The sequence below is a fragment of the Paenibacillus sp. FSL E2-0151 genome (assembly GCF_037993015.1).
GTDB lineage: Bacteria > Bacillota > Bacilli > Paenibacillales > Paenibacillaceae > Paenibacillus > Paenibacillus amylolyticus.
Window position 1 is genome coordinate 1 of the sequence record NZ_CP150308.1, and the last position, 461,373, is coordinate 461,373.

395 protein-coding genes, 46 tRNA genes, 15 rRNA genes, 2 other RNA genes, 1 pseudogene and 3 riboswitches (1 of these 462 only partly in view) are annotated in these 461,373 nt (G+C 47.2%); of the genes and pseudogenes, 379 read left to right on the plus strand and 80 right to left on the minus strand.

Annotation, left to right across the window (positions count from 1 at the left end; translation table 11 throughout):
- From dnaA to gyrB, 6 genes are all read left to right on the plus strand, one after another.
- Positions 1 to 1,347 (plus strand): chromosomal replication initiator protein DnaA, encoded by a 1,347-nt coding sequence (gene dnaA / locus MHI55_RS00005; protein ID WP_036611990.1) that lies wholly within the window; start codon positions 1 to 3, stop codon positions 1,345 to 1,347.
- A 220-nt stretch (positions 1,348 to 1,567) separates the two neighbouring features.
- Entirely contained in the window at positions 1,568 to 2,710 is a 1,143-nt protein-coding gene (gene dnaN, locus MHI55_RS00010; protein WP_017691408.1) for a DNA polymerase III subunit beta, read from the plus strand.
- Positions 2,711 to 2,726: 16 nt separating this feature from the next.
- Complete coding sequence (yaaA, locus tag MHI55_RS00015) at positions 2,727 to 2,942, plus strand: S4 domain-containing protein YaaA (RefSeq protein ID WP_036611994.1); 216 nt, start codon at positions 2,727 to 2,729, stop codon at positions 2,940 to 2,942.
- Between the two features lie 57 nt (positions 2,943 to 2,999).
- Entirely contained in the window at positions 3,000 to 4,112 is a 1,113-nt protein-coding gene (recF, locus tag MHI55_RS00020; RefSeq protein WP_017691406.1) for a DNA replication/repair protein RecF, read from the plus strand.
- Positions 4,113 to 4,126: 14 nt separating this feature from the next.
- Positions 4,127 to 4,375, plus strand: a complete 249-nt coding sequence (locus tag MHI55_RS00025; protein WP_017691405.1) for an extracellular matrix/biofilm biosynthesis regulator RemA family protein — start codon at positions 4,127 to 4,129, stop codon at positions 4,373 to 4,375.
- A gap of 67 nt (positions 4,376 to 4,442) precedes the next feature.
- Positions 4,443 to 6,353, plus strand: coding sequence for a DNA topoisomerase (ATP-hydrolyzing) subunit B (gene gyrB / locus MHI55_RS00030; protein ID WP_036611997.1), 1,911 nt, complete (start codon positions 4,443 to 4,445; stop codon positions 6,351 to 6,353).
- Between the two features lie 93 nt (positions 6,354 to 6,446).
- On the opposite strand, the gene MHI55_RS00035 is transcribed toward gyrB, so the two are convergent.
- Positions 6,447 to 7,394, minus strand: a complete 948-nt coding sequence (locus MHI55_RS00035) for a YheC/YheD family protein (RefSeq protein WP_338707443.1) — start codon at positions 7,392 to 7,394, stop codon at positions 6,447 to 6,449.
- Between the two features lie 427 nt (positions 7,395 to 7,821).
- On the opposite strand from MHI55_RS00035, the gene gyrA reads away from it, so the two are divergent.
- The 6 genes from gyrA to MHI55_RS00065 all read left to right on the plus strand — a co-directional run bounded on the left by gyrA (position 7,822) and on the right by MHI55_RS00065 (position 17,814).
- Positions 7,822 to 10,386, plus strand: coding sequence for a DNA gyrase subunit A (gyrA, locus tag MHI55_RS00040; RefSeq protein ID WP_076329292.1), 2,565 nt, complete (start codon positions 7,822 to 7,824; stop codon positions 10,384 to 10,386).
- A 222-nt stretch (positions 10,387 to 10,608) separates the two neighbouring features.
- Positions 10,609 to 11,727 carry an HD-GYP domain-containing protein gene (locus tag MHI55_RS00045; RefSeq protein ID WP_340388254.1) on the plus strand — a complete coding sequence of 373 codons (1,119 nt, stop codon included), beginning with the start codon at positions 10,609 to 10,611 and terminating at the stop codon, positions 11,725 to 11,727.
- Between the two features lie 457 nt (positions 11,728 to 12,184).
- Positions 12,185 to 13,737, plus strand: a 16S ribosomal RNA gene (locus MHI55_RS00050).
- Between the two features lie 307 nt (positions 13,738 to 14,044).
- A 23S ribosomal RNA gene (locus tag MHI55_RS00055) occupies positions 14,045 to 16,970 on the plus strand.
- A 74-nt stretch (positions 16,971 to 17,044) separates the two neighbouring features.
- A 5S ribosomal RNA gene (gene rrf, locus MHI55_RS00060) occupies positions 17,045 to 17,161 on the plus strand.
- The 16S, 23S and 5S rRNA genes sit together here, the layout of an rRNA operon.
- Positions 17,162 to 17,373: 212 nt before the next feature.
- Positions 17,374 to 17,814 (plus strand): hypothetical protein, encoded by a 441-nt coding sequence (locus tag MHI55_RS00065; RefSeq protein WP_017691399.1) that lies wholly within the window; start codon positions 17,374 to 17,376, stop codon positions 17,812 to 17,814.
- 660 nt (positions 17,815 to 18,474) lie between these two features.
- Here MHI55_RS00065 and MHI55_RS00070 read toward each other — a convergent pair.
- Positions 18,475 to 18,999, minus strand: a complete 525-nt coding sequence (locus tag MHI55_RS00070; RefSeq protein WP_036606136.1) for a hypothetical protein — start codon at positions 18,997 to 18,999, stop codon at positions 18,475 to 18,477.
- Positions 19,000 to 19,498: 499 nt separating this feature from the next.
- Here MHI55_RS00070 and MHI55_RS00075 point away from each other — a divergent pair, with 499 nt between their 5' ends.
- The 12 genes from MHI55_RS00075 (at position 19,499) to rsmI (ending at position 29,467) form a co-directional block, all read left to right on the plus strand.
- Positions 19,499 to 19,684: a sigma factor G inhibitor Gin gene (locus MHI55_RS00075; RefSeq protein WP_017691396.1), complete on the plus strand. Its 186-nt coding sequence runs from the start codon at positions 19,499 to 19,501 to the stop codon at positions 19,682 to 19,684.
- 257 nt (positions 19,685 to 19,941) lie between these two features.
- A complete protein-coding gene (locus MHI55_RS00080; protein WP_340388256.1) occupies positions 19,942 to 21,768 on the plus strand; it encodes an aminotransferase class I/II-fold pyridoxal phosphate-dependent enzyme in 1,827 nt (608 codons plus the stop codon).
- A 509-nt stretch (positions 21,769 to 22,277) separates the two neighbouring features.
- Entirely contained in the window at positions 22,278 to 22,706 is a 429-nt protein-coding gene (locus MHI55_RS00085; protein ID WP_051446959.1) for a CidA/LrgA family protein, read from the plus strand.
- The gene (locus tag MHI55_RS00090; RefSeq protein ID WP_340388259.1) at positions 22,676 to 23,368 is read left to right on the plus strand and encodes an LrgB family protein; all 693 of its coding nucleotides are present in this window, start codon (positions 22,676 to 22,678) and stop codon (positions 23,366 to 23,368) included. The genes MHI55_RS00085 and MHI55_RS00090 overlap by 31 nt, the downstream gene beginning before the upstream one ends.
- Before the next feature lie 217 nt (positions 23,369 to 23,585).
- A complete protein-coding gene (tmk, locus tag MHI55_RS00095; protein ID WP_017691392.1) occupies positions 23,586 to 24,233 on the plus strand; it encodes a dTMP kinase in 648 nt (215 codons plus the stop codon).
- Between the two features lie 61 nt (positions 24,234 to 24,294).
- Entirely contained in the window at positions 24,295 to 24,624 is a 330-nt protein-coding gene (locus tag MHI55_RS00100) for a cyclic-di-AMP receptor (RefSeq protein ID WP_017691391.1), read from the plus strand.
- Positions 24,625 to 24,967: 343 nt separating this feature from the next.
- A complete protein-coding gene (locus MHI55_RS00105) occupies positions 24,968 to 25,411 on the plus strand; it encodes a YaaR family protein (RefSeq protein WP_017691389.1) in 444 nt (147 codons plus the stop codon).
- Positions 25,412 to 25,420: 9 nt separating this feature from the next.
- The gene (gene holB, locus MHI55_RS00110) at positions 25,421 to 26,392 is read left to right on the plus strand and encodes a DNA polymerase III subunit delta' (protein ID WP_036606132.1); all 972 of its coding nucleotides are present in this window, start codon (positions 25,421 to 25,423) and stop codon (positions 26,390 to 26,392) included.
- Between the two features lie 117 nt (positions 26,393 to 26,509).
- The gene (locus MHI55_RS00115) at positions 26,510 to 27,310 is read left to right on the plus strand and encodes a stage 0 sporulation family protein (protein WP_017691387.1); all 801 of its coding nucleotides are present in this window, start codon (positions 26,510 to 26,512) and stop codon (positions 27,308 to 27,310) included.
- Between the two features lie 28 nt (positions 27,311 to 27,338).
- The gene (yabA, locus tag MHI55_RS00120) at positions 27,339 to 27,707 is read left to right on the plus strand and encodes a DNA replication initiation control protein YabA (RefSeq protein WP_017691386.1); all 369 of its coding nucleotides are present in this window, start codon (positions 27,339 to 27,341) and stop codon (positions 27,705 to 27,707) included.
- 95 nt (positions 27,708 to 27,802) lie between these two features.
- Positions 27,803 to 28,582, plus strand: a complete 780-nt coding sequence (locus MHI55_RS00125; protein WP_036606131.1) for a tRNA1(Val) (adenine(37)-N6)-methyltransferase — start codon at positions 27,803 to 27,805, stop codon at positions 28,580 to 28,582.
- Positions 28,583 to 29,467 (plus strand): 16S rRNA (cytidine(1402)-2'-O)-methyltransferase, encoded by an 885-nt coding sequence (rsmI, locus tag MHI55_RS00130; protein WP_036606130.1) that lies wholly within the window; start codon positions 28,583 to 28,585, stop codon positions 29,465 to 29,467.
- A 281-nt stretch (positions 29,468 to 29,748) separates the two neighbouring features.
- On the opposite strand, the gene MHI55_RS00135 is transcribed toward rsmI, so the two are convergent.
- Positions 29,749 to 30,003 carry an AbrB/MazE/SpoVT family DNA-binding domain-containing protein gene (locus tag MHI55_RS00135; RefSeq protein WP_024633700.1) on the minus strand — a complete coding sequence of 85 codons (255 nt, stop codon included), beginning with the start codon at positions 30,001 to 30,003 and terminating at the stop codon, positions 29,749 to 29,751.
- A gap of 317 nt (positions 30,004 to 30,320) precedes the next feature.
- Here MHI55_RS00135 and MHI55_RS00140 point away from each other — a divergent pair, with 317 nt between their 5' ends.
- The 14 genes from MHI55_RS00140 to MHI55_RS00205 all read left to right on the plus strand — a co-directional run bounded on the left by MHI55_RS00140 (position 30,321) and on the right by MHI55_RS00205 (position 43,286).
- The gene (locus MHI55_RS00140; protein WP_036606129.1) at positions 30,321 to 31,598 is read left to right on the plus strand and encodes an HD domain-containing protein; all 1,278 of its coding nucleotides are present in this window, start codon (positions 30,321 to 30,323) and stop codon (positions 31,596 to 31,598) included.
- A gap of 333 nt (positions 31,599 to 31,931) precedes the next feature.
- On the plus strand, positions 31,932 to 32,702 hold the full coding sequence (locus tag MHI55_RS00145; RefSeq protein ID WP_179087975.1) for a TatD family hydrolase: 771 nt from the start codon (positions 31,932 to 31,934) through the stop codon (positions 32,700 to 32,702).
- Positions 32,703 to 32,943: 241 nt separating this feature from the next.
- Positions 32,944 to 33,197, plus strand: a riboswitch (cyclic di-AMP (ydaO/yuaA leader).
- A gap of 273 nt (positions 33,198 to 33,470) precedes the next feature.
- Entirely contained in the window at positions 33,471 to 34,655 is a 1,185-nt protein-coding gene (locus MHI55_RS00150; RefSeq protein WP_340031566.1) for a ubiquitin-like domain-containing protein, read from the plus strand.
- Positions 34,656 to 34,810: 155 nt separating this feature from the next.
- A complete protein-coding gene (gene rnmV, locus MHI55_RS00155; RefSeq protein ID WP_017691379.1) occupies positions 34,811 to 35,356 on the plus strand; it encodes a ribonuclease M5 in 546 nt (181 codons plus the stop codon).
- Positions 35,357 to 35,360: 4 nt separating this feature from the next.
- Complete coding sequence (gene rsmA / locus MHI55_RS00160) at positions 35,361 to 36,263, plus strand: 16S rRNA (adenine(1518)-N(6)/adenine(1519)-N(6))-dimethyltransferase RsmA (RefSeq protein WP_100528122.1); 903 nt, start codon at positions 35,361 to 35,363, stop codon at positions 36,261 to 36,263.
- Positions 36,264 to 36,322: 59 nt separating this feature from the next.
- Entirely contained in the window at positions 36,323 to 37,219 is an 897-nt protein-coding gene (gene yabG / locus MHI55_RS00165) for a sporulation peptidase YabG (RefSeq protein WP_340388261.1), read from the plus strand.
- A gap of 153 nt (positions 37,220 to 37,372) precedes the next feature.
- Positions 37,373 to 37,648: a Veg family protein gene (locus MHI55_RS00170; protein WP_017691376.1), complete on the plus strand. Its 276-nt coding sequence runs from the start codon at positions 37,373 to 37,375 to the stop codon at positions 37,646 to 37,648.
- 257 nt (positions 37,649 to 37,905) lie between these two features.
- Positions 37,906 to 38,082: a small, acid-soluble spore protein, alpha/beta type gene (locus MHI55_RS00175; protein WP_017691375.1), complete on the plus strand. Its 177-nt coding sequence runs from the start codon at positions 37,906 to 37,908 to the stop codon at positions 38,080 to 38,082.
- Between the two features lie 149 nt (positions 38,083 to 38,231).
- A complete protein-coding gene (ispE, locus tag MHI55_RS00180) occupies positions 38,232 to 39,086 on the plus strand; it encodes a 4-(cytidine 5'-diphospho)-2-C-methyl-D-erythritol kinase (RefSeq protein WP_036668482.1) in 855 nt (284 codons plus the stop codon).
- Between the two features lie 97 nt (positions 39,087 to 39,183).
- Positions 39,184 to 40,011 (plus strand): pur operon repressor, encoded by an 828-nt coding sequence (purR, locus tag MHI55_RS00185; protein ID WP_017691373.1) that lies wholly within the window; start codon positions 39,184 to 39,186, stop codon positions 40,009 to 40,011.
- A gap of 188 nt (positions 40,012 to 40,199) precedes the next feature.
- Entirely contained in the window at positions 40,200 to 40,484 is a 285-nt protein-coding gene (gene spoVG / locus MHI55_RS00190; protein WP_017691372.1) for a septation regulator SpoVG, read from the plus strand.
- Positions 40,485 to 40,567: 83 nt separating this feature from the next.
- Positions 40,568 to 40,762, plus strand: a complete 195-nt coding sequence (locus MHI55_RS00195; protein WP_340388263.1) for a hypothetical protein — start codon at positions 40,568 to 40,570, stop codon at positions 40,760 to 40,762.
- 68 nt (positions 40,763 to 40,830) lie between these two features.
- Entirely contained in the window at positions 40,831 to 42,231 is a 1,401-nt protein-coding gene (gene glmU / locus MHI55_RS00200; protein WP_338589723.1) for a bifunctional UDP-N-acetylglucosamine diphosphorylase/glucosamine-1-phosphate N-acetyltransferase GlmU, read from the plus strand.
- A gap of 101 nt (positions 42,232 to 42,332) precedes the next feature.
- Positions 42,333 to 43,286: a ribose-phosphate diphosphokinase gene (locus MHI55_RS00205; protein WP_017691370.1), complete on the plus strand. Its 954-nt coding sequence runs from the start codon at positions 42,333 to 42,335 to the stop codon at positions 43,284 to 43,286.
- 290 nt (positions 43,287 to 43,576) lie between these two features.
- Here MHI55_RS00205 and MHI55_RS00210 read toward each other — a convergent pair whose 3' ends face one another.
- The gene (locus MHI55_RS00210) at positions 43,577 to 43,777 is read right to left on the minus strand and encodes a hypothetical protein (RefSeq protein ID WP_024633712.1); all 201 of its coding nucleotides are present in this window, start codon (positions 43,775 to 43,777) and stop codon (positions 43,577 to 43,579) included.
- Between the two features lie 139 nt (positions 43,778 to 43,916).
- Here MHI55_RS00210 and pth point away from each other — a divergent pair, with 139 nt between their 5' ends.
- Both pth and MHI55_RS00220 read left to right on the plus strand, forming a co-directional pair.
- A complete protein-coding gene (pth, locus tag MHI55_RS00215) occupies positions 43,917 to 44,477 on the plus strand; it encodes an aminoacyl-tRNA hydrolase (RefSeq protein ID WP_036606126.1) in 561 nt (186 codons plus the stop codon).
- 97 nt (positions 44,478 to 44,574) lie between these two features.
- Complete coding sequence (locus MHI55_RS00220) at positions 44,575 to 44,805, plus strand: anti-sigma-F factor Fin family protein (RefSeq protein ID WP_017691368.1); 231 nt, start codon at positions 44,575 to 44,577, stop codon at positions 44,803 to 44,805.
- Here the strand turns inward: MHI55_RS00220 and MHI55_RS00225 are convergent.
- Positions 44,799 to 45,053: a hypothetical protein gene (locus tag MHI55_RS00225; RefSeq protein WP_340388265.1), complete on the minus strand. Its 255-nt coding sequence runs from the start codon at positions 45,051 to 45,053 to the stop codon at positions 44,799 to 44,801. The two genes, MHI55_RS00220 and MHI55_RS00225, sit on opposite strands and share 7 nt — an antisense overlap.
- A gap of 25 nt (positions 45,054 to 45,078) precedes the next feature.
- On the opposite strand from MHI55_RS00225, the gene mfd reads away from it, so the two are divergent.
- The 35 genes from mfd to MHI55_RS00400 all read left to right on the plus strand — a co-directional run bounded on the left by mfd (position 45,079) and on the right by MHI55_RS00400 (position 84,249).
- Entirely contained in the window at positions 45,079 to 48,606 is a 3,528-nt protein-coding gene (mfd, locus tag MHI55_RS00230; RefSeq protein ID WP_340388267.1) for a transcription-repair coupling factor, read from the plus strand.
- Positions 48,590 to 49,750, plus strand: a complete 1,161-nt coding sequence (locus tag MHI55_RS00235; RefSeq protein WP_036668467.1) for a peptidylprolyl isomerase — start codon at positions 48,590 to 48,592, stop codon at positions 49,748 to 49,750. Before mfd ends, MHI55_RS00235 begins: the two co-directional genes overlap by 17 nt.
- A gap of 331 nt (positions 49,751 to 50,081) precedes the next feature.
- Positions 50,082 to 50,624, plus strand: coding sequence for a stage V sporulation protein T (gene spoVT / locus MHI55_RS00240; protein WP_036606123.1), 543 nt, complete (start codon positions 50,082 to 50,084; stop codon positions 50,622 to 50,624).
- Between the two features lie 166 nt (positions 50,625 to 50,790).
- On the plus strand, positions 50,791 to 52,539 hold the full coding sequence (locus MHI55_RS00245) for a polysaccharide biosynthesis protein (protein WP_340388269.1): 1,749 nt from the start codon (positions 50,791 to 50,793) through the stop codon (positions 52,537 to 52,539).
- Between the two features lie 149 nt (positions 52,540 to 52,688).
- Positions 52,689 to 54,182: a nucleoside triphosphate pyrophosphohydrolase gene (gene mazG, locus MHI55_RS00250; RefSeq protein WP_036668465.1), complete on the plus strand. Its 1,494-nt coding sequence runs from the start codon at positions 52,689 to 52,691 to the stop codon at positions 54,180 to 54,182.
- A 307-nt stretch (positions 54,183 to 54,489) separates the two neighbouring features.
- A complete protein-coding gene (locus MHI55_RS00255; RefSeq protein WP_017691362.1) occupies positions 54,490 to 54,762 on the plus strand; it encodes an HU family DNA-binding protein in 273 nt (90 codons plus the stop codon).
- On the plus strand, positions 54,762 to 55,040 hold the full coding sequence (locus MHI55_RS00260; RefSeq protein WP_036606120.1) for an RNA-binding S4 domain-containing protein: 279 nt from the start codon (positions 54,762 to 54,764) through the stop codon (positions 55,038 to 55,040). The genes MHI55_RS00255 and MHI55_RS00260 overlap by 1 nt, the downstream gene beginning before the upstream one ends.
- Before the next feature lie 172 nt (positions 55,041 to 55,212).
- Positions 55,213 to 55,497, plus strand: a complete 285-nt coding sequence (yabP, locus tag MHI55_RS00265) for a sporulation protein YabP (RefSeq protein ID WP_036606119.1) — start codon at positions 55,213 to 55,215, stop codon at positions 55,495 to 55,497.
- On the plus strand, positions 55,494 to 56,063 hold the full coding sequence (yabQ, locus tag MHI55_RS00270; protein WP_076254644.1) for a spore cortex biosynthesis protein YabQ: 570 nt from the start codon (positions 55,494 to 55,496) through the stop codon (positions 56,061 to 56,063). Before yabP ends, yabQ begins: the two co-directional genes overlap by 4 nt.
- Positions 56,064 to 56,074: 11 nt before the next feature.
- Entirely contained in the window at positions 56,075 to 56,410 is a 336-nt protein-coding gene (locus tag MHI55_RS00275; RefSeq protein ID WP_076254642.1) for a septum formation initiator family protein, read from the plus strand.
- Positions 56,411 to 56,608: 198 nt separating this feature from the next.
- Complete coding sequence (locus MHI55_RS00280) at positions 56,609 to 57,139, plus strand: S1 domain-containing RNA-binding protein (protein ID WP_017691357.1); 531 nt, start codon at positions 56,609 to 56,611, stop codon at positions 57,137 to 57,139.
- A gap of 473 nt (positions 57,140 to 57,612) precedes the next feature.
- Positions 57,613 to 60,120: a stage II sporulation protein E gene (gene spoIIE / locus MHI55_RS00285; protein ID WP_179088724.1), complete on the plus strand. Its 2,508-nt coding sequence runs from the start codon at positions 57,613 to 57,615 to the stop codon at positions 60,118 to 60,120.
- 85 nt (positions 60,121 to 60,205) lie between these two features.
- Positions 60,206 to 60,958, plus strand: coding sequence for a VWA domain-containing protein (locus MHI55_RS00290; protein WP_340388271.1), 753 nt, complete (start codon positions 60,206 to 60,208; stop codon positions 60,956 to 60,958).
- Positions 60,942 to 61,889: a protein kinase gene (locus tag MHI55_RS00295; RefSeq protein WP_036606117.1), complete on the plus strand. Its 948-nt coding sequence runs from the start codon at positions 60,942 to 60,944 to the stop codon at positions 61,887 to 61,889. The genes MHI55_RS00290 and MHI55_RS00295 overlap by 17 nt, the downstream gene beginning before the upstream one ends.
- Before the next feature lie 65 nt (positions 61,890 to 61,954).
- Positions 61,955 to 63,373, plus strand: coding sequence for a tRNA lysidine(34) synthetase TilS (tilS, locus tag MHI55_RS00300; protein WP_340031570.1), 1,419 nt, complete (start codon positions 61,955 to 61,957; stop codon positions 63,371 to 63,373).
- A gap of 52 nt (positions 63,374 to 63,425) precedes the next feature.
- The gene (gene hpt / locus MHI55_RS00305; RefSeq protein WP_017691352.1) at positions 63,426 to 63,965 is read left to right on the plus strand and encodes a hypoxanthine phosphoribosyltransferase; all 540 of its coding nucleotides are present in this window, start codon (positions 63,426 to 63,428) and stop codon (positions 63,963 to 63,965) included.
- Between the two features lie 100 nt (positions 63,966 to 64,065).
- Positions 64,066 to 66,111 (plus strand): ATP-dependent zinc metalloprotease FtsH, encoded by a 2,046-nt coding sequence (gene ftsH / locus MHI55_RS00310; RefSeq protein ID WP_036606115.1) that lies wholly within the window; start codon positions 64,066 to 64,068, stop codon positions 66,109 to 66,111.
- A gap of 299 nt (positions 66,112 to 66,410) precedes the next feature.
- Positions 66,411 to 67,349 (plus strand): quinolinate synthase NadA, encoded by a 939-nt coding sequence (gene nadA / locus MHI55_RS00315; RefSeq protein ID WP_036606114.1) that lies wholly within the window; start codon positions 66,411 to 66,413, stop codon positions 67,347 to 67,349.
- A 35-nt stretch (positions 67,350 to 67,384) separates the two neighbouring features.
- On the plus strand, positions 67,385 to 69,025 hold the full coding sequence (gene nadB / locus MHI55_RS00320) for an L-aspartate oxidase (RefSeq protein ID WP_340388273.1): 1,641 nt from the start codon (positions 67,385 to 67,387) through the stop codon (positions 69,023 to 69,025).
- The gene (nadC, locus tag MHI55_RS00325) at positions 69,022 to 69,888 is read left to right on the plus strand and encodes a carboxylating nicotinate-nucleotide diphosphorylase (RefSeq protein ID WP_047844509.1); all 867 of its coding nucleotides are present in this window, start codon (positions 69,022 to 69,024) and stop codon (positions 69,886 to 69,888) included. The genes nadB and nadC overlap by 4 nt, the downstream gene beginning before the upstream one ends.
- Positions 69,889 to 69,894: 6 nt before the next feature.
- Entirely contained in the window at positions 69,895 to 70,665 is a 771-nt protein-coding gene (locus tag MHI55_RS00330) for a type III pantothenate kinase (RefSeq protein ID WP_036606111.1), read from the plus strand.
- 73 nt (positions 70,666 to 70,738) lie between these two features.
- A complete protein-coding gene (gene hslO / locus MHI55_RS00335) occupies positions 70,739 to 71,659 on the plus strand; it encodes an Hsp33 family molecular chaperone HslO (protein ID WP_047844508.1) in 921 nt (306 codons plus the stop codon).
- A gap of 23 nt (positions 71,660 to 71,682) precedes the next feature.
- Positions 71,683 to 72,636, plus strand: a complete 954-nt coding sequence (locus tag MHI55_RS00340) for a peptidyl-prolyl cis-trans isomerase (RefSeq protein ID WP_340388276.1) — start codon at positions 71,683 to 71,685, stop codon at positions 72,634 to 72,636.
- Between the two features lie 338 nt (positions 72,637 to 72,974).
- Positions 72,975 to 73,913: a cysteine synthase A gene (cysK, locus tag MHI55_RS00345; RefSeq protein WP_036606108.1), complete on the plus strand. Its 939-nt coding sequence runs from the start codon at positions 72,975 to 72,977 to the stop codon at positions 73,911 to 73,913.
- Positions 73,914 to 74,053: 140 nt separating this feature from the next.
- On the plus strand, positions 74,054 to 75,667 hold the full coding sequence (locus MHI55_RS00350) for an anthranilate synthase component I family protein (protein WP_340388278.1): 1,614 nt from the start codon (positions 74,054 to 74,056) through the stop codon (positions 75,665 to 75,667).
- 50 nt (positions 75,668 to 75,717) lie between these two features.
- Positions 75,718 to 76,293, plus strand: coding sequence for an aminodeoxychorismate/anthranilate synthase component II (gene pabA, locus MHI55_RS00355; RefSeq protein WP_036606106.1), 576 nt, complete (start codon positions 75,718 to 75,720; stop codon positions 76,291 to 76,293).
- A gap of 1 nt (position 76,294) precedes the next feature.
- On the plus strand, positions 76,295 to 77,179 hold the full coding sequence (locus tag MHI55_RS00360) for an aminotransferase class IV (RefSeq protein WP_340388281.1): 885 nt from the start codon (positions 76,295 to 76,297) through the stop codon (positions 77,177 to 77,179).
- Positions 77,176 to 78,039: a dihydropteroate synthase gene (folP, locus tag MHI55_RS00365; RefSeq protein WP_340388283.1), complete on the plus strand. Its 864-nt coding sequence runs from the start codon at positions 77,176 to 77,178 to the stop codon at positions 78,037 to 78,039. The genes MHI55_RS00360 and folP overlap by 4 nt, the downstream gene beginning before the upstream one ends.
- A 117-nt stretch (positions 78,040 to 78,156) precedes the next feature.
- A complete protein-coding gene (folB, locus tag MHI55_RS00370) occupies positions 78,157 to 78,519 on the plus strand; it encodes a dihydroneopterin aldolase (RefSeq protein ID WP_036606103.1) in 363 nt (120 codons plus the stop codon).
- A 9-nt stretch (positions 78,520 to 78,528) separates the two neighbouring features.
- Complete coding sequence (gene folK / locus MHI55_RS00375; protein WP_036606102.1) at positions 78,529 to 79,077, plus strand: 2-amino-4-hydroxy-6-hydroxymethyldihydropteridine diphosphokinase; 549 nt, start codon at positions 78,529 to 78,531, stop codon at positions 79,075 to 79,077.
- Entirely contained in the window at positions 79,029 to 79,232 is a 204-nt protein-coding gene (locus MHI55_RS00380) for a helix-turn-helix transcriptional regulator (RefSeq protein ID WP_036606101.1), read from the plus strand. Before folK ends, MHI55_RS00380 begins: the two co-directional genes overlap by 49 nt.
- Before the next feature lie 96 nt (positions 79,233 to 79,328).
- Entirely contained in the window at positions 79,329 to 80,348 is a 1,020-nt protein-coding gene (dusB, locus tag MHI55_RS00385; RefSeq protein WP_036606100.1) for a tRNA dihydrouridine synthase DusB, read from the plus strand.
- 251 nt (positions 80,349 to 80,599) lie between these two features.
- Complete coding sequence (gene greA / locus MHI55_RS00390; RefSeq protein ID WP_036606099.1) at positions 80,600 to 81,079, plus strand: transcription elongation factor GreA; 480 nt, start codon at positions 80,600 to 80,602, stop codon at positions 81,077 to 81,079.
- A 116-nt stretch (positions 81,080 to 81,195) separates the two neighbouring features.
- A complete protein-coding gene (gene lysS, locus MHI55_RS00395) occupies positions 81,196 to 82,707 on the plus strand; it encodes a lysine--tRNA ligase (RefSeq protein ID WP_076329924.1) in 1,512 nt (503 codons plus the stop codon).
- Between the two features lie 204 nt (positions 82,708 to 82,911).
- On the plus strand, positions 82,912 to 84,249 hold the full coding sequence (locus MHI55_RS00400; protein WP_036606097.1) for a TrkH family potassium uptake protein: 1,338 nt from the start codon (positions 82,912 to 82,914) through the stop codon (positions 84,247 to 84,249).
- A gap of 86 nt (positions 84,250 to 84,335) precedes the next feature.
- Here the strand turns inward: MHI55_RS00400 and MHI55_RS00405 are convergent, their stop codons facing one another.
- Complete coding sequence (locus tag MHI55_RS00405; RefSeq protein WP_340018854.1) at positions 84,336 to 84,926, minus strand: TetR/AcrR family transcriptional regulator; 591 nt, start codon at positions 84,924 to 84,926, stop codon at positions 84,336 to 84,338.
- 86 nt (positions 84,927 to 85,012) lie between these two features.
- Here MHI55_RS00405 and MHI55_RS00410 point away from each other — a divergent pair, with 86 nt between their 5' ends.
- The 13 genes from MHI55_RS00410 (at position 85,013) to MHI55_RS00470 (ending at position 99,505) form a co-directional block, all read left to right on the plus strand.
- Positions 85,013 to 85,564, plus strand: a complete 552-nt coding sequence (locus MHI55_RS00410) for a hypothetical protein (protein WP_036606096.1) — start codon at positions 85,013 to 85,015, stop codon at positions 85,562 to 85,564.
- Positions 85,565 to 86,003: 439 nt separating this feature from the next.
- Positions 86,004 to 87,556 (plus strand): 16S ribosomal RNA (locus tag MHI55_RS00415).
- Between the two features lie 306 nt (positions 87,557 to 87,862).
- Positions 87,863 to 90,788 (plus strand): 23S ribosomal RNA (locus MHI55_RS00420).
- A 79-nt stretch (positions 90,789 to 90,867) separates the two neighbouring features.
- Positions 90,868 to 90,984: ribosomal RNA gene (gene rrf / locus MHI55_RS00425) — 5S ribosomal RNA — on the plus strand.
- Between the two features lie 367 nt (positions 90,985 to 91,351).
- Complete coding sequence (gene guaB / locus MHI55_RS00430; RefSeq protein WP_036607306.1) at positions 91,352 to 92,809, plus strand: IMP dehydrogenase; 1,458 nt, start codon at positions 91,352 to 91,354, stop codon at positions 92,807 to 92,809.
- A 416-nt stretch (positions 92,810 to 93,225) separates the two neighbouring features.
- Positions 93,226 to 94,614 (plus strand): D-alanyl-D-alanine carboxypeptidase family protein, encoded by a 1,389-nt coding sequence (locus MHI55_RS00435; protein ID WP_340388285.1) that lies wholly within the window; start codon positions 93,226 to 93,228, stop codon positions 94,612 to 94,614.
- A 217-nt stretch (positions 94,615 to 94,831) separates the two neighbouring features.
- The gene (pdxT, locus tag MHI55_RS00440) at positions 94,832 to 95,422 is read left to right on the plus strand and encodes a pyridoxal 5'-phosphate synthase glutaminase subunit PdxT (protein ID WP_036671585.1); all 591 of its coding nucleotides are present in this window, start codon (positions 94,832 to 94,834) and stop codon (positions 95,420 to 95,422) included.
- Positions 95,423 to 95,695: 273 nt separating this feature from the next.
- On the plus strand, positions 95,696 to 96,979 hold the full coding sequence (gene serS / locus MHI55_RS00445) for a serine--tRNA ligase (protein ID WP_076254817.1): 1,284 nt from the start codon (positions 95,696 to 95,698) through the stop codon (positions 96,977 to 96,979).
- A gap of 196 nt (positions 96,980 to 97,175) precedes the next feature.
- Positions 97,176 to 97,264: transfer RNA gene (locus MHI55_RS00450), tRNA-Ser, on the plus strand.
- Positions 97,265 to 97,456: 192 nt separating this feature from the next.
- Positions 97,457 to 97,795 carry a hypothetical protein gene (locus tag MHI55_RS00455; protein WP_076254819.1) on the plus strand — a complete coding sequence of 113 codons (339 nt, stop codon included), beginning with the start codon at positions 97,457 to 97,459 and terminating at the stop codon, positions 97,793 to 97,795.
- 29 nt (positions 97,796 to 97,824) lie between these two features.
- The gene (locus tag MHI55_RS00460; protein WP_017691325.1) at positions 97,825 to 98,001 is read left to right on the plus strand and encodes a hypothetical protein; all 177 of its coding nucleotides are present in this window, start codon (positions 97,825 to 97,827) and stop codon (positions 97,999 to 98,001) included.
- A gap of 21 nt (positions 98,002 to 98,022) precedes the next feature.
- Complete coding sequence (locus MHI55_RS00465) at positions 98,023 to 98,175, plus strand: small acid-soluble spore protein P (protein ID WP_036607296.1); 153 nt, start codon at positions 98,023 to 98,025, stop codon at positions 98,173 to 98,175.
- A gap of 235 nt (positions 98,176 to 98,410) precedes the next feature.
- Positions 98,411 to 99,505, plus strand: a complete 1,095-nt coding sequence (locus MHI55_RS00470) for a hypothetical protein (protein ID WP_340388287.1) — start codon at positions 98,411 to 98,413, stop codon at positions 99,503 to 99,505.
- Between the two features lie 259 nt (positions 99,506 to 99,764).
- Here MHI55_RS00470 and MHI55_RS00475 read toward each other — a convergent pair whose 3' ends face one another.
- Positions 99,765 to 100,334, minus strand: a complete 570-nt coding sequence (locus MHI55_RS00475; RefSeq protein ID WP_340388289.1) for a GNAT family protein — start codon at positions 100,332 to 100,334, stop codon at positions 99,765 to 99,767.
- A gap of 43 nt (positions 100,335 to 100,377) precedes the next feature.
- On the minus strand, positions 100,378 to 100,884 hold the full coding sequence (gene tadA, locus MHI55_RS00480; protein ID WP_340388291.1) for a tRNA adenosine(34) deaminase TadA: 507 nt from the start codon (positions 100,882 to 100,884) through the stop codon (positions 100,378 to 100,380).
- A 332-nt stretch (positions 100,885 to 101,216) separates the two neighbouring features.
- On the opposite strand from tadA, the gene MHI55_RS00485 reads away from it, so the two are divergent.
- Together MHI55_RS00485 and rluF are read left to right on the plus strand one after the other, a co-directional pair.
- Positions 101,217 to 103,556, plus strand: coding sequence for an ATP-binding protein (locus MHI55_RS00485; RefSeq protein ID WP_036607315.1), 2,340 nt, complete (start codon positions 101,217 to 101,219; stop codon positions 103,554 to 103,556).
- A gap of 18 nt (positions 103,557 to 103,574) precedes the next feature.
- Positions 103,575 to 104,276 (plus strand): 23S rRNA pseudouridine(2604) synthase RluF, encoded by a 702-nt coding sequence (rluF, locus tag MHI55_RS00490; protein ID WP_340388293.1) that lies wholly within the window; start codon positions 103,575 to 103,577, stop codon positions 104,274 to 104,276.
- A gap of 217 nt (positions 104,277 to 104,493) precedes the next feature.
- Here rluF and motB read toward each other — a convergent pair whose 3' ends face one another.
- Together motB and motA are read right to left on the minus strand one after the other, a co-directional pair.
- Entirely contained in the window at positions 104,494 to 105,312 is an 819-nt protein-coding gene (motB, locus tag MHI55_RS00495) for a flagellar motor protein MotB (RefSeq protein ID WP_036607292.1), read from the minus strand.
- Entirely contained in the window at positions 105,299 to 106,099 is an 801-nt protein-coding gene (gene motA / locus MHI55_RS00500; RefSeq protein ID WP_036607291.1) for a flagellar motor stator protein MotA, read from the minus strand. Before motA ends, motB begins: the two co-directional genes overlap by 14 nt.
- A gap of 233 nt (positions 106,100 to 106,332) precedes the next feature.
- Between motA and MHI55_RS00505 the strand changes: the two genes are divergently transcribed.
- The 4 genes from MHI55_RS00505 to rbsK are packed head-to-tail and all read left to right on the plus strand — an operon-like array spanning position 106,333 to position 108,200.
- Positions 106,333 to 106,626 carry a hypothetical protein gene (locus tag MHI55_RS00505; protein ID WP_340388295.1) on the plus strand — a complete coding sequence of 98 codons (294 nt, stop codon included), beginning with the start codon at positions 106,333 to 106,335 and terminating at the stop codon, positions 106,624 to 106,626.
- Position 106,627: 1 nt separating this feature from the next.
- Positions 106,628 to 106,846: a hypothetical protein gene (locus MHI55_RS00510; RefSeq protein ID WP_340388297.1), complete on the plus strand. Its 219-nt coding sequence runs from the start codon at positions 106,628 to 106,630 to the stop codon at positions 106,844 to 106,846.
- 30 nt (positions 106,847 to 106,876) lie between these two features.
- A complete protein-coding gene (locus MHI55_RS00515; RefSeq protein ID WP_062838136.1) occupies positions 106,877 to 107,173 on the plus strand; it encodes a 4a-hydroxytetrahydrobiopterin dehydratase in 297 nt (98 codons plus the stop codon).
- A 43-nt stretch (positions 107,174 to 107,216) separates the two neighbouring features.
- A complete protein-coding gene (gene rbsK / locus MHI55_RS00520) occupies positions 107,217 to 108,200 on the plus strand; it encodes a ribokinase (protein ID WP_340388299.1) in 984 nt (327 codons plus the stop codon).
- A gap of 74 nt (positions 108,201 to 108,274) precedes the next feature.
- Here rbsK and MHI55_RS00525 read toward each other — a convergent pair whose 3' ends face one another.
- The 5 genes from MHI55_RS00525 to MHI55_RS00545 all read right to left on the minus strand — a co-directional run bounded on the left by MHI55_RS00525 (position 108,275) and on the right by MHI55_RS00545 (position 113,341).
- A complete protein-coding gene (locus MHI55_RS00525; RefSeq protein ID WP_036607288.1) occupies positions 108,275 to 108,631 on the minus strand; it encodes a cytochrome c in 357 nt (118 codons plus the stop codon).
- 150 nt (positions 108,632 to 108,781) lie between these two features.
- A complete protein-coding gene (locus tag MHI55_RS00530; protein WP_340388301.1) occupies positions 108,782 to 109,276 on the minus strand; it encodes a GNAT family protein in 495 nt (164 codons plus the stop codon).
- Positions 109,277 to 109,630: 354 nt separating this feature from the next.
- On the minus strand, positions 109,631 to 110,065 hold the full coding sequence (locus MHI55_RS00535; protein WP_223199955.1) for a C40 family peptidase: 435 nt from the start codon (positions 110,063 to 110,065) through the stop codon (positions 109,631 to 109,633).
- Positions 110,066 to 110,104: 39 nt separating this feature from the next.
- Positions 110,105 to 110,242: riboswitch (cyclic di-AMP (ydaO/yuaA leader) on the minus strand.
- Between the two features lie 245 nt (positions 110,243 to 110,487).
- Positions 110,488 to 111,339 carry a hypothetical protein gene (locus MHI55_RS00540; RefSeq protein ID WP_036607309.1) on the minus strand — a complete coding sequence of 284 codons (852 nt, stop codon included), beginning with the start codon at positions 111,337 to 111,339 and terminating at the stop codon, positions 110,488 to 110,490.
- Positions 111,340 to 111,349: 10 nt separating this feature from the next.
- The gene (locus MHI55_RS00545; RefSeq protein WP_340388303.1) at positions 111,350 to 113,341 is read right to left on the minus strand and encodes a M1 family metallopeptidase; all 1,992 of its coding nucleotides are present in this window, start codon (positions 113,339 to 113,341) and stop codon (positions 111,350 to 111,352) included.
- A gap of 101 nt (positions 113,342 to 113,442) precedes the next feature.
- Between MHI55_RS00545 and MHI55_RS00550 the strand changes: the two genes are divergently transcribed.
- On the plus strand, positions 113,443 to 113,946 hold the full coding sequence (locus MHI55_RS00550) for a YwhD family protein (protein WP_017691308.1): 504 nt from the start codon (positions 113,443 to 113,445) through the stop codon (positions 113,944 to 113,946).
- A 198-nt stretch (positions 113,947 to 114,144) separates the two neighbouring features.
- On the opposite strand, the gene MHI55_RS00555 is transcribed toward MHI55_RS00550, so the two are convergent.
- Positions 114,145 to 116,223, minus strand: coding sequence for a PBP1A family penicillin-binding protein (locus tag MHI55_RS00555; protein ID WP_101315111.1), 2,079 nt, complete (start codon positions 116,221 to 116,223; stop codon positions 114,145 to 114,147).
- Between the two features lie 413 nt (positions 116,224 to 116,636).
- Here MHI55_RS00555 and speE point away from each other — a divergent pair, with 413 nt between their 5' ends.
- Positions 116,637 to 117,464 carry a polyamine aminopropyltransferase gene (gene speE / locus MHI55_RS00560; RefSeq protein ID WP_017691306.1) on the plus strand — a complete coding sequence of 276 codons (828 nt, stop codon included), beginning with the start codon at positions 116,637 to 116,639 and terminating at the stop codon, positions 117,462 to 117,464.
- A gap of 15 nt (positions 117,465 to 117,479) precedes the next feature.
- Positions 117,480 to 118,349: an agmatinase gene (gene speB, locus MHI55_RS00565; RefSeq protein WP_036607280.1), complete on the plus strand. Its 870-nt coding sequence runs from the start codon at positions 117,480 to 117,482 to the stop codon at positions 118,347 to 118,349.
- A gap of 308 nt (positions 118,350 to 118,657) precedes the next feature.
- Here the strand turns inward: speB and MHI55_RS00570 are convergent, their stop codons facing one another.
- Positions 118,658 to 118,789, minus strand: coding sequence for a hypothetical protein (locus MHI55_RS00570; RefSeq protein ID WP_017691304.1), 132 nt, complete (start codon positions 118,787 to 118,789; stop codon positions 118,658 to 118,660).
- Between the two features lie 629 nt (positions 118,790 to 119,418).
- On the opposite strand from MHI55_RS00570, the gene MHI55_RS00575 reads away from it, so the two are divergent.
- From MHI55_RS00575 to argS, 5 genes are all read left to right on the plus strand, one after another.
- Positions 119,419 to 120,606 (plus strand): hypothetical protein, encoded by a 1,188-nt coding sequence (locus MHI55_RS00575; RefSeq protein WP_340388305.1) that lies wholly within the window; start codon positions 119,419 to 119,421, stop codon positions 120,604 to 120,606.
- Between the two features lie 218 nt (positions 120,607 to 120,824).
- Complete coding sequence (locus MHI55_RS00580) at positions 120,825 to 122,306, plus strand: alpha-N-arabinofuranosidase (RefSeq protein WP_340388307.1); 1,482 nt, start codon at positions 120,825 to 120,827, stop codon at positions 122,304 to 122,306.
- 3 nt (positions 122,307 to 122,309) lie between these two features.
- Positions 122,310 to 122,576, plus strand: coding sequence for a DUF6171 family protein (locus MHI55_RS00585; RefSeq protein WP_036667692.1), 267 nt, complete (start codon positions 122,310 to 122,312; stop codon positions 122,574 to 122,576).
- Positions 122,577 to 122,841: 265 nt separating this feature from the next.
- Positions 122,842 to 123,267: a DUF1934 domain-containing protein gene (locus MHI55_RS00590; protein ID WP_017691299.1), complete on the plus strand. Its 426-nt coding sequence runs from the start codon at positions 122,842 to 122,844 to the stop codon at positions 123,265 to 123,267.
- On the plus strand, positions 123,264 to 124,943 hold the full coding sequence (gene argS, locus MHI55_RS00595; protein ID WP_076329945.1) for an arginine--tRNA ligase: 1,680 nt from the start codon (positions 123,264 to 123,266) through the stop codon (positions 124,941 to 124,943). Before MHI55_RS00590 ends, argS begins: the two co-directional genes overlap by 4 nt.
- Before the next feature lie 289 nt (positions 124,944 to 125,232).
- Here argS and MHI55_RS00600 read toward each other — a convergent pair whose 3' ends face one another.
- The gene (locus MHI55_RS00600) at positions 125,233 to 126,387 is read right to left on the minus strand and encodes a S8 family peptidase (RefSeq protein ID WP_036607270.1); all 1,155 of its coding nucleotides are present in this window, start codon (positions 126,385 to 126,387) and stop codon (positions 125,233 to 125,235) included.
- A gap of 462 nt (positions 126,388 to 126,849) precedes the next feature.
- Between MHI55_RS00600 and rpoE the strand changes: the two genes are divergently transcribed.
- The 51 genes from rpoE to MHI55_RS00855 all read left to right on the plus strand — a co-directional run bounded on the left by rpoE (position 126,850) and on the right by MHI55_RS00855 (position 172,879).
- Positions 126,850 to 127,419: a DNA-directed RNA polymerase subunit delta gene (gene rpoE / locus MHI55_RS00605; protein ID WP_047841137.1), complete on the plus strand. Its 570-nt coding sequence runs from the start codon at positions 126,850 to 126,852 to the stop codon at positions 127,417 to 127,419.
- 93 nt (positions 127,420 to 127,512) lie between these two features.
- A complete protein-coding gene (locus MHI55_RS00610) occupies positions 127,513 to 127,791 on the plus strand; it encodes a hypothetical protein (RefSeq protein ID WP_143781163.1) in 279 nt (92 codons plus the stop codon).
- An 80-nt stretch (positions 127,792 to 127,871) separates the two neighbouring features.
- Positions 127,872 to 129,476, plus strand: coding sequence for a CTP synthase (locus tag MHI55_RS00615; protein WP_036607266.1), 1,605 nt, complete (start codon positions 127,872 to 127,874; stop codon positions 129,474 to 129,476).
- A 228-nt stretch (positions 129,477 to 129,704) separates the two neighbouring features.
- Positions 129,705 to 130,091 (plus strand): response regulator, encoded by a 387-nt coding sequence (locus MHI55_RS00620; RefSeq protein ID WP_017691292.1) that lies wholly within the window; start codon positions 129,705 to 129,707, stop codon positions 130,089 to 130,091.
- A gap of 260 nt (positions 130,092 to 130,351) precedes the next feature.
- Positions 130,352 to 131,206 (plus strand): class II fructose-1,6-bisphosphate aldolase, encoded by an 855-nt coding sequence (gene fba / locus MHI55_RS00625; protein ID WP_036607263.1) that lies wholly within the window; start codon positions 130,352 to 130,354, stop codon positions 131,204 to 131,206.
- A 147-nt stretch (positions 131,207 to 131,353) separates the two neighbouring features.
- Complete coding sequence (locus MHI55_RS00630) at positions 131,354 to 132,607, plus strand: UDP-N-acetylglucosamine 1-carboxyvinyltransferase (protein WP_036607261.1); 1,254 nt, start codon at positions 131,354 to 131,356, stop codon at positions 132,605 to 132,607.
- 465 nt (positions 132,608 to 133,072) lie between these two features.
- A complete protein-coding gene (gene rho / locus MHI55_RS00635) occupies positions 133,073 to 134,398 on the plus strand; it encodes a transcription termination factor Rho (protein ID WP_036607258.1) in 1,326 nt (441 codons plus the stop codon).
- Positions 134,399 to 134,494: 96 nt separating this feature from the next.
- Positions 134,495 to 135,769 (plus strand): radical SAM protein, encoded by a 1,275-nt coding sequence (locus MHI55_RS00640; protein ID WP_036607256.1) that lies wholly within the window; start codon positions 134,495 to 134,497, stop codon positions 135,767 to 135,769.
- Positions 135,770 to 135,871: 102 nt separating this feature from the next.
- Positions 135,872 to 136,069 carry a 50S ribosomal protein L31 gene (rpmE, locus tag MHI55_RS00645; RefSeq protein ID WP_036607255.1) on the plus strand — a complete coding sequence of 66 codons (198 nt, stop codon included), beginning with the start codon at positions 135,872 to 135,874 and terminating at the stop codon, positions 136,067 to 136,069.
- Positions 136,070 to 136,216: 147 nt separating this feature from the next.
- Positions 136,217 to 136,484, plus strand: an RNA gene (ffs, locus tag MHI55_RS00650) — signal recognition particle sRNA large type.
- A 174-nt stretch (positions 136,485 to 136,658) separates the two neighbouring features.
- Positions 136,659 to 138,404 carry a DNA polymerase III subunit gamma/tau gene (gene dnaX, locus MHI55_RS00655; protein ID WP_127551353.1) on the plus strand — a complete coding sequence of 582 codons (1,746 nt, stop codon included), beginning with the start codon at positions 136,659 to 136,661 and terminating at the stop codon, positions 138,402 to 138,404.
- A 41-nt stretch (positions 138,405 to 138,445) separates the two neighbouring features.
- Positions 138,446 to 138,757: a YbaB/EbfC family nucleoid-associated protein gene (locus tag MHI55_RS00660; RefSeq protein WP_036607248.1), complete on the plus strand. Its 312-nt coding sequence runs from the start codon at positions 138,446 to 138,448 to the stop codon at positions 138,755 to 138,757.
- Positions 138,758 to 138,793: 36 nt separating this feature from the next.
- The gene (recR, locus tag MHI55_RS00665; protein WP_036607246.1) at positions 138,794 to 139,393 is read left to right on the plus strand and encodes a recombination mediator RecR; all 600 of its coding nucleotides are present in this window, start codon (positions 138,794 to 138,796) and stop codon (positions 139,391 to 139,393) included.
- A 184-nt stretch (positions 139,394 to 139,577) separates the two neighbouring features.
- Positions 139,578 to 139,853 (plus strand): DUF2508 family protein, encoded by a 276-nt coding sequence (locus MHI55_RS00670; RefSeq protein ID WP_036607244.1) that lies wholly within the window; start codon positions 139,578 to 139,580, stop codon positions 139,851 to 139,853.
- 34 nt (positions 139,854 to 139,887) lie between these two features.
- Entirely contained in the window at positions 139,888 to 140,157 is a 270-nt protein-coding gene (locus MHI55_RS00675) for a pro-sigmaK processing inhibitor BofA family protein (RefSeq protein WP_036607241.1), read from the plus strand.
- 348 nt (positions 140,158 to 140,505) lie between these two features.
- Positions 140,506 to 142,058 (plus strand): 16S ribosomal RNA (locus tag MHI55_RS00680).
- A gap of 106 nt (positions 142,059 to 142,164) precedes the next feature.
- Positions 142,165 to 142,281, plus strand: a 5S ribosomal RNA gene (gene rrf, locus MHI55_RS00685).
- A 36-nt stretch (positions 142,282 to 142,317) separates the two neighbouring features.
- Positions 142,318 to 142,394, plus strand: a tRNA-Ile gene (locus tag MHI55_RS00690).
- Between the two features lie 22 nt (positions 142,395 to 142,416).
- Positions 142,417 to 142,492, plus strand: a tRNA-Ala gene (locus MHI55_RS00695).
- A 206-nt stretch (positions 142,493 to 142,698) separates the two neighbouring features.
- Positions 142,699 to 145,624 (plus strand): 23S ribosomal RNA (locus tag MHI55_RS00700).
- Between the two features lie 81 nt (positions 145,625 to 145,705).
- A tRNA-Ser gene (locus MHI55_RS00705) sits at positions 145,706 to 145,797 on the plus strand.
- Positions 145,798 to 145,840: 43 nt separating this feature from the next.
- Positions 145,841 to 145,917 (plus strand) — tRNA-Met (locus MHI55_RS00710).
- Between the two features lie 9 nt (positions 145,918 to 145,926).
- Positions 145,927 to 146,002 (plus strand) — tRNA-Val (locus MHI55_RS00715).
- A gap of 5 nt (positions 146,003 to 146,007) precedes the next feature.
- Positions 146,008 to 146,083 (plus strand) — tRNA-Thr (locus MHI55_RS00720).
- A 9-nt stretch (positions 146,084 to 146,092) separates the two neighbouring features.
- Positions 146,093 to 146,170, plus strand: a tRNA-Asp gene (locus tag MHI55_RS00725).
- Positions 146,171 to 146,191: 21 nt separating this feature from the next.
- Positions 146,192 to 146,264: transfer RNA gene (locus tag MHI55_RS00730), tRNA-Phe, on the plus strand.
- 12 nt (positions 146,265 to 146,276) lie between these two features.
- Positions 146,277 to 146,362 (plus strand) — tRNA-Tyr (locus tag MHI55_RS00735).
- A gap of 7 nt (positions 146,363 to 146,369) precedes the next feature.
- Positions 146,370 to 146,442, plus strand: a tRNA-Lys gene (locus tag MHI55_RS00740).
- 120 nt (positions 146,443 to 146,562) lie between these two features.
- Positions 146,563 to 147,780 carry a helix-turn-helix domain-containing protein gene (locus MHI55_RS00745; RefSeq protein WP_253504746.1) on the plus strand — a complete coding sequence of 406 codons (1,218 nt, stop codon included), beginning with the start codon at positions 146,563 to 146,565 and terminating at the stop codon, positions 147,778 to 147,780.
- A gap of 103 nt (positions 147,781 to 147,883) precedes the next feature.
- The gene (gene ugpC, locus MHI55_RS00750; RefSeq protein WP_017691279.1) at positions 147,884 to 149,011 is read left to right on the plus strand and encodes a sn-glycerol-3-phosphate ABC transporter ATP-binding protein UgpC; all 1,128 of its coding nucleotides are present in this window, start codon (positions 147,884 to 147,886) and stop codon (positions 149,009 to 149,011) included.
- Between the two features lie 418 nt (positions 149,012 to 149,429).
- On the plus strand, positions 149,430 to 150,368 hold the full coding sequence (gene hprK / locus MHI55_RS00755; RefSeq protein ID WP_017691278.1) for an HPr(Ser) kinase/phosphatase: 939 nt from the start codon (positions 149,430 to 149,432) through the stop codon (positions 150,366 to 150,368).
- 121 nt (positions 150,369 to 150,489) lie between these two features.
- Positions 150,490 to 151,515, plus strand: coding sequence for a prolipoprotein diacylglyceryl transferase (gene lgt / locus MHI55_RS00760; protein WP_036616160.1), 1,026 nt, complete (start codon positions 150,490 to 150,492; stop codon positions 151,513 to 151,515).
- A gap of 6 nt (positions 151,516 to 151,521) precedes the next feature.
- Positions 151,522 to 152,178 (plus strand): pyrophosphatase PpaX, encoded by a 657-nt coding sequence (ppaX, locus tag MHI55_RS00765; protein ID WP_100526425.1) that lies wholly within the window; start codon positions 151,522 to 151,524, stop codon positions 152,176 to 152,178.
- Positions 152,175 to 152,717 (plus strand): DapH/DapD/GlmU-related protein, encoded by a 543-nt coding sequence (locus MHI55_RS00770; protein WP_036616162.1) that lies wholly within the window; start codon positions 152,175 to 152,177, stop codon positions 152,715 to 152,717. The genes ppaX and MHI55_RS00770 overlap by 4 nt, the downstream gene beginning before the upstream one ends.
- Positions 152,718 to 153,120: 403 nt before the next feature.
- A complete protein-coding gene (locus tag MHI55_RS00775) occupies positions 153,121 to 154,320 on the plus strand; it encodes an ATP phosphoribosyltransferase regulatory subunit (RefSeq protein WP_036674773.1) in 1,200 nt (399 codons plus the stop codon).
- 1 nt (position 154,321) lies between these two features.
- Positions 154,322 to 154,981, plus strand: a complete 660-nt coding sequence (gene hisG, locus MHI55_RS00780) for an ATP phosphoribosyltransferase (RefSeq protein ID WP_036674770.1) — start codon at positions 154,322 to 154,324, stop codon at positions 154,979 to 154,981.
- Between the two features lie 132 nt (positions 154,982 to 155,113).
- On the plus strand, positions 155,114 to 156,418 hold the full coding sequence (gene hisD, locus MHI55_RS00785; protein WP_340018866.1) for a histidinol dehydrogenase: 1,305 nt from the start codon (positions 155,114 to 155,116) through the stop codon (positions 156,416 to 156,418).
- Complete coding sequence (gene hisB / locus MHI55_RS00790) at positions 156,411 to 157,040, plus strand: imidazoleglycerol-phosphate dehydratase HisB (protein WP_036674766.1); 630 nt, start codon at positions 156,411 to 156,413, stop codon at positions 157,038 to 157,040. The genes hisD and hisB overlap by 8 nt, the downstream gene beginning before the upstream one ends.
- 3 nt (positions 157,041 to 157,043) lie before the next feature.
- A complete protein-coding gene (gene hisH / locus MHI55_RS00795; RefSeq protein WP_340388309.1) occupies positions 157,044 to 157,670 on the plus strand; it encodes an imidazole glycerol phosphate synthase subunit HisH in 627 nt (208 codons plus the stop codon).
- Between the two features lie 62 nt (positions 157,671 to 157,732).
- Positions 157,733 to 158,467 (plus strand): 1-(5-phosphoribosyl)-5-[(5-phosphoribosylamino)methylideneamino]imidazole-4-carboxamide isomerase, encoded by a 735-nt coding sequence (hisA, locus tag MHI55_RS00800; protein WP_047841450.1) that lies wholly within the window; start codon positions 157,733 to 157,735, stop codon positions 158,465 to 158,467.
- A gap of 30 nt (positions 158,468 to 158,497) precedes the next feature.
- Positions 158,498 to 159,259 (plus strand): imidazole glycerol phosphate synthase subunit HisF, encoded by a 762-nt coding sequence (gene hisF, locus MHI55_RS00805; protein WP_338589869.1) that lies wholly within the window; start codon positions 158,498 to 158,500, stop codon positions 159,257 to 159,259.
- Position 159,260: 1 nt separating this feature from the next.
- Positions 159,261 to 159,986 (plus strand): bifunctional phosphoribosyl-AMP cyclohydrolase/phosphoribosyl-ATP diphosphatase HisIE, encoded by a 726-nt coding sequence (hisIE, locus tag MHI55_RS00810; RefSeq protein ID WP_076216873.1) that lies wholly within the window; start codon positions 159,261 to 159,263, stop codon positions 159,984 to 159,986.
- Between the two features lie 12 nt (positions 159,987 to 159,998).
- On the plus strand, positions 159,999 to 160,823 hold the full coding sequence (gene hisJ / locus MHI55_RS00815) for a histidinol-phosphatase HisJ (protein ID WP_127546310.1): 825 nt from the start codon (positions 159,999 to 160,001) through the stop codon (positions 160,821 to 160,823).
- A gap of 80 nt (positions 160,824 to 160,903) precedes the next feature.
- Positions 160,904 to 161,851 carry a ribose-phosphate pyrophosphokinase gene (locus MHI55_RS00820; protein ID WP_036616184.1) on the plus strand — a complete coding sequence of 316 codons (948 nt, stop codon included), beginning with the start codon at positions 160,904 to 160,906 and terminating at the stop codon, positions 161,849 to 161,851.
- Positions 161,852 to 162,171: 320 nt separating this feature from the next.
- Positions 162,172 to 163,350, plus strand: a complete 1,179-nt coding sequence (locus MHI55_RS00825) for an IS110 family transposase (protein ID WP_076254983.1) — start codon at positions 162,172 to 162,174, stop codon at positions 163,348 to 163,350.
- Between the two features lie 294 nt (positions 163,351 to 163,644).
- A complete protein-coding gene (locus MHI55_RS00830; protein ID WP_282319735.1) occupies positions 163,645 to 165,903 on the plus strand; it encodes an AraC family transcriptional regulator in 2,259 nt (752 codons plus the stop codon).
- 434 nt (positions 165,904 to 166,337) lie between these two features.
- On the plus strand, positions 166,338 to 167,915 hold the full coding sequence (locus MHI55_RS00835) for an extracellular solute-binding protein (protein ID WP_157116011.1): 1,578 nt from the start codon (positions 166,338 to 166,340) through the stop codon (positions 167,913 to 167,915).
- A gap of 102 nt (positions 167,916 to 168,017) precedes the next feature.
- A complete protein-coding gene (locus MHI55_RS00840; RefSeq protein ID WP_074092961.1) occupies positions 168,018 to 168,914 on the plus strand; it encodes an ABC transporter permease subunit in 897 nt (298 codons plus the stop codon).
- Between the two features lie 75 nt (positions 168,915 to 168,989).
- Positions 168,990 to 169,862 carry a carbohydrate ABC transporter permease gene (locus MHI55_RS00845; RefSeq protein WP_074092962.1) on the plus strand — a complete coding sequence of 291 codons (873 nt, stop codon included), beginning with the start codon at positions 168,990 to 168,992 and terminating at the stop codon, positions 169,860 to 169,862.
- A 59-nt stretch (positions 169,863 to 169,921) separates the two neighbouring features.
- Positions 169,922 to 170,872 carry a TIM barrel protein gene (locus tag MHI55_RS00850; protein ID WP_282322250.1) on the plus strand — a complete coding sequence of 317 codons (951 nt, stop codon included), beginning with the start codon at positions 169,922 to 169,924 and terminating at the stop codon, positions 170,870 to 170,872.
- Positions 170,873 to 171,127: 255 nt separating this feature from the next.
- Positions 171,128 to 172,879 (plus strand): hypothetical protein, encoded by a 1,752-nt coding sequence (locus MHI55_RS00855; protein WP_340018869.1) that lies wholly within the window; start codon positions 171,128 to 171,130, stop codon positions 172,877 to 172,879.
- Between the two features lie 139 nt (positions 172,880 to 173,018).
- On the opposite strand, the gene MHI55_RS00860 is transcribed toward MHI55_RS00855, so the two are convergent.
- Positions 173,019 to 173,426 (minus strand): hypothetical protein, encoded by a 408-nt coding sequence (locus MHI55_RS00860; RefSeq protein ID WP_340388311.1) that lies wholly within the window; start codon positions 173,424 to 173,426, stop codon positions 173,019 to 173,021.
- Between the two features lie 479 nt (positions 173,427 to 173,905).
- Here MHI55_RS00860 and MHI55_RS00865 point away from each other — a divergent pair, with 479 nt between their 5' ends.
- The 10 genes from MHI55_RS00865 to MHI55_RS00910 all read left to right on the plus strand — a co-directional run bounded on the left by MHI55_RS00865 (position 173,906) and on the right by MHI55_RS00910 (position 185,178).
- Positions 173,906 to 175,639: a tetratricopeptide repeat protein gene (locus tag MHI55_RS00865; protein WP_340388314.1), complete on the plus strand. Its 1,734-nt coding sequence runs from the start codon at positions 173,906 to 173,908 to the stop codon at positions 175,637 to 175,639.
- A 171-nt stretch (positions 175,640 to 175,810) separates the two neighbouring features.
- Positions 175,811 to 176,770 (plus strand): thioredoxin-disulfide reductase, encoded by a 960-nt coding sequence (gene trxB, locus MHI55_RS00870; protein WP_036674745.1) that lies wholly within the window; start codon positions 175,811 to 175,813, stop codon positions 176,768 to 176,770.
- Between the two features lie 162 nt (positions 176,771 to 176,932).
- Positions 176,933 to 177,964: an AI-2E family transporter gene (locus MHI55_RS00875; RefSeq protein WP_036616412.1), complete on the plus strand. Its 1,032-nt coding sequence runs from the start codon at positions 176,933 to 176,935 to the stop codon at positions 177,962 to 177,964.
- A 447-nt stretch (positions 177,965 to 178,411) separates the two neighbouring features.
- Positions 178,412 to 179,362 (plus strand): ROK family glucokinase, encoded by a 951-nt coding sequence (locus MHI55_RS00880; RefSeq protein ID WP_340388316.1) that lies wholly within the window; start codon positions 178,412 to 178,414, stop codon positions 179,360 to 179,362.
- Between the two features lie 51 nt (positions 179,363 to 179,413).
- Positions 179,414 to 180,313: an RNase adapter RapZ gene (rapZ, locus tag MHI55_RS00885; RefSeq protein ID WP_017691251.1), complete on the plus strand. Its 900-nt coding sequence runs from the start codon at positions 179,414 to 179,416 to the stop codon at positions 180,311 to 180,313.
- A gap of 13 nt (positions 180,314 to 180,326) precedes the next feature.
- Entirely contained in the window at positions 180,327 to 181,313 is a 987-nt protein-coding gene (locus MHI55_RS00890) for a YvcK family protein (protein ID WP_017691250.1), read from the plus strand.
- Positions 181,314 to 181,319: 6 nt separating this feature from the next.
- Positions 181,320 to 182,258: a DNA-binding protein WhiA gene (whiA, locus tag MHI55_RS00895; RefSeq protein ID WP_036616210.1), complete on the plus strand. Its 939-nt coding sequence runs from the start codon at positions 181,320 to 181,322 to the stop codon at positions 182,256 to 182,258.
- A 254-nt stretch (positions 182,259 to 182,512) separates the two neighbouring features.
- Positions 182,513 to 182,782 (plus strand): HPr family phosphocarrier protein, encoded by a 270-nt coding sequence (locus MHI55_RS00900; protein ID WP_017691248.1) that lies wholly within the window; start codon positions 182,513 to 182,515, stop codon positions 182,780 to 182,782.
- A gap of 156 nt (positions 182,783 to 182,938) precedes the next feature.
- Complete coding sequence (locus MHI55_RS00905) at positions 182,939 to 183,691, plus strand: SIMPL domain-containing protein (protein ID WP_340388318.1); 753 nt, start codon at positions 182,939 to 182,941, stop codon at positions 183,689 to 183,691.
- Positions 183,692 to 184,080: 389 nt separating this feature from the next.
- On the plus strand, positions 184,081 to 185,178 hold the full coding sequence (locus MHI55_RS00910; protein WP_076320060.1) for a DUF4163 domain-containing protein: 1,098 nt from the start codon (positions 184,081 to 184,083) through the stop codon (positions 185,176 to 185,178).
- 167 nt (positions 185,179 to 185,345) lie between these two features.
- On the opposite strand, the gene clpP is transcribed toward MHI55_RS00910, so the two are convergent.
- Together clpP and MHI55_RS00920 are read right to left on the minus strand one after the other, a co-directional pair.
- Positions 185,346 to 185,942 carry an ATP-dependent Clp endopeptidase proteolytic subunit ClpP gene (clpP, locus tag MHI55_RS00915; RefSeq protein WP_017691245.1) on the minus strand — a complete coding sequence of 199 codons (597 nt, stop codon included), beginning with the start codon at positions 185,940 to 185,942 and terminating at the stop codon, positions 185,346 to 185,348.
- 176 nt (positions 185,943 to 186,118) lie between these two features.
- Positions 186,119 to 186,193: transfer RNA gene (locus tag MHI55_RS00920), tRNA-Arg, on the minus strand.
- Positions 186,194 to 186,651: 458 nt separating this feature from the next.
- Here MHI55_RS00920 and MHI55_RS00925 point away from each other — a divergent pair.
- The 25 genes from MHI55_RS00925 to MHI55_RS01045 all read left to right on the plus strand — a co-directional run bounded on the left by MHI55_RS00925 (position 186,652) and on the right by MHI55_RS01045 (position 216,423).
- Positions 186,652 to 187,677: a sugar-binding domain-containing protein gene (locus MHI55_RS00925; protein ID WP_036616216.1), complete on the plus strand. Its 1,026-nt coding sequence runs from the start codon at positions 186,652 to 186,654 to the stop codon at positions 187,675 to 187,677.
- A gap of 106 nt (positions 187,678 to 187,783) precedes the next feature.
- Complete coding sequence (gene gap, locus MHI55_RS00930) at positions 187,784 to 188,791, plus strand: type I glyceraldehyde-3-phosphate dehydrogenase (RefSeq protein WP_017691243.1); 1,008 nt, start codon at positions 187,784 to 187,786, stop codon at positions 188,789 to 188,791.
- 151 nt (positions 188,792 to 188,942) lie between these two features.
- Entirely contained in the window at positions 188,943 to 190,124 is a 1,182-nt protein-coding gene (locus tag MHI55_RS00935; protein ID WP_340388321.1) for a phosphoglycerate kinase, read from the plus strand.
- Between the two features lie 36 nt (positions 190,125 to 190,160).
- Complete coding sequence (gene tpiA, locus MHI55_RS00940; RefSeq protein ID WP_036616221.1) at positions 190,161 to 190,913, plus strand: triose-phosphate isomerase; 753 nt, start codon at positions 190,161 to 190,163, stop codon at positions 190,911 to 190,913.
- Position 190,914: 1 nt separating this feature from the next.
- Positions 190,915 to 192,459, plus strand: a complete 1,545-nt coding sequence (gene gpmI / locus MHI55_RS00945; protein WP_036616224.1) for a 2,3-bisphosphoglycerate-independent phosphoglycerate mutase — start codon at positions 190,915 to 190,917, stop codon at positions 192,457 to 192,459.
- Between the two features lie 239 nt (positions 192,460 to 192,698).
- Positions 192,699 to 193,985, plus strand: a complete 1,287-nt coding sequence (gene eno, locus MHI55_RS00950) for a phosphopyruvate hydratase (RefSeq protein ID WP_036616228.1) — start codon at positions 192,699 to 192,701, stop codon at positions 193,983 to 193,985.
- Between the two features lie 211 nt (positions 193,986 to 194,196).
- Positions 194,197 to 194,430 carry a preprotein translocase subunit SecG gene (gene secG, locus MHI55_RS00955; RefSeq protein WP_017691238.1) on the plus strand — a complete coding sequence of 78 codons (234 nt, stop codon included), beginning with the start codon at positions 194,197 to 194,199 and terminating at the stop codon, positions 194,428 to 194,430.
- Between the two features lie 561 nt (positions 194,431 to 194,991).
- Complete coding sequence (rnr, locus tag MHI55_RS00960) at positions 194,992 to 197,787, plus strand: ribonuclease R (RefSeq protein WP_340388323.1); 2,796 nt, start codon at positions 194,992 to 194,994, stop codon at positions 197,785 to 197,787.
- A 259-nt stretch (positions 197,788 to 198,046) separates the two neighbouring features.
- Positions 198,047 to 198,529, plus strand: coding sequence for an SsrA-binding protein SmpB (gene smpB / locus MHI55_RS00965; protein ID WP_036674736.1), 483 nt, complete (start codon positions 198,047 to 198,049; stop codon positions 198,527 to 198,529).
- A 586-nt stretch (positions 198,530 to 199,115) separates the two neighbouring features.
- Positions 199,116 to 199,480: a transfer-messenger RNA gene (gene ssrA, locus MHI55_RS00970) on the plus strand.
- A 91-nt stretch (positions 199,481 to 199,571) separates the two neighbouring features.
- Positions 199,572 to 199,769 carry a hypothetical protein gene (locus MHI55_RS00975; protein WP_017691232.1) on the plus strand — a complete coding sequence of 66 codons (198 nt, stop codon included), beginning with the start codon at positions 199,572 to 199,574 and terminating at the stop codon, positions 199,767 to 199,769.
- A complete protein-coding gene (locus tag MHI55_RS00980) occupies positions 199,762 to 200,334 on the plus strand; it encodes a zeta toxin family protein (protein ID WP_062837735.1) in 573 nt (190 codons plus the stop codon). Before MHI55_RS00975 ends, MHI55_RS00980 begins: the two co-directional genes overlap by 8 nt.
- Positions 200,335 to 200,879: 545 nt before the next feature.
- A complete protein-coding gene (locus MHI55_RS00985; RefSeq protein ID WP_340388325.1) occupies positions 200,880 to 201,806 on the plus strand; it encodes a metal-dependent hydrolase in 927 nt (308 codons plus the stop codon).
- A 132-nt stretch (positions 201,807 to 201,938) separates the two neighbouring features.
- Complete coding sequence (locus MHI55_RS00990; protein WP_340388327.1) at positions 201,939 to 202,718, plus strand: uracil-DNA glycosylase; 780 nt, start codon at positions 201,939 to 201,941, stop codon at positions 202,716 to 202,718.
- A gap of 35 nt (positions 202,719 to 202,753) precedes the next feature.
- Positions 202,754 to 203,116 (plus strand): hypothetical protein, encoded by a 363-nt coding sequence (locus MHI55_RS00995; RefSeq protein WP_340388329.1) that lies wholly within the window; start codon positions 202,754 to 202,756, stop codon positions 203,114 to 203,116.
- A gap of 633 nt (positions 203,117 to 203,749) precedes the next feature.
- Entirely contained in the window at positions 203,750 to 205,780 is a 2,031-nt protein-coding gene (locus MHI55_RS01000) for a sensor histidine kinase (RefSeq protein ID WP_340388331.1), read from the plus strand.
- Positions 205,771 to 207,519, plus strand: a complete 1,749-nt coding sequence (locus MHI55_RS01005) for a response regulator (protein WP_340388333.1) — start codon at positions 205,771 to 205,773, stop codon at positions 207,517 to 207,519. The genes MHI55_RS01000 and MHI55_RS01005 overlap by 10 nt, the downstream gene beginning before the upstream one ends.
- Positions 207,520 to 207,691: 172 nt before the next feature.
- Positions 207,692 to 209,005 (plus strand): extracellular solute-binding protein, encoded by a 1,314-nt coding sequence (locus MHI55_RS01010; RefSeq protein ID WP_340388336.1) that lies wholly within the window; start codon positions 207,692 to 207,694, stop codon positions 209,003 to 209,005.
- 141 nt (positions 209,006 to 209,146) lie between these two features.
- Positions 209,147 to 210,016 (plus strand): sugar ABC transporter permease, encoded by an 870-nt coding sequence (locus tag MHI55_RS01015; protein ID WP_339190339.1) that lies wholly within the window; start codon positions 209,147 to 209,149, stop codon positions 210,014 to 210,016.
- A gap of 15 nt (positions 210,017 to 210,031) precedes the next feature.
- The gene (locus tag MHI55_RS01020) at positions 210,032 to 210,907 is read left to right on the plus strand and encodes a carbohydrate ABC transporter permease (protein WP_180361873.1); all 876 of its coding nucleotides are present in this window, start codon (positions 210,032 to 210,034) and stop codon (positions 210,905 to 210,907) included.
- Positions 210,908 to 211,100: 193 nt separating this feature from the next.
- Positions 211,101 to 211,742: a polysaccharide deacetylase family protein gene (locus MHI55_RS01025; RefSeq protein WP_101314819.1), complete on the plus strand. Its 642-nt coding sequence runs from the start codon at positions 211,101 to 211,103 to the stop codon at positions 211,740 to 211,742.
- Positions 211,743 to 211,890: 148 nt separating this feature from the next.
- Complete coding sequence (locus MHI55_RS01030) at positions 211,891 to 213,144, plus strand: mechanosensitive ion channel domain-containing protein (RefSeq protein ID WP_339190336.1); 1,254 nt, start codon at positions 211,891 to 211,893, stop codon at positions 213,142 to 213,144.
- 383 nt (positions 213,145 to 213,527) lie between these two features.
- Complete coding sequence (locus MHI55_RS01035) at positions 213,528 to 213,977, plus strand: hypothetical protein (protein WP_339190334.1); 450 nt, start codon at positions 213,528 to 213,530, stop codon at positions 213,975 to 213,977.
- Between the two features lie 181 nt (positions 213,978 to 214,158).
- On the plus strand, positions 214,159 to 215,403 hold the full coding sequence (locus MHI55_RS01040; protein WP_339190332.1) for a macrolide family glycosyltransferase: 1,245 nt from the start codon (positions 214,159 to 214,161) through the stop codon (positions 215,401 to 215,403).
- 165 nt (positions 215,404 to 215,568) lie between these two features.
- Positions 215,569 to 216,423, plus strand: a complete 855-nt coding sequence (locus MHI55_RS01045; protein WP_101314821.1) for an aldo/keto reductase — start codon at positions 215,569 to 215,571, stop codon at positions 216,421 to 216,423.
- Positions 216,424 to 216,540: 117 nt separating this feature from the next.
- On the opposite strand, the gene MHI55_RS01050 is transcribed toward MHI55_RS01045, so the two are convergent.
- Positions 216,541 to 219,714, minus strand: coding sequence for an alpha-mannosidase (locus MHI55_RS01050; RefSeq protein WP_101314822.1), 3,174 nt, complete (start codon positions 219,712 to 219,714; stop codon positions 216,541 to 216,543).
- A 199-nt stretch (positions 219,715 to 219,913) separates the two neighbouring features.
- On the opposite strand from MHI55_RS01050, the gene MHI55_RS01055 reads away from it, so the two are divergent.
- Positions 219,914 to 220,837, plus strand: a complete 924-nt coding sequence (locus tag MHI55_RS01055) for an AraC family transcriptional regulator (RefSeq protein ID WP_340388339.1) — start codon at positions 219,914 to 219,916, stop codon at positions 220,835 to 220,837.
- A gap of 214 nt (positions 220,838 to 221,051) precedes the next feature.
- Here the strand turns inward: MHI55_RS01055 and pdxA are convergent, their stop codons facing one another.
- The 4 genes from pdxA to MHI55_RS01075 all read right to left on the minus strand — a co-directional run bounded on the left by pdxA (position 221,052) and on the right by MHI55_RS01075 (position 226,277).
- On the minus strand, positions 221,052 to 222,053 hold the full coding sequence (pdxA, locus tag MHI55_RS01060) for a 4-hydroxythreonine-4-phosphate dehydrogenase PdxA (protein WP_062837729.1): 1,002 nt from the start codon (positions 222,051 to 222,053) through the stop codon (positions 221,052 to 221,054).
- On the minus strand, positions 222,050 to 223,345 hold the full coding sequence (locus MHI55_RS01065; protein WP_340388341.1) for a four-carbon acid sugar kinase family protein: 1,296 nt from the start codon (positions 223,343 to 223,345) through the stop codon (positions 222,050 to 222,052). Before MHI55_RS01065 ends, pdxA begins: the two co-directional genes overlap by 4 nt.
- 95 nt (positions 223,346 to 223,440) lie before the next feature.
- Positions 223,441 to 224,427, minus strand: a complete 987-nt coding sequence (locus tag MHI55_RS01070) for a 2-keto-3-deoxygluconate permease (protein WP_036616292.1) — start codon at positions 224,425 to 224,427, stop codon at positions 223,441 to 223,443.
- Positions 224,428 to 224,594: 167 nt separating this feature from the next.
- Positions 224,595 to 226,277, minus strand: a complete 1,683-nt coding sequence (locus tag MHI55_RS01075) for a PrpR N-terminal domain-containing protein (RefSeq protein WP_340388343.1) — start codon at positions 226,275 to 226,277, stop codon at positions 224,595 to 224,597.
- A gap of 228 nt (positions 226,278 to 226,505) precedes the next feature.
- On the opposite strand from MHI55_RS01075, the gene MHI55_RS01080 reads away from it, so the two are divergent.
- From MHI55_RS01080 to MHI55_RS01115, 8 genes are all read left to right on the plus strand, one after another.
- Complete coding sequence (locus tag MHI55_RS01080; RefSeq protein WP_340388345.1) at positions 226,506 to 226,724, plus strand: hypothetical protein; 219 nt, start codon at positions 226,506 to 226,508, stop codon at positions 226,722 to 226,724.
- Positions 226,725 to 227,029: 305 nt separating this feature from the next.
- A complete protein-coding gene (locus MHI55_RS01085; protein ID WP_340388347.1) occupies positions 227,030 to 227,734 on the plus strand; it encodes a PspA/IM30 family protein in 705 nt (234 codons plus the stop codon).
- Between the two features lie 36 nt (positions 227,735 to 227,770).
- A complete protein-coding gene (locus MHI55_RS01090) occupies positions 227,771 to 228,802 on the plus strand; it encodes a hypothetical protein (protein ID WP_047841485.1) in 1,032 nt (343 codons plus the stop codon).
- On the plus strand, positions 228,799 to 229,599 hold the full coding sequence (locus MHI55_RS01095; protein WP_340388349.1) for a TPM domain-containing protein: 801 nt from the start codon (positions 228,799 to 228,801) through the stop codon (positions 229,597 to 229,599). Before MHI55_RS01090 ends, MHI55_RS01095 begins: the two co-directional genes overlap by 4 nt.
- Positions 229,600 to 229,675: 76 nt before the next feature.
- A complete protein-coding gene (locus MHI55_RS01100) occupies positions 229,676 to 230,719 on the plus strand; it encodes an SPFH domain-containing protein (protein WP_340388351.1) in 1,044 nt (347 codons plus the stop codon).
- A 190-nt stretch (positions 230,720 to 230,909) separates the two neighbouring features.
- Complete coding sequence (locus MHI55_RS01105) at positions 230,910 to 231,137, plus strand: DUF896 domain-containing protein (protein ID WP_145326414.1); 228 nt, start codon at positions 230,910 to 230,912, stop codon at positions 231,135 to 231,137.
- Between the two features lie 145 nt (positions 231,138 to 231,282).
- Positions 231,283 to 232,239, plus strand: coding sequence for a ring-cleaving dioxygenase (locus MHI55_RS01110; RefSeq protein ID WP_340388353.1), 957 nt, complete (start codon positions 231,283 to 231,285; stop codon positions 232,237 to 232,239).
- A gap of 200 nt (positions 232,240 to 232,439) precedes the next feature.
- Positions 232,440 to 233,528 carry a low temperature requirement protein A gene (locus MHI55_RS01115; protein ID WP_340388355.1) on the plus strand — a complete coding sequence of 363 codons (1,089 nt, stop codon included), beginning with the start codon at positions 232,440 to 232,442 and terminating at the stop codon, positions 233,526 to 233,528.
- A 121-nt stretch (positions 233,529 to 233,649) separates the two neighbouring features.
- On the opposite strand, the gene MHI55_RS01120 is transcribed toward MHI55_RS01115, so the two are convergent.
- On the minus strand, positions 233,650 to 234,327 hold the full coding sequence (locus MHI55_RS01120) for a PBECR4 domain-containing protein (RefSeq protein ID WP_076254248.1): 678 nt from the start codon (positions 234,325 to 234,327) through the stop codon (positions 233,650 to 233,652).
- Between the two features lie 830 nt (positions 234,328 to 235,157).
- Here MHI55_RS01120 and MHI55_RS01125 point away from each other — a divergent pair.
- The 16 genes from MHI55_RS01125 to MHI55_RS01200 all read left to right on the plus strand — a co-directional run bounded on the left by MHI55_RS01125 (position 235,158) and on the right by MHI55_RS01200 (position 261,236).
- Entirely contained in the window at positions 235,158 to 237,941 is a 2,784-nt protein-coding gene (locus MHI55_RS01125; protein ID WP_340388357.1) for a glycoside hydrolase family 3 C-terminal domain-containing protein, read from the plus strand.
- 189 nt (positions 237,942 to 238,130) lie between these two features.
- Positions 238,131 to 238,322, plus strand: coding sequence for a hypothetical protein (locus tag MHI55_RS01130; protein WP_340388359.1), 192 nt, complete (start codon positions 238,131 to 238,133; stop codon positions 238,320 to 238,322).
- Between the two features lie 450 nt (positions 238,323 to 238,772).
- A complete protein-coding gene (locus tag MHI55_RS01135; RefSeq protein ID WP_340388361.1) occupies positions 238,773 to 239,537 on the plus strand; it encodes a copper homeostasis protein CutC in 765 nt (254 codons plus the stop codon).
- 30 nt (positions 239,538 to 239,567) lie between these two features.
- Complete coding sequence (locus MHI55_RS01140) at positions 239,568 to 241,028, plus strand: alpha-L-fucosidase (protein ID WP_340388363.1); 1,461 nt, start codon at positions 239,568 to 239,570, stop codon at positions 241,026 to 241,028.
- A gap of 1 nt (position 241,029) precedes the next feature.
- Positions 241,030 to 242,799, plus strand: a complete 1,770-nt coding sequence (locus MHI55_RS01145; RefSeq protein WP_340388365.1) for a glycoside hydrolase family 35 protein — start codon at positions 241,030 to 241,032, stop codon at positions 242,797 to 242,799.
- A 105-nt stretch (positions 242,800 to 242,904) separates the two neighbouring features.
- Complete coding sequence (locus MHI55_RS01150; protein ID WP_340388367.1) at positions 242,905 to 243,771, plus strand: sugar phosphate isomerase/epimerase family protein; 867 nt, start codon at positions 242,905 to 242,907, stop codon at positions 243,769 to 243,771.
- A gap of 254 nt (positions 243,772 to 244,025) precedes the next feature.
- Positions 244,026 to 245,084, plus strand: coding sequence for a Gfo/Idh/MocA family oxidoreductase (locus MHI55_RS01155; RefSeq protein ID WP_340388369.1), 1,059 nt, complete (start codon positions 244,026 to 244,028; stop codon positions 245,082 to 245,084).
- Positions 245,085 to 245,962: 878 nt separating this feature from the next.
- A complete protein-coding gene (locus tag MHI55_RS01160) occupies positions 245,963 to 247,375 on the plus strand; it encodes an alpha-L-fucosidase (protein ID WP_340388371.1) in 1,413 nt (470 codons plus the stop codon).
- Positions 247,376 to 247,905: 530 nt separating this feature from the next.
- Entirely contained in the window at positions 247,906 to 248,850 is a 945-nt protein-coding gene (locus tag MHI55_RS01165) for an ABC transporter permease subunit (RefSeq protein ID WP_223868815.1), read from the plus strand.
- A gap of 15 nt (positions 248,851 to 248,865) precedes the next feature.
- Positions 248,866 to 249,774 (plus strand): carbohydrate ABC transporter permease, encoded by a 909-nt coding sequence (locus MHI55_RS01170; RefSeq protein ID WP_017691189.1) that lies wholly within the window; start codon positions 248,866 to 248,868, stop codon positions 249,772 to 249,774.
- Positions 249,775 to 249,903: 129 nt separating this feature from the next.
- A complete protein-coding gene (locus MHI55_RS01175) occupies positions 249,904 to 251,541 on the plus strand; it encodes an extracellular solute-binding protein (protein ID WP_083677571.1) in 1,638 nt (545 codons plus the stop codon).
- Between the two features lie 175 nt (positions 251,542 to 251,716).
- On the plus strand, positions 251,717 to 253,936 hold the full coding sequence (locus MHI55_RS01180; RefSeq protein ID WP_340388373.1) for a helix-turn-helix domain-containing protein: 2,220 nt from the start codon (positions 251,717 to 251,719) through the stop codon (positions 253,934 to 253,936).
- Positions 253,937 to 253,981: 45 nt separating this feature from the next.
- Positions 253,982 to 256,294: a glycoside hydrolase family 3 N-terminal domain-containing protein gene (locus MHI55_RS01185; RefSeq protein WP_340388375.1), complete on the plus strand. Its 2,313-nt coding sequence runs from the start codon at positions 253,982 to 253,984 to the stop codon at positions 256,292 to 256,294.
- Positions 256,291 to 259,437 carry an alpha-mannosidase gene (locus tag MHI55_RS01190; RefSeq protein WP_339190303.1) on the plus strand — a complete coding sequence of 1,049 codons (3,147 nt, stop codon included), beginning with the start codon at positions 256,291 to 256,293 and terminating at the stop codon, positions 259,435 to 259,437. Before MHI55_RS01185 ends, MHI55_RS01190 begins: the two co-directional genes overlap by 4 nt.
- A 38-nt stretch (positions 259,438 to 259,475) precedes the next feature.
- A complete protein-coding gene (locus tag MHI55_RS01195) occupies positions 259,476 to 260,351 on the plus strand; it encodes a sugar phosphate isomerase/epimerase family protein (RefSeq protein WP_076254225.1) in 876 nt (291 codons plus the stop codon).
- A gap of 12 nt (positions 260,352 to 260,363) precedes the next feature.
- Positions 260,364 to 261,236 carry a sugar phosphate isomerase/epimerase gene (locus tag MHI55_RS01200; RefSeq protein ID WP_076254223.1) on the plus strand — a complete coding sequence of 291 codons (873 nt, stop codon included), beginning with the start codon at positions 260,364 to 260,366 and terminating at the stop codon, positions 261,234 to 261,236.
- Positions 261,237 to 261,284: 48 nt separating this feature from the next.
- Here MHI55_RS01200 and MHI55_RS01205 read toward each other — a convergent pair whose 3' ends face one another.
- Positions 261,285 to 262,046 carry a MerR family transcriptional regulator gene (locus MHI55_RS01205; RefSeq protein ID WP_340388377.1) on the minus strand — a complete coding sequence of 254 codons (762 nt, stop codon included), beginning with the start codon at positions 262,044 to 262,046 and terminating at the stop codon, positions 261,285 to 261,287.
- A 16-nt stretch (positions 262,047 to 262,062) separates the two neighbouring features.
- Complete coding sequence (locus tag MHI55_RS01210; protein ID WP_339190299.1) at positions 262,063 to 262,938, minus strand: CPBP family glutamic-type intramembrane protease; 876 nt, start codon at positions 262,936 to 262,938, stop codon at positions 262,063 to 262,065.
- A gap of 177 nt (positions 262,939 to 263,115) precedes the next feature.
- Between MHI55_RS01210 and MHI55_RS01215 the strand changes: the two genes are divergently transcribed.
- The 3 genes from MHI55_RS01215 (at position 263,116) to MHI55_RS01225 (ending at position 264,579) form a co-directional block, all read left to right on the plus strand.
- Positions 263,116 to 263,343, plus strand: coding sequence for a hypothetical protein (locus MHI55_RS01215; RefSeq protein WP_017691180.1), 228 nt, complete (start codon positions 263,116 to 263,118; stop codon positions 263,341 to 263,343).
- Positions 263,344 to 263,422: 79 nt separating this feature from the next.
- A complete protein-coding gene (locus tag MHI55_RS01220; protein ID WP_339190296.1) occupies positions 263,423 to 263,983 on the plus strand; it encodes a hypothetical protein in 561 nt (186 codons plus the stop codon).
- Between the two features lie 167 nt (positions 263,984 to 264,150).
- Positions 264,151 to 264,579, plus strand: a complete 429-nt coding sequence (locus MHI55_RS01225; RefSeq protein WP_339190294.1) for a VOC family protein — start codon at positions 264,151 to 264,153, stop codon at positions 264,577 to 264,579.
- A 113-nt stretch (positions 264,580 to 264,692) separates the two neighbouring features.
- On the opposite strand, the gene MHI55_RS01230 is transcribed toward MHI55_RS01225, so the two are convergent.
- Positions 264,693 to 265,550: a hypothetical protein gene (locus MHI55_RS01230; RefSeq protein ID WP_100526505.1), complete on the minus strand. Its 858-nt coding sequence runs from the start codon at positions 265,548 to 265,550 to the stop codon at positions 264,693 to 264,695.
- A gap of 453 nt (positions 265,551 to 266,003) precedes the next feature.
- Here MHI55_RS01230 and ytxJ point away from each other — a divergent pair, with 453 nt between their 5' ends.
- The 9 genes and pseudogenes from ytxJ (at position 266,004) to MHI55_RS01275 (ending at position 278,338) form a co-directional block, all read left to right on the plus strand.
- Entirely contained in the window at positions 266,004 to 266,543 is a 540-nt protein-coding gene (gene ytxJ, locus MHI55_RS01235) for a bacillithiol system redox-active protein YtxJ (protein WP_339190293.1), read from the plus strand.
- A 110-nt stretch (positions 266,544 to 266,653) separates the two neighbouring features.
- Entirely contained in the window at positions 266,654 to 267,412 is a 759-nt protein-coding gene (locus MHI55_RS01240; protein ID WP_017691175.1) for a hypothetical protein, read from the plus strand.
- Positions 267,413 to 267,444: 32 nt separating this feature from the next.
- A complete protein-coding gene (locus MHI55_RS01245; protein ID WP_076254215.1) occupies positions 267,445 to 268,641 on the plus strand; it encodes an XRE family transcriptional regulator in 1,197 nt (398 codons plus the stop codon).
- A 467-nt stretch (positions 268,642 to 269,108) separates the two neighbouring features.
- Positions 269,109 to 270,782 carry a potassium-transporting ATPase subunit KdpA gene (kdpA, locus tag MHI55_RS01250; protein WP_340390557.1) on the plus strand — a complete coding sequence of 558 codons (1,674 nt, stop codon included), beginning with the start codon at positions 269,109 to 269,111 and terminating at the stop codon, positions 270,780 to 270,782.
- A gap of 191 nt (positions 270,783 to 270,973) precedes the next feature.
- Positions 270,974 to 272,974, plus strand: coding sequence for a potassium-transporting ATPase subunit KdpB (kdpB, locus tag MHI55_RS01255; RefSeq protein ID WP_340390558.1), 2,001 nt, complete (start codon positions 270,974 to 270,976; stop codon positions 272,972 to 272,974).
- Between the two features lie 60 nt (positions 272,975 to 273,034).
- Entirely contained in the window at positions 273,035 to 273,595 is a 561-nt protein-coding gene (gene kdpC, locus MHI55_RS01260; protein WP_340388379.1) for a potassium-transporting ATPase subunit KdpC, read from the plus strand.
- 94 nt (positions 273,596 to 273,689) lie between these two features.
- Entirely contained in the window at positions 273,690 to 276,029 is a 2,340-nt protein-coding gene (locus MHI55_RS01265; RefSeq protein WP_340388381.1) for a histidine kinase, read from the plus strand.
- A gap of 7 nt (positions 276,030 to 276,036) precedes the next feature.
- Positions 276,037 to 277,635 (plus strand): ATP-binding protein, encoded by a 1,599-nt coding sequence (locus MHI55_RS01270; protein ID WP_340388383.1) that lies wholly within the window; start codon positions 276,037 to 276,039, stop codon positions 277,633 to 277,635.
- A 1-nt stretch (position 277,636) separates the two neighbouring features.
- Positions 277,637 to 278,338, plus strand: a pseudogene (locus MHI55_RS01275) (response regulator).
- 117 nt (positions 278,339 to 278,455) lie between these two features.
- Here the strand turns inward: MHI55_RS01275 and MHI55_RS01280 are convergent.
- A complete protein-coding gene (locus tag MHI55_RS01280; protein WP_340388385.1) occupies positions 278,456 to 279,757 on the minus strand; it encodes an alpha-glucosidase/alpha-galactosidase in 1,302 nt (433 codons plus the stop codon).
- A 202-nt stretch (positions 279,758 to 279,959) separates the two neighbouring features.
- Here MHI55_RS01280 and MHI55_RS01285 point away from each other — a divergent pair, with 202 nt between their 5' ends.
- Positions 279,960 to 280,787, plus strand: coding sequence for an AraC family transcriptional regulator (locus MHI55_RS01285; RefSeq protein ID WP_340388387.1), 828 nt, complete (start codon positions 279,960 to 279,962; stop codon positions 280,785 to 280,787).
- A 77-nt stretch (positions 280,788 to 280,864) separates the two neighbouring features.
- A riboswitch (cobalamin riboswitch) is annotated at positions 280,865 to 281,058 on the plus strand.
- 719 nt (positions 281,059 to 281,777) lie between these two features.
- Here MHI55_RS01285 and MHI55_RS01290 read toward each other — a convergent pair.
- From MHI55_RS01290 to udk, 4 genes are all read right to left on the minus strand, one after another.
- Positions 281,778 to 284,792: a DUF5704 domain-containing protein gene (locus tag MHI55_RS01290; RefSeq protein ID WP_340388389.1), complete on the minus strand. Its 3,015-nt coding sequence runs from the start codon at positions 284,790 to 284,792 to the stop codon at positions 281,778 to 281,780.
- A gap of 382 nt (positions 284,793 to 285,174) precedes the next feature.
- Positions 285,175 to 286,461: an S-layer homology domain-containing protein gene (locus MHI55_RS01295; protein ID WP_340388391.1), complete on the minus strand. Its 1,287-nt coding sequence runs from the start codon at positions 286,459 to 286,461 to the stop codon at positions 285,175 to 285,177.
- A 332-nt stretch (positions 286,462 to 286,793) separates the two neighbouring features.
- Positions 286,794 to 287,123 carry a chaperone CsaA gene (gene csaA / locus MHI55_RS01300; protein ID WP_340388393.1) on the minus strand — a complete coding sequence of 110 codons (330 nt, stop codon included), beginning with the start codon at positions 287,121 to 287,123 and terminating at the stop codon, positions 286,794 to 286,796.
- 112 nt (positions 287,124 to 287,235) lie between these two features.
- Positions 287,236 to 287,868 carry a uridine kinase gene (gene udk, locus MHI55_RS01305; RefSeq protein WP_017691162.1) on the minus strand — a complete coding sequence of 211 codons (633 nt, stop codon included), beginning with the start codon at positions 287,866 to 287,868 and terminating at the stop codon, positions 287,236 to 287,238.
- A gap of 312 nt (positions 287,869 to 288,180) precedes the next feature.
- On the opposite strand from udk, the gene MHI55_RS01310 reads away from it, so the two are divergent.
- From MHI55_RS01310 to MHI55_RS01325, 4 genes are all read left to right on the plus strand, one after another.
- Positions 288,181 to 289,026 (plus strand): PRD domain-containing protein, encoded by an 846-nt coding sequence (locus MHI55_RS01310; protein ID WP_235200849.1) that lies wholly within the window; start codon positions 288,181 to 288,183, stop codon positions 289,024 to 289,026.
- Between the two features lie 138 nt (positions 289,027 to 289,164).
- Complete coding sequence (locus MHI55_RS01315; protein ID WP_340388395.1) at positions 289,165 to 291,093, plus strand: beta-glucoside-specific PTS transporter subunit IIABC; 1,929 nt, start codon at positions 289,165 to 289,167, stop codon at positions 291,091 to 291,093.
- Between the two features lie 47 nt (positions 291,094 to 291,140).
- Positions 291,141 to 292,598: a family 1 glycosylhydrolase gene (locus MHI55_RS01320; RefSeq protein WP_340388397.1), complete on the plus strand. Its 1,458-nt coding sequence runs from the start codon at positions 291,141 to 291,143 to the stop codon at positions 292,596 to 292,598.
- Positions 292,599 to 292,604: 6 nt separating this feature from the next.
- Entirely contained in the window at positions 292,605 to 293,564 is a 960-nt protein-coding gene (locus tag MHI55_RS01325) for a 2-keto-3-deoxygluconate permease (RefSeq protein WP_340388399.1), read from the plus strand.
- A gap of 104 nt (positions 293,565 to 293,668) precedes the next feature.
- On the opposite strand, the gene MHI55_RS01330 is transcribed toward MHI55_RS01325, so the two are convergent.
- Positions 293,669 to 294,352 (minus strand): type 1 glutamine amidotransferase domain-containing protein, encoded by a 684-nt coding sequence (locus MHI55_RS01330; protein WP_340388401.1) that lies wholly within the window; start codon positions 294,350 to 294,352, stop codon positions 293,669 to 293,671.
- A 383-nt stretch (positions 294,353 to 294,735) separates the two neighbouring features.
- Here MHI55_RS01330 and MHI55_RS01335 point away from each other — a divergent pair, with 383 nt between their 5' ends.
- Entirely contained in the window at positions 294,736 to 295,200 is a 465-nt protein-coding gene (locus MHI55_RS01335) for a hypothetical protein (protein WP_051447427.1), read from the plus strand.
- Between the two features lie 114 nt (positions 295,201 to 295,314).
- Here the strand turns inward: MHI55_RS01335 and MHI55_RS01340 are convergent, their stop codons facing one another.
- Positions 295,315 to 298,335, minus strand: a complete 3,021-nt coding sequence (locus tag MHI55_RS01340; protein WP_340390559.1) for a DEAD/DEAH box helicase — start codon at positions 298,333 to 298,335, stop codon at positions 295,315 to 295,317.
- A 5-nt stretch (positions 298,336 to 298,340) separates the two neighbouring features.
- On the minus strand, positions 298,341 to 300,119 hold the full coding sequence (locus tag MHI55_RS01345; RefSeq protein WP_340388403.1) for a hypothetical protein: 1,779 nt from the start codon (positions 300,117 to 300,119) through the stop codon (positions 298,341 to 298,343).
- Positions 300,120 to 300,399: 280 nt separating this feature from the next.
- Between MHI55_RS01345 and MHI55_RS01350 the strand changes: the two genes are divergently transcribed.
- Positions 300,400 to 301,218, plus strand: coding sequence for an endonuclease/exonuclease/phosphatase family protein (locus MHI55_RS01350; RefSeq protein ID WP_211083739.1), 819 nt, complete (start codon positions 300,400 to 300,402; stop codon positions 301,216 to 301,218).
- A gap of 161 nt (positions 301,219 to 301,379) precedes the next feature.
- On the opposite strand, the gene MHI55_RS01355 is transcribed toward MHI55_RS01350, so the two are convergent.
- Positions 301,380 to 302,207 carry a methyl-accepting chemotaxis protein gene (locus tag MHI55_RS01355; RefSeq protein ID WP_017691152.1) on the minus strand — a complete coding sequence of 276 codons (828 nt, stop codon included), beginning with the start codon at positions 302,205 to 302,207 and terminating at the stop codon, positions 301,380 to 301,382.
- A 591-nt stretch (positions 302,208 to 302,798) separates the two neighbouring features.
- Here MHI55_RS01355 and MHI55_RS01360 point away from each other — a divergent pair.
- The 27 genes from MHI55_RS01360 to MHI55_RS01490 all read left to right on the plus strand — a co-directional run bounded on the left by MHI55_RS01360 (position 302,799) and on the right by MHI55_RS01490 (position 319,636).
- Positions 302,799 to 305,045 (plus strand): glycoside hydrolase family 88 protein, encoded by a 2,247-nt coding sequence (locus MHI55_RS01360; RefSeq protein ID WP_340388405.1) that lies wholly within the window; start codon positions 302,799 to 302,801, stop codon positions 305,043 to 305,045.
- A gap of 271 nt (positions 305,046 to 305,316) precedes the next feature.
- On the plus strand, positions 305,317 to 306,657 hold the full coding sequence (locus tag MHI55_RS01365; RefSeq protein WP_340388407.1) for an ABC transporter substrate-binding protein: 1,341 nt from the start codon (positions 305,317 to 305,319) through the stop codon (positions 306,655 to 306,657).
- A gap of 47 nt (positions 306,658 to 306,704) precedes the next feature.
- Complete coding sequence (locus MHI55_RS01370) at positions 306,705 to 307,655, plus strand: sugar ABC transporter permease (protein ID WP_036616398.1); 951 nt, start codon at positions 306,705 to 306,707, stop codon at positions 307,653 to 307,655.
- Positions 307,652 to 308,500 (plus strand): carbohydrate ABC transporter permease, encoded by an 849-nt coding sequence (locus MHI55_RS01375; protein WP_340388409.1) that lies wholly within the window; start codon positions 307,652 to 307,654, stop codon positions 308,498 to 308,500. The genes MHI55_RS01370 and MHI55_RS01375 overlap by 4 nt, the downstream gene beginning before the upstream one ends.
- 28 nt (positions 308,501 to 308,528) lie before the next feature.
- Positions 308,529 to 310,397, plus strand: a complete 1,869-nt coding sequence (locus tag MHI55_RS01380; RefSeq protein WP_340388411.1) for a histidine kinase — start codon at positions 308,529 to 308,531, stop codon at positions 310,395 to 310,397.
- The gene (locus MHI55_RS01385; protein WP_340388413.1) at positions 310,394 to 311,998 is read left to right on the plus strand and encodes a response regulator; all 1,605 of its coding nucleotides are present in this window, start codon (positions 310,394 to 310,396) and stop codon (positions 311,996 to 311,998) included. Before MHI55_RS01380 ends, MHI55_RS01385 begins: the two co-directional genes overlap by 4 nt.
- A 51-nt stretch (positions 311,999 to 312,049) precedes the next feature.
- Positions 312,050 to 312,598: a GNAT family N-acetyltransferase gene (locus MHI55_RS01390; RefSeq protein ID WP_340388415.1), complete on the plus strand. Its 549-nt coding sequence runs from the start codon at positions 312,050 to 312,052 to the stop codon at positions 312,596 to 312,598.
- A 518-nt stretch (positions 312,599 to 313,116) separates the two neighbouring features.
- Positions 313,117 to 314,669: ribosomal RNA gene (locus MHI55_RS01395) — 16S ribosomal RNA — on the plus strand.
- A 307-nt stretch (positions 314,670 to 314,976) separates the two neighbouring features.
- A 23S ribosomal RNA gene (locus MHI55_RS01400) occupies positions 314,977 to 317,902 on the plus strand.
- A gap of 78 nt (positions 317,903 to 317,980) precedes the next feature.
- Positions 317,981 to 318,097: ribosomal RNA gene (rrf, locus tag MHI55_RS01405) — 5S ribosomal RNA — on the plus strand.
- A gap of 38 nt (positions 318,098 to 318,135) precedes the next feature.
- Positions 318,136 to 318,209: transfer RNA gene (locus tag MHI55_RS01410), tRNA-Ile, on the plus strand.
- Between the two features lie 35 nt (positions 318,210 to 318,244).
- Positions 318,245 to 318,320, plus strand: a tRNA-Ala gene (locus MHI55_RS01415).
- A 1-nt stretch (position 318,321) separates the two neighbouring features.
- Positions 318,322 to 318,397, plus strand: a tRNA-Asn gene (locus tag MHI55_RS01420).
- Positions 318,398 to 318,401: 4 nt separating this feature from the next.
- Positions 318,402 to 318,473: transfer RNA gene (locus tag MHI55_RS01425), tRNA-Glu, on the plus strand.
- 6 nt (positions 318,474 to 318,479) lie between these two features.
- A tRNA-Val gene (locus MHI55_RS01430) sits at positions 318,480 to 318,555 on the plus strand.
- A 17-nt stretch (positions 318,556 to 318,572) separates the two neighbouring features.
- Positions 318,573 to 318,646, plus strand: a tRNA-Met gene (locus MHI55_RS01435).
- A 27-nt stretch (positions 318,647 to 318,673) separates the two neighbouring features.
- Positions 318,674 to 318,751, plus strand: a tRNA-Asp gene (locus MHI55_RS01440).
- 19 nt (positions 318,752 to 318,770) lie between these two features.
- Positions 318,771 to 318,846, plus strand: a tRNA-Phe gene (locus tag MHI55_RS01445).
- A 20-nt stretch (positions 318,847 to 318,866) separates the two neighbouring features.
- Positions 318,867 to 318,942 (plus strand) — tRNA-Thr (locus MHI55_RS01450).
- A 9-nt stretch (positions 318,943 to 318,951) separates the two neighbouring features.
- Positions 318,952 to 319,037, plus strand: a tRNA-Tyr gene (locus MHI55_RS01455).
- Positions 319,038 to 319,046: 9 nt separating this feature from the next.
- A tRNA-Lys gene (locus tag MHI55_RS01460) sits at positions 319,047 to 319,122 on the plus strand.
- A 6-nt stretch (positions 319,123 to 319,128) separates the two neighbouring features.
- Positions 319,129 to 319,209: transfer RNA gene (locus MHI55_RS01465), tRNA-Leu, on the plus strand.
- A 10-nt stretch (positions 319,210 to 319,219) separates the two neighbouring features.
- A tRNA-Gly gene (locus MHI55_RS01470) sits at positions 319,220 to 319,294 on the plus strand.
- A 7-nt stretch (positions 319,295 to 319,301) separates the two neighbouring features.
- Positions 319,302 to 319,378, plus strand: a tRNA-Arg gene (locus tag MHI55_RS01475).
- Positions 319,379 to 319,395: 17 nt separating this feature from the next.
- Positions 319,396 to 319,474: transfer RNA gene (locus MHI55_RS01480), tRNA-Leu, on the plus strand.
- Positions 319,475 to 319,481: 7 nt separating this feature from the next.
- Positions 319,482 to 319,555, plus strand: a tRNA-Pro gene (locus MHI55_RS01485).
- Positions 319,556 to 319,565: 10 nt separating this feature from the next.
- Positions 319,566 to 319,636: transfer RNA gene (locus MHI55_RS01490), tRNA-Gly, on the plus strand.
- 95 nt (positions 319,637 to 319,731) lie between these two features.
- Here the strand turns inward: MHI55_RS01490 and MHI55_RS01495 are convergent.
- The 3 genes from MHI55_RS01495 to MHI55_RS01505 all read right to left on the minus strand — a co-directional run bounded on the left by MHI55_RS01495 (position 319,732) and on the right by MHI55_RS01505 (position 321,890).
- Entirely contained in the window at positions 319,732 to 320,976 is a 1,245-nt protein-coding gene (locus MHI55_RS01495; protein ID WP_340388417.1) for a site-specific integrase, read from the minus strand.
- An 83-nt stretch (positions 320,977 to 321,059) separates the two neighbouring features.
- On the minus strand, positions 321,060 to 321,467 hold the full coding sequence (locus MHI55_RS01500) for an ImmA/IrrE family metallo-endopeptidase (RefSeq protein WP_340388419.1): 408 nt from the start codon (positions 321,465 to 321,467) through the stop codon (positions 321,060 to 321,062).
- Between the two features lie 15 nt (positions 321,468 to 321,482).
- The gene (locus MHI55_RS01505; RefSeq protein ID WP_340388421.1) at positions 321,483 to 321,890 is read right to left on the minus strand and encodes a helix-turn-helix domain-containing protein; all 408 of its coding nucleotides are present in this window, start codon (positions 321,888 to 321,890) and stop codon (positions 321,483 to 321,485) included.
- Between the two features lie 189 nt (positions 321,891 to 322,079).
- Between MHI55_RS01505 and MHI55_RS01510 the strand changes: the two genes are divergently transcribed.
- From MHI55_RS01510 to MHI55_RS01605, 20 genes are all read left to right on the plus strand, one after another.
- Positions 322,080 to 322,304, plus strand: coding sequence for a helix-turn-helix transcriptional regulator (locus MHI55_RS01510; RefSeq protein WP_024632416.1), 225 nt, complete (start codon positions 322,080 to 322,082; stop codon positions 322,302 to 322,304).
- Positions 322,285 to 322,575, plus strand: coding sequence for a helix-turn-helix domain-containing protein (locus MHI55_RS01515; RefSeq protein WP_340388423.1), 291 nt, complete (start codon positions 322,285 to 322,287; stop codon positions 322,573 to 322,575). Before MHI55_RS01510 ends, MHI55_RS01515 begins: the two co-directional genes overlap by 20 nt.
- Before the next feature lie 94 nt (positions 322,576 to 322,669).
- Positions 322,670 to 323,197 (plus strand): hypothetical protein, encoded by a 528-nt coding sequence (locus MHI55_RS01520; RefSeq protein ID WP_340388425.1) that lies wholly within the window; start codon positions 322,670 to 322,672, stop codon positions 323,195 to 323,197.
- Positions 323,198 to 323,294: 97 nt separating this feature from the next.
- Positions 323,295 to 323,555: a hypothetical protein gene (locus MHI55_RS01525; RefSeq protein ID WP_340388427.1), complete on the plus strand. Its 261-nt coding sequence runs from the start codon at positions 323,295 to 323,297 to the stop codon at positions 323,553 to 323,555.
- Positions 323,542 to 323,901 carry a hypothetical protein gene (locus tag MHI55_RS01530; RefSeq protein ID WP_340388429.1) on the plus strand — a complete coding sequence of 120 codons (360 nt, stop codon included), beginning with the start codon at positions 323,542 to 323,544 and terminating at the stop codon, positions 323,899 to 323,901. Before MHI55_RS01525 ends, MHI55_RS01530 begins: the two co-directional genes overlap by 14 nt.
- A complete protein-coding gene (locus tag MHI55_RS01535; protein WP_340388431.1) occupies positions 323,898 to 324,332 on the plus strand; it encodes a hypothetical protein in 435 nt (144 codons plus the stop codon). Before MHI55_RS01530 ends, MHI55_RS01535 begins: the two co-directional genes overlap by 4 nt.
- The gene (locus MHI55_RS01540; protein ID WP_340388433.1) at positions 324,329 to 324,652 is read left to right on the plus strand and encodes a hypothetical protein; all 324 of its coding nucleotides are present in this window, start codon (positions 324,329 to 324,331) and stop codon (positions 324,650 to 324,652) included. Before MHI55_RS01535 ends, MHI55_RS01540 begins: the two co-directional genes overlap by 4 nt.
- A 20-nt stretch (positions 324,653 to 324,672) precedes the next feature.
- Complete coding sequence (locus MHI55_RS01545; protein WP_340388436.1) at positions 324,673 to 325,746, plus strand: replication protein; 1,074 nt, start codon at positions 324,673 to 324,675, stop codon at positions 325,744 to 325,746.
- Between the two features lie 233 nt (positions 325,747 to 325,979).
- Complete coding sequence (gene dnaB / locus MHI55_RS01550) at positions 325,980 to 327,293, plus strand: replicative DNA helicase (protein WP_340388438.1); 1,314 nt, start codon at positions 325,980 to 325,982, stop codon at positions 327,291 to 327,293.
- 19 nt (positions 327,294 to 327,312) lie between these two features.
- Positions 327,313 to 327,669, plus strand: coding sequence for a hypothetical protein (locus MHI55_RS01555; protein ID WP_340388440.1), 357 nt, complete (start codon positions 327,313 to 327,315; stop codon positions 327,667 to 327,669).
- Positions 327,666 to 328,733: a site-specific DNA-methyltransferase gene (locus tag MHI55_RS01560; RefSeq protein WP_340388442.1), complete on the plus strand. Its 1,068-nt coding sequence runs from the start codon at positions 327,666 to 327,668 to the stop codon at positions 328,731 to 328,733. The genes MHI55_RS01555 and MHI55_RS01560 overlap by 4 nt, the downstream gene beginning before the upstream one ends.
- Positions 328,734 to 328,759: 26 nt before the next feature.
- Complete coding sequence (locus MHI55_RS01565; RefSeq protein WP_340388444.1) at positions 328,760 to 328,939, plus strand: hypothetical protein; 180 nt, start codon at positions 328,760 to 328,762, stop codon at positions 328,937 to 328,939.
- 30 nt (positions 328,940 to 328,969) lie between these two features.
- Entirely contained in the window at positions 328,970 to 329,434 is a 465-nt protein-coding gene (locus tag MHI55_RS01570) for a hypothetical protein (protein ID WP_340388446.1), read from the plus strand.
- A 15-nt stretch (positions 329,435 to 329,449) separates the two neighbouring features.
- On the plus strand, positions 329,450 to 329,893 hold the full coding sequence (locus MHI55_RS01575; protein WP_340388448.1) for an ASCH domain-containing protein: 444 nt from the start codon (positions 329,450 to 329,452) through the stop codon (positions 329,891 to 329,893).
- On the plus strand, positions 329,886 to 330,092 hold the full coding sequence (locus MHI55_RS01580; protein WP_340388450.1) for a hypothetical protein: 207 nt from the start codon (positions 329,886 to 329,888) through the stop codon (positions 330,090 to 330,092). The genes MHI55_RS01575 and MHI55_RS01580 overlap by 8 nt, the downstream gene beginning before the upstream one ends.
- A gap of 12 nt (positions 330,093 to 330,104) precedes the next feature.
- Positions 330,105 to 330,479, plus strand: coding sequence for a hypothetical protein (locus tag MHI55_RS01585; RefSeq protein ID WP_340388452.1), 375 nt, complete (start codon positions 330,105 to 330,107; stop codon positions 330,477 to 330,479).
- Between the two features lie 1,074 nt (positions 330,480 to 331,553).
- A complete protein-coding gene (locus MHI55_RS01590) occupies positions 331,554 to 332,447 on the plus strand; it encodes a hypothetical protein (protein ID WP_340388454.1) in 894 nt (297 codons plus the stop codon).
- 6 nt (positions 332,448 to 332,453) lie between these two features.
- Positions 332,454 to 333,020, plus strand: coding sequence for a hypothetical protein (locus MHI55_RS01595; RefSeq protein WP_340388456.1), 567 nt, complete (start codon positions 332,454 to 332,456; stop codon positions 333,018 to 333,020).
- Positions 333,021 to 333,037: 17 nt separating this feature from the next.
- Positions 333,038 to 333,250 carry a hypothetical protein gene (locus MHI55_RS01600; protein WP_340388458.1) on the plus strand — a complete coding sequence of 71 codons (213 nt, stop codon included), beginning with the start codon at positions 333,038 to 333,040 and terminating at the stop codon, positions 333,248 to 333,250.
- Between the two features lie 122 nt (positions 333,251 to 333,372).
- Positions 333,373 to 333,528, plus strand: a complete 156-nt coding sequence (locus tag MHI55_RS01605; protein WP_340388460.1) for a BC1881 family protein — start codon at positions 333,373 to 333,375, stop codon at positions 333,526 to 333,528.
- On the opposite strand, the gene MHI55_RS01610 is transcribed toward MHI55_RS01605, so the two are convergent.
- Positions 333,525 to 333,734, minus strand: a complete 210-nt coding sequence (locus MHI55_RS01610) for a KTSC domain-containing protein (protein WP_340388462.1) — start codon at positions 333,732 to 333,734, stop codon at positions 333,525 to 333,527. The genes MHI55_RS01605 and MHI55_RS01610 overlap by 4 nt on opposite strands.
- Positions 333,735 to 333,830: 96 nt before the next feature.
- Between MHI55_RS01610 and MHI55_RS01615 the strand changes: the two genes are divergently transcribed.
- The 6 genes from MHI55_RS01615 (at position 333,831) to MHI55_RS01640 (ending at position 340,109) form a co-directional block, all read left to right on the plus strand.
- Positions 333,831 to 334,238, plus strand: a complete 408-nt coding sequence (locus MHI55_RS01615) for a DUF3908 family protein (RefSeq protein WP_340388464.1) — start codon at positions 333,831 to 333,833, stop codon at positions 334,236 to 334,238.
- Positions 334,239 to 334,285: 47 nt separating this feature from the next.
- Positions 334,286 to 334,846, plus strand: a complete 561-nt coding sequence (locus MHI55_RS01620) for a tyrosine-type recombinase/integrase (RefSeq protein WP_340388466.1) — start codon at positions 334,286 to 334,288, stop codon at positions 334,844 to 334,846.
- Positions 334,847 to 335,364: 518 nt separating this feature from the next.
- Entirely contained in the window at positions 335,365 to 336,162 is a 798-nt protein-coding gene (gene terS / locus MHI55_RS01625) for a phage terminase small subunit (RefSeq protein WP_340388469.1), read from the plus strand.
- On the plus strand, positions 336,155 to 337,489 hold the full coding sequence (locus MHI55_RS01630) for a terminase family protein (RefSeq protein ID WP_340388471.1): 1,335 nt from the start codon (positions 336,155 to 336,157) through the stop codon (positions 337,487 to 337,489). The genes terS and MHI55_RS01630 overlap by 8 nt, the downstream gene beginning before the upstream one ends.
- 26 nt (positions 337,490 to 337,515) lie before the next feature.
- A complete protein-coding gene (locus MHI55_RS01635) occupies positions 337,516 to 338,994 on the plus strand; it encodes a capsid protein (RefSeq protein ID WP_340388473.1) in 1,479 nt (492 codons plus the stop codon).
- The gene (locus tag MHI55_RS01640; RefSeq protein ID WP_340388475.1) at positions 338,991 to 340,109 is read left to right on the plus strand and encodes a phage minor capsid protein; all 1,119 of its coding nucleotides are present in this window, start codon (positions 338,991 to 338,993) and stop codon (positions 340,107 to 340,109) included. The genes MHI55_RS01635 and MHI55_RS01640 overlap by 4 nt, the downstream gene beginning before the upstream one ends.
- 28 nt (positions 340,110 to 340,137) lie before the next feature.
- Here the strand turns inward: MHI55_RS01640 and MHI55_RS01645 are convergent, their stop codons facing one another.
- Complete coding sequence (locus MHI55_RS01645; RefSeq protein ID WP_340388477.1) at positions 340,138 to 340,539, minus strand: hypothetical protein; 402 nt, start codon at positions 340,537 to 340,539, stop codon at positions 340,138 to 340,140.
- Between the two features lie 205 nt (positions 340,540 to 340,744).
- Here MHI55_RS01645 and MHI55_RS01650 point away from each other — a divergent pair, with 205 nt between their 5' ends.
- The 23 genes from MHI55_RS01650 to MHI55_RS01760 all read left to right on the plus strand — a co-directional run bounded on the left by MHI55_RS01650 (position 340,745) and on the right by MHI55_RS01760 (position 358,210).
- A complete protein-coding gene (locus MHI55_RS01650; RefSeq protein WP_340388479.1) occupies positions 340,745 to 341,323 on the plus strand; it encodes a phage scaffolding protein in 579 nt (192 codons plus the stop codon).
- A gap of 17 nt (positions 341,324 to 341,340) precedes the next feature.
- Positions 341,341 to 342,294 carry a major capsid protein gene (locus tag MHI55_RS01655; RefSeq protein ID WP_340388481.1) on the plus strand — a complete coding sequence of 318 codons (954 nt, stop codon included), beginning with the start codon at positions 341,341 to 341,343 and terminating at the stop codon, positions 342,292 to 342,294.
- A gap of 13 nt (positions 342,295 to 342,307) precedes the next feature.
- Positions 342,308 to 342,577: a hypothetical protein gene (locus tag MHI55_RS01660; protein ID WP_340388483.1), complete on the plus strand. Its 270-nt coding sequence runs from the start codon at positions 342,308 to 342,310 to the stop codon at positions 342,575 to 342,577.
- A 7-nt stretch (positions 342,578 to 342,584) separates the two neighbouring features.
- A complete protein-coding gene (locus MHI55_RS01665; RefSeq protein WP_340388485.1) occupies positions 342,585 to 342,950 on the plus strand; it encodes a hypothetical protein in 366 nt (121 codons plus the stop codon).
- Positions 342,950 to 343,276: a hypothetical protein gene (locus MHI55_RS01670; protein ID WP_340388488.1), complete on the plus strand. Its 327-nt coding sequence runs from the start codon at positions 342,950 to 342,952 to the stop codon at positions 343,274 to 343,276. Before MHI55_RS01665 ends, MHI55_RS01670 begins: the two co-directional genes overlap by 1 nt.
- Entirely contained in the window at positions 343,276 to 343,665 is a 390-nt protein-coding gene (locus MHI55_RS01675; RefSeq protein ID WP_340388490.1) for a hypothetical protein, read from the plus strand. The genes MHI55_RS01670 and MHI55_RS01675 overlap by 1 nt, the downstream gene beginning before the upstream one ends.
- Entirely contained in the window at positions 343,662 to 344,051 is a 390-nt protein-coding gene (locus MHI55_RS01680; RefSeq protein ID WP_340388492.1) for a minor capsid protein, read from the plus strand. The genes MHI55_RS01675 and MHI55_RS01680 overlap by 4 nt, the downstream gene beginning before the upstream one ends.
- Positions 344,052 to 344,060: 9 nt before the next feature.
- Positions 344,061 to 344,513 (plus strand): hypothetical protein, encoded by a 453-nt coding sequence (locus tag MHI55_RS01685; protein WP_105597972.1) that lies wholly within the window; start codon positions 344,061 to 344,063, stop codon positions 344,511 to 344,513.
- A 24-nt stretch (positions 344,514 to 344,537) separates the two neighbouring features.
- The gene (locus MHI55_RS01690; RefSeq protein ID WP_105597973.1) at positions 344,538 to 344,849 is read left to right on the plus strand and encodes a hypothetical protein; all 312 of its coding nucleotides are present in this window, start codon (positions 344,538 to 344,540) and stop codon (positions 344,847 to 344,849) included.
- Positions 344,818 to 345,183 (plus strand): Gp15 family bacteriophage protein, encoded by a 366-nt coding sequence (locus MHI55_RS01695; protein ID WP_340388495.1) that lies wholly within the window; start codon positions 344,818 to 344,820, stop codon positions 345,181 to 345,183. Before MHI55_RS01690 ends, MHI55_RS01695 begins: the two co-directional genes overlap by 32 nt.
- Positions 345,184 to 348,204: a hypothetical protein gene (locus tag MHI55_RS01700; protein WP_340388497.1), complete on the plus strand. Its 3,021-nt coding sequence runs from the start codon at positions 345,184 to 345,186 to the stop codon at positions 348,202 to 348,204.
- A 12-nt stretch (positions 348,205 to 348,216) separates the two neighbouring features.
- The gene (locus tag MHI55_RS01705; RefSeq protein WP_340388499.1) at positions 348,217 to 348,576 is read left to right on the plus strand and encodes a DUF6711 family protein; all 360 of its coding nucleotides are present in this window, start codon (positions 348,217 to 348,219) and stop codon (positions 348,574 to 348,576) included.
- Positions 348,577 to 348,580: 4 nt separating this feature from the next.
- On the plus strand, positions 348,581 to 350,644 hold the full coding sequence (locus MHI55_RS01710; RefSeq protein ID WP_340388501.1) for a polymer-forming cytoskeletal protein: 2,064 nt from the start codon (positions 348,581 to 348,583) through the stop codon (positions 350,642 to 350,644).
- Positions 350,645 to 350,687: 43 nt separating this feature from the next.
- The gene (locus tag MHI55_RS01715) at positions 350,688 to 351,236 is read left to right on the plus strand and encodes a copper amine oxidase (protein ID WP_340388503.1); all 549 of its coding nucleotides are present in this window, start codon (positions 350,688 to 350,690) and stop codon (positions 351,234 to 351,236) included.
- A 105-nt stretch (positions 351,237 to 351,341) separates the two neighbouring features.
- Positions 351,342 to 351,935, plus strand: a complete 594-nt coding sequence (locus tag MHI55_RS01720) for a DUF4352 domain-containing protein (protein WP_340388506.1) — start codon at positions 351,342 to 351,344, stop codon at positions 351,933 to 351,935.
- Between the two features lie 61 nt (positions 351,936 to 351,996).
- Positions 351,997 to 352,215: a hypothetical protein gene (locus MHI55_RS01725; protein ID WP_340388509.1), complete on the plus strand. Its 219-nt coding sequence runs from the start codon at positions 351,997 to 351,999 to the stop codon at positions 352,213 to 352,215.
- Positions 352,169 to 354,967, plus strand: a complete 2,799-nt coding sequence (locus MHI55_RS01730) for a hypothetical protein (RefSeq protein WP_340388511.1) — start codon at positions 352,169 to 352,171, stop codon at positions 354,965 to 354,967. The genes MHI55_RS01725 and MHI55_RS01730 overlap by 47 nt, the downstream gene beginning before the upstream one ends.
- Before the next feature lie 12 nt (positions 354,968 to 354,979).
- A complete protein-coding gene (locus MHI55_RS01735) occupies positions 354,980 to 355,477 on the plus strand; it encodes a hypothetical protein (RefSeq protein ID WP_340388513.1) in 498 nt (165 codons plus the stop codon).
- Positions 355,478 to 355,532: 55 nt separating this feature from the next.
- Positions 355,533 to 355,664, plus strand: a complete 132-nt coding sequence (locus MHI55_RS01740) for a hypothetical protein (protein WP_340388515.1) — start codon at positions 355,533 to 355,535, stop codon at positions 355,662 to 355,664.
- 108 nt (positions 355,665 to 355,772) lie between these two features.
- Entirely contained in the window at positions 355,773 to 356,738 is a 966-nt protein-coding gene (locus MHI55_RS01745; protein ID WP_340388517.1) for a phage tail protein, read from the plus strand.
- A gap of 58 nt (positions 356,739 to 356,796) precedes the next feature.
- Positions 356,797 to 357,225, plus strand: coding sequence for a phage holin family protein (locus tag MHI55_RS01750; RefSeq protein ID WP_340388519.1), 429 nt, complete (start codon positions 356,797 to 356,799; stop codon positions 357,223 to 357,225).
- Positions 357,218 to 357,841, plus strand: coding sequence for a lysozyme (locus MHI55_RS01755; RefSeq protein WP_340388521.1), 624 nt, complete (start codon positions 357,218 to 357,220; stop codon positions 357,839 to 357,841). Before MHI55_RS01750 ends, MHI55_RS01755 begins: the two co-directional genes overlap by 8 nt.
- Before the next feature lie 75 nt (positions 357,842 to 357,916).
- Entirely contained in the window at positions 357,917 to 358,210 is a 294-nt protein-coding gene (locus MHI55_RS01760; protein ID WP_340388524.1) for a hypothetical protein, read from the plus strand.
- A gap of 57 nt (positions 358,211 to 358,267) precedes the next feature.
- On the opposite strand, the gene MHI55_RS01765 is transcribed toward MHI55_RS01760, so the two are convergent.
- Positions 358,268 to 358,633: a toxin-antitoxin system HicB family antitoxin gene (locus tag MHI55_RS01765; RefSeq protein WP_340388526.1), complete on the minus strand. Its 366-nt coding sequence runs from the start codon at positions 358,631 to 358,633 to the stop codon at positions 358,268 to 358,270.
- 45 nt (positions 358,634 to 358,678) lie between these two features.
- The gene (locus MHI55_RS01770) at positions 358,679 to 358,903 is read right to left on the minus strand and encodes a type II toxin-antitoxin system HicA family toxin (protein ID WP_076328831.1); all 225 of its coding nucleotides are present in this window, start codon (positions 358,901 to 358,903) and stop codon (positions 358,679 to 358,681) included.
- A 692-nt stretch (positions 358,904 to 359,595) separates the two neighbouring features.
- On the opposite strand from MHI55_RS01770, the gene iolD reads away from it, so the two are divergent.
- The 9 genes from iolD (at position 359,596) to MHI55_RS01815 (ending at position 369,740) form a co-directional block, all read left to right on the plus strand.
- Positions 359,596 to 361,461 carry a 3D-(3,5/4)-trihydroxycyclohexane-1,2-dione acylhydrolase (decyclizing) gene (gene iolD, locus MHI55_RS01775; RefSeq protein WP_340388528.1) on the plus strand — a complete coding sequence of 622 codons (1,866 nt, stop codon included), beginning with the start codon at positions 359,596 to 359,598 and terminating at the stop codon, positions 361,459 to 361,461.
- Between the two features lie 53 nt (positions 361,462 to 361,514).
- Positions 361,515 to 362,417: a myo-inosose-2 dehydratase gene (gene iolE / locus MHI55_RS01780; protein ID WP_076254893.1), complete on the plus strand. Its 903-nt coding sequence runs from the start codon at positions 361,515 to 361,517 to the stop codon at positions 362,415 to 362,417.
- 198 nt (positions 362,418 to 362,615) lie between these two features.
- Entirely contained in the window at positions 362,616 to 363,626 is a 1,011-nt protein-coding gene (gene iolC / locus MHI55_RS01785; protein WP_036671941.1) for a 5-dehydro-2-deoxygluconokinase, read from the plus strand.
- 99 nt (positions 363,627 to 363,725) lie between these two features.
- On the plus strand, positions 363,726 to 365,201 hold the full coding sequence (locus tag MHI55_RS01790; RefSeq protein WP_244661184.1) for a CoA-acylating methylmalonate-semialdehyde dehydrogenase: 1,476 nt from the start codon (positions 363,726 to 363,728) through the stop codon (positions 365,199 to 365,201).
- A 69-nt stretch (positions 365,202 to 365,270) separates the two neighbouring features.
- Positions 365,271 to 366,323 carry an inositol 2-dehydrogenase gene (gene iolG, locus MHI55_RS01795; protein WP_036607993.1) on the plus strand — a complete coding sequence of 351 codons (1,053 nt, stop codon included), beginning with the start codon at positions 365,271 to 365,273 and terminating at the stop codon, positions 366,321 to 366,323.
- A gap of 111 nt (positions 366,324 to 366,434) precedes the next feature.
- The gene (iolB, locus tag MHI55_RS01800) at positions 366,435 to 367,241 is read left to right on the plus strand and encodes a 5-deoxy-glucuronate isomerase (protein ID WP_074093115.1); all 807 of its coding nucleotides are present in this window, start codon (positions 366,435 to 366,437) and stop codon (positions 367,239 to 367,241) included.
- Positions 367,242 to 367,367: 126 nt separating this feature from the next.
- Positions 367,368 to 368,375 carry a LacI family DNA-binding transcriptional regulator gene (locus tag MHI55_RS01805; RefSeq protein WP_340388530.1) on the plus strand — a complete coding sequence of 336 codons (1,008 nt, stop codon included), beginning with the start codon at positions 367,368 to 367,370 and terminating at the stop codon, positions 368,373 to 368,375.
- 331 nt (positions 368,376 to 368,706) lie between these two features.
- Positions 368,707 to 369,234: a hypothetical protein gene (locus MHI55_RS01810; RefSeq protein ID WP_340388532.1), complete on the plus strand. Its 528-nt coding sequence runs from the start codon at positions 368,707 to 368,709 to the stop codon at positions 369,232 to 369,234.
- The gene (locus tag MHI55_RS01815; RefSeq protein WP_083685194.1) at positions 369,231 to 369,740 is read left to right on the plus strand and encodes a GNAT family N-acetyltransferase; all 510 of its coding nucleotides are present in this window, start codon (positions 369,231 to 369,233) and stop codon (positions 369,738 to 369,740) included. The genes MHI55_RS01810 and MHI55_RS01815 overlap by 4 nt, the downstream gene beginning before the upstream one ends.
- A 148-nt stretch (positions 369,741 to 369,888) precedes the next feature.
- Here MHI55_RS01815 and MHI55_RS01820 read toward each other — a convergent pair whose 3' ends face one another.
- The 3 genes from MHI55_RS01820 to MHI55_RS01830 all read right to left on the minus strand — a co-directional run bounded on the left by MHI55_RS01820 (position 369,889) and on the right by MHI55_RS01830 (position 371,781).
- Positions 369,889 to 370,248: a hypothetical protein gene (locus tag MHI55_RS01820; RefSeq protein WP_340388535.1), complete on the minus strand. Its 360-nt coding sequence runs from the start codon at positions 370,246 to 370,248 to the stop codon at positions 369,889 to 369,891.
- Between the two features lie 260 nt (positions 370,249 to 370,508).
- On the minus strand, positions 370,509 to 371,348 hold the full coding sequence (locus MHI55_RS01825) for a DUF4261 domain-containing protein (RefSeq protein WP_340388537.1): 840 nt from the start codon (positions 371,346 to 371,348) through the stop codon (positions 370,509 to 370,511).
- A 76-nt stretch (positions 371,349 to 371,424) separates the two neighbouring features.
- On the minus strand, positions 371,425 to 371,781 hold the full coding sequence (locus tag MHI55_RS01830; RefSeq protein WP_036608019.1) for a DUF1304 domain-containing protein: 357 nt from the start codon (positions 371,779 to 371,781) through the stop codon (positions 371,425 to 371,427).
- Between the two features lie 265 nt (positions 371,782 to 372,046).
- On the opposite strand from MHI55_RS01830, the gene MHI55_RS01835 reads away from it, so the two are divergent.
- Entirely contained in the window at positions 372,047 to 372,580 is a 534-nt protein-coding gene (locus MHI55_RS01835) for an MOSC domain-containing protein (protein WP_017691131.1), read from the plus strand.
- Between the two features lie 94 nt (positions 372,581 to 372,674).
- Here MHI55_RS01835 and MHI55_RS01840 read toward each other — a convergent pair whose 3' ends face one another.
- Positions 372,675 to 373,412 (minus strand): WecB/TagA/CpsF family glycosyltransferase, encoded by a 738-nt coding sequence (locus MHI55_RS01840; RefSeq protein ID WP_340031677.1) that lies wholly within the window; start codon positions 373,410 to 373,412, stop codon positions 372,675 to 372,677.
- Positions 373,409 to 373,948 carry an SUKH-3 domain-containing protein gene (locus MHI55_RS01845; RefSeq protein ID WP_076254912.1) on the minus strand — a complete coding sequence of 180 codons (540 nt, stop codon included), beginning with the start codon at positions 373,946 to 373,948 and terminating at the stop codon, positions 373,409 to 373,411. Before MHI55_RS01845 ends, MHI55_RS01840 begins: the two co-directional genes overlap by 4 nt.
- A 226-nt stretch (positions 373,949 to 374,174) precedes the next feature.
- Between MHI55_RS01845 and MHI55_RS01850 the strand changes: the two genes are divergently transcribed.
- Both MHI55_RS01850 and MHI55_RS01855 read left to right on the plus strand, forming a co-directional pair.
- Positions 374,175 to 374,624: an SRPBCC family protein gene (locus MHI55_RS01850; protein WP_017691129.1), complete on the plus strand. Its 450-nt coding sequence runs from the start codon at positions 374,175 to 374,177 to the stop codon at positions 374,622 to 374,624.
- Between the two features lie 177 nt (positions 374,625 to 374,801).
- Positions 374,802 to 376,331, plus strand: a complete 1,530-nt coding sequence (locus MHI55_RS01855) for a PAS domain-containing protein (protein ID WP_340031678.1) — start codon at positions 374,802 to 374,804, stop codon at positions 376,329 to 376,331.
- Positions 376,332 to 376,471: 140 nt separating this feature from the next.
- Here MHI55_RS01855 and pyk read toward each other — a convergent pair whose 3' ends face one another.
- Positions 376,472 to 377,887: a pyruvate kinase gene (gene pyk / locus MHI55_RS01860; protein WP_036607968.1), complete on the minus strand. Its 1,416-nt coding sequence runs from the start codon at positions 377,885 to 377,887 to the stop codon at positions 376,472 to 376,474.
- A 112-nt stretch (positions 377,888 to 377,999) separates the two neighbouring features.
- Here pyk and MHI55_RS01865 point away from each other — a divergent pair, with 112 nt between their 5' ends.
- Entirely contained in the window at positions 378,000 to 378,779 is a 780-nt protein-coding gene (locus MHI55_RS01865; protein WP_036607966.1) for an AraC family transcriptional regulator, read from the plus strand.
- Positions 378,780 to 378,913: 134 nt separating this feature from the next.
- Here MHI55_RS01865 and MHI55_RS01870 read toward each other — a convergent pair whose 3' ends face one another.
- Complete coding sequence (locus MHI55_RS01870) at positions 378,914 to 379,585, minus strand: phosphatase PAP2 family protein (RefSeq protein ID WP_315371171.1); 672 nt, start codon at positions 379,583 to 379,585, stop codon at positions 378,914 to 378,916.
- Between the two features lie 304 nt (positions 379,586 to 379,889).
- Between MHI55_RS01870 and MHI55_RS01875 the strand changes: the two genes are divergently transcribed.
- From MHI55_RS01875 to MHI55_RS01890, 4 genes are all read left to right on the plus strand, one after another.
- The gene (locus tag MHI55_RS01875; RefSeq protein WP_315371172.1) at positions 379,890 to 380,678 is read left to right on the plus strand and encodes a CPBP family intramembrane glutamic endopeptidase; all 789 of its coding nucleotides are present in this window, start codon (positions 379,890 to 379,892) and stop codon (positions 380,676 to 380,678) included.
- 150 nt (positions 380,679 to 380,828) lie between these two features.
- Positions 380,829 to 381,065 (plus strand): hypothetical protein, encoded by a 237-nt coding sequence (locus tag MHI55_RS01880; protein ID WP_036607962.1) that lies wholly within the window; start codon positions 380,829 to 380,831, stop codon positions 381,063 to 381,065.
- Positions 381,066 to 381,460: 395 nt separating this feature from the next.
- A complete protein-coding gene (locus MHI55_RS01885) occupies positions 381,461 to 381,661 on the plus strand; it encodes a cold-shock protein (protein ID WP_024633772.1) in 201 nt (66 codons plus the stop codon).
- A 188-nt stretch (positions 381,662 to 381,849) separates the two neighbouring features.
- Complete coding sequence (locus MHI55_RS01890) at positions 381,850 to 382,077, plus strand: cold-shock protein (RefSeq protein ID WP_017691121.1); 228 nt, start codon at positions 381,850 to 381,852, stop codon at positions 382,075 to 382,077.
- 247 nt (positions 382,078 to 382,324) lie between these two features.
- Here MHI55_RS01890 and MHI55_RS01895 read toward each other — a convergent pair whose 3' ends face one another.
- Complete coding sequence (locus MHI55_RS01895; protein WP_074093127.1) at positions 382,325 to 382,672, minus strand: hypothetical protein; 348 nt, start codon at positions 382,670 to 382,672, stop codon at positions 382,325 to 382,327.
- A gap of 164 nt (positions 382,673 to 382,836) precedes the next feature.
- On the opposite strand from MHI55_RS01895, the gene MHI55_RS01900 reads away from it, so the two are divergent.
- Complete coding sequence (locus MHI55_RS01900; RefSeq protein WP_340388539.1) at positions 382,837 to 383,571, plus strand: class I SAM-dependent methyltransferase; 735 nt, start codon at positions 382,837 to 382,839, stop codon at positions 383,569 to 383,571.
- Positions 383,572 to 383,629: 58 nt separating this feature from the next.
- Here MHI55_RS01900 and MHI55_RS01905 read toward each other — a convergent pair whose 3' ends face one another.
- The gene (locus tag MHI55_RS01905) at positions 383,630 to 384,274 is read right to left on the minus strand and encodes a GntR family transcriptional regulator (protein ID WP_340388541.1); all 645 of its coding nucleotides are present in this window, start codon (positions 384,272 to 384,274) and stop codon (positions 383,630 to 383,632) included.
- A 323-nt stretch (positions 384,275 to 384,597) separates the two neighbouring features.
- Here MHI55_RS01905 and MHI55_RS01910 point away from each other — a divergent pair, with 323 nt between their 5' ends.
- The 25 genes from MHI55_RS01910 to MHI55_RS02030 all read left to right on the plus strand — a co-directional run bounded on the left by MHI55_RS01910 (position 384,598) and on the right by MHI55_RS02030 (position 396,457).
- On the plus strand, positions 384,598 to 385,419 hold the full coding sequence (locus MHI55_RS01910; protein ID WP_315371175.1) for a transporter substrate-binding domain-containing protein: 822 nt from the start codon (positions 384,598 to 384,600) through the stop codon (positions 385,417 to 385,419).
- A gap of 23 nt (positions 385,420 to 385,442) precedes the next feature.
- Complete coding sequence (locus MHI55_RS01915; RefSeq protein ID WP_340388543.1) at positions 385,443 to 386,099, plus strand: amino acid ABC transporter permease; 657 nt, start codon at positions 385,443 to 385,445, stop codon at positions 386,097 to 386,099.
- Between the two features lie 141 nt (positions 386,100 to 386,240).
- Entirely contained in the window at positions 386,241 to 387,461 is a 1,221-nt protein-coding gene (locus MHI55_RS01920; RefSeq protein WP_253505057.1) for an ornithine--oxo-acid transaminase, read from the plus strand.
- Complete coding sequence (rocF, locus tag MHI55_RS01925; RefSeq protein ID WP_315373301.1) at positions 387,451 to 388,416, plus strand: arginase; 966 nt, start codon at positions 387,451 to 387,453, stop codon at positions 388,414 to 388,416. Before MHI55_RS01920 ends, rocF begins: the two co-directional genes overlap by 11 nt.
- Positions 388,417 to 389,029: 613 nt before the next feature.
- Positions 389,030 to 390,582, plus strand: a 16S ribosomal RNA gene (locus tag MHI55_RS01930).
- 309 nt (positions 390,583 to 390,891) lie between these two features.
- Positions 390,892 to 393,817: ribosomal RNA gene (locus tag MHI55_RS01935) — 23S ribosomal RNA — on the plus strand.
- 76 nt (positions 393,818 to 393,893) lie between these two features.
- Positions 393,894 to 394,010, plus strand: a 5S ribosomal RNA gene (gene rrf / locus MHI55_RS01940).
- Positions 394,011 to 394,069: 59 nt separating this feature from the next.
- Positions 394,070 to 394,143: transfer RNA gene (locus tag MHI55_RS01945), tRNA-Ile, on the plus strand.
- Between the two features lie 33 nt (positions 394,144 to 394,176).
- A tRNA-Ala gene (locus MHI55_RS01950) sits at positions 394,177 to 394,252 on the plus strand.
- A 1-nt stretch (position 394,253) separates the two neighbouring features.
- Positions 394,254 to 394,329 (plus strand) — tRNA-Asn (locus MHI55_RS01955).
- Between the two features lie 3 nt (positions 394,330 to 394,332).
- Positions 394,333 to 394,424 (plus strand) — tRNA-Ser (locus MHI55_RS01960).
- A 15-nt stretch (positions 394,425 to 394,439) separates the two neighbouring features.
- Positions 394,440 to 394,511, plus strand: a tRNA-Glu gene (locus MHI55_RS01965).
- A gap of 6 nt (positions 394,512 to 394,517) precedes the next feature.
- Positions 394,518 to 394,593: transfer RNA gene (locus MHI55_RS01970), tRNA-Val, on the plus strand.
- Positions 394,594 to 394,610: 17 nt separating this feature from the next.
- Positions 394,611 to 394,684 (plus strand) — tRNA-Met (locus MHI55_RS01975).
- Positions 394,685 to 394,711: 27 nt separating this feature from the next.
- Positions 394,712 to 394,789: transfer RNA gene (locus MHI55_RS01980), tRNA-Asp, on the plus strand.
- Between the two features lie 23 nt (positions 394,790 to 394,812).
- Positions 394,813 to 394,888, plus strand: a tRNA-Thr gene (locus MHI55_RS01985).
- A 97-nt stretch (positions 394,889 to 394,985) separates the two neighbouring features.
- Positions 394,986 to 395,061, plus strand: a tRNA-His gene (locus MHI55_RS01990).
- 11 nt (positions 395,062 to 395,072) lie between these two features.
- A tRNA-Gln gene (locus tag MHI55_RS01995) sits at positions 395,073 to 395,147 on the plus strand.
- Positions 395,148 to 395,156: 9 nt separating this feature from the next.
- Positions 395,157 to 395,232 (plus strand) — tRNA-Lys (locus MHI55_RS02000).
- A 9-nt stretch (positions 395,233 to 395,241) separates the two neighbouring features.
- Positions 395,242 to 395,328 (plus strand) — tRNA-Leu (locus MHI55_RS02005).
- Positions 395,329 to 395,336: 8 nt separating this feature from the next.
- Positions 395,337 to 395,411, plus strand: a tRNA-Gly gene (locus MHI55_RS02010).
- Positions 395,412 to 395,417: 6 nt separating this feature from the next.
- Positions 395,418 to 395,494: transfer RNA gene (locus MHI55_RS02015), tRNA-Arg, on the plus strand.
- A 16-nt stretch (positions 395,495 to 395,510) separates the two neighbouring features.
- A tRNA-Pro gene (locus tag MHI55_RS02020) sits at positions 395,511 to 395,584 on the plus strand.
- A 12-nt stretch (positions 395,585 to 395,596) separates the two neighbouring features.
- Positions 395,597 to 395,667: transfer RNA gene (locus tag MHI55_RS02025), tRNA-Gly, on the plus strand.
- A 184-nt stretch (positions 395,668 to 395,851) separates the two neighbouring features.
- Positions 395,852 to 396,457 (plus strand): short chain dehydrogenase, encoded by a 606-nt coding sequence (locus MHI55_RS02030; protein ID WP_036672991.1) that lies wholly within the window; start codon positions 395,852 to 395,854, stop codon positions 396,455 to 396,457.
- A 223-nt stretch (positions 396,458 to 396,680) separates the two neighbouring features.
- Here MHI55_RS02030 and MHI55_RS02035 read toward each other — a convergent pair whose 3' ends face one another.
- From MHI55_RS02035 to MHI55_RS02050, 4 genes are all read right to left on the minus strand, one after another.
- On the minus strand, positions 396,681 to 397,730 hold the full coding sequence (locus MHI55_RS02035) for an ABC transporter substrate-binding protein (RefSeq protein WP_340388545.1): 1,050 nt from the start codon (positions 397,728 to 397,730) through the stop codon (positions 396,681 to 396,683).
- Positions 397,731 to 397,824: 94 nt separating this feature from the next.
- Positions 397,825 to 399,507, minus strand: a complete 1,683-nt coding sequence (locus MHI55_RS02040; protein WP_340388548.1) for a helix-turn-helix domain-containing protein — start codon at positions 399,505 to 399,507, stop codon at positions 397,825 to 397,827.
- A gap of 374 nt (positions 399,508 to 399,881) precedes the next feature.
- On the minus strand, positions 399,882 to 400,742 hold the full coding sequence (locus MHI55_RS02045; protein ID WP_036616478.1) for a hypothetical protein: 861 nt from the start codon (positions 400,740 to 400,742) through the stop codon (positions 399,882 to 399,884).
- A 147-nt stretch (positions 400,743 to 400,889) separates the two neighbouring features.
- Complete coding sequence (locus tag MHI55_RS02050) at positions 400,890 to 401,798, minus strand: LysR family transcriptional regulator (protein WP_036616479.1); 909 nt, start codon at positions 401,796 to 401,798, stop codon at positions 400,890 to 400,892.
- Between the two features lie 368 nt (positions 401,799 to 402,166).
- Here MHI55_RS02050 and MHI55_RS02055 point away from each other — a divergent pair, with 368 nt between their 5' ends.
- The 4 genes from MHI55_RS02055 (at position 402,167) to MHI55_RS02070 (ending at position 407,672) form a co-directional block, all read left to right on the plus strand.
- On the plus strand, positions 402,167 to 403,183 hold the full coding sequence (locus MHI55_RS02055) for an ABC transporter ATP-binding protein (RefSeq protein WP_340388549.1): 1,017 nt from the start codon (positions 402,167 to 402,169) through the stop codon (positions 403,181 to 403,183).
- 70 nt (positions 403,184 to 403,253) lie between these two features.
- Positions 403,254 to 404,327 carry an ABC transporter substrate-binding protein gene (locus MHI55_RS02060; protein ID WP_339190239.1) on the plus strand — a complete coding sequence of 358 codons (1,074 nt, stop codon included), beginning with the start codon at positions 403,254 to 403,256 and terminating at the stop codon, positions 404,325 to 404,327.
- 73 nt (positions 404,328 to 404,400) lie between these two features.
- Positions 404,401 to 406,086: an iron ABC transporter permease gene (locus tag MHI55_RS02065; RefSeq protein WP_340388551.1), complete on the plus strand. Its 1,686-nt coding sequence runs from the start codon at positions 404,401 to 404,403 to the stop codon at positions 406,084 to 406,086.
- A complete protein-coding gene (locus MHI55_RS02070) occupies positions 406,083 to 407,672 on the plus strand; it encodes an MBL fold metallo-hydrolase (protein WP_340388553.1) in 1,590 nt (529 codons plus the stop codon). The genes MHI55_RS02065 and MHI55_RS02070 overlap by 4 nt, the downstream gene beginning before the upstream one ends.
- Positions 407,673 to 407,748: 76 nt before the next feature.
- On the opposite strand, the gene MHI55_RS02075 is transcribed toward MHI55_RS02070, so the two are convergent.
- Both MHI55_RS02075 and MHI55_RS02080 read right to left on the minus strand, forming a co-directional pair.
- A complete protein-coding gene (locus MHI55_RS02075; RefSeq protein WP_340388555.1) occupies positions 407,749 to 408,309 on the minus strand; it encodes a GerMN domain-containing protein in 561 nt (186 codons plus the stop codon).
- A gap of 34 nt (positions 408,310 to 408,343) precedes the next feature.
- Positions 408,344 to 409,756, minus strand: coding sequence for an N-acetylmuramoyl-L-alanine amidase family protein (locus MHI55_RS02080; protein WP_340388557.1), 1,413 nt, complete (start codon positions 409,754 to 409,756; stop codon positions 408,344 to 408,346).
- A gap of 282 nt (positions 409,757 to 410,038) precedes the next feature.
- On the opposite strand from MHI55_RS02080, the gene MHI55_RS02085 reads away from it, so the two are divergent.
- Both MHI55_RS02085 and MHI55_RS02090 read left to right on the plus strand, forming a co-directional pair.
- Positions 410,039 to 411,268, plus strand: a complete 1,230-nt coding sequence (locus MHI55_RS02085) for an anhydro-N-acetylmuramic acid kinase (protein WP_340388559.1) — start codon at positions 410,039 to 410,041, stop codon at positions 411,266 to 411,268.
- Between the two features lie 125 nt (positions 411,269 to 411,393).
- Positions 411,394 to 412,233, plus strand: a complete 840-nt coding sequence (locus MHI55_RS02090) for a MurR/RpiR family transcriptional regulator (RefSeq protein WP_036616797.1) — start codon at positions 411,394 to 411,396, stop codon at positions 412,231 to 412,233.
- A 148-nt stretch (positions 412,234 to 412,381) separates the two neighbouring features.
- On the opposite strand, the gene murQ is transcribed toward MHI55_RS02090, so the two are convergent.
- Positions 412,382 to 413,287 carry an N-acetylmuramic acid 6-phosphate etherase gene (gene murQ / locus MHI55_RS02095; protein WP_340388561.1) on the minus strand — a complete coding sequence of 302 codons (906 nt, stop codon included), beginning with the start codon at positions 413,285 to 413,287 and terminating at the stop codon, positions 412,382 to 412,384.
- Between the two features lie 22 nt (positions 413,288 to 413,309).
- Complete coding sequence (locus MHI55_RS02100) at positions 413,310 to 414,272, minus strand: BadF/BadG/BcrA/BcrD ATPase family protein (RefSeq protein WP_340388563.1); 963 nt, start codon at positions 414,270 to 414,272, stop codon at positions 413,310 to 413,312.
- Between the two features lie 356 nt (positions 414,273 to 414,628).
- On the opposite strand from MHI55_RS02100, the gene MHI55_RS02105 reads away from it, so the two are divergent.
- The 7 genes from MHI55_RS02105 (at position 414,629) to nagZ (ending at position 423,007) form a co-directional block, all read left to right on the plus strand.
- Complete coding sequence (locus MHI55_RS02105) at positions 414,629 to 415,981, plus strand: extracellular solute-binding protein (protein WP_340388564.1); 1,353 nt, start codon at positions 414,629 to 414,631, stop codon at positions 415,979 to 415,981.
- Between the two features lie 55 nt (positions 415,982 to 416,036).
- The gene (locus MHI55_RS02110) at positions 416,037 to 416,960 is read left to right on the plus strand and encodes a sugar ABC transporter permease (protein WP_036616502.1); all 924 of its coding nucleotides are present in this window, start codon (positions 416,037 to 416,039) and stop codon (positions 416,958 to 416,960) included.
- 64 nt (positions 416,961 to 417,024) lie between these two features.
- Complete coding sequence (locus MHI55_RS02115; RefSeq protein WP_340388565.1) at positions 417,025 to 417,858, plus strand: carbohydrate ABC transporter permease; 834 nt, start codon at positions 417,025 to 417,027, stop codon at positions 417,856 to 417,858.
- A 139-nt stretch (positions 417,859 to 417,997) separates the two neighbouring features.
- Positions 417,998 to 419,107 (plus strand): sn-glycerol-3-phosphate ABC transporter ATP-binding protein UgpC, encoded by a 1,110-nt coding sequence (ugpC, locus tag MHI55_RS02120; RefSeq protein ID WP_340388567.1) that lies wholly within the window; start codon positions 417,998 to 418,000, stop codon positions 419,105 to 419,107.
- A 243-nt stretch (positions 419,108 to 419,350) separates the two neighbouring features.
- On the plus strand, positions 419,351 to 420,061 hold the full coding sequence (locus MHI55_RS02125) for a hypothetical protein (RefSeq protein WP_340388569.1): 711 nt from the start codon (positions 419,351 to 419,353) through the stop codon (positions 420,059 to 420,061).
- Positions 420,061 to 421,257 (plus strand): DUF1343 domain-containing protein, encoded by a 1,197-nt coding sequence (locus tag MHI55_RS02130; RefSeq protein ID WP_340388571.1) that lies wholly within the window; start codon positions 420,061 to 420,063, stop codon positions 421,255 to 421,257. Before MHI55_RS02125 ends, MHI55_RS02130 begins: the two co-directional genes overlap by 1 nt.
- A gap of 31 nt (positions 421,258 to 421,288) precedes the next feature.
- Positions 421,289 to 423,007 (plus strand): beta-N-acetylhexosaminidase, encoded by a 1,719-nt coding sequence (gene nagZ, locus MHI55_RS02135; RefSeq protein WP_340388572.1) that lies wholly within the window; start codon positions 421,289 to 421,291, stop codon positions 423,005 to 423,007.
- Between the two features lie 168 nt (positions 423,008 to 423,175).
- Here the strand turns inward: nagZ and MHI55_RS02140 are convergent, their stop codons facing one another.
- Positions 423,176 to 424,471: a serine hydrolase gene (locus MHI55_RS02140; RefSeq protein ID WP_340388574.1), complete on the minus strand. Its 1,296-nt coding sequence runs from the start codon at positions 424,469 to 424,471 to the stop codon at positions 423,176 to 423,178.
- 371 nt (positions 424,472 to 424,842) lie between these two features.
- On the opposite strand from MHI55_RS02140, the gene MHI55_RS02145 reads away from it, so the two are divergent.
- Both MHI55_RS02145 and MHI55_RS02150 read left to right on the plus strand, forming a co-directional pair.
- Positions 424,843 to 426,816, plus strand: coding sequence for a methyl-accepting chemotaxis protein (locus MHI55_RS02145; RefSeq protein ID WP_340388576.1), 1,974 nt, complete (start codon positions 424,843 to 424,845; stop codon positions 426,814 to 426,816).
- Between the two features lie 217 nt (positions 426,817 to 427,033).
- Positions 427,034 to 428,230, plus strand: a complete 1,197-nt coding sequence (locus MHI55_RS02150) for a DUF2087 domain-containing protein (protein WP_340388578.1) — start codon at positions 427,034 to 427,036, stop codon at positions 428,228 to 428,230.
- Positions 428,231 to 428,519: 289 nt separating this feature from the next.
- Here the strand turns inward: MHI55_RS02150 and MHI55_RS02155 are convergent, their stop codons facing one another.
- Positions 428,520 to 430,520 (minus strand): methyl-accepting chemotaxis protein, encoded by a 2,001-nt coding sequence (locus MHI55_RS02155; protein WP_340388580.1) that lies wholly within the window; start codon positions 430,518 to 430,520, stop codon positions 428,520 to 428,522.
- Positions 430,521 to 430,966: 446 nt separating this feature from the next.
- On the opposite strand from MHI55_RS02155, the gene MHI55_RS02160 reads away from it, so the two are divergent.
- From MHI55_RS02160 to MHI55_RS02185, 6 genes are all read left to right on the plus strand, one after another.
- Positions 430,967 to 431,671, plus strand: a complete 705-nt coding sequence (locus MHI55_RS02160; protein ID WP_340390560.1) for an AzlC family ABC transporter permease — start codon at positions 430,967 to 430,969, stop codon at positions 431,669 to 431,671.
- Complete coding sequence (locus tag MHI55_RS02165) at positions 431,662 to 431,991, plus strand: AzlD domain-containing protein (protein WP_062837141.1); 330 nt, start codon at positions 431,662 to 431,664, stop codon at positions 431,989 to 431,991. Before MHI55_RS02160 ends, MHI55_RS02165 begins: the two co-directional genes overlap by 10 nt.
- Before the next feature lie 132 nt (positions 431,992 to 432,123).
- On the plus strand, positions 432,124 to 432,780 hold the full coding sequence (locus MHI55_RS02170) for an SGNH/GDSL hydrolase family protein (protein ID WP_076216567.1): 657 nt from the start codon (positions 432,124 to 432,126) through the stop codon (positions 432,778 to 432,780).
- A 288-nt stretch (positions 432,781 to 433,068) separates the two neighbouring features.
- Positions 433,069 to 435,075 carry a heparinase II/III family protein gene (locus MHI55_RS02175; RefSeq protein WP_340388582.1) on the plus strand — a complete coding sequence of 669 codons (2,007 nt, stop codon included), beginning with the start codon at positions 433,069 to 433,071 and terminating at the stop codon, positions 435,073 to 435,075.
- Positions 435,068 to 437,020 (plus strand): glycosyl hydrolase, encoded by a 1,953-nt coding sequence (locus tag MHI55_RS02180; protein WP_340388584.1) that lies wholly within the window; start codon positions 435,068 to 435,070, stop codon positions 437,018 to 437,020. Before MHI55_RS02175 ends, MHI55_RS02180 begins: the two co-directional genes overlap by 8 nt.
- A gap of 195 nt (positions 437,021 to 437,215) precedes the next feature.
- Complete coding sequence (locus MHI55_RS02185; protein WP_017691075.1) at positions 437,216 to 438,352, plus strand: glycoside hydrolase family 88 protein; 1,137 nt, start codon at positions 437,216 to 437,218, stop codon at positions 438,350 to 438,352.
- A gap of 383 nt (positions 438,353 to 438,735) precedes the next feature.
- On the opposite strand, the gene MHI55_RS02190 is transcribed toward MHI55_RS02185, so the two are convergent.
- Complete coding sequence (locus MHI55_RS02190; RefSeq protein ID WP_036616541.1) at positions 438,736 to 439,341, minus strand: class I SAM-dependent methyltransferase; 606 nt, start codon at positions 439,339 to 439,341, stop codon at positions 438,736 to 438,738.
- Positions 439,342 to 439,567: 226 nt separating this feature from the next.
- Between MHI55_RS02190 and MHI55_RS02195 the strand changes: the two genes are divergently transcribed.
- Complete coding sequence (locus MHI55_RS02195) at positions 439,568 to 441,925, plus strand: Ig-like domain-containing protein (protein WP_340388586.1); 2,358 nt, start codon at positions 439,568 to 439,570, stop codon at positions 441,923 to 441,925.
- A gap of 267 nt (positions 441,926 to 442,192) precedes the next feature.
- Here the strand turns inward: MHI55_RS02195 and MHI55_RS02200 are convergent, their stop codons facing one another.
- From MHI55_RS02200 to MHI55_RS02225, 6 genes are all read right to left on the minus strand, one after another.
- A complete protein-coding gene (locus MHI55_RS02200; RefSeq protein WP_017691072.1) occupies positions 442,193 to 442,738 on the minus strand; it encodes a chromate transporter in 546 nt (181 codons plus the stop codon).
- 2 nt (positions 442,739 to 442,740) lie between these two features.
- Positions 442,741 to 443,328 (minus strand): chromate transporter, encoded by a 588-nt coding sequence (locus MHI55_RS02205; protein ID WP_017691071.1) that lies wholly within the window; start codon positions 443,326 to 443,328, stop codon positions 442,741 to 442,743.
- A gap of 12 nt (positions 443,329 to 443,340) precedes the next feature.
- Positions 443,341 to 443,835: an Lrp/AsnC family transcriptional regulator gene (locus MHI55_RS02210; protein WP_036616550.1), complete on the minus strand. Its 495-nt coding sequence runs from the start codon at positions 443,833 to 443,835 to the stop codon at positions 443,341 to 443,343.
- A 271-nt stretch (positions 443,836 to 444,106) separates the two neighbouring features.
- Positions 444,107 to 445,222, minus strand: coding sequence for a PAS domain-containing protein (locus MHI55_RS02215; RefSeq protein ID WP_076253928.1), 1,116 nt, complete (start codon positions 445,220 to 445,222; stop codon positions 444,107 to 444,109).
- Positions 445,215 to 445,865, minus strand: coding sequence for a response regulator transcription factor (locus tag MHI55_RS02220; protein ID WP_017691068.1), 651 nt, complete (start codon positions 445,863 to 445,865; stop codon positions 445,215 to 445,217). Before MHI55_RS02220 ends, MHI55_RS02215 begins: the two co-directional genes overlap by 8 nt.
- Before the next feature lie 109 nt (positions 445,866 to 445,974).
- Entirely contained in the window at positions 445,975 to 446,406 is a 432-nt protein-coding gene (locus MHI55_RS02225) for a GAF domain-containing protein (RefSeq protein WP_051447438.1), read from the minus strand.
- A gap of 376 nt (positions 446,407 to 446,782) precedes the next feature.
- Here MHI55_RS02225 and MHI55_RS02230 point away from each other — a divergent pair, with 376 nt between their 5' ends.
- The gene (locus MHI55_RS02230) at positions 446,783 to 447,559 is read left to right on the plus strand and encodes a Crp/Fnr family transcriptional regulator (RefSeq protein WP_235193905.1); all 777 of its coding nucleotides are present in this window, start codon (positions 446,783 to 446,785) and stop codon (positions 447,557 to 447,559) included.
- Positions 447,560 to 447,719: 160 nt separating this feature from the next.
- On the opposite strand, the gene MHI55_RS02235 is transcribed toward MHI55_RS02230, so the two are convergent.
- The 3 genes from MHI55_RS02235 to MHI55_RS02245 form a co-directional block, all read right to left on the minus strand.
- Positions 447,720 to 448,277 (minus strand): GNAT family protein, encoded by a 558-nt coding sequence (locus MHI55_RS02235; RefSeq protein WP_076253927.1) that lies wholly within the window; start codon positions 448,275 to 448,277, stop codon positions 447,720 to 447,722.
- A gap of 124 nt (positions 448,278 to 448,401) precedes the next feature.
- Positions 448,402 to 448,557, minus strand: a complete 156-nt coding sequence (locus MHI55_RS02240) for a hypothetical protein (protein ID WP_017691064.1) — start codon at positions 448,555 to 448,557, stop codon at positions 448,402 to 448,404.
- Positions 448,558 to 448,710: 153 nt separating this feature from the next.
- A complete protein-coding gene (locus MHI55_RS02245) occupies positions 448,711 to 449,004 on the minus strand; it encodes a hypothetical protein (RefSeq protein WP_076253926.1) in 294 nt (97 codons plus the stop codon).
- A 224-nt stretch (positions 449,005 to 449,228) separates the two neighbouring features.
- Here MHI55_RS02245 and MHI55_RS02250 point away from each other — a divergent pair, with 224 nt between their 5' ends.
- The 4 genes from MHI55_RS02250 to MHI55_RS02265 all read left to right on the plus strand — a co-directional run bounded on the left by MHI55_RS02250 (position 449,229) and on the right by MHI55_RS02265 (position 455,271).
- Positions 449,229 to 450,743, plus strand: coding sequence for a DUF6359 domain-containing protein (locus tag MHI55_RS02250; protein WP_256720187.1), 1,515 nt, complete (start codon positions 449,229 to 449,231; stop codon positions 450,741 to 450,743).
- 209 nt (positions 450,744 to 450,952) lie between these two features.
- Entirely contained in the window at positions 450,953 to 451,582 is a 630-nt protein-coding gene (gene cdaS, locus MHI55_RS02255) for a sporulation-specific diadenylate cyclase CdaS (RefSeq protein ID WP_047840418.1), read from the plus strand.
- Between the two features lie 287 nt (positions 451,583 to 451,869).
- Positions 451,870 to 452,976, plus strand: a complete 1,107-nt coding sequence (locus tag MHI55_RS02260; RefSeq protein ID WP_076253924.1) for a Glu/Leu/Phe/Val dehydrogenase — start codon at positions 451,870 to 451,872, stop codon at positions 452,974 to 452,976.
- 180 nt (positions 452,977 to 453,156) lie between these two features.
- On the plus strand, positions 453,157 to 455,271 hold the full coding sequence (locus MHI55_RS02265; protein ID WP_256720185.1) for a methyl-accepting chemotaxis protein: 2,115 nt from the start codon (positions 453,157 to 453,159) through the stop codon (positions 455,269 to 455,271).
- A 115-nt stretch (positions 455,272 to 455,386) separates the two neighbouring features.
- Here the strand turns inward: MHI55_RS02265 and MHI55_RS02270 are convergent, their stop codons facing one another.
- The 4 genes from MHI55_RS02270 to MHI55_RS02285 all read right to left on the minus strand — a co-directional run bounded on the left by MHI55_RS02270 (position 455,387) and on the right by MHI55_RS02285 (position 459,580).
- Entirely contained in the window at positions 455,387 to 455,959 is a 573-nt protein-coding gene (locus MHI55_RS02270) for a nitroreductase (RefSeq protein ID WP_076253923.1), read from the minus strand.
- 6 nt (positions 455,960 to 455,965) lie between these two features.
- Positions 455,966 to 457,057 (minus strand): iron-siderophore ABC transporter substrate-binding protein, encoded by a 1,092-nt coding sequence (locus MHI55_RS02275; RefSeq protein WP_083685056.1) that lies wholly within the window; start codon positions 457,055 to 457,057, stop codon positions 455,966 to 455,968.
- A gap of 12 nt (positions 457,058 to 457,069) precedes the next feature.
- A complete protein-coding gene (locus tag MHI55_RS02280) occupies positions 457,070 to 458,653 on the minus strand; it encodes an AraC family transcriptional regulator (RefSeq protein ID WP_340388588.1) in 1,584 nt (527 codons plus the stop codon).
- Positions 458,654 to 458,716: 63 nt separating this feature from the next.
- Entirely contained in the window at positions 458,717 to 459,580 is an 864-nt protein-coding gene (locus MHI55_RS02285) for a LysR family transcriptional regulator (protein WP_036673084.1), read from the minus strand.
- A 156-nt stretch (positions 459,581 to 459,736) separates the two neighbouring features.
- Here MHI55_RS02285 and MHI55_RS02290 point away from each other — a divergent pair, with 156 nt between their 5' ends.
- Positions 459,737 to 460,798, plus strand: a complete 1,062-nt coding sequence (locus MHI55_RS02290) for an alkene reductase (protein ID WP_340388590.1) — start codon at positions 459,737 to 459,739, stop codon at positions 460,796 to 460,798.
- A 41-nt stretch (positions 460,799 to 460,839) separates the two neighbouring features.
- Here the strand turns inward: MHI55_RS02290 and MHI55_RS02295 are convergent, their stop codons facing one another.
- Positions 460,840 to 461,373, minus strand: the final stretch of a protein-coding gene (locus tag MHI55_RS02295; protein WP_340388592.1) for an MFS transporter. Its footprint extends 750 nt past the window's final position; 534 of the gene's 1,284 nt are visible here — the last part of the coding sequence; its start codon lies beyond the right edge, outside the window; its stop codon occupies positions 460,840 to 460,842.

Sequence of the window (461,373 nt, forward strand, 5' to 3'; positions counted from 1 at the left end):
GTGGACAGCCATACTTCTGATTTATGGCAGCAAATTTTATCAATCATACAAAACAAACTCAGCAAACCCAGCTTTGACACCTGGTTCAAAGCAACCAAAGCCACCAAGCTGAATGACCGTTCAATCGTCATTTCCGCACCAACCACGTTTGCCGTCGAATGGCTGGAGAGCCGTTACACCAAATTGGTTGGCTCGACGGTATACGAGTTGCTTGGCAAGCAAGTCGATGTGAAATTTGTCATCGAAGAGAACAAGCCTGCTGAACCGGACCCGCAACTGCCGGCTCCAACGCCTACAGTTGTACAGGAAGAAGCCGTACTCAGCATGCTGAATCCGAAATATACGTTCGATACATTTGTCATCGGGCCGGGCAACCGTTTTGCCCATGCCGCATCGCTGGCGGTCGCTGAAGCGCCCGCCAAAGCTTACAATCCTCTCTTTCTGTATGGAGGAGTAGGTCTCGGTAAAACTCACTTGATGCATGCGATCGGACATTATGTTCTGGAGCATGATCCGGGCAGCAAAGTCGTTTATTTGTCGTCTGAGAAATTCACGAACGAATTCATTAACTCGATCCGTGACAACCGCGGGGAGAGCTTCCGTAACAAATACCGGAGCGTCGACATTTTGCTCATTGATGATATTCAGTTCTTGGCGGGAAAAGAATCAACACAAGAGGAATTTTTCCATACGTTTAATGCGCTGCATGAGGAACGGAAGCAGATTATCATCTCCAGCGACAGACCACCGAAGGAAATTCCGACATTGGAAGAACGGCTTCGTTCTCGCTTTGAATGGGGGTTAATCACGGATATCCAGCCTCCAGATTTGGAGACAAGGATCGCAATTTTGCGGAAAAAGGCACGTGCGGAAAACCTGGATATTCCGAATGAAGCGATGATGTACATTGCCAACCAGATTGACACCAACATCCGTGAACTGGAGGGCGCCCTGATTCGGGTCGTTGCTTATTCTTCACTGACTAATCAAGATGTAACCACTCATCTGGCAGCTGAAGCACTGAAGGATATTATTCCTTCCAGTCGTCCCAAAATGATCACTATTCATGACATCCAACAAAAGGTCGGCGAGTATTATAGCCTTAAGCTTGAAGATTTCAAAGCACGGAAACGGACCAAGGCAGTTGCTTTTCCAAGACAGATTGCCATGTATCTCTCTCGTGAACTGACAGACTTTTCTCTGCCCAAAATTGGGGAAGCATTCGGAGGACGAGATCACACCACTGTCATACATGCTCACGAAAAAATCTCCCAAGCGATTAAAAACGATCAGGATCTCTATAAAGTTATCAACAACTTAACCGAAAAAATAAAGAATCCAACCTGAACAAGTCCCAAGCCTATGCACAACGTATACACATGTGGATAGGCTTGGGTGTACGGGTTTATACCCACTTATCCACATATTCAGTGCCCCTATTACTATTATTACTAAAAAGATCTTAAAGATATCATCTCCAAAATAGCCATTTCGGAGCTTAGCCTTCGGCCTTTGAAAAACACCTTTTAACACCCCAACACCCAAAAAAACAGCTAGGAGTGAAACCATGAAAATCAGCATAATGAAAAACTACTTAAACGATTCCATACAGCAAGTATCCAAAGCGATCTCGAGCCGTACGACGATTCCGATTCTGAGCGGTATCAAATTCGACGTGAATCATCAAGGTGTAACGTTGACAGCAAGTGACACCGATATATCCATTCAATCCTTCATCCCGCTTGAAGATGGAGATAAAAGCGTAGTTCAGGTAGATCAACCCGGCAGTGTAGTTTTGCCAGCCAAGTTTTTTGTGGAGATCATCAAAAAGCTGCCATCACAGGAAGTGCACATGGAAGTCAAAGAGAACTTCAACACCTTTATCTCCGCAGGTGCTACCGAAATTCAACTGGTAGGTCTGGATCCGGAAGAATTCCCGGTACTGCCAAGCATCGAAGAAAACCAAACCGTCTCCATTCCAGGAGATTTGCTGAAAAATATGATCAAACAAACGGTCTTCTCCATTTCCACACATGAGACTACTCCAATCCTGACAGGTGTACTCTGGAGTTTGGGTGACAACGAATTGAAATTTGTGGCAACAGACCGTCACCGTCTTGCTACTCGATCAGCAATGCTGGATAATGCAGAGGGTATCCGCTTCAACAACGTAGTCATTTCCGGTAAAACGCTGAACGAGCTCAGCAAAATTGTTCCGGATCAAAATACCCTTGTGGATATCGTTGTTGCAGATAACCAGGTCCTGTTCAAAATCGACCGTGTATTGTTCTACTCCCGTATTTTGGACGGAACATATCCGGATACTTCTAGAATTATTCCAACGTCATACAAAACAGAACTTGTTTTAGATACAAAAAAATTAAGTGAATCCATTGACCGGGCTTATTTGCTGTCGCGTGAAGAGAAAACAAACATCGTGCGTATGCAAACGATGGATTCGGGATCCGTTGAAATTTCTTCAAGCTCTTCCGAGCTAGGTAAAGTAAGAGAAGAAATCGAACCTGCCGAGTTTACAGGAGATCCGTTAAAAATCTCGTTCAACTCCAAATACATGCTGGATGTGCTGAAAGTTGTTGAAAGTGAGCAACTGATGATCGCTTTTACAGGAGTCATGAGTCCAATCATCTTGAAACCGCTGGATGACAGTCACAGCCTTTACGTGATATTGCCATATCGGACGACCAACTAACGAAAGGAAGATCATAGTGAACCAAGTTACGATTCGTACGGAATATATTAAGCTTGATCAATTTTTGAAACTGGCTGATTGCATCCCAACTGGAGGTATGGCCAAAGCTCTGCTTCAGGAAGGACTTGTACGTGTGAATAAAGAGCCTGAGGAACGCCGGGGACGTAAGTTATACCCTGGGGATATCGTTGAAGTGGACGGAGAAGGCACATTCGAAGTTGCTGCAGAATAAGAAGACCAGTTCGATCCTGCTGCCTCCTGACGGACGGGATAAAAGGGAGGTTACCGCGTGTTTGTGAACAGCATTGATCTGCAGAATTTCCGCAATTATGAACATCTGAGACTGGATTCTTTTGGTCCCGTAAACTTGTTGATCGGGCAAAATGCCCAAGGCAAGACCAATCTTGCAGAGGCGATTTTTGTACTTGCACTCACCAAGAGCCACCGTACATCCCGTGACAAGGAGTTAATCCGTTTCGGTGAGGAACGTGCCAGACTTGCAGCAGAGGTCGACAAAAAGTACGGATCGGTCAAGCTTGAACTATCTTTGTCGCAACAAGGCAAAAAAGCAAAGATTAACGGCCTGGAGCAGCGCAAGTTAAGTGATTTTGTCGGAGCGCTCAATGTTGTGATGTTTGCGCCGGAGGATCTGGAGATTGTAAAAGGCACACCGGGGGTCCGCCGCCGGTTTCTTGACATGGAGATTGGACAGGTTGCACCAGGTTACCTGTATCACCTGCAGCAATACCAAAAAGTGCTCGTCCAACGAAACAATTTGCTTAAGCAGTTATGGGGAAAAGGGGCATCGGCCCAGACCATGCTTGAGGTGTGGAACGAACAACTGGTCGAGCATGGTGTTAAAATCGTCAAAAAAAGGAAACAATTCATAAAGAAACTACAAAAGTGGGCAGAAACGATTCATCAGGGGATCACCGGAGGCGGAGAAGTCTTGCGGCTGGCCTACCTTCCTTCCTTCAGCGAAGCCGCTGAGGAAGATGAAGCTGTCTTAATGGACCAATTTATGATAAAATTATCACAAATGAAAGAGCAGGAGATTCGCCGAGGCACAACCCTTAGTGGGCCACATCGGGATGACCTGTCCTTTTTCATTAACGATCGGGAAGTACAAACATATGGCTCGCAGGGGCAGCAGCGCACAACGGCGTTGTCCCTTAAACTTGCGGAAATTGAACTGATTCATGAAGAAATCGGAGAATATCCAGTTCTGTTGCTGGATGATGTTCTGTCCGAGCTGGACCCTTTTCGCCAGACGCAGCTGATCGAAACGTTCCAGAGCAAGGTGCAAACCTTTATTACAGCTACGGGGATCGAGAGCCTGAACGTTGACAAGCTCAAAGATGCCAGTATTTATCACGTTCATGCCGGACAGGTTGAACGCTAAGGAGTGAGGGGCTTATGTACATTCATCTGGGCGGTGAGAAGATCATCCGTTCTTCCGAATTGGTCGCTATTTTTGATATATCGATTGAAAAATCCTCAAAGATCTCCAAGCAGTATGTCACGCATGCCGAGCAGGAAAAAACAGTGGAACACATCGGCGAAGAGGAAGCCAAGTCCATTGTGGTGACCAAAAACATTGTGTACTACTCGCCTATTTCCTCAGCCACGCTGAAAAAGCGGGCTCACATTTTTCCGGATCTCTAGCGTTGTGTGGCATAAAATTAGTTAACGCATATTTACGATATTGAATCTATAGAAGTAGGTGAAAGGCATGTCTATGAATCAACCGTCATATGATGCGAATGAAATTCAGGTCCTTGAAGGATTGGAAGCCGTACGGAAGCGTCCGGGCATGTATATCGGTTCCACCAGTTCCAAGGGCCTGCATCATCTGGTCTGGGAAGTAGTGGACAACAGTATTGACGAAGCGCTTGCAGGTTACTGCGACCACATTGAGGTCAGTATCCATGAAGACAATAGCGTGACTGTAGTCGATAACGGACGGGGTATTCCTGTCGGCGAACATACCAAAATGAAACGTCCTGCACTTGAGGTAGTTATGACTGTCCTCCATGCAGGGGGAAAATTTGGCGGCGGCGGATATAAAGTATCCGGTGGTTTGCATGGTGTTGGTGTGTCCGTTGTGAATGCACTCTCTGAAAAAGTGGTTGTAACGGTTAAACGTGAGGGACATATCTATCAACAGGAATATCGCCGTGGAGCTCCACAGTATGACCTGAAAGTGATCGGTACAACCGACGAAACAGGAACAACGGTTAGATTCCATCCAGATCCTGAAATTTTCACGGAAACAAGAGTGTTCGAATATGACATCTTGCTTGCCCGGATTCGTGAGCTGGCATTCCTGAACAAGGGCATCGGTCTTACATTGACGGATGAGCGTACAGGTGCAACCAACTCGTTCATGTACGAAGGCGGCATTATCGAATACGTCTCCTACCTGAACCAGAAGCGCGAAGTCCTGCATGAAAATCCAATTTACGTCGAAGGTTCCAGAGATAACATTCAGGTGGAAGTTGCCCTGCAATACAATGACAACTACACCGAGAATATCTATTCCTTCGCGAACAATATCAACACGCATGAGGGCGGAACGCACGAATCAGGTTTCAAGAGTGCCCTTACACGGATCATCAACGACTATGCTCGTAAGGCGGGTGTAATCAAGGACAGCACGGGGAACCTTTCCGGAGATGACGTGCGTGAAGGCTTGACAGCTATTATTTCGGTCAAGATTCCGGAACCGCAATTTGAAGGACAGACAAAGACCAAGCTGGGCAACAGCGAAGTGCGTGGGATTGTCGAATCCTTGTTTGCCGAGAAGCTGCAGGAGTTCCTGGAAGAGAATCCTTCCGTATCCCGTCGCATTTTGGAAAAAGGTCTGCAAGCAGCACGTGCGCGTGAAGCTGCCCGTAAAGCCCGTGAACTGACACGTCGTAAAGGTGCACTCGAAGTGAGCTCACTTCCAGGTAAACTGGCAGACTGTTCATCCAAGGATGCTTCAATCAGCGAATTGTACATCGTCGAAGGTGACTCTGCAGGCGGATCAGCAAAGCAAGGTCGGGATCGTCATTTCCAAGCGATTTTGCCACTGCGTGGTAAGATTTTGAACGTGGAAAAAGCTCGTCTCGACCGGATATTGGGTAATGCGGAGATTAGAGCAATTATTACGGCAATGGGTACGGGTATTGGTGATGACTTCGATATTGCCAAAGCACGCTATCACAAAATCATTTTGATGACCGATGCCGACGTTGATGGTGCTCATATCCGAACACTATTGCTGACATTCCTGTATCGGTACATGCGTAAAATCATTGAGGCAGGTTATGTATATATTGCACAACCGCCATTGTTCAAGATTGAGCGTAACAAAGTGATTCGTTATGCCGGTTCCGAGAGAGAGCGCGATGAAATTATTGCAACGCTCGGCGAAAATGCGAAATTCAACGTTCAGCGTTACAAAGGTCTTGGCGAGATGAATGCCGGACAATTGTGGGAAACGACGATGGATCCGGAGAGCCGGACCATGATGCAAGTATCGATTAATGATGCCATACTTGCTGATACCATGTTTGACACCCTGATGGGGGATAACGTTGAACCGCGTCGTGACTTTATCCAGGAAAATGCAAAATACGTGAAAAACCTCGACATTTAACATATTCGAAGAGGCGCCTGAGAGGGCGCCTTTTTTATATTAGGGAAGGTATGGAACAGGGAAGGCGTATACTTAGATCTCCATATCCCTTTGTTATCTGCGTACACGTTTTTTGGCAGATGAAGCCTGTGCTTTAGGGGATGGCCGGGAGCTCTTACCCTTTTTGGAGGGCAAACGACCGTACGCAATCGCATAACGTTTGATCTTCCGGTACGCCTCCTTGTCCGGTAATAAGCCAAAGGCATAAATGCCTGGCAGTGTGTTGACTTCAAGAATCCAGGGACGCCCTGCTTCGTCTAGCGCAATATCAATACCAATCTCTTTGAGTCTTGGAAATGATGTTTGCAATTGCACAGCGGTATGAATACCTAAGCGGTACAGCTCAGTGCGAAGTTTTTTGAAGCCATCCTGGTGAAGATGGGGGAGTACGAGTTCTTCAAACGTGGCCAATCGCCCACCACCATGAATGTTAGTGATGATTTTGCCCGGGGCAGCAATACGTCCCAGAACACCTGTTGTTTCCCAGTTGTGTTGCAGATTTTTCTGAGTTAACACACGCAAGTCAAAAGGCAAATTTTCATGCTTCATCAGCGAGATTCCCTGTTGAATGATATATTCACGTTCCTGAATACGATCATTCAGTGCTCGTTCGAGTTCGTCCAGGGAATGAAATGATCTCTCCTCTGTACCGTATTGGAGATGATATGTTGTTGTGAGATAGGTAGCTCTGGAGATAACAGCACTTGCTTCGGGTTCATCAGCCAGGTTTCGATCATTGGTTTCTTCCGAAACCTCTGCATCTGTGGTGGAATCTTCGGAATTAACAACAGGTTCGTATAAACGGGTTGTTCTCACCCGCATAACGCCATTACCGTAAGTGCCACGGTCCGGTTTGATATAGTTGGACTCAAATAATTCAGTCATTCGTTCCAGAGTTTGACGGCTATATTTTCGGGTCACTGGGATATATTCATTCACAATGCGACTGCGTTGTAACACGGCTGTTTTGGCCCATTTGCTGGAGACGCGTTGGATACCCAAGATTCATCAGTCCTTTCATGTTTTGTTCAGTTCTAAAGAGGGACCAGACACGGAGAAATCAAAGGACAAGAGACGATTTCAGTGGTATAATAGAGAAATATGGCGTTTTGTGCGATGAGCTGCACAATTTGCAGTTTGATCGTAGGACGGGAATGGCTTTAGCCTCGGTAGGCACAGTACATATGCCGTTTTTCTAGCATTGTATGTGCAATTGGGGAGGAAGGCAGGGCGTATCCCCAGACACGCAGAAGTTCCCAGAAGAAAGGCTATTGCCCAGCGGACGTTTAATTGTGTAACTTTTGTGAAAGTAATATAATAAAGAGTAGCGTTCTTGCGCGGTTTTAGCCTTGTTAGGCTTTTCACATATAATCAACTTTTTTGCATGACGGAATGGAACGTTTGTTGAAGGACAAGAAGGAGGTCCAGCATGGCGGAAGAAATGAACTCTCAGATTACAGATCGGGATATAGGCGTCGAGATGCGTGAATCGTTTATGGATTATGCGATGAGCATCATCGTTAGCCGTGCCTTACCTGACGTGCGTGATGGATTGAAGCCGGTTCACCGGCGTATTCTGTACGCGATGTCAGAGCTCGGCATGACACCCGATAAACCACATAAAAAATCAGCCAGAATCGTCGGCGAAGTTATCGGTAAGTATCACCCACACGGTGACTCTGCTGTTTACGAGACGATGGTACGGATGGCACAGGATTTCTCCCTGCGTTATATGCATGTAGATGGACACGGTAACTTTGGATCTGTCGATGGTGATATGGCAGCAGCCATGCGTTATACCGAAGCACGTTTGTCCAAGATTGCTATGGAAATGCTCAGAGATATCAACAAGGATACGATTGATTTCCAACCAAACTATGACGGTGAAGAACATGAGCCAATCGTTCTGCCTGCTCGTTTTCCTAACTTGCTTGTCAATGGGGTCGGCGGGATCGCGGTAGGTATGGCTACCAATATTCCTCCTCATAACCTGGGTGAGGTCATTGATGGTGTACAGGCCATGATTCAAAATCCGGACATTACATCCATGGAACTCATGGATTACATTCAAGGACCAGACTTCCCTACGTCCGGCTACATTTTGGGCCGTTCAGGCATTCGCCAGGCGTATCAGACCGGACGTGGTTCAGTAACGATGCGGGCTAAAACCAACATCGAAGAGAACAACAACAAGGCGCGAATTATCGTTACAGAGTTGCCTTATCAGGTAAACAAGGCGAGACTTGTTGAGAAAATCGCCGAGTTGGTACGTGATAAAAAGATTGATGGTATTACTGACCTTCGTGATGAGTCTGACCGTAATGGTATGCGGGTTGTAATTGAACTTCGCAGAGACGTGAATCCGGGGGTTGTCCTGAACAACCTGTACAAACATACATCGATGCAATCCACTTTCGGGATTAACATGCTTGCGATTGTTAATAAAGAACCTAAAATTCTGAACTTGCGTGAAGTGTTGTATCACTATCTGCAGCATCAGATTGAGGTTATTCGCAGACGTACGCAGTTTGAACTGAAAAAGGCTGAAGCTCGTGCACACATTCTAGAAGGTTTACGTATTGCGTTGGATCATATCGACGAGATTATTACGTTGATTCGTTCATCCAGTAATGCGGATGCAGCAAGAGAAGGTTTGATTGAGCGCTTCTCACTCAGTCATGATCAGGCTCAAGCTATTCTCGATATGCGTTTGCAACGCCTCACAGGTCTGGAACGCGAACGTATTGAAAATGAATATAACGAACTGATGGTCAAAATCAGAGAGTATCGCGAAATTCTGGCCAATGAGCATCTGGTGCTTGAGATTATCAGTACGGAGCTGCAAGAGATCCGCGACCGCTTCAGCGATGATCGTCGTACAGAGATCACTGTAGGCGAAGAGAGCATTCTGGATGAGGACCTGATTCCACGTGAAGAGGTTATCATTACGATTACTCATACAGGCTACGTGAAACGTCTGCCGGTATCCACATACCGCAGCCAGAAACGAGGTGGACGTGGGGTCGTGGGTATGGATACAAAAGATACCGACTTTGTCGAGCATCTGTTTGTGACCAACTCCCACAATTACCTCATGTTCTTCACTGACAAAGGTAAAGTGTACCGTCTCAAAGCTTACGAGATTCCAGAGCTTGGACGTACCGCTCGGGGAACGCCGATTATCAACCTGATCCAGATCGAGCAGGGCGAATCGGTCAATGCCGTAATTCCGGTCCAGGAATTCGAAAGTGACAGATATTTGTTCTTTGCTACCCGCCAAGGGGTTGTGAAGAAGACGCCACTTGAGGATTACACCAATATCCGCAAAGGCGGCTTGATCGGTATTTCCTTACGTGATGATGACGTTCTGATCGATGTTAAGCTGACCGATGGATTGCAAGAGATCATCATGGGTACAGCTCACGGAATGTCTATTCGATTCTCGGAAGGTAATGTACGTTCCATGGGACGTAGCGCAACCGGGGTCAAAGGGATTACATTGGATGAACAGGATGCTGTTATCGGCATGGATGTAGTTGATAAAGAGCTTGATGTTCTGATCGTTACAGCCAAAGGTTATGGTAAACGTACACCTGTCAATGATTATCGGATGCAGACTCGTGGCGGTAAAGGGATCAAGACTATTAATGTCACAGAGAAGAACGGCTCAGTAGTCAGTCTCAAAATGGTTAAAACCGAAGAGGATCTGATGATTATCACGTCCAGCGGTACGTTGATCCGGATGAGCATGGAAGGCATATCCACTATGGGTCGATACACGCAGGGTGTGAAGCTGATTCATATTCGTGACGAGGATTCAGTAGCTACAGTCAGCCGAATTGACAAAAATGAAGAGGAACCAGACGATGAGTCACTTGAAGGCTTGGAAGGCGAGGAGTCCCAAGCTCCGGAAGTAAGCTTGGAAGAAGGCACCGTTTCTGACGCTGAGGTTAATGAAGTTGAGGGCGACGACGATTCCGGTTCGGAAGCATAAAATAGAATTTTATAAAGACTGATCTCTTTGAGATTGGAAGAAGATTGCGAGGGCTCCCACCGGGAGCCCTTTTGTTTGTATAAAGGAATCTCTTCTTTTATTCTTCCGATTCTGGGATGTACAGCCTGATTCCTGAGTAATATAATGGAAAATATCATGAAAAACCGGGACTATGGTCTTGTTTGTATTAACATAGAAGAACGATGAGTGAGGGGAATACACATGGGATTAATCACCCTGTCAGAAGTCAAACCAGGACTCAAACTTGGGAGTGATGTGCAAACACTTCGCGGCAACGTTCTGCTTCAGAAGGGAAAAGTCATTTTACCCAAGGATATGGAAGTGCTCAGAGCCTTTATGATTCAACAGGTAGATATTGAACAAGAAAGAACGGTGTCGAGTAGTACAGGAACCAAAGGTGCATCTGTGTCCGCAGGAAGTTCTACGAATGACAACAATGGTGAACGGGCAGGGAAGACAGGGAACGTCACCACATCTCCTGTAGTAACGTCTTTGCAGGATGAGTATGAGAAGATGGTCGGACTAACGAAAAATGCTTTCCTGTCCTCTCTGGCGGCTGAATTACCGGTCTATGAGTTACGTACACAGTTGGAGGCTGTGTTTGCACATCTCAAACAATATAATGTGCTTACCTTCAGTCCACGAGTAATGCAAGAACATGATTATGTATATCACCATGCCGTACTGAGTGCGATCACATCCTATCAACTGGCTCAATGGATCGATCTCCCCTCCAAGGATTGGATGCAAGTGGCTTTTGCAGGCTTGTTCCATGATATTGGTAACAACAAGGTAGATCCGCAGATACTCCATAAACCATCCACATTGACGGCTACAGAGCAGGAAGAGATTCGTCAGCATACGAAATATGGTTATCAGATCCTTAAACAGGCAAAGGCCATTAATGAGGGAGCCAGACTTGCAGCTTTACAGCATCATGAAAAAGTGGATGGTTCAGGCTACCCGTTGCAGCTTAGTGGGACGCAGATTCATATTTATGCCAAGATTGTAGCTATCGCTGATATTTTCCACGCCATGACGCTGGAGAAGATCTACCGCAAGGCACAATCACCATACCTAGTCCTAGAACAGATCCAAAGTGAGGCATTTGGGAAATTGGACCCTGCAATCGTAAGTGTATTTGTTCAACGGTCGACCCAGATCCATAATGGCATCCGAGTAAAACTCAGCAATAACCAGATTGGAGAGATCGTATTCTCTGATCGAGATCATCCTACACGGCCTATGGTGTCAGTAGAAGGAAACATCATTAACCTGATGCAGCAACGGCAGCTTCACATCCAAGAGGTTATCGGATAACAATAGATATTAAAGTAAATTGATGAGAGGGTCTTTCTTTTATAGAGAGGCCTTTTACGTGAGATAAATGTAGAAATGTAGAAAAACCAGAACGATTATATAATTACTTAAAAAAAGACTTGCATTCAATATCTGTACATGGTATATTCTAATTCCGGCCAAGAAAACACAGTTTACACGGTGCGGCAAGCGAATGAAATAAGCTTCAAAAGAAACTTAAAAAAAAGAGCTTGCAAAGTTGGTTCGGATGTGATAAGATATAAAAGTTGCTGAAGAGAACAACATTCGGTAACAAAATAAGTTTGATCTTTGAAAACTGAACAACGAGTGAGTAAACATTCTGCTTGCAGAATGAACGCGAAAGTTTGAGACAAGCCTTGGCTTGGATCGACTGGAGCACAAATGAGATTTTTAATCTCGTCAGATTCAAAATGAGCTTATCGCTCTTTTCAATACTTTATTGGAGAGTTTGATCCTGGCTCAGGACGAACGCTGGCGGCATGCCTAATACATGCAAGTCGAGCGGACTTGAAGAGAAGCTTGCTTCTCGGATGGTTAGCGGCGGACGGGTGAGTAACACGTAGGCAACCTGCCCTCAAGTTTGGGACAACTACCGGAAACGGTAGCTAATACCGAATAATTGTTTTCTTCGCCTGAAGGGAACTGGAAAGACGGAGCAATCTGTCACTTGGGGATGGGCCTGCGGCGCATTAGCTAGTTGGTGAGGTAACGGCTCACCAAGGCGACGATGCGTAGCCGACCTGAGAGGGTGATCGGCCACACTGGGACTGAGACACGGCCCAGACTCCTACGGGAGGCAGCAGTAGGGAATCTTCCGCAATGGGCGAAAGCCTGACGGAGCAATGCCGCGTGAGTGATGAAGGTTTTCGGATCGTAAAGCTCTGTTGCCAGGGAAGAACGCTTGGGAGAGTAACTGCTCTCAAGGTGACGGTACCTGAGAAGAAAGCCCCGGCTAACTACGTGCCAGCAGCCGCGGTAATACGTAGGGGGCAAGCGTTGTCCGGAATTATTGGGCGTAAAGCGCGCGCAGGCGGTCATTTAAGTCTGGTGTTTAATCCCGGGGCTCAACCCCGGATCGCACTGGAAACTGGGTGACTTGAGTGCAGAAGAGGAGAGTGGAATTCCACGTGTAGCGGTGAAATGCGTAGATATGTGGAGGAACACCAGTGGCGAAGGCGACTCTCTGGGCTGTAACTGACGCTGAGGCGCGAAAGCGTGGGGAGCAAACAGGATTAGATACCCTGGTAGTCCACGCCGTAAACGATGAGTGCTAGGTGTTAGGGGTTTCGATACCCTTGGTGCCGAAGTTAACACATTAAGCACTCCGCCTGGGGAGTACGGTCGCAAGACTGAAACTCAAAGGAATTGACGGGGACCCGCACAAGCAGTGGAGTATGTGGTTTAATTCGAAGCAACGCGAAGAACCTTACCAGGTCTTGACATCCCTCTGATCGATGCAGAGATGTATCTTTCCTTCGGGACAGAGGAGACAGGTGGTGCATGGTTGTCGTCAGCTCGTGTCGTGAGATGTTGGGTTAAGTCCCGCAACGAGCGCAACCCTTATATTTAGTTGCCAGCACTTCGGGTGGGCACTCTAGATAGACTGCCGGTGACAAACCGGAGGAAGGTGGGGATGACGTCAAATCATCATGCCCCTTATGACCTGGGCTACACACGTACTACAATGGCCGGTACAACGGGCTGCGAAATCGCGAGATGGAGCCAATCCCAACAAAGCCGGTCTCAGTTCGGATTGCAGGCTGCAACTCGCCTGCATGAAGTCGGAATTGCTAGTAATCGCGGATCAGCATGCCGCGGTGAATACGTTCCCGGGTCTTGTACACACCGCCCGTCACACCACGAGAGTTTATAACACCCGAAGTCGGTGGGGTAACCGCAAGGAGCCAGCCGCCGAAGGTGGGATAGATGATTGGGGTGAAGTCGTAACAAGGTAGCCGTATCGGAAGGTGCGGCTGGATCACCTCCTTTCTATGGAGAATCGTTTCCTGCAACGGAAACATTCAAATAAGCAGCTTAGCTGCAAAACACTCACTCGTTGTTCGGTTTTGAGAGCTCAAACTCTCAAAACAGCTTGCTTTTGCATGGAGCTTGTTCTTTGAAAACTAGATATCGAAACGAAACAAACGCGAATTAGAACATTCCTTTTTAGCTGAACTTGTGTTAAACAAGTTTCAATAAAAACGGTAGATTGCACGTACGATGGTATCGAATGGGAGCGACTTTTGGCTTTGCGCAAGCAAAACAAGGGAAGCGAGCAGTCGAAACCGGAGCACGAGGTTAAGCTACTAAGAGCACACGGAGGATGCCTAGGCGCTAGGAGCCGATGAAGGACGTGGCGAACAACGAAACTGCCTCGGGGAGCTGTAAGCAAGCTTTGATCCGGGGGTGTCCGAATGGGGAAACCCAGCTGGGGTAATTTCCAGTTACTCATAACTGAATACATAGGTTATGCAGAGGCATACCAGGGGAACTGAAACATCTAAGTACCCTGAGGAAGAGAAAACAATAGTGATTCCGTCAGTAGCGGCGAGCGAACGCGGAGAAGCCCAAACCAAAGAGCTTGCTCTTTGGGGTTGTGGGACGTCTCACATGGAGTTACAAAGGAACCGGTTAAGCGAAGAGGTCTGGAAAGGCCCGCCAAAGAAGGTAAAAGCCCTGTAGTTGAAAGTTGGTTCCCTCCGAGACGGATCCCGAGTAGTGCGGGGCACGTGAAACCCCGTATGAATCCGGCAGGACCATCTGCCAAGGCTAAATACTTCCTAGCGACCGATAGTGAAGCAGTACCGTGAGGGAAAGGTGAAAAGCACCCCGGAAGGGGAGTGAAATAGAACCTGAAACCGTGTGCTTACAAAAAGTCAGAGCCCGTTTTAGGGGTGATGGCGTGCCTTTTGTAGAATGAACCGGCGAGTTACGTTCCCGTGCAAGGTTAAGGTGAAGAGCCGGAGCCGCAGCGAAAGCGAGTCTGAATAGGGCGATTTAGTACGTGGACGTAGACCCGAAACCGGGTGATCTACCCCTGTCCAGGGTGAAGGTGCGGTAACACGCACTGGAGGCCCGAACCCACGCATGTTGAAAAATGCGGGGATGAGGTGGGGGTAGCGGAGAAATTCCAATCGAACTCGGAGATAGCTGGTTCTCCCCGAAATAGCTTTAGGGCTAGCCTCGGAAAACAGAGTCGTGGAGGTAGAGCACTGATTGGGTGCGGGGCCCGCAAGGGTTACCAAGCTCAGTCAAACTCCGAATGCCATAGACTTACTTCCGGGAGTCAGACAGTGAGTGCTAAGATCCATTGTCAAAAGGGAAACAGCCCAGACCATCAGCTAAGGTCCCCAAGTGTGTGTTAAGTGGGAAAGGATGTGGAGTTGCACAGACAACCAGGATGTTGGCTTAGAAGCAGCCATCATTGAAAGAGTGCGTAATAGCTCACTGGTCGAGTGACTCTGCGCCGAAAATGTAACGGGGCTAAACACACCACCGAAGCTATGGCTTGATGCTTTGCATCAGGGGTAGGGGAGCGTTGTATAAGGGTTGAAGGTGTACCGTAAGGAGCGCTGGACATTATACAAGTGAGAATGCCGGTATGAGTAACGAAAAGATCAGTGAGAATCTGATCCGCCGAAAGCCTAAGGGTTCCTGAGGAAGGCTCGTCCGCTCAGGGTAAGTCGGGACCTAAGGCGAGGCCGAAAGGCGTAGTCGAAGGACAACAGGTCGAAATTCCTGTACCACCGTAAGCCGTTATGAGCAATGGGGGGACGCAGTAGGGTAGTGACGCGGACTGATGGATGTCCGTCTAAGCAGTGAGGCTGATGTGTAGGCAAATCCGCACATTGTAAGGCTAAGCTGTGATGGGGAGCGAAAATTATAGTAGCGAAGGTCATGATCTCACACTGCCAAGAAAAGCCTCTAGCCAGGTGATGGTGCCCGTACCGCAAACCGACACAGGTAGGCGAGAAGAGTATTCTAAGGCGCGCGGAAGAACTCTCGTTAAGGAACTCGGCAAAATGACCCCGTAACTTCGGGAGAAGGGGTGCCCCGGTAGTGTGAATAGCACGAGGGGGCCGCAGTGAAAAGGCCCAAGCGACTGTTTAGCAAAAACACAGGTCTGTGCGAAGCCGTAAGGCGAAGTATACGGGCTGACGCCTGCCCGGTGCTGGAAGGTTAAGGGGAGTGGTTAGGAGCAATCCGAAGCTGTGAACCGAAGCCCCAGTAAACGGCGGCCGTAACTATAACGGTCCTAAGGTAGCGAAATTCCTTGTCAGGTAAATTCTGACCCGCACGAATGGCGTAACGACTTGGGCGCTGTCTCAACGAGAGATCCGGTGAAATTTTAATACCTGTGAAGATGCAGGTTACCCGCGACAAGACGGAAAGACCCCATGGAGCTTTACTGCAGCTTGATATTGAATTTGGGTACGATCTGTACAGGATAGGTGGGAGCCTTTGAAACGTGAGCGCCAGCTTGCGTGGAGGCAACGTTGGGATACCACCCTGATCGTATCTAGGTTCTAACCTGGTACCGTAATCCGGTGCGGGGACAGTGTCAGGTGGGCAGTTTGACTGGGGCGGTCGCCTCCTAAAGAGTAACGGAGGCGCCCAAAGGTTCCCTCAGAATGGTTGGAAATCATTCGAAGAGTGCAAAGGCATAAGGGAGCTTGACTGCGAGACCTACAAGTCGAGCAGGGACGAAAGTCGGGCTTAGTGATCCGGTGGTACCGCATGGAAGGGCCATCGCTCAACGGATAAAAGCTACCCTGGGGATAACAGGCTTATCTCCCCCAAGAGTCCACATCGACGGGGAGGTTTGGCACCTCGATGTCGGCTCATCGCATCCTGGGGCTGAAGTAGGTCCCAAGGGTTGGGCTGTTCGCCCATTAAAGCGGTACGCGAGCTGGGTTCAGAACGTCGTGAGACAGTTCGGTCCCTATCTGTCGTGGGCGTAGGAAATTTGAGAGGAGCTGTCCTTAGTACGAGAGGACCGGGATGGACGTACCGCTGGTGTACCAGTTGTTCCGCCAGGAGCACCGCTGGGTAGCTATGTACGGACGGGATAAACGCTGAAAGCATCTAAGCGTGAAGCCCCCCTCAAGATGAGATTTCCCAGTATGTAAGACCCCTTGAAGACGACGAGGTAGATAGGCTGGGGGTGGAAGTGCAGCAATGCATGGAGCTGACCAGTACTAATCGGTCGAGGGCTTATCCAATAGCAAGTGATAATTCGCATGTTTCGTTTCGAATCTAGTTTTCAGAGAATGATCTCTGAAATGTAAGCTACGCGTTTGGTGGCGATGGCGGAGGGGTTCCACACGTACCCATCCCGAACACGACCGTTAAGCCCTCTAGCGCCGATGGTACTTGGACCGCAGGGTCCTGGGAGAGTAGGACGCCGCCAAGCAAAGAACCACTGCCGATGTTATTCGGTGGTGGTTTTTATTTGTTTATAAGGATTAAATATGATAAGTGGAAGCTCTGACATGATCGATACTGGAAGGTAACATTTTTGTTACGGATAACAGCGGCAAAACCAGTATAATAGGACTATGTTAAATATGCTAAAAGTACCTGACCACAGAGCTGGAATGTGCAGCTGTGAAAAGGAGGGTGTGTGTGTTAAGTTGGCGGAGACTTGGACTACAATCATTTCTGTTGCTTTGTCTGACCGTTGTTCTAGCAGGATGCGGTGAAGCTTCAGGATCTGTATGGACTTCATATGAAGGTGCGGTGAACGAGAAGAGTTTTCCGGTGCCGAAAGTAGCGAATAAATCTGACCAGTCTGAAAATAATTCGGATATGGATTATGTTCGATATACGCTATCTGGTATTAGTGAGAGTACTAGCTTGCCTGAGGTATATCTAGACGAGATTAAAAGCTGGGGTTGGACAGAGAGGCAAGCCAAGGGTACATCCAATGAATCCAGTACCTTGCGTGTATTTGCAAAGGAAGGACATACTGTGCATTTAGCAGTACATGATGGTTCCTTTACACTAATGGTTCCTAGAAATGATGCTACTCAAACGACAGTTAAATCATTGGCTGAAGATGATTGAGCTGGTTCAGGTATGGTTTGGTATGATTAATTAACGCTGTGATGTTCCTTATAATATAGTAAAGCTCCCGTGTACATGATCGGGGGCTTTTTGTTTTTTGGCGAAGTAGGCTTTAGTAATGGTGGGAGAAGCTATCGCGTATGGTGGATCAGAGGCCATAAAGGTACAGAAGGAAGGAATGAGTAGTTTCTTTCGTACCATGTATAGGTGGTATGTGTGCTTGAAGCATAGCGGAGTGTAGAGCGCTAAAAGTAGAGGGGGAGAGATATAAGTTGCATAAAAGGTATTGAGGTAATGAATGGCTGATGGAAAGCAGCTAGAGGGCAGATAGAGCTGAGACTGAGTGAGAGATCGCTCAAAGGTGTAAGATCTACGAGATATCTGGGGTTATGAGGATATGGAGCAGCGGGAGGAAAAGAAGAGAAGAATGGAGCCACGAGTGGGGATAACTCATTTAACTATGCCCATGCTGTGGATAAGGGATGAGAAGGGAACAATAGATAAAGGTTATCCACAGTGGATAACCTTTATTTGAGCATGTGAGGCTGAGTCAACTGAACGATACACGATTATGTTTTTGCATCAGATTATTCGAAGGGCTCAGCGGTTATGTATTACAAGTAAGTAAGGTACATTGAGTATTGCATAAATGAGGGAGTGTTATTGCAGATAATATGAGACATCTTGTTCATTCAATTTGATGAGTCCGTCTTTGCGCTCACGGGAGAGTACCATTACAACATACAAGCGAGGACCCAGCAACCACAAATGCCAGAAGATCAGCGAGAGGGTGAAGGACAATGGCGACCATATCAAACATACTGTAATGATACATAGTCCAATCCAGCTCATGTTAAGGTGTACCCGGACAAACATACGGAAGCTGAAATGCTGATCAGGGATATAACCTAACCAGGGCATACGCATATTCCAGCGCCAGCGTTTGGCGTAAGAGGTACGGACCAGAAGTAATATCGTTCTGGCGATGACATAATGAATCCAGATGGTGATTGGACCTGCCAGTACAAAAAAGAAGAGGCCAGTCCAGGAGAATGCGAGTAGATTGAATAAGAGCATGATGACCGGCAGACACAGATAGCTGTAAATGACACTGCGGGCGATAGCCTTTTTTTTCAGAAGCCGGTATTGATAAAATGTTGCTTTATTCTCCGGTTCGGCGATCATACGATTATATATCCTCCTTCGGATTCACTTTTGTGTGGGATAGGTATTCGTTTTCTTACACGAGTAAAAGGGAATAAATCATACATGTATGTATATATGAACCTTGTATCTCACGCCATAACGATTGTACAAGATATTGAGATTCGACGGAGCTTATCTCAGTATACTCCCGAATACACGGACTGTCAGGCTTTGATATCGTTATCATGTATTATATATCGGCTGGGATTCCAAGTTTTTTTAAGGAAATTAAATATAAGTTTGAGTCAGGCCATGGGATACGTGATGTTGAGGTAAATGCGACGGATTGTAGGATTACTGTATATACATAAGCAGGTGAATGTTCTTGTAGGGAGAATGAATGTATTTTTCGGTACAGACACCCAAGAGGGGGTGGGCGAATATATATATTTTATAGAAAGAAAGCACTATGAAAATGTTTAAAATAATAGAAACTGTGCAATACTGATAGTAAACGTAAAACAAGGTGGGATGGTTCATGGAAGAACATGCCGAACACACATGTATTATCTGCGAGCAAAGAAAAAGAGAAGGCATTTTTATTGTATCTGAATTCATATGTGACACTTGTGAAGCAGAAATGGTTCATACCGACGCGCAGGATGCCAAGTACAATTATTTTATTCATCAAATGAAGCAAATTTGGGTACAAAAAAACGCATAATGAATGTTGCTAATAGAAGTAGAAGCGAAACATCACATTGTAACGATGCTGATGTGTATAGAGGCCCAATGGGCCTTTTTCTGTTTTTAAGAGGAGAGATTGTCTTGTATGCCATCTTGGGAAGGCGTATGCTGATATAATGGTATAGATCATTTGCAGTAGAGCGTGTGGAGATGGGGAAGAAGTACGTTCCTTGGATTAGGAAGCATTTTGAAGCGCATAGGGCGCACATTATATATGTACAGGATGGTTATTTCATGGATCATAAAAATAAATCAAGTAGAGTCCCTTTATATGAAGCGTTGCTTGCGTATCGTGATTCGAAGCAGCGTTCTTTTCATGTGCCTGGGCATAAGAATGGACAAGCTTATCGACATTTGGTAGAACAAGCAGAAGCAGGGCAACCTCGAGCTAAGGATATCGTTAATGAGGAACACCAGCACAACGGTGAGATTCAGAATGATGAAGGAAAGAATGTTAACCAGAAGGTAGAGCGTTTCAGTTCGGTGGGTGAACATGGGGCTGATCTGGAGAGTGTGGAACGACTCAGCGTTGAAGGGGCTCACTCGGAATTAGAACTGGTACCGGTGCGTTCATTTCTGGAGATGATGGAGATGGATGTTACGGAGATTACGGGCACCGACGATTTGCATCATCCGGAAGGTGTAATCCAGGAAGCACAGGAGCTTGCGGCAGATTGTTTTGGCGCTGAGGAGAGTTTCTTTCTTGTGGGAGGCAGTACGGCAGGTAATTTGTCTCTATTACTAACTGTGTGTGATGAGCCGGACAGTATTGTGCTGGTGCAACGGAATGTGCACAAATCCGTTATTCACGGGTTAATGCTGGCAGGCGCAAGAGCTGTATTTCTGGAGCCGTGGGTCGATCCTGCGTCTGGACTTGCGGTCATGCCGTCGGTGGAGACGGTTCAGGCTGCTGTCCAGTCCTATCCTGAGGCAAAGGGCGTATTAGTCACGTTGCCCAATTATTACGGCATGGGCGCTGATCTGACGCCCATAGCCGAGGTATGCCACGCCGCTGGCATGCCATTGCTCGTGGATGAAGCGCATGGCGCGCATTATGGGCAGCATCCGGAGCTGCCTGTCTCTGCACTGTCGTGCGGAGCAGACGGTGTAGTGCAGTCGACACATAAGATGCTGACGGCCTTCACCATGGGTGCCATGCTGCACATTCAGGGACCACTGTTAAACCGGTCCCTGTTAAGGCAGCGCCTGGCCATGGTGCAAAGCTCAAGCCCATCATACCCGGTGATGGCTTCGCTTGATCTGGCGCGCCGGCTGCTGCACGTGCAGGGCGCGAACACATTCACGGCGGGGTTCGCCGCCGTGAAAGCCTTTAAGCGCGGCCTCGCGGAGCTGCCGCGCTTTCAGTTGCTGCAGCCTGCACAGCCGCTGCAGCCAGAACCGCCAGCCGGAACAGCGAAGCCGGCTGGCATGCCCGTGTCCGCTGCGCAGCAGACACGGAAGGGCCTGACCGCGGCGGCGATGCCAGCTGCCGCGGGGTATACCGCTCAGGACCCATTCAAGGCCGTCATCTATGACGGCGCAGGGGTGCTGAGCGGTTATAGGCTACAGCAGCAGCTGGAAGCATGCGGCTGTGTGCCTGAGATGAGCGACGAACGGTACGTCGTCTTGCTCTTCAGCCTGGGCTCAACGGTGCAAGATGCCCAGCACCTGTTGCAGGCTTTACACCATATCAGCTCTGCCAATGGGCATGAGCTGAACCAATCCAATACAGAGCCATCGCAACAGATTGCGAAAGGTTCGGCACATTATATTTCCACGTGGAACAATTTACAAGAAACCACTCGCTACTCGGAACCGATCTCCTTTACACTGCAACCAATTGTGGAGACGAATACGATCAATGTGCCGATAGAAGAAAGCGTAGGCTGTCGATCAGCTGAGATGGTAGTCCCGTATCCTCCAGGGATTCCGCTTGTATATCCGGGTGAACGTATTAGTACATCGATGGTGGCTCGTATACAACTCCTGCGGGATGAGGGTGCAAAGTTTCATGGGGTATCCGATGCATCTCTACGGTCATTGAAGGTTATGAAGGAATGAAGGGAACACATGAGGATCTGAATTGCATTCACCAATAGGTAGGCAATATGACCAATACGGATAGCGATACCGGACCCTACACATGTGAGGGTCTCTTGGTCATTAATCTAGTTGCTAGGGTGTGTCTTCAAAATCAGGCATGCAATACGTTGAAGAATGTCAGGGTCCAACAGCTTGAAGTCAAGGATTGCTGATCCTGGCGAATTGTCCAGGCGATTTTCTAAGAAACCGAGGACGTCTTATTTAGCCTTCGAGTCCTCCTTTTATTTTGTAAGGAACCTGAGACACGTTATTAACCATATTGACCTAACAAACACGCTGTAAACGGCTGGTTATTCCAATATACCGTGTTTCAGATTCCTTAGATTGCTGCGGGCGCTTCAAATCGCTGAATAAGACGTCACAGGGTCGTTAGCCCTCCCGCTCCGTGCCCTGCTCCAGACACATTCAGTTTGAAGACACGCTTTAGTTCAACTTATATAGATAGACATAAGAAAGAAGGGAACACTTTGGGTATTCCGCTAAAAAAATATACAGGAATAGTCCTGCAAGTTTTGTTGATGTACGGTTTTTATTGGATTGGCAACTTGATTCAAGCTGTATTACATCTGCCGTTAACAGGTAGTATTGTGGGCATGATGGTATTGTTTGTCACCATTCAACTGGGATGGATCAAAATGAGCTGGGGAGAAGAAGGGTCGACGTGGCTTCAATCTCATCTGCAATTGTTGTTCATCCCGCCAACTGTGGGCATTATTAATCATTTTGATTTTTTTAGAGCGAACACCTTGTTATTGGTTCTGGGTTTAATCGTTAGCACATTAATCACATGTCTGATATCTGCCAAATTAAGTGAGTGGCTCATGACATGGAGATCGTCTCATTCAGGTAAAAAGGAGGCGATCACTTGTCAGCATTCATCCTCGGAATTGGAATGATCGCGCTAACCATCGCTGTATATATTCCAGCCAATCGTCTATATAAAAGGCTGAAATGGCCGATACTTATGCCTGTACTCACAACGACTGCCATACTGATCCTGATTTTGGTGATTTCCGGTATAAAGCTGGATACGTACATGCTGGGTGGCAAATGGATACAGGAGCTCTTGGGTCCAGCAGTTGTATCGCTCGCTTTTCCCTTGTCCAGACATCTGCATGTGCTGAAGCAAAATATCATTCCAATTGTGGGTGGAACAATCGGAGGCAGTATTACAGGTGTCTCCACAGGTGCTTTAATCGCCATTCTGCTTGGTTATCCTCAAGAGATGGTCATCGCTTTATTGCCAAAATCAGTGACAACTCCTGTGGCTATTCAACTCGCTAATCAGGTTGGAGGGAATGCCTCATTTACATCGCTGTTTGTGATGATTGCAGGATTCTCAGGGATATTATTGGGGCCGATGCTCTTGAAATGGGCCAAAGTCCGCAGTAAACATGCCTATGGGATTGGACTGGGTTCAGCATCTCATGCCCTCGGCATGGCAAGGTCTTTTGAATATGGAGAGAATGCGGTAGCCCTCAGTTCAGTTTCCATGATTGTCAGTGCCATTGCCGGATCAATTATGCTTCCATTATGGGTATGGATTATCTACGGTTGAACGCTTTACTTTGTTGTTCATGTTGGAGTAACCGCTGACCTATAGTATGATAGAAAGAAACAAGCTTGTATGATCTTGGTGTTATTAATACGTACCGATATAGCTGTAGCTATACACCTCTGGGCGGGAGATATCATATCTTGTAGCAAGAGGGTCTAAGCATATTCAATTACAGCAGCAATAGATGCAATTATCGACATAGAAAGCAGGGAAGCATATGCAGGGCAGAGGTAAATTCATTACGCTGGAAGGGGGAGAGGGTTCCGGTAAAACAACGATGATCGGTAGAATAGGTTCTTATTTTGAAGAACGGGGTATACCTTACGTAGTTACGCGAGAGCCTGGTGGAATTGAGATTGCGGAGAAAATACGTTCAATTATTCTGGACCCTCTCCATACGGCAATGGATGCTCGAACCGAAGCGCTATTGTATGCAGCTGCACGCAGCCAGCATCTGGCGGAGAAAGTAGAGCCTGCGCTGAGAGCTGGAAAAGCAGTCATCTGTGACCGATTTGTCGATAGCAGTCTGGTCTATCAAGGCTACGCCCGTGGACTCGGGATAGAGAATGTATGGGCCATTAATCGTTTTGCGATTGGTGATCTCATGCCGGATGTGACCTTATATCTGGACATTGAGCCTGAAGTGGGGCTTGCCCGGATCGATGCTCATGATGGCCGCGAAGTAAACCGTCTGGATCTGGAAAATCTGGAGTTTCACCGTAAAGTGCGAGAGGGTTACTTCCTATTAAAAGAGCAGTTCCCGGAACGAATCAGAGTTATCGATGCTTCCATGAAGCAGGAGGATGTCTTGGCAGCAATGATTTTGTCGCTGGAGACAGGGATTTTGAAGGATTTTGACGAGTAATTGTCTAATATATAGACAGGGCATTTGATAAAGGTGCTTATTCTAAAGGAGGTTATGCAGGATGAAACTGATTGTTGCGATTATACAGGATAAAGACAGCAACCGATTATCCAGCGCATTGGTCAAAGCAAACTTTCGGGCAACGAAGCTTGCCAGTACGGGCGGATTTTTGAAGGCAGGCAACACGACGTTTATGATCGGTGTCGATGATGGTCAAGTCGAATCTGTAATGAACGTCATTCGCAGCAGCTGTAAGGTTCGTGAACAGCTCGTGACTCCGGTCACACCGATGAGTGGAACAACCGACTCTTACCTGCCGCTACCTGTTGAAGTTCAAGTAGGCGGAGCTACTGTATTTGTTCTCCCGGTAGATCGCTTCGAACATTTCTAATTAAACCTATTGCATGGATCTCATGAGGGTCCTTCATGATTGATAGCATGTTGGAAACGATGGATGCAAGAAGAGTTAACAGAGTTCGTGCGTGCCACTTACGGAACGCCTTTCTTGATGAGAAGAATCAGCATACTCTTTCCGGATGAGCATTTCCCAGCTGGGGAATGGTTCATTTCGGAAAGAGGTTGACTACAAAGAACAAGTCCTTGATGGTGATGTATATCTACCATTATATATAGAGTGTGATCAGCATATATAAAAGCCTCATTCTCACGCACAGGCGCAACGCGCACTGTGCTGATGGGCGATTGGCTAACTATGATAGAAAGCGGGCGTATCCATGAAAATCAATCCTGGATTCAGACCGATTCAGAGCGGGATCAGTTCTACTGATTCAGGTTCCAAACCGGTTCAATCCAAAAATTTCTCTGATATGATGAATCACCAGGGGGAACGGGCCTCACAAGCTGAACTGAATCGCCGGTTTAGTGAAATCCAGCTTCAGGGAGATCGCTTGGCACGTTCCATGACGATTCGTGAACTGAAGGCGTATAAGCAACTTGTTAAAAGGTTCCTGGAAGAGACCGTTCGTCGCGGTGTATCCATGAAAGAGACAAGGGGTTGGGATCGTCGTGGCAGAGGTAAGCGGTATAAGCTGATTGATGAAATTGACTCCGCTCTGTTATCCATGGCTGATGAATTGCTGGATACAGAAGAAGGAAAAATCTCTCTATTACAACAAGTAGGCGAAATTCGGGGGATGCTTATTAATTTAAGCTTCTGAGGAGGAAGTATGTCCTTTCAACAGATTATGGGTCAACAAGCGGCCAAGAAAATGTTACAAAGCAGTTTGAGACGTAAGGCAATAAGCCATGCGTATTTGTTTAGCGGTCCAGCTGGTAGCGGGCAACGGAAGACGGCAATTACCTTTGCCAAGGCAATATTCTGTACAGAGCTTGAAGATGACGCTTGTGGGCAGTGTCTTGAATGTCGTAAGGTAGATCATGGTAACCATCCGGATCTAACCATGCTTGCACCAGATGGAAACAACATTAAAATAGATCAAATCCGGGATCTGCAACGTATCTTTTCATACCGATCAGAGGCAGGCCATCCCAAAGTATATATTATAGAACAAGCCGAGAAAATGACGGTGCAGGCAGCAAACAGTTTGCTCAAATTTCTGGAGGAACCGCAGGTACCAGCAGTCGGCATCCTGATTACAGATAATGGACAGGCCATGTTGCCAACGATCCGCTCACGCTCCCAATTGGTACCGTTCAGCGCACTGAATCCGGAAGAGATGCTGCAATCACTAATTGAGGAAGGGCATCCTGCCAATCTGGCTCGCTCTGCCGTCCATTTAGCGTCAGGATTGGAAGCATGTAGAGAAATTCTCCAGCAGAATTGGTTTGCAGAAATTAGAAACGTAATGTTACAATTAGGGAAGGAGTCCCTGGGTAGAGGAAGTACATCATTGATCTCTGCACAGCAGAAGCTTTTTAAAACCGGACTCTCTGAACACCTGGACATGCTGCTTAGTTTGTTCCATCTATGGTTTAGGGACATGCTGTATGTTCAGTACGATAGGCATGAACATATCGTTTTTATAGATCAGTTAGACATGTTATCTCAGTTGGCACATACCCGCAGCACAGAGCAGTGGGTCTCCTATATGGATATGGCCGCAGCATGCAGAAAAAAATTGCGTTTCAACGTCAATGGCCAGCTTTGTCTGGAGCAATTTTTGATCGGTTTGGCATAAGACTGGGAGAGGGCAAAGTTAGCTCCAATCATATGCAAACGGTTATAACTTCGGCCGGTTCCCTAAGAAGACGGGGCTTCAGACGAAGTGGGGTTGGCTTACAAGGGGGTTAATTTTTTGTACAGTGTAGTGGGTGTCCGTTTCAAAAAAGCGGGCAAAATTTATTACTTCGATCCCCTGGACCTTCCCATTGAGAAAGAAAACTGCGTTATCGTGGAGACAGCGCGGGGGGTTGAGTACGGTAAGGTTGTCGTAGGTAAGAAGGAAGTGGGCGAGTCCGATGTGGTGTTGCCGCTGAAGAAAGTCATCCGCGTTGCGGGCGATACAGATGCCCGTGTGGTTGATGAGAACAAACGTGCAGCCAAAGAAGCATTCGGTACTTGTTTAAATAAAATCAAAGACCATGGCCTCAAAATGAAGCTGGTCGATGTGGAATTTACGTTTGATCGCAATAAAATTATATTTTATTTTACAGCTGAAGGAAGAGTTGATTTCCGGGAGCTGGTCAAGGATCTGGCAAGCATATTCCGGACACGAATCGAGCTGAGACAGATTGGTGTACGTGATGAAGCGAAGATGCTTGGCGGAATCGGACCTTGCGGCCGTGTGTTGTGTTGTTCTTCCTGGCTGGGAGACTTTGAGCCGGTATCAATCAAGATGGCTAAAGATCAGAGCCTGTCACTGAATCCGACGAAAATTTCAGGGTTGTGCGGAAGACTCATGTGCTGTCTGAAATTTGAGCATGATAACTATGAAAGTGTGAGAGAAGAACTGCCAGCGGTAGGCAAATTGGTCGTCACCTCATTGGGTGAAGGAAAAGTTGTCGGAATTAATGCCGGTAGCCGCACAGTCCATGTTCAACTGTTCGACATCAGTAAAGTCAAAGAACTTCCGCTGGATGACGTCGTTATCAAGTAAACCATAAAGGTTGCTTCGGGGTGGAAACTTGGAAAAGAAAAATCTGTTTACGCACATTCATGAAATGGAAACCCAACTGGGTCAGTTGCACGGTGATTTAGGAGAGTTAAAAATGATTGTGAAGGAGCTGCTTGAGGATAATCAGCGGCTTACCATCGAGAATGAGCAGTTACGCAAACTGCTCAAACGTGAGGCTCCGGCAGATCTGCCGATCTCCTCAGCACTCGCTCCTGTAGCAAGACCAGCAGGTCCGGCTACAGGCGAGGATGTTGTGGGCGAAGGGTATGATAATCTGGCTCGGTTGTATCACGAAGGCTTCCATATCTGCAACGTCTATTATGGACATCTGCGGACGGAAGGCGATTGTCTGTTCTGCCTGTCTTTTTTGAATAAATGAAGTGACCGTAGGGATCCCCTACGGTTTTTTTTCAAGGTTATAAACCTAAACTAAACAAACATGAGATATAGAGTACCGGAGGATGAGCGTAACATATGGAAGAAAATGAAGTTGTGTTACATGAGTCAGAGCGGATTGATGATCTGCTCTCTCATGATCTGAGAATCATTCAAAGTGATGAAGTGTTTAGTTTTTCGATGGATGCCGTATTATTAGCCCGGTTTGCTTCCGTACCTAAACGGGGTCGTATACTTGATTTGTGTACGGGTAACGGGGTGGTTCCCATTTTGCTTACAACGCGTACGCAGGCTAGTCTGGAAGGGATCGAGATTCAGCCACGTTTGGCTGATATGGCGCGTCGCAGTGTGCAATTAAATGCATTGGATGAGTCGATTATGATTCGTGAAGGTGATTTGCGAGAACTCGTGAAAGAAACAGGACATGCTGTATACGATGCAATAACCGTTAATCCTCCATACATGCCTCTGAATGGCAGTGATCTCAAGATGAACACACATCAGGCAATGGCACGTCATGAGATCGGATGTACCCTGGAAGAAGTGATTCAGGCGTGCAGTCGACTTGTACGTAATGGCGGCAAAGTATCAATGGTTCATCGTCCGCAACGCCTTGCAGAGATTATCTCGCTCATGCGCGAATATAAGCTGGAACCAAAACGGATTCGGATGGTACATCCCCGTGCTCATTTGGAAGCCAACATGGTGTTAATTGAAGGAATGAAAGATGGTAAACCGGAAGTTAGGATGCTTCCTCCACTCATTGTCTACAATGAAGAGGGGAAATACTGCGAAGAGATTATGGATATTTACTATGGTCAGCAACATGCTGAGCGTACTACGAAAGGAGGGCTTTAGATGACTTTGCATATTCAAAAAAGCTATGCGGAGCAGCCTGAAGGATCAGGCAAGCTCTATCTGGTTGGAACACCCATTGGTAATCTGGAGGATATGACCTTCCGTGCCATCAAGACATTGCAGAGTTGTGACATCATTGCAGCAGAAGATACACGTCAGACCCGAAAGCTGCTTACCCATTTTGAAATTACACCTTCCATGCTGTTTAGTTATCATGAGCATAATAAGGGGGCGAGTGGACCTGAACTGATACGCTATATAATAGAAGGAAAAAATTTGGCACTCGTCAGCGATGCCGGTTTGCCAGCCATTTCGGACCCTGGTTCTGACCTTGTACAGCTTGCACTGGAAGCCGGAATAACGGTCATTCCCATCCCGGGGCCCAATGCTGCGTTGTCTGCTCTGATCGTGTCCGGATTACCGACGGAGCGTTTTACATTCGGCGGTTTTTTGCCGCGTGAGAAAAAGGACATGCGAAAAGTGCTGGAGGCGTTTGACGAATCCAACGGGACTTTGTTATTTTATGAATCGCCTCACCGTATTCGGAAAACATTAGTCCACCTTGAAGAAATTCTGGGTGATCGCTCGATTGTCCTGGCTCGTGAACTAACCAAGCGTCATGAGGAATTCGCAAGGGGTACTGTGAGGGAATGCATAGACTGGCTTGAAGAACATCCACCTCTTGGCGAGTACTGCTTGCTGGTAGAGGGCATTAAGGAAGAGGAGCGTAAGGCTGAGCGCGAAGCATGGTGGCAGCTCATGTCACTCGCGGATCATGTCAGCCATTATGAGGGTGAAGGACATAACCGCAAAGATGCAATGAAAAAAACGGCTACCGATCGCGGTCTGGCGAAGCGTGATGTATATAATGCATTAATCGAGTAGTAATCTAACCAAATATTTTCTGTTGTGGGGAACATAACCTGAAAAGAAGCTTATATCCAACCTTAGTGGAATATTAAAAAGAGCAGAGTGGCTAAAAAAATTCCGAACAAATTTCATCGTTCTCTCCCAGTTCGCGTGTGACAGAATCATTTTGGGTAATGGAACCCATAACAAGGCAAAAAAATACCTTCCGCGGTGGGGTTCACACCGGGAAGGTCATTAAGGAATATTAAAAAGGTTAGAAATAACAATTTAGATAAGTCCAGTATACCTGGTTTTTCTTATTTTGTCACAGGTGCAGGGATTTCGGAAATACATTCGTTACAAACAATTTTACCTTTGAAGTAAGTAACGTTCTCTGCATTACCACAGAAGATACAAGCAGGCTCGTATTTTTTCAACATGATGCGCTCGCCGTCAACGTAGATTTCCAGAGCATCTTTTTCACCAATACCGAGCGTACGGCGCAATTCAATTGGAATAACTACCCGTCCCAGTTCGTCCACTTTTCTTACAATACCTGTTGATTTCATCATTATAATCAGTGCTCCTCTCAGCTAACTATCTTTGTCATTATTCGACATTATTTTATGTTTTATGATACTCATCATACCAACGATTCCCAAATCAGTCAACCTTAAAATTAGCTTAAAATTAAGGATGTTTTTCACAAGGTTACTGGTGGTAAGGGATTGGAAGCCGTTTTTCGCATTTAAACCTCAATGTCAGCTTTGTCGATTTGGAAAACGACAAAACTACTTCATTCGACAAAGTTCGTCATATGGTGTCGAATCTTAGATGAATCGCAGAGCTCAAAGCGTTAATATAAAAGAAATTAAAGGAGTGAGTCGACATGGAACAACGTTTAACGGAAGAGAAAGTATTCAAAGATCCGGTACATAATTATATCCACGTGCAAGATCCGGTTATATGGCAGTTAATTAACACCCCGGAATTTCAGCGTTTACGCCGGATTCGTCAACTGGGTACTTCTTACCTTACCTTTCACGGAGCAGAGCATAGTCGGTTCTCACATTCACTAGGTGTTTATGAGATCACACGCAAGATCATCTCTCAATTTGAAAGAAGTCATTATTCGGATTGGCCGAAGGAAGAAAAGATTGTAGCTCTGTGTGCAGCTCTACTTCATGATCTCGGGCATGGGCCATTCTCTCACTCCATCGAGGAAGCTTTTGACATGAATCACGAAGATTGGACTTGTCGCATTATTACAGGTGATACCGAAGTAGGGGCGATCTTAAGACGGTATGCTCCTGATTTTCCTGAGAAAGTAGCGTCTGTCATTCAAAAAACGTATGAAAAGCCGATTGTGGTGAACTTGGTGACCAGTCCGCTTGATGCAGACCGAATGGATTATTTGCTCAGGGATGCCTATTTTACAGGTGTAAATTACGGCACGATTGACCTTGATCGTATCCTTCGGATGCTGCGTCCTTATCATGGGCGGATTGTAGTCAAGGAGTCAGGCATGCATGCTGTGGAGGATTACCTAATGTCTCGGTATCAGATGTATTGGCAGATTTACTTCCATCCGGTAACTCGTAGTTCTGAAATTATATTGCGGCAAATATTCAAGCGAGCGAAAACACTCCTACAACATGGTTTTCAATTCCGCTTCATGATTGATCCACTCCCTCAATTATTTGAAGGAGAATTATCCGTGGATGAATATTTGCAGTTGGATGAAGCATTAATTCAGACGGCATTTACGCAGTGGCGCAAGGAGGACGATACTGTTCTGAGTGAGTTATGCGAACGTTTTATGGATCGCAAGTTATATAAGTATGTAGAGCTTGAACAGGTCGACTTGACAATGATGGAAGAGATTCGGGAAGCTTTTGTACAGGCTGGCCTCGATCCCGAATATGATCTTGAAATTGATTTTCCTTCGGATAATCCGTATGATGTGTTTCGTCCGGATGAATCCACAGATAAGCAGATTCTTCTTCTGGATCGACAGGACAATTTACGTGAGTTGTCAGAAGTATCTGACATTGTCCGTTCCATCAGTGGGCTTCACCGAGGGAAACATCATTTGTATTACCCGCAAAACAAGGTGGATGCGATTATTCACGAATTACCGTCACATATACGCCCCTATTTCTTGTAATCGTGTGGGTATAATCCGATGAAGAATTTCGATATCAAAACACTTTCTAAAAGAGCTATTTTCCATGATACAGTAATCTGCTTTAATGGGGAGTATATGTAGATCGACATAATTTTGTAAATGCAAGCAGGCAGAATGAGCACAATTAGCAATATATAGATCAGAATATCCGTATATCTTCTATATATTGTAGTTGTGAAGAAACAAACGTAATGATGTAATACACAGATTACCCAAAATGTTTTATGTATGAGTCAATGAATTATTGAATTTTACAAATTGGATTTTGAAAAAGAAGATAGTCGTTATTTCGACATGAAGGGAGATACAGACATGATGCTGTTCGACACACATACACATCTGGATGCACCACAATTCGACGAGGACCGCGAGGACATGATTCAGCGTGCTGTGGATGCAGGAGTTGGTCGCATGATCAACATTGGCTTTAACCGGGAGACAATTCCAACCACAATGAAACTCGCTGAAACATATGACTTTATATATGCAGCTGTAGGGTGGCATCCCGTAGATGCGATCACAATGCAGGAGGGCGATTTGGAGTGGATTGCATCTTTATGCAAGCATGAAAAAGTGGTTGCGATCGGTGAGATTGGATTGGATTATCACTGGGATACTTCACCAAAAGAAATACAGCATCGCGTATTACGACAACAAATTGCTTTGGCGCGTGAAGTGAACATGCCAATTGTCATCCATAATCGGGATGCGCATGAGGATATCATAAGAATTTTGCGTGAAGAGAAGGCGGGTGAAGTTGGTGGTGTGATGCACTCGTTCTCGGGTAGCTGGGAAACAGCAAAAAGTTGCCTCGATATGGGCTTCCATCTCTCCTTCGGAGGACCGATCACATTCAAAAATGCAAAGCAACCCAAAGAGGTGCTGGAGAAGGTTCCTATGGACCGGTTTTTCATTGAAACAGATGCTCCATATTTGACACCGCACCCTTATCGTGGGAAGCGAAATGAGACAGCGCATGTACGTCTGGTTGCAGAGGCAGCTGCGGAAATTAAAGGCATTTCGGTGGAGGAAATTGCTGCAATAACAACCAAAAATGCCATGGAACGATTTGGGATTCGTTAAAAAAACGAGCAAATGAGGTGAAAAAGGCAGGTAAGCGGAGGTAATTTGCCCTTTGATCCAAATAAATCAAGAATATTACAATATTTTAACCAAATATTCAGAAAAACGTACTTGATCAACGCTTTACAACATGCATCAAAACAGGATATCATCTTTTCAGTGAATTGTTGTGCGGAAAATTGGACAGATGTTCGGGGGATGAACAAAGGGACACTTTCCGATGAAACAACATTACTTTCATGAATCAGTCTCGCTGAGTCTCCGTTATCGGAGAGCGGGGGAACCAATAGGGCTTAAACATCGGTGTATTTGGCCGATGCGCAACGTTCGCTGACCCAAAAGCAGCGAAGGGAACTGCGAAGCCATATTTGATTTCTTCTTTGGGTCTCGGGGTGAATTCAAGGGCGTCCGCCATGAGCGGGTGACCCAAGATAGGGCGGCTCTCTTTCGCCCGAACCCGACAGCTAACCTCGCAAGCGGAAAAAGAGAGGCAACCTCGTGCATGAATTTCCGATATTCAAAATCATTCGGAAGCCACGGAAGAGTTCCTCTTACACTCTTTCTTTGGCTTTTTTGTTTTTGAATAAAAGAAATATTGTCATCATACGGTAGGTATTCAGGAGGATGACATCATGTTGCGAAGATTGATTCATGGTGCAGAATCGGATTATGTTGGTCCAATCTGTGTTCTGTAGAAAATTTGGTATAGTCACGTCAAAGACATCATGCATTACTTTAGACGGCGAGGCTATGAAGGAGGACGGAGAAGTGGGCACATTCCAACCAGAAGAGACCCATGAGTCACGATCATCCAGTAAGTCTTTCGCGTTGCGGTGGAAGCATGAGAACATGCGTCAAATGGCATTGATCGCGATTTTCTCAATTGCGCTTACAATCATGATCTTGTTAGTCGTTTACGGTCAGGCCGGGAAACAAATTTCGCTGGTTATTGATGGCAAAGCTCAGGTGGTAGAGACTCGTACAGGAATGCTTCAGGAAATGCTGGAGGAGCAGTCGATCACAGTCAGCCCTCACGATAAGGTATCCATGTCCATGAATGGGGCGATTACAGATGGAGACCGAATCGTTATTGAGCGGGCCGTTCCAGTTAACATTACGGCAGACGGAGACACCAAGACTCTGTATACAACCGATTCATCGGTAGAAGATGCAATTCAAAAATCAGGTATTCAAGTTGAAAGTAATGATAAAGTGTATCCGGCGCTTGGAACTGCGATCAAAGCGGAGATGAAGATCCGTGTAGTGCGCGTAACAAAGCGTACAGTGGAAGTAGAGCAACCGATCGCTTACAAAGTCATTAAAACGGCTGACCCTAGCTTATACAAAGGGGATAACCGTGTCGTTGTGAACGGCAAAGAAGGCACAATTGTGCAGCATATCGAAAAGGTATTTCAGGATGGAGAATTGGTCTCCAAAAAAATGGTCCGCAAATCTGTCGCGAATAATCGTGTAGATAAAGTGATCGCTGTCGGCACCAAAGCAAAACCGGTCGTGAAAGAACCTGAGATTCAGACCGTATCGGCTCAAACTTCAACAACCAAAAAGGCTACAACAACGAACTCGAAGAAAACATCTGCCTCGGGCAGCAAAGTGATTACCGTATCCGGGACTTCTTTTAAATACTCCAAAGTACTTAAAAATGTATCCATGACTGCCTACTCTTCTGAAGAGCCTGGCATTGGAACTAAAACAGCTTCCGGTACTCGTGTAACGGAAGGGCGTACCATTGCGGTTGATCCCAAAGTCATTCCAATTGGCTGGTGGGTATATATCGAAGGTCTGGGATTCCGTCGTGCGGAAGATACAGGCGGTGCCATTAAAGGCAACAAAATTGATGTGTATTATGACAGTGTGAAGCATGCCCTGAATTTTGGACGTAAGAAAGGCAAGACGGTCTACGTGATCGGTCCGGTGAAGCCGGAAGCGAACTAAAATCGTTTTACTTTGAAATGGGAATGCTATAAAATAGTTGCATGAATGATTCATGCGGAATATGCGGCGGAGGAGTCTGAATTCAGTCTCCCCCGCCGTTTGGCAGAGAAGAGGATATTCCTCTTCTTTTTGCGTTAGAAAGGAAGAAATGGAACATGATAAAAGAAGTCATTGTGGTGGAAGGCCGTGACGATACGGTAGCTATCCGTCGGGCCGTGGAAGCCGATACCATAGAAACAGGTGGATCAGCAATCAACCAACGCATTCTGAAGCGGATTGCGCTTGCTCAGGAGAGACGGGGAGTCATTGTACTGACAGATCCGGATCATGCTGGCGAACGCATTCGAAAAATTATTGCGAACAAGGTGCCAGGCTGCAAACATGCCTTCATTCCGGAAGCCGATGCAACGCGCAAAGGGGACATTGGGGTGGAGAATGCCTCACCAGAGGCGATCCGTCATGCTCTGGCGCGCGTACATACTTCATACGAAGGTGCTCCGAGCCTGATCGATTGGGAGGACCTGATCGCGGCAGGACTTATTGTGCATCCGCAGGCTGCTGCACGTCGCATGGAGATGGGCAATCTGCTGGGCATCGGTTATTGTAACGGGAAGCAGTTCCACAAACGTCTCAGTGTATTTCAGATTACACGGGAAGAATTCTCTACAGCATTAGCGCAAATTGAACGTGAAGGATTGTGAGCATATGAAGAACATGGAAGAGACGATTGAAATTGCAACGCCCAAGCGTACGAAAGAGATTATTCAAAGACACGGATTCTCATTTAAGAAAAGTCTGGGTCAGAACTTTCTGATCGATCAAAATATACTTAACAAAATCGTTAATGCAGCCGATCTGGACGAGTCCAAGGGCGCACTGGAGATCGGGCCGGGTATTGGAGCCCTCACGGAGCGGCTGGCTCGGGTAGCCGGTCCCGTCACAGCCGTAGAGATTGACCAGCGCTTAATCCCAATCCTGGGAGAAGTGATGCAGCCTTATTCAAATGTACGTGTTCATCATGGGGATGTGTTGAAGCTTGATTTGGCTGAGTTGTTTAATACGGATTTTGCATCCGTGGACAAAGTCAGTGTTGTGGCTAACCTGCCTTATTATGTAACGACTCCAATCATGATGAAACTTCTGGAAGAGAAGCTGCCGGTAGACAGCATTGTTGTCATGATCCAAAAAGAAGTGGCTGAACGCATGGCTGCTGCACCGGGATCAAAAGACTACGGTAGTCTAAGCATCGCAGTTCAGTACTACAGTATGCCGGAACTTGTGTGTATTGTGCCTCCTACGGTCTTCATTCCGCAACCTAATGTGGAATCAGCTGTCATTAAGCTGAAAGTGCGTGAGCAGCCGCCAGTGGAGATTCCGGATGAAGCACACTACTTCGAAGTGGTACAGGCTTCTTTTGCCCAGCGGAGAAAAACAATCTCAAACAACTTGAAGGCACGTTTCTTCACAAAGGAGAACCGGGAACAGGCAGACATTCTGCTGGAGCAGGCAGGTATTCAACCGTCCCGGCGTGGAGAGACATTGAGTCTGCAAGAGTATGCCACACTCAGCACCGTAATGTGGGAAGCTGGGGTACGTGCAGCGCTGTAAAATTTGAATGAACCAAACCGGGTCTTTGCCCATACGATGGGGTAGAGGTGATTACGTTGATGAATATCGGAGACTTGGTCGTTCGGAAGTCATACGGCGGCGATGTGACTTTTCGGGTGGAAGGCCTCCAGTTGGATGCTGCGGTCATTAAAGGGACTGAGTTCCGGCTGATTGCCGATTCCCCGGTGGACGATTTGATACAGGTTCCCTACGAACCACAAAGCGCCAAGACCAGACAGGCGCATATTAAAGCACATCAGACCCTGTCCCGTCTGCAGCAGAATCGTATGGAACAGGCTGAGCGGAATCGTGAAGGTCTGGTACAGGATTGGACTGCCCAGCAGGAACCGGCTTATTTTGAAATGCCTGGAAAGGTGCTTCATCTGGATGGAGATCCGAACTATTTGAAAAAAAGTATGGATCTCTATGAGCAACTTCGTGTGCCCGCAGAGGGACAGTATGTCCATGAATCGGCAATGGCAGATACCTTATACCGCTTATTACCCAAAGTACGTCCGGATATCGTAGTTATTACGGGTCATGATGGGGTGTTAAAGACACGTCAGCCCTATGACTTATATAGTCTTGGTAGCTACAAGAACTCGCAAAATTTTGTATCGGCCATTCAGGTGGCCAGACAATATGAACGCCATCTGGACGCCCTCACTATTGTTGCAGGGGCCTGTCAGTCCCATTTTGAGGCACTGCTGCGCGCTGGAGCAAACTTTGCCAGTTCCCCAGGCAGAATTCTCATTCATGCACTTGATCCGGTCTATGTGGCAGCCAAGGCCTCCTTTACTTCTGTGCGCGATACGGTCAACATGAGTGATGTTCTGCACAATACCATCAGTGGTAGCCAGGGTGTGGGTGGTGTCGAGACACGGGGGAGTTACCGGGTAGGTCTGCCTGGGCTGAATGATTTATCTACGCTAAAAGTGAACCCGTCGGCAGTCTGATGTAGGCCATTTAAAGTCCCAATTTGGGGCTTTTTTTGTTTGCAAAAAAATTCATTGACAACAACTTTTTGATGCTGATATAATAATTAGTTTTGATTTGACAATGACTGTAAAATCCGGTATAATGGACAAGAAAAGAGGTGGTCGTCGACAATGGCTAAAAACACGCTGTTGGATATCAAACGCAATCTCGATGCACATATTGGTCAGAAAATTATGTTGCGGGCTAATGGTGGCCGCCGTAAGACCATTGAGCGTACGGGTGTATTGGAAGAAACGTACCCTTCTGTTTTTATTGTTAAGCTTGATGAGGAGCAAGAAACCTTCAAGCGAGTATCTTATAGTTATGCGGATATACTTACGGAATCGGTGGAAGTCATGGTTTATGACCCGGGCAGCCAGACGCATAGCTCCTATATGGAGACGTAAGTATCGATTTACAGGCGATTCGCCCCACAAGGCGGATCGCTTTTTTGTTTTCTTTAAACACCAATTCTCCCTCTAACGTAACCCATACATACTCAGGAATGAGCGAGGAACGGTCGCGGCATACTATATGGACAGGTGAAGGGACAGTTTCTTAAGCAATGTAGGAAACTGAATATGGCCTGGTGACAAAATGTCCAAAACGTGAACGAACAACGAACTCATCACATTATGAAGGATACTTTGGAGGAGGATGGTTCATGAGTCGCAGAAGAAGAAGTGTCATGTCAGAGGATCTGAAGAATGAGCTCGCGAAAGATCTGGGCTTCTATGATACTGTGCAACAGGAAGGCTGGGGCGGAATTAAAGCCAAGGATGCAGGAAACATGGTAAAACGTGCAATTCAACTTGCTGAACAGGCTGCGCGCAAATCTTAATCCGTTTCAAGCAGACTGAAAAGCGGGGAAATCCGTCAGGAACAACCCCGCTTTTTCCCCTTAGATGCGGAATACAAATGACTTGACAGCCCCATTTTGATATAATATGTTAAGTTGTCTTAGGGAAAAGGTGAGGACGGGTGAACGCCTTGAAAATTTACGAAAAAGCGCCTGCTAAAATTAATTTGATGCTGGACGTTTTACATAAAAGAAGCGATGGATTCCATGAAGTTGAAATGATCATGACCATGGTCGATCTGGCTGATCGGCTGGAAATGTCGGAGCTGCCGCGAGATACTATTTTCATCTCCAGTCAGGCGGGTTATATCCCGCTCGACGAGAAGAATCTGGCTTTTCAGGCAGCCAGACTTATTAAGGAGCGCTATAACGTGCGTACGGGTGTCCATATTCATCTGGATAAAAAGATTCCAGTTGCCGCCGGACTTGCCGGCGGCAGTAGTGATGCAGCAGCAACGCTGCGTGGATTGAACCGTCTATGGCGGTTGAATATACCGGATCACGAACTTCAGGAGCTTGGGGCTGAACTTGGGTCGGATGTTCCATTCTGTATCACAGGAGGGACTGCACTCGCTACAGGCCGTGGTGAGAAGTTAACTCCCATTCCTAATCCGCCGCAGTGCTGGGTAATTCTGGCCAAGCCTCCGATTAATGTGTCTACAGCTGATGTGTACGGAAGGTTCCGCAGTGACAAGATTGTTCGTCATCCGAGTGCAACTAAAATGGAGCAGGCTATACGCAATCAATCATTTACGGAAGTCTGTGACCAGATGGGCAATGTGCTTGAAGATGTGACGTTGAAGCTGTATCCGGAAGTTCAGCATCTGAAGGATGCCATGATTCGATTGGGTGCAGACGGCGTGTTAATGTCTGGTAGTGGTCCAACGGTATTTGGTCTGGTTTCCAAAGAATCCAAGGTTGCCCGGATATACAATGGTCTGCGTGGGTTCTGTAAAGAAGTGTATGCTGTACGTATGTTAACGTAAAATTCGCTTTTATAATGTACAAACACGTATAAAGGTGTTATATTCTTAAATAATTATTCGGATTTGGATGTTTCCGTGATCGTGAGGATGGATCTCTGTGAAGAAGTTAAAACGAAGCGCAAGGCTGGTTGAAATGACGCAATACTTATTGTCCAGACCGCATACGGTTATTCCGTTGACCACATTTGCCGAACGTTATGGTGCCGCAAAGTCTTCAATTAGTGAAGATTTAGCGATTATCAAAGAAGTGTTCGAAGAAGGTGGGTCAGGAGAACTGCATACACTGGCTGGAGCAGCCGGGGGAGTAAGATGGATTCCGAAGGTATCCCGAGAACTGGCACTGGCATTTGCGGAGCGGCTCTCGACCCAGCTCGCGCAACCTGATCGGATCTTGCCTGGAGAATACTTGTACATGTCCGACTTGCTTGGTCAGCCCGCATTGATGAATGAAGCCGGCAAGATTTTTGCAACGGCCTTTGGCAATATGAATATTGATGTGGTTATGACGGTAGAAACCAAAGGAATTCCATTGGCTTATGCGACCGGAGCCCAGCTCAACCTGCCTGTCGTGCTCGTACGCAGGGACCATCAGGCTACAGAAGGATCGGCCGTAAGTATCAATTATGTATCCGGGTCCCACAAAAGTCTGCATACCATGTCCCTCTCTCGTAGGGCGATGCGTGAGCATTCCAGAGTACTTATTGTGGATGACTTCATGAAGGCCGGGGGTACGGTGCAAGGAATGATCGATCTTTTGGCCGAGTTTAATGCTACAGTAGCCGGGGTAGGGGTACTGGTGGAATCTGGTTCTGTGGATTCAGAAGAACGCCTGTTAACAGATTACGTATCTCTGGCGAAACTGACAGCGGTTGATGCCAAGAGCAGACAGATTTCCGTCAAGCCTGGCAACTATTTTGACCTGTAGAAAGATGACGAATGTTATGTCGTTAAAAGGTCTTTTCCATCGACCTGGCACTAACGTTGTCGAATTGTGTATTAAATAAAAAAATTCCTGAAATTAGGAAATTTTTGTGGTTATAAAAAGAAGGAGTTCGTATATGCTGTGTGGAATTATACACCAAGTTCTGATGGAAAAAGGTGGTGAACACACACATGCAAATTACGGATGTCAGACTCCGCCGTGTTAACTCGGAGGGGAGAATGAAGGCTATCGCATCCATTACCATCGATAACGAATTCGTCGTTCATGACATTCGTGTCATTGATGGTAACAACGGAATGTTTGTTGCTATGCCGAGCAAACGTACTCCTGATGGAGAGTTCCGTGATATCGCCCACCCGATCTCTTCCGGTACGCGTGAGAAGATTCAGGCAGCAGTTTTGACTGAATACGATCGTGCGGCAACTGAGGAAGAAGTCATTGAAGAAGGTGCCTGAGAACATTATTGGGGTTCGAAGGAAAAGAGAGCCATGTCTTATGGCTCTCTTTTCTTTTTGACCGGAATAAGATATATTCAGTATTGAGTTTATTAGCAGAGAACAAAAAGCGCATCGTGCGCTTGGTGGCAGGGCGGCATCTTAGGAATCATTGGGATTCGGTTAAGCTCGCAGGTACACGGCGTATACATATAGGTCACGATTCGTTGGTGTCCGCGTTGTTACGTGTGATTACAGAGACAGCAGGCGATGAACAGTACCGGCTTGAAGCCGGCTGAACGATACTCATTGGATATAGATCAGCAATGCATTTCAATGGGATTTTCAGAACAGGAGGTCGTTAATTTTGAAACGAATGGCAATCGTTCTTGCCGCAGGGCAAGGAAAACGAATGAAATCAAAATTGTACAAAGTACTGCATCCCGTATGCGGTAAACCTATGGTTGGACATGTGCTGGATGCAGCACTCAGCGCAGGCGTTGAACGCAGTGTAGTTGTAGTCGGTCATGGTGCCGAAGCGGTGCAGTCATTTTTGGGTTCCAGAGCGGAGTATGCACTTCAGGCGGAACAACTGGGTACAGGTCATGCAGTGAAGCAGGTTAAATCCTTGCTTGGCGGTGAAACTGGCTCTACGATTGTGGTCTGCGGAGATACACCACTTGTGACCAGTGAGACGTTGGAAGGTCTGATGAAGTTGCATGAGAGCAGCGGAGCAGCAGCCACAGTTCTTACGGCTCAGTTGGACAATCCCAAAGGTTATGGCCGCGTCATTCGCGGAGAAGATGGATCTGTACAACGGATTGTGGAACAAAAGGATTGCACAGAACAGGAAGATGCTGTGAATGAGATTAACACAGGCACATACTGTTTCGATAATGCAAAATTGTTCGCTGCCTTGGAAAAAGTGACGAACCAGAACGCTCAGGGAGAGTATTATCTCACAGACGTAGTTGGCATTTTCCGCAATGATGGAGAAGTGGTTGAAGCTTACATGTCGGATGACATCGCGGAATCCATCGGGGTTAATGACCGACTTGCACTTTCGCAAGCCGAAGCCTTCATGCGTGAACGTCTTGCCGTACGCCATATGTTGAACGGTGTTACAATTATTGATCCGTCATCGACATATATCGGAGCGGATGTTACGATTGGATCAGATACAGTTCTGTATCCGGGGACGATTCTCAAAGGCACAACTTCCATTGGTGAAGCATGTCATATTGGTCCTCAGGCAGATGTGGAAGACAGCGTTATTCAGGACGGAGTTACAATTAAACATTCGGTAGTATCCAATGCCGAGGTTGGTTCTGATGCAACGGTTGGTCCATATGCTAATTTGCGTCCAGGTACTAAACTGGGCCGCAACGTAAAAATTGGTGACTTTGTTGAAGTGAAAAATGCTACAATTGATGAAGGTTCCAAAGTATCTCATCTCAGCTATATTGGAGATGCCAAAGTAGGGAAAAACGTAAATGTTGGATGCGGGGCAATAACTGTCAATTATGATGGTTATAATAAAGCTGTGACAACGATTGAAGATGATGCTTTTGTAGGCAGCAACGTCAATCTGATTGCACCGATTACGGTAGGAAAAGGCGCTTATGTGGTTGCTGGCTCGACCGTTACCCATTCCGTTCCCGAGAATGATCTGGCCATTGCTCGTCCACGTCAGGAGAATAAACCTGGTTATGCGGAGAAGATTCGCGGACGTGCCAAAGCCAAGAAACAAAATGCCAAACCCCAATAAGGGGTTTTGATAACAAGATTGCCTCCCGAAGATCGGGGAGGTGCCGACATGTCGCAGACGCTTATTGATTCCAATGAACCAGCACGGAGGGTTTTTATTTTATGACTTATTTTGATTCGAAATTAAAAATATTTACTTGCAATTCTAACCCCAAGCTTGCCCATCAAATTGCTGATTATATCGGGATCCCTATGGGTGAATCTCACACAACCAGCTTTAGTGATGGCGAGATTCAAGTGAAACTCTCCGAGAGTGTTCGGGGTTGTCACGTTTACATCGTGCAGTCCACTTGCTTGCCGGTTAATGATAACCTGATGGAAATGCTCGTTATGATTGATGCACTCAAACGGGCATCTGCCAAGACGATTAACGTCGTTATTCCTTACTATGGCTATGCAAGACAGGATCGCAAGGCACGTTCACGTGACCCGATTACAGCGAAACTGGTTGCTAACCTTATTGAAAAAGCGGGTGCAACCCGTGTCATCGCGATGGACTTGCATGCAATGCAGATCCAGGGATTCTTCGACATTCCGGTCGACCATTTGCTTGGCGTGCCAATTCTGGCTCAATATTTCCGGTCGAAACAGATCGAAAATCCGGTTGTTGTGTCGCCTGACCACGGTGGCGTAGTGCGCGCACGTAAACTGGCTGATTTCCTGAATGCACCCCTGGCGATTATCGATAAACGCCGTCCTGAGCCAAATGTGAGCGAAGTGATGAACATTATCGGTAACATCGAGGGTAAAACAGCCATCCTGATCGATGACATTATTGACACGGCGGGAACGATTGTACTGGGAGCCAATGCTCTGATGGAAGGCGGCGTAAAAGAAGTATACGCGTGCTGTACTCACCCGGTATTGTCCGGACCTGCGATGGAACGTTTGGAGAATGCACCATTGAAGGAAGTCATCGTAACGGATACCATTCCAATTACGCATGCTAATCCGACAAGCAAACTCAAAGTGTTGTCTGTAGCGCCTTTGCTCGGAGAAGCGATTATCCGTGTTCATGAGGAGTTGTCAATCAGCAAGCTGTTTGAAATTGAATAAGGATGTCTGCATAAAGTAGTAGAGGGGTTACGTTTTCCGGTTCAATGGAAAATGTAACCCCTGTCGGCGTGCCGTTTTATTAAAAGTGAAACAGACGCTGGTCAGTCCATATAAGTTGAACTACTAATTTACACGATAACGGAGAGGGCAGAAAAGATCTGAAGAAGTGAAGTTTAAAGCTTTCTGAAAGAAAGCTGCTTCGGAAGCATATGCTTCGACTTAACAGCGATCTAAAGATGTTTCTGCACGCGCAGTGATCCAGTGTAAAATGGTTCGTTCATCTTATATGGTTAATATCCGGGGCGGGAGATAAATCGGAAACGACGCCGATGAAAAAGCGTGTCTGCAATTTCGACGAATTGATTATCGAAACGTGTGATTAGACCAATCTCAATATGGGTGTCGCGGTCGTATACCTGTACAGGTACGTGATATTCGAGATGATAGATAAAATCGCTATGTTGAGTCAGTTGTCCATTGTCTTCGCGCAAAACCCGCTCACCTTCCTGGGTCGATAAAATATTAACTGTGAACACTACAGTAAATCGATCTTTACTTTCTTGATATTATATGAAATATAAGATTCGAAGTCTATGCCTCACCTCAGGCTAATTCGAAGGAGGGAACAAGATGAAGTGGATTGTCGGACTTGGAAATCCAGGCTCGAACTATGCCAAAACCCGTCATAATATCGGTTTTATGGCACTGGATCGGTTGGCTGATCGTCATAATATCTCCATTACACAGAATAAATGTAAAGCGCTGATTGGAGAAGGCAATATTGGCGGTGTGAAAACCGTACTGATCAAACCAATGACCTATATGAACTTGTCTGGTGAATCGGTTCGAGCATATATGGACTTTTATAAAGTTAGTCTTGAAGACCTGATTGTAGTGTACGACGACATGGATACAGAGATTGGCAAAGTCAGATTGCGTTACCAAGGTAGTGCAGGCGGACATAATGGAATCAAGTCCATTATTCAGCATACCGGTACACAGCAGTTTAACCGGGTGCGCATGGGAATATCCCGGCCTGAACCAGGACATGCCATTGTTGATTATGTACTGTCGACATTTATGAAGAAAGAAAAGGAAGCCCTTGATCAGACCATTGAGCAAACATGTGATGCCCTGGAGCATAGCTTGACTCATACGTTTGAACAAACAATGGCGAAGTTTAACGGTTAATTTTGTAAGACATACTGGTAAAATGATCATAAAGACGGGTTCGATTCAGCCATACTGGACATACTGGATGTATAAACCATGTTCAGGAGGCATAAACATGTCAGTGAATTACGTATGTAGGCATTGCCGTACCTTTATTGGACGAATCGATTCTGCCCGGATAACGGAAGTAGAGCTCGGCTTTCATTTCTTGACCCCCGACGAGCGGAGGGATATAATAGCGTATAATTCCGGTGGTGACATTACCGTTCGGATTACATGTGATTACTGTAAGGAAGCCCTGGAGCACAATCCAGAGCTTAGCCTGCTCGCGAGTCCGCTTCAGTAGATATCGCCTGTAACAGGATCGAATGACAGTTGAGGGTGGTTGCGTAATAACGCTCCACCTTTTATAGCCTTGGCAGCCTGCTGAGGCTTCTTTTCAGTTGGCATGAAAGCCATCGCTATCTCGAAATCAGGCTCAGCCGCATCAACAGATGTGGCAATGTTGCGAGTAATCCGATATGATGAAACAGGACAAAAAGGAATTTGTATCCATTTTAATAGTGATGCTACGCGTATGCGTGAGATAATCAAGTAAGTTATAAGAGAGGTGCCCCTTTTGTTACAAGCACTTATACAGGCTTTTTCCAAAGATCCGGACTTCGGGTCCATTACAGCCGGAATCAAGTCCGGCATGAAGGAACAATTGGTTTCGGGTTTATCCGGCTCGGCGCGTCAGATTATGCTGGCTGCCTTGCATCAGGAAATGAACCGACCATTGCTCGTAGTAACACATAATATGTTTTCAGCTCAAAAAATTGCAGAAGATTTACAGGAAGCGCTTTCACCTGATCAGGTGTTGATCTATCCTGCCAACGAGCTTGTCGCTGCGGAAGCTGCTGTTTCCAGCCCGGAAACATTGGGTCAGCGTATTGATGTGTTGGTCCGTTGCGCCCAGGGATTCAGGGGCGTTGTTGTTATTCCTTTTTCCGGGGTAAGACGTTATGTTCCGCTTCCGGAAGTGATGGCCAATGCTCGAATTTTGATCAAACAGGGTAACACACTTCAACTGGACTCCTTCCTGCTGGAGATGGTAAAGCTCGGATACGAGCGTGTGGAACGCGTGGAATCTCGTGGTGAGATGAGTGTACGCGGAGGTATCATCGACTTCTATCCGGTTACTTCATCGATCGCATATCGGGTGGAGTTATTTGATGATGAGATCGACTCCATTCGGACATTTGATCCAGCGGATCAGCGTTCGATTGAACGGATTGAAGAAATTACGGTTTTACCATGCAAGGAGTTAATTGCAGATCGTGAACGTATGGAAAAGGCTGCCGATGCGGCTGCTCTTTTGCTGGAGCAACAGCTGGAGAAAATGACGGACCGGCAGGCGAAGCTGCGTCTTCGTGAGGAAATTCACCGGGAGATCGAGCTTTTGCGGGAACACGTGTATTTCTCCGAAATGTATAAATATATTTCTCCGCTCTATCCGGAGAACAAAACGATCTACGACTATATGCCAGAAGATACCCTGCTGGTTCTTGATGAGCCTGCCAGACTATCGGAGACATCGAAACAGCTGGACCGTGATGAATCAGAGTGGAACCTACATTTGATGCAAAACGGAAAAACACTTCCGGATCTTCCATTATCCGCAGACGGTGATGAACTCTTGTATGAGCGTCCATTCCAGACGCTGTTTATGTCGATCTTTTTGCGCCAAGTTCCACACACTCAACCACAGAACATTCTGAACTTCATCAGTCGTGGCATGCAGGATTTCCATGGACAGATGAACGTACTGAAGGCAGAGATGGAGCGTTGGCAGAAGGCCGGAGTCAAAGTACTTATGCTGGCGAACGGTGAGGAGCGACTCGAGCGGATGCGCCGGGTACTGATGGACTATGATATTCCAGAACCAGAGATGATGATCGGTAATTTGCAAACGGGATTTGAAATGCCATCCATTCATTTGGCTGTTGTGACCGAGGGCGAGATGTTCTCGCAAAAACAGCGTAAAGTACGAAAACCGATTCGGAATGTAGATAATGCTGAACGGATCAAATCCTATAGCGAGCTAAAAGTGGGCGATTATGTCGTTCACCAGAACCACGGGATTGGTAAGTACCTGGGGATCGGCACCCTCGAAGTTGGCGGTATTCATAAGGACTACATGCATATTCTCTATGCGGGTGGAGACAAACTGTCTGTACCTATTGAGCAGATCGATCTGATTCAGAAATATGTTGGTTCCGAAGAGAAAGAACCGAAAATATACAAGCTGGGCGGCAATGAGTGGACACGGGTTAAAAATAAAGTACGCACATCTGTACAGGATATTGCTGATGATCTAATTAAGCTGTATGCAGAGCGTCAGACCTCCAAAGGGTTTGGATTCGACAAGGATTCTGCGGAGCAGCAGGAGTTTGAGGACATGTTCCCTTACGATGAGACACGTGATCAGGTGCGTGCGATCGAAGAAATCAAAAAGGACATGGAACAAAACCGTCCAATGGATCGTTTATTGTGTGGGGATGTTGGTTACGGCAAAACCGAGGTGGCTATTCGGGCTGCATTTAAAGCAGCTATTGAAGGCAAACAGGTGGCTGTCCTCGTGCCAACAACTATTTTGGCACAGCAGCATTTTGAGACGTTCCGTGAGCGCTTCTCCGGTTATCCGTTCAACATTCATGTGCTTAGCCGGTTCCGCTCCCGTAAAGAGCAGAATGAAACAGCGAAAGGCATCAAGGCAGGTACAGTGGATATTGTCATCGGGACACATCGATTGCTGTCGCAGGATCTGGTGTTCAAGGACCTGGGACTGCTCATTGTTGATGAAGAACAGCGCTTCGGTGTAACCCATAAGGAAAAACTGAAGAAGCTGAAAACCAATGTAGACGTGCTGACACTGACGGCAACGCCGATTCCGCGTACGCTTCATATGTCCATGCTGGGTGTGCGTGATCTGTCCGTTATTGAGACTCCACCAGAGAACCGTTTCCCGGTGCAGACCTATGTGGTTGAACACAGCCAGGCGCTTGTTCGTGAAGCGATTGAGCGTGAGCTTGCCCGTGGTGGGCAAGTGTATTACCTCTACAACCGTGTTCAGGGAATTCAGGAGATGGCTGCCGAAATTTCTGAGCTTGTGCCTGAAGCCAAAGTTGGTGTAGGACATGGTCAGATGTCAGAAACAGAGCTGGAGAAAACGATTCTGGACTTCCTAGACGGTGAATATGACGTGCTTGTGAGCACAAGTATCATCGAGACCGGGGTAGATATTCCGAACGTAAATACACTGATCGTACATGATGCGGATAAAATGGGACTCTCCCAGCTGTATCAGCTGCGCGGACGTGTGGGTCGTTCCAACCGTATTGCGTATGCCTATTTCACGTACCAACGGGATAAAGTGCTTACTGAAGTTGCTGAGAAACGTCTGCAATCAATCAAAGAATTCACCGAACTGGGTTCGGGATTCAAAATCGCCATGCGTGACTTGTCTATTCGTGGTGCGGGAAATCTGCTAGGAGCGGAGCAGCATGGTTTCATCGCTTCCGTCGGGTTTGACCTGTATTCCCAGATGCTTGCGGAGGAGATCAACAAACGCAAAGTTACGATGCTTGGCGAAGAGCCGGTACCTTCAGACCAGTGGAACACAACGCTGGATCTCAGTATCGATGCCTACTTGCCGTCCGATTATATCTATGACAGTATTCAGAAGATTGAGATCTACAAAAAAGTGGCGGTCATTGCATCCTTCGACGATGCGATGGAGTTGGAAGAAGAATTGGTTGACCGATTCGGTGATCTTCCGGAAGCCGTCATTAACTTGCTGGCTGTTGCGCGGATGAAAGTATACGGCAAAATCTACGGTATTGAGTCCATTTCCCAACGTGGTGAGGACATTACCGTGAAGTTCTATGAAGGGCGTGAACATGCCTTTGAACTCTCGAAAATCGCGCACATTGGAAATCAGTTCGAAAGACGTGTACAATTTGAACAAGGACCCCATATGCTGATTCACGCTAAAGGCAAGGGGCTTGGGGATAAGCAACTGATGGAGCTGGTAGAGAAAATTCTGGAGTCCATGAAAACTGCTTTTAAATCAAAGGGGGAACTAAAGGATGTTACCAAAGTATAAAAAAGTAGGAAAAGTACTGTCTGTGAGCATGGTTGCAGTACTATCCTTATCACTGCTTGCTGCATGTGGCAAGAAGGAAGAAGCAAAAACACCTGAATCCACGGATACAAGTGCTGTAGTCGCTACGTATGATGGTGGTACTATTACAGCCAATGAATTCGATATGGAGCAACGTGTCATGAAATTCCTCTATCCGGAGTATGCACAAATGATGGATATGGACGATTTCAAAGAGTATCTGGTAAAACAGGAAGTTGCTTATGAATATCTGAGTGGCAAAGCAAGTGAAGAAGCCAAAACAGCAGGTACAAAAGCGGCAACTGAGCAATTCGATAAAATGAAAGCTTCTGTTCAGGCAGATCAATGGACAGAAATGCTCAAAGCTCAGAAACTGACTGACGACAACATTAAAGACTACATGACTCGGATCATGACAGTAATCAAAGATAAAGAAACAGGCGTTACGGATGATGCAATCAAGGCTGAGTTTGAGAAAAACAAAGATCAGTTCACAACGGCTTCCGTTCGTCACGTGCTGATTAACTTCACAGATCCAAAAACGCAAAAAGAGCGTAAAAAAGAAGATGCACTTAAAATTGCAAAAGAAGTAAAAACCAAGTTGGATGGCGGAGCTGATTTTGCTGAAATTGCAAAAAAATATTCCGAAGATCCAGGTTCTGCTGAAAAGGGTGGACTGTATGAAAATACACCTGTAGGTAGCTGGGTAGAGGCATTTAAGGAAGCTGCAAAAACATTGCCACTGAACAAAATCAGTGATCCAGTAGAGACAGAGTACGGTTACCACGTCATGAAAGTGGAAGCTCGTACAGAAGCTGACTTTGCCAAATTGACGGCTGAACAAAAAGAAAGTCTGAAGAGCCAATTGGCTGCAGCCGAAATCGATACGTTCATGCAAAATGAATTGGACAAAATCGTAAAAGAAGTTAAACTGCCAAAAACAGAAAAAGCTGAAGAAGGTAAGACTGAAGGCACAACTGAAGGCACTACCGGTACAGGAACTGAAGGAGAAAAAACAACCGAACCAAAAACGGATGACTCCACAGGTACGGATACCAAGACTGACCAAGGTACGACTGGAACAGACAAAGATGCAACTACAGATGAAGGTACAAGCAGCAAGTAAGCTGGTAAAATTGCTGTGTTAGCATACGTTCAGGGGTTAAATTCGCCCGAATGAATGCCTTGTACTTCGTAAATATGGACAACCATACAGAGAAGCAAGGGGAGGACTTAGGACCTCCTTCTTGCTTCTTCTTTTATATATTCAAGTCATATGGGTACATGGTCGCCTTCTTCGAAAGTTACACAACTATATTCTCCGAAGCATGTATAAGGAAATGGGAACAGATGAATACTATGGTCAAGATATCACACTAAACGTTCTGGGACTTTCCTCTACCCATTAAGGAACAGTAGTTGAAAAATCTTCTCGAGAAAGTGGGGCAACATGTGAAATGAAAGCTACTGGTATTGTCCGCCGTATAGATGACCTTGGTCGTGTGGTCATTCCAAAAGAAATCCGCCGTACGTTACGTATTCGTGAAGGTGATCCACTGGAAATTTTCGTGGATCGTGATGGAGAAGTTATCCTTAAAAAATATTCGCCAATTGGCGAACTTGGTGATTTTGCCAAAGAATATGCAGAATCCCTGTATGAGAGTACAGGACATGTAACGATGATTTCTGACCGGGATACCATTATCACGGTGGCAGGCGGCTCCAAGAAAGAATATTTGGACAAGCAGGTAGGTCAACTGTTGGAAGGTTGTATGGAAAATAGAAAGACCATTCTGGAAACAAACAATGGTTCTTATGAGCTTAGCAAAGATCATGACGAGACGTTATCCTCTTTTGTTATTGCGCCGATTATTTCAGGTGGTGACCCCATCGGAACGGTTATCCTGTTCAATAAGGACGAATCGGTGAAGATGTCTCAGATGGAAGTGAAGATGTCCGAGACAGCTGCTGGTTTCCTTGGCAAGCAAATGGAACAATAGACCGCAGATCAACTCCTGGTGCCTTGTCTTGGGCATACGGGAGTTTTTGCGTTTTAAGGGACAACGAAGTTAATCCGGATGATTGTGATGGGGGAGGGTTAGTCTGTGTGCCTTCAGGCAGTTATAATAGCAAGGTATGCTTAAAAGGATTACGCGGGAGGGACATATGAAACAGCCGTCTACAGGCTCAAGGCTGCTACAGGGTGCATTTATACTTGGGCTTGCTGCCATTATCTCTAAAATCATTGGTGCTTTTCAAAAGATTCCGCTACAGAATCTGGGGGGAGACGGTGTATTTGGCATCTACAATACGGTGTATCCGTTATATATGCTCATTATCACGCTTGCTGCTGCAGGGCTGCCGCTGGCCGTATCCAAATTCGTAGCAGAACAGAACGCACTCGGAAGACCAGACGAGAGCAGAAGAATTATTCGACTATCTTCCCTACTGCTCGGGGGAATTGGAATTATAATGGCGCTCTTGATGTATGCAGGTGCGCCACTGATCGCTGACATGATTGGCAACCGCCATGTGGTTCCATCGATTCGTGCTGCTTCATGGGCGTTATTGTTCGTACCGGTGATGACAGGGCTGCGGGGATATTTTCAGGGATTACAGCAGATGGTTCCAACAGCGGTATCACAAGTGGTGGAGCAGACGATACGTGTCACCGTCATGATTGTTTTGCTTCTGTGGTTGATGAGACGGGACGCTTCGCTTGAGACTATTGCCGCTGGCGCCATGATGGGCTCCGTTGCTGGTGGAATGGTTGGACTGTTAACCATGTTAGGTTACATGGTCCGTCATCGGCGGAAAGGCAGGGAAGTCGTCACCGAACAATTGGATTCGGAATGGAGCAGTAAAGGCGGGGAGGTTGGATCAGATCGTCATGAACGTCAGGAGAATACACCGGTTACGCCGCTGAAGAAAACGGTGAGTGCTATTAACCCGACTCTGGCAGAAAGATCACGATCCAATGGGGAGTGGATCAAGACGCTACTCATGTATGCCATTCCCGTCTGTCTCGGGTCACTCGCCGTGCCGTTGATGAATCTGGTGGATACCTTCACCGTGCCACGGCTTCTACGAGGAGAAGGGCTGGATGAACTCCAGTCGATGGTTTCCTTCGGCATCTACAACCGTGGATTGCCGCTGGTTCAACTGGTGACGATGCTGGCCACGTCACTGTCTGTGCTCTTTATTCCGGCGATGGCGGAAGCCCGGTTAAAGGGCGGGCCAGAAGCCGTGCGGGAGCAAGCAGGCCTCGCGCTGCGCTGGTTCTGGTTGATCGGCCTGGCGGCATCCGCGGGTCTCGCGGTGTTGGCGGAGCCGATTAACCGCATGCTGTACGGAGATGCCGCAGGCACCGAAGCACTGCGGTACATGGCGCTGACGGCTGCGGGCAGCACCGTCAGCATTATTGCGGCGGCGCTGCTGCAAGGCCTCGGCGCCGTGCGCGCACCCGCGTTCAGCATGCTGGCCGCCGCAGGCGTCAAGGCACTGCTGAACGTCATGCTTGTGCCGGCGCTGGGCATCAGCGGCGCGGCTCTGGCAGGCGCAGTCGCCTACATGCTGGCGGCTGGCCTGAATGTGGCGCTGCTGGCGCGACTTGTCGCCCTGCGCCCTGCCCCTGGCGCCGTCCTGGCGAAGCCGGCGCTGGTGATCGCCGCCATGAGTCTGGCGGCGTTAGGCACGGCCTGGGCCGCCGAAGCCGTGCTCGGCGGCATGGGTGTCGCGGCCGACCGCAGGCTGGCCGCGCTGGGCGTGAGCCTACTGGGCATTGCCGCAGGCTCGGCCGTGTTCTTGCTGGCCGCGGCCCGGACAGGGCTACTGACCGCCGCGGAGCTGGCGGCTGTGCCCAAGTTGGGGCCTCGCCTTGCCAAGCTACTGCGCAGACTGCGTGTGCTGCGCTAGCTCCATGCTCACGGTGCTTCTACACCCAGCACAGCGAATATGCAATTATAGGATATCGAATGATTCTGGTATAATACGTGTAATTAGTCCTGTTCAGGCATGATGAATCATTGAGCCTGGACAGGATAGTCCGGATGGAGGTTTACGTAATGAGTGCAGCTTTAACCGTAGTGGGTCTTGGATCTGGAGATGCAGACCAACTGACCGTAGGTATTATCAAAAAAATGAAACATGCAGCTACGCTGTATGTACGTACCCTGGATCATCCCGTTTTGAATGATCTGAAGCAAGAGGGACTGGTAATGACCTCATTTGATGCCATCTATGAGGCGAAGTCCTCCTTCCCCGAGGTGTATGATGAGATCGCAAACCAACTGATAGAGGCTGCTCGTAAGGGTGAGGCCGGAACCGAAGTTGTGTATGCCGTTCCGGGTCATCCCATGGTGGCAGAAGCAAGTGTGCGCCTACTCAAAGAGCGTTGTCCGCAGATGGGTATTTCACTGCGTGTGATGGGCGGGGAGAGCTTCCTAGATGAAGCTTTTATACGACTTGGATTCGATCCAATCGAAGGTTTTCAACTTCTGGATGCCAGCAGCCTGAACACGGAACTGGTACAACCACAGCTACATACGTTGATCGGACAAGTCTACGATGTGTTCACTGCTTCCGATGTGAAGCTATGCCTGATGGAGGTTTACCCGGATGATTATCCGGTATTTGTGGGTCATGCGTTGGGTGTGGAGGGTCAGGAGGTCATTCACAAGATTCCATTGCACGAACTGGACCGGATCGAAGGGTACGGCAATCTGTCACTGATCTATGTACCGAAGAACACCGATGATGCCTTGCGTCGCAGATCCTTTGCGCGTTTGCATGAGATCGTCAATATTCTTCGCAGTCCGGGTGGCTGTCCATGGGATCAGGAGCAGACGCATCAATCCATTCGCAAAAACCTGATTGAAGAGACCTATGAGGTCATTGAGACGATCGATGAGGATGACCCCGACCATATGAAAGAAGAGCTGGGTGATTTGCTGCTGCAGATTTTATTGCACTCCCAGATGGAAGAAGAAGTGGGTACATTTAATGTGTATGATGTCATCGAAGGTTTGAATGATAAGCTGATCTTCCGCCATCCACATGTGTTTGGCGATAATCAGGCAGAAGATGCGAATGAAGCTCTTCAGAACTGGGAACAGATGAAGGCAGAGGAGAAGAAGCGCAAAGGCCAGGATCAGCAGAAGGTTTCCGTGCTGGATGGTATACCGCGTGACTTGCCTGCATTGATGAAGGGATACAAGTTACAGAAGAAAGCAGCCAAAGTAGGCTTTGACTGGGATGATGTTGAAGGTGTGTTTGCCAAGATCGAGGAAGAACTGGCGGAGTTGAAAGAAGCGGTGCAACAAGGCCAGTCTGCGGAAGAACGGAAGCTCGAACTGGGTGATTTATTATTCGCAGCCGCAAACGTTGCAAGATTCATCGATACGGACCCGGAAGAGGCGCTTGCTGCGACCAACCGCAAGTTCGTTGGGCGGTTCCAGTACATCGAAGAGCGTTTGCGTGAACAGGGAAGAACACCAGCAGATAGCAATGTAGAAGAGATGGAGCAATTCTGGCAGGATGCGAAGAAGGCAGGATTATAACGGGTTCAATTTTCTGGGAAATACCGATAAACCTTATTCCATCATGTTATGCAGTGTGTTATGATATACGAACATGTGTTCATCTGTGTTGACTGGGATAGGTGTTTAGCGACGGATGGTTTCGGGTACTGGTCTTAGACTGTTGCCTGCGGACCATCGACAAAAAGCTAAAAAAAGTCGCGGACTAAGGCAGGATTTCAGATGCCAAGCCAGAATACATGTGTAGTGACCTAACGCGAATCAGCGGCAATCGATGTATTGTCAGGAATCGCAGATACTTTTTTTTCAATTTGGGAGGCTTTTAAAAATGAACAAAACAGATCTGATTAACAACATTTCAACCAAAAGTGGTTTGACTAAAAAAGACGTTGAGTCCGTATTGAACGGCTTTTTGGGAGAAATTACAGATGCACTTGCCAGCGGAGACAAAGTACAATTGATCGGCTTTGGCACTTTTGAGACCCGCAAACGTTCCGGTCGTACCGGACGTAACCCACAAACAGGGAATGAAATCGTGATTCCTGAGTCCACTGTTCCTGCATTCAAAGCAGGCAACAAACTTAAAGAAGCCGTAAAATAATGCGTCTTGATAAATTCCTGAAGGTCTCCCGGCTAATCAAACGCCGCACTGTGGCCAAGGACGTCTCTGAACAGGGACGTGTTCTGGTGAACGGACGTGAAGCTAAGCCCAGCGCCGCTGTCAAAGTGGGCGATGAGCTGACGGTTCAGTTCGGTCAGAAACTGGTCACTGTGAAGGTGGAACGAATTGCCGAGAGTACCAAGAAGGATGAGGCGAGCAGCCTCTACACCTTGGTGAAGGAAGAGCCGATCGCCAAGGATAACGGGATGAACTGGTAACAGTACATCTGGTATTAAATATTCATTCAATGCAAGTTGAATCGAAACGTCCTCCTGTAACAGGGAAGGGCGTTTTTGTTTTTACTGGATGCCGGGTTATTTGTTCAACAACGCTGGTTCTATTCCAACCTCCACACCCATAAGCTAGGTGTAAGAAGGAGGGGTACATGCCATGGTTGAGCACGGTAAGGCCAAACAGCATCATCTGAGCATGCAGAATCGGAAACTGCTGGATCTGACGGGTGTCTCCAACGTGGAGAGCTTCGACAGTGAGGAATTTTTGCTGCAGACTGAACTTGGGCATCTGACCATCCGGGGGCACAATTTACATATCAAAAACCTGAGCCTGGAGGAAGGTCTGTTATCCATTGAAGGCACAGTCAGTTCGCTCCAATATCTGGACCCCGGTTCCCAGTCCAAAAATGGTAAAGGCCTGTTTGGCAAGATGTTCCGATGAGTCCGGATACTCAATGGATCACATTGATGTGGATGCTTACTTCGGGGGTCGTGATGGGAATGGCCTACGACAGTTACCGGGTACTGTCCGGACAGCTGCGGTTTCCGAGATGGAGTATTCACACGCTCGATCTGTTGTACTGGGTTGCTTCCGCGCTGTTCGTTTTTCGGATGCTATACGCCGGAAACCACGGACAGTTGCGGTTTTATGTCTTTTTGGGGCTGATTATAGGGGTTTGCTTCTATTTTTGGCTTTTAAGTGTTACAACCCAGCGTTTTGTGGTAATGTTAATTAAACTCGCAAGAAAGCTGATTCATTGGTGTGGACATATCCTTAACATCCTGATCGTTATGCCGGCTAAAGGAATTTATAAGTTAATTCGCGTATTATTCGGTTTTGTAATTGCGATACTATTATTCCTGGGCAGGCTGGTGCTACAGTGTTTGGTACCTTTCGGCAAGTTGTTCCGCTGGATGTTTAGGCCGCTCCTGAAACATTGGGTAACGCCACGCTTCATGATCCGTGTGGGTACAAGAATTGCAGCGATGTGGAAACGCTGGTTTTAAGGAGGTCCGTAATGGGTAAAACACCTGTGGGCAGATCAAAGGCTCCAACTAACCAAGGAAAATCTGCCGGTGCAAAAAGGCGCCTCATGCTTTGGATGACGTTTATGATTGTATTTGTAATATGGGCAGGATATACATTCCTTGTGCAGAATGCACAAATTTCGGACAAGAGTTCTCATCTGGCCACTCAGCAAGCTTCAAAGGAAGATACGTTGAAGAAGCTGGAACAGTTGAAGTACGAAGTCAGCCGGTTGAATGACCCTGAATACATAGGACAGCTGGCACGGAAAAAAGGATATTATCTTCCTGAGGAAACGCCGATCCAGGTTGAAGAGTCAGGGAACTGATGGAATTCGGTCTATTACCGAGCTAGGTTTGTTATCCGTGTGTCTGAAGCCGTTAAACCGGAAAAAATAGGCTCTCTGATGGGGTAGTGTTCAGTTGACCTTGGTTTATGGCATAAGGTATAATTACATTAGCGCAGCATTGATTTTGGCATTCAAAAAATCGGGTTGTATATTTTTAAGGGAGGATCATTTTATTCTATGGCAATTGAAGTGGGCACCAAGTTAGAGGGCAAGGTGACAGGAATCACGCATTTTGGAGCATTTGTGGATCTGTCAGGAGGTGTCACGGGTCTCGTTCACATCTCGGAAATCGCCGACAATTACGTCAAAGATGTCAACGACCACCTGAAGCTGAATGACCTCGTTACAGTGAAGGTTATCAACGTTGACAAGGATGGCAAGATCGGACTTTCCATTAAGCAAGCTGTTGACAAACCGGTTGAGCAACAAACCCAATCTAGACCCCCGAGAGCTCCTAGACCGGAACGCAGTGGAGGAGATCGCGAACGATTCAGCGGCGGAGGCCCAAGTGGTGGCCAAGGTCGTGGTGGTGGCGGCGGTGGATTTAACCGTGGTGACCGCGGAGGCCGTTCTTTCAAGCCCGCAGCAGGCAAACCTTCATTTGAGGATAAAATGTCACGCTTCCTGAAAGATAGTGAAGAGCGGATCTCTTCGCTTAAGAAGAACACAGAAGGCAAACGCGGAGGCCGTGGAGCCAAGCGTGTGTAATCTGTCACAACCTGATCTAAACATATAAGTAAAACCGTTAGCCCATGGGCTAACGGTTTTTTTGCGTTTCTTTCACAGATAAGTAGTTGAATAGCTTTTTTTGTAAGGTGAAGCTCCATATCCCCAGTTTTTCTGCACGGCAAAATGAAACCATAAGAACATTTGTCGTCTACCATTTTTTACCGACAGGTTTCCGTGGCATTCCACAGTTATCCTGCTCAAATGGTGGCGAGACCAAACCATCTCCGGTTCAAAATCAGACATTCCGATTGTCGGAATCAAGTAGGAGAATGAATGAAACCACAATAAGGCCGGGGGTTTCGCTCCACCGCGCCAGGCTTGTTTCTTTTGTCGTAAACTTTTTGGACCCTGCCCACCTATTCTGACAAACTACGTCTTCTAATCTATCTATAATCAGAACCATCGAGAACGAAACACGAAAATTCAAATTAATCGAATGGGGTGCCTTGAGGATGATGGAAAAGTGGAATGTCATTCAATTTCCGGGAATGAAAGCAGGTAAAGGAGGTACGGAAGCTCGGGAGGAGCTGTCGGTACGTCTGAAACAATGGCTTGGCTCCCGCAAGGCTGTCCAGATGGTTGCTTCCCGCAAATGGGTACTGCTGCTTACGTTTATGGGGTTCCTGCTCGGAAAGGCAATGATCCTGAATGAGTTATCTCCCTTTGCCATTGCTTACTTCGCCGTAATTGCTTTCATGCGCAGGGATTACATCATTCCGGTAGGCGCTGCACTTCTCGCAGGCAGTCTCTTTGCACCGTTTCCGGTACCACTCATTGTTGCATCGGAGATCGCCATCTTTTATCTGCTCTTCCGCGGTCTGGAGTCATATGATCGTGCTGAATTATCTTATGCACCAACGATGGTGTTTACGACTACATTTATGGTCAAGTTATTCGCGGTTGTGATTGGACCATCCTTCAGCTGGTACGCGATGCTGATGCTCACGATGGATTCGGTATTAAGTTTCGTGCTCACCCTTGTTTTTATACAAGCCATACCGATCTTCACCTACCGCAAAAAAAAGTTCAGCCTAAAGAACGAGGAGATCCTCTGCCTGATCATATTGCTCGCTTCCGTTATGACGGGAGCCGTAGGGTGGACCATTCAGTCTTTATCCGTCGAGCATATGCTCTCCCGTTATCTCATATTAATCTTTGCGCTGGTGGGCGGAGCCCCCCTTGGAGCCTCAGTTGGCGTTATTACCGGCTTGATTCTGAGTCTGGCTGACATGTCAGCGGTGTATCAGATGAGCCTGCTTGCTTTTGCCGGGATGCTGGCGGGTATGCTTCGAGAAGGCAAACGTGCGGCGGTTGCACTGGGCATGCTGCTGGGTTCGTCCATTCTATCCATATATCTGGGCGGACCGGGCGATGTGATGAACTCATTATGGGAGACGTGTGCAGCTATCGTACTATTCATGTTAACACCTAAAAGCCTGATGACGGCGATATCCAAATATGTACCGGGTACACAGGATCATACCAAATCGCAGCATGAGTATGCCAAACGGATACGGGATATCACGGCAGAACGGGTAACCCGGTTCTCACAGGTATTCCGTCAATTGTCACGTAGCTTTGATCAGATGTCCGGTGCAGGGGAGCAGGTACAGAAAGAAGGTGGAATGGACCATTTCATGAATGCGGTTGCCGAGGGCACATGTGCAAGCTGCTTCAAGCGTACACAATGCTGGGATGCGAAGTTTATTCAAACCTACAAATATATGACGGACGTGATGAGTACGATTGAAGGAAACCCGGAGATCTCAGGCAAGCAGATTCCAGTGGACTGGAACAGGGTATGTGCGAAACCGGAAGAGGTCCTTGAAGTCATGCGTGCCCAGTATGGACTGCATCAACATAACATGCAATGGAAGCGTCAAATTATCGATAGCCGGCAGCTGGTTGCAGAGCAATTGTCCGGTGTATCTCAGGTCATGGAGGACCTGGCCAAAGAAATTCAGCGGGAAAGTGATGAGATGGTACAGCAGGAGGAGCAGATTCGGGATGCACTGGAGTCACTGGGCTTGTCCATTCACTCCATTGAGATCATCAATCTGGAAGCGGGCAATGTAGAGATTGAGATTGTACATGCATATACACGTGGATTCGATGAGTGCCGGAAAATGATTGCTCCGCTGATCTCGGATGTACTGGACGAGCATATTGCCGTCTTGCATGAGACCATGACCGATCCTCGTCAGGGACTGGCAACCGTTACGTTTGGTTCGGCCAAAACCTTCGAGGTTACCACGGGTGTTGCTGCCGCCGCAAAAGGGGGAGATGTGATGTCAGGCGACAGCTTCAGTACGGTTGAGTTAGGCAACGGTACATTCGCGGTGGCGCTCAGTGATGGAATGGGCAATGGAGAACGGGCACGCATGGAGAGCAGCGCGGCGCTGAACATACTGGAACAGTTGCTACAGTCCGGCATGGACGAGAAACTGGCGATCAAATCCGTGAACTCCGTTCTGATGCTGCGCTCCCCTGAAGAGATGTATGCAACAGTGGATATGGCGCTGATCGATGAATATACGGCAGAGACCACGTTTATGAAAATCGGATCGACGCCAAGTTTTATCAAACGAGGCCAGGAGGTTATTCAGGTTTCGGCCAGCAATTTGCCAATCGGTATTATTAAGGATATTGAAGTGGATCTGGTGACGGTACAGCTTCAGCCGGGGGATATCCTCATTATGATGACGGATGGCATCTATGATGCACCGGGGTATGCGGTGAACAAAGAGTTATGGATGAAACGGCTCATTCAAGAGATTGATACAGATGATCCGCAAGATTTGGCCGATTGCCTGCTTGAAAGTGTCATAAGATATCAGCAACATGAGATTTTGGATGATATGACCGTCGTTGTTGGAAAAGTAGAGCATTTCCGCCCTGAATGGGCCACACTGCGTGTGCCTGGCATCAACCGGATGGAGCGTCCACGGACCGTCAGTTAATTGCATATTCTTCTGTTTGAAGTCTCTTCATTCTGGCAATGCTAGTCATAGAGTTGGAGAGTAACGAATAACGGAGGGATATCGGATGAAGCAAATCTTATTGATCACCGACGGTTGTTCCAATGTAGGACCAAGTCCGGTGCTGGCAGCGGCCGAAGCGCTGGAAGAGGGGATTACGGTTAATGTGGTTGGCGTGATTGATTATGGAACCATTGGTGAGTTGGGTAGCCGGGAGATTGAGGATATTGCCAGAGCCGGAGGTGGAATCAGCCAAATTGTAGGTACACGTCAGCTTGCCCATACGATGCAGATGATGACAAGAAAAACGGTGGTTCAGACCATTCAGCAGGCGGTTAATAGAGAGTTAACACAAATTTTGGGAGAGAAGGAGCCCAAAACGGTAACCGATTTGGAGCCTGCACAACGCGGCAGGGTCGTGGAAGTGATGGATGATATGGCTGAAACTATAGCCTTACAGGTTATATTGTTAATCGACGTTAGTGCCAGCATGAAGCCCAAACTGGCTGCGGTAGAAGAAGGCATTCGCGATTTAATGTTAAGTTTGCAGGCGCGTATAGGTCAAAGCAAGCTTTCCGTATTTCATTTTCCGGGACGACACAGTGGAGAAGATGCGGTAATGGATATTGACTGGACAACGGATCCAGGCCGTGTTCGGTCCTTGTTTGGAAGGTTGCAGATGAAGGGTGCAACGCCGACAGGTCCTGCAATTCAGAAGGTGATTGATTTTTACCGTTATGGTACACTGGAGAAACAGCAGGAAATAGAAGGGAACTATCGCATTGAAAGAGAAGGGATGCTCGGTGACAACGTTGTCTGACGCCTCTTTCCCGCCAGGAACAGTGGTTACAGGGAAATGGAATCGCAGTCGTTACACGATTCGGAAGCTACTGGGCAAAGGAGCTAATGGCATCGTTTTTCTTGTCCAACGGGGTGAAAATGGCAAACACTACGCGTTAAAAATGGGATTTGATCCGGTTGATCTGCAATCGGAAGTCAATGTGCTCAAATCTTTTCAACTACAGCGTAATCATGAGGCCCTTCGGCAGAGCGGCATTCCTTCCTATCTTAAAGATGTGGATGATTATGCCGTTCGTGGCCGGGATATTCCCTTTTATGTGATGCGTTACGTTAGAGGTGAGGCACTTCATCACTTTATTCGGCGTCAGGGGACAGACTGGACACTTCTGGTGGGACTTAGACTCTTGCAGAAGCTGGCACAATTGCATCAGGCGGGATGGGTGTTTGGTGATCTCAAACCTCAGAATGTGTTGGTATCCGACTATGGGCAGGTGGAATTGATCGACTACGGCGGAGTTACGTCGATTGGACGAAGCGTCAAACAGTTCACCGAATGGTATGATCGGGGCTTCTGGAATGCAGGTAGCCGTACGGCAGATGGTACCTATGATGTATTTGCATTTGCATTATTATTGATTCATGTACTTGAAGCAGACGCGCTCAAGGCACTGGCGGCCGAAGGATTACCGCAACTGCGAAGTGTGAATCAGCTCGTAGCGCTGGTGGAGCGCAGTGAACGACTGGGTCCTTTTCGCAATTGGACAACTCAGGCATTACGAGGTCAGTTTCGTGATGCAGGTCATGCGGCACAAGGGTGGAAGGAAATGATGGCACGCCCCACGCCTCTCCGCCGTCGTTCCAAAAGTACAACACCGCGCTGGCTTATGAACGCATTTGCTGTATCTGTGATATTACTTATTGGAGTGCTCATCTATGCACTACTTTTCTGATCTGTGAGAGTGCATATACATAACGCAAGGAATGAGGAACAGGTATGGAGGCTTTACGCTGGAACATGCTGGTAAAGAACGTGCTGGATGCAGCGGAAGAGCATCAGTTATGGGTTCCCGGGGATCGGATTGTCGTCGCAGTATCGGGCGGGCCGGACTCGGTGGCTTTTTTGCATATCATGCACGAGATCAGCAAGCGGCATGTGCCACTTGAATTGATCTGTGCCCACGTGCATCATGGCTTCCGGAGTGAATCTGATGATGAAGCGGAGAAAATGATGGAACTGGCACAACAGCTTGGTATTACATTTGAATGGACCAAGGCCGATGTACCTTCATATATGGAGCTTACGGGTCAAGGACCACAGGAAGCAGCCCGCAACAAGCGATATGCCTTTTTGCACGAAGTGGCTTCCAAATATAATGCGGCAAGCATCGCTTTGGCACATCATGCCGATGATCAGGCGGAGACGGTCATGCTTCATTTGCTTCGTGGAACCGGCTTGTCGGGACTCTCAGGAATGAAGTTTAAAAGACGAGAAAAAAATGTGGAACTTATTCGTCCATGCCTTCGTATAAACAAGACAGACCTTGTAGAAGCTTGTATTACCCAGGGTTTTATGTATTTCAATGATGAGAGCAACGCCCTGCGTAAATATCGGCGTAATGCCATTCGCTTGGATGTGCTTCCTTTTTTGGGGCAGTATAATGGACAACTCACGCCGTCATTGAATCGGCTTGCCGAAATTGTGGGTGATGAAGACGATTTCATGGAGCAGAGTGCATATGACACATACAGGTGTCTAGTGCAGGTGAACGGCGGAAGGCAAACCTTTGAGGTGCCTTCCTTCTTGAAGTTACATGTCGCTTTACAACGAAGGTTGATTAAACTAATATTGAATTATCTGCCTTTGGACAGTGATTTTGTCGACTTTACCCGTATAGAAACCATTCGGCGCAAGGTCATAGAGACCCATGTGACGACCTGGAGCCTGGATATAGGACAGACACTCGCCTGCACTCGGGAGTATAATCTGATTTCTTTTGGCATACGGACGGACGTACAGGATCAATCTTACGAGTACCGTCTTGCGCAATGGAGTGGAACTTATGAGCTTTCACTCACCCCAATTAACCGGTATATTCGGTTGATGACGGTGAGTCCCGAGGACTATCATGTACCGGAATCGGCGGATCAAGCCGCGTTTGATGCGGATCAACTGCTTATGCCGCTGGTTGTGCGTTCACGGTTACCTGGAGATACCATGAAAGTGATGGGATTAAACGGAAGCAAAAAGGTGAAAAATATTTTCATCGATGAGAAAATCCCCCCATCTGTCCGTCCACGTATTCCTGTGGTATGTGATGGAGCAGGTCATATCATCTGGTTACCGGGTGTTCGACGGTCCAGTGTGGCTCCTGTCAGGGAGGGCACTTCCGCAATCCTGTACATGACTGTAGGCGATTCAGCGATTCAGGGGTAGTGGTTATGGTTCAGGTAAGGCTTTCATAGTATAACTTAGGAGGTTCGCACAGTTGCAGAACGACATTCAGGAAGTATTGATCAGTGAAGAAGAAATTCAGAGTAAAGTCAAGGAATTAGGCGCAACACTAAGTGCCGAATATGCAAATCGCAATCCTTTGGTCATTTGTGTGCTCAAGGGTGCGTTTATATTTATGGCTGATTTGGTTAAAAACATAACGGTACCTGTTGAAATGGATTTTATGGCGGTATCCAGTTACGGCGCTTCCACCAAGTCATCAGGTGTTGTCAAAATCATTAAGGATCTGGATGTATCCGTAGAAGGACGGGAAGTTCTGATTGTCGAAGATATTATCGACAGCGGACTTACACTCAGCTATCTGATTGAACTGCTAGAAAACCGCGGTGCCGAGTCGGTGCGAGTGGTTACGCTGTTCGACAAGCCTTCAGGCCGTAAAGTTGAGTTGGAAGCTCATTACACAGGCTTTGACATTCCTGACGCGTTCATCGTTGGTTACGGTTTGGATTTTGCGGAGAAGTACCGGAACCTGCCCTATATCGGGATTTTGAAGCCGGAAGTCTATAGTAGCTAATATCCTGCCCGACCCAAGCCTTGAGCTGTTCTTGGCTTCTGTTGAGAAGCCATGTCGGGCTATGTTAAAATAATTAAAGTGTCTCGAGAGGAGGTAGGGGATGAATCGGTTCATCCGGAATTCTGGTTTTTATTTGATTCTTTTTTTAGTTGTGGTGGGGATAGTCCAGTTCGTCAGCAATGGCGGCGAAGCCACCGATAATCCTAGATATGATCAGTTGCGTGCAGCGATCAAAGCCAACAATGTCTCTGAATTGACGGTTCAATTCAACGGTCAAACGTATCTCGTGACCGGTCAATACAAGAAGGCACCTGATGGCGCCAAATCAGAAAATTTCTCAACGTATATTCCTCCTACGGATGAGGCAATTAGTGAGCTTGTAGCTGCAAGTGAAACTAACAATTTCCAATATCATCAGGAGCCAATGAAAGGTGACAGCATCTGGTTGACGTTGCTGACTTCCTTTATTCCTTTGATCATTATGTTCCTGCTGTTCTTCTTCCTGTTTAATCAGGCTCAAGGCGGCGGCGGTAAAGTAATGAACTTTGGTAAAAGCCGTGCTCGTCTCTACAACGAAGAGAAGAAGCGGGTTACATTTGAAGATGTTGCGGGTGCTGACGAAGAGAAACAGGAACTTGTTGAGGTTGTAGACTTCCTCAAGGACCCTCGTAAATTCGCAGCAGTAGGTGCGCGGATTCCTAAGGGCGTATTGCTCGTAGGGCCTCCAGGTACCGGTAAAACATTGCTCGCTCGTGCCGTAGCCGGTGAAGCGGGTGTACCATTCTTCACTATTTCAGGTTCCGACTTCGTGGAAATGTTTGTCGGTGTCGGTGCATCACGTGTTCGTGATTTGTTTGAAAATGCGAAGAAAAATGCCCCATGTATCATCTTTATCGATGAGATTGATGCTGTAGGACGTCAGCGTGGTGCTGGTCTCGGTGGTGGTCACGATGAACGTGAACAGACACTCAACCAGTTGCTCGTTGAGATGGACGGATTCGGAGTTAATGAAGGTATTATCATCATTGCCGCAACGAACCGTGCAGATATTTTGGACCCTGCCTTGCTGCGTCCAGGACGTTTTGACCGTCAAATTACGGTTGACCGCCCTGATGTAAGAGGTCGTGAAGCTGTCCTGAAAGTACATTCCCGTAATAAACCACTGACCAAAGATGTGAAGATGGATATTATCGCGAAGCGTACAACAGGTTTCTCTGGTGCGGATTTGGAGAATCTCTTGAACGAAGCGGCATTGCTTGCAGCGCGTCGTAACCGTAAAGATATTTCCATGAAGGAAGTTGACGAAGCGATTGACCGTGTCATCGTTGGTACGGAGAAGAAAAGCCGTGTCATCAGTGATCGCGAGAAACGAATCGTTGCTTATCACGAAGCAGGTCATACCATTGTTGGATACTTCCTCGAACATGCTGATATGGTACATAAAGTGACCATTATTCCGCGCGGACGTGCGGGTGGATATGTAATCATGTTGCCAAAAGAAGACCGTATGCTGGTTACCAAGCAGGAATTGCTGGATAAAGTAACCGGACTTCTCGGGGGTCGTGTAGCTGAAGAATTGTTCATCGGAGAAATTGGTACTGGTGCATACAGTGACTTCCAGCAAGCGACAGGTATTGTTCGCAGCATGGTTATGGAATACGGTATGAGTGAGAAATTGGGACCTATGCAATTCGGAAGTTCACAAGGACAGGTATTCCTTGGTCGGGATATCGGTCATGAACAGAATTACTCGGATTCCATTGCTTACGAGATTGATCAGGAAATGCAACGCTTTATCAATGACTGTTATGAGAAGTGTAAGGACTTGCTTGTTAAACATTCAAAAGAGATGCACCTGATCGCTCAAACTTTGCTTGAGGTTGAGACTTTGGAAATGGATCAGATCAAGCAATTGATCGAAACAGGTTCTTTGACTCCAAAAGCAGAGAATGACAATGATGGTGAAGGCACACCAACTGAAGGCGGAGAGCCAATCATCGACACCATCGGTGATGTGCGTGTTCGTATTCAAGGTAAAGATGAAACGCCTGAGCCACCAGCCGGAGATATTCCAAACGAAGCTCCGAATCTGGAAAAGGGTAATAACAATAACCCGGATGATGGCGGAACTAAGCCAACGTCTTAATACACAATACATCTGGCTATGATAGCAGGTGAAATCAAGAGAGCCCTCGAGGCTCTCTTTTTTTATCCATTATTTTAAAAGAGGATAGATAAAGATAAACGGGAGTTAGATGGCGAACCAGTTAGCAAACAGGTGGTTACAGCGCTGTCCCGGGCCTTTTTCATTTATTGACAGAGTCGTGAACGTTGTGTAAATTAGTTGTTAAACCGCTTGTGATTCGTTTCTCAAGCGAAGATAACGACTTAGGTTAGCCCACGAAACAGCGCATGACGCTGTCCCGATAAAGGAGAGGATCACAGGTGGAAGCTCTGGCTTTAGAGCGCAAGGCTGAGATGAACCGCGAGCTGCGTGAGCGGCTTATGGTGTTGAAGAAGGAACGTAATGCCATTATTCTTGCCCATTATTATCAACGTGACGAAGTACAGGAGGTTGCCGACTTCCGTGGAGATTCGTTTCTGTTAGCCCAGAAGGCAGCACAGACAGATGCGGATGTGATCGTTTTCTGTGGTGTTCATTTTATGGGTGAAAGCGCTAAAATTCTTGCGCCAAATAAAACAGTTATTATCCCGGACGAACGTGCGGGCTGCCCAATGGCAGATATGGTGAATGTGGATGGACTACGCAAATTGAAAGCACAACATCCTAATGCCAAGGTGGTTACGTATATCAATTCCTCGGCTGAGATCAAAGCAGAGACTGACATCTGTTGTACATCGGCGAACGCAGTCCGGGTTATTCAATCGGTGGATTCCGACGAAATTATCTGGGTACCGGATAAAAACCTGGGACATTATGTGCAGCAGCATACAGACAAGAAAATGATTATCTGGGAAGGCTACTGCAACACTCACGATATGCTTACAGTCAAAGATGTGGTGGAGATGAGAGCCAAGCATCCCAATGCGGAGTTTGTTGTCCATCCAGAGTGTCGCCCTGAGGTTGTAGAAATGGGTGATTTTGTAGGCAGCACAACAGCTATTCTGGAGTATTGCAAAAATTCATCAGCGAAGGAATTTATCGTAGGTACCGAAGATGGTACAGGATATCAGCTTCGTCTGGATAGTCCGGATAAACAGTTCCACTTTGCTACCAAGTTCCTCGTATGTCCCAACATGAAGGTGAACAACTTGAAGAAACTGGTGAAATGCCTGGAAACGATGAAGCCGCAAATCTACGTGCCACCGGCCGTTGCCGACAAAGCCAGAGAATCACTAGAGCGCATGTTGTTGGTAAAGTAGGATGCGCTACTCTTGCTCCAAGACAGGTGAATAACATGATACCGCAATATTTAGTTGATTTTGATCTGTCTGCGCTACCCATGGTAGAGACGGATGTACTGGTTATAGGCTCAGGGATTGCTGGTTTGTTTACTGCCATTAAGGCAAGTGGACAACAACGTGTATTAATGATCACGAAGAAGTCATTACTTGAAAGTAACACCAGATATGCGCAGGGAGGCATCGCTGCGGTTATTGCTGAGGATGATTCACCTGCTTACCACTTGCAGGATACACTTGTAGCAGGAGCGGGCTTATGCCGCTCCGAAGCGGTAGAGGTATTGGTGAATGAGGGGCCGGACGGAGTGAAGGAACTGATTCGTTTGGGTACTTTATTTGATCTGGAGAACGGCGAGTTGGCGTTGACGCAGGAAGGTGCGCATAGCCACCGCCGTATTTTGCATGCCAACGGAGATGCAACAGGATATGAGATTGTACGTGCGCTTGCTGTTGAAGTGAATGAGCATCCCGGGATTGAAGTTTGGGATGAGCATTTTGTTGTTGACCTGATTACGGATCGAGATCGAGGGGAATGCATTGGCGCTCTGGTTCAGAAGGATGACGGATCGCAAGTGTTCGTGAAGGCACAGGCAACCGTTCTTTGTTCTGGTGGGGCAGGACAACTGTACCGATACACGACGAATCCGGATGTAGCTACTGCCGATGGTGTAGCCATGGCTTACCGGGCTGGGGCTATTGTTCGTGACATGGAATTTATCCAATTCCACCCCACCTCTCTATGTTACCCTGGGGCCCCGCGTTTCCTTGTGTCAGAAGCCGTACGCGGCGAAGGAGCATATTTGCGCAATGTGAAGGGTGAGCGCTTCATGGATCGTTATCATGCCCAGCTTGAACTGGCCCCACGAGATATCGTGGCACGAGCGATTGTTAGTGAGATGGAGTCCACCAACAGTACCTTTGTGTACTTGGACATTACACATGAACAGCCAGAGATGATCAAGCATCGGTTCCCTACCATATATGAGACTTGTATGCGTTATGGATTAGACATGACAACGGACTGGATTCCCGTTGCACCTGCTGCCCATTACATGATGGGTGGAGTGAAAACGGATTTAAGTGGAGAGAGCAGCATCTCCCGATTATTTGCTTGTGGCGAGGTGTCTTCTACAGGAGTGCATGGAGCCAACCGCCTGGCAAGCAATTCTTTATCAGAAGCGATTGTATTTGGGCGGAGAATTGTTGATCGTATTCAATCTCTCCCTCCGCTTGGTTTATTACAAGTAAGAGGGGCTGCGCATTCATCTGTGGACATGAATAACAAGGTCAATAAGATCACGGAAGAGCAAAAGCCGGTATCCGAAAGACGTTTACGATTACAGAAAATGATGGTTCGTCAGGTCGGCTTGCGCCGGAACGGTGAGAACCTGCATAAGGCCATGGACAAGCTGCAACAGGAATTGCAATTTTTTGATCAGACACTTACCCAAAAGGAAGAACTGGAGTATGCCAACCTTCTGACTTGTGCCTGGTTAGTTACTAGCGGAGCATTACACCGCGAGGAGAGTCGGGGGGCTCACTATCGTGAGGATTTCCCGGCGCGTGATGATATCGTGTGGCAGAAGCATAGTCTGCAACAGCGAGAACAAGCGATTGTGGAGGAATTGATGTCATGATACTGAATGGATATAATGAAGGGCTTATCGAATCGATCAAAAACTGGCTTCGTGAAGATGTTGGTGCAGGTGACGTTACAACAAGTGTGACGATCCCGGCAGGCAACCAATCCAAGGCCATTATACACGCCAAAGACAATGGTATTATTGCAGGCATGATCGTAGCTGAACTTGTATTTCAAGTCGTTGATCCTGATCTTGTATTTACACCGAAGGTAACAGACGGAGACCAGGTCACCCATGGCACGATTTTGGCCGAGGTAGAGGGAAGTACACATTCACTGCTTACGGGGGAACGACTGGCACTTAACTTGCTGCAACGTATGTCCGGAATAGCTACGCGTACGCGTGCCTACGTGGATGTGCTGGATGGTCTTGAGACCAGGCTCGTGGATACACGTAAGACAACGCCGGGCCACCGACTACTTGAGAAATACGCGGTGCGCGTGGGTGGCGGAGCGAATCATCGATTTGGACTGTACGATGCCGTTATGATTAAGGATAACCACATCAAGGGTGCAGGCGGAATCACCGAGGCGGTACAGCGTGCGCGAACCGTTATCCCACATACGATGACGATTGAAGTGGAGACTGAAAATCTGGAGCAGGTGAGAGAAGCCTTGCAAGCCGGGGCAGATATCATTATGCTGGATAACATGCATCCAGAGCGGATGCGTGAAGCGGTTGAACTTATTCGTGAACAGGCTCCTCATGTGAAGGTTGAAGCATCCGGTAACGTGTCTCTTCAGACCATTCGTGGTATTGCAGAGAGTGGTGTGGATGTAATTTCGGTTGGCAGGTTAACCTATTCCTTTGAGAGCCTGGATATTAGTCTGGATTTAAATGAAAAGAAAGAGGGGTGAACCTCTTTGATTCTAGTTGTAGACGTGGGGAACAGCAATATGGTGCTCGGCGTATATCAAGGCCGGGAATTGCTGCACCACTTTCGTCTGAGTACATCACGTCAGTCAACAGTGGATGAATACGGCGTATTGATTTATAATTTATTTCATATGTCCGGCATCAGGGCAAGTGACATCGAAGGTGTCATCATCTCATCTGTGGTTCCGCCACTGGTGAATGTAATTGAAGCGATGTGTGAGAAGTATGTAGGCAAAAAAGCTTTGCTCGTTGGGCCTGGTATCAAAACTGGCTTGAATCTGCGATACGAGAACCCTCGTGAAGTGGGTGCAGATCGTATTGTTAATGCAGTGGCAGCCGTTGAGAAGTATGGCGGCCCTCTCGTCGTGGTCGATTTCGGTACCGCAACGACTTTTGACTGTATTGACGAGAAAGGCCACTATCTGGGGGGAGCTATTGTACCTGGCATTCAGATCGCCACTGAAGCGCTCTATGAGCGGGCATCCAAGTTGCCTCGTATAGAGCTGGAGAAACCTAAAAAGGTTATTGGCCGTAATACTATTCATGCCATGCAAGCAGGTATTATATATGGCTATGCAGGGCAGGTAGATGGTATTGTAGAACGTATTCGCGAGGAGATGGGAGCGAAGCCCCGAGTTATCGCGACGGGTGGTCTCGCTACACTTATCGCAGAAGAAACCCGTAGTATAGAGGAAGTTGATCCGCTGCTTACGCTTGAAGGGCTGCGTATTATATATGAGCGGAACCGGGAAAGGTGAGCATAGTGACGGCATACAGCGGGCTGAGATTACAGCTTAAGTGTTGTGCCGTTTTTTCTGTGTTACGACTATTATGGCGATACGCCAAAGGAGGCTGAATGACTTGGAAAACAACAACAAGCATGACCGGTTAATTCGTGGTACAGCAATGAATGGAAAGGTAAGAGCCTTTGCTATCCAGACTACGGAACTGGTTGAGGAACTACGCAGAAGACACGATACGTTTCCCACGGCTACAGCTGCCATGGGGCGTACGGTTACAACAGCAGCCATTATGGGTGCAATGCTTAAAGGTGAAGAGAAGTTAACGGTACAAGTCAACGGTGATGGGCCCATTGGACAGATTGTAGCTGATGCCAATGCGAAAGGCGAAGTACGAGGATATGTTTCTAATCCGCATGTACATTTGCCAAGCAATAGTGTGGGGAAACTGGACGTTGCAGGCGCGGTTGGAACGGAAGGTTTCATCAACATAACGAAGGATTTGGGACTGAAAGAACCATATCGTGGCAGTGTGCCTATTATTTCAGGAGAACTGGGCGAAGACTTCACGTACTACTTTGCGCAATCGGAGCAAACACCTTCTGCTGTAGGCGTTGGTGTGCTCGTTGATACGGATAATTCCGTTATTGTCTCAGGTGGATTCATTATGCAGCTGTTGCCGGGATTGACAGATCCAGAGATCACGGCGATCGAAAACGCCATTAGTACGTTGCCGCCAGTGACGACGTTGCTGGAGCAGGGACTTGAATTGGAAGAGTTGCTTCGCCGATTGTTGCCAGATGTACAAGTGATGGAAGGATTGGATATTCATTTTAGCTGTGAGTGTTCACGTGAGCGGGTAGAGAAGACATTAATCAGCCTGGGCCAAACGGAGATGGAGCAATTAATTGAAGAAGAGGGCCAGGCTGAAGTGGTCTGCCAATTCTGTAATGAAGCCTATGACTTTAACAAAGAACAACTTGAGACCATCCTAGAGCAAGCCAAGAACTGATCTATGCGGGGACGGGATGCGGAATGACAAGACAGGAAAAAGGGTTGTGGACGGCTGTAATTGTCTTGACGCTAGGTATGCTGGTCATGGGTAGTGTGATGGCTATGCATGGTCTCAGACAGGGCAAAGACGAGGCAGATGCATCCCATGATGCTAATACGGAAGAAGGAAGCACCGTAGCGACGATCAACGGAGAAGTTATCACGGACAAAGAGTGGACCGATGCGCTGAAACGACGTTACGGCAGTGAGTTATTACTCCAGATGTTAAACCGTAAAGCAGTATATGCCGAAGCAATCGAACGCAAGCTGATCGTCACTCCCCAAGAGATTGCAAGAGAACTTGCCGCCGCGATGGATGGGTATGATTCAGAGAAATCATATTTTGACGAAATGAAGTCTCAATTGGGTCTGTCGAAACAGGAACTTGAGTTGGAAGCCGGCTACAGGCTGCTGCTTGAGAAAATCGCAACGATCGGCATACAGATCAAGGATGCAGATATTGAGCATTACTGGACTGAACACCGTGAGGATTACGTTTCCCCCGAGAAATATGACTTGTCCATCATCGTAGTGAAGGAAGAAGATGAAGCCAATTCCTTACTGGATGCGTTGGAGAAGGGGGAGGACTTTGAAGAAGCTGCTCGCAAGCAATCGACAGACAGCTTCTCTCGTGATGCTGGTGGGAGGCTGGGATGGATTGAGCAGAATGATCCATTCCAGTCAGAAGAAATCCTTCAACTTGCTGCCGGGCTGGATGTAGGCGATATTGCTGGTCCAGTTCAAGTGGAAGAAGAAGGCTATGTTATTATCAGACTTAATGATAAAGAAGAACGCCAGGTGCAATCGGCCGAAGAAGTCCGTGAGGAGATTCGAATGGAACTGGCTCTGAGTCAGGCTGATCCGTTGCCGCAGGTAGAGCAAATGCTGCGTAACAAGTATGAAGCCGTAATCCTGTCCGAGATTCCTGCCTCCTGAATTCAAAGATTGTATCGTACTGCTGCATCTTGATAAAAATACTCTGTCTGCGGTCTTAGGGCCAAAGGCAGAGTATTTTTTTTGAGTACTCATATTGACAATAAGGGTTAACGTTGATAAGATGAAAATAATAAATACCTACTCGTTTACTCGGATATAAAAGATTTATTTATGAACAAAGAAACTTTCGGAAACCTCCGCCCTGCTAGAAATCTTGGCAGTAAGGGATAGGATCAACAGGATTTCCGCAGTTCTTCTATAACAGCTAGAGGCTACCGGCCGCACAGTATAGGTTAACAGGACTCAAGTTTTATTCATCCACTAAGGAGGGCATTCATATGGCTAAAGTAGTTAATAACGTAACAGAACTCATCGGAGGTACTCCGCTTGTTCGTCTGAACCGTATCGTACCTGAAGGCAGTGCTGAAGTATTCGTGAAGCTGGAGTACCAGAATCCAGGTTCAAGCGTGAAAGACCGTATCGCAATTAGCATTGTGGAAGAAGCGGAAAAAGAAGGCAAGCTAAAACCAGGTGATACCATTATTGAAGCAACAAGTGGTAACACGGGAATTGGACTCGCGATGGTGGCTGCAGCCAAAGGCTACAAGTCCGTTATTGTAATGCCTGAGACGATGAGCTTGGAGCGTCGCAACTTGCTTCGTGCGTATGGTGCTGAGCTTGTGCTTACACCTGGAGCTGAAGGCATGAATGGTGCTGTTAAAAAAGCCGAAGAACTGCTGAAAGAAAACCCTTCCTATTTCATGGCTGAGCAATTTAAAAATAAAGCCAACGTGAAGATCCACCGTGAAACGACTGGCCCTGAGATTGTTGAAGCAATTCAATCTGTAGGCGGTACGTTGGATGCTTTCGTTGCAGGAATCGGTACAGGTGGAACAATTACAGGTGTAGGGGAAGTGCTGAAAGAAGCTTTCTCTGGTATTAAAATTGTTGCAGTTGAGCCAGCAGCTTCGCCAATTCTGGCGGGCGGCAAACCAGGACCACATAAGATCCAGGGGATTGGCGCCAACTTTATCCCTGAGATTCTGGATCAGGAAATCTATGATGAGATCATTCACATTGAGAATGATGATGCATTCGAGACGGCTCGTCAGGTAGCGAAGGAAGAGGGCATTCTGTCCGGTATTTCTTCCGGTGCGGCGATCCGTGCAGGTCTTCAGGTTGCGAAACAGTTGGGTGAAGGCAAGCGCGTTGTCGTAATCGTGCCAAGTAACGGCGAACGTTACCTCAGCACACCTCTTTACAACTTCGAAGGCTAAGTCTACAAATGACAAAACCAATCCTCCTTGCCCGTATGACGGGTATGGAGGATTTTTGGCGTAATGCTTTTAAAAGGAGCGGCGCTTTAGTATACTATCAGACAATAGAACTAGCGACAGATGGAGGGCGGCACACCGCAATGACACACCTGATGACAACATACGCCGACTGGATGGAGTGGGCTGAACAAGGCTGGACCATGATGCCCTATATCACAAAGTCGGATGAGGGACCGTATCATGGCGGTTTACCGTTATCGTGGGAGGCAGCCTGGGAGCAGGCGTCACCATACGCAATTGTGCTGGAGAATGGCAAAGGCGGGAGATATACATTTCTGGGGTTAGACCCCGTATCCGTAATTTCAGGTAAAGGTCAAGAAGCGGTTATTCATGATGTGACGCAAGGGACCACCTCGATGGACAGCGGCAAGCCGCTTGATGTATTGAAGAGATGGACTGTCCCGTATAGCGCACCCAAGGTTAATGGGGCTCCAGACTTTGGGGGTGGATACGCGGGTTATCTCAGCTACGATGTAGCAAGGTCATTGGAGAAGCTTCCAGTCTTGGCTGAAGATAACCCGGCTCTGCCGGATTATTGGTGGATGCGCTTTGAAGAAATATGGGCGTATGACCATGAGCAGCAGGCGCTTTTCTGCATGGTTCATCTGGCTATAGAGCCTAACCGGAACGAAACGGATATCCGTAGCCTATATTCAGCGGCAGAAGCACGAGCGACAGCGATGCAGAAACGTTGGCTTCATATTATGGGGGCTGCACAGGCTGAGGAACAACAACAGGCACTGGAACGCCGCAACAAGCAGGTCAATCGTACCCCGCAGCCTGAAGATGCGGAAAGGGAATCGGAAGGATGGGAAACCTCCTTTCCCCAGGAGGACTTTGAACAAGCTGTGCGTACGGTACAGGAATATATCAGGCAGGGCGATGTGTTCCAGGTGAATCTTTCCTTAAGACAGGAAAAGCGTCTTCATTCGAGCGCTGAGCATATTTATGAATGGCTGCGCCTTGTGAATCCATCACCATATATGGGTATGCTGCGTAGTCCAGACTTTCAACTGGTAAGTGGTTCTCCCGAACTTCTGGTCAAAGTGAAGAATGGAAAAGTCAGTGCACGTCCCATCGCAGGGACCCGAAGAAGGGGCCGGGATGAAGCAGAGGACAAAGCTATGGCGGATGAACTGCTCAGCAGTGAGAAGGAACGGGCGGAGCATATTATGCTCGTTGATCTGGAACGGAATGATATCGGACGGATTGCAGCCTACGGTTCGGTTCATGTGCCTGAATTGATGACCATCGAGAAGTATTCCCATGTCATGCATCTCGTTTCCCAGGTGGAAGGCAGGCTGGCAGAAGGGTTATCCGTATTTGATGTGATCGCTGCGACATTCCCGGGTGGAACGATTACAGGAGCCCCGAAAGTCCGCACCATGGAGATTATCGAGGAACTTGAGCCTGTGCGTCGTGGGCCTTATACGGGTTCCATCGGGTGGATGGATTACAGTGGGAATATGGAATTGAACATCGTCATTCGTACACTTGCCATTAAGGACGGTATTGGTTATGTGCAGGCCGGGGCAGGGATTGTTATTGATTCCGATCCATATCGGGAATACAAGGAATGCCGCAACAAGGCAAGAGCCATGATGAGAGCTGTGAATTACAGCGAAGAGGCGGAAGCAAGCAGAGCTATTGAACAAGAACAAGCGGAGCGAACAGAAGCTGTTATTCAAAAATAAAACGAAGCAACCGTCACTTTCATTGACGGAAGATGAGGAGGAGCAGGCATATGATATTGGTTATCGATAATTACGATTCTTTCACGTATAACCTGGTTCAATATCTGGGTGAACTGGGCGAGACGGTGGAAGTTCGCCGCAACGACGAGATTGATCTGGCAGGCATAGAGGCACTGGCACCTGATCATATTCTGATCTCTCCGGGCCCGTGTACACCGAATGAAGCGGGCATTAGTCTGGCAGTCATCGATCATTTCAAGGGAAGCATTCCGATCTTTGGTGTGTGCTTGGGGCATCAGTCCATTGGACAAGCGTTTGGTGGCAATGTCATTCGTGCGGAGCGCATGATGCACGGCAAAACATCCGAGATGCACCACAATGGAACATCGGTATTTGCCGGATTGCCATCTCCATTCACAGCTACCCGTTACCACTCCCTGATTGTGGAGCGCAGCAGCTTGCCTGACTGCCTGGAGATTACAGCGGAGACAGCTGAAGGTGAAATTATGGGTCTGCGTCACAAAGAATATGCGATTGAAGGGGTTCAATTCCACCCGGAATCCATTATTACAGACCATGGTCATCAGATGCTTCGTAACTTTTTGTCCCAACAAGTGAAGGTTTAACATGCAATATGCCGCGATAAACGGAGAGCTGGTCAATATGGCGGCGGCCGTGGTTCCTGTAACGGATCACGGCTTTTTGTACGGACTTGGACTGTTTGAGACGTTCCGGACGTATCGAGGTGTCCCATATCTTTTGGAACGGCATCTGGAGCGCATGGCCTCGGGGTGTAAGGAACTTGGCATTCCTTTTACAACGACCGCAGCAGAGGTGACTGATTGGATTCAACGTTTGATGGATGCGAACGGACTTCGGGATGCGTATGTGCGTTATACGGTATCAGCCGGTGAAGCACCGCTAGGCTTGCCTTCTGGTGATTATTCAAAGCCAAATCATATTTTACTGGCAAAAGCATTACCTGAACCTTCTCCTTCTTTATATGAGAGTGGAAAAATGATTCAACGGTTGTCTACACCTCGCAACACGCCCGAAGGAGAAGTTCGGTTCAAGTCGCTACATTACATGAACAGTATTCTGGCGAAACGGGAGCTTAATGGATACGGGCAGCATGTGCAGGGTGCAGAAGGGCTACAATTAACCCGGGATGGTCATATAGCGGAAGGGATCGTCAGCAATGTGTTTTGGGTACGGGAAAATGTTCTCTACACGCCAGCACTCTCAACCGGCATTCTGCCGGGTATCACGAGAGCTGTGGTAATGGAGATTGCCTCGCAGCAAGGAATCCCCTGCATAGAAACGTTAGCTTCCTGGGAGGATTTCCTGCAAGCAGATGAAATATTTCTAACCGGCTCGGTGGCCGAACTGGTTCCGGTTACAACTCTGCGGGATCAGGACGGAGCCGAAACGATAATTAGCAACGGACATATTGGCCCGGTTACAGCAGTCCTTCTGGGTATGTACCGGCAGAAAGCGGGGTATACTTCATGACACTTACACCTGTCATTTATGAACGGAACTATGTATGGGGGCCAGCTGAATTGAAGCTGGGTACAAGAACACAGATTATGGGCATTCTTAACGTCACGCCTGACTCATTCTCGGATGGTGGACGTTATACCAACGTGGAGCGGGCGGTTGCTCATGCCAAACAGATGATGGAGGACGGTGCGGACCTGATTGATATCGGCGGGGAGTCCACCCGGCCAGGTTCAGATATTGTGGGCGCCGATGAAGAGCTTAGCCGGATTATTCCGGTTATTGAAGCATTGCATCAGCAAGCCCCGGACATTCCGATATCGGTAGATACGTATAAAGCCGATGTTGCACGTCAGGCTATTCTGGCAGGTGCCCATATCATTAATGATGTGTGGGGTGCCAAGGCAGATGCAGATATGGCCCGCACGGCAGCAGAGCTGGGGTGTCCCATCATTCTGATGCATAATCGGCAGGAGCGAAACTATACCGATTATCTGGGTGATGTCGTCAGTGATTTGCAGGAGAGTATACAAATTGCGTTAACAGCCGGCGTGAAAGCAGATCAAATTATCCTGGACCCGGGCATTGGTTTTGTGAAGGATCTCGGAGAAAATCTGAAGCTCATGTCATCGCTCGGTTTGCTCAATGAAATGGGGTATCCCGTTCTGCTAGCCACCTCACGCAAAAGATTCATCCAGAACACTCTGGATGTCGGGGCGGATGATGCGTTGGAAGGAACGGCTGCGACCGTTGCATTTGGCATTGCCCAAGGGTGCCAGATGGTTCGGGTTCATGATGTGAAGCCGATTCGGCGGACGGCAGACATGTGTGATGCCATGTTGTATGCTTCTCCGGGTATACGGAGGAAATAATGCTGGCGGGTCCCTGGTGGCCCGTCCAGTGGAAGCGCAGCGTTTTTCAAAGGCGAAGCCAAGGGATAACTTCAAATAGATTAAAATTTCAATATATATAGAGGGTAGGCGGATCGTATGGATAGAATGGTATTGCATCGTATGGAGTATTACGGATATCATGGTGTTTTTGCAGAAGAACGGAAGCTTGGGCAGCGGTACTATATTGATCTGGAGATTGATATGGACCTGGGTGAGGCCGGACGAAACGATGATCTGACCAAAACGATTAATTATGCGGAGATCCATGAGCTGGTAAAACAGATTGTAGAGAATAAGTCATTCCAGTTAATTGAAGCTTTGGGCGAACATATTGCATCTTCTTTACTAGACACTTATACTATTATCAATGCATTGACAGTCAAGGTGACGAAGCCACATCCGCCATTCGATATTCATTTTGAGGGCGTAACGGTAGAGCTTCGCCGCACAAGAAAGTGAGAACCGATCATGATTGCACATTCGACCTCTGAATCTTCAGAGGCTTATATTGCTTTAGGGGCCAATTTGGGTGACCGGGAACAGACGCTGTTTGAAGCATTGTCTTTGCTGGATGAACACCCTCATATATCCGTTCTGCGTTGTTCTGCACTATATGAGACGGAGCCTGTAGGATATGTAGATCAGCCTGCATTTCTGAATATGGCAGTCGCCGTACAGGCGATGCTGACACCTGAGCAGTTGCTCACGGAATTATTGGATATCGAGAATCGGCTTGGCCGTGTTCGTGATATTCGCTGGGGACCGCGCACCGTTGATCTGGATCTGCTCTGGATGCAAGGTGAGACGCGAGATACCGAATTGCTTCAATTGCCTCATCCTCGTATGGGAGAACGGGCTTTTGTGCTGGTCCCACTGTCGGATATCGTACCGGAGGGCGAGATTTCAGGTTTGTATACCTTTGTACACTCATCGTTGTCTGTACTGGATGGAAAGGATGGAATACAGCTTTGGAAAACATGCAATTGGCCAACCGAATCCGGGCATTCCGGAAGCTGAAAGGTTTAACACAACATGAACTTGCGGCCGAGACCGGCATCTCGCTGGCCATTCTGGGAACCATTGAACGGGGAAACCGTAAGGTATCACAGCAAGAGCTCGATCGAATTGCTGGTGTGCTGGCAATCAGTATCGCGGAGTTGCGGGGCAACTAGGACCGTTTCGGTTTCGTCATGTTACAACAACCAAGACACTGATCGAATTTTATATCGTGATATATACAGAATTAAAAAAGGAGTGGAACGACTACCGTGCTTAACATTGGTGGCATTGAAATGAAAAACCAGGTCGTACTTGCGCCGATGGCTGGCGTATGTAATCCGGCTTTTCGTTTGATCGCAAAAGAATTCGGAACAGGCCTCGTATGCGCGGAGATGGTGAGTGGCAAAGCCATTGTCCATGGCAACCAGCGTACGCGTGAGATGTTGTTTGTAGATGAGCGTGAGAAACCGCTGAGCCTTCAGATTTTTGGGGGAGATCGTGATTCCCTTGTAGAAGCAGCCAAAATCGTGGACAAAGAAACCAATGCAGACATCATCGATATTAACATGGGATGCCCTGTGCCAAAGGTAACGAAATGTGATGCAGGTGCACGTTGGTTGCTTGATCCGAACAAAATCTATGAGATGGTATCCGCTGTCGTGGACGCGGTGGAGAAGCCGGTGACCGTCAAGATGCGTATCGGCTGGGATAACGAGCATATCTTCGCGGTGGAGAATGCACTCGCGGTTGAACGAGCTGGTGGACAGGCGGTAAGTGTACACGGCCGTACGCGTGAGCAACTCTATACAGGCACAGCTGACTGGTCACACATCAAAGATGTAAAAGAAGCTGTTTCTATCCCAGTGATCGGCAATGGTGATGTCCATACACCAGAGGATGCACGCCGTATGCTGGATGAAACGGGTTGTGACGGAGTTATGATCGGTCGTGCCGCCCTGGGTAACCCATGGATGCTGTATCGTACCATTCAATACTTAAGCACGGGGGAATTGCTTCCTGACCCGAATGGCGAAGAGAAGATCCGTGTTGCCATCCTGCATATGGATCGCCTGATCGCATTGAAGAATGAGACAGTTGCCGTACGCGAGATGCGTAAACATCTGGCTTGGTATTTGAAAGGCCTGAAAGGATCTGCCCGCATCAAGGATGTTATTATGGAAGGAACCAAGCGGGACGAGATGGTACAGATTCTGGAGAACTTTGTGAGTCAGCTGAAAAGCGAAGGTAATTTGGAGTCAGAACCGGTAATCGCCGGAAATGCATCTTAATTATAAACGCATCTGTAAAACGTTTACACCTATAGGGGACGTAACATTGACTTTTCGAGATCGTTCCCCTATAATTTCTCAGTATAAATTCGCCATGTGCGTTAATAAGGATATAGCATCAGGAGGAATATTCTATTCCTCTGGAGAACTTCATATAGTTTTGAAGATGTATGCGAGCGGAGCTCTGTAACAAGCACTGATTCCGTTGCCGTACAATCAAATTTATTCCCATGACAGGAGAATCGGTTGAGATGAGCGACAAGGAAGTTATCCTTACACCAGAAGGACTCAAGAAGCTGGAAGAAGAATTGGAAACATTGAAATCAGTGAAGCGCCGCGAAGTGGCTGAACGGATTAAGGTAGCCATCGGGTATGGAGATATCAGTGAAAACTCTGAATACGAAGACGCGAAGAATGAGCAAGCTTTCATTGAAGGACGTGTAATCACGTTGGAGAAATTGCTTCGTAACGCGCGGATTATTAACAGCGACGAGATCGATACCGATGCCGTAAGCGTGGGTGCAACCGTCACTGTAGAAGATCTGGAGTTTGGCGACATCACGGAATATACGATTGTAGGTACTGCGGAGGCAGACCCGCTTCAGAACAAGATATCGAACGAGAGCCCTGTAGGTAAAGCGATTCTCGGCAAGAAAAAAGGTACAGTTGTTGATGTAAGTGTGCCTGCTGGCGTAATTCAATATAAAATTATGGACATTAAAAAGCTATAGCAACGAAGCAGTTGGGCGCGGTAAACAAAAGCTTCCTTAGGGAAGCTTTTTCAACATTAGAGGAAAAACGTCCTCTCGCGATGCCTGCAATGTAAATAAGGAGATGAATACAGATCATGACGGATGAAGTCTTGAATCAGGAAACCGAACTTAGCGAGCTTTTACAAATTCGCCGTGACAAATTGGACGAGCTCCGCAAATTGGGAATCGACCCTTTTGGCCAAAAATACGTACGTACCGAAGAAGCCGGCTCCATTCTGAAGAAGTATGAAGAACTGACCAAGGAAGAGCTGGAAGAGAAGCACATCGAAGTCAGTATTGCCGGACGGATTATGGCGAAGCGGGGAATGGGTAAAGCAAGCTTCGCACATATTCAGGACCTGAGCGGCAGAATCCAGATCTATGTTCGTCAGGATAGCGTGCCTGAAGACAAGTATGCGGCATTTAGCCTGCTGGACCTTGGCGATATCGTTGGAATAACAGGTGTGATCTTTAAGACCAAAACAGGTGAAACTTCTGTCAAAGTGAAAGATCTTGAAGTGCTGTCCAAATCGCTCTATCCGCTTCCGGATAAATTCCATGGTCTCACTGACGTAGAGCTGCGTTACCGCCAGCGTTATGTTGACCTGATTATGAGCCCGGACGTACAACAGACCTTTATCGCACGTTCCAAAATCATTCAATCGATGCGTCGTTACCTGGATTCCCTTGGATATCTGGAAGTGGAAACACCTACGTTGCATACGATCGCAGGAGGAGCGGCAGCACGTCCGTTCATCACACATCACAATGCGCTGGATATGGAACTGTACATGCGGATTGCGATTGAACTTCACCTGAAACGTCTGATTGTTGGCGGGCTGGAGAAGGTATATGAGATCGGCCGTGTATATCGGAATGAAGGTATGTCCACACGTCACAATCCGGAGTTCACCATGATTGAATTGTATGAGGCATATGCCGACTACAAGGATATTATGCAATTGACGGAGAACCTGGTTGCTCATATTGCACAGGAAGTACTGGGTACGCAAGTGATCCAGTATGGAGATTATGAAGTAGATCTTACGCCACAGTGGCGCCGTGTTACGATGGTGGATGCAGTTAAGGAAGTTGTAGGCGTAGACTTCTCCGTACACATGACGGATGAGGAAGCACACAACTTGGCGAAGGAACATAAGGTTCCGGTTGAAAAACATATGACATTTGGTCATATTCTGAACGCGTTCTTTGAAGAATTTGTAGAAGAGACGTTGATTCAACCGACATTCATTATGGGACATCCTCTTGAAATCTCACCACTAGCGAAGAAAAATGATGTAGATCCGCGTTTCACGGATCGCTTCGAATTGTTCATCGTTGGACGCGAGCATGCCAATGCCTTCACAGAGCTGAATGATCCAATCGATCAGCGTCAGCGCTTTGAAGCACAGATGCTGGAGAAAGAACATGGGAACGACGAAGCTCATGAGATGGATGACGACTTCATCCGTGCGCTCGAATATGGTATGCCACCAACAGGCGGATTGGGAATCGGGGTTGATCGTCTGATCATGCTGCTTACCAACTCCCCGTCGATTCGTGACGTACTGCTCTTCCCGCACATGCGTCCTCGTACGCAAGATTAAATAAGGAACGTAGGATACGTTCATAATAGAAGAGGAACCTGCCGTTCAGTATCATGCTGGGGCAAGTTCCTCTTTAGGTTTACATAGACGCTAAAAATAAAGTTTGTCAGAAGGCCCTTGCTCACAGCACATCATTAGGGTAACACCGCGTCTTGAAATTGTTAGATTAACCTGTTCGTATTTTTGTTAAAAGAGGTGCCCTTCATGAAGTTCAGGCTTCACTTTGCCAAATTCTTATCTCCTCCGTTAATTCTGGTCGGTGGTTTTCTGCTTATCATTGCGATTGGAACGGTGCTTCTCATGTTGCCAATCTCCAACCAAAGCGGTATGCATTTGGCGTTTATTGACGCGCTCTTTACATCAACCTCTGCCGCATGTGTAACTGGACTTGTCGTTGTGGATGTAGGGACGACCTTTAATTTGTTTGGTCAGATCGTCATTATGGTACTGATGCAGCTTGGTGGACTCGGATTCATGACCATGGCTACCCTCTTTGCGCTTGTATTGGGCAAGCGAATCTCACTCAAGGACAGGTTATTACTCAAAGAAGCCATTAATGCAGACAGTATGGAAGGGATAGTACGCATTATCCGCAAGGTGTTGATTTTCTCCTTTACCATTGAAGGGGTGGCTGCTGTCATACTTGCGCTGCGCTGGGCAACGGAGATGCCATTGGGTCAGGCCGTATACTATGGAATATTTCATTCCGTTTCATTGTTTAATAATGGCGGCTTTGATTTGTTCGGCAACAGCTTTCAATACTACACCGGAGACTGGATATTCAATGTGACTGCTTCTGTGCTCGTTGTCTCTGGTGGACTGGGTTTTGTTGTATTAAATGATCTGTTCGAGTATCGCAAACGCCGCCGTTTGTCTCTTCAGTCCAAACTGGTGCTGTCTGTATCCGGAGCGCTGATCGGTATAGGAGCGATTGTGTTGTTTGTTTTCGAATTCACCAATGGACATACACTGGCTTCACTTACATGGAGCGAGAAGATCTATGCGTCCTTCTTCCAGTCTGTCTCTACACGTTCGTCGGGAACGAGCACAATCGATATCACGGAGATGAGGCAGGCTACCCAATTCTTCTTCATTCTGCTGATGTTTATCGGGGCTTCCCCAGGATCGACCGGGGGCGGAATCAAGACAACTACATTCCTGATCATGATTGGTGCAGTGTATGCCATGATTCGAGGAAATAAGGATATTGTGTTTTTCCGCCAGCGTGTTCCGAAAGAACTGCTGATGAGGGCGTTGACCATTATTATGGTTTCTCTGATCATATTCATGATCGTGGTGATGCTTCTGCTTACGACAGAGGATGCGCCATTCCTTTCACTGATGTTTGAAGCTGCATCCGCAATCGGTACCGTGGGTCTTTCTGTGGGAGTGACTGATGAGTTGACCAATTGGGGAAAAATTATAATTACCTTTACCATGTTTGTAGGTCGGATCGGGCCATTAACCATCGCGTATGCTCTTCGTCCGCGTAAAGAGAAGAAACTGTATCGTCATCCGGAGGGCCGGATCATTATCGGATAAAAAGAAAAACCGTCAGACATTCAGAACTAACTCCTGTTATCGTAACGGGCCTTAGTCACAACGAATGTGCTGCGGTTTTTTTTGGTTTAACGACACAAGGAAGCAAGATGCAAAGTGAGAACATCGTCCATGAGCTTGGCATTCATCTGATCCGGTCTAAGCACGGTGTGTATGCCTAAGCCATCTACCAGTGCATACAATCTCTCGATCTCCAGTTCTTTGTCCAGATCGGGTCTGGAGAGGTCGAGCTTTATCAGGTAGGTGATAACAGAGCCTACAGCTTGTCTGAGTTCATCATATACGGTATTAGCAAGTTCTTTGAGTGTAGGATCGGTTTTCGATCTGGCTGTAAAAGCGTACCACACCTCCATTTCGGCCAGTTTTTCTTCCGTGTTTGGTAAGAATTCAAGCAATAGGCATTTCATATTGTCCATGGGAGAGCCAGTAAAGGACATTTTTTGGACTCGATGAGACACCCGTTCAGATACCAAATTCATGGCATATCGTAGTAGTTCCGATTGAGTAGAAAAGTAGTGACGCATCGAACCGACCGAAACTCCAGCTTCTTCAGCAATATTCCGAACAGAGGCCTGTTCCATGCCATCTCTTCGTATGATACGCCAAGCTGCCTCGGCCACGAGCACGCGCTGTTTATCGTGATCAACAAGTTTAGGCATAGGCATATTATATCACTGTTGATTATTATAGTACACACGTGCTAAATTAAATTTAATACATTTGTATCAAAAAAGGAGAGGCTGAAATGATTGGTTATTTCATTATAGGTTGTGAGATTGCCTTTTGGGTGTTTGTGTTCGCAGGTCTGAGTGTCAGGTATCTCCTTGGCATGAAGCGAATAGGCATCGGTTTGTTAATGGCGACGCCGGTTATCGATCTGTTATTGCTGGTAGCTACAGTTATGGATCTACAGCGAGGAGCTACAGCAAGTATGATTCATGGTATAGCTGCGGTGTATATAGGAGTAAGCATTGCCTATGGTCACCAGATGATCGCTTGGGCGGATCGATATTTCCTATATTGGTTCAAAGGTGGAGAAAACCCTCGTAGTAACAAGTTATATGGTAGAGAACATGCGAGTCGTGAGCGTAGTGGATGGTTTAGACATCTATTGGCTTGGGCTATAGGAAGTGCTTTTTTATTGGCCATGATATGGTGGATTGGAGATGCTGAACGTACAGCTGTCTTCAATAATCTGATCAGAGTGTGGGGAATGATACTCGGTATCGATTTTCTGATAAGTTTTAGTTATAGTTTATGGCCAAGAAAGGTTCCTGCTAGGAATGTTAAACGTTAAAGTAAAAATGGACGTGTGTATGAACTTGCTAAGTTGGGAGAATACCCATATGTACGTCCGTATTAGGTCAAACCGATTGTTAATATAGTTTTAAAAAAAGACTTGCATTCAATATCTGTACATGGTATATTCTAATTCCGGCCAAGAAAACACGGTTTACACGGTGCGGCAAGCAAATGAAATAAGCTTCGAAAGAAACTTAAAAAAAGAGCTTGCAAAGTTGGTTCGGATGTGATAAGATATAAAAGTTGCTGAAGAGAACAACATTCGGTAACAAAATAAGTTTGATCTTTGAAAACTGAACAACGAGTGAGTAAACATTCTGCTTGCAGAATGAACGCGAAAGTTTGAGACAAGCCTTGGCTTGGATCGACTGGAGCACAAATGAGATTTTTAATCTCGTCAGATTCAAAATGAGCTTATCGCTCTTTTCAATACTTTATTGGAGAGTTTGATCCTGGCTCAGGACGAACGCTGGCGGCATGCCTAATACATGCAAGTCGAGCGGACTTGAAGAGAAGCTTGCTTCTCTGATGGTTAGCGGCGGACGGGTGAGTAACACGTAGGCAACCTGCCCTCAAGTTTGGGACAACTACCGGAAACGGTAGCTAATACCGAATAATTGTTTTCTTCGCCTGAAGAGAACTGGAAAGACGGAGCAATCTGTCACTTGGGGATGGGCCTGCGGCGCATTAGCTAGTTGGTGAGGTAACGGCTCACCAAGGCGACGATGCGTAGCCGACCTGAGAGGGTGATCGGCCACACTGGGACTGAGACACGGCCCAGACTCCTACGGGAGGCAGCAGTAGGGAATCTTCCGCAATGGGCGAAAGCCTGACGGAGCAATGCCGCGTGAGTGATGAAGGTTTTCGGATCGTAAAGCTCTGTTGCCAGGGAAGAACGCTTGGGAGAGTAACTGCTCTCAAGGTGACGGTACCTGAGAAGAAAGCCCCGGCTAACTACGTGCCAGCAGCCGCGGTAATACGTAGGGGGCAAGCGTTGTCCGGAATTATTGGGCGTAAAGCGCGCGCAGGCGGTCATTTAAGTCTGGTGTTTAATCCCGGGGCTCAACCCCGGATCGCACTGGAAACTGGGTGACTTGAGTGCAGAAGAGGAGAGTGGAATTCCACGTGTAGCGGTGAAATGCGTAGATATGTGGAGGAACACCAGTGGCGAAGGCGACTCTCTGGGCTGTAACTGACGCTGAGGCGCGAAAGCGTGGGGAGCAAACAGGATTAGATACCCTGGTAGTCCACGCCGTAAACGATGAGTGCTAGGTGTTAGGGGTTTCGATACCCTTGGTGCCGAAGTTAACACATTAAGCACTCCGCCTGGGGAGTACGGTCGCAAGACTGAAACTCAAAGGAATTGACGGGGACCCGCACAAGCAGTGGAGTATGTGGTTTAATTCGAAGCAACGCGAAGAACCTTACCAGGTCTTGACATCTGAATGACCGGTGCAGAGATGTACCTTTTCTTCGGAACATTCAAGACAGGTGGTGCATGGTTGTCGTCAGCTCGTGTCGTGAGATGTTGGGTTAAGTCCCGCAACGAGCGCAACCCTTATATTTAGTTGCCAGCATTTCGGATGGGCACTCTAGATAGACTGCCGGTGACAAACCGGAGGAAGGTGGGGATGACGTCAAATCATCATGCCCCTTATGACCTGGGCTACACACGTACTACAATGGCCGGTACAACGGGCTGCGAAATCGCGAGATGGAGCCAATCCCAACAAAGCCGGTCTCAGTTCGGATTGCAGGCTGCAACTCGCCTGCATGAAGTCGGAATTGCTAGTAATCGCGGATCAGCATGCCGCGGTGAATACGTTCCCGGGTCTTGTACACACCGCCCGTCACACCACGAGAGTTTATAACACCCGAAGTCGGTGGGGTAACCGCAAGGAGCCAGCCGCCGAAGGTGGGATAGATGATTGGGGTGAAGTCGTAACAAGGTAGCCGTATCGGAAGGTGCGGCTGGATCACCTCCTTTCTATGGAGAATCGTTTCCTGCAACGGAAACATTCAAATATGCAGCTTAGCTGCAAAACACTCACTCGTTGCTCAGTTTTGAGAGCTCAAACTCTCAAACAGCTTGCTTTTGCATGGAGCTTGTTCTTTGAAAACTAGATATCGAAACGAAACAAACGCGAATTAGAACATTCCTTTTTAGCTGAACTTGTGTTAAACAAGTTTCAATAAAAACGGTAGATTGCACGTACGATGGTATCGAATGGGAGCGACTTTTGGCTTTGCGCAAGCAAAACAAGGGAAGCGAGCAGTCGAAACCGGAGCACGAGGTTAAGCTACTAAGAGCACACGGAGGATGCCTAGGCGCTAGGAGCCGATGAAGGACGTGGCGAACAACGAAACTGCCTCGGGGAGCTGTAAGCAAGCTTTGATCCGGGGGTGTCCGAATGGGGAAACCCAGCTGGGGTAATTTCCAGTTACTCATAACTGAATACATAGGTTATGTAGAGGCATACCAGGGGAACTGAAACATCTAAGTACCCTGAGGAAGAGAAAACAATAGTGATTCCGTCAGTAGCGGCGAGCGAACGCGGAGAAGCCCAAACCAAAGAGCTTGCTCTTTGGGGTTGTGGGACGTCTCACATGGAGTTACAAAGGAACCGGTTAAGCGAAGAGGTCTGGAAAGGCCCGCCAAAGAAGGTAAAAGCCCTGTAGTTGAAAGTCTGTTCCCTCCGAGACGGATCCCGAGTAGTGCGGGGCACGTGAAACCCCGTATGAATCCGGCAGGACCATCTGCCAAGGCTAAATACTTCCTAGCGACCGATAGTGAAGCAGTACCGTGAGGGAAAGGTGAAAAGCACCCCGGAAGGGGAGTGAAATAGAACCTGAAACCGTGTGCTTACAAAAAGTCAGAGCCCGTTTTAGGGGTGATGGCGTGCCTTTTGTAGAATGAACCGGCGAGTTACGTTCCCGTGCAAGGTTAAGGTGAAGAGCCGGAGCCGCAGCGAAAGCGAGTCTGAATAGGGCGACTTAGTACGTGGACGTAGACCCGAAACCGGGTGATCTACCCCTGTCCAGGGTGAAGGTGCGGTAACACGCACTGGAGGCCCGAACCCACGCATGTTGAAAAATGCGGGGATGAGGTGGGGGTAGCGGAGAAATTCCAATCGAACTCGGAGATAGCTGGTTCTCCCCGAAATAGCTTTAGGGCTAGCCTCGGAAAACAGAGTCGTGGAGGTAGAGCACTGATTGGGTGCGGGGCCCGCAAGGGTTACCAAGCTCAGTCAAACTCCGAATGCCATAGACTTACTTCCGGGAGTCAGACAGTGAGTGCTAAGATCCATTGTCAAAAGGGAAACAGCCCAGACCATCAGCTAAGGTCCCCAAGTGTGTGTTAAGTGGGAAAGGATGTGGAGTTGCACAGACAACCAGGATGTTGGCTTAGAAGCAGCCACCATTGAAAGAGTGCGTAATAGCTCACTGGTCGAGTGACTCTGCGCCGAAAATGTAACGGGGCTAAACACACCACCGAAGCTATGGCTTGATGCTTTGCATCAGGGGTAGGGGAGCGTTGTATAAGGGTTGAAGGTGTACCGTAAGGAGCGCTGGACATTATACAAGTGAGAATGCCGGTATGAGTAACGAAAAGATCAGTGAGAATCTGATCCGCCGAAAGCCTAAGGGTTCCTGAGGAAGGCTCGTCCGCTCAGGGTAAGTCGGGACCTAAGGCGAGGCCGAAAGGCGTAGTCGAAGGACAACAGGTCGAAATTCCTGTACCACCGTAAGCCGTTATGAGCAATGGGGGGACGCAGTAGGGTAGTGACGCGGACTGATGGATGTCCGTCTAAGCAGTAAGGCTGATGTGTAGGCAAATCCGCACATTGTAAGGCTGAGCTGTGATGGGGAGCGAAAATTATAGTAGCGAAGGTCATGATCTCACACTGCCAAGAAAAGCCTCTAGCCAGGTGATGGTGCCCGTACCGCAAACCGACACAGGTAGGCGAGAAGAGTATTCTAAGGCGCGCGGAAGAACTCTCGTTAAGGAACTCGGCAAAATGACCCCGTAACTTCGGGAGAAGGGGTGCCCCGGTAGTGTGAATAGCACGAGGGGGCCGCAGTGAAAAGGCCCAAGCGACTGTTTAGCAAAAACACAGGTCTGTGCGAAGCCGTAAGGCGAAGTATACGGGCTGACGCCTGCCCGGTGCTGGAAGGTTAAGGGGAGTGGTTAGGAGCAATCCGAAGCTGTGAACCGAAGCCCCAGTAAACGGCGGCCGTAACTATAACGGTCCTAAGGTAGCGAAATTCCTTGTCAGGTAAATTCTGACCCGCACGAATGGCGTAACGACTTGGGCGCTGTCTCAACGAGAGATCCGGTGAAATTTTAATACCTGTGAAGATGCAGGTTACCCGCGACAAGACGGAAAGACCCCATGGAGCTTTACTGCAGCTTGATATTGAATTTGGGTACGATCTGTACAGGATAGGTGGGAGCCTTTGAAACGTGAGCGCCAGCTTGCGTGGAGGCAACGTTGGGATACCACCCTGATCGTATCTAGGTTCTAACCTGGTACCGTAATCCGGTGCGGGGACAGTGTCAGGTGGGCAGTTTGACTGGGGCGGTCGCCTCCTAAAGAGTAACGGAGGCGCCCAAAGGTTCCCTCAGAATGGTTGGAAATCATTCGAAGAGTGCAAAGGCATAAGGGAGCTTGACTGCGAGACCTACAAGTCGAGCAGGGACGAAAGTCGGGCTTAGTGATCCGGTGGTACCGCATGGAAGGGCCATCGCTCAACGGATAAAAGCTACCCTGGGGATAACAGGCTTATCTCCCCCAAGAGTCCACATCGACGGGGAGGTTTGGCACCTCGATGTCGGCTCATCGCATCCTGGGGCTGAAGTAGGTCCCAAGGGTTGGGCTGTTCGCCCATTAAAGCGGTACGCGAGCTGGGTTCAGAACGTCGTGAGACAGTTCGGTCCCTATCTGTCGTGGGCGTAGGAAATTTGAGAGGAGCTGTCCTTAGTACGAGAGGACCGGGATGGACGTACCGCTGGTGTACCAGTTGTTCCGCCAGGAGCACCGCTGGGTAGCTATGTACGGACGGGATAAACGCTGAAAGCATCTAAGCGTGAAGCCCCCCTCAAGATGAGATTTCCCAGTATGTAAGACCCCTTGAAGACGACGAGGTAGATAGGCTGGGGGTGGAAGTGCAGCAATGCATGGAGCTGACCAGTACTAATCGGTCGAGGGCTTATCCAATAGCAAGTTGTAATTCGCATGTTTCGTTTCGAATCTAGTTTTCAGAGAACGATCTCTGAAATGTAAGCTAAGCTATGCGTTTGGTGGCGATGGCGGAGGGGTTCCACACGTACCCATCCCGAACACGACCGTTAAGCCCTCTAGCGCCGATGGTACTTGGACCGCAGGGTCCTGGGAGAGTAGGACGCCGCCAAGCAAAGAACCACTGCCGATGTTATTCGGTGGTGGTTTTTATTATATAGTTTTATTATGCAGTATGGGATTAAAATACAGATTGAATTTGGTGATTTCTCAGCACAATAGGATGTATACAGGTAACGTTATTCGATACGAATTGACGTTTTTTTGCGTAATAACTAGACTTGTCCGCTCTGGAAAAACAGTTGTGTTCATCAGGCAATACACCTGATATAACCAAGTACTTTTCCTTGACAGTCTAAATATCGCTTTGCTAAGATGGCAATAATAAATTTTTCAGAAAACGTATTTTCGGCGTAAAATACAGCCTGGAATCTTCGGGTTTTGGACCGTAAAGCTGAGCAAACATAAGGAGGAACACTTGCGTGTGGGAAGATAAATTTGGTAAGGAAGGCCTCACCTTTGATGATGTATTGCTAGTGCCACGGAAATCCGAGACACTGCCTAAAGAAGTAGATGTATCTATTCGTTTGAGTGATACTGTAAAGCTAAATATTCCTTTGATCAGTGCGGGTATGGATACGGTAACTGAAGCGACATTGGCTATTGCCATTGCACGTGAAGGCGGTATCGGTATTATTCATAAAAATATGTCGGTTGAACAACAGGCAGAAGAAGTAGATCGTGTTAAGCGTTCGGAGAGTGGTGTTATTACGAATCCATTCTCACTGACGGCAGATCATCTGGTATCTGATGCGGAAGCAGTAATGGCGAAATATCGGATCTCCGGTGTACCTATTATTGAAGGAGATCAGAAGCTGGTTGGTATTTTGACCAATCGCGATTTGCGTTTTATCCATGATTACGGCATCAAAATTAGCGAAGTCATGACTCATGAGAATCTGGTTACCGCTCCTGTAGGCACTACACTTCAAGAAGCTGAAGGTATCCTTCAGAAGCACAAGATCGAGAAACTTCCATTAGTTGATGAGACAAACACGTTGAAAGGTCTTATCACGATTAAAGATATTGAGAAAGCCATTCAATTCCCTCATGCAGCCAAAGATGCTCAAGGACGTTTGTTGGTTGGTGCAGCGATTGGTATTTCCAAAGATACATTTGAACGTGCAGATGCTTTGGTACAAGCTGGTGTCGACCTGATTACGGTAGACTCGGCTCACGGACACCACATCAATATCATTGAAGCTGTACGTCAGCTTCGTGAACGTTTCCCTAGCCTGACCATCGTTGCAGGTAACGTCGCTACTGGCGCTGCCACTCGTGACCTGATCGAAGCAGGGGCTTCGGTAGTCAAAGTGGGTATTGGTCCAGGTTCGATTTGTACAACACGTGTTATTGCTGGTATTGGTGTACCTCAAGTAACTGCAGTGTACGATTGTGCAACGGTGGCACGTGAATATGGAGTTCCGATTATCGCGGATGGTGGAATTAAATATTCTGGTGAAATTACAAAGGCACTGGCTGCAGGCGCACACGCGGTGATGCTTGGAAGTTTGTTTGCCGGCACAGCAGAAAGCCCGGGAGAAACTGAAATCTTCCAAGGACGTAGCTACAAAGTATACCGCGGTATGGGTTCAATGGCTGCAATGAAACAAGGTAGTAAAGATCGTTATTTCCAAGATGATGACAAGAAACTGGTTCCGGAAGGAATCGAAGGTCGTGTCGCTTACAAAGGACCATTGTCTGATACGATCCACCAACTGATTGGTGGCCTTCGTTCGGGTATGGGATACTGTGGTACAAGTAACTTGGAGCAACTTCGTAACGATACAGGCTTTATCCGAATTACAGGTGCGGGACTGCGCGAAAGTCATCCGCATGATGTACAGATTACAAAAGAAGCACCTAACTACTCGTTGTAATCTGAAGAGAGTTAATCATTTCCAGGACAGGCTCGGTGATTTTCACCGGGTCTGTCTTTTTTTGCAGATATCCCTGTGATAGAATAGAACAAGCGGTGACGATCCATGGGTGGATTAAGGCGTTGCGACGGCTTTTTGACGTGAATCTATGAATATGGTTTTGAAAAGCAAATGCAGTGCCAGAAAAGGCTGCCAGGTAAACAGAAGCGCGGACGTCCTTTTACATAAGCATTTGCAAAATGCGGACTAAGTGACAATCGATAACGAACTTTAGGAGCAATAATATTGCTCGTTCGATACAGCGCATATAGCACACATCTCATACATCAAACACACAGATTAGGGAACAAGAAAATTGCAGCATAAGCTGCACTGAAGCAATTAACAATGCTTTGGATCGAAGGGAGTATTCATCATTGAAAGCCAAACACATGAATAAAAAGAAACGCCAAATGCTCAAAAAGAGCGTAGCCTCGGTAATGCTAATTAACATGCTTTGCATGTCTGCAGTAATGCCGGTCATGGCTGCTGCGGACAACTCCAGTCAGGTTCTGACTGCTACGGCAACAACAACAAAGACGGAAAAAGCCGTAAAGGTGCCTGGGGTAGACTCACTTGGGCTTGAAGTTAGATCTGCAGTGCTTATGGAAGCCTCAACTGGACAGATTCTACTAAATGTTGATGCGGATAAAGCGATGCCACCTGCAAGTATGACCAAGATGATGACAGAGTACATTGTCGCAGAACAGGTCAAACAAGGTAAATTTGGCTGGGACGATATTGTACCTGTTAAAAAGAATGCTGCACAAAGTGTCGGATCACGTATTTTCCTGGCAGAAGGTGACGAGCACACAGTTAAGGATCTCTATATTGCTATGGCTGTTGGCTCTGCCAATGATGCTACGGTTGCTTTAGCTGAGTATGTTGCCGGTTCCGAAGAAGCTTTCGTGAAAATGATGAATGATGAAGCGAAGCGTATGGGCATGAAGGATACCTTCTTTATCAACTCTTCCGGTCTCGATCGAGCAGATATGCCTGCTGATTTCCGCCCAGCTGAAGACAAGGAAACGGTGATGTCCGCTCTGGATGCTGCAATTCTATGCCGATACATCATTATGGATCACCCAGACTACAAAGAATTCACAACGATTCAATCCTACAAGTTCCGTCCCAATGATAAAGCTCCAATTATCAATTACAACTGGATGCTGGAAGCGAATAAAAATATAACCAATTTCAAAAGCTATGCGTATGAAGGTCTGGATGGAATGAAAACAGGCCATACCACGAACGCAGGTAATAACTTTACAGGTACAGCAGAACGTAACGGTATGCGTCTAATTAGTGTTGTTATGGGCACAGATTCGGAATCCGCACGTTTCAGAGAAACTAAAAAGGTATTGGACTATGGATTTAACAACTTTGAAGTGAAACAGGCTGTTGCAGGCAAGACCAAAGTGACGGGCTGGGAAGCGGTACCTTTGAAAAAAGGGAAAGAAACAACCGTTCCTGTTGTAACAGATAATGCGGTAAGTTTTGTTGTACCCAAAGGTACTCAGAACCTGAATGTGACGTTCAAAGCCAACGTAACTGAGGCTGACAAGTTGGTAGCACCACTCAAGGCAGGTACGAAGGTTGGTACGGTAACGTACACGTATAAAGCAGAGGGAATTGAGCCACAGGAAAAAACAGTGAACTTGATCACTGCTGAAGAGGCTGAAAAAGGCGGATGGTTCCGCTTGTTCTTCCGTGCTGTGAAGGATTTCTTTGTGGATCTTTTTGACGGAATCAAAAACCTGTTCTAACCCTTAGCAAACTTTATGGAATGAGTATGATCATGATTTTAATGTCTATCTGGTCATATCATTGACAAAATACAAGTTATTCCGACCGGATGGATTGTATATTTACAATTTTTCCGGTAAAATATCAAGTTAGAATTCACGTATGATGAAGTGAAAAAGTACAATGTTCGTTTACCGTATGCAAGATCGTGGCTGGTAAGAGAAGGGGAATGAGCGTATGAAGATCGGCGTTTTAGCACTTCAAGGAGCTGTCACAGAGCATATTCGAAGTATTGAACGTGCTGGAGCAGAAGGTATAGCTATCAAACAGGTTCAGCAATTGGAGGACTTGGATGGTCTTATCCTTCCTGGCGGGGAAAGCACGACGATTGGTAAACTGATGCGCAAGTATGGGTTTATGGATGCCATTCGGGCGTTTGCTGCTGAGGGTAAACCGGTATTTGGTACCTGTGCTGGCTTGATCGTTATGGCTAAACACATTGCAGGGCAAGAAGAAGCTCATTTGGAGCTAATGGATATGACTGTATCCCGAAATGCATTTGGACGGCAGAGAGAGAGTTTTGAGACGGATTTGCCAGTCAAAGGTATTGAGGAAACGGTAAGGGCTGTGTTTATACGAGCACCCTTGATCGAGAGTGTCGGAGACCAGGTGGAGGTTCTCTCCACATACAAGGATGAGATTGTTACGGCTCGTCAGGGACATTTGTTGGCTTGCTCCTACCATCCGGAATTGACGGATGACTATCGTCTGCATACTTATTTTGTAGACATGGCCAGATCCTACAAACACACGGTAGACTCTAAATAATGCATGATGTACAACCTATGATCTCCCGGTCATCGGATCACTTCACCAGAAGCCGTGTAAGGCCACTGGTTGGCAGTTGCATCTGAACGGATGCCTGATGTTGCCTGTATCTGCTTCATAGCGGGAATCGCAGCGGAGGGTGACAAGGGGGATATAGGTTGTTTTTTGGGTTACAGGTTCCGATAAGTATATAGTAAGGTGTATACAGTAGAGTTTTGAGAATGGATTTAACATAAGGCTTCACGTTGTGAGGTTATTTAGGAGGGGTATATCGTGCTTGATGTGAAAATATTGCGGAATGAGTATGCACGTGTAGAAGAAGCATTGACTAAACGTGGCAAATCGCTGGATCTTATCGCTGGATTTACCGAGATGGATGCCAAGCGTCGGGAGTTGCTTCAAGAGAGTGAAACACTGAAGAGCCGTCGGAATACGGTCTCTGCGGAAGTTGCTAGACTGAAGAAAAATCGTGAGAATGCTGATGATCTGATTGTGGAGATGCGCGAAGTGTCTGATCGAATCAAAGCCATGGACGAGGAAGTTCGGGAACTGGAAGTGAAGATCAATGATCTCACAATGGCGATTCCGAACATTCCTAACGAAAGCGTACCTATTGGAGCTTCTGAAGACGACAATGTTGAGATTCGTCGTTGGGAAGAGCCGAAGTCATTTACTTTTGCACCAAAAGCACACTGGGAAATTGCACAGGATCTCGATATTCTTGATTTTGAAGCGGCTGCCAAAGTAACAGGTTCCCGTTTTACCTTTTATAAAGGTCTAGGCGCACGTCTGGAACGTGCATTGATTAACTTCATGATGGATCTGCACAGCGATCAACATGGATATGAAGAGATTCTGCCTCCATACATCGTTAATCGGGACAGCTTGTTTGGAACAGGTCAACTGCCTAAGTTCGAAGAAGACCTGTTCAAGTTGAAAGATACCGAATATTATCTGATCCCTACTGCTGAAGTTCCGGTAACGAACTATCATCGCGAAGAGATTCTGAATGTAGATCAATTGCCTAAGCACTTTGTGGCATACAGCTCTTGTTTCCGCTCTGAAGCCGGTTCGGCTGGACGGGATACACGCGGCTTGATTCGTCAGCATCAATTCAACAAAGTAGAGCTGCTCAAGCTCTCTACTCCGGAGACTTCGTATGAAGAGCTGGAGCAAATGACTCAAAATGCGGAGCGTGTGCTTCAATTGTTGGGCTTGCCGTATCGCGTCCTGACATTGTGCACGGCAGATATGGGCTTCACTTCAGCTAAAACGTATGATATTGAAGTGTGGTTGCCTGAGAGCGACACTTATCGTGAGATTTCTTCGTGCTCCAACTGTGAGGACTTCCAGGCACGTCGTGCCAATATCCGTTTCCGCAGAGAGCCAAAAGCCAAACCGGAATTTGTTCATACATTGAACGGGTCAGGATTGGCGGTTGGACGGACGGTAGCCGCTATCCTGGAGAACTATCAACAGGAAGATGGTACGGTTGTCATTCCTGAAGCATTACGTCCTTATATGGGCGGTGCAAGTGTGATTGCACGTCGCTCTTAAGTAAGAGTTAGCTAACCATCCTCATCAGGGGAATACAAATTCAATCCGTCATTTTGGAATGGCGGATTGGAGTGTTTTGTATAACTGAGGCAGTTGTCTGATACGGAATTATCAATTTTAATATAAAAAGGTTGCATTATAATGTCGAGATGTGGTATGATACTTTTCGTGGCAAGTTTATAAAAGTTAATTCCCTGGAGAGGTACCGAAGCGGTCATAACGGGGCGGTCTTGAAAACCGTTAGGGGGCAACTCCACGTGGGTTCGAATCCCACCCTCTCCGCCATACTACACTTATAACAAGGATTCGAGCGATAACGCTCGGGTCCTTTTTTGCGTTGTGAGTTTGTCCAGCGTAGTGAGCATACAGGTTGGTGACCGATGTATACGTTGCTCAGTACAACGTTATATTTTGAATAAGGCTAATATGTATAAAAACATCTTCATCGCCGCACTTTATAGGAGTGGAGGTGGTAAGATGAACCGCGAGTTAAACATCGATCAGACAGAGCTTGTAGGGGCTTGGCAAGAACGTTTGCCTCAAGTCCTGAATGTTGGAGACCAGGCTCAGGTAATGGCCGATGAAGCCGATCAGCAGGCGATTCGGATACACATTGCTACAGCAGGGCACGAGATGTACTCTTTTGATTTCAAATGTGCATATGTCGATTCCCGTGAAGTCAGCGTACAGCTGATTGATGTGGAACGGGATGGACAAACGACGGATGAGCGTACAGAACCGATTCAGGAACTGGCTCACGATTATACACGGCACATTCATGAATGCGCCCAGTCGTTACAATCCCAGACGAGATAATAGCCTGAAATCTGAAGGAGTGAACTCAATTGACTAAAGCCAAAGCGGGAGTAGACAAAAACCTGCAAAATGTAGTCGATGATCTGGAGCAGCCTGCCGTAAACAGTCATCATGCCCAGCAAATTCAGCAAGATATTAATGATCGCCGTCATCAGGATGCACTGAATCATGACAAAACGGAAGATAGGGACCCATCCCATTCCTAACAATGATGAGGGGGCAATAATATGAGCAAACCAAAAACAATTCCCGTACCGGAAGCGCAAGCATCCGAACAGCATCGTCATTCATCCAAACGCTCTTCCATGCAGGAACCATTATCCGGTTCCAAAAAAGTAAAAAATCAAAATCATGTGGATCATTTGAATCCTCAAGGTTAATAGAAGAAACAGATTCACGCAAAAGTCCCTTGTTACCTAACAGGGGGCTTTTGCGTATTCATACATATATAAAGACAGGCACATGGTTATTCCCAAAGCTGACATAGGTCTTTGTAGCCATTTTAAAGAGGAAAGATCACATTTTTCCCAAATTAGGTTTCGGTATCTGGTGATATGGTATATCATTGGTATTGAATTACTTTTTTTTGGGGTTATCACGAGAGGAGAGAAACAAATGACTAAACGTATGGGGGCGCTTCTTCTCACGTTGCTGTTGACCGTATCTATGGCATTGACAGCATGTAGCAGCAAGCAGGAACCAAAAGAGGCATTGAAGACGGCTGCAGCCAATGCTTCCAAATTGACTTCGTATGAAATGAGTTCTAATTTCACCATTAATGAATTGAGCTATAAACCTGGGGATGCTTCACAAACTGATCCTACCATGACTCAGTTTATGAGCATGCTGAAGGATGCTCAGTTGAATGTAACAGGTGTATACCAAAGTGAGCCAATGCAGACAGAGATGACTCTTGGCATCGAGCTTAAAGGCGACATGGGTATGACCTTTAACATCCCAATGGTGATGACGGCAGAGAAACTCTATGTGAAAGTGCCGAATATTCCGTTCTTCCCGATTCCGGAGAATGTTGTTAACAAGTTCCTGGAGCTGGACCTGAAAGAACTGGCTGAGCAAGAGGGTACAGAATGGAACCCTGATGCTATGGACGCAGCCAAAACGCAAAAGCTGAGCAACGAAGTCATGGACGCAGTGCTGAGCGAGTACGATCAAGCTAAATTCTTCAAAAATCTAGACACCAAAGATGCAAAACTTCCTGAAGGTGTAGATGCGAAGCAAGTTGTACAATTCTCGGTGAATAATGACAATGTTAAAGAAGCAGTTACTGTACTGGTAACAAAAGCTATGCCTAAAGTATTGGATATTATTTCCAAAGAGGAATATCGTGAAATGCTGCAAATGGATCAGGCTGATATCGACAAAGCTAAAGAAGATCTGAAGATCACTGAAGCAGATCAGGCTGAAATGGCTAAAGACTTGGATAAATTGAAAGATGTTCTGACAATCAACCAATTCAACATCGATTTCGCATTGGACAAAAACGACTTCCCTGTATATCAAAAGATGGTCGCTGATGTGCTGATCAAGCCAGAAGATACAAAAGACGAAGTGAAATTGGCATTTACCGGTTCCAATACGTACACTAAGATTAACGAAAAAGCAGCATTCAAAATCAACATCCCTACTGGCGATGACGTAATTACTATGCAAGAGTTCGAAGAACTGATGAACGCTTCATACGGATACTAATCTCGCTGAGTTCAAACCGTCTGTGATTCAAGTGAAGGATAATCTCCTTCCGCTTGGGTACAGGCGGTTTTTTTAGTTAGACAGCGCAATAGGGGATATCCGCAAAATAATTGATCTTTGAAGTTGAATCGTGGCTGGTGATCTATATAAATAAAACCGCACTCTCTCCTACATAGCTAGGGTAGTGCGGTTTTGTACATTAAATTTGTATATTTTTGAATTGGAATGCAGACGGTTGAGAGGATACGTTTCTTCTTAATTAGTTTGCAAGTTCGTCCAAGTCTTCAGCAAGTACAGCATAGATCTGATGATCCTGATATTTGCCGTTGATCTTGAGGTATTTGCGCGCAGTACCTTCAAACTGGAATCCGTTCTTCTCCAGTACGCGCTGTGAACCTTTGTTGGAGGGCAATACTGCAGCCTGAATCCGATTTAACTTTAGCGCACGGAAGCCATAAGCTACGGCCAGTTTAACCGCTGCTGTCATTCGTCCACCACCCTGATAATCTGGATGGATAAAGTAACCCATATCCGCATAATTGGCAACGCCCAATACGACATTATTGATACTTACTTGTCCAATCAACAGGCTGTCTTTAATGGTATAGATTCCAAATTGATATCCTGTACCTTCTTCTGCTGCTTTGACCCGATCCTCAATCCGCCGAGTCTGAGCATCCAGTGTATAAAAATCATTCTCTCGCACGGGTTCTACAGTCTGGTATGGGACGCGTGTGATCTGAATCAGGTCCAAATAGGACTGTGTATCCTGGGGTGTGAGCAACCGAAGGCTTATGCCATTGGCTGTATCATAGAGTGTTAGTGCCATTACAGCACACTTCCTTTCTAATTGGGATGTTTGTAGTCGGTGACTACTTTAACTTTTGGCGCAGACTTCTGAAAAATTGAGTTAGCATCGTGGAGCATTCAGGTTGGAGAATATCCGCAATAACCTCGGTGCGATGGTTAAAACGCGGCTCCTGTAACAGGTTCATCAGTGTACCTGCACAGCCTGCCTTGGGATCAGCCGTACCATAGATTACGCGGGGGACCCTGGATTGTACAATTGCACCTGCACACATTGGACAAGGTTCCAATGTGACGTACAGAGAACAATCCAACAAACGCCAAGCTCCGATGGTCTCGCTGGCCTGACGAATAGCCACCATCTCTGCATGGGCGGTGGAATCCAGTGTAGTTTCACGCAGATTGTATCCCCGACCAATAATTTGGTTATTTTGTACGATTACAGCTCCAATCGGCACTTCCCCAAGAGCTTCAGCCTTGTAGGCCTCGGCAATGGCCGCTCGCATCCAGTGCTCATGTTGAGCCTCTTCAGATAAATTCCCAAGATCGGGCTGGGGAGAATGGTCATTCATAACTATATAACTCCTTCCAAAATCGTTTATTCAGCGAACAAATATTCGGGTTGTTAACATGTTGTGTATAGAATTGTGGATAACCGTGTAGTTGCTCACATAGTTATAAACAAACTATCCACAAGCCTGTGGGTATGTGGATAAATATAGTGATTAATTTCATTGTAGAGTTCGAAAATGCAAAAAACAACGAATTTCGAGCTTTTCAGTCATTCGGTAACTTTTGGACACAGGTCAATTATCCTTTTCAAAAAGACATACAAGCGTTATGATGGAGATAGGTTTTGCCATATATCGCCAGAGGGTACAAGCCGAGAGGTGAACAAAAAAACTTGTCTATTAAAACGAAATTATCCATGATTATGTCGTGCTCAGTGCTCGTTATTTTAGTGTTGAATATCGCACTGAGTTATTATACTACAGAAGAGAATCTGAGGCAGGACAGTGAAACCAAGATGGTGCTCACTGCAAAGCAGATTGCAATTGCTGTCGAACAGAATCAATACAGTTCGGATTATGTAAAACGGCAGATTGGAAACAATCTGTGGCTTGCTGCTGTCATGGCAGCGGAAGAATTGGACCCGGATATTAATAATATCACAAATGAAGAACTTGTACGCTTGAGCCAAAAGGTCGGCGTCTCACATATTTCGTTAATGGAACAGACGGATGATGACATCGTTGTTAACCGCTCCTCAGATCCGAGAGAAATCGGGCTGTCCACCAAATCCATGACTTATTGGTATCAGGCCTTTAAGCAATTATTTGAAAAACAACAGGTGACGATTCCCCAAGGACAGAAGTTGGAGCATTTCTGGTCAGATGGATTCGAATATTCGACATCCAGTCCTTCGGATATTGATATCTGGGGTTACTACCATGATGGAAAGAGAAACTACATAATCAATCCCTTCTATAATAATACGGAAGTTGATGACTATGTGAAAATCTCTAGTCCGGATGAGATTTTAAATAAAATTCGTGAGGTCAATCCCTCCATTCTGGAGATTACAGGCATCAATCCGTTGACTTTTGGCAGCCCGAACATGGGTGATGACGGAAGAGATTCGAACTTTAGCAAGTTGAATAACAGACCGATTCGTTTTGGTACATACCAGTATGGTTCTACGGATGAGGATCATCGTGCTGTGGTGCGCGCCATTCGAACAGGGCAAAATGTATCTTTTGTCAGTGAAACGCACGAACAGAAGGTACTGAAGAGTTTTATTCCCATTTTCACACCCAATCAGTCTTCCTATGTGATCAGTATTGTCATGGACTATAAGCAAATATCCTCCATGGTATCTGAGCAGTTGGTGAGCCATGCCTCCATATCGTTGGTTTTGCTGGAGATTGTGATCTTTGGCAGCTATTTGCTCGCAGGGTATATTACACGTCCGATCCAATCCATACTGGGCAAAGTGAATGATGTAGCGGATGGGCACTTTGATTTCCGTCTGAAAGTACGGAGGAAGGATGAACTTGGCCAACTGGCCAATCGTATTAATGCCATGATACGTAATCTGGGCCATTATACGAGTCGTCTGAAACAGATGTATGAAGAGAATCGGGCGGTGAAAGAACATCTGGAGTCCATTATCAATCAGACAGCGGACGCCATTCACATTACGGATCTTGAAGGAAAAGTGCTGCGGGTTAACCGCGCATTTGAACAATTATATGGCTTTCGAAGTCGTGAGGTGGAAGGTCGTAATCTGAAGATCATCCCGCCAGAGGCAGAAGAAGAAATGAAACGTCAGCATGCCCAACTCGTTGAGGGGATGTCCATTACGTCCAACGAAACCACCTGGATGAAGAAAGACGGAACCCGAGTAGAGGTCAGTGTCAGTACGGCTCCGGTACGAGACGAGGCTGGAGAGATTACCGCGCTCATTAGTGTCTCCAGGGACATTACAAGCCGTAATCGGATGGAAGAGCTGCTGAGACGTTCTGAGAAGCTAACAACCGTGGGCCAGCTTGCAGCAGGTGTGGCACATGAGATTCGTAATCCACTGACCACGCTGCGCGGATTCCTGCAGTTACAGCAAGAGAGCAACAAGCTGAATCATCGTCATCTGGATCTGATGTTATCGGAGCTGGATCGAATCAACCTTATTGTTGGTGAATTTTTGATTCTGGCGAAACCGCAGGCGGTTCATTTTCAGAATCGGGATATTCGTTTTATTCTTGGCGATGTCATCTCGTTACTGGATAGTCAGGCGCATCTGCATGGTGTAGAATTTGTACTGCGTGCCTCATCCGATTCGGCTATGGTACACTGTGAAGAGAACCAGTTGAAGCAAGTATTCATCAATTTGCTGAAAAATGGTATGGAGGCCATGCCAAATGGAGGAAACATCCACATCAAGCTCAAGCATGACGAGCAATCGAAACGCGTCAGAATTGAGATCAGGGATGAAGGGATCGGTATCCCGGAAGAGATGATGCCCAAGCTTGGGGAGCCTTTCTTTACGAATAAAGAGTCTGGAACAGGGCTTGGCCTGATGGTCAGTCAACGCATTATTCAATCACATAAGGGCATGATGGATATTAAAAGCGTCATGAACAAGGGAACAACGGTTATTATTGAACTGCCTGCATCCGAGCAACAACCGGAAGTTATTGAGGTAGATCAGGTAACAGATGACACACTTACAGATGAAGAGAAATAGATGAGGTGAGATTACCTTTTGCGTATTAATAAATTTATTAGTGAAACAGGTTATTGCTCCCGGCGTGAAGCCGACAAGTTGGTGGATAGTGGTCAGGTAACCATTAATGGAGTTAAGGCTGAACTGGGCAGTCAGGCAGAAGAAGGCGACGATGTACGAATCAATGGCAAGCCAATCAAGGAAAAGAGAAAACACGTATATATCGCGCTGAATAAACCGATCGGGATCACAAGTACAACCGAGCAGCATATTCAGGGCAATATCGTTGATTTTGTCGGGCACGATGAACGTATCTTTCCTATTGGACGTCTGGATAAGGACTCGGAAGGTTTGATCCTGATGACCAATGATGGTGATATCGTTAACCGGATTCTTAGATCAGAAGGGCGCCATGAGAAAGAGTATATCGTTACTGTTGATCGATCTGTAACCCCGAGTTTCCTTAGAGGTATGAGCACTGGGGTGAAGATCCTGGGTGAAATGACCCTGCCTTGTACAGTGACCCGGATGACGGATCGAGTATTCCGTATCATCCTGACTGAAGGAAAGAACCGTCAGATTCGGCGGATGTGTAGTGCCTTTGGTTACGAGGTTCGTAAGTTGAAGCGTATTCGGATCATGAACATCCATCTTGGAGAAATGGCGACAGGTTCATGGAGAGAGCTTACCCCTTCTGAAAAAGCGGAGCTGGGCGGTCTGTTAGACTATTCACTGGAATAGTTGGTTCGAGTTCGACTAATTTAACCGATTAAAGCTCTGCTTTAAGAAAAGGAGCGCAGGGCTTTTTTTCGGAAAGCAGAGTTAATGAAGACTAGTCAATAATACCGAATAGTAAGGAAATATGTAGATGAACCAGGCATAAGCCTTATATAAACCCAAAAGACCGTTCTCCTTGTACCTGGAGAACGGTCTTTGGTTAATGAATCGCTGCAGGCCTCTAGTTTCCTCCGCCAACGGCTTTTACATTTGTATTGTTACTTTGATACTTCCGAATGATAGATACCTCTACACGGCGATTCTGTGCCCGTCCCGTATTGGTGTCATTGCTGGCAATTGGGTGATACTCTCCATAACCACTTGGTGTGAATTTGGAAGGGTCCAATTGCGAGTTCAGCAACAGGATTTTCAGGAAGTTGAGCGCACGATCTGCGCTTAGATCCCAGTTATCCTTATATTGGTTGTTCGAAATGGGAATATTATCGGTATGACCGGATACAACCACTTCATATTCAGGGAACTCCTGCAGCATGCTTGAGATTGCTTTGGCCAGGGATCGTGATTCAGGCTTCACATCTGCTCGGCCTGACGAGAACAGGGCGTTATCACTTATGGTGATCTTCAATTCAGACTGATTCAGCTTGGTGTTCAGCTGGTCCGAAAGTCCGTTCTTCGAGATATATTTGTCGAGTCGCTCTTTGAGTTTCTCCAGGTCTTCTTGTTCTTTCTTAGCCATCTGTGCATCTGTAATCTGAGCTGGTGTTTTCTTGGTGATTTCTGTAGGTTCCTGTTTGTTCTTACCCAAATCAGCACCTGGCGTATCCGGATTCATGGACGAATGGTCCAGAATTCCGGAACCTCCATTTAATGCACTGTTTAGTGCGGAAGCCATCTGCTCGAACTTAGCTGCATCGATTGAACTCATACCGAACAATACAATAAACAGAGCGAGCAACAAGGTCATCAAGTCGGAATAGGGAAGCAACCAGCTCTCGTCTATATGCTCTTCATGTGGTTCGTGCTTCTTAGCCTTTTTCACCTGGTGATCCCTCCTTCTCTTCCAGTTGTTTACGTTCGGAAGGTGTCAGGAATACGGATAACTTTTGGTTGATGGCGATGGTGGAGACACCGGATTGTATGGATAACAGTCCTTCAACCATCATCAGCTTGATCTCCATTTCTTGCTTGGACATCCGTTTCAGCTTGTTAGACATCGGGTGCCATAACACGTAACCACTAAATATACCAAGGAGTGTTGCGATAAATGCTGCCGCAATCGCATGGGAGAGTTTCTCCATGTCACTGAGATCGGCAAGTGCTGCGATGAGACCTACAACGGCCCCGAGAACCCCGAGCGTTGGTGCGTACATCCCCGCCTGAGCGAAGATCAAGGCACTGCCACGGTGGCGCTCTTCTGTAGCATGAATATCTTCCATGAGCACATCACTTACAAATTCCTGATCGTTGCCGTCTATAATCATACGCATACCGCCACGAAGGAACTGATCGTCAATCTCTTCTACTTTTGATTCCAGTGCAAGCAAACCTTCACGACGGGTAGTGGAAGCCCAATCCATAAATGTGCCGATCAGGGATACGCGATCAATAAGTACTTGATTTTTGAAAACAATCCCGAAAAGCTTAGGGATTTTCTTAACTTCAGACATCGGAAATGCGATAAAGATGGTTCCTGCTGTACCAACAAAGATAATAATGTAGGCTGCGGGATTGTTAACCAGGTTGATTAAGGGCGCACCCTTCAAGAACATACCAAATACAAGGGAGACCAGCCCCAAAATTAGTCCAATAATCGTTGAAATGTTCATCATACACCTCATCCATGAGATAAAATTGAATCCTTTCAAGCGGCTGTGTTCGGGCTTCCGGACGAATTTTTGGCCGCAATCCGTTCAATGTTAGGCAATCCTTACGGTTGCTAAAACAGTTAAAACGGTCATATATGTATTTATCGACCAGAAGGCCTTTTTTTTTAAGGGCTATTTTCAGGTATAATAAGATCAAATCCGCTCCTTAGGGGCCGAATAGGAGTGAAAAGCCAATGGGCGTAAAGCATGGACGGGATTATGAAGGAATTTTGACAGATCTGTCAACGGCAATCGGACGCATACCGGATCGGTATGTTTTCTTTGAAATGGACGCGGAAGAGTGGGGGAGACTGGCTGCATCTGACCAACTTGAAGTGGATGAGGCGTTGGCGGAGGATCTGTTCTATGCGCTGGGCGAGGAGTCCGTTATTCCGGTTGGAAGTGGCGTGGTCATCCATGATAAGGAACAGCACCGCATTCATATTTTGATCGGGGAAGAAGAGTTGACATTTGTACCTTTAATTTAGTGTGTTTACATGCATTTTCAGGGGTATGAATGGAACTGGAATTGTCCTCAAAGCCTTATGGTTAGTGGTTCTATGCCATGTAGTTGATTGGATTTTGAAGCTTGTCCGTGGTAAGATGTTAGTCGTGAAATGGGCCAACCGCATGGCGGTGAGCCTGGCCTTTGAGGTTGCTGTTGATAGCGCCGAAGGTGTCGGTGGTTATACGGACTCACGTCTGTAATGTACCATCCTATGGGGAGGAAGATAACGCATGGTTTTTTCGCAAGAGGAAGTCGAAGCTCATCTGGGGAGGCTGGAAGGCTGGGAACTGGAAGAGGGACGGTGGATTGTACGTAAATTCGTGTTCTCCAACTACATGAAAGGGATTGCATTTGTGGATGAGGTCGCTGCGATCTCGGAAGCATTCAATCATCATCCTTTTATTACGATTGATTATACAACGGTTACGCTGCGTCTCACGTCATGGGATGCGGGTGGTATCACATCTGTAGATATCAAGGAAGCAGGGCAATATAACGAAGCTTATGACAAAATGAGGTCGGAATAACGGGTCAGTTATTATCGCGCGGCCAGAAGTGAGTGAACCATACATGTCAGACTATAATCAGAAACAACCTCTTATTGCTGTCGTAGGCAGTCTCAATATGGATCTTGTGGTGAAGACAGACACAATTCCGGAAGAGGGAGAGACGGTGAGCGGTGAGGAGCTGCATTATCTCGCTGGTGGCAAAGGGGCCAACCAGGCTGTTGCCGCTGCGCGTCTGGGTGGACAGACTACGATGATTGGTGCGGTGGGATCGGACGGTTTTGGCGAACGTCTGCTGCACAGTCTGACGGAAAGTGGTGCAGATGCCTCGAAGGTTCGCATATTGGAAGACACGGTTACAGGGACGGCTTCCATCTGGCTCTCTCGGGGAGACAACCGGATTATCGTTATTCCTGGTGCGAATGGGCAAGTGGTACCTGAGATGCTGGAAGAGGCGGATACGGTAAAAAGCCTGACTGCAGCCGCAGCGGTGCTGCTGCAGCTGGAGATCCCGCTGCCAGCGGTTACCCGCGCCGCCCAACTGGCGGCTGAAGGCAGCGCACTGGTGGTGCTCAACCCGGCTCCCGCGGTGCCGGGTCTGCCCCAGGAGCTCCTGCGGTGCGTCGACGTTGTCACGCCAAACCGCAGTGAGCTTGCCGTGCTTACCGGCCGGGATCATCTCCGGCCGGAAGACCTGGATGCGGCGGTCGCAGAGCTCGCCGCATCCCTCGGGGCCGCTGTCGTCACGACGCTCGGCCCCGAGGGGGCTGTGTACGCGGCGGCGCCTGGTGGCCGCGTACAAGCAGGGCGTGCCGGCGCGTGCCGTGCGCCCGGCTACGCCGTAAGCGCCGTGGATACGACCGGCGCTGGCGATTGCTTCAACGGCGCGCTGGCGGTAGCCCTCGCGCGCGGTGAGACTTTGGACGCGGCCGTAGGCTTCGCCATGGGTGCGGCCGCGTTATCCGTGACGAAGCTCGGCGCCCAGTCCGGGATGCCGTCCGCACGTGAAGTTGAGGCCTTTCTGGCTGAGCATGCCGCAGAGGCTTAATAATTGATATAACAAAGAGGCTCTTATTCTCCGAAAAGGGGATTAAGCGCCTCTTTGTTATGCGTGTGCAGAGATTATTTCTTCTCTGACAGCCACATGGCGATATTTGCAATCTCTTCATCCTGCAGTTTGCCCTTGAAGGAAGGCATACCACCTTTACCTTTGACAATCGTAGAATAGATTTTCTCCAGATCATCCTGGCTGCCGATGTTGGCCAGAGCAGGTCCTACGCCACCTTGAAGCTGATCCCCGTGACAGGAGATACAATTGGCTTTGACCAGTGCTTCAGCTTGTCCGGCATCCAATGTTACTTCCGGCATGGTTGGCTTGGCTTCTTCAGCCACTTCTTCTTTCCCTGGAAGCGTAAACATTAAAACAATAGCTAAAGCGCATGCTGCAAAAAATACTCCGCTCATGATCCATTTGTGCATCCCTTATGTCCCCTCCAGAATGAAAGATCATCTAACCTGAAACTATCCATATCATTATAACGGAACCTGTACTGACATCATAGCATTTTGTGGGAATTTTTTGAACTAATCACATAACAAGGGGCAAATTTGGTTGTTTTGCAATGGATTCTAACCGCGAGGCCCTTCATAAACCATACAGTGAAAGGGCTTCAAGCCGGTTGGGGTCTGCCGTTCGTATGTATCCTGGGTGACAAATCCACTCTTCAGATAGACTTGAATGGCACGAGCATTCCAAGTGAGTACTTCCAGATCAATCTCATTCGTGGGATTTCGGCGAATAGCTTCCTGTACAATGGCAGTGACAAAAGCTGTCCCTTGACCCTGACCACACAGCTCTGGATGCATGCCAAGGCCAATTCGGGTTACCCCTTGAAGTGGGAAGTATTGAGTAAACCCACATATACGATCGTTCTGATCCAGGACGATCGCATATTGCTCCTGCCGCAGCTGTGCATCTCCGAATTCCACTTCCAGAGCTTTCATCTGCTCCCATGGGAGCCAGCTGTAGATATTGTAAGGCGGATCATACTGCCAACTGCAGATAAGCTCCGCATGTTCTTCTCGCATGGGTACAACGTGAAACGTCACAGGGGTTTCCTTCATACACCTGCATGCTCCTTTCCTTGAAACAGAACTCTTTGTCCACTCTACAAAAGTGATGTTCATTTAGCAAGTCTTCCTTCCCAAGAAAAAAATGAAACAAAAGTTCCGGTAATTTCGTTTATATTATAACGGGATGGGTAAAAACATCATAAGGGCACGGACGAACGAACGCAAAATGAACCTGTTGATGTCGCAGGATATAACCCGAGTATAACTTGCAACATGAATAAGGATTGAAGCACAAAAAAACCGCCGGATACATTCCTGCGGAGAATGTACCGGGCGGTTCTGTTATGCTTCTTGCTTCGTTCCAGTATGGTTAATGGTTACAGCATCATGTTGCTCAGCTTGTCCCTAGTCAAGGGCCAGTGATTCATATGCGTCCGTGCTCATAATCCGTTTTGCGCCAACATAACGATTGGCCCAATAGTTTTCACTCAATGCACTGATCGTAACGCCTTTGGAAGAAGAGGAGTGTGCGAACTTTCCATCCCCTACAAAGATTCCTACATGGGATACGCCTTTACCTGTTGTATTAAAGAACACCAGATCGCCAGCTCTCATCTCCATGCGGGATACGGAATCGCCCATGTCGAATTGGGAACTGGATTGGCGTGCCAAATCAATACCCAACTTGTCGAATACATACCGTGTAAATCCGGAGCAGTCAAAGCCGTTAAGCGTTGTTCCCCCACTTTTGTATGTAGTTCCCATTGCTGAATCAATTACTGTGTCCATCTTTGAATCTGCGAATGCGCTACCTGCACCAAGCGATAAAGCGAATGTGATGCTAAGTACAGCTGCGGTTAATTTCTTCTTGAACAAGAGATATTCCCCTTCCAACGCCTGCGAGGTTAGCTTAAGGATTCGGTTGAAGGTCCCCTATGATCCCTCTGTAGCAAGATCAATTCACCCATAACTGGTTCCCCCGCTTCCCAGGTGCCAGGAATTTGGCTATGCTAGTTATGCACCTGCGAAATCAAGAAATGACGATTTAATTTTAAGTAGTTACAAATATGAATGTAAATATTACAAAGTTGTTACTAAAAACTCACTGCGATTATTGTAACAGAGGAGTACGGCTTTGGCAACGTTTAGCAACAAATTTAGCAAAAAAAACCTCGACCTTTGACGGGGAAAGGTTGAGGTTTGCCTATTTATAAGTACATATTAGGCCATGAGTTTAACATGTGATGGTAACAATTTTTAAACTATCTGCTCTCACCTTTGGATATTTTGGACTGCCATAATCGGAAATGGCTGCATATTTTCCACAGACTCAATAGACACCTGGCAAGTGGATACGTCTGTTGTAGTATAAGTCCGGTAAGCCCCGTTAATAACCATGAGGCTGTAGTGAATGCCCCAAAGACGAGCAGGTGTACTCCGCCCAGCAGGAGTGCAATGCCGATTACAGCGATGAGATGACGCAGTGCAATCCAGAGTGCTTTGAGGGTACCGTGAGCCCCGCCTTCTCCTTCTGGTGCCGAAACACCGAACTGCATGTAGAGTATGACATGGTGGATGATCCAACCATATACAATCCAGGCAGCAACATAAGGTATACCAGGCAAAAGTAATTGAAGGGAATGAAATCCGTCCATGAGAATCGAGTAGAGCTTCGGTATGAGCCAGTAGGCGGGCAGAAGTATCAATAATGTACGTATGGTGTGGAGCAGCAGCATCGGTTTCCACAGATTTTTGATTCCGCGGACAAAGGGGATGCGCTCTTCTGTAGAATTAAAGTGCTGAAGTGAGTAGAGCAGTCCTGCCTGAATGAGGGGGCTGATCAACATGCGAACCAGCAGCATGCCCCCGAGAATCCATAGATAACGATGAACCTCCGGATGGGTAGACAGGTTAAGTTGACTTTCCATTTTGAACAAAAGTGTACTCAGCTCACCGGCATCAGCATCTGGATAGCGAAGGAGTAGTGGGATGACCGCCGATTGTACCATTCGATAGAAGAAATATCCCCAAATGAGTTGATAAAGAAATAAGAGTGCGGCAATGAACATATGCTGACGGACGAGAAACCAGCCTTCACGTATTTTCGCTTTCACCGTTTCCACCTCACCATGACAGACCTCCGAATATGGCTTCTATTAGTTTGGTTACACTCATGCTCCAGCGGGACTTCGTCTGCTCATCCAGTCCGGATTTCAGAAAATTGTTCATATGGCGGTTCTCCAGCACGATCGAGTACAGGGGATCGGTCATGGCCCAGGATACGGGGGATGTGTGAGTTAATTTATACGTGATGCGCTCTTCTTTGCCATTCCATTGCTTGGTGAGGATATGCCCGTCTTCAAAAGCAATGCGAACAGGAACGGCGCTGTAATCACTACCTTTTTTTGCGATCGTCACGGATGACTCGTACAATGTTTGACCGTCTTTCTGTACGGGCGTAATACGAATCTTCTCTACAGCAAAGTCAGCCATCCCGTTACCATAGACGTATTGATCAAAATAATCAGACCAGGAAGTGCGGGTCACTTGTTCCACAATTTTCTGAAAATCAGATGAAGTGGGATGTTTGAAACGGTACTTCTTCACATAGGTAGAGAGAATACGTTCCATCTTTTTGGCACCGACTTGATGTTCGATACCAAGCAATACAAGCTTGCCACGTGTATAGACATTGGCTGCATACTCATTCTGTGAATCGAACTTCCAGGATTCTTGTGTTAAGGATGAAGGAGACGTAATCAGTCCCGATTGTACCGGCAGATTCGGAATCAATCCGTATTCCTGCTCCATCAGTTTGTCTTCTGCATAAGAGGTGAATCCCTCATCCAGCCAGGCTTCCTCGAATTCGTTGCTGGCAACCATGCCGTAGAAGTACTGGTGTCCGATCTCGTGGACTACGGTTCGTTCCAGGTCATAACCTGGCGTGGTGTCATCGGCTCCAAAGGCTGTAACTAGCGTAGGGTATTCCATACCTCCAGCGCCATTCCCCGCTTTGGGTGGAACTACGATGGATAAGGTAGCATAAGGATATGGGCCAAACCATTTGCTATAATTGGCTAGAGCGGCCTTCGCGGCGTAGAAATAACGTTCTTTCAGATCCTGATGAGCTGGGTCCAGATATAACTTGATTCGTACACCAGGCACATTGGGTGCAGAGAAGGGTTCCTCGGCGTACACAAAATCGGGTGAGGCTGCCCAGGCGAAATCATGCACATCATCGGCATAGAATTGATAGACCTTTTCTCCATTCTTCACCACGGCTTGCTGCGTCGGAAATCCGGTAGCAGCCACTTTGTATGTTTCAGGCACCCGAATACGCACACTATATATACCGAAGTCAGCGTAAAACTCTGAATTGCCATGGTACTGGTGCAGATTCCAGCCTTCCGTTGTTCGTCCACGTCTGCCCACAGGTTCATAGGCACTTAATTTGGGAAACCATTGACCTGCCATGACAAAATGATCAGCAGTTCCCATCCGGGCAAAAATCTTCGGCAGATTCACTTCAAATCGGGTGTGGAGCGTGATGCTTTCCCCGCCTTTGACGGGTTTGGGCAAGCGTACTTTAATGAGGGTGGTGTCCTTGATATTTCCGTCATCTGGTTGCACATACTGCATCCGGTGCAGCAGAGAGAGCCCGTCCTCCGTTTTCATTTCGGTAATGTTCATGGAGCCATAACCATTGGTAGGCATGACATCACCACGAAGCTTTCCACCGGATTCCTTCATAAAGGTGGTGTCAGCAGAAGAGAAGGCGTTGGGATACATATGAAAGTAAAGCTCGCTGACGGTTTTTTTACCTGGATGTGTCCAGGTAATCGTCTGAGTCCCTTCCAGTACATTCCCTTCGACCAGTTTTACATCCATGTGATATTCCACAACACGGTTGCTGTACACTTCGGCAGTAGGGGTCTGTACACTTTCTGGAGGTGCTGGCGTTGGGGCTATTGCCTTAGGCTTGCCCGATTCGGGGGCGAGTACTGGCAATTCGGAATGAGTTGAGCGATTATAACCCAGAGTGATCCATATCCCTCCGGCAAGTACACACAGGGCCAGGGATGCAGTGAGCCAGCTCTTGGCGCGTCGTGGAATCATCGTTAAATACCTCCCGTTGACAAGCATCTACAGCATGTATATGTTTGCAATGGGGCAATTATTAGTTAAAATATTTGTATCAACCCTTGGAGGTTATAAACATGGACCAAAACGAGCAAAACGGCAAAAAACAGATTGCCTTGAATATCGTTAGTGCAAAAAGCAAGCATAAAGGCTTCGGTGCAGGCTCCATTGAGCTGAATAACCTTTCCCCGGTCATTATTGATAATGGCGAAGCCAAAATCGATATCGGTGCGATGCATGCGAAGAGCAAAGTGGAACGCAATATCAAGTTCTCAACCAATCGTGAAGATGTACCCAACGGACGCCAGGTATGGCTGGTATGGGTAGCTGTCGATCGCACGGAGGAAGGACAACTGTATGGTGGAGCAACGGCATGTGAGATGTGGATTGATACGGAAGCAAGACGTGGATGGAAACTGCTGGCGGAACATGTGAATCGCATGGATTATGCCTTGAAGCGTCGCTTCATGTTGGATGAGCTTGGACCTGAAGCTCGAGCTGCACTTAAGACACTGCTGATCTCACACAATGAAGACTGGTGGAATGCTTCTCCAGATGTATTGAAGGAAGCACTCGCCTAAGGCAGATCTTTCAACACAGTCTAAAAGAAAAAAAGCAAAAGGCCCCTTAACCGGAAATTTCGGTTGGGGGTCTTTTGCTTGTGCTTTAATCGTATACATCGATCTGAATAATTATGAGTTTTCATCCGAAGTGAATTTCCAATTGTTCAATATAACCAGGGGATATAGGTGACGCAACTAAGTCATTGCGCATTTACGTCATTCTACCCACCAACGTTTGAAATCTCCCCACCAAGAATGTTTCTCTTCCTGTATGCCTTGTTGATTCTGTACCTGACGAGTCTTCTCATCTTCTCCAGAATCCGAATCATCCGTTGTGCCATGGCATACCTCTGTCGGTTCAGTACCATCAATAAAAACTTCCAATCGTTTCTCTTCACAACCGTTGCCTGCCAGCTTGCCGGATTCCGGATCAATATAGACACTTACGACATGATCAGGCACGGTGAAGATTTTGGGTGGTACGCTCGCAAGGGCCTGTTCTGTGAACTGGGCAAAGATCGGCGCTGCCCGGCGGCCATCCGAAGTGGAGATGGCTTTGCCTTGGTCGTACCCAACCCATACCGCAGTGGAGAGCTCCGGTGTGAATCCAACGAGCCAGGCATCCGTGTTGGTTGTTCCCGTTTTTCCCGCAACCGGGCGTTTGATCGCCTTAGACACCCGGTTGCCCGTTCCTCCATTTTCGAAGACACTTTCCATTAAACGAGTCAGTACATAAGCTGCCGCAGGTTCCACAACGGTCTCAGCCTTCGTCTGAGGCGATTCATAGAGCACACGTCCTGCGGCATCTGTCACTTGTAGAATGGCTACAGGTGGCGTCCGTTGTCCACCAGCAGCAATGACGGAAAAGGCCGATGCCATCTCCAGCGGGCTGACAGGTGACGTTCCCAGTGCAAGAGAAGGTACGGCGCTCAGGTTGCTTGTAATGCCAAGGTTTTTTGCCATACTCACAACCTCCTCAGGACCGATCTGCATAATGGTGTTCACCGCATAAATATTGTCTGAAGCGGCGATCGCCTGTCTTAGATCAATCTCACCCAGATACTTGTCTCCAAAGTTGCCGGGTTTATAGGTTTTGCGGTCATTGTCATAGTGAAAAAGGGTAGGTTCACTGTTAAATATGGATGCACTGGTGAGTTGCTTGGATTCCAGGGCTGCCAGATACATAATCGGTTTAAACGCCGAACCTGGCTGGCGCGTTGTCGCTAGAACATGGTTAATCTGATTGGTACGGTAATTCTTGCCGCCTACCATGGCTTTGATGTAGCCCGTACGAGGGTCGATGGACACGAGGGCCGTCTCCAGCTCACTTTTGGCATCCATACCCTTCGCTATGGCGTCTTCCGCTGCTTTTTGTACACGCAGATCCAGGGTGGTGTAGATATTCAATCCCCCATGATCCAGCATCGCTTCGCTGATTCCCAACTCTTTGATGGCCAGATTCCGGATATAGTCACGGAAATACGGGGCGCTTTCCACCGTTTTACGCTCGCTCTCCGGTTTGAACGAAAGCATTTTCTCATAGGCCTTATCCGCTTCGGCCTGGGTGATCTTGCCGATATCAGCCATGGCATTCAGCACAATCTTCTGTCGGTCTTTGGCATTCTTCATATGGTTATAGGGTGAATAGTAGGTAGGTCCTTTCGGGATTCCTGCCAGCATGGCACTCTCTGCAAGATCCAGCTGTTTCGCTGATTTGCCAAAATACATTCGTGAAGCCGCTTCGATTCCGTACGCACCATGCCCATAATAGATTTCGTTCAGATACATCTGCAAAATTTCATCCTTGCTGTATTTCATCTCCAATTGCGCCGTGTACATGGCTTCCTTGGCTTTGCGAGTCCATGTTTTCTCATGAGATAGATACAGGTTACGCGCAAGCTGTTGAGTCAATGTACTTGCACCTTGCGACATCTGCATATGTTCGAGGTTAACGAGCACAGCCCGTCCCATCCCTTGCACGTCGAACCCGTAGTGATTATAGAATTTGCGGTCCTCTACAGCCAGAGTGGCATGGACCAAATCTGGAGCGATATCCTCCAGTTGAACGGGTACAGAGTCTTTGCCACCTGCGGAGAAGGTAGCGATGACTTCACCCTGACTGTCCAGTAATCTGGAATTCCGATCAGAGTCTGCTAGGGGAAGGCTGGTTGCGTATAGATAGACCAATCCTGCAGCGGTAGCAAGTATGGCGAGCACGGCGAGCAGAGACAGGTTTTTAAACAATTTACGTACACGGAACCCGCGTTTGCGGGTCTTTTGATTTGGCTTGGTCATGGAACGGGCTCCTCTCTTTTCTTCCAGTATGGGACTTGATTGGCAGGGATATTCAATCGGGTGCATAAGCAAACAAAATGTAGCATTTTCGCCTTAAAAACCGTTTTGCAGTATAAACGTCAATCGCGTATAATGCAAAAGGGTAATGAAAAGGTAAGATTCGGCACAAGATACTAAAGCGCGTAAGGACGAACAGACGAATGGTCATTGATTCATTGATTAGTCAGACGCTCTGCACGCTCTGGTCAATTTAATCTATATAAATGAAGTGAACCGCGGACCTTTCCCGCAGGCCAGCAATCATAACACGATATGGCGCCGAACGCTGGACGTGCTTGGGCGAACCGATTATAGTGCACAGCGCTTGGTCGGGTATGGCTGATCATTAACTTTACGGAAAGAAGGTAGAGATTATGGAATTGTGGTTTACGGAGAAACAGACCCCGGTATTCGGGATCACCGCGAAGATTAAGCAGACCTATGTTACAGAGAAAACGGATTTTCAAGATTTGGCCATGGTAGAGACCGAAGAATTCGGTAACATGTTGCTTCTTGATGGCATGGTGATGACAACTGTAAAAGACGAATTCGTATATCACGAAATGGCGGCACACCCTGCGCTGAACACTCACCCGAATCCGAAAAAAGTTCTGGTTGTCGGTGGCGGCGATGGCGGAGTCATTCGTGAAGTCATTAAACATGCTGCTGTAGAAAAAGCAGTTCTCGTCGAAATCGACGGTAAAGTTATTGAATACTCTAAAAAATATTTGCCTGAAATCGCCGGCAAGTTGGATGAGCCTAATGTTGAAGTGCTCGTAAACGACGGCTACATGCATATTATTGAACATAAAAATGAATACGATGTGATCATCGTAGACTCTACGGAGCCTGTCGGCCCGGCTGCGCCATTGTTTGAGCGTGGGTTCTACCAAGGCATCTACGAAGCATTGAAAGAAGACGGAATCTTCGTTGCCCAAACGGACAACCCTTGGTTCAAGGCGGATCTGATCCAGAAGGTGAACAAAGACGTCAAAGAAATCTTCCCGATCGTACATGTGTACGGCTGTAATATTCCAACCTATCCAAGTGGTTTGTGGACATTCACTATGGGTAGCAAGAAACATGACCCGCTCGAAGTGGATGAGACTCAAATCCCGGAGATGGATACCAAGTATTACTCTCCGCGTCTGCACAAAGCAGCATTTGTACTTCCTAAATTCGTGGAAGATTTAACGAAATAAAAGGGGAAATCATTAATGAAACTGGATCAAGCTTATTCAGGAAACGTATTTATTTGCAGCTCTGAGGATTATGAGAACTCCAAAGCGGTTATCTATGGTATGCCGATGGATTACACCGTCAGCTTCCGTCCGGGTTCCCGTTTCGGCCCATCTCATATCCGTCAAGCATCGGTTGGACTTGAAGAGTACAGCCCATATCTCGACAAAAGCATTGTAGACATGACATACTTTGACGCTGGAGACCTGCTCTTGCCTTTCGGTAACGCGGGACGCAGCCTTGAAGTAATTCATGAATACATCGGCAGTCTGCTCGCTGACGACAAATTCCCAGTTGGTCTCGGTGGCGAGCATCTGGTTACTTGGCCAGTCATCCAACAGATGTACAAGAAATACCCGGATCTTATTCTGATTCATATTGATGCACACGCTGACCTTCGTGAAAACTATGAAGGCGAGCCATTGTCACACTCCACACCAGTGCGTAAAGCAGCTGAGTTGATGGGTGGCAAAAACATCTATCAGTTCGGTATCCGTTCCGGTTCCCGTGAGGAGTTCCAGTACGGTCGCGAGAACATCAACTTCTATCCATTTGAAGTGGCAGCTCCGATGAAGGAAGCTCTTCCGAAGATGGGCAACCGTCCGGTGTATGTGACCATCGACATCGATGTGCTTGATCCGTCAGCAGCGCCAGGAACAGGTACAGCAGAAGCGGGCGGCATTACGTCCAAGGAACTGCTGGAAGCCATTCATATGATCGCAGGATCTGATGTAAATGTAGTTGGTTGTGACTTGGTTGAAGTTGCACCAATCTATGATCCAACACAACAGACACAGATTGTAGCTGCGAAGCTGATCCGTGAAATGCTGCTTGGATTCGTGAAATAATCACAGAATAATCGATAAGTATAACGCTCTCTGTCTGCGCGGGTTCAACTTTGCGCAGGGGAGGGCGTTTTGTATTGTTAACTTTTGTACAGAGCTGTGCTATACTGACTACATAAGTATTCAGTAGTATATTAATTGATATATTACATTCGTGAAGTATATGGTGATCGGGTTCGGTCATATACTAAAAAGAGCCTTTACCGCTGCCAACGGTAAAGACTCTTAGGACCCGAAAGGCTGTGGATTGCCACGGCGCGCATGAACTAAATAATGCTATTCAAGCAAAACCCACCGTCAGGCTTCCGACCTTATGAGGTGGGTTTTCGCTTGCTACGAAACTTTTTGCGCAACCAACGGTAAAGCTTTCGCCCACTCAGTACAATACTGAGGATCGCAGCAATCCATCGGATTACATCAAGCAACGCCACAAGTTTGACCAACGACGTCACCCCCTTTTGGGAAGCTGCGCCGTGGTCTGGAAAACATCCACCGATATTCAAAAGTCCATAACATTAATTATAGCACGTACGTTCCCTTGTCTCTACCATTTATTTCATGTGTTAGTATGGACTCTCCTCTTACACAGATATCGTGCCTTGGTATGACTCTATCTTAATATTTGTGTATAATATGGAAATGGAGGAAGGGAAAGGTGAATATGAATGCGTATGATTCGGGCTCAATTGAGTATGTATCCCAGGTGGCTGACTGCAGTTTTTATAGTGTTTGTCATCAATTTTGTATTAGCAGTGACGATATTTCTTAACTTTACGTTGATGGTGGCTGATCTGGCTATGCTTTTTGCTGCATATAGTATTCGGGAATATAAATACAACAAAATATATTTTAGTTTATGCCTTTTATTAAGTATCAGTTTTGTTATCCTTGGTATCAGGACATTTCCCATTTAACTTAGAGTACACAACGTTTAGTAATCAACCACCCTTGCCTGCATGATACCAATCATGGGTAAAGGTGGTTTTTTTCTTGCGAAATTGTCATCAGGGTTAATCAGATTGTTACGTTAGAACCATCAAATTTGGGTAAAACCATAGAAGGAGGTGTTACGATGACAACCAAGAGTACAATGACATGGAAACGGATTGGTGCACTCGCATTATCGTTAACGCTGGCTTGGGGGATGGGTCCGGTACATACGCTATCAGGTGCTAACGCTGCATCTTCACAGGCATGTGGAAAGGGAGATCATGGACTATCTGCTACATTGAAAAAAGGCAGCGGTGTGGAAGAGCAACACCTGCAATTTACTGACATTGATTTTCTTAATGATACGACTGGACGAGCTGGGGGTGAAGGCTTCCTGATCGGTACCTCGAATGCAGGATGTACGTGGCAGTCCATATATACCGGGCAGTGGCAATTCACTCAGCTTGATTTTCCGAATAATGTGAACGGATATGCGCTGGCGCGAGTGAAGGATTCACCTGCAACCTATCTGATCCGTACCCATGATGGGGGATCGCACTGGACGCGGCTCGATACGCCGGGCATTCAATTCAAACGAATTGATTTTCGCAATAAAGATGTAGGTTATGGTTACACCTATAATGGTGCATATCAGACGAAGGATGGCGGGGTAACCTGGAGTAAAATGAATACACCTGCCAACACGCGTGCAGCTGCCTTTGCAACAGAGAAACAAGGGTATGCCGTCGTGGTTGTACCTGGATCGGGATATCATCTGAAGCAAACGAGTGATGGCGGCAAGAACTGGACAACCTCTCTTCGAGTTGTCTCAGACACATGGAGCGGAGCGGATCTGTATGCACATGGCCAACAAGTATGGGCCCTTCTGTATGGTGATGCAGGCATGTCCCAACAATCGTACTCCCTCTATGCAAGCGGTAATCAAGGCAAGAACTGGACCCAAGTATTTGCCCAATCCACAGCAGGGGGAGGTCCTGCACCGGGTACAAACAGTACGGGCAAAGGAAACGGACCAGCCAACCCGGGTGGTCATCCCGGCAACATGGCGTTGATTGGTAATCAGACGGCGTATCTGTCTGCAGGTTCACCCGCAGCTGGCAAAGTGGGTATTGGACGTTCTTATGATACAGGTTCCACGTGGAAAAATATTGACCTGAAAGATCCGGGATACAGTTCCCGTATCTCGTTCCCATCGGCCAAGACGGGTTGGCTCGTAGTCACAAGTGATAACTCTCCTGCGATCTATCAGACTATAGATGGTGGAACGACGTGGACACAAAAAATGTTGTTGCCTTCAGAGCAGGATTAAGTAGCCTGTTATTCTGAAATAATAAACGGGCAAATCCAAATTAGAAATGTATAAAAATCAATTTGGTAAGTCTCTGTATGAATTTCTATAACAAACAAGCCTCTTCCTAATCAATTACACAGGAAGAGGCTTGTTTGTGTAGAAATAAAAACGGTTGAAACCTACTCTAAAACGAGTTATTGTAAGCGATAACAATACATTATATGGAGGTTGAAATCATGGTTGATGTTATTTTAAAGGCAGATTCGGATCAAGGATTAATAAATCGCAATATATATGGTCACTTTTCCGAACACTTGGGACGTTGTATTTATGAGGGGCTGTGGGTAGGAGAAGATTCACCCATTCCGAATACGGATGGGATTCGAAATGATGTATTAACGGCCTTGCAGAAGCTTAATATTCCAGTACTTCGGTGGCCAGGCGGTTGTTTTGCCGATGAATATCACTGGAAAGATGGTGTAGGCCCGAAGAGTGAGCGTGCTCGTATGATCAATACACACTGGGGCGGTGTGGAAGAGAACAATCACTTTGGTACACATGAATTCTTGAGATTATGTGAGTTGCTCGACACGGAGCCATACATCAGTGGCAACCTGGGTAGCGGTACCGTGCAGGAGATGCAGGAATGGGTGGAGTACATCACGTTTGACGGCGAATCCCCGATGGCGAACTGGCGTAAGAGTAATGGTAGGGAAGAACCGTGGAAAATGAAGTATTTTGGCGTGGGAAATGAGAACTGGGGATGCGGCGGCAATATGCGCCCTGAATATTATGCGGATGAATATCGCCGGTATGCTACATATGTACGTAACTATTCCGGAAACGAGATTTATAAAATCGCTTGTGGACCGAACGAAGGTAACTATGAATGGATGGAAGTCCTGATGCGGGAGGCTGCTCGCTTTATGGATGGAATCAGTCTTCATTATTACACTATCCCTACAGGAGAGTGGAATGATAAAGGCGCAGCTACAGGATTTGGTGAGGCTGAATGGTTCACTACCTTGAAAAAGACGCTCCATATGGATGAATTACTGGTGAAGCACTCCGAGATTATGGACAAATATGATCCAGAGGGCAGAGTCGGCATTATTGTGGATGAATGGGGCACGTGGTATAACGTTGAGCCGGGAACCAATCCAGGGTTCCTGTATCAACAGAATACGATGCGGGACGCTGTGCTTGCAGGTGTTAACCTGAATATTTTCAACCAACATAATAAACGGGTACACATGGCAAATCTTGCGCAGATCGTCAATGTGCTTCAATCGCTTGTGCTCACGGAAGGGGACAAAATGCTCCTGACCCCTACGTATCATGTATTTGATATGTATCAGGTTCATATGGATGCACAGCGACTGGATTTGAATTATGAAAGCCCTGGGTATACCTTCGGAGAAGAGACCATTCCGCAGCTCAGCTTATCAGCTTCCCGCAACAAGGATGGGGTCATTCATGTGACAGCTTGTAATCTGAGTCATACCGATGAGTTGGAAGTTGTGTGTCAGCTGGATGCAGCTCAAGCGGCTAAAGTAAACGGGCAGATTCTGCACCATACTGATTTTGGTGCATTCAATACCTTTGAACAGCCGAATCATGTTCAGCCTGTGGCGTGGGATGGAATCACACTGGAGAATAACACACTGCGTTTTGTCCTTCCACCAGCATCGGTTGGGGTGCTCGCTGTAGAGGGTTAATGCATGAAAAGGCAGGAACCTTGCAAGGGCTGTAATGATCAGTACGATGTGAAGATTAGCGATGCCAAAATGGCCAGACTTGTGGAGATTGCCTCACGTTCGCGTCCGACGGTACAGGATGAGGAATATGAACGTCGGCTATCCATCTGCTCTGCTTGTCCGGGATTGCAATATGGCACAACTTGTCGGCATTGTGGTTGTCTCGTACAGGTGCGAGCGAAGCTGAGTGAGTCGACATGTCCTTTTCCTTATGAATCGCAATGGGCCTGATCGGATGAACGAATCTTATTATAATGAAGCAAAAGGGAGTTGCACTTTACAGGTGCAGCTCTTCTTTTTTGGCTTGATGTGGAAAAAACTCTGAATTTGGATTTGAATTGAGCGAGGGAACTGGATATAGTTATACAGTAGAGTGTAGGATAGCGAGCTATCCGGGAATATGAGCGCGTATAGCGACACAACAATACGGGAAGGGCTGTTCTCACCAGCCGTGCCTGATTTTGCGTCGCCTCGAATATAATGGAGGTTAACATTCATGTCGAACATGCGACCGGTACACATCCGGCTGCACAGCCGTTATGAAGGTGAAGATGTGCTGCAGGAAATGCAGGGTGAAGCCGTGTTAAAAGGGTCTGTTCTTTATGTTCGTTATGAAGAACCGCAGGTTGGACCTGAGGGAGGTACAACCCGTACAACATTGAAGCTGGGCGGACAATCCATCAAGATTATACGTCATGGTGAGGTGGAATCGGAGCAGACTTTTGAATTGAATCGGAAGCTTCCTGGTTTCTACCGATCACCATACATGTCGTTTGCCCTGTCCACGCATACACAGAAGCTGGAACTTTCCATTCAGGGATTGAGCGCACGCGCAGCGTGGAGCTACGACTTTTACCGCTTTGATGAAGAATCCGGACATTTCGCGATTAGTTTGCATATACAGGAGGAACCAATTTCATGACACGTAATCCACTAGATACGATTAACGAACGGGTAAGTACGGCCATCGGCAACGCCATTGTGACGGCCGGAATTGTTACGCAGGACGAATTGCCAGCCATCACATTGGAAGTGCCGCGTGAGAAGACACACGGGGACTTGGCGACCAATGCTGCCATGCAGCTGACCAAGATTGCCAAGCGCAATCCGCGTCAGATTGCTGAAGAGATCATTGCCAATTTGAATCTGGCTGAAGCCGGAATCGAGAAGGCTGAGATTGCGGGCCCAGGATTCATTAACTTCAAATTGGACAAGAGTTACCTTTATCCAGTACTTGTGCTTGTGCAGGAGCAGGGTGAAGATTACGGAAGAATTAACATCGGAGAAGGACGCAAAGTCGAAATGGAGTTTGTCAGTGCCAACCCGACAGGCAGTTTGCATCTGGGTCATGCCCGTGGAGCGGCTGTAGGTGATGCGCTATGTAACATCCTTGACTACGCAGGATATGATGTAACCCGTGAATACTACATTAATGATGCAGGTAATCAGGTGTTTAATCTGGCTCGTTCCATTGAAGCTCGTTATCTGCAAGAGCTGGGTCAGGATGCTGAGATGCCTGAAGACGGTTATCACGGTGAAGATATCAAAGGATTCGCCAAGCAGCTTGTTGCTGAAAAGGGTGACGAATTGCTGTCCATGCATCCGGGTGACCGTGCGGCTTATTTCCGTGACTTTGGTCTGGAGAAGGAACTGGACAAGATCAAACGTGACTTGAATCGCTTCCGTGTTAACTTTGACATCTGGTTCAGCGAAACTTCCCTGTACGACAACGGAGAAGTGCTGCGAGTGCTTGATGAATTGCGTGACCGCAATGAGATCTATGAGCAAGATGGAGCAACTTGGTTGAAAACGATGCAGTACGGTGATGACAAAGAACGTGTATTGATCAAGAACGATGGCACGTATACTTACCTGACGCCAGATATTGCTTATCACCGCGACAAATATGCTCGTGGATACGACACGATGATCAACATCTGGGGTGCCGATCACCATGGATATATTCCACGGATGAAAGCCGCGATGCAAGCACTGGGTAATGACCCTGAGAAACTGGTGGTCTTGATTGCACAGATGGTGAGCTTGTTCCAGAACGGTGAAAAAGTGAAGATGTCCAAGCGTACAGGTAAAGCTGTAACGATGGAAGATCTGATGGATGAAGTCGGCATTGATGCCATCCGTTACTTCTTCACAATGCGCAGCATGGACTCCCATCTGGACTTTGACATGGACCTTGCGATTTCGACATCCAATGAGAATCCGGTATTCTACGTACAATACGCGCATGCCCGTGTATGTAGCGTATACCGTCAGGCTGAAGAACAAGGTATTGAACTGTTGCCACTGGCACAGATTGACCTGTCCAAGCTGACAACAGAGCACGAGTATGACCTTCTCCGCAAAATGGGAGAGTTGCCTGAGGAAATCTCGGCAGCAGCAACAGGATATGCGCCTCATCGTATCATCCGTTATGTATACGAGTTGGCATCCCTGTTCCACAGCTACTATCGTGCAGAACGTGTCATTACGGAAGACACGCAGCAAACTCAAGCACGTCTGGCACTGATCGGTGCTGTACGTACCGTTATCGCAACAGCGCTTCGTCTGGTAGGCGTAACCGCTCCTGACAAAATGTAAATTCCAGGCTCGCGGCCTATCCTCGGCTCTGCCTAAGGCAAAAAGTCTCCATGTCCATGTTGAGTGCCTTCAACGTGGTACATGGAGACTTTTTTTGTTCTGTGCCCTAGCTGAAGAAAACGAAATGCCTGACCCATCCAAGGCATACTAGCCTGCTCTGACATCACAGTGGGCGTAACCTAGAGTTTCAGCCGCTACGTAATACTTCCTCGTGCGTACTGCCTGGGCCGGGCTACTGCGTTTCGCTACAAGCCTCAATCAAATTCTGCTGACGGCTGACAGAGCTGGCTCACTCCCCGCCCTCCTGCATTAGCTTCAGGGCATCAATCTCGCCACCACGCACCTTGCTCTTCGCTGTGGTAGTCTTGCGAGCGCGCAACGGGATCGTAGCACGTTTGACGAGTGTCTTGATTTCACTAGGGGATAACCCCGGATGTTTGGAGAGCAGCAAGGCGATAGCGCCACTCACATGGGACGTCGCCATGGATGTGCCGCTCATCTCGTGATGTTTGCCTTGTACCCAAGAGGAGACGATTTTATCACCGGGTGCATAGACATCCACATATGCGCCACGATTGCTGAAGGACGCAATGCGTCTGTTTTTGTCGGTTGCCCCAACAGATATGGTCTGGGGATACCGTGCAGGGTAATCAATACTGCGGCGTTTGCCGTCATTTCCTGACGAAGCAACAATAACGATTCCGGCATGGTACGCACGGTTGACAACATCAAGAAGCGCCTTGCTACGTGTTTTCATGCCAAAGCTCATATTGATGATATCGACCTTGTTGCGTACACACCAGTCGATGCCAAGTACAATGTCGGATACATAAGCCGATCCGTTGTGGTCAAATGCTTTCACCGGATAGATCAGGGAGCGTGGAGCTACACCAATCATTCCTGCGGTGCTGTTAGCTGCGGCGATGGTCCCTGCAATGTGGGTGCCATGTCCGTTATCATCATGAGGAAGCAGGCTGCGGTTTAACAGATTGATTCCACGTGCCAGTGAATAACGAAGATCAGGATGATGATAATCAGCACCTGTATCAATCACACCGATTTTAATCCGGTGTCCGGTAGACACAGACCATACTTTGGGCGCCCGAATCTGCTTCACTCCCCAGGGTATGCCTTGAGCATTGCTTGGTTTGCTGTGGAGTGCAGTGGCATGAAGGGAGATGGGAACGTCTTCTTCAATCGTAATTTCATCCCCATAGCGGTATAGGTCCTCCGGGCGTTGGACTGGAGCGATAATGGAACGAGCCAGTCGCGAGGAACGGACAGCCCCAAGGTCGGTGAATTCATTCCGCATTCGGGACAATTCCACAAGACAGGCCTCGTACTGCTGCGGTTTGGCAAATCGGATCAAATATCGCCCACCCTGTTCTGGTTCAGGGCGTCGCATTCCGTCAATCAATTGATGCAATAAACCAGTATAGTCCATAATGGGCAGCCCCCTTCGGGATGAACATGCTGAGGTATTCTATGAATGCGCTCATCCCGCCGCATGGGGAACTTGCCCTTTTTTTACAAAAACACATTCTCTTCGTGTCAAAACGGGCGCAGGGACATATGATGGATGGAGAGCTAGAGGGCTCTTGCGGGGAACCTGGTGAGGAGTAATCCTCCAAGGGTATACAGTCAGAAGGCGGAGGGGACTCCGTCTTTTTTATTATGGAGTTGTCTCTTTGGCAAAAGAGGATATTCCTGTGGGTTTGATGTCACTTCACGTTTAATATGTGGACATATTGTTGCTGCTCTCCGCATTTGCGTCACATCCGTACATAAAAACTTGCTTTTTAACGCTAAATAGGTTTTACTTAGGTTTGTTAATGGATATGTTATACGTAACAGTCCAGTTCGTAGGGGTTAAAAAGTGAATTTTGTGTGAGAGGAAGTGTCTGCAGTGAGTACCTCGCTCAATTTGAAAATTGATAAAGAAAAGGTAAAAGAGATCCCTTTGGTGGACCTTGCCTTTATGGTGCTGAAAGCGGCTAATACGCCGTATTACTATCGTGACTTAATGAATGAGGTAGCGAAGCAGCGCGGAATGACTGATGAAGAAATCAACGAGTTTATCGCCCAGCTATATACCGAGATTAATATCGATGGCCGTTTTGCTTGCGTCGGTACAAGTCTGTGGGGCTTAAAGCGCTGGTATCCGGTAGCTGGAACAGAAGATTCCATGACGGGTGCGAAGCGTCCGCGTATCATCAACGATGAAGACGATGATCTGGAAGATGAAGACTTCGGTGAAGAAGAAGACAGCTATAGCAGCGATGAAGGCTTCGACAGCACGGATAAAGACGAAGAAGAAGACGAAGAAGAGGAAGAAGAAGACGACATCTTTGACGAAGAAGACAGCGAAGAAGAAGTGCTGGTTGAAGATGACGATCTGGAAGATGAAGACCTCGAAGAAGACGAAGAAGAGTCCGAAAACGAGGATGAATTTGACGACGATTCTGATAATCGATAGTCATTTTTGACGTCTATAATTTACCCGTTTCCCCGGAATAGTCAGCCTTGACAGCAGACGGGGTAACGGGTAAACTATTGCATGGGCTTATGAATGAGCGACAATATATTTATGTTTTTTATAGAAGGTGCCCCGTCCTGCGGGAGTACTTTTTTTTGTATTTTTAGAGGCATAATTTTGCAAAATGATTTTTTTCCGTATGCTCCCGGCCAACATTTCGTGGCCCGTTTTTGTATATCAAAAACACCAAATGGAATGAAGGCCATCGGAATATTTGCACCATTTTTTGCTGTAGAACAACGTGTATTTAAACCGACTTCGCAGAAAGAGCAGTTCGCAGATGCAGGGAATTTCTGCCATTGCTCTTTTTAACGATGATTACCTGGGAAACAGGTTACGATAACACCATATATCGCCTGAATTTCTGTACTTATATTAGGAGGGTAATAACAGTGACAAAGTATATTTTCGTGACGGGCGGAGTTGTGTCCTCCCTGGGCAAAGGGATTACGGCTGCTTCTCTGGGCAGATTGCTGAAAAACAGAGGGCTTAAGGTAACGATCCAGAAATTTGATCCATATATTAACATCGACCCGGGAACAATGAGTCCTTATCAGCACGGTGAGGTTTTTGTAACGGATGATGGCGCGGAAACGGATCTGGACCTTGGCCACTATGAACGTTTTATTGACATCAATCTCTCCAAAAACAGCAACGTCACGACTGGTAAAGTATACTCTTCCGTCATCAGCAAAGAGCGGCGCGGGGAATATCTGGGCGGAACGGTACAAGTTATTCCACACATTACGAACGAGATCAAAGAGCGTGTATTCCGCGCTGGACGTGAAGCGGGTTCGGATGTGGTTATTACGGAAATTGGTGGAACAGTGGGCGACATTGAGAGTTTGCCTTTCCTGGAAGCTATCCGTCAGATCAAGAGTGATGTAGGTCGCGACAATGTGATGTACATCCACGTAACACTTATTCCTTATATCAAAGCAGCTGGTGAAGTGAAAACAAAACCAACGCAACATAGTGTTAAGGAATTACGCAGCATCGGTATTCAACCGAATGTGATTGTATGCCGTACGGAGTATGAATTGTCTAAAGACATGAAAGCCAAGATCGCTCTCTTCTGCGACATTGATGAAAATGCCGTGGTTGAATGTCGTGATGCAGACACGTTGTATCAAGTACCTTTGAACCTGCGTGAAGAAGGCTTGGATGAGATCGTGGTAAATCACCTGAAACTGACTACTCCTGCACCGGATATGAGCGAGTGGGAAGGGCTGGTTGACCGGATCAACAAGTTGGAGCATACAGTTGAGATCGCTATTGTTGGTAAATATGTAGCGTTGCATGATGCATACCTGAGTGTTGTTGAGTCGTTGTCTCATGCAGGATTTGCATCCAATGCTGATGTGAAAATTCGCTGGGTTCCTTCTGAAGATATTACGGATGAGAATGTAGGCGACTTGTTACATGGTATTGGGGGTATCCTTGTTCCTGGTGGATTCGGAGATCGTGGTATTGAAGGTAAAGTATCGGCAATCCGTTATGCTCGTGAGAAACAAATTCCGTTCTTCGGTATTTGCCTGGGTATGCAGGTTTCCGTTATTGAGTATGCACGTTCCATCGTTGGTTTGAATGGTGCGAACAGTTCCGAGATTAATCCAGCTACGGAATTCCCTGTGATCGATCTGTTGCCTGAGCAAAAAGATATCGAGAATCTGGGTGGCACGATGCGTCTGGGTCTGTATCCTTGTAAGCTTCAGGAAGGTTCTTTGGCGATGGCTTGTTATGATGACGAGCTGGTGTATGAGAGACACCGTCACCGGTATGAGTTCAACAATGAATACCGTGAAACGATCGAAAAAGCAGGACTGGTTATCTCGGGTACATCCCCGGATGGACGTCTGGTTGAGATCGTGGAACTTCCAGGACACCCATGGTTCCTAGCGGTACAATTCCATCCGGAATTCACTTCCCGTCCGAACCGTCCGCAACCATTGTTCCGTGATTTTGTAAAAGCTTCTCTGGTGAATGCGCAGAAGTAATAAATTTTTTTGTGTTAACGTAATAGATATTGGGGATGTTCCTGGCAACCATAGCGGATGCCGGAACATCCTCTTTTTTTTCGTAAAAAGTGGGTGGAAATGCTTTTTGTCATTTTGTGAAGGTAGCAGGATTTTAATGGAAGAGGTAGAATACTTATCATGACGACTATGGGATAGTTATCCAGATTCGAAGGTGTGCATGCTTTCCTAATTCTAGGAGGTTACAGAGTGGAAGATAAAAAAGTTTTGATTGTTGATGACCAGAATGGTATTCGAATCCTGTTAATGGAAGTGTTCAGCAGTGAGGGGTATAACACGTTTCAAGCACCCAACGGCAAGGTTGCTCTGGAGATTGTGAATAATGACAAGCCTGACCTGGTATTGCTCGATATGAAGATTCCTGGGATGGACGGTCTGGAAATCCTGAAGCATATTAAAGAAATTGATCCGGGTATCAAGGTGATCATGATGACCGCTTATGGTGAACTGGACATGATTAAGGAAGCCACGGATCTCGGAGCGCTCATGCACTTTACGAAACCGTTTGATATCGACGAGATGCGAGTGGCTGTGAATATGCAACTTCGCAACGGTACCGCCAATAAATGCAGCTGAATCCTGTTGATACAGGATTTTTTTGCGTGTGGAGAACATAGAAGGTACTTGGTGGGAAAATGAGGTATTTCACTCCTTTATCCGGGGAATATTGGAAATGGGGAAGTTATAAAGCGGTGTCTATGAAAACTGTGCTGCAAAGCACAGCATTTTTGCAAATGCTTGTTTAGTATTTGACATGGGATGTGGTATAATAAGCCCGTATGTGATTTCGGCTAAAAACCATAGACACAACCCAAACCCCTAGGAGGATTGAAACCATGCCATTAGTATCTATGACAGACATGTTGAACAAAGCACTTGAAGGAAAATATGCAGTTGGTCAATACAACATCAATAACCTTGAGTGGACTCAAGCGATTCTTGGTGCTGCTGAAGAAGAGAAATCCCCAGTAATCTTGGGTGTATCCGAAGGCGCAGCACGTCACATTGGTGGCTTCTACACTGTAGTTAAAATGGTAGAAGGACTCATTCACGACATGAAAATCACTGTTCCAGTTGCAATTCACCTGGACCACGGTTCAAGCTTCGACAAGTGTAAAGAAGCGATCGACGCTGGATTCACATCCGTAATGATCGACGGTTCCCACCACTCTATCGATGAGAACATCGAAATGACTAAAAAAGTTGTTGAATATGCACACGCTAAAGGCGTTTCTGTAGAAGCTGAAGTAGGTACTGTAGGCGGACAAGAAGACGACGTTATCGGCGGTATCATGTACGCTGACTTGAACGAGTGTATCCGTATCGTTAAAGAAACAGGTATCGATACATTGGCACCAGCTCTTGGTTCCGTACACGGTCCTTACCATGGCGAGCCTAACCTGGGCTTCAAAGAAATGGAAGAAGTTCGTGACGCGGTACAAGTTCCACTCGTATTGCACGGTGGTACAGGTATTCCTAAACACGACATCGACAAAGCCATTTCCCTGGGTACGTCCAAAATCAACGTAAACACAGAGAACCAAATTGCTTTTGCAAGAGTGGTTCGTGAAGTGCTTGCAGCTAAACCAGACGCTTACGATCCACGTACATTCATCGTACCAGGCCGTGAAGCAATTAAAGAAACCGTTAAAGGTAAAATCCGCGAGTTTGGTTCTAACAACAAAGCGTAATTTATCTTTACCAGTTCCATACTGTGAAATGGAAAAACACCGCCTAGCCGGTGTCTTTCCATTTTCACACCTTATTTCTACATCGGAAGCCAACAGCACGTATTGCCGTTCATCGGCTGCAAAACACGTAGGGGGACATTAAGCTTTATGGAAAAATTGATGATTAGTGGCGGACGTCCGTTACAGGGAACTGTAACTATAAGCGGCGCCAAGAACAGCGCCATTGCGCTTATTCCTGCAGCATTGCTTGCCGAGTCAGAAGTCGTGTTGGACAACCTGCCGCTTTTGAGTGACGTGGCGGTTTATGCAGAAATTTTGGAGGAACTCGGAGCACATGTGACTTGGGAAGGCAGTCAGATGAAGATTGACCCTTCTGACATCAAATCCATTCCTATGCCGAATGGTCCCGTGAAGAAGCTTCGTGCTTCGTATTATATGATGGGTGCATTGCTAGGGCGTTTCAAAGAAGCGACCATAGGTTTACCAGGGGGCTGTAATTTTGAGCCTCGTCCAATTGATCAACATATCAAAGGGTTTGAAGCGCTTGGCGCAACCGTAACAAACGAACATGGCTCCATTCATTTGCATGCCAAAGAGCTGCGCGGAGCAAAAATCTATCTTGATGTAAGCAGTGTCGGCGCAACCATTAATATCATGCTGGCGGCTACTCGTGCCAAAGGCTCTACAATTATCGAAAACGCGGCTAAAGAGCCTGAGATTATAGATGTAGCAACACTTCTGAATTCCATGGGTGCCAGCATCAAGGGTGCAGGTACCGAAACGATCCGTATTGAAGGGGTCTCGGAGCTTAAAGGCTGCCGTCATTCCATTATTCCGGACCGTATCCAAGCAGGTACGTATATGATCGCTGCAGCGGCGACGCGCGGAGATGTTCTGATTGACAATGTGATTCCCAAACATCTGGAAGCTTTAACGGCAAAGCTGCTAGAAATGGGTGTTGGCATTGAGGAATTGGATGAAAGTATACGTGTCATTGGTAAACCAAGCTATAACCATGTGGACGTGAAGGCACTTGTATATCCTGGTTTCCCAACGGATCTACAGTCACCAATGACCAGTGTTTTGACACAGGCAACTGGTGTGAGCGTCCTGAGCGACTTTGTATACAGTAATCGATTCAAGCATGTGCCTGAGTTAGTGCGGATGGGTGCAAAGATTCGAGTAGAAGGACGGTCAGCGATTATTGAAGGCAGTGCATTAAACGCGGCTAAAGTAAAAGCATCCGATCTTCGCGCTGGAGCAGCGCTGGTGATTGCAGGTCTCACCGTCAGTGAAGGTGTGACTGAAGTAACGGGGGTCGAATATATCGACCGCGGTTATGATCATCTGGTGACTAATCTGCGCCTGCTCGGTGCAGATGTATGGCGGGAAACTGATTAATAAGAAGCATTATGCATGATTCAGTCCTACACATGTTTATTTTAACTGAACTGCATATCTTTTTGATGATTAGGTAAACCTGTTTTAATAGAGTTCTCAGTCTCTCCGGCATAAGACGAAATGTTTCTGTTTCCTTTACCGGAGGGTCTTTTTTTGAAATAAACTTCATATGGCTTTAAGAACATCATTTCTCATCCCCAACCCCCGGTTTTGTTTGAACTGCGCTCCATAGCCGGTCTACCCGGATTGATCGCCTCAATGCAGCGTTCACTCAATAGCGGATATTGCCGAATGTTGGCCATCCCACCCGGAAACTTACACTCAAAGACAAGTATTTGCATTATAACGGTTACATTCCGTACAATGGACAGAAGGGATTGTGGCAGACGCCGCTCTCTATAGCCGGAACATCTAGCGAAACTATCCATTTCACACGGACTTATTAATTGAATAGGTGGTTATTATATGGATCTACAAATTTCCGATTTGGAAGAAATGAAACTAACGGACCTCTACAAACTGGCCAAAAAATATCAGATACCGTACTATGGTACGTTAAAAAAGAAAGAATTAATCTTTGCTATACTGCGTGCACAAGCTGAACAGAGTGGCCTGATGTTCATGCAAGGCGTACTCGAGATTCTACCTGAAGGTTACGGATTTCTTCGGCCGATCAACTACTTGCCAAGTACGGAAGACATCTACATCTCAGCTTCTCAGATTCGCAAGTTTGATCTAAGAACAGGTGACCTCGTATCAGGTAAGTGTAGAACGCCTAAGGAAAACGAGAGATACTTCGGTTTGTTGCAAGTCAACGCTGTAAATGGTGAGAATCCATCGGCGGCTGCAGAGCGACTTCACTTCCCGGCACTAACCCCACTGTATCCGCAGAAAAAACTGGTTCTCGAAACATCCCCCAACCATTTGTCCACACGAATTATGGATGTGCTCGCCCCGGTAGGATTGGGACAGCGCGGATTGATCGTAGCACCTCCCAAAGCGGGTAAAACGCTTCTCCTCAAAGAAATTGCCAACAGCATCTCAACTAACAATCCTGAAATTGAACTGTTTGTCCTGTTGATTGATGAACGTCCAGAGGAAGTAACGGATATGTCGCGTTCGGTAAAAGGGGAAGTTGTGGCTTCGACATTTGATGAACTGCCTGAGAATCATATCAAGGTGGCGGAATTGGTGCTTGAGCGTGCGCTTCGTCTGGTTGAGGCCAAAAAAGATGTTGTTATCCTGCTGGATAGCATTACGCGTCTCGCCCGTGCATATAACCTGGTTATTCCACCATCCGGTCGTACACTTAGTGGTGGTATTGATCCAGCTGCGTTCCATCGTCCGAAGCGTTTCTTCGGTTCTGCCCGGAATGTGGAGGAAGGCGGAAGCTTGACGATCCTGGCAACGGCATTAATTGATACGGGATCACGTATGGATGACGTCATTTATGAAGAGTTTAAGGGTACAGGTAACATGGAGCTCCATCTGGACCGTCGTCTGGCAGAGCGCCGCATATTCCCGGCGATCGACATTCGTCGTTCGGGTACACGTCGTGAAGAAGTGTTGCTGAGCAAGGAAGAGTTGGATACAATCTGGGCAATTCGTAAAAACATGAATGATTCCCATGACTTTGTTGAAGGATTCCTGAAAAAACTTCGTAACAGTAAGACAAATGCAGAGTTTTTGGCCGCATTTGATTCGGCTGGTAATAGCCCGACAAGCAATTCGGGTACAACAACAACCCGTCGCTCACCTAGACAGACAGCAACGTCAGGTACATCGACTTAAGTGTCGTTCGACCAATAACATACTTTTACAGCGTTGCTGTGAATTTTACAATACACTCGTCGTTAGGTTTAACCCATTAGATGTGAGGAGAACATCATGTATTTAGTATACGCAGATGAAAAAGGTAATGTATTTGATCATCCTTCCCTGTACGGGCTTGCCCGCAGTGGAGATATGATCGTTGAGATTATGGAGGATGAGTTGATTCCTCTGCCAGAAGGTGCAACGTTGGTTGGACTCCCGAGTACCCGGCCCATTGGTATGGACCCGGACACCGGTGAGATGCTGCCAATGCCATCAGACACACAGGCTGTAGGTGCGTTGCTTCCACAGGGATTCACTCGTTTGTGTCTCCCTGGTTATGTGAAGACGGATAAAGAGTATAAATTGCCGTTATTCGGCTATTCCGCAGTAGTTTGGAAAGATGGCGGTTTCTATGTCACCGCTTCGAAGTCGGATAGTCCTGAAAAATGGAATCCACTCAACTGTGATCGTGACGATGTGCGTTCCGGGGTCAAACGATTGACGGAGCAATACCCCGAGAACCGTCTTTACACCCATCTATCCAACTGTGCGCTTGGATATGAATGTCTAACTTCATCAAACACGTTCCTGAATCGTTGGGAAGGTGGAGTGCCGGTATCCTATTCTTGCAATGCGGGCTGTTTCGGGTGTATCTCCGAGCAACCGGATGATAGCGGCTTTGTTTCCCCGCAGACACGTATGAACTTCCGACCACGTGTGGATGAGATTGTGGAGGTTATGCTGGAACACCTGAAGACGCCGGAGTCCATCATTAGCTTTGGACAAGGTTGTGAAGGGGAGCCTTCCACGCAGGCCAAGCTGATTATTGAAGCGATTCGCGAAGTGCGTTCCGTAACGGACATGGGGTATATCAACATTAATACCAATGCCGGTCTGAATGATCACATTAGAGGTATTGTAGATGCTGGATTGGATCTGATGCGCGTAAGTACAATTAGTGCACTGGATGACCATTATAACGCTTACTATAAACCACGTGGTTATACCTTAGCCAATGTTGAGAAGTCGATGAAATACGCAGCGCAGCAGGGTGTATACACGTCCATTAACTATCTGATCTTCCCAGGCGTAACAGATCGTGAAGAAGAGATTGAGGCGATGATTGAGTTTGCAAGAAGAACCGATCTACGCTTGATTCAGATGCGTAATCTCAATATTGATCCAGAGAGCTATCTGGAATTAATTCCTCCTGCTCAAGGTGATATCTTGGGCATGAAGCAGATGATTGAGATCTTTGAAGACGAGTTGCCTGGTGTTGTGATTGGATCGTATACTCATGTTCCACCCGCTGGAATGGCACGTCCAAAACGGTTGATTACCTCTTAACAATAATGGATTGCAACAGGCGCAAGGTCGTGTTATAATCTCAGGGTTGTGCCATTTACTCTGGGTCCGCTTGAGGCTCAGGGCGGAAAGAGGTGAAAGGTAATGAAAGAAGCAATTCATCCTAATTACACGATTGGTCAAGTATCTTGCGCTTGCGGGAATACTTTTGAGACAGGTTCGGTTAAAGACGGACTTCGTGTAGAGATTTGCTCCGCGTGCCACCCGTTCTTCACAGGTAAACAGAAGTTTATCGATGCTGGCGGCCGTGTTGATCGTTTCAAAAAGAAATACGGAATCTAATTGGACAATTCTTGGAGTTGTCTGCTAATTGCATCCAACACACCCCTGCTGATCTGGCAGGGGTTTTTTATATGTTATATGTAAGCAAAGTCGCATTCACGTTCCTCTGGTTGCAATTTGGATAACCTTACGTTATACTATTTCTTACCGTGCTAGATGGGGAGGTAGCGGTGCCCTGTAACTCGCAATCCGCTATAGCGAGGTTGAATTCCTGCTAGAGGTTTTGCCGATGTGAGGTTTGGTCCCTAAACGTGGTGTTGACGGTTGGGTCCTCCGCAATGAGTACTCATGAACCTGGTCAGGTCCGGAAGGAAGCAGCCATAAGTGAGATCACTCTTGTGCCGGAGGGTTGCCTAGCCCGAGCTATTGTTCAGGGGTGCCACTTGGATCGCAAATATCGATAGCAGGTGCACGGCTTACCTTTTAAATGTAGAGACCTTTGCAGTTGTATGTATGCAGAGGTCTTTTTGATATGTCTTAATAAACCACGCATGAATGAGTCAGATAAAGTTTGGATTCACCCTAGAATATAGTATAATAGGGGAACGACAAAGGACTCGAATGCGAAGTGGAAGGAAGGTAACGCATCATGGAGCATATCGCGTTATACCGGGCTTGGCGTCCCCAGTCGTTTCAAGATATGGTGGGGCAACAGCATATTATTCAGACCTTGCAGAACGCGATTCGTGAACAGCGGACTTCCCATGCCTACTTATTTAGCGGGCCCAGAGGAACGGGAAAGACAAGTGCCGCCAAGATTTTGGCCAAAGCTGTGAACTGCGAACGTGGGCCTGCGCCTGAACCTTGTAACGAGTGTGAAGCTTGCCGCAGAATTACGACTGGCGCTGTGATGGATGTGCAGGAGATTGACGCTGCATCCAATCGGGGCGTTGAAGAAATCCGTGATCTTCGGGAAAAGGTTAAATATGCGCCAACCGAGGTCCGGCAGAAAGTCTATATTATTGATGAAGTGCACATGCTGACAACGGAGGCATTCAATGCTTTGCTCAAAACATTGGAAGAGCCACCACCACATGTGATGTTTATTTTGGCAACAACGGAACCGCACCGCCTTCCGGCTACCATTATATCGCGCTGTCAGCGATTTGATTTTCGCCGGGTATCCCTGGAAGAGCAGACAGCAAGACTTACACTGATCTGTGAACAGGAAGGCATGGAAGCTGACCAGGATGCGCTCCAATACATTGCCCGTTTATCGGACGGTGGAATGAGGGATGCACTTAGTGTGCTGGATCAGATCTCTTCATTTACGGATGGACGAGTAACGTACCAGCAGGTCATGGACATGACGGGTGGAATTGCTTCAGAGCAATTTGCCAAATTGGCTGCTTCGCTGCTCAAGGGTGATGTTGGTCATATTTTGCAGATGATTGAAGGTTTCATGCATGAAGGAAAGAGTGCAGACAAGTGCATGGAGAATTTACTGTATTATTTCCGTGATTTGCTTATGATTAAGATGGTACCTGATGCAGATAAACTGACGGACCGGGTACTTAATCCGGAGTCTTTCCGTGATATGGCGGAGTCATTCACCAGGGAACAACTATTCCACATGATTGACACCCTTAATCGGTACCAGAGTGAAATGAAATATGCAGTACAACCACAGACATTATTTGAAGTTGCATTGCTTAAACTGTGTAGTATTCCAGCTCAAGGTGAGGCTTCTGTTCAGGTGGGATCTTCAGCTCATGCAGCACCTGCTGATGGGGGAGAGATCAACCGCTTGAAGCAGCAGCTTGCTGAGTTGGAGAAGAAGTTGGATCGTGCACTGAAAAGTGGTTTGTCTGGTGGAGAAGGTTCATCGAGTGCTCCATCTCGCCCGGCAACAAGAGCGCCGGTATCGAGAGGTAACTCGCCCGCGAAGCTTCCTGCACAGTTGGATCAGTATGTTGCGCGCAAGGGAGCCCCTGAGTTCGCAGAGATCAGCAAAAAATGGAGTCAGATCCTGCAACGAGTGAAGGAAGAGAGGGTTACCGTTCACGCCTGGTTTGTGGATGGTGAGCCGGTATCATTGCTTGAAGACAATGTGTTGGTTGCTTTTAAAAACAACATTCACCGTGAAACAACGGAGAAGCAGGCTAACCGTGAAGTCATTGAGCGGGTGTTGTCCGAACAACTTGGGCGTCCGGCACGATTGGTGACGATGATGCTCAAAGATTGGACCGGGGCAATGGAGGGAGCTTCTGAAGCGCCAAAGGAGGACTTTAAGCTTGAACCTGAGCATGAAGACGGCGGTTCAGGCAACAAACAGCCTTGGATTGATGAAGCGATCCAGCTCTTTGGTGAGGATCTTGTAGTGATCAAAGAATAATGCGCATAGCGCGATAACCATAACAAAGGAGATGAACAATTATGAACAACATGAACCAAATGATGAAACAAGTGAAGAAAATGCAGGAGCAAATGCTGAAAGCACAAGAGGAACTGGCGGACAAAACAGTCCAAGGTACTTCTGGTGGCGGTGTAGTGACGGCTGAAGTTAACGGACACAAGAAATTGCTTGCTATCACGATCAAACCTGAAGCGGTAGATCCGGAAGATGTTGAAATGTTGCAGGATCTCGTTATGACAGCTGTTAATGATGCAATGGCCAAAGCCGATGAGATTGCCAACAAGGATATGGGCAAGTTCACAGGCGGCATGAATATTCCGGGATTATTTTAATTAAAAAATTGATCCTGTCAAAGGAGACACAATCGATTGTATTATCCCGAACCAATAGCCAAGCTGATTGATGCCTTCACCCGGTTGCCGGGTGTGGGTCCCAAGACGGCAGCGCGTTTAGCTTTTCATGTGCTTAACATGAAGGAAGATGACGTTATCGATTTCGCCAAGGCGCTCGTAAGTGTAAAGCGTAATCTTCATTACTGTTCTGTATGTTGTAATATCACTGATACGGACCCATGTCGCATCTGTCAGGATAAGTCCAGGGATGTCTCTGTAATCTGTGTAGTTCAGGATTCGAAAGATCTGGTGGCCATGGAGCGCACCAAGGAATTCGATGGGTACTATCATGTGTTACAGGGCGCGATTTCACCTATGGAGGGAATTGGCCCAGACGATATTCGTTTGAAGGAACTCTTGGTTCGATTAAGTGATGAACGTATAAAAGAGATTATCTTGGCAACGAACCCCAACATTGAGGGTGAGGCTACAGCGATGTATATCTCCCGCTTGGTGCGTCCGTTTGAGATCAGTGTGACTCGTATTGCGCATGGATTGCCTGTAGGTGGCGATCTAGAGTATGCGGATGAAGTGACCCTTTCCAAAGCGTTGGAAGGGCGCAGGGAGATGCGTTAGTGTGATCAATTTGTTTTGCGCAGCGGACTTCCTTGGAAACTTTGGATGCTAAATAAGTTTCGATATGCAAAGAGAGCCTTAGGGCTCTCTTTTTTTATGGAAAAAATGAATGTCCGAGTTCTAAGTTTGTCCTTTCCCTGATAAGTATGAGAATATGCTGTGCTGACCAGGAGGGGGAGAGATTATGTTTTTGTGGCGAAACACACGGAACTCGGTAGAGAAACACAACAGAATGTTGAAGGAACTTGAGGCGGATCAGATCTATGCAGATATTCAAATGGCTAAGCAGGAATGGGAACGGGCTATGAGACAGTTTGAAGATGCACAGGGACAGGATGAGATTGATTATGCCATTTATGTATTGGAGGCAGCTGAGCGGAAGTACCAGATCCACTTGAGAAGAGCAAAGCGAGCCAGAGCTAATGATGATGTTACATCACAGCGAGGGGTTAGTATGTAGAGTCACGTTTACATTAAACACGGAGGTGAAACATGTGAAGAGTATCATACTGGGAAGTGTATTGGTTATATCGTTACTGGGGCTTATCGTTATTTTATTCAGAAAGCGGATAGGGTTATCGTTTTTCACGTCATTTGGAATTCATCTGGTGCTGGCTGCAGTAGGGATATATATCGTGAATTATTCCGGCTGGATTACAGGGACCTACATCCCGCTGAACCCTGCAACGATAGGGACTGTAACTGTTTTGGGATTGCCAGGTGTGGGGCTATTATTAGGGTTGAAAATTTCTTTGTTCGGATAGTTGACTCGCAGGATATTTATATGGTACATTATATCTCGTTGCTTTGCTTGCTTGGTTAGATGCTTTAGATGAAATGAAGGAGTTCATTGCGAACTTCGAAAAAAAATTTCAAAAAAACACTTGACCAAAACAAACGAAGTATGATATATTATAAAAGTCGCCGCTGAGAGAAAATGGTGACGAAAAAACGAGTTTGATCTTTGAAAACTGAACAACGAGTGAGTAAACATTCTGCTTGCAGAATGAACGCGAAAGTTTGAGACAAGCCTTGGCTTGAATCGACTGGAGCACAAATGAGATTTTTAATCTCGTCAGATTCAAAATGAGCTTATCGCTCTTTTCAATACTTTATTGGAGAGTTTGATCCTGGCTCAGGACGAACGCTGGCGGCATGCCTAATACATGCAAGTCGAGCGGAGTTGATAGGAAGCTTGCTTCCTTGATACTTAGCGGCGGACGGGTGAGTAACACGTAGGCAACCTGCCCTCAAGTTTGGGACAACTACCGGAAACGGTAGCTAATACCGAATAATTGTTTTCTTCGCCTGAAGGGAACTGGAAAGACGGAGCAATCTGTCACTTGGGGATGGGCCTGCGGCGCATTAGCTAGTTGGTGAGGTAACGGCTCACCAAGGCGACGATGCGTAGCCGACCTGAGAGGGTGATCGGCCACACTGGGACTGAGACACGGCCCAGACTCCTACGGGAGGCAGCAGTAGGGAATCTTCCGCAATGGGCGAAAGCCTGACGGAGCAATGCCGCGTGAGTGATGAAGGTTTTCGGATCGTAAAGCTCTGTTGCCAGGGAAGAACGCTTGGGAGAGTAACTGCTCTCAAGGTGACGGTACCTGAGAAGAAAGCCCCGGCTAACTACGTGCCAGCAGCCGCGGTAATACGTAGGGGGCAAGCGTTGTCCGGAATTATTGGGCGTAAAGCGCGCGCAGGCGGTCATTTAAGTCTGGTGTTTAATCCCGGGGCTCAACCCCGGATCGCACTGGAAACTGGGTGACTTGAGTGCAGAAGAGGAGAGTGGAATTCCACGTGTAGCGGTGAAATGCGTAGATATGTGGAGGAACACCAGTGGCGAAGGCGACTCTCTGGGCTGTAACTGACGCTGAGGCGCGAAAGCGTGGGGAGCAAACAGGATTAGATACCCTGGTAGTCCACGCCGTAAACGATGAGTGCTAGGTGTTAGGGGTTTCGATACCCTTGGTGCCGAAGTTAACACATTAAGCACTCCGCCTGGGGAGTACGGTCGCAAGACTGAAACTCAAAGGAATTGACGGGGACCCGCACAAGCAGTGGAGTATGTGGTTTAATTCGAAGCAACGCGAAGAACCTTACCAGGTCTTGACATCCCTCTGATCGATGCAGAGATGTATCTTTCCTTCGGGACAGAGGAGACAGGTGGTGCATGGTTGTCGTCAGCTCGTGTCGTGAGATGTTGGGTTAAGTCCCGCAACGAGCGCAACCCTTATATTTAGTTGCCAGCACTTCGGGTGGGCACTCTAGATAGACTGCCGGTGACAAACCGGAGGAAGGTGGGGATGACGTCAAATCATCATGCCCCTTATGACCTGGGCTACACACGTACTACAATGGCCGGTACAACGGGCTGCGAAATCGCGAGATGGAGCCAATCCCAACAAAGCCGGTCTCAGTTCGGATTGCAGGCTGCAACTCGCCTGCATGAAGTCGGAATTGCTAGTAATCGCGGATCAGCATGCCGCGGTGAATACGTTCCCGGGTCTTGTACACACCGCCCGTCACACCACGAGAGTTTATAACACCCGAAGTCGGTGGGGTAACCGCAAGGAGCCAGCCGCCGAAGGTGGGATAGATGATTGGGGTGAAGTCGTAACAAGGTAGCCGTATCGGAAGGTGCGGCTGGATCACCTCCTTTCTATGGAGAATCGTTTCCTGCAACGGAAACATTCAAATAAAAAATCTAGCCAGGTCGGCTAGTTACTCACTCGTTGCTCAGTTTTGAGAGTTCAAACTCTCAAACGTTTGGTGGCGATAGCGAAGGGGTTCCACACGTTCCCATCCCGAACACGACCGTTAAGCCCTTCAGCGTCAATGGTACTTGGACCGCAGGGTCCTGGGAGAGTAGAACGCCGCCAAGCGTAACCCATTTTGGGTTCAAATAGTATATGTAATGTGGGCCCTTAGCTCAGTTGGTTAGAGCGCACCTCTGATAAGGGTGAGGCCGGTGGTTCGAGTCCACCAGGGCCCACCATCTATACCTTTAAACTTTATATGGGGCCATAGCTCAGCTGGGAGAGCGCCTGCCTTGCAAGCAGGAGGTCAGCGGTTCGATCCCGCTTGGCTCCACCAAAAATGTTTTACAAGTTTGTTCTTTGAAAACTAGATATCGAAACGAAACAAACGCGAATTAGAACATTCCTTTAAGCTGAACTTGTGCAAACAAGTCAAGTGTATAAAGGTAGTTAAATTGCTTTTGTGAGGGTATCGGGTGAGAGCGACTTTTGGCTTTGCGCAAGCAAAACAAGGGAAGCGAGCGACCGAAACCGGAACAAAATGGTTAAGCTACTAAGAGCACACGGAGGATGCCTAGGCGCTAGGAGCCGATGAAGGACGTGGCGAACAACGAAACTGCCTCGGGGAGCTGTAAGCAAGCTTTGATCCGGGGGTGTCCGAATGGGGAAACCCAGCTGGGGTAATTTCCAGTTACTCACAACTGAATACATAGGTTGTGTAGAGGCATACCAGGGGAACTGAAACATCTAAGTACCCTGAGGAAGAGAAAACAATAGTGATTCCGTCAGTAGCGGCGAGCGAACGCGGAGAAGCCCAAACCAAAGAGCTTGCTCTTTGGGGTTGTGGGACGTCTCACATGGAGTTACAAAGGAACCGGTTAAGCGAAGAGGTCTGGAAAGGCCCGCCAAAGAAGGTAAAAGCCCTGTAGTTGAAAGTCTGTTCCCTCCGAGACGGATCCCGAGTAGTGCGGGGCACGTGAAACCCCGTATGAATCCGGCAGGACCATCTGCCAAGGCTAAATACTTCCTAGCGACCGATAGTGAAGCAGTACCGTGAGGGAAAGGTGAAAAGCACCCCGGAAGGGGAGTGAAATAGAACCTGAAACCGTGTGCTTACAAAAAGTCAGAGCCCGTTTTAGGGGTGATGGCGTGCCTTTTGTAGAATGAACCGGCGAGTTACGTTCCCGTGCAAGGTTAAGGTGAAGAGCCGGAGCCGCAGCGAAAGCGAGTCTGAATAGGGCGACTTAGTACGTGGACGTAGACCCGAAACCGGGTGATCTACCCCTGTCCAGGGTGAAGGTGCGGTAACACGCACTGGAGGCCCGAACCCACGCATGTTGAAAAATGCGGGGATGAGGTGGGGGTAGCGGAGAAATTCCAATCGAACTCGGAGATAGCTGGTTCTCCCCGAAATAGCTTTAGGGCTAGCCTCGGAAAACAGAGTCGTGGAGGTAGAGCACTGATTGGGTGCGGGGCCCGCAAGGGTTACCAAGCTCAGTCAAACTCCGAATGCCATAGACTTACTTCCGGGAGTCAGACAGTGAGTGCTAAGATCCATTGTCAAAAGGGAAACAGCCCAGACCATCAGCTAAGGTCCCCAAGTGTGTGTTAAGTGGGAAAGGATGTGGAGTTGCACAGACAACCAGGATGTTGGCTTAGAAGCAGCCATCATTGAAAGAGTGCGTAATAGCTCACTGGTCGAGTGACTCTGCGCCGAAAATGTAACGGGGCTAAACACACCACCGAAGCTATGGCTTGATGCTTTGCATCAGGGGTAGGGGAGCGTTGTATAAGGGTTGAAGGTGTACCGTAAGGAGCGCTGGACATTATACAAGTGAGAATGCCGGTATGAGTAACGAAAAGATCAGTGAGAATCTGATCCGCCGAAAGCCTAAGGGTTCCTGAGGAAGGCTCGTCCGCTCAGGGTAAGTCGGGACCTAAGGCGAGGCCGAAAGGCGTAGTCGAAGGACAACAGGTCGAAATTCCTGTACCACCGTAAGCCGTTATGAGCAATGGGGGGACGCAGTAGGGTAGTGACGCGGACTGATGGATGTCCGTCTAAGCAGTAAGGCTGATGTGTAGGCAAATCCGCACATTGTAAGGCTGAGCTGTGATGGGGAGCGAAAATTATAGTAGCGAAGGTCATGATCTCACACTGCCAAGAAAAGCCTCTAGCCAGGTGATGGTGCCCGTACCGCAAACCGACACAGGTAGGCGAGAAGAGTATTCTAAGGCGCGCGGAAGAACTCTCGTTAAGGAACTCGGCAAAATGACCCCGTAACTTCGGGAGAAGGGGTGCCCCGGTAGTGTGAATAGCACGAGGGGGCCGCAGTGAAAAGGCCCAAGCGACTGTTTAGCAAAAACACAGGTCTGTGCGAAGCCGTAAGGCGAAGTATACGGGCTGACGCCTGCCCGGTGCTGGAAGGTTAAGGGGAGTGGTTAGGAGCAATCCGAAGCTGTGAACCGAAGCCCCAGTAAACGGCGGCCGTAACTATAACGGTCCTAAGGTAGCGAAATTCCTTGTCAGGTAAATTCTGACCCGCACGAATGGCGTAACGACTTGGGCGCTGTCTCAACGAGAGATCCGGTGAAATTTTAATACCTGTGAAGATGCAGGTTACCCGCGACAAGACGGAAAGACCCCATGGAGCTTTACTGCAGCTTGATATTGAATTTGGGTACGATCTGTACAGGATAGGTGGGAGCCTTTGAAACGTGAGCGCCAGCTTGCGTGGAGGCAACGTTGGGATACCACCCTGATCGTATCTAGGTTCTAACCTGGTACCGTAATCCGGTGCGGGGACAGTGTCAGGTGGGCAGTTTGACTGGGGCGGTCGCCTCCTAAAGAGTAACGGAGGCGCCCAAAGGTTCCCTCAGAATGGTTGGAAATCATTCGAAGAGTGCAAAGGCATAAGGGAGCTTGACTGCGAGACCTACAAGTCGAGCAGGGACGAAAGTCGGGCTTAGTGATCCGGTGGTACCGCATGGAAGGGCCATCGCTCAACGGATAAAAGCTACCCTGGGGATAACAGGCTTATCTCCCCCAAGAGTCCACATCGACGGGGAGGTTTGGCACCTCGATGTCGGCTCATCGCATCCTGGGGCTGAAGTAGGTCCCAAGGGTTGGGCTGTTCGCCCATTAAAGCGGTACGCGAGCTGGGTTCAGAACGTCGTGAGACAGTTCGGTCCCTATCTGTCGTGGGCGTAGGAAATTTGAGAGGAGCTGTCCTTAGTACGAGAGGACCGGGATGGACGTACCGCTGGTGTACCAGTTGTTCCGCCAGGAGCACCGCTGGGTAGCTATGTACGGACGGGATAAACGCTGAAAGCATCTAAGCGTGAAGCCCCCCTCAAGATGAGATTTCCCAGTATGTAAGACCCCTTGAAGACGACGAGGTAGATAGGCTGGGGGTGGAAGTGCAGCAATGCATGGAGCTGACCAGTACTAATCGGTCGAGGGCTTATCCAATAGCAAGTTCTAAATCGCATGTTTCGTTTCGAATCTAGTTTTCAGGGAGCAATCCTTGAATGATGTTGATGATTGTTATTTGGAGAGATACCCAAGTGGCTATAAGGGGACCCTCTGCTAAGGGGTTAGACTGCGTAAGCGGTGCGAGGGTTCGAATCCCTCTCTCTCCGCCATCTTTACCTAAAGATGGACAAGCAATCAAGACACAATTAATATGGCGGTGTAGCTCAGCTGGCTAGAGCGTACGGTTCATACCCGTAAGGTCGGGGGTTCGATCCCCTCCGCCGCTACCATATTACCCAGGAGGCTTAGCTCAGCTGGGAGAGCATCTGCCTTACAAGCAGAGGGTCGGGGGTTCGATCCCCTCAGCCTCCACCATATACGCCGGTGTAGCTCAACTGGTAGAGCAACTGACTTGTAATCAGTAGGTTGGGGGTTCAAGTCCTCTCGCCGGCACCATTAATGCCTGGAACCGTGGTGTAGTTGGCCTAACATGCCTGCCTGTCACGCAGGAGATCGCGGGTTCGAATCCCGTCGGTTCCGCCATTAATCCTAAAAATTAAATATGGCTCGGTAGCTCAGTCGGTAGAGCAGAGGACTGAAAATCCTCGTGTCGGCGGTTCGATTCCGTCCCGAGCCACCTTTAATCCCTGGAGGATTAGCGAAGTGGCCAAACGCATCAGACTGTAAATCTGCTCCCGTACGGGTTCGGTGGTTCGAATCCATCATCCTCCACCAGTTTTATGAGTCATTAGCTCAGTTGGTAGAGCACCTGACTTTTAATCAGGGTGTCGAAGGTTCGAGCCCTTCATGACTCATCTTTAAGAAAAGAGTGATTAATCATTAATTTGATTAGTTGCTCTTTTTTTGTTGTGTAATTTTAGCTCAATATGGATATTTATTAATGCTGGGCAAGATATGATAAACTAATAGAAAACATGCAGAGTGGTGACGTTCATTATATGAAGCTCATACCTGATCTAAAACAGCAAATTGAAGTCATTATAGGCACAAATTTGGACGAATATGAAATTACAATAGAAGAATGGATGCAATCTGTTGCCAATCTAGTTGGTAATCATGAAAATTCAGAGACCTTTGGTGATGAAGGTGAGCGTCAGGAGTTATCTGATCAATCTGCATCTCCAATTTCATCCGATGTGATCAGTTTGAATACGGGAAAGCGTATATTTTTTAAGGTTCGAATGAATGAGCAAGAAGAGACTGTCGTGTGTTGGGGATGCCCTGCAAAATCTATTACCGTGGAGACACGACAATTGATTGAGCTTTTGATCCGCACTAACACGGCTCTACCCGATGAGGTACAGCCTGTTGTATATGAGAATGATAGGGAGCAGTATTTGACTGAATTGGGTCTCTGGCTTAAAGAGCAGATCGAAGAACCAACCAAGCAGGAATCTGAAGCGGTTCCTGATCGCTTTGTGGTGCCCGCAGGATTAAATGCTGAGAAGATTCTGTTCTTGCTGCAAGGCGATACACCGGATGCACATCGTTTACGGTCCAAGGAACTCAACAAGTTGCTTGAGAGTTACTTTGGCGAGGAGATAGTCTTGATTCCTTTGGGGGAGCAAGAGTGGATTTTCATGGGTGATAAGGAAATTGTTACAGAAGAAGCCGAGGAAGATACAACGGAAGCCAAAAAGGATTCGCTGAACGCCTTTTGTCTGGGGTTACATGAATTGGTTGCCAGTGAGTGGGCTGGGGTGTTCCATCTGTCTGCATCTCTGCCATGCATTCCTGCGCAACAACTTGTATCGGTCACAACTCTTCTTAGAGAGAGTGTTCACTTAGGGAGAGCATTCCATGTTACGCAGCATATTCATCTCCCATGGGATCTTCACCTGGAGAGGTTGGTAGCGAGCATTCCAGATGATCAACGTATACGTTTTATAAAGGAAACTGGCAAAGACACGGTAATCTTCAATGACAGTGAGACACTTGCTACGCTGGAGACCTTTTTTAGCCTGGACTGTAATGTCAGCGAGACAGCGAAACGACTTTTCATTCATCGTAATACGTTGGTATACCGTCTGGACAAGATCAAACAGGAGATTGGCTATGATGTGAGGCACTTCGAAAGTGCCGTTCTAGTGCAGTTTTTACTACTAATGTACAAAGTGACGAAAAAGCATTGATATTTTTGTGCAGTTTGCGAATAGTCAAACCTCACGTAGATAGGGTATTATAAAAATACAAATTGTATTCGATTATAAAATGATCTCTGAGGAGGCAACAATCATGGCTGGAGTACGTTTAGAGCATATTTTCAAAAAATACCCGGGTTCTGATAAAGCAACTGTAGTTGACATTAACCTGGACATTAAAGATAAAGAATTTCTGGTACTGGTAGGTCCGTCCGGTTGTGGTAAGTCAACAACACTTCGTATGATCGCAGGCCTTGAGGAAATTTCTGAAGGTAAACTCTATATCGGTGACCGTGTCGTTAATGATGTTGCACCTAAAGACCGCGATATCGCGATGGTATTCCAATCCTATGCCTTGTATCCACATATGAGCGTATATCAAAACATGGCGTTTGGTTTGAAATTGCGTAAGGTTAAAAAAGATGAGATCGACAAACGTGTACGTGAAGCAGCTAAAATCCTGGATATCGAACATTTGCTTGAGCGTAAACCTAAGGCATTGTCCGGTGGTCAACGTCAACGTGTCGCTTTGGGACGTGCGATTGTCCGTGATCCACAAGTGTTCTTGATGGATGAGCCTCTCTCCAACTTGGATGCCAAACTGCGTGGTCAAATGCGTGCTGAGATCACTAAACTTGCGAAACGTTTGGAAACAACTGTTATCTACGTAACGCATGACCAGATCGAAGCTATGACGATGGGTGATCGGATCGTTGTTATGAAGGATGGTATCATCCAACAAGCAGCTTCTCCGGAAGAGTTGTATAACCTGCCGGCTAACCTGTTCGTAGCTGGTTTCATCGGTTCCCCGACAATGAACTTTATCTCGGGTAAACTCGCTGAGCAAGGTACTAGCATGCATTTCATAGCTCCTGGTGTGGATGTTGAAATCCCGCAAGGTAAAGCACAAGTGTTGAAATCTAGAGGATACATTGGTAAAGAAGTGATTCTGGGTGTTCGTCCAGAAGACATTCACGAAGAGCCAGTATTCCTGGAAGCATCCCCGAACTCTGTATTCTCTACACACGTAGATGTTACAGAGAACCTGGGTCACGAAATGCTCCTCTACTTGAGCGGTGTTGGTAATGATACAACGATCGCACGTGTAGACGGACGTTCTAACACTCGTGATGGTTCCACAGTTAAAATGGCCATCGACATGAACAAAGTTCATATCTTTGACAAAGAGACTGAAGTGAACGTACTTCTTCAAGACAAATAATACTGGGATTCCTCGGTGACGATGGAACCTGACAGTTAACGCAATTATACATTGTAATGAGAGCCCCTTCCGTTATTGCTGGAAGGGGCTTTTTTAAGATTAATGAATTTATAAGTTTCGACAGAGTTGAAGGATTAATAATCGTAAGAAAAACACCCCTTAAACTACGAATGTAGTATCCTAGAAGGTGCTTCGATCAGAAGACTTTTCTTACTAATGGTTGTCGGAGGCTGCGATTGCATTCATCCCGGAATTCATTTAAGATTATTTGAAGGTCTGTCTTCATATATTTGAGAGAATCGACTGTTGGAAGGGTATGCATTCTGTACCCCATGTTGTGAATGCGCTAATAATGGAAATAACTGATACACGATCTGATGTACATAGAGGGACAGCTAATGCTGAAAGGAAGAGACAAATGGCGAAAAAAGTGAAAGTATCTGAACTGGTGCAGCAATTTCAGTTGGAGGTTGTTTCTGGATCTCACGGATTGAAAAGAGTCATTACGGTAGATGACCTGAACCGTCCTGGTCTGGAAATGGCCGGTTATTTTGAATACCATCCACAAGAACGGGTACAGCTGCTTGGAAGAACGGAGTTAGCTTTCTTTGCAATGTTACCTGAGCAAGAGCGGCGAGATCGTATGCAACGTCTTTGTACGGAAGAGACGCCTTGTATCGTTGTCACGCGTGGACTGGAAGTTCCGCAAGAGCTGATTGATATCAGTGAAGAGCAGAATCTGGCTGTACTTCGCAGCAACATGGCTACTACGATTCTATCCAGCCGGATCACAGGATTCCTGGAAAAGAAATTGGCACCAACAGCAACCATTCACGGTGTACTTTGTGATGTCTATGGCGTAGGTATGCTGATCACAGGTAGTAGCGGTATTGGTAAGAGTGAAACAGCGCTTGAACTGGTGAAACGTGGACACCGACTGATTGCCGATGATGCGGTAGAGATCCGCCAAACGTCAGATTTTCAGCTGCACGGTACTGCACCTGAATTGATCCGCCACTTGCTCGAGATTCGAGGTGTCGGTATTATCAACGTCATGACATTATTCGGGGCTGGTGCGGTTCGGAATAACAAACGGATTACTTTGGTTGTACGTCTGGAAGCATGGCAGCAGGATAAACAATATGATCGTCTGGGTCTGGATGAAGAGACTACACGTATCATTGATACGGATGTACCTCTCGTTACGATTCCTGTTCGTCCGGGACGGAACTTGGCGGTTATTATTGAAGTGGCAGGTATGAACTATCGCCTGAAACAGATGGGTCTGAATGCTGCACTGCAATTCACGAATAAGCTGACAGCAACCATCTCGGAAGATATGGAAGACATGGATTAAGAAACATTTTATACAAGGAAATGAAGATAAATGGTTGACATGTACTGCTTCTCTTAAGGCGCAGTGTATGCCAACCATTCGTCATGCGTGCGATTGATTGAATAAATAGGAGTGTGAATGAATGGATACATTATTACTGTTGAACCCGATTGCGTTCTCTATTGGAGCGTTAAAGGTTCACTGGTACGGGCTTATTCTTGGTGCCGCGGCACTTATAGGACTCCTGCTCGTGATCCGGGAGGGCAAACGTTACAATATTCCACAGGAAGTGTTCATGGACATGGTCTTGCTGGGCGTGCCTTCTGCCATCATTGGTGCCCGCATCTACTACGTCGCATTTAAGTGGGAAGATTATAAGGATAATTTCTGGGATGTCTTTAAAATATGGAATGGCGGTATAGCCATCTATGGTGCCCTTATTGGTGCTATTATCTGTGCAGTTATTTTCTTCCGTCGTAAAGGATATAACTTCTGGCGTATGGCCGATATCTGTGCGCCTGGACTGCTCGTTGGACAGTTGATCGGACGCTGGGGGAACTTTGTGAATCAGGAAGCCTACGGCGGACCTGTAGAAGAATCATTTTTGAGAGACAAGCTTCATCTGCCGGACTTTATTGTGAATCAAATGAACGTAGAAGGCGTATTCCACCATCCTGCGTTTTTGTATGAATCGATGTGGAGTCTCGTTGGTCTGGTCTTGCTACTGGTTCTGCGTCGTCAGAAGTTTCTGCGTTCAGGTGAACTGTTCATGTCTTATTTCATCTGGTACTCTATCGGTCGCTTCTTTATTGAAGCTTTGCGTACGGATAGTCTGGGCTTCCAGGCTCCGCAGTGGGTTGCTTCATTAGTGAACGGGCTGTGGTCTCCAATGACTGCAATGGGCTTTGAACAAGGATATCTTGATCCTGCTTACGGTAACGTAAGAATCTCGCAACTGCTCGCGATTGGCATCATTATTGTTGCTGTTGTATTCATTGTGGTGAGAAGAGTGACAGGTAAAGCAGATGTTCGATATAGTGATCCGATTGTATCGTCCAAAGTTACCTCAGATGATATGGAGCATACGGGAACAGTTGCTGGCAAAGAGAATAAGTTAACACCTCCAGCCAAAGATGAATCCAAGCAAGTTGATGATAAAAAGGAGTAATGCAACATGATTGACACGGTATTGTTTGATCTGGATGGAACAATTATTGATACCAATGAGTTGATTATCAGCTCATTCCAGCATGTCATGGGGGGATGGGAGCATTCAGCTCCATGGACACGGGAACAGATCATTCCACATATGGGTGGCACACTGGAGCAGCAAATGCGCACTTTCTCTGGCCAGGAGGAAGTCTCCGAGTACGTGAAAGGTTACCGTGCTTATAATGATATCCATCATGAAGCGATGGTTAGACCATTTCCACATGTTATTGAGGTAGTAGAGGCGCTGCATCAGGCGGGCATTGTGATGGGTGTGGTCACAACCAAGATTCGTCCATCTACATTAAAGGTGTTGGAGCGTTTTGACCTATTGAAGTATATGAAGACGATTGTAACAGTGACCGATGTGACGAATCCGAAGCCGCACGCTGAACCGGTACTGAAAGCGATGACGGAACTGGGTGCAGATCCTGCCAAAACGTTAATGGTGGGTGACAGTCCAGTGGATATCCAATCGGCACAGAATGCGGGCGCACTCTCGGCGGGGGTTGCATGGTCTCTTAAAGGAGAAACAATCCTGAACGGATATGGACCCGACTATATGTTGCATGACATGAGAGACTTGTTGAAACTCATCCGTATTGAAACGGGACGTTCATGAGAAAAGTAACCCGCTATCCGGTAGAGGACCAGAATGCACTTTGGCATATCTACAAGACAGTGAGTCCGTGGAAGGGCGTTCGTAATTTTATCTGGATCCAGTTGTCACGTTACTGTCCGATCCTATCGGTGAAGAATTGGATTTACCGCCGAATGCTCGGTATGAAGGTGGGAAAACACACGGCCTTTGGCCTGATGGTGATGGTGGATGTGTTTTTTCCGGAGAAAATAACGGTCGGCGAAAACTCGGTCATCGGTTACAACACAACGATTCTCGCTCATGAGTATCTCATTAAGGAGTACAGACTCGGTGAGGTGATTATCGGGGAAAATGTACTGATTGGTGCTAACACAACGATTCTGCCCGGGGTAACCATAGGGGATGGAGCCGTTGTGGCTGCTGGAGCAGTCGTACATAAGGATGTTGCACCAGGAGCTTTTGTTGGAGGTAATCCACTTCGTGATTTATCCCGCGCGGCAGCTTCTACGGAAGAAACTGTCTTTAACACGGATGATTCTTCTCAGGGTAGTGTGCATTGAGTCAATAAAGTAATGAATGAAGATGAATCAATGAAGATGATTCGAAGTAAAAAGCTGCTGACGGCAGCTTTTTTCGTATATAAATACCGATTGGCGAGCGTTACGGTGTGTATATAAAACGATATGTCGATCCAAGGGCAATCAAGCTTTGGTATTGTTGACGGTAGTGCGGATTTCATGTTATCATATCCCATATCCTTTAGTTTGTTAGCACTTTACCATGTGAAAGTATTCTTGAAGAAATGAAGCATGATAAGGATTGAACTAAACCAATAGTTGAAGGCTTATGCGATAATACTGTGATTCAGGTTTATAAGATAGAATGGGGATTTACACTACATAAATCCTGTTGAAATAGAACGAGTGCAACTCTTAAATTACTGACTCGGGGTGAATATTACCAATGTCCAAACCAAAAGGTTTTGAAAAACCGACCGGATTCCGCGATTATACACCACATGTAGTATCCAAGCTGCGGACGATTGAACGCAATGTACTGGAATGTATGGAACGCTGGGGTTACCGTCAGATCATCACACCAACGATTGAATATTACGACACGGTAGGTGTGGCAAGCTCTACATCAGATCGCAAATTGTTTAAATTATTGAACAGCCGTGGAACCACGCTGGTGCTGAGATCGGATTTAACAGCTCCAATTGCACGCGTCGTTTCATCCATGCTCAAAGATGAGCAGTTGCCGCTGCGTCTGTCCTATCATGCGAACGTATTCCGTTCTATTGAAGAGGAAGCTGGACGTGAAGCTGAATTTTTCCAGACGGGCGTGGAGCTGGTTGGAGACGACTCACCTGAGGCGGATGCAGAAGTTGTTGCGCTTGCGATTGCCTCTTTGCAGGCAGCGGGAGTGTCTTCTTTTAAAATAGCGATGGGTCATATGGGATTCCTGAACGGATTACTGGAGGAAGTGATTCCAGGCCAGACCGCTGAGCAGGAGCAATTGAAGGAAGGGCTGCTCGGACGTGATTATGTCGGCTATCGCCAGTCGATTGAAGCATTGAATCTGGAGCCGAAGTTGAAAGAACAGCTTGAAGCGATCCTTCGTCTGCGTGGTGGCAAGGAAGTATGCACACATGCGGTAGAGCTAAGTTCAAGTGCTGAAGCAGCACAGTCGATTGCACATCTGTGTGCCGTATTCGAAGTGTTGGAAGCGTACGGTGTATCCGAGCATGTGCTGATTGATCTGACGATGATCGGTGATTTCTCCTATTATACGGGCATGACCTTTGAAGGGTATGCAGCCGAACTGGGATCTCCGGTATGTAGCGGCGGACGGTATGATAATCTGTTACAACAGTTTGGTCGTTCATTGCCAGCTACAGGATTTGCACTGAAAACGAACCGTATTATTGATGGTGTTCATGGCATTACGATTGAAGAGAAAAAAACGATACTTATCCAATATACCCCGAAACGTCGGGCTGAGGCACTAACAGAAGCGGCAAGATTACGCAGTATGGGACAAAATGTAGTGACACTCCTTCTTCCTGAAGATGGGGCTGGGGCAAGTGCCGTATCGGTTGAAGCAAGAACCGCTCAGGCTGAGCAGGTTATTACTTACGGATCTGAAGAAGGAGGACGCTGAGATGTCGGATATTCTGAAGGTGGCCATGCCGAAGGGCCGAATCTACAAAAAAGCCTCCAAATTGTTTCGTGAAGCGGGGCTGGATATTCCAGAAGACGTAGACGATACACGCAGATTGGTCATTGAAGTACCGGAAGCGGGAATGGAATTCATTATGGCTAAGCCAGTAGATGTTCCAACATATGTGGAGTACGGTGTTGCCGATATCGGAATTGTTGGTAAAGACGTGCTGCTGGAGGAAGATCGGGATGTGTACGAACTGTTGAATCTGGGAATCGCTCAGTGCCGTATGTCTGTGATCGGACTTCCAGACTGGAAGCCAGGCATCCAGCAACGTGTCGCAACGAAGTATCCGAGGATTGCTTCGCAGTATTTCCGGGAGCAGGGACAGCAGGTCGAGGTGATCAAGCTGAATGGTTCCATTGAGCTGGCACCCCTGATTGGTCTGGCAGACCGGATTGTCGATCTGGTGGAGACTGGTCAGACGCTGCGAGAGAACGGACTGGTGGAGATGACGGGCATTCTGGATATCACGAGCCGTCTTATCGCCAATCGGGTAAGTTATCGGATGAAAAATGCACGAATCCAGGCTTTGTGTGATGCACTTCAGCAGGTCATACCGGCATCGAATGAGATATCGGCGGGAAGCTTTCGGGGATAAATTACTGCGTTGGAAACATAGATGAGAAACATACAAAGCAGAAGCAGAAGCAAAATTAAGAGTAAGAGACAAAATAAAGAAGCAAATCGGCCACATGAAGGCAGGTATACAGAGGATGAGGAGGTTGTACGTATGAAAATTGTACCTGCACGGGAGTTTGATCTGAAGCGGGAAGTGGAGTATGGCACGCCGGAGCAAAATGAAACGGTACGGCGTATTGTCAGCGACATTCGCCGTGAGGGTGATACGGCACTGCTGCGTTACACGGAGCAACTGGACCGCACAAAGCTGACGGCCGCGGAATTGCGCGTGCCGCAGGAAGAGCTACAGGCGGCTTATGCAGCCGTGGAGCCATCCTTTGTGACGGCGATCCGGCAAGCCGCCGCCAACATTCGTGCGTTTCATGAGAAACAGAAACGCAACTCGTGGATGGATTGGCAGCCGGACGGCAGCCTGCTGGGCCAGGTCATCCGACCGCTGAAGCGGGTCGGCGTCTATGTACCTGGCGGCAAAGCAGCGTATCCATCGTCTGTGCTGATGAATGTGATTCCGGCACAGGTGGCAGGCGTGCCGGAGATTGTTCTCGTGACGCCGCCGTCAACGAACGGTGGCGAAGGTATTAACCCGTACATCCTCGTTGCTGCTGCGGAAGCAGGCGTGAGCGAGATGTACCGGGTTGGCGGCGCTCAAGCTATCGCCGCCTTGGCTTACGGCACGGAGAGTATTGCACCGGTCGACAAGATCTGTGGACCGGGCAATATTTACGTGGCGCTCGCGAAGCGCGAGGTGTACGGTGCGGTCGATATCGATAGTATCGCCGGGCCGAGTGAGATTGTGGTGCTCGCCGATGATACGGCGAATCCGGTGTACGTCGCCGCCGACCTATTGTCGCAGGCGGAACATGACGAGATGGCATCGGCCATTCTCGTCACGAATTCGGCCACGCTGGCGGAAGCCGTGCAGGGCGAAGTGCAGCGGCAGCTTGAAGTGCTGCCGCGGCGGGATATCGCTGCTGCTTCCGTGGAGCAGTATGGCGCGATTATTGTGGTCGATTCCATTGATGAAGGGATCGACGTGGTGAACCGGCTTGCACCGGAGCATCTGGAGATCATGGTGCAGGAGCCGATGGCTTACGCTGGCCGGATCGAAAATGCCGGAGCGATCTTCCTCGGCCCGTACAGCTCGGAGCCGGTAGGGGATTATTTTGCCGGACCCAATCACATTATTCCGACCAATGGAACTGCACGATTCAGTTCACCAGTGGACGTGGATGATTTTATCAAGAAATCGAGTCTGATCTATTATAGTAAAGAAGCGCTGCTGCAGAACGGAGCGGCTATTATAGAGTTGGCCCGCCATGAGGGTCTTGAAGGGCATGCCCGTGCAATCGCTGTACGGTTAGAACAGGAAGGAAAGGCGGAATCGGACAATGGATAAGCAAAATAATGGTGTGGAACTTGAAAACAAAGGTGCAGTGCGCCAAGCAGAGGTTGACCGCAAAACAAACGAGACCAATATCCAATTGGCCTTTAATGTAGATGGAACAGGACAATCCACGATTGAAACGGATGTACCTTTCCTGAATCATATGCTGGATCTGTTCACAAAGCACGGACAATTCGACCTGAACGTGCAGGCCCGCGGAGATATTGATATCGACGATCATCACACGGTTGAAGACATCGGAATCTGTCTCGGACAGACGTTGCGAGAAGCGTTGGGTGACAAACGTGGAATTAAGCGTTACGCCAGTGTTTTTGTACCAATGGACGAGGCACTCGCTCAGGTCATTATTGATGTGAGCAACCGACCGCACTTTGAATACCGTGCAGAATACCCTTCCCAACAGGTAGGCAGTTTCTCCACGGAGCTGGTACATGAATTCCTATGGAAATTGGCGCTGGAAGCTCGGATTACGTTACATGTCATTGTGCACTATGGTCAGAACACCCACCACATGATTGAAGCGATCTTTAAAGCATTGGGACGTGCACTGGATGAAGCAACGATGATTGATCCACGTGTAACGGGTGTGCCTTCCACGAAGGGAGTGCTGTAGACGATGGCGATTGCAATTGTCGATTACGGTATGGGTAACCTGCACAGCGTCGGCAAAGCGGTCGAACGTCTTGGCTACGAAGCGCTGGTCACGGGTGACCGGGAAGAGATTCTTGGCGCAGATGGTGTCATTCTGCCAGGCGTAGGTGCTTTTGGTGATGCAATGGTTCATCTGCGGGAGAGTGGACTGGATACGGTGGTGAAGGAAGCCGCTGCCGGGTCCAAGCCACTGCTCGGTATCTGTCTGGGCATGCAATTATTGTTCAGCTCAAGTGAAGAGCATGGCGAGCATGAGGGACTGGATATTTTTCCAGGTAAAGTGGTGCGATTCGAACCAGGAGAGCTGAAAGTTCCTCATATGGGATGGAACCGTTTGGAATTCCTGCACGCGGAAAATCCTCTATTTACGGGGCTTGAAGCAGGTCACGTCTATTTTGTCCATTCCTATCATGCGCTTACTGAAAACAGGGACGATCTGCTGGCGGTAACGGATTACGGACATCCGGTGACAGCCATTGTAGGCAGAGGATCCAACTTCGGCATGCAATTCCACCCGGAGAAAAGTGGAGAGCTTGGTATAAAGCTGCTCGGTAACTTTTTGGCTCTGACAGGAGCACCTGTACAAAGGTAAAACATCATCTCTTCTTAACTATAGAAAGCGTACAAATCTAATTCATATTCAGGAGGCCTTGTATGTCATCTTTTATCCTATATCCGGCGATTGATATCCGGGACGGCAAATGTGTAAGACTGGTGCAGGGAGATTATAATCAGGAGACCGTGTATAACGATGACCCGGTTCAAGTGGCTCTATCCTGGGAGAAGCAAGGCGGTACATACGTTCATCTGGTGGATCTGGATGGTGCGAAAGCAGGGCACCCTGTTAACGATGAGCTGATCGGGCGGATTGCCTCGGCTGTGAACGTACCTGTTCAGGTGGGCGGCGGACTTCGTACGGTAGCGGATGTAGAACGTTTGCTGGGTCTGGGTGTTAGCCGGCTGATCATTGGAACAGCAGCGATTGAGGATCGTGCTTTTACAGAGGAAGTACTGGGACGTTACGGCGACAAAGTGGCAATTGGCATCGACGCTCGTAATGGTTACGTGGCAACCCGCGGATGGCTTGAAACATCGGAAGTACAGGCAGAGGTGCTCGCGAAGGAACTGGCGGCATATGGCGCAGAAACGTTTATCTTTACGGATATATCCCGTGATGGCATGATGCAGGGTCCTAACGTAGAAGCGATTGTGTCTCTAGCCAAGGCAAGCGGACGGACGGTTATTGCTTCTGGCGGTGTAAGTGTAATGGATGATTTGCTTCGTCTGAGTCGCCACGCGGATGATGGTGTTGGTGGAGCAATTGTGGGTAAAGCACTGTATACGGGAAGCATCGATCTGTCTGAAGCAGTACGTGCGGTCAATAAGTAAGGGATATTCGGATAGAGAGGAAGAGGTAGCATGCTGGCAAAAAGAATCATCCCCTGTCTGGACGTGAAGGACGGCCGGGTCGTCAAAGGCGTCAACTTCGTTAATCTCCGCGATGCGGGTGATCCGGTAGAGCTGGCGGCACTATATGACCGCGAGGGCGCGGACGAATTGGTGTTTCTCGATATCTCCGCTTCGGTAGAAGGTCGCGAAACGATGGAAGAAGTCGTACGGCAGACGGCGGGCGAGATCGCTATTCCCTTTACGGTAGGTGGTGGCATCTCCAAGGTGGAGGACATGAAGCGGATTCTCCGTGCAGGTGCGGATAAAATTGCAGTGAATACAGCCGCGGTACTTAATCCGCAGTTGATCGCAGATGGTGCACGTCGCTTTGGCTCGCAGTGCATCGTGGTAGCGATTGATGCCAAGTTTAACGAAGCTTGGGGCGAGTGGGAAGTCTATACCCATGGTGGACGGAAACCCTCCGGGATCAAGGCGTTGGAATGGGTTAAACAGGCTGAGAGCTTGGGCGCGGGAGAGATTCTGCTCACAAGTATGGACGCGGACGGAACAAAAGACGGCTTTGATCTGAAGCTGACGGCAGCAGTATCCGAATCTGTGCGTATTCCAGTCATCGCATCGGGCGGTGCGGGCAAAGAATCTCATTTCTATGATGTATTTACCACAGGCAAAGCGGACGCAGGGCTGGCCGCAACGATTTTCCATTACAAAGAAATCGCCGTACCGGCGTTAAAACAACATTTGAGAGAACAAGGGGTGGAGATCCGTGACTAAAGTGAGCGATGAAATCAAGGAACAGTTATCCTTGGAACAGGTTGTGGAACACATTCGTTGGAGTGACGGTTTGGTTCCTGCCATTGTGCAGGATGTAGATACTCGTGAAGTTTTAATGATGGCTTATATGAATCGCGAATCCCTGAAGTTGTCGCTGGAATCCGGTGAGACCTGGTTCTGGTCACGCTCGCGTCAGGAGTTGTGGCATAAAGGGGCAACATCTGGCAACGTGCAGACGATTACTTCCCTAAAATATGATTGTGACGGCGATACCTTGTTGGTTGAGGTGAAACCGAACGGTCCGGCTTGCCATACAGGGGCGGTAACTTGTTTCCATAATGAAATCATTGGTTTGCCAGAGAAATCGGCAGACAAGGCTTCGGATGAAGCGGGTGCGGCATCTGCTTCTGCAAGTTCCGGTTCCGAAAGTCGCTTTGAGGTATTGGCTGAACTGGAATCCGTTATTGCAGAGCGTGAACGTGAGCGTCCTGAGGGTGCATATACAACGTATCTGTTTGATAAAGGTGTAGACAAAATACTGAAAAAAATCGGTGAAGAAGCGTCCGAGACGATCATCGCCGCCAAAAATAAAGATAATGACGAGCTTCGTCTGGAAGTCAGTGACCTGATGTATCACCTGCTGGTCCTGTTACAAGAGCGCAAGCTACCACTGGACGACATTATGTCAGAGCTGAGCCGCCGTCATGAACGGCCTCGCCGCGATTAGGAGGCGAGTTTCGTGCGTATAGACTATCATACACACCATGAGCGGTGTGGACATGCCGTGGGCAAACTGGAAGAGTACGTGCAGCGTGGTGTGGAGATCGGACTATCCCAGATTGGATTGTCCGATCACATGCCCTTGTTGCATGTCGATCCGGCTCAATATTATCCGGAAATGGCGATGCCTATGGATGAACTGCCGCGTTACGTAGAGGAGTGTTTCTCCCTGAAAGAACGTTACCGTGGGCAGATTGACGTACGTGTTGGTCTGGAAGGTGACTATATCGAAGGCTGGGAAACAGAGATCCGTGCGATCATTGAGCGTTATCCATGGGATTATGTGATTGGCTCTGTGCATTTTCTTGGGGAATGGGACATTACGGATTTCCGCCAGACCCATCACTGGGAGGGCAAAGACATCCTTGAAGTATATCGTCAGTACTACGATGCCGTAAGCAAGGCAGCCGCCACGGGCATGTACGATATTATGGGCCATACGGATGTCATTAAACGCTTCGGTTTTGTTCCTTCAACAGAGCAAACAGAAGAACGTATCTCACTGGAGAACGCAGCGTTGCAGGCTATTGCCAAAAGTGGCTGCGCCATGGAACTGAATGCTTCCGGGTTATCGAAGCCTTGTGCCGAGATGTTCCCTAGTCGCAGAATGTTGACGGAAGCCATTCGCTTGAGTATTCCATTAACCATGGGCTCTGATGCACATGACCCAATGAAGCTGGGCGATTATTTGCCTGAAGCTGAAGCACTTTTACATGAGTTGGGCTGTACGGAAGTCGCTGTTTTTGAAGGCCGTCATCGCTCGTTCATTCCTTTAAATGTATAAGCCATTAGAGTATAATGAGGGTAGGAAATAACCTTTTAGATAAGGGATTATATAGGGATTTCAACCCTCAGGAGGGCATTATGCAGCATTCGTTACGTATTTTTTCCGGTTCATCGAACCCTAAGCTGGCAGAACAGGTATGTGACAAGCTGGGTGTACAACTGGGCAAGATCAAGCTGTCCAGGTTCAAGAGCGGAGAAATATACGTTCATTATGAAGAAACGATCCGTAATTGTGATGTGTTTCTGGTACAGTCGTTGTCTCATCCGATTAATGAGCTGTTTGTCGAGCTGTTGGTGATGATTGATGCCGCAAAGAGGGCTTCAGCGCGCACTGTGAACATCATTGTTCCGTATTACGGCTATGCTCGTCAAGAGCGCAAATCCGCACCTCGGGAACCGATCTCGGCCAAGATGGTAGCAGATGTATTAACTACGGCTGGCGCCAATCGAGTGGTAACGATCGACCTGCACGCAGCGGCCATTCAGGGATTCTTCAACATTCCGGTTGACCATATGACATCACTGGATCTGATTAGTGATTATCTGTTAAGCAAAGGAATCGAGAACCCTGTTGTCGTCTCCCCGGATGCGGGACGAGCATCGATGGCAGAGAAGCTGGCGAACCGTCTGGATTCTCCATTTGCCATTATGATCAAGAAACGTCCAAGCCATAATGAATCGGTGATTACCCATGTCATTGGTGATGTAGAAGGACGGACACCTATTATTATTGAGGATCTGATCGACACTGGAACAACCATTCTGAATGTTGTGGAAGGGTTGAAGGAACGTGGCTCCAAAAATGTATATGTATGTGCAACACACGGATTGTTCTCGGATGGGGCAGTAAGTAAATTGAATCACCCGTCAATTGAAGAGGTGGTCGTTACGGACTCGATCGCACTGCCAGATGACCACCCTGAATGCTTCAAAGTGTTACCTGTTGCGCCAATGCTGGCCCGCGCCGTACGCATTATTGTGGATGGTGGCTCCATGGCCACATTGTTTAAAGATTCTGGCATATAGAGCATCGAGGATATAACGTTGTGTTGCCAGATGAACTGTTCCGTGTCTGAGTTGTTGTCTGCTCAGCACGGTTTTTCGTATTGTCAGGTTAGCCAGTAATTACTGGTTGGCCTTTTTTTGTGGTCGTTTTACGATGGGGGAAGCCGGGAGAACGTGGCGGTTTTAGGGGCTAGGACCTCGTAACAAAAACAGTTCTCCCACGACCTCCAAAAGACCATGTTTGGGCTGGTAGGGGCAGTTGACCCCGTATAACAAGCGAAGCTATGGGTTTGGAACCATCGTGGAAAGGACCGGCGAAACGAAAGATAAGGAGTGAGGGCATGGAACCTGTTGTTGGTGTAGATGTCGCTAAAGGTTCAAGTGTGATACAGGCGTTTCAAAAACGAAATGAGCCCGTTGGTAAAGCTATCGTCATTGAGCATGTTGCGAGTGGATTCGAACAATTCACGGAGATGTTAGGGGCCCTTCAAGCCGAAACGGGTGTTGCTCCAGTGGTTGTTTTGGAGGCGACTGGGCATTACCATCGTGCCTTGGTGTCCTGTCTGAATCGGAGTGGCTACACCTACTACATTGTGAATCCCTTGCAATCCAAGCGAGCGAAGGGAACGCAGTTACGCAAAGTTAAAACAGATGCTGCAGATGCTTGGCATCTGGCAGAGATGTACTATCGCGGCGACGTGAAGCCGCATCGAAATTGGGATGAGACGTTTACAGAGCTACAGCATTTGACTCGGCAGCATGAGTTTGTCACGGGAATCTTTGTGCAGGCGAAGCTGAACAGCAGAGCCTTGCTGGAGCAAGTTTTTCCGACGTATGAGCAGATATTTTACAATGTGTTTTCAACAACATCATTGACGGTGCTGTCTCATTGTTTGGAGGGAAGTGTGACGAATTGGAATGAAGTCATTCAGGGTAATTCGGGACGATCCCATTCCAAGCGATGGACCAATGAAAAAGCGAGAAAACTGGAGGAAGTACTGGATGAATGGAGAGAAATTCGGCGTAGCCCCGCTCAAAGCAAGGCACTGCTCGGAATGGTCTCTTTATTGTTGACGATGATTCGGCAACTGGAGGAACTCGAAAAACAAATGGAGGAACTTGCAGAAAATCTGCCTGAAGTCGGACTGGTGAGAAGTATCCCGGGAATTGGAACGAAACTGGCCGCAGCCATTGTAGCTGAACTAGGTGATGTGAAACAGTTTAGTGATGCGAAGCAACTTGTAGCGTTTGCGGGCCTTGACCCAGGGATTTTCAGTTCAGGAAAGTTCACAGCGACAAGTACACGAATTACGAAACGAGGCTCTAAAAGGCTCAGACGTTCACTATATTTAGCGGTGCAATGTGGAATGCGAAAGAATGCGAATGCAAGAATCCGTTCGTACTACGAGAAAAAAAGAAACGAGGGCAAGCCCTACAAGGTGGCCGTGATCGCCTGCGCAAACAAGCTGTTACATCACATTTTCGCCATCTTGCAGAAAGGCCAGCCCTACCAAGTGTAATCCATATTTAACCAAAACCTCCATACCCGTGGAGGTTATTCGTGTTGGTCGGAAAAAGTATACCACGAAAAGAGAACTCATCCAACCAGAAATGCTTGACAAACATTAGCTGGTTTTTGTTTTTGCTCTTTGAATTCAATTCTTGCTTTGTTGCTCAGAGGCTTGTGCTATAATAACATAAAATCAGTTATGATAGCGTTATCATATAGTATTCAGCCCCTAAGGTGAGATGGATGCTGAACAGTAGAACCACGGCTGAGAACATTGGCATCGTGGAGTGAGGAGTGGGGTCTATTGTCGCGTACTTGGTATTATCGACTGTTGTTTTCGTATTTCCCTATTTTCTTTTTTACCATGACAATCCTTATTTTTATCGCATTTGTTTTCATAAATGACGTCTCTAGGGAAGAGACCAGAAAGGCAGATCGGATCTCCTCCAGTTACTTGGAGTCTACACTGGATCGTACGATCCGGGATATTGAGCTATCTGTGACCGAAACAGTACAGAACACACAAGCTTACAAGCTTTATTTTAATAACACCGTCCAGACGAGCTCGGACACGGTCTATTCAATTGCACAGAATTTGCGCGAACTGTCCAGTTCTTCTTCATGGATTCAATCCATCTATATCTACGACAAGAGAAACGACAGAGTTTTGACAGTAAGTGGCTCCAGAGAATCGGACAGCTTCTCGGATAAGGTGTGGATTGATCGGATTGTTAACGGGCCAATCGGGTCGGGCTGGCAACCAGTCCGGGAAATCGAGGTGGACTTTCAGCAACCCGTACGGGTACTGACAGTGAATAAGGGCATGCCTTTACCTTTTGGCTCCGAGGGTACACTGGTCATTAATATCAAGATGAGCAGTATTGAGCAAAGTGTGGATAGTATGGTTAATGGGCAACTTTCCTTTCTGACGATTACGGATCGTGAGGGCAAGATTGTGTATAATGCCCATTCCGATTATGAAGGCGCAGTAAATGGAAAGGAGCTAAACCATTTACCGCTAGACAGATTGGGCTGGACCCTGTCCAGTGGAATTAAGGCGGGCAACTTGTTTGGCTGGGTATCCGTAGTTTCCTACGTGTGGATTGTAATTGGAATGGTGACTGTTATCTGTGCCATCGTTTATATAGTCTATATTACTCGTCGTAACTATAAGCCTATTCAGATTATCATGAACCGGATTGAAGCTCATCAAATCCGTGCGTTGGAAAACTCAGGCACTCGGACCGATGAGATGAAGATGATTGATGGTGTTCTTGAGAATCTGATCAATCATATGATGGACTATGATAAGAAGAGCAGAGAGAACGCACTTTTACAACGCAGCAGGCTGTTTAATGCCTTACTGCTTGGGGAACATATGGATCAAGTTTCAGAGCAATTGAAGGATCTGTCTCCTTTTGATGAAGTGCATGACTCGTCCCGTTTTGCCGTTGTGGTTGGAGAAATCAACAAGTATGAAAAGGGGTTCCAGGAACGGTTTACGAGAGGTGAACAAAATACGCTGAAGTTTGCTTTGATGAACGTTCTGCAGGAACTATCACGTAATATGGGAGTGCAGTGCTGGGCTGAATGGATCAGCGCAGATCGAGTAGCGATACTCTTTCTGTCCAAAGAAGATAGTGACAGTAACAGCTCGGATATGTCAGGGCAGATTCGCATTGTGGCAGAGGAATGTCAATCTTGGGTGGAACAGAATCTGCGTATTTCCCTTAGCTTTGGTATTGGGCCTATTGCTGAAGGCATAGGATCGATTCGGGATTCCTATGCAGCAGCCGAGACGGTAATGCAACGCAAGCTTTTGATGAATGGTGACGTGGGGCAAGCCGAGTGCGGAGAGCATCAGCATCCTTTGCTGGATACTTACACTTACCTGCAGATGATTGCCGACTTTGTTAAACGATTCCGCATGTCGAGTGTTCAGTGGCGTGATCAACTGGAAGAGATTTTCACAGCATTTGAGCGAAATAAACTGCCAGATGACGAGATTCGCTCTCTCATCCAGGCGATGTTACAGATGCTCAGTAGAGAAGTCGCAATGATGTCAGAGAAGCTGCAAGAAGAGCTGTCAGAAGAGAACATTAACAAGTGGCTCAAGTTGATGGAAGAGGCAGAGACACTTGAGGATATCAAAGGCCTTCTGTTTGATAATCTGACGGATCTGTTCAGAACCTATGTGGCGGTCACTGAAACCAAGAGTTACAAAGCAATGGTTAACGAAATGAAAGCCTATATTGAAGAACAGTTTGCTAATCCAGATCTTTCATTGAAACATCTGAGTGATCGATTTCAGATTACGGGCAAACATGCGAGTTATTTGTTTAAGACCGAATTCAACATGAAGTTTGTTGATTTTGTTACAGAGCTTCGCATGAAGGAGGCCGAACAGCTTCTGTTAAAAACGGATCATTCCTTGCAGGACATTGCTTTGAAAGTAGGATACGCGAACGGGATTACTTTAGGCCGTGTGTTTAAACGGGTGATGGGTATTACACCAGGGGATTATCGTCGTTTGAAACGTGAACACCTTGATCTCGAAGAATGACAAGAATATAGATGTTCATGGCTTAAGTAAATACAGGGTGAGTTTTAGGCAGTCGCTTTTCACTGAGAGAGCGGACAGTCTGGGATTCACCCTGTTTGTATTATTCAGTTATAAACTGAAAGGGAAGTAACTACTTGTGTGCGAGATTACAAGGATATTCCCACTTTTTTCTATTTACGAATATAAGCAGTATGTGAAAATGGTTTATCCGAATATGAGCAGAGTGTTCTGTGTCAGAGGGGGCAGACTAGCACTAAAGCCTTTAGCAGCAAGGGGTTGGAAAATAGTCAGTCTGCGATAATAATCAGAGTGTATAAACCATAATCCGTATGTAAACGCTTACGAAACTAGTTTATTGTAAGAAAGACGAGAGATGTGGAATACTCAGAGCAAGCTTCAAAAACATTCACGCAAAGCCAAAGGGGATGAACGGAATGACAAGAAAAGGGAGTCTAAAGAAGTTGATGGGTTTGGCGCTTACAGCAGTAATGGGCGTCTCACTACTTGCGGGGTGCTCATCTGCTGATAACAAATCAGCAGAAGGTGGGGCATCTGGCGATGGAAAACGCGTCACATTAAAGGTGGAGCTTTTCGACCGTGGTAAAACACCTTCTCAGTACACGATCTCAAATAACTTTATCTCTCAAATGATTCAAAAGAACTTTGGTGATCCGAACAACATTGACGTACAGTTCGTACCTGTTCAACGTTCTGAGGAAGTAACCAAGCTGAATGTCCTGATGGCTAGTGCTTCGGATGTTCCGGATATTGTCTTCGTTTATGACTCCAGCGTGTTTTACCGCTATGCACAACAAGGCGGGTTGACAGATGTAGGTGATCTGATTAATCAGTATGGACCGAATCTGAAAAAGTTTTTGGGCGAAGATACATTAAAGTTTGGTCAAGTGGAGGGACAGCAGTTTGCTATACCGGGTAAACGTGCGATTACAGCGCGGTACAGCTCCTTCATTCGTCAAGATTGGTTAGATAAGCTGGGAATGCCAGCACCTCAAACAACAGATGAGTTGTATAACACAGTGAAAGCTTTTAAAGAAAAAGATCCTGGCAATGTGGGAAGTCAAAACATTCCTATGGGTTTTGCGCTTGCACCAGCTTCCTATGAACCACTCATCTATTCTTTCATTAAGCCAATCGCTGGTGATAAGACTTATGCTCAACGCTATGAACTGCCTCTGCATGAAGGATTCAAAGAATCCATGCAGTTCTTGAACAAGCTATACAACGAAGGATTGATCAGTAAGGATTTCAGCTTGGATAAGGATAAAACCCAGTTAAACAAAGACGTTGCAAATGGAAATACTGGTTTCTTCTCTGAAGATGTGGACTCTATTTTCTGGCCAGATGGATCTTATGATCTGTTGAAAACAAACAAACCGGACAGCAACTTGGCTCCGCTCGATGCATACACCAATGCGAATGCTGATGGAAAACATATCAAGTCTCGTTATGGTTCGAATGGTATGTACATCATGATTCCGAAGAGCAGCGAACGTGCGGCAGAAGCAATTAAATATCTGGATTGGATGGCTTCCGATAAAAACCTCACTGCCATTTATGATGGTGTGGAAGGCGAGAACTATGATCTGGTAGACGGCATTCCGGTTGCTAAAGCAGACGCTACTCAAGAAGCAAAAGATCGTCTGTTCAATGCAGGAGATACCGCAATTATTTCGAACGGTAAAAACCTTGGTGATCAAGCACAAAATGAAAAAGCTTGGATCATGGGATTCCCTCCAGCGAATCAGGAAATTTTGAAAAAAGCACTTGAAGTTGCAAACACAGATACTGTTGGACCAATTGTCTTCAGCAAGCCAATTCAGACAGAGATGAAGTATAGCACAGCACTGACAGATAAATTGGACGTTATTATCGTAAAAACAGCGATGGCAAAACCTGAAGAATTCGATGCTGTATTTGAAAAAGAAATGGCTGACTACATGTCCTTGGGTGGAACAGAGCTGAAAAAAGAATTGGAAGCTGCTGAACAATAAGTTTGAACAAAATGTGTGTAAATTGAAGTGTTTCGATGAAGCCTGTGCCGTCTCTTGGATGGCGGCATAGCGTTTCTTCGTTTGTGAGGAGGAGAGAGAGACATGACCACATACTTGAAGAGATACTGGCAACTGTATGCGCTAATTTCACTACCCCTTATTTATTTTATCATTTTCCGATACGGACCAATGTACGGTGTGCAGATCGCTTTTAAAGACTTTAACCTGTTTCAAGGTATTAACGGTAGTGAATGGATCGGTTTTGATGCTTTTCGCGAGGTATTTGCAATGCCGGACTTCTACACTACGCTACGTAACACATTTATGCTGAATTTTCTTGATCTGATCGTTTCATTCCCTGCTCCAATCATTCTGGCCATTATGCTCTATGAGGTAAGGTTTAAATGGTTTAAGAAAATTTCACAGACCATTTTGTACATTCCTCACTTTATCTCCTGGGTTATCATCGGGGGAATTGTATACCAATTGTTTGGTAATCAATCCGGTATGGTAAACGGTATTCTGGAAAGTATGGGCCTAAATTCAATTCCGTTTTTGACAGAGAAAAACCCTTGGCTTGTTACTTACCTGTTCACAGGTGTGTGGCAAAGTGCTGGGTGGGGAACCATTCTATATCTGGCTGCATTAACCGGCGTTAACAAGGAATTGTTCGAAGCAGCTGAGATTGATGGTGCAACGCGGCTGAAGAGAATCTGGCATATTACACTGCCAAGTATTAAACCAACCATTGTAACCTTGCTTATCCTTAATCTCGGAAATATGGTCAGCATCGGTTTTGACCGGCCTTATGTTATTGGTAATACGGCTGTTCGTGAATATTCCGATGTACTCAGTACCTTTGTATACAGAATGGGTATACAGTCTGGACAGTATACACTTGCAACGGTTGTCGGCTTATTCCAGGCTGTTGTCGGATTGATCTTTGTACTCGGCTCAAACTATATCTCGAAGAAAACAACCGGTGAAGGAATACTATAATTTTAGGGAAATAATAAAATTTGTTACATTTGGTTTGTTGAACGTATAGACCATCAGTAAAGGAGTTGTGCGCAGATGAGTGACCGCACCTCGAACCGGATTTTTGATATTGTCAATGTCTCCTTTATCACCTTATTTGTTATATTCTGTCTTGCTCCGTTTCTGCACACGATTGCGATATCGCTAAGTTCGAACCGGGCCATTACATCAGGTGAAGTAACCATCTTCCCAAAGGAATTTAACTGGGATGCATATGGGCAAGTATTTTCGGATCATTCCATGATCTATTCACTAGGCTTCACCACGGTTCTTACGATAGCTACGACAGCGCTGTGCATGTTGTTTACCATTGCTGCAGCGTACCCGCTCACGAAGAAAAAATTAAAAGGTCGCAAAATGTTTATGTACGTCATCATCATCACCATGTTCTTCAGCGGAGGGATTATTCCCGAATATTTGCTGATTCGTGACCTGCATTTGCTGAATTCCGTTTGGGCTTTGATTCTACCAGGATTAGTGAGTCCGTTTAACTTGATTATCCTGATCTCCTTCTTCCGTGGGATACCGGAGAGCTTAGAAGAATCGGCTGAGATCGACGGAAGCTCACATGTACACACGCTCTTTAAAATTATTCTGCCATTATCCATGCCAGTAATCGCTACACTCAGTTTGTTCTATGCGGTTGGACGCTGGAATGGTTTTCAGGATTCCCTGATGTACATCACGGATCCGAAGCTATATCCACTTCAACTAAAGCTCTATCAAATGGTACAGAACAACATGGTTAGTGAGCTTACATTAATGGAAGGTGCCAACCGGACCAGATTAACTCCAGAGAGTCTTAAGGCTGCAACGGTCGTGTTCGCAACAGTACCTATCCTACTGGTATATCCATGGTTGCAAAAGTATTTCGTCAGCGGTGCGATGCTGGGAGCGGTTAAAGGATAATGTTGGGTGATCCCCGTACACACAAGAACTGATATCAGGGGAAGGAGAAGGAAATGAATATGCAGGGAGAAGACAAGGGCGAATACTCATTCTCGACATGTTGGAACATCAGGAAACATCCCATAGGGGAAGATATGATTCGGGAGATTGCGGATCTCGGCTTTCGTCGGGTGGAGCTCAATTATAATGTGACGAAGGAGATGCTCACGACGATTGAGCCCATGATTGAGCGTGGAGAGATCGGAATTTCTAGTGTCCACAACACCTTTCCACATGACCCTGATCCAGACTACGGTACGGATTCCATCTTGCTCGGCTTCGAAGATGAAGTGAAACGTAAGCGGGCGATCGAATTGCTGGTAGAGTCAGCTGAATATGCCCAACGTTATGGTGGAGAAGCTGTTGTTGTACACCCGGGAGAGGTACCTTTTCCTGAGGATATCAGCAAAGACCTTGGAAAGATCTATAACGAGGAAGGTCCGGACTCACCGAAGTATCGGAGCAAATGGGCTGAATTGATGGAGCGGCGGGAAGCCCTCAGTTCAGGGTATGTGGAGAAAATTATCGCCAGTCTGGATGAGGTATGCAATCGGGCGGCAGCTAAAGGTCTGGATGTTCGTTTTGGCATCGAGACAAGATCCCGACCACAACAGATTCCTACCCTTGCCGAAGCCAAGACCATCATCACGGCCCTCAAAGGGGCTCCGGTTGGTATCTGGTACGATACCGGTCATGCCATAATGATGGACCGAATGGGCCTTTATGACAGTGTGGGAGAAATGCGGGGCCTGATGGATGATATCGTAGGGGTCCATATCCATGAGACGCTTGGTCTCTCGGATCACTGGTGCCCGTATGTACACAGTAAGGATATGAACTTCTATGATGCCTATCTGCCGATGATTCGCCGGGCACAGGTGAAGGTGTATGAGTTGAAGTCTGCCTGTAAGGCAGAAGAGATTCATGAGAGTCATGACTTGCTAATGAAGAAGCTTGGAGTGACAGAGTAGGCGCGGTGATGTGGGAAACAGTTTGCATGTTCACAGCATGTGTTTAACGACTGTTTTCTCAGTGACGGAGACCCATAAATATGTAGTAAAACAAGCACAGGTTTTCTAGCGACTTTTGTAGAAATATGATATATACTGACGAGAAAAATGAACTCACCTACGGGCGGTATGAGTAGGCTTCCGGTCTGAATTGAAGGCACTGAAGCAACATACTCCGCACATCGGGAGAATGCATTGGTATGGAGGGGACTGCACATGTACAAACAACTGGTGGACAGTAATGACAGAGCGGTAGAAAGAGGCATATCCCGGCAGATGCTTGACCCGGAAAGCCGTTACTATGGAGGGACAATTGATCCCTTCACAGGTGTTGCCTGGGTCAACCATACGACTGGAACGCCCACGGATATGTGTTACTGGGGAGCTGCGCTCTCCAATCCGGACTCTATCTATTACCGGGATGAATCGTTGTTAAATCGACTGCTGTTAGCTACGGAATTTGTACTCCGCTTCCAGCATGAAGACGGTTCAATATCGCCTGGCTGGACCAATTACCATTCCCCTCCAGATACTGCATTTGTCGTTGTAGGGTATTCACAGTTGTATCAGCTTCTTCAGCAACAAGAATGGGAGCCGCTTCAACCTGTATTGAACAATATGAGGCTGTTTCTGGAACGGACAATCCCAACCATGCTTACGGGAGGTTGTCATACGCCCAATCATCGCTGGGTGCTATGCGCGGCGCTTGGTTTCCTGCATGAAATATTTGATCTGGAGGAAGCTGTGCAGCGCGCAGAGCAGTGGATGGATGAAGGCATGGATATTACACCTGATGGGGAGTGGACAGAACGGAGCAATGGGATATACAGCGCAGTTAGCGACATCATGTTAATTCATGCTGCGCGCCTGCTCAATCGTCCTGAACTGCTGGAACCAGTGAGGCTTAATCTCCGCATGATGGTGTATCTGGTCCATCCAACGGGTGAAATTGTTACGGATTATTCAGGGCGACAGGATCTGGGCAGTGTTCATGATCTGTCACCTTATTATCTGCCTTATGCCATTTTGGCTCGGCTGGACGGTGATCCACTCTTAGCCGGTATGGCAGCCTGGGCTGGAGATACATTGACAGATCCGGGAGTATGTTCGGTGAATACGCTCATTCGATTAATGCTTGAGCCGGAGCTTCAACAGACCAATGACACACGTGATGCATTACCGGAACAGTATGAGGTCATGCTGAATGAACATTTTGTACGGGGAGAATATCTGGAGCAGATGGACGCAGTAGGGCATCACGGTCGTATTTCGCACAGTCGGATGCATACGGATTTTGGTGCTCCGGTAGCCCGAATTCGGGATGATGCTACAAGTGTGACTGTGATGACAGAAGTTCCTTCTTTCTTCGCGCTTCGTCATGGCAAGGTGCGCCTGCTGGCTGTGCAACTGGCCTCATACTTTAATCCAGGGTATGTACCTATGCAGCAAATGACGAGGCTGTCCGAAGGCTATCGACTAACTGGTGAGCAGAAAAAAGGTTATTACGGCCCAATCCCTGCGAACCTGCTGCCAGAATCGGCTGCATCAGATATAAGTCCATGGTATTTGTTACCTCATCAGAGTCGTCAGCTTACTCATGAGCAGACATTCCGTGTAGGAGCAGAATTACAGCCAACGGAAAACGGATGGAACATGCATCTATCTGGACAGGAACCGGAGGACATTATGATGCAGTTATCCTTTGTATTCGGAAGCGAAGGTGAGCTGACCTGTGAGGACGCGATTGAAACGAGTGAGGGTCACTATTTGTGGAAAGGCGGTACATTACGCTATACCTGCGGAGAAGACTGGCTGGAGATCACTGGGGGCGAACTGGGTCATCTGGCGGCAACGGTACGTGAGGCAAAACTGCCGGACAAGTGTAAGGTTGTGCTGGTCAATTTCATGACGCCGTTTGATAAAACCCTTCATATTTCACTTTCTCCTTCGATGGCGTCGAAAATCTAGATTTATTAGATATTTAAGCCATAATAGTTAGAAGACCGAGCCCAAATGCTCGGTCTTCTTTTTTTACGAACGACTGCAATTAACGTTCTAAAATGATATTCCCACTGTCCAGCTCAGTCCAGTAATGTATGAACTATGATCATTTCAGTTGCTCTAACGCAGTTTCGATTGGTTTAGTGAACAGAGGATCATCTTTGGTTTTGCTCCAGTAAACGATAAAAATATTTCCTTTCTCATATAGAAAAGGGAATGTTGTAAATTGGGCGCTTTCCATGTGTTTATTGAATTCTTTTGTCCCGTTGATGCGATCCTTTTCAGAATTGAAAATATAAAAATGTATAAATTCAGGGCTATATGGTTCTTCTTCTACGGGCACTTCAACGGAGTACACCTCAGGTACAACATCATCTAATTTCAAAGGATACCCGGTTATACCAAAGGACACTAAATCCAGTTCTTGAGACTCGAGCGCTCTCAGTACATCATCTAATGTGAACTTATTTTCTATGTTTTCTATATCTTTTGAACATCCATTCAAAGCAAACAAGCATATTAAGATGAATATAAGTGGTTTTATCTTTGAGATCCTCAATATAACATCCCCTTTAAATATTTATTTTTTATTACATACGCGAAAAAGAGGCTGACCGTCAGAGCTAATATACGTTGTTTGATTTTTTATGGAGATAAACCACTAAAAAGGACAATAAGGATAATAATACCATAGACTACACTCGTATTAGTATAACCGGACCGAATCCAGTTAGATGCCGCGTAACCGACAAGAATAGACTAATGCAATACTGCAAAGAGAGCCTATGGTAAGTGAGTGTAGTAGTCTCTAGGTAAACATGGTTTTCCTTTGAATAAACAACGCTCCAAGGTGATAGGTTTCCGCAAAATGGAATATCACCTTCTTTTGCATTTTTTTCATAAACGACATGAAACTACATATTGAGAAGTGGGCCTTAAGATGTGGTATACTGAAGAGTATGAATGAAATGCAAAGAGGAGGTGCCTTGGAAGATGAAGGGCAAGCTAGTGCGGGCTGAGGGACACCTTGCCAATATTATACCGATTCACTTGGATGCTTCTTTCTTTTTTGAAAGAGCTGTCCGCTCGCTGGACCGAAATCATGTCGACAAGGCATTAAAATATTTTCGCAAAGCTGTTGAATACGAACCGGAAAATCCGGTAAATCATTGTAATATGGCGGGTATATTATCGGAGAAGGGGGATTACGAAGCCTCCAATGCCATTCTGGCTAACGTGCTGGAAGTGGTAGATCCGTCAATGACGGAATGTTATTTTTATATGGCGAACAATTATGCAAATATGGATCGGTTTGAGGAAGCCGAGCAAGCACTTGTTACCTATCTGGAGGAGGACACCCAAGGTCAGTTCATGACGGAAGCCGAAGAGATGATGGAGCTTCTGTACTATGAGCTGGATCGTCCGACCAAACTGAATCGAATCAAATCACGCAAAGGTGTAGTGGAGCACGATCAGGCACGGGAACTGCTGGAAGAAGGAAAATTTGCACAGGCTGCTGAATTGCTCGAAGGCATGTCTTCTGATTATCCTGATTACTTGGCTGCCCGTAACAATCTGGCACTCGCCTACTATTATATGGGTCTGTTTCCCAAAGCAAAAGAGACCATTGCCGAAGTGCTTGAACAGGAACCAGGTAATCTGCATGCACTCTGTAATTTGGCCATTTTCCATCAAAATGAGAACCGGGCTGATCAGGTTTTGCTTCTGATCAAAAAATTGCGGGTCATCGTGCCCTTCCAGCACGAACAAGTCTACAAACTGGCGACAACGATGGGAATTCTGGGCCAACACGATACGGCTTATGTTCACTTCCGGCGTTTGCTCAAGGACGAAGAGACAGCTGCTGATCCGGCACTTGCTCACTATGCAGCAGTGGCGGCTTATAATACAGAACGATATGATGCTGCTGAGCGTTTATGGCATCATGTGTCCAAGCTTGATCCGGGTTCCGAAGTATCCCGGTATTATCTGTCAGGTCTTGAGGCTGTAAAACAAGGCGAGCAAGAGCCAGAGAAGCTAAGTTATCATTATCATCTACCATTTGATGAGCAATTCAGACAGTGGGAGAACTATGGTAGTGGCATACCTGAAGAAATGAAAAATGATCCACTGATTCGCTCATCTTTCTTCTGGGCATTGCGTCATGGTGATCGGGCAACCAAGCTACAGGTGATTCATGCGCTTGGGATGATCGGTGACTATGAGGTGCAGCAGGCTCTGCAATCCTTTATTGAAGAGACTGGAGAAGAAAAGGATCTGCTTGAGGCAGCACAGACTGTACTGAACGGATTGAAATCGGCTGAACATGAGGATCGGAATTCTCAGGTGGTTCGACCCTTTTCTCCTGTAGCCTTGAAGTCTATTGGGAAGGTTCCATCCACATCAGAGCAATCGGACACTGGATCAACCTCCCATTGGCAGGCTGTTGTTGATCGTGCGTTACAGATGTCTGAAGCAAAGGCTGAGTTGCAGCAAGAGATGGAACGGCTCTGGACGGATTATGTATCCCGGGTACATCCGGAGTTTCCGGGTACGAAGCAGATTGAGGGTTGGGCTGCAGGACTTGAATACTTGGCAGCGAAGAATCACAGTCGGCCCGTTACCTATCAAAGCATTGCTGAGCGGTATGGGATATCGGCATCAACGGTTAGCAAGTATGCTAAACAGATTCATTCGGTTTGTAACAGCAAGCCACCACTAGTATAGAAAGTTCGCTTCAACTCGTTTTCAGAAAGACATCAACAGGTGAAGGATACAACAACCGGGAAAACGGGTAAACTTAACGAATGGGCTTCGTAAACGCCTGTAGGATATCATCTTGGCAAGTTCATCGCTAGTACAACACATTCTCACCTTAATTAAGGAGGCTGTATCTATATGTCTAAATACAGAACGATTGTGATCGGAACGGGACCTGCGGGTCTGACAGCAGCGATATATCTGGCTCGTGCTAATCTGAAACCACTGGTTATCGAAGGTCTTCAGCCGGGTGGTCAATTGACGACGACAACGGAAGTTGAGAATTTCCCCGGTTTCCCGCAAGGTATCATGGGTCCGGAACTGATGGACAACATGCGTAAGCAAGCTGAACGTTTTGGAGCGGAATTCAAAAACGGTTGGGTGGAAGAGGTTGATTTCAGCAAACCGCCCTTCAAGGTCAAAGTTGGAGGAATCGGTGAACTGGAAGCTGAATCGATCATTATCTCCACAGGTGCTTCCGCTCGTTACCTCGGTATTCCGGGCGAGCAGGAAAATGTGGGACGTGGTGTAAGTACATGCGCGACATGTGACGGATTTTTCTTCCGAGGCAAAAAAATCGTGGTCGTGGGCGGTGGAGACTCCGCGATGGAGGAAGCGAGTTTCCTGACTCGTTTTGCAACAGACGTGACATTGGTTCACCGCCGGGATGAATTACGTGCATCCAAGATTATGCAGGATCGGGCTCGCAGCAATGAAAAGGTGAAGTGGGCGCTGAACCGTACTCCACTCGAGGTCGTACCAGAAGCTTTGGGTGTCAAAGGGCTGAAAGTGCGCAACAACGAGACGGGGCAGGAAGAGTTGCTTGAAGCAGATGGCGTATTCGTTGCCATTGGTCACACACCGAATACCGGATTCCTGGGTAATGCGATTGCACTGGACGAACATGGCTATGTTGTCGTTAAACCCGGAACAACGGAGACCAATATTCCAGGTGTATTTGCCTGTGGTGATGTTCAGGATACGAAATATCGTCAAGCTATTACGGCTGCAGGATCAGGATGTATGGCCGCGATGGATTGTGAGAAGTTCCTTGAAGGAAGCATTGTCCATGATTGGAGCGAAACGTTGGATAAATAAGCATTACATGCGTGAGGTTAGGCATATGCTGGGAATAAGAGACAACGGGAAGTCTCATGAAATGAGAGAAGCCGGAAGGCTTCTCTTTTTTTGAAACTACAGTGGGCATGAGATCGTATACATATAGGGCATATTAGCTGTGAGGTGAAGATTTTGGGGGAAATGATAAAAGATTGGTTACAGAATGCGACAGTGAGACGATTTTTGATCCTGCTCTTGTTCTGTTTAATTTTGTTCAGTATGGGGAGTATGCTACACATGATTCTGCTGTTGTTCCTGGTGACGTATGTCATGAACAGGTTACAGCATTTCATTACAGGTGGTTTAAATCGGTTGTTTCCAATCAATTATAAAGTTGTTGTCATCCTACTCTATATGATTGTGATTGCAGTCATTGTGCTTGGCATTTCCAGATATTCACCACGGATCGTGGATCAGGTTGTTCAGTTGACGAACGAGATTATGAAATTTCTGGATAGTGCAGACGGTGATAATTTTGCATCCAAAATTGCGGGTTATCTTCAATCATTCGATATTAAAAATTACACCAATGATGCATTGAAATATATTTTCGCTTTGAGCAAATGGCTGGAGTTTATTCTGCTCGTTATCATTCTGAGTCTGTTCTTCTTGTTGCAAAAGCAGGAGATATCCAAGTTCACGTCCAAGTTTAAAACAAGTAAAATCGGATGGTTCTACAATGAAGTTGCTTATCTGGGAGACAAATTCGTATCTTCTTTTGGTAAAGTCATTGAGGCGCAGCTTCTTATTGCGGTGTTTAATACAGTACTGACGATACTGGGCTTATGGATTCTGGGTTTCCCGTATCTGTTCGCTCTGACCATTCTGGTGTTCATGCTCAGTCTGGTTCCCGTTGCGGGGGTTATCATCTCACTTGTACCGCTCTGTCTGATTGGGTATCAGATGGGTGGACTGAAATTAAGCATTATTGTGATCATCATGATTATTGTTATTCATGCTTTGGAGACGTACTTCCTGAATCCAAAACTGATGGCACACAAGACCAAATTGCCAATGTTCTACACCTTTATCGTACTAATTCTGTCGCAACACTTCCTGGGGATCTGGGGACTGATCATTGGTATTCCGATTTTTGTCTTCCTGCTTGATATTCTGGATGTGAACAAGATGGAGAAGACAGAAGAGCCGGTACGTGTGGAAACGAAGTTATAACGTAGAAAAATCAACTGAGTCAGCCCAATTTCTACAATTTCAGATTTTCATAAAAGTAAGGGAGTCTTCCTGTGGATGGAAGGCTCTTTTTTTGTTGGCAATACCGTCATTAGATAGCTTTCTGCGTAAGAATGACAGGTGGCGGGGTGCATAAGACGAGTCACCACTCTGAGGGGGCGAAGATCATCTTTTATGAATGGAACGAGTGAAGATGCAATATCATGAGTTGAGGCTTCCTCTGTTATGGGGAGGAAGGAATAAAGCGTGCGTTTATAAATGAAGGTAATGAGGATGTATACGTATTCAAAAACGGTGCGTGATGTGGTTCACAACCCCGGCGGAGCAGGAGGTACTAGAGGTCTTCTCGTCTTGACCCAGGCGTATCCTTCAATTATAGTTGGTACGTAGGACTTAAACTATTTTAGATAGATAAAGGTGGCTTGCAGCATGTCTGAGAAAATCTACGTTGGGGTCGATCTCGGCGGAACAGCAATCAAGGTCGGTATATGCGATGAACAAGGTCAGCTAATGCATACGTATGAAGGACCGACTGAAGTGGATAAGGGCGTAGACACGGTCATCGCCAACATCGAGAAGTATGTCCGACATATCGTAGCCGAATCACCTTACAGTTGGGAACAGCTTGAGGGTGTAGGTGCTGGAGTGGCCGGTTTCACGAATGTACGCGAGGGAATTATCGTTCATGCCCCTAACATCGGATTTCGGAATGTGGCCATTCGTTCGATTCTGGAAGAACGTCTGGGCAAGCCAATCAAAATAGATAACGATGCAAACGTGGCTGCACTGGGTGAAGTCTGGGCAGGTGCCGGCAAAGGCGTAGACAACTGCGTATGTTATACACTCGGTACGGGTGTTGGCGGAGGTTTGATCCTGAATGGTAACATTTATCAGGGTTTCTCCGGTATGGCGGGAGAACTGGGTCATATCAGTGTTGTACCTGATCTGGAAGCCATCAAATGCGGTTGTGGTAAAATGGGATGTGTAGAAACAGTATCGTCTGCAACGGGTATTATCCGTATGGCAAAGGATGCCGTAGAGCGCGGGGATCATACGTCACTGGCACTCGTCGACAAGATTGCAGCCAAAGAAGTATTTGAAGCTGCCAAGGCAGGCGATGAAGTGGCACAGCGCATTGTGAATCGTGCGGCCTTTTACCTGGGCAAGTCCATGGCTACTGTAGCAGCTGTCATTAACCCGGAGATGTTCATCATCGGTGGCGGCGTATCCAAAGCGGGCAATTTCTTGTTTGATGAAATCCGTACTGTGTTTGCTAAGCTGACGCCAGAACCGTTGCAAGATGGGGTTCAGATTCTGGAAGCTACACTTGGTAATAATGCAGGTATTGTGGGTGCAGCAGGTCTTCTCTTGCGTTCCTAGTATCCTCGTAACAATATATGAAGACAGCAATATGATAAGGAGGGGACATTTATGCTTGAAGGTGAAGGATCACCAGGCACAGGCGCCACGCTCATTATCATTACGGGCATGTCCGGAGCAGGTAAAACCATTGCAGTACAAAGCCTGGAGGATCTGGGTTTCTTCTGTGTGGATAATCTGCCGCCGGTATTGATTCCGAAATTTGCGGAACTAATTGAACAGTCAAACGGCAAGATTGGTAAGGTTGCATTGGTTATCGATCTGCGCGGGCGTGAATTCTTTACGGCTCTGTCCGAGTCTTTGAACTATATTAAAGATCATTTTACCATTCATTGCGAAATTTTATTCCTGGATGCTACAGACTCTGTACTTGTTCAGCGTTACAAAGAAAGCAGGCGCAGACACCCACTGGCTCCTGAGGGCATGCCGCTGGACGGCATCCGACTGGAACGCAAGATGTTGGAGGAACTCAAAAACTCTGCGACTCAGGTACTGAATACAAGTACAATGAAGCCTGCTCAACTGAAAGAACGTATCATATCCCGTTTTTCTCATCTCGAGAGCCAAATGCTGTCGGTGAATATTACGTCGTTTGGATTCAAGTATGGGATTCCGATTGATGCTGATCTGGTGTTTGATGTACGTTTTTTACCGAATCCGCATTATATTGATCATTTGCGACCGAATACGGGACAGAATAGTGATGTGTATGAATATGTTATGAAATGGCCAGAGACACAGGCGTTTCTGACCAAGCTGCTGGATATGCTGCATTTCCTGATTCCGCAATACCGGAAGGAAGGCAAAAGCCAGGTTATTATTGGAATCGGCTGTACCGGAGGCAAGCATCGTTCGGTAGCAATATCGGAATATTTGGGCAAGATGTTGGGAAGCAGTGAGACAGAAGCTGTTACCGTAAGCCATCGCGACGCTGACCGGGACCGTCATTGAAGAGGGTGAAGGGATGAAAGAGGCCGGACCACGAAGAGAACGTCCGAGAATAGTTGTAATGGGCGGCGGAACCGGATTATCCGTGATGCTGCGCGGTTTGAAAGAGAAGCCGCTGGATATCACGGCCATCGTCACAGTTGCAGATGACGGTGGAAGTTCAGGCATCCTGCGCAATGAGCTACAGATGCCGCCTCCGGGCGACATTCGCAACGTGCTTACGGCACTGGCTGATGTAGAACCATTGCTTTCAGATATGTTGAAGTACCGTTTCAATACAGGCGCGGGGCTTGCAGGCCACAGCTTGGGAAATTTGATTTTGGCTGCAATGACGGATATTTCGGGCGACTTTGTGACCGCAGTGCGGGAGCTTAGCCGCGTGTTTGCCGTTCGAGGTGAGGTATTGCCAGCAGCCGGGCAGGCCGTTGTGTTGCATGCGGAGATGGAAGATGGGACAATTATTACAGGTGAGTCCAAAATCCCTGAGGCGGGTGGACGCATCAAACGTGTTTTCCTTGAACCGGATCACGTGGAGCCGTTGCCAGAGGCAGTAGAGGCGATTCGTCAAGCTGATGCTATTCTGATCGGGCCAGGCAGCCTCTATACAAGCATCCTTCCCAATTTACTCGTACCTAAGCTTGCAGAAGCTGTGGTAGAGGCTGATGCGGTGAAGATGTTTATCTGTAATGTGATGACACAGCCGGGAGAAACGGATAACTATACGGTAAGTGACCACCTTAAGGCGGTACACGAGCATATAGGTCATCAGCTCTTCGACTATGTTATCGTAAATAATGGTGACATTCCGCTGCAAGTGCAAAATAAGTATGCGGAAAAAGGAGCAAAACCGGTTGTGCTGGATATGAATGTACTCGAAAGTGCCGGTTATCAGGTGGTTGCAGATACACTTGTTTTGTTCAAAACCTATCTGCGTCATGATGCCGACAAGTTAAGTCATCACATCTACCAACTGGTACAAAATTGGATGTTACGGAAGAGGTGAAGTCCCATGTCGTTTGCAGCACAGACCAAAAAAGAATTAACCATGATCGAGAGCGAACCGTGCTGCGAAAAGGCGGAACTTTCAGCCCTCATCCGTATGCTTGGTGCAGTGCAGTTATCGAATAAAAAAGTGATCTTGGATATTTCGACGGAGAATGCCGCGATTGCAAGACGGGCATACTCTCTGCTTAAAAAGCATTTTCAAGTGCATACGGAATTACTGGTCCGCAAAAAAATGCGGCTGAAAAAGAACAATGTATATATTGTTCGTATTCCAACCATGGTACAGGAGATTCTCAATAGTCTTCATATTGTATCTGAGGGCTTTCTCTTTACCCCAGGGATCAGTACGGAATTGTTTCAGCAAAACTGTTGTAAACGGGCCTATCTTCGCGGTGCATTTCTCGCAGGTGGATCGGTTAATAATCCGGAAGGTTCCTCGTACCATCTGGAGATTGCGTCCATGTATGAAGAGCACTGTCAGGCACTGGTTGACCTGGCCAATGAATTTCATCTGAATGCCCGGTGTATAGAACGGAAAAAAGGATTCATCCTATACATTAAGGAAGGCGAGAAAATCATTGAGCTGCTCAGCATCATTGGTGCTCATCAGGCCTTGTTCAAGTTTGAGGATGTACGAATTATGCGAGATATGCGTAACTCCGTTAACCGGATTGTCAATTGTGAGACCGCCAACCTGAACAAAACGATTGGAGCCGCGGTAAGACAAATCGATAATATCCGGTTGTTACAAAAGGAAGTTGGTTTGGAATCGCTGCCTGAGAAACTTCGCGAGGTGGCGGAGGTTCGACTAGCTCATCCGGATATTAACTTGAAGGAAGTTGGCGAGCTCCTTAAAGGTACAGTCAGCAAGTCGGGAGTGAACCATCGGCTTCGTAAAATTGATGAGCTGGCTGAGAAAGTACGCACAGAACGTTATGGTTAAGACGGAGTAGGGTAAAGTAACAAGGTCGGCTGTTTCTGCTGAACAGAAAGGTCGGGGAAGTCAACCGTTAAGGATCTAGGGGACTTACTTAGGTCATTGGATGCGCTGTGCAAAAGATGAAATAGGGCAAGATAATGCCCGTCAAAGCACCCTGAGTTTTTTCTTCTAGTGTCCTGCACGGGTTAATGGTATAATGTTGTTTAAATATAATTGTGTATTTAATGTCCAGATTTCATAATAGGGGGTAAGTTTCCATGACAAAGCACCCGGTAGTTGTCCGTTTGAAAACGGGTCTCCATGCCAGACCTGCGGCACTGTTCGTTCAAGAAGCGAATAAGTACTCGTCTGAAGTGTTCGTCGAGAAGGACGACAAAAAAGTTAATGCAAAAAGTATCATGGGGATCATGAGCCTTGCAATTAGCACAGGTACGGAAATCCAGATTAGTGCAGAAGGTGCGGATGCCGAACAGGCTGTAAACGCTTTAGTTAGTCTGGTAAGCAAGGAAGAGCTCGAAAACCAATAAGATATGATCAATCCAATGAAGAAGTCCCGAAAGGGGCTTTTTTGCGTTTTTCACGTTTATGCTATCGTCAAGTGCAACATTATGGAATTTGTCCCGTCTGTTAAGGTATCAAATCGTTTAAAGTTTGAGATGTTAACACATAAGGAGGCTATCGTGATGGGTAAACAATGGATGAAACCGTTTGGTGCGGTGCTGGTGGCAAGTACGTTGCTTTTTGGAGGAACAGCATGGGTTGCACCAGGTAACTATGCTTACGCTGCAGAGGTTCAGGGAGTACAACAGAATGTGATTAATGTTGTGGGTAAAGGTGAGATTCAGGTGAAGCCTGATATCGCGTATCTGTCCATTGGTGTGAACAGTACTGCAGAGACAGCTGCATCTGCTCAAAAAGCGAATGCTGCCAAAGTTCAAAAAGTATCCAATTTGCTGAAGAACACGTGGAAGATCAGTGCAGACGACATTCAAACGAGTCAGTTCTCTGTACAACCCAACTATACGTATAGTGAAAAAGATGGACAACAAATTAAAGGATATACAGCGCATCATACGCTGACAGTCACATATCGTCAGATGGACAAGATTGGCGAGTTGCTCGATGCTGCTTCGGGTGCGGGTGCCAACAATATTGAAAACGTACGCTTTACTGTAGAAAATCCGGAAAGTTATGAATCCCAAGTGATTGAAAAAGCTGTTGCCAATGCAGATGTGAAAGCTGGCGCCATTGCAAAAGCAGTTAAACGTCAACTGGGTGCTGTTCTTTCCGTAAGCCAAGGTGATGCCAATGTGCCTGTATTCTATGCAAGCGAGGCGTTGATGTCCAAAGCACAAGATACAGCAGGTGGTACTGAGATTGAAACAGGCCAGGTTAAAGTAAGTACAATCCTGAATATCACGTATGAAATGAAATAAACAAGAGTGAACTAAGGATTGTAAGCTCAAGTAACCTTTATAAGTGTCATTTGAAGGGTAAAATGAAATAATGACAAAGACTTTGTCCTGTGGACAGAGTCTTTTTTTGTTGGAAAAGCAAACTTTGATGAAGTTAGATAGGAGGGAACTTTATTCGAAGCAACATGAAATGTTGTATATTGGTATCTTTTTTGTATAGTTGTTCGTGACAAAAAGGTCATATCCCCATATATTTTCCTACTGATATTCATCAACATTGTAACTCGAGCTGTAAACCTTTCCGAATTCGGGTTAATTATAATAGAGAGGTGAGCGTATGAGATATGCGATCAGGTCAGGATTACATACGCAATGATCCCTAATTGTGAATTCAGAGAGGAGTTTTATATATGACATCATGGAAAAAATGGACAAGTGCATTGCTCGCAGCAGGAATTATTGTAGGTAGCGGTTCGGTGTGGCAGGACAGTTCGGTTCAGGCGGCATCGGTATCCTCGAAAGTGACAACCACAGCTGAGGTGACCCTGAAGTCGGGTGGAAAAACACTGACTCAAAAAGGACTTCTTCAAGGTGGCTCAACTTGGGTATCTCTTACGGCGGTTAAAGATGTGGCAGGTGGGACTCTGAAATATGATGCGAAAACCAAAGAGTACGCTTTGACAGCAGCCAATAACACGATGACGATCAGCCTATTGGATGGCGAGCCGAGTGTTCGAATTAACAACTATTATCCTCAAGTGGACGCAAAGCTGATCAACGGCAGATTATATATCCCATTCTCGGCAATGAGAGATTATCTGGGTGTACAGGGGAATTGGGATGCCAAAACCAAAACGTTGTCACTCAGCAAGTTGAAACAAAATAACGTTAAAATTAAAGCGGCAACAGTTAATGTCACTGTAAAAAATGCTGAAGTAGATGTTCAATATCCACAGGTGAGTGGACTTGCCAGCAAAGAAGCTGAAGCGGCGATCAATAAAGTGCTGAAAGACGAAGTGGATACTTATGTAGCTGACTTCAAGAAACAGACATCTGAATTCGGCGGTGCAACCGCCAACCGTCCATATGCATTTGAGAGCTCCTATGTAGTGACGTACAACGAAAAAGGCGTGCTGGGACTCATTACACAACGATACGAAGATTATGCTGGCGCTCATGGCATGACATACCGTACGGGCCACACCTTTGCACTGGACACAGGTAAGGAGCTTACGTTAGATGATGTGCTGCAAAATAACAAAACGATGCGCGAGACGTTGAGTAAAAAAGTGGGTGAGCAACTGAAAGCCCGCGGTGGATACCTCGACGGTTATAAAGGTTTGAATAAAGATCAAGATTACTATGTGACACCAACGGGTGTAGTTGTGTTCTTCCAGTTGTATGAGTATACGGCGTACGCAGAAGGCTTCCCTGAAATGCCATTTACGTACAAAGAGCTTCTCCCTAAAGGCACAGAACCTTTCAGTAATGTAAATGGAACCAAATAAAGAATCATTATTATGCACTCTTAAGTTATTTTTCTTATAAAATGAAAAAAGAAGCCCCCATCATAATTATGATGAGGGCTTCTTCTCGTATAGACAACACAATTATATGTTGCTGATTACGTTAGGTGTTGATTATGTTAACGCATAGACCGTGGTCTACGTCACACTTAGATGCCTTGTGATCCTACGTTTTCGATAACTTTATCAATGATACCGTAATCGGCGGCTTCAGCAGCACTCATGAAGTAGTCACGATCTGTATCTTTCTCAATCCGCTCCAGCGGTTGACCTGAACGCTCAGAGATGATGCGGTTCAAGGTATCACGCATTTTCAGGATGCGGCGAGCACGAATTTCGATGTCAGAAGCCTGACCTTGTGCACCACCAAGTGGTTGGTGAATCATAATTTCACTGTTTGGTAATGCAAAACGTTTACCTTTTGCACCGGCATTCAACAGGAATGCACCCATGGAAGCCGCCATACCTACACAGATGGTAGATACATCCGGTTTGATGAATTGCATTGTATCGTAAATCGCCATACCGGCTGTAATCGATCCGCCTGGGCTGTTGATGTATAAGTGAATGTCTTTCTCCGGATCTTCCGCAGCCAGGAACAACATCTGTGCCATAATGGCATTAGCCACTACGTCATTAACATCGCTACCAAGGAAAATAATACGATCCTTCAGCAATCTGGAGTAGATGTCGTAGGCGCGCTCACCCCGGTTGCTCTGTTCAACGACCATTGGAATAAAACTCACGTGAAAAACCTCCTTGGAATGTAAATGTTATTGGTGTTTATACTTAAACTGTTACCGTATTACCCACATAATAAACAATTCCAAACAAAAAGTCAAAGAAAGTCAAACTAACTTGCAAAAAAAAGAAACCTTTCCGGTTTCATTGGTTAAATGGGTTATGAGCTGTTAAATAAAAATGGCGCGCCCGCCAAGAATCGAACTTGGATCTCAGGCTTCGGAGGCCTACGTCATATCCATTGGACCACGGGCGCACATTAATTTGCTACCAATTTATGTAGCTTTCTAAATATATGACAGCAATAATGATTATAGCTCATGAAATATTTAATTGCAAGCAGTTCGTTGTGGTATTGGTTTGGATTAACCTAAAAATGATCATGATGAAGAAGAGTGGATAAAGAGTGCATTTAAGTAAATGCTATTAGAGGTTTTGGACATGCCGTATGAAATGTGATTCTGAGCGATATGTAGATCGAATTCATTTGTTTCTTCTATATATGGTATGCGTGAGCTAGTCCTAGATCATGAAAGTCTAGGATTGTGAAAATAGGCGCGTACAAACGCTGAATGCGTGTCGAAATAACACGTTGAAACACTTGCATGTCACGTCAGTTTTAGGTAGAATAGACGTGGGACTTAAAAAGTTAACCCGGGACGTTTTAGGGCCACGAAAGAGAGCTTAGAACGAGAACTTGCGGGAGTGGAAAGCATGCGAACGATTTTAGAAGTACAAAAGCAGCTTCTGCCTGATCTCATGGATATCTTGAAAAAGAGGTATACGATTCTGCAACAGATCATGTTATCGGATGTGATCGGACGGAGAACGTTAGCTAATTCCATGCAGATGACCGAGCGGGTTCTGAGGGCTGAGACCGATCTGTTAAAGGCTCAGGGACTTATTGAAATTGACAGTGCAGGAATGAAGATCAGCGAGGCAGGGTATGATTTGCTGCAGCAGTTAGAGCCCGTAGCCAAAGAGCTGTTCGGATTATCCGAGCTGGAAGAGCGCATCAAGCAAGCCTACGGTCTGCAAAAGGTAGTTGTGGTTCCTGGTGATTCGGACGTTTCTCCATTTGCCAAAAGGGAACTGGGCAGAGCTGGAGCGAAGGCTCTCGGCAATATCATGAGTGACAACGACGTTGTCGCCGTTACTGGCGGTTCAACAACGGCCGAAGTCGCAGAACAACTAAATCCGCCAACATCGCTCAAAGGTGTCTGGTTCGTACCGGCACGCGGTGGACTTGGAGAAAGCCTTGAAATTCAGGCTAATACGATCGCATCCACAATGGCAAAACGGGTAGGGGCGCAATACAAACTCCTGCATGTACCGGATTTGCTCAGTGATCATGCCTATGAATCATTAATCCAGGACCCTAGTGTTCAGGAGATTCTGCAGCTGATCAGGCAATCACGGATTGTTATTCATGGAATTGGTGATGCCGTAGAGATGGCTAAAAGACGCAAACTTGCGACGGAGATTATAGATGAACTTCAGGAGCAAGGGGCCGTATCTGAATCTTTCGGTTATTACTTTAATGATCAGGGTAAGGTGGTACATACCATGCTTACACTGGGTATGCGACTTCAGGATATTGAACGAACCGATGTTGTGATTGGAATTGCAGGTGGCAAAAGCAAAGCTGCTGCTATACATTCCGTGTTACGATTTGGTCAGGAAGATATTCTGATTATTGATGAGGCTGCTGCCGAAGTCATCGTTGCTGAAATGGAATAAGGTTTTACTTTGCATCACAACTATTGTTGTCTTGACGGACTTCACCGTCTGTCTTGAATATATAAGTTTCATAAAAAATTAATCAAAACTTGGGAGGAACTTACTCATGATTAAAGTAGGTATTAACGGTTTTGGACGTATTGGACGCTTGGCATTCCGCCGTATTCAAAATGTAGCAGGCATCGAGGTAGTAGCAATCAACGACTTGACTGACGCTAAAATGCTCGCTCATTTGCTCAAATATGATACAACTCAAGGTCGCTTCGATGGCGATGTTGAAGTACACGATGGCTTCTTCAAAGTGAACGGCAAAGAAGTTAAAGTATTGGCTAACCGTAATCCAGAAGAACTTCCTTGGGGCGACCTGGGCGTAGATATCGTTCTGGAATGTACTGGTTTCTTCACAACGAAAGAAGCAGCTGAGAAACACTTGAAAGGTGGAGCTAAGAAAGTTGTTATCTCCGCACCAGCTACTGGCGACATGAAAACCATCGTTTACAACGTAAACCATGAAATCCTCGACGGTACTGAAACTGTAATCTCCGGCGCATCTTGCACAACAAACTGCCTGGCACCTATGGCAAAAACACTGCAAGACAAATTCGGAATCGTTCAAGGTTTGATGACTACAATTCACGCTTACACTGGCGACCAAAACACGTTGGATGCTCCACACCCTAAAGGTGACTTCCGTCGTGCTCGCGCAGCAGCTGAAAACATCATCCCTAACACAACTGGTGCTGCTAAAGCAATCGGTCTGGTAATCCCAGAACTGCAAGGCATCCTTGATGGTGCAGCTCAACGTGTACCAGTAGCTACTGGTTCCCTGACTGAGCTCGTAACTGTTCTGAACAAAAAAGTAACTGCTGAAGAAGTTAACGCAGCTATGCAAGAAGCTTCCGATCCAGAAACTTTTGGATACACAGAAGACGAAATCGTATCTTCCGATATCCAAGGAATCACTTTCGGTTCCCTGTTTGATGCAACTCAAACTAAAGTTCTGACTGTTGGCGACCAACAATTGGTTAAAACTGTAGCTTGGTATGACAATGAAATGTCCTACACTGCACAATTGGTTCGCACTTTGGAGCACTTTGCAAAAATGATTAAGTAATATCTGCAATAACATAGAGCGGAAACAGATGCTATATTGTTTCCGCTCTTTATATATCTACATTTTGCAAATTTCTCAAAAACACCAGGATTGACGAGGGATTTTAGCTCTTGATTGGTCCACCAAATACATGGGTGCGGAGGAAATACAGATGAACAAAAAAAGTGTACGCGATATCGAATTGACAGGAAAACGGGCTTTTGTCCGTGTAGATTTCAATGTGCCGCTCGAAGATGGTAAAATTACAGATGACAAACGTATTCGTGCAACGCTTCCTACAATCAACTTCTTGATTGAAAAAGGCGCTAAAGTCATTTTGGCAAGCCACATGGGTCGTCCTAACGGCGAAGTGGTTGAATCTTTGCGTTTGACTCCAGCAGCTGAGCGTTTGTCTGAATTGCTTGGTAAAACAGTTGTTAAAGCTGACGGTTCTGTTGGTGACGCTGTTAAAGCTCAAATCGCTGAACTGAAGAACGGCGACGTATTGTTGCTTGAAAACGTTCGTTTCCACGCAGGCGAAGAGAAAAACGATCCGGAACTGGCAAAACAATTTGCTGAACTGGCTGACGTTTTCGTTAACGATGCGTTTGGCGCGGCTCACAGAGCACACGCTTCGACTGAAGGAATCGCTCACTTGCTTCCAGCAGTGTCCGGTTTGTTGATGGAGAAAGAACTTGAAGTGTTGGGTAAAGCAATCTCCAACCCTGAGCGTCCTTTCACAGCTATCATTGGTGGATCCAAAGTTAAGGACAAAATCGATGTAATCGACAACCTGCTGAACATTGCAGACAACGTAATCATCGGTGGCGGTCTGACTTACACGTTCTTCAAAGCACAAGGACATGAAATTGGACAATCCTTGCTGGATGATTCCAAACTTGATGTTGCTCTCGGTTTTATCGAAAAAGCGAAAAAATTGGGCAAAAACTTCTACCTGCCGGTAGATATCGTAGTATCTGACGATTTCAGTGCGAAAGCAAACACACAAATCGTTGACATCGATGGTATCCCATCAGATTGGGAAGGTATCGACATCGGTCCTAAAACACGTGAGATCTATGCTGATGTAATCAAAAACTCCAAATTGGTTGTGTGGAACGGACCAATGGGCGTATTTGAAATCGAGCCATTCTCCCACGGTACTCGTGCAGTAGCGGAAGCTTGCGCTGAGACAGAAGCTTACACTGTAATTGGTGGCGGTGACTCCGCAGCAGCAGCTGAGAAGTTCAAATTGGCTGACAAAATGAACCACATCTCTACAGGTGGCGGTGCATCGCTCGAGTTCATGGAAGGTAAAGTACTTCCAGGCGTAGTGGCATTGAACGACAAGTAAGTTTTAGTAGTCTATAGCATGAAGGAGTTGAAACCCATGAGAACACCGATTATCGCAGGTAACTGGAAAATGTTCAAAACGGTTTCCGAGTCCAATGACTTCATTCAGGAAGTTAAAGGAAAAGCGGAAGTTGAAGGCGTAGAAACTGTAATCTGCGCACCGTTTACAAATCTGCCATCCCTGGTAGAAGCGGTTAAAGGTACAAACATCAAAATTGGTGCACAAAATCTTCATTTTGAAGATAACGGTGCATTCACAGGTGAAATCAGCGGCGTGATGCTGAAAGACCTGGGTGTGGATTATGTCATTATTGGTCACTCGGAGCGCCGTCAATATTTTGCGGAAACCGATGAGACTGTCAATAAAAAGTTGCATGCAGCATTCCGTCACGGTTTGACTCCAATCTTCTGCCTTGGTGAGACGCTTGAAGAGCGTGAAGCGAACCAAACAAAAGACGTATGCAAAGTGCAAACAGTAGCTGCTTTTGCAGGTCTGTCTGCAGAGCAAGCGGCACAAGTTGTTATTGCTTATGAGCCGATCTGGGCGATTGGTACAGGCAAATCCTCCACTTCCCAAGATGCGAATGAAGTTATTGCTTACATCCGTACGCTGGTGAAGGATCTGTACAACGAGACGGTAGCGAATGCAGTTCGTATTCAATACGGCGGCAGTGTTAAACCGGAGAACGTAACAGAATACCTCGGACAAAGCGACATCGACGGCGCACTTGTTGGCGGTGCCAGCTTGCAGCCGGCTTCGTTCATCGCGCTTGTTGAGGGGGCGAAGTAAGATGACAGCTCCAAAACCTGTAGCACTGATCATCATGGATGGCTTTGGTCTGCGTAACACGGTGGAAGGCAATGCGGTAGCGCAAGCCAAGAAACCGAACTATGACCGTTTCATGAGCCAATTCCCACATACAACACTCACTGCTTGCGGTGAAGCTGTAGGTTTGCCAGAAGGGCAAATGGGAAATTCCGAGGTAGGTCACCTGAATATTGGTGCCGGCCGGATCGTATACCAGGATTTGACCCGTATCTCCAAATCCATTCGTGACGGCGAGTTCTACGACAATGAAACACTTGTCAAAGCTGTTCGCGAAGCAAAACAAAGCGGCAAAAAGCTTCATCTCTACGGTTTGTTGTCCGATGGCGGCGTACATAGTCACATCGACCACCTGTTTGCTATGCTGGATCTGGCCAAAAAAGAAGGAATGAATGATGTTTATATTCATGCTTTCATGGATGGCCGTGATGTTATGCCAGACAGTGGTAAAGACTTCATGCAGAAACTGATCGCTAAGATTGAAGAAGTCGGTGTAGGTAAAATCGCTACGGTTCAAGGTCGCTATTACGCGATGGACCGTGACAAACGTTGGGAACGGGTTGAGAAATCATACCGTGCCATCGTTTATGGAGATGGTCCAAAATACACTGACCCACTCAAAGCGGTTGAAGAATCGTATGAGAAATCCGTATTTGATGAATTCGTTGAACCAACGGTTATCGTCAAAGCGGATGGTGAGCCGGTAGGTTTGGTAGAGAGCGGCGATTCCGTTATCTTCCTCAACTTCCGTCCTGACCGTGCGATCCAGTTGTCGCAAGTATTCACGAACCAGGATTTCCGCGGTTTCGATCGTGGTCCGAAGTTCCCTGTGGGCTTGCACTTTGTATGCTTGACTTTGTTCAGCGAGACGGTTGAAGGTTATGTGGCTTATTCGCCGAAGAACCTCGACAACACCCTGGGTGAAGTTCTGGTACAGAACAATAAAAAACAACTGCGTATTGCAGAAACTGAGAAATACCCGCACGTTACCTTCTTCTTCAGCGGCGGTCGTGATGTGGAGCTTCCGGGCGAAACTCGTGTACTGATCAACTCACCAAAAGTTGCAACGTATGATCTGCAACCAGAGATGAGCGCGTATGAAGTGGCTGACGCATGTGTTCGCGAGATCGAAGCAGACAAACATGACGCCATCATTCTGAACTTTGCTAACCCTGACATGGTTGGACACTCCGGCATGCTGGAGCCTACCATCAAAGCGGTTGAAGTAACAGATGAGTGCATGGGCCGTGTTGTGGATGCAGTACTTGCCAAAGGCGGCGTTGTACTGATCACGGCGGATCATGGTAATGCGGATATGGTGTTCGATGAGAAAGGACGTCCGTTCACAGCTCATACAACGAACCCGGTTCCATTCATCGTTACGGATGCCAATGTAACTTTGCGTGAAGGCGGAATCCTGGCAGATATCGCGCCAACGATCCTTGACCTGATGCAATTGCCTAAACCGGCTGAGATGACAGGTACATCCGTCATCGCTACCCGTAAATAAGTTACGCAACAACATATATAATTGGACGGTTTGGCGTTTGCACATTGAACGAAGGCAGCAGAAATAGTCTGAAGAAGCGAAGCGCTCGCCTTTATCACATGATTTCAACTTATGAAAATAAGTTCAAAGAAATCAGGGGATAACAGCGATTGGAAGACGATTCTGCTGATGTAGTAAAATAAGAGCAAACACAAGTTGGTCCAAAAATTAAATCCCAACTATAAAGGAGATTATCACAAATGACTATTATTTCTGACGTGTACGCTCGCGAAGTCCTCGACTCCCGCGGTAACCCTACAGTAGAAGTTGAAGTATACCTGGAGTCCGGCGCAATCGGACGCGCAATCGTTCCATCTGGTGCATCCACTGGTGCCCACGAAGCAGTTGAGCTTCGCGATGGTGACAAATCCCGTTACCTCGGTAAAGGCGTTCTGCAAGCTGTTAAAAACGTAAACGAAACAATCGCTCCAGAAGTTATCGGTATGGATGCATTGGATCAACTGGGTATCGACAAATTGATGATTACTTTGGATGGTACGCCAAACAAAGGTAAACTGGGCGCTAACGCAATCCTGGCTGTATCCATGGCAGTAGCTCGCGCAGCTGCTGACGCTCTGGACCTGCCGTTGTATGTTTACCTGGGCGGATTCAACGCTAAAGCATTGCCAGTACCAATGATGAACATCATCAACGGTGGTGAGCATGCTGACAACAACATCGACGTTCAAGAGTTCATGGTTCTTCCAGTTGGAGCACCAAGCTTCAAAGAAGCTCTTCGCGTAGGTGCAGAGATCTTCCACAACTTGAAATCCGTATTGAGCTCCAAAGGCTTGAACACAGCTGTAGGTGACGAAGGTGGTTTCGCACCGAACCTTGGTTCGAACGAAGAAGCAATCACTACAATCATCGAAGCAATTGAAAAAGCTGGTTACAAACCAGGCGTTGACGTATTCTTGGGTATGGACGTTGCTTCCACTGAGTTCTACAAAGATGGTAAGTACACACTTGCTGGCGAAGGTAAATCTTACACTTCCGCTGAGTATGTTGACCTTCTGGCTTCATGGGTTGAGAAATACCCAATCATCACAATCGAAGACGGTATGTCCGAAGATGACTGGGATGGTTGGAAATTGCTCACTGAGAAATTGGGAGACAAAGTACAACTCGTTGGTGATGACCTGTTCGTAACAAACACTGAGCGTCTGGGCAGAGGTATCAACGAAGGTATCGGTAACTCCATCCTGATCAAAGTTAACCAAATCGGTACATTGACTGAAACATTTGATGCAATCGAAATGGCTAAACGCGCAGGATACACAGCTGTAATCTCTCACCGTTCCGGTGAGTCCGAAGACAGCACAATTGCTGATATCGCTGTTGCAACTAACGCTGGTCAAATCAAAACGGGTGCTCCTTCCCGTACAGACCGTATCGCGAAGTACAACCAATTGCTCCGCATTGAGGATCAACTGGGTGAACTGGCTCAATACAATGGTCTTAAAGGATTCTACAACCTTAAAAAATAAGCTGGATATCCAGCTTTTACGGGCAAGCCGGGTAACCGGCTTGTCTTTTTTATTGCAACGAAGTAATGGTATAACGTAAGGATCACGCAGATGGTGAAATTTAGGGCATTGTAAAACCTGTACTACTTGTAGTACAACCATAGCTATGTTACAATTAAAGTAACTGTTTTTATGGTGAGATGTATGCCCACATGGGTAGGAGGTGGAAAGAATGGATATTGCTTTGAAATTGCTGCTCGTTGTTTTCTCGATCGGTCTAATCACTGTAGTATTACTGCAGCACGGGAAAAGCGCTGGTTTGGCGGGTGCCATCTCCGGTGGTGCGGAACATCTTTTCGGTAAAACGAAAGCGCGCGGATTGGATCTCTTCCTGCAACGTGCAACGGTGGTACTGGGTGCAGGATTTATGATTTTGTCTATTGTTGTTACGGTGGCTTCCAAGTAAGAATTGGAACTGCTGTTCAATGAATAGCTTAAGCTAATGGCTTAATTGATGAACCTTCGTTTCGTGAAGAAACGGGGGTTTTTTAATAAATTCTTACGCGTCCAAACTTTTCCAAGAATTTAATCTATAGACTCCATGATTTTAGGTCTTCTTCTCACTTCTGTTTGGTTTTCCTTCCTTAACATGCAACACACCCCTATCATGTATGGTATGTCCCTCGCTTATTCGTTACGCGAACTCACTCCCTATAATGAATGTCATGTGTACAGAAAATTTCCGGATGTAGTCCTTTTCCAGATGCGCACAGCACGTGTATCGCATAAAATGTCTGTAGAGATATGTGAAAGCGTGATATTAGAGGAGCGCCCGGCGACCGCGGTTTTTTTGCGTAGTACGGATGGGCCGGATTGAATTCGTGTATACTAGGGTATGAGATAGTATGGTTGTACTACTACACTCTTCACAGCAATGATATTGTATTGCATGAAAAAGGTAAGAATTCCGATACATAAAGAGATGAGACTTGCTTACACTTTTATGTTTCCCGAGGTGAATATATTAATGATAACAGAACAACAATTGCTCGACTTCATGCGGGAAACCGCTTATAAACCTATGACTTATCAGGAGTTGGAACAGCACTTCGCTATTGAAGATGCAGCTGATTTCAAAGCCTTTTTGATTATGCTTAATACGCTGGAGGAATCCGGTAAAGTTTTGCTGACCCGTAACAATCGCTATGGCATGCCAGAGCGCATGGATTTGGTACGTGGACGTTTACAGGCTCACGCCAAAGGTTTCGCTTTCCTTATCCCTGAGGATCGGGAGCACCCGGATGTGTACATTCACGCCAATGATATGAAAAGTGCGATGAATGGTGATACGGTATTGGTTAAAGTCACATCTCAAGGACCTTCAGGCGGTCGCTTGGAGGGTGAGATCGTCCGTATTGTTACTCGTGCTGTGACACAAGTCGTTGGTGTGTTCCAGAGCCATGAGGTGTACGGATTTGTCATTCCGGATGATAAACGGATTAATCGCGATATTTTCATCCCACGTACCAACTTTGCTGGGGCGGTTGATGGACAGAAGGTCGTAGCCAAGATCGTCAGCTATCCGGAGGGCCGTGCGGCTGCCGAAGGTGAAGTGATCGAGATTCTCGGTCATAAGGATGAGCCGGGTATTGATATTTTGTCCGTCATTCGCAAGCATCAGTTGCCTGAAGCTTTCCCTGATGAAGTGGTAGAAGAGGCGGAAAAAGCACCCGACTCCATCACGGATGAAGAGATTGTACAACAGGGTCGCCGTGATCTGCGCGGACTTAACATTGTCACGATTGATGGCGAAGATGCCAAGGATCTGGATGATGCTGTAAATGTAGAGAAACTGCCTAACGGGAACTACCGTCTGGGTGTTCATATTGCCGACGTTGGCTATTATGTGCAGGAGAATTCCAAGCTTGATCAGGAAGCCTACAACCGTGGATGCAGTGTGTATCTGGTGGACAGGGTTATTCCGATGCTGCCACAGCGTCTGTCCAACGGGATTTGTAGTTTGAACCCGCAGGTAGACCGCTTGACACTGTCTTGTGAGATGGAGTTTAACGACCAGATGAAGGTTATAAAACATGACATTTTCACAAGTGTAATCAAAACCAAAGAGCGGATGACGTATTCCAACGTCCGTAAAATCCTTGAAGGTGAAGAGCCGGAATTGCTCGAGCGTTATAAGGATCTGGTAGATGATTTCCATCTGATGAAAGAGATCGCTTTGAAGTTGCGTGCTATGCGTATGCGCCGTGGTGCGGTCGACTTTGATTTTGAAGAATCCAAAATCATTGTGGACGCAGAATGTAAACCGATAGATATCGTGAAACGGGAGCGTTCGATCGCAGAGCAAATCATTGAGGAATTCATGTTGGCAGCGAACGAAACCGTGGCAGAGCATTTCCACTGGTTGAAGGTTCCGTTCATTTATCGTGTGCACGAAGATCCGGATCAGGAAAAACTGCAAAACTTCCTCGCCTTTGCAGCGAATTTTGGACACCAGGTCAAAGGACGTGGCAATGCGATTCATCCACGGGCGCTTCAATCGTTGCTTGAGGATATCAAAGAAACGAAAGAACAAACCGTGATTAGTACGATGATGCTCCGTTCCATGAAACAGGCGAAGTATGATTCTGAAATGTCAGGTCACTTTGGCCTCGCGGCAGAATTCTATAGTCACTTTACGTCTCCAATTCGTCGTTATCCCGATCTTGTCATTCACCGGGTGATTCGCGAAGTCATTGAAAATAATGGTGCTTTGCCGGAGAAACGTCAGGAGTATTTGGCAGCACGTATGTCCGATATTGCGCAACAGTCTTCGGAACGTGAACGTGTGGCGGTAGAAGCTGAGCGGGATACGGAGAAAATGAAAAAAGCCGAGTACATGCTCGACAAAGTAGGCGAAGAGTTCGAAGGCATGATCAGCAGTGTGACCAGCTTTGGTATGTTCATTGAACTGGAGAACACGGTTGAAGGTCTGATTCGCTTGAGCGCGCTCACGGACGACTATTACCATTTTGACGATCAGCATATGGCTCTGATTGGTGAACGTACCTCGAAAGTCTTCCGCATCGGTGATGAAGTGAAGATCCGTGTGGCACGTGTAAGCATGGAAGAGTATACGATTGATTTTGAAATGGTAGATATGAAACCTCGCGGTGAACGTCCTGGCGGCTTCGGTGGTGGACGTGGCGGTAAAGGTGGACGCCCAGCAAGTGGTGGCGGTCGCGGCGGTGCCAAGGGTGGACCGGGTGGTTTCAGCGGTTCACGTGGCGGCAAAGGAGGCTCATCCGCTGCTGGAGCCAGCCGTGGTGGCAGATCAACGGAAGAAAGCAGCAAAGGTGGACGTGGCGGTCGTAGTGGAGCAGCGAGTGCAGGCGCGGGCGCAGGCTCATCTGGTGGCTACGCAGGTAAAGGCGGCGGCAAACCAAAAGGTGAGCGTCGTGCGGGTGATGCTGGTGGATCAACTGGCCGGGGCAAAGGTGCGGTGAGCTTTGGTTTTGGCTCAGGTAAAGGCGGATATAGCTCTACATCGGGTGGATCGGATACTAGTTCAACCGGTGGACAAGGAAGTGGCCTGAACAGCGGCAGCGGTCGCGGTGAAGGAAGCTTTAAGTCCGGCAAGGGCGGCGGTAAAGGTGGCAAAGGCGGAAGTGGGCGCAAAAACACTTCGCCGAGCGGCGTATTTATTGGAGAGAATGCAACTCCTGGTGGCGCTCAGGAAGGCGGAGCACCACGACGCAAGCGGAAGAAGAGCAAAGGTGCAGCTGCTAACGGCACGGCAGCTTTTGTACGGAAAAAGAAAAAATAAAGCTAACGTAACTTGGAGAGATGGATTACAATTCGTTTCTCAGGTTAAGCGTTGGAAAAAATAGTCACTTCAGCCGGTGTGTTGTTTCGCACAGTCTGAAAGTGGTGTAATGAGGAGGGGCGGCAGAGGTCGCCTCTTTCTTGATTTTAACAGCCGTACTTGCTACAATTAAGGTCTGGCACGTGGTACCTTGGTGCAACATCGGGTGCACTGCTATAGAGCATGGTACCGGCTTATTTTACGGAGAAGGAGTGAGGACATGGGCAAGAATGATGGACAGAGTAAAGTGCTCGCACAGAATAAAAAGGCTTCCCATGACTACTTCATTGAAGATACGTATGAAGCGGGCATGGTGCTTACCGGAACGGAGATCAAATCTCTTCGTAACGGCCGTGCGAATATTGGTGATGCATTTGCCACGATTCGGAACGGTGAGATTCATATTCACAATATGCATATTAGTCCTTTTGAACAAGGGAACCGAAATAATCCGCTCGATCCAACACGTACGCGCAAGTTGTTGATGCATAAAGTGCAGATTCACAAGCTACTCGGGCTGTCGAAACAGGATGGGTACAGCATTGTGCCGCTGAAAATCTATATCCGCAATGGTTATGCAAAGCTTTTGCTCGGACTGGGTAAAGGTAAGAAGCAGTATGATAAACGGGAAACTGCAGCCAAGCGGGATGCACAACGTGATATCCAACGGGTACTGCGCGAGAAGCAGAAGGTTGCGCGTTAAGTGGAGCGTTGGGCGTAAATGCTTTACTTTAGGTGTATAAGTTAGTCTTTGTGATGGTGCCAGATTGATGTACGAGTTAAGGAGTCTCAAGGTTTGTCCTGCAATGGGCAAGATTGAGGCTTTTTTTATTTGTATTTGGGGAAGGTGATTTGATGTGAATAGCCGAAGTGTGCAGTTGGCTGATTTTTGTTGTGTGTGACTAAGAAAATTGACAGGAGCATGGAACTAAGTGTGGTGATGAATTTAAATTATCAGCTGTTGCTTAAGTTGACTGAATCGTGGGTAAGATACTTAGGTGCAATTGTTCGTGATCCAATCTGGGTAAACTTTACTTCCGATTGGTGACGCGGTATAATATGTAGACGATTGAGCCTGTTGTATTGGATAACCTTGTACACATGCTCATCCTGCTGGAATGTCTTCCAGCAATCTGTACTATTTCGGTGATGTGTCCTGTGTTATGATTATTCATGTAGCAGACAGGAATGCCGAGTTTGAAAGAAGCATCTTTTTACCTTGGAGGAAAAAGATGTGCAGCACCTTTGCTCCGTATTCACGGATTAATCCTGGAGCCCTTCTTATATGAGGGGGCGTTTATGGATTCGACGGGGATAGTTCGAGCATGGGTAGCGGGTAGTGGGGACGCGTCCGCTTTATCAACGCTAAAGCCTATTAAACGGCAAACAACAAACAAACTACGCTTTCGCAGCCTAAGAAACTGTGTGCGTGCTTCTACCCTGCATCGCCCATGTGACAGGGATAGGGGCTAACTAGTAGTGGGATACGCTGTCACATCTCCGCCTGGGGTGTGCTGAAGAAGACAATCAGGCTGACCCAACGTATAGCCGGTTACGGGGCGATACTCGGGTGACATCAAAACTGTGACTACACCCGTAGAAGCTTATGTGCCGTTATCTTCGGACAGGGGTTCGACTCCCCTCGCCTCCATTAGAGTCAAGTCAAAAGCCATCAACCAGTGTTCTGGTTGGTGGTTTTTCTGTTTATGATATAATAAACAGAAATTTAGATTGGGGGACTCCAGATGTTTGAAAATCGAGAACAGCTCCAAGAAATCTTAAAAAAAGCAAATCAACATGCACGGAAACAAGCTAAAGAATCAGGTGCCTCTATATATTATATAAAGAATAACAAACGCGTTCGTGAGGATGCTGCCGGTAATAAATTCGAAATTATATTTGATGCTACTGGAAAACGCCAGGAGTTTGAATATCATGAGTGAAATTAGACCAGTCATGACTGTGTTTGCTGGAACCAATGGAGCAGGGAAAAGTACACTCAGCATGCAAATGAGAGAGTGGCTTGGTGAACTGGTTGATCCTGATCAGATTGCAAGAGAGTTGAAGCCAGAGAATCCTCGTAGTGCTGATCTGTCTGCTGGCAGGGAAGCTGTAAAAAGAATCCGATCACTCATTAAAAGTGGTGTAAACTTCGCTATTGAAACGACATTGTCCGGATCATTTGTTTTAAAACATATGGAAATAGCAAAAGAAAACAATTATGAAATTGTCGTTTATTATATCGGTCTTGAGGATGTTCAAATGCATATAGATCGTGTAGCCTCTCGTGTTGAACAAGGTGGACATTGGATTGCAGAAGAAGACATTCGTTATCGATATGGCCAGTCATTGAAGAACCTTAAACCGGCTCTAGCCATCGCAGATCAGGTTATCATCATTGATAATACATACGAGCCTTTAATTGTTGCAGAAATCATACAGAGTAAATTGATCTATTGTGTTGAGTCCATACCTGCTTGGGCTAATCCTGTTCTTGTGGGTTACTGATACACGGGACATCACAACAGTGACTATACCCGTAGAAGCTTTTGTGCCGTTATCTTCGGACATGGGTTCGATACCCCCTCACCTCCATTAGAGTAAGCAAAATCCACCAACCATTGTTCTGGTTGGTGGATTTTTATTTTATGATATAATAACCTAAATTATATAAATGGAGGGAATTGAGGTATATATATGTCGAAAAGCTTTAAGAAAGTATATCAGGTACATTTAGGTTCTGAAACGTATATAGGTATCTATAGCCTGCTTTAACTAGACCAAATTATGATAATAGAAAATACATACGGGCCATCCATTGTTATGAGGATTTTTAATAGCTTGTTGATTCTATTTTGTGGAGCCTACGTTGATTTGTGCTCGAATTTAATATTAAGAAATTAGATTAGGTAACATCAATACAGAGACTACTCCCCGCAGATCTTTGGAAGAGGCTTGACTCTCAGGGTCTATTTTATGAAAAACTAATTTTATAGTGTGTAACATTACATAGCATAATGTTGATTCTATAACAGAGTAAAGGAGTAGTTATTTTGGATCCGTATTTATATTTGTTTTTTCATGTTCTATCGCATGCTCTTCTTGGGGCGGTAATTGCACTCTGCTTTTTGCCAAGGGATACATGGAAAAACCTTATGATATGTCTATGTTCGGGTGCATTGTGTGGAATAATCCCTGATATTTTCGGGGATAGAAGTGTAGCTCCGTGGTCCCATTCGGTATTATTTACACCCTTTTTAGTTTTAGGAATAGCCTATTTGACAAAACTGTTCTATAAAAAGACAAGTTTCAAATTAATCTGGGGATCTTCTATTTTGTCTGTCTTGTTTGGACACTTATTTTTAGACTATATGGGACATGATTTACCAGCATTCTATCCCCTTAGCGATAAATCATATATTATGGAAGCCGTTACATTGGGAGATCCATGGATATGGTTTCCGTTAATTATTGGTCTTGGATTGAGTGTTTTTTTGAGGAACAAGCCTAAATTACCTGTAATTACTTCGATACTATTCATATTGGTATATTTAGTTTTTCGAATAATATCAAAAGAAATAATCGAGCACAAAGTTCAAGTTCAACACCTAGTTCCTGAAAAGTCATATATTATAGTGGAGCCCGATAGTCATTATGAATTTCCTTTAGATCCCAGAAAGTGGTTAGAGTTCAGGTTTCGAGTCATCAGTCCTCATTTCTCTAAAGGTGGTGACGCGGGTATACTGGGAGAGAAATCAGACAAACTATTCTGGTACGATTTTTATCCAGTAGCCTTTGAGATTAATTTATCAAGAGGGAAATACGTTTTAATAAATTCACAGAATTCTAAAGTTGTCCTATCTGTTACTAAGGAATGGAAAGAAGCGGGTTCTAACTTTATTCAGGGAAAGTATGATGGAAACATTTTTACCTACAAAGAAACCACCAATGGTCAGTGGGAAGAAGTTATAACGCAATAGTTTTCTACAGTTTCTATCCACCATCAACCAGCGGTCTGGTTGGTGGTTTTTCTGTTTATGATATAATATTTGTAAAAAAAAGCTGATGCAAGCCCGATTTACTCTGTAATCTCCCAAAGGAGGCAAAAAAGCATGAGCGAAACGCAGCAACAGATCCGCGAATTTGTTGCAGGGATACAAGCATATGTCTCGCCAGTAAATGTGATTAATCCTTGGAGCGATTATGTGAGGGGTTATGATATCGGCCCCGAAGCGGTGAAGATTCGTTCGGAACATTTGGTCAGGTATTTGGAACCAAGAATGTCCAAGGCTCGGTATATTTTTATTGCTGAAGCCGTGGGATATCAAGGGGCGAGGTTCTCCGGCGTACCTTTGACGTCTGAGCGAATGGTTACCGGGAATCACTCGCTGGTGAATCACCAGATGGTTTTTTCAGGTGAGCCGGGTGTCCGAACAAGCCTGCCGAATATCGCCAAACCTAACCGCAGTCAGGCACTGTATGGTTTCGCAGAGCCGACAGCATCTATTATATGGGGCGAAGTGTTATCTAGTTCAAGGTGGAAACCAACGGACTTTATATTTTGGAACATCTATCCCTTTCATCCTTATCACTCTTCTGAAAACAGGATGACGAATCGAACGCCGACTTTGGCAGAGTTGGAGGATGGTTTGCCGTTTGCCAGACAGCTTATGCAACTGAATCCTGATGCTCAGATCGTGGCTATTGGCAGAAAGTCAGCAGACACGTTAAGCTCCCATCTCATTAAACATCACCATGTTCCTCATCCTGCAAATGGAAGGGCAGTACAATTCCAAAAAGCAGTAAGGTCAATGATCTATCCCATTTTGAACTGGAGGAGTGTAAGGCTGAGATATGAACTCTTATCGTCTAAGTGTCCGCACATAACGTAGTGCCCTATCATATAAAGATTGGTTGGTGAAGCTAAATGAGTGAAAAATACTGGCTTGTGGTGCAATATCCACTGAAGAGCGCGCAGGGCAGCAAACGAGATCATTGGTTGAGGGAAAAGGTGATGGAATATCTGGAAACCGTTCTAACCCAGGCCGATTTGGGAGAGGTGGATGGATGTGATCTGGGTAGCCGTGTGGCTGATCCTAAGGAATATGTAATGAACATTTTCTGTGTGGTAACGGACGAAGATCGAAGCATAGCGCTAGTTAAAAAAGTGCTGAGAGAGAGTCGGTTGGATTACACCCGCATCCAAATCGCTACGATGCCATATGGCACAGAAGGAAGCTACACGCTGAAATATGCCTCCAAAAAAGGAGTTACCGAATTCTCGCTTTGATCACGATTTGCTGTTTCTTACCATAACGAAGTCTGTACTTGTCCTGCCCAAGGGCGGTTTGCCCCCCAACATTTTCCCCACTTAAATTCATCATACGAGAAGACCATTATTGGACTTCCCAGCCTTAACCACTCGATCAACACTCTGTAAGTAGTAAGATTATGCCCGTAGATATTGTAATCTTGCTCAAAAGTATGCCATATCAAGGTAGACGTTTACCATCTTCTTTTGTGTACTCAGATCCTCCGTCTCTCCCCCGCTTCTCTCTCCACCCGGCACAAACCACAACTTATTATCTGTACCTCCAACATTTTATAAAGCAGTACTTCTTGCGGCTCCAATTAGGGGCCCCTACCCGCGGCATTCACCACGATCAGATCCCCAAAGCCTCATTTCACTTCACTCAGTCAAGCTATATCCAAGCGATAAAAAGAGTTGAGCCTCCTCCATGCACAGTCCTATAATATACAATTGTATAAAATCCGAGAGAGTGGTGGATATCACAACAGGTCATCCGATCACAACCGATAAACCCATCACACATCGGAACCAAAGGAGGGTCACATTGAATCAATGAGCAAAAGATGCAACAACAGATGCAGGAGCAGTAGAAGAAGGAGATGAAAAATAGAAGTGAAAGCAACAGCCCAATCAGATATTAAGATCGATGCAGAAGCAAACGAAAATGCAAAAGCGAACAACAGTGCAATGAAGAAGAAATGGACTCCCCGTTTCAAAGGGTTCATTCAACGCAAGCTCAAGACGCTGGCTTTTAAAATCCCTTTTGCCTACTTTGTCATTATTCTGCTAACTGTGGCGTTCAGTGCGTTGGTGTTGAATCGAATCTCGGAAAGTGATGCGCAGCGAAAGATCAATGAAGCATCACTGCAGACAATTACATCCATTGAGACCAACGTTAATCTGATGATCGAGAACGTGAACAATTATTCGAAAATGATTTTCTCTGATCCCAACTTGCAGAACCTGCTGCGGCAGGGCAATGTGTACTCCAATTTACAGACACAGTCCAAGGTCAGCGCGTATTTGACCAATCTTATGCAAGCGGTTCCAATTATCGATTCAGTATATATTTACGATAATTCGGGGCACCGATTCTCGGTTGGTACACAGGAATGGCCCACGTTTATGGAAGCAAATGTGAAGGAAGCGCCGTGGTACGAACAGGCACTGAAGCATAACGGAAGATATCTGCTCAGGCTGAATGGTGGCAACAACGACAGCGGAGTCTCGGCGACGGGGGAGAATGATGGGCAAGAGGTGGTGTCGTTTATTCGCCTCATTCGGGATTTGGATGATACGTCTCCGCTTGGATTTCTGGTCATGAACATCAAAGGCAAATCAATCGCTCAGGCCTATGCCAACCTGTCTGCACCGGATTCATTTCAGGTGGCCATCCTGGATGAGCATCAGCGGGTTATTGCAACCAACGCTACCGATGGAAAGAAGGCCGTGCCTGCTGTATCCGGCGAATCCATATCTGCGGCTTCTGGACAGGAAGGGATGTACGAGATGTTAGAGGCCAATCGGGCCAAGTTAAAACAAACATTTCAAGAGCAGCCCTCCGGCTTCATCACCTTGCAATCGGGTGGTCAGGAATATGCGGTGACCTATCGTTCGGCTGGTGATGATCAGTGGAAATTCATCAGCATGAGTCCATACCAGGCTACTGATACCCGTAATAAATCCATGGTGCTGCTTGCGCTGATCCTACTGGCGGTAAACGGGACTGTCTTTTTTGTCAGTTCATTCATCATCTCGCGCAGCGTCATTAAGCCGATTCACAAGCTGCTTCGCTCCATGCAGAAAGCACCAAGCGGCAACTTCCGCAAAGTGACGGTTGAGCTGAACAGTTACGAGTTCGCACAGCTATATGGAGGATACAACCAGATGATTGAGCAGATTGACCAGATGCTGAAACGCATCATTCAGGAGCAGCAGACGATCCGCCGAGCAGAGCTGAATACACTTCAGGCGCAGATCAAGCCACATTTTCTATATAACACACTTGATTCTATCACTTCCCTGGCGATGTCGGGTATGAATGATAAGGTATGTGAGCTGTTAGAAGCGCTCGGAAGTTATTATCGGCAGAGTGTCAGCAAAGGCCATGAACTGATCACGGTGCACGAGGAGGTTGAGATTGTACGCAATTATCTGACGATCCAGCAGGTGCGATACCCCGGTGTATTTGAGGTGCAGTACGATATTGCTCCAGATTGTGAGCGAGTGATGATTCCCAAGCTTGTGCTCCAGCCGCTGGTGGAAAATTCGCTATATCATGGCATACGCCCTAAAAGCAGTCCAGGCACGATACGCATTCAAGCTCGTCGATCCAAGGAAGGGGTACTTCTAACGATCACTGACGACGGAGTCGGCATGTCCGAGGAAGAAGTGCAGCAGGTTCAACGCACAGAAATGAACAGGTCTAATCGCTCGAACTCATCTAACCCATCTAACTCTTCTAATACCTCTAATCCTACCTATAACGCTAAACACAATCCAAGCTTTGGCTTATGGGGGACGATGGAGCGGCTCCGCATTTTTTATGACAGAGAAGATGGACTCAAGCTGCAGAGCGAGGTTGGAAAAGGAACAACCATTATCATAACGATCCCGAAGGGAGCCGATGAATCATGGAATTAACTGTGGAACCATTAAAGGTATTGATAGTGGATGATGAGTACCTCATCCGAAATCTGCTGCGTATGCGTATCGATTGGGAGCAGCAAGGCATGAGCATCATTGGCGAGGCCTCCGATGCTGCAGAGGCTTTGGAACAGGTCGAGCTGTTGCGCCCGGACATCGTGTTCACGGACATATACATGCCAAAGATGGACGGTATTGAACTGAGCGGCATCCTCATGGAGCGTTACCCGAACATAAAAATCGTGGTTGTGACGGGACATGATGAATTTGAATATGCTCGTCAGAGTGTGAAGCTGGGCATATCCGATTTTATTTTGAAACCCATCCGTGCTTCTGAATTATTACAGGTTACGACGAAGCTGCGAGTGGCAATCGAGCAGGAGATGGGGCGTGAGTACGAGCTGATGAAGCTGCGGGAGGAGATGAAGCAGAGCCTGCCTTATCTCAGGGAGCGATTTGTAAATCAATGGTTAAGTGATGTGATACCTGAGGATGAACTACAAGAGAAGGCACGATTCTTCGGCATACCTATCTCGTCTGGTGAACCAGGATTACGCATCGCAGTAATGGAGGTGGAGGTTGCTGTACCGCAAGCTAAGATAGCTGCACCAGAGGTATATCCACATCTGTCCGAACCATATCACCAAACACACCAAGCACAACGAGGGCCTCAAAATCAACACGGTCAGCCCCAATTAAGCCAGCATCAGACAGAAGCTCATCCACATACTGCCGAGGAAATACATATTTTGCTGCGAATGGTAGGCATGAAGCAGGTGCAGGCATTTTATCCGCATGATTCGCAAACCATTATCGTCATGGACCCACATAACCGGATAGTTGTGCTCTCGCTTGGTGCGGATACCGAATTTGCCGATCAGGTACAGCAGCTTCAGGAAGAACTTCAACATACACTTAAGCTCGAAGGGTGTGAAGTTGATGTGACCGTAGGGATTGGGCAATGGCAATCAGGATGGGGAAGAGCCTTTGTGGGATACCGGGAAGCTTGTCGTGCACTCGATTATCAGGCGTTTGTGGGGAAAAATCAGGTTATTTGCTTCGAGGATCTGGTCATCGAAGGCGGAAAAAGGCGGTACCACTCGGATGCTCAGCTGCTCCAACAACTGCAATTTTACGTCAGTGTTGGTGCGGGGGAAGAAGCCGTATTGTTGCTGGAGCGTATGCTGTCTGTGCCGTTCTCGGACGTTTCACAGTTTCGGATGGCTGCCATGGATGTGGTTACGGAGTGCCAGCGTGCTGCCATAGAGCAGCAACTTGAGGGAGAACACGCATTGAACAAAGAGGCCGTTGCGGCCATTTTTACAGCAGATCACCTGCCCGAACTAAAAAGCATGTTGAAGCAGCATGTCCGCACGGTATCGGATGTCATACAAGCCAAACGACAGGCCAAGGAAGGCAATCTGATCGACCGGGTGATGGCTTATCTTGAAGAGAACATAGGCAATGCGGAAGTGGGGCTTTCCAGCACCGCGGCTGCTTTTTACGTAAGTTCGGGCCATCTGGGGCGGCTGATGAAAAAAGAGACCGGGCAGACGTTTGTGGAATATATGACGCAGCTTCGTATGAGAAAGGCCGAAACGTTGCTGAAGCAGACCGATTTAAAGGGGTATGAGATCGGGCAACAGGTAGGCATCCCGGACCCACATTATTTCAGCGTCTTGTTTAAAAAACATATCGGTCGGTCCATGAACGAATATCGGAATGTAAAAACCTGAGAAACGAGATGTAAACCCGGGAGTGTAGAGAAGGTGTGAGCGCACCCCCTCTCCAATTCCACATATGTTCGAATATTACAAATCGATGCCTGTTTTCTAAATGGAGAACAACGCATAGTTCACCTAAAATATGGGCTAGAACGAACTAAAACACATAGGGAGGTCCATAGAGATGAAAGCGCTATTAAAAAAATCAGCAAGTCTAATTCTGACTCTGGGAATTGTAAGCAGTCTGGCGGCATGTTCATCCGGTTCGTCCGGTGGTGCACAGGGGGAGAGCGATGGCAAGATCAAGCTGACGCTGTGGGATCAATCGGTCGGCAATACCGATCCTTCGGCCAAGCTGCTGCCCGAGATTGTTGAGAAATGGAACAGCGAGCATCCGGATATTCAGGTTGAACGTACGGGCACGACAGGAGAACAATACAAAACCAAAGTCAAAACATCGATTGCAGCTGGCGAAGCGCCAGACCTGTTCTATGGCATGGGTGGCGGCAGCTTCATGCAGCCGTACATCAAATCCGGCAATGTGCTGGAAATCTCAAGTTACCTGACGGACGATATCAAAGAACGAATGGGCCCGGGAATGGCTGAGGCCATTAATATGGACGGCAAAATCTACACATTGCCCGTGTACACACATATCGCCAATCTTTACGTGAATACAGAACTGTTCGAGCAAGCGGGTGCCAAGGTTCCGACCACCTATAACGAACTGCTGGATGCAGTCACCAAGCTGAAAGCGGCGGGGATCACCCCGGCTGTGATTGGAGAGAAGGATCGCTGGCCAGGCATGTACTGGTACGACATTATTGCGATGCGTCAGGCAGGCAATGCTACGGTGATGGAAGCCTTTAAAGATCCGTCGAAATGGGATTCACCCGACTTTGTAGCCGCTGCGACTAAGATGCAGCAGCTCGCGCAAGCAGGAGCGTTCAACAGCAGCATGTTCAGCATGAGCTATGACGAGATGCTTGGGGCATTTAATGCAGGCAACGGGGCGATGATGTTCCAGGCCAACTGGGTCAATGCAGGAATTGAGGACCCGTCCTCCGCGGTCAAAGGCAAAGTGAAAGTGATTCCGTTCCCGGTATTTGAGGATGGCAAAGGCACAAATACCGAAATCTTCGGCGGAGCCGTCGATGGTTTCTACATCAACCAGAATACCAAACATCCGAAGGAAGCCGTGGAATTCCTCATGTATCTGAGCGAGCAGCTTGGTACACAAGGTTTCCTGGCTGGAGCCGGCCTGCCAAGCTGGAAAACAGATGCACTCGACACATCCAGCCTGTCCTCTCTTGATCTGTCTGCGGCAGATATTATGAAAACGGCGACCTCATTCATCGCGTGGTGGGATAACATTCTGCCAGCGGAGTCTGCCGAAGCGCACAAAAACCTGATTGCCCAGCTGCTTGCCGGTGATGTAACACCGGAGGAGTTCTGCAAACAGATGGCACAGCTCAAACCAACAGAGCTGAGCCTGTAGGTCGCGCAGGCTAATATGCGCGCAGTGCTTACATGTGTACGCTCGTGAGCTTGACAAGCTGAAGCTTGCTAACAATGAAGATGAACCCAAACGAGGCGTGGTCCGGTGTATCCCGGTCACGCCTTTGAGAGGAGAACAACAATGAACTCTGTATTTTCCAATAAAGGCACGATAGCCGTCTTTGTACTGCCCACACTGATTCTCTTCTGCGGAATTGTGCTTATTCCCATCTTTGTCTCAAGTTATTACAGTCTGCTGGACTGGAACGGCGTGGGCAGGGGTACATTTATCGGCTTGGACAACTATGTGGAGATGTTTAAGGATACCCGGGTGCTGAATTCGGTCAAGAACTCCCTGTTATTCGCGGGTGCTTCGGTGTTCATTCAACTGCCGATCTCGCTGGTGCTCGCACTGATTCTGGCGTCCAACGTCAAGGGGGAAGGTTTCTACCGGACCGTGTATTTCATCCCGGTGTTGATCTCGACGGTGGTTATTGCCCAGTTGTGGTCAAAAATCTACAATGCCGATTACGGCCTGCTGAACGTGCTGCTGCAAAGTATCGGTTTATCCAGCCTGGCGCAGGACTGGCTGGGGCAGAAGGACACCGCGCTGGCGGCATCTTTTATTCCAACCTTGTGGCAGTACGTGGGGTATCACATGCTGCTGATGTATGCAGGTGCGAAGTCCGTGTCTCAGGATGTGCTCGAAGCGGCTCGAATGGATGGTGCTTCCCGTATTCGGACGGCGTGGTCCATTATGATCCCGCTGATGAAGCCAATTCTGAAGGTAAGCCTTGTTTTTTCGGTCATTGGTGCATTCAAAGTGTTTGACCTGATCTATGTGCTGACTGGCGGCGGGCCGTTCTACACCACTGAAGTGCCGAGCACGCTGATGTACGCTACCATTTTTGATACGTTCCGGTATGGATATGGCAGTGCGATCTCGGTCTTTATCATTGTGGAATGTCTGGTGTGTACGATCCTCATTAATTCATTGTTCAAAACGGAGTAGAGGGAGGCATAAGGCATGAGTACCGTAGAAGTCATGTTGCAAAAAAAGCCCAAGCCGAGGTCCATCTCCGGACCGATCGGGAAAGTGTTCCTGCAAGCGTTTCTGATCCTCGTTGCGATTGTACAGATCTACCCGCTCATCTGGCTGGCGCTGTTTTCCCTGAAGGATAACAGTGAGATCTTCAGCGGTGATGTGGCCGGGTTACCCAAAACGTTTTTGTGGAGCAACTACACCAAAGCAATGTCCGACGGCCATGTGCTGACCTATTTTATGAATAGTGTGTTGGTTACTGCAGCCTCCATTGTCTTGGTACTGATCTTGTCCTCCATGACGGGATACGCAATCACGAGAATGAATTGGAAGCTCAGCGGGTTGACGATGACAATCATTTTGCTGGGCATGATGGTGCCGATTCATGCGGCGTTGCTGCCATTGTTTATTATTTTGAAGAATCTGAGCCTGCTCAACAGCTACTGGTCTCTGATCATTCCTTATGTGGCATTTGGCATTCCGATGGCTGTATTCATTCTGGGCAGTTTTTTCAAAGGTATCCCAAGAGAGATGGAGGAGTCGGCGGTTATCGACGGCTGCGGCATATACCGGACGTTTTTCTCCATTATCCTGCCTCTGGTAACCCCGGCTATATCAACGGTAGCCATCTTCACATTTCTGTCATGCTGGAATGAGCTGATGTTTGCAGTAACGTTTATCAATAACACGGCTTACCAGACATTGACGGTGGGCATGATGTCGATGGTGGGAACGTACATTACGCAATGGGGTATCATTGGTGCTGGACTGATGATTACGACGGTGCCGACGGTGGTCATCTATCTGCTGCTGAACAAACAGGTGCAAAAGAGTATGATCGCAGGTGCGATCAAAGGTTAGCTGGAGGCTGGGCTGGACTGGAGGGCGTGGCGGTAGAAGGGCTTGCTGCTCGCTCGCTTGTACTCTCTTTCTGGTAGATATCGACTTGATTCGGGATTTCGCAAGGTGTGATCTCTGGACTAGACCGGAGCCTGTGGTCATGGAATAATAAGGGGTATATAGCCAGTCAGTTTCAGAGAGGGGTCATTATAGTATGGTCAATATCGTGATGGTAGAGCAGGAGTCTGTTCGGGAAAAGGTTGTGGCGTTCACGTTTGATGATGGGCCACATCCGGTCTATACACCTCAAGTGCTTGAGATTTTCCGGCGTGCCGGTGGGCAGGCGACGTTTTTCATGATTGGCCAAGAGATAGAGAACCACCCGGAGATTGCGGCGGAGGTGCACCGTGAAGGGCATGAGATCGCCAACCATACGTACACGCATCCGGATCTGACCAAGTTGACGCTGGAGGAAGCCGGAGAGGAGCTGCAACGTGCAGAAAATCTTGTTCAAAAAGTTACGGGGCAACCTGCCCGCTGCTTCCGACCGCCGTATTTTGGCGTAAACGATGATATATTGTCTCTGGCGGCGGAGCGTGGATATCGTACGATTGGTGCGGTGAACGGTGATGCGAGAGATTGGGACAATCCCGGCGTTGAGCACATTCTGGAGCATACCCGGTCTGCGGTGAAACCCGGCAGCGTGCTCATATTCCATGACGGGTACGGGGATCGTTCCCAGACGGTGGAGGCGGTTCGTGTGCTGGTGGATGAACTGGTCGCGGAAGGGTACCGTCTGGTGACGGTGAGTGAGTTGCTGGACATTTCTCGTGATCATGATGCAAAGACGACATAATCAAGTGGACCCATCATTCTTTGAATGACAGGGTCCTTTTTTAATATATATAATACATAGGAAGAACGGAGCGGGAGCACAAACTTTGCTTGCCCTCTCAAACTACTTTATAATAATAGGCTAAACTAGATTATGTCAGGAGGAAACAATGGACTTTATCAGAAATCAACTAGAAGAACTCGGCATGAGTGGACCCTCCATTGGTTATCTTTCAAACATCATTATGATTATTTTTATAGCAGTGATCTCGATATTGGCGAATGTGATTGCCAAGCGAGTGGTACTGAAGACGGTCCATCGTATCGTAAGTAACAACCGTTTCAAGTGGGGCCATATTGTGGTTCAGAAAAATTTATTTCAGAAGCTGTCGCATCTTGTGCCAGCCATTATAATCTATTATTCTGCTTATATTTTCTCGCCCTATCAGGCCATAATTGAAAAATCAGCAATGACCTATATGATTGTTATCATGATTACGGTTCTGAATGCTCTGCTGAATGTGTTCGATGATATCTATCGTACCTATGAGGTGTCGAAGATTCGCCCAATCAAGAGTTACATTCAGGTAGCCAAGATTGTCCTGTTCATTATCGGGGGCATTATCGTCATCTCCAGCCTGATCGGACAGAACCCGCTCATTATCCTTAGTGGACTTGGGGCGTTATCGGCGGTATTAATGCTCGTATTCAAAGACTCGATCCTGGGCCTCGTGGCGGGTGTACAGCTATCGTCGAACGATATGGTGCGCGTTGGTGACTGGATCGAGATGCCAAAGTATAATGCGGACGGTGATGTCATCGACATTACATTGAATACGGTAAAGGTTATGAATTTTGATAAAACCATTACGATGATTCCCAGCTACGCCCTCATTTCGGACTCGTTCCGTAACTGGAGAGGGATGCAGGTGTCCGGTGGCAGAAGGATTAAGCGGAGTATCTATATTGATATCAGCAGTATCCGTTTTTGTACGGAAGAGATGGTGGCTGAATTTGAGAAAATCCACTACCTGACTGATTATGTCACGGAAAAATTAAAGGAAATTCAAGCGTACAACATGGAGCACGAGGTGAATACCGAAAGCAACGTGAACGGCAGACAACTGACAAATGTCGGTGTATTCCGGGAATATATCCATCAATATTTGAGGAATCATCCAAAAATCAATAAAGATATGACGATGATTGTGCGACAATTAGCACCGGAAGATCGCGGGCTGCCTCTGGAAATCTATGCATTCAGCAATGATATCAACTGGGGTGTATATGAGAACGTTCAGGCGGATATCTTTGACCATATCTTCGCGGTGGCGTCAACATTTGGACTACGGGCCTTCCAGAATCCAACCGGACATGATATCGTGCAACTGAAAGAGGATAAACAATACTCGCGAGAGTATTAAGAGGATTCATCAAAATAGATGTGACGGCCACCATATTGGTGGTCGTTTTTACGTTTGGATGCCCCTCCAATTTGGCCAAGGGTGAGAACACGTCGAGTGTTGGTAAGTTGGCTAATTTTTAAAATCACAGGAACACATCCAAATGTTTTATTTATGAGACTGACGGTCAGTTCATGAGATAGGGTTCAGTGCAAGATAACAAAACAGAATGTCTGCAAAAACAAGTAGACAATATGTATTTATTTACATTATAATATAATTAATTCCATATTTTGAAAGGGGTGATTTGGAGCTTTTTCTGATCAGGCGTGTCTATGAACGAGGGAAAAGCATGAAGTCTCTTTGGCGTGCTAACTTTTCAAAAGAAATGGAGGGAGAATGAAATGAAGAAAACATTGTATTCTGCTATTATGGTGACGCTTTTATCAGGATCGATTGTGGGTACGGCCTTGGCGGATAATTACGAGTCGAATGACACGTTGAGCACCGCGTATAAAATCCCAACGCAAACGGTGGCCACTCCCTACGGTCCGGCTTACTGGGGTGGAAGTGCTTGGTCTTATCTATCATCCCCGACAGATGTAGACTACTTTACATTCAGAGGGCATGGCAAATCTGTCGTGCTGGGTTCTCCTTCCGGCTATGATTACGATCTGTACGCCTATGACAGCGCTGGAAATTTGGTTGCTTCTTCTACGAATACGTCAGGAGCGGATACAATTCTTGTCGACTACAATAATGTATATTTTAAAGTGATAAGCAAAGATGGACGATACAGCGATACCGATGCTTACAGCGTAACCTTTTATAAAAGGGATGTCTGGGTGCCGTGACCAGCTCGTGAGAGTAAAAAACGTTAGGTATCGTAGACTTTAATGCTTCCGTCTCATGAATAGGAACTCTACCGCCTCAATGAGGTAGTAGAGTTTTATTTATTCAAGCCAATGGTCTGGAAGAATGGGTTACCATATCCCCCACTTGAGTGCATTGGAAAATTTAATGGAGGTGAGTGCCGTGGCACGTGTATTAGTTGTGATGATCCCTGCAGAAGGCCATATCAATCCGTCGCTTGGATTAATCAAGGAACTGGTAGAGAACGGTGATGAAGTGGTTTACTGTTGTACCGAAAAATACCGGACGAAGATTGAAGCGTTAGGCGCACAATTTAAGGCCTATTCCTTCAACGAGGCAACCCTACTCAACAACCCTGATATGAAGCCATTTGAACTCAAGCATCCTTACCAATTTTTATATATGATATTGGCAAAAGTTATTCAACGGTTTATTCCAGATGTTCTGAATCTGATCGAACATGAAACCTACGATTATATCATTTTTGACTCTATCATAGGCTGGGGAGGACAAATTCTAGGTGAGAAGCTAGGTATACCAACGGTATGCTCAACCAGCACCTTTGTTTTTGTGGAGCCTCTTGGGTCAGACAATCAACTGAAGGATGATACGGAGGAGGTCAAGGAGCTATATAACAGCATCGTGGAAGTGTCCCAGCAAATAGCTTCCCAGTTCGATGTGGCTGTACCTTCCCTGGCGGAACTTTTAGAGCATTCAGGACAACTGAAGATTGTGTATACAAGTCGTTATTTTCAACCCATGGGGGAGAAGCTGGATGACAGCTTTGTATTCACTGGCCCATCTATTATCCCCCGAAAGGATGCGCCAGGCTTTGCAAACGAATCTCTGTATGCTCTTTACAAACAGGCAGTTTATATTTCGATGGGAACCATTTTAAATAAGGATCTTGATTTTTATAAGCTTTGCTTTACGGCCTTTCGTGATTTGCCTGTGCAGTTTATCTTGTCTTCTGGGAAGGATACCGATATAGAGCCCATTGCTGATCTCATTCCTGACAATTTCATCATAAGACCCTATGTCCCTCAACTGGAAGTGTTGCAGTGTGTAGATGCTTTTCTGACCCATGCAGGCATGAACAGTACCAGCGAAGCTTTGTATTACAATGTACCATTAATAATGCTTCCGTTAACATCGGATCAGCCGCGTGTAGCAGGCCGGGTACAGGAGTTGGGAGCAGGGGTCATCGTGGACAAAAATAACCTTACACCCGATGTGCTTAGAAACGCAGTATTAGAAGTGCTCGGTGATGCCTCCTACAAGGAGCATGCTGAGGTTATTGGGAAAACGTTACGCGATGCTGGCGGGTATAAGCAGGCTGCTATGGCTATTAAGAACTTTATAGGCAATCAACGGTTATCGGCCACGCCCATCTCTTCGTTTGAATGAAAAGGAGACCGTTCTTCATGAGAGCTAGAAGAGGAAGCCGTCACCCGACTAAAATGGAGTGGTGACTTCCAATTGATTCAAGCGCCTATGGAGGGGTAGATAAACGGAGAGGGGCATTATTTTTACCATATTGTTCGTATACCTTTTGCAAAGGAGAGTCTTCAGATGAATCATCAAATTCCGGAATATACATTGAACGATGGCTTGAAAGTGCCTGCAATTGGATTTGGTACCTATAGTTTAAAAGGTGAAGAAGGCGTTAAATCGATCGCGTCCGCAATGGATGCGGGTTATCGATTAATTGATACGGCGTATAACTATGAGAATGAGGCAACGGTGGGCAGAGCAATCAAACAAAGCTCCATCGCCAGAGAAGAACTACTCATTTCCTCGAAGTTGCCGGGGCGTTATCACGCTCATGATAAAGCACTTGTGGCGATCCAGGAATCCCTGTACAGAGCGGATCTGGATTATTACGACCTGTATCTGATTCACTGGCCCAATCCGAAAAAGGACATATATGTCGAGGCATGGCAAGCACTGATCGAAGCCAAAAAACGTGGATATATCCGATCCATTGGAGTCAGCAACTTCCTGCCTGAGCACAATGATCGGCTGATTAAGGAAACGGGGATAGCGCCGAGTCTGAATCAGATTGAGCTGCATCCGTTCTTTGACCAAGCCGATCAGCGGGAACAGGATACAAAGCATGGCATCGTGAACGAATCCTGGAGTCCGATTGGACGTGGCAATGATGCCGTACAGGATATTCTGAAGGATGAGAACATTCTTCGGATTGCGGAAACGCATGGCAAAACGCCAACCCAGATTATTCTGCGCTGGCATGTTCAGCTGGGTTCCATTCCCATTCCGAAAGCCGGCTCCTTGCAGCATCAACAGGAAAATATCGATATATTCGATTTTGAGTTGAGCACAGAAGAGATGCAGGTCATCTCTGCATTTAATCGTCCAGATGGACGTTTGTGGGATCAGGACCCAAGCGAGTACGAAGAATTTTAAAGAACGACAAATGAAGGGCTGCTCTCATGTCAGATATGACAGGTGGCAGCCCTTTATTGCTTTATTGTTGAAGCATATTAAGCAATGTTGCAGTTTTTCATGTTGCGTAATTTCTGTTTACTGTTCAGCAGGGATACGGAAGGTCAGAATCTCATACGGTTTGATATCAAAAGAAATTCGACCATTTTCCACGGCGCATTCCGCTTCGTTATTCTCGAGCAAATCACACGCGTACGCCGTAGCACCTGCTCCCTCAGGCAATTGCAGGGAAGCACGGCTGCGGCGGCCATGTGCTTCGTAGACTCGGATGATCATATCATCGTTGTTCTCGGCTTTTTTGATAACCTCCAGCACGACATTATCCTGATCGACCGATGCAATTGACCATGTTCCCGGCAACGTACCGGTTTGCGGACTTACTTCACGGGCAACCAGCGGACGGTTGAGATCATAAGCAACTTGGATGACACGTCCTTCACGGAAGTCGCCCTGATGCGGATAGAGCGCGTAGGTGAATACGTGCTGCTCTTTGTCGGCATTTTCATTCGGGTACGTTGCGCTCTTGATCAGCGACAGTCGCATCACCGAGTTATGAATATCATATCCGTATTTGCAGTCGTTCAGCAGAGCAGCACCGTACCCGTTCTCCGCCAGATCGGCCCACTTCTGCCCGCACACTTCAAACCGGGCTTGATCCCAGCTGGTATTACGGTGGGTAGCACGCTCAACGTTGCCGTACTGGATTTCGTAGACGGCCTTTTCACTCCAGATATCCAGCGGGAAAGCGGCTTTCAGCAGCAAATGCTCCTGCTTCCAATCCACAAACGTACGGAAATCAATCCGGCGCGTGTGCGCATAGAAGATGATCGTTTGCTCAATGACCGAGTCCAGGAACTGTCGCTTCACTTGAAGCACGGAACGTACCGGCCCACTTTCAACCCACTCCAGCGACTGCAGGTCATTAATCTCCCACATATGCTGTTCATAATAATCGTCAATGTTCCATGCCTCGTATTCCGCAGGTCGATCCTCGAACACTTGCAGCACGTTACCACGCTTGCCAGACTGGAGCAGCTCACGGCCCTCCAGCTTGTCCCATACGGATGTGAACTCGGCACTTTCATTCAGGTGAATATCGTACCAAGGTGTGTGGATATGGCGCCGATCTGCTTCCCACTGTGCAACCGAAACTCCCGCGACAAGCTCGTCTGTTAGATCTGGTGTGATTCGGAAAGATTTATACCCGGATGCAGGCACGTTCTCTGCAAGGAACACGAGGCCTCCCTCGGGAGTCCGCTGGCTTGGTACAGGGCGATCTCCATCATAGACGGTTACTTTTCTCGCAAAAGCAGGCAGTTCAACCACATCCGTCCGTACAAATCCGGTCGTGTTGAATACTACAATGGCTTCGCCATCAGATGTAATTTGGCTTGCAATGCCGTTCAGCGCACTGTCTTTCAGCTCATCCGTGACACGTAGCACTTCTTCATATTGCTCCTTGGAATCCACATATACCTGCTCAATGGAGCTGCCCGGGAGAATATCATGGAACTGGTTCAGCATCGTCAGCTTCCATGCATGCTCCAGTGCATCGGTTGGATAGGCCGCCTGTGCATTCGCCTGACGATGAATCATGGCATACAGCTCGGCATCAGCCAGCGCAAATTCGCTATGACGGTTGTACCGTTTGTTACGCGCCATGGAAGTATAGGTACCCCGGTGATACTCCAGATACAGCTCACCCGACCAGCGAGGAACGGAAGGAACATCAGCCAGATTTTGCTCCAGCTTCTCGAAAAACTCGCGTACAAAGGTGCGTTTCACTGCGGGTACACCCGGCAGTCCAATATCAAGTCGTCTGCCATGCTCCAGCATCTCTTCGGTTGGTCCACCGCCGCCATCTCCGAATCCGAAACATTGCAGGACATCTGCATTGATGTTTTTGTTCTGGTATCGCTGCCACGTACCTTTTACTTGCGAAGCATTAAACCGACCATTATAGGTCGTTTCGAAGCGACGCTGCCTGAAATCAGGGTGTTTGTCATAGTCTGTTGCTGTGATGAAATGGGTCAGGACCTCTGATCCGTCGATTCCTCGCCAGTACATCGTGTCGTTTGGAATCTGGTTTGTATCATTCCAGGCAATTTTGGTTGTCATAAAATAATCAATGCCGCTCTTGCGCATAATCTGCGGCATCGCTGCACTATAACCAAATACATCCGGCAGCCAGAGCACACGGTTCTCTACGCCGAATTCTTCCTTGAAGAAACGTTTCCCGTATATAATCTGACGGATCATGGATTCACCCGAGATCAAGTTACAATCAGCCTCCAGCCACATTGAACCTTCCGCTTCCCAGCGGCCTTCGGCCACCTTTTCCTTAATTTTCTCATATAGGGATGGGTAGTCTGCTTTCAAGTACGCATACAGCTGGGGCTGAGAGGACATGAAGGTATACTCTGGGAACTTGTCCATCAGATACAATACACTCGCGAAGCTACGAATGACCTTCTCCCGAGTCTGATCCAGCGTCCACAGCCATGCCACATCGATATGCGTGTGTCCGATACAGTGCACGGTAGGGATGTGATCACCGGCAGGGCGGATATCACCATAGACATGATCTTGCAGATATCGGCGCGCTTCCAGTACCGATGCATGGAATTCTGAGCTGTTTTCCTGGCGCAAATCCAGCAGATTCACGGCTTTATTCAGATGTTCGACCAACTTCAGGCGCTCCAGATCATCCTCACGCAGTAGATCCGCAGCATCCAGCGCAGCCTTGAGATCGTAATACAAATCGGAGACTTGCTGATGATGCTCGGCGATATATACATTTAGAAAAACATCCGCGGCAGACGTACTGCAATACGCATATAATGCCAGTTCGAATTCATCACCTTTTGCCGCAGCGGGTGTCAGGTCAATTTCCGTATGGTTCACGTCTAGACCGCAGATCAGTTCCCCATTGAGGAATGCTAAGAATTGCGGATTATCGTAATTCCAGATGTCATCAGCACCAGTAACGATGGTACACACGACCTTTTTTCCTTCCAGATGATCCGGAATTCGAATGCGGGTTTTAAAGCAGCTGTGTACATCTTTGCCACCCCAGCCATCACCCTTACGGAATACGTTCCAGGAGGAAGGGTCCTCATGCACCAGTTCCCAGGAGTGGTATCCACTTTCTTTATGATAAAGTTCCGGTATATATGTCTTTGAGGTCAGTCGTGCACGTTCCAAGTGTTTCACAATGGTATGGATTCGAGTATATAAGGAATTCATTTTCATGTTGGTTTCCCACCTTGGTTTGTAGTAAGTACAGGCTGTAGTCGTTGTTGGGGCGAAAATACTGCAAGCGCTAACATATCAACTCTATCATAACAAAAGAGAAATGGGCGAAACTACGTATTGTATGCTGAAAATAACGTCTTTTTATTGCATTTCATGCTAAAATAAAATCATTAGAATCAGGATAGGGGGCATGTCCATGACACCATCGGTTTTGGCATACGAGCAGGGATATGCGATCCATGTGAACCAGCCTGGAGATTCGCTTTTTTATCATCTGGATTATGACGAGCGCTCCCATGAACTGAATATGGAATTTCAGCATTTCCATGATTACTATGAAATCTGTATCCTTCTGGATCGCACAGCTGCGCACATCATTGAAGGCAGTTTATATGAGATCCAGCCTCTGGATATCGTTCTGTTGCAGCCTTCTTTGCTGCATAAAACGCAATATCCGAAGGGTGCCCCGCCGAAACGATTGATGATCACCTTTGCCATGCCACGTAATACACCTGGTCTTGAGAGCGGTTACACAGAGTTGTTCTCGATTTTTGATAAACCGGTCCCTATATTCCGATTTACAGAAGAACGGCGCCAGGCGGTATTGAACCCTTTAAATGAAATCTATGCTCTATCACAGGATCCCTCCGCACTTCATTCAGTCGCGATCCATAGCAAGTTTGTTGAGTTTCTGTGTGCGATCCATCGATACTCGGCTGAGAATAGCTACGTTCGTGAAGAGACAGGTTCGTCTATGTCGCAGCGGATGTATGCCATTGCATCGTATATTCACAGTCATTATCAGAATGAACTGTCGCTCGAAGAGATCTCCAAACGGTTTTTCGTGAGTGCTCATCATCTATCCCGTCAGTTTAACAAAGTCACAGGTTTTACGTTTACCGAGTATATTCAGATGACCCGAATACGTAACGCCCAACAGATGCTCCTGAACTCTAACCAAAAAATCACCGAAATTGCTGCACAGTGTGGCTTCGCCAGCTTCTCTCAATTCAATCGCATTTTCAATAAACTGAATGGCATGTCACCGAGCGCATATCGCCGTAGCAGACATTCACAGAGTAAGCGTGAACTGATATCTTTGGGTAGTCCTGAGCGCTGATTGAAGACAGAGATAATCTGGGGATGTCAGTGGAGATGTGTTGCATAAATCGCGACAGCCAAGAATGTATAGAGGACTAATAAAAAAGGCAAACCCTCTAAGTTACAAGGGAATGCCTTTTTCTTTTTCCTTCTATATAAAGATACGTCTACCTGGAGATGGTCCTCCTGACCAGACTCACTCTCTCACTCATGTCCCCGTATGACGGCTACTCTTAAACTTGATCCTTCGGCGCCAGCTCAATAGCGGAGCGGATGGCAGCCAACATGCTTTTATCATCTGCGATATTTTTGCCAGCGATATCAAAGGCCGTACCGTGGTCAACAGACGTACGGATGATACCGCCTTTCAGACCAACGGTGATGTTTACGCCTTCCTCGATGCCCATTACTTTGATCGGCGCATGGCCTTGGTCGTGGTAGCAGGCTACAACGATATCGAAGTCACCGCGACCAGCGCGGAAGAAGAGTGTGTCCGCCGGGAGTGGACCAACGACGTTAATGCCTTCCTGCTGCGCACGCTCAATGCCGGGCTGCAGTTTCTCTTCTTCTTCACCATTACCGAACAAGCCGTTCTCTCCGGCATGAGGATTGATTCCGCATACGGCAACGCGCGGATTCTCAAAGCCTGCTTTTTTCAACGTATCATGAGCAAGCTTCACGACGGTGTAGGTTCTTTCCGGGTTAATACTCGCAATGGCATCGATCAGACCCATGTGTGTTGTCAGGTGAATAACGCGCAGATTAGGCGTAGTCAGCATCATCGAGAAGTCCTGCGTATCCGTCAGGTCAGCCAGAATCTCGGTGTGCCCCGGATACAGGTGCCCCCCTTGATGGAGAGCTTCTTTATTCAAAGGTGCGGTGCAGATGGAGTGAATCTGCTGTTTTTTGGCAAGATCAATGGCTTTGGCGAGAAACTGGAATGCTGCATCTCCAGCCACGGCAGATACTTTACCATATTCCAGATCCGCAGGAACGAGGTTCAGATCAATCACATCCACTGTACCGAATTCATACTTGGCTTCAGAAGGCTCTTGAATCGCGTTAACGTTCAGACTTGAACCGATGACAGGCAACACACGCTCCAGAATCTTCGCATCACCGATAACGAGTGGATTGCACTGATCGTACATCTCTTGATGACCCAGTGCTTTCATAATAATCTCCGGTCCAATACCTGCTGCGTCGCCCATCGTAATTCCAATTGTAGGTTTCATACGAGAATACCCCCTTTTAATTTTTGAATCGCATGGATAAAGACATCCGGTTTGCCGAATCCGCCTGCTTTGGTAATCACATGCAGATCATCAATCCCGATAAACTTGGAGATCGGCACGCCGATTTCAAGCTCATCCAGCAGCTCGAAGCCGCTAATATTCCATTTCAGACAGAGTTGTTTTGCTGTATCGCCACCGGTCATGGATACCCCTTTGAACAATCCCTCTTCCAGCAGTCTGGCACAGATCTCACCCATCGCAAGTACAATCTCGTTGCTGACTTCCGTGTGATTGAGACCACGAATTTCGCCCGTTGCTCGTGCCAGTTCGATATCCACCTGTTCAGCGGTGGAGTAGAGGACAACATCTTGTCCTTCCAGCGCTTTGTCTCGAACCTCGTTATAGACACGTTCCATCTCTTCCGCGCGGTCTGCGGTCGCGGATACCGCTTTGAAGGAATGGAAGGAGACTGAAGCTACGCGGGACTTGCGCATCAAGCGATGCAGCTGCTCGCGGGAGTTTTTGTTCACGCTGCCAACCACCGTTAGGATTGGACCGGGATTCTCCGGGATATCAAGTGACGCAGCCCTGGATTCCAACTCGTAATGTGCGGGGAGGTAATTGGCAATGCCCGCCGAACCTGCCCAAGTAAAGGTATACTCCAACTCACGAGTCATCTGCAGAATCAGTTCCAGATGTCTTTCTTCGGTGGAGTCCACCATTACATACGGAATGTTATTTGTTTTCAACTGTTCTAGCTTGGTGCGAATATGATTCTGCCCGGCTTCCAGATCGGCGACGGTGATCTCGCCAACTTCGTACTTGGTCTGTTGTTTCAACAAGTCCGGAAGGTAGGAAATCGTTACAGGTGTCTTCGGATCATGGGCAATTTCAGTATCTGCCAGCGGAACGCCGTTCAGGTAATGGATTCCTTCCAATATCGTCCGGTTATTTTTTGGATAACCCGGGGCAATCATCATAAAGTCCGGCTTTACGACATCATATACAGCATCAATCTCGATGCCGATATTACCGCGCATGGTGGAGTCCATTTTTTTGAAAATCGTCTCAAATCCGTTGTTCGTCAGCAATTCAGCAGCCCGATATACACGGTCATACGCTTCCTGCGAGGATATGGAACGACTATCTGTATCAAAGACGACGGCATCGTAACGTGTAAGAGGGCCTTCATCTATATTAAAAAGAACACTGGTCTTCAAGCCATGACGGGCAAGCTGCACCCCGCTGTCATTGGCACCGGTCAAATCATCTGCAATAATGGCTAATTTCATGCAGTCATCCCTCCTTGTAAGCACAATTTAGTAAAAAGTCCGTTCAGATCATCCATTAAGCACAGATCAAGCAAATTAAATCAGGTGATACCCATTTATGTGGTTGGTCGTTGATTGTATTTCTCGACTCCGCCTGATTTCTCCAGTCGTTTGGAGAGGAACCCGATGAAGATCGGCAACAGGATGGCTGTTGTTACAACGCTCGCTGCAATTTGTACCGTAGCAATCTCGGCAATCGGGCCAAATGAAGCATTAGCAGCCACGATGGCAGCAGGTGTACCTACGGCATTCCCGGCTGTTGAACCTTCGGAAGCACCCACGATGGGGTTCCAGCCGATGGCTTTAAAGAGCAGGAAACCGATTCCGCCCGTTAATAACACGGTTAACACACCCAGTAAAATTCCGCTAAGACCACCTTGAATGATGGAGGAGAAGCTAATGTTCATACCCAGAGCAAATGCAAAGAACGGAACAAGTTTGTCACTGCCTTTATGCAGCCATTCCGCCAGATTGCGGTCCAGATTACCAATAATGACACCAACGATGAGCGGAAGCAATACCGCGACAAAGGCCATAGGGGAAAACATACCGTTTGCAAAACCCATCGCACCAAAGATGGAGAGCGCTACCATGGTCAGGAAAGGACCATCACTGAGAGCCAGGAAAGGGTAGGCTGCTTTGTCATCTTCTTTCCCGTATTGGCCGGCGAGAGCAATGTACAAACCGCCATTAGAGTTAGTCATCGCAGCAATAATCGCAAGCGGGGCCAGACCGAGAAATAACCCGTTTGAATCCGCGAACAAAATAGCGATAAAACCAAGGGCTGCACCAATCACCCATTTGAACGTAAGCAAGGTCAAACCTTTGCCGACAGAGGAACCTGCTGTTTTAAACGTAATCTGTGTACCCGCAATGAACAGGAACAGGGCAATCAACGTACTGGCACTGTTAACAAAAAGTGCTTCCGTGAATCCGCCAATGCGCAGGGCATTCGGGAAGAATGTATTAATGGTTGCACCAAGTAACAGGGGAACGACCATCATACCGCCAGGGATGCGATCTAAAGTTGCTTTAATGTTCATAGTAGTAGCTCCTTATGAAGTAATCGTTTTTATGAAGCGCTTGCAGGGATTATATTATCCCATATCGTTTAATATAGCAACAATAAATTATTGTTAAATTTTAAATACGCTGTTAACTGTTTAAAAATGCAACACATAAAAGCGATAAAAAAGACGCAAACTTAAAGTTAATCTTTAAGTTTACGCCATAATGTGGCCCGGTTAATCCCCAGACGCTCTGCGGCCTTTGATTGATTGTTATTTTCCTCCTGAAGCACGAACTGAATAACTTCTTTCTCAATCTCCTTCAGCGTACCGTTCAACTTCATTGGGCTTGAAGAAGGTTGCTGATCCAGCAAGCGGGACAAGGTAGCCGTGGTGATTACATAATCTTGTTCGTTGAGTGCAGCCTGCTTGATCAGATGTTTCAGCTGGTTGACATTCATATGTGTGATCTGATCTTGGATCAGCTGTAGAGCATCTTCTTTGATTCTCACCGCAGTAGTTCCGTATTTGTGGTAGTAATCCGTCAGGAAATGCTGCATCAGTGGAGCCAGATCCTCTGGTCTATCCGCAAGATTTGGCATCATGATTGTATTAAGCTCCAGATCAAGTGACCACTGCGGGTTCATTATCTGTTCCCCGAGTATAAACACCCCAATCTGATTTTGAAGGCAGTTCTGGATAAAGGCGAGCAACTCCGGATCTTCCATACGTGTTTCCATGTGGTTAATCTCTACATTTCTAACCTTGGCGAGTGGTATCTTCTGCAAATGACCGGGCGGAACTTGCGAGAGATCCATCTGTAATAAGAGTCCGCCACCTGAGTACATCTGATGAATATGTTTGACCAGAAAAGATTTACCGGAATCTGCTTCACCCCGCAGATAGATCGGTTCATGATTCTCGTAGAGTGCCCGAATGTTCTGTAATACCGCCTGCATGGCAGGGGATTCGGCAACGATAGGCTCCATCGATGCGTCCGTAAACGTTGTTATGCCGAATTGTGCAAAGGCATAGGGTTGTCCTTTTTCCAGCATATATACCTTGTAGTTCTTGTTGTCCAGGGTCGTTTCATAGGCGTTAACCGTGAGCTGGTAATCGTCCACCATGAACACATTTTGGATCTGGGATTGATGGAACTCCAGACTGGTATTGGTCAGATATATGTGATTATCGGTCAGCGGATTTTTCCCAAAATCGGTCAGGTTCTCGAATACAACTTCATTCCGTTCATTTAAAATAAGTAAATTGGGATGTTCCCGTGTAACCAGGTCATTCAGTATGATCGATATCGCATGATTTTTGCTCAAATAACGGTAGACCAGCTGTGCATCCTCCATCGCTCTAAGGATGGATTCCTGTCCGGATTGGATTAACAACCCCTCCAGACCGTAGGTCTTCGCGGTGTTGACGGTGATCACATCTCCGACAATCTGTCGGTACCCGGAAGCTTTCAACTCCAAGAGTAATCGGGCGACATCTTCCGAGCTATGTATGGTATAGACCTTGAGGGGCAGATCCATCAGATCAATAATCGATTGTGCACCAGAGGTGATGTTGGAGAAGCCAACAATGGCTGTTTGGCCGTTAAACTGGCTTGCCAGGGTAAGTGAACGAATCATATCATAGCCCGATAACTGCACATCAATGACGGGAATGGTCACTGCTTTTTTTATGAGTTGGGCGGTTCCGCCGCGGCTGATGATAATCTCTGCACCGTTTTTCTCAGCTTGAGTTGCTAATTCCACACCGTTTGCCAAGTCGCCCACGTCCGTCTGAATGGTTAACTGGGGAAAGCGAGGAATGCACTCTTGTATAATAGGAATCATCGATTCGTAGGGAGCAATAAAGTGAACCAGTGTACGCATAATTTTCCTGCCTTTATAGAAAAATTTGATCCCCTTATTATAGCCAACTTACGAAGGAATGGCACCTATGGGGGAACCAGCCCTGTTGTGTCTGCAAAATGCCTGTGTGTTATGCCTTCATAACTCTCCGAGTGGAATGTGATGAAGTGCACTGAATCGAATCGTTATGTATTTCAAAATTAATGCATAATTGCACACGATAAGTATAGAGAAATGAGGAGATTTCATATGGGAGACATTCATAAAGTAGCTGAGCCGGATCACATCATTAAGGATGTTGTCGGGAAGTTCCCGTGCAGGGTGCTGTGGAGTGAGGGCCGCCCATGCTTGGAGTATCAGGGGGAAGAGGATGTGGCGTTAATAACCGAATACGTCCGCATTACGTACAACGTTGAGCTACTGGATGTGTTTTTCACAGCTGTGGAGAGCCTTCCGGTCGAGCCATAGTTAGGTAGGGATTTGTGGAATAGGAGCAAAGGACTAAAACCCATAATACCGATCCAAATCGGATCGCAGATGAAAGTATGCAATTCATTAATTAACTGTGATTGAGGAAGAATGATACTGATAATTATGAGTGATTTTTTTGATTATAAGGCGACACTATAAAGTGCTCGTCTTTTCTTATATTACGTTTTATAGTACGTATTTGGATCATAGTAACTCCACTTGCCATCGTGAAATGTGAAACGTATGTGGGCGTATTCATGTATTATAGTATACATATGAACTTTTCGGAGGAGGAACAAGTAATGGGAATCTTATCGAGGTTTAGAGACGTGATGAAGGCCAATGTGAACCACATGTTGTCTCGGGCGGAAGACCCGGAGAAAAGTGTGAATGAATATATGCGCAGCCTGAGCAGTGATCTGGGTCAGGTGAAGGCTGAAACGGCAGCGGTGCTGTCGGATGAGAGCCGGGCGAAGCGAGCATTGGATGAGTGCAGCGCCGAGGTCAACAAGTTACAGCGGTATGCGGAAAAATCGGCGGAGTCGGGAGACGAAGACAAGGCACGTGGTTTTCTGGAGAAGAAAGTGAAGTTGGCTGGCAAATTGAACGAATTACAGGCTGCCTATGAACGTGCTTCAGCCAAAGCCAAGATGATGAAACATATGAATGATAAACTCGTTGCAGATCTGGGGAAATTGGAGGCGCGGCATGCAGAACTGAAAGGTCGCATGGCAGATGCAAAGGCGCAGCAACAGGCCAACGAACGGAATGCATCTGCGGGCAGAGCTGATGCTGCATGGAAGGCCATGGAAGACAAGGCGAACCAGGCGCTGAACGAAGCAGAGGCTTTGGCAGAACTTCGTGCTGGGGCGCAGGAAGATGATTTGGACGAATTAATTGCCCAGTTGGAGAGGGACATGAACGCAGATGCGGGTAATAATGAGAGTGCGTCGCCAAGTGCAGAGGAAGAACTCGCAGCGATTCAGGAAAAGCTGAAGAATAAGTAATACGTTACACCATTTCGTTAACATTGAGGTGAGCAGATGCCGGTTATTGAATATAAGTGTCCAAACTGCGGCAGTGGTATGATCTTTGACAGTGTGTCAGGTGCATTATCCTGTCCCAGCTGCGGCCGCCAGGACAACATAGAGCAGATCCCCGATCCCTTGAAAAGACAAGTATTCACCGAAAACGAGGTCAAAGAATACCACTGTAACAGCTGCGGAGCTGACATTGTGACAGAACCGGAGACCAGTGCGACGACATGTAGTTTCTGCGGTGCAGCGGTTGTACTCAGTGATCGGCTGACGGGCAATCTGGCCCCTGCGATGGTGATTCCCTTTTCGATCAACAAGGATCAAGCCAAGCAGGCTTTCAAAAAGTGGTGCAAAAACGGCCTTTTAACGCCAAGTGGCTTCATGTCCGCCGATCGGATTCAGAGCATTACCGGCATGTACGTGCCGTTCTGGTTGTACGAGTTACATAACAAAATCGAAGTGCATGGTCGTGGCACCAAGGTCAGATCCTACACACAGGGCGACTACCATTACACAGAAACACAGCATTTCGATATATACCGCCGGATTCGGCTGAATTACGTGAATCTGCCCATTGATGCATCGGAGAAAATGAAGGATGAACTGATGGATAAGCTGGAGCCGTTCCCATATAACCAGCTGAAATTGTTCAAGACCCCGTATCTGGCGGGGTACATTGCGGAAAAATACAGTTATACAGATGAGGAACTTTTCCCACGGGCGAAGGATAAAACAAGATCGTACATTGATTCTTATATTGCCTCAACCGTATCCGGTTATAGCAGTGTGAGCTACACGGACAAACAGATTGATACTACGCTCAAAAACGCGGACTATGTGTTGCTCCCGGTTTGGATGGTCAACTATGACTATAATCGGGCACAGTATACCTTTGCCATGAATGGTCAGACAGGTAAAGTGGTCGGTAAACCGCCGATCAGCAAAGCCAAAGTGGCTGGATGGTTCGCAGGGGTATCTGCGGTCTCGTTACTGTCACTGAAGCTGGTTTCCTGGATGATGGGAGGTGGATTCTTATGAGGAAAAGAACCCCTCTGGCCGTGATGGCTACGCTCATTTTACTTATGATAACCCTTGTCGCTCCGTTGATTCCCATGTCATCGGCATCCGCAGCGGAGAGCAAAAATCTCATCTACGATGAGGCCAACCTGCTGAGTGAGCAGGAGATAAGTGAATTGAATCTACTTGCGAATCAGTATGGCGCAGAACGGCAGACGGACTTTGTAATCTATACCTCCAATAACGAGGAGCATAAAAGTGAAAAACTGCTTACCGAAGACTTTTATGACGATCAGGGATTTGGTTACGATAAAACGCATGGAAACGCAGTTATTCTTACAATAGACATGTACAATCGGAAGATGTATCTGGCTGGTTTTTACAAAGGGGAAGAGTACATCGATAATGGCAGAGCCGATAAAATTACGGCCAAAATTGCCCCAGATGTATCGGATGGAAATTATAGATTGGCTTTTGAAAAATATCTGGAGCTCTCCTACGAATATATGGATCTTAAGCCCGGGGTAAACCCGGATAATATCCTCTTCAATACGTGGTTTCAACTTGCTGTATCCGTGGCAATCGGAGGAATTGTAGTTGGTGTAATGACCCATCGTTCTGGCGGGCGAGTTACTGTCAATCGTGCAACATATGAGGATTCCAGTAATTCCAGTGTAATTGATCGTCAGGATCGGTACATTCGTACAACTGTCACCAAACGCAAGATTGAGAAGAACAATAATAACGGTGGCGGAGGCGGCGGTGGAGGAACTACCCGAGGTGGCCATTCCCATAGCGGTAGCAGCCGATCGTTCTAACATCATGGACACTCGTAATAACTTAACGCAGGCATGATGGCACACAATGCTTACTATAGAAGGGATGGGAATTAGTATGGGATTTTTCAGAAATCAGTTTTCGAATGTGGTGGAATGGGAAGAGTTCAGAGATGACATGATATTTTGGAAGTGGAGTAACCGGGAGATCAAGAAGGGGAGTAAACTTATCATCCGTTCGGGTCAGGACGCCATTTTCCTAAATAACGGTAAAGTGGAAGGGATTTTCGAGGACGAAGGATCATTTAATATCGATTCCGAGATCATTCCGTTTCTTTCTACATTAAAAGGATTCAAATTTGGATTCAACAGTGGCATGCGGGTCGAAGTCTTGTTTGTAAATACAAAAGAGTTCACCGTGCGCTGGGGCACACAAAGCCCGGTGTTGATTCCAACACCACAACTCCCTGGCGGGATGCCGATTCGGGCCAACGGAACATTTAATTTCAAAGTGAGTGACTATGTGACCCTGATTGATAAGATTGCAGGCATCAAACAGAGTTATCTGGTCGAGGATGTCAAAATCCGAATCACTTCTGTGCTGGATCAGCTTCTAATGAAGTGGATCAGCCGTGAAGGGAAGGATATGTTCAACCTGCAGGCCAATGCATCGGATATTGCCAAAGGTATTCAGGAAGATCTGGATATGCAGATGATGGACATCGGCATTGGGATTACCGGTTTCCAAGTGATGAGCTTCAACTATCCAAAAGAGATTCAGGATATGATTACAAAGACCGCTTCGCATGAGATGATTGGTAATCTGCAAAAGTATCAACAGGTCAGCATGACAGACGGCATCTCATCCGGTAAAGTACAGGGCGGCGGCGCAGCTTCGGATATGGCGGGTATGATGATTGGTATGAACATGGCCAATGAAATGATGAAGAACATGAACCAGAATCAAGGCCAAAACCAGAACAATAATTCCAATTCGTCTCAGAATCAGAATAACGATCAGAAACCAGCGGGAAATAGCAACGGTGATTCAAATACATCTTCATCTACAGAAGGCAACAAGAAGCCAAACTTCTGCCCGAACTGTGGAGCCAAAAATGAAGGAGCCAACTTCTGTCCGAATTGTGGGCAAAAGCTGGGCTAATCAAATCAATACATGTAGGGCTAGGTTCGTAGTAAGTGAAATTACTGCGGAGCTAGCCCTTTTTACTTTTGATAAAAGAGTTGACAACCGATCACAAATCATTTATCTTTAACTTAAGATATTTAATTTAAATATAAATAACAACCCAAACAAATATCTTTAATCCATTACATGAGGAGAGATCAAGATGATGATCCCAACATTGACCAGAATAAATGAACTTTCAAGAAAAGCTAAAGAGGGCGGATTGACGGAGATGGAAAAAGAGGAACAGGTTCGTCTTCGCCAGGAATATCTGCAAACTTTTCGCGGTTCGGTCAACGACATTCTGCTGAATGCAACCATCTATGATCCAAACGGCGATGACGTGACTCCTGATAAATTGAAACAAAAACAGGCCAATCAAAATAACGACTAGAATACAATTCGCTAGATCATATATCTTAATTTAAAGATAATACAAACTTACTATAAATCAATTAACTAACTCATTTAACTAACTCAAATATCTATAACACCTACTCGATTCAAAACATGCTTACCAAACCAAGGAGGAATTAATCATGACTATTCAAACAGCAGGTATTCACCATATTACAGCTTTCGCAGGAGATCCACAGGCTAACGTAGATTTTTATGCCGGAGTTCTGGGACTTCGTCTGGTGAAAAAAACAATCAACTTCGATGCACCTGATGTATATCATCTGTATTTTGGCGATGAGCACGGAAGCCCAGGTACCATCATTACTTTCTTCCCATCGGCTGGATCACCACGGGGGAAAATTGGTGGAGGTCAGGTCGGCATCACTTCCTATGTCATTCCTCCTGGGTCGATTGGCTTCTGGCAGAATCGGCTGGAACAGTATAACATTGAGGTAACCAAAACAAGTCGCTTCAATGAAGACCTGCTTCAATTCGAAGATGGCGAAGGCCTGCGGCTTGAGCTTGTTGAACGGGAAGAGGGAGCAACCAGCACTTGGGCGCACGAAGGCATTCCAACAGATAAAGCAATCAAAGGCTTCGGTGGTGCTGTCCTGTTCAGTGTTAACCCGCAAAGAACGATGGATGCTCTTGAGAAAATTTTGGGATTTGTCAGAGTGAGTGAAAATGAAGAATATGCTCGTTTCCGGTCCAGCGGGGATATCGGTAATGTCGTAGATGTTCCAGTGACCCGTATACCTCTGGGTATGGGCGGCGCAGGAACCGTGCACCATATTGCATGGCGCGCCAAAGACGATGAGGAGCATGCACAGTGGAGCGAAGCTGTACGTGATTACGGGTACCAACCGACTCCAGTGCGGGATCGTCAGTACTTTAACGGAATCTACTTCAGAGAAGCTGGCGGCATTCTGTTTGAAATTGCTACAGATCCTCCGGGCTTTGCCAAAGATGAACCTGCTGATTCGCTTGGACAAAAATTGATGCTGCCTGAATGGTTTGAGAAATACCGCCCTCAAATTGAGGACAATCTGCAACCGATTGTGGTAAGAACGCTCGTACCTGCTACAGCTGCGAACTAATAAGAGTTCTAGAAAAAACCTGAAAAAGCGAAGCGTTCGCCTAAAAGCTTTCTGAAAGAAAGCTACATCGGAAGCATATGCTATCCCCGGATTTCCCCTTAGGAAAAGGGAATCGAAAAATCTGGGGATAACAGCGATTGGAGGGTTATTCTGTCATCGAAGTGTAGGTGTAAATGAAAAACCTAAAGGAGCAACGAAGGATGATGGAGAAAAAGGTTACCTGGCTGGAGCTGTTTTACGATCTGCTCTTTGTAGCAGCGGTCGCCAAAGCGGGTCATGTCTTGTTACATGCCGAACATGGAGTAATTACGTTTGAATATTTAATGAAGTTTGTGCTTATTTTTATCCCTGTTTGGTGGGCATGGGTCGGTCAGACCTTGTTTATTAACCGCTATGGTCAAGATATCCTAATCCATCGAATATTCCTCATCCTTCAGCTTCTGTCCGTTATGGTCATGACGGCAAGCCTCTCTACCCATTTTGACCAATACTATCTGTCCTTCTTCATTGGATATATCGGCTCACGGGCATTTACGGCGATTCAGTATCTGACGGCTCACAAGTCAAAAGGCGAGCATCAGCAGCAAGCGGCTCGTTACTTGGGTATCTGTTTCCTTATTGGCATATTGATCTCATCAGGTTCATTGTTCTTCGATTCCTGGTTACGCTACGTGATTTTGTATGCGGGGATTGCTGTGGACATCGTGCTTCCGCTGATCGGACGCAAAAATCTGGTGAAGGTACCGGTTCAGACCCATCACTTGTTGGAACGTTTCGCGCTCTTTACACTTATCCTGCTGGGTGAATCGGTGGTAAGCATTATCGCGGTGCTGCAAGCCGATCATTGGGATATGAAATCCATTCTGTTTGCCGCCTTTACATCCATCTTTGTCATTGCGATATGGTGGCAATACTTCGACAATGTGGAGAAAAAGGTCAGCAAAGAGATTCAGACTGCCGGGCAAGCGATCATATACGGCCATCTGTTCATCTACATCTCTATGAGTATGATCGCCGCCTCAATTCAGCTGTTATATCAGAACCAGTTAAACTATGTGTTCATGATAGGGTTTGTATTTGGATCAGCGCTGTTGTATTTCTTGTCGACATCACTTGTGTTCCACCGTTACAGACACGCACATCTACGACTCCGGCCACGTCATCTGGCAGTCATGGTGGGGTTACTGGTGGCATTTGTCCTTGTTGATCTGGTCTACCAGGTTCCGGGTTATGTCATCATGGGCGAAGACATGTTATTCTTCCTGGTGTATGCGAAACTTACGACTTAATATATCAAAGGAATTCTATAGCCTTCTAGGTAGCAAAACAAACTAAATAACCGTTTTCCAGTAGTATACCGGAGAACGGTTATTTAGTTTGTACCTGAAATCGATTCCAGATGAGACACCATTAATAGTTATCTGATGATTCAGAGATGTTGATAGCAGTAGAGGCTACTTGTGTATCGGGTCTTAACATTTTTAAGGTCTTAACAATGGGTATGGGTCCTTTTTGACCATCAATGAACGTAGTGCCCGAATTTATTTGTGTTATCGGTTCGATAAGAAACGTTCTTGCTACATATGTTCCTTCCACTATTTTATCTATTCCAAGATGGATGTAAGCATTGTGATACACATCAAATATTAATAGGGCACAATTAATACTATTAACAGGTTGAGTGTAGTAAACGACTTGTGTTGAAGACATAAGTAGCTTGGGAATGAGATGGAAATTAACTAATTTACTTTTTACACTATTGAATCCACCCTTGTTTTTCTTTTTTAAATCTTCAAACGTAATTATACCGTTCATAACACCATTGAAACCTGGCATGCCCTTATATTTTGAAGCTGCGCGTTCCTTCAAAGTTTTATTGACAATACTTTGTAAGCCTACAAGATGACAAAAGTTTTCTTTGTTAAAATCTAAGTGAAGTACGGAGCCGTCTCCCAAGTTGTATGTAAATCGATATGGTAATAGATAGCTGATGTAGTAGTCGAGGAGCAATTTTAGGTTAATCTGATCTATTCTTGGTTTTACATCTAGTGAGTGTAAGTCGTGGACATGTGATATCCTTTCGAGCATATAGGTTCCCTCACAGTTTCTATTTACAAACTAAAAAAGACGCTAGGTAGATAGAACCAGCGCCTTCACAATTATAATATGGTGGCGACTAAAAGCTCTGTTCCGCGTCTTATTTAAAGTCCACCGCGGAGTGGAACTAGGGGTCGCCTTCCCCAGTGACCCTAAGGGTCCAAATATAGTATATTCCGTATTACCGTGTGTTATGCAACTAATTACTCTATTCCGCATCTTATTTAAAGTCCACTGCGGAGTGGAACCAAGGGTTGCAACCCTGGTGAGCACAGTACGCTCCTAATTTGTTGATATCACTAGTATACCACAAAAGCCTTTTAGTTCAACGAAATAGGAGGTATTATCCATACGTTTATCGGAATTAATTCCCTAAATATTATCCTTGAATCATTGTATTCTTAACGAATAATTGATTGAATGAGCGTGTTCTTACATCGTGGAACGGCGTAATTGTGTCTGCAACTTTTGACGTTAGGGTAATTTCTTCTCAAAAGCACAAATCTAATTTAATTTCTTCTATAGAATCTGTTAATATGAGACTATGTACAAGTGAATCTACCAGATCATAGAATATCTTTTATATAAAATGAGCGTAAGAAACAAACATGAAAACGGAGAGGACAGAAATAACCTGAAGAAGCATAAGCGTTCGCCTTTATCAACGGATTTCTCCCTTTAGGAAAAGGGAATCAAGAAATCGGGGGATAAGAGTGATCGAAGGGTTGTTCTGTCCTAGTAGTGGCCGAATGTACGTTTTGTTAGTTCATTTTATATATAGCGATTCGTAGATATGGGGATGACAATCAGGAGGGAAATCATTGAGCACACATCAAATCGGAGTTCCATTGGAAGGGTTTGCAGAGTTTAGTCGTACGGTTGCCGCTGAAGGAGCCGTTTTACTCAGAAATGAAGGCCAAGTGCTTCCACTTCGTGAAAACGAAAACGTTTCAGTTTTTGGACGGATTCAAGTCAATTATTATCGTAGCGGTACAGGTTCAGGCGGTAGTGTACATGTGGCTTATACAACGAATCTATTGGATGGTCTTCGCAGCAAAAAGAATATAACGGTCAATGAAGAGCTGGCAGCTGTCTATGAGAAGTGGATCGAGGAAAATCCATTTGATGATGGCGGAAAAGTATGGGCGGCCGAGCCATGGAATCAGAAAGAAATGCCTTTGACGGATGAACTGGTTGCACAGGCTAGAAGCAAATCCAGCAAAGCCATTATCGTGATTGGACGTACAGCAGGAGAAGACCAGGATAATGCGGATGCGCCAGGAAGTTACCAACTGACAGAAGATGAGAAAGCGATGTTGAAGCAAGTTACTTCGCAGTTTGAACACACAATCGTTGTGCTGAATGTCTCAAATATCATCGACATGAGCTGGTTAAACGAAACGTATCTACATCCGATCCAAGGCGTAATTTACTCCTGGCATGGCGGTATGGAGGGTGGTAATGCGATTGCCGATGTGCTGGCGGGGGACGTTACACCAAGCGGTAAACTGACAGATACGATTGCATATTCCATCGAAGATTACCCTTCGACAAGCAACTACGGCAATGAGTTCAAGAACCTGTATCAGGAAGATATCTATGTAGGTTATCGTTATTTCGAAACGTTTCGACCTGAGCGTGTTCAGTTTGAATTCGGTTACGGCCTGTCTTATACGACGTTTTTGGCTCAGCACGAAGAAGCAAAATCAGTAACCAAAGACGGCGAAACCTACATCGAAGTTCGTGTAAATGTGACCAACTCAGGTACAACATATGCGGGCAAAGAGGTTGTGCAAGTTTATTATGAAGCACCACAAGGCAAACTGGGACAACCGGTGAAGGCGTTGGTGGCTTTTGGTAAAACAGGATTGTTACAGCCGGGTGAGTCAGAAATTCTTACGATCAGCTTCCCGATCCATGCCATGGCATCTTACGATGATGCAGGTGTTACGGGCCATGCTTCCGCATATGTTTTGGAAGAAGGCACATACCGACTGCATGTAGGAACCAGTGTGAAACAAGTGCAGCATATCAGCATTGATGGCCAGGATGGCTATAGTGTTGAATCTCTTCAATTGGTGGAGCAACTGCAAGAAGCGATGGCCCCAACTGAAGATTTTACACGGATGAAACCAGGTTCGCGCAAGGAAGATGGATCTTATGAACTGACTTATGCAGAAGTACCGAAACGTAAGATATCCATGGCAAACCGGATTGAGCAGAATCTCCCGCAAACGCTGGAGCAGACAGGTAACCAGGGCCACAAGCTGAGTGACGTTAAGGCTGGCAAAGTGAGTCTGGAAACCTTCATCGCTCAACTGAGTGATCAGGATCTAGCGGCAATTGTCCGTGGCGAAGGCATGAGCAGTCCGCTCGTTACTTCGGGGACGGCCTCCGCATTTGGTGGTGTCAGCGACAGCCTGTTTAACTACGGTATTCCGGTAGCATGTACGGCAGATGGCCCGTCTGGTATTCGTATGGATAGTGGAGAGAAGGCAACACAGGTATCCATTGGTACGTTGCTTGCGGCCACATGGAACAAGGATCTTGTTGAAGAGTTGTATGTGATGGAAGGACAGGAATTGCTGAGAAATCAGGTGGATACCCTGCTCGGACCTGGACTAAATATCCGCCGGAGCCCGCTCAATGGCCGGAACTTTGAGTACTTCTCCGAAGATCCGCTGATCTCGGGTGTATTTGCCGCAGCATGTACGAAAGGTATCATGAAGGGTGGTTCCAATGCCACACTGAAACACTTTGCCTGCAACAATCAGGAGAAACACCGCAGTAAAGTAGATGCTGTTGTCTCCGAACGTGCACTGCGTGAAATTTACCTGAAAGGGTTCGAAATCGCAGTCAAAGAAGGCGGAGCAAACTCCATCATGACTTCTTACAACCCGGTTAACGGACACTGGGCGGCATCCAACTACGACCTGAACACGACGATTTTGCGTGGCGAATGGAATTTCGAGGGTATCGTCATGACCGACTGGTGGGCAATTATGAACGATGTGACCGAAGGTGGAGAGGCTGATCGCAAATACACCAACTGGATGATTCGTGCGCAGAATGATCTCTACATGGTTGTACCGAACTACGGCGCAGAGATTAATGGCTGGGACGATAATACGATTGAATCTTTGGAAAATGGAACATTGACTCGCGGAGAGCTGCAACGCTCGGCGATCAACATCTGCAAGTTCATCATGAATGCACCGGTGTCAGGTAGAAAACACGAGATCGTGGAGAACGTCGCTTCGTTCCAAGCGAATACATCTCTATCTGCTGCACAGGCCCAGGTTCTGGTTGAGAATGCACAGGTGAAACCTGCGGTAGCTGAATCCGTCTATATGAAAGTGAGCGAGGCCGGCCATTATCGGATTATCGTACAGATCATGTCCCCAGAGCCGGAACTCGCTCAAAGTGCATGTAACCTGCTCCTGAATGACCAGTTGGTGACCACCATTCAAACGAATGGTACGGAAGGCAAATGGATCAGACAGAAACTTGTCAAAGTAGACCTTGAAGCAGGACTGTATGAATTGAAACTGGACTTCACCAAACCAGGACTTCAGATTGACTGGATCGAATTCAAGCAGGTGTAGAAGATAATCGGAAATATCAGGTGATAAGAGCAATCGAAAGGTTGTTCTGTCATCCAAAGCAGAATACGTTGGTATATGACAAAGGACACTGTACGCGGGTGTCCTTTGTTGTAACACAGAATAGCTACTGTTATGATAGTGTTATGAGATTCGTAGTTCTGAACAATGGGGTCAGGGGTGTTGCGAAGAATGAGAAATTATAATTTTTTAAGTCCAATCCTGCTGGTTGTGGTGGCGCTGATTGTAAGAGGCCTGGTGACTAACCTGGGAATTCTTTTCGGATTATCACAAGAAGTGGCGAGTAATATTGCCATGATAGCCATGATTATTGCTGCACTGATTATGTTTAATCGAATGACGAAGGCTCGGCGTAGAAAATAGAAAAAGATCGGATAACCAGAAGGTTATCCAAGACATGAAGACACCCTCCGGGTGTCTTTTTTTGTATTGACGTTCTGATCCTAACGTTTTAGACTATTGCTAATAAATAATAACATTATAAATAACAAAAATAACAAAATGATCAGACGAAGTACATGAAATCCGTTGCGCTCTCTATTTGCTAGCCCATTCCGGCCCCCAAAGGAGAATCCAATCATGAAGATCATTACCGACAAATCATATATCGTTCAGGACGGCCAGCCTTTGCAGATTGTCATCTGGAAGCTGACCGTCTTCAGATAATGATGAAGAAGGACCGCAGGAGCGCTGATGAAGCGTTCAGTCGGTCCTTTATGTCATGGATCAGGCTGTGTGCTGTTCGAGTGATGTCTATCGATACGGGTTAACGGTTCTAGAATAATCTACGATGAAGTGAAGGGAGCGATCCTTATGGAAAGACAGCCTGTATTGGAAGTCATCGCTGTGGATGCGGCAGATGCCAAAGCAGCTGAGGAGGGAGGGGCTGATCGGATTGAGCTGGTGTCTGCGATGTCTGAAGGAGGGCTTACCCCCAGTTATGGTGTCATGAAGCAAGTGCTGTCTCAAGTCTCCATCCCAGTGTATGTCATGATCCGTCCACATAGCCGCTCGTTCCGCTATAGCGCAGATGACATCCACGCTATGACCCGGGATGTACGCGTGGCGAGGGAACTTGGAGCCGCTGGCATCGTGATCGGCGCTCTTACAGGAGATGGTGAAGTCAACCTCATATCCTTGCAATCATGTATGGCCGAAGCACAGGGTTTGGGCGTTACGTTTCATCGGGCAATTGATGTGAGCACAAGCCTGACTGAGGCGCTCAAGGCCATTAACACATTGGGAAACGTGGAGCGTGTGCTTACATCGGGAGGGAAACAAACAGCGCCTGAAGCCATACTGGAACTGAAACAGCTCCAGGACCTGGGGCAAACCTTGAACATCGCTGTCATGGCAGGGTCGGGGGTCACCATAGAGGGAATTCAAACGCTCGTGAGTCAGACGGGGATCACAGAGATACATATGGGATCAGGCGTGAGGTACAAAGGTAGCTTTAATTATCCCATTGATCCACATTTGGTTGAAGAAGCCCAGCAGCAGTTATTGCTTGCATCACAGCCATTCATGGACAGTAGTATACTGAGTAGCGGTCCAAGCAAGGGTGGTCCAATGATATAGGGATGCGCTAAATAAAAGGAGTGATACGCCATGAATTATGAACTGCAACCAGCCGAATGGATTAAGTCCGCAGCACAGGTCAGCCCATCCGAACGCCAGCTGAGATGGCAGGAGATGGAGTTCTACGCGTTTATTCATTTTACGGTAAATACATTTACGGATCAGGAATGGGGCACTGGGGAGGAAGACCCAGCGATTTTCAACCCTTCTGAACTGAGCGCAGCGCAATGGGTGCAGGCGTGCAAGGCTGCCGGGATGAAGGGGCTGATTCTGACATGTAAGCATCATGATGGGTTTTGTTTGTGGCCAAGTCAGTTTACAGCGCATACGGTCGCGGCTAGTCCATGGAGGAACGGTGCGGGGGATTTGGTTCGGGAAGTCGCTGATGCCTGCCGTCAGGGTGGATTGAAGTTTGGCGTGTACCTGTCTCCTTGGGATCGGCATGAAGCCTCTTACGGAGATTCGGAGAGGTATAACGAGTTTTTCCTCCATCAGTTGCGCGAGCTACTCACGAATTATGGCGACATCTTCTGTGTATGGTTCGATGGTGCATGTGGTGAGGGTCCGAATGGCAAAAGGCAGGTCTATGACTGGGACGCCTATTATGCGCTTATTCGTGAACTTCAGCCCGAAGCTGTCATCTCGGTATGTGGCCCGGATGTTCGCTGGTGTGGCAATGAAGCGGGACACACACGGGAATCGGAATGGAGCGTTGTGCCAGCGCATATGCAGGATAATGAGAAGATTCAGGAGCAATCGCAACAGGTGGATGATGGTGAGTTCGCCACAAGGATCAATACGCAGGACGGTGATTTGGGAAGCCGAGAGGTCATTCGTTCCCAAGGTGAGCAACTGATCTGGTACCCTGCCGAGGTGAATACCTCGATTCGCCCAGGATGGTTCTATCATGCCAGTGAAGATGATCAGGTCAAAACACTGGAAGAACTGCTCGCCGTCTATTACGGCGCAGTGGGGGGCAACGCCACCTTTTTACTCAATCTGCCACCGGATATGCGTGGTCTCATTCACGAGCGGGATGTGGAGCGACTACAGGAATTGGGAGATTCACTGCGCACCATTTTTCAGGAAAATTTCGCCTTGCAGGCGCTGGTAAAAGCATCGGGGACGATGGATGAACAACATGCCGTATCGGAAGTGCTCACGGAACGACGGGATACGTATTGGTGTCCTCACGAAGGAACGGAGCAGGCTTGGATCGAGCTGGATTTGCAGGGGGAACGATCGTTTGACCGGGTGGTGCTGATGGAACATATCCAGACAGGCCAACGGATTGAGCGTTTTACGCTGGAGTCGCAGAGGGCAGATGGTGGTTGGGAAGAGTTTTACAAGGGGACGGTGGTGGGGTATAAGCGAATTTGCTGTTTCCCACAGGTTACATCGAGAAAGATGCGTTTAAGCATTCATGAATCCAGATGGTGCCCTACGTTGTCCGGGTTAGGCATATATCTGAGCGAGCGGGGAGGGTTGTAATATGGCCGTGCTAACGTATAAAGGTTCACAATTTATGTATGATGGCGAGCCCATTCAGATTTTGTCGGGTGCCATTCATTATTTCAGAGTGGTCCCCGACTATTGGGAGGATCGGTTACTCAAGCTGAAAGCCTGCGGTTTCAATACGGTGGAAACGTATGTGCCGTGGAATGTTCATGAGCCCCAGCCGGGCCAGTATTGTTTTGAAGGCATGGCTGATCTGGAACGTTTTATTCGCATTGCGGGAGATGTGGGTCTGCATGTGATTGTTCGTCCAAGTCCTTATATATGTGCCGAGTGGGAGTTTGGCGGATTACCTGCCTGGCTGCTTGCCGATGATGAAATTCGTCTGCGGTGTAGTGATGCAAAATTTCTGGAGAATGTGGATCGTTATTATGATGTGCTTTTGCCCAAGTTGAAACCTCTTCTGAGCACCCATGGCGGGCCGATCATTGCAATGCAGATTGAAAATGAGTACGGCAGCTTCGGGAACGACGCGAGTTACCTGCATTATTTACGTGATGGCATGGTAGAGCGCGGTATGGATGTGTTGTTATTTACCTCGGACGGACCGACAGACCACATGCTGCAAGCGGGATCAGTCCCGGGGCATCTGGCTACAGTTAATTTTGGATCAGGAACGGAAGGAGCGTTCGCCAAGTTGCGTGAATATCAGGCGGATGAACCTTTGATGTGCATGGAGTATTGGAACGGCTGGTTCGATCACTGGGGTGAGTCACATCACACCCGAGAAGCCACAGATGTGGCTGGTGTGTTTGAGGAGATGCTTCGAGCAGGAGCCTCGGTTAACTTTTACATGTTCCACGGTGGAACGAACTTTGGATTTTATAACGGGGCGAACTGTCAGCAGAAGGATCAATATGAACCGACGATTACAAGTTACGACTATGATTCACTGCTCAGTGAATCCGGGGAGCCGACAGCGAAGTTCCATGCGGTGAGGGACCTTATTGCTCAGTATAGCGGCGAAGATCTGGGTGAGCTTGTGCTGCCAAAATCGAAGGGGACTATCGCCTATGGGCGAGTGGAGTTGACCCAACAGGCGTCATTACTGGCGCAGATGGACCGGATATCAGTCCCGGTACAACGCACGAATCCAGAACCGATGGAGAAGCTGGGTCAGGATTATGGCTTTATTTGTTATCAAACCCGAATATCCGGGCCCAGGGAGCGACAGGAACTGGTGGTTCAGGAGGTTCGTGACCGTGCGCTTGTGTTTGTTGATGGGCAATTTCAGGGCGTGCTGGAACGGGGGAATACGGCATTATCGGTTTCCTTTGCAGTGCCGCCTGAGGGCGCAGATCTATTGATCCTTGTTGAAAATATGGGGCGAATTAACTATGGTCCGTACCTGAGAGATCCGAAGGGCATCACCGAGGGTGTGCGACATGGCTTTCAATTTTTATATGATTGGACGATTCATTGTCTGCCATTAACTGATCTGTCGGGTTTACAATTTAGTGATGTGATTAGCGAAGCAATTAACGAAGTACAGGGACCAGCATTTTATCGAGGAGAGTTTAATATCACGGATGTAAGAGATACTTTTCTGCGACTGGATAGCTGGACCAAAGGGGTTGTATTTGTAAACGGATTCAATCTGGGTCGCTACTGGAATAAAGGGCCACAAAAAACACTGTATGTACCTGCTCCGCTCCTACATGAAGGTGAGAATGAAATCATGGTATTTGAGCTACATCAGACGGATGATCTGGCGGTAACGTTCGTGGATACACCGGATTTGGGCTAGAAAAAGGAAAATAGGTGAGCCAAACGATTATTGAGAATTGTTGTGTCCGCCAGAAAAAGGTATACGTTGGGTATGGACATTGACTACAAGAGAGGATGAGGAAAAATGAAAGTTGGACTCAGCACCTACAGTCTGCAACAAGCATTGGATCGCAAAGAATTAACCGTACCAGATGCCATTCGTTGGATCGCCGATCAGGGCGGGGAACATGTGGAGATTGTACCGATGGGATTCAGTCTGATCGATAATCCGGAGTTGATTGATGAGATTAAAGCTGTGGCAAAAGAGGTCGGGATCGACATTTCCAATTACGCCATCGGCGCAAACTTCGCTGTTCAGGAGGACGCCGAAGCGTTGGAGCAAGAGATCCAGAATGTGATGCGACATGTGGATGTGGCTGCTGCGTTAGGTCTGAAGCTGATGCGTCATGACGTGGCTTTCCGCCCTGCACCAGAAGGAACCGTAACACAGTTCGAGATCGACCTACCGGTACTGGTGAAAGCCTGTCAGCGGATAGCCGATTATGCAGCGGGTCTTGGAATCACAACAAGCATTGAGAACCATGGATACTATGTGCAGTCGAGTGAACGCATTCAGCGTTTGTTACACGAAACGGCGCGGAGTAACTTCAAGACCACGCTGGATGTCGGCAATTTCCTCTGTGTGGACGAAGATCCGGTGAGTGCCGTAAAAAATAACATTCCGTACGCGTCGATCGTGCACGCCAAAGACTTCTACTGGAGACCTTCCTACCGGAATCCGGGTGAAGGCTGGTTCCAAACCTCGCATGGCAATTACCTGCGCGGTGCCATTGTGGGCCAAGGCGATATCGACATGCCTGAGGTGTTCCGTGTGTTGAAACAATCCGGGTATGACGGATATATCTCGGTTGAATTTGAAGGCATGGAAGATTGCAAAACGGCCTCACGCATTGCCATGGATAACGTCCGCCGCCTATGGGAAGAGGCATAGGGCTGAGTACTTGTTTTAAATGAATAAAAATTGAATCCAATTCTAAAGAAGGCGTGAGTAACAGAGGGGAAGCTTGGAACTGTAGGAGCGTTAGCGACCGCCTTTGTCTGCGGATTTCAACCGCTAGAGCGGTCAATAAAAGAAATTTGCAGACAACAGCGGCCGAAAGTCCAAGCATTCACCGTCGTTACGTTAAGCCAAATATTATAATTTCTTGAGTCAATTCATATGAAAACGATGGAGGAATCAGCACTATGCCCAAATTGAAAGTCGCCGTTATCGGTGCCGGATCCATATCCGATTGCCATTTGCAAGCCTACGCCAGTAACCCGGACGTTGAAATATACGCTATCTGCGACCTGAATGCAGAACGTGCCACAGAAGTGGCGAAGCAATATAATGCACCTCATGTGTTTACCGATTACAAAGAATTGCTCGCACTGCCCGAGATCCATTCCGTCAGCATCTGTACATGGAACGACTCTCATGCCGAGATTAGCATTGCTGCTCTGGACGCAGGCAAAAACGTGTTATGTGAGAAACCACTCTGCCAAACGGTGGAGGATGCCCTCGAAGTAGAGAAGGCGGTTCATCGCAGTGGAAAGCTGCTGCAAGTCGGTTTTGTTCGCCGATATAGCGACAATGCACAAATTCTGAAGAAGTTTATCGACGAGGGTGAGCTGGGCGAGATCTATTATGCCAAAGCCTCCAGTCTTCGTCGTCTGGGCAATCCGGGTGGCTGGTTCTCGGATATCACCCGCTCCGGCGGCGGCCCGCTGATCGATATCGGGGTACATGTGATCGACATATGCTGGTATCTGATGGGCAGACCGAAGGTGAAATCCGTCTCCGCTAACGTATCCAACCGTTTAGGGAACCGCTCGAACATTAACAATCTATCGTTCTACAAAGCAGCGGATTATGATGCAGATCAGAACACCGTTGAGGATATGGCAAATGCCCTGATTCGTTTTGAGAACGGCGCGAGCCTACTCGTGGATGTCAGCTTCACGCTCCATGCCAAAGCGGATGAGACTTCGGTCAAACTATATGGCGACAAAGGCGGTGCCGAGCTGGAGCCGGAAATTTCGATCATCGGTGAGAAATTCAACACCATTTTGAACATGACTCCACAGGTGGATTTCAAATCATTCGACTTTATGGGATCGTTCCGCAATGAAATCAACCATTTTATCGATATCACACAGGGCCGCAAAGAAACACTTAGCCCCGTTGAAGACGGCGTCGAAGTGATGAAAATGCTCTGTGCCATCTACGAATCGGCACGCCAGGGCCGCGAAATCACGCTGTAATTGGGGCCTTGCAATACGGAGATGCTCAAGTTGATACTTTACTACTCCCGTGCATTGAAAGTTATGAGCACTTCGCTCCTTTTCAATGAAAAGCTCCGCTCCGGGCGGGATTTGGAGTCGTCCTCTCCGCTTGCGGTTGGAGCAGAGCATGGAGCGAGCGCTAACGAATCTGAGGCGTCTTATTCAAGGGTTTGGAGCGCTAGCCGAAATCTAAGGAACCTGACACATGCTATATCAGAATAATCAGCAGTTTACAGCGTTTTTACCACCTAATTTCGGGAAATAACGTGTCTGATGTTCATTACAATTTAAAAAGAGGATCAAAAGGCTAAATAAGACGCCCTGTGTTCCTTAGAAAAAACTTTACCCATTCACCAGGATCAGCCGCTTGTATTTCAAAACGTTATAAACGCACTGACATCCATCATCATATATCTTCCCTGAATTTGAAGGCAAACCCTATATAAACTAATCGTTACGCCAAAACGGAGAACACAAAACCAATCCAAAACAACGAATCGCACTCTCTCTGATCTTGTATTCCCTATAGAAACGAGGGAAATAAGGGGTCCATAGTGATTGGAGAGGGCACCGCACTCGAAATAACAGAGTTACTAAGCCCCTTAATAGTCACACTAAAAATGACAGGATTTGCGATGTCCTTCTTAGTTGAATTAAACATTTACACGATAACGGAGAGGGCAGAAGAAATCTGAAGAAGCGAAGCGCTCGCCTTTATCCCCGGATTTCCCCTCTAGGGAAATAATCAAAAAAATCTGGGGATAACAGCGATCGGAAGATTATTCTGACCGCGCAGTGGCCGAGTGTAAACCTATGTGTTCAGCGTTTGACATGAAATCCAGAGGAGATGAAACAGGATGAGCGAAACCAAAGAAACCGTACTGGAGCAGGAAGAGCAGATCGTCGAAGCCGGCGTGCACAACTTTAGCAAAGAGGATGAGTGGATCAAACCGGAAGATCCGCTGCTGAATGAGCGGCTGGAGTGGTTCAAGGACCAGAAGCTGGGGCTGATGATGCACTGGGGACCCTATTCCCAGCTTGGTCTCGTGGAATCCTGGGCGCTGAGCGACGAAGATGGCGATTGGTCGCGCGATGACATCGACTGGACGGATGACATGGAAGACTTCAAGCGGGAATATTTCGATCTGAACAAAACTTTCAATCCGATTCGCTTCCAGCCCGAGGAATGGGCACAGATGGCGGCAGATAACGGGTTCAAATACTTCCTGTTCACCACCAAACACCATGACGGTTTCTGCATGTGGGATACCAAGACGACGGACTACCGGATTACGGGGAAGGACACGCCTTTTCATACCCATAAGTATGCGGACATCTGTCGAGCACTATTTGACGCTTTCCGGGCCAAAGGACTCGGCATCTCAGCGTATTTCTCCAAAGCGGACTGGCATACCCCTTATTACTGGGCACCGGGCATGGAGCGTGGACGTCATATGTGGCGCGGCCCTTCGTATGATCCCCATAAGTATCCGTGGCTGTGGGAGAAATTCGTGGAGTTCACACATGAGCAGATCATGGAGCTGCTGACGAATTACGGGCGAATCGAATGTCTGTGGCTGGATGCTGGATGGGTGCGCGAAGGTCGCCATGGTCAGGATATCAGGCTTGGAGAAGTCGTGGAACGGGCGCGTCAGACCACACAACCTTGGCTCCTGTCCGCAGATCGCACCGTCGGTGGACCGTATGAGAATATCGTTACCCCCGAGCAGACCATACCGGAACATCCGATGAACATTCCATGGGAGAGCTGTATTACGGTGGGGAACTCCTTTGCCTTCGGATTCGATGATCAGTATAAAACGGGAAGACAGCTGGCACATATTCTACTCGAAGTCGTGTCCAAGGGTGGTAACCTGGCGCTGAATGTAGGTCCACAACCCGATGGCCGTCTGCCAAAAGGGGCAATTCGAGGCATCAAGGGCCTCGGTGAATGGCTGAGTACTCATGGAGAAGGCGTCTATGGAACCCGGATCTGCGGGCCATATTTCACGGAAGATTGGGCTTTCACTCAGAAAGAAGAGATCAACACCGTGTATGCCTTCCGTAAATACCGAAACGAGAATGAGACCGTACAACCACAGTTAATCATTCCTTATCTGGAAAAGGTAGAGCGGATCGAACTCGTCGGTAGCGATGACGTACTTTCGTATCAGCAGACAGAAGACGGACTTCTTGTGGATCTGCCCCAATCCGCTACAACCAATGAAGCTCCCATCACACATACGTTCAGATTGGTCACAAGCGCATAGAGGTTGTTCAAAAAGTCCCCAATTGATCACGAAGTAAACCACGAAGCGAACTCGACATCGAATCTTGCGTTCACCTTCGGAGTCCGGTGCTCATGTAGGTTTGCCTACACTCCGCTCCTCCTCCTTCAGGTTCTCGCAACCTTCTCGGTGCTGAATCGTTAACTTTTTGAACTTGCATGTAAGAATACCATGTCAATTCCGGGGGAGATATAACAGCCTCCGGGATTTTTTTATTCATACATAAGGGACACGATTCCCAATAGAAACGGCTCGCAATCGCTTGTCACACAAGGGTTTGTGGAATAAAGAGAAGTCGGAGAAAATTGCAAATTGATGAAAGTTTACTCTTCGATGTACTATCAAATCAAGAAAGCGCTACCTGATATGAATGTTTACATCATGTTTGTTAAACATGGAACTAGGAACAGAAAAAAGGATGTTTAAGGGATGTAAATGTAATGTATTATTACACTTGAGGTGTAGAAGGAGTGACGCAAATGAGTCGAGCTACGGAAAGCATACCCGCCAAGATGGAACTCCAGCAGAGGAAACATGTGGAGCCCAAGCGGCAGCATCCATTCATCAAAAGCCTCAAGAAACACTGGGAACTCTACCTGCTCGTGTTGCCCCCGGTATTGTATCTGTTGATCTTCAAGTACATCCCTATGGTGGGTGTCCAGATCGCCTTCAAGGACTTCAGTGTAGTCAAAGGAATCTGGGGAAGCCCGTGGGTCGGATTCAAACACTTTGAAGCCTTCTTCCAATCTCCAAACTTCTGGCTGTTAATCAAAAACACGATAGGCATCAGCTTTTATTCCTTAATTGCGGGTTTCCCTATTCCCATCCTGCTGGCGCTGGCGCTGAATGAGATTCGAACGGGTTACTTCAAGAAGACCGTGCAGATGGTCACTTACGCTCCGCATTTTATCTCAACGGTTGTCATGGTATCCATTATCATTCTGATGCTCTCCCCGCATGTGGGCGTAGTAGACAAGCTGTTCACACTGCTCGGCTTCCCGATGACCAACTTCATGGGCATTCCGGAATACTTCAAATCGATCTATGTCTGGTCAGGTGTGTGGCAGGGCATGGGATATTCATCAATTATATATATCGCAGCTCTTGCTGGTGTTGATCCATCTCTCTATGAAGCAGCAAAGATGGACGGCGCATCAAGGCTTCGGAAAATATGGCACATCGACCTCCCATCGCTCGTTCCAGTCACCGTTATCATGCTGATTCTGAGTCTGGGCAGCATTATGGGCGTGGGCTTCGAGAAAATATACCTGATGCAGAATCCACTCAACACAAGCGCTTCGGAGGTAATCTCCACGTATGTGTACAAGGTGGGTCTGATCGGGGCGAATTTCAGCTTCTCCTCGGCAGTAGGGTTCTTCAACTCCATTATCAACCTGATCCTGCTGGTTATCGTCAACGGCATATCGCGCAAAGTATCCCAGAACAGCTTGTGGTAAAGGAGGAGTTTATCCATGTTCAACCTGATTAATCGTAACCGGATCAAGGACCCACTCGGTGACCGCATTTTCATGACATTCAACTATATCTTTCTGTTCGCCATACTGCTAACAGTGTTTTATCCGCTTTTGTATATCATCAGTTCTTCGTTCAGCTCTTCACGAGCCGTGACATCCGGTCAGGTGTGGCTGTTCCCGGTAGACTTTAACATCAAGGCGTACATCTCCATTTTCAAAAGCCAACAGCTTATGCTCGGTTTTTATAACACGATCATCTACACCGTGGTGGGCACGTTCATTAACGTGGTGCTGACCGTCATGCTGGCGTATCCTTTGTCACGAAAATCATTCTATGGACGAGGTGCCATCATTATTTTCATGATGATCACGATGTTCTTTGATGGCGGTCTGATTCCCACCTACCTCTTGATGAAGGATTTGCACCTGCTCGATACACGTTGGGCGATGTGGCTGCCCGGGGCGCTCGCAGTATTCCAGGTCATCGTGGCAAGAACTTTCTTCCAATCTTCCATTCCGGAAGAACTCGGGGAGGCCGCGGAAATGGACGGTTGCCGGGATATCCGGTATCTGATCAGCGTAGTTCTTCCCTTATCAAAGCCCATTCTGGCGGTCATGACACTTATGTATGCCGTAGGTCACTGGAATGCGTACTTTGATGCATTGATCTACCTGCGTTCCGAGAAATTGTTCCCTCTACAATACGTGCTTCGCAATCTGCTTATCCTGAACGCGGCTGATCCGGCGATGCTCGCCAATACCAGCCAACAGATGCGGGACCAAGGGTTCGAGCAGGTGTTGAAATATGCACTGATCGTTGTGGCGAGTATTCCAATTCTGATCATGTATCCATTTGTACAGAAGCATTTTGTTAAAGGGGTCATGGTTGGTTCCCTCAAAGGTTAATCTTTGTGAGTTAAGCCTGGTTGCCTCTTGAAAGGAGGTGGAAGGAACACGCCGGCTTCCGGGATCGATTTTATACACGTGCAGTACAAGTCAATAATTTGCCGTTATGAACAAAAAGGAGGAGTCAGATTGAGAAAATCTTGGATTTCGATGTTGTTTCTGGTCTTTGCTTCGATGGCTTTGTTGTCCGCATGCAGTTCATCCGAGGAATCGGGTGGAAGTAGCGACGGTAGCGGGGAGAGCGGCGGTCCTGTAACCATGACCCTCTTTGCTCCGCAAGGCAAAGCGTCCATGGAAGAGAATGAATTCACCCAATTTATCGAAGACAAGTTCGACGTTACCCTAAAATGGGATCTGGCCCCAACGGACGCCTTGCAGGATCGCAGACAATTGCTGCTGGCTAGTGGTGATTATCCGGAAGTATTTCTTCACGGCAAGTTCACCACCTCAGACCTTCAAACCTATGGAAAACAGGGCGTGTTCCTTCCGCTACAAGATCTGATTCAGAAGTATGGTCCGAATCTGACCAAGATTATGGAAGAGAAACCATACTTCAAAGAAGCCATTACGGCACCGGATGGCAACATCTATGCGTTGCCAATCTTCAATGAATGTTACCACTGTACGTATGCACAGAAATACTGGATCAACACGGAGTGGCTCGATAATTTGGGCCTGAAAATGCCAACCACAACTGATGAACTGTATACCGTTCTGAAGGCGTTTAAGACACAAGATCCGAATGGTAACGGGAAAGCGGACGAGATTCCACTTACAGGTGCACCGAACAAGTATGTATGGAATGGCAACATTGATGCCTACCTGATGAATAGCTTTATATACAATGATAACGACAAATACCTGATCGTGAACGATGGCAAGGTGAGTTTTGCCGCCAATCAGGAAGGCTGGAAGAAAGGGCTGGAGTACATGAACAAGCTGTATGCAGACGGCCTGATTGATCCGGCTTCCTTCACACAGAACGATCAGGCGATTGGACAGCTGGGGAACAAGGAAGGCGACGAGGTAGTTGGCTCCATTACAACCGCGCTGGTCAGTTATCTCGTGAATACTTATGACAAAGATATCACCCGTCACCAGCACTGGGAGATCGTTCCTCCATTGAAAGGACCGGATGGAGTGCAGACGACAGGCGCCACGCAGAGCGTAGGTGAGTTTGAGTTTGCCATCACGAACAAAGCGACAGAAGCACAGCAGATTGCCGCCATCAAAATCGTAGACTACATGTTCAGTGAAGAAGGTGCGCTGTACGCGGAGTATGGACCAACTGAAGGCAAGGGCTGGAAGAAGGCGGATGCCGATGAGAAAAACATCAATGGCGAGCCGGCCAAATACAGCTACTACAACCTGCCTGAGCGTGATCCAAACGTTGTTGTGAACGAGAGCTGGTCACAGATCGGAGCACATGACTTGTCCAACACGTTCCGTAATCTGTTTGCAGAAGGACAGAATCCATTAGAAGCAGAGGGTTATGGTACACGTCTGGCTCAAGCAACCAATGTGTATGAACCTTATGCACCCAAAGAAGTATACCCTGCGAACGTGTTTATCCGTCCGGAGGATACGGAATCAGCTGCACAACTGACTACGGCCATTAAGGATTATGTGCAGACGAATATGGCACAGTTCATTATTGGCAGCAAAAGCATTGATAAGGAATGGGATTCGTATGTCAAAGGCTTTGATGGTCTCGGACTGAGTAATTACCTTGAGATCTACCAGCGTGCCATTGAGAAGAATCAATAATTGAAGGATTCAATATAGAGGCTGTCCCGTCTGTCACCCGTGACCGGGACGGTCTTCTCCTATGACAACCCCACGTCATCCGATATAATGTACTGAATATTTATGGAAAATTAGCGATCAGCACAGATGTTTGTCGTCATTCAGCATGAACAGTAATGGTGGGGGGATCTCGGAGATGAACAACAATTGGTTTAGACGTTTGCTGTTATCGTATCTGCCTGTTTTCTTTATTGTGACGACCATTCTATTCTTTATTTTCTTTCAAGTATTCAATGAACAGAACCGTAGAGAAGCGCTTAAGGCCAATGAATTTCTGGCCTCTCAGGTCACGCAATATCTGGACAACTCCCTGCGTTCCATCGACTTCAAGGTACTGCGTGAGATTTTGACCAACCCTAACTTGAAGAATTATTTCTCGGTATCTGGCAGCGATGATGTGTATGCCGGCATTCAGGCGGTCCAGGTGGTTGATGAATTGAAAATAGAGTATCCGCTGATTGATTCGATTTATCTCGTTCGATACGGGGATGGCACGGTCTTCAGTAACGGGAAGGCTGTTCCGATTGAAGAGTTCCCGGATGCAGACTTTATTGCAGATAGCCGGTCAAGGGATGAACAGAAGTGGGCAGGGGCACGAGCGTTCCGGGCTTTTCCATCGCAAGCGACGGAGCAAGTGATTACGATTGTGCGCAGTGTAGGAAACGGCAAAGGACTTGTGGTCACAAACGTGGACCTGAGTACCCTGAGAAAATCCATCATGCAGATGTATGATCCGGAATTTACGTTTGTGAACATCTTCAACCGTTCGGGCGGCAATCTGTGGGATAGCAGCATGCCAGGAGGGGTTGCAGCTTCTACTAAAACCACGTCGGGAGAAGTCTTCTCCGAATTTACGTCGAGTTATAGTGGTTGGAAGGTGCAGACAGGTCTCAACAATGGAAAAATCGTCAAGTGGACGCTGCAATTTTATAATATCTGGTTTGCCTTTGCTGTAGTGGTTGTGTTGATCGGGGTGGTGTGGGTGATCTACGTGACCCGTAGAAACTACAAGCCGATTCAGCAGATTGTCACGTTAATTCAGACCGTCTCTTCGCAGAAGCAATCCGGACTGAACTATGGCAAAGAGAATGAGTTCCGATTCATCCATACAACGCTGGAACGCATGATTGATCAGACGAGACAATATCAGGAGGAGCATGAAGAGAATCTGATTTTGCAGAAAAAAATGTTCTTTCAGGAGTTGCTGGAGGGCACACGAGACTTTACGAGCACGGAGCTGACAGCGGAGATGAAGAAGTTCAAACTGCCTGAGCTGGAGCACCGTTGGGCCGTCATGGTAGTTGAAATGGATCGGTATGCTGCATTTGTGACGGAGTATCATGATCAGGACCAATCCCTCCTGAAATTTGTGTTATCCAGTATCCTGCAGGAGAGTGCGCGTCATGAAGGAACGGAAGTATGGGTTGAATGGATCTCCGATCAGCGTCTTTACGCCATCCTCTGGATTCCGGCAATGGAACAGGCTGAGGAGACCGAGCATCGATTGCTTGCTGGTTATCTGGACAGAATCGATCAGTATCTGAACTTCACCGTGACCATTGGTGTTGGTCGGGTTGCTGTCGATATTCGGGGGCTGAGAGCTTCGTTGAAAGAAGCTGTGCACGCGCTGGAGTACAAGGCTGTACTGGGGATAAACCGTATCATTCCGTGTAGCGATGTGCCGAATTCGACCAATGATGTGTATGAGTTTCTGAAAACCATCTCGCTGCTGGTACAGGCGATGCGCTTGTCGGACGATGTCTGGGAAAAGCATTTTGAGAGACTGTTTGAACAAATCAGTGAGTCCGTTCTGTCCCGTCAGGAGATTATGAATACGATCCAATTGTTATTTCAACATTACAATCGGGAATTCGCCGAACTTCCACGGGAGTATCAGGAGTCATGGGCTGCTATATTCACCCCGCTTCTTCCAAGGCTTGAGGGCTGGGAGACGTTAGACGATCTGCGTGAGCTGTGCTGGGAAGGGTTCAGAGAACTGGCGTTGCAGATGCAGACGCTGCATTGTTCCCGAAAACACAGATCACATATTCTGGAGATTCGCAAATACATCGAAGAGCATTACAACAATCCTGATCTGTCGCTGAACTACCTTAGTGATCTATTCGATATTAATCCGAAGTATCTGAGCAAGCTTTTCAAGGATGAGATTGGAGAGAAGTTTGTGGATCTGCTCATTAGTCATCGCATCGAAAAAGCTAAGCTGCTCATGCAGGAGACGGATAAGGCTATTCAGGAGATCAGTGAGGAAGTGGGTTACACGAACTATAATTCCTTCAACCGGGCTTTCAAAAACGTGGTGGGTGTGGCACCAAGTGACTACCGCAAAGCCATGTGAGTGCACGCGCCTAACTAATTCCGAACGCATAAGGAGAATGTGCATATGGACTATAAAGATGCTTCGCTTCCCATTCAGGAGCGGGTTCAGGATCTGATCGGACGGATGACAACGGCAGAGAAGATTGGACAACTCATTCAGCCGATGGGATGGAAGACGTATGATAAAGCAGCTGATGGTACAGTACAGGTGACGGAAGAGTTCAAAGCGGACATGGAACAGGGCGGTGTCGGTTCTCTGTATGGTGTGCTTCGGGCCGATCCATGGACTGAAGTGACGCTGGAAACGGGGCTTACCCCACGGCAGGGAGCCGTTGCCACGAATGTTATTCAACAGTATGCCATGGAGCATTCCCGGCTGGGCATTCCTATTTTGTTCGGGGAAGAGTGTTCCCACGGGCATATGGCGATCGGGGCGACAGTATTTCCGGTACCGTTAATGGTGGGCAGCACGTGGAATATGGAGTTATACCGCAAGATGTGTGAAGCCATCGCTGTGGAGACCCGGAGCCAGGGGGGAGCGGCAACGTATTCCCCGGTGCTTGATGTGGTACGTGACCCGAGATGGGGACGGACAGAGGAATGTTTTGCCGAAGACCCATACCTAATCGGTGAATTTGCAGTAGAAGCCATGAAGGGACTACAGGGTGATCGGCTCGACTCCAACCAGACGATTGTCGCTACACTTAAGCATTTTGCGGCTTATGGCAGCTCAGAGGGTGGACGTAATGCAGCACCTGTGCATATGGGATTACGTGAATTACATGAAATAGATCTGTTGCCGTTCAAAAAAGCAGTGGAAGCCGGGGCTTGTTCCGTCATGACCGCTTATAACGAGATAGATGGCGTACCGTGCACGTCCAGTACGTATCTGCTGAATGACCTTCTGCGCGAGCAGTGGGGTTTTGATGGATTTGTCATTACTGATTTTGGTGCCATTCAGATGCTGGTCCATGGACATAACACCGCCGAGAACGGGGAACAGGCCGTGGCACAGTCCCTTCAGGCAGGTGTAGACATGGAGATGTCCGGGTACATGTACCGCAAACATCTTGTTCAGGCGCTTGAGCAGGGAATGATCGAAGAGAAGGATCTGGACTTGGCTGTGTGGCGAGTGCTGGAGATGAAATTCAGACTTGGTCTGTTTGAACAACCTTTCGTTGATCCAGAGTTTGCAGAACAGGTCATCGGATGTGAAGACCATACTCAGCTGGCGAGGGAAGTTGCACAAGAGGGGATTGTTTTACTGAAAAATGAAGGAAATACTCTTCCGCTTGCCAAAACAGGTCCAAAGCTAGCTGTCATTGGTCCGAACGCGAACCATATCTATAACCAGCTTGGAGACTATACCTCGCCACAGCCGAGAGAACAGATCGTCACGGTACTGGATGGCATTACGCGCAAGCTTGGTGTGGATTCGGGTCAGGTGCTGTACGCACCCGGCTGCCGGATTAAAGGCGATTCCAGGGAGGGCTTTGCACAAGCGCTCGCCTGTGCGGAACAGGCCGATGTCATCGTGATGGTGATGGGTGGTTCCAGCGCCCGCGATTTTGGTGAAGGTACGGTCGATTTGCGGACAGGTGCGGCCGTGGTAACCGATGATCCATGGAACGATATGGAGTGCGGTGAGGGCATTGACCGGGCGTCTTTGAATCTCATGGGTGTTCAATTGGAGCTGGTGCAGGAGGTACATAAGCTGGGGAAACCCGTTATCGTTGTGTATATTAACGGCCGCCCCATTGCTGAACCTTGGATTGATGAGCATGTCCATGCCATTGTGGAAGCGTGGTACCCCGGACAGGAAGGTGGTAACGCGATTGCGGATATTCTGTTTGGCGACGTGAATCCATCTGGTCGTCTTACCGTCTCCATTCCCAAGCATGTTGGGCAACTTCCGGTCTACTATCATGCCAAACGCACTCGTGGCAAACGGTATCTGGAGATGGATCTGGCGCCGCAGTATCCGTTTGGATACGGACTGAGCTACACCGAATTCAAATATGAGAATGTAAGAGTAATGCCAGAAGTCATCGGCCCGGAAGATGAAGCTCAGGTGATGGTTGAAGTCACGAATACCGGAGCGGTTGCGGGAAGCGAGGTTGTGCAGTTGTACATCACGGATGTGTCGGCTTCGGTTACGCGGGCTGAAATGTCACTTAAGGGTTTTCGTAAAATTCATCTGAAGCCAGGACAGACCCAGACCGTTACATTCCCTGTGCAAAAAGAACATCTCGCACTGATCGACTCCCGTCTCCAGTCTGTCGTAGAACCGGGTGAATTCAGGCTCATGGTTGGCTGCAATTCTATGGATTCGACCGCCTGCAGTCTGCACATTCAGAAGGTGGGGGTGGAGGTATGATTCGAATTCAGCGATTCATCGAAGATCTGAAACAGCGGCAATGGCTGGATACGATCGAGCTTCCAGCGTGGGAGATGCAGAGGGCCAGATACATTCGGCCAGGGGAATACGAGTACGAACAGGCAGAAGTAAATGAAGATGAGCAGTCCCACAAGGCAGTGCAAAACTTGAATCCGCTGAACAGCGTACATGGAACGACGTATTTTCTGAGCAAAATTGTGGAGATTCCTGCGGAATGGCAAGATCAAGCCGTTGGGCTGATCTTCGAGGCCGGAGGAGAAGGGCTGCTTAAGGTGAATGACATGCCTTATCACGGATTGGACCGGAACCACGGGTTCGTACCCCTTCCGAGAAGTCGGGTAGGAAATACACCGCAGTTGGAGATTGAACTCTACGATCCGATTCCAGAGCCGCATGATCCACTCAACCGACAAGCTGTCATTCAGCCGCCTATTCAGGGCATTCGGGCAGCGTTGGTTCATGTTAATCAGCCACTGCAGAGCCTGATGTACAGCGTGACGGTACTCGCCGAGTCGCTCCGGGCATATAACGAGAAGGAGCCCAAGCGGATGGCACTTGTTCAGGCTATTCATCAGGTGATGGATAACATGTACAATGACCCGGAACGCTGGAATGATGCAACCTGGATACAGAACTTCGAATATGTATTAGCACAGTCAGTACAGCAGGAAGACCCGGAGGAATATCGGAGTGGCTTCATGCATCTGGTTGGACAATCCCACATTGATATTGCCTGGCTGTGGCCTGTACGTGAGACGGTTCGCAAGTCCAGTCGCACGTTCTCGACCATGTGCACCTTGATGGATACGTACCCGGATTTTGTGTATTCCCAGAGCCAACCGCAGTTGTACGCCTTCGTGAAGGATCATTACCCGGAGCTGTACGAGCGAGTTAAAGCCCGTATTGCTGAAGGCCGCTGGGAGCTGGTCGGAGGCATGTGGGTCGAGCCGGATCTGAATATTCCGAGTGGCGAGTCGTTAGTTCGGCAGATTCTGTATGGACAGAACTTCTATCAGGCGGAGTTTGGCAAACGCTCCAACATCGAGTGGCTGCCGGATACCTTTGGCTACTGCGCTTCCTTACCGCAGATGCTGAAACTCGCGGGTATTCCTTATTTTATGACCACCAAGCTGAATTGGAATGATACCAATGCGTTTCCGTATGACCTCTTCGACTGGGTAGGCATAGATGGCACTTCCGTGCTGGCATATCTGAATCATGGGGTGAATGAACATACGCGTCCCAAAGATGTGGATGAACATTGGCAATCATTTAAACAAAAGGATGTGCACCCTGAGCAAATGTTGCTTTACGGACATGGCGATGGTGGTGGTGGCGTGACGAATGAGATGGTGGAGTTTGCGGAGCGATCCCATTTGATGGTTGGACAGCCAATCAGTAAATTCAGCACAGCAGGGGCTTTTTTTGAAGACATATCATTAAATAATCCGACGTTGCCGAAATGGCACGGGGACTTGTATCTGGAACTGCATCGCGGAACGTATACAACTCATGCGAGGAACAAACGTAGCAACCGTAAGGCAGAGGTATTATACCGGGAAGCGGAAATCTGGGGGCAATTTGCCGGGGCTTACGGCGCGCACACGAAGAATGATTTGGATGAAGGCTGGAAGTTGATTATGCTCAACCAATTCCATGACATTATTCCGGGAACGTCGATTCCAGAAGTTTACGTAACGTCCACCGAGGAGTACACGAAAGTATTTGCACTGGGTACATCCGCACTACGGGAAACGCTGGATATCCTTGCGGAGAACATTGCAACAGATGAAGTCGATGGTCTTCCTTACATTATATTCAACAGCCTTGGCTGGAAACGCGGAGAAAATATCACCATTACAGGGGATGCTCACCTCGCCAGGATGGCAGCATTTGATCGTCAAGGAAATCGTCTGGCCTGTGATCTTGAACAAAAGGAAGACAAGTATACGTTGCTCGTGCATGTTCCGTCGATTCCTGCCTTTGGGTATACAACCATATGGCTGCGCGAAGCATCGGATGTTATCCTTCCAGTAAGAGAAGAAAAATCCTTCCCTTCCACGTGGGAAACCGAATTCTATACCCTTGAGTTCAATGACTTGGGAGAGATCACCCGATGGTATGACAAAACGGTAGGACGTGACTGGCTGAAGCCTGGTGATCGGGCGAATGAGTGGCAGTTTTTCCACGACAAACCGACGTACTGGGATGCATGGGATATCGATCCACGATTTGAATCTCAGCGAGCTGGTGCGGTGCAGTTGATCTCCAGAGAGATTGTACAGCGCGGGGCTACGCGAGATGTACTACGCTTTGTCTGGAAGTTGAATCAATCGGAGATCAGTCAGGATATCATTTTGCATCGTTACCAGCGGCGTGTTGATTTCCGTACAAAAGTGAACTGGAATGAGAGCCATAAACTGCTCAAGGTGGCATTTCCGGTGGACCTGGTGGCAGCCAAAGCGGCTTATGAAATTCCGTTTGGAGCGTTGGAGCGTCCAACTCATAACAACACCAGTTGGGAGCAGGCGCAGTTCGAGGTCTGTGGACATCGTTGGGCGGATATCTCGGAGGGCAACAGCGGTGTGAGTTTGCTGAATGATTGCAAGTACGGGTATGACATCAAGGATCGGACGATCCGCCTGTCTCTGCTTCGTGCTCCGAAATGGCCGGATGAACATGCCGATCAGGGCGATCATGAATTCACGTATTCGATCCTGCCACACCAGGGAGATTGGCGACAAGCTGCCGTCGTTCGCCGGGCGATGGAGCTGAATCATCCGGTCGAAGTTGTGGCAGCGAGTCAGTCTTCCGGTCACTTGCCAGCTGAACATGCTTGGGTTCAGTTCAACAGTGAGCATGTCATTCTGGATGCAATCAAGCCAGCGGAAGACGGTTCCGGAACAGTACTACGTTTCTACGAATCATCCGGAGGTCGGGAAACGGTGCAGGTTCAGTGGGCTGAAAAGGAAATCAAAGCGTCCATCATTAATCTGCTGGAGGATGAGATCCATCCGTTGGCTTGTTCAAACGGCACAATTGAACTGACATTCAAACCGTATGAGATCAAGTCGGTGAAACTTGTTGATATCAGTAATGAGTCGAACCTTACATTTACATGAGAACGTAGAGTTACTCACTCAATCACAGGAGGTATGACATGAAATTAACGAATAAGATTGGTGTCATCGTGGATAGCTTTGGCGTAGGGGGACGGGAAGGGTTGAACAAAGCCAAAGACGTAGGTGCAGAAGGTGTGCAGATCTACGCCGTCAAGGGAGAGATGGACCCTGAAAATTTGTCACCTGCGGCGCGCAAGGAGCTGAAGAGTTACATCGATTCGTTGGGTCTCGAAATTTCAGCATTGGTCGGTGATCTGGGCGGACATGGGTTTCAGGTCAAGGAAGATAATCCGTGGAAAGTAGAGAAGTCGAAGCGGATCGTGGATCTGGCCCTCGATCTAGGCACCAACATTGTCACTACACATATCGGCATTGTTCCACATGACCCTTCATCAGAAGTTTATGCCACACTGCATGCTGCTTGTGAGGAACTGGGCCAATACGCCAAAAGTGTTGGCGCATACTTTGCCATTGAGACAGGACCGGAAACGGCTGCTGACTTGAAAGGATTCCTGGATACGTTATCGACCAACGGAGTATCGGTGAATTTTGATCCGGCGAATATGGTGATGGTGACCGGAGATGATCCGGCGCGGGGCGTTCATCTGCTCAAGGATTACATCGTACATACTCATGTGAAGGATGGTGTGCGGCTGAAGGAAGTTGACCCACGAGACGTATACGGAGCGGTCGGTTATGCCCCTATGGATCACGATAAGATTGCCGAGATGGTCTCTTCCGGGACTTTCTTCCGTGAGGTGCCGCTGGGCGAGGGTGGCGTTGATTTTGATGGATACTTTGCAGCGCTTCAGGAGATTGGTTACACCGGTTATCTGACGATTGAACGTGAAGTAGGCCATCAACCGGAGCAGGACATTCGCAAAGCGGTTCAATTTATCCAACAATATCGATAGGGAGCTGAGCAGATGAAAGTGGGCCTGAGCACGTATAGTTTGTTGAACGATTTGAATTCGGGTGAGATGACGGTGCTGGATGTGATCGACTGGATTGCGGCGAACGGCGGCGAGCATATGGAAATGGTTCCTTACGGTTACACTGTTGAGGATAATCACGATCTGGCGGATGCGATTCGGGAACGGGCAGCGTCTAAGGATATTGAACTGTCCAACTACTCGCTGCCAGCGAACTTCGTGCAGGAGACGGAAGAGGCGTTTGAAGAGGAGATGGCTCGGGTCAAAAGACATGTGGATGTCGTACACCGGATGGGTGTAAAACATCTGCGTCATGACGTCACGGCGTTTACCCTGCCAAAGGAGAAGATGACCATCGCCTGGTTCGAGCAAAATCTGCCGCTGATGGTGCGGGGAAGCCAGATCATTGCGGACTATGCCGCGCAGTTTGGCATCACGACAACCATTGAAAATCACGGCTTCAGCGTGCAGGCGAGTGATCGGGTGCAGCGTGTTCTGCATGCTGTAGATCGTCCGAACTTCAAAACAACACTCGATATTGGAAACTTCATGTGTGTGGATGAGAATCCGATCATTGGTGTCATGAAAAATCTGCCGTACGCTTCTCTGGTCCACTTTAAAGATTTTTACTTCCGTCCTTATGATGAGCATCCAGGTGAGGGTGAATGGTTTACGACGGCCAACGGTAACTTCCTGCGTGGGGCCATCGTTGGACAAGGTGACATTCCAATTCGTAAAATTGTAAAGCTGATCAAAGACTCCGGTTATGATGGCAACATTACGGTGGAGTTCGAAGGCATGGAGGAATGCAAATCCGCATCCAAAATCGCCATGGACAACCTGCGCCGCTTCTGGGAAGAGGCGTAACGAAGCATAACGAGGGAATGGATCAAGGGCCACTTTTCGAAGTGGCTCTTATTGTTGATCATCAGGATTCTGGACTGCCCATCGATCCAGGATCATTTCGATGTAACGCATGGTATCCGTTGTCATACCATATACACGAGCTGACTGATCATCCTCTGGGGTGATATAATCCCAATATTTTTCTGCCAATTCTGCATTCCCTTGAAAAGCCCTTTCAGCATAATCAGAGATTCGAATGGCCAGTAACCGTGAGGCTTCGGAATCCGGAGGTTCCATCTTGCATGTATGGACATCTTTAAGAATATCAGCCCATTCCATGGATATTGAATTGTTCTGATTATTCAGAGGTAACGATTCCATTTCTTCAGGTGTAAAAACATCTTGTCGGAACTTGCCCGGAGGCTGATCCAGTTCACGGATGAAACCCAACATTTCATCCAGACTGATTGTACCAGATGCTCTGATGGCATATATGGTTGAAAAAAGAAGATGCTCGACCTTGCTTAATCTCTCCTGCTGTTCCTTAACGACGGCCAGTTGTTGTTCCAACGTATTATTCCATAAAGTAAGGGTACTCTCTGGTTCAGAGCGAGCAGCATCCTGATTGAGGAATTCTCCAATCTCATTCAATTTAAAATGCATTTTCTTCAGAATGGTAATCTGCTGAAGCCGTAAAATATCCTTTTCACCATATAAGCGATACTGATTGTTCTCATTACGGGCCGGTCGCAATAAACCCAGCTTTTCATAATAATGCAGTGTTCGAATGGATACTCCGGTATGTTTGGATAGTTGCCCAACGGTATACAACTGGCAGATCCCTCCCTCATGATTTATGTATTCTCCACCAGCGCCATGCATTGAGCACCGCCAGAATGATCCCACCGACGAAGATTATCATCATATACAAAATAAATATTTCGGCCAACCCGTTATCTTGCGTGGTATAGCTTAACAATGCCGGTCTATCACCTGGCATAACAACGAATCTGGCTACCTCCAGGTAAGCGATATGAAATCCGATGGAGGCCCATAAAGATCCGGTCAAACTGCGCAGAAGCTGTAACGTAATACCATAGGTCAAGAGCAGGATCATATAATCCAAGGTTATCCGGTTTCCGGCATCCATACCGACGAGCTCTTGCAATAGGCTGACACTCATCGGAACCAGCAGAAAGAGTATGATTTGAGTTACATAAGCGAAAAACACAGGAAGTCGCAGTCTGAAGCGTAATCCATCATAGACCATGCCTCGCATGGATAGTTCCTCTGGCAAAGCTTCGTACAAGAAAGCAATACAACTATTAAGTGCAACAGTAAGCAAGAACTCGGCTGAGAAGTGCCACTCCGTAATCGTAATCCAGTTGTTCATACTGGCTATCGCTAATCCGATGAAGGCCAGAGAAGTGGCAAATAATGCGCCAAAGAGCAAGTGAATTATGCTTTTTCCTGTCAGAGGAAGAAGAACGGACTTCATATGGAAGTGCCTTCGAATGACGAGTAGTACGGGCAATACGATACTAATAATGACAACAGCTTGGATGAGATGAACCATCCATTCACCAGCAACAATAGTGCTGACAAACTCCCCTGCGAGTGTAGCAAAAAACAGACCCAATGTCATCGTCAACCAACTCATTCCAATAATGGCTATTCCACTGCTGCGTCGTTTCTTGGTTACATGTTCAGGTGACATACTCATGCTAATCCCCTTCTGAAGCCAGTATAAACCCTCGAGTTAACGTCAGGGTCAAGCAGGAAATATGCCTATCAGAATATGGTTCTGCGCAAGGATTAAGTTACGAGCAGCACAAGTGTGGTATACTGGATATATTCAGCCTGATAATAACTGGCTATGGATAGGAGATGTCACTGATCTATGCAGGTATTCGAGGACTGGAATCAGAAAGTAAAGAGGACGTTTAATGCTACGAACCCCGAGGTAGTATTGACGGTATCGGAAGCTGGAAGTTTGCTTGGTTTGACCAAAGACCAGATGAAACTGTACGTGGACAAGAACAAACTAACGAAGGTCCCGATCATGAGAAGTGTTCACCGATACCTCTTATTGAAAAGTGAAATAGATAACATCGTTCAAGCTCGATAACTTCATAGGATTGAACACAACCATTTTACCGATAGGATTCGGGAGAGTGGTCTTTTTTTTATCGGAAAGGGGACAGAACGTGCTGAATAAAGTGTCAGGTTGGTTCTATCAGCGGGTGAATTGGAAATGGGTTGCAGCTGCGGTTGTTGTTTTTTCCTGTTTCATTGCATTTATTCTGCCCTGGCAGGCGGCAAAGTCGGATGAGGCCGCCGGTGGAGGGCAGTCCCCGGATTCCTCTTTTCTATACACTGCAAATGATCTTTATCAGATGGCTGAGCATTATGGTGAAGCAGGGCGGAGCGCCTATATTCAGGCACGGTTCACATTTGACCTCATATGGCCCTTGGCCTATCTGTTTCTTTTGGTTGTTCTGTTATCGATACTATATCGCGACCTTCCGGTAAAGAGTAGCTGGCGCTGGGTGAATCTGATTCCGATCTTAGGTTGGGTTATGGACATGCTTGAAAATATAGGTGCATCCCTGATCATGTATCGTTATCCTGAACGTACGCCTGTGCTTGCTGAACTCACTCCGATATTTACCCTGTTGAAATGGTGTCTGATCTATGCCAGTTTTGCAACACTGGTTCCGGGTGTTCTGATCACGGTTCTCTACTATATACGCAGGCGCAAGAAGTAGTGGAGAGAGGGATGGATTAAGAATATGTTGGTAACCCTAATCGTGTGAAGGTCCGCAGGGATGAGTGCAGAAATATACGCTTGTCAAAGAACAATCTGTTCATATATACTCATGTCGCAAGTGGCGTGAATCGTATAATTACAAGAGCCCAAGGAGATGAAGAACGCATGTCGATCAGCTTGAATGTGTATCTGGTTACAGACGGTAATGGACGTGAAGCGGTAGATTTTTATCAAAAGGCATTTGGAGCCGAAGTGCTCGCGCTTCAAACATTTGGCGACGGTCCATCTGACCCGAATCACCCCATCCCGCCAGAAGCAAAAGACCGTATTATGCATGCTTCTTTGCAGATTGGCAGCTCGGTATTAATGTTGTCCGATACATTTCCAGGCATGCCGTACACCATAGGTAATCATGTTAGTATTACTGTGAACACGGATACTGTGGATGAAGCCAAAGCAATTTTCAGCCAACTGGAAGATGGCGGGGTAGTGGAAATGGCGATACAAGAGACGTTTTGGAGTCCAGCCTACGGCACGGTTGTCGACAAATTCGGCGTACATTTTCAGGTTAATGCTACGCCGGGACAAGCTTAAGAGCGTACTCTTCGCTAATATAGCCTACAAATGGCAAAACCTCCGCGATCTGCTTCAGGCAGTCTTGGAGGTTTTTTGTTTTTTTGTAATGACTCGTGATTAATCTTCCTTGATTAGTCTTCCTTCTGAATCTTGGAAGGATTGTTGATTTTATAGGGAACCGGGTTACGTGTCAGCTTCTTCTTGATAATTTTCGCTTCAAACGTGATAACGTCGCCCACTTCCAGTTCCTGTTTCTTAACGGTGGCACTGTGGCTAGACCAGGCTTCCCCAACATCAATGACGTCTGGCTCCGTAATGGTAACTGCTTCATAGATGATGACTTCGTCGTCATTGTCAGAGAAGTGATTCGGTACGGTGGTGAACTCTTTGACAACGGCACTCATCTTCACTTTGCCTTCTGGCAGATCAATTTTGACGCTCTTAGCTTTGCTCGCTGTTTTGGGTTTGGGTTTGGCATCACTTGCTGCCCCAGACTGAGGTCCAACATACTCTTCTACTAGCCCATCCGGATCACCCTTTAGCCCAGAGGAGAATTCATCTGTGTCCGTGTCGTCCGAATCATCCAGATCCGGCGGAATTTCATCCAGGTTAACCAGGGCATCTGGAGTTTGCGTAAGTTCAGCAGGGGTAACTGGTACGACTGTATCCGAAGTTGCCGATTCTGTGCTGCGATCTGATCCGGCTGTGCCTATGCTTCTGGCGCTGTAACTGGACGCTTGCATTTCCTTCAGATAAGACGGGTGAATACAATGTTTTTGTCCATTATCCAATTGAATAACGGCTGCCATGTGATCCACATATCCAATGATGGTGCAGGGCATGTTCAATCCGTTTCCTTTATAATAGAACGTTTTGAGTTTGGTCGCTTTACCAGAAAGCAGGCCCCACTCCTGACATTTCTCAATCAGCTCATCTTCGTTATCCAGCGCAATAAAATCCTGCGGTTCAATCATAAATGCGTATGTCATATGGAATTTCCGCCCTTCCAATCCATTCTTCATGTTCATCGTTTCCAAATTACAACCAGTGTATCACAAATGAGCATTTTGCATAAATCGAAACGCTGAAATCTGTACTCGGAGATGAAGATTATCAACGCCTGCTAACAGAGGCCTATGCTATAATTTGATCAGAATATATGGTGGGAAGTTGTTACTATATATGTTGAACTAAAGATTATTTACACAGACACTACGATGACAGAACAACCTTCCAACCCCTGTTATCCCCAGATTTTTCGATTCCCTTTTCCTAAGGGAAAATCCGGTGATAGCGTATGCTTCCGATGTAGCTTTCTTTCAGAAAGCTTTTAGGCGACCGCTTCGCTTTTTCAGGTTTTTTCTGTCCTCTCCGTTATCGTGTAAATGATTAGTTGAACTTATATAGCATTGATATACATATTTCAGGAAGGGAAGATATGCATGGAGAAGAAGGTAAATCATCAAGCTGTATGGCTTGCTATAGGTGTTGCCATGGGAGTCAGCATTGGTACGGCTACGAAGCAGCTTGGACTCGGGATTGCTTTTGGCTTGGCGCTTGGCATTGTAATTGGTTCGGTGGTTAGCAAACGTGCGGGGTCAGACTCGGAACATATGCTCAGCGAGCATGTCCGGGAATTGCACAAACCAGATGACTGGGAAGACGCGCTGCATTGCTCGCAGGATCATCCGGTGCTTATCCTAAAACACAGCACAACTTGTCCGACCAGTGCGAGAGCGTACAGAGAGTTTATGGCGTTTGTAGGCACCCATGCATCAGATCCCAAACAACCTATGGACTACCGCATCGTCAAAGTGATTGAAAACCGTTCGTTATCCCGCTACATTGCGGAAGAGACCGAGGTTCATCATGAGTCACCACAGGTGCTTCTGCTCGATCAGGGAAAAGTCGTCCATCATACCTCCCATGGCAAAATCACGAAGAAGAGATTATTGCAGTGGGCAGAGAATCCATTTGGATGAAGTGTATGAGATAGGTTTACTTTAAAAATATCAAAAAAAATCATATCTTTGCACACGAACTTCGATTAAAATATAACTTGTCTTCATATTTATGAATCGGAGTGATCTATATGGAACAATATAAGTTCAAGTCGGAACATAGTCAGATGCTTGTTGATGCTATTGTTGAAGGATACCGCGAATATATTGATCACCGTAAAGATCGGAAGAGAAACATGAAGATTAGTTCAGCCTTTGCCTGGACAAAGGGAAATTTTATTGAGAGCAAAATCGCAGATTATTGCGGTGAACAAGGATTCACTCACAAGAAATCCAAAGCAGGTTTAACATGGGATTATCTCCAGTTCACACATGAAGAATCAAAAGTTCTGTTTCTGATAAAGAACGCAGCCTACTTTAATGAGAATAGTTTTTCCAGTGCCAAGCTACCTACGGGCGTTGACAACAAAGGTGCTTTCCGTACCTATTTACACGATCTCTCCAAGATTAATAACGATCTGGAATTTTCTTTGATTCAACCACGCCGTAATGAACATGGTGAGTTGGAGAGGGTTGAGCAACTTTCTTTTCCAATCTCAGAGAGTCAGGTCAGCCGTGTGAAAGAAGAACTTGAACATCTTGCATCTACATATAATGAGTTTCATATACTCACTTATGCTATTGATGATGCATACCAAATTTCGAAGGTTCAGCATTATCTGCCTAATCCGCATGATAATATCGCTTATTTTATAGAAGATTTATCAGACCTCATCTCTGGTGCTGAACTGGATGATAGTGAACGGGAGGCGCTTACGCCTGATGTGGAAGATATCGTTGATCCGGCAGCTTATGATATTGAAATTTTGGAAGGAGAACAGCGGGGGTGATTCCCTGTGTCGTTCAGTAAGGAGGGAGTAGCATGTTCGTTGGTGAAAATTTGACCAATTTGCGGATCATGCATGGGTATTCGAGAAAACAGCTCTCTGAACAATTAGGTGTGACAGAACAAGCAGTCTGGCAATATGAAAATGCTTATACCTCTCCGAAGGTGCCAATTGTGAATGAGTTGAAACGCATTTTCAGTGTAAAAAGCAAGTATTTTTATACGAAAGATATGCTTACACAGCGTAATAACGCAGCCAACATTGATGTTATGAACATTGCCTATCGTTCGAAAGTGATGAATGTGATATCCAAGACACAGACAGAAGCAAAGCATGTAGAATATCTGGACACGTTCATTAATTATATTACCGCTCAGATCAGCCTTCCCACACTGAATATTATCCAATTGCGGGAAGAGGCAATTGAGTATATGAACCATACAGACGATGATCGTACGACCCAGATCCATTATGTTGCCCATCTTGCGAGACAACGGCTGAATATGGAGCCATCCACGAATGAGAACCTGATGTTCCGGATCGAAAAAAGTGGTGTATATGTTTTTGAAAAAGCGATTGGTGAAGAAATTGATGCGTACAGCCTTTGGACACGAAATGATCGTCCGTTTATCATACTGGGCAACATCAAACGTTCTGCGGTTCGTAGGAATTTTGATATTGCACATGAACTTGGTCATTTGTTGCTTCATTATCGTCTTGAATTTGTCAATCTGGACCGAAAAGAACACAAATTGATTGAAAATGAAGCTAATCTGTTTGCGGGTGCATTTTTATTGCCCGAAGAAGAGTTTTCATCGGACATGAATGAAATCACTTATAAGACGAATCCCGATCAATATCTTGATTTGAAAAATAAATGGAAGACTTCCCTACAAGTGCTGGGATACAGAGCAGCACATCTAGGAATGATGGAAGCTAAGGATCATCGTAATTTCTATGCGGCGATGCACCGAAGAGGATATCTGGAAAAGGAGCCTTTCGACAGGGAGATTCCACTTCAAAAGCCGATGCGAATTAAAACCATTATTGATCTGCTTTCCAATAAAGGTCTTGTGGATATCCGCTATATGATTGAGGAGGATTGGAAAGTGGAAACTTCCTTCTTTCATCATATGACAGGAATAAACACCGACTTTTTTAACAAGTACATGACGAACAAGCCTGAAACTAGTATTCAAAATGTTAGGGAAATGCCTACACGTAGCTCTTGAAATGACGGGTAGGTAATAGATTGGCACGTAATGGATTGCTCCGTATAAAATGATGATAGACCCGTTCTTTTCAGCCCATTGCTGAGGAGAGCGGGTCTTTTTTACGTTTTTTTTACACCCATGTAGGCATTTCTTTACCCCTTTTTTACAGCGTTTCATATTACGATTTTACATGTAGCAGGTGCAGAGAACGGTAGAGAGAGGGAGGAAGGGCGCATGGTGAATGATGCCACGATGATTGGATTGGTTGTGCTGCTGTTTGCGGTGTTTTGGGGATTCGTGAAATTCTGCGAGAAGGCTTGAGGGTAGAGAGGGGGATGCCAAATGATCGTCATCGGTATGATTGTGCTCGCACTGGTGATATATCTCGGTTATGTGCTGGTGAAGCCGGAGAAATTCTGATGCTGACAATGTGCGTAATGCACGAACAAGTGAACGTCGAATAGGGAGGAAATGCGGATATGGGTATCGGTGTAGTGCAAGTAGCGGTGACGCTGCTTATCATCCTGCTGCTGGTGAAACCGGTGGGAAAATATATAGTGAACGTGTTTGATGGACAGCGAACGGGGTTGGATCGGATTTTTGGCGGACCGGAGCGACTGCTCTATCGAGTAATGGGAGTACGCGAGAACGAATCCATGGGGTGGAAAAAGTACCTCACGGCTGTTCTCCTCTCCAACTTTGTAATGTTGGTGTTGATGTTTCTGGTGCTACGGCTGCAAAAATATTTACCGCTCAATCCGGATGGCATCGGCAATATGCCAGCGGCGCAGGCATTTAATACGGCCGTATCCTTCATGACCAACACGAACTGGCAGTCGTATACGGGCGAGAACGCCTTGTCGTATCTGTCACAGATGCTGGCCGTGACGTTTCCGATGTTTACGTCGGCAGCAACGGGATTTGCAGTGGCTATTGCGTTCATTCGCGGGCTGATAGGCCGCCGGGATGAACTGGGGAACTTTTACGTCGACCTTGTACGGTCGATTACGAGAATTTTTTTACCGCTGAGCTTCATCGTGGCCTTGTTCCTCGTGTTCCAGGGGGTGCCTCAGACACTCGCGGGAGCGGTGAACGCAACCACGCTGGAAGGCGCGCAGCAGACGATCTCACGTGGACTGGTCGCCTCACTGGAGTCGATCAAACACATCGGAACGAATGGTGGCGGCTGGTTTGGAACCAATGCTGCACATCCATTCGAGAATCCGACGGCCCTGAGCAATCTGGTGCATATTGTCTGTATGATGTTGCTGCCAACGGCACTGGTATACGCCTTCGGTTTGATGGTCAATAACCGGAAGCAGGGTTGGGCATTGTTCGCGGCGATGAGTTTTCTTTTCCTAGTGATGTTGACCACCGTATTTGTCTCCGAATATCGCGGTGTACCCGCGCTGGATGCAGTAGGTCTTCAAGGCAATATGGAGGGGAAAGAGGTTAGGTTCGGCATACCGGAGTCGGCCTTATTCACAGCGGTCACGACGGCGGCTACAACAGGTTCAGTCAACAATATGCACGAGTCGCTCACTCCGCTTGGAGGTCTGGTGTCACTGGCTCAGATGATGCTCAATAACGTGTTTGGGGGAAAAGGGGTAGGGCTGATCAACGGACTGCTGTATGTGATTCTGGCTGTGTTTATCTGTGGATTAATGGTGGGACGGACACCTGAGTTTCTGGGCAAAAAAATCGAGGGCAAAGAAGTGAAGCTCGCATCCATCGCCTTGCTCATTCATCCTTTGATTATTCTGGTGCCAACGGCAATCGCGCTTATGCGGCCTGAAGCTATTGCGTCCATCTCGAACGGGGGCATGCATGGCCTGACTGAAGTTCTCTATGCTTTTGCCTCGGGTGCAGCCAATAATGGATCGGCCTTTGCCGGACTGAATGCCAATACAGACTTTTACAACATCGCAATTGGTATCGTTATGCTGCTGGGAAGGTACGTTTCGATGATCGCCATGCTGGCTATTGCGGGTTCACTGGCCACCAAACGGGTTGTGCCTGTAACTACGGGCACGTTGCGGACACACACACCTCTGTTTGCTGGCATTTTGGTCATGATGATCATTGTAGTCGGTGCACTCACATTCTTCCCGTCGCTTGCTCTTGGACCGATTGCAGAGCATCTGGCGATGATTCAATGAGGGATACGACAGATGGATCAGCACAAGGATGTAACGTATGGAGGTGGCAGTACACGATGAATGCAGTCGAACGAAAGAAGAGGATGCAACACATGGATACAGAAATGTTTAGAACGAAGGGCAATGAGCCAGATAACAACCGCGGTAATATTCAACGTGATCCCGGATCGAAACGGTCGTTAAACAAGGATATGATACTTCAGGCTTCACTCGATGCGTTCAAGAAGCTGAATCCGGTGGTCATGATCAAAAATCCGGTCATGTTTATTGTCGAGGTGGGTACATTCATTACGCTCTTATTATGCATCAACCCCGATCTGTTCACCGCATCCGAGGGTGGGCGCGGGTACAACATTGCCGTGTTTTTCATTTTGTTGTTCACGCTGCTGTTTGCTAACTTCGCGGAGGCACTTGCAGAAGGTAGAGGTAAGGCTCAGGCGGATACGTTACGTAAGACGAAGTCGGACACCCTGGCCAATCTGGTGCAGAAGGATGGAACAATCCGGCAAGTGTCTTCGACCCAGTTGAAAAAAGGTGATATGGTCCGTGTGGAAGTCGGTGAACTGATTCCGACAGACGGTGAGATTATGGAAGGCTTGGCCTCCATTGATGAATCGGCCATTACGGGAGAATCCGCCCCGGTAATCAAGGAGGCAGGAGGCGATTTCTCCTCGGTTACCGGAGGTACCCGCGTCGTGTCCGATTACATCGTCATGCGTGTTCAGACCGATCCGGGTGAGTCATTCCTTGACCGGATGATCTCTCTGGTTGAGGGTGCACAGCGCCAGAAAACACCAAACGAAATAGCGCTGACAACCCTGCTCGCCGTATTAACTCTGATCTTTCTAATAGTCATTCTATCGATGGTTCCGATGGCGAATTACCTGGGTATTCGACTGGATCTGGCGACATTGATCGCACTGCTCGTCTGCTTGATCCCAACCACAATTGGTGGATTGTTATCCGCCATTGGTATTGCCGGGATGGACCGTGTTACACAGTTCAATGTGCTCGCTATGTCAGGTAAAGCGGTGGAAGCAGCTGGGGATATCGACACGCTGATTCTGGACAAAACAGGAACGATCACATACGGAAACCGCATGGCATCTGAGTTTATTCCCGTTCAGGGAATTACTTTGTCAGAGATGACGCAAGCTGCTTTACAGGCTTCTGTGCGAGATGAGACCCCGGAAGGACGTTCTGTTGTGGAACTGGCAGGCAAACAAGGCCAGAGCTGGGCTGAGACGGAGTATGCAAATGCGGAAAATGTGGAGTTCACGGCAGAGACCCGGATGTCCGGTCTGAACCTGAGTAGCGGAATGAAGATCCGCAAAGGTGCGGTAGATGCGATCAAACGTCATATTGCTTCCGAAGGAGGCCGCATACCTGGTGATCTGGATGAGATTGCAAATCGCATTGCGAAGGCCGGGGGCACGCCACTTGCTGTGGCCATCGATGAACGAATCTATGGTGTGATATATCTGAAAGACACTGTGAAGCCAGGGCTGAAAGAGAAGTTCGCTGAGATGCGCGCCATGGGCATTAAGACCATTATGTGTACAGGCGACAATCCGCTGACCGCAGCGACCATAGCGCTGGAAGCGGGTGTGGATGATTTTATTGCCGAAGCGAAGCCCGAGGACAAGATTGCGGCGATCAAAAAAGAGCAGCAGGAGGGCAAGCTCGTCGCCATGACGGGCGACGGTACCAACGATGCTCCTGCTCTTGCGCAGGCCGATGTGGGCCTGGCGATGAATTCGGGCACCATGGCGGCCAAAGAAGCGGCCAACATGATTGACTTGGATTCCGACCCGACCAAGCTATTGTCAGTCGTCTCCATTGGCAAACAGTTGCTGATTACACGCGGCGCACTGACAACCTTTTCGATATCCAATGATATCGCGAAGTATTTTGCGATCATTCCAGCCATGTTCATTCTCGCTATGCCGCAGCTTCAGGCTCTGAACATTATGAATCTGGCTTCACCGCAGTCTGCGATCCTATCGGCGCTCATCTTCAACGCTATTATTATTCCACTACTCATTCCCATCGCGATGAAAGGGGTCAAGTACCGGGCGATGTCTGCCGAAAGGTTGCTTGGTCGCAATGTGTTCATCTATGGCGTAGGCGGCGTGATTGTACCTTTTATTGGCATTAAGTTGATTGACCTGGTTCTGTCGGGAATCCTTTAACGAGATAAAATGCTTATCAAAATGTTTTTTTTATCCTAATGAATTCAGGAAGTGATCTGTATGAACATGTTCTTGCCCGCCATACGGTTATCCGTTGTGCTTATGCTGATATGCGGCCTAATCTATCCCCTCGTAACGACTGGCGTAGCTCAACTTCTCTTTCCTGCGCAGGCGAATGGAAGTTTGATTACGCAAGATGAGAAAATCATCGGCTCGTCCCTGCTGGCGCAGGAAATCCAATCGCCGGGGCTGTTCCAACCCCGGGCATCAAATGCCGATTATGATCCAACGGCTTCAGCCGGTTCGAATCGCGCCGTAGCCTCGGAGGAGTATATCGGCGAGATGAAGGCAAAGATTGCTCAGCTCCAGCAGGAAAACCCGAGTCTGAAGCAGATCCCTGCTGATCTCGTGACGGGTTCAGGCTCTGGACTTGACCCGGATCTCTCTCCCGAAGCCGCTGAGGCACAGATCCCACGCATTAGCGAAGCTACGGGGCTTAGTGAACAGCAGCTTGTGCAACTTGTAAATGAGCATACGGAAGGTCGTCAGATGGGTATATTCGGGGAACCACGTGTGAATGTAACGGCTCTGAATCTGGCGCTGACAGCAGAACTGAACTAACGAACGAACATATTAGCCTGCTCACGATATATCGGGAGGGGCTTTCTCCAATTTTTTTTATCCTATTTTTCAAAGAAAAGGGGGAGAGGGACGGATGGAAGACAGCTTCAAGCGCAAGTCACCGGAAGAGATGCTGAAGATGATTACGAAGCTGCAACAGGGTACGCTCAAAATCTACATCGGCCCAGTCAGTGGATCGGGCAAAACGTATCACATGCTGCGGGAAGGGAACACATTACGCCAACAGGGCATTGATGTGGTCATCTGCGCCGTCTCCACAATGCGCAGACCGGAAACGGTGGAACAGCTTGGCGCACTCGAACGGATTCCAAGCATTCACTGGTTACGCGAGAGTGATGATGTAGAGATGAAGGATCTGAACTTGGATGCACTATTGGCACGTAATCCGGAGGTTGTGCTGGTGGATGGTTTGGCACATCGCAACAGAGAAGGTGCTCGGTATGCTACCCGGCTGGAGGATATTCAGTTTTTGCTCCGAAACAACATCAGTGTCATGACAACGGTGAATGTGTATGAGCTGGAAGGCTATACAGAGCTGGCACGACAACTTACGGGGATCGCAGCAGAATATACGGTGCCTGCCGATACATTGGAGCTTGCGGATGAAGTGAAGCTGATAGACGTCACACCAGAAACCATACTGAGCCGTCTGGCAGAAGGTCATCTGAAGGGGCATGAGGGAGAAGCAGTTTTTCGTCAAGGCAATCTGGGTATTCTGCGCGAACTGGCCCTGAGATTGGTTGCAGAAGGGGTGAATGAATCCCTGCGTGAGCATCGGGAGGAGATGGGAATTACCGTCACAACAGGCATCATGGAACGGATTCTGGTGTCCACGCAATATCATTGGAATGGCTCCATCTATATCCGGCGTGGACAACAGATTGCCAAACGGCTGAATGGTGATCTGTGCGCCGTGGTTTTTCGGAATATGAAGCAGCCATTAACCAAGGAGGCAACCGTATTTCGGGGCAATATGATCAAGTTGGTGGAGAAGTTTGGCGGCCATATGGAGGAACTGTCCGTATTACACCGTCGCAACATCCCGTCTACGCTGGCACGTTACGCCATGGAGCACCAGATTACCCGGATTGTGATGGGACACTCCCGGCGTACACGCTGGCAGGAACTGTGGCAAGGGTCCGTTGTTAACTCGCTGCTACGCAGATTACGTGGTGTCGATCTGTTTCTGGTTGCTGATCGAGCGGCCCGGGAGGGTGAACGTGTGGTTCCGGCTAAAGTTAACGATGTGGAGTCGCTGACATACCGCAGACTAAGCGAGCAGGAAATGAAGGAACAGATTGGCCAGATTCAGCGCGGCACATTCAAAATATATATCGGAGCCGCACCAGGTGTAGGCAAAACCTACATGATGCTGCGGGAAGGCAATGATTTGCTCCGCAAGGGCATCGATGTGCAGATCGGCTTGCTGGAGACACATGGGCGGGCGGAAACCGTGGAGCAGATGGGCCACCTGTCTGTGATCCCTCGCGCGAAGCGCGTTTATCAGGAAACTCGTCTGGAAGAGATGGACACGGAGGCCATTCTGAATCTTTGCCCAGAAGTGGTGCTTGTGGATGAACTGGCACATACGAATGTACCCGGGAGTGTCCGGCAAAAGCGTTATGAAGATGTTCTGCTCCTGCTGAATGCAGGCATCTCGGTGATTACCACAATGAACGTACAGCACCTCGAAAGTCTGAATGATGCCGTTGAACATATTACCGGTGTTCGTGTCCGCGAGACCGTACCCGATCGGATCATTCAGATGGCGGATGAGGTGCAGTTGATTGATGTCGCGCCCCAGGCCTTGCGGCAGCGCATGAGGGAGGGTAAAATCTATGCAACTGCCAAGGTCGAGCAAGCCCTTGCGAATTTCTTCAAAATCGGTAATCTGATTGCCTTGCGAGAACTTGCCCTGCGCGAACTGGCGGACGATGTCGATGAACGGCTTGAAACACAGCAGGCCAAAATTGCACTTCGAGGACCTTGGCGCAGACAGGAAGCGGTCTTTGTATGTGTAAGCAGTGATCGTCATGCCGAGCGGCTGATCCGGCGCGGATTCCGTATGGCTTATCGTCTAAAAGCCATCTGGCATGTACATCATATCCACATCGGTGAGTCCATGAGTGACGAAGTGAAGTGCCATCTGGAAGCGTTGGAGCAGCTGACAATTCGGCTTGGTGGTCAATTTCATATTCATCACAGTCCAAGACTGCGCGATGTACCTGAGATTTTGGCAAGAAAGGCATCGAAGGCAAGAGCAACCCAGCTGGTGGTCGGGCAGGCAAGACGGGTGTGGTGGCTGAATGGCTATCGCGGCTCAGGGTCGGTGGTCAACCGACTTGTACGCTTGTCGCGGCATCTGGATGTATTGATCGTTGCAGATTATGATTATGAACTGAGCGGGATGTGAATGGATATTGTCTGAACACATAAAAAAAGAAACGCGGGCAGCCCATGGGAAAAGGGTTCCGGCATATGCATATGTATGGGTGACCCTCGGGGTGACGCTGCTAACTTTACTGCTTCATGCCATCGGCATGAGTGGTGATTTGGTTAATGTAGCGCTTATATATCTGTTTCCCGTCCTGGTGAGTGCCGTGTATTGGGGAATGGGGCCAGCTGTATATGCCGCGAGTTTTAGCGTCATTATGTTTGACTTCTTTTTTGTCCCGCCATATTTGAGCTTTACGGTTGAGGATTTGAGATATCTCATCTCCTTTGTTGTATATCTTGCGGTGGCGATCCTGACAGCCAGTCTTGCAGGTCGATTGCGTCAACAGTTGGAGAGGGTAAAAGCACGCGAGGCCACGACTAACTCCCTATACGCATTGAGTCGTCAGATGACAGCTATTACGGATCTGAATACATTACTGGTTAACATTGCAACCCAAGTATCGCTTACCATGGGTAAGCCAGTAGCTGTGTATCTTCCGAATGGGCAGGGTGATCTGCTGGTTACAAGCTCTTCTGCACCCGCATCAGAAGGGGAAAAGGATGGCTGGGGAGATGGAGAGTCGGAGATTGCCATTGCCAAATGGGTGTATCATCACGGACAGATCGCTGGTAAAGGATCATCCACATTGCGGGAATCTCTCGGGCTATATGTGCCGCTACGCACAGAGGAGCAGATTCATGGCGTGCTCGCCGTAAGCATGGACGCTGGCGAGATTCATGAGCAGCAAGAAGAGCTTCGTCTGTTGGAGGCATGCGGAGGACTGGCCGCAGGTGCTATTGCCCGAGTGAAGCTGGCGGAAGAGGCCAGATTGGCGCAGATTACTGCTGAATCAGAGCGCATACGCACAGCGCTGCTGGACTCTGTCTCTCATGAATTGCGTACGCCCCTAACCGCCATTATCGGCTCGGCTACAGGATTGTTGGAGAATGATACGCTTTTTACACCCGAGGATCGGAGAGAATTAACAGGCAACATTCGGGATGGAGCCTTGCGTATGAATCGTCTCGTCACAAATCTGTTAGGTATGGTTCGGCTGGAGAGCGGCATGTTGCAACTGAACCGGAAATGGTGTGACGTGGAAGATATAATCAGCGTTGTACTGACACAAGTTCGGGAATTCAGTCCGCATCGTAACATTCAAGTTGAACTTCCTGATGATCCGGTGTTCATTTATGGAGATGAAGTATTGCTGGAGCAGGTGCTGGTCAATATCGTCAGCAACGCCATCAAATATTCGCCCGACGAGACCCAGATTGTCATCATTGTGGCGAGTGATAGAAGTCCGAATCAATTGACGATCATGGTTGCTGATCAAGGCATCGGTATACCGGAAGCAGAAAGAATACGTATATTTGATAAGTTCTATCGCTCAGAGTCGACTCAGCATGTCACTGGGACGGGGCTTGGTCTGGCGATCTGCAAAGGTATTGTGGAAGTCCACGGAGGTACCATTGTGGCAGAGCCGAATCCGGGCGGGGGAACGAGAATGCGCATAGATATCCCCATGGAGGCTCACGGATCACGGTTTCCCTATTCAGAACAAGGAGAGGTTGAAGAATAACATGAACGCACCACTAGGGGCTCGCATACTGGTGATCGATGATGAGCCGCAGATTCGCAAATTGCTCAAGGTCACCCTTCAGGCACACCAATTCGAACTCTACGAGTGTGGGGATGGCGAAGAGGGCGTTATTCAGGCCAGTATTGTACATCCGGATCTGATCATCCTTGATCTTGGTTTGCCGGGCATGTCTGGCATGGAGGTACTTCGCCGGATTCGCGAATGGTCACAGGTACCGATTATTGTGCTGACAGCGAAGGATTAGGAGGGAGACAAAATTGCCGCTCTGGATGGTGGTGCAGATGATTATGTAACTAAACCATTCGGGATGGGTGAGTTGGTCGCCCGTATTCGGGTGGCGCTGCGTCATGTAGCCAAAACGACGGATGAGCCAATACTGCGCTTCGGATCACTAACGTTTGACCTGGCCCAAAGGCAGGTCGAACTGGAGGGGACTTTGGTCAAATTAACCCCGACGGAATATGAGATGCTGAAGGTGCTCGCCTCGAATGCGGGGAAAATCATCACTCAGCGTCAGCTTTTGCAGCAAGTATGGGGAGGGCATCATCATGAGTCTGACAGTCATTACCTCCGGGTATATGTGGGACATCTGCGTAAAAAATTAAAGGAAGATCCGACGAATCCCCGATATATTCAAACGGAGCCTGGCATTGGTTATCGCTTTTTGCTTCCTGCAGAATAAGGTTTAATGGAGCGGTGCGTTTCTTATAAATGATGTGATGTACGCTTCAGCGGGTGAGCGCTATAGAACGAACAATACACCGTCCCCTTTAGCTGCTAAGGAAACGGTGCTTTTGTATTATGACGTATATTTTGGCAACCAGTCGCCGTGAGACTCAATTAACTCATCACACATCGCTACGATGTCATCGATAGACAGCTCCGCAGCCGTATGTGGATCAAGCATGGCGGCGTGATAGATATGTTCTTTTTTTCCAGTGATTGCCGCTTCAATTGTTAGCAGTTGCGTGTTGATGTTTGTCCGGTTCAATGCCGCGAGTTGTGGAGGCAGATCCCCAATGTACGTAGGACTGATTCCTGATCCATCCACCAAACAAGGTACCTCAACACAAGCCTCGCGAGGCAGGTTGGTGATCAGTCCGTTGTTCATAACGTTTCCGCCAATTTTGTACGGGTTATTCGTCTCCATCGCTTCGATAATATGCGATGCGTATTCACGGCTGCGGGTATGTTCAATATTTTCGCTGGCAAACAGCTTGGTACGCATTTCTTTCCAGCCTTCAATCTGGTTCACACAGCGGCGGGGATATTCATCCAGTGGAATATTGAAGCGTTCAATCAGCTCCGGATAATTCCGCTTGATGAAGTAAGGGTGGTACTCGGCATTATGCTCAGAGGATTCCGTTACATAATAGCCAAAACGCTGCATCAGCTCAAAACGAACCATGTCGTCATGCTGTTCCTTCTGTTTTTCCTTCGCCCGACGTTTAATCTCGGGGTACAGATCCTGCCCGTCTTTGGTAACTTCGAGCAGCCACGCCATGTGGTTGATCCCTGCAATCTTAGCCACAACATCTGTCTGATCGATCCCCAGTGCATCAAACAGATGTGGTACACATACCTGAACACTATGACACAATCCTACAGTTTTGATCCCACCATGCACATTCATGACGTTGGTAAGCACGGCCATCGGGTTGGTGTAGTTCAGGAACCACGCATCTGGACATACTTCCTGCATATCTCGGGCGAAATCCAGCATGACCGGAATCGTACGCAGATTACGGAAAATTCCGCCGATACCGAGTGTATCTGCAATCGTTTGACGCAGTCCGTATTTCTTAGGAATCTCGAAGTCCGTAATGGTACATGGATCATATCCACCCACCTGGATGGCGTTGATGACATATTTGGCCCCGCGTAGCGCTTCTTTGCGGTCATGATATACGTTCACAACGCAACGACTTCCGAGTGAACGGGCCAGACTGGTCAGCAAACGCTCTGAATCGCTCAAACGTTCAGCATCGATATCGAACAATGCCAATTCAAAATCTTGCAGTGCTTCGGTCATCATGACATCACCCAATACATTTTTGACAAAGACGGTGCTTCCCGCACCGAGAAATGTAATTTTATTCATTTAAGTTCAGCCTCCCTGAAAAATGTTGTACCCCAACTATAGGCCGATTCGGCACATATAACTATGGCTCAAACCCTTTCAAACATGGCATAATCCCATTTTTGTTCCCGCTTTCAACTAATATGGAAGCACTTTAGCTGTTATAATATAAATAGACTAAATGAAGAGGTAAGCGGAACGAAGTCAGGATGGAGGGCGAAAAATGAGTCGCATTGAGATGAATGTGGTTCCCGCAGGCTGGACACAGATGGAGCTGATGTTGTTGTTTTTCGGGTGGGAGGCATGTGATCCTGCGCATTATTGGGGACCCGGTGTACGTGATTCTTACATTGTTCATTACATCCATGAAGGACGGGGCACCGTGTACATGGGAGATCAGGAATACAAGCTTAGCGAGGGACAGGGTTTTGTCATTCTCCCGGACACACTCATTCATTATGAGGCAGATCCGAAGGAGCCCTGGACGTATTCGTGGTTTGGATTCAAGGGTGTACAAGCCAAAGCATTCATGCAACGTGCCCAATTGAGCCCGGAGCGCCCGATATATGATGCCCATGATACAAATACGATGGAACAGTTGTATACGGAGATGGTCCAGGCTTCTACGCGTCCGGGAGGCGATGTGATGAATCAGAGTCTCTTGTACCGCTTGATGGCAGAATTAATCTCTTCTTCGCCTTTGGAGGAAGAAATAGGGCAGCTTCTTTCGAACAAAGAGACGTACATCCGGCAGGCGGTGCAGTTTATGGAGAACAGGTACAGCCAGCGAACCTCCATTCTGGATATTGCCCAAGCTGTAGGACTGGATCGCACGTATCTGTCGGGATTGTTTAAAGAGCGATATAGCATGTCGCTACAGTCCTTTTTTCTGGAGTACCGTATGAATCGGGCTGCCGAACTTCTTCAGAATCCAGGGCTGTCGGTCAGCGAAGTGGCCCATTCTGTCGGCTATACAGACCCATTACTGTTTTCCAAGATGTTTAAGCGAGTGAAGGGTGTGTCTCCAAAGGGTTCGAGAAATCGAGATTAGACGCACCTAGTGTTTCAAATTTAAAAGAAAAGTTTTGATCATTAAATGTTGTCCCGCGTTACTGATACAGAAGTGTAATTGAATATGTGGAACTTGGTGCTTTGCCCGTCAGGGTGGAAGCTTAATAGGGAAGTCTGGTGTGATACCGGCGCGGTCCCGCCACTGTAACAGAGGAGTCAAGTAGCGATAATCCACTGGTTTAAGCCGGGAAGGAGCTGCAAGTGACGATGATTCCGGAGCCAGGAGACCTGCCAGGTTTAAGAAACACAGTAGTACCCTACGGGAGATAGGAAGGTGTTTAGAGAGCATGATTTTTTCTGAAAATCTGTTTATTTAAGGCGTAGTCATCCAGTAACACGGAGAGGGACGCCTTTTTTGATAGAATTTATAAGTTTTCAGCGGAGCTGTGGACGGAGAAACATCATGGCACATACATAAAGTTTTGGGGAAGGACGTTAGAGCACTTGAGCAGATATATCGTTAAACGATTATTACAACTCGTAGTCGTATTGTTCGGCATCACGTTCCTGACGTTCCTGCTAACCTACCTGTCTCCTGGAGAAAGTCTGTCAGGATAATACGGATGTACGGGTTTTCTTTATAGTCTAAGTAAGGTTATAAAAAGAGAATGATGCAAGAAGGGTTACCCCAGAAGTCCATAGATGACTTTCAGGATAACCCCTTTGTTGTATAACAGGCATGTTGTGTGTAGCTGGGATGTGACACTGGAATAACTTGTGAAAGCTTTATCGTATGTGATTCAGTGCACCTATGTCATTCAGTCCACCATAGTTTTGCGCAGGCTGTATAGTACTTAGTCTGACACTTCATGGCTATTTTATCCTACAATTATTGATTGCTTCATTGGGTGATTATCGCTATAAAGACAGTCAGTCTTATTTTGGAGAGGTACTCCGCATATAGACTCTTCAGTCCACATGTAGTTGGCTACATCTGCTTAGCCAGTCGTACTGACATGAGCGATTCAAACTAGTGAGGTACTTGGGATTGGAAGTCATTCCGGCTAGACTGATCAGCATGGTAAAAGACAATGTCGCCATCCTTCAGTGGCCAGGTTCTACCTTGACTGTTTGTTGGCTTTTTGTTGAAACCTTCCATCTGCCATTGATTCATCAGTGGTGCATGAATGTATTGCAGATGGGGCGCCTCTGTATTTCCATTCCGCAGGCTCTCCATGTTGAAGTTGACTACGATATAACCATTCTTTAGAAAAACATTCGATTTCTCATCCAGTTGATTTTGTCGAGCAAGAGGTTCAAGATCTGTACCTTTTGTTACGGCATATACATCGGCAGGTAAGCTGTACTCCCCGTACCAGCGCTGGATTGATGCATTGGCCCGGTCCACGTTGACCCCGGAAGGAATGTCCGTTTTGGGTCCAATGAGTGTCCGAATTGGAGCAGACAGGATCATCCAGTCATAACGACCTACCCATGTTTTTTGATGAGAAATCTGATCGACCAAGCGAACCATATATTCTGCCAACGTACGCTGATTACGTTCTTCAGCTGACAGTTCATAAGTATACTGGTAACGCGCTGTATCGCCTAACTCTGTGCCGGGTACATTTCGAAGACGTGAGTTCAGGACAACAAAGCGTTTCTCCAGATCCTGCACCGATCCGATACGGATCAGGCGTTCTTGACCGCGATGGTAGTACAGATCCACTTCTTGTCGGGAGGACCCGTCTTTACTTACAAAAGCAAAAGTGGGTGTAATTCGAATACCATCCTGATTGCCAAACATATTGCCCTTGGTCTTCAGATCGAACTTGAAATGGTATCCTGTCTTCACAGTTGCGTTAGCGAATCCCTGCACCGGATGGCTTCCTGGTCGAATAGGCAATACAAATGGAGCCAGATTACCTCGCGGATCACCATCAATGCTATTCATCCCGGTCCAGTAGCTATAGCCCGTTGGTTCGGGACTACCCAACCGCTTGCGAAATACATTTTCCCAGTTGTAATCGGAGATATCAGTGACGTGAAAATCATATAACCTTCCGATGACATCTACCGGTACGGTGTCTGCTGCAACATGATGTGCCAGATTGGTATTGGAATCCTGTTGCTCGGTAAAGTTTGCAGGTGCATTCTCTGCAATATTGCGGAATGCAATGTGGTACTTGCCTTCGTTTACCCATACAGGGAGGTAGAATGTGGTATCCAGTTGATTAACCGGAATATCCACCCATGTCATGGCAGGGATAAACTGACTCCGGTCAGCGTTATAGACATCAAACGGGAATTGCACCTGTTTGATTAGAAAATATTTGGCATAGTCCCGATTTCCATAACCGGGATAACTCGCTGCTTCCAAGTGCTGTCCCGATGTGGGAATTCGCACAATGAACGGACGTTCCAGAATGAGTGCAGCACTGGTTGGGTCTGGTACGGTTTTCTGATTATGCGGCTGATCATCCGATACCCAGGCGTAGTTGACGACAGGGGTGTGTACGGTGACCGTGTTGATGCCGTTAATCGGTAATATTTTATTGGTGCCGCCATTCACGTTACCCGGTAGCAAATCATAATAGATCTCACCAGAGCTTGTGGTGTTTGCTTTATTCAGCAGGGAATTGCTGATCATGTTACCCGGTTTGTACAGCACATCACGCCCAATCGTTGTTGGATTAGGAATATTGGATGGCGTCGGGCCATCTTTGGTTGCTTCCACATCATTCATAATGGTCGTGCTGTTGAATTTCACTAGATCATTATTCACTTTACTTTGAGGCGTGTTGGATTCAGCCATCCCTTTTAACCGTGATGTATCATCAGGCACACTGGGAGGTTGGTTCAAACCACCTGTTAATTTGGGTGGAGTATATGAGATTGAAGTGGTTTGCCCTGGTCGAACATGGCTTTCTACGGATTCATCATTTTTAGACTCTAGTGTTGGTGGTGTGTATCCTGTTGGATTCATCGTAACGGTCTCACCGGGCAAAGCGTAATTATTCATGGTTGCTTTAGCGATCTTGTATACTTCCAGATTGTTAATTTTCCAGTAGGAGTAGTCTCTTGTGATCTGGAAGTTGTATGGCTTGGGTACCGTGTCGTTCGCGGGTACAGGTGGCCCTGGTGTACAACCATCATCATCACATTCCTCTGGTCCAGGTACTGTCCACTCTCTGTCGTACGAGATTGTGACATTACAGTTGTATGTAACTTTACCGCTCATTTTCGCCCAAGCTTGTTTAAACAGATAATTGTCAGCAAAGGCATTTGTGTAGAGTGACTCGGAAGTAGGGATTCCTTTTAACACGTTGAATGTTTCATTATCTCTGTTATATGACTTAATAACACCGTTGGCATTTGGATCAAGATCATTCATGCTCATGATGGTTCCAGCAGAAGGTGGTCCAATCGTTGGCGTGCAACCTCCACCACCGCCCCCGTTACCGTCGCCCTCGCCAGTACCTGGGTTCTCTTCAACACCAATGTTTGTTGTGGTAGTTAACTGAAAATCGTCCTTCTCCCACAATACGGTAATGGTTGTTGTTCCTCTGCTGACGGCTTGGACTACTCCGGAGTTACTAACGGTAGCGACACCAGGATTGGATGATTCCCATGTAGTTGTACCACCGCTTCCAGTGTTTACATTGGTCTCTGCTCCAAAGTTTCCATCTCCATTTTTGGTTTTGACCGTTGCATTCAATTGTTTAGACTGGTTCAAGCTAAGTTGCCCGCCAGCGGTAAGATTGATCTCTTTTGTTATTTCAACAAGACCTTTCCAGTAAAGATCTGTATTGAAGATGTAATCTGCTGACCATTTAGGTGGGTTATATTCTCTAGCGGCTGTTGCATTGATAACGCCGCCTATTTTCATGGTGAACATTGTTCTTCTACCATTGAAGGAGTCAACAGAAACAAGTTTAGGCATATTTAAATCTGCATTGTAATATTGGTTGTCATCCATATAATGAGGTGTTAGGGATACCTCGGTTAATTCTGATCGTGGATAAGGGTCGCTGTTCTTATCCATATATACTGCAGGTTTGTACAATTCTTTATCAAGATCAAGATCAACACAAACTGTCGAAGAAACCGGACGATTTGTTGATGGATCGTTAGCTAGCAAAATATTATCATTAGGCCCACTACATCCGCCATCAACGCTCCATCTTAAATCATCAATTTGATAAATATAAATACCAATATTGGTCATTTTTTGTCCTTCAACAGGTATAACTTTTAGTTGAGATTTAGCTGGTGTTTCAGGTACCATATATTGCGGTTTTATTGCAGGTTTAGTACCAGGTCCGCCACCGGCGTGCACAAATGAATAAGGTGTTAATACAGCGCAGATGGTTAGAAAGGCTATCAGTAATTTACTGATAGCTGGCTTCAACCTCAAATCTTTTATTTTATTTTGTATCGATGACACTAAAGATTGCCCCCTCTTTGGTTTCTAAGGTCACAGCCCTCGTCACAGATTGATTAAAATGTAACATTCCTTGTGCCCAATATATAGGGTTTTTAACCCCAAATACTCCTCTGTTCAAGGTATAATCTCCTGTTTTTGGAGCTTCATATGACAAAAATGATTTTGACTGAGGGGAAGCTAAAGGATTAAAGGTAGCTGAATTAAGGAGACTTCCGGCTTGTGGTTGGTTCATGGAGGCCGATTTAATATTTAAATCAAACTCAACGAAAGAAAAATATCTATCGTTTTGGAGCTTTACTCCTTCATCTACAAAAACGGGATAATAAATGCTACGGTTATTGCTAGCGACATTAGTATCTACAATAATCCAATTCAAAATTTTAAGATCTGCATAATTTGTATCGGTAACAATCTCTTTGTTTCTAACTTTTGAAAAGTCATCGTTCACAACATCATCGTATTTCTGATTGCCTGATAGAATAATTTTTCTTTCAGGTGTTTGTTTGAAAGACTTTGCAATAATACTCAAATTCGTACCCGTCAAACCCACCGCCCGCAGCTCATTTAAACCCTGAAAATCGGCAGGTTTTGTCTTGGAAACTGCTGCATAACGGGCGATCAATACAGCAACTTCCGCCCGAGTGGTGGTACGATCAACGCCAAATGTTTTATCGTTTGCCATACTCATAAGTCCTGTTCCCAGGGCAACGGCTACTGCATTTTTTTGAGCGCTGGCGAGTTTACCTGTGAAATATTCCTTTGCAGGCACAACGGTGTTGGTCACATCAGAGAGTGCTTGTTTGTACTCAGGGTCAACCACGGTTAGTCCTTGCGTCAGCCATGTAGCCATTTCACCTCGTTGAAGAGCGCCCTGTGCATCCAATTTACCCTTGTAATTAGAAGGGCTGATAAAACCTTTTGCAATAGCAGTAGAGACACCACTCTTTGCCCACTCGGGTATGTCCGTGAAATTGTTTTGTTCTTGTGTCGATGCATTAGGCTGGTAGGATAGACGTCCCAGGATACTTGCCATTTCAGCTTTGGTGACCGGTGAGCTGGGTTTAAAAGTCCCGTCGGCATACCCCTTGAAATAACCTTGTTCCACGGCTGAATTAATCGCTGCGGATGCCCAGTGTGTAGCTGGAACGTCCTTGAATGTAGTTGTAGCTTGTGCGGCTTCTACAGAACTCCCAACGCCTCCAAAACCTACGATACCCCCTGTTAATAAAGCTAATGCCGTTACTCCAGAAATCATCATTTTTTTCATGAATCTTACTCCTCTCAATTGTGAATTTCTCTCCTTGATATGTACTTTTCAGGCTACTAGATACTAAATTTGTAATAATAATCAATATTCTACCATGTATAACTAGGCTGTTGGTATGATTTATCAATATATTTCCTCCTCTCCACACAACTGCGACTAATTCTCAAGACCTATATTTCCACAAAAAACACAAAAAAAGGCCACGAATCCGCAGATTCATAGCCTTATGCTTTAAGGTCTCCAACATATGTAATTCCATCAACAATCAATAAATCAAGAATACTCGATTTCCAAACATTTGAAAAGCCCTATTCTTCTTACTCAAAATAAAGTCAGGCTATCGGTGTTCCATTAGGTAATGGACTATCCGGTATGAGCAAGACAACATCGCCTTCACCAGGCACGCCGCCTAGCACAAGTACTTCAGAGACAAAACCGGCAATACGCCGGGGTGGGAAATTAACTACAGCAATGACCTGTTTGCCGATCATCATGTCAGGCGTGTAGCGCTGGGTAATCTGAGCACTGGAACGTTTCAGGCCAAGTGGTCCGAAGTCGATCGTCATTTTAATAGCGGGTATGCGAGCCTTGGGGAAGGGAGCGGCTTCCACCACGGTACCAACCCGGATGTCATGATGCATGAACTCTTCAAAAGTAGCCATAGGGGTAGATCTCCTTTCAACTATTGGGGACTATTATAAATGAAAAATCAACAAAAAATCCAGATTACGCTGTATCGTAACCTGGATTTCTGTTGTGGTGCTTTGCAGCTAATTAAGCCCCATTCCAATTCTCTCCGGTGAGGTATTTCTCAGTGAGGATGGATAACATCTGAATACCTACTTCATTATGTCCGCCTTCTGGAATAATGATATCAGCATACTTTTTGGATGGCTCGATAAAAGCATCGTGCATTGGTTTTACCGTTTCGAGATATTGTTTGTACACGGATTGGATCGTGCGTCCGCGTTCTTCAATGTCCCGCAGTACTCTCCGCAAAATTCGCACATCGGAATCAGTATCAACGAATACTTTGATGTCCATCAGACTGCGAAGATGTTCATCAATCAGCACATGCAGTCCTTCTACAATGACAATATGGTTCGGTGCCAGTTCAACCGTCTCATTGGCAGCACGGTTATCTATGGTGAAGTCATATACGGGGGCATACGCCGCTTGGCCTTTTTTCAACAGGGTGAGATGCTCAATCAACAGATCATTATCGAATGCAAACGGGTGATCGTAATTGGTGAGTCGGCGTTGCTCAGGTGTGAGCTGCGACTGGTCTTTGTAATAATTGTCTTGGGATATAAACGTAACCTTACCTGATCCCAGACGGTCTATAACGGAGCGAGCTACCGTCGTTTTACCGGAGCCGGTTCCTCCGGCGATACCAATGATGAGCATGGTTGTTCCATAAGCCTCCCTAGAATGGCAGCATAATCATGAATAAAGGGCACTGATCCACAATCGATTCAGCACCTTTACCCACATGTCTGTCTGTGAATACACAATTCCTTCATTGTACCACAGCGCTTTGTTTTTTTCATCTGCTTTGCAGAGCCATGTTTCCCTAAGATTGGATGATTGACTTTTTCGAAAACAGCACTATAATAAACTTATATTCATAACACGGACTGTTACTGGGGAAACCAGGCATGACCGAATTCGATTGCTTTACTGTAATCGCTTTCGGTCTTTTTTTATTTTTGTTGGGGGGTGAGAACATTGAAGGTTATCAAGAAGGTAAATAATAACGTAGCCATCGCTATTAATGAACATAACGAAGAGGTTTTTGTCGTAGGCAAGGGTGTAGGATTTCTGAAAACGCCCTATGAGCTGACGGAGACGGACTTGGTGGAGAAAATATTTGTAGCACCAAAGAACATCCGTATGTATGACCTGCTGAACAGTATTCCGATTGAGGATATTTATCTCGCGGAGGAAGTCATCAAGCTGGGCAGTCAGATCCTGAATAAAACATTTAACCCGAATCTGCTTCTCACCCTGTCCGACCATATCAGTTTTGCATTAACCCGAACCAGAGAAGGTATCCGTATCAAAAACCCGCTGGAATGGGAAGTGCGGACACTCTATCCGGACGAGACCCGGGTGGGGGAGGCTGCGCTGAAGCTGATTCAGGAAAAAACGGATATCGCTCTGCCAACAGCCGAAACAACACTGATTGCTCTGCATTTTGTTAATGCACAGGTTGGATCGGGAGAGATGACGGATACCACCAAGGTGACCACAGTTACGGGCGAGATTCTGTCCGTGATCAAATATGCGCTCAAAATTGACTTTCAGGAGGATTCCATCCACTTCATGCGCTTTGCCACACATATCCGGTATTTCATTCTGAGGCAGATGAGCGGTAAATCGCTCAAAGACGAGAATGAATCTCTGTTCCTGATGGTGAAGGAGAAGTTTCCGAAAGAACTGGCTTGTGTGGAGAAGATTGCAGACTTCCTGAAAAATAATTACGGCTGGACCTGTTCGGATGATGAAAAATTATATCTGATTCTGCATATCCAACGATTGATTTCGAATGAACCAACGGAATGAACCTAATGAAAAACTAACCGAATAATCCATATTGGACTGTTACTGATTCGATCAGGCATGACCAAGCGTAGGGAATGACGATTCCCCGGCTTGGTCATTTTTTATATATCCAATTTATTCATGTGGAGGAGAAGGGTCATGAACAACAAAGACTTGGCTAAAAACGTACTTGATCTCGTTGGCGGCGAGCAAAATATATCGGGTCTGACACACTGTGCAACCCGTTTGAGATTCGTATTAAAGGATGATAACAAAGCAGACCTCAAGGCGCTGGATCAGCTCGAAGGCGTGCTCAAGGCACAAAATTCCGGTGGACAGGTCCAGGTTGTTATCGGTGCCAAAGTAGACGCGGTATACAGTGAAGTGAAGAATCTAACTTCTGACAAGATTGGCGAGCTTACGGAGTCTACAGACAGTGGGCCGAAAAAGAGACGTAACCCCGTCAATGTAGTGCTTGAAACCATCGCAGGTATATTCACGCCTGTTCTGCCAGCACTTGTTGGTTGCGGGATGATCAAATGTTTGGCTACCGTTATAACTGCCATGGGTTACCTGGAAGGCTCCGGTTTCCTAACAATCATTAACATGATCGGGGACTGCATTTTCTACTTCATGCCGTTCTTCCTGGCTGTCAGTGCAGCAAACCGTTTCAAAACTAATCCCTACTTAGCAGTAGCTCTTGCTGCGGGACTAATGCATCCAACTATTTTGAACGCTGCGGCTCAGATTGCTGAGACGGGTGTAAACAGTATTGATTTTCTCGGCATGCCGATTCTGTTGATGAAATATTCCTCTTCCGTCATTCCAATCATTTTGGCGGTATGGATTATGAGTTATGTGTATCCAATCGTCAATCGAGTGATTCCCAAGTTTTTGCAGGTCCTGCTTACCCCAATGATTGTTTTGTTCATTATGATTCCAGTGGAACTGATTGTGCTTGGTCCAGTAGGTTCATATATCGGTGATTGGTTGACCAATGGCATTAACTCATTGTTCTCCACTGCAGGTGTTCTTGCTGGTGCGATTCTTGGATTTTTCAAACCGATCATGGTCATGTTTGGTATGCACTATGCGATCATGCCGATTCAGGTTCAACAAGTGGCTACATTAGGTGCAACCGTGCTGTTACCAACGGCACTGGCAGCAAATTTGGCTCAGGCTGGAGCAGCCTTCGGTGTGTTTGTACTGACGAAGAGTAAAACGATGAAATCAGCAGCTGCTTCGAGTGGATTCACCGCGTTGTTCGGGATTACCGAGCCGGCGATCTATGGTGTAACGCTGAAATACAAACGTCCGTTTTTCGCAGGTTGTCTGGCAGGAGGATTAGTTGGTGGATTCTACAGCTTGGTGCATACAACAGCGAATGCAATTTCACTTCCAGGTGTATTGGCAATTGGCACGTATTCATCGGATCGTTACATGTATGTCGTTATTGGTTGTGTTGCCGCAGTTGTACTCGGGTTTGTGTTCACGCTGTTGGCGGGCATCAAGGAAGATACAGATGGAAATAAATCGAAGCAGCAAGCTACGAATAAAGCAAATAGCAATCAGGTAGCAGTTGCCACAGAGGTAACTCCAGCGTCTGTATCATCACAGACATCCACTTCTTCTGACATGCTTATCGTTAGTCCAATGACAGGGGAGATCAAACCGATCTCTGAAGTGGAGGATCAAGCGTTTGCCCAAGAATTGATGGGTAAAGGCATTGCAATCGTTCCGGCAGATGGCAAGGTATACGCTCCATTTGACGGGGTAGTCGAAGCACTTTATCGCACCAAACACGCCATCGGATTGAAGGCCGCGAATGGTGTCGAGATCCTGATTCATATCGGTGTGGATACCGTCAGTTTGAAAGGCAAATATTTTAACGCCCATATAGAGCAAGGACAGACAATCAAGGCAGGGGATTTATTGGTTGATTTTGATCCGGAGGGCATTACGTCAGCAGGTTATAACACCATTACATCGATTGTGGTAACCAACATGCAACAGTATGGAGACGTACTGACTACAGCGACCAGCGGCCCGATCCGGGAGAGCGAAGCGCTAATGAAGCTGATCCCATAAAAACTGAAATAAGACTTAATAACACGTAATAACAGGAGGAAACTAAAATGACAAATTCCAATTTTCCAAAAGATTTTTTGTGGGGCGGTGCACTGTCTGCCTGTCAGGCCGAGGGAGCTTATAATGTGGATGGCAAGAGCCTGACCATTCCTGAAGTGATGAAATTTAACGAGAAGAACGACCGCAAAGTGACCAAGCAGATCAGAGTGAATTGGGAGATGATTGAAGAGGCCAGAAATGACCCGGATACTGTGAAATATCCGAAGCGCCGGGGGATTGATTTTTATCATAACTTCCGTGAGGATATCGCCTTGTTTGCTGAGATGGGCTTCAAAGTATTTCGTTATTCCATTTCATGGGCCAGAGTATTTCCAGGTGGCGACGATGCCGCTCCGAGCGAAAAGGCACTAGAGTTCTATGATCAGGTGATTGATGAATGTCTTAAACAGGGTATGGAGCCCCTGATCACCATCAGTCACTTTGATACGCCAATTGTACTGATGGACAAGTTCGGAGGATGGTATAACCGCAAGCTAATTGATCTGTATGTGAACTATTGTGATGTGTTGTTTAATCGCTACAAGGGCAAAGTGAAATATTGGGTGACATTCAATGAGATTAACATGAGCGTGAAAGCATCGGCCAAAACGCTGGGAATCATTGATTATGATGCTCCGAATTATGAGGAAATGTTGTTCCAGGGGCTTCATCATCAATTTGTAGCTGCGTCCAGAGCAACCAAAATGGCCCATGAGATTGATCCAAACAATCAGATCGGAAGTATGGTGGCATATTTTACAACGTATCCTTACACTTGCAAGCCGGAGGACGCACTTCAGATGCAACAGGATGATCAGATGAAGAATCAATTCTATCTCGATGTGCTCAATAAAGGCGAGTACCCTTACTATAGTAAAACGTATTTCAAAAACAAGGAAATCCAGTTGAACATAGAGGATGGCGATCTGGATAGCATTCGCGCACACACGGCTGATTTTGTGGGGATGTCGTATTACAACTCGATGATTTCCAGTAGTGATACCGAACAACTCGAACTAACGGCAGGTAATGTACACAGCGTATATAAAAACCCGCATCTGCCGGCTAACGAGTGGGGTTGGCAGATTGATCCCATTGGCCTGCGGTATACGCTGAATCTCGTCTATGATCGGTATCAAAAACCTGTCTTTATTCTGGAGAACAGCTCAGGCTTCTACGACAAACTGAATGAGGACGGAACGATCAACGATCCGTACCGGATTGATTTCCTGAGCAAACATATCGAACAGATGGGACTCGCCATTGCTGATGGGGTCGAGGTGTTGGGATACACGATGTGGGGGCCAATCGACATGATCAGTTCAGGGACTTCCGAGATGAGCAAACGATACGGATTTATCTACGTCGATCAGGACGACTATGGCAATGGTACGCTGAAAAGATATCGTAAGGATTCCTTCTTCTGGTATCAGAATGTGATCCGTACCAACGGAGCAGAACTGTAACGCACCATGAACATCCTGGGTCGTGTCAAAAAAATACCCGGCGGCTTGCTGATTGTTCCTATGCTGGCCGCTGCGGTCATCAACACGGTGTTTCCATCGTTTTTTCAGATCGGAGATCCAACGACAGCACTGTTCACATCGAAAGGTACCATGGTGCTGATCGGTATGATTTTACTGATATCAGGAACACAGCTTAACTTGTCACAGCTTCTGGTGACCTTGAAGAGAGCAGGGGTGCTCTGTATTTCACGTATCCTCATCAGCTGTCTGTTCGGCTGGGCGTTTGTGCACTTTTTTGGCATTAGTGGGGTCGGGGGAGTTTCTGCGGTAGCCTTCATTGCCGTTCTGACCAGTTGTAATCCGGGATTATATCTGGCCTTGATGAACACGTACGGAGATGATGTGGATCGTGCTGCGTTTGGTATTCTGAATCTGATCGCCGTACCGGTTATTCCGGTCATGATATTGAATTCGGCAAGCGGTGTCGGTATCGATTATCTCAGTGTACTTGCTACACTAGTACCTTTCTTGATCGGGATACTGCTTGGTAACCTGGATAGCAACATACAGAAGATGTTCGCTCCGGGAACACTGATTCTGCTACCTTTTCTAGGTACAAGCTTTGGGTCCAATATTGATCTGCGTATTGCATTTCAGTCCAGTCTGTCCGGCTTGCTGGTCACAGTGTTATTTTTGCTGATCTGCATGTTGCCGCTCATTGGAATCGATCGCACGATATTAAGACAGCCCGGTTACGCAGCGGCTGCGACATGTTCGGTTGCTGGATTGTCCATGGTCGTGCCATCGATGGCGGCAGAATTCAATCCGGCGTATGCGCCTTATGTTGACACAGCTATCGCTCAGATTGCGTTTGCTGTGGTCCTGACGTCGGTGACCGTGCCTTATATCGTGAAGCGTTTGGCTGGAGGAACAGCAACGCAAGCCTCTGCTTCGACAAATCACTAGAAAAAAACAGCGCGTGTTCTGTCAGATTATGACGGATCACGTGCTGTTTTGCTTTGTACATCTATATGATCTCCTGGGGGAGGAGAGGGATCGATCGGTTTATTTTACAGACCCAGCAGTTGTTTAACACTTTCAGCTACAGCTTTGCTGGATTGCGGATTCTGTCCTGTGACCACGCGGCCATCTGTTGTGACATAGGAACTGAAGGCAGCAACTTTATCATATTGTGCAGCGCGTTCTCTCAATGCATCTTCCAACAGGAAAGGAACATACTCGGTTTGTTGAGCCAATGTTTCTTCTTCATTCGTGAAGCCGGAAACGGTTTTGTCGTTGATCAAAAGCAGGCCGTTGGACAGCTTCACATTCAACAGTGCTGTAACCCCGTGGCACACGCCGGATACAACGCCACCTTTTTCATAGATATCACGAGAAAGCTCTTGAAGTTCGGCATTGTCCGGGAAATCCCACATTGTACCGTGACCTCCTGTGAAGTAGATTGCATCGTAGTCACTCGCGTTTACTTCGCTAGGTTTCAACGTATTTTTCAATTGGTTCATGAACGCTTCGTTCTCGAAATAGGCTTTGGTGCTCTCATCCAGAGAGTCGCCCAGACTTTTCGGATCAAGAGGTACGTTCCCGCCTTTAGGGCTAACCAGATCGATCTGAACATTGTCATTATGGTCAAACTCTTCAATAAAATGAGTTGCTTCGCTCAGCCACAAGCCAGTAGGCTCGTCCTTTGTTGCGTACTTATCTACATTTGTTAGAACAACCAGTATCTTTTTCATATTAAAACCTCCCGTAAAATATATAACATAAATTTATAATAAATATCACAAAATTAAATTGTGTAAAATATATTATTAAATATAACATAACCATTTTCTAAAGTAAAATCATGAGCGTATCGTCGATCTCCAATGTGACTTTCAAGCGTAGGAGTAAAAAACAATCTAGTCGTAGTAAATATGCCTGTAAGAATGCACTTTTACTTATTATGCCCTGCTTAATTTACTCAAATTGTAAGCGGAGGTAGGCGTGTGTAAGGGGAAACGAAATTAATTCAAATTTGAAGTTAATTTGATTGTACAACTAGTTCTTTTGATTTAGAATGGCGGAAGATGCCAACAAAAAACTGGTACAAATTACATATATACTTGGAGGAACATTCATGAAACGTTCAGGCAAATTTTTCGCTTCAACAGTGGTTGCTGCTGTTGCTGCAGTATCCATCGTCTCTTCAGCTTCAGCGAGCACAGTTTCAGTCTCCAACATCTCTGGCGTAACACCTATCAACATTAGCAGTATGGATATCGAAACGGCTTTGATGATGGTTCAGAGCGAACGCGCCAAATTGCTGGATGCGCAATTGCAAACACAAATCCAGGAAGTACAGAACCGTAATCAACAGATCGCGGAGTTGAACTCTCAATTGCAGGTAGCCCAGCAAAACGGGGATGAAGCAGCTGTTCAAAAGCTGAAAGGTCAAATTGATGCTGCAAGCAACTCGCAACAGATGGACATGCTTCGTCTGCAGTCCATGTCCAACAAGCGCAATGAAGCGTTTGATGTCATGACAAACTTTGTCAAAAAAATGCAGGATTCAAGATCATCCATCATCGGTAACATGCGTTAAGAACGGATGATTAACTGCTGCAACAATACAAAAAGAGCGAAGTCGGAATTCAAATTCCGAAACTTCGCTCTTTTTGTGTTTCTCTTTTTTATGATATATATCATCTAATCCAAGTTAGCCCGACCAGTCACGACGCCGAGTGAACAGATCCTGCAACTCGTCCGTCGACAATTCGGTAATCCAGTTCTCAGAGCTTGTGATGATGTTATCGCTGAGCTGCTGTTTGCTCTCCAACATCTCGTCGATCCGCTCCTCTAATGTGCCAAGAGAGATGAACTTATGCACCTGAACATCTTTAGTCTGACCCATCCGATAAGCTCTGTCGGTGGCTTGATTCTCAACAGCAGGGTTCCACCAGCGGTCAAAATGAAAGACATGATTGGCAGCCGTCAGATTCAATCCCACGCCGCCTGCCTTGATGGACAGAATGAAGACGGACGGTTGCTTATCCTCAGGCAATGTACGGGATTGGAATTCCTCAATCATACGATCCCGTGCCGTTTTGGAGGTACCCCCGTGCAGATACAGCACAGGCTCCTGCAACTCCTGACGCAGTACCTGTTGCAGCATCTGTCCCATACCGATGTATTGGGTGAAAATAAGGCATCGCTCGCCTTCGTCCCGCAATTCCCGGACAAGTTCCATCAGTCGTTCCAGTTTTGCGGAGCGACTAATCAGCATCGCCATATCTTGCGGACTGTACACGTCATAAGCAGATGTTAATGCGCCGTCTTCAGGCAGTTCCTCAGGCAAAGCCTCTTTGGTCAACAGCAGAGGGTGGTCACACAGTTGCTTGAGCTGGGTTAACGCCGATAGAATGGCACCTTTGCGCTTGATGCCTTCCAGCTCTTTCATTTTATCCATCAGGGCCTGTACGGACTGGTCATACAATGCACTTTGTTCGCCCGTAAGATGAATGTAAGTCTTCATCTCGTTTTTGTCCGGCAGATCAAGCTGGATATTGGGATCTTTTTTCTTGCGGCGCAACATGAATGGTTTCACCAATTGTTGCAGATCCTGCATGCGCTGCTCATCTTTATCTTTTTCAATGGCACTGATGAAGCGAGTCTGGAATGCCCGGGCGTTGCCCAGATATCCTGGATTGATAAAGTCATAGATCGACCACAGCTCGGACAACCTATTCTCGATCGGCGTACCTGTCATGGCAATGCGGTGTTTCGCCGGGAAACTGCGGACCGCCAAGGACTGTTTGGTCTGGGCGTTTTTGATATTCTGCGCTTCATCGAGACAGATGCATGCCCAGGTGTAGGTTTGTAACATCTCTTGATCCAGTGTAGCCGTAGCAAAGGACGTGATAATAATATCCACCTGCTCGGTCTGCTCCCGGAATTCTTCTCCACTTAATCGGCGTGCGCCATAATGCAGACTGACATTAATGGAGGGTGCGAAGCGGCTAATTTCCTTTTGCCAGTTGCCCAGTACGGAGGTTGGGCAGATCAGAAGAACCGGGGCTTGTCCCGGCTTACGTGGTTCATGATCCTTGATGTGTAACAGATACGTGATGAACTGAATGGTTTTCCCGAGACCCATATCATCGGCAAGACATGCCCCAAGTCCAAATCTGCGCAGGAAACCAAGCCATGCAAAACCTTCCTTCTGATACGATCGCAACTCGGCATGAAGCCCTGTCGGAATGGGCAGGGAAGGTGCGCCGCCTTGTCCGCCCCCGAGTTGTGCAATAACCCGGTTCAGGTGCTCATTCAGTTCTACTTCCAGCCGAATGTTCTGATCATCCTGTGGTGGCTGCTCTTCCTCGGTTTGTTGTCCTTCCTTCCATTTCTGGTTGCGATATTCCCGTTGCTCATTGTGCAGCAGATGCAGGTGCAGAATATCCTGGAATGAGAGTCCCTGTTCCCGATCTACACCGCCCATGGCACGACGTATCTGTTCCAGCAGGTCGGGGTCGAGAGGAACCCATTCTCCACGGAAGCGAACCAGTCGTTCATTACGGGCAACAAGGTCGGCGAATTCATCTTCGCTGAGATCGGTGTCACCAATCGCAATTCGCCAGTCAAAATGAATAATCGAGTCCAGTCCAAAGAACGACTGTCCCCGTTCACTGCCTTCCTCCGGCTGTACCTTAGCACGCAGCTTTGGTTTCTTCTTACGGGCTGCTTCCCACCAACCAGGCAGCAGAACTTGCCAGCCCGCTGCGAGTAACCGCCCGCTATCCTGCGTCAGGAACTGCCAGGCTTCCTGATCTCCCAAAGGATCACTCAGCACATCCCGCCTACCACTAATGGAGCTTCCAAGACGCGGCAGATGTGCACGCAACTGATCCAGCCATCCGGCGGAGCGATCCAGAATGAACGGTGTCCATACCTCTGGCCATTCGCCTTCAAGTCTGCCCCGTGAATCCAGCATGACGGGCACCAATACAGCGGCATCCAGCTTGTTCTGCAACACCAATCGCAGCCGCCAAGATGGCTCATCCTCGTCCGGCTCCTGCAATTGCAGCATGGGTCTGAATGGTGCGGCATCTGCTTTCCAGCCAATGGATACGAGCCAGGACTGAGCATCCATCCCGGCTGTCTTGGGTAGAGTGCCGCGCTCTGGGAACAACTGCGGGAATTCACGCCGCAGATCCGTTGCAGCTTCTTCCGAACTGTACCAGCGCTGGAATACAAAGGCGGAATAGGCCGCCCCAAGTCCTTCGGCATAACTCTCGTCCGTTTGCTGAACCGCTTTGGTAAGCGATGCCCGATCCTGCTTTTTCAAGCTATCCGGGTCCCAGGTCCACTGAAGCTGTCCTGCACGGTATGCCTCGAAGCTAGGTACGTATTTTCGTTTCTCTATGGAGGATGCCAGTGCTGGAGCTAGTCGAATCAGATGTTCCGCTTGCTCGTCCCACTTCCATTCAATATGAAGCAGCGTATGCATCTCGGCAAAAAAGGGAATGACTTCTTCCGCAGGCAGAACAACCAGCTCAATCTCCTCAATCTGCCGAACTTCCAGTTCGGTCCCGTAGAAGGAAGGCGCATGCCAAGCGAACAATCGCTGCTTAAGCGACTGTCCCGGTACAAAGTGGTGTGTGTTGAGTGCTCCGTAAAACAAAGCATCGCCATATCCGGTTAAAGCGACGTGAACCTCAATCGTTTCAGTGTAAGGATGAATTAAGCTCATGAGATCAGTTTACCTTTCCGAAGCTCTTCCTGCAGGGCGCGCAGCCGACTGTTACGAACGGCGAGTGTGGTGATGAATTGCTCCCAGTGCGCTTCTTGCTTCATTTTTTTATAGATTTTGGACAGACGTTTCAACAGCTTCACCGCTGCTTTGTATCCGTCCCTGTTTTTGTGTCCGATATAACGCTCCACTGCCTGATGATAGAAGGGAAGCAGCAGCTCAGGTGCATCTTTTTCGATTGGTTGCAGCATCGCTACGCGGAATTCGAGAGGTTCCGTTCCCGTACTCAGCTGAAAATCAATCCATCTGCGCCACTGTCCACGCGAATGCATAGCATCCTCGTAGGCGGGGCGGGAGTGGGGAAGCATACTGACAAGCGTGTCCCACATACGGTTCTCTGCATCGGGCAGATGTTGAATGGCCGTATCCCATAGATGCATGTAATCATTCAAAGGTGTATTACGCCGATTCGCCAGAAGGGGGCCAAGTTGTACCAACCAATCCCCAAGTCGCTTCCATTCAGCCGAATCTGCGAGTACATGGAGAAAATGCAACAGTTGTTCTGGCGGGAAGCCGTAGGCCGAGCTTCCATGGATGAGTCGCTGCCATGCCTGATCATCTTGCCCCAGATGGAAGTGCATCCAGCTCTGCGCGAGTATGAGTGGTAAAGGCAGTGTTACGGCTTTGCCTGGTCTATCACTACTACTTCCATTATTTTGAGTGCTACCCAAGACACTCCCACCTGACTGGGAAGGTGACGAAGCGGCGGTTATATTGCGTTCTATATCATCTAAGATGGCCTGTTCCGACACTAACATGTCCCGCGACCCTTGCAGCTCAGGTACGATCCAGTTCAACCACAGTTGTCGATAGATCGGAGTGAAAAACATCATGCTGGCTGTCTCAGGCATCATCTGTTTGCGTAAATAAGCCGAGGTTTCAGACAGTCTGTTCCAAAGTTGTTCAAGCTTGTTTCCCTTTAGACCTGACAGGTCTAGCGGATGGTTAAAGATCCGTTCAATGTCTTTCTGAAGTGCATCCACCGCGAGCTGGGCAGGGTAGCTCAAGTACACGGGGGTATGCGTGATGGAGTTACGGGCCGGCGGCACGCAGAATCGGATGAGGTGCAGCTGCACATGTAGTTCAAAAAGTTGGTCCATTGCAGCGGACAGCCTTGGTTTAATGGCATACAGCTCGTCCGTTGCTTCCTGTACGTAGGATGTGCTTGCTGTGCCAGTACCCAGCCGTCTCAGACATGAGTGGAATAGTTCGTGCCATTCCGAGATTTCGAGATCAGCAAGCTCTGTTGCACGTTCCTTGATCTGGCTGTATTGGTTGTCCGGAATGTCCATATCCTGTTGTTCATCGGCATCTGCATAGCTGGATATTCCTGCGGACATGGCCCCGACGGGTTTGGTCGTTTGTTTGAGTGCAGTACTGGAGTGCGCATTCACAATCGCATGCACAGGTCGCTCCAGTTGCTCGGCATAACTCATTAATACAGCCGTCATATGTTTGCATACGGAACTCACCGGGCAGGTACAATGACTTGTAGTCAGGGATTGCATGCTTAGTGTGACCTCGTACTCTTCCGATCCTTGTACAACGGCCGAGATCCCTTGTTGTTCGGAATAGGTTAATGGTCCGACACGTTTCTGTTTATAATATTGGAATCCGCGCATGATCGTCAGGTTATTAAAATGCTCTGCAACCTGCCTGATCAACTGTTGCCACTGCGCATCATCCATCCTCATGTTATTCGGTATGTTCATCATTCCATCTCCTGGGGTAAACATAGGTTCAGTAATCACCACGTCTATGACGTGATGTTGTAAATTTGTTGTATCCATCATATCAGTTATGAGCCAATCCGTGCATGGGTTATGAAGAATTTGAAGTTATTTTAGACCAACTGGAATCAGGATGAACACGTCGGTTCTGCTGGCGGACGGAATGCATGATTGCACCATATTGTGTATGCTTATGGTATGTATTCCTTTCAGGAACGATGCAGGCCGGGGAAACGGCCATATTACACACAACAGGAGAGAGCATATGAAAATACTTACGTTAAACACACACGCTTGGGCGGAAGAGGATCAACTGAACAAGATCAGTCAGCTGGCTGATTTTATTAATACACATCAATTCGATGTGATCTCCATGCAGGAGGTCAACCAATCGATGCAGGAAGTCGCGCTTTCTGAAGAAGAACTGAAGATGTATTATGCTACTGAATCCGACGCTGTGATTAAAAAAGACAACTATGCCTACGTCCTGCTTCAGCAGCTGACAGAGCAATATTACTGGACGTGGATTCCCGCGCATGTTGGGTTTCAAAAATACGATGAAGGATTGGCGATCCTTAGCCGGACGCCGATTAAGCAGGCTTTTGGGGAATACGTGTCCCACATGCGAGATTATAACAACTATCGTACACGCAAGATTGTGGGAATTCAGACGGTCGTCCAAGGTGAAGCAACCTGGTTTGTGAACGGACATTATAACTGGTGGGATGATGCGCAGGAACCTTTCAAGGGACAGTGGGAGTTGACGGAGAGCAAGCTTGCCCCCTACATGGACCAGCCGTTATATATAATGGGTGACTTCAATAATGTCGCGGAAGTGCGTGGTGAAGGCTATGATTATATGATGAGCAAAGGCTGGAATGACCTGTACACCACAGCATTGCAAAAGGATGAAGGAGCAACCGTGGTGAAGGCCATTGCCGGCTGGGCAGATAACAAACGCGATCTTCGGATTGACTATATTTTCTCCAATCGTCCAATTCAGGCTAAATCTTCTACCGTGGTCTTGAACGGTAAAAATGGACCGGTCGTGTCTGACCATTTTGGCGTCGCTGTAGAGATATAACAGCTGTGTGAGCATAAACCGTAAAGGGATATCATCGCAAATACGAAACAAAGCCTCCGCTGACTTCCTGTAAAGGGAAGTGGCCGGAGGCTTTTCACATTCTAAATCATTTGTTATGTACATTTCACATCGTTTGTTCTTTCTGTTGTGGAACTCTATTGTTATTCGAGCGCCAGCATCTGATGTACAAACTTTTTCAGATTCGCGCTTGTCTCACTAAGCTGTTCGATACTTTCCATGAACTCGGTAACAAGCTTGGCCTGATCCACTGTTGCGGTTGTAATCTGACCGATCTCCTGCTCCATATGTTTCATGGAATCTTGTACGCTGCCTAGGGATGATTCGATATCAGCTGCTGCTTGTTTCGTATGATCCGACAGTTTACGTACTTCACTGGCCACCACACCGAAGCCGGCTCCCTGATCGCCCACACGAGCTGCCTCTATCATGGCGTTTAGTCCAAGCAGATTGGTTTGTTCCGATACTTCACGAATGACGTTTGTTACTTTACTTACACTGACCGAGTTCTCTGAAGCTTTTTTGGAGTTGCGCAGAATCTCTTCCGATGTCGCGGAGAGTTCCTCGGAATGTGCAGCAATCTGCTGAATGCCGCCGACGAGCGCATTAATGGTTGTTTCGTTTTCACGGATCAGCGTTTCCAGTGTCATGTGACTATCCAGTGCGTAGTTCACACCCAATATACCCACGACCTGATCGTTCTCTTTAATAGGGATTAGAATGGCATCAAAAGGTCTGCCCTGCAGATCACCAGGCATGCGTGCCACGGTACGGGAATCTCTGTTAGTCAGCATTTTGAAATGTTTATAATCATCATGCAGCTCATCCCCAACCTTCACGCCAATCTCCAGACTTTTTGCTTCGGAAAAATACAATACTTTCTCATGATCATTAATGGATATGGATATGTCGTCACGGAACATTTGGCTAACAAAAGGCATAGCATTTACCAGAGATTCAAGAGTATTCAATGTGCATCTTTCCTTCCCGATACAAAAAGTGGAATTTTTCAATCTATATAAGTTGAACTAAAGATATATTCACACGTACACTCCGATGACAGAATAACCTTCCAATCGCTGTTATCCCCAGATTTTTTTGATTCCCTTTTCTCAAGGGAAAAATCCGGTGATAGCGTATGCTTACGATGCAGCTTTCTTTCAGAAATCTTTTAGGCGAACGCTTCGCTTTTTCAGTTTTTTTCTGTCCTCTACGTTTCTGTGTAAATGATTAGTTCAACATATATAGTTTCTATATCGGTAACATTTTCCGTTTTTTTGAATTAATGTCCCAATGAAGGTGTAATTGGCGAAGGAAAAACCAAATCTTCTGATTTTTTGTAAGCGTAATCAAAAATCTGTAGCCACCACCGAACATGTCAGTTATACTGGGATTATTATTCGGCTATTCAGAAGATAACCAAGGGACATACCTATTTCCCGGTAAGGGGATTACCCACCTGGGTTAAGCGCTATACTTTGTCGGTTTGGTGCTCCAGTGTGGATGGTATGAATGCTACGATATAAGACTTTATTTCAACAGAAGAAGGATGTGTGCCATCGATGACGACCTATTTCAGTGAACCGCAGAGCATGTATTACCGATTTGGAGAAGATCAGGATCAGGTGTTGAAGGTACTGGCCGAGAGGTATATTGGAGCCAATGCGCAGGCTGATTTTGTATATCGGGTATTCCAGAAGTCTGGTATTTTGCAAAATGAAAAAGGGCTTTATGATCTGAATTTAGGTAAACGCTTTCCTGATGCACCTAAAGACCATGTATCCTACGCAGCTGCACTGGTTTGGGGGGACGAGGACCGAAACCTGGATGTACTGGTCCGCTGTTATGGGCCTGTTCGCTTTTATTTCAATGAGCAGATGGTCTATCGCTCTACCGTAATGGATGAGATTAGTCCTGATGCAACGGTGAAGCTCAGCATCGACATCAAGCCTGGTTGGAACACCATTTGGCTGGAAATGAAAAACACGCCTGCCGGCTTCGGTTGCCAGTTCGGATCAGATGAAGGAAAAGTGCGCATTTTGAATGTATATGCTCCATTTCAGGAGAGACAGGGACAAGCCGGATGGGTATTCTCCCAACCGAACCCAGCCACGAGTAAACAACCGGACCTGCTTGGAAAAGAATCAGACTACAGCTTGAACTGGCTGCCTGAGACAGGCTGGTCTGATGAGGATGAGACCAAGCCAGCTCTCGAACGAATATTCGGAAATCTTCCTGGTAAGCATGCTTATGCTTGGACCCATCTGAACAATAACGATTCAACCAGGAATACGGTGCGGTTGTCAGGTCAATCCTCTGGTTCTCTAAGTATATGGATTAGCGGCAAGCCTGTGGTGCAAGTGAAGGAAGCGGGTCCGTTCGAGGTGGATGTACCAGCCTCTTTTGGGCGGAGTAACCTGCTTGTCCGAAGTGAATGCAATGATACGGCGGCGGGACCTTGGCATTTTAATTTGAACGCATCCGTTTCGGGTAAGCCACTTTCACTGGAACTTCCTCAGCGTGTGCACGGTGCTTCCGGAGAGTCTTGGTTATATGTCGGACCTTTTGAGTCGGAGGTTGAACCGGACTTGGCGGATCTGACTCGAACGGACGGAGTGTATCAAACGGGTTTAGAACAGACGTATTGGCGCTTAGATCGACCGGATGCTTGGATCAGACCTTATTATGAGAACGCGATGTTAAGCAACAAATGGACAGTGGGCAGTGTGACCAATTATGGTCGCTGGGATTATCCATTGGGTGTCACTGTATATGGTCTATTACGGACGGGGCGTTATTTGCAAAGACCGGACATTACACGTTATGCGGCTGAGCATGTGCAGGCATGTACCCAGATGTATGAATACTCCTTATGGGATCGGGAGCAGTATGGTTTCCCGGCAGTCAATCAACAATTGGTCATGCTGAAAATGCTGGATAACTGTGGTTCTTTTGGTTCGGCCATGCTAGAAGCGTATTCAGAGTGTCATGAACCAACGTTTCTTCCGATTGCTGAACGGATTGCAGATTTCATGCTTTCCCGCCTGGAACGGCAGGAGGATGGTGCATTTTATCGCACATGTGTAGGGGAGTATGCCGAGAATACCATGTGGGCAGATGACCTCTATATGAGCACGCCGTTTCTCGTTCGTTATGCACGGGTGACAGGCAACTCAGCCGCATTGGATGAAGCCGCCAGACAATTTTCACTGTATCGGAAGTATCTGTTTATGCCTGAGTTCAAGATCATGTCCCATGTGTATGATTTCAAATACGGACAGGCAACGCAGATTCCATGGGGACGGGGAAATGGCTGGACACTGTTTTCCTTGACAGAGGTATTGGAAGCTTTGCCAACAGAGCATCCCGAGCGCCCAGCCTTAATAGATTTCTTCAATGAGCTGTGTGAGGGGTACGCAGCGCTTCAAGGGGAAAGCGGGTTGTGGCATCAGGTGTTGAATGTTCCGCAGACGTATGAAGAAGCCTCCTGCACGGCGATGTTTGCCTATGGTTTTGCGAGAGGTGTACGCTTTGGCTGGTTCAAAGACCCTGAAGTTTACGTCACAGCTGCCGAGCGGGCTTGGAAGGGACTCATCTGCAAAGCCATTGATCGTCAAGGGAATGTGCATGGCGTGTGTAGCGGATCGAGATATGCGTTTACGGCAGAATATTATGATCAGGACTTGCGTACCGTTACCAATGACAATCACGGAATAGGCATTATGATGCTGGCAGGAACTGAAGTGGCAAAAATGAAGAAACATCTGGCTGAACACAGGGTGTCTTCACCTGCGGTCTCACATTCCTGACAGACCAAACCACCGAGGTCTGATTTTCATACTATCGTTCCTTTAAAACAAGTTGTCTTCTGCTCCACGTAATACGGTTGTATATCCGTAATCATATTTGAGACGGGATCATCACCGCCGGGAATATCATTCCTGGTGGTTTTTGATTCCTGTAACTCCTTACTTTTTTGACAGGAAAGCTTACTTTTGTTTATGTCATGTACAGTAATAGACCGATACAATAGGTTTTGTAAGCGATTCCATAAATGCAAGAAGGGGAGGAAATTCATTTATGATGATTACAAAAAAGTGGGTAACCCTGTTCTGTCTGTCCCTGTTATTGTTCGCTACAGCCTGTTCTGGAGGGGCCACCGATACATCTTCTTCTTCTGGGGAAGCAAGTGGAAGTGAAGGAGATTCATCAGGTAAGGTTGAACTGCGCATGACCTGGTGGGGATCACAGACTAGACATGATCTGACGACCAAAGTGATCCAATTGTTTGAAGAGAAACATCCGGGAATCACCATTAAACCTGAATATTCCGGTTGGGATGGTTACTTTGACAAGTTGACTACACAGGTAGCCGGTTCAAATGCACCAGATATCATCCAGATGGATTACGCCTTTTTGACTGACTTTGCCCGGCGTGGTGCCTTGCTTGACCTGACTCCGTTTGCAGAGAGCAAAGAGCTGCGGACAGAGGATCATGATCAGAGCATGATTACAGCCGGTTCGATTGACAATAAATTATATGCAATTACCCTCGGAGTTAACGCACCAGGTGTCATCTATGACGCCACCGTATTTCAGGAATTAGGTATAGAAGAACCACAAGAGAGCTGGACATGGAAGGATTTTGGGGATATTGCAACCAAGATCGCCGCAGCCAAAGGTGAGGGGTTCTACGGATCGGCAGACATTTCCGGTACAACGAACATGTTTGAAGTGTTTATTCGGCAATCCGGGAAAGGATTGTTTGATGGTGGCACAATGACAGCTACCAGCGAGGAGCTTCAACAATGGTTCGATATGTGGAGCGCACTACGCGAGAATGGTGGAGTGACTACAGCGGAGATAACGGCATCCACAACCAATGCGCTGGAGACACGACCGATCTCACTGGGCACAGCCGCCATGGACTTTGCATGGTCCAATCAATTGCTGACATTCCAGCAGGTGAACAAAAACCAGGATCATAAGCTTGGCATACAAGTGCTTCCGCATGGTGTAGGTGAAAAGCAAATCGGTGAATATCTGAAACCAGGCCAGTTCCTCTCCGGTTATGGTAAAACCAAACATCCAAAGGAAGTTGCCATGTTCATTGATTTCATGGTCAATGATCCAGAAGCAACCGCTATTCTTGGTTCTGAACGTGGGGTGCCGGTCAATTCCAGCATTCGTGAACAGATGCAGCCTACGCTGCCGGAAGCGGAGCAAACCATTTTCCAATTTATCGATACTGTATCGAAGAACTCCAGCGAGATTGACCCGCCATACCCGCAAGGATTTGCTGAAGTGGACACAAGTTTCAAGAGCGCAAGCGAGCAGATCGCCTTCGGTCAAGGTAATACCCCAGATGTCATTGCCCAGTTTATTGAAGGAGCCAAGGCTACGCTTGGATCGAGTCAATAATGATTGAAACTGTCTCACACTTCTAATTCTGCGGGGAGGTTGCGAAGATGACGACATCACAGGTCAGTCAAGCCCGAATCGAGCGTGTAACTACCCGGCGGGTCAAACGGAGATATGCGCATAATGGAGCCGCACTTCTGTTTCTCGCCCCATGGCTTGTCGGATTGTTATTCCTTACCCTAGGTCCAATGTTGGTATCGTTATACATCTCGTTCACCGATTACAGTATCCTGGCCGCCCCTTCCTGGGTCGGTCTGGATAACTACACAACGATGTTTACATCGGATAAACTGTTCACTCAGTCGCTCAAAGTCACCTTCACGTATGTCGCTGTATCCGTACCGGTAAAATTGATTTTCGCGTTGCTGGTAGCGATGTTGCTCAACAAAGGGATTCGAGGATTAGGTATTTATCGGACAGTGTATTACATCCCGACATTGCTTGGAGGTAGCGTGGCGATTGCGATGTTGTGGCGTAAAATGCTGGGTGGGGACGGGCTACTCAATAGTGTGCTTGCCATGGTAGGCATTAAAGCGCCCGATTGGGTAGCGAATCCGAAATATGCTCTGTACTCCATCGTGCTGTTATCCGTGTGGCAGTTCGGATCGTCGATGATTATTTTCCTGGCAGGCCTGAAGCAGATTCCACCCGAGTATGATGAAGCCTCAGCGGTAGATGGTGCAGGTCCTCTGCGGAGATTCTTCTATATAACGTTGCCGATTCTGTCACCCGTTATCTTCTTCAATCTTGTCATGCAGCTGATTACATCCTTTCAATCGTTCACGCAGGCTTTTGTTATCAGTAATGGTAGCGGAGGGCCAGTGAACTCAACCTTAATGTACTCTCTGTATCTGTACAAAAAAGGATTTTCATTCTTTCAGATGGGCTATGCTTCTGCGATGGCCTGGGTGCTGGTCATCCTGATTGGCGTATTTACATTGCTCGTATTCCGCAGCAGCAAGCTGTGGGTGCACTATGAGGATGGTGGGAAATCATGATTGGACAACGGAACTCTACAGCATGGGTCGTCAGCAAACATGTGTTGATCTCAGGCATCGCCTTTGTCATGCTCTACCCGATCCTCTGGATGCTGGGCAGCTCATTCAAACCGGGACATATGATCTTTACAGAGACCTGGTTTTGGCCACAGGAATGGAATTGGAAAAATTACATGAATGGCTGGTCGGGAATTCAGGGCAACCCGTTCTCCCGGTTTCTAACTAACTCTGTCGTTCTATCGCTTGGCGCGGTGCTGGGCAATGTGATTTCCTGCTCTATGGCGGCGTATGCCTTCGCCCGACTGAATTTTCGTTTCAAAGCCATTTGCTTTGGCCTGATGCTCATGACGATCATGCTGCCCCATCATGTGACGCTGATCCCGCAGTATATTCTCTTCAACCACCTGGAGTGGGTGAATACGTATCTGCCGCTTGTGGTTCCAAAATGGCTGGCGACAGATGCCTTCTTCATTTTTCTCATGGTACAGTTCTTCCGGGGATTGCCCAAAGAGCTGGATGAGGCGGCCACCATCGATGGATGTGGTCCTGTGAAAATATACACCAAAATCATCATTCCACTGGCTTTCCCAGCATTGGTTACCACGATGATCTTTACGTTCTTATGGACATGGGACGACTTCTTCAGTCAGTTGATCTACCTGAGTGACGTTAGCAAATACACCGTGCCGCTGGGTCTGCGCCTGTTCCTTGATTCCAGTTCTCAATCCGATTGGGGCCCGATGTTTGCCATGTCGGTGTTGTCGCTGGTGCCATGTTTTATCGTATTTATCGTGTGTCAAAAGTACTTCGTGGAAGGAATCGCGACCTCTGGGCTCAAAGGGTAATTCCAAGACGAAACGAGTTGATTTTTCCATGAGGAAAGGAAGATGGTCTTCATTTATTAATCAAAAGCTGCAACAAAGCAAGCTCTCCACGTTGATGGTGACTTGCTTTATTGCGTTTAACCTCCTGCTCGTCTCGGTTGTGGTCTGGCTGGCATATCAGTCTTTCTCAGCAGTCACCTTTGCCGAGATTAGCAAAGCACGCCTGGCTCTTCTGAACGAAAGCACACGTCGGGGATTTGATTTTATCACAGGGGTAACTGGAACCGCTTATGCCTTGGCAAGCAATCGGGAACTGTCCAGTCTGCTCGAAACGGCTGATACGGGCAGGCTTGAACAGATTCACCAGCGGAGAGAGGTCTCTAGAATTCTGGATCATACCATGGTCGTGAGTGAAGGCATCACTTCCATTGAACTGTATACGGATGTCTTTAATGAAGTGACAGTGACTATGGCTGATCGCATATTTCCGGTGGACACCATCGCACACGACTCTTGGTTTGCTACGCTGGAAAAGGCTGATGCGGCTTGGGTTCCGCTGCGTGAGAACGAATCTGGCCAATCCCTGGTCGGATACGCCCAACGGATTTTCGACAGTCGTGGCGGGACGGTTGCCTATGTGCTCATTCGACTGAGTAGAGCCGACATCGTACGCAGGTTTGCTGATGTACCCATGGTGCTTGATGGAAAAGTCCTGTTGGTAGATACGGCTGGTAATGTCGTAATGCAGATGGGGAGAGTTGATCCAACAGGGGAGAATGAACGAGCGGATCGAAGAAATGAAGCGAGTACAGTACAGGAAACGGGGGAAGCTGTAAATTCATCTTCTTCTATTATAGATAGTGCATGGATTCAGGAACATGTCCAGCATGGTGCAGACGGGTACGAAGTAGTTTCCGGCCAACCTGGAGGTGCTCAATTGGTGCTGTACTCCAGGCCAGCCATGCTTCAGTGGCGCCTCGTACAGACTATTCCGGTATATACACTGTTATCTCCTCTCAGACAAGCAGGCTGGCAGGTCCTTGGCATTGCCGTGCTGGGACTATTATGCTCGGCTGTGCTGGCGTACCTGTTTGTAAGGCAGATCATCCGACCTTTGCGACAATTAATCAAGCGAATGAGACAACTGGAGAAAGGGGACTTCGATACCCGGGTCCAACTTTCGTTTACGGAGGAATATGCCCATTTGGCTTATGGCTTTAATCACATGGCTTCGCAACTTACGACGCTGATGGAACAGGTGAAGGATGAGAGCCGGGCCAAGCGTGAAGCCCAGACGGGCTTGCTTGAGGCCCAGATCAAACCCCATTTTTTATACAATACCCTCGACATGATCCACTGGCGCGCACTTGATTATGAAGCCAAGGATATCAGTCGCATGATTGTACAACTCAGTAAGTTATTACGGATCGGACTGAGTGGAGGGAGATTGTTTATACGGGTTCGTGATGAGTTGGAACATGCCCGCTGCTACGTTAACATCCAGTCAGAGCGGCTGCCGTTCTCCATTCAATATCAGGAGCAGATCGATCCGCATATTCGCGGTTGTTACATTCCCAAGATCATTTTGCAGCCCTTCATCGAAAATGCCGTTATGCACGGGCACCCTGAAGAAGGCACACTTCGAATTCAGGTGCATATGCACGAAGAGGTTGGCCCGCATGAGGATATCATCATTCGTATCACGGATAATGGGCGGGGTTTGCCGGAGGGGTGGAAACTCGAAGAGACGTGTGGCATCGGCGTACGGAATGTACATCAGCGCATCCAGCTTTATTGTGGGAAGAGGTATGGTGTTCAACTGAGCGATAGAGAGTCAGGTGGAGTGGAAGTGACCATTACGCTGCCGCGTATTGAGACCGACGAGCAATTAAATCTATGGCTGGACGGTGAAAAATGATGAAGACCATTATGCTTGTTGATGACGATCCTCATATTGTAAAGGCATTAACAGATCATATCGATTGGCCTTCTCTGGGCCTCAGCATTGCAGGCACTGCTTCCAATGGCTTGGATGCGCTGGAGCTGTTTCACCGTATGCATCCAGATGTCGTTATGACTGACGTATATCTACCGGGGATGACCGGGCTTGAGATCACACAGACGTTGCGACGTGATCATCCCCACTTGCCGATCATCATTCTTAGTGGATATGACGAATTCGAGAACGCCCGGGCAGCCATGCGCTGGGGGGTGAATCACTTTTTGCTGAAGCCGGCAGAGGTTGAGGAGATTGAGTCTGTGCTGCGTGAGGTGTTACTGGAACAAGATGTGCGAGAGCGGCATGAGCGACTGGAGCAGACGTACAAGCAGGAGGTCGGACGGGTACTTCCGTATTTGCGCAAACAATTTCTTCACGAACTGCTGACTACGCGATATCGGGCAGACGAGCTTCCCAAAGAACGCATGGACTATATAGGCATTCATATGTCCTCCCAGACACGCGCCATTAGTCTGCAACTGAATCGCCCCGTATTTTTGACACGAATGAAAGAACGGGATTGGCAGCTTCTCCGCTATGGGGCGGCCGATATTATTCAGGAGACGGTGAAGGAGCAAGCGGCGCGCATGAATGGTCAGGTAGAGATTGTTGATTATTCGGATCAGGTATTTGTGTTGCTTCTATTAGGAGATAAAGATCATCTGGAAGAATGCCTGCCATTCGTGGAGAGGATGATCGATCAGATCTTTACGTATCTGAAAATTGAAGTGAGTGCTGGAATCGGAAGATCCAAGAGTCACCCATGTGAGGTGATAGATTCCTATCTCGAGAGCAGGGAAGCGGTGGAAAAAGCAGAGTTTCAAGGTGGAAGTCGTATATACCACTATGAAACATCAAAGGAAACAGAACCAAGTGTGACCGATTATTCATTATTGCTTCGTCAATGGAACGAGGCTTGGGCGGATATTCGACCTGACCTGGCCGAAGAGGTATGGCATCATATTTGCCTTTTGCTGAAAGAGGGGAAATGTGTTGGGATACAGGATGTACAGGTTGTGGCCGTCAGTCTGTTTGACACGTTGATGCATAGCTGGAACCGACTTCACCCTATGTTAACGCCGCCGCTGGCGATGAGTGATTTTCTGCGTGAAATTCAATCGAAATATGCGTTGCATGATTTGGTAAACTGGATGGATCGTATTATCTGCGACTGGCTGGAACAGATACGTAAGGAGATGGGCGAGAAGAAAAGCAATAAACTTATCGAGCAGGTGAAAAAGTATGTAGAGCTTCATTACGCCGAAGAGATTAGTTTTGAAGCGATCGCCAAGGGGCTGTTTGTACATCCGAAGTATCTGAGTCAACTGTTCAAAAGGGTGACCGGTGAGAATTTCGTGAGTTATTTGAACGGGTACCGGATTCAGAGGGCGTTGGAACTGTTGCAGTCGGGACATTACATGGTATATGAGGTGAGCGAGATGACGGGGTTCCGTAATGCGACGTATTTTAGCCAGGTGTTCAAAATGCTTACGGGCAAGAGTCCGTCTGAGGTGGGGTAGAGCGATACAGGTATAGTAATTAAATAAAGTGGAAGAGGAGGTATGGTTCTTATGATGATCGATCAGCAGGAATATTACATTAAAGGCTTATCTTACTCCATTAGATCGGCAGAGGAAAAGGATGCTGAGGCCTTGTCTTCACTACGTGTACAAATCGATGGGGAAACCGAGAACATGGATCGTGAAGAGGGCGAGGCGTATATCGACGCAGCCGGGTTTAGGCGGATCATCCATTTGGACACTGAGAAGTCACGGAATCTGTTCCTTGTTGCTGTAGTAGCGGGTGAGATTGTGGGATACTCCCGATGTGAAGGTACAGAGCTGAAGCGCTTTTGCCATAAAGTTGAGTTCGGCGTGTGTGTAGCCAGAGAGTTCTGGGGGCATGGGATTGGCAAGAACTTGTTAGAGAAGTCGATAGAATGGGCAGACCAGACTGGTGTAGAGAAGATGACGTTGAACGTGCTGGCATCCAATGAAAAGGCAATCGAGTTATACCAAAAGAGTGGCTTCGAGATCGAAGGTATTTTGAAAAAGGATCGTAGACATGCGGATGGACAGTATTACGACACGATAGTGATGGGCAGGTTCAGAGACTTATAATGGTATAAAAAGTGAAAAGCAGTAATGATGTTGAATGGGTCTATTCACAACCTATATTGAGATAGATTAGACCGGTGAGTGTATATAGGATATAGTAAGGGGATATTGCCATTGGAAAAAGAGATTATGAAGAGATTGAATCAAATATATAATAAGTTTTCAGATGGGATATTTTACAAGTAGTAATTGTGTTGTGTATATGATATATTCTATTTCCGGCCAAAAAAACACGAGAAACAAAGTGTCGCAGGCAAAACAAATAAGCTTCGAAAGAAACTTAAAAAAAGAGCTTGCTAAGTTGGTTCGGAAGTGTTATGATATAAAAGTTGCTGAGGAGAACAACGCTCGGTAACGGAAACGAGTTTGATCTTTGAAAACTGAACAACGAGTGAGTAAACATTCTGCTTGCAGAATGAACGCGAAAGTTTGAGACAAGCCTTGGCTTGAATCGGCTGGAGCACAAATGAGATTTTTAATCTCGTCAGATTCAAAATGAGCTTATCGCTCTTTTCAATACTTTATTGGAGAGTTTGATCCTGGCTCAGGACGAACGCTGGCGGCATGCCTAATACATGCAAGTCGAGCGGACTTGAAGAGAAGCTTGCTTCTCTGATAGTTAGCGGCGGACGGGTGAGTAACACGTAGGCAACCTGCCCTCAAGTTTGGGACAACTACCGGAAACGGTAGCTAATACCGAATAATTGTTTTCTTCGCCTGAAGGAAACTGGAAAGACGGAGCAATCTGTCACTTGGGGATGGGCCTGCGGCGCATTAGCTAGTTGGTGAGGTAACGGCTCACCAAGGCGACGATGCGTAGCCGACCTGAGAGGGTGATCGGCCACACTGGGACTGAGACACGGCCCAGACTCCTACGGGAGGCAGCAGTAGGGAATCTTCCGCAATGGGCGAAAGCCTGACGGAGCAATGCCGCGTGAGTGATGAAGGTTTTCGGATCGTAAAGCTCTGTTGCCAGGGAAGAACGCTTGGGAGAGTAACTGCTCTCAAGGTGACGGTACCTGAGAAGAAAGCCCCGGCTAACTACGTGCCAGCAGCCGCGGTAATACGTAGGGGGCAAGCGTTGTCCGGAATTATTGGGCGTAAAGCGCGCGCAGGCGGTCATTTAAGTCTGGTGTTTAATCCCGGGGCTCAACCCCGGATCGCACTGGAAACTGGGTGACTTGAGTGCAGAAGAGGAGAGTGGAATTCCACGTGTAGCGGTGAAATGCGTAGATATGTGGAGGAACACCAGTGGCGAAGGCGACTCTCTGGGCTGTAACTGACGCTGAGGCGCGAAAGCGTGGGGAGCAAACAGGATTAGATACCCTGGTAGTCCACGCCGTAAACGATGAGTGCTAGGTGTTAGGGGTTTCGATACCCTTGGTGCCGAAGTTAACACATTAAGCACTCCGCCTGGGGAGTACGGTCGCAAGACTGAAACTCAAAGGAATTGACGGGGACCCGCACAAGCAGTGGAGTATGTGGTTTAATTCGAAGCAACGCGAAGAACCTTACCAGGTCTTGACATCCCTCTGATCGATGCAGAGATGTATCTTTCCTTCGGGACAGAGGAGACAGGTGGTGCATGGTTGTCGTCAGCTCGTGTCGTGAGATGTTGGGTTAAGTCCCGCAACGAGCGCAACCCTTATATTTAGTTGCCAGCACTTCGGGTGGGCACTCTAGATAGACTGCCGGTGACAAACCGGAGGAAGGTGGGGATGACGTCAAATCATCATGCCCCTTATGACCTGGGCTACACACGTACTACAATGGCCGGTACAACGGGCTGCGAAATCGCGAGATGGAGCCAATCCCAACAAAGCCGGTCTCAGTTCGGATTGCAGGCTGCAACTCGCCTGCATGAAGTCGGAATTGCTAGTAATCGCGGATCAGCATGCCGCGGTGAATACGTTCCCGGGTCTTGTACACACCGCCCGTCACACCACGAGAGTTTATAACACCCGAAGTCGGTGGGGTAACCGCAAGGAGCCAGCCGCCGAAGGTGGGATAGATGATTGGGGTGAAGTCGTAACAAGGTAGCCGTATCGGAAGGTGCGGCTGGATCACCTCCTTTCTATGGAGAATCGTTTCCTGCAACGGAAACATTCAAATATGCAGCTTAGCTGCAAAACACTCACTCGTTGTTCGGTTTTGAGAGCTCAAACTCTCAAACAGCTTGCTTTTGCATGGAGCTTGTTCTTTGAAAACTAGATATCGAAACGAAACAAACGCGAATTAGAACATTCCTTTAAGCTGATCTTGTGTAAACAAGTGAAGTGTTTTTATAAGGTAGATTGCACGTACGATGGTATCGAATGGGAGCGACTTTTGGCTTTGCGCAAGCAAAACAAGGGAAGCGAGCAGTCGAAACCGGAGCACGAGGTTAAGCTACTAAGAGCACACGGAGGATGCCTAGGCGCTAGGAGCCGATGAAGGACGTGGCGAACAACGAAACTGCCTCGGGGAGCTGTAAGCAAGCTTTGATCCGGGGGTGTCCGAATGGGGAAACCCAGCTGGGGTAATTTCCAGTTACTCATAACTGAATACATAGGTTATGTAGAGGCATACCAGGGGAACTGAAACATCTAAGTACCCTGAGGAAGAGAAAACAATAGTGATTCCGTCAGTAGCGGCGAGCGAACGCGGAGAAGCCCAAACCAAAGAGCTTGCTCTTTGGGGTTGTGGGACGTCTCACATGGAGTTACAAAGGAACCGGTTAAGCGAAGAGGTCTGGAAAGGCCCGCCAAAGAAGGTAAAAGCCCTGTAGTTGAAAGTTGGTTCCCTCCGAGACGGATCCCGAGTAGTGCGGGGCACGTGAAACCCCGTATGAATCCGGCAGGACCATCTGCCAAGGCTAAATACTTCCTAGCGACCGATAGTGAAGCAGTACCGTGAGGGAAAGGTGAAAAGCACCCCGGAAGGGGAGTGAAATAGAACCTGAAACCGTGTGCTTACAAAAAGTCAGAGCCCGTTTTAGGGGTGATGGCGTGCCTTTTGTAGAATGAACCGGCGAGTTACGTTCCCGTGCAAGGTTAAGGTGAAGAGCCGGAGCCGCAGCGAAAGCGAGTCTGAATAGGGCGACTGAGTACGTGGACGTAGACCCGAAACCGGGTGATCTACCCCTGTCCAGGGTGAAGGTGCGGTAACACGCACTGGAGGCCCGAACCCACGCATGTTGAAAAATGCGGGGATGAGGTGGGGGTAGCGGAGAAATTCCAATCGAACTCGGAGATAGCTGGTTCTCCCCGAAATAGCTTTAGGGCTAGCCTCGGAAAACAGAGTCGTGGAGGTAGAGCACTGATTGGGTGCGGGGCCCGCAAGGGTTACCAAGCTCAGTCAAACTCCGAATGCCATAGACTTACTTCCGGGAGTCAGACAGTGAGTGCTAAGATCCATTGTCAAAAGGGAAACAGCCCAGACCATCAGCTAAGGTCCCCAAGTGTGTGTTAAGTGGGAAAGGATGTGGAGTTGCACAGACAACCAGGATGTTGGCTTAGAAGCAGCCATCATTGAAAGAGTGCGTAATAGCTCACTGGTCGAGTGACTCTGCGCCGAAAATGTAACGGGGCTAAACACACCACCGAAGCTATGGCTTGATGCTTTGCATCAGGGGTAGGGGAGCGTTGTATAAGGGTTGAAGGTGTACCGTAAGGAGCGCTGGACATTATACAAGTGAGAATGCCGGTATGAGTAACGAAAAGATCAGTGAGAATCTGATCCGCCGAAAGCCTAAGGGTTCCTGAGGAAGGCTCGTCCGCTCAGGGTAAGTCGGGACCTAAGGCGAGGCCGAAAGGCGTAGTCGAAGGACAACAGGTCGAAATTCCTGTACCACCGTAAGCCGTTATGAGCAATGGGGGGACGCAGTAGGGTAGTGACGCGGACTGATGGATGTCCGTCTAAGCAGTGAGGCTGATGTGTAGGCAAATCCGCACATTGTAAGGCTAAGCTGTGATGGGGAGCGAAAATTATAGTAGCGAAGGTCATGATCTCACACTGCCAAGAAAAGCCTCTAGCCAGGTGATGGTGCCCGTACCGCAAACCGACACAGGTAGGCGAGAAGAGTATTCTAAGGCGCGCGGAAGAACTCTCGTTAAGGAACTCGGCAAAATGACCCCGTAACTTCGGGAGAAGGGGTGCCCCGGTAGTGTGAATAGCACGAGGGGGCCGCAGTGAAAAGGCCCAAGCGACTGTTTAGCAAAAACACAGGTCTGTGCGAAGCCGTAAGGCGAAGTATACGGGCTGACGCCTGCCCGGTGCTGGAAGGTTAAGGGGAGTGGTTAGGAGCAATCCGAAGCTGTGAACCGAAGCCCCAGTAAACGGCGGCCGTAACTATAACGGTCCTAAGGTAGCGAAATTCCTTGTCAGGTAAATTCTGACCCGCACGAATGGCGTAACGACTTGGGCGCTGTCTCAACGAGAGATCCGGTGAAATTTTAATACCTGTGAAGATGCAGGTTACCCGCGACAAGACGGAAAGACCCCATGGAGCTTTACTGCAGCTTGATATTGAATTTGGGTACGATCTGTACAGGATAGGTGGGAGCCTTTGAAACGTGAGCGCCAGCTTGCGTGGAGGCAACGTTGGGATACCACCCTGATCGTATCTAGGTTCTAACCTGGTACCGTAATCCGGTGCGGGGACAGTGTCAGGTGGGCAGTTTGACTGGGGCGGTCGCCTCCTAAAGAGTAACGGAGGCGCCCAAAGGTTCCCTCAGAATGGTTGGAAATCATTCGAAGAGTGCAAAGGCATAAGGGAGCTTGACTGCGAGACCTACAAGTCGAGCAGGGACGAAAGTCGGGCTTAGTGATCCGGTGGTACCGCATGGAAGGGCCATCGCTCAACGGATAAAAGCTACCCTGGGGATAACAGGCTTATCTCCCCCAAGAGTCCACATCGACGGGGAGGTTTGGCACCTCGATGTCGGCTCATCGCATCCTGGGGCTGAAGTAGGTCCCAAGGGTTGGGCTGTTCGCCCATTAAAGCGGTACGCGAGCTGGGTTCAGAACGTCGTGAGACAGTTCGGTCCCTATCTGTCGTGGGCGTAGGAAATTTGAGAGGAGCTGTCCTTAGTACGAGAGGACCGGGATGGACGTACCGCTGGTGTACCAGTTGTTCCGCCAGGAGCACCGCTGGGTAGCTATGTACGGACGGGATAAACGCTGAAAGCATCTAAGCGTGAAGCCCCCCTCAAGATGAGATTTCCCAGTATGTAAGACCCCTTGAAGACGACGAGGTAGATAGGCTGGGGGTGGAAGTGCAGCAATGCATGGAGCTGACCAGTACTAATCGGTCGAGGGCTTATCCAATAGCAAGTGATAATTCGCGTGTTTCGTTTCGAATCTAGTTTTCAGAGAACGATCTCTGAATGTAAGCTAAGCTATGCGTTTGGTGGCGATGGCGGAGGGGTTCCACACGTACCCATCCCGAACACGACCGTTAAGCCCTCTAGCGCCGATGGTACTTGGACCGCAGGGTCCTGGGAGAGTAGGACGCCGCCAAGCGAAACCCCATTGGGGTATTTTTTTTCGAAAATTGATAAGGGCCCTTAGCTCAGTTGGTTAGAGCGCACCTCTGATAAGGGTGAGGCCGGTGGTTCGAGTCCACCAGGGCCCATAGCAAGACCACAACAATGAAATACACCAGAGTATGGGGCCATAGCTCAGCTGGGAGAGCGCCTGCCTTGCAAGCAGGAGGTCAGCGGTTCGATCCCGCTTGGCTCCACCATTCCCTGATAGCTCAGTTGGTAGAGCACTCGACTGTTAATCGAGTTGTCACAGGTTCGAGCCCTGTTCGGGGAGCCAGTAAGGCCCGTTGGTCAAGGGGTTAAGACACCTCCCTTTCACGGAGGTAACAGGGGTTCGAATCCCCTACGGGTCATAATATGGAGGCTTAGCTCAGCTGGGAGAGCATCTGCCTTACAAGCAGAGGGTCGGGGGTTCGATCCCCTCAGCCTCCACCATATAAACTTTATAACGACGCGGGGTGGAGCAGCCCGGTAGCTCGTCGGGCTCATAACCCGAAGGCCGCAGGTTCAAATCCTGCCCCCGCAATTATACTTTCCTTTGAGAAAGTGATCTGGAACCGTGGTGTAGTTGGCCTAACATGCCTGCCTGTCACGCAGGAGATCGCGGGTTCGAATCCCGTCGGTTCCGCCATTTTTTTTTAATGTAGTAAGGCTCGGTAGCTCAGTCGGTAGAGCAGAGGACTGAAAATCCTCGTGTCGGCGGTTCGATTCCGTCCCGAGCCACCATTTATAACACCATGTAATACGCCGGTGTAGCTCAACTGGTAGAGCAACTGACTTGTAATCAGTAGGTTGGGGGTTCAAGTCCTCTCGCCGGCACCATGTAATCCTGGAGGATTAGCGAAGCGGCCAAACGCATCAGACTGTAAATCTGCTCCCGTACGGGTTCGGTGGTTCGAATCCATCATCCTCCACCAGTTTTCTATGAGTCATTAGCTCAGTTGGTAGAGCACCTGACTTTTAATCAGGGTGTCGAAGGTTCGAGCCCTTCATGACTCACCATTATATGCGCGTGTGGCGGAATTGGCAGACGCACTAGACTTAGGATCTAGCGTCTTTGACGTGGGGGTTCAAGTCCCTCCACGCGCATCCTTTATTTGCGGAAGTGGCTCAGCGGTAGAGCATCGCCTTGCCAAGGCGAGGGTCGCGGGTTCGATTCCCGTCTTCCGCTCCAATATTTTGCGCCCTTAGCTCAGCTGGATAGAGCGTTTGACTACGAATCAAAAGGCCGGGAGTTCGAATCTCTCAGGGCGCGCCATTATAACTTCATATTTTGCCGGCGTGGCGGAATGGCAGACGCGCTCGACTCAAAATCGAGTGGGAAACCGTGGAGGTTCGAGTCCTCTCGCCGGTATAGATAACGGGATGTAGCTCAGCTTGGTAGAGCACCTGGTTTGGGACCAGGGGGTCGCATGTTCAAATCGTGTCATCCCGATTGTTGTTATGCGGGTGTAGTTCAATGGTAGAACTTTAGCCTTCCAAGCTAATAGCGTGGGTTCGATTCCCATCACCCGCTTTATACTTTGTAACACCTGAAACCCTTGTGGCCCAAGGGTTTTTTCTTTACCCTAAATTCGACAAATGACAGACTATTTTTGTTTATGGGGCAACTCATGGGGCAAATCGCAATCTTTTAGGATCAAACACCTCTAAACGGTCTGCTGCCTCTCTGGAGATCATGTCAGACGAATGGGTGTAAATATCCGCAGTTGTTCCGATCTTCGTATGTCTCAATCGCTCCTGCATAGTTTTAAGGTCGGCTCCGCTTTCTCTAAGCAGCATAGCTGCCGTGTGACGAAGTCCATGCAGTTTAACATGAGGAATACCTTTCTTCTGCAAAAACTTCCTCCAGGTGCTTGTGGGGGTCGTAGGGAAGTACATAATTCCTTTCCCGCCATGAAATACATATGATTTGTTCTCTCCAGCCCAATCTTTACATTGGAATTTCTCTTTCTTCCATACTCGCTCATATTCTTTGAGCTGTGCCATGTACCACTTCGGCATAGCCACCCAGCCCTCAGATTCTTCTGTTTTAACTTCACTCTCAATCTTTTTACCGTCCTTATCGAACGTGATTTGCTTATCGATCCATATGGCATCCCGGTCATAATCCACATCTGGCCATTCCACGGCCAAGTATTCGCCTCTTCTGAAGCCGCCAAGGAGCGAACCAGTGTAATAGAGTCTCCATCTATCTGGAAGATCGTAAAGGGCCAACAGGACCGTTTCTGTCTCCAAACTATTGAATGCCTTCTTAACACCGCGCATAATTTTCTTTTCCTTCTTACTGGTTCGTGGGCGCTGCACGCCATCCATTGGATTCTTCGCGATCAGCTCCCACTCATGAGCAGCATCAAAAACAGATTTGACCGCTTTGTAGATATTCAATTTCGAATTGGTGGCGAACTCTTTACCATTCTCGCGCCGTAACTCTCCAAAGAAGGTGACAAGGTACAGGGTTGTTATTTTACTGATTTTCAGGTGACCAAACTCTGGAACAACATATTTGTTGAGATTGTACAGGTTCACATTCTGTGTGTATTCGCCCATGTTTTGCATAGCATATCCTTTTTCCCATTTTGGGATGAAACCCTCAAACGTAATATCTTCCTGCTTAACTACCTTTCCGCCTATTACTTGTTCACTCCATTTTGCTTCTTCAAGCGCAAGCCAGGATTCTTTCTTCTTATCCGACTTTGAACGTGCGATCTCTTCCGGCATGTAGACAGTAACAGACCTTTTCGGTCTGGATGCCTTTGAGGGATCGCGCTCAACAATTTTATACTTGTTTCCTCCTAGATGTTCACTCCAAGCCATGTCATTCTTCCTTTCTAAGCATTGATATTGGATTTTCATATTTCCAATTACATGAAAAACACCTCCTTGAAGTGAACATATGTTCGGTTTTTGGGTAGTGAAAATTTACGCTATATTTATTTCTACATGTGATTGATCAACTCAAGCGGGATGTGATTACGTCTAAATATTTCATGGATCGACTCTCCACTTGATATGCTATCTTCCGCTGTTAATAAGCTGACGGCAAATTCATTGGCTTGGCGTTCAAACTTTCCAGGATTGAAGAACGAATGCTCTTCGATAAAGAATCGGTTAACTCCTCTATGAAGCCGGTCATGGCCAAGCTCATGGGCACATATGAACCTTTGCCATTCGGGCGACAAATCATTATGTATGATGATGAATCTTCTTTGTAGAGCTTTATGATATATTCCCCGCGTATTTTTCCCGAGATCCGTAAAGCGGATATTAATATTCAGGCAGCGCGCAAGAGAAAATGGATCATTGGTTTTATGCTTACGGATCAACTTTTTAACAATGTCATCCACTAGAACCACCTACCGTTATTCATTGTTGTCTTTATTCTTTTTACGCGCCTGTTTGTTCATTTGCTTGGCTTCCCAGAATAGCCCAGTCAGCATATCTTTAATCCTGTTCTTGTCATTCTCATCGAGTGGGACCCCATCAAACATTAATTCCCCATCGTCTTCTAGCATCTTTTTAAAATCCCTTTTATCTTTGGAAGTCGCCCATTCAGGCACTTGGTTTAGATTTGCTTCATCAGTGAAATAAGTCAGCGGTTTATTAAAGTAATCGGCAATCAATTTAATTGAATCTATTTGAGGGTGCTTCGTTTGTCCTGAAAGTATTTTAGTAACACCTGTGTAAGAGACACCTGTTTCCTTGGCAAGACGGTATTTTGTAACCCCGTTTTCTTTCATTAACTCCAAGATTTTATCTGCTATCTCCACGACAAAGGCCTCCTAATATATCTCTTTAGTGTTATATCTCTATAAAGTTATATTAGAACACAAAAGAGAGATAAGTCAAGCAATTGGAAGAAACCAGAAGGAAACAGATCATTTTATAACACTTTTGGGTTATAACGTTGTTTGATTATGATTCTATAGAGTTATAGTATGGTTTCAGGAGGTGAGCACATGGGATTGGCGATTGAAGTAAACATGCAGAGGCTAATCGATGAGAAAGGTTGGACAATTTACAGACTTGCCAAAGAAAGTGGCGTTACCGTATCTGCATTGTACAACATGGGAAGCAAAAAACAAGGTCCTCACGCTGAAACATTAGTAAAGTTGTCCAAGGCTCTGGGTGTGACACTTGATGAATTGGTTCTGGGGGTGTCCAATGATGCCGTCCACAACTGAATTCATTGAGGTGTTGCGTTCTGAAATAAAGCAGGAACTGCGAGACGAAATCATGGCTGAGCTTAAACCAACCATCGAACAACTTTTATACGCTAATGTATTTGACTTTGCAGAAGCCTGCAGGTATTTGAAAGTGTCGGATTCTACTTTACGACGCATGGTCAAAAACGGCGAAATTCCTTTTATCCGGAACCGAACCCTGATCCACTTCCGTCAAATTTCATTAGACAAATGGCTGGAAGGGAATGAGAAATCAAGTTCAACAGGATAGGAACCAACTTGTAACAATGTATTGGAATGGAGCAACGAATCGGCAACATTGTACTGGAATGAAACGCAAACGTCTGTATAAGGAGAGTGTCTACATGTCACCATTAACAACTACAACTGCAGCACACGCATTTCATTTGCTCAACGTGCTACAAAATCACAATGTTCAGTGTGCAGTAGAAGTCAATGCTGCTCAACCAGATCCATTGATGGGAATTAGCAGGAATCATGTAAAGGTAGATTTCTTCATTGACTGCCCTCCAGAGGAACAAACACTCATAGTCGAACTGGGGGAAGCAGAATTTGCATTTAATACCCCGAATCACGAGTTCTATTATGAAATCTCTCCCTTCCAAATAATTCTGTGTATTAGCAATGAGGATTACGCAGTTTGGTTCAACAGCATAGAGGTAACGAGCGACGCAATAGATTCCGCGAAAGAATACAATCCAGACCTTAATGACCAGGTTCTTCACATGAATATTGGGACTGATGCTTTTGAGGATGCGTTCCAATCTCTGATAACTCTGATCCGTGAAGGAAGAGTCATCAAGAGTGTGAAGGTGCTGGGAGACGGAAATCAGGTACTGACGGTTGGCTACGTTGGGATGGTGAGTTCATGACTCTACCAGAACTAGCTAGACTCTGGTTCGGTAATCCCCTTCAACATGCCATTATTGTCCGAAATATTAAAAAACATACAAGAAGGAGCTAAACACTATGAAAATGTCTGAACAAGAAACAGCGTTAATTCAATTTATTCGGACGCTGAGTTTCGAAACACTTCTGGACGCATGTGATGCAATCGGAGATTCTTCCCGTGAATCCAAACGGAATGCCTTAGAAGAGTCCTATGATCGGAATAACGCCGCCAGTGTTGCAGTTTGGTTTGTCCGTCACGATCAATTAAGTAGATTGCAGAAGTTGCTTGGAGCGGCGAACAAAGAATACCAGGAGCGAATCTCTCATGAGTCCAATTGAGATTGAAAGTTTGCTTAATCGCCCTCTGACCTTTGCAGAACGTCAAAAGATAGATTGGATGAATGGATGGGAGCAGGATACTCAGACTGTGGTTATGGGTTTGCTACAAGCGGCGTATAAAGCCGGAGCGAAGGCGGCTCCCGCTCTTGCTCCGGATGTTATTCAGGACTACAAGGAACGCATGGTTAAAGAACTGGATTATCACGGCTTTGTACGTGAAGAGTCCTACACTATTATCGCACATGCAGTCATGAGTACCGAACTTCCCGACAATCAGAAGTTTGAGTATGTTCAAGCGTTGGACGATGTGTACACCGATTTACAAGATAAGGAGGGGAAGCTATGACCCGTTCTAAAACAAAACATCGTGGTATGAGGGAAGAACTTCGGACGATTTACAGTCAAATCCTTGAAACTACGGATGTCGAACTGCAAGCGAATTTGAGAGTGAGAGCCCAGCGGATTTCGAATAAGTTGAAAGATAAAGAAGAAAACAGAAGCATGGAAGAATTCAGGATGGACAGGTATACCGCGGGTTATTGCATGAACTGCGAATATCACGTTCATGTCTGCGATCCGAGGAAAGTTATTGTGAAGGGTTACCTGTATTGCTGTGAAGGTTGTGCGGTTCATGATCAAGAGATGTCAGGGTATAGAAAAATGACCGCGTCTCGCGAACGCAGTCACCCATTTGAGCACTTTTACAATTCATATGCAGTCATCTTACCAAAGTTCATTAAAAAGGACAAGCACATGTATTCTGGTGGTCTTTCATGACATTCGAATATCGGCCTTACACTAAATCGCAACAGACCGGCAGTAAGCGTATCAAGCCCACACAACGACAAATGGGTGACATTCGCAAATCGGTAGACAAGTCACTTAAAAAGCGTTCAGGTGGTGTTTGTGAAGCATGTGCCGAAGCGAGGGCAACGGAACGGGCTCATTTGACTGGCCGTAAGCAGCTAGACCATCGCACCGAGGTTTATGATTTAGCTCATTTATGCAAAGAGTGCCATGTCATGTTGGACGAGACGATCCAAGGGCTAAGGTTTCGACGCATGGCGGCGACGATCATAGCATCAATTTTGAAATAAAGAAAGAGTAGGTGAGACGGGTGACCGACTCTCGCAGGAAGAACGGATATGTAGCCATTGCCAACGAGATATGGGATGAGGTCATTCGTCGGGATTTCACCAAGCGCCAGAAAGATATTTTGTTCTTCATTTGGCGGCTTTCCTACGGCTGTAATCAACAGGTTGCAGTAATCCCGATGCAGAAGGATTTCTCCCTCTGTGGCGTGGGCAAGGGTCACATAGGAGCTGAACTGAAGCATCTGGAAACCTGTAAGGTGATTACACGAACGGACGCCGAGTATTGGTTTAACGAAAATTATGACTTATGGAAAATCGACTCGGTTCGTGGTTGGGAAAAAGAACGCTTTCATGAACTCATACATTTGAACTTAAAAAATAGTCGCTTATCTCGGCAAAAAGTTACTGAAACAGGAACCGAACCACTACCAGATTTGAGCGACAAACCGCCAGATGATGGTTACCGAAACAGTAACTCAGAACCTGTCCCAGAGTTACCAAAACAGGAACCGAAGATAATTCCTAAAGTTACTGAAACGGGAACCAGAATCGGAAATGAGTTACCAAAACAGGGACTCGTGGTTACTGAAACAGGAACTGAGAGTGCCGATGATCCTATACAGGACGCGGCTTCCCAGTCCTCTAAAGACAGTTTAAAGACATTAAAAGATAAAGACAGTAAAGATATGTCTGTTTCGGATTTCGAAACCTTCTGGTCTGCCTATCCAAAAAAGGTTGCGAAAAAAGCAGCATTGAACATGTGGGAGAGAGCAATCAAAGCGAAGGTAAATCCCGCGCTATTGATCCGCTGTTCCGAGAACTATGCAGCACATTGCAAGGTAAGCAGAACGGAAGATAATTTTATCCTTCATGGTTCAACCTTTTTAAACCCAAAAAATGAACGGTATGCCGATTTCGAAGAAACTCCAGAACAAACAACAGTTGCTCCGGTGATTAAAGGCCAAAGCAATTCCCGGTCAGATCGGAACAAGGACATTTTACAAAAGCGGATGGAGGCAGCGCGACTTGAACAATCAAGAGGTACTGAGCATTTTGGCGGTAGTGGTTACAGCCTACCCCATAGTGGAACTTACTGACGAAATGGTCACGCTTTGGGAACGAATGCTTCACGATGTTCCTTTTTCACAAGCGGAACAGAACCTTTCGCATCACATCAAAACATCGCATTTTCCACCAGCAATTTCACAGATATACGGAAATCCAGCAGCTTCGAACATAGACAGGCTTCGCACAGAGACACAGGAGCGCTTTGCTCTTATGGAGTCTTGGGAGAAAAGCGCTGTGCCGCTTCTGAAAGACGGTGAACCGAATGAATAACCTTTACAACCTACAGGCTGAACAGGCGGTAATAGGCAGCCTTCTGCTAGATCGTTCAGGAGATAATACAGCACTTGCTGTAGCTCTACTTACCCCGCAGGACTTTTCTTCACAGCACCGCCTAATTTTTGAATCGGTAATAGTGTTGCATGAATCAGAAAAAGCCGTCGATCTGGTAACACTTTACGCCGATCTGGAGACGCGAGGCGTTACGGAAGATATTGGAGGTATTGAATATCTTGGCAATCTGGTAGATGCAGTACCGACCATAGCCAATGCAAAGGAATACATTTCAATTGTTCAGAGTCTTGGATTGAAGCGGCAGGCATTGCGATTGTTGGAGGAACAACGCCAATCTCTTGAAGAGTCTTCGGACCCGCTCGAGGTGATTGCTGGTATCAAGGCAGGGGCAGAAGAGTTGTCCGGGCGTTCTCCGGTTGAAGGCGGCATGGTCAAGATCAATGACGTTATGACAGACCATGATGATGATTTGGAGACACGTAGTAAATCCAAAGGCATAACAGGCGTTCCTACATGTGGTGTGGATCTGAACCGACTCACGGGCGGCAGACAGAAACAGGATTTAATTATTGTTGCTGCAAGGCCATCGGTGGGGAAAACGGCTTTTATGCTGAACAACTCCAAGGCTGCTGCAAGTCACGGTGTAACCACAGGAATATTCAGTTTGGAAATGCCCGGCAAGAAATTGGGCGAACGATTGATTGCAAACATAGGAAACCTGGATGGCACATTGCTTCGGACTGGTCAACTCGGACCGGAACACTGGTCGGAATACACGATGGCCCGATCTATTTTGAACGAGCTGCCAATCTACATTGACGACACTCCTGGTATCACCATTCAGCAGATAGCAGCCAAGGTGAAGAAACTCAAGAAAGAGCATGAGAACTTGTTTATCCAAATTGATTACCTCCAGTTGATCAGCGCAGGCAAAAAGTTCTCAAGTCGTGAACAGGAAATCGCCTATATCAGTCGTTCCTTGAAGCAAATTGCCCGAGACAATGATTGTCCGGTGGAAGTCCTTTCACAACTCAGCCGGGGTGTTGAGCAACGACAGGACAAGCGTCCAATGATGTCAGATTTGAGGGAGTCCGGTTCTATTGAACAGGATGCAGACGAAATTGATTTCTTGTATCGGGATGACTACTACAACGCCGAGACAGAGAAGAAGAACATCGTAGAAATCATTGTAGCCAAGGGACGGAATACAGGTACCGGACTTGCAGAGATGATCTATCTCAAGAATTTCAGCAAATTCGTAAATATAGAACGCATGCAGTACTGATGAGAAAGGCGGGTTGAAGATGACAAGTTCAGCAGATGAGCTGGAGATCGAAAACAGCGTAAGGCTGATCATGAGATATCAAATCATGTTGGTCAGCCATTTGGAAAATGCGTTGAAAAACGGTCGAATCGACGAACACACATTCACCCGTCTGAAAAGTCAGGGCTGCATTGCTCAAACGCATGACGAAATATTGGATCATTTCGAGGGGATTTTTCAAGAATTACTGGCCTATTACCAGGATCGGTTACGAGAACGGATTGTGAGGGGTGCGGAATTTATTGATTCGCTTTCCCCAACAGATCCACGTCGGGAACCAGCATTATATAAATACGACAGGCTGTGTGAGCAGCTAAGGGGGACAAGACACACATGATCATCACAGGAAATTGCATCGAAGTTATGCCGGATCTCGAGGCGGAGTCATTCCACACATGCGTTACGAGTCCACCGTACTGGGGCCTGCGTGATTACGGTTTGGAGCCATCATATTGGCCGGAAACAACTTACACACCGATGCCAGGACTTTCGCCGATTGCGGTACCTGAGTGGACCGGATGCCTAGGGTTGGAGCCTACGCCAGAAATGTTTGTAGCTCATACGCTGCAGGTTTTCCGGGAGGTATGGCGGTTGCTTCGGCCGGCCGGAACACTATGGATGAATTTTGGTGACAGTTACGCAAAAGCAGGCGTATCGGGATTAGGTGATCCAACAATAGGCGAACGGAACCTTGGTGGAATGAAGGAAATTGATCGAAAGATACCACCAGGACTGAAACCTAAAGACATGGTGGGGATTCCGTGGCGGGTAGCCTTCGCGCTGCAGGCGGACGGCTGGTACCTCAGAATGGACAACATTTGGCATAAGCCGAACCCGATGCCTGAAAGTGTTCGTGACCGTCCGACGAAAGCGCATGAATACTTTTTCTTGCTAAGCAAGTCAGACCGCTACTATTACGATGCTGAGTCAATCTTTGAAGCCGTCTCGCCCAATACCCACGCACGTTTATCGCAAGACGTAATGAATCAGATCGGCAGTGCTCGAGCGAATGGTGGGGCGAAGACGAACGGAAACATGAAGGCTGTGGGTAGAAAACCCAAAGCGTCGAAACCGGGATCCGGAATTAAGTATAACGAAAGTTATGAATCGGCCTTGTCGCTGCCTGTAACTCAACGAAATAAGCGCAGTGTTTGGTCTGTTACAACACAAGGATTTTCAGAAGCTCACTTTGCTACATTCCCGGAAAAATTGATTGAACCTTGCATACTGGCAGGTGCTCCAGTTGGCGGACGTGTACTTGATCCGTTTGGCGGGAGTGGAACAACGCTGAAGGTAGCCCATGAGAATAACCGGGAATGCACGATCATTGAAATGGGACCACATAACGTTGAGATAGCAGAGCGGCGTACAGCCGTGGTACAGCCAACATTGATTTTTTAACAGAGGAATGGAATGCCCACAAAGGAGTGGATGAAGTGTACCGGATCGACATTTACAACAGTGCCGGCAAAATGACGGAAAGCGTCAATCACGCAGAAGGGATGTTGAGCTGCTTGAAAAAGGCACTTGCTCTGCTTGATGTGGGAGACAACAGTGCGGTGGAGATATACAAGGACGGAAAGTGGATCAAAGGATACTGCATATAGGGTTTAGGCCCACCAAAGGAGAGATATACCATGGTTAGCTTAATTACAACAGTCATTGGCAGATTCAAGTTGTTCAAGCAGCCTTACAAGGTCGGGCAAACCATAGAAGTTCGTGGTGAACCTTTGCTTGTATTAGGGATTGAGAATTTCGAAATATTCAGCTCTACGATCCTTATACGGTACACCTGCCAACGGCTCAATAAGATGGATTTTGTGAGTAAAGCGAAGGCATATAGGCAACCTTTCAACGTTGAGATGGTCATTGAAATTCCCCACAAACAGTGGGAAGAAATAGTTCCAGGTATCCGATTAGGTTCTATTCATTCGATCAAGGGAGAAGTATACAAGGTTACAGAATACATGGGCATAGCGTTGAAGAGCACTGATCTGATCATAGACATGATAGCCCGTCCTGTTTACCCGATAGATCGTAAAGAGGCAAAAGCCAAGTTGTTTAGCGAACGGCGGAAAAAACTGAAAATTGAAGTGTTATAAGGAGGTAGAACAACCATGAAGGCAATAACAATTATTCAACCGTGGGCGACACTGATCGCCATTGGAGCAAAACAATATGAGACACGCAGCTGGCCTACCAAGCATCGGGGAGAGATTGCTATCCATGCAGGGAAGAAGATTGACAATGAAGCCTGCAAAGAGCCTGAAATCCGTGCAGCACTGGAACGGTACGGATACACAGTAGACAATCTGCCGACAGGCGCGGTTGTGGCGACAGCTAAATTAACCAACTGCCTTAAATCGCTTGACACATGGACGGATGGGTATGAGCTTGAGGGTAACAGATTGGTTTACTCTCCAGAATACGAATTTGGAGACTTTACACCAGGTCGGTATGCATGGGAAATGTCGGATGTAAAACTTCTGAACGAGCCGATATCAGCTAAAGGGCAGCAAAGGCTTTGGAATTGGAATGAGGAGGAAGGAAATCATGAGTGATGAAAAAGTAACGGCAAATACACATTGGGTATGGACAGAAAAGGCCGCTGCGAAAAACCAGGCACATTCTCGTGTAGGTGAACCGATATGGCCCCATTTCAAAACCGAGGCTCCAAAAGATTGGTTGGAAGAGGGTTTGATCCAAGATGCATCGGAAATTGAACTCGAAGGGCAAACGACTATAGATGATTATATATAAGGGGTGTAAGGAATGGGGGAAACTGGTCAGATGGAGTTATTCCCGTCCCCCAGCCCTTCAGACATCCAACAGACTCGTGAACTGTTGAACAAGTATGTTCGGATGAGGAAGGCAGTTCAGGAAATTGGGACAATGACTAATCCATCAGAAGGATGGAAACAAGTTCAGGTGGAGTATGAGGAGAAAACGGCAAATATTGAAATGGCTGTACGTCTAATCGTTGATGATAATGTAAGGAGAGTCATGGACTTTCGGTTCATCCGAGGTAATCCGAGATGGGGAACTATCAAAAGGTTCAGTAGTGTAACGGATAGGTCGATTGATCGGCAAATTGTTAGAGGAATTGAGTCAGTAGCAGAAACTTTGAAGTTAATTGGTGTATTATAAAAAAACTTAAAGTGAATACAAAAAGAAGAGGGAGCGACCCTCTTCTTTAAGTTCCACAGCTATGTAGTTCGGTCATACTTTCTAAGTAAGAAATACAACAGTATCCAGCACAGCGTAGCCCACACTATTCCGATGGTCGAGGCATAGACCCCTAACATGAAAAGCATGTACTCCAACCAATGTTTGACAGGTTTTTTCCCCATATAATTTCCTCCAACTCAAATTAGGGCAAAGCCCCATTCTGGGGAGAAGCCGACAACCGCTCCCCAGAGTTAAAGGAGATAAGGAAATGTAAATCTACCTGGCAATCAATTGCGTTGTATGGAGAGTGAGGTAGTCAATCAAGCAAAATTACATAAACTGAAGGAGGAATGGGAAAGGAACCTGTCAAGTAACCTTTTACCAATAAGACACAAAATTTTCAACGATCCATGATCACTTGATTAAATGCTATTTAATCAAATAATTATACCAGGACGTTAGTAGTCATTTGTACACCCTTCCGTATATGTATTTTATGTAAGCTTGATTTTCCTCACGTAAATCATTATATTTTCGAATGAAAAAACAATCAAGGGATTATATGGTAATTCTTATTCGTTTTATAGTTTGGCATGTCTGTATAGTGTCTTGTGTAAGACACTAGTAAGACAACATGCTGTCTGGGGTTTGGAACTAAACTAAGGGACATAAGGCAATTGCCTGGGTGTCCCTGCAAACCCGACGAACTATTCGATGCAGGACTCGACCGTACTGTGGGATAAATCCTTAGACGTGGATCGTCAAAGGTGCGGAATGTGGGGAACACGGGTAAGATTCCCGTGATTTATATTATGACCTTGTGGTTTAGACGGGTTCGATTCCTGTCGAGGTTATTATTCGTAGCCTGTTTCTTATAATGTCATCTATAGTGGTGGACTTATTTTTGTGTTTCGAGAATAATGAAATTTCTTTACGGGTTCAAAAGTCTTGATTCAAAAGTCATATTATTTGGTTTGAATTGTAAAAAAATCACGACTAAAGAAGGAATTTGGCGGTTATTGTAGAATTTATCCAGTATTAGGAGGGATAAATTTGCCACAAAAACCAAAACGATTCAACGCTTTTCAGATCGACCTACATTACACTGAGATTACAAACCGAAATCAAACGGATGCAATCATGTGGAACGCCGAAATTGTTAGTGAGATATGGAGTGAAATTCATGCACTAACGCTTGAGCAGCGAACTCGTCGATATAATGATTCATGGTTGATGTACTTGGATTATTTGGATGAAGATGAACATTTCATTTTTGGACGATTTTTGTCAGCCGAATACGGAACCACTGGTGAATTGCTTCATGCTGATCAATTAACCTTACGACCTAATCCTAAGTTGCTTCGTGAGGGGGAGACAGAGGCGACATATTTTTTAATTAAGAAAGTGGATGGGTTGCTTCTTCTGCAGAGTAACAAAAGACTAAATAGACCTCGATTTGATGAATATATTGAAACGTTGGGCAATGAAGTAATCAGACGAAGAAACTTAACATTTATTCAAATTTGTACTCTTGTTCAAAACAACTTTTTTGAGAGTATTCGTCAACTTAATACAATAAACAAGGTTGAGATCGAAGTTTCAAGATCTGAATTACCCGCAGATGAAAATCCCGCAGTCAGAGCTTTGCAAAATGATATTGAAGAGATTTCTGCAACGGATGTTAAACTGGAATTTGAAGCGAAGTACCAACGATCAGGGCTAAGAGGAGCAATACCATTGATTAGTAGATATAAAGACCAACAAGGAGTAACTAAAATCGTAGTTTCCGGTAAATTAGCCGGGGCTGAAAAAGTTATAAACTTGGAAGATTCACAGGAGCAATATAGAAAAAGAGTTGAAGTAGACACAGATAATCAGCCAATGTTAACATCGGTTGAGAATATCTTGAGAGAAGTTGCGAATCAACGAAGAAATTTAAGGGAGTGATTCCAAATGGCCGGAAATATCAAAAAGTTCTTTAAGGCCAATAATTTTCCATGGGTTACTTTTAAAAAGTATTGGAAAAACTCTTCCCGATCAGAACTTATTACTGATGTTTTCCTGCCTTTTTTATTATCTTCAGTCTTGATTTGGTGGACATCTTATTATATTTCTGATTTTAAAGATCTCGTTTCGAAATTCAGAGATCTGAGTGGTCAAGTTATTGCAGCTATTTCGATTCTAGCAGGTTTTAATCTTACGAGTATCACTGTAATTTCAGCTATTGGTGATAATGTGAAAAAATTAAGAAATCAGCAGACATCAAGTGGTAATTCAGTATATGATATTTTAGTTATATTTTTTACGTGGGCTGTTAGTATACAGTTAATTGTAGTGTTCCTGAGCATTCTGCTTTATTATATTGGATCTCTGGTACCTACTAATTTGATAATGGCTATACCTGTCTGGGCTTGGGTTTGTGCTACGGTATGGCTTGCGATCACGGCACACTCTATACTGATTTCAATTCGAAATTTGAAGACACTCTTTCTTTATGTCACATATGACCCAGACAGATAAATAATTATATAGGAGTTATGATGAATATACTTGAGGGCGTAGAAGTAAGTCTTTGGGATATAATTGGTGGGAACAAGTTACTAACCTTAATTATGCTATTTGCTTTTTGGGGATTTATCTGTGCATTGCTTAATAATTTTTTAAGCAAAAAGACAGTAAGTATCGCTGCTGGAGTAGGTAGCATAATACTAATTGGCTATTGGGCTACAAAAACATTTTCTATACATTGAAGCATCCTTCAGGGGTGCTTTTTCTTTTGTAGTATTTTTCACAGGAGGAAATGAGTCGGTGTTTAGTTATGTATCCATAACATAACATTGGAAATATTAGAATTAAGGAAGGAGGGGAAATTATGAGCCAAAGTACAAAGAACTTGAGTCAGGAACTTTCAAACCGTGAAGGTGTTAAAGCTATCTCGGTTGAACCGCATCAGGAATTCAAAATCACAGTAGACCAGCACGAACAAATCTTCACTGGCCCAGCTGTGATTTTAATCAATCAAGATTAGAGTTTTTCGTACGGGTATCGGCCTTTAATATGGGAAGCCAAATAACTTCCGTGTGAAGCCGCAGACATCAAACCGCTATGTTCACTTTGTGGAACACCCGAATAGGAGTACGTGGTTCCATTGTTGAATCTAATATAGAGTGTAGATGAGCCTGAGTCATAAGCAATGGCATCAATGTTGGATGAGGTTACGGATTGCCAGTTCATGGTGATACACCTCCTTTCGTCCTAGTTCTTTCGACACCAAAAGAGGGAAATCCTTCCTATGCGTCGAAATATGACACGGGGAAGGAGGTGTATAAATTGCATAACTACAAAGAGTTTAAAAAAAACTTCAGTCAACCAGTATTCGGTCAGTACTGGAAAATGTTCTCCGCAATTCAAAATAACATAAATGATGATGAAGTGAGGGCATTCTACCCGAAAAATTTCTTTAATGACAGTAAGGAAAAGGAGTTTTATGCTCTTACAGACAAAAACATTTTTCTATTTAAGGAAAGCGATGCGGTAGTCACTATTTCGTATTTTAAAGAAGTTAGAGTTGAGAAATTACAACTTACTCGGCCCTATAATCGATCAGAGGAGTTGCAACTTGAAATAAAACTTTGCTCTGGTGATAAGTTCATTTTCGACTCAATGAAAGATTCAAATGATGATTGGGCTTATCATTACGTTGAATATATTGAAGAAATCTACAAACTACTGAAGTAAGCATCCTTATGGGTGCTTTTTCTATGTCCAAAATGTGAGGTGGTGACATGAAAAAGGTTCAACCGATTCGAGACGAACGGGTTATAGATGGTATGAAGGATTACTTTTGGATACGCAGCTTACGAAATTATTTGTTCTTCTGCATTGGCATCTATAGTGGCCTGCGTGTATCTGACTTATGTAGGCTGAGGGTTATCGATGTGAAAGGAACACACGTTAACCTGATCGAACAAAAAAACAAACATGCCAAGCGCTTTATAATCCATCCGAGTATCCGGCAGGATCTGGACAAGTACATCTCCACCATGAAGGATACGGATTTCCTGTTTCCTAGCCGCCAGGTGAAGACAGTCAGCCGAATGCGGAATCAACCGATAGACCGGACGACAGCATACCGATTCTTGAATAAAGCAGCCAAGGAATTTGGTCTGAAAGAGATCGGTTGTCATACGCTACGGAAGACATGGGCATACCGTCTGTACATGCAGAATCCTGAAAACCTAGCGTTACTAATGGACATGTTCGGGCACAGCGATCCACGGGAAACATTGGACTATATTGGACTGACTCAGGACATGATGGACAGGGCGATTATGCTGTTACGCTAATATTAGTGCATCACAATATGGCGTTCGTTGCACTCATATTACAGAAATGGCTTTTGAATCTGAAATGACGCTGATTGCCAGTTCTAAACCGAGTGAAACACTATTACCTTTATGTTTCAGTCCTGATCCAGAAAATGGTTAATAACGACCCTATTTTGGGTTATTTTTGTGTTGGTTGAAGAAGAAAAACAATTAGAAGTTTGTCTATTTAGACTGATTCTAAGAAAACCGACTCAATTATGGCTGTATAAACGATGAATAAACGCCCCATTTCAGGGCAATAAGCTGGGAAATAATAAAAATCGGCAAAATCGAAAATTCCAGTAACGGCGCGGGTTTTTGGATTTATGCATAAAATGTGTATAATCGCACAATTCAGTTAGACGCCAAAAATCCCGTCAAATCAGGGTTTTCGGCGTGGTTGTGGGAAAGTACATATGTACAAAAGACCGGGTTTTGAACACATGTCTTTGCATAAATATTGCATAAACAATGTCAGGGGTGAGGTGTATTATGTAATGGCGAGAGAGAGAAGCCCGGACCGCAAGAAAGCATTAGCGATGTGGTTCGCCAGTGGCAAGGAAATGAAGCCAGGAGAGATTGCCGAAAAGCTTGGAATCAGTGCCGGACTTGTTCGTAAATGGAAAAGCCTTGATGAATGGGAGAAGCAGCCTGAGCCGCGACCAGGAGCGCCGAAGGGCAATCAGAACGCTGTGGGCAATAGAGGTGGGCACGGTGGGCCATACGGAAATGATAAAGCCGTTAAGCATGGTCTGTTCCGTAAGTTCCTGCCAGATGATGAAGAAACACGGGAGATTTACGACACAACGGCCGAGCTTTCGACGTTGGATATCTTGTGGGAAGGCATTCGAATCCAGCTCACGAACATTATACGTGCTTTGAAGACTCAGCATGTAACGGGCAAGGATGAGATGATTAAGGAAGTCAAAAAGCAGAAATTTGAGATCCATAACACGGGTACCAAGAAGGAACCGAAGCTTGAACAGATCATAACTGAACAGGAATATGAATTCCAGTTTGCTTGGGATCGATCAGCAACCAGCCTGAAAGCCATGGCTGCTGCATGGACGGCGCTGGGTGGTTCCATTAAGAAGTATGAAGATGTCGCGCGGTTGGCTTCCCCCGATGAAGTGAACGAAGTCCAGAAGCAGCGTTTGGAGCAGATCAAGGCCAGTATTGCCGTGATGCGTGGTAAGGTGCCAGATAACAGTAAGCTTGACCTGAACCAGCAAATTACCGCATTGGCTGACTTGATCAACAACCCTGTGCCGGAACGGGTGATAGACGATGACTGACACAGCCCTGATTCCATATGCTCCATTTAATACGAAGCAGTCGGAATATATCCGGCGTTGCCAGAACTCGTGGCTGAATGTAGCTGAGGGCGGCAAGCGTGCAGGCAAGAACATCATTAACCTGATTGCCTATGCCATGTGCTTGGAGGTTCACCCGGACAAGCTTCATTTGGTCGCTGGGGTGAGCATGGCAGCCGCGAAGATGAACGCCATTGACTCGAACGGGTTCGGGTTGCAATGGCTGTTCAAAGGGCGTTGCCGGGAAGGTGAATACAAGGACCGTGCAGCACTCTTCATTCAGACCAAGACAGGCGAGAAGATCGTCATTATTGCAGGCGGTGGTAAGGCAAACAATGCCGCGCTGATCAAGGGTAACTCCTACGGGACGGCCTATGTGACGGAGGTCAACGAGTGTCATCCATCATTTGTTAAAGAGGTGATTGACCGGACGTTGGCGTCCACTAAGCGACAACTGTTCTTTGACCTTAACCCGAAACCCCCAGCGCATTGGTTCTATGCAGACATCTTGGACTTTCAGGATGAGTTGCTCAAGCTTGGGGAGAATCAGGGGTACAATTACGCACACTTTACCGTGTTCGATAACCTGAGTATCACAGACGACCGTCTCAAGGCGCTACTGATCACTTATGACAAGTCTAGTCTTTGGTACAAGTCAGAGATTAAGGGTGAACGAACGGCAGCTACAGGACGGATATACACGGGCTACACCGTTAAGGATGTCATCATTACCAGGGAGCAGATACGGGCCGAACGGTTCATTGAGTTTTCGATTGGCATAGACGTTGGGGGTACTGACGCCACGGTTGCCACGCTCACTGGATTTACGCCGCGATATGGAGCGGTTATGCTGCTGGATGGCTTCTACCACAAGCAGGGCAAGGAGAATGGCTATACACATGACCGTTACGCCAAGGAGATCGTTGAAAAGATAGTCGAGTGGTCGGAAACCTATCCGGCCTTTTTGTCGTGTGCTCATATCTTTGCTGAATCGGCTGACAAGCTGTTCCGGCAGGCGCTGACAAATGAGCTAAGGCGGCGGGGGATACACATTCCGGTTGTGCCTGCTTACAAGAAAGAGGGCATCGTTGACCGGATCAGGTTGACGAACGTTCTGATTAACCAAGGGCGGTACAAGGTTATGGCTCACCTTAAACATTGGATTGAAGCTATAGAGAATGCTACATGGGATGAGACAGAGCGCCAAAAGGGTGAATGGGTGCGGACGGATGACGGAAGTTACCCAGTGGACTGCTTGGATAGTAGCGAATACGCCGTTCAGCCGTTCAAGAAGAGACTGGAGGTATAGAAATGGGGTGGATCAAGAATATGGTCATGAAGATATTAAGGATTCAACCAGCGCCGGAGAACAAGTCATTCATCATCCGTGAGCCGTTCAGCTATCGGACCAGTGTCCTGCGCAACCGGCTCTGGTATCGTGGAGATCCGTCCGAGCTGGAACAGTTCTACAAGCAGTCGGTCACAGATAACGTGAGCCGTTCCCGATTCTGGGCAGCGGTACCGAGTGAGAACCGGCATATCCGGAAGATCCATTCAGGGTTACCGGCTATGATCGTGGAGCGCCTGTCTGACATCGTGGTTTCGGATATGGACCAGATCGAGCTGAAGACACAGGATCAGACAAAGCTGTGGGAGGAAATCGCCAAGGATAACAACTTTGATGAGCTGCTGGGTAGTAGCCTGATTGAGGCGCTGGTAGAGGGGGACGGAGCGTTCAAGGTAACACTGGATACCGACATTACCCCGTACCCCATTATTGAGTTCTACGCAGGCGATAAGGTTCGATATAGACGAGAACGTGGCAGGCTCCAGGAGATCATCTATTACACGGAGTACCGCCATAACGATAAGGATTACCAGCTCGAAGAGACATTTGGCAAAGGGAAGATCAAATACAAGCTGCTGAGTGCGGACGGGAAAGAGGTTCCTCTGGCTATGGTGGCCGAATTGGCTGGCTTGGATGAAACGACATTTACGGGTGACTTCATTTGGGGCGTACCGATGTCTGTGTTCAAATCATCCAAGTGGCCGGATCGAGGTAAGTCCATCTATGAGAGCAAGGCAGATAGCTTTGACGCTTTGGACGAGGTTATCAGTCAGTGGTGGGATGCCATTCGATCCGGGCGAGTGCAGAAGTACATTCCGGAAGACCTGCTTCCTCGGGATCCGAATAACGGAATGCCCATCAAGCCGAATCCATTTGATATGGACTTTATCGCGGCTGGTAGGACAATGGCCGAGGATACCAAGGATCAGATATCCCTGGTGCAGCCGGCAATCCTCTATGAGGCGTTCGTCTCGTCATATGCGTCTGCACTGGACATGTGCTTGCAGGGGATTGTATCGCCATCCACGTTGGGAATTGACTTGAAGAAGACGGATAATGCCGAGGCGCAGCGGGAGAAGGAAAAGGCCACATTGTACACCCGCGGCAAGATCATTGAACGTCTGAACGAAGTCATTCCGGAATTGGTGTCAATTGTGCTGAAGGTGCATGACAACAACCTGCAGCGGACCCCAGGTGAATATGAAGCATCCGTCAAGTTCGGGGAGTATGCCAGTCCTTCCTTCGATGCTGTTGTGGATACGGTAGGTAAGGCACGGACACATGGTGTGATGAGCGTTGAACGTGCGATTGAAGAAATGTATGGCGACACCTGGACCGATGAGGAAAAGGCTGCTGAGGTGCAGCGGCTCAAAGATGAACAGGGAAGCACCTTTGATGAACCGGCATTGAACCGGGACGACCCGCCTGATCCTAAAGACGATGACGACGAAGATGATGAAGCATGAAGAAGAAATATGACATCCGTCAGATCTTCAGCGACATGGAAATGGATCTGATCAAGTCCATGCAGCGTAACCTTCAGCGTCACAAGGATGACGAGGAACGAGAGGGAAAAGAGTGGGAGCAGTGGCAACAACGCAAGCTGGAGGATATCCAGCGTTACCGTAAGGAGACACGCCAGATATCCAAGAAGTATGAGCCGGAAGTAAAGAAGGCAGCCGAGGAAGAGGTTAAAGGTTCCTGGCGGCGTGGGGCAGATCGTGTTGTTAACACGGTCAAGGGCTTGTGGAACAAGATCACGGGCAAAAAGCCGGATGTTGAGCCTGAGGATGGTTCAGATCGTAGCTTCTTCAAGATCAATGAGAAGCGGGTTAACTCTCTCGCAGATGCAGCAGAGAACAATCTGCAATTAGCCCGCCACGCCATGCTGAGGCAAGCGGATGATGTGTATAGACAGACCATCTACAAGTCACAGGTGTATTTGAACAGTGGAGCTGCTTCGCTGAATCAAGCTATCGACAGGGCCACTAAGGATTTTCTTGAAAAGGGCTTCGACTCCATCACATATGCCAATGGTCGAAGGGTGAATGTGGCCAGTTATGCGGAAATGGCGCTGCGTACAGCATCCCAGCGTGCAGTGTTTGCTGGAGAGGGTGCAAAACGGGATCAGCTCGGCATTCGAACCGTGGTCATATCTTCACACGGCAACTGTTCGAAGCTGTGTCTGCCTTATCAGGGCAAGGTGTTCATTGACGATGTGTATTCCGGGGGATCGGCTGCAGATGGGAAGTATCCGCTACTGAGTACCGCCATAGCCGGGGGCTTGTTCCATCCGAACTGTCGTCACAACATGACCACGTTCATTCCAGGTACCAGTTCATTACCAAAGCCTGTTGACGATGAGAAGGCACTATCCAACTATCAGGCCGAACAGAAGCAGCGATACATGGAACGCCAGATACGCAAGTACAAGCGCTTGGAAGCAGGGAGCGTGGATGAAGGAAACCAGGCGAATTACAAGGCCAAGGTTAGACAGTGGCAAGCCCAATTGCGGATACACCTGAAGGAACATGATTACTTACGAAGAGATCCCAAACGGGAAAAGTACAAAGGCACTTGATGGAAGCTAAGAACCTTTGTACTAAGGGTTAAAGTTTATGAGCAGCAATAGTTCTAATAAGTACCGGTATCTTCTTAGCAGTATCTAAGGCGTCGTCGCTAAGATGAAGAAGATCGACTTTTGCGAGTTGGCTTAAGGAGTTAATAGCTGTATCAATGACATCATTTACTTGATTTTTTATAGTTTCTGCATCGTTGCTATGGGATGCGTTTCCTGTAACATAGGACTTTTCAATCTCGTAGGTACCAGATTCAGTTCTAGTGACAGGGCTTGGAGGAGTGGATAATGCATTTAGAGCTCCAGAAACATGCCCTTCATTAAAGTTAAGGCCCTCATCTTTTAGTTTTTGTACGAACTCTTTGCGAATCAATACCCCATTTTGTTTCAAATGCTCCATAGCCTTTTTACGAATATCGCTTGTCGTAGACATTGTTTTTCCTCCTCGAATAATTGAATTTTTGTTTATTTTGTTCATTTTGTTTATTTGTTGATTTTGTTGAACAGTGATTATATTAAATTACTTAATATCGAAAGTCAAGCGTATTTCGTCTTTGGGTTGCTGGCAGACGTTAAAGAACAGCTCATCACCGGACGCGACCGGGTAAAAAGCGAAGATGAATAGGGAGGCAATTGATATGAACAAGGAACAGTTTATTGCATTGGGATTCACAGAGGAACAAGCGGAGAAAGCAGCTACTGCTTCTCAAGATGAGCTGAAGGGGTTTATTCCTAAGACGCGATTTGATGAAGTAAACACAGCAAAGAGTAAAGCGGAGAATGATGTTGCTGATCGAGATAAGCAGATTGCAGAGTTGGGCAAAACTGCGGGACTGTCTGAGGATCTGAAACAACAGATCGAGACGTTGAAAACTGAGAATCAGACAGCCAAGACGCAATATGAATCCGATCTGAAGGAAGTCAAGATCAGCAACGCCATTACGGCTGCATTAACCGGCAAGGTTCATAACGAGAAAGTTGTAACCGGGCTGATCGATAAGACGAAGCTGGTCCTTGGAGACGATGGCAAGATTGTTGGTCTTGATGAGCAGCTGACGGGATTGAAGACGTCGGATGCTTATCTGTTCAAGCCTGAAGAAGGTCAGAGCCAACAACAGCAGCAACCAGGCATTAAAGTAGGCGCTGGCAAAACAGAACCACCTGCAGGCGGACAGCTCTCCCTGGGAGATGCCATTGCCGCACACTTTACAAAATAGAATAGGAGCTGATTTGAATGGCAGTAACATTGGCAGAAGCAAAGAAAAACGTACAGGATGCAATTACACTTGGGGTGATTGACGAATTCCGGAAGAATAACTTCCTGCTGGAAAACCTCACCTTTGATGATGCGGTTTCCCCAACGGGTGGCGGCGCTACACTGACTTACGGTTATACACGTTTGATCACACAGCCTACAGCCCAGTTCCGTGAAGTGAATAAAGAGTACACCCCGCATGAAGTATCCAAACAACGGCACACCGTTGACCTGAAGGTATTCGGGGGAACGTTCCAGATTGACCGAGTTATCGCTAATATGGGCGGTATCGTGAGCGAGGTTACGTTGCAGATGGCGCAGAAGGTTAAAGCAGCTCAGGCGCTGTTCAACGATACCGTAATCAATGGTGATTCAGCGGTGGAGGCATTGGCTTTTGATGGTCTGGACAAAGCTTTGACAGGCTCCAGCACAGAGTATGTCCCTACTGAGGTAATCGACCTTTCTACCTCAGCAGCCATTGATGCTAACTACAAGGTATTCCTGGATCAACTGGATGAATTCCTAATGGGGTTGGATGGACCGCCTTCCGCGATCATGGGTAATTTGAAGATGATTGCGAAGATCCGTGCTGTTGCGCGTCGCTCAGGGGCGTACACCAATACAAGAGACGAGTTCGGTAATCAAGTTGAGAAGTATAACGAGATTCCATTGATCGATCTTGGAGCTAAGTCGGGCTCCAATGCACCAGTAGTTGAGACTGACGCAGGTGGAGAGACAAGCATCTACATCCCTCGTTTGGGTCTGGATGGCTTCCACGGTGTATCCATGGCAGGCGTGGCGCCTGTACAAACATGGTTGCCTGATTACTCTACATCTGGCGCTGTGAAAACAGGTGAGGTCGAGATGGTTGCGGCCGTGGCACTGAAAGCAACCAAGGCAGCTGGCGTAATGCGTAAAATTAAAGTTTCCTAGGGAGGAATAGATCATGGCTAAAGTAATTGCACCAAATAAGGAATACACGGGGCTGTCTGCAGGTGTTGCTTTTGCAAATGGCGTGGGTGAGACAGACAACCCTCATTTGCTGAACTGGTTCGAGTCGAAGGGCTACGAGGTTGAGAAGGATCCCGTAGATCAACCTGATGATGTACCTGTTCTTAATCTGGAGCCTGGTGATATCACAGGTGGTAAAGCAACGGATCTTCCCGCTGATCCGCCTGAAGATAAATCGGCAAAAAGCACTAAAGCCGGAAAGTAGGTGCCATATGCCCTACGCTACACCGGATGAATATGAACTGTATGGAGACGGCGTGATTCCGGCTGAGGACTTGGACAAGGCTCTTAGTCGGGCATCCGACCAAATAGACAGCCTGACCTATAATCGCATCGTGCAACGTAGCCTGGACGGCCTGACAGCCTTTCAGCGGGGGAATGTGGTTAAGGCAGTATGCCAGCAAGCGGATTTCCAGTTCCAATATGGGGATTACTTGGACTTTCCTCTCTCTGGATACTCCGCGGGCAGCGTCAGCGTATCATTTAAGGCCGTTGATGGCCCCGGAGGGGTTAAGACTACCGAAGGTGTTACAAGTCTGCTGAGAGCCACAGGGTTGATGAATAGGGGGCTGCGCTGATGAGAGGTAAGTTTCCGTTTCCACATTGGATATTGAAGACACCTGTTCAGGTGTTTCGTACCAAACTGTCAGAGGATGGTGAGCCTGTCGAGGATCTAATCTTTGACGGGCTTGCTTGTTATGACGAGAAGATGCGGCAGAAGCTAGATAAGGAACGCCGTTTGGTTACGTTGTCCGGCAAGGTGATTCTTCGTGGCGATATATTGCCTGGAGAACTGATTGAGGGTTTTGTCCGGGTTGGCGGTACTGATCGGATTATATTCAGCGCTTCACGGCCGCAGCATCCAGACGGCAGCGTCTTTTCTACGGAATTGGAGCTGAGCTGATGGTTAAAGTGAAAGTGACGATGGATCCCAGGGCAATGCGTGACATCGCAAATGCACCATTGAAAGCACTGGAGCAAGTCGCCAACGGGAAAGCAGAGAGTATTCTGACCGAGATTGCCAATGCTCAGGTCGTGCCAAAGCAAACAGGTGAGCTGGAACGCAGTGCATGGGTAGATACTACAGGGCTCAAAAAGGGCAAGGTCAAGATTGTGTATGACACGCCATATGCACGCCGCCTTTACTGGCACCCAGAATACAACTTCCGTAGGGATAAGAACGCTAACGCCCAAGGGTTGTGGCTGGAAGCTTGGCAACAGGAACAGAAGGGCTGGATACGTAAGACGTTTGAAAAGCTGGTCAAGAAGTTTGGGGGTGGATTCATCAAATGATGCTTTCCGAAATCCGCGACTGGATGAAAACGCAGATCGATTCCCCAAATTGGTACATTAGCAAGATTGATGGGAAAAAGGAACAGTCCATTGGGATTTACAACCTGAACACTGGACAACCTTACATTGCCATCGGAGGGTTGGATAACACCAGCTATGCCAGCAAGTCCATATCCATCCTGGTTCATTGGAGTAAAAACGCAGATACAGCGGAGCGTAAGGCCCATGAGGTCTATGCTGCGCTATTTGGTCGTTCTGATGGCGAGATAGCAGGGCACCGTGTCATTGCCTTTGAGATGCGGACACCGTGGCCTATTGATGTGGGCACGGATGATGCAGGGATTTACGAGTATGTGATTGAGACAACGATTTATTACGAGAGGTAGGGGAATGGAATGCCGACAACAGGCGTATTTCCGGTTCATAACAATATTTTCAAAGTAGGTATTAAGGGCCGCGTTTCCACAGATTCAGACATGAAAACGATCAAGGATCTGGAGAATTTCGCGCCAGCCATTGATGGTAATACGGAAGAGTGGAGTTCGATGGACCAAGGGGGCTGGACAAGACGGGCGGTAACAGGCAAGTCGTTGTCCTTTAGTTTCAGCGGGAAGCGGAACTATGGCGATCCAGGTAATGACTACGTTGCGGGTCTGATGCTTGGTACAGGTCAACAGGTCGAAACCATCTTCGAATGGACCATGCCATCCGGCGCGAAGCTGACCATGGATTGTGTCATTAACTTGACCACACCAGCAGGTGGTGATTCGACGAACATTGACGGTCTGGAGTTCGAGCTACTATCTGACGGTAAGCCAGAATTTGAACCTGCACCAACCACACCATAATCATAAACCAAGGGGGATTTATCCATGTCAAAAGTTATTAATATCACAGACAAGTTTTCTACAGAACTGCCGTCCATTCAGATCGGTGAAAAGCTGTATCCGGTCAACAACGGTATTTCAGCCATGATGGCGTTTGAAGAAGCGGCAACAGGCGGCTTGACTGGTATTTTGAAAGCCTTGGAAGGCGCATTTGGCAAAAAGGCATATAAGGAAATGGATGTCGAGGGCATGAGCATGGGAAATATCATGGTTTTGGCATCGGCGGTTCTTGCGGCAATGATGAACATTACCTATGAGGAAGCGAATGCGCGATTTCAGCGGGAAGTCCAGTCCTGACGGCTGGTATGACCTGTACGAAGATTGGGAACTGATTGAATCCAGTCTTGCCAAGCAGTACGGCATCCGTATTCGGCAGCAAGGAGATATGCCGTGGGAAGAGTTTTGTACATTGGTCGGGGGCCTTATGCCAGATACACCGCTGGGAAGCATTGTATCGATCCGTGCAGAGCAAGACCCCAAGACCATTAAGGGATTCAACACAGATCAGCGCCGTATCTATAACGAGTGGCGAAAACGGCAGGCAGTCAAACAGTTGGACGACCCTGTTGAGTTGGATCAGCAGATGAAGAATCTGGAAGCCGCAATGGCTCGGGCCTTTGGGGGTGAGTAGATGTCAAGTGCAGGCCACGTAGATTTAGACTTGGGCTTGAACTACGGAGCCTTTCAACAGCAGCTCAACGGTATCTCCAGTACCGCTACCAACCTGGTGGGCGGGGCCTTCAAGAAACTGGGCGGGATCGTTGCCGCAGCCTTTGCTGTCAATAGCTTAAAAGAGTTTGGTAAGGAAGCCATTAACCTGGCATCCGACTTGGCCGAGGTCCAGAACGTGGTTAACGTCACGTTCGGATCAATGACCAATCAAATTAACAACTGGTCATCGAACCTGATCGAATCGTTCGGTCTGTCCGAGTTGTCCGGTAAAAGATATGCATCCACTATGGGTGCCATGCTCAAGTCTTCAGGTATTACAGGAGAAGCCATGAAACAGATGTCTGTCAAGTTGACGGAATTGTCTGCTGACATGGCTTCTTTTTATAACATCACGAATGACGAAGCGTATTACAAAGTGTTCTCCGGTATGGTCGGTGAGACTGAGCCGCTGAAGCAATTGGGCGTAAACATGTCCGTGGTCAATATGGAAGCCTACGCCATGTCACAGGGCATCACAAAGTCCTGGTTGTCCATGACCCAATCTGAACAGGCCATGCTTCGGTATGGCTATTTGTTACAAGTAACGGCCGATGCTCAGGGTGACTTTGCCCGTAACGGTCAGTCATGGGCGAACCAAGTCCGTATGATGTCGGAGCAGTGGAACATCTTCAAGGGCACAATGGGTGCAGGGTTCATTAACATTCTGACGCCGATCCTGAAAGGGCTCAACTGGATCATTGCCAAACTACAAGTTGCGGCGGCTTATTTCAAGGCATTCACGGAGTTGGTGTTTGGGGATGCAGTGAACGCTGGTGGTGCCGGAATGACGGTGGCTACGGATGCCATGGGCGGTATGGGAGATGCAGCAGCGGCCGCAGCTCCTGCGGTAGAAGATACAGGGAAAGCGGCTGAGAAGGCAGGCAAGAAGGCAAAAAAAGCCGGAAAAGACATGAAGGGCAGTCTGGCCGGGTTCGATCAGCTCAATACACTGGCTCAATCCGCGGCGTCCGCTCTGGATGATGCAGGTTCTAAAGCTGTTGGAGCTGGCAAAGGAATAGGCGGGGGTTTGGGCGGTTTGGCTGGGTTTGGTGACTTGGACTTGGGAACACCATCCATTGAGGTGGACCCGATCAAGCAACAAGTGGCTGCCTTCTTGGAAGATGTCAAATCGCGGTTCTCTCAAGCCTGGGCGTATATCTCTTCGGGTTGGGGCGAAATGCGGCCGGCACTGCAACCGTTCATTGACATGATGGTGCCTATACGTCAATCGGTATCAAACATGGGCAAGACGTTTTTGGACCTGAAAGACAAGGTGCTTGTTCCGGTGGCGAAGTACATTTTGGGCGACTTCATTCCGACCATCGTCACAGGCTTTGTTAAGTCGTTCGCTCCAGTGATTGCCAATCAGATCGTATGGACATTTGATTTCTTGGATCGGGCATTCCGGAATTCCACGGATCAATCCATTAAGCTATGGGAAAACGTCTGGTTGCCGAGTTTGGAGAAGGTGAAGAACGCCTTTGTTACCAATATGCCGTTAATCGCGGCAGCCCTGCAAAGCCTACTGGATGGCACATTGAACCCGTTCACGGATTTCATGATGAATGACTTTGCTATCCCGGTATCTACGGTGCTTGCTGAGACGCTGGTACCCATTTTTACAGATACACTGGTCTGGGCAATTGACACATTCACCAAAACGTTCACGAATGCAGTCAACCATATCAACGATCTATGGGACAGCACGCTGAATCCGGCGCTGGAGAAGTTCAGGGATTTGTTCTTGGACATCATTCCGCAGATCGGGAAATCATTTTCTGACTTGCTGAATGGTACGTTAAAGCCGTTTGTGGATTATGCCTTGAATGACTTCATCATCCCGATTGCCGCGAAGATTATTGATACGCTGGTACCCGTATTTACAGATACCTTGGTTTGGGCTTTCAAGGAAGCAGCCAACACGTTTGAATGGGCTGTCAAGCTGATCAATGATATCTATAATACGGTGTTGAAACCCGTCTTTGATTTGATTAAGAAAATCGTACTGGACACGTTGGAGACAATTAAAGGTTTGTGGAACAAATACGGGGCCGAGCTACTTGCGAAGCTGACGGAGTTTATGGAGAACACAAGAAAGCTGTTCCAGAAACTTTGGGACGATATCCTGAAACCGATCATAGAGCCGTTCCTCAAAAAGCTGAATGAAATTTGGGAAGGCACGCTCAAGGGAATCATTAAGCAAGTTGGCGAAGTGGTCATGAAACTGGTTAACGCTGCACTGGACATCTACAACAAGTTCATTGTTCCATTGATCAGTTATGTCATAGACAAACTGGCCCCAGGCTTCACCAAGGGCTTTAACATCATACTGAACATCGTCACAACGGTCATCGAGAGCGTAGGCGGGATCATCAAAGGGCTGCTGAAAACACTTGGCGGCGTCATTGATTTTGTGGCAGGTGCCTTCACAGGTGACTGGAAGAAGGCATGGACCGGAGTTAAGGATATCTTTGGCGGCATATTTGATTCCTTATATAGCTTGGTCAAAGCACCGCTGAACCTGATCATAGATGGCATTAACAAGGTCATCGAAGGATTCAACAGTTTGAGCGTAAGTATTCCTGAGTTTGAGGTCTTTGGTCAGAAGGTCGGCGGGGGTAACATTGGGGTACCACAGATCCCGAAAATTCCGAAGCTGGCAAAAGGCGGTTTAGCCTACGGGCCGACACTTGCCATGGTCGGGGATAACCGGGGCGCTTCCGTTGACCCAGAAGTTGTATCGCCACTGTCCAAGCTGCAAGACATGATTGGCGGGAATAATCAGCCGATGGTGGAAATATTGCTCCTGATTCTGGATGCCATCAAGAACGGAGATAAACAGACCGTCATTCAGCTCAATGGTACGGAGTTGGGGCGTGCTGCAGCGAGAGAGATAAACGATATTACAAGGCGTACAGGCCGTTCGCCATTAACGACATAGGAGGGATGCAGATTGGAAATCAAAATTAATGGTCAAGAGATTGCCGCTTATCCCTCCACGTATCAGGTGACGGTGCTTGACTTGGATGACGCTAATTCATCCGTCCGTACTGCTGATGGGACGCTGAACCGGGACAGGATAGCGGTCAAACGGCAGATAGACATGACTTGGGGGATGCTGACATGGGCAGAAATGTCCTCCATCCTTCAATCCATGTCCAATGTGTTTTTTGATTGTACTTATCCAGATCCCATGACAGGGAAGCATGAAACCAAACGGATGTATGTCGGCAATCGGCCTGCACCGTTTTCCGTAATGAGTGGCGGCGTGATGTACTGGTCCGGGCTCAAATTGACGCTGACAGAGAGGTGATCAAATGTATCCAATATCGCCGCTCTACACGGATTATTTAAGACGGCCGGACCGAGAATTTATCGTCAAGGCTCTGGTACAGTCAGAGGAATATGATAGTAGCAAAATTGTAGATTTCTCCATAGAAAATAGCTTGAGCCTGAACGATGGCTTTGAGATCGGAACGGCTATCCCGAGCAAACTTACGATCAGGTTGCGAACGAATGAAATCATCCCGGCAAATGCGCGAATCGTGCCGTACCTGTCCTTATCTATGGCGGGTATGACTTGGCTACAAGCGCAGTACCCATGGCAGGATATGCATGTGTCTTGGACTGGCGACGGGACGGACTGGCTACCGCTGGGAGAGTTCTTCGTTGATGGCCGGGAGAAGATCAATGACGTATGGACCTTTATCTGTTATGACAAGCTGGTTTTTGCGGATGTGGCTTACATATCATCCTTGACTTATCCGACCACGCAACGTGCTGTGTTCAATGAGATTTGCAACCGGCTTGGATGGACGTATGACAGCAGCGTGGTGATCAATCCAGCGTATCAGATACAGGCAGGGCCAGCGGGGTACAGTATGCGTCAGGTGCTGTCCTATATTGCTTCTGCGAATAGCGCCAGTATTTACATCGACAAGGCGGGTACCGTGAAATTCAAACGGTTCACGGCTGCTGATACTCCTGTATTCGATATGACTACGGCTGATTACGTTCAGGTGAAGCAAACCAATCCAGTCAAGACATACACACGGGTTGTGGTCACCTACAACACCGAAGATGAATTGAAGTATGAAGCCGGGACAGGTGATGATAACCATACGCTGTATGTGGAAAACCCCTTTGCTACACAGACGGTCACAAATGGGCTTCTGGCAGCTTTGAACGGATTCTCCTATCTGCCACTCACAATGGATGCGAGGGGCTTCCCGCAGCTTGAACAGGGTGACGTCATCGGGTTTGAACAGCAGGAAGGCACAACCTGGGACGAGACGGTATCAACATGGCAGGATACGCACATTCCATGGGATGGTATCATGCGATACAAGACGGTAATCCTTCATCAAGTGTTCAACTTTGCTGGTGGTCTACGGATGACGCTGGAAGCACCTTCTGTGTCAGAGCAGCAGAGTGAATTTATGGTAGATGGTACGTTAACAACCGCTGTCAATAAGCTGAACAAGGAAGCTGTGAAGGAAGGCAAATCCTATTACGGGGCAACCATTACCCGTACTGAGGGTCTGACCATTGAACGTGAGGACCATGCCAGTAAGGTGATTCTGAACAGTGATAAGATGTCGTTCCAGGCAGACGGTCAAGATGCAATTTATTTTGACATCCCGAGCAGACGGTATAAGTTTAACGGGACGCTAGAAGCCACGGATGGGGTCTTTACTGGAACACTCCAAGGTGTTGACGGAACGTTTACGGGTAATCTCAGTGCTGCTGGGGGTACATTCAAGGGTAATCTGCAAGCAGCAGGCGGGACCTTTACCGGGACGCTTGTCGGGGTGGATGGTACATTCAGCGGAACTATTGAGGCTGCCATAATAAAGGGTAGTGAAATCAATGGTTCAACCATCATTGGTTCGGTCTTGAAAACAGCTAACAGCGGCAGGCGCATTGAAATTGATTCGGCTGGTTTCCGGTCCTATGATTCCAATGGTCGTAATCGTGTACAGATTTCCACTTCAACCGATTCCTCTGTTGCTGCGGTAGTTTGGAGAGATACCAACGGGTCATCCGTAGGAGAGATCAACTCCTATGAATCTAGTGGGCAGCTGACGGTATTCAGTAATAATCTGTGGCTTGGTTCCAACAGCAACGCAAACCCAATTCGCTTGCAAGGTGCTGTCACATTCGGAGGAAGTGCTACGTTAAGAACGGGGTTTGTATATGGGATTGGCATATCAGACATTTCAGGATTACAATCCCAGCTCACATCACTGCAGACTCAAATTTCAAGTTTGTTATCTTCGTTTAATACTCATAGGCATTCTGTTACCGTTCCAAATCATAATCACGGGAACACTGCTAACCAAACATCTGGAGGCGGAACCTTCCAATCTACTACTCCGTAATGTATCATAATAGGTAAATTGCACCAATATGGAGGTAGTGTTTATGAAAAAAATCGCATACATTGCTGGCGGTATTCTGATTGGTTTTGTTTTTTCGACAACAACGGGGGCTTTTGCCGATCAGATAAAAAGTTTAGTGGGAAAGAAAGTGACAGGTGAGTACACCGTTATAGTTGATGGTAAATCTCTATCAGATAAAGGCGCTATAATTGATAGCAAGGCTAACGTCCCCGTTCGGGCCTTATCTCAAGCGTTAGGAGCTGATGTACAAGTGTCAGGTAAAACGATCACAATTACTTCTACAGATTCTGATACATCTGGATCAGGAACAACAGTTTCGTCTTCTAATACTTATTCAGGTAAGTCTAAGGAATATCTTGAATCGATGAAGAGTGAATACAACAATAAAATTTTGCCTCCATTGTTAGAGGGGCGCGATAAAGTAGCCGCTGCACTTGAAGAAGTCAAAAGCACAGGAAATAAAGATTCAATTGCACAGGCTGAACAAAGACTTGCTGAATATCAAAAATTGGTGGACGATGCACAAGTTGAACTGAAGCTGATCGACGAGGCATTGGCTGCAATTAAATAGCCTATTGGGCGTAAAGCGACAAATAATACCAAAATAACACTTAACACATTCGGTAATGCATGGTACTATATTCCTATAAATTAGGGATATAGTGGGGGTTATGGTGTGAACAAGAAGCCATGGTACAAAAAATGGTGGGTATGGTTAATTATCATTTTCGTTGTAGGTGTTTTTGGATCAAATATGCAAGACGATGAGGCAAAGCCAGTTACTGCTGAAGCAAAGAAGACAGCTTCAACTTCAACAACTGAAAAGAAAGAGGCTGTTAAGGAAGAGCCGAAAGAACTTGCAATTACAGAGATCGGAACAGGTATTCAAACCAAGAATTTTAAGGTTTCTGTCGAAAGTTTGACCAAACCAAAAAGCGATAATATGTTTGTTACTCCTGAAGAAGGAAACGAATTCGTTTCGGTAGGCCTACTAATTGAGAATATTTCTGAAAAAGACTACACGATTAGTTCAATGATCATGTTCGATGCATATCAAGATGGATTTTCTATCAATGAAGACATAACAGGACACGCTTTGAAAGGTTCGGAAAAGACGATGGATGGTGCTTTGGCGGCAGGGAAAAAAATCAGAGGTACTCTGGTTTACCAAGTACCGAAAGATTGGAAAGAACTTGAAGTTAATGTTGATCTCACAAAGCTAAGTTTTAGTACTGATGGTGAGGTTAAAATAGTTTTGCCAAATAAATAAATTCAAATGAGAGTCCATATGCATGGGCTCTTTTTTTGTTGCGCGGAAAGGAGTGAATGTCTTGAAAATTAAGAAAGTGCTTGAACTATCCGTGGATGTGACTGACATTTTCCGTGAGAGTCCATTGGTGATTCGGGCCATGTTGGAGACGTTACCCACGCTGGATTCTCAGGTTGCATTCCTTCGGACGATTCAAACGGACGTTGATACATTACTGAAAGGAGTTGTTACGGATGGCCAACAGGTACACGAACCTAGTCGGATCGAGAAAGATCAGTGAGGATTTTAATAACATCAACATTGGTTTTGACCGTGTTCAGGCTGAGATGGATACCAAAGGAACACCGCAGGATGCACAGACAAAAGCCGATGCCGCCAAACAGGCTGCCATAGATGCGGCTGCCGCTGCCCTGACATCTCATAAGCAACGTGGAGCCGATGAGCATCCCACAGCAAAAGGGAATGCAGCGGGGTTCATGAGTGCGGCTGACAAGCTCAAATCTGATGCCAGCACCAACGCCGCAACCCCCGATACCCTCATGCAACGTGACGCAGCGGGCCGCGCCAAGGTGACGGCTCCAATAGCGGCAGATGACATTGCCCGGAAGGCAGAGACAGACGCCGTACAATCCAATCTGGAAAGCCATGCAGCGGATACGGATATTCACGTTACTGCTGAGGATCATGCCAAGCTGGATGGTATTGCTGAAGGTGCAGAGATTAATCAAAATGCATTTGCCAAGGTGAATGATGTGGAAGCTTCCACGAAGTCCGATACTGTTACTTTTGTGGGTGGTACCGGGATTGCCGTTACAACGAATCCGTCTACTAAACAGGTAACTGTAACTGCAACGGGAACGGCCACTCCTGGTGCCCATGCATCATCTCACGTTACTGGTGGGTCTGACGTGATTCCAGATGCTGTGACAGACGGAGCCAGCGGCCTAATGAGCGGGTCTGATGCCAAGTTTGTCCGAGTGGACGGTGAGAGCAAAACGGGGGCGCAGGCAAAGGTTGATGCTGTTAAAGCTTACGTGGATGGAAGACTGGATACTCCTGATCGATCAGCCATTACACTGCAACCAGGTATCCAAGTTGTTCAGGCAGATCAGGACTCGGCATTCAGACTGGCAGGGCTGCAAGGCCGGACAGTACTTAACTATCAAAGCCAGATTGGTATCTTTGGTGTGCTTAACCCGTACGTGATCCGGTATGGAGCTAATCTGCTGCCGCCGTTTTATGAGTGGGAATCTGGGATTGCAACCGGGGATAGTTTATCCCTTGACAATCCATACAAAGCAACGATTAAAGCAACAACCATCGGCGGAAGTTTCGTGCGGTGCTGGGTGCCTGTCAAACCATTGCAAAAGTACACGGTATCTGTGACCGCTCAAGGATCAAATGCAAGGCCGTATATTTATCTTTGCCGCGCGGATCGATCAAGGATTGATAGTATCAAATTACCTTTTGGAACAGTCACTCCATCTACTGAAACAACTTACTTGGAGATTGTACTAAATACATTGGACAGTGGAAGCAATCCAGCAACAGGTACAGCAGTCTTTACGGATGCTACCATGGTGATCGGTGCAACAGCTTTGCCATTTGTGCCGCGTGATGACGCCATGCTCGCTTTACAAACGGAGCTACACGCCAATCCAGATACCGGAGCTAACCCGGATATGGTGTTTGAGCGAGATGGGCAGTATTTCAAGTTGGCGAAGTGGGGACGTGTTGTATTGGATGGCAATCTTGGTTGGGCGGTTGCATTAAGCCCGTCAGGATTTAAGCAAATCGAAATGAATTCTTACAACTTTCCTGTAACCGGAAATCAAGGCTATACGACCAAATACAATGGAGCTGTTTTACCTAATTTCTCAGGGATTCCTGCATCGGCGAATTTGGGTACAATCAGTCAGGCCACAGGAAGATATTATGTAACAATCGCCAACGCAGACAGCGGATGGGGAGACTCATATACACCGACATTAGAAGAGATTAAGGCGTATTTCATGGGATGGACTATGTTCGATGGATCGGCGGGTACTGGCTCAGGTAATAGTCCTGATAAGCCTGCAAATAACGTATATAATGGCACAGGAATGATGTGGTGGGCACGTCGGACAGATGGAATAACACGTACTTGGGCAGATGCTACTAGCATAGTGCCTACGAATCTAGCGCCAAACTGGACTCCATATCAACTCCTTTACCAGCTTGCTACACCAGTAGTCGAGCCGATTACGTCTGAGGGGCAATTGACGTTTAATGAGGGAGATAATCAGGTGGAAGTGGGTACGGGGATTATGTTGCGGGAAAGCACAAAGCCAACACTTTCCACTCTCTACAATACGTACGAGATAAATTCCGTCAATACAGTGGGGTCGGTAGCCCCAAATCCTCTAAAATACAAAGCTCGGAAAGTGCTGACAATTTATAAGAACAATCGACAGGATAAGTGGTTGAGAATCTCAGACACGAATAGTTACGGATTGGAGCGTGCTTTTTTAGATGCAGCACTGTTTGATCCATCCACATCCTATTCCGCCACATACCTGATGTTGGACAAGTATCCGACTACCAACTTTGATGGAACATATGCCGAGAATGAAAAGGCTCTGCTGCTGGATACAGTTCGAACGCTTCAGGAGAATACGACACGGATATCTGTACTGGAGTCGAAAAAGGCGGAGAAGGACGCTCCTGCATGGATTATGCCGACACTGCTTAACGGATGGAAGAACTATTCAGCATCATATCAGCCTGCTGGTTATTACAAAGATAGCCAAGGTGTAGTCCACTTGCGCGGTTTAATTAGTAGCGGAACAAGTAATACCGGAACATTCATTTTTAATTTGCCTAAAGGATATCGCCCTCAAAAGGCAACTTTATTTAGTGTGCTTACTTCTAATGGCACCGTTCTGGTGGCCGCCACATTGGAAATTGCGTCGAATGGAGTCGTGTACTTAGGCTTTGCAGGCGGTAACACCTGGCTGAGTTTAGAAAACATTTCATTTCTAGCTGAACAATAAAGGAGGGGTCATATGAAAGCCGTACCTAAAGTGAATACAGACGGACTCTATTTAGAGGACGAGTTGGTGGACGATGCCTTTAGTGGTGTCGTCCCTTTTTATACTGAGCTGGAGCCTGTGTTATTTGATCCAGATCAGATCGAGCAGCCGGGAGTACCTGATGAGGATGAGGAAGAAGCGGAACAAGAGATTGCCGGGTATCTGGTCGGCGTGCCGGTTCCTGCTGGCCTGTTTCACCCCCGTTTTGACTTGGTGGCATGGGAAGCATACCAGGACGAACCGCAGGAAACTTTTCCTGACCTGTGGGTGGAAGGGCTAAGCCAGGAAGAGATTGACGAGCTGACCAAGCCGAATTCAGAAGAACCGTCAGAGCTGGAATTGTTAAAGCAACGACTTGCGGAATCAGAAGCGGAGAACAAACGTTTAGCTGAGGAAAGTAACGCTAATCAGCTTGCCCTTATGGAACTGCATATGCTTGTACTCAGCGTGGTACCGCCGGATGAGGGCTAAGATTGCAAGGCTGCTGATCCGTTGGGCTATTAGGCTTATGAGGGGAGGTGAGACAATGCTAGTCGTATACGTGATGATGATCCACAAAGGGCTGATCAAGCTGGAGCAAGTGCCGCCAGGCAGCCGTGATCAAGTGGCCGCTGCTTTGCAAGCCGGAGACATGGACCAAAACGGAAATATCGTGTAACAGGCGTACCAATCGTGGTGCGCTATTTTTACGTCTTCTTTCATGCAATTTAACATTTTAATATCTAAATCGTATAGACCTAATAACAACAAAATGGAGGAATTAATCATGCCTATTGAAACGAATCGTTTAAAACTACCCCTACCTTTGGGGAATGAAAGTGTAAGCCGTGTAGGGATCAATAACATCTTTGAGAAGATCGATGAGGGTGTTGCAACACGAGAAGAAGTAGAAGAACTTCGCCAATCTGTAAGCGAGATGGACATTCCAAACGCATCACTGACTGAAAAAGGTAAAGTGCAGTTATCCAGCAAAACAAACGGCGATAGAGAAGATGTTGCTGCTACGGAGAAAGCAGTCGGACTGGCTTTTCAAGCTGGAGTTGAGCGGAAAGCGGAAGTGGTTGCCGCGCTTAACTCCATAGGTGTATCGGCTTCCACAAGTGAAACCTGGGCATCGCTTACTTCTAAAGTGTCCAAGGTTATCAGGGCGACAGGTAATGCTGTTCCAGCAGATGTTCTGGCTGGAAAAACATTTAGTAATAACAATGGCTCAAATTTAGTTGGTACTTATATTACTCCAGTGAGAACCGCTATTAATGGAATTAATAATGGAAGTATTGATTTAAACGAAAGAGATTACAGCAGAATACTTTTTACAATTCCAGTTTCGAATCGCTATGTAGATGTCTTCGGAGATTCCACAGAACCAGGGGATAAGTGGAGAGCTATCAGGATAGGTATTACAAACACACAAGTTCAATCTGCAATAACTCTTTTTTATCATGCAAGAGACAGAGCGGGCAGATTATTTACATTGGATTTTTACTCAGTCAACCGTGTACCCAACCAGGAGCTTTACTTATCGCTATATAATTTGAGAATTGATAGACAAGCTCGTAGCCTACTATTCAAAGGGGGAACGGGGAATGGAGATTGGACAAGACCTTATCACACTATTCCGAATGATTTTGATTTCAATGGTCCGATAGATGTGGTAGCTGCTTTTCATAAATCTAGCGGTGTTCCGGTAAATTACTCTGTTTACTTAACAGGCCAAATGATAACGACATAGATATAAATATAAGACCCTCTGATTTCAGTGGGTTTTTCATTTTGAATAGATGGGGGATATGGAGTTGGAGAACGTGGGGAAATGGGCTTTGGCAGCAGGTAGCTGGCTAGTGTCTTATTTGTTTGGAGGGTGGTCCGGAGTGTTGGGCGTATTGCTTGTATTCGTGGTTCTGGATTACCTGACTGGTGTTGCTGCTAGTTGGATGTCAGGGGAGCTCAAAAGCAAAATCGGCCTTATCGGCATCGCTCGTAAGGTATTTATTTTTGCCATGGTGGCTGTCGGTCACTTGGTGGATGGCATCCTTGGTGATGGCCACTTATTCAGGGATACGGTGGCGTTTTTCTATATTGCGAATGAGCTGCTGTCCATCACTGAGAATGGCGGGAAAATGGGTGCACCTATCCCAGCAGTAATCAAGCAGGCTATTGAAGTATTGAAAGGCAAAGGCGGCAACGATAACGATAGAGGAGCTGGTACGAATGCTTAAAGTATCAAAAGCGGGAATAGACTTGATTAAATCGTTTGAAGGCTGCAAGCTCACAGCGTACAAGCCTGTTTCAACCGAAACATATTGGACAATCGGTTGGGGTCACTATGGAGCTGACGTCAAGAAGGGCATGACCATCACGCAGGCTCAAGCTGACGCTATGTTGGTTACTGACCTGGTAAAATACGAAGCTTATGTTAACAACTCATCTTATGTGCCAGTGACAGACAAGCTCAACCAGAATCAATTCGATGCTCTTACAAGCTTTTGCTATAACTGTGGTGCCGGTAATCTGAAGCAGCTATGTAATGGCCGCACAGTAGCACAGATTGCCGCAAATATCACCAAGTATAACAAGGCAGGTGGAAATGTATTGAATGGTCTGGTGCGGCGTAGACAGGCCGAGCTTGATCTATTCAACAAGCCAGACGAGACGAAGGAGAACAAGCCGGTGACTCAGGAGCGAAACGTTAACGTACCAAGCACATGGGCTGAGACGACGTGGAAAGAAGTAACGGATAAAGGATTCTTTGACGGTACACGTCCAGGTGCAACTGTAACACGTGAGGAGCTTGGGGCAGTTGTTAGCCGGTTGCTTAAAATGTTCAAGAATTAAAATTGTTTCGCATGATTCTAGAAAGACGGGGTACCTTATTTATTGATTTCTAAATCAAAGAGTGGAGGTATTGCAATGGCAGACAATCAGTCATTAATTGAGTTGGAAAAAGATGGGAGTGTAAAAATATCTAAAGAGATAGTAGATTCGTTTTTAGAAGCTTATAAGGAGTTATCTGGAGATTCAAATGAAGGAGAGGTATCTACAGAGAGTATATTTGGCCGAAAACATACTTATTGTGTGACAACAGGCGACGGCCAAAAACATCAATTCCGTGAATATTCTGTTCTTGCACATGCAAAGTGTGTTCAGCTGGGTCTGGTTTACGGAACTCCAGCTACAATGAAAAAAGGTAGTTGCGACGCTTAATTTTATTTGAATCAAAGAGCCCTGTTAACCTTTAACGGTCAGCAGGGCTCTTTTTGTTTATCTACTCAATTTATACAGGCAGTACTGATTCAATGAAACACTCTCGGCAGCAGCACGTTCAACCAGTTGCCGGTGCAGACTCCGAGGTACCCGAAGATTAAACTTCCCACTGTACTCATCCTCACCGATCGGTTCAGGAATGTCGTCACCGTATTCCAGTTTCACTGCCAGGTATCCCTCCATCGCTTCACGAACACTCTCGTATGCTTCAGCAAAGGTATCTCCGTTGCTTTGGCACCCATCTAATTCCGCAACAGTTGCGAAGAAATAATCACCGCTCTCGTCTTTAACGGGTCTGATTTGTATCGTATACGGGAGGGCCATGTAGTACGCTAAATCCTTCTTTTGGCTATGATTTGCCATTAATAATCGGCTAGGATATGATGAGAATTAAGGAAAGGGGAGGTGCTACTCCCCGATCCGGTCCAGTACGTCTTTGACGTATGCCGCCTTTAGTGGTTGTTCCTTTTTGATGGTTATCAAGTCTCCTGCTTGGTTTCGGAAATGGAAGTGCGAGCCGTTGCTTCTCACTAATCCATAACCGTGATGCCGGAGTACCTTGGCAACTTCATCATATTGGATACCACTGGGGCGGTCTTTCATTTTTTGGACCAATTTTTCTATCCTAGCCATATCTCACCTCCTAAATATATAGTACCATATATAGTACTATATATGCAAGAGGCTTATGATTTTATTTTGGAATAATTCAGCTTTGTTTTATTTTTTGGCAGATGTGTTCCTTCTATTATAAAGGGGCAGTCATGGGGCAGTTGATTGTGTATTCAACGTTTGTACATGCTGCTCATGACTGCCAATAAGATTTAAAAGCGAGAGCTCATCAATCTTTTGACTGTGTAAGACTATCGCGGAATAGGGTGAGAATCAGCCTTCCAAGCTAATAGCGTGGGTTCGATTCCCATCACCCGCTTATATATTGAAAAAGAAAGAGACGGTGAGTACCGTCTCTTTCTTTTTTTTGCATTCACAGGCATATTGACCATGATTGTATACGAAGATCATGGATTATATAGCTGATTAGCATGTACCAACATGTATCCCATCCTCACGATATATTCCCCTCTCTTTTAAGTCTGTCCTTAGTCATTGTGGAAGTGTTCAAATAGAGAAGGTCTAACACATGTTCGAACACAAGAATATCTTTTCTTTATCACAATTTATAAAAACGCTTACAAAAATAGCTTGCGTAAATCATTAACCTGTAATACCATATCAATTAAGCGCTTAACCTTTAGGGGTAAGGCGCTTAAACTTAACGTAGATTAAGCGCTTAACCCATAAAGGAAAGGACGGCGATCAAATTCATGAATACAATTCGACTAACGATGGCTCAGGCACTGCTTCGATACCTGGATCAGCAATATATCTCGGTTGACGGGGTGGAAACCAAGTTTGTGAAGGGAATCATCGGTATTTTTGGACATGGCAATGTAACAGGCATTGGAGAAGCGCTGGAGCGCAGTCCGGGAAGCCTGACGTATATGCAAGGCAAGAACGAACAAGGCATGGTGCATACGGCAGCGGCTTATGCCAAGCAGAAGAACCGTAGACAGATCTATGCATGTACTACATCCATTGGACCTGGTGCTTTGAATATGATTACAGCGGCAGCTACTGCAACGGTGAACCGAATTCCGGTTTTATTGCTTCCTGGAGACAACTTTGCTACACGGGAACCGGACCCGGTACTTCAGCAGTTGGAAGTGAGCAGTGATTATACAATCTCAGCCACTGATCCATTCAAAGCCGTCAGCAAGTACTGGGATCGCATTGTTCGTCCCGAACAGCTGATGATTGCTGTTACACAGGCCATGCGTGTGCTAACCGATCCAGCAGAGACAGGAGCAGTAACGCTCGCATTGCCGCAGGATGTGCAGGCAGAGGCATACGATTATCCAGAATCGTTCTTTGCCCGCAAAGTACATTATCTGGATCGTCGCCCCCCGGTACAGGCAGCCATTGAGCGGGCAACGGAGCAGATTGCCCGAGGCAGAAAGCCGCTGCTCGTTGCAGGCGGCGGTGTGTTGTACTCTGAGGCATCCGCCCAGCTCGTGGAATTCGCCGAGGCATTTGGTATTCCGATCGCCGAGACGCAGGCGGGCAAGAGCACAGTTTCTTGGGACCACCCACTAAATGTGGGGGCAATCGGGGTTACCGGCTCTCTGGCAGCCAATAGGCTGGCGAGAGAAGCAGACGTGGTGATCGGCGTTGGTACGCGGTTCTCGGATTTCACGACGGCGTCCCGCTCTGCTTTTCAACATCCGGAAGCGTCATTCATCAACATCAACCTGAACAGTATGGATGCCGCCAAGTTAGGCGGAGAAGCCATTCTGGCAGATGCTCGCGAAGGATTGCAGGCTTTGCAGAAGGAATTGCAGGAAAGACAATACCGAAGTGCATATGGCGCATCTGAAGTTGCTGATCTCCGCGCTGAGTGGAATGCAGAAGTGGATCGGCTGTATGCAGCTCAACATGAAGCAGGGCTGGCACAGACTACCGCAGTCGGCGTTGTTAACCGGACGATTGATCCATCCTCCGTCATTGTGTGTGCGGCAGGTAGTCTGCCAGGTGATCTACATCGTCTGTGGCGTGCGTCTGAACCAAAGACATACCACATGGAGTATGGGTTCTCCTGTATGGGGTACGAGGTAAGCGGAGCGTTCGGAGCAGCACTTGCCGAGCCGGATCGGGAAGTGTACGCCATGGTAGGAGATGGCAGTTATCTGATGCTGCATTCGGAGTTTGTGACCAGTTTGCAGGAACAGAAGAAGATGACTGTCCTATTATTCAACAACAATGGATTTCAGTGTATTCATAATTTGCAGCGGGAACACGGTAGTGACGGGTTTGGCAATGAGTTCCGTTATCGGGAGTCAGAAAGCGGACGATTGACCGGGGACTACATGCCAATGGACTTCGCAGCTCACGCCCGAAGCATGGGAGCCAAATCCTATAGAGCGGAGACGGCAGAACAGCTGGAACAGGCACTCCGAGATGCGAAGAATGAAACGGTGAGTACATTGATTGAAATTGCGGTCGTGCCTGGAACCAACGCAGGTGGATACGAGTCATGGTGGAATGTGGGTGTACCTGAGGTATCTGCCGAAGAAAAGGTAGTTCATGCTCATCACACGATGCAAGCCAACCGTGCCAAAGCAAGACCGATTTAATCCGGTTTAATATAGTGAACCACAATGTTGAACGACAAAGGAGACGTGGAGCAATGAGCAAGCTGCCATTTCAGCTTGGGATTCATCCGATCAATTGGGTCGGTGAAGATGTGAAAGAGCATGGTGATGCGACAACGTGTGCACAGATTCTGGATGACATTCAGCGTCTTGGGCTGAGAGGTACAGAGATGGGACGTAAATATCCGACTGACCCTGCTATATTGCGTGAGGAATTGAGCAAAAGGAATATCAAGTTGGTCTCTCAGTGGAAATCGGTACTGTTCTCCGATCTGGCGTATCGTCAGTCGGAGCTGGACAGTTATCGCAGACATGCGGAGTTTCTGCAATCCATGGGCAGTAAGGTGATCAGTACGGCGGAGGTAGGCGGGTCACTTCATTTTGATCCAAGACGAACTCCGAATGAAAAAGAAGTGCTCAGACTCAGCGAATCTGAATGGCATATTCTTGCTGAAGGGTTGAACGAAGCAGGAGCTATTGCTCGCGAACATGGGTTGAAGCTTACGTACCATCATCATGGAGGCACAGTGGTAGAGCAACCGGATGAGATTGATCGACTGATGGAGCTGACAGACCCTTCTCTCGTGTATCTGCTCTATGATACTGGTCATGCCTACTATGGCGGAGCCGATCCACTTGAACTGCTACGCAAACATTATGATCGGATCGCCTATATCCATCTGAAAGATATCCGCCCGCATGTGCTGGATGAAGCACGCGCGGAGCAGTCTGACTTTGTCGGTTGTATTCGTAGAGGAGTGTTCACCGTACCAGGAGATGGATGCATTGATTTTGCACCAATTCTGCAAGAACTGATCACACGAGGGTACGATGGCTGGGCGATGCTTGAAGGAGAGCAGGACCCTGCGATTCATAACCCGTACGAGTATGCCAAACGCTCCTTGAACTATATGGAGTCCTTATACCAACACAGCTGATTTGTTCAGCATTGCAGCGGTCAGAGGCCAAACCCATGAAGTGAAAAGGAAGAAGGCCAGCAAGAGTATAAAGTTACAATTGGAAAATAAAACTGACTTACTCTAGCCGTTTACGAGTTCTTACGATGGAATGAGTAACTAGTCTAGATATCCATATAGAACATGGAAAATCCCACTACAGAAAGGGGCTCACATGCAATGACTTACGTATCCTTTCCGGTATCCAGGAAGAAGGATTTCACCGCGATTGGCCGCTTGTGCATCGACTTGAACGCCAATGAGATCAATCGCCCGATGGAAGAGACGATGACGTTCACGAAGTATGTAGGTGGCTCTCCGGCCAATATTACGATTGGCATGTCCAGACTGGGTATGAAGACGGCTTTTATCGGCAAAATCGCAGGTGACCAGATGGGCAGATTCATCCAGAGTTATTTGGAGAAGAACGGCATCGACACATCAAATGTAGTTACAGATGACACCGGAGCGGTGACAGGGCTTGCTTTTACAGAAATCAAAAGCCCAACCGATTGCAGTATCCTGATGTACCGGGACAATGTAGCTGATCTGTTATTACAGGCGCAAGAGGTGCAAGAGCAGTTGATTGCTGACTCCAAAGTGCTGCTAATCTCAGGCACAGCCCTCGCGCAGAGCCCATCCCGTGAAGCCGTATTACAGGCACTAACGTATGCAAAAAAACATGGCACAGTTATTGTGTTTGATCTGGACTATCGCCCATACACTTGGACATCAGATGAAGAGACAGCGGTCTATTACAACCTCGCAGCTGAGAAATGCGATATCATCCTCGGTACACGTGAAGAGTTCGACATGATGGAGACATTCGATCACAATCCGGATCATAGCGATCAGGTGACTGCACAGAAATGGTTTGATTTCTCAGCGAATATTGTAGTAATCAAACACGGGAAGGAAGGATCCATTGCTTATACGCGTGAAGGGCTTTCCCACCGTGCGGACAGCTATCCGGCAAAAGTGGTCAAAACGTTCGGGGCAGGCGATTCCTATGCGGCTGGGTTCCTGTATGGATTGATGCAGGGCTGGACGATTGAGCGCAGTATGGCCTATGGCAGTGGCGCAGCAAGTATCGTCATTTCAAGCCACAGCTGTTCGGATGCGATGCCAACAGTAGAACAGGTGAATGATTACATCGAACGTTGCAATCGGGGCGAGATCACCGTGTCCTGAAGCTCGTTGCAATACTTTGAATAACACACTCATACAGATCAACATCAATGATATAAGTTCAACATAAGGGATCACACATAAGCGAAGGGAGACAGGGCTATGGGAAAAGGAATTTCTGAAGCGTCTGCAACAGCGACAATGGTACAAAACTGGATCGGAGGTGCCTGGGTAACCCCAGCGTCAACTCGTACGGAGCCGGTTGTGAATCCGGCCACGGAAGAAGTTATTGCACATGTGCCACTGTCCGAACAAGCGGACGTGGATCTGGCGGTTCAGACAGCACGAGAAGCGTTCAAATCCTGGAGCAGCACACCGGTTCCACGCCGTGCACGTATTCTGTTCCGCTACCAGCAGTTGCTGGTTGAACATTGGGAAGAGCTCGCTCGCCTGGTGACACTGGAGAACGGTAAAAGTTATGCCGAAGCGTACGGCGAGGTATTACGTGGCATTGAATGCGTCGAGTTCGCGGCAGGTGCCCCGAATCTGATGATGGGCAAACAACTGCCTGATATCGCGACAGGGCTGGAGTCGGGCATGTACCGCTACCCAATCGGCGTAATTGGGGGGATTACCCCATTCAACTTCCCGATGATGGTGCCGTGCTGGATGTTCCCGCTTGCTATTGCGTGTGGTAACACCTTTGTCCTGAAGCCGTCCGAGCGCACACCGCTGCTGGCAGGCCGCCTGGCAGAGCTGTTCAAGGAAGCGGGGCTTCCTGACGGCGTGCTCAACATCGTTCACGGTGCGCATGATGTCGTGAACGGGTTGCTGGAACATAAGGATGTTCAAGCGATCTCCTTTGTCGGATCACAACCTGTAGCTGAATACGTCTACACCACTGCATCCAAGCATGGCAAACGGGTACAGGCACTGGCTGGTGCCAAAAACCACTCCATCGTTATGCCGGACGCCGATCTGGATCTAACCGTGAAAGAGATTACCAGTGCAGCTTTTGGTTCAGCAGGGGAGCGTTGTATGGCATGTGCGGTTGTTGTAGCTGTGGGTGATGTGGCTGACGAACTGGTACAAAAGCTGGTGGAAGCGGCAGACCGCATTACCATTGGTAACGGCATGGATGAGGGCGTGTTCCTTGGTCCTGTCATCCGTGGACCACATAAAGAGCGTACACTCAGTTACATTGAAGCCGGAGAGCAGGAAGGCGCGGCATTGATTCGGGATGGACGTAAGGATCAGGCGACAGGTGAATCCGGTTATTTTGTAGGGCCTACGGTATTCGACCAAGTTGATAGCAATATGAAAATTTGGCAGGATGAGATCTTTGCTCCGGTACTCTCGGTGGCAAGAGTGTCTACGCTGGAGGAAGCCGTTGAGCTTGCGAACCGTTCCGACTTTGCCAACGGGGCGTGTCTGTTCACTCGCAGCGGGGCGAGTATGCGTCAATTCCGTGAAACGATTGATGCGGGCATGTTGGGTATTAACCTGGGCGTACCTGCACCAATGGCATTTTTCCCGTTTTCCGGTTGGAAAAAGTCCTTCTATGGTGATCTACATGCCAATGGTACGGATGGTGTTGAATTCTACACTCGCAAGAAGATGGTAACGGCGCGCTGGTAACAACCAGAGCATCACTCGGGCTAAGGGGAACGCCCAGCCCATATGGACGCACATAGGGAGGATAACGGAATGGGCAAGGACAAAGTGAGAATTGGCATCATCGGTGCTGGACGGATCGGCAAAATTCATGCAGACAATCTCCTGCGTAACCCGCATGCCGAGATTGTGGGAATCAGTGACTTATTTGCAGGTCCTGAATTGGAGGCTTGGGCCTCCAGTCGTGGCATCCCTGTTGTAACAACGAACAGCAGCGAGTTGATCTCGATGCCTAATGTAGACGCGGTGCTGATCTGTTCTTCAACAGATACACATGTGCCGCTGATCGAACAGGCCGCCCAGGCGGGCAAACATATCTTCTGCGAGAAGCCGGTCAGCATGGATCTGGCACAGACCCAAGCGGCGGTAGCGGCAGTTCAGAAGGCTGGCGTGAAGCTGCAAATTGGATTTAACCGCCGCTTCGATCACAATTTCAGACGGATACGTGCGCATGTGCAGGATGGTACGATTGGTGATCCACATATTATCAAAATTACGTCTCGCGACCCGAGTCCACCGCCTGCGGAGTATATCCGGGTGTCTGGCGGGATCTTCATGGACATGATGATCCACGATTTTGACATGGCCCGTTATCTGTCCGGGAGTGAAGTGGAAGAAGTGTACGCTCAGGGCAACGTGCTGATCAATCCGGTTTTTGCGGAACATGGTGACGTGGATACAGCGATTGTAACGATGACTTTTGCCAATGGAGCGATTGGTGTTATTGATAACAGCCGTCAGGCAGTATACGGATACGATCAGCGTGTTGAAGTATTTGGCTCGAAGGGCAGCGCCGCAGCGGCGAATGATCATCCAAATACGGCTGAGATCAGTACAGCGGCCGGGCTCATGCGCGACAAACCGTTACACTTTTTCCTGGAACGCTACAATGAAGCATATGTACAGGAGACAGCCCTCTTTATCGATGCAATCATTCATGATACACCGGTTATCGTTGATGGCCATGATGCAGTACAGGCAGAACGAATTGCACTGGCAGCAAAAATGTCCATGGAGCGGGGAAGACCTGTGAAGCTGAGTGAAGTCCCTGGGGTGTCACTGGAATCGCAAACGGCAACGCCATAGGTGGATGATTAAAGTCACTTTTTTCTAATAGAGCGTAAGAATGGTCCAAGTTTTTGTTTTTTATAAGTATCAGGTTGTTGTGGACGACTACAGAAAGGAGTGGATGGCAAGATGTCAGAACGTATTGTGAAACCCGTGGTCAACCCGGAGGGAGACGGTACACTTATAAACGTAACACCGGAGTCGGCGGGGTGGGAATATGTTGGCTTTCAGGTAGCGAAGCTGGCGGAGGGGGAGACGCTAACCCGTGAGAGCGGTGATCAGGAACTCTGTGTGGTGCTTCTCAGTGGTTTCGCCAATGTAAGTACCCGGGAGCACACATGGGATAATATCGGAAAAAGAATGAGTGTTTTCGAGAAAATTCCGCCGTATTCGGTCTACGTCTCAACTTCCGATCAAGTGCAGATCACAGCACGTACCGAACTGGAAATCGCTATATGTGTTGCACCCGGTAAAGGCACGTACCCGGCTCGTCTCATTGCACCGGAAGATGTAGGGGTAGAGGCACGAGGATATGGCAATCTGGAACGCCAGATTCACAATATTTTGCCGGAACAAAAAGAAGCGGACAGTCTGCTCGTTGTTGAGGTATTCACGCCAGATGGGCATTGGTCCAGTTACCCGCCACATAAGCATGATCGGGACGCTCTCCCGGATGAATCTTTGCTGGAAGAAACGTATTACTTCCGTGTACAGCCTGAGCAGGGATTTGCCATTCAGCGCATATACACGGACGATCGTTCTGTGGACGAGACGCTAGCAGTGAAAAACGGAGAAGTGGTGCTTGTTCCGGACGGATATCATCCGGTAGGCGCTCCTCCAGGGTATGAGGTCTACTATCTGAACGTGATGGCTGGACCAACCCGGACCTGGAAATTCCATAACGATCCTGACCATGAGTGGTTGATGAAAAAGTAAAACAGTTCATGCTACGCACATTGTGCTGGCTTCAAGTTGCGTATGCAGACTTCCCCCTGCATAATGAGAAGAGAACAATTATCTATGTATAACGAAACTTATATATAGCACAAATGGGGAACAACAATGAAAGCAACCATATACGATATAGCACGCGAGGCGGGTGTATCCATTGCAACCGTCTCGCAGGTCATTAATGGCAAAGGCAAGATCAGCGAGAAGCGGCGCGCTGAGATTATGGAGATCATGGAACGCCTTCACTATCAACCCAGTGCGATCGCAGCTGCACTTACAGGGAAGCAGACGTATACATTGGGGCTGCTCGTACCGGACATCTCAAACCCTTATTTCGCAGAACTCGCAAGAGCCGTGGAGGATCGAAGCCGTCAATTGGGTTACAGCGTGGTCATCTGCAGTACGGATAATAAGGACGAGCGGGTAGAGCGTTACCTGAATCTGCTCCAGCAAAAAAGGGTCGATGGCATGATGATCGGAACCGGGGTCGATAATGCAGAAATTTTGTCACCCCTCTTGCAGCAGTCTATCCCTGTTGCTCTGATTGCCCGTCATATGCCATCCCTGTCGGTACATACGGTCACTATTGACGACATACTTGGCGGAGCACTCGCAGCCGATCATCTGCTTGAACTTGGACACACCCGTGTAGCAGTTCTGTCGGAACCGTCCAAAGTCAGCAGCAGTCAGGAACGTGTACGTGGATTCCGTGAAACACTGATTAAGGCAGGCCATACGCTGGAACCGAATCAAATCCGAGAATCGGCAGCTGACCTGAGCTGGGCCAAAAAAGAGGCGTTACTGCTGCTCGGTGAGAAGGATCACCCGACAGGTTTGTTCTGTTGTAATGACATTCAGGCCATTGGTGCACTTCAGGCAGCCAAAGAGCTGGGGCTACGCGTACCAGAGGATGTGTCGATTATCGGGTTTGATAATACCATTCTGGCTTCGGTGACCAGTCCACCGCTTACGACCGTTGCCCAGCCAATTGAAGAACTGGGACATCGCGCTGTAGATCTGTTGATTGAAGAGTTAAAGGATGAGCGAAAAGAACCGCAGAAGATTGTCCTGAAGCCCGAGCTGGTTATCCGAGAATCAGCAGGTCGTGTATTGAGCTGAAAACAAATAGTTTTCGGCGTACGCTGAACAGACGTGAGGCCAAGTCTACGAGTGTCATATTCATGGCTCGGGATAAGTGTTATCGTCTTACCTCGTTCTGAATAGGTAATAAAACAATATAACAAAGTAACAAACAAGCCGCGTTTACCCTATGGGAGAACGCGGCTTGTTCATTTAAATCTTTAATTTTTAGTGTAGCCCAAAACGTCATCGTAATTGAGGGACCAGAGATAAGAAATGACATTGGAACAGAAGAAGTGAGATGTTATACTGGAATATATCAATAATTACCAATTTATATGTTTTGTGTAGGTATAGAGAGGGGATTGGGATGACTAAACGAATCAAGATGATTATGGGTATCGCCATGATTATTGTTTTTTTAGCTATTGCAGTGCGTATGTATACCTCTGGTCAATATACTAAGTATATCCCCAGCAAACATACGACGTTTCGAGCAGAGGTCACAGATCATATGACGATGCTGGATACATTGGATCGACTGACGATTAGGAAAATTTCAAGTACAGATCCGGATAATGAAGATGATGAAGTGACGATTACAGATCCCAATGAGATTAGAGATATGCTGAAGCTATTAAAGGATGTTGATCTTAAAAGAGTACGGGAATTCGACGTTTCCGAAAGGAATCCGCATTACTATGAGTGGCGACTTACCATTAATAAAGAAGGTCGCTTTACCGATGGATTTGGACTGACGTTTTATAATGAAAAGTCCATCTCAATCTACAGCGAGGCAAAAACGAGAGACAAATTTGAGGACTACGAGATTACCAATGAGTTTAATCTGAATGAGATGGACCGCCTTTTTGAAAAGCTGAAGGAGGAGCAAATATGACCATCATATCCAACTATTATATACGCCCTATTGAAGAACAGGATATCCCTTTCCTGTGGGAGATGTTATACGCATCCCTGCATAGAAGAGAAGGTGATGAAGCTTTTCCAATCGAAAGTATTCATACTCCCGGACTGTCCAAATACGTTGAAGACTGGGGAAGAGAAGGGGATTTCGGGTATGTTGCAGTTGACCAGCAGGGCAAGAGACTAGGTTCAATAACATTAAGATTCTATACGGATCAGAATGCGGGATACGGTTATGTGAATGCAGCTACGCCAGAGATGGGGATGGCTGTAACGGAAGATGCACGTGGAAAAGGAGTAGGTACCTTACTGCTTCAGACCGCATTAGATGAGGTTGAACGGCGGGGAATTGCAGCAGTCTCGCTCAGTGTTGACCCGGATAACCAAGCGATTCGCTTATATAAGCGGTTAGGATTTGTGGAGGAGTCCCTAAATGGTACATCAGTAACGATGGTGCGTGTAAGTAAACTTGAATCTTAAATGATGAGCGGTCGGATCACTGCCAAAACTGAGTAAACCACGTGGAACTGCAAAAGAAGAGGCGTTTCCTCATGGGAACGCCTCTTTCTGTGTGCCATGTACAGCATCGGTATCTCTCTTATTATACTAAGTCCGTAGCACTTCAATATTATTTCAACAAAAATGCCAAAGCCTCGTCATACGTTTCCCATTGGAATTCAGTCTGGTGCGCCGATTCTTTGGAAATCCGATTCAATTGCATTTTGGCGATTGCACCACCTACCGCTACACTGGCTCGTTTCATACCCCAATGTGTCAGTAATTTCTGGTGTTCCACAATTTTTTCTTTGGTATCCTGAGGGAAAGCCTTCATGTTCCGCATATCTACTAGCACATCAAACGAATTTCCCAATTGTTCAGCTATTCTCTGGATTTCTGTATTCGTTTGTTCGACATGTTCAGGAAAAACAATACCTTCCCAGATAATTTCAATAATAGGTTTAGTTGAATCCAAACGTCTAACAGACATGTAGGCAACTCCTCGATAATAAAATAATATGTAATATATGAGACTATAAGCCTATTAATTATACCTTTTTATAGCGATAATGAAAACTGAATTCACAATATAGTGGTTCTTATGGACTACTTATTCCTAGGGGAGTTAAATTCAGGGATTGTTATCATATCGTCATTGGGAGGAAGGTTGAATAGCTAAAAGCCGCCCAGAGAATGAACTCCAGACGGCTTCTATAACTGTAATATGATAAATTGAAAATCCTACGTAAATTAGAAGCCAATCTTCAAACTGTTACCTTCCGTTGCTACACCTTTGGAAAGGGAAATGCTCAGCTTTTGTTCTGCCGAGAAACCAAGTGTTTCCCCGTCATGCAGTGTGACGTCGTTCTCAACCACATACGTTGTGGTCATGAACATCATCTCAAATACATCGCTTAAGGACTCCGACGATTGCATAATCTCCATCTCTTCTTTACCAAAGTTACGTAGTCCGTAAGTGTAAGCTGAAGCGCCTTCGGCATTTTGGAATAATCCGATGAAAATCCAGAGCGAGACTGGCAACTCATCATGTTTGATCCCACGGCTGGTTTCGACATATTGACTGGCTTCAACAACAAGTGGGGCCATGTATATGGCCAGCGCGTGATCCAACTGTAATAAGGCACTCGCTGTTTGAGTGAACAGAACATGTCCATCAATAGCATTTGTTGCGTTCAGAACAGAGACAATAATCTGAGACTGGTGCCGTGAGGTAACTTGCTCCGCTTCTCGCCAAAGGATGTTGAGTTTGGCATTCTCCTCAACTTCACGGTCGGGTACAGGCGCGGCAATATGGGCACATACCACCTGCATTCCATTCACTTCGAAAAAGAGATTGCCCTCCTCTGGGCGTTCTTCAATCTCGATATCCCATTCGTTCTTCATGTTCCTGATGAAGAGGTCAAAATCACAATCATCACGCTCCAGCAGGACAAAACCCACGATGGTTTCACTGTAATTCGTCGATTCGACAGCACCACCTGCAGGTACTTTTTCCTTTTTGCGCCGCCGAAGCTTGTCAAACAATCCCATGACATGTTCTCCTTCCAATTCCAGAACGATTCTGGTCATTGTACACTGCTATCTATTCACTACCTTACCATAAAGGAGTTAACATGAATCGAAGCAATGCACCATTCGACAGAAATTACAGGAACAGAACGAGCAACAACGCAATGATCGCAGGCAAACCTTGTTTGATAATGATCGACCGTGAAGAAGTTGCTCCTCCATAAAGAGCCGCGATAATCACACACGCCAGGAAGAAAATCTGAATATGCTGTCCAACGGCAGCATCCGGATATACGAGTCCCCAGATCAGACCTGCCGCGAGAAATCCATTGTAAAGACCTTGATTGGCCGCGAGAGATTTGGTGGATTTGGCGAATTCCGGCGTGAGATTAAAGGTTTTCATTGTGCGTGGACGAGTCCACATAAACATCTCCATCACCATGATATAGAAGTGTTCGACAGCTACAAGAGCTACAAAAATGATACTAATCAAAGGAAACACCTTGCTTTCTGATATGTAATTTATTTACTTGTCCATCCTAGTATAAATGTTTGCAACAAGAACGGAAAGAGCAAATTTGATTTGTAACAATTTAATTGCGTATTATTTAAATTTTTATTGTTTTCCAGTTGAGTTATGATGTTGAAATTAAAAAATGGTTACAAAGCTAAGCATACGCCGATTGTCGACAATCCATTCATTGGGTAATAATGAACAATAAAGAAGTAATATTGCTCAGGAAAGGGAGGAGATTACTATGGGAACAGTTCAATTCGTCATGTTGGCTGATGATCCATCCACATTTGTGACCCGAGTTGTACCTTTTATCGACATTGAGCTTGCAGGAATTCCGGGTGACCGTCATTATGGTCTGCTTCGTCCGGCGGACTCACGTCAGAAAATCTACAAGCGTGGCACACCGATTGCGAATCGCCGCCAGATCAGTATTGTGTCTGAGGAAGAATGTGCTCTTATTGCTGAGAAAATGAACATTCCTGAAGTGCGTCCAGAGTGGCTTGGTGCCAATATACTGGTTCGTGGCATTGATCGATTGACGGAACTGCCTGCTGGAACGCGGCTCCTATTTCCAAACGGAACAGGGTTAATATGCGAAGGGGAGAACCTTCCCTGTGTACATCCGGGGAAAATGATTGAACAATTCTACGAACAGGACGGTTTGCGCAAAAAATTCGTGCCTGCGGCGCGCAAAAAACGTGGAATCGTGTGCTCGGTTGAACGGGAGGGTGTAATTCATACGGGGGATACCATAGAAGTCATTCACCTGTCCTGATTTTCAGGACAGGTTTCTAATTGATCAGCCCTCGGCGCTCACCATGGGGATGTCTAGAGTGTAAGTATTCCTCTGGTGTACTGCTCATCTCACATTATTTAGGTTCTCTGAACAACAATGCCCGCACAGCAAAGCGGGGTAAAACGAGTTGCCTGCGCCATCTCGAAGGTTGACTGAGGAGGCGATAGAGCCATTCCAGGTTAAGCTTCTGCCATATCGCAGGGGCACGTTTGGTTTTGCCAGCCACGATATCGAGACTGCCTCCAACACCTATGGCTACACGAGCGTTCAACTGGTGGCGATACTTGTTAATCCAGTGTTCCGCATGGGGGGCGCCAAGAGCCACGATAAGAAAGTCTGGTTGAGCAGTACAAATCTCTTCCACAATCTGTTGTTCCTCATCTGCCTGGAAGTAACCATGGTGTCTACCTTTTACGATAACTCCGGGGTAGTGTTGCGCAATAACTTTCACGGCCTCTTCACTGACACTTTCCTCTGCTCCCAACAGGTAGAATGACCAGTGTTTTTGATTGCCTTCCTCTAATAAACGAAACAGCAGATCACAACCGGTTACCCGTTCAGTCAATTGACCGCCCCGAAAACGGGATACCATCACAATGCCAGCACCGTCAGCTGTGACCAACCCGGCTTGATCGACGACTTTCCGAAGAGAGGCATTCTTTTGACAGGACATAACAATCTCGGGATTACCTGTGATGACATGGAATAGTTCAGTACTTTCCTGATCTACGACTTTATCAAGGATCGCAACGGTTTGATCCATCGTTACATTGGGAAAAGGGATGCCCATAATATTCGTTGATTGGCTCATATCTCATTTCCTTTCTGATTCCATCCCATGAGTGAATGGGGAACAAGCTTATGCATGTGAAGTTCATGTATCATACTGTCAATCAGATTATCGAATGCATGTACGTTTGGATCATAGTCGTGTAACAGATACAGTTTGCCCGAACGGCCAATGGCTGTGACTGCGGAATAGTAGTATCCGGTTAATCCAAGACAATAACAATCTTCATTAGCGTATTTCAAGATCGAATGCATCTCTGTGGAACAACGTAGTGTCTCTTCAGCATTCGGAATAAAATGAACTTCATATTCATGCCAGGGGCTTTCAGCCAGCACTTCCCCAGAGATGTGGCTATAGTATTTAAAATATATAATTTCATCTATTCCCCAAAACTCTTCTAGAAACGATCGGGCAGCCGGAAATAAATCTGCGGATGTAGGGCACTGCTCTATGTATGCCGAGATGTCAACGCATCGGTTCTCATACCAACCCGCTTTCTGCAGCAACTGAATCATTTGTTGATAGGGTAACAATGAGGATTGTGACGTTCCAGTCATATTGAACAACTCCTGTTATTTCATTCCAGTTTAGTATATCTGATCTTCTGGGAAAGCACTATATGGGCGCAATCCATTTGGATTATGGTATTACATTCCCGAAAACATAAAGAGCTTATATTTTACCTGTTGTCGCGTTTTTACAATACGGCCTTTGGGGTATAACGATAGGATAGGAGTGCGAGGTTGGCAGATCGCTTATCCAATACATAAAGGGAGTGAGTCCATGGAACTGAAATATGAATTCTATATCAATGCAGGACTGGAAGAGGTGTGGAATGCTTTAATATCACCAGACGGCACTCGGAACAGCTTTTTCGGCAGCGAACTTCGCACCAATTTCCAACCAGGTCAGCCGTTTGCTTATGTAGGACCGGGCAATGATGGTGCGGAGACTGTCCATGTGTATGGAGATATATTGGAATTTGAACCGTTGTCCAGACTTAGTTATCAGGAGCATCCTGGACCGTCGTACCATGCGAATCATGCCGAGCTTCAATCCAGAGTGGTCTTCCAGTTGGAAACGGTAGGTGAGTGTACGAAGCTGACGCTGATCAACGATCAATTTACAGATAACCATCCTTCCATTGCGAATGCACAGAGCAGCTGGTGGATGATTCTAAGCAGCATCAAAACTTGGGTGGAGACGGGGAAAACACTGAATTTTGGCTGGTAGTTGGGAAGAGGTAGTCATTTAAGATTTATTTTCATAAAAAATAAAGGCAATTAATATAAGAACCAGTGCTGTTTCAGCGCTGGTTCTTGTTTTTATACAAAATTAAGACCATTGCTCTACACTTAATGTCTGATAATGTCGAAATATATATCATATGAGCTAAGAGGAGAAATGAGCATGTTTCGTAAACGTACTGAATCGACCAAACACCTTCGTACAGATACTCATCAGAAATTATTGGAGTATAGTCGTAAACTGGTAGCAAACGCAGAAAAGGGCAACTATGACACATGGATCGAAGATGGCATTGAGTTTCAGGATACTGATGAAATAGCTAGTAATATCAAAAAAGCAGTACATATGATGAAAGCTCAAAACGAAGACGTGGAAATGCGCCTTAGAATGCTGAATCAGGCAATGAATGTGGGATTATGGGAATCTGAAATTGTTGCCGGTGATCCACTGGATAACAATAATATCGTTTCATTTTCGAATGAATTCCGCCAAATGTTAGGCTTCCATAATGCCAAGGATTATCCCGATTCATTTGCAAGCTGGGCGAAATCGATCTATCCGGATGACAGACCCCAACTGGTGCAGGAGATTATGAAACATGTGAATGACACAAAAGCAACAACTGCCTATAACGTCATCAGCCGTATGATTACAAAAAGTGGAGAAATTCGCTGGTTCCGATGCCTTGGACAAGTCATCCGAAATCAGGCTGGAGTTCCGGTCAAACTTCTGGGCATCATGTTTGATATTCATGAGGAGAAGAGCAAGTCTGATGAGCTGGAAGCACTCGTCACCCGATATGATCTGGTTAACCGCGCCTTGGTGGAGGCACCGTGGGATATGACCGTTGTGGCTGGAGATGTAGTTAATCCAAACAATGAATTTTGGTGGTCACCCCAGTTCCGTAAAGAGTTAGGGTTTAAAGACGAGCAGGATTTCCCGAATGTGTTCAGCAGCTGGAGCAGCCGACTTCATCCGGAAGACCATGATCGGACGATCAACGAATTTGCCAGACACATGAACGATTACAGTGGTCGTACGCCGTACGATCTGGATTATCGTCTGCAGCGCAAAGACGGGGAGTATCGGTGGTATCACGCGGGTGGGGAGACCATTCGGGATCAGGATGGAGTACCACTCCGTGTAGCTGGAACCATTCGAGATGTTACCCATGAGAAGAATAAGGAACAGATCGTGGAGGCCATGAATCTGAAAACAAAACAATTGTCGGAGTCCATTGGCGAGATGGTACGTGGAATCAACTCGATCACCGATCAGGCACAGGATCTGGTTACTGCACAGGAGTTATCCGCCGATGCGGCCATTCAAGTGAAAAGCAGTGCAGATGATACGAAGAATATCACCGTGTTTATTCGAGAGATTGCCAGTCAGACCAATCTGCTGGGGTTGAATGCAGCCATTGAAGCTGCACGAGCGGGAGAGCTGGGACTGGGATTTGGCGTCGTTGCAGGTGAAGTGCGGAAACTGGCTGATCACAGTTCGGAGGCCACAGTAAATATCGAAGATAGCATGCAGAAAATGAAAACATTGATTGATCAGATTCTTGAGCACATCGGTAATATGTCCACGTTAACGCAAAATCAAGCTGCTCTGACACAACAGGTGAATGCTTCAATGGATGAGATCAACACCATGTCACAGGATCTGGTTAATTACTCGAGGAATCTATAATCTCGAAGCCGTTTGTTGTAACATAACGATCATTGGCAACAACATCAACAAAAAACCACCGGGAAGCATTTCTGCTCCCGGTGGTTTTTTGTATTTCTATTTTATAGCTAAAATGTATAGCTTCAGTTTCAGCTATTGAATTAAACTTGTTGAACTTTGATCAGGTTTGTATTACCGGATTGACCGATTGGAACACCAGCGGACAATACAATGATGTCACCTTTTTCAATGTAACCAGTTTTGATTGCGTTACGCGTAGCCGATTCGAACATTTCATCCGTTGTCGTTACTTTGTCGCCCATAACCGGAATGACACCTGAGAGCAGGCAGATTTTCGCCAATACTTCTTCATGTTGTGTAACTGCGATGATTGGTGCTTTTGGACGATACTTGGAGATCATACGTGCTGTGAATCCACTCTCAGTCGAAGTGATGATTGCTTTTGCATTCAGTACGAGGGAAGAACTTACAGCGCCCTGACTGATAACTTCAGTAATATCAGCGATCTGTTGAGCCGATTTTTGTGCGAATTGCTCTTTGTAGTCGATCATCGTTTCAGCACGGCGAGCAACAGCAGCCATCGTGCGCACAGATTGTACCGGATATTTACCAGCAGCTGATTCACCGGACAACATCACAACGTCAGCACCTTGAAGTACAGCATTGGCCACGTCACTAACTTCGGAACGAGTAGGGCGTGGGTTCACTTGCATGGACTCCAGCATGTGTGTAGCTACGATAACTGGTTTACCAGCGCGGTTACATTTATCGATCATTTCTTTTTGCATCATTGGTACGTCTTCGATCGGAACTTCAACCCCGAGATCTCCACGAGCTACCATGATGCCGTCAGATGCTTCAATAATATCGTCCAGGTTGGTCATACCTTCCTGGTTTTCGATTTTGGAGATGATCTGAACGTGGTCTACACCGCGTTCTTTCAAAATGCTGCGGATTTCACGGATGTCATCACCTTTACGAACAAAGGATGCTGCGATAATTTCGATATCGTTTTCGATCCCAAATCCGATGTGCATAACGTCACGCTCGGTTACACCTGGCAATGTCGTTTTGATTCCTGGCAAGTTAACCCCTTTGCGTGGTTTCAGAATGCCGCCACTGATGATTTTACAATGGATATCGGATCCTTCCACAGACAGTACAGTCAGATCCACAAGGCCATCATCGATGAGGATACGATCGCCAGGTTTCACAACGAGGTTCAGTTCCGGATAGTTTACCGAGATACGCTCAGCGTCACCAAGAATTTCTTCGGTAGTCAGGATCAACTCTTTACCAGCTTGCAGATGGCAGGATGCTTCTTTCAGTTTACCGATACGTACTTCCGGCCCTTTGATGTCCATCATGATCGGTATATAGGTGTTCAGTTCGGAAGCTGCTTTGCGGATATTATTAATCCGTGTAACGTGATCTTCCAGTTCGCCATGAGCCATGTTCAGACGGGCAACGGTCATACCTTCCTGAATCATTACTTTTAACAATTCGATTGAGTCACAAGCAGGTCCCATGGTACAAATAATTTTTGTTTTTAACATGCTAATTTCCTCCTCATATTTAAGCTTATATGTGTATTGTAGCGTTTTCTGTCGAATCAGGGTATGAACTATAGTACAATGATTAGAGTATAGTCCGATAATGAGGTGTGTTATGGTCACTCCACTTGAAGTACGACATATTAATGGTGTCGGTTGGTACGAAGAAGCTGTGCAATCTCAAGAAACTTGGCGGCTTAGCTTGGTTACTTATGGAAAATGTGTATATTGGGTGAACGGTGATAAACAGATCATGGAAAAGGGGGAATTGCTCCTCATTCCAGGTGGTACCCCATATTACGGCAAGAGTATTCCTACAGTAACGCACACACAGATTGTAATTCAATTGCAACGCGACCATACCGAAACTCTGCCTGCACTGGAACGGTATGAGGCTTTGCGGCATAAACCTGGATGTTACGAACTGATCCATCAACGCATGAGCGCTATTTATCAACAATGGCAGGAGCGTCCGTCTTATTATGTCATGATGAGCCAAGCCTTATTGATGGAAGTGTTGATTTATATGAACAGGGAGCTTGATCGTGGAGTTATCCCGCCGGAGAGGCATAATCATGTTGAACGGATGAAGCGATATATTGAGCGGCATTATCGGGAGAAAGTGACGAAGGAAGAACTCGGGGACGAGATCAATAAAACTCCCAATTATGCTGCCGCATTATTCAAAAGCATGACAAATCAGACCATCAGTCAATATGTCCATGATCAACGGATGAAACGAGCCATATATCTGCTCACTGAGTCACAACTCTCCATCCAGGAAATTGCCGAATTTCTCGGCTACCGGGACCTGTCTTATTTTTACCGCATATTCAAACGTATAACCGGAAGTCCACCGTCTGACCTTCTTCATGAACGACCACCTATAGCGTGAAACGCGTAGTCCAACCCAAATAAAGTTCTTCTATATAAGTAGGTTTAATTAAATGAGTACAAAAAAAGAGGGCCTATGCCCTCTTTTGCTGTATAGCAGGATCATCATCCCACCTGTTACATCAATAAATGTCGTTATACATGACTGCTTGGGTTAGAAGCTGTGAGTGGCTGCTTGCCTTTTTTTCGTGCCTGCCCAAGACGAAGAGCAAAGACATGTACAGTCCAATACGCGGCCTCAGCAAACAAAATGCCTCCAGCGATGTCCAGCAAGGAATGCTGTTTTACAAACACCGTTGAAGCAATGATCAACCACAGCCATACCGACCAAGAAATCCGTGCCAAAGGCCTAAAGTTCAAGTGTCTGTTAATCACAATAAACAGCAAATAGCTGGTCAGAACGTGAACACTTGGGAAACAGTTGAAGGGCGCATCATTGGTATAGATAAACTGTACTAACACGCTGCTCAGATCAGTTCCGCCGATCTCCGGGCGCGGGACATGGGTAGGAAACACCGCAAAACAGACATTGGCAGCCATGACACCAACATTATAGGTAATCAACGTACGCCAGAATAGCGACTTGTTCGTCAGACCCAAATAGAGAAATCCAAGATACAGAATGGGCATCCAGCTAATGTACGGATAAATAAATTCTTTGAGAAAAGGAATCTGTGTGTCAATCCAAGCATAATTGTAGAAGACATCACTTCCGGTGTTGCTGCCTAGAAATACGTAAATGGAGCCTTGGAGCGGTATGCACAGAATAGCCAGTAAATGCCCCCAGCGCTGAAAGAATGCTTTCATAGTATCCCCCTGATTTCATTATGCATTGTGAGTCTATCGTTATGGGTACTTCATAGATATAAGACGCTGAAGAGTCGCCACACCCCTGCAACTTTGAACTCTTGTAATACTATAATGGACAGATAAAGGTATAAGCCATACCTGATTTTAGGGGAAAAGAAGTCAGGATAAGTCTCTTTTTTGTTACTTTTATAGTTTTATCCATAATAGGAATATTCAATATACGGATAATGTGATACAACTATATTGGCATATAAGTTCTTATGACAACGGAAAACATAAATGAAACGAGGTAGGCAAATGTATGATTAATCCGCAAGCCAAGCCAAAACATTCCTTTTCCGAGCGGAAACCTGTACTCACCGTTGTGATTATTGAGCTGCTTCTCCTGTTAGCCGTATTTGCAGCAGGGGCCATTGCAACGATAAAACAACTCGACTACACTTCCCCTGTACTCATTTCCTTTACACCCATCGCCATTGTTCTGATGATCTATCTGACGTTAAGGCGCAAGTGGAGAGAGACTGGCTTCCGATCTTTGCGAAGTATCCCAGCTGGCCATGCAAAGTATTATATTCCACTACTCCTTGTACTGGGTACACTTGCCCTGAAAGGATTTGGGGAGCTGAGCTTGTCACGGGTAGCCTTTTTCATCTTTTTTACCTTGCTCGTAGCTTTTGTTGAGGAAACGATCTATCGGGGGCTTATCTTCAAGACCTTGCTTCAAAAAAGTGCAGTGGCCGCAGTTGTGACCTCCAGCATCTTGTTTTCCATTACACATCTATTGAACGCATTGTCTGGTCAGGATATGACGGATACGATCATACAATTGATCTATGCGCTGCTCCTGGGAGCTGTACTGGCGTTATTGATGCTGAAGAACGGAAATATCGTACCGCTTATATTGTTTCATTTCATACATAATCTGATTCAATTTCTAGGGAATGATCTGGAGGACACAGGTACACTCCCTTACGATCTGTTTATACTGGCAGTACTGATTGCTTACTGTGCATGGTTAGTGTGGAGCATTCGAACAAATTCGTCCATTCCATCCAAAGGGAGTGAGCAAGCGAATACGGTTGTTCATTAAGGGTATTGCGGGTATTGCTTGAAAGTAGTTATCATACAGTTTCCCGTCAGCAGTTGGATCATGGTATACTTCAGTCTGACGGGAAGACAGATATGTTCATGATACGAGGTCTGCCTATCCGTACATTAGGTTTAGACAGTAGGTGATATAGTGGAGAAGACAGCACAAGGTGTAGCGGAATGGATGGTACAGGAGATTAAATTCACAGGAACACTTCATCAGGAAGCTGCCATAGAATATGTGAAGACCCATTTTGGCGAAGAGTTTGTTTTTGTGAACGAGAACGGCAATACATCATTGTCCAAGGAAGTGAAGAAGGCTTTCCGAAAGCTTCATCGTGGGCAGATCGCCTGGGATCGGGATGCATTTATGTGGGCATGGACATAGTGTGTTATACTGGAGTAAGATGATTCATTGGTTGTGTTGGATATGCATGTCAGAATATTATATAAAAAATGTATAAGATGGATTAGATCTGCATATCCTTTCATAAGACCGTACGCAAGCGACCAGGCACATAAGCGTGATAAACCCTGGCCCCACGCGTGTTAATAACATGTATTTCCAAAGCTGTTTGAAAAGAAAATACAAAGATTTGCTTTTTGGCTGAAATGGAGTTATAATAAAAACAAGTTGTAGAGAGTGGAAAACCTAATTCATATATTGTAAAGGGCGATCACTTATAGGTTTATGACTGGTACCTTTTTCAATGTGTGAATTTTTATTTGCTTGCTGCAAAGAACAAAGGAACATGTTAATCTTTATTTGGAGGTGTAATTCACATGCAAAACGGAACAGTAAAATGGTTCAACGCTGATAAAGGCTTCGGTTTCATCGAAGTTGAAGGCGGAGAAGATGTATTCGTACACTTCAGCGCTATTACAGGCGAAGGCTTCAAAACGCTGGACGAAGGTCAACGCGTGCAATTTAAAATTGTACAAGGAAACCGTGGTCCTCAAGCAGAAGAAGTTGTAAAACTGTAATTAAAGCATAGCTGCCTTTAACATGTTATAATGGTAAAGGCAGCTTCTTTTTTTTGATCAGTTATATAAAAGTCGGCCCATTAGTTGTCGAGGCAGGAGTCCGGTGGGACGTTAAACTTCCGCTAAGTGTAGTCTTCTGTGAAATAACGTCGGTTAGATGTTTTTCCATAACAAAGGGGGTAGAAGTCATGTATAATCGCAAAAAACCGTTGGAAGAGATTCCACAAGCTGATGCGGCAATCTGGGAATGTACGAGTGATACGTGCAAAGGATGGATGCGGGACAATTTTGCGTTTGATAACGTACCTACTTGTCCGATATGTGCTTCTGAGATGGTCAGCACGACTAGGATGCTACCATTGCTTGAGAATTCGAATAGTAATCTGAAAACGATGCCTAAAGGAAATCGGATTTAACATAGCTTACCCGCCTCTAACGAGGTGTTTTTTTTTAAGGTCAAATAGACACCCTGTGCGAAGGTAAGGGTATTAAATATGAAGTTCCCGGCATTCGTTTTGGCGAATGCCTTTTTTTGTATCATTTTTCAACAGAAAAATATAGTGTAATTGATGTGAATCATATGAAAAAGATAAAGACCCTTTTCGCTATAAGCAAAAAGGGTCTTTGTTATGACTACAATTTTTACAACGATCAGATTGGAATTTAGATGAACAGGAACGGCAGCAGAAACAATGTTGCTACCAGAGCCAGATCGATTCCTGCTCCATAGCCGTAACCCCCACCGTATCCTCCGTAACCATATCGACCGTAGGCCGAAGATTTAACTTTTTTTGTTGCAACAGCGTTTTTCTTGCTGCTTTTTACCAGTTGCTGTTTGGATTTGACTGAACACAGCCGTGGTCCCTCGAAACACCCGTTCAAATAAATTTTGCCATCACGACATTGACTAAGCGTACCATACATATGCTTACCGTCGTTCATAACGAGACAAACGGAACGTCCAACGTGCGGAGAAACCGTTTCTTCACATACCCGATTAATTCTGTACATGCAAATCCTCCTCATTAGATGCGGTTGCCGCTTGAATTCAACGGTTTGTATATCATAGTAAAAAGAAGAGCAATTGGTATGGACGAGTACCCGGAAAAACGAATGGGGAGGAGCCGTTTTTGAGTCTACTCCATACACTGGGAGAAGTGAGGAGGGGATGTCGCGTGGATTATCATGACATGCTGGCTCGGTTAGGGGAGGGAAGTGCCCATCCTGGAGGATTTTTGGCAACATTGAAGTTGCTGGATGGCTTATCTCTGCCTGTGAGTAATCATATTCTTGAGATAGGGTGCGGTACTGGGAGGACTGCGTGTTATCTGGCTAAAGGCGGATATCGGGTAACGGCGATTGATCTTCATCGCAATATGCTGGATAAGGCAGTTCGGCGAGCGAGACGAGAACGGGTGGATGTTCAATTTGTTCAGGCTGATGTAACATCGTTACCTTTTCCGGAAAATCATTTTGACGTGGTATTTGTGGAGTCGGTCACGATCTTCACCCCATGGCGGAGTGCACTTGCTGAGTATAGAAGAGTGTTGAAGCCTGGTGGACTTTTGGTGGATCGGGAGATGGTTCTATCAGGCCAGAAGACCGAATTGATGTGTCGCAGATTAAAGCAATTTTACGGTATACGAACCCTGGTAACGGCCACAGCATGGAGAAAACGCCTCAAGCAGTGTGGTTTCACCAAGGTAGAGGTCAAAGAACATTCGCGATCCATGGCAAAATGGAGCGTTGATCATGATCCACATCGCGAGATCGATATGAATTGGTTTGAGGATGAACGTATGCAGCGTATGAGTCTTACCAATGATCGTTTGCTCGCGAAATACGGCAAAAAGTTGGGATATGCTGTTTTTGCGGCTAGGGCACCGTTGGAGGACAAAAACGAAAAATAGGAAAAAGACAACTCACACAATCGTGTGGGTTGCCTTTGGTTTGTTTCGACAGCACGTACTACAGCATATCGTTGTCGATAATCCGCCAGTGGTGTTTGAGCAGGGCTTCCAGTTGGTTCTTATCTTTGGCTCGAAAAGCACTTAAAATTTGCCGGTGCTCTTCATTGACTTCGAGCAGTACCTTAGATAGCTTTGGTTTATTATCGCTAACATAAGATTGCCGGATGAAACTGTTCTTCAATGTGTTTAACATCTCAATGACTGTTGCATTACCACATCGCTGAATGTACAGATTATGGAACTGATATTGGTTTTTGTTGTAGGCAGCAAGATCAAGCTGGCTGATATCTTCGTCCATTCGAACAACCAGAGTTTCCATCTCCAAAAGTTCAGATGGTCTGAGGTGGTCTGTTGCAAGTGTGGCAGCAAGTGCCTCCAGCACACCGATCGCTTGGGAGAATTCCAGTTTTTTGCCTGCATCAAAAGGAGTGACAATAAATCCCCTGCGTGGGATGTATTGCAGCAGATTGTCTGAAGCCAGCTGGAAAAGCGCCTCCCGAGTAGGCGTGCGACTGATGTCCAGCTTTTTGCATATTTCTGCCTCGTTGATCTTCTGGTTGGGAAGCAACGTCCCGTCTTGAATCTTCTGGGCAATGTAATCGTATACGTGATCTTTCAAGGACCGGTATTTGGGTACCTCCATACCGAATCCTCCTTTCTATGTATAGTGAATAAATAGATGGGTGTGGGGCCGTACTGTACGCGCCGTTCAGGAGTTTCAAGTTTTTATCATCTTAACACCGAGGGGGAAGTTGGGCAAGCAAACTTCATGTTTCAGCCGATGTAAATTCTATGTTATATATATCACATTTTATGGAATTAAAGCGTATAAATGTTTAAATAATGATTGTGATAAACCAGAATGTTTGTTAGTATTACTTACATATAAGTCCATATATTGTCTTATGTATATTGTATACAAACCATTATGTTACTCATTCAAAAAAAAGAATAGGGGTATGATGTGTGAAAAAAGTGCTTTTGCCAATGATGCTGTTGTTAGTGGTTGTATTCATGTCCGCATGTGGGCAGGAAAAAACGACAGGAACCGGATCAGACGCTACTTCGTCTTCGGGCAGTAGCTCTGCGGAAAAGGAAGTCATTGTACTTGGAACCAGTGCGGACTATGCACCCTATGAATTTCATAAGAAAATTGATGGTAAAGATACCATTGTAGGTTTTGACATCGAGATTGCCAAAGCAATTGCGGCTGATCTGGGAGCCGAGCTGAAGATTGAGGACATGGACTTTGATGGCCTTCTTATGGCCCTCGGTACAGATAAGGTTGATTTTGTAATATCAGGCTTAACCCCTACCGAGGAACGAAAGAAGAACGTTGATTTTACGGATATCTACTATTATGCAGAGCAGGCTGTACTTGTTAGAGATGGGGAAGGTACGGCATTAAAGTCTGTGAATGATCTATCAGGCAAGCAGGTTGGTGTACAAAAGAGTTCCATTCAGGAAGGTATTGCTCAGGAAATAGAGGGAGCAAAGCTCACTTCTCTGGCCAAAATACCTGAACTGATTCTGGAGTTGCAGACGGGGCGTGTAGACGCGCTCATCCTGGAGAAGCCGGTGGCTGAACAGTATGTGAAGAACCAAGAGGGGCTTGTTATTGCAGGTGTGGAGGTTGAACAGGCTGAAGACGAGGGTGGTTCGGCCATCGCGGTGAAGAAAGGTAATCAGAAGCTGCTGGATCAGATCAACACTACATTGGAAAAGCTCAAAACGAACGGAGATATTGAACGGTTCGTCGTTGAAGCGAATGAGATGCTCGGCGAATAAACCGGACGAGTGAGGGATATGCCGTGAATTTAGATTTTTCCTTTCTATTAGAACATTGGCAGGATTATGCACGAAGTGCGTGGGTCACGCTTGAACTTTCCTTCTTCGGTGTATTGTTTGGTACGTTGCTGGGTGTAATCATGGCGCTAATACGAATATCCCGAATATGGCCAATTAAATTTGTGGCATCGGCGTATATTGAACTCATTCGAGGAACGCCAATGCTCGTACAGATTCTTATTATTCATTATGGTCTGACGGTTGTAGGTGTGAACTTGCCGGCATTTATGTCGGGGGTGGTAGCTCTGACGATGAATAGCTCGGCTTATATGGCGGAGGTGTTCAGGGCCGGGATTCAAGCGATTGATAAAGGACAGACCGAAGCTTCGCGCTCCCTTGGTATGACAAATGGTATGACACTTCGTTATATTATACTGCCGCAGGCTTTTCGTAACATGCTTCCAGCCATCGGTAATGAATTCATTATTATCATTAAAGATTCTTCGCTTGTCTCCATGATCGGCATAGCCGAGATTATATACACGGCCAGAACGATTCAGGGTGTTACGTTCCAGCCGCTTGCTCCGCTGCTTGTTGCTGCCGGCCTCTATTTTATAATCACATTTACACTGGCTAATTTACTCTCTTGGTTGGAACGTAGACTTTCTACTTCTCGCTAACTATGGATAAAGGATTGGATTCGAGAAAGGCTTGGAGTAGGCTGGAGTGGAAAAAGAGAGATGTAGTCGTAAATGGCCATGGCATCGCATACATTGTTATTGTATTTTGTATACAATATTTTGGAAAGGTGTTGGGTGTGTATGTCAGATTCCAAAATGTTAATTGACTGGTCGGAGCGTTATGCTGCACCTAATTATCATCCGCTCCCTATTGTTATTGAACAGGCGGAAGGGGTATGGGTGGAAGACCCTGAAGGCCGCCGTTATATGGATATGTTAAGTGCATACTCTGCATTGAATCATGGTCATAGACATCCTGTGATCATACAGGCGCTCAAGGATCAGGCAGATCAGGTTACGCTGACATCACGGGCATTCCACAGCAGCTCAGCTTCTCTTTTTTATCAGAAACTCTCACAATTCACGGGGAAATCGAAGATTCTCGCCATGAATACAGGAGCGGAAGCGGTGGAGACTGCGGTGAAGGCGGTACGTAGATGGGCTTATCGTTGCAAAGGTGTACCGGAAAATCAAGCCGAGATTATCGTATGCTCTGGTAACTTTCATGGAAGAACTCTGACGGTTACCTCTTTTTCTTCTTCAGCGGAGTATAAAAAAGATTTTGGGCCGTTCACACCTGGATTCCGGATTATTCCCTATGGAGATATTGAAGCGCTGAAGCAGGCCATTACACCAAATACGGCTGGTTTTCTTGTAGAGCCTATTCAGGGCGAAGCTGGAATCGTTATCCCGCCTGATGGATATTTGGCAGAAGCTTTTGCTCTGTGTAAGAGCCAGCAGGTGTTGACTGTATCTGATGAGATCCAGACCGGATTTGGCAGAACAGGCCGCCGTTTTGCCTCCGACTGGGAAGGGGTTGAACCAGACATCTGGATTATGGGAAAAGCGCTGGGGGGAGGAGTCATGCCCATCTCGGCTATCGCTGCTGATGCGGAGATACTTGATTTGTTTGAGCCGGGGTCTCATGGTTCTACGTTTGGGGGTAACCCACTCGCTTGCGCCGTGGCTATAGCAGCTCTGGATGTTCTTGAAGATGAGAAGCTTGCTGAGCGATCGGAGCGTCTGGGGAACTATTTTATGAAAAGACTTCGAGATATTCGCAGTTCAGCCATACGGGATATTCGGGGGAAAGGTTTATTTATTGGTGTTGAACTGCATGAACCAGCCCGCCCTTATTGTGAGCGGTTGATGTCTACTGGACTGCTGTGTAAAGAAACCCATGAGACAACCATTCGATTTGCCCCACCACTGACGATTAAAGAGTCCGAGATTGACTGGGCACTGGAGAGAATTGAGCAGGTGTTGATCACCAATGAGGGAGCTGACCTACATGAAAAATGATGATGATGTCCATGGTGGAATAAAAGATACTTCTATTAATACAAGTCAAACATCTGTGCGGTGTAATATTGCTATCATTAAGGTTCCTTTTGGACTTGGTGGAGCAAGAGGTGGAGCAGAGTTGGGGCCTGATGAATTGATTACAGCTGGACTGAAGCGGGAGATTGCGAGTCTGGGGTTAGTGCTTTCCAAAGAAGTGCGGGTAGATTGTCCTTCTGAACCTGCTGCCCCTATTGAGCGAAATCGTGTAAAACACTTAAATGAGGTACGTCAGGTCAGTGAGAAGGTGTGTAGTGAAGTATCAGGTGCAGTAGAGGAGGGGGCTTTTCCACTTGTGCTTGGGGGAGATCATAGTGTAGCGATTGGTACTTTTGCCGGGCTAACAGCACATTATTCGAATTTGGGTGTGATCTGGTTTGATGCGCATGCAGACTTGAATACGGAAGAACGCAGCTTGTCCGGTAATATGCATGGGATGAGTGTGGCTGCATCCTTGGGGCATACTGCATTCAATCTGTCGCACATTGCTGGAGCAGGCGCGTTTATTGATCCGTCCAACTTGGTCTATATTGGTCTGCGTGATCTGGATGAGTATGAGAAAGAGCAGATTAAGGGAATGGGAATCCGAGCATTTACGATGCATGATATTGACCGGATGGGAATAAAGCAAGTTATTGAGGAAGCAATAGCTACAGCGGGAAAAGGGACAGATGGTATTCATGTCAGCTTCGACATGGATTGTCTGGATCCGCGGGAAGCTCCGGGTGTGGGCACCCCAGTACCTGGTGGTCTGAATTACCGAGAGGCACATTATGCATTGGAGATACTTGCTTCCACAAATCAAGTTACGTCGATGGAACTGGTTGAGGTGAATCCATTGTTTGATCACAATAGACATACGGCAAGGCTTGGTGTGGAACTGATCGCTTCGTTACTTGGTAAGCGCATATTGTAAGCGCTGAGAAGTGAAGTGGGGTATGTGGGCTGAGCCTAAGGAATATACTTTCTTAGTTATTATAGAAGGAAAGAAAACTGAGATCTCCGAAAACTAGGGCTAGTCACAATCAATTGTCCACTGCAATCGCAGTGGAAGTGGCTTCCCTGGTTATGTTTAATGGATATGTATATTAGAAGCACCGTAATAAGGATGCTGAGAGTTATTTGTATGTACAGGCGTCAGATTACATATTGTGCTGATGATGTGAGTTGATTATCATTATTGAAAAAAAACTTGCAATTGAAATCTGTACATGGTATATTCTAATTCCGGCCAAGAAAACACGGTTTACACGGTGCGGCAAGCGAATAAAATAAGCTTCGAAAGAAACTTAAAAAAAGAGCTTGCAAAGTTGGTTCGGACATGATATTATATAAGAGTTGCTGAAGAGAACAACATTCGGTAACGAAACAAGTTTGATCTTTGAAAACTGAACAACGAGTGAGTAAACATTCTGCTTGCAGAATGAACGCGAAAGTTTGAGACAAGCCTTGGCTTGAATCGGCTGGAGCACAAATGAGATTTTTAATCTCGTCAGATTCAAAATGAGCTTATCGCTCTTTTCAATACTTTATTGGAGAGTTTGATCCTGGCTCAGGACGAACGCTGGCGGCATGCCTAATACATGCAAGTCGAGCGGACTTGAAGAGAAGCTTGCTTCTCTGATAGTTAGCGGCGGACGGGTGAGTAACACGTAGGCAACCTGCCCTCAAGTTTGGGACAACTACCGGAAACGGTAGCTAATACCGAATAATTGTTTTCTTCGCCTGAAGGAAACTGGAAAGACGGAGCAATCTGTCACTTGGGGATGGGCCTGCGGCGCATTAGCTAGTTGGTGAGGTAACGGCTCACCAAGGCGACGATGCGTAGCCGACCTGAGAGGGTGATCGGCCACACTGGGACTGAGACACGGCCCAGACTCCTACGGGAGGCAGCAGTAGGGAATCTTCCGCAATGGGCGAAAGCCTGACGGAGCAATGCCGCGTGAGTGATGAAGGTTTTCGGATCGTAAAGCTCTGTTGCCAGGGAAGAACGCTTGGGAGAGTAACTGCTCTCAAGGTGACGGTACCTGAGAAGAAAGCCCCGGCTAACTACGTGCCAGCAGCCGCGGTAATACGTAGGGGGCAAGCGTTGTCCGGAATTATTGGGCGTAAAGCGCGCGCAGGCGGTCATTTAAGTCTGGTGTTTAATCCCGGGGCTCAACCCCGGATCGCACTGGAAACTGGGTGACTTGAGTGCAGAAGAGGAGAGTGGAATTCCACGTGTAGCGGTGAAATGCGTAGATATGTGGAGGAACACCAGTGGCGAAGGCGACTCTCTGGGCTGTAACTGACGCTGAGGCGCGAAAGCGTGGGGAGCAAACAGGATTAGATACCCTGGTAGTCCACGCCGTAAACGATGAGTGCTAGGTGTTAGGGGTTTCGATACCCTTGGTGCCGAAGTTAACACATTAAGCACTCCGCCTGGGGAGTACGGTCGCAAGACTGAAACTCAAAGGAATTGACGGGGACCCGCACAAGCAGTGGAGTATGTGGTTTAATTCGAAGCAACGCGAAGAACCTTACCAGGTCTTGACATCCCTCTGATCGATGCAGAGATGTATCTTTCCTTCGGGACAGAGGAGACAGGTGGTGCATGGTTGTCGTCAGCTCGTGTCGTGAGATGTTGGGTTAAGTCCCGCAACGAGCGCAACCCTTATATTTAGTTGCCAGCATTTCGGATGGGCACTCTAGATAGACTGCCGGTGACAAACCGGAGGAAGGTGGGGATGACGTCAAATCATCATGCCCCTTATGACCTGGGCTACACACGTACTACAATGGCCGGTACAACGGGCTGCGAAATCGCGAGATGGAGCCAATCCCAACAAAGCCGGTCTCAGTTCGGATTGCAGGCTGCAACTCGCCTGCATGAAGTCGGAATTGCTAGTAATCGCGGATCAGCATGCCGCGGTGAATACGTTCCCGGGTCTTGTACACACCGCCCGTCACACCACGAGAGTTTATAACACCCGAAGTCGGTGGGGTAACCGCAAGGAGCCAGCCGCCGAAGGTGGGATAGATGATTGGGGTGAAGTCGTAACAAGGTAGCCGTATCGGAAGGTGCGGCTGGATCACCTCCTTTCTATGGAGAATCGTTTCCTGCAACGGAAACATTCAAATATGCAGCTTAGCTGCAAAACACTCACTCGTTGTTCGGTTTTGAGAGCTCAAACTCTCAAACAGCTTGCTTTTGCATGGAGCTTGTTCTTTGAAAACTAGATATCGAAACGAAACAAACGCGAATTAGAACATTCCTTTAAGCTGAACTTGTGCAAACAAGTCAAGTGTATAAAGGTAGTTAAATTGCTTTTGTGAGGGTATCGGGTGAGAGCGACTTTTGGCTTTGCGCAAGCAAAACAAGGGAAGCGAGCGACCGAAACCGGAACAAAATGGTTAAGCTACTAAGAGCACACGGAGGATGCCTAGGCGCTAGGAGCCGATGAAGGACGTGGCGAACAACGAAACTGCCTCGGGGAGCTGTAAGCAAGCTTTGATCCGGGGGTGTCCGAATGGGGAAACCCAGCTGGGGTAATTTCCAGTTACACCTAACTGAATACATAGGTTAGTGTGAGGCATACCAGGGGAACTGAAACATCTAAGTACCCTGAGGAAGAGAAAACAATAGTGATTCCGTCAGTAGCGGCGAGCGAACGCGGAGAAGCCCAAACCAAAGAGCTTGCTCTTTGGGGTTGTGGGACGTCTCACATGGAGTTACAAAGGAACCGGTTAAGCGAAGAGGTCTGGAAAGGCCCGCCAAAGAAGGTAAAAGCCCTGTAGTTGAAAGTCTGTTCCCTCCGAGACGGATCCCGAGTAGTGCGGGGCACGTGAAACCCCGTATGAATCCGGCAGGACCATCTGCCAAGGCTAAATACTTCCTAGCGACCGATAGTGAAGCAGTACCGTGAGGGAAAGGTGAAAAGCACCCCGGAAGGGGAGTGAAATAGAACCTGAAACCGTGTGCTTACAAAAAGTCAGAGCCCGTTTTAGGGGTGATGGCGTGCCTTTTGTAGAATGAACCGGCGAGTTACGTTCCCGTGCAAGGTTAAGGTGAAGAGCCGGAGCCGCAGCGAAAGCGAGTCTGAATAGGGCGACTTAGTACGTGGACGTAGACCCGAAACCGGGTGATCTACCCCTGTCCAGGGTGAAGGTGCGGTAACACGCACTGGAGGCCCGAACCCACGCATGTTGAAAAATGCGGGGATGAGGTGGGGGTAGCGGAGAAATTCCAATCGAACTCGGAGATAGCTGGTTCTCCCCGAAATAGCTTTAGGGCTAGCCTCGGAAAACAGAGTCGTGGAGGTAGAGCACTGATTGGGTGCGGGGCCCGCAAGGGTTACCAAGCTCAGTCAAACTCCGAATGCCATAGACTTACTTCCGGGAGTCAGACAGTGAGTGCTAAGATCCATTGTCAAAAGGGAAACAGCCCAGACCATCAGCTAAGGTCCCCAAGTGTGTGTTAAGTGGGAAAGGATGTGGAGTTGCACAGACAACCAGGATGTTGGCTTAGAAGCAGCCACCATTGAAAGAGTGCGTAATAGCTCACTGGTCGAGTGACTCTGCGCCGAAAATGTAACGGGGCTAAACACACCACCGAAGCTATGGCTTGATGCTTTGCATCAGGGGTAGGGGAGCGTTGTATAAGGGTTGAAGGTGTACCGTAAGGAGCGCTGGACATTATACAAGTGAGAATGCCGGTATGAGTAACGAAAAGATCAGTGAGAATCTGATCCGCCGAAAGCCTAAGGGTTCCTGAGGAAGGCTCGTCCGCTCAGGGTAAGTCGGGACCTAAGGCGAGGCCGAAAGGCGTAGTCGAAGGACAACAGGTCGAAATTCCTGTACCACCGTAAGCCGTTATGAGCAATGGGGGGACGCAGTAGGGTAGTGACGCGGACTGATGGATGTCCGTCTAAGCAGTGAGGCTGATGTGTAGGCAAATCCGCACATTGTAAGGCTGAGCTGTGATGGGGAGCGAAAATTGTAGTAGCGAAGGTCATGATCTCACACTGCCAAGAAAAGCCTCTAGCCAGGTGATGGTGCCCGTACCGCAAACCGACACAGGTAGGCGAGAAGAGTATTCTAAGGCGCGCGGAAGAACTCTCGTTAAGGAACTCGGCAAAATGACCCCGTAACTTCGGGAGAAGGGGTGCCCCGGTAGTGTGAATAGCACGAGGGGGCCGCAGTGAAAAGGCCCAAGCGACTGTTTAGCAAAAACACAGGTCTGTGCGAAGCCGTAAGGCGAAGTATACGGGCTGACGCCTGCCCGGTGCTGGAAGGTTAAGGGGAGTGGTTAGGAGCAATCCGAAGCTGTGAACCGAAGCCCCAGTAAACGGCGGCCGTAACTATAACGGTCCTAAGGTAGCGAAATTCCTTGTCAGGTAAATTCTGACCCGCACGAATGGCGTAACGACTTGGGCGCTGTCTCAACGAGAGATCCGGTGAAATTTTAATACCTGTGAAGATGCAGGTTACCCGCGACAAGACGGAAAGACCCCATGGAGCTTTACTGCAGCTTGATATTGAATTTGGGTACGATCTGTACAGGATAGGTGGGAGCCTTTGAAACGTGAGCGCCAGCTTGCGTGGAGGCAACGTTGGGATACCACCCTGATCGTATCTAGGTTCTAACCTGGTACCGTAATCCGGTGCGGGGACAGTGTCAGGTGGGCAGTTTGACTGGGGCGGTCGCCTCCTAAAGAGTAACGGAGGCGCCCAAAGGTTCCCTCAGAATGGTTGGAAATCATTCGAAGAGTGCAAAGGCATAAGGGAGCTTGACTGCGAGACCTACAAGTCGAGCAGGGACGAAAGTCGGGCTTAGTGATCCGGTGGTACCGCATGGAAGGGCCATCGCTCAACGGATAAAAGCTACCCTGGGGATAACAGGCTTATCTCCCCCAAGAGTCCACATCGACGGGGAGGTTTGGCACCTCGATGTCGGCTCATCGCATCCTGGGGCTGAAGTAGGTCCCAAGGGTTGGGCTGTTCGCCCATTAAAGCGGTACGCGAGCTGGGTTCAGAACGTCGTGAGACAGTTCGGTCCCTATCTGTCGTGGGCGTAGGAAATTTGAGAGGAGCTGTCCTTAGTACGAGAGGACCGGGATGGACGTACCGCTGGTGTACCAGTTGTTCCGCCAGGAGCACCGCTGGGTAGCTATGTACGGACGGGATAAACGCTGAAAGCATCTAAGCGTGAAGCCCCCCTCAAGATGAGATTTCCCAGTATGTAAGACCCCTTGAAGACGACGAGGTAGATAGGCTGGGGGTGGAAGTGCAGCAATGCATGGAGCTGACCAGTACTAATCGGTCGAGGGCTTATCCAATAGCAAGTTGTAATTCGCATGTTTCGTTTCGAATCTAGTTTTCAGAGAACAACAACTCTGAAATGTAAGCTACGCGTTTGGTGGCGATGGCGGAGGGGTTCCACACGTACCCATCCCGAACACGACCGTTAAGCCCTCTAGCGCCGATGGTACTTGGACCGCAGGGTCCTGGGAGAGTAGGACGCCGCCAAGCGATTTCCCTTTGGGGTATTTTTTTTGCCCCCCTTGCCAAGGAATAAGGGATATATATTAGGGCCCTTAGCTCAGTTGGTTAGAGCGCACCTCTGATAAGGGTGAGGCCGGTGGTTCGAGTCCACCAGGGCCCATAGCAAGACCACAACAAGAAATACACAGTGTATGGGGCCATAGCTCAGCTGGGAGAGCGCCTGCCTTGCAAGCAGGAGGTCAGCGGTTCGATCCCGCTTGGCTCCACCATTCCCTGATAGCTCAGTTGGTAGAGCACTCGACTGTTAATCGAGTTGTCACAGGTTCGAGCCCTGTTCGGGGAGCCATATGGAGAGGTGTCCGAGCTGGCCGAAGGAGCACGATTGGAAATCGTGTAGGCGTCACAAGCGTCTCGAGGGTTCGAATCCCTCTCTCTCCGCCAGATATTTTTTAGCAAGGCCCGTTGGTCAAGGGGTTAAGACACCTCCCTTTCACGGAGGTAACAGGGGTTCGAATCCCCTACGGGTCATATTATGGAGGCTTAGCTCAGCTGGGAGAGCATCTGCCTTACAAGCAGAGGGTCGGGGGTTCGATCCCCTCAGCCTCCACCATATAAACTTTATAACGACGCGGGGTGGAGCAGCCCGGTAGCTCGTCGGGCTCATAACCCGAAGGCCGCAGGTTCAAATCCTGCCCCCGCAATTATACTTTCCTTTGAGAAAGTGATCTGGAACCGTGGTGTAGTTGGCCTAACATGCCTGCCTGTCACGCAGGAGATCGCGGGTTCGAATCCCGTCGGTTCCGCCATTTTTTAATTAAATATACACCGTGCCGGTGTAGCTCAACTGGTAGAGCAACTGACTTGTAATCAGTAGGTTGGGGGTTCAAGTCCTCTCGCCGGCACCATTTTTAGTATTTACATCTGAATTTGTGATAGAATGTATATTACAAGTAAAATTGTTAATACTAAGATTCTCTTAGTGGATGAATGGCTTACTCTATGGCGGTCGTGGCGAAGTGGTTAACGCACCGGTTTGTGGATCCGGCATTCGGGGGTTCAATTCCCCTCGATCGCCCCATGATTTTTTAATGGGGATTAGCCAAGCGGTAAGGCAACGGACTTTGACTCCGTCATGCATAGGTTCAAATCCTATATCCCCAGCCATTTCATTACGAGTCATTAGCTCAGTTGGTAGAGCACCTGACTTTTAATCAGGGTGTCGAAGGTTCGAGCCCTTCATGACTCACCATTATATTTTGCGGTCGTGGCGGAATTGGCAGACGCGCACGGTTCAGGTCCGTGTGGGCTAACCCCCGTGGAGGTTCGAGTCCTCTCGACCGCACCATATGTTTTGCGGAAGTGGCTCAGCGGTAGAGCATCGCCTTGCCAAGGCGAGGGTCGCGGGTTCGATTCCCGTCTTCCGCTCCAATATTTGCGCCCTTAGCTCAGCTGGATAGAGCGTTTGACTACGAATCAAAAGGCCGGGAGTTCGAATCTCTCAGGGCGCGCCATTATTCTCATAAGTATCGGGATGTAGCTCAGCTTGGTAGAGCACCTGGTTTGGGACCAGGGGGTCGCATGTTCAAATCGTGTCATCCCGATTTTTTTTATTTGCGGGTGTAGTTCAATGGTAGAACTTTAGCCTTCCAAGCTAATAGCGTGGGTTCGATTCCCATCACCCGCTTCCTAGTAACATATAGAAGAGCCTTTGCTTATAGCAAAGGCTTTTTTTGTGTTAAAAAGAATAAGTGTAATTTATTTAAAATAGGGTCAATTGTCATTTGATTAAGGATGGAATCTTTGTTTAAATAAATAGAACAATTCGTATCTGATTAACCGTATTTGTTTATAAAGGAGGACAAACAGTAATGAAAAGAGCTCTGGTCATTGGTGGAAACGGAACATTAGGTAAAGCCGTTGTTGCGAAACTGAAAGATTATTCCGTTGAGGTTATTACAGCAGGTAGACAATCCGGGGATGTTCAGGTGGATATGACGTCGACAGAGAGTATTACTACCCTCTTCGAAACGGTGAGAAATATTGATTACGTCATTGTGGCGGCGGGCCAGACCCATTATGCGAAACTCGAAGAACTGACACCTGAGAACAATATGATTAGTGTGCAGGGTAAACTGCTTGGACAGGTCAATATCGTATTGATTGGACAGCACTATATTAACGACAAGGGGAGTTTCACGCTGGTCAGTGGCATTATACAAGACCACCCTATTGAGCAAGGTGCATCAAGTGCTATGGTCAATGGGGCTATTGATTCGTTTGCCAAAGCGGCAGCGTTTGAGTTACCAAGAGGCATTCGTTTGAATTCGGTTAGTCCTAATCTGTTTGTAGAGTCTGCGGAAAAATATAAGGATTTCTTTATTGGATTTAATCCTGTACCTGTAGAGAAAGTGGCTAATACGTTTATCCAGAGTGCACTTGGGATTGAAACAGCCCAAAATTTTAAAATATATTAAAAGCCGGAAAGTTATATATGATTTTGATGATTACCTATCCCTAATTAATTGCAGGATGAGAAAGGTGTACATGAAATACATTTAGCTGTTAAGCATGTAGAATGATTTTTCATGAAACAGAACTGAATGAGGCCATTTGAAATATTAAAACAAAAGGAGATTCACCGGATTTTCGGTAGATCTCCTTTTGTTTGTTGTGAATGAAACAGAGGTATATTGACTATTATGGGGCAGGTAGTCCAAGAACTTCGAGCATTTCATTACGTTTGAGCGATTCGGCAATGGGGCCGTCAATGAGCCATTTCTTAGCATTGAGGACATAGACATGACCATTTTGGACAGCGGGTAGGCTTTTCCATACTTGGAGTTGCTGGATTTCATTGAGTTCATCTTTTGTTTTTTGCAACGCTTCAGCTGACCCATCTGAGCTAATGGACACGATAAACAGATAGTCTGCTTTGATTTCAGGCAAAAGTTCTACCGAGATACTGGCATTCATCCGATCCGGGTTCTCTGCCTCGAGTTTGGTAACGAGAGCATCGGGAGTGAATCCAACCTCATAACCCGCTCCTACATAACTGGAAGCTGGAAATGGCGTGGATGGAATGGAAGAGAAGAACAAACGCATATCCTTCTCTTCCAGGCGCAGGAATGCAGCTGTAGGTTTGGTCTTGGTGATATCGGCTGCGAGCTTCTGAGCTTCAGTTACTTGGTCTTTATTTTTTTGTAAAAGCTGTTCAGCCCGCTCTTCAATATCCAGCGCAGTAGCTACCTGCACGATAGATTCCTGCCAATTACGGCGATCATAAGTGATCGTAGGCGCGATCTTCTCGAGTTGTTCGAGAATTTTGGCATCCAAACTGGCATTGGCAATAATGAGGTCCGGATTGGCGCTGACTACAGCTTCAAAATTGACACTTTCATTGATGGGTTCGACATCCACGCCTTGAGCTTCAAGTTGCTCATTCAGGTAATCTTGCCGACCAATAGGTGTAGCAAGTACCAGTGGTACCTCCAAGGAGAGGAGAATGTCCTCCATATTAATGGACACAATCCGTTCGGGATGTGCCGGGATTTCTTTGCTGCCACTGGCGCTCTCCACGGTCTTAGTAGCTGATTCAGTGGATGAGTCCCCATCTGTCCCCGCAGCTGATTTTACGCCATCTGCAGATGGCTGCGAAGTGCTTGCAGGTGTCTGCCCACACGCAACAAGTAACATGGCGAGTATGAACAGTATCCCCGTTATTTTGACATAATGCTGTTTGTACATCATAATCCCCCTGTGTTTCTAATGATATTGATTCTCAGTACACTATATATTGTAGCGGTCTCATGTTGGGGGAGACATAGCCTTCTGTGCTATCCGGTCATGGATTAATGTGCTGAGTTCCACCAAAAAGTTTCAGGGTTTCATCGATGATCTGATCATGAGCATACGGTGAATAATCCAACCAAGGCATTTCATCTAGCAGATATACATGTTGGTTCTGCACGGGCATCAATTGTTGCCATAGCTGAGTATGTTGTAGTTTATGCCAACGTTGCTGGGATTCTGAGTCCTGGTCCACAATCAGTAACATGCGATCTCCAACCATTTGAGGCAACTCCTGTTCATCCAATGCACGATAGACTTGCCCTGGAAGCAGATCGTGTGAAGGGGACACGCCCAGGTCGTTATATAGAACAGCGCCCCCATTGCGTCGCCCGTAGATTAACAGATGACCCATCATGATATGAATGATGGAGACCGTATCCTTACCGATGAGATGACTAAGCATTTCTTTGGCATGGGTTACTTTGTCATCATACTGCTCCAACCACTGCTGAGCATCTTGTTGCTGTCCCACAATGGAGGCAACTTGTATGAAGTGTTCCCGCCAGCTCAATCCTTTCCATGGGATAACGATGGTAGGCGCAATTCGCTGCAGCGTTCTTTTTAACGTATGGGCTTCGTACTCATTACAGAGTATGAGGTCAGGGCTCGCTTGCATCAACAACTCAACGTTGGTTTGCCAGATATGAGGATGCATTCGTTTGCTACGTCCCAGATGATAAGGGATATTCGAGAAAAACAGATTCCTGTGTTGATCCCGTCGGTTATCGATCAATGCCGCATGGGGGATGATCTGTAATGCCAGCAGATGGCCAGTGGTTCCGAAGGAGAGAGCCGCAATTTTGCTGCGTTTCTGCCGCTGATAGGTGGAGGGAGACACGCCAACATATTTTTTGAATTTGCGACTAAAGTAAAACTCGTCCTGAAAACCAACCTGTGAGGCGATATGTTTGATGGTTTGGCCGGGGACGAGCAACATCTCTTTGGCTCGGTCCATGCGGATGCTATTCACGTATTCCATGGGACTGATGCCAGTGCGGTTTTTGAATACCCGCGAATAGTGCCATACACTCATGCCTGCCACTCCGGCAAGAACTTCCCGAGAAAGATGCTCAGCATATCCAAGCTCAATAAGTTCAAGCGTTTGATCCAAAGCAGAGGTGTGTTCGGAATCTCCTATTGCACTTTCTTTGGGAGGAGCATACACATGGGTTAACAATTCATGCATCAAAGTCTGAATACGAAATGGACGATTTTCTTGAGGTACAGAGATGCATTCATGGAGCTGTGAGGCAATTCTGGTACATTCCTGAAAAAGTTCATGCGGTAACTCATCGGCATAAGCCGAACGAAGTAACCCTTTTTGGTATACCTCCATTACAGTAGATCCGGAAGTAGCTTTATTGATGTCGGAGAGAGGCTTCAACATATCAAAATATATCGCTATGCCCTGTAAAGGATGAACCTCATCCGGTGTATATTCTATCGCTGTTCCTGGCAGGATCAGATACATTTTGCCGAGTGTGGCATGATTTTGTCTATGCCCAATACGGATATTGCCTTCACCGCCAGTACAGATGAGCAGAAGATGTGAATCCGTTAATACGAATGGGGCAAGAAAAGACGCTTGATCGAGAACTTCGGATGTCTTGAATCTTGCATATAGGTCACGGGTATGGTCACCGTTAGATATCAGTGGAAAGACTTGCAAAGTCACCAGAATCCCTCCTTAACTTACGATAGTAACATTACATATGATGTGTTTGAGAATAATTATCAATTATCGCATATTGTCATACAAATAAGAAGTCCATATGATAATATGAAAATGAAATAGCGAATTCTAATCATTGAACCGCGTAACTCTCCACTATAACTTGAATTGAAATAGGTTACCGAGTTGGAAAATAGCCAATACATAGTTCCCATCATCTAAACCGTTGAGCGAATAATTAATGAAAATCTTAACTGATGTTAATCGTAGAATTACTTAAATAACAGATCATTTAATTCACTACGCAAAAAAAGACAAGCCCCTCTCCTACGATGTCCGCAGGAAGAGGAACTTGTCTTTTTAATTAGAGCTTGCGATTAGTATCTTTCCAGAATCGTCTGTGTCTTCAAGCCATCAGCCGGAATCAGCCAGTTGTTGTTCTCCAGCAACTGCAACAGTTGGGTACGCAGTCCGGATACGGCTACAGTATCATCGGTTTTGAAAGAAACCTCTACGATATTCTCAATACCTGTACCTGCTGCGTCACGGATCGGCCATACTTCGAGTGTAAGCTCTTGACCACTCCATGTACCTTCATATCGTTGGAATGTGATTGGACCATATGCACGGGATTGAGTCAATTGCTGCTTGCCCCAGTTGGAGGCAGACCAGTTTTTCAATTTGCCCGGAAGCTTGTCCAGTAACATGTTCAAGGCTTCTTGCTGGGAAGGAAGTTGGACTCCTGTCGCTTTGGTATCGACTTTTTTGGTGTTGGAGAAGCTCAGCGTCTGTTTGCCGTATCCCCAATCAATTTCAGCCTCGTAGTTATCATCCGATTTATCAAATCCCTCTTGGTTAGCCAGAGTCAGCGCTGCGTTGATATCGCCATTGATCACAGGGTAGCGTTTTTTATAAGTCAATTCGTAGTTATTTTTATCATCCTTTTTGCGAAAACGAACGTTCCATCCTTGTTGATCCAATCCGAGAGCATTGGTGTCGAAGTACTCTACGTTAATATTTCTTGGCGTGGAATTTAGGCCGAGTGTCTGGATCACTTCACTGCGTGGTGTCCCATCTGTATTCAATACAAGTTCCGGCTTGGCCAGAAACTTTACTTCATATGCAGGAACGGCATTGGCAGCAGCTGAAGCCTGGGGTGCTCCCAGAAATGTCATTCCACTTCCCAATGTTACGATGCTCAGCATCAATGAGGCGGTTACCTTTTTCCACTTTTTCAAAACCAATCACTCTCCTAATCTGGATTAACGTACAGATCCCACTTTATCGCCCGAATATATGAAAGCGATTAAAGGGAAGCGCACATTGCGTTAACCCTGCATAGATTTGATGAATGGCAAACGATAGTTTATAGCGGATCAGGGCAATCAGCCATGGAAAATGGGGAAGCCGTGACTCACCTCTCGCAGCACTTCTTTGAATCGGTTTACCTGAACGGAAGGGTGGCGGTCCTTGTTATGTACTGTATAGATATGGCGCGGTGCCTGCTCTCCCGGAATGGGAAGAACTTGAATGAGCCCCTGCTGTTCCTCCCATTGTACCGCCATCCGAGACATGAATGAGACATGCCCTCCGATTAACACGAGCTGTTTGATCGCTTCCAGGGAATCCATCTCCACGGTACTCCGCAAACGAATATCATGTTGCGCAAGCCATTGATTGGTTAGCCGCCGTGTACTGGATTCATTGCCATGTAAGGCAAAAGGAATCTGCGCGATATGATCAGGTGTTAATGCATCCTTCTGGGCCAATCCATGTTGTGGAGAACAGATCAATACTAAATCGTCTTCACACAGCGTCTCAGCTTGCAGGGCAGGGCCAACAAATGGCTCGGAAGAGATCACCCCCAGATCAATCTGATGCCGAATCAGCATCTCGCGAATAACAGGTGATGGTTTGACGGATAAGACAATACGAATGCCCGGGAATTCCTGAGAAAAGGTGTTGAGTATGGTGGGCAGCAAATATGTAGCCGGTACATAGCTTGCTCCAATGTGCAGGGTGCCCCGATAGAGACTGTCATATTCCTTTACGACCCGCCTTGCCTCTTGGGTCAGAGCATTGATTTTGACAGAATAGTGGAGCAAAGCCTGTCCGGCTTCGGTTAAAAAGGTCTTTCCACTACGCGATTCGAATAATCGCACGCCCATCTCTTCCTCCAATGACTTCATATGAAATGTAACGGTGGGTTGCTTGATCCCCAGTAACTCGGCCACGCTTGTCATGTGATGATGCTTGTCGATCAGTTCAACAATTTGCAATTTGATCAGATTCAATGTCCCGACACTCCTCTCACTTCTACTAGCCCCAATATATAAGATGATCTAATGTTTTTCATAAAGACGGAGAGTACAGAACCAATCTGAAGAAGCGAAGCGTTCGCCTTTATCCCCGGATTTCTCCCTTCATAAAGGGAATATAAGAAATCTGGGGATAACAGCGATCGGAAGATGGTGCTGTAATCGAAGCGACAACATGAAAATTAATTTAGTTCACCTAATATAGATTTAATCTATGAACATCAACAGAATTCATCTAAAAAGTTAATTCCAATTTTACATACAAGAGATACAACTCGCGAAAGCGGACGTTAGACTGAGAACAGTGCAAGAGATCAAGTAACAGAAGACAGGCAGGGATGCTTATGAAATTAGAGATGGCAGGAATTCAAAAATCATTTAATCAAACACCCGCACTGCTGCCAACAGATCTAACGCTTGAACATGGAAAGTTCACGACCCTGCTCGGCCCATCCGGCTGTGGCAAAACAACACTGCTGCGCATGTTGGCCGGGCTGGAACAGCCTGACGCGGGGGAGATTCGTGCAGATGGTCAGTGTATCTACTCTGCGGCGAAGCGGATTGACATACCAACACACAAGCGTAATCTGGGCATGGTGTTTCAGGATTTTGCATTATGGCCGCATATGACCGTATACGAAAATGTAGCGTTTGGGCTGAAGGCCGGAAAACAGAAATCCGATCTGCGGCGAAAGGTGAACGAAGCACTTGGCATGGTTCGCCTGGAAGGCATGGAAGATCGATATCCTCATCAGCTGTCTGGTGGACAGCAGCAACGGGTTGCTTTTGCCAGAGCCGTAGCGGTCAGACCTGGTGTGATCCTGTTCGATGAGCCACTAAGTGCACTGGATGCTGTACTCCGGGAAGAGATGCGGATTGAGATGATGTCGCTGGTTCGGGACATGGGATTGACTGCGCTGTACGTCACACATGATCAGATTGAAGCGATGTCGATGTCAGATGAGATTGTGGTGATGCAGAAGGGGCGGATATTGCAAAAGGGAAGCCCGGAAACGATCTACTCGGCGCCAAGTGATCCGTATGTCGCTTCGTTTATCGGAAAGTCCAACTGGCTCACGCCTAATCAATCGATGGTGCGTCCAGAGCATGTCACCTGGAACAAAACAGGTCATGATGATCTGTGTTATCCGGGGACGGTACTTAGTGTCAGCTATGTAGGTGAACGATATGAAGTACGAGTGCAGATGGAAGGGCTGGGCATATGGACAGCCTATATGAACCAAAGGGTGCGCGTAGGGGAGCGGGTGCAGCTCTATGTAACCCCTGAGCGGATATGCCGAATGGACGGTTATGACCACCCGAGTATGAAGCAGAACGAAGCGATCGCAGTGGCATATTAGATTGTTGAACAAGCACGCAGTTGGAAGCAGAAGTACACATTTTATAAGAAACCAGGGGAGATGGACGAATATGTTGGGTATGAACACACGAAAAAAGAGCGCAATGCTGTTATTGACAGCGGTAATGAGTATCAGTTTGTTCGGATGTAGTACAGGGAACTCGACCACAGGCAACGCGGCACAACCCGCGGGCGAAGGAAACACGGCAGCAGCGGCGGAAACAACGAAACCAGCTGGCGGCAAGTTGGTCTTGTACAGTGCTGGCCCACAGAAGCTGGCAGATAACATCGTGAGCGGATTTACAGACAAAACAGGGATCGAAGTTGAGATGTTCCAGGGAACGACAGGAAAAATTCTGGCTCGTATGGAAGCTGAGAAATCCAATCCGGTTGCAGACGTTGTGATCCTGGCCTCTTTACCTTCCGCACAGGCTCTGAAAGCCGATGGACTGACTATGCCATACCCTGAAGCAGCCAATGCAGACAAGCTGAACAAGGATTGGTCGGATGCAGAGGGCAACTATTTTAGCAGCAGTGCTTCCGCACTGGGCATTGTGTATAACACCAAACTGGTATCTACACCACCAACAAGTTGGGCAGAGCTGGCTACGCCTGCGTGGAAAGATGCAGTAAACATTCCCGACCCTACATTATCAGGTTCAGCACTCGACTTCATCACAGGATACCTGAGTGCGAATGGTGAAAAAGGATGGGATCTGTTGAGCGCCTATAAAGCTAATGGTGTAGCGATGGCAGGTGCCAATCAGGAAGCACTTGATCCAGTCATTACGGGTGCCAAAAGCATCGTAGCAGCAGGTGTGGACTACATGGCGTATTCCTCCAAGGCAAAAGGCGAACCACTGGATATCGTATATCCTGAGGAAGGCACGGTAATCAGCCCAAGACCGGCAGCGATTCTGAAATCCAGTCCAAATGTAGAGAACGCCAAAGCGTTCATTGACTACCTGTTGTCCGATGAAGCACAGAAGCTTGTTGCAGATGCTTATCTGATTCCGGGCCGCGAAGACATTGAAGCGACTAACCGTGCCAATGTGAAGGATATTCCACAACTTAAAGTGGATTGGAACTGGATGAGCGAACATGGCGAAGAGACAGCGGCACGTTTTTCCGAGACTTTTAAGTAAGAAGAACAAGTATAGAGACAATTAGGCAAAAGGAATACCTGCTGTCTGTGGAAAGTCATGTGAGGTGAACGTAGTGAAACCTGTTGGAATAGACAACAACCGAATTTTTCGGAGAGTGGGCGTGATTCTGGCCCTCTTTCTGCTGACCATAAGCATTGGCGTACCGCTCTTGCTGATCTTCTGGCAAAGTGTGTATCCGGACGGGCAGTGGGATTGGATGGCTCCGATTCGCACGATTACAGGTCATCATCTATCAGGTGTATTGCTGAATTCCGTCTGGCTTGGCATATGCGTTGTAGCGGTAACTACGCTGCTGGCGCTACCGCTGGCTTGGATGATGGCGAAGACCCGAATGGGCGAGCATCGCTGGGTCGATGTAATCCTGATGATTCCGTTCATGACCCCGCCGTATATCGGTTCGATGGGCTGGATTCTGTTTATGCAAAAAGGGGGATATCTGCAGCAATGGGTGCCCTCATCTGCGGGCTGGAGTGAGCTGTTCTTCAGCTTCTGGGGCATGGTGCTCATCATGAGCTTGCACTTGTTCCCATTCCTGTATCTGTTGCTTCGAGATGCATTGATCCGCATCGGTGGCAATCTCGAAGAAGCGGGAGCTGTGCACGGTGCACGTGCAGGGTACCGTTTCAGACGTATTATTTTACCCTTATTGTTGTCATCTTACGGCATGGGGATCATGCTGGTCTTTGTCAAAACGATTGCGGAATTCGGAACTCCGGCAACCTTCGGGCGCAAGATTGGCTATTATGTCATGACCTCCGAGATCCATAAGTACATCTCCAGTTGGCCGATTGACTTCGGCAAGGCGACTTCGCTGGCATCGGTGCTGTTGTCCGTCTGTCTGGTGATGTGGTATATGCAGTCTGCCATGAGTCGAAAGTTCACGTATCGTCTGATCGGTGGCAAAGGGCAACGTTCGAAGCGATATTCTCTTCGTGGCGGAGCAGGATGGTTGTGTGGGGCGTATCTTGCAATCCTGTTGATCCTGTCGATAGGTATCCCATATTTCTCCATCATCGCCGCTTCGACCATGAAGTTACGGGGATCGGGAATTGCATTTGATAATCTGACCTTGGATCATTACAAAGAGCTGTTATCTTGGGGATCGGTGAGCATGAAGGCCATCGGGAACAGTCTCGGTCTATCCCTTGCGGCTTCAACGGTAGCTGTTATTATCGGAACTGGATTTGCGCTGGCGATCGGCAGATCATCTTCATTCATGCAGCGTGTGATTGACTTGTTCAGTCTGTTGCCTAATACGGTGCCGGGTATCGTGATGGTGGTGGGTTTGATTCTGTTCTGGAACTCACCCTGGATGCCAGTCACGTTGTATAACACCTATGGCATGGTTGTGCTCACGTACGTTGTGCTCTTCTTGCCTTACACCGTGCAGTATGTAAAATCGAGCTTTACCCAGATTGACGGAACGTTGTTCCAAGCTGGGCAAGTGTTTGGCGGGAAGCCGCTGTATATTCTGCGGCGTATCCTGATCCCGCTGATCCTACCCGGCATGTTGGCGGGTTGGATGATGACCTTTACGATTGCTACCCGGGAGCTGGTAGGTTCGTTGTTGATTCTTCCACCGTCGATGCAGACGTCGGCTACGTATATTTTTGCACAGTTTGAACAAGGTCAGGTATCCCTTGGCATGGCAATGGCCGTTGTGACTGTAGGCATGACGGTGCTGATGCTGCTGGGAATTGAACTGCTGAATTCAAAGAGAAAGTGGAATGCAACATGATCAAACTGAACGTATGGGGCGGTGCAGGGGAACACGGACGTTCCGCCTATCTCCTGAGCGGGAGCCAGTTCCACCTTTTGCTGGATTGTGGTGTGAAAAAAGAAGGCATGGGCGAGTATCCGATGATTGACCCGGAGATTGTCCTGCAACTGGATGCGGTCCTGTTGTCCCACGCCCATGAGGATCATTCGGTCGCCATCCCTTTGCTGTACAAAATGGGCTACCAGGGTGAAGTGTGGACGACGAGAGAGACGAGGGCGCAGCTACGTACGTATTTTGCCAACTGGCGAAGGTTTGCAGAACGTGTCGGAGAGAAGCTCCCTTACGATGAAGCAGATGAGCAGGCTATTCGTTATCGGTATCTGGAAGATGAGGTCGTATCCCAAACCTGGTTCCAACCGATTCCCGAAGTAAAAGTGATGTGGGGACGGAGTGGACATCTGGCTGGATCGGTGTGGTTTGGGGTTGAAATGGAAGGTAAGCGGATTTTTTATTCCGGGGACTACACGTCAGAATCGATGCTTTTACAGGAGGATTATCCAGCGGAGGCGTTCTTACGGGAAAACATGATTCGTGAAGATACGTTGTTCGATACTCCGAGCAGTGAACAGAGGGGCGCGGAGGAACTAATTGCTATAAACAGTGGGCAAAAGGCTGGAGAACTCATAACGTCACCAGATCAGACATCTGTTGTATCAGAAGCGTCGTCAAGAACACTTGTATCCATGGAGATACCCATGAAGCAGAGAAATTTCACATCCAATGGAGCAGATGGAGCAGTCAGAGCAGGCAGAGCAAACGTAGCAGACGCTGCGCCAATATCTTCCGTCGGGCTGGTAGATCTGGCGATCGTTGATGCGGCCTACGGTACGGACCAGGATACACAGGCCGACAAACTGGAACAGCTTGAACGAGCCATTCGCCAGACGATTGCTCAAGGTGGAAAGGTGCTCTTACCTATGCCTGTCGTAGGGCGTGGACAGGAGATCATACTGTGGGCACAGCAACAATTCCCGGTTATTCCAATCGTAGTGGAACAAGGGCTGGTGGACGGTATGAAGCAGCTTATGCATGTTCCGTATTGGTTGAGGGAGAAGGGAGAGCATGTCATCGGAAGTTCGTTGAAAGACGAAATCGATTGCTTTCTGACTGGACGGGGATGGGATCTGCCTACTACTACCCAAGAGCGGGAACAACTTTTGGAACATCATGCTGCTTCGCTATGGTTCATTCCGGACGGCATGATGCAGTCCTCGCTTGCCCGTTGGTATTATAGTCAATTATCAGACAAGGAGGAGAATCTGATTCTGCTCACCGGGCATGTTGCTCATGGCACATTTGCTGATAAGTTGCTACGGGTTCCTGACAAGTATGGAGTGTGTGATGTGCGGAAAATACGTTATAAAGTACATCAGGGCTGGAAGGATGTTGAACGGATGCTGCATCAGGTTCCAGCAAGGCATACGGTCCTTGTGCATGCTGACCGGGCAGAGACGGACATATTAAAAGAAGGATTGCTCAGAAATAGCCCGTCACCTAGAACAGTGATACATTCACTGTCTGCTGGTGACGAGCTATATGTGTGAATTGTGCATGAATCGAATTGATGCGTCAGATTGGAACGTCCCTGGGGACGTTCTTTTTCCATTGTTGTCTGATCATTTAGGGTTCGCGATGAATAGGGTGCTCCAGTTCGGCATGCCCCATCAAACTATCAACGGCTTCACCATCCACCAGTATATCCAGACTCTTCACTTCATCAAATTGAAACATCGTTGTTGTTAAAGCTTCCAATGCGAGCAATTCTCCACTGGTACCAAGGTTCGCTTCAGCGGGGATATGAACATCCAAAGTCACCGTACCCTCAGCATATTGGACAGAGAGCAATTCCACCTGCTCCCAGAGGGAAACAAGCTCTGAATCGGTGTTCGTTTGCAACGCTGCAAATGTTTTTTCATATTTTTCGGAGTCATCCTTGTACTCAATTTCCTGCTCTGTTTTCTCTAGCTCAAGTACCTGAGAGTCTGCCAAATATACATCGACAACTTGTGTATTCATTTTGCCCAGATCCACCTCCGTTTCGGATGGGTTTGGTGCCTGCACCTGTCCTCCCTGAACAGCAGGTTCATTCGAACCGGATTGGCTCACTGGCTTCTGGGCACATCCAACTCCGATAAGGACCAAGCATGATAATATAAGTGCACAACCTAGCTTCTTATTCAAAGAATCACTTCCTTTATCTGATTTATTTGATGATTTATAGGCCCAAATACTCCTTGATTCCATCGGCTATCGCTTGAGCGGCTTTCATCTGAACAACTTCGGACGACATCAGTTCTTCATCGATTACATTACTCAAGAATCCTACTTCCAAAAGCACTGCAGGCATGGTCGTGTCTCGGATTACTTCCAAGTTGCCATTCTTCACACCACGATCTCTGAGACCCATGGCTTTCACCAAACGTTGATGAATGATAGTAGCTAATTCCTTGCTGTTACTGCGTTGATAATAATATGTCTCCGTACCTGTGGCTTGGGGGGCGGACTTCACGCTATTGCCATGGATAGATACAAATACATCCGCATTTAATTGATTGGCGAGTTGAACACGCTCAGGGCGGGTCGGATAGGTATCACCTTCACGAGTCATCACCAATTCGATATTGGGTTCATTGAGTAACAGGGCTTGTACTTTGTGAGCCAATGCCAGATTGTATTGCTTTTCGGGTTTGTTCGTGATGCTGATCGTCCCTGGATCACTGCCACCGTGTCCTGGATCGATGACCACAACCTTGCGTCCTGAGTCGCCTACTGGAGTGACTGGAGCAGGTGTGACATTGTCACCTGCAACATTCAGATCAATAATCAGTTTGTCGGCAATGACGTTCTGGCTGTACTGGACATTCTTCACATTATTCAATTCTACGACAATGCGAACTTGTGCCGGTTCTCGTTTGAACAGTGAATATCTCACTTCTGTCACATTGGGATAACCGCTCACATCCAACTTGCCATTGAGTCCTTGATCCAGCGGCTGGGAGATATCACCAAAGGTGGCTCCGGGCAAGTCCACAACCAGACGATCAGGGTACTTGAGGGTCGTTACTATCGGCTGAACGGCCCCATCGGTGGATAAAACGAGCTGATTATTGGCAAATTGGATATCGGTAACCTGAGCGGTAGAGCTTGAATCCCCTTTTCCAGGACTATTTCCTGGTTCAATAGCAGGTTCCTTACTGGTGTTTGTTAAGTATACGATCTTATCTTGATTGTTCCATCTTACCTTAAGCCCCATTTGTTCACTGACAAATCGAATGGGCACCACCAGCGTTTTATTCAAAATCTGCGGTGCTGTGTTCAAAGTGACTTGTTTGTCAGCAACCATGGCTTGCTTTTGGTCCACGGTTAGGGAAAGCGTCTGTTGATCTTGCTGAATTTTTACAGTGCGTGCTTTTTGGTTCCAATCGACTTTGAATTTCAAATTTTCGGCTACGACACGAATCGGGATCATCACGTTTTTATTGATAATCGTTACCTGTACATCACTTGGGAGGACTAATTCCTCTCCATCCATAAAGATTTTCGACGTGCTTGCAGCGGCATTTCCCTGATTAGGGAGCAAAACGAGTAAGAACAGACTCAAAAACAGTAGTAAAATGGTTTTCTTCATTATGCACCTCGACTAATATTAGATCATTTTCTTAATTCCAAAATATCCCTACATAGTATAAACGGTAAAAATGTAAAAATGTTTCTCTTCTGATATCTAATTATCAATTGATGGATGAAAACATGATGTGTGATCGCAAATGGGGTGAATATTTCTCTTTATATTTTTAATGATGTAATTAAATTTCATATAATGTTTGACTTGTGAAATTTAATATCATATACTGGGTGAAATTATGGCAGGATGACGTGTTCATCGGGTCTTGCAGGAGGTTGGAAGTGGATGGATACAGGCAGCTATCCGATGTGGGAGAAGTATCGTTTGAAGCAGGAGCATCTGGTCATCGGACTAATGTCAGGAACGTCACTTGATGGAACTGACGCGGCACTGGTGCGTATTCAAACCGATATGAGCGGGGTATTACAGCAGATCGAGCTGGTTGATTTCGTCTATGTGCCGTATTCGAATGGATTGAGAGACGTACTGATCCGGTTATGTTCACCGGAGACGGCGCGTGTCGACGAGCTGACAGCCGCGCATTTTGGTGTATCGGAGTGGTATGCGCATAGCGTTACGGAACTGATGCAGTCTGCCGGTATCTCAACGCAGCAGGTGGATATGATTAGCATGCATGGGCAGACGGTATGGCATGCTCCTGTAGCATCTGCATTTCCAGGGCCAACGGGAGCAAGTATTGATGTGGTATCGACATTGCAGATCGGTGAATGTGCTGTCGTTCGAGAACGGACAGGACTGCCAGTGATTGGCAACCTGCGGGCAAGGGATATGGCCGCTGGTGGGGAAGGTGCCCCGCTTACGCCTTATGCGGATGCTCTGATGTTCCGTAGCCCGACGGAAGGACGGCTGGTGCAGAATATCGGTGGCATTGGCAATGTGACGGTGCTTCCCTCCGAGTCTTCTACCGAAGGTGTTTCGGCATTTGATACGGGACCAGGGAATATGGTGATGGACGCCATTGTGCGGCAGGCAACGGATGGGCGGCAGCATTATGATCCGAATGGAAGTATTGCCGCACAGGGAAAGGTCGATCAGGGTCTGGTAGACCTGTGTTTGGAGGATGAGTATTTCAAAAGACTTCCACCGAAAAGTACCGGGCGAGAAGTATATGGAGCCGCGTATGCAGTGAGACTGATGGAGATGGCCGCAAAGCGTTCCTTATCTCTTGAAGATACGCTGGCTACTGCCACCTGTCTGACCGCGGAAACCATCGTGCGTGCAGTGAAGGATTTTATCCTGCCCAAGGTGCAAATATCGGCCATGCTCGCTTGCGGTGGTGGCACTTCCAATGCCACGTTGATGGAGATGATCCGTCAGAGACTACCGAAGGATATCCGTTTGGAGCGAACGGCAGATTATGGCATACCCGATGATGCTCGGGAAGCCATTGGATTTGCTTTACTTGGCCATGAGGCACTTATGGGAAGGACCAATACACTCCCGGCAGTAACCGGCGCGAAACACGCCGTAATCTCAGGCATTCTCACACTTTAGTGAGGTATGACTTTAATTGGAGTTCAGTTATGGAAAGGCGAGGAATTCGATTAGACGCGAGTGGAATTATAAGATAAAATGCTTGTACATGAATGCAGTACGGAAAGGAGGAGCGAATGGAAGGCATGAAAGGTGGACTTGTGCGTTTACGCGCATTAATGGATGATTTAACTCCGTCCGAACGGAAGATCGGAGCTTATATTCTCGATCACCCGCAAGAAACTGTTCAATCCTCGGTGGCCCAGTTGTCTGAACGGAGTGGAGGCAGCCCAGCTGCCATTATCCGTCTCTGTAAATCACTGGGTGTAACGGGTTTTCAGGAGCTGAAGCTGAAGATTGCCGGAGATTTGCAGACGAGTGAGCCATATCAATATACGGAGATTCGTCCCCAGGACTCCATGGAGAGCATTATTCAGCATGTGTCCGCAAACAATATTCAGTCGGTGAAGGATACGGTTCATATTCTGGACCCACGTCTGGTAGAAAAAGCCGTGGACGTGCTTCATCAGGCAAACCGGATCTTTTTCTATGGAGTAGGGGCCTCCAACCTGATTGCGCTGGATGCACATTACAAGTTCATGCGAATCAATCGCACAAGCTTTTCGTTCGCCGATCCGCATATGCAGATTTCGTCCGCAACGACGCTTCGTGAGGATGATGCGGTGGTATGTATCTCGTATTCAGGGGAGACGTCGAACGTAATCTCCTGTCTCAAGCATGCTCATGATGGTGGTGCAGCGACAATCAGCATTACCAAGTGGGGCAGCAATACACTCAGTAGTATGGCGGATGTGCCCCTGATGATTACTTCTACCGAAAGTGATATTCGGAGCGGAGCAACTTCGTCACGGATTGCACAGCTGAACGTGATCGATATTTTGTATCTGGCGATTGCCAGTCGGGATTACAACCAGTCGGTGGAATATTTGGAGAAGAGCCGACAGGCTATTCTGGAGCACAAGTGAAGTAAAACCATATGAATCCCTTTCTGTTTATGCAGGAGGGGATTTTTTGACGGATTATATCCGCTTTTAGAATAAAAAAATAAAAAAAAGAGCCCGGACTAATGTCGGGCTCCTCTCTTACCACCTCTAATAATACCCCTTGTACGGCTCAGGAAGGCCCCGCAATGGCGCTACGGACAAAACCGTCAGCCAGATCAAGCCTGTGCTGAGCTTCTGTTACGTCCACGCCTGCCATCAGCATGACGATTGCCGTTTTTACATGACCGTCTGCACCGGTAAAAGCCTCTTCAATATCCGCTTCATTCGCTCCGGTTGCCAGATGTATCATGCGTTTGGCCCGATGGACAAGCTTTTCGTTCGAAGGGTTCAGATCAACCATGAAATTACGGTAAACCTTGCCCAGACGAATCATGGCGGTAGTGGTGAGCATATTCAGAATCATTTTCTGGGCGCTGCCTGCCTTCATACGTGTTGAACCCATGACAACCTCTGGGCCGACAACAGCCTCAATGCTCACATCAGCCAACAGGGTCATCGGCGTGCCTGCATTATTGCTCAGGCTGATCACCGTAGCCCCGATCTCCTTGGCGTGCCTCATCGCACCCAGCACATACGGCGTTCGTCCACTGGCTGCAATGCCAACCACAACATCGTTTTTGTCTAAGCCATGTTCATCAAGGTCGGCAGCTCCCAACTCCTCATTATCTTCAGCACCTTCAACCGGGTCCTTCACTGCCCGGAATCCCCCTGCAATAATACCCTGCACCAAGGATGGCGGGGTTCCGTAGGTAGGCGGGCATTCCGAAGCGTCAAGTATCCCTAATCGTCCACTGGTACCTGCGCCTACATAAAAAAGCCTGCCGCCAGACTGAAATGCCTCCAAGATCCGATCCGCAGCTTGAGCAATGACCGGAATGAGGGGCTGAATGAGCTCCGCAATCCGTTGATCTTCCTTATTAATGAGCTCCATAATTTCTGCCGAAGGCAATTCATCTATATGATCCGTTAGTGGATTGGGTTGTTCTGTTAGTAGTGAATTCAGCATGTGATTCATCCGTATGGCCTCCTTCTCTCTTTTAAAATGATTCATTCAGGGAACGGCGTTGTCTTGCCAGTTGTGCTGCGCCAACCGCTGGAGCGGGGGCATCTTCACGATATACAAAGTCCAACTCTCCATAATATTCAGATAACTTGTGAATAAATGTATTTCGGAAAAGTACAGCGTATCGAAACAGTGATCCGGACAGGACAACCGGAGTGGATGCAAATTCGGGATGACGTGCAATCAGCGCCTTGGCGGTATCCGCCAATTGTGAGGCTTCGTCAATGATCAGTGCGCGGGCGGCCTCATCTCCGAGTTCAGCAGCTTCTATAGCTAAGCGGGCGATGGATGCGGTCTCGGTTTTGCCCCAATCCGTCTGATACACTCGCGTCTTTAGCTCCGATATATCCCGAAGGTTCAGATTCTTTAGAAGAAGAGGGGTTAAGCGGGTTGGAGGAAGAACACCGTCATAACTCTGCATAACCACTTGGAGTGCACGCTGCCCAATACGATAGCCGCTCCCCTCATCTCCGAGCAGATGACCCCAGCCTCCTGCACGGTATCGCTCTCCTTCCCGCGTAAATCCGTACACGATGGACCCTGTTCCAGAGATGCATAATACACCGTGCGTATGTCCAAGAGAGGCCATCAGAGCAATCTCTCCTTCGGATACAACCCAGACTGGACAGTCTTCTGGTGCCTGTTGATTACGAATCTTCATATAGTTATTTACTGCTTCGGCTATAAGTTGCCGTTCTTGGATCGTGTCTACACCTGACATACCAAGGCATATACCCTCACAATTTGTCGATAAATCACTTATTAGATTAAATAGCTGTTCCAGCACTCGTTGCAGTTCGGAAATGGCCTGTTCAGTTGATACGCTGTGAGGATTCGTGGGACCACCGCTGAGTCGGGCGAGAATTTCACCAGATTCAGAAATGATTGCTGCATCAGTATTGGTACCGCCTCCATCTACGCCTACATATACTCGCAAAGTGGCTCACCTCGCTTGCTTGGGTTTTCTTTTTACATAGTATAGTTGCATGAAAAGAAAAAGTAAAATTAAATTTTATAATAAAAAATAATGTTGAATTTTTATTTTACAACTCATATAATGAATTCAATCTACAATTTTGGAAGGAATTAATACTGTTAATGTCAATTAAGTTGACGTTAATATTGCATTTAAGAGATTTAGCTTGCGACTGGCAGGCCCAATCTACAGGGGAGGTGCTTTTCCTTACTGCCGCGTGTATAGGTGGATTGCGTTTGAAGGCCGAACGATCACAAAGGGGTAGCATGGTTAGGCAATGAAAGAATCGGATGATGACATGCAAAGGAGATGAAGGGATGAAAAAGAAGGGTCTGGTATGGGCAATGTTGTTGATGATGGTCTGGGTTACAGCCTGTGGGAATAGCGGAGGTGCTGCTTCGGATGACCCGAATGCCGATGATAGGGTAACGGTATGGACCTATCCTGTACATGGCACATATGAAGATGAACTGAAGGATCTAATCTCTGATTTCAATAAAGAACACCCGAACATTACCGTGAAGACGGAAATGCTTTCCTGGGCGGAAGGGCCCAAAAAATTCGATGTCGCTCTGAACGCAGGTAACCCGCCGGATCTTTACTTTCATAGCGTAGACGGCACATATGTGAATACGGGATTGGCACTTGAGCTGGACAGCTACCTGACACCTGAGATCAAGGACGACTACCTGCCAGGTACGCTTGATTTAGGCCAGATTCAGGGTAAACAGTACGGACTGCCGTTGTATCAATTCCAATGGGCTTGGGGTGGTAACAAACGCATTCTGGAGGAAGCGGGCATTGATTGGAAGTCCATTCAACAAAATGGCTGGACCTGGTCCGAATTCAACGATGCTGCTGCCAAGCTGACCAAAACGCTGGATGGCGGGGCCAAGCAATATGCACTGGTTACCGACGGAACCTCGCTTGACTTCATTGAAATGCTGTCCCGGAATAACGGGATGATCGATGTTCTTGATAAAGACGGCACGTTCCAATGGAATGATGGTCGCATTCTGGATACCCTCTCTTTTATCAAAAACCTGATGGATCAAGGGTATATGCCGAAGGAAACGGCGGCTCTCGCTCCAGCGAAACGGACGGATATGTTCTACGCGGGGGAAACGGCGATCATCTCCAAAGCGATTCCTTATTATGATGTGATGATTCAGAATCGCAACAAGGACATCGATGATGGCAAGGTGCAGGGAGAGAAGATTGATTTTGTCCTGTTGCCTGTACCACATAATGATGATCAACCTGCGGCCACAACGATGGGCGGCGAAGGGTATGTAGCCTTCAAACAGAAAAAGGACAAGGGCGAACAGCATGCCAAAAATACGTTCCTGGTGATGGAGGCGCTTAGTGGTGCCAAAGCAGGGAACTCGGCCAATGAACTGGCGCTTCCATTCGTAAGACAGTCTCAGGTGGATCTGTTTAAAGGAAAAGAGCTTGGTCAACCGGATAATCTGGCTGCTGCAAAAGTCATGGCAGAGAATATCGCGATGCCGGTTGTACTTGAACTGGATATCGACAAAGCATCTCAGCAAAAACAATTCAAGGAACAGGTTGTGAAGCCTAATATTCAGGCGCTGTTCTCGGGTGAAAAATCACCGGAGCAGATCGCAGAAGACTTCAAGAGCAAAGGCCAGCAGATGTTTGGACAATAACTCGGACAATCAAACATAACGTAAAACCACACTGATTAGGAGAGGAGGATTCGCCATGCAGACCGCCCTTGCGCCAAAATCGTCAGTGCCCCGAACTTCCCGGGTTGCCCGATTTTGGCGAGACTACGGGTGGGCGTATTTGTTTATTTTGGCGCCTGTCCTGCTGTTTCTCATTTTCACACTGTATCCCGTTCTGACGGCTCTTGTGATGAGCTTCCAGAAATACAATATTATGAACTCGACGTGGGTTGGATTGGATAACTACGAGCGACTGGTGAAGGATGAGACATTCTGGAAGTCGATTAAAAATACAGTCATCTTCACCGTAGGCACAGTCCCGGTCAATATTCTCATTACATTTGTACTGTCCTATTTCATCTATCAAATGAAAAGCAAATGGCAGACATTTTTCAAAGCTACCATGTATCTGCCTGCGGTAGCCTCCGGGGTGACCATCTCCATTGTATGGCTGGCGATCTTTGACCCGACGGATTCGGGGCTGCTTAACCGTTTCCTCGGTCTGTTCGGCCTGGATCCGGTGATCTGGCTGGGCCAGTCGGGAACGGCACTCTTTTCCCTCATTCTGATGAACTGGCTTGGATCGCACGGAGCGGGCATTATTCTGTATCTGGCAGCCATGGGTGGTATTCCGAAATCGCTGTACGAAGCGGCGGATATTGATCATGCCAGCGGCTGGACCCAGTTCAGCAAGATTACATGGCCGCTGCTCAAACCAACGACGCTGTATCTGCTCGTCACGGGTGTCATTACATCTTTCCAGGTGTTTATCTCGGTATATCTGATGACACAGGGTGGACCAAACTTTGCGACAACAACAATCGCTTATCTGATCTATGAAACGGCATTTAAATTCTATGAGTTCGGATTGGCTTCGGCTCAGTCGTTTGTACTGGCGATTATCATCATTGTCATCTCTGTCATACAGTTCAAATATTTCTCCAGCGATATTGAGTATTAGAGGTAGTTCAAAACACGAACTATTAGAGCACGTCGCATTAAGCATCCGGGGGTGAATGAAATCCATGAAATCAACACAGAAAAAGATTCTGCTCGTTGTTGCATCCATTCTGCTGGTAGTCTGGGCGCTGGTGACGGTCATTCCGATGTATTGGATGCTCGTTGGTTCGGTGCAGGATAGCGCGATGTCGGCTTCGTTTAAACCACAGATGATTCCGGAGCAGTTGTCGTTATCACCATATGAGCGCTTTTTTGCCAAAACCGATGCCTGGCGCTGGTTATACAATTCGCTGCTCATCTCGATTATTCTGACCGTCACAAATGTATTCTTCGTCTCCCTGGCGGGATATGCGTTCGCCAAACTGAAGTTTCCGGGTAGTCAGGCGGTATTCTGGACTTTGCTTGGGACCATGATGATCCCGGCGCAGGTGACACTGATTCCTTTGTACATTCTGATGGTTAACGTGTTTGACTTGGGGGATACGTATACGGCCATTATTCTGCCTGCTGCCGTTAGCGTGGGCAACATTTTCTTGATGAAACAGTTCATGTCTACGCTGCCCACATCGCTGATACATGCGGCACGTATCGATGCATGTAGTGAATTCGGTATCTTCTGGAAAGTCATTCTGCCGATGGCAAAGCCGGGAATTGCGGTGCTGGCGATATTCACGTTTGTGGCTTCGTGGAACGAATTCTTCTGGCCGTTCCTCATTACCAATTCCAACGAGATGCGTACCATTCAGGTGGGGCTGGCTTCATTCGTATTTGCCGAATCAACGGACTTCGGCGCAATGATGGCAGGGGCAACAATAGGTGCGCTGCCCATGATTATTTTGTTCTTCTCACTGCAACGTTATTTCCTACAAGGCATTACGATCGGTGCAGTAAAAGGTTAATTCCAATATATGTTCAACTAAACATTTACACCATAACAGCGATCGGAAGGTTGTTCTGTCATCGGAGTGCCAGTGTAAGGATTCGTTAGTTGAACTTATATAGTTCAGGACAAGCGACAACGTAAAGGGGGATCTACCTATGGCACGCGTGGAGTTTCGCCAAGTGCGCAAAGAATTCAAAGACGATCATAAAGGAACGTTCACGGCTGTGGCCGGCTCGGACTTTGTTATAGAAGATAAGGAATTCGTAGTGTTTGTGGGTCCTTCGGGCTGTGGCAAGACAACGTCACTGCGGATGATAGCCGGACTTGAAAAGCAAACAAGCGGTGATATTGTGATCGGTGACCGGCTAGTTAACGATCTGCATCCGAAGGATCGGGATATCGCGATGGTGTTTCAGGATTATGCACTCTATCCGCATATGACCATCCGTGAGAATCTTTCCTTTGGCCTGAAAAACCTGAAAAAGCCAAAGTCCTACATTGATGAACAGGTGCAGAATGCGGCCTCCATTCTGGGACTGGAAGCGATGCTGGAGCGCAAACCACGCGAGCTGTCTGGTGGTCAGCGCCAGCGTGTTGCGGTGGGACGGGCGATCGTCCGTGATCCGCAGGTGTTTTTATTCGATGAACCACTGTCCAATCTGGATGCCAAGTTGCGGGTACAGATGCGGGTGGAGTTGGGTGAGTTGCATAAACGTCTCGGTGCCACGATTGTGTACGTGACGCATGATCAGGTAGAAGCCATGACACTTGGGGAACGCATCGTGGTCATGAATCATGGAGATATTCAGCAGGTGGCTTCACCGAAAGAATTGTATGCGAGTCCGCGGAATATGTTTGTTGCCGGATTTATCGGTTCCCCGGCGATGAACTTCATCGATGCCCGGATTGAAGGCACGCAGGTTGTCGTGGACGGTGCATCATTCACCTTGCCAGAAGATGTACTCGCTCGTCTTCAGAGTCATCAAGGCAAGCCGGTGATTATGGGTCTGCGTCCAGAGCATATTTTTGGTGATGATGTCGCTCCGAATATCCCGACAGACCACATGCTGCAAGCGCGAGTTCAGGTTGTAGAACATCTGGGCTCCGAGAATTTGGTATATTTCCATTCCGGTGCCCGTACTGTTACGGCCAAGGTCCACCCGGAAACACATGCTTATGTAGGTATGGACAAAAATTTTGTGCTGGACCTACATAAGGCGCACTTTTTTGATCCAGAGACGGAGCTTGCGATTGGACGGGAGTAGGCGGGGCTGAAGTTCGTTACAATTGGCATGCCTCGAAAATCTGCCGTTTAAGGTGCGGTAGATTCGTTAGCAGGTTGCAAGTTTGGTACAACATACTGACCGGTGGTGCGGCCAAGCCAACCGAAATGGGGAGCCCTTTTAAGATAGCCCTTGTGGGCGATCGCTTTGCTTCTCCAGATTTGTTCTGTTTTCTCCGTTATCGTGTAAATGTTTAGTCCAACTTATATAGAAGGGAGAATAAACATGCGTAAGCTGAGTGAAGTATTGATCAAGTCGGGCGCGGAAATCTATCGGGATATTATTCCGGTGGCCTTGTACAGTGTCGTTAGTTCCATCGTATTGGTTCCCATTATGATGTTTGCTCCGCTGCCGATCGCTATACTGCTTCTGGCCTTGATGTATATGCCCATCCTGTTCGGTGTTTGTTATGCCGTGCATCACAGATTGGAACGTACGGAACGGCGCAATGGACTTAAGGATATCTGGGTCGGAACGTTGAAGGGAATAATCCCGGGAGGATCGGTGGGTGTGCTTTTCGCGGTGCTTGGTTTCATTCTATGGTCAACTTGGTGGTATTACGGTGGACAGGGTGGAATTACAGGTACAGCAGTGGGTGTATTCCAGACGTTCTTTGTTCTCATGGCGCTGATGTCACAGTTCTATACCTGGCAGCTTGTTTTACAAAAAAACATGGGCATCGTTCAGGCGATGGGGGAAAGTGTAAAGCTGTTCTTCCGTCACCCGGGGTACACGATGGGCGCTTGTTTTCAGGCCATGTGCCTGACGGCTCTGCTGATGCTGACTGTCGTTGGTTTCGGAGCGCTGTTTGGAGGTATGTTTGCCATCTATCAGCATAAGGTTGCTCTTAATGTGCTGGAGCCTGAAGAAGAGCCTGTCGTAACAGGCGGTAATGATCACCAGCATACAGGCTGGGTCAGCCAGGGGAATGTGTGATGGGTCAGTTGAATGGGACCGAGCAGATCCCGGCTGTAAAAACGGGAGTTGATCTTCTGTCCAGAGGGTTATCGCATCCATGGATAACGGGTAACCGAATCGGTCTAATAACAAACCCGACTGGTATTACAGCGGATTTTGTATCGACAATAGATGTGTGCGCTGGACTGGCTAATACCGAGCTTACAGCGCTCTATGCCTGTGAGCACGGACTGTGTGGAGAGCTTCAGGCGGGTGTCAGATTCGGAGACATGTTTCATCCACGTCTGGACATTCCGGTGTTCAGCCTGTATGGAGATTACAAGAAACCTACGCCTGCAATGCTGGCTGGAGTGGATACGGTGCTGTTCGACATTCAGGATGTGGGTATCCGTTATTACACATATGCCTCAACCTTGTTCCATATGATGGATGCCTGTGCTGAAGCAGGCAAACGTATGCTGATTCTGGACCGTCCGAATCCGCTGGGTGGAAACGATGTGGAAGGCGGTGTGCTGAACGCGGGGTATGAATCACTCGTTGGCGCTTGGCGTGTACCTGTACGTACCGGATTGACGATAGGTGAACTCGCCCTGATGGTCAACAGCGAGATGGATGTACCTTGCGAATTGGACGTGGTTGCCATGGAAGGATGGCAGCGCTCCATGGAGTTTGCGGATTGTGGGCTTCCCTGGATGTTACCCTCTCCCAATATGCCCACGCTGGACAGTGTGCGGGTATATGCGGGTACGTGCCTGTTCGAAGGCACTAATGTATCGGAGGGAAGGGGCACAACCCGCCCATTCGAGTGGATAGGGGCACCCTGGGTTGACGGTGAACGTTTGGCGGAACGATTTCGGGAATACAAGCTGGAAGGTGTGCATGTGCATCCAGTGTACATGTCGCCAACATTCTCCAAACATGCAGGTGAGCTGTGTGGTGGTGTAAGGATTTTTGTAACGGACAGCCGGAAATTTCGGGCGGTAGAGACAGGGTTAGTGCTTTTACATGAACTGGTGTCACTCTATCCGGAGCAATTCTGCTGGCTGGAGCCGCCAGAGCCAGGTTCAAGGTACTTTATCGACCTGCTGGCAGGGGGGAAGGAAGTCAGGGAAACGATTCATGACCGCGCGGAATTCATTCGTTTAATGGACGCGTGGAATGTACAGGCAGCGGAATGGAAGGAGCGGCGAAAGCCGTTTTTGTTATATCAATGAACGGATGTTTGTTAGCGGAGGGAGGCATGAAATGAGTGGGCCAAAAGAGTTATACCAGTCGAAGCTGAAACAGATGACCTTGCGTGAGAAAATCGGGCAAATGCTGCTTTGTGGCTTTCATGGCACCGAAGCTGCTGGCGATGTGGAACCCTTTCTACGAAAGTATCCAATCGGTGGCGTAATCTACTTTGCTCGCAACGTTGAGTCGCCAGAGCAGGTAGAGCGGTTATCGTCAGGGTTACAACAGATTGCCAAAAGCAGCGGTAATGTGCCGCTCTGGATATCCATTGATCAGGAGGGCGGCATGGTTGCTCGAATTACCCAAGGGATAACCTTGATGCCTGGACCAATGGCCATTGCCGCTGCCGGTTCCATTGACGATGCATATCAGGCGGCATATATCAGTGGGTTGGAGCTGAAGGCCATGGGCATTAACATGAACTTTGCTCCGGTATTGGATGTAAACAATAACGCGGCCAATCCGGTCATCGGTGTACGATCATTTGGCGAATCTCCACAATCGGTTGCAGAATATGGGGCCAGAACCATTGCGGGAATACAGGACGCTGGGATTGCAGCGACAGCCAAGCATTTCCCGGGGCATGGGGATACGGATACCGATTCCCATCTGGATCTCCCGATCATCACTCATGATCGGGAACGGGTAGAGCGCCTGGAGTTGATTCCATTCCGAGCGGCTATAGCCGAAGGTGTCGATGCCATGATGTCGGCGCATATTTATTTCCCTGCACTGGAGCCAGAGCGTCTGCCCGTAACGCTATCGCAAACCGTATTAAGCGGTCTGCTTCGCCAGGAACTGGGTTATGAGGGCATGATCGTGACAGATTGCATGGAGATGGATGCCATTGCCGTGAACTATGGCACTGTCGATGCAGCCGTAATGGCGGTAGAGGCCGGGGCAGATCTGGTGTTAATTAGCCATACGGCTAAGCTTCAGGCAGAGGCATTTGATGCTTTGTTAGCAGCTGTGAGGAGCGGGCGGATTAGCGAGAGACGTATTGATGAGTCGGTGAATCGCTTGCTGATGTACAAGGCGAAACGTGGTTTGTTAGAGAGTGAAACGGGTGGTGCAGGTGATGAGGAAGTGTATGGCGTAGTATCGAATGCATCATTGCCAAAGGCATCAAACGCTCCTGCTCTATCCAGTTGGTCGGAGCGCAACAATTCTTTACACCAAGAGGTTGCCCGCCGTATTAGCGAGAACAGTATCACACTGGTGCGCGATCAGCTGAATATGTTGCCCTTGAAGCCGGAACGCACGCTGGTCATAACGGTTGCCACGTCCGTGACGACAATTGCCGACGAACAGTTGACTCAGACGTTCACCTTGGGCTCAGCCTTATCCATGTATGGTCTGGATGTTGTCGATCTGACGGTCACGCCCGAGGAAGTTGCCATTCGTTCCGCCCGTCTGCTTCAGGCAGCGGAAGCAGATGACATTCGGCAGATTGTGGTGGGAACCTACAATGCGGGAAGTCCCTCCGGCGATCCACAGTGCAGGCTGATTGGTTGGATACAGCAATTGGGTAAACCACTGGCTGTTGTGGCATTGCGAAGCCCCTATGATCTGCTGGCGCTCCCGGATGCCGAGGTCTATGTAGCGGCTTACGAGAGCCGGCCACTTGCCATGGATAGCGTCGCTCAGGCGCTGATGGGGCGCATTCCTTTTGCGGGAAAACTTCCTGTAACATTAAAGCAGACAGATGATGAAAGAGCGGATGTCTCCTAGGCAGTAATAAGAATATGAGTAAATCTGCTTTTTGCAGGATGGAGAAGAGATGGATTTTGGGTTGAGCGAAACGGAAGTGTGAGTCGTTAAAATGAGAACATATACAACACAAAGAGACGATCCTTTAAAGGACCGTCTCTTTGCTCATTATAAGCTATAAATTATAGATTATTGCAATTGCAGTGCTTTGGCTGTCTGTGCCTCAACTTCATCCAAAAGTGAAGTCATGTCCATACCTGCGTGGTTGCCAAGCAGGATAATGGTGATATCATCGGACAGATTACGTGAAAAGGCTGTGGCAAACCCGCCACCACTACCGTTGTGGAAGACGGTACGGTTTGCGCCATTCTCTTTAAGAATCCAGGCGTAGCCATAGTTTTTATCAGAATAAGGCTCATACATCTGTTCAATCGTATCCTGGCTTAGAATCTTGTCCGTATACAGCGCACGATCCCATTTCAGCATATCGTCCACCGTGGAATAGATGGTTCCTGATCCTGATTGAGACACATAGTAAGGTGCAGTTACCCATGCGTTATCTTCTTGAACAAAACCACTAATCGTGTGCACTTTACGGGAGGCCTCTCCCGAATTCTTCATACCAAGTGGTTTCAGTATCGTCTGCTGCACGTAGTCGGCATAACTCATGCCAGATACCTGTTCAACGACGTATGCAAGTAAAACATACCCGCTGTTGCTGTACAGATAGGCACTTCCTGGTTCAAACTTCAGCGTTTTGTGGCGAATCTCCTCTACAGTCTCTTCCATAGAAGTTCCTTCACCCCGACCAAATGCAGATGGCAGACCTGAAGTCTGGGATAACAGCATATGCAGCGTGATCTGATCTCCCTTTGGTATACCGGAGATATACTTGGAGATTGGATCTTGCACATTAATCTTACCATCCTCAACCAGACTCAGAATGGACGCGGCCGTGAAGGATTTGCTCAGCGATGCGATTCGAGTCTTCTGATCCGGGCGGTTCAGCGTCTGTTCATCGGCAAGTCCGTAGCCTTGCTTTAGAAGTACTTCACCATCGCGGGCGATCAGAGCCATACCTGGATAGTTGATCTCGCGCAGATACGTATCAACGCTGGCAACCTCGCTGTTCAGCAGGCTGACTTGATCAGTGACCATACTTACACTCATCTGCCCCGTGGCTGTACGTTGGACCTTAATGTCTGCTTTGATTGCATTAGCCATGGCCCGGACAGGTACCATCAACGTACCGTTAACGGTACGTGAATTCACACCTGTAGCTAGATCGACCTTGTTTACTTTAATGGAATCGCTGCCAGCCTGATGGATCAGCTTGTCTCTGCCAACGGTAATGGTAGCCGTCTTCGTGTGATTATCCCATTTCAACGTGCCTTTAACCGATGTGACCACGTCCCGCAGTGGAACAAACGTTGAACCTTTGATGATAAGTGGTGCGTTCTTCCAGGATTGTTGCTCACCATTCACTTCAATGTGAACTGCTTGCGTCGCCTGCGCTGCGGATACCGTAATACCAGCTTGTCCCAGAATCGGGCCTGCACACAGGATAAGCGCTAACAGAATGCGGAATATGGATGAATATACCGTGGAAATACGTTGTCTTTCATTTGCCTTGCGTAAGATTTGAATCCTCTCCTTCCAATCGTTTCATGAATAACCAGCTTATGAGCATTGTAAACGATCTCGCTAAGGGGGTCAAAACGAATAGAAGGATTAGGTGAATCCATCTAAACTGATCGAAAAGATTAAATTTATTCTAATTTAGTATCTATACATAATATTTTTACAGCGATTGTCCGATAAAAGGATGGGTGAAGATTATGATGGGGGATAGTTATATGAAGAAAAGGATTCGAAATTGGTTTACTTTAACCGTAAAAAAACGCCTGATCGCTGCATTGCTCCTGTTCCTGATTGTACCGAGCATTACTGTTGGTTGGTTGTCTTATCAAAAAGCTGCTGACCAGGTTAAAATGGAAATTATTCGTTCCGCACAAGCCAAAACAGAAATGCTTAGTCTGCAGATAAATCAAATGCTGGATATGGAGAAGGATAACGCAGCGCAGATGGCTGCGGGTATTACTTCAAACGATATTATTAATAAATCCCCTGCACTGCAAAGGCAGATGGATCGGATGTCTCAGAATCATAAGGAACTGGGTGTACTCACCGCAGGTGCGGAAGATGGCAGCTGGATGAAATCTCCTGATCCCGGGGAACAGATCTATGACCCACGTGAACGTTCATGGTATACGATGGGCATGTCCCAGGACGAACCTGTAATCTCGGATACGTTCCAATCAGTCACGACAGGTGAATGGGTTGTAACGGCAGCTGCCAAGCTGGCTGATGGCAAAGGGGTATTCGGGGCCAATGTCAGTCTCAATCATCTGAAAGAATCCGTTGATCAGATACGTATTGGTAAAGAAGGCAAACTGTACATGCTAGATAACGGGGGTAAATTCCTGTTCCACTACAATATTGAATCCGGTACACAGTCGGATGAAAGCTACATTAATGAGATGTATACGAAGGAAAGTGGAACGGTGAAGTATACATATGATGGTCACGAAATGGAAGCTGTGTATTTCACCAATCCGGTGACAGGTTGGAAAATTGTTGGCGAGATGGTTCCTTCCGAAGCAAGTGAAGCGGTAATGCCTATTTTGATCCGTGCAATTACAATTGTGGCATCTGCATTGGTTATCGGGTTGATTCTGCTTATATTCATTATCCGCAGCATTCACCGGCCATTGCTGCAATTAACGCAGGCAGCATCCAAAGTAAGCGCTGGGGACCTCACCGTTCGGGTAGGTTTACAGCGCCGGGATGAGTTCGGACAGCTCGGGGAAAGCTTCGACACGATGACGAGTTCACTACGTAGTGTGCTTGGAGAGGTGCATGATACATCCAGCCAGCTGGCGGCATCTTCTGAAGAACTGATGGCGAGTTCCGAGCAGACATCCAAAGCCACAGAACAGGTGGCTGAACTGATGCAGGATGCAGCTGCGGGAACGACTTTGCAGAACAATAGTCTTGCTGCTACAGGTCAACTCGTGGGCGAAATGTCCATTGGAGTCAAAGAGATCTCATCAAGTGCTGAAGATACCGCTCGTATCGCTCTGGATGCATCCACTAAGTCGGAAGCAGGTATGGTTACAGTAGAAGAAGCGGTTACCCATATTCAGCAGGTGAATGATGAGAGCAAAGCCATGTCTGTGGTCATTGAGGATCTGCGCGCGAAAAATGAAGAGATTCTTGTGATTGTGGCCGAGATTACGGCCATTGCCAAGCAGACGAACATTCTTGCATTGAATGCATCCATTGAAGCTTCAAGAGCTGGCGAGCAAGGGCGCGGATTCGCGGTTGTAGCCAACGAAGTGAAGACACTGGCTCACAGTTCAGGCGCTTCAGCCGAGCGGATTAATGAGCTTATGCATGAGATGCAGGAGAAAACCAATGCGGTGCAATCCACTTTTGCCCGTACGGGAGAAGGTATGGTGAAGAGTTCGCAGATGGTTACAGAAGCAGGCGAAGCATTCAATAACATTCGTACTGCGGTACAGTTGGTGGCTGCACAAGCTGGAGAAGTATCCACGGCTTCCCGTCAAATTGATGGGGGCATGAGTCATATCAACAAGGCAGTAAGTGATACCATGGTTCTGTCGGACAGAATTGCCTCTGGAACGGAAGATGGATCAGCGGCGGCTCAAGAGCAGTTGGCTACAATGGAAGAGGTTGCAGCTTCTTCGGCAGCATTGTCACGTATGGCTGAAGATTTGCAAAGCATGATTGAACGGTTTAAGTTGTAACAGAGATTGAAATGAGACTGCAGGGTTGCGACCCTGCGGTCTTTTTTCTGTTGAACAAGGGACATCCGTTATGTCTTTAAACACAGCATTCTTTTCCGTTATATTGACATATAATAAACAAAACTATATTATATCTATAAATAAACAAACATAATTATAAAATATTTGATTAATATACAGTTGGAATGACCATACAATGATAAAAAGGAGCTTTTACATGAAATCATCGGAATCCTGGTTGCAAACAGCTTCATTGGAAGAGATCAAGCGTGGTTATATGGAGGAGGGTCCCGCCTATATATGTGTCTGCTGCGGATACAGGACGGAATCGGGGATTATCTATCCTGAAGAAGGAGTGCTCTATGAGGCAGCCCGTTATATGCGAGTGCATATTGAGAAGGTTCATGGATCGGTATTTGAATATTTGCTGGAGCTGGATAAAAGCGTAACCGGATTGTCTGATGTCCAGCGGGGCTTGTTGTCACAATTCTATGAAGGCAAGAAGGATGCTGAAGTACAGAAGACCCTTGGCATCGGGAGTGCTTCCACGATCCGGAATCATCGGTTTGTATTAAAGGAGAAGGAACGGCAGGCCAAGATATTTCTGGCATTAATGGAGCTTCTCAAGAGTAAAGATACCCAAGCCCCGGCTGAATGGGTGTCGCCGGTGACAAGACATGGGCATACGATCCATCCGAACTCATTTGATATTACAGAACAGGATCTGGAGAAGGTGCTAAACAAGTATTTTCCAGAGGGTACTGGCGGTCGGCTGACGACGTTTCATATGCAGCAAAAGCATAAATATATTGTGCTCATCGAAATTGCCAAACGATTCGAGACAGAGCGCAAATATTCCGAGAAACAGGTCAATGAGCTGCTGAAGGAAGTTCATGATGATTACGTGGAAATACGGAGGTATCTCGTCGACTATGGTTTGCTGGAACGTGAGCCAGACGGCAGTCAGTATTGGCTGGGAAGCCACGCAGATCAACAGAGCGCCGAAGTTGGAAAACCGGAGCGCAAAGCAAAGGGGGAGCAGGAGAAGATGGATCGTCGCAAAGAATTACAGGAACAGGCCAAAGAAGTCAAAACGGAAGCGGGCGTCTACCAGATTCGGAATGAACGTAACGGCAAAGTTTATATCGACAGCACACTTAACCTGAAAACCATTAACGGACAACGATTTATGTTACAGATGGGTAGCCATCTGAATCGAAGATTGCAGGCTGAATGGAATGAATATGGAGAGAATGCGTTTGTGATTGAGGTGCTGGAGACATTGAAACAAGACGATAACCCGTATAACGATCCCAAAGATGCACTCGCCAAATGTCTGAATCGCTGGTTTGAACAGTTAGAGCCCTACGGAGATCAAGGGTACCACGGAGATAAAAAGCAATCTGCTGAATAGGAGGGACATTTCCATTCTGAATTTCTTGGCCCTTCATAACCCAAAAACCCCTTTGCCAATGTGATGGCAAAGGGGTTTTTGGTGTTATAGACTACTTATTATTATATAAGTTGAACTAATCTTTTACACGATAACGGAGAGGACAGAAAAAACCTGAAAAAGCGAAGCGTTCGCCTTTATCCCCGGATTTTCCCCTTTGGAAAAGGGAATCAAAAAATCTGGGGATAACAGCGATTGGAAGGTTATTCTGTCATCGTAGTGTTAGTGTAAACAATCTCTAGTTCAACGACTACAGCTTGAATTGTTCCACCAGCTTCTGCAGCTTGTGAGCCAGATGGGCAAGGGAATCAGCAGAGGATGATATCTCCTGCATGGAAGCGACTTGCTCCTCCGTAGCAGCAGAGATGTTCTCCGTTCCATCGGCATTGGTTTCCGATATGGCGTGGATCTGATCAATGGATTGCACCACTTCGGCTGTACTTGCAGACATCTGTTGGGAGGCGGCTGCAATGTTCTCAAGCTGATGATTGACGACCCCAACAGCCTCACTAATCTGGGCAAAAGCTTCATCTGCAAACTGAACGGCACGAATTCCGTTGCTTACATCCTGTTGCCCGATCTGTACATTTTGATTGGCCACTGAAATCTCCTGTTGAATCGCTCCGACCATCTCTACAATCTTCTGGCCGGACAGGCTCGATTGTTCCGCCAGCTTGCGGACTTCGCTGGCAACAACGGAGAAGCCACGTCCATGCTCACCTGCACGTGCTGCTTCAATAGAAGCATTGAGAGCAAGCAAATTGGTCTGTGCAGCGATATCTGTAATGACAGATACCATCTCACCAATGGATGTGGAATGCTGTCCAAGTCGTCCAGCAGTATCTGCCATACCTTGCACAAAGCGACTGACGGAACTCATCTCAGATACGGCCGTCTGCATGGTTGCATTCCCTTTATCCGCGAGCTCACTTGCTTGCATGGCAGCTTCGGATACTTGCTGTGTGCTGTTCGTTACCTGTCCTACACCTCCAGCAAGCTCATTCATCTGTAGTGCCGTATGTTTCAGGCTGCTTGTTTGTTTCTCAAGTCCAGCTGCGGATTCTTCCGTGATCAGGGCGACTTGCTCTGTTGCTTTGGTTGTCTCCGATGAGTTGACTGCCAATTGTGTGGATGAGGCGGTTAACTCGTCAGCTGTGTGTCGCACGTCCTGAATAACGGTTCGCAAGGATTCGCTCATCTTATTGAAGCTGGTGCTCAGCTTGCCGAATTCATCCTGTCCCAATACAGCAACCTCGATGGTCAAATTACCATTACTAATTTCGTCAGATGCCTTCACCAAACGGTTCAGTGGTTTGGTGATTGATTGCACAATCCAGAAAATAATGACGGAGCTTACCGCAATTGCAATCGCTACAACAATAAGTGTGGTGTATAAAATCGGACGGACAGAAGCCGTCACTTCCCCACTGTCAATGACACCAACCACGGTCCAGCCCGTCGTTTCATTGGTGGAGAAAAAGGCGTGTTCCTGGTTTCCATTTAGTGTATAGGTCAGACTTCCGTTTTTCTGTGCGAAAATATCTTTATAGGGTGCCATGGTTCCTTCGGTCCCCGGTTTTTCGGTAGGATGTACAATGATTTTATTGGCATTATCAATGATATAGATATAACCCTTCTCGCCAATCTTCGTAGAGTTAACCGTTTTCGAGAGGGCTTCAAGCGACAGGCTGACAGAGACGACACCATGGCCATCCGCTGAGGTCTGAGCTACCGAAGCAACAACATTGCCGGTATTGCTTGATAAGTAGGGGGTGATTACGGTAGGGACATCTTTGTTCTGCGTAGCAGCCTGATACCACGGGCGTTCGCGCGGGTCATAACCTTCTTTGTTCACCGCAGTTACAGGGGAGTTAATATACACGCCCTGATCGGTACCGATGGAGGCAAGTTCTACGTCATCATGCGTTTCCTTATACGCGTCGAGCAAGGTACGGATGGTATCTGTTTCGTCACCCTGATTGGGTCCGACATTGCCTGCATCCAGCTGACTTGCCAGGAAATCAACATTTTTGCGTGTTGCACCAATGATCTGGTCAATGGTCTGGTTGAGCACAGTAACACTGCTGATCGCGTTTTCATACATTTTCTCTTCAACCTTGGCATCGGCTGTTTGGAACGAGATAATGCCCAGACTAATGGTTGGAATGAGCAATACAATGGCAAATGACAAAATCAGTTTCTCTCTCATCTGCATTGTTCTTTTGACCCCTTGTTTACGAATTTTTTTCATACACATTCCCCCTCTGTGTAACCCATCCTCATGTCTAGTGGACAAGCCCATCTGGTAAAAGATATTTCATTCCATCCTTTCCAGAAGTTTCTGGTGCTATCGTATGACAAATTTCGAGTTTATTCAACATAATTTATGAGTTTCGCGAAAATATTTTTTGGTTTTGTAGGTATTTAGGATTACATCTGTTCTATAAAAAGTAATCTGTCTCTCCCTTAGTGCACATCTTGTGGTATATTTCTGAATTAATGTGAAGTGAATTCTGCAAAATCTGAAATCCATAGGGCATGTAACTGGTCATGTTGAATACACAAAGAAGTTGTTTTCATGAAGAATGGACCTGGATGGATCTACATCCATATATATCGGTTTATGGGGACCGAAATTGGAGAGGGGTTGTACGGCAGTTGGACCAAAGTACACTACAGATATCTGGACGGGAAAACATGGAAGAGGTCCGGGATCAAGCTACATTCATGCAAGGGGTCAAAGATTGTACCCCAACCCTGCTTGGTTATTTGAGTATTGGCTTTGCGGCGGGTGTCATTGAAATGACCGCAGGTCTGAGTCTGGCGGAAACGGCACTGCTCAGCCTGATTTTATATGCAGGATCGGCTCAGTTCATTGCAGCAGGCATGCTCGCATCGAATGGGTCAGCAGTAGCCATTATGTTCACCATATTTTTTGTGAATCTTCGCCATTTGCTGCTCAGTGCGGCTGTATCACCGTATTTTCGGCATCTGACCCCGCTTAAAAATATGTGGATTGGTTCACTGCTTACCGATGAGTCTTTCGGCGTTGCGATGACACGTGCAATTGGCAGGGAAAGGCTCAGTGAACGCTGGATGCACGGTCTGAATATTACCGCATATCTGAACTGGTTCGTGGCTAATATGGCGGGAGCGTACTTTGGACGCTGGATCACTAACCCGGAACGACTGGGTCTGGATTATGCCCTGCCAGCGATGTTTATTGGACTGGTTGTACTCCAGTTGGTGCATCGCAAAAACAAAAAAATACACATTAATGTGGCTATTATCGCCGTGGTCTGTGTAATCTTCGCCAGCATGGCTTCACTTGGCAGCATGAGTGTCATTGTGGCTGCGGTCATTGCGGCAACGATGGGAGTGTTCATGGAACGATGGAAGTAAGATGGGATGTATTCTGGATTATTATGGGTTCAGCGCTGTTAACATTTATCCCGCGTGTACTGCCACTGATGCTGTTCAGCAAGATACAGATTCCGATGTGGTTGTTACGCTGGCTGGAATATGTACCCGTAGCGGTCATGGCAGCGCTGATTGGTCAGGAACTGTTCATGTCAGACAACCAGTTGGTGCCGATTACGCATAATGCAGCTCTGTGGGCATCCCTGCCTACAATTGCAGTAGCTATCTGGACACGCAGTCTGCTTGGAACCGTATTGGTCGGTATTGTGGCTATGATGATACTGCGATATTGGATCGGATAATTGCTAGGAGAGTCATAAGATGGCGAAACTCAGTTATGAAAACGCTATTTTCTATTGTAGCAGAAAGGGATAAAATGGAGACTGAGGTGTTCAGTGTTTCTATTTTCACAAGAGGAAGGAACGATTTCAATCATGAGTACTAGTCCATCCGTTATATTGTTTCAGGGAGACTCGATTACAGATGGGGGAAGATCACGCAATGATGATCCAAATCATTTTCTCGGACACGGGTATGCGTATCTGATCTCCAGCAAACTGGGTATGGAACTGGCGGGCAAGCAAAAGACCTTCTATAACAGAGGCATCAGCGGGGATCGGGCATCGGACCTGTACGCACGCTGGAATGAGGATACCATTAGTCTAAAACCGGACCTGATCAGCATCCTGATTGGGGTTAATGATGCCTGGCGCACGATGAATGGTGAACCTAGCGGGGTAACGGATCGTTTCGGACGGGCGTATCGCCATTTGCTTGAAGAAACTCGGGAAGTGATGCCGGATACGGGGCTGATTTTGATGGAGCCGTTTATTCTGAGAACCGGAGCAACTGCGGAGAAATGGGAAGCCTGGGAAGAGTATATCGGTCAATATCAGAAACTGGCTCAAGGTCTTGCTGAAGAATTTGGAGCTGTGTGGGTGCCATTGCAGCAGACGTTTAATGATGCTCTGAAACAGGCGGATGCAGCGTACTGGTTATGGGATGGCGTACACCCAACCGCAGCAGGTCATGAGCTGATTGCACGCCAATGGTTGTCTGTTGTACAGAATTCTTCGCTTGCGATTGTGTAATAACAACAGCGGACAGCTACGATATGGGCAGCGGCATTATAGGTATTCAAGATCAGTTGAGGACATAAGATAATTAAGAAGATGAGATAGCCATAAAAAGCCTGTGGTGACAGGCCGAATACAACGGAGGACCTGACGAAGGTTCTTCGTTTTTTTGGTTAGGAAGGAGAAGGGAGTACCGTCGTGGAAAGGGTTCTAATGGATAATTCTTCAAAAGTGCTATCATATCCGGTAAAATGAAATCGATTACATTATAATATGGGTATGACAATCCATTAACGAAGAGTGGTGAATCCAGTGGAAGATTCCATTCACGAAGTCGAAAATGAAAATATAAACCAACGAGGAACTGAGAGCAGAACATTGAGATCCTTAAGTGCCGACAGACTCTTGGAGAAGTTATCCCGGCCTGAATTGGCTACGTTATACACAGACTTGAAGGCTTACGGTGAACGTGGCTTGAAAGAACCCATGCCTTCCTTGTCGTTCCGTCTATATCGACAGTTCAGCGATAGGGGTGAGCGAAAAGCCTATGAAGAGGCTTATTTCGATCGAAGGGGCAGACTTGCTGCTGTGGCGATGCTCGCATTAGACACAGCTAGGCCGGATGCACTGCAGGCGCTGGAAGAAATATTGTGGGACGTGTGTGGTGAGTATACGTGGTGTTTGCCCGCGCATCTGGGTACGGGAGAGGTCAACCAGGTGAATGGGAACATCGATCTGTTCGCCGCAGAGACAGTACATATGCTGGCCGAGATTGTGAACATTTACGCCGAGCGGCTGGATCGCCTTGTCATAGAACGGATCAGGTCTGAAGCAGAACGGCGAATCTTCACTCCGCTTTACCGGGAGCAACGGAAGTTCCACTGGCAGACAGCGGATCACAACTGGTCGGCGGTCTGTGGTGGGTGCTGTGGCATGGCCGCATTGTTGCTGCTCGAGGATGAGTCCACACTACAGGAATCGATCTCCCATACGGTCAGCTGTATGAACGCATTCCTGAGCGGATATGGCGAGGATGGCGGCTGTGCCGAAGGCATTGGATATTGGGTATATGGATTTGGTTATTTCACCTATTATGCCGAGATGCTTCGTGAGTACAGTAAGGGCGAACTAGATCTACTGACGGGTTCCAAAATAACAGCTATCGCAGCCTTCCCACTGCGAGTTCATCTGTCGGGTGGCACATATGTGAATTATTCGGACAGTGCCGAGCAGGAAGAGATCCCTTCCGGATTGCTTTCCCTGCTCGCATCCCGATTTGGGTTGCAGGTGGATTTGCCGCTTCATATTCCACTGCTTACTGATGATCCCTGTCATCGTTGGGCTCATCTGTTGCGGAACGTGATGTGGAGCGATCCGGCAGTGTATGGTGATGAAGGTGCTTCTGGGCAGGCTGAACGGGGATTTATCTTTCAAAATCTGGGCTGGATGATTGCAAAAGGATCGTTCGATTCTCCGGATACAAAACATGCGAACGGCGCACCCCTTCATGTGGCTATTTCCATTAAAGGCGGGCATAACGATGAACCTCACAACCATAATGATCTGGGGCAGTTCATTATCCATTGCGGTGGTGAGAATATTCTGTGTGATCCAGGAGCAGGGTTGTATACCCAAGCGTATTTTGCGCCAGGCAGAGAGCAGTTGTTACACATCTCATCATCCGGGCATAACGTTCCGCTCATTGAAGGCCAGGAGCAAAGCTCGGGCCGGCAAGCGCAAGCCCATGTGTTAGAGGCAAAGCTGGCAGAGGATGGCGGTGAGCTGAATACAACATTGGATCTGACATCCGCATATTCTGGAGCTGTTTCACTGGCTCGTTATACGCGCCAATTTCATTGGAAGAAGGCTTCTGGGGGTAGCAGGAATGGAGCGGAATTGCGTCTCATTGACCGTTTTCAATGGAAGAGCAGGGTGGTGTCTTTGGCTGATCGATCATCTTCGGTGGATAATTCAGATTCACATGCAGAGTTTTCAAGTGTTGTTGAACGATGGATGAGTAGAGTACAGCCTGAAGTGGTGAAGAGCGGTAATCTTCGCTGGCAAGGCGAACATGGAACGGTCCATATGACGTATGATGGGAACCAGTGGCAAGTCCTTACGGAGGCAATAGACACAGTTGATCATGATAATGTTCCAGTCACATTCTATCGGACGTCACTATCATGGACAGGTGCAATTGATGAGACAGATGTTCGGACAGAACGCCCTAATTCGCTTGAAACGGTATGTGAGGTACGCTTCATCATTGAACCGAAAATGGGAGAAACCGAGGTGAGCATGCGTGAGTAAATATACATCTGCGTCCACATATCCATGGAAAGATGAACTCGAACATTACCGTACATTGGCAGAACAAGCGGGCCGCCCTCCGGCAGACGGCTGGAATAGTGAGCGCAAGTTGGCACTTGTTGAAAGTGTTGTTCGCGCTTACACACCATATCAGGACAGCCAGGGGGCAATTATCGACCCGTTCTCGGGTGTGGAGAGATATTATTCTACACCGGCCTATGCGATGGCTGCGGCAGTTCTGGTTGATGCAGGGCGTACAGATTTGCTCCAATCGGCAGCAATAGCCCTGTCACAGAGCATTGATGCCGTGGTCAATGGTAGCGCACCTGACAATCACCCCGATTTTTTTCCGGTTCTCATGATGAGAGCCTATATGTTGTTGAAATCACACCTGCCTGAACATGCACAGATCTGGGCTGAGGCACTCAAGACAATCAGTCCTGAACAAGATTATGTATTTACGATGAGCAAGATGAACAATCCCAATCGCATGATTAACTGGAACGCCATTATGATCTCTGGCGAATATCTGCGGTGGCATGAACAGCTGGCGAATGAGGGTACTGCGTGGATGGATCGATATCTGGAAGCCTATCATCTACCCCGGTTTACGGCCCTTGGCTTGTATCAGGATGGACCGCTGGACCGTCCAAATTGTCCATTTTCCTATGATATTGCCACCCGTTATCACCTTGGGGTGATGCTCGAAGCAGGTTACGAGGGAACCACTGCCGATACGTTACGTGAGCAGCTGCGCCATGGTGCCTTCAGCTCGTTACTAACGCTCTCGCCGCTAGGTGAGATTCCACCGCGTGGTCGCAGCTCCCAACATCAGTGGAATGAAGCTACCGCAGCTTATGTATGTTCTACACATGCAACGCAGGCTCTGGAGGCGGGAGATCCGGTGATGGCGGGTGCTTTTGCACGTGCGGCCAATCGGTGTTTTGCTGCTGTTGAGCGCTGGAAGATGGAAGATGGACGTTTGAAAATCGTGCGCAATGAATACGCGCCAGAAGATCGGCACGGGTATGAAATCTATACCAACCACACCTGTTACAACCTGTGGACGGTAGCAGCGCTGGCCCACGCTTGTCTCAGTGATCCGGGAGACGATGTGGGCGAAGTGTATCTTCCTTCCGAGGTGGGCAGTAGGGTTTTGCAGACCGATGGGTGGTTCGAAACTGTGATTGCTTCCATACCTGGTCAGCAACTGGTATTACACACGGCGATGAATGATCCGTATACGATTTCTGGTTTGGTACGGATTCAGCAGATGGGGTTACCTGGTCTGATTGGTCCGTCCGCTGCCAGCCATGTGCAGGCCGGATTTACGGAGTTTGCCGAAGGGGCGGTCCGTCCGCTCAGCTACTGTCCTGCCTGGAAGACACCAGATGGGGTATGGCACAGTCTTGCAGAGGGGATTCCATCCGGTGGTGCATATGATCGGGATGTTGGATTAGACCCTGCTCAGGGAGGTGGTTCCATTGTGTATGAGAAGGTGGACGATGATACACGGAACCAAGTGGAGCAGCATCTGGAGGAAAGAGCGGCAGAAGATGGCGTGAACGCCTTGGAGAATGCTTTTGCCGTGACATGGGTCGGTCCATTACCCGGAATTAAAACATTGCGTACCCATTATGTACAACAGGCGGATGTGCTGACTATAACGTATGAATTCGAAGGAGAGATCGCGGCAGCAGGGGCACTCATTCCGTTGATGTTCCATGATGGCCGTGAACAGGCGGTAATTACCAATACGGATCATAGCGTGCGAACGGAGTATCGGGGGGCGTATGTAGAATCCACTGCGCTGGATCAGGGAGCCATAATTCATCTGGAGGAACAGGCTGTGGCCTCCCGTAATGGTTTACTGAAGGAAGCCCGGATTGAAGTGAACGGAGCACGTAGGTTGTCATTTGCGATCCGATTGGGCGAGGTTAACTGAAGGTGTTCAGGTTGAGGATCATTAGATCTCGAAACATCTCAAAACAGCTCAAAGCATAGTTAAAAGTGTTATTCGTGGATGATTAGTGATATTTAACGGATAGCTATTGCAGTTACGGCATACGACGCTATAGATAAGTTTGAGCTGGAGCATCAAGCTTAGATGTCTGGTATTGAATCGAGGAGGGATATGTTCATGAACACATCAACGTCGGTAAAATGGCTCGAGGAAGCGTGGCAACAGGGGGCTGCCAAAACAATTCGGAATGCAAAGCGGATCAAGGATACATTTCCACACATTGCCCCGCAAGGGACGTATGATCGGAATGATCCGGAATGGTGGACAGCAGGTTTCTGGCCTGGATTGTTATGGCTGGTCTATGAGGATGCTCCGGAAAGTGAAGCGGTCGCTCCGCTACATCGCATTGCCGAAAGCTGTGAGCGGCAACTGGAAGGTTGTCTGCGTGATCCCGAATCGGTGGATCACGATCTGGGGTTCATCTGGCTGCTTAGTGGCGTAGCCAACTATCGCCAGACGGGCAGCATGGATGGACGGCGGCGTGGAATGCTTGCCGCCAACCTGCTCGCTGCCCGGTTCCACGTGCGCGGTGAGTTCATCCGCGCCTGGAACTTCAGCTCGTCAGCAATGGATACGCGCGGCGTAGCCATCATTGACAGCATGATGAACCTGCCGCTGCTCTATTGGGCATCCGAGCAGAGCGGCGACCCGCGCTTCCGTTGGCTGGCGGAAGCACACGCGGACACCGTGGCGCGCGAATTCATCCGCGCGGACGGGTCCATCTGCCACGTGGTGGAGTTCGATCCACACACGGGGCAGAAGCTGCGAGAGCATGGCGGACAGGGCCATGCTCCAGGTTCCGCCTGGGCGCGGGGGACCGCCTGGGCGTTGCACGGGTTTGCGCTGTCTTTCCGATATACGGGCGAAGCCCGATATCTGGAGACAGCGGAGCGTGCGGCCGATTTCTTCCTCGCCATGCTTGGCGAAGAGATCGTGCCGGTGTGGGATTTCCGCGCACCTGCGGAGCATCAGGTGGCGTGGGACTCGTCCGCTGCGGCGATTGCCGCGAGCGGGTTGCTTGAGCTGGCGAAGCTGTCGCCGCGGGGGGAAACCTATGCTGCCGCTGGAGAACGTATCGTCCGCGGGTTGCATGAGCACTATAGCTCAGGCGACTCGGCTGCGGAAGAAGGTCTGATCATGCAGGGAACGGTGCATTACCCGGAAGGGCGAGGGCTGAATGTGCCGATTATATACGGCGATTATTTCTATATGGAAGCGCTGGCGAAGTTGCGTGGACATGCGGGGTTATTTTAAAAGAAGAATTGAGAACTACGGGCAGGAAGAACCGAAAGTGAGAACGGATTAGTAAGGTCGTCGTGTTATGAGCCTTCGAGTTGTTTCATTAGATTCAACTAGTTAATCAGTTATATATTCAGTATTTATTGTCAGTAGCGTCATTAGCAAACCATCATCACCTGTCCGCATAAGGCTGTCTCCAGGATTAGGAACGATATTCCCTCTACTGGAGAAGGAGTATACCTAAGCTTGAGCTTTGAATAGACAAATCAAGGTGAGCGGACAGGCGGATGGTGTACATAATCGAAGGAAGACAAAAGAATGTCTGGTCTATGAATACTCATTCTTACGGGTCCAGTTGGGGTGCAGACTTAGCTATGCTCTACTGAAAAAATCAATTTTCACTTCGAAGGTGTACGTCTCAGGATGACAAAGTCGGCAGAAGATTGATCTGGATAGCGCTGCGGAATAATCTCATGAACTTTGAAATCAGGATAGTCGAAGAGATACTCGAACAGATTACGGTCCTGGATTGTATCAATCCCCGGGTTGCCGTTTTCTTTCAAACGGGTGTAAAGCACCACCCATGCTGTTGAGGAGTGCAGAATATCATAGAGGGTATTGCGAAAATCTGTTTCATCCGTGATGTGATATAACACATCCAGACAGACCGTCAGATCGGCTTGCAGGAAACCTCGGTTAATCCATAGGCCTGGTGTATACAGCATGAAGCTCTTGGAAGAATCCTTGGCAAATTGGGAAGCACAACGCTTTACTGAAGAAGCCGCTACATCCACGCCCAGGTAGTCCTCATAATTCATGTATTGCAACTGGTTGCCATCCCCACATCCAAACTCAATGACACGATGAATCCCTTCACGTTGAATCAGTCCGTTCACGACCTCGGCCTTGAATTCAGCCAAAACCCCGTATGAACCCCTCCCAGAAGTTTCACCCGAACGATATGTTTCCTCCCAATACCCGATGTAATCAAAAGGCTGATGCATTATGTTTCCTCCAATCCTGTTAAAAGAAGTTCAAGACTGCCAATATACATAGGTATGCGCAATATTCGCAGGTATGATCGGTTGAAACAGGAATAGAAGATAAATTAATTTCCATAGAATTCCCTGAAAATTTCCTGAAAGTCTAAACATCTGGAAAGAACTTGCCGACATAAAACATAAGGAAAAAAATGATGATAATCGGGGGGAAATGATGTTAAAGCCAAGATTGACCAAGTACATGGTGATGATGCTGGTGTTGATGCTGAGTATTTCCAACGTAGGCTTGGCCGCTGCGGCAGACAAAGAACTGTCCAAAATTGTGGTTTCCAAGAATGAGATGTCGCTCGAAGTTGGTGATTCTGGGTCTGTTACGGTGACAGGGGTATATTCAGATAATACTTCGGCTAATGTAACGATTAGTACAACCTGGAGTAGCGAAGATACTTCGATAGCAACTGTATATAATGGTGCAATCACGGCCAAAAAAGAAGGTAAAGCGACGATTACGGCAGCTTACCAGGGTCAGAGTCAGACTGTTCAAGTGAAAGTAACGAAGAAGGTCAAAGCTCTTTCGAAAAACGTGCAAAGTCTGGATTTACGCACGGGAGATACAAAAGAAATTATTTTGACAGCAACGTATAGTGACAATGAAACAAATAATGAAGCAGCAAGTACGGCAGAATGGTCTACCAGTGATGAGAAGGTTGCTACCGTGGTGAATGGTAAAGTAACTGGACAAAGCGCGGGTACAGCTGTGATCACAGCCAAAGTTGGCAGCCAAAGCGTGACGGTGGATGTTAACGTTGAAGTGGTTAAACGTGTAGATGTAGATAAACAGCAAGTTAACTTGCTGTTGAACAAAAGTGAAAGTGTGAAAGTGACGGCTACGTATCCAGATGGTACAACCAAAGATGTAACCGATCTGGCGGAGTGGACATCCAGCAATGAGAAGGTCGCAGATGTTCTCAAAGGCGAAATTACAGGATACTCGGCAGGTTCTGCCAAGATCACAGCCAAATACGGTACGAAATCAGTATCCGTTGACGTGGATGTGGATCTGACGAGCAAACTGAGTGTGGTGAAACAAAGTATTTTCTTCCGTTTGAGTGATACAACCAAAACGGCTAATGTCGTTGTAACGGCTTCTTATCCAAACAGCAGCGATGTGAATGTAACCGATCAGGCAACATGGACATCCAGCAACGAGAAGGTTGCAACGGTATTCAAGGGACAGGTCACAGCGATTAGTGCAGGTTCAACAACGATTAAAGCAACCTACAGTGGCAAAACCGTAGAAGTTGCTGTGGATGTAGATACGGCAAGATATTTGGATATCAAAGATGTGACTGACAAGCTCGCCATGAGTGTTACAGGTGAGAACAAGTCCAAAAAATTGGTAGCCAATGCAGAGTATATTGATGCAAGCACAGAAAATGTAACTTCCAAAGCAACATGGACTTCAAGCAATGCAGATGTTGTATATGTATCAAACGGCGATCTGATTGCATACAAATCCGGTACGGCTACGATTACTGTAGCTTATGGCGGTAAAACGGTTAAATTCACAGTCAATGTAGACGTAGCAGACAAGTATGAGATGGACAAGAAGAAAGCATCAGTAGCCGTTGGTGGAACGACTTCTGCCAAAGTACTGGCGTTGTATGGTGAAACATCCAAAGATGTATCTGAAGATGCAACTTGGAGCAGCAGCAGCGACAAAATCGCTGAGGTAGATAGCAAAGGGGTTATCACAGGTGTTGCTACAGGTAAAGTAACCATTACCGCGAAGATTGAAGGCAAAACACTGACTCTGCCTGTTGAAGTAGGTATGGCTAGTGGACTGGAAGCAGATGTGAACTTCGTTGTTCTGTCTGCCAAAGAAACTCAGACGATCCTTCTAACAGGTACGGATGAGGACGGCAACACGTTGGATGTTACATCCGAAGCAACCTGGAAATCCAGCAATGCACGTGTAGCGGATGTGAAAAAAGGCGTGATTACGGGTAACAGCAGTGGTAAAGCCAATATCACAGCAGAATACGGCTCCAAAAAAGTGACGATCCAAGTTGAAGTGGATGTCATCACACGTATTGAAGCTTCCGAGCCGGTTCTTTCCCTGAAATCAGGCGATACAGCTGATCTGACGGTTACTGCCTTCTTGAGCGACGGTAGCGAGCGTGATGTTACGGACAAAGCTGAATGGAAAACGAACAGCTACAAAGTAGCTCAAGTGACCAAAGGTAAAGTCAAAGCTACAGGTTCAGGTAAAGCCAAAATTACTGCAAAATACGGTAGCAAGTCTGTAACGATTGCTCTAGATGTGGATACACTGAAATATTTGCAGACGGATAAAGTAACGTTGACTATGAAACCTGGTGAAAAGGTAACCGTGGCTGCAACTGCAACGTATGCCGATGGCAGTGAAGCGAATGTATCCAAACCGGCTCTCTGGAAATCTTCCCGTATTGCAACAGCATCGGTGAAAGATGGAATCATTCAGGCGAACGGCAAAGGTAAAGCAACGATTACAGTAACATTTGCAGGTGTGAAAACCAAAGTAACGGTAGTGGTTGAAGCGAAGTAATTGCTTTTCCAAATGTGAGTGTGAAACGCGCAAATAAAACGGTGATGCCAGCTAATAGCTGGCATCACCGTTTTTTGTTTATAAACTAGGCATGTCTTCAAGCTCTAACGAATCTGAAACGTCCTATAAGAACGAATAAGACGTCCTCAGTTCCTTAGAAAATGAAAATAATCTAGCCATTCGCCAACGTCCAGAACCCTCGCATACACCATCCTATTACAGATGTATAACCAAGTGATTCTGTGACGTTCCCTGTATGTTCTACTACTACATCGTGTGAGACAGTACCAGCGCACCATAGGCAAAAGCGATCACGATCAGAATGGCCGGATGCAGCTTGGTTTTGGTCATGACCCAGAGCGAGATGCCTGCAATGATCAACGTCTGCCAGATGCCGATGGAATCAGTGGACAGCTGCCCGAATTCCCATGTGAGCAGAATCATGAGTACAGCGATAACAGGCTGTACGAGTAGAGTCATACCTTTGACTTTTGGTGACGTGCGATGTTTGTTCAACAGACGAAGTAATATAATTAGTGCGGTTGCGGAAGGCACGATTGTGGCAAAACTTGCGATAAATGCCCCAAACCAGCCTGCTACGTGGTACCCGACAAATGCAGCAATTTTGGTTGCAATCGGGCCGGGAAGGGCGTTACCAATCGCCAGTACATCACCGAATTGCTCGGTGGTCATCCATTGGTAGTGGTTCACAATCTCTTCCTGCATAAGCGGGATGGAAGCTGGACCGCCCCCATATCCCAAGATGTTTGCTACGAAAAATCCCCAAAATAATTCCCACCAGGTCTGGAGCATCCTTAGGACACCCCCTTATCGGACTCGCCTTTGGACTTGAAGCGCTGAACCAAATCCAGATGGAAGACACCATATCCAAGGAAAACTGCGATCACAATCCCCGGATGGATATCCAGCAGCTGCAATAGTACAAAGGCAATTACGCCGAATAGGGCGGCAAAAACTTTACCAAGTCCCTTCCAGGCTTTCATGGCAAATTCATAAGCCATCATGCCCAGCATGACAAAAATGACTGGCCTTACGGCGGCTACCATGCCTGCTACCACTTTCGACTCGCGTAGCGCGTACATGGAACCGAGCAGAGCAATAATGGCAATACTTGTCGGCAAAATATGAGCGAGTACAGACACGATCGCGCCCAGCACACCTTTGGTTTTATAACCGAGATATGCGGCCATTTTGGTCGCGATGGGACCCGGCAAGGCGTTGGCGATAGCCAAAATCTCGCCGAACTCCTCATCACTGACCCATTTGTAACGCGTAACGGCTTCGTAACGGATTAACGGGATCACCGAAGGGCCGCCGCCATATCCGAGAATTCCGGTTCGTACCATTCCGATGACGAGACCGTTGTAATCTTTCCAACCCATGCTGATTTCCTCCTAGAGTCTCATGCCCATCCGGCTTTTATAACGTTTCAACAATAGCTGTGATTCCACTTTGACGATACCCGGCATCTTATAGAGCTTCTCCAGCAAGAACTGCTCCATCTCTTCCATATCTGCAAAAATACCATGCATGTGCAGGGTACTCGGGCCTGTCATATGATAAAGGCTGGTGACGGCTGGCTCTTCATCCAGTTTCTCAGCGACTTCATCCAGGAAGGGCGGTTCGACATCGACATTGAAAAAGGCTGAGACCTGAAGCCCAACTTTGCCAGGGTTGATCACAACGGTGAAGCGTTCGATGATTCCTTTTTCGGATAACGCATTAATGCGGGCCTGAACAGCCACACGTGACAACCCGATCTGTGTACCCAGGTCCGTATAGGATATTCGGCTGTTGTGGTGAAGCGCGGCGATGATTTTGCGATCCATCTCGTCCAGATTGTACATTTGTGGAATTTCTCCTCCTTTGGAGGAGCGTTTCTCTGACATGTTGACCATCCTTTTCTCTCGCTATATGAAATGAACAATGAAATTTTACTAAACATACAATATGTATGTGGCATTCATAGTTTAATGACGAATCGTAACTGGAGTCAATCTATTTATCATGATTATTGAATTTAACCGATTTTGAGCCTTCATTTTGTCATTTCGACCAATCGGAAATTAAAAAGACCACTCGCACAGTCCAATAGCGAGCAGCCGTTAAATAATAGATAAGCTGGAGTAAAGCACAAAGTGTGATACGAAGCATGTACGGTTATCCCTGTGCTGTCTTGGGCAGTAAAAGGGTAACGGTGGTCCCTTCGCCAGGCTCGGAAGACACTCTTAACGTTCCTCCTGCACCACGGGCACGCTCTTCCATACTGAACAATCCAACGCCATTGCCTGCGGTTGCTTCGCTGAATCCAGCACCTTGGTCTTCAATAATAACCATCGTCATGTTCTCAACGTCTTCTATAGTAACACGTGCCTCGGCAACATCGGCATACTTCGCGACATTGGTTAAGGCTTCCTGAATAATCCGATAGATAGCTATCTCCCGGTTCATCTCCAGTCGTTTGCGCAAATTACATTCCAGATCAACTTCGATCCCGTAGTGACGGGTGTAATTCTCGATATACGTACGAATCGCCGGAACAACACCCAGGTCATCCAGAACGGATGGTCTCAGCTCCCATGCCATACCGCGTACATCTTCCATGATACCCGTGACCTGTTTACGAAGTGCTTCAACCCCGGGGTGAGGCTGGTCTGCTAGCAGGCGATCCATCTGAATCACCAGAGAGAAGAGACTCTGTCCAATCCCGTCATGCAGTTCACGCGAGATCCGGCGTCGTTCCTCTTCCTGAATATTCATCACTTGGGACATCATCTTTTGCAATTCGGCTTCGACGGATTTCAGCTTGGTGACCTCGCTGCGTACAGCTAGGTATTGATATGGCTCCCCGTCGTTATCAAGGAAAGGCACGATGGTGGTGTTGACCCAATAATGACTGCCATCTCTGGCACGATTGAGAATTTCCCCGTTCCATACCTTACCTGAGGATATCGTTTCCCACAGGTTTTTCATAAAGCTTTTGCCATGGTATCCGGAATTAATGATTCGATGATCCTTACCGATCAGTTCCTCGCGCTCATACTGCGAGATTTCACAGAATTTATCATTCACATACTGGATTTTCCCCTTGCGGTCTGTCAGGGCTACAATGGAGGATTCATCCAAGGCAAATTTCAGATCACTCAGTTGATGCAGGGAACCCTTCAACCTGCTGCGAAATTCATTATCGGTAATGTGATCATCGATTTCGTTCAGCAGGAGGCGTACGGGCTGGTCTGCGAGTCCACTTAATCTGTTCTTGCGTGCACTACTCAAAGTTCAGCAACCCCTTTTTCATGGCGAATTTCACCAGTTCCGGTCGTGTACGCAGGCCAAGTTTCTCCATCAGATTGCTTTTGTGGGATTCAACCGTTTTGACACTGATGATCAGATGTTCGGCGATTTCCTTGTTGGCGTAACCCTTGGCAATCCAGGACAAAATCTCTTTCTCCCGCTCGGATAACGTGTCATACGGTCCGGCGTTTTCCTGTTTGGCTTTGTCCAGGTATTCACTCATCAGCCGCTTGGTTGCACTGGGGTACAGATAGGCGCTACCCTCTGCTACGGAACGAATCGCAGCAAGCAATTCTTCATGCGGCGCACTTTTGAGTATATATCCGGATGCTCCCGCGTGGATGGCGCGGAACAGATATTCTTCATCGTCATGCATGGTTAGTATCAAAATGGAGACATCTGGCATCAATTTCTTCAATTCAGCCGTAGCGGTCAGACCGTCTTTGCCTGGCGGCATGCTGAAATCCATCAAGACCACATCTGGTTTCAACTCTTGAGCCTTGGCAATGGCTTCATCGCCATCTGCGGCATCTCCAACGATATGTATATCATTCTTTCCTTCAAGTAAGGCGATCAGCCCGGAACGCACGACAACATGGTCGTCTACAACTAATAGTTGAATCACATGATTTCCCCCTGTCCGCTTCCTTAGTTCTATCTATATCATAACAAAAAAAGAAGCCATTCAGAGCTTTAATCTCCGAATAGCTTCTCTCACGCTCTAGTTCAAACTTTTATCCAAACACCTTCGGCTGAAGATGTAGAGCGATTTGCTCCGTCTGCCGGATCATGTCCGGTGAGAAGGTGCAAGGCAATCTGCTGCCAACGAGCAGCACGGCGCCAGGCACACTTCCTTCCTGGAACACAGGTACCGCTATGGCACATACCAGCCGCTCAGCAAGCATTAACGGGCAACGACCGGGTGTATGCTCCCCGGTGGATTGTGCATCAGATCGGGCTGTGCGTCCAGTCCGAAGGGCTGTGCCCACCAGATCTTGTCCGGCGCGCATTTCCATGCGTTTCACCCGTTCATTACTAGCCCCAGAGGTATACTTCCAGCGTAGCATCGTCCCGTTCAGACAGGCAAGTCCACAGAAGTCGCTGGATGTGTTCAGGCGCAGGCCGTCGATCATCTCCTGAATGCCAGATGGCAGTTCATCATGCATGAGAGGACACTTCCTTTTTCAAAATTATAACGTACGTGACGTGTAATTATTATCATTAACCTTTGAACAGGATCATCTTAAAGTAAGGGTATTACAATGTTAATTCTATTGTAGACCCTTTCTCGTACGTTGTAATTCAGGGAAAACCCCTATTTCCGTTCTATAATCTACTGAACTTGGGCAGTGGAGGGCTCCTGAGTCAGGTGCACCAAGGGATTGAAGAAATGCGAAGGATGAGGCATATCGGTGAAATGTGACTTTTCTCACAGCAAATTCAGGGAGTTTCTCGTTAATGATCAGGTAATCCCCCGATAACCCTCGCGCTACTTTCGCGGTATGATGGATACATAAGGAATCACCGAGGGGGACGAAGGTTATGGGTACAGTATTTGTAGAAAGAACAACCCAAAGAGCAGAGCAGAAACAAACGGAGGCGGGCAAAATGACACGAGAAACAGGCGGAATCCTTTCGTTCGTTACATCTGAGCAATGGGGCCTGATTGAAGCAAAAATGCAGCCCAAACGGGTGAAGTCGGGGTATAGTCTCTTTCTCGAAGGCGATGAAGCCGGATATCTGTACTACATTCGTTCGGGACGAGTGAAAATGACCAAGTCGACGGAGGATGGCAAGGAAATTATTTTATCCATTCAGCAAAGCGGCGATCTCATCGGTGAATTCGGCGGCATCGGCGGATTGAATCATAGCTACAGTGCAGAGATGGCGGAAAAAGGGGAACTGGCCATTATCTCGCTTAGCGATCTGGAAAGTATACTCAGCAAACATGGCGACCTTGCCTTGAAATTCTTGCAATGGATGGCACTGTCGCAGCGGATCACCCAGTCGAGATTCCGTGATTTGCTGCTCTATGGCAAGGCGGGTGCGCTCGCTTCGACACTGATCCGTGCCAGCAATTCGTATGGCAGGGTTACACCGGATGGTATTGTGCTGGACATGAAGCTGAACCATACCGATCTTGCCGAGATGATTGGAGCGACCCGGGAGAGCGTAACGCGGATGCTGGGGGCATGGAAGGAACAAGGTACGCTGGATATGATGGACGGCAAACTGATGATTCGTGACCTGGCAGCCCTGCGCTGTATGTGCGGATGTCCGACATTCCCAAGCTGCCCGGTAGAGCTCTGCCGACTGTAAAATAACTTGTTCCGGTGTTCCGAGTTGAGGGAAGAACAACGGTTGCATCCCTGAGGAACAAATTTGATTTGGATTCCAAATGAGGCTTCAAGGCTTCACCTCCATTGGCGATTGGGGTCGTTACGGAGTAAAAGAAAAGCTGGCGTCCCATATATGGGAGTCAGCTTTTTGTGTTTCTTTGTAATTGTTCACCTGCATATTCCTTTGCAAGAATCGAATAGATCACAGAGTCATGAAAGGAACCTTTGTAGAACCAGTGCTCCCGCAGCAGACCTTCACGCTGCATGCCGATCTTCTTCATGACATTCTCCGAAGCAGTGTTATGCGGACGACATTTGGCGTAAATCCGGTGATTGCCCAGTTCGTTGAAACCGAAGCCTAGTAGAGCACTGGCTGCTTCGGCGGCATAACCTTTCCCTTGGTAAGCGGGGTTAAGGACATAACCGATCTCTGCATTGGTTTTCTCCATCACGTGAATACCGACTCCGCCAAGGAGAGTTCCATCACTTTTCAAACATATTGCAAGTTCAAAGCCCTCTCTTGGATGTGCCTGCTGTGTGTCCAATACAAACTGCACGTATGCTCGTGTATCTTCTTCGGTATTCGGCCCCCACGCTGTATGCTGTGTAACTTCCGGCATGGAAGTATAGGCATGAATCCTCTCCCAATCGGTCTCAAGAATATCCCTAATGATGAGTCGTTCGGTCTCCAGTTGCAACGTTGTTCACTCCTTCACTTTTGAATAACTTTACTGTACATTGTACAACAAAAATAGCCCATAACAGATTCAACGAATGAATCGGTCATGAGCCATAATGTAGATCTATGATGTATGTGGCATGCTATTGTGGTTGTTTACATTGAACTGCGGGATAAGTATAAGCCAGCTTACGGATAATTTCCTTTTGCCATCTCGTATCACCCAGGTTGGTTGCCAGGTTCAGAAGATCCAAATAATCGTCAAGCTGCAGATCAGCCTTTTGCAGAGTTGTATTCATTCGATGTTCGTTCCCCTTTATCTATAAAATCGTAAAATCATATGCAGTAGAAAGTTACAAAGAGACAAGTTCAAGAATGATAATCATTATCATTTTTATATATTCATTATGCAATGAACGTTGGTAAAATGCAATCCCAAGTCCGCATCGAATTTAACTTTTTTCTGAAAATAGGCTCATCCACAGCACATAGGGAATGTATACTCCGAGATATGCAGACGGATACAGGAACCAGCCATTCAACAGGAAATGATGAATCTCGGTGGTGAATGTGGTCATATGAGCATTCGTCGCATACACATCACCAGCAATGACGGTTGCCGCACTATAGAAACAGAGTAGCGCAAGAATATGAAACAATCGTCTAACCATCCGGGAACGAAGAGCAACATAAGCCATAATCAGCGGGACAATCAACAAGAGCAACAAAAATACCAACTTCATCATCGTTTTACTCCTTCGGTAAATGGAATTCTAATGATAATCAGTATGGGCCAATAGACTCAACTTCTAAACTTTTTCATAAACTTTACAAAAAGAAAGAGGAATTCAGCATATGAACAATTAAATTAAAGGAGGATAACCCATTATCAGGTAATTTGGAGGAGGAGAAAGGGAATATGAAGAAGGCGTTATGGCAGCACTGGATCGGGGCATTCCTGGTCTTTATCATGATGGCAACCGCACTGCTGGGGCCGGGTTCGCAAAGTCCGGTACAAGCTGCAGCACCACTTACGATATCTCAGGCCATCGCTGCCCAGAGCGGTGGAGGCACAGCAACGGTTGAAGGAATCATTGTTGGACATGCTACCGGGTCGCTTACCGCGAAGTTTACATCTCCCTATGCCAATGATTTTAATGTTCTGATTGCGGATTCAGCGTCAGAGCGAACCAACGCCAGATTATTGGATGTACAAGTTCCCTCATCTTTCCGTTCGCAATATGGATTGGCGTCCAACCCCAGTCTTGTAGGCAAAAAGATCATCGTAACCGGAACCTTAGGTGCCTACAACAGCTATGCAGGAGTCAAAAACCCAACGTCCATCACACTTTCCTCCGGAACAACCAATCCTGATCCAGAACCAAACCCTGGCACAACACTGCCGGACGGTACCGGCAAGAAAGTATTGTTTGATAATACCCACGCCCAGACAGCAGGTGCTGCCGACTGGATTATTGACGGGGCATTTTCGGATTTTGCCAATGGTTTGCGAAACGCAGGCTTTGCCGTGGATCAGCTGGAACGCAGCATCCCGTATACATTCGGTGAGCAAGCTATCACCTATAATAAATTGAAAGATTACGACGTCTTTGTCATCGGCGAAGCCAACGTGCCGTTCAAAGCGACTGAGCAGGCTGCGCTGGTGCAGTACGTGCAGAACGGAGGAAGTATCTTCTTCATCTCCGACCACTATAATGCAGACCGCAACAAAAACCGCTGGGATTCTTCCGAAGTATTTAACGGCTATCGCCGCGGTGCCTTCCTGAATCCGGCCAAAGGCATGTCCTCGGCTGAAGCCGAATCACCAGCGATGCAGAGCGTGACGAGTTCAGACTGGCTCGCGACGAACTTTGGTGTCCGTTTCCGCTACAATGCCCTTGGAGATGTGAACGCATCGGATATCGTTGCACCTGCACAATCCTTTGGCATTACGACTGGTGTTAATTCTGTAGCCATGCATGCGGGATCGACCATTGCGATTATAGATCCTAACAAGGCCAAAGGCTTGGTGTATGTACCAAGTGGTGTGTCCAAGTGGGGCAATGCCGTGGATCAGGGCGTATACAATGGTGGTGGACGAGCTGAAGGAGCCTATGCTGCCATTGCAAAGGTTGGTGCAGGCAAAGCCGCATTTATCGGTGACTCTTCACCTGTAGAAGACGCGACTCCGAAATATTTGCGTGAAGAGACAGGTGCTACCAAGAAGACCTATGATGGATTCAAAGAAGTGGATGATGCAACGTTCCTTGTGAATACTGTGAAATGGCTCGCGGTCAAAGAGAGCTACACGAGTCTGGCACAAGTGCCAGGACTGACATTGGATACGGCCACAAGCCTGCTTCCTATCGAAGCTCCGGCCGCATCAACCGAGCCACAACTTGAGCCATGGGCTGCACCTGCGGCAGGGTACAAATGGTATGATCCGACTACGTTTAAGGCAGGTTCATACGGAAAAGCACAATAAGTAAAGTAGACAAACACCAAATCATTATGCAAATAGAGTCTGACCGTGGAGTTTTGCGGAGAGGCTCTTTTTTTGCTTGTTATATCAGTTACAATGAAGCTCGTGATTAGCTCCTACAGCCCCGCCATTGCATAAATATGTGCTCCAGAGGGGAAGGTATGGGTACTAATGATGCGGCGTGAAGCCCAACCCAACCAAGGAGGCGGCGAATGATGACCCAGCAAGCAGACTGTGACAGTTCCTCGATGAGGCAGAAGCTTAAGGCAGACCTCCATCGTGTAGCAGAGCGTATGAATCTGACGTTATCCCGATTTGACAATGACAGTGCCTGTCTGCTGGGGCAATTTGCAGAGATTCGAGCGGAGATCAAGCAGATCGAGGTGCTCGCCTCTTCGTTTTATCTGGATTGTTATCTGTCACCCTTTACCGAGAAGTTTGCCGAATTAACATCGAGCGTACAGCATCTATCTGACCGGAGATATGGGGCGTTGATTGTGATTGAACGGGAGATTCCGTTGGAGTCGATCATTCACTCAGGCGTGACTGTGGATGCGAGAGTGACGCATGCGTTGTTGGAATCGCTATTCATTCCTGGTGCGCCATTACATGACGGGGCTGTGTTGATTCGTGGCAATCAGATTGTATCCGCTGGTAATGTGCTGCCGTTGTCGCAAGCGGAAGTGCATGAACGAAAAATAGGCACTCGTCATCGGGCAGCACTGGGACTCAGTGAATTGACGGATGCGGTTGTATTAGTTGTCTCCGAGGAGACAGGACAGGCTTCATTTGCTGTAGATGGCGATTTGCATCCAATCAATGTGGTTGAGACGCTCCCTTAAATGTGAACGATTAATTGGCCTACTCGGGGCGAATAGGTTGATGTAGTTGAGAGAATTGTACCTTTCTCCTGTAAGGGAGAGAGGTTTTTCCATGGATAGACGATAAAATTATAATCTGAAATTCGACAGCTTTGCTCCCGCCATATGAGAAACATCGATCGATGCTTCTCTGACATTGCGATGTGATTTTGCACAAACTGGGTATTCATGGGTACAATAGAGGATGGTCAATGAATAGAGAACAATGCGATTGGATCGCAAAAATGGTTGGAGGAGACGGTTAGCACATGAGTTGGTTTGAAGCAATGGAGCATCACGATTATGAGGAACTGGTTCTGTGCCAGGATCGAAATTCAGGGTTAAAAGCTATTATCGCCATACACGACACAACACTCGGCCCTGCGCTGGGAGGTACGCGGATGTGGACTTACGCTTCAGAAGAAGCAGCCATTGAAGATGCCCTGCGCCTTGCCCGTGGTATGACATATAAGAATGCGGTATCTGGCCTGAATCTGGGCGGTGGCAAAACCGTTATCATCGGAGATCCGCGGCGCGACAAAAACGAAGCGATGTTTCGGGCGTTTGGACGATATATTCAAGGGTTGAACGGACGTTATATCACTGCCGAAGATGTGGGAACAACGGAAGAGGACATGAACCTGATCTATCAGGAAACCGATTATGTGACAGGCATCTCGGCGAGTTATGGTTCATCCGGTAACCCATCGCCTGCAACGGCTTGGGGTGTATATCGGGGGATCAAGGCAGCAGCCAAAGAAGCATTTGGTACCGATCTGCTGGAGGGTAAAACGATAGCGGTCCAAGGTGTCGGCAATGTGGCGATGCATCTGTGCAAATATCTGTATGAGGAAGGTGCACATCTGATCGTTACGGATATCCATAAGGACTCGGTGAAACAGGCTGTGGACCGCTTCGGCGCAACAGCAGTTGATCCCGCAGACATCACGAGTGTGGAGTGTGATATCTATGCACCATGTGCACTGGGCGGCACGATTAATGACGATACGCTCAGAACGCTCAAGGCAAAGGTTGTAGCGGGCTGTGCCAATAATCAGCTGCTGGAGACCCGTCATGGGGATCAGCTGTATGATATGGGCATCGTATATGCGCCTGACTATGTTATCAATGCAGGTGGCGTAATTAACATTGCGGATGAGTTAAACGGTTATAACGCGGATCGGGCGTGGAGCAAGATCGGAGAGATCTATTCCACTCTGGAGAAAATATTCGAAAGCTCACGTACCGAGGGCATCGCAACCTATGTTGCCGCAAATCGTCTGGCTGAGCGACGGATTGAACAGATGAAGAATACGCGCAGTACATTCTTGCAGAATGGTCATCACTCATTGAGTTCCCGGAGATTGCGCAAGTAAACTTAATAGATTCATAAAAAAACTTAAAACGGTCTGTTAGATAACGACAACATCCATTTCCAAGATGGATAGTCGATCTGACAGGCCATTTTTTATGTTGCTATCAGAATTTCAAAAAAGAAAAACAGTGGCAATATCTCCCTAATTGATCAATTTTATTATGGATTTTTCCGATAATGTATGTACATCGTTCAGATGCAGATGGTTCAGGGAAGTGGGGAGAAGGAAATGGGGAAAAGAAAAGGTGTAGGACATAAGATCAAAAATATGTCGCTTAAAATCAAGCTGCCTTTCATGATCAGTGTATTGGTTGTTTTGGTTCTGCTTGGTGCAACGACCACAAGTTATATGATTTCATCTGATGTTGTGGTCAAGAAAAGCAAGGATGAAATGAATGTGATGGCTGACCGCCTTGGGGAAGGGCTTTGGACAGCTATGCAGCTTCAACAACAATTGAGTCATGCGATATCCGTACATAGTACTTTTAAAGAACTCTTAAAGTTGCGTGATACAACTGACATGACGGATGAAGAATTTTTATCGGATGAGAACCCGTATTTCAATAAGGCCAATACGATCTTGACCGACAGTATATCGGAAACGGAAGGAAGTAAGCCAGATCTGTTCGTTTTTGATAAGGAAGGAATCATGGTGGCAGGAACCATGCCAGAAGTCATTGGTCAGTCACGGGGAGATCGGGAATATTTTAAGGAATCTATACAGGGGAAATCCTTCATCAGTGACGCGGTCGTCTCTAAGACTGGCAAGAAGCTCATTATTGTATTCTCGGAGCCTATCACCGATGAAGAGGGGAATAACCTGGGTGTGCTTGCTATGTCGGTGGACAGCAGCTTCTTCCTGGGGCAACTCGGAGACATTAAAATCAATGGTCAAGGCAGAGTTGAAGTACTGAGTCGGAGCGGCATCATTATGTATGATTCACTGGACCCTTCCGTTGTGGGACAAACGCTGGAAGAAGATAAGGACGCGATGGGAATTATCGAGGCTAGAGCCACCGACAAAGTGAAAATCACTTCGATGGATCGAGAAGATACCTACTATCGTATTAATCAGATTCCGGGTGCAGATCTCTCTGTGCTCATTATTGACGATTATGACGATATCAAGCGTCCGATAGAGGATATGCAGCGCCAGATGGTTATCGTGATATTGATCGGGATTGCTCTGGCTATTGGTGTGGGATTGCTGATTTCTCGCAGTATTACAAGACCTATCATACGTCTGAGCGGTCTGTTCCAACAGCTTGCTCAAGGCAATCTGACCGTTAAGGCCAATGGCAAGTATAACAGCGAATTCAAGGATCTGGCGGAGAGCTTCAATGGTATGGTGGAGCAGAACAGGAACCTTATTACCGATATGAACAGTTCGATTCATGTCCTTCAGGCCAGCACTCAGGAGTTGGAGGAGACATCCAGACAGACGGCAAGATCCATTGATGAGACATCGGCAACGTCCATGGGGATTGCCAAAGCCATGGAGGCTCAATCGGAAGATACCGAGCAGATTGCAGGCAAATTCAACAGCTTTGGCGATAAAGTGGCTGCCATGAACAACAGTGCACAGGATGTGAAGGCAAGAGCAGATGAGATCGAAACGGTATTCCACAATGGGAATGAAGTCGTGAATGAACTGATGCGTATCAACGAGGTGAACGAACGGGAAGTGGAGAAAATCTCGGAGATTACCGTCAAACTTCAAACCAGTTCGGGCAGTATTAGTCAGATCACGGAAGCCATCAGCCAGATTGCGAAGCAGACCAATCTGCTTGCATTGAATGCTTCAATTGAAGCATCAAGGGCAGGTGAGCATGGCAGAGGATTTGCGGTTGTGGCCGAAGAGATCCGCAACTTGGCAGAGCAGAGCTCCCGCCAATCCAAGGAAATCTCCAGCATTATCGAGCAGAATCTGGCCGATGTCGCCGAGAACAACCAAAGTGTTGCCGAAATTCACACCATCTCGTCCAGACAGGATGAGCTTGTCTTGCAGACTCGCCAGGCATTTGATGTGATTTTGGAGAAGGTAACGGTCATTAATCAACAGATCGCTACGATGGCAGGACAGATGCAGGAGATGTTACAGAACAAGGATGACGTACTGGAGTCTGCCCATAGTTTGTCGGCTTCAGGAGAGCAGGTATCCGCTTCAGTTGAAGAGGTAACAGCAACCATGATGGAGCAATCTTCAACAGTACAGCAGTTGGCCAACATGGTTGATACGATCGATCAATTGACGCAAAAGCTGGCCGAATCGGCTGCGCGATTCAAGGTGGAGTAAGGGTCTCAGCTTCATTAAAACAAAATAACACGAACAAGGGATGTCCCCTGTCATATTCATGACTTATAGGACATCCCTTTTTTTTTATGCTCTCGATCAATGTGCTCTAGTCCATTTAGTGATCAATGAGATGCAACAGTTGAGGGAGAGGTGTGCGAGGCTTGGGCATAGGCTGATCTTCAGCGTTAAAATACCCCATGTGTAGTGTACCTACTATTTTTTCCTCTGATGTCACACCAATGGCTTCACAGAATAGCGGATTTTCGTTGAAAGGGCTTGTCTTCCATACGACGCCAATGTGTTGTTCCCAGGCCAGCAACTGTATGTTCTGGATCAGTGCCGAGGTTGCAGCAAAAGCCTCTTCCCACGCCTTGGAGGGCAGGTTGGCTGTCATAACCACAACCAGATGCACAGGTGTCTGTGCACAATAGGCCGCTCTGATTTGTTGTCCATACTTTGCTATAAATTCAGGATTGCGTGTACTCAATACAGCGCTTGCGAATGTTTCTCTGCCCTCATTCATAAACAGAATGAAGCGCCAAGGTTCCTTTTTGGAGTGAAAAGGAGCCCATATCGCGTCCTCCAGAATCTCATGAATCGTTTCCAAGGGAATGGGTAGGCCATTAAATTCCTGAATCGTACGTCGTTCGATCACGGTCTGCCTAAGACTTGTTTTGGGTTTCATCATGTCCCTCTATAACTCGAAGGAAGCAGCGATCTCATCAATAATTTTGCTAAGACCGATGGGACCGTATCCTGCAAACCACAGGTTGGCATCACCGATATATACATGATCGTTCTTAACTGCATTCAGATTTGCCCAGATGGATGTATTCATGATGTTATTAAGCACTACCTTGTTTTCTTCCCCTGGACGCAGAATGATAAACAGTCGATCCGGGTTCAGCTCAGGTAGAATTTCCTCGGAAATTGCCACATTCCATGATCCCTCGAAATCTACACTGTCTACTGAAGCAGGGGTTAATCCCAGAGCACCAAACAGAGTGAAGTTATCATCAGGTTTAATCAACTGGAGCTGTTTATCCTGCACACGCATGTAGGCCACCGTTTCGTCTTTGGCTTTTACGGCAAGCTCATCATGGGTTTGGGTCACTTTGGCATCATAGGCATCTTTGACCGCTTGCGCTTCTTTTTCTTTGCCAATAACGGTTGCCGTTTCCATGAATCGCTCCCAGTCTCCTTTTTCTTCATTATCAAAAAGGATCGTTGGAGCAATCTTGGAGAGTTGCTCATAGTTTGCTTCATTTAACGTTTTGGAGGCCAGAATGAGATCCGGCTCAGCCTGGAGCAATGCTTCAAAATTGGGAGACTCGCCGGAACCTACGGCAGTGGTATCTTTCATCTGATCTGCCAGATATTCAGGGAATCCGAGATCGTTATACGTTACCATGGCTGTTGGTTCAATGCCGAGAGCGAGTAACTGGTCAGCAAAGACGTAGAGCATACCCGCAATTTTTTGGGGTTCAGCAGGAATTTCGATATCCCCTTTAATCGTAGAAATGGTGCGTGTATTCTCACTTCCCTGTTCAGCGGTTGATGGCTCTGCCCCACTGGATTCGGGTGAAGGGGAATTCCCACTGTTCTGGGAAGTCCCACAGCCCGCAAGCATGCTGCATAGAACAAGAACGGTTATAAGGAATCGTCCTGATTTGAAAAAGGTAGAGAAGCGTTGGTTATTAGGTAAAGACACGTTGTACACACCCTTTAATTGATTTTGATTATCATTATCAAAATAATTATAGGTCCATTCCAAATCGTAATCCATGGATATTCCTGTTTAATGCATGGACGTTTGGCTCAGGAACAATTGACTAACCCGATTCAGAAACAGATCATGGGCCAAGGAAGTATAACAGGAGTAGGGGGAGGAATCGCCCAATTCATAGACTTGATTCATACGAACCGCCTCCCATTGCTGCCAAATTGAATTTTGCATAAGCGATGCTACAGTGTGCGCACGCTCGTCTGCTTGGCCACTTGTAAACAGAATGAAGTGTTCAATATCCGATTGAACCAGCTGTTCCAGTGACATTATACGGGAATGGGATACGTGGTGTAGGGCTTGGGGTACGGATAACTGCAAATCATCATAGAGTACCGTCCCCAGATTACGGTTGCCGTAGACCCGGAACTGTCCATCTTCGTATTGCGCCACAGCCACAGGGCGGTCATCGATGGCATGCTGTATACTGGAGATTTTTTGTTTGACCGATAGATCATAACGTTCCAGCCATTCTTCACCAGCTGTTATTTTGCCCACGGATTGTGCAATGGAGTACATCTGTTTACGCCAATCTCCTGCAAAAGATACGGTGCAAGTGGAGGCAATATGCCGAAATAATTCGGCTTTTTTGGGCTCTTCATAATCGGTTCCTTCATACCCAATGATCAGTTCCGGGTGTGCATTCATTAATAGTTCCAGATCAGGCTGATCTCTGCCCACTTGAATCACATTTTTGAATTCATATGATGTCCTATGGACCGGATTAATCAGTGCCGCATAAGGCTCAATACCAAGGGCAAGCAGATGCCCCGTATAGGGATGGGCAAGTGAAGCGATACGTGTTACGGAGCGATGCTTTTTAATATAGACCATGGGAGACAATCCGGTGGTTGCTTTGAATTTTCGGCTGAAATAGAATTCATCTTCATACCCGACCTGGCGGGCTGTTTGTTTGATCGTGTTGTCCGAGGCCAGTAGCAGATCACCGGCTTCCCGGATGCGTACAGCGTTCAAATATTCGATAGGGCCTTGTCCAATCATTTTTTTGAACAATCTGGAATAACGGTTGACACTCAGTCCAGCCATTTCAGCCAGTTTTTCGCGTGAGAAGTTATCCTGATAATGTGTATTGATATATTTTTGGCTCTGCTTTACCGCTTCTATTGCTGTATCTTCCTGGAATTTCTGCTTATTCTGCTTCAATAGGACAAGACACAGTTCCTGAAAGAGAATCTGACGTGCTATTCCAGCCCATGGATCTTCCTTCTGCCCACCTCCATGGATTTGAATTGCGAGAACGGGAGCTGAGGGAACAACAGCGGCATTGAATTCAAGATGTGGATCAATAACTCGCTGCATGTTGCCATCCAGTTCTTCGTTGTAGACATTGTAGGTTAAGGTGACACATTCAAAATCAGACTGTACCTCGGTAATTGCGATACAGGTGTGAGAAGGAGGGACGGAAAGGACTTGAGGAGCGCATAAAGAGATGATTTTGTCTTCGACTTTGACGGTTAAGCTCCCTTTGATCACAACAAGCAGCGTATGATGTGGACAGGATGGAAAGGACACTTGTTCAGCATTGTTGTCGACACGCCGGGCATCAATGAGCCTATATAAAAGATTCGTGAGTTTCATCTGATCTTCTCCTGACTGCTGTGAATGTACATACTATACTGCTGCTTATAAAAGTTATCTATATCAAAACGTGATGCACTTCTGGTTCAGCAGCTTCATGAATTGATCCAGCGCACTGCTAACGTACCGATCCTCACCGCGGACAAAGGTTGTCGTGGTATGGGTAAAACGATCTGCCAGATCAAATACGGAGAAATCATCCGGTTTCTTGTGAATAACGTTGCACGGCATAATGGTAAAAGCAATTCCAGACTCCACGCAGCTGAGCAGGTTTTCCATCGTACTCACTTCGATGATATTACGTGCGGACAACCCTTCTTCCTGCAGAAATTCTTCGGTCATTTCACGATATGGGCAGCCCTCGGGGAAAACAACCCATGATACTTGGCACAGACTTTCAGGTGGTGTATCCATCTTCTTGGAGATGATATGAACCGTGTCCTGCATCTCATATTCCACCTTCAGACCTTCTTTCACACAAGCCCCGCTGATAAAAGCACCATCAATCTCATCGTCCTGTATTTTCTTGCGTAGTACTTTGGGTGAAGTGGCGTTGACGAGTGAGATGGACACCTTCGGGTAGGTTATCTGATATTCATTCAGGATCTCCATAAAACGGCTGGATGCCGCCGTTTCTACAATGCCGATTTTCAGCGTGCCAGAAGGCTCACCGGGATCGGTCATATCCTGCTTTAGATCATGCAAAAGGTTGTGAATCTGTGTGGCGTACTGGACGAACTGTTCTCCTTTGGAGGTCAGTACAACACCTTTGGGAAATCGGTTGAACAACTGGATTTGATATTCCTGCTCCAGTTTTTTGATACGTGTAGTGACATTGGATTGCGCGTAATTCAGTTCTTTGGCGGCCTGTGAGATTTTGCCTGAACGCGCCACCGCGAGAACAATATCGATATCGGAAAGTTCCATGCTGTATCCTCCTGAACGTGGATTAACACCAATTAATTCGGCAGATGGTGATGTTAGGTATCTCTCTGAGAGATACAACTATATATTTAAATCATTTTACGATATATCGGAGCCGCCGTACAATATCCTTAATGACAAAGAGAGTAGGGATATGACATGGATAACACGAATACACGTTCAACATTATTAAGCCCGGTAACGATTCATCAGTGGCAATTAAGGAACCGAATTGTGATGGCACCGTTGACCCGGGGATTTGCTGATGATCGGGAGGGGACCGTGACGGATGAGATGGTGGCGTATTATGAGCAGCGTGCGCGAGATGGTGTGGGGCTGATTATTACCGAGGGCATTAACCCCAATCTGGCAGGCAAAGGCACTTACGGCATCCCCGGTTTATATACAGAGGAACAGACGACTTCTTGGAAAAGGGTAACGGATGCTGTCCACAAACATGGCGGCACCATTATTGCTCAACTGTGGCATGTCGGCAGGTTGTCCCACTCCGATCTGATCGGAACCGCTCCACTGGCACCTTCCAGCCTTGCGGCAGAGGGAAGAGTTCATAAGCTGCATAAACCGTATCAGGTTCCTCAAGCGATGAGTGCACAGGATATAGCGGATACAATTCAGCATTTTCAGACGGCCGCCCGCAATGCAGTTCTGGCAGGGTTCGACGGGATCGAGCTGCATGCTGCGCATGGGTATCTGATCGACCAGTTTATCAATGAGAAGACCAACCAAAGAACAGATGAATATGGAGGAGACACAGCAGGCAGATTGCGGTTCTTGCGGGATATTATTGTGGCTGTGAAAAAAGAGATCCCTGTGGATCGCATATCGGTACGATTTTCAGAGAAAAAGGATGATGATGCATCCTATGCATGGGTAAACAAAGCTGGAATGATCGATGCATATCTGAACTTGTTCCGTGAGACGGGAATTACGATCTTGCATCCCTCAACAGACCAATATACAAAAGCGTGGGAAGAGGAGCAGTCCTTTCACGAACGGATTCGAAGTCGGTGGGATGGAATCATTATTGGTATGGGGAATTTGGATGTTCAAACCGCAGAACACGCGATTGGTAAGGGAAGCATAGATCTGGCAGCGTTCGGCAGACCGTTTATCGCCAATCCAGATCTGGTACAGAGATTGCATACGGGTCAGCAATTGATTGAGTATGATGCGAATGCACATTTGCCTGTTTTGGTGTGAAAATAAAGTGGAAAAAAGGGCAGAACAGGCTGCCCTGAGGTTCAGATACTTTTTGAGTGATCCAGCGGTTTCATTTCGTTTCTTCTTGTTGAGCTTTTTTCGATATACCAGAGAATGATCATAGACAACGCATAGAACAGACTGACAGCCAGAATAATGATCCATACACTTTCCATGTCCATGCTTTTGATGAAAATGCCTGTCAAATATGGGCTAAGTGTATAACCCAGGCAACCTATGAATAACAGCAAGCCATTAAACCGGCCCTGATGTGTATCGGGTACACGCGAAGCAATATACAGATTGATATTGGTCTGCACGAGAATCTCTCCAATGGTCCACAGCACCGTGGATAAGGCGACGATGGAAAAGTGGGGGAAGGTTCCGAGCAGGTTCAAGGCTCCAAATCCGATTCCATAGAAGAGTGCGCCTGTGGCTATGGAGTTTAGGGCAGTTAATTTGCGTGTAGCGGACAGGATCACGGTGGTAAGAATAATGACGCTAATGGCATTGATGGTCATGACAGAGCCGTAATATGCTGCTCCGTTCTCGCCAAATGAGTGATTCATCTGGAG

Coding starts and splice junctions, on each gene's coding strand:
- dnaN (WP_017691408.1), top strand. CDS start 1,568: ATGAAAATCAGCATAATGAAAAACTACTTAAACGATTCCATACAGCAA.
- MHI55_RS00025 (WP_017691405.1), top strand. CDS start 4,127: ATGTACATTCATCTGGGCGGTGAGAAGATCATCCGTTCTTCCGAATTG.
- gyrB (WP_036611997.1), top strand. CDS start 4,443: ATGTCTATGAATCAACCGTCATATGATGCGAATGAAATTCAGGTCCTT.
- gyrA (WP_076329292.1), top strand. CDS start 7,822: ATGGCGGAAGAAATGAACTCTCAGATTACAGATCGGGATATAGGCGTC.
- MHI55_RS00045 (WP_340388254.1), top strand. CDS start 10,609: ATGGGATTAATCACCCTGTCAGAAGTCAAACCAGGACTCAAACTTGGG.
- MHI55_RS00070 (WP_036606136.1), bottom strand. CDS start 18,999: ATGATCGCCGAACCGGAGAATAAAGCAACATTTTATCAATACCGGCTT.
- MHI55_RS00075 (WP_017691396.1), top strand. CDS start 19,499: ATGGAAGAACATGCCGAACACACATGTATTATCTGCGAGCAAAGAAAA.
- MHI55_RS00080 (WP_340388256.1), top strand. CDS start 19,942: ATGGATCATAAAAATAAATCAAGTAGAGTCCCTTTATATGAAGCGTTG.
- tmk (WP_017691392.1), top strand. CDS start 23,586: ATGCAGGGCAGAGGTAAATTCATTACGCTGGAAGGGGGAGAGGGTTCC.
- MHI55_RS00100 (WP_017691391.1), top strand. CDS start 24,295: ATGAAACTGATTGTTGCGATTATACAGGATAAAGACAGCAACCGATTA.
- MHI55_RS00105 (WP_017691389.1), top strand. CDS start 24,968: ATGAAAATCAATCCTGGATTCAGACCGATTCAGAGCGGGATCAGTTCT.
- holB (WP_036606132.1), top strand. CDS start 25,421: ATGTCCTTTCAACAGATTATGGGTCAACAAGCGGCCAAGAAAATGTTA.
- MHI55_RS00125 (WP_036606131.1), top strand. CDS start 27,803: ATGGAAGAAAATGAAGTTGTGTTACATGAGTCAGAGCGGATTGATGAT.
- rsmI (WP_036606130.1), top strand. CDS start 28,583: ATGACTTTGCATATTCAAAAAAGCTATGCGGAGCAGCCTGAAGGATCA.
- MHI55_RS00135 (WP_024633700.1), bottom strand. CDS start 30,003: ATGATGAAATCAACAGGTATTGTAAGAAAAGTGGACGAACTGGGACGG.
- MHI55_RS00140 (WP_036606129.1), top strand. CDS start 30,321: ATGGAACAACGTTTAACGGAAGAGAAAGTATTCAAAGATCCGGTACAT.
- MHI55_RS00145 (WP_179087975.1), top strand. CDS start 31,932: ATGATGCTGTTCGACACACATACACATCTGGATGCACCACAATTCGAC.
- rnmV (WP_017691379.1), top strand. CDS start 34,811: ATGATAAAAGAAGTCATTGTGGTGGAAGGCCGTGACGATACGGTAGCT.
- rsmA (WP_100528122.1), top strand. CDS start 35,361: ATGAAGAACATGGAAGAGACGATTGAAATTGCAACGCCCAAGCGTACG.
- yabG (WP_340388261.1), top strand. CDS start 36,323: ATGAATATCGGAGACTTGGTCGTTCGGAAGTCATACGGCGGCGATGTG.
- MHI55_RS00170 (WP_017691376.1), top strand. CDS start 37,373: ATGGCTAAAAACACGCTGTTGGATATCAAACGCAATCTCGATGCACAT.
- MHI55_RS00175 (WP_017691375.1), top strand. CDS start 37,906: ATGAGTCGCAGAAGAAGAAGTGTCATGTCAGAGGATCTGAAGAATGAG.
- spoVG (WP_017691372.1), top strand. CDS start 40,200: ATGCAAATTACGGATGTCAGACTCCGCCGTGTTAACTCGGAGGGGAGA.
- MHI55_RS00205 (WP_017691370.1), top strand. CDS start 42,333: ATGACTTATTTTGATTCGAAATTAAAAATATTTACTTGCAATTCTAAC.
- pth (WP_036606126.1), top strand. CDS start 43,917: ATGAAGTGGATTGTCGGACTTGGAAATCCAGGCTCGAACTATGCCAAA.
- MHI55_RS00220 (WP_017691368.1), top strand. CDS start 44,575: ATGTCAGTGAATTACGTATGTAGGCATTGCCGTACCTTTATTGGACGA.
- MHI55_RS00235 (WP_036668467.1), top strand. CDS start 48,590: ATGTTACCAAAGTATAAAAAAGTAGGAAAAGTACTGTCTGTGAGCATG.
- spoVT (WP_036606123.1), top strand. CDS start 50,082: ATGAAAGCTACTGGTATTGTCCGCCGTATAGATGACCTTGGTCGTGTG.
- MHI55_RS00245 (WP_340388269.1), top strand. CDS start 50,791: ATGAAACAGCCGTCTACAGGCTCAAGGCTGCTACAGGGTGCATTTATA.
- mazG (WP_036668465.1), top strand. CDS start 52,689: ATGAGTGCAGCTTTAACCGTAGTGGGTCTTGGATCTGGAGATGCAGAC.
- MHI55_RS00255 (WP_017691362.1), top strand. CDS start 54,490: ATGAACAAAACAGATCTGATTAACAACATTTCAACCAAAAGTGGTTTG.
- MHI55_RS00260 (WP_036606120.1), top strand. CDS start 54,762: ATGCGTCTTGATAAATTCCTGAAGGTCTCCCGGCTAATCAAACGCCGC.
- yabP (WP_036606119.1), top strand. CDS start 55,213: ATGGTTGAGCACGGTAAGGCCAAACAGCATCATCTGAGCATGCAGAAT.
- yabQ (WP_076254644.1), top strand. CDS start 55,494: ATGAGTCCGGATACTCAATGGATCACATTGATGTGGATGCTTACTTCG.
- MHI55_RS00275 (WP_076254642.1), top strand. CDS start 56,075: ATGGGTAAAACACCTGTGGGCAGATCAAAGGCTCCAACTAACCAAGGA.
- MHI55_RS00280 (WP_017691357.1), top strand. CDS start 56,609: ATGGCAATTGAAGTGGGCACCAAGTTAGAGGGCAAGGTGACAGGAATC.
- spoIIE (WP_179088724.1), top strand. CDS start 57,613: ATGATGGAAAAGTGGAATGTCATTCAATTTCCGGGAATGAAAGCAGGT.
- MHI55_RS00290 (WP_340388271.1), top strand. CDS start 60,206: ATGAAGCAAATCTTATTGATCACCGACGGTTGTTCCAATGTAGGACCA.
- tilS (WP_340031570.1), top strand. CDS start 61,955: ATGCTGGTAAAGAACGTGCTGGATGCAGCGGAAGAGCATCAGTTATGG.
- ftsH (WP_036606115.1), top strand. CDS start 64,066: ATGAATCGGTTCATCCGGAATTCTGGTTTTTATTTGATTCTTTTTTTA.
- nadB (WP_340388273.1), top strand. CDS start 67,385: ATGATACCGCAATATTTAGTTGATTTTGATCTGTCTGCGCTACCCATG.
- nadC (WP_047844509.1), top strand. CDS start 69,022: ATGATACTGAATGGATATAATGAAGGGCTTATCGAATCGATCAAAAAC.
- hslO (WP_047844508.1), top strand. CDS start 70,739: ATGGCGATACGCCAAAGGAGGCTGAATGACTTGGAAAACAACAACAAG.
- MHI55_RS00340 (WP_340388276.1), top strand. CDS start 71,683: ATGACAAGACAGGAAAAAGGGTTGTGGACGGCTGTAATTGTCTTGACG.
- cysK (WP_036606108.1), top strand. CDS start 72,975: ATGGCTAAAGTAGTTAATAACGTAACAGAACTCATCGGAGGTACTCCG.
- MHI55_RS00350 (WP_340388278.1), top strand. CDS start 74,054: ATGACACACCTGATGACAACATACGCCGACTGGATGGAGTGGGCTGAA.
- pabA (WP_036606106.1), top strand. CDS start 75,718: ATGATATTGGTTATCGATAATTACGATTCTTTCACGTATAACCTGGTT.
- MHI55_RS00360 (WP_340388281.1), top strand. CDS start 76,295: ATGCAATATGCCGCGATAAACGGAGAGCTGGTCAATATGGCGGCGGCC.
- folP (WP_340388283.1), top strand. CDS start 77,176: ATGACACTTACACCTGTCATTTATGAACGGAACTATGTATGGGGGCCA.
- folB (WP_036606103.1), top strand. CDS start 78,157: ATGGATAGAATGGTATTGCATCGTATGGAGTATTACGGATATCATGGT.
- folK (WP_036606102.1), top strand. CDS start 78,529: ATGATTGCACATTCGACCTCTGAATCTTCAGAGGCTTATATTGCTTTA.
- greA (WP_036606099.1), top strand. CDS start 80,600: ATGAGCGACAAGGAAGTTATCCTTACACCAGAAGGACTCAAGAAGCTG.
- lysS (WP_076329924.1), top strand. CDS start 81,196: ATGACGGATGAAGTCTTGAATCAGGAAACCGAACTTAGCGAGCTTTTA.
- MHI55_RS00400 (WP_036606097.1), top strand. CDS start 82,912: ATGAAGTTCAGGCTTCACTTTGCCAAATTCTTATCTCCTCCGTTAATT.
- MHI55_RS00405 (WP_340018854.1), bottom strand. CDS start 84,926: ATGCCTAAACTTGTTGATCACGATAAACAGCGCGTGCTCGTGGCCGAG.
- MHI55_RS00410 (WP_036606096.1), top strand. CDS start 85,013: ATGATTGGTTATTTCATTATAGGTTGTGAGATTGCCTTTTGGGTGTTT.
- pdxT (WP_036671585.1), top strand. CDS start 94,832: ATGAAGATCGGCGTTTTAGCACTTCAAGGAGCTGTCACAGAGCATATT.
- MHI55_RS00455 (WP_076254819.1), top strand. CDS start 97,457: ATGAACCGCGAGTTAAACATCGATCAGACAGAGCTTGTAGGGGCTTGG.
- MHI55_RS00465 (WP_036607296.1), top strand. CDS start 98,023: ATGAGCAAACCAAAAACAATTCCCGTACCGGAAGCGCAAGCATCCGAA.
- MHI55_RS00470 (WP_340388287.1), top strand. CDS start 98,411: ATGACTAAACGTATGGGGGCGCTTCTTCTCACGTTGCTGTTGACCGTA.
- MHI55_RS00475 (WP_340388289.1), bottom strand. CDS start 100,334: ATGGCACTAACACTCTATGATACAGCCAATGGCATAAGCCTTCGGTTG.
- tadA (WP_340388291.1), bottom strand. CDS start 100,884: ATGAATGACCATTCTCCCCAGCCCGATCTTGGGAATTTATCTGAAGAG.
- motA (WP_036607291.1), bottom strand. CDS start 106,099: ATGAACATTTCAACGATTATTGGACTAATTTTGGGGCTGGTCTCCCTT.
- MHI55_RS00505 (WP_340388295.1), top strand. CDS start 106,333: ATGGGCGTAAAGCATGGACGGGATTATGAAGGAATTTTGACAGATCTG.
- MHI55_RS00515 (WP_062838136.1), top strand. CDS start 106,877: ATGGTTTTTTCGCAAGAGGAAGTCGAAGCTCATCTGGGGAGGCTGGAA.
- rbsK (WP_340388299.1), top strand. CDS start 107,217: ATGTCAGACTATAATCAGAAACAACCTCTTATTGCTGTCGTAGGCAGT.
- MHI55_RS00525 (WP_036607288.1), bottom strand. CDS start 108,631: ATGCACAAATGGATCATGAGCGGAGTATTTTTTGCAGCATGCGCTTTA.
- MHI55_RS00530 (WP_340388301.1), bottom strand. CDS start 109,276: ATGAAGGAAACCCCTGTGACGTTTCACGTTGTACCCATGCGAGAAGAA.
- MHI55_RS00545 (WP_340388303.1), bottom strand. CDS start 113,341: ATGATTCCACGACGCGCCAAGAGCTGGCTCACTGCATCCCTGGCCCTG.
- MHI55_RS00550 (WP_017691308.1), top strand. CDS start 113,443: ATGGACCAAAACGAGCAAAACGGCAAAAAACAGATTGCCTTGAATATC.
- MHI55_RS00555 (WP_101315111.1), bottom strand. CDS start 116,223: ATGACCAAGCCAAATCAAAAGACCCGCAAACGCGGGTTCCGTGTACGT.
- speE (WP_017691306.1), top strand. CDS start 116,637: ATGGAATTGTGGTTTACGGAGAAACAGACCCCGGTATTCGGGATCACC.
- speB (WP_036607280.1), top strand. CDS start 117,480: ATGAAACTGGATCAAGCTTATTCAGGAAACGTATTTATTTGCAGCTCT.
- MHI55_RS00575 (WP_340388305.1), top strand. CDS start 119,419: ATGACAACCAAGAGTACAATGACATGGAAACGGATTGGTGCACTCGCA.
- MHI55_RS00580 (WP_340388307.1), top strand. CDS start 120,825: ATGGTTGATGTTATTTTAAAGGCAGATTCGGATCAAGGATTAATAAAT.
- MHI55_RS00585 (WP_036667692.1), top strand. CDS start 122,310: ATGAAAAGGCAGGAACCTTGCAAGGGCTGTAATGATCAGTACGATGTG.
- MHI55_RS00590 (WP_017691299.1), top strand. CDS start 122,842: ATGTCGAACATGCGACCGGTACACATCCGGCTGCACAGCCGTTATGAA.
- argS (WP_076329945.1), top strand. CDS start 123,264: ATGACACGTAATCCACTAGATACGATTAACGAACGGGTAAGTACGGCC.
- MHI55_RS00600 (WP_036607270.1), bottom strand. CDS start 126,387: ATGGACTATACTGGTTTATTGCATCAATTGATTGACGGAATGCGACGC.
- MHI55_RS00610 (WP_143781163.1), top strand. CDS start 127,513: ATGAGCGACAATATATTTATGTTTTTTATAGAAGGTGCCCCGTCCTGC.
- fba (WP_036607263.1), top strand. CDS start 130,352: ATGCCATTAGTATCTATGACAGACATGTTGAACAAAGCACTTGAAGGA.
- MHI55_RS00630 (WP_036607261.1), top strand. CDS start 131,354: ATGGAAAAATTGATGATTAGTGGCGGACGTCCGTTACAGGGAACTGTA.
- rho (WP_036607258.1), top strand. CDS start 133,073: ATGGATCTACAAATTTCCGATTTGGAAGAAATGAAACTAACGGACCTC.
- MHI55_RS00640 (WP_036607256.1), top strand. CDS start 134,495: ATGTATTTAGTATACGCAGATGAAAAAGGTAATGTATTTGATCATCCT.
- rpmE (WP_036607255.1), top strand. CDS start 135,872: ATGAAAGAAGCAATTCATCCTAATTACACGATTGGTCAAGTATCTTGC.
- dnaX (WP_127551353.1), top strand. CDS start 136,659: ATGGAGCATATCGCGTTATACCGGGCTTGGCGTCCCCAGTCGTTTCAA.
- MHI55_RS00660 (WP_036607248.1), top strand. CDS start 138,446: ATGAACAACATGAACCAAATGATGAAACAAGTGAAGAAAATGCAGGAG.
- MHI55_RS00670 (WP_036607244.1), top strand. CDS start 139,578: ATGTTTTTGTGGCGAAACACACGGAACTCGGTAGAGAAACACAACAGA.
- MHI55_RS00745 (WP_253504746.1), top strand. CDS start 146,563: ATGCAGAGTGGTGACGTTCATTATATGAAGCTCATACCTGATCTAAAA.
- ugpC (WP_017691279.1), top strand. CDS start 147,884: ATGGCTGGAGTACGTTTAGAGCATATTTTCAAAAAATACCCGGGTTCT.
- hprK (WP_017691278.1), top strand. CDS start 149,430: ATGGCGAAAAAAGTGAAAGTATCTGAACTGGTGCAGCAATTTCAGTTG.
- lgt (WP_036616160.1), top strand. CDS start 150,490: ATGGATACATTATTACTGTTGAACCCGATTGCGTTCTCTATTGGAGCG.
- ppaX (WP_100526425.1), top strand. CDS start 151,522: ATGATTGACACGGTATTGTTTGATCTGGATGGAACAATTATTGATACC.
- MHI55_RS00770 (WP_036616162.1), top strand. CDS start 152,175: ATGAGAAAAGTAACCCGCTATCCGGTAGAGGACCAGAATGCACTTTGG.
- MHI55_RS00775 (WP_036674773.1), top strand. CDS start 153,121: ATGTCCAAACCAAAAGGTTTTGAAAAACCGACCGGATTCCGCGATTAT.
- hisG (WP_036674770.1), top strand. CDS start 154,322: ATGTCGGATATTCTGAAGGTGGCCATGCCGAAGGGCCGAATCTACAAA.
- hisD (WP_340018866.1), top strand. CDS start 155,114: ATGAAAATTGTACCTGCACGGGAGTTTGATCTGAAGCGGGAAGTGGAG.
- hisB (WP_036674766.1), top strand. CDS start 156,411: ATGGATAAGCAAAATAATGGTGTGGAACTTGAAAACAAAGGTGCAGTG.
- hisH (WP_340388309.1), top strand. CDS start 157,044: ATGGCGATTGCAATTGTCGATTACGGTATGGGTAACCTGCACAGCGTC.
- hisA (WP_047841450.1), top strand. CDS start 157,733: ATGTCATCTTTTATCCTATATCCGGCGATTGATATCCGGGACGGCAAA.
- hisF (WP_338589869.1), top strand. CDS start 158,498: ATGCTGGCAAAAAGAATCATCCCCTGTCTGGACGTGAAGGACGGCCGG.
- MHI55_RS00820 (WP_036616184.1), top strand. CDS start 160,904: ATGCAGCATTCGTTACGTATTTTTTCCGGTTCATCGAACCCTAAGCTG.
- MHI55_RS00825 (WP_076254983.1), top strand. CDS start 162,172: ATGGAACCTGTTGTTGGTGTAGATGTCGCTAAAGGTTCAAGTGTGATA.
- MHI55_RS00835 (WP_157116011.1), top strand. CDS start 166,338: ATGACAAGAAAAGGGAGTCTAAAGAAGTTGATGGGTTTGGCGCTTACA.
- MHI55_RS00840 (WP_074092961.1), top strand. CDS start 168,018: ATGACCACATACTTGAAGAGATACTGGCAACTGTATGCGCTAATTTCA.
- MHI55_RS00845 (WP_074092962.1), top strand. CDS start 168,990: ATGAGTGACCGCACCTCGAACCGGATTTTTGATATTGTCAATGTCTCC.
- MHI55_RS00850 (WP_282322250.1), top strand. CDS start 169,922: ATGCAGGGAGAAGACAAGGGCGAATACTCATTCTCGACATGTTGGAAC.
- MHI55_RS00855 (WP_340018869.1), top strand. CDS start 171,128: ATGTACAAACAACTGGTGGACAGTAATGACAGAGCGGTAGAAAGAGGC.
- MHI55_RS00865 (WP_340388314.1), top strand. CDS start 173,906: ATGAAGGGCAAGCTAGTGCGGGCTGAGGGACACCTTGCCAATATTATA.
- trxB (WP_036674745.1), top strand. CDS start 175,811: ATGTCTAAATACAGAACGATTGTGATCGGAACGGGACCTGCGGGTCTG.
- MHI55_RS00875 (WP_036616412.1), top strand. CDS start 176,933: ATGATAAAAGATTGGTTACAGAATGCGACAGTGAGACGATTTTTGATC.
- MHI55_RS00880 (WP_340388316.1), top strand. CDS start 178,412: ATGTCTGAGAAAATCTACGTTGGGGTCGATCTCGGCGGAACAGCAATC.
- rapZ (WP_017691251.1), top strand. CDS start 179,414: ATGCTTGAAGGTGAAGGATCACCAGGCACAGGCGCCACGCTCATTATC.
- MHI55_RS00890 (WP_017691250.1), top strand. CDS start 180,327: ATGAAAGAGGCCGGACCACGAAGAGAACGTCCGAGAATAGTTGTAATG.
- whiA (WP_036616210.1), top strand. CDS start 181,320: ATGTCGTTTGCAGCACAGACCAAAAAAGAATTAACCATGATCGAGAGC.
- MHI55_RS00900 (WP_017691248.1), top strand. CDS start 182,513: ATGACAAAGCACCCGGTAGTTGTCCGTTTGAAAACGGGTCTCCATGCC.
- MHI55_RS00905 (WP_340388318.1), top strand. CDS start 182,939: ATGGGTAAACAATGGATGAAACCGTTTGGTGCGGTGCTGGTGGCAAGT.
- MHI55_RS00910 (WP_076320060.1), top strand. CDS start 184,081: ATGACATCATGGAAAAAATGGACAAGTGCATTGCTCGCAGCAGGAATT.
- MHI55_RS00925 (WP_036616216.1), top strand. CDS start 186,652: ATGCGAACGATTTTAGAAGTACAAAAGCAGCTTCTGCCTGATCTCATG.
- gap (WP_017691243.1), top strand. CDS start 187,784: ATGATTAAAGTAGGTATTAACGGTTTTGGACGTATTGGACGCTTGGCA.
- MHI55_RS00935 (WP_340388321.1), top strand. CDS start 188,943: ATGAACAAAAAAAGTGTACGCGATATCGAATTGACAGGAAAACGGGCT.
- tpiA (WP_036616221.1), top strand. CDS start 190,161: ATGAGAACACCGATTATCGCAGGTAACTGGAAAATGTTCAAAACGGTT.
- gpmI (WP_036616224.1), top strand. CDS start 190,915: ATGACAGCTCCAAAACCTGTAGCACTGATCATCATGGATGGCTTTGGT.
- eno (WP_036616228.1), top strand. CDS start 192,699: ATGACTATTATTTCTGACGTGTACGCTCGCGAAGTCCTCGACTCCCGC.
- secG (WP_017691238.1), top strand. CDS start 194,197: ATGGATATTGCTTTGAAATTGCTGCTCGTTGTTTTCTCGATCGGTCTA.
- rnr (WP_340388323.1), top strand. CDS start 194,992: ATGATAACAGAACAACAATTGCTCGACTTCATGCGGGAAACCGCTTAT.
- smpB (WP_036674736.1), top strand. CDS start 198,047: ATGGGCAAGAATGATGGACAGAGTAAAGTGCTCGCACAGAATAAAAAG.
- MHI55_RS00975 (WP_017691232.1), top strand. CDS start 199,572: ATGTTTGAAAATCGAGAACAGCTCCAAGAAATCTTAAAAAAAGCAAAT.
- MHI55_RS00980 (WP_062837735.1), top strand. CDS start 199,762: ATGAGTGAAATTAGACCAGTCATGACTGTGTTTGCTGGAACCAATGGA.
- MHI55_RS00990 (WP_340388327.1), top strand. CDS start 201,939: ATGAGCGAAACGCAGCAACAGATCCGCGAATTTGTTGCAGGGATACAA.
- MHI55_RS00995 (WP_340388329.1), top strand. CDS start 202,754: ATGAGTGAAAAATACTGGCTTGTGGTGCAATATCCACTGAAGAGCGCG.
- MHI55_RS01005 (WP_340388333.1), top strand. CDS start 205,771: ATGGAATTAACTGTGGAACCATTAAAGGTATTGATAGTGGATGATGAG.
- MHI55_RS01010 (WP_340388336.1), top strand. CDS start 207,692: ATGAAAGCGCTATTAAAAAAATCAGCAAGTCTAATTCTGACTCTGGGA.
- MHI55_RS01015 (WP_339190339.1), top strand. CDS start 209,147: ATGAACTCTGTATTTTCCAATAAAGGCACGATAGCCGTCTTTGTACTG.
- MHI55_RS01020 (WP_180361873.1), top strand. CDS start 210,032: ATGAGTACCGTAGAAGTCATGTTGCAAAAAAAGCCCAAGCCGAGGTCC.
- MHI55_RS01025 (WP_101314819.1), top strand. CDS start 211,101: ATGGTCAATATCGTGATGGTAGAGCAGGAGTCTGTTCGGGAAAAGGTT.
- MHI55_RS01030 (WP_339190336.1), top strand. CDS start 211,891: ATGGACTTTATCAGAAATCAACTAGAAGAACTCGGCATGAGTGGACCC.
- MHI55_RS01035 (WP_339190334.1), top strand. CDS start 213,528: ATGAAGAAAACATTGTATTCTGCTATTATGGTGACGCTTTTATCAGGA.
- MHI55_RS01045 (WP_101314821.1), top strand. CDS start 215,569: ATGAATCATCAAATTCCGGAATATACATTGAACGATGGCTTGAAAGTG.
- MHI55_RS01050 (WP_101314822.1), bottom strand. CDS start 219,714: ATGAAAATGAATTCCTTATATACTCGAATCCATACCATTGTGAAACAC.
- MHI55_RS01055 (WP_340388339.1), top strand. CDS start 219,914: ATGACACCATCGGTTTTGGCATACGAGCAGGGATATGCGATCCATGTG.
- pdxA (WP_062837729.1), bottom strand. CDS start 222,053: ATGAAACCTACAATTGGAATTACGATGGGCGACGCAGCAGGTATTGGA.
- MHI55_RS01065 (WP_340388341.1), bottom strand. CDS start 223,345: ATGAAATTAGCCATTATTGCAGATGATTTGACCGGTGCCAATGACAGC.
- MHI55_RS01070 (WP_036616292.1), bottom strand. CDS start 224,427: ATGAACATTAAAGCAACTTTAGATCGCATCCCTGGCGGTATGATGGTC.
- MHI55_RS01075 (WP_340388343.1), bottom strand. CDS start 226,277: ATGCGTACACTGGTTCACTTTATTGCTCCCTACGAATCGATGATTCCT.
- MHI55_RS01080 (WP_340388345.1), top strand. CDS start 226,506: ATGGGAGACATTCATAAAGTAGCTGAGCCGGATCACATCATTAAGGAT.
- MHI55_RS01085 (WP_340388347.1), top strand. CDS start 227,030: ATGGGAATCTTATCGAGGTTTAGAGACGTGATGAAGGCCAATGTGAAC.
- MHI55_RS01090 (WP_047841485.1), top strand. CDS start 227,771: ATGCCGGTTATTGAATATAAGTGTCCAAACTGCGGCAGTGGTATGATC.
- MHI55_RS01095 (WP_340388349.1), top strand. CDS start 228,799: ATGAGGAAAAGAACCCCTCTGGCCGTGATGGCTACGCTCATTTTACTT.
- MHI55_RS01100 (WP_340388351.1), top strand. CDS start 229,676: ATGGGATTTTTCAGAAATCAGTTTTCGAATGTGGTGGAATGGGAAGAG.
- MHI55_RS01105 (WP_145326414.1), top strand. CDS start 230,910: ATGATCCCAACATTGACCAGAATAAATGAACTTTCAAGAAAAGCTAAA.
- MHI55_RS01110 (WP_340388353.1), top strand. CDS start 231,283: ATGACTATTCAAACAGCAGGTATTCACCATATTACAGCTTTCGCAGGA.
- MHI55_RS01115 (WP_340388355.1), top strand. CDS start 232,440: ATGATGGAGAAAAAGGTTACCTGGCTGGAGCTGTTTTACGATCTGCTC.
- MHI55_RS01120 (WP_076254248.1), bottom strand. CDS start 234,327: ATGCTCGAAAGGATATCACATGTCCACGACTTACACTCACTAGATGTA.
- MHI55_RS01130 (WP_340388359.1), top strand. CDS start 238,131: ATGAGAAATTATAATTTTTTAAGTCCAATCCTGCTGGTTGTGGTGGCG.
- MHI55_RS01135 (WP_340388361.1), top strand. CDS start 238,773: ATGGAAAGACAGCCTGTATTGGAAGTCATCGCTGTGGATGCGGCAGAT.
- MHI55_RS01140 (WP_340388363.1), top strand. CDS start 239,568: ATGAATTATGAACTGCAACCAGCCGAATGGATTAAGTCCGCAGCACAG.
- MHI55_RS01145 (WP_340388365.1), top strand. CDS start 241,030: ATGGCCGTGCTAACGTATAAAGGTTCACAATTTATGTATGATGGCGAG.
- MHI55_RS01150 (WP_340388367.1), top strand. CDS start 242,905: ATGAAAGTTGGACTCAGCACCTACAGTCTGCAACAAGCATTGGATCGC.
- MHI55_RS01155 (WP_340388369.1), top strand. CDS start 244,026: ATGCCCAAATTGAAAGTCGCCGTTATCGGTGCCGGATCCATATCCGAT.
- MHI55_RS01160 (WP_340388371.1), top strand. CDS start 245,963: ATGAGCGAAACCAAAGAAACCGTACTGGAGCAGGAAGAGCAGATCGTC.
- MHI55_RS01165 (WP_223868815.1), top strand. CDS start 247,906: ATGGAACTCCAGCAGAGGAAACATGTGGAGCCCAAGCGGCAGCATCCA.
- MHI55_RS01170 (WP_017691189.1), top strand. CDS start 248,866: ATGTTCAACCTGATTAATCGTAACCGGATCAAGGACCCACTCGGTGAC.
- MHI55_RS01180 (WP_340388373.1), top strand. CDS start 251,717: ATGAACAACAATTGGTTTAGACGTTTGCTGTTATCGTATCTGCCTGTT.
- MHI55_RS01185 (WP_340388375.1), top strand. CDS start 253,982: ATGGACTATAAAGATGCTTCGCTTCCCATTCAGGAGCGGGTTCAGGAT.
- MHI55_RS01190 (WP_339190303.1), top strand. CDS start 256,291: ATGATTCGAATTCAGCGATTCATCGAAGATCTGAAACAGCGGCAATGG.
- MHI55_RS01195 (WP_076254225.1), top strand. CDS start 259,476: ATGAAATTAACGAATAAGATTGGTGTCATCGTGGATAGCTTTGGCGTA.
- MHI55_RS01200 (WP_076254223.1), top strand. CDS start 260,364: ATGAAAGTGGGCCTGAGCACGTATAGTTTGTTGAACGATTTGAATTCG.
- MHI55_RS01210 (WP_339190299.1), bottom strand. CDS start 262,938: ATGAGTATGTCACCTGAACATGTAACCAAGAAACGACGCAGCAGTGGA.
- MHI55_RS01215 (WP_017691180.1), top strand. CDS start 263,116: ATGCAGGTATTCGAGGACTGGAATCAGAAAGTAAAGAGGACGTTTAAT.
- MHI55_RS01225 (WP_339190294.1), top strand. CDS start 264,151: ATGTCGATCAGCTTGAATGTGTATCTGGTTACAGACGGTAATGGACGT.
- MHI55_RS01230 (WP_100526505.1), bottom strand. CDS start 265,550: ATGACATACGCATTTATGATTGAACCGCAGGATTTTATTGCGCTGGAT.
- ytxJ (WP_339190293.1), top strand. CDS start 266,004: ATGGAGAAGAAGGTAAATCATCAAGCTGTATGGCTTGCTATAGGTGTT.
- MHI55_RS01240 (WP_017691175.1), top strand. CDS start 266,654: ATGGAACAATATAAGTTCAAGTCGGAACATAGTCAGATGCTTGTTGAT.
- MHI55_RS01245 (WP_076254215.1), top strand. CDS start 267,445: ATGTTCGTTGGTGAAAATTTGACCAATTTGCGGATCATGCATGGGTAT.
- kdpB (WP_340390558.1), top strand. CDS start 270,974: ATGATACTTCAGGCTTCACTCGATGCGTTCAAGAAGCTGAATCCGGTG.
- kdpC (WP_340388379.1), top strand. CDS start 273,035: ATGAACATGTTCTTGCCCGCCATACGGTTATCCGTTGTGCTTATGCTG.
- MHI55_RS01265 (WP_340388381.1), top strand. CDS start 273,690: ATGGAAGACAGCTTCAAGCGCAAGTCACCGGAAGAGATGCTGAAGATG.
- MHI55_RS01280 (WP_340388385.1), bottom strand. CDS start 279,757: ATGAATAAAATTACATTTCTCGGTGCGGGAAGCACCGTCTTTGTCAAA.
- MHI55_RS01285 (WP_340388387.1), top strand. CDS start 279,960: ATGAGTCGCATTGAGATGAATGTGGTTCCCGCAGGCTGGACACAGATG.
- MHI55_RS01290 (WP_340388389.1), bottom strand. CDS start 284,792: ATGGATAAGAACAGCGACCCTTATCCACGATCAGAATTAACCGAGGTA.
- MHI55_RS01295 (WP_340388391.1), bottom strand. CDS start 286,461: ATGAAAAAAATGATGATTTCTGGAGTAACGGCATTAGCTTTATTAACA.
- csaA (WP_340388393.1), bottom strand. CDS start 287,123: ATGGCTACTTTTGAAGAGTTCATGCATCATGACATCCGGGTTGGTACC.
- udk (WP_017691162.1), bottom strand. CDS start 287,868: ATGCTCATCATTGGTATCGCCGGAGGAACCGGCTCCGGTAAAACGACG.
- MHI55_RS01315 (WP_340388395.1), top strand. CDS start 289,165: ATGAACAACAAAGACTTGGCTAAAAACGTACTTGATCTCGTTGGCGGC.
- MHI55_RS01320 (WP_340388397.1), top strand. CDS start 291,141: ATGACAAATTCCAATTTTCCAAAAGATTTTTTGTGGGGCGGTGCACTG.
- MHI55_RS01325 (WP_340388399.1), top strand. CDS start 292,605: ATGAACATCCTGGGTCGTGTCAAAAAAATACCCGGCGGCTTGCTGATT.
- MHI55_RS01330 (WP_340388401.1), bottom strand. CDS start 294,352: ATGAAAAAGATACTGGTTGTTCTAACAAATGTAGATAAGTACGCAACA.
- MHI55_RS01335 (WP_051447427.1), top strand. CDS start 294,736: ATGAAACGTTCAGGCAAATTTTTCGCTTCAACAGTGGTTGCTGCTGTT.
- MHI55_RS01345 (WP_340388403.1), bottom strand. CDS start 300,119: ATGATGAACATACCGAATAACATGAGGATGGATGATGCGCAGTGGCAA.
- MHI55_RS01350 (WP_211083739.1), top strand. CDS start 300,400: ATGAAAATACTTACGTTAAACACACACGCTTGGGCGGAAGAGGATCAA.
- MHI55_RS01360 (WP_340388405.1), top strand. CDS start 302,799: ATGACGACCTATTTCAGTGAACCGCAGAGCATGTATTACCGATTTGGA.
- MHI55_RS01365 (WP_340388407.1), top strand. CDS start 305,317: ATGATGATTACAAAAAAGTGGGTAACCCTGTTCTGTCTGTCCCTGTTA.
- MHI55_RS01370 (WP_036616398.1), top strand. CDS start 306,705: ATGACGACATCACAGGTCAGTCAAGCCCGAATCGAGCGTGTAACTACC.
- MHI55_RS01375 (WP_340388409.1), top strand. CDS start 307,652: ATGATTGGACAACGGAACTCTACAGCATGGGTCGTCAGCAAACATGTG.
- MHI55_RS01380 (WP_340388411.1), top strand. CDS start 308,529: ATGAGGAAAGGAAGATGGTCTTCATTTATTAATCAAAAGCTGCAACAA.
- MHI55_RS01385 (WP_340388413.1), top strand. CDS start 310,394: ATGATGAAGACCATTATGCTTGTTGATGACGATCCTCATATTGTAAAG.
- MHI55_RS01390 (WP_340388415.1), top strand. CDS start 312,050: ATGATGATCGATCAGCAGGAATATTACATTAAAGGCTTATCTTACTCC.
- MHI55_RS01495 (WP_340388417.1), bottom strand. CDS start 320,976: ATGAAAATCCAATATCAATGCTTAGAAAGGAAGAATGACATGGCTTGG.
- MHI55_RS01510 (WP_024632416.1), top strand. CDS start 322,080: ATGGGATTGGCGATTGAAGTAAACATGCAGAGGCTAATCGATGAGAAA.
- MHI55_RS01515 (WP_340388423.1), top strand. CDS start 322,285: ATGATGCCGTCCACAACTGAATTCATTGAGGTGTTGCGTTCTGAAATA.
- MHI55_RS01520 (WP_340388425.1), top strand. CDS start 322,670: ATGTCACCATTAACAACTACAACTGCAGCACACGCATTTCATTTGCTC.
- MHI55_RS01525 (WP_340388427.1), top strand. CDS start 323,295: ATGAAAATGTCTGAACAAGAAACAGCGTTAATTCAATTTATTCGGACG.
- MHI55_RS01530 (WP_340388429.1), top strand. CDS start 323,542: ATGAGTCCAATTGAGATTGAAAGTTTGCTTAATCGCCCTCTGACCTTT.
- MHI55_RS01535 (WP_340388431.1), top strand. CDS start 323,898: ATGACCCGTTCTAAAACAAAACATCGTGGTATGAGGGAAGAACTTCGG.
- MHI55_RS01540 (WP_340388433.1), top strand. CDS start 324,329: ATGACATTCGAATATCGGCCTTACACTAAATCGCAACAGACCGGCAGT.
- dnaB (WP_340388438.1), top strand. CDS start 325,980: ATGAATAACCTTTACAACCTACAGGCTGAACAGGCGGTAATAGGCAGC.
- MHI55_RS01555 (WP_340388440.1), top strand. CDS start 327,313: ATGACAAGTTCAGCAGATGAGCTGGAGATCGAAAACAGCGTAAGGCTG.
- MHI55_RS01560 (WP_340388442.1), top strand. CDS start 327,666: ATGATCATCACAGGAAATTGCATCGAAGTTATGCCGGATCTCGAGGCG.
- MHI55_RS01570 (WP_340388446.1), top strand. CDS start 328,970: ATGGTTAGCTTAATTACAACAGTCATTGGCAGATTCAAGTTGTTCAAG.
- MHI55_RS01575 (WP_340388448.1), top strand. CDS start 329,450: ATGAAGGCAATAACAATTATTCAACCGTGGGCGACACTGATCGCCATT.
- MHI55_RS01580 (WP_340388450.1), top strand. CDS start 329,886: ATGAGTGATGAAAAAGTAACGGCAAATACACATTGGGTATGGACAGAA.
- MHI55_RS01585 (WP_340388452.1), top strand. CDS start 330,105: ATGGGGGAAACTGGTCAGATGGAGTTATTCCCGTCCCCCAGCCCTTCA.
- MHI55_RS01595 (WP_340388456.1), top strand. CDS start 332,454: ATGGCCGGAAATATCAAAAAGTTCTTTAAGGCCAATAATTTTCCATGG.
- MHI55_RS01600 (WP_340388458.1), top strand. CDS start 333,038: ATGATGAATATACTTGAGGGCGTAGAAGTAAGTCTTTGGGATATAATT.
- MHI55_RS01605 (WP_340388460.1), top strand. CDS start 333,373: ATGAGCCAAAGTACAAAGAACTTGAGTCAGGAACTTTCAAACCGTGAA.
- MHI55_RS01610 (WP_340388462.1), bottom strand. CDS start 333,734: ATGAACTGGCAATCCGTAACCTCATCCAACATTGATGCCATTGCTTAT.
- MHI55_RS01620 (WP_340388466.1), top strand. CDS start 334,286: ATGAAAAAGGTTCAACCGATTCGAGACGAACGGGTTATAGATGGTATG.
- terS (WP_340388469.1), top strand. CDS start 335,365: ATGGCGAGAGAGAGAAGCCCGGACCGCAAGAAAGCATTAGCGATGTGG.
- MHI55_RS01630 (WP_340388471.1), top strand. CDS start 336,155: ATGACTGACACAGCCCTGATTCCATATGCTCCATTTAATACGAAGCAG.
- MHI55_RS01635 (WP_340388473.1), top strand. CDS start 337,516: ATGAAGATATTAAGGATTCAACCAGCGCCGGAGAACAAGTCATTCATC.
- MHI55_RS01640 (WP_340388475.1), top strand. CDS start 338,991: ATGAAGAAGAAATATGACATCCGTCAGATCTTCAGCGACATGGAAATG.
- MHI55_RS01645 (WP_340388477.1), bottom strand. CDS start 340,539: ATGTCTACGACAAGCGATATTCGTAAAAAGGCTATGGAGCATTTGAAA.
- MHI55_RS01650 (WP_340388479.1), top strand. CDS start 340,745: ATGAACAAGGAACAGTTTATTGCATTGGGATTCACAGAGGAACAAGCG.
- MHI55_RS01655 (WP_340388481.1), top strand. CDS start 341,341: ATGGCAGTAACATTGGCAGAAGCAAAGAAAAACGTACAGGATGCAATT.
- MHI55_RS01660 (WP_340388483.1), top strand. CDS start 342,308: ATGGCTAAAGTAATTGCACCAAATAAGGAATACACGGGGCTGTCTGCA.
- MHI55_RS01665 (WP_340388485.1), top strand. CDS start 342,585: ATGCCCTACGCTACACCGGATGAATATGAACTGTATGGAGACGGCGTG.
- MHI55_RS01670 (WP_340388488.1), top strand. CDS start 342,950: ATGAGAGGTAAGTTTCCGTTTCCACATTGGATATTGAAGACACCTGTT.
- MHI55_RS01675 (WP_340388490.1), top strand. CDS start 343,276: ATGGTTAAAGTGAAAGTGACGATGGATCCCAGGGCAATGCGTGACATC.
- MHI55_RS01680 (WP_340388492.1), top strand. CDS start 343,662: ATGATGCTTTCCGAAATCCGCGACTGGATGAAAACGCAGATCGATTCC.
- MHI55_RS01685 (WP_105597972.1), top strand. CDS start 344,061: ATGCCGACAACAGGCGTATTTCCGGTTCATAACAATATTTTCAAAGTA.
- MHI55_RS01690 (WP_105597973.1), top strand. CDS start 344,538: ATGTCAAAAGTTATTAATATCACAGACAAGTTTTCTACAGAACTGCCG.
- MHI55_RS01695 (WP_340388495.1), top strand. CDS start 344,818: ATGCGCGATTTCAGCGGGAAGTCCAGTCCTGACGGCTGGTATGACCTG.
- MHI55_RS01700 (WP_340388497.1), top strand. CDS start 345,184: ATGTCAAGTGCAGGCCACGTAGATTTAGACTTGGGCTTGAACTACGGA.
- MHI55_RS01710 (WP_340388501.1), top strand. CDS start 348,581: ATGTATCCAATATCGCCGCTCTACACGGATTATTTAAGACGGCCGGAC.
- MHI55_RS01715 (WP_340388503.1), top strand. CDS start 350,688: ATGAAAAAAATCGCATACATTGCTGGCGGTATTCTGATTGGTTTTGTT.
- MHI55_RS01730 (WP_340388511.1), top strand. CDS start 352,169: ATGGCCAACAGGTACACGAACCTAGTCGGATCGAGAAAGATCAGTGAG.
- MHI55_RS01735 (WP_340388513.1), top strand. CDS start 354,980: ATGAAAGCCGTACCTAAAGTGAATACAGACGGACTCTATTTAGAGGAC.
- MHI55_RS01740 (WP_340388515.1), top strand. CDS start 355,533: ATGCTAGTCGTATACGTGATGATGATCCACAAAGGGCTGATCAAGCTG.
- MHI55_RS01745 (WP_340388517.1), top strand. CDS start 355,773: ATGCCTATTGAAACGAATCGTTTAAAACTACCCCTACCTTTGGGGAAT.
- MHI55_RS01750 (WP_340388519.1), top strand. CDS start 356,797: ATGGAGTTGGAGAACGTGGGGAAATGGGCTTTGGCAGCAGGTAGCTGG.
- MHI55_RS01755 (WP_340388521.1), top strand. CDS start 357,218: ATGCTTAAAGTATCAAAAGCGGGAATAGACTTGATTAAATCGTTTGAA.
- MHI55_RS01760 (WP_340388524.1), top strand. CDS start 357,917: ATGGCAGACAATCAGTCATTAATTGAGTTGGAAAAAGATGGGAGTGTA.
- MHI55_RS01765 (WP_340388526.1), bottom strand. CDS start 358,633: ATGGCAAATCATAGCCAAAAGAAGGATTTAGCGTACTACATGGCCCTC.
- MHI55_RS01770 (WP_076328831.1), bottom strand. CDS start 358,903: ATGGCTAGGATAGAAAAATTGGTCCAAAAAATGAAAGACCGCCCCAGT.
- iolD (WP_340388528.1), top strand. CDS start 359,596: ATGAATACAATTCGACTAACGATGGCTCAGGCACTGCTTCGATACCTG.
- iolE (WP_076254893.1), top strand. CDS start 361,515: ATGAGCAAGCTGCCATTTCAGCTTGGGATTCATCCGATCAATTGGGTC.
- iolC (WP_036671941.1), top strand. CDS start 362,616: ATGACTTACGTATCCTTTCCGGTATCCAGGAAGAAGGATTTCACCGCG.
- MHI55_RS01790 (WP_244661184.1), top strand. CDS start 363,726: ATGGGAAAAGGAATTTCTGAAGCGTCTGCAACAGCGACAATGGTACAA.
- iolG (WP_036607993.1), top strand. CDS start 365,271: ATGGGCAAGGACAAAGTGAGAATTGGCATCATCGGTGCTGGACGGATC.
- iolB (WP_074093115.1), top strand. CDS start 366,435: ATGTCAGAACGTATTGTGAAACCCGTGGTCAACCCGGAGGGAGACGGT.
- MHI55_RS01805 (WP_340388530.1), top strand. CDS start 367,368: ATGAAAGCAACCATATACGATATAGCACGCGAGGCGGGTGTATCCATT.
- MHI55_RS01810 (WP_340388532.1), top strand. CDS start 368,707: ATGACTAAACGAATCAAGATGATTATGGGTATCGCCATGATTATTGTT.
- MHI55_RS01815 (WP_083685194.1), top strand. CDS start 369,231: ATGACCATCATATCCAACTATTATATACGCCCTATTGAAGAACAGGAT.
- MHI55_RS01820 (WP_340388535.1), bottom strand. CDS start 370,248: ATGTCTGTTAGACGTTTGGATTCAACTAAACCTATTATTGAAATTATC.
- MHI55_RS01825 (WP_340388537.1), bottom strand. CDS start 371,348: ATGACCAGAATCGTTCTGGAATTGGAAGGAGAACATGTCATGGGATTG.
- MHI55_RS01835 (WP_017691131.1), top strand. CDS start 372,047: ATGGGAACAGTTCAATTCGTCATGTTGGCTGATGATCCATCCACATTT.
- MHI55_RS01840 (WP_340031677.1), bottom strand. CDS start 373,412: ATGAGCCAATCAACGAATATTATGGGCATCCCTTTTCCCAATGTAACG.
- MHI55_RS01845 (WP_076254912.1), bottom strand. CDS start 373,948: ATGACTGGAACGTCACAATCCTCATTGTTACCCTATCAACAAATGATT.
- MHI55_RS01850 (WP_017691129.1), top strand. CDS start 374,175: ATGGAACTGAAATATGAATTCTATATCAATGCAGGACTGGAAGAGGTG.
- MHI55_RS01855 (WP_340031678.1), top strand. CDS start 374,802: ATGTTTCGTAAACGTACTGAATCGACCAAACACCTTCGTACAGATACT.
- pyk (WP_036607968.1), bottom strand. CDS start 377,887: ATGTTAAAAACAAAAATTATTTGTACCATGGGACCTGCTTGTGACTCA.
- MHI55_RS01865 (WP_036607966.1), top strand. CDS start 378,000: ATGGTCACTCCACTTGAAGTACGACATATTAATGGTGTCGGTTGGTAC.
- MHI55_RS01870 (WP_315371171.1), bottom strand. CDS start 379,585: ATGAAAGCATTCTTTCAGCGCTGGGGGCATTTACTGGCTATTCTGTGC.
- MHI55_RS01875 (WP_315371172.1), top strand. CDS start 379,890: ATGATTAATCCGCAAGCCAAGCCAAAACATTCCTTTTCCGAGCGGAAA.
- MHI55_RS01885 (WP_024633772.1), top strand. CDS start 381,461: ATGCAAAACGGAACAGTAAAATGGTTCAACGCTGATAAAGGCTTCGGT.
- MHI55_RS01890 (WP_017691121.1), top strand. CDS start 381,850: ATGTATAATCGCAAAAAACCGTTGGAAGAGATTCCACAAGCTGATGCG.
- MHI55_RS01895 (WP_074093127.1), bottom strand. CDS start 382,672: ATGTACAGAATTAATCGGGTATGTGAAGAAACGGTTTCTCCGCACGTT.
- MHI55_RS01905 (WP_340388541.1), bottom strand. CDS start 384,274: ATGGAGGTACCCAAATACCGGTCCTTGAAAGATCACGTATACGATTAC.
- MHI55_RS01920 (WP_253505057.1), top strand. CDS start 386,241: ATGTCAGATTCCAAAATGTTAATTGACTGGTCGGAGCGTTATGCTGCA.
- rocF (WP_315373301.1), top strand. CDS start 387,451: ATGAAAAATGATGATGATGTCCATGGTGGAATAAAAGATACTTCTATT.
- MHI55_RS02030 (WP_036672991.1), top strand. CDS start 395,852: ATGAAAAGAGCTCTGGTCATTGGTGGAAACGGAACATTAGGTAAAGCC.
- MHI55_RS02035 (WP_340388545.1), bottom strand. CDS start 397,730: ATGATGTACAAACAGCATTATGTCAAAATAACGGGGATACTGTTCATA.
- MHI55_RS02055 (WP_340388549.1), top strand. CDS start 402,167: ATGAAATTAGAGATGGCAGGAATTCAAAAATCATTTAATCAAACACCC.
- MHI55_RS02060 (WP_339190239.1), top strand. CDS start 403,254: ATGTTGGGTATGAACACACGAAAAAAGAGCGCAATGCTGTTATTGACA.
- MHI55_RS02070 (WP_340388553.1), top strand. CDS start 406,083: ATGATCAAACTGAACGTATGGGGCGGTGCAGGGGAACACGGACGTTCC.
- MHI55_RS02080 (WP_340388557.1), bottom strand. CDS start 409,756: ATGAAGAAAACCATTTTACTACTGTTTTTGAGTCTGTTCTTACTCGTT.
- MHI55_RS02085 (WP_340388559.1), top strand. CDS start 410,039: ATGGATACAGGCAGCTATCCGATGTGGGAGAAGTATCGTTTGAAGCAG.
- MHI55_RS02090 (WP_036616797.1), top strand. CDS start 411,394: ATGAAAGGTGGACTTGTGCGTTTACGCGCATTAATGGATGATTTAACT.
- murQ (WP_340388561.1), bottom strand. CDS start 413,287: ATGAATCACATGCTGAATTCACTACTAACAGAACAACCCAATCCACTA.
- MHI55_RS02105 (WP_340388564.1), top strand. CDS start 414,629: ATGAAAAAGAAGGGTCTGGTATGGGCAATGTTGTTGATGATGGTCTGG.
- MHI55_RS02110 (WP_036616502.1), top strand. CDS start 416,037: ATGCAGACCGCCCTTGCGCCAAAATCGTCAGTGCCCCGAACTTCCCGG.
- MHI55_RS02115 (WP_340388565.1), top strand. CDS start 417,025: ATGAAATCAACACAGAAAAAGATTCTGCTCGTTGTTGCATCCATTCTG.
- ugpC (WP_340388567.1), top strand. CDS start 417,998: ATGGCACGCGTGGAGTTTCGCCAAGTGCGCAAAGAATTCAAAGACGAT.
- MHI55_RS02125 (WP_340388569.1), top strand. CDS start 419,351: ATGCGTAAGCTGAGTGAAGTATTGATCAAGTCGGGCGCGGAAATCTAT.
- MHI55_RS02130 (WP_340388571.1), top strand. CDS start 420,061: ATGGGTCAGTTGAATGGGACCGAGCAGATCCCGGCTGTAAAAACGGGA.
- nagZ (WP_340388572.1), top strand. CDS start 421,289: ATGAGTGGGCCAAAAGAGTTATACCAGTCGAAGCTGAAACAGATGACC.
- MHI55_RS02145 (WP_340388576.1), top strand. CDS start 424,843: ATGAAGAAAAGGATTCGAAATTGGTTTACTTTAACCGTAAAAAAACGC.
- MHI55_RS02150 (WP_340388578.1), top strand. CDS start 427,034: ATGAAATCATCGGAATCCTGGTTGCAAACAGCTTCATTGGAAGAGATC.
- MHI55_RS02155 (WP_340388580.1), bottom strand. CDS start 430,520: ATGAAAAAAATTCGTAAACAAGGGGTCAAAAGAACAATGCAGATGAGA.
- MHI55_RS02160 (WP_340390560.1), top strand. CDS start 430,967: ATGGAAGAGGTCCGGGATCAAGCTACATTCATGCAAGGGGTCAAAGAT.
- MHI55_RS02165 (WP_062837141.1), top strand. CDS start 431,662: ATGGAAGTAAGATGGGATGTATTCTGGATTATTATGGGTTCAGCGCTG.
- MHI55_RS02170 (WP_076216567.1), top strand. CDS start 432,124: ATGAGTACTAGTCCATCCGTTATATTGTTTCAGGGAGACTCGATTACA.
- MHI55_RS02185 (WP_017691075.1), top strand. CDS start 437,216: ATGAACACATCAACGTCGGTAAAATGGCTCGAGGAAGCGTGGCAACAG.
- MHI55_RS02190 (WP_036616541.1), bottom strand. CDS start 439,341: ATGCATCAGCCTTTTGATTACATCGGGTATTGGGAGGAAACATATCGT.
- MHI55_RS02200 (WP_017691072.1), bottom strand. CDS start 442,738: ATGCTCCAGACCTGGTGGGAATTATTTTGGGGATTTTTCGTAGCAAAC.
- MHI55_RS02205 (WP_017691071.1), bottom strand. CDS start 443,328: ATGGGTTGGAAAGATTACAACGGTCTCGTCATCGGAATGGTACGAACC.
- MHI55_RS02210 (WP_036616550.1), bottom strand. CDS start 443,835: ATGTCAGAGAAACGCTCCTCCAAAGGAGGAGAAATTCCACAAATGTAC.
- MHI55_RS02225 (WP_051447438.1), bottom strand. CDS start 446,406: ATGCATGATGAACTGCCATCTGGCATTCAGGAGATGATCGACGGCCTG.
- MHI55_RS02230 (WP_235193905.1), top strand. CDS start 446,783: ATGGGTACAGTATTTGTAGAAAGAACAACCCAAAGAGCAGAGCAGAAA.
- MHI55_RS02240 (WP_017691064.1), bottom strand. CDS start 448,557: ATGAATACAACTCTGCAAAAGGCTGATCTGCAGCTTGACGATTATTTG.
- MHI55_RS02245 (WP_076253926.1), bottom strand. CDS start 449,004: ATGATGAAGTTGGTATTTTTGTTGCTCTTGTTGATTGTCCCGCTGATT.
- MHI55_RS02250 (WP_256720187.1), top strand. CDS start 449,229: ATGATGGCAACCGCACTGCTGGGGCCGGGTTCGCAAAGTCCGGTACAA.
- cdaS (WP_047840418.1), top strand. CDS start 450,953: ATGATGACCCAGCAAGCAGACTGTGACAGTTCCTCGATGAGGCAGAAG.
- MHI55_RS02260 (WP_076253924.1), top strand. CDS start 451,870: ATGAGTTGGTTTGAAGCAATGGAGCATCACGATTATGAGGAACTGGTT.
- MHI55_RS02265 (WP_256720185.1), top strand. CDS start 453,157: ATGTACATCGTTCAGATGCAGATGGTTCAGGGAAGTGGGGAGAAGGAA.
- MHI55_RS02270 (WP_076253923.1), bottom strand. CDS start 455,959: ATGATGAAACCCAAAACAAGTCTTAGGCAGACCGTGATCGAACGACGT.
- MHI55_RS02275 (WP_083685056.1), bottom strand. CDS start 457,057: ATGGATTACGATTTGGAATGGACCTATAATTATTTTGATAATGATAAT.
- MHI55_RS02280 (WP_340388588.1), bottom strand. CDS start 458,653: ATGAAACTCACGAATCTTTTATATAGGCTCATTGATGCCCGGCGTGTC.
- MHI55_RS02285 (WP_036673084.1), bottom strand. CDS start 459,580: ATGGAACTTTCCGATATCGATATTGTTCTCGCGGTGGCGCGTTCAGGC.
- MHI55_RS02290 (WP_340388590.1), top strand. CDS start 459,737: ATGGATAACACGAATACACGTTCAACATTATTAAGCCCGGTAACGATT.